This window comes from Tardiphaga sp. 813_E8_N1_3 (assembly GCF_051811025.1).
In the GTDB taxonomy this organism is placed as follows: Bacteria; Pseudomonadota; Alphaproteobacteria; order Rhizobiales; family Xanthobacteraceae; genus Tardiphaga.
On the sequence record NZ_JBPWQE010000001.1, the window covers coordinates 445,864 to 903,258 of the forward strand.

Here is a 457,395-nt window from a genome sequence, read left to right on the forward strand (position 1 = left end):
TTCGTCATGATGGCCGAAACCTATGTATCCTGCAGTGAAAGTCAACCGGCGATGGCGCCGTTGATAGCAGCGACGTCCAATGGGTGTGTCTGAAGCGCGGTTGACGATCAGCTGCGCCGCTTGGCGGTGACTTCGATTTCGACTTTCATCTCGGGCTTGTAGAGCCCGGAGACCACGAGAAGCGTGGCGGCGGGCCTGATCTCGCCGAGATGGGTGCCGGTCACCGCGAACACCTTGTCGGCGTCGCTGGCGTCGGTGATGTAGTAAATCGCACGCACGATATCGGCCATAGTAAAGCCGGCCTCCTTCAGCGCTGCTTCAATGGTCTTGAAGCAGTTCTGTGCCTGTGCCGTGACGTCGGCCGGCAAGATCATGGTGGTGTAATCGTAGCCGGTGGTTCCGGACACGAAGCAGAAATCGCCGTCGACCACCGCACGGCTGTAGCCAGCGGTCTTTTCGAATGGCGATCCGGTGGAAATCAGTTTGCGTGTCATTACCAGGCTCTCCTGCAGAGGTGAGCCCCGAAATGCCGTGTCTTGATGGTCAAATCAAGCTGCGTGGGCCAGATCGGCAGGCTCAGCAGCTTTGCGGACCCATTTATCGCTTCCGAAGATGATGCCGCGGGCGCCATCCAGCGCTCCGGGCTTCAGTTCGAGGCCGAGCAGGCGATCACGCTCGAACGGGCCGGGCAGCGCCAGATCGGTCATTTTCCGGGGCATGAAGCCGAAGCGGGCGTAATAAGGCGCATCGCCGAGCAGCACGACGGCGCCGTGGCCGCGCGCCGAGGCCTCGGCGATCGCGTGATTCATCAACGCGGCGCCAAGGCCAAGGTCGCGGGCACCCGGATCGACTGCCAGGGGGCCGAGCATCAAAGCGGCTCGGCCCCCGGCATCGACATGCCAAAGCCTGATCGTGCCGACCAGCCTGCCTTGCACCACCGCCGAGAAGGCCAGGCCTTCGGCGGGCAGTCGTCCGTCACGCAGTCGCTGGCAGGTGCGGGCATGGCGCGAAGCGCCGAAGCACACATCCAGCAGAGATTCACGGGCGGCGATGTCGGAGCCACGTTCCGCACGGATCTCGTACGAAGGGGCTGCGATGGGCAGGGCAACAGTGTTGTTAGTGGCGGTCTCGTGCAGATCGGTCATGGCATGTCGGTCCCCACTCCGTTTTTCACACGGAGTGTTGTCATCCAGAATTGGAAGGTGACGGGATGAGAGCCGGCGGGCCGGCTCTCCGATTAGTCATATCCGGGGTAGGGGCCGGATATAGTGAGCGAAGTCAGATATGCAACGCTCAGATATGGAAGGTGCGCAGCGGCGGGAAGCCGTTGAACGCCACTGCCGAGTAGGTCGAAGTATAGGCGCCGGTGCCTTCAATCAGCAGCTTGTCGCCGATCTCGAGCGTCACGGGCAGCGGATATGGCAGCTTCTCATACATCACGTCGGCCGAATCGCAGGTCGGGCCAGCGAGCACGCAGGGCGTCATCTCGGCGCCGTCATGCGGCGTCTTGATGGCGTAGCGGATCGATTCGTCCATGGTCTCGGCGAGACCGCCGAACTTGCCGATGTCCAGATACACCCAGCGCACATCGTCCTCGTCGCTCTTCTTCGAGATCAGAACGACTTCAGCTTCGATGATGCCGGCATTGCCGACCATGCCGCGACCCGGCTCGATGATGGTCTCCGGAATCGCATTGCCGAAATGCTTGCGCAGCGCACGGAAGATCGAACGGCCGTACTGCACGACCGCCGGGACTTCCTTGAGGTACTTGGTCGGGAAGCCGCCGCCCATATTGACCATGGACAGGTTGATCCCGCGCTCGGCGCAGTCACGGAACACCGACGAGGCCATCGCCAGCGCACGGTCCCATGCCTTCACCTTGCGCTGCTGCGAGCCGACATGGAACGAAATGCCATAGGGCTCCAGGCCAAGACGCTTGGCGAGATCCAGCACGTCGACAGCCATTTCCGGATCGCAGCCGAACTTGCGCGACAGCGGCCACTCGGCGCCGGCGCAATCGTAGAGGATGCGGCAGAACACGCGGGCGCCGGGAGCGGCGCGCGCGATCTTCTCGACCTCAGCGGCGCAGTCGACCGAGAACAGGCCGATGCCGAGCGCGTGGGCGCGCGCGATATCGCGTTCCTTCTTGATGGTGTTGCCGAAGGAGATGCGGTCCGGCGTGGCGCCAGCGTCGAGCGCCATCTGGATTTCCTGCACCGACGCGCAGTCGAAGCACGAGCCCATCGAGGCCAGCAGCGACAGCACTTCCGGCGCCGGGTTTGCCTTCACCGCATAGAACACGCGGCTGTCGGGCAAAGCCTTCGCAAAGCTCTGGAAGTTGTCGCGCACGACTTCGAGGTCGACGACGAGGCATGGCTCGACATCGGTGCCCTCGTTGCGGCGGGCGCGGAGGAATTCCTGGATACGTTCGGTCATAGCACTCTCCCAAACGGCCCCGCGAAAGGGTCACGTTCAAAAAATGATGACGGTTCAGCGCTTTCGGACCCAGGCACGCGATGGAGGCGTGACAAAGCCAAAAGTACAGACCGTAAGTGCTGCCGTGGATTGGTTGGGAGTGACCCTACCGCACACCTGGCAATGAAGGACAAGCCTCTTCGGTATTCGCGCTGGCTGTTGGAAAGCCAGCAGAGACCAAAAAAGCCCGCTCCGTCGTTGCTTTAAGTCGCGTCCCCCGTTGAGAACGAGGTGCGCCGGTTCGCCTCCGGCTGCCAGTCACGGTTGCAAAGAACAAAGTCACCTTCAACGGCATCTCTGGAGAGAGATGCTGGCCTTTCGCAAAACTCCGCGAACGACCCTCGGCTTCTTCATCCCTTGGCGGCTGTCCGGCCTCTTGTCCGGATACCTACCGACTGACACACGACCACAGGCACGTGCGAAATTGGGCAAGACCGGAAATAGGTTCTTTGACCCTGGCACGCAACATTTTTTTTGGGCTGTGGGGCATTTTATTCAACACCATCCCGCAGCGTTGCAAACCAGACGCACTCCGCGCGCTCAACATGAACGGATGTTAAGTTCGGTTAAGGAATTGGCGTAGTCTAAGGCTGGCGTGGAGTGCTGAACTACACCAGCGTCATGGTCCTGTAGTCGTCCTCTCGTCCTGCTGTCATCTCGCTCTCGGTTGCCGTCCTCCGCGAAAGCGGAGAATCCAGTAAACGCTGTAGCCGGCGACGAATCGCGAACCGTGCCGGTCGCTGGGGCGCCCAATTCAAGCACGCAATTGCGCGCCTGGATGGGCGATGACAGTTGAGTGTGAGGAAGCCGGAGAGTGGAGCTGCGCGGGCGCGCAGCTCTCAGCCGCGGCGGGTGAACGGCTCGATCCGTGCGGCGGTGCGCAGGAAGGCGACCATGATGGCGACGCCGCACAGGAACAGGCAGACCTGCAGGATGTGCTCGCCGGTGGTGGAGAGGCCGAACAGGATCGACAGCGCCCAGCCGCCCGCGAAGGCGGCACCGAACACTTCCGCGCCGATCAGGATCGCCGCCGAGATGACGGTGATGACGCTGGGCCAGTAGATGCGGCGGGGGGCTGTAGAGGTGGTCATAATCTCAAGGTCCTGTTTCGGGCCGCAATCTCTCCGAAAAAGCCTGCTGCGGCAAGCACTAAAGGGCCCAAAAAAGCCCCATCGCATGGTATAGATCGACGCATTCTATGGGCTTCAAAGCAGGATTTCTTATGTCAGAAACGTCGGTCTCGCCGGTTGCGTCGAAAGGTCTCGAAAATCCGCTTCTGAAAGCCTGGCAGACCCCGTTCGAGACCCCGCCGTTCGACGAGATCAAGCCCGAGCACTTCATGCCGGCCTTCGAACAGGCGTTTTTCGATCATTCGGCCGAGATTGCCGCGATCGTGAACGATCCGACGGTGCCGGACTTCGCCAATACGATCACGGCGCTGGAGCGCTCCGGCAAGCTGCTCAGCCGCGTGGCGTCGGTGTTCTACGATCTGGTGTCGGCGCATTCCAATCCGGCGATCCTGGAGATCGACAAGGACGTGTCGTCGCGGATGGCGCGGCACTGGAATCCGATCATGATGAATGCCGTATTGTTCGGCCGCATCGTGGCGCTGCACGACAAACGCGCCGAGCTCGGCCTCACCACCGAACAGATGCGTCTCCTGGAGCGGACCTATACGCGCTTCCACCGCTCCGGCGCCGGCCTCGACGAGACCGCCAAGGCGCGGATGGCTGAGATCAACGAGCGTCTCGCGCATCTCGGCACCAGTTTCAGCCATCATCTGCTCGGCGACGAGCAGGAGTGGTTCATGGAGCTGGGCGAAGGCGATCTCGACGGCCTCGCCGAGAGCTTTGTCGCTTCGGCCAAGGCCTCGGCCGACGAGCGCGGCATGACCGGCAAGGCGATCATCACCACGTCACGCTCCTCGATGGAGCCATTCCTCAAGAGCTCAGCGCGGCGCGACCTGCGCGAGAAGGCCTACAAGGCCTTCATCCAGCGCGGCAATAACGGCAATGCCAATGACAACAACGAGACCATCGTCGAAATCCTGAAGCTGCGCGAAGAGACCGCGAAAATCCTGGGCTTCCCGACCTTCGCCGCCTACCGCCTCGAAGATTCCATGGCGAAGACGCCGGAAGCCGTGCGCGGTCTGCTGGAGCGCGTCTGGAAGCCGGCACGCGCACGTGCGCTGGCCGACCGCGATGCGCTGCAGGAGCTGATTGCGGAGGAGGGGGGCAACTTCAAGCTCGCTGCTTGGGATTGGCGCTATTACGCCGAAAAGCTGCGCCAGCGCCGCGCCAATTTCGACGATGCGGCGATCAAGCCGTATCTGACGCTTGACCATATGATCGCGGCGCAATTCGACACCGCGACCCGGCTGTTCGGCATCACCTTCGCCGAGCGCAAGGATGTGCCGGTGTGGCATCCCGACGTCCGCGTCTGGGAGGTCAAGGATGCTGCGGGCGCGCTCAAGGCGATCTTCTATGGCGACTACTTCGCGCGATCGTCGAAGCGCTCCGGCGCCTGGATGACCTCGCTGCGCGATCAGCAGAAGCTCGACGGCGACGTCGCGCCGCTGGTGCTGAACATCTGCAACTTCGCCAAGGGCACCGACGGCCAGCCGTCGCTGCTGTCGCCGGACGACGCGCGCACGCTGTTCCATGAATTCGGCCATGGCCTGCACGGCATGCTGTCCAACGTCACCTATCCCTCGCTGTCGGGGACGTCAGTATTCACCGACTTCGTCGAACTGCCGTCGCAGCTCTATGAGCACTGGCAGGAGCAGCCGCAGGTGCTGCAGACTTTTGCCAAGCACTACCAGACCGGCGAACCGCTGCCGGACGATTTGCTCAAGCGCTTCATTGCCGCCCGCAAGTTCAACCAGGGCTTTGCCACGGTGGAGTTCGTTTCCTCGGCGCTGATCGACCTCGAATTCCACACCCAGCCGGCCTCGGCATCAGCCGATGTCGCCGCCTTCGAGAGGAAGGAGCTGGAAAAGATCGGCATGCCCGAGGAGATCGCGCTGCGGCACCGGCCGACCCAGTTCGGCCACATCTTCTCCGGCGATCACTACGCGTCTGGCTACTATAGCTACATGTGGTCCGAAGTGATGGATGCGGACGCCTTCGGTGCGTTCGAGGAAGCCGGCAACATCTTCGACCCGGCGGTGGCCAAGCGGCTGCATGACGATATCTATTCGTCGGGCGGTTCGGTCGATCCGGAAGCGGCCTATATCGCATTCCGTGGTCGTGCCCCGGCGCCGGATGCGCTGCTGCGGCGGCGCGGGTTACTGGAAGAGCCTGAGGCGGCGTGAGGTGATACTTCTGATGAACCGATTTCTTGGTCTGATCGCGATCATGGCTGCGCTGGCCGGCAGCATCAGCGCCGCCTCCGCCCACCCGCATGTCTTCGTCACGGCATCGAGCGAACTGATCTACGCACCGGACGGCACAATCACAGGTGTACGTCATGCCTGGGTGTTCGACGATATGTTCTCGACCTATGCGCTGCAGGGCATCGAGAGCAAGACAAAGGGTGTCTATACCCGCGAGGAGCTGGCGCCGTTGGCCCAGACCAATGTGGAGTCGCTGAAGGAATTCGCCTTCTTCACCTTCGCCAAGGTGGAGGGCAAGAAGCAGCGCTTCAACGATCCGGTCGATTACTATCTGGAAAAGCGCGACGCGGCGCTGGTGCTGCATTTCACGCTGCCGTTCAAGACGCCGTTCAAGGCCAAGAAGATGGAGCTCGAAATCTTCGATCCGAGCTTCTTCGTCGATTTCGGTCTGGAGAAGAAAGATCCCATCAAGCTCGCCGGCGCACCGGCCACCTGCACGATGGCGATCCAGCGCCCGTCGGACGGCGCCGCCAAGGCGCAGACCATGAATGAAGACACCTTCATGAATGGCGAGAACAGCAATTACGGCGCCATGTTCGCCAACAAGATCACGGTCGATTGCCCATGATGTTCGAGAAAATGACGATGCGCCGCCTGTTCTGGGCCTGCGCTGCATTGGTGGCCATGTCGGTAATTGCCGATGGCGCGCTGCATGATGTGTTCGCGCAGAATCCGTTCGCGGCGCCGAAGGGCGTGCCGGATTCGCAGGTCGGTGGCATCATCGGCTGGCTGCTGACCAAGCAGTCCGAATTCTACCGGGCGATGTCCGCGACCATCCGTGCCGCCAAATCCGACGGCAGCGCGGTGTGGACGCTGTTGGCGATTTCCTTTGCCTACGGCATCTTCCATGCCGCCGGCCCCGGACACGGCAAGGCGGTGATCTCGTCCTATCTCGTCGCCAATGAAGAGACCGCCAAGCGCGGCATCGCGTTGTCCTTCGTCTCGGCGCTGATGCAGGCGCTGGTGGCGGTGCTGATCGTCGGCATTGGCGCCTGGCTGCTGAATGTCACGGCCAAGACCATGTGCAGCACCGAGCGCTGGGTCGAGATCGCCAGCTACGGCCTGATCGCGGCGTTCGGCGCGCGGCTGGTCTGGAGCAAAGGGCGCGGGTTCTTCCGCGCCTTGCGGCCATCGCTGCCGGCTGCCGGGCCGCAGCTCGCGATGGCGCATGCCAACGCGTCCGCGCATACGCATGATGATGGCCATGACGACCATCACCACGACCACCATCATGGGCATGCGCACGCTCATTCTCATGCACATGCCCATTCGGCGCATGCCGAGGCAACGGCCTCAGCGCATGTGCATCACGATCGCAGCCATCACGATCACGTTCATGACGAGCATTGCGGCCATTCCCATGGCCCGACGCCGGATCAGCTCGCCGGCCCCGGTGGCTGGGCGCGCGGACTATCGGCCGTGTTCACCGTGGGTATCCGGCCATGCTCGGGCGCGATCCTGGTGCTGGTATTTGCGCTGGCGCAGGGCATGTTCTGGGCCGGCATCGCGGCCACCTTCGTGATGGGTCTGGGAACCGCGATTACCGTGGCGACCATTGCCGTCATTGCCGTCTCCGCCAAGGGTCTCGCCGGTCGTCTGGCCGGCGGCCGCGATGGCAGCGGCGCACTCGTGATGCGCGGGATCGAATTCGGCGCCGCGGCGCTGGTGATGCTGTTCGGCGTCGGCCTGCTGCTGGGTTATGTCGCGGCCGAACGCGTCACCTGTTTCTGATCGCTGTCCTGTCCGTTGAGGACAGTCCGTCGTCTTGACAAGCTCCAGCCAAAGCGCGAAGCCACCGGCATCATGACAAATGTCGTTTCCCTCGAGCAGCAACCGGCCTCCACTCTGGAGATACCGGAGCGCGTCGGCGTCTTGCTGGTCAATCTCGGAACTCCCGACACCGCGGATACCCGCGGCGTCCGCGTCTATCTCAGAGAGTTCCTGTCCGATCCGCGCGTGATCGAGAACCAGGGCCTGCTGTGGAAGCTGATCCTCAACGGCATCATTCTGACCACGCGCCCGCGCCGCAAGGCCAAGGACTATCTGAAGATTTGGAACACGGAAAAGAACGAATCTCCGCTGAAGACGATCACCCGCGCGCAGTCGGACAAGCTCGCGGCATCACTCGATAGCCATACCCATCTCGTGGTGGACTGGGCGATGCGCTACGGCAATCCGTCGATCCGTTCCCGCATCGCTGAACTCACGGCAAAGGGGTGCGACCGCATACTGGTGGTGCCGCTCTATCCGCAATATTCGGCCGCGACGTCTGCGACGGTCTGCGACGAAGTGTTCCGCGTACTCGGCACCATGCGTGCGCAGCCGACGCTGCGGGTCACGCCACCCTATTATGACGAGCCGGATTATATCGGCGCGCTGGCGACCTCGATCGAGAAGCATCTGGCGACGCTGTCATTCGTGCCGGAAATGATCGTGGCGTCGTTCCACGGCATGCCGCAGAAATACATCGACAAGGGCGACCCCTATCAGGCGCAATGCGTGGCCACAACCGAAGCGCTGCGCAAGCGGCTCGGGCCGGATGCGCCGAAGTTGTTGCTGACCTTCCAATCCCGTTTCGGATTCGATGCCTGGCTTCAGCCGTATACGGACAAGACCATCGAGCAGCTTGCCAAGGACGGCGTGCGGCGCATTGCTGTCGTGATGCCGGGCTTCTCGGCCGACTGCCTGGAGACGCTGGAAGAGATCGCGCAGGAGAATTGCGAGATCTTCATGCACAATGGCGGCGAGCAATTCTCGGCGATCCCCTGCCTCAACGACAGCGACGAGGGCATGGACACGATCCGCCAGCTGGTGCTCCGCGAGCTGCAAGGCTGGATCTAGAAGCCATCCGGCTCCGCGGCCAGCGCCGCCTCCTCGTGCAGATATGACGGCGCTCGCTTTTCCCGGTCTCGAACCTTAAAATCCTCCCTGACGACAAAACAACGAGGCGCCATGTGTTGCGCGTTCATTTTGCCGCAGGGAGACTTTGATGTCCGGTTACGACATTTTTGCCATCGCCGTTGTACTGCTGATCATCTTTACGCTGTTTGCCGGCGTGAAGACCGTGCCGCAGGGCTATGACTGGACCATCGAGCGTTTCGGCAAGTTCACCCGTACGCTGTCGCCGGGCCTCAATCTCATCATCCCGTATTTCGACCGCGTCGGTCGCAAGATGAACATGATGGAGCAGGTGATCAGCATCCCCGAGCAGGAAGTGATCACCAAGGACAACGCCACCGTCACCGTGGACGGCGTCGCGTTCTTCCAGGTGTTCGACGCGGCCAAGGCAAGCTACGAAGTGTCCGACCTCAATCAGGCGATCATCGTGCTGACCATGACCAATATCCGTTCGGTAATGGGCTCGATGGATCTCGACCAGGTGCTGTCGCATCGCGATGAGATCAACGAGCGGCTGCTGCGCGTCGTCGATGCCGCGGTGTCGCCATGGGGCCTCAAGGTCAACCGCATCGAGATCAAGGACATCGTGCCGCCGGCGGATCTGGTCGAGGCGATGGGCCGGCAGATGAAGGCCGAACGCGTCAAGCGCGCCGATATCCTGCAGGCCGAGGGCCAGCGCCAGTCGGAGATTCTCCGTGCCGAAGGCGCCAAGCAGGGCCAGATCCTTCAGGCGGAAGGGCGCCGCGAGGCTGCGTTCCGTGATGCCGAGGCACGCGAGCGGTCCGCAGAGGCCGAAGCCAATGCAACGCGGGTGGTGTCGGAGGCAATTTCGAAGGGTGACGTTGCGGCGCTGAACTACTTTATCGCCGATAAATACATCAAGGCGTTTGGCCAGCTTGCGGAATCGCCGAACCAGAAGGTCATCATGCTGCCGGTGGAAGCCATGAGCATGCTGGGCTCGCTGGCCGGCATCGGCGAGATCGCCAAGGCGACCTTCGGTGAGAACTCGACCTCGGCGCAGGCTGCTGCACGCCGCAGCGGTTCGGTGCCGCTGGCCGGATCGCCGCCGCCGTCACCGCAACGCTGAGGCCGCTGCAATGGCCGACATGTTTGTTACCTTGGGAACCTGGAATTGGTTGATCTTCGGCGTGCTGCTAATGGCGCTGGAGCTGCTGGCGCCCGGCGTCTTCATGTTCTGGCTCGGGTTGTCCGCATTTCTCGTGGGCGTGCTGTCCTTCATCGTCACGCCGTCCTGGCAGGTGCAGATCCTGCTGTTCGGATTGTTCGCCGTTGCCGCCGTTCCGCTGTGGCGGCGCATCGCGCGTCAGAAGCCCGGCACCAATCCCAATCCGTTTCTCAACAAGCGCTCCGATGCGCTGGTCGGCCGCGTCTGCACACTGGATCGGCCGATCATTGACGGCGAGGGCATCGTGCGCATCGACGACACGGTCTGGCGCGTCAGCGGCCCGGACACGCCCGCGGGGACGCGGGTGAAGATCGTGAAGGCAGACGGGGCCAGTCTGACGGTGGATGTGGCCTGATCAGTTGGCCGCTAGCGATTTGCTCCACCGCTCTGCGAAACGGTGCAGCGGCAGAAACGTGTCCTGTAACTCCCGACCTGTATCCGTTAGCCCATAGCCGTCCGGTCGCAACGCGATCAGTCCTGCCTGTCTGAGGTCGCTGAGACGCGCCTGCAGCACGGTCGGTGAGGCGTCGTCGCAGGCCTCGCGCAGCGCCCGCGAGGTCAGGGACATCTCACGCAACTCCCAGAGAATGCGCAATGTCCAGCGCCGGCCCAGCAGATCGAGCAGCGCCATGATCGGGCGGCCGGAGGTTGAGCCGCGCACTGCGCGTGTGGGCGGCTTGGAAACGGACTTTGCCATCACATTCTCTCTTGCAGGTCGCTACAGAATGTGTAGCGTTTCGCTACGCTTATTGTAGCGCAGGAGTTGGCCATGTCACGCATTGCGCCTCTGCAGCCGCCCTATGAGCCTGACATTCAGGCGCAATTCGATGCGATCATGCGCGGTGCGCCGCCACTGATGCTGTTTCGCGTGATTGCGGGTCATCCGAGGGCATGGAGCAAATTTCGCGCAGCTGGCCTGCTTGATCGCGGACCGCTGTCGGTGCGGGAGCGCGAGATCGTTATCGATCGCACTTGTGCGCTGACTGGCTGCGAATACGAATGGGGCGTCCATGTCGCGGCCTTTGCAGATGCGGCGAAGCTGACGGATGCGGAGGTGAGGGCGACCGTCGATGACGACGCACAAGCGGCATGCTGGTCGTCAGCCGAGCGGGCTCTGATCGCGGCAGTCGATGCGCTGCATCACCGCGCCACGCTCAGCGATGCCGAATTCAAAGTGCTGGCCGCTCACTACGATGATGCGAAAATCTTCGAGATCATCCTGCTGTGCGGATTCTATCGCACGGTGTCTTACATCGCGAACGGCTTGGCATTGCCACTCGAAGCAAACGCGGCAAGGTTCCCGCGAACTGCTAGCTAACGTGGCTTACGCCACGCCCGCCCGCAGCAGATCGTGCAGATGCACGATGCCGACGGGCTTCCGCGCATCCGTCACCAGCAGCGCGGTGATCTTCGACGAGTTGAGGATTTCCAGCGCTTCGCCGGCGAGCAGGTCACGGCTGATGGTCTTGGGGTTCTTGGTCATGACTTCATCGACCGACACCGTCATCAGGTCGGCGCGCATGTGACGGCGCAAATCGCCGTCGGTGACGATGCCGACCACATGGCCGTTGCTATCGGTGATGCCGACGCAGCCAAAGCCCTTCGAGGACATTTCCACCAGCGCATCGGACATCTTGGTGCCGAGCGGCTTGAGCGGCACGGAGTCGCCCGAATGCATGAGGTCGCGGGTGTATTTCAGCATCGCGCCGAGCTTGCCGCCGGGATGCAGCACGCTGAAATCCACCGACGTAAAGCCACGGCCTTCCAGCAGCGCGATCGCCAGCGCGTCGCCCATCGCCAGCATCATCAGCGACGAGGTCGTGGGCGCGAGATTATGCGGGCAGGCCTCGCGCGCCTTCGGCAGTGTTAGCGCGACATCGGCGGCCTCGGCCAGCGTCGAGGTGGCTTCGGAGGTGATCGCGACCACGGCGATCTTGAAGCGCTTGGCATAGGTGATGAGGTTCTTCATCTCCGGCTGCTCGCCGGACCACGACAGTGCCATGATGACGTCGTCGGGCGTGATCATGCCGAGATCGCCATGGCTGGCTTCGGCGGCGTGGACGAAGAAAGCAGGCGTACCGGTCGATGCGAAGGTCGCGGCGATCTTGCGGCCGATATGGCCGGACTTGCCGAGGCCGGTGATGATCAGGCGGCCTTTGGCCTTGAGGATCAGGTCGGCGGCCGCGACGAAGGCCGGGCCGAGGTCGGATTGCAGCGCGGTGGCCAGCGCGGTGACGCCGCTGGCTTCAGCCTCGAGCGTACGCAGAGCCGAGGCAATCGCTTCAATGGCCTGATCGCTCATCGCTGCCGTCGTTTTCGTCGGAAGACCGGGTGTCTTGGAAAGGGGCATCAATCGCATCCTGAGGCCGTAAATTGTCCGGCTGTGTCGCCGTCCTCTTAGCACGGCTGGGCCTGCCTGGCGAAACCCCGCCGATGCGATCTCAACGGGCCATTAACCATAAGCGTTTTAACTCCCTTAACCATGAGTTGTCGCGCGCGCCTCCGGCGTCGCTCTTGATGGATTTTGTAAGATTTTGATAGTGTTGGAGTTTCTCTGATCGTGAGGACAGGTCGAGTACGCGACCGCCGCAACCGCGCCTGGGCCAACGGCGCGGTTTCAGCATGTCTGTGCCTGAGCTTCCTCACACCATCGCCGGTTTTCGCACAGGCGCTGACCTCAGACCTGCTGGCGCCGGTCCCGGGCGGTTTCGTGTCACCGCAGAACCTGCCGACGCGCCGGACGACGGATGCGCCGCTCCAGCCAACTGGAACGCTGCAGACCAGCCAGCTATCGCCAGATCGCCTCCCGCAGTCGATCATCACGCCGCCGGTGCCCGCTGCATCGGGCGCCGCCGGCACCGGCTTCGACGCGCTCAACCGCAAGCGCAAGCAGACCAAATATTATCCGGGCGCGAAGAAGCCGAAGCCGCCAGTGGGCCCTGGCAGCCCGCCGCCGCCGCTGGTGCCCGAAACCCGGCCGTCACCGCCATCGGCCAAGGCGGCCAAGCCGCCGGTCGCGCCGTCGGTTGCTGGCACCGTGGTGGGTCAGCCGTCGCGCCGGCGATTGCCGGTCGATCCCGATCCTTATGCGCCGACCGGCGTGCGCGTCGGCAGCTTCCTCGTGAAGTCGGCTGTGGAAATCTATGGCGGTTACGACAACAACCCGGCGCGCTTCGTGCAGCCGAAGGGGTCGTCGTTCTACAAGATTGCGCCAGAACTGCTGGCCGCAACCGACTGGACGCGGCACTCGATCATCGTGGATCTGCGCGGTTCCTTCACCGGCTACGAGAAGGAGTTCCCGGCGGCGCCATTCCAGATTTCACCGGCGCCTGAGAATGTTGACCGCGCCGAGTTCAACGGCAAGATCGCCGGCCGTCTCGACGTCGCGCGCGACCTGCGCGTCAACAGCGAGGCCCGCATGCGCGTCGGTGCGGATAATCCGGGCAGTCCGAACATTCAGGCCGGATTGAAGGATTTCCCGCTGTTTACCACCACCGGCGGTTCGCTGGGGATCGAGAAGGATTTCAATCGCCTTCAGATCAAGGTCGATGGCCTCGTCGACCGCACCGTCTATCAGGATTCGAAACTGACCGACGGCACCTCGACCACCAATATCGATCGTAATTTCAACCAGTATGGCGGCATCGGTCGCGCCAGTTACGAAGTGCTTCCGGGCCTGCGTCCGTTCGCCGAAGTCCAGGGCGATGTACGTGTGCATGACGTGCCGGCGGATCGCTTCGGCTATCTCAGGGATTCCAGCGGCGGCTATATCAAGGCCGGCACCACCTTCGAATTCACGCGTCTGCTGACGGGCGAAGCCTCGATCGGCTATGCAGCGCGCAGCTATACGGATACGCGGCTTGAGGTTCTCAAGGGGCTGCTGACGTCAGCGTCGCTGATTTGGTCGGTCTCGCCGCTCACCACGGCGAAGTTCGTCTCGACCACATCGATCGATGAAACCACCGTGCCCGGCGTTCCCGGCATTCTGACCCGCACTTATACTGTGGAAGCCAGCCACGACTTCCGGCGCTGGCTCACCGCTGTGGGCAAGTTCACTTACGTCACGCAGGATTATCAGGAAAACTTCCGCTTCGATAAGATCTACTCGCTGCAGGGCGACCTCGTTTACAAGCTGAACCGCGAAATTCAGCTCAAGGCGCAGGTGCGCCGCGATATCCTGGATTCAAACATCCTTGGCGCGAGCACGGCCTCGACCGTGGTAATGCTGGGCGTAAGATTGCAGCGATAGCGGCCAGAAGCTATCTCGCTCGGCTCAATTCCACTTCCGCATGAACTTGGCCGTCTTTCGGCGAAATTTCACGCCGGAGCCATCGGGCAATCGCGTAGCGATGAAGCCGGCCGCGATACAGGCCTCGCGTTGCGGCATGTGCTCATCGGGCGCGCGTTCGGTTTCCCACCACGAGGCCCTTTGCGACGCGCGCGGCAGCGCATCGTCGATGATTTCCTCGATCTCATCCATGCTCAGCACGAATTCGTCCTTGGTCTGGCTGGCCAGATAGGCGCGGAGCAAGTCGTAGTCAGGCACGGAATTGTCCTCGATATGATCTCGTAATCGTCATACGCGCCTGCGCGACCGGGCGCTACAGCTCCGATTCGGTAAATCAGCACCGGAGGTGCGTCATCCGAGCATTTTCCGCAACCGTTCGTTAACGCCGTGTGGAACCCTGGCCCGGTATTTAAGCGCTCGGCAAGCATTGGCGTGCCATCCGTTGGGTACGGAGCACATGATGAAGTCGGGGAATGCGAGCACGGGAATTCGACGCTGGCCGTTATCGGCCAAGCTGTTGATTCTGTCGTCGCTGGTCACGATCATTGGCTTCTCGGCTGTTTGCGGCTCCGTGATGCTCGACATGCGCCGCGGCGAGGAAGCGCTGGCGCGGCAGACTGCCGAGAACCTTGCCACCTCTATCGATTCTGATATCGGCCGAACTGTTGAACAATATGATCTGTCGTTGCGCGCCGTCATTTCCGGCATCAATACGCCCGAGATCGACAAGCTCAGCAAGGAAATGCGTCAGCTGATCCTGTTCGACAACGCGGCATCAGCGCGCCAATTCGCGTCCATTCAGGTGTTCGATGCGCATGGCGATCTTATCATCGATGCGGCATCGCTCGATCCGGCCAAGCAAAGCAGTGCCGACGAAGAGTTCTTCCAGGTACACAAGTTCGATGGCGAGCGCGGGCTCTATGTCAGCAAACCGATGCTGCACCGGGGCGCGTATTCCGTCGTGCTCAGTCGCCGCATCACCGACGTCGATGGCAATTTTGCCGGCGTCGTCGCGGGTGCCATCCGGTTCGCCTATTTTCATGATTTGTTCGGCCGCTTGCGGCTGAACAAGGATGACAACATCACAGTGATCCGCCGTGACGGCGTCGTCATCATGCGTACGCCGTTCGATCTCGACGTGGTCGGCAGGGATCTGAGCAAGACCCCCGGCGTGATGCGGGCGCTGAGCCGGTCCAACGGGTCGTATTCGGGCGTCGGGGTCGTTGACCAGATCGAGCGCCTCTATGTGTGGCGCGACAGCGGTCGACCGTTGCTCGTGATCGTCGGCCGGCCGTGGGCCGGCATCTACAGCCTGTGGTATCAGCAGGCGATCAAGATCGGCGGCATCATGCTGGCGCTGATTATCTTCATCACCGCGGTGACACTGTTCCTGGCACGCGAAATAGGCCGCCGCGCACACGCAGAGCACAAGCTCGAAGAACTGGCGACGACGGATGGGCTGACTGGCCTACGCAATCGCCGCAAATTCGATGCGGCGATGGAGCTGGAATGGCGTCGTGCCATCAGGCATTCACGGCCGATGGCACTGCTGTTGATCGACGCCGACCATTTCAAGGTTTTCAACGACAGCTTCGGTCATCAATCCGGAGACACCGCCCTGATCGCGATCGCGAATTGCATCGCTGGAGCGGCGAAGCGCGCCGGCGACTGTGCCGCACGCTATGGCGGGGAAGAGTTCGCCGTGCTGTTGCCCGGTGCGACCGTGCAGGATGCCTATGAGGTTGCCGAAACCATTCGGCGCCGCGTTGAACAGGTGCCGGCGGATCCGGCGATGCTCACGGTCAGTGTCGGCGTCGCCAGCGTGAAGCCGCTGGTGACGATGGAGTGGACGGGACTGGTCGAAGCTGCCGACAAGGCGCTCTATGCGGCGAAGGCCGCAGGTCGCAACCGGTGCGTCATCGCAGGCGATGCGCACCAGGCTATGGCGGCCTAGCGCTTATTCTCCAAGATAACGCAGCATTTCGGCACGCAGACCTTCGCGCAGATCTGGGCGCTGCAGGCCGAACGCGATATTGGCGCGCAGGAAGCCCGACTTCGAACCGCAATCGTGCCGTTCGCCTTCGAATTCCACGCCGTAGAACGACTGGCTCCTGGCGAGGCCGATCATCGCGTCCGTGAGCTGGATTTCACCACCGGCGCCGCGCTCCTGGGTCTCCAGGATCTTGAAGATTTCCGGCTGCAGGATGTAACGCCCGGTAATCGACAGGTTGGACGGCGCGGTGCCCTTCGGGGGTTTCTCGACCATCCCGTCGATGGTGAAAGCGGCCTCGTGGGTTGGGTGGCGTTCGCCGACACCGCAGATGCCGTATTGATGCGTCATGTCCATCGGGACTTCCTCGACGGCAACGAGGTTGGATTTTTCGCCAAGCGCTCCCGCGATATCGACCATCTGCTTCAGGCAGCCCGGGGCATTCAGCACCAGCTCGTCCGGCAGCACCACGGCGAAGGGCTCATTGCCGACGATATCGCGAGCACACCAGACGGCATGGCCAAGTCCGAGCGGGGCCTGCTGGCGCGTGAAGCTCATGGCGCCGGCAGCAGGCTGGGACAGCGCCAGCTGTTCGATCTCGGCAGACTTGTTGCGGCTCTTGAGTGTCTCGTCGAGCTCGAACATGCGGTCGAAGTGATCTTCGATGATGCCCTTGTTGCGACCGGTAACGAAGATGAAATGTTCGATGCCGGCTTCGCGAGCTTCGTCGACCACATACTGGATCAACGGCCGATCGACGATGGTCAGCATTTCCTTCGGCATCGCCTTGGTGGCGGGAAGGACGCGGGTGCCGAGGCCGGCGACCGGGAAAACGGCTTTGCGAATTTTCATCAGGGGACTTTGCAATGACCTTGGAGGGGAGCGACGCAGGCAGGCCAACGAAGATTGCGCCTGCTGGTTCCGTTTGCAACCGGGAACAAAGGCGGATGTGTGGTGCCGGGCTACATGTCTGCAATTATCCTTTCTGCCGCGCGGTACGTTCGCCCAGCCGGGCAAAACTGGAATAGTGTTAAGCTGATGGAAACCCTCACCAGGCCTCCTGTCATGCCACAGTCATGACCAAATTCCGGTCAGATTCCCGAGATGGATAGTGATGAAATCTGCGACGAAGATGGCGCGTAGCCTGACATGCGGTATAGCTGCGCTCGGCGCAGTTTTGCTTACGGCAGCCCTGCCCGTGGCGGCGCAGGCGCAGAGCAAGAGCGGCCCTTTCAGCCTGTTCGACAATATCCTTAGCGGACCGTCGCAGACCCAGGACCCGCCGCCACAGGCAGCACTGCCCGGCGTGCCCGGAGCGCAGCCATGGAGTGGCGAGGACGGTGCATCTGGCCATCCGCTGATGACTGCACAGGCGATCCGCGAGGCGGCTGGTAATTTTGACAACTGCATTGCCGGACTGTGGCCTGATGCCGCACGCCGCGGCATTTCGCAGGACAGCTATCAGCGCTTCACCGCCGGCCTGACGCCGGATCTGCGAATCATGGACCTGATGGATTCGCAGCCGGAATTCACCAAGGCGATTTGGGAATATCTCGACATCCTGGTGAACGACACCCGCATGGCCAAGGGTCGTGAGGTACTGGCTAAATACAAGACGATCTTTGACGCGGCCGAGAAGGCCTACGGCGTCGATCGCTACATCATCGCGTCGATCTGGGGCATCGAGTCGAACTACTCGACAATGATCGGCGATCGCAGCGTTCTGCGCTCGACGGCGACGCTGGCCTGCGTCGGCCGCCGTCAGGCCTATTTCAAGGACGAGTTTCTGGTCGCTCTGGAAATCCTGCATCGCGGCGATCTGAGGCCTGAACAGATGCGCGGTTCGTGGGCCGGAGCATTCGGGCCGACCCAGTTCATGCCGACCGCGTTCAAGCGCTTTGCGGTGGACGGTGACGGTGACGGCCGCCGCGACGTGGTGGACAATCCGACCGATCTGATTTTCTCGACCGCCAACAATCTGAAAAAGGATGGCTGGCAGAGTGGCCAGACCTGGGGCTACGAGGTCGTGGTACCGCAGGGCTTCAACTACATGCTGGCCGACAAGGCCAAGGCGATGACGCTGCCGCAATGGGAGCAGCTTGGCCTCAAGCGGGCCAACAACCAGCCGTTCCCGCGCATGACAGAAAAGGCCTATCTGCTCGCGCCCGCCGGTTCGCAGGGGCCGGGCTTTCTGATGCTGACGAATTTCCGCGTCATCATGAAATACAACCCGGCTGAAGCCTATGCGATGGCTATCGGCCATTTTGCCGACCGGCTGCGCGGCGGGCCGCCCTTCGTGCAGCCATGGCCGCGGCAGGAGCGCGTACTGTCGCGGTCCGAACGGCTCGAACTGCAGCAGCTGTTGGCGCAGCGCGGCTTCTACAAGGGCACGCCGGATGGCCAGTTCGGCGGCCAGACACGCGAAGCTCTGCGCAACTTCCAGGCCTCCGTCGGCGCGCCTGCCGACGGGTTTGCATCGTCGGAGATGCTGGACCGGCTGAGGGCGAGATAAGCGCGCTGCGCAGAGGCCCATGGCGCATAACATTATACCGCAGCGCAGCATGCATGTTAGGCTCGTCTCCTTGATGCATTCTTGGGGACTATCGATGTTGAACAGGCGCACGCTGCTGGCCGGGTTGTCGGCAAGCCTTCTTCCATTTCAGGCCAAAGCTGCGTGGCCGGAACGGTCCATCACCCTGCTGCACGGTTTCGCGCCGGGCGGCGGCACCGACGCAACCTCGCGTGTGCTTGCCGAAGGTCTGTCGAAAATCCTCGGCCAGACGGTGGTGGTCGAAACCAAGCCTGGCGCCGGCACGACGCTCGCCGGGGCGCAACTCGCCCGCTCGGCGCCTGACGGCTACACGATCTCGCTGATCACGGCCACCTATGGCGCGTCGTCGGCCTTCTACAAGAGCCTGCCTTACAAGCCGGTCGATGATCTCAAAGGCATCTGTCAGGTTTCTGAAGCGCCTTACATGTTCTCCTGTAACGCCGATGCTTCGTTCAAAAATCTGGCCGAGCTCATCGCGTTCGCAAAGAAGCAGCCGGACAAGCCGCTCACTTACGGCACACCCGGCGTCGGCTCGGGCCCACATCTGATCGTCGAGCAGATCGGTCAGCTCGCCGGCGTGAAGTTTCAGCACATCCCGTTCCGCGGCGGCGCGCAGGCCGTAGTCGAGGTGCTGGCTGGCCGCATCGATTTCATGGTCGATCCGCCGATCTCGATGATCGAGCAGATCAAGGCCGGCAAGTTCCGCGCGCTGGCCGTGACCACAGCTGAACGCTTCCCGTCTTTCCCCGATATTCCAACCGTGGCCGAAGCGGGTTTCCCCGGCTATGCCGCACCGGGCTGGTACAGCCTCGTTGGCCCGATCGGCCTTCCCGACGACGTCGTGGCAAAGCTGAACACTGCGACGGTCACGCTGCTCAAGGACGACAGTGTGAAAGAGCGGCTGCTGTCGCTCGGCAGTCAGGCCAAGGCCTCGCAGCCGAAGGAGGTCATCGACCTCCTGGCCTCTGACGTGAAGCGCTGGGGCGATGTGCTGGAGAAGGCAAAGATCGAGCGCATCTAGCGGCTAGTGGCACGCCGCACGGCAGCGCGCCCGTTCTCGAATACATGCTATTCCGCGGCCTGCTGTGCCACGGTCGGTGCATTGCCGGCGACGGTGGCGCGGCGCATGTCGCGCGGCTGCGACTGGTCGTAGCGGCGGACGCGATGCATGGTCTGGCGATTGTCCCACATCACGAGATCATGCAGCGTCCATTTGTGGACATAGACGAACTCAGGCTGCGTGGCATGCTCGTTGAGATCGCGCAACAGCACGCGGGCTTCGGGCACCGACATGCCCTGGATCGCACCGGCATGGGATGACAGATACAGCGACTTGCGGCCATGCACCGGATGCGTGCGGACCAGTCGCTGCAGCACCGGCTTGAACATCTCCTTCTCCTCGTCGGTGTAGTCGAGAAAACCCAGCGCGCCGCGCGATGTCATTAGCGAATGTTCGCAGATCATGTCCTCGATCTCGGCTTTGGTGTCGTTGTCGAGCGCATCATAGGCCGCGCGCATGTCAGCGAATTCGGTGTTGCCGCCCTTCGGATTGACCACGCGCGCCGACAGCAGCGAGAATTTCGCCGGAATGGGTCGGAAGGAACTGTCCGAGTGCCACAGGCAGTTGCCGAGATTGAAGAGATGAGCGCGGCTGTCTTTCGGCAGCGGTTTGCCGTCCTTGCCGAGATTGGATACGTCGGCGAGCCCCGATGTCAGCCGATAATCTTCCTTCTTGGTGACGGAACCGCCTTTTCGATTTTCGCGCTCGCCGAAGTTCTGCGCGAAAGCGAGTTGTTGTTCGTCGGTGATATCCTGCTTGGGGAATATCAAGACGGCGTAGTCATCCATGCCGCGCTCGATGGTAGCAGCATCGTCTGGGCTGACCGGCTTGGTCAGATCGACACCGGTCACTTCGCCGACGAACAAGGGATGCAGTTTGCGGATCGTCACGGGCATTGCAATTTCCTCCGTGTGGAATGGTTGACCCATTCGATTGCGGCCTCCGTTCATGGCCGTGCCGCTTGAGAAAAATGCTACGCCCGCAAGGTGCGAAGTCAACCGGCGCGAATGCCGTCAGGCATTGCGTGCCATCAGGCCTCCGTCGACCGGGATCACCGCGCCAGTGATATAGGACGCCGCCGGCAGGCACAGGCTCAGCGTCATATGCGCGACTTCCTCCGGATCGCCGTAGCGACGCAGAACGGTGCGGCGCCTGGCGAAGATCACCTTGTGCTCGTCGCTGATACGCTCGGTGATGCCCGTCGTGATAGGCCCGGGACAGATGCAGTTCACCGTGATGCCGTCGCGGCCGAGCTCGACGGCAAGTGAGCGCGTCAGACCAGTCACGCCGGCTTTCGCTGCTGAATAGGGACTGTGCAGTGCGGTCGCGCCGAGCGCCTCGGTGGATGCGATATTCACGATCCGCGGCGAGGGCGATTTACGCAGATGCGGTAGCGCGGCGCGGATGATGCGCTGATGCGAAGTGAGCATCACCGCGATGGCGCGATCCCATGCGGCGTCATAGCCGTCCTGATCGATCGCGGTACTCACCGAGATGCCGGCATTGTTGACGATGATGTCGAGGCTGCCGAAATGCGCGGCGACGTCGCTAACCACCGTGCGAATGCGATCGGGATCGGCAACATCGAGCGTCCATGCGTGAGCGCTTCCGCCGCTTGATGTGATCGCGTCAACGACGGCGGCAATGCCGTCTGCCGAAATATCCGTGACGGCAACATTGGCGCCTTCCGCCGCGAACACCCGCGCCGTCGCGCGTCCCATGCCGCTTGCAGCACCGGTGACGAGTACGGTGAGGCCGCGCACCGAGCGGCTGAGTTGTTTGAAATCCGACAAGGCTATCCTCCGAATTATGTGCCTTCATGGTGAGGCTTGATTGAAGGCTTGCACCGATCGCTCGCGCGGTCAAACATGTGCGCATAAAAATCAAGAAGGACATCAAGGGATGAACGAACTCGATTTCACCGGGCAGCAGGTGCTCATCGTCGGCGGATCCAGCGGCATCGGCAACGGAATGGCGCAGGCCTTTCGTGCGCGCGGCGCGCATGTGCATGTCTGCGGGACGCGCGCCAAGACGAGCGATTATTCCATCGACGAAGGCTCCGATCTCGACGGCCTGGGCTACAGTCAGCTCGATGTGGGCAGCGCATCGGCGATCGAGGCGTTCGATCCGAAGCTTGACCGGGTGGATGTGTTGATCCTTGCGCAGGGGGCTGTGATCTATCGCCGCGGCGAATTCGAAATGGATGGCTTCCGCAAGGTGATGGAAGTCAACCTGATGAGCCTGATGGGCTGTGCGACGAAGTTTCATGCGCTGCTCAAGGCAAGCAACGGGCGATTGATCATTGTCAGCTCGACCGCGGCCTATCATGCGACCAAGGGCAATCCCTCTTACAACGCGTCGAAGACCGGCGCGGTTGGTCTCACGCGCACATTGGCACAGGCATGGTCGGAAGACGGCATCCGCGTCAACGGTATCGCGCCGGGGCTCGTCGATACCAAGATGACAAAGGTCACGACGGCCAATCCGAAGCGGCTGGAAGGCGCGATTGCAAAGATTCCGCTGCAGCGTCTCGGCACGCCTGCCGATATGGCCGGTGCTGCATTGTTCCTGGCGTCGCCGCTGTCATCCTATGTTTGCGGTCATACGCTGGTCGTCGATGGCGGTTTGATCCTTTAAATTCACGGCGCCCGCATCGCGGCGGAACCAGTACTGGCCTCAGGCATTACACCGGCGAGAATTTCCTCACGGAGTAATGGACATGGACAAGGACCGTATTGCGGGCGCCGCCAAGGATGCAGCCGGCAAGGTTGAAGGTGTGATCGGCCGAGCCACGGGTGACGAGCGGACTGAAGCCTCGGGCCGCGCGCGCGAAGCGACGGGCACCGTGCAGAACCTGTACGGCCAGGCCAAGGATGCTGTGCGCGATGCATCGGACGCCGCCACCAGCTATGCCAAGGATGCGCTCGACAGCGACGTCTATCGCGACGGCACGCAGGCGATCACCGACAAGGTCCGCGAGAATCCGCTGGGTTCGCTGCTCATCGCAGGCGGTATCGGCTTTGCGCTGGCGATGCTGATGACGCGTCCGCCGCGCCGCCGTCCGAACCGTTTCGGTTATTGATAGCAGATCGCGGCTGACATAACGGACGCCGCAGAAGCGTCAGCAGTCGTGTTCGAGAAAACGTCCAAGAAAATATCTAGAAGCAAAAATCCCTCAGCCCGCAAAGGTTGAGGGATTTTTTTGAATCGGAAGTTTCGCGTCGGAATTTTTCGCGCTCTAGCGTGTGAAGAAACCGGAGGGGGCGGAGGCGGCGGGGCCGACATTGGCGGGCGGGCGTGGTCCGGGCGCCTGGGCCGGGCGGGGGCGCTGGGGCGCCTGCTGGACGGGCGCGCGGCGCGGCTCGTCGAACCCGAAGAAACTACCGAAGGATGACGGCGCTTCGGTGGCGATGACGGGCTTCGGCTTTTTCTTCGGCGCGGCCGGCGGCGCCATCACCGGAACGATGCCATCTGGCCCTGTCGTCGCAGCGACGCCGCTCGTGCCCGAGGTAGCAGGTGTGACGGCGGCGACGGGAACGTCGCCCTTGGCCTGTTCGCGGCCGATCTCGCGGCGCGGCCAGGCGAAGTCGTCGGCGCGGCCGGCGGGCGCGGCGAGCGGTTCGCCCTTCACCAGCACGCGCGCCACCAGTGCATCGACACTCACCGGCTTCACGCCGGGGCCGCCGAGCAGTTGATCGGTGCCGACAGAGGAGGCGACCAGGGGCACGATGGGGCCGGCCAGCGGACGCGGCGCCGGTGCGCCAGGCACGGCATTGAGGTCCGGCGTCGCAGGCTCGCTCGGCAGCGCGATCGGCGCGGAGCGGCCGGAGAGCAGGCGGGTGATCTCGCGCTCGACGTAGTGCGCCATCTTGCGGGCGCCGGCCTTGGTGAAATAGACGCCGTCGGCCGAACGCAGCCGGCGGATCTGGCCTTCGAAATCCGGGCCCTGCTGCAGGAAGCGGCCGGCCTCGTCGACGAAGCCGTCCCAGATATCGACATAGGTGATGCCGGCCTTGGTCGCAGCGTCGCGATAGAGATTGTCGAGATAGAGCATGTCGGCGGTCGCCTTGGTGCCGCGCACCGCGGGCAGGCCGACCCACAGCACGGGCACGCCCTTCGCCTTCACGACATTGATCATCTCCTCGATCTTCTTCGAGTAGAGTTCGCCCCAGCGCTCGTCACGGAAATCGACCATGCCGCCGGTGCGCGCGCCGCGCTCGGTGACGATCGAACCGGGATCGGGAATGTCGGCATCGTCAGCTTCCGGCTCCGCCGGCTTGTCGCCGGGCTTCACTTCGGCGGCGCTGTCTTTCTTCTCGTCCTTCTTGGCGCCCTTCTTCTCGGCTGCCTTGTCCGGCTCGCGGATCGCGACACGGTCATTGAGGCCGAGCATGACGACGATGGCGTCGGGCTTCTCGGTGGCAAGAATGCCCTTGGCCGCCGCCGCCCAATCCGCGGGATCGCCTTTCGGCTGATAGCGCAGCAGGCCGGAGACGGTCTTGTGCTTGCGGATCACGCCCATGTCGGGCTGTTCGGCATAGGCGTCCTCGAGGCCGTAAGCGAGCCAGTCGGCCATGCTGTCGCCGAGCACCAGCACATTGCGCTCGGCCGGTGCATCGCGTTTTTCCGGCGATGGTGCGCGCGAATAGTCCTCGCGCGGAGCAGCCCGCTTCGGCGCCTGTTGCTGCTGGAACGGCGCGAAAAACGGGCTGTCGTTGCCGCCGCCGAACCAGCCGAAGCCGCCACCGCCGCCTTGCGGCACATTGCGCTGCGGACGCGGAGGAGGTTGCTGCGGACCGCCGAAACCGAAGAACTGCGCGGAGGCTGGCGCCACGATGCCGATCAGCAGGCCCAGCGCGACGGCGAGCACCATCAGCGTGCCCTTTTCGGCACGCCAGTGGTCAATCCGCCATCTCGGCAAGTTGGGCTTCTGTGACATGCGCCTCGACCGCAATCGCAGGGTCCGCAGACCCGGGTTCCCGCTCGACATACTACCGGATTCGGGCCGCAAGCGGGCAGCCGCGATCCCGCCATCAAGCGCCGCCCGGCGTTAACGTCAAGCAAATCCCGGAACTTTTAGCGGCAGGGTGAACGGCGAGGCCTGGATTACTTCCAGAGCCCCAAAGCCTGCCATTTGGCGGGCGGAATCACCGTTCCCGTCTTGTAGGTGAAATCCAGCACCGTCTTGTGGTCCGGCGTCGCCTTGCAGGTGAAGGCGACCTGCATCCATTTGCCGGCCGCGCGATAGGCGCCGCCCTTGGCGATCAGCGTATTGCCAAGATGCTGCGGCGGCACCAGCGCGTCGGATTTGGCGCGCTCGACGCGCGGGCCGCCCTTGCTGATCCGGCGCATGGCTTCGAAATCGCAGACCTGTTCCAGCCGGGTCTTTGGATCGAGCTTACCGAGGGCCGCCATGAAGCGGGCATCGCTGGCATGGGCCTGTGGGACAAGCGCCACCAGGCCGAGCGGAAGAAGCAGGAATTTCATGCGGGAAGGGACACGTTTGGAAGGTAAGAGATCGGCGGGACGACATCCGCTTAGCGTGTCCGGAGGTTGCTGGCTACCCACCCTGAGATGCGCCGTGCGCCCGGTCGCGTTGTGCGAGTCCAGGTCGTAAATGGGATCGACGCGCGCACGCGCCGTTGGCCCCGCGCCGCCGCGCAAGTTGGCCTTCCGGTGGTCCCCCTTTGATGTGAGGGGGATGAAGCGCCGAAAGGCGCAACTTTGTAGTCAGTGGCGCGTCCCGTCGGCTGCCTGCGACAGCGACCTTCGGTGCGCGCACGCCTTTCGGCGCTCCATCGCGGCTTTTCTGTTCCCGGGGCCGTGCTTCCGGGTACTGGGTACGGGCATCGTGCCCGTCATCCGGCCGGCTTTCGCCAGCCTTCACCCGCACCCGTCCAGCCGCAAGCGGCAGAGCCCCGTAGTGGGCCCGGACGGCTACCCAGGACCTCCCGAGTCCGTGCTTGCGAGGCACGTCCGCGGGCGCCACACCCTGTCCCACCTCCAAAGACGCCCTCGAGAAGCGCCCCTCGTTGGACAGGGTTGGCGGAATATAAGCCTAGATTGGCGGCGTGTCAATCAGGGAGTTGAGGTTTCAACACTGCAGCGTCGGTCGGAGGACCTGGCGCCCCATCCGACCGGCCTGACGGCCGGCCACCCATGGCGAACGAATTCGTTCGCCAGACCCCACGCAAGTGCGGGGGAGGGAAAAGAAAGAGCCTCGACACTTTCGTGCCGAGGCTCCTGAATTTCGCAATTAGTGCTTTGCGTGCCGCCTTACCTCGGCAGCGTCGTGGTCCCCATCAGCGCCTGATCGATGGCGCGGGCACACAAACGGCCTTCGCGGATCGCCCAGACCACCAGTGACTGGCCGCGGCGCATGTCGCCGGCGGAGAACACCTTCGGCAGCGAGGTCGCGAAGTCCGTCGTTGGGGCGCGGACATTGCCGCGCTGGTCGAGTTCGACGCCGAGGGTCTTCAGCATGCCTTCGTGGACGGGATGGACGAAGCCCATCGCCAGCAGCACGAGATCGGCCTGCAGCGAAAATTCCGAGCCGGGGATCGGGTTGAACTTGTCGTCGACCTGCACGCAGTTCAACTTGGTGACCTTGCCGTCCACACCTTCGAAACTCTGGGTCAGCACGGCGAATTCGCGCTTGGCGCCTTCGGCCTGGCTCGACGAGGTCCGCATCTTCAGCGGCCAGTTCGGCCAGGTCAGGCCCTTGTTCTCCTGCTCGGGCGGAGCCGGCATGATTTCGAGCTGGGTCACGGACAATGCACCCTGACGCAGCGAGGTGCCGATGCAGTCGGAGCCGGTGTCGCCGCCGCCGATGACGACGACATGCTTGCCGCCGGCCAGGATCTCCTTGACGTCGCCGAGTGGCTCGTTGCCGACGCGGCGGTTTTGCTGGGGCAGGAAGTCCATCGCAAAATGGATGCCGTCGAATTCGCGGCCGGGGATCGGCAGGTCGCGGCCGTGCTCGGCGCCGCCGGTCAGCGCGATGGCTTCATATTCCTTGAGCAGTTCGGCGGGATCGATCGCGCCGGGCGAGGTGCCGCCGACAGCCTTGCCGTAATGGAAGGTGACGCCTTCGCCTTCCATCTGCGCGACGCGGCGATCGATGATGTGCTTTTCCATCTTGAAGTCGGGAATGCCGTAACGCATCAGGCCGCCGGCCTTGGCGAGTTTCTCATAGACATGGACGTCGTGTCCGGCGCGCGCGAGCTGCTGTGCGCAGGCCATGCCGGCGGGGCCGGCGCCGATTACGGCGACCTTGCGGCCAGTCTTCACGGCGGAGACCTGCGGCTTCAGCCAGCCATTGTCCCATGCCTTGTCGACGATGGCGCATTCGATGGTCTTGATGGTGACCGGGTTGTCATCGATGTTCAGCGTGCACGAGGCTTCGCACGGCGCCGGGCAGATGCGGCCGGTGAATTCCGGGAAGTTGTTGGTCGAGTGCAGGTTGCGCGAGGCTTCTTCCCAGTTGCCGGTATAGACGAGGTCGTTCCAGTCCGGGATCTGGTTGTTGACCGGGCAGCCGGGCGTGCCGGGCTGAACCGAGCCGGTGCCGTGGCAATAGGGAATGCCGCAATTCATGCAGCGCGCGGCCTGGTCGCGGGTGTCTTTCTCGCTGAGCGGAATGACGAACTCGTTATAGCCCTTCAGGCGCTCGGTAACCGGCGCGTACTTGCGGTCGTGACGATCGATTTCCAGAAAACCCGTGATCTTGCCCATTACAACTGACGCCTCTGCAGTCTGTCCCACCGTCATCCCGGGCGTTACGCATTGGCGCGCCTCGAAGGATGATTTGCTTGTTTCGATCTCAGTCCCGCCGCCTGATGAGGGCGGCGGTTCAGTCCGTGTCTTACGCGCCGATCGCGATCTGCGGTTCGGCCTCGGCGCTTTTCGCTTTCAACTCGCGCAGCGCACGACGGTACTCGACCGGCATCACCTTGCGGAATTTCGGTAGCCAGGTTTTCCAGTCCGCGAGGATCATCGCAGCCTTGGCCGAGCCGGCATATTTCGCGTGACGCGTGATCAGCACATGCAGGCGCTCGATATCGGAGTCGAGCAGGTTGGCGAACACGTCAACCTTGCCATGGGCTTCGAGATCGCCGGAGTGGTGATAGGTGTTCTCGGCGATCATCTCTTCCGAGAGGACCGGTTCGAGTTCGACCATCGCCATGTTGCACAGCTTCGGGAAGTCGCCGGTTTCGTCCAGCACGTAAGCCACGCCGCCGGACATGCCGGCCGCGAAGTTACGGCCGGTCTTGCCGAGCACCACGACGATGCCGCCGGTCATGTATTCGCAGCAGTGATCGCCGGCGCCTTCGACGACGGCCACAGCACCCGAGTTACGCACGGCGAAACGCTCGCCGGCGACGCCGCGGAAGTAGCATTCGCCTTCAATGGCGCCGTACATCACGGTGTTGCCGACGATGATCGACTCTTCCGGAACGATGGCGGAGTGAGCCGGCGGGCGCACGATGATCTTGCCGCCCGAGAGGCCCTTGCCGACATAGTCGTTGCCTTCGCCTTCGAGATCGAAGGTGATGCCCTTGCACAGCCAGGCGCCGAAGGCCTGACCGGCGGTGCCCTTCAGCGACACCTTGATGGTGTCGTCGGGCAGGCCGGCATGGCCGTAGATCTTGGCTACCGAGCCCGCCAGCATGGCGCCGGCTGAACGGTTGGTGCTGTTGATCTTGGTGTCGATCTTCACCGGCGCGCCGCGGTCGAGCGCGGGCTGCGCCTGCTTGATCAATTCGCGATCGAGCACGGCTTCGAGGTGATGGTCCTGATCCTCGGTGTGATAGATCTTCTGGCCGGGCAGTTCGGGCTGGCGCACGAACAGCTTGGAGAAGTCGAGACCCTTGGCCTTCCAGTGCGACACGAGCGCCGACTGGTCGAGCATCTGCACCTGGCCGACCATCTCGTCGAAGTTGCGATAGCCGAGCTGGGCCATGATCTCGCGGACTTCCTCGGCGACGAAGAAGAAGTAGTTGATGACGTGCTCGGGCTGGCCGGTGAAGCGCTTGCGCAGCACCGGATCCTGGGTGGCGACGCCAACCGGGCAGGTGTTGAGATGGCACTTGCGCATCATGATGCAGCCGGCAGCAATCAAAGGCGCGGTGGCGAAGCCGAATTCATCGGCGCCGAGGAGCGCGCCGATGACGACGTCACGGCCGGTGCGGAAGCCGCCGTCGACCTGGACGATGATGCGGCTACGCAGCCGTTCACGCACCAGGGTCTGGTGGGTTTCGGCAAGGCCGATTTCCCATGGCGAACCCGCATGCTTGATCGAGGTCAGCGGCGACGCGCCGGTGCCGCCTTCGAAGCCGGCGATGGTCACGTGGTCCGCGCGCGCCTTGGCAACACCCGCGGCGACCGTGCCGACGCCGATTTCCGACACCAGCTTGACCGAGACCTGGCCCGTCGGATTGACGTTCTTGAGGTCGTAGATCAGCTGCGCGATGTCTTCGATCGAATAGATGTCGTGATGCGGCGGCGGCGAGATCAGGCCCACACCTGGCGTCGAGTGGCGGACTGCAGCAATCGTCGCGTCGACCTTGTGGCCGGGCAACTGACCGCCTTCGCCGGGCTTCGCACCCTGCGCCATCTTGATCTGCATCATGTCGGAATTGACGAGATATTCCGTGGTGACGCCGAAACGTCCCGACGCGACCTGCTTGATCGCCGAACGCATCGAGTCGCCATTCGGCATCGGCTTGTAGCGATCCGACTCCTCGCCGCCTTCGCCGGTGTTCGACTTGCCGCCGATCCGGTTCATGGCAATGGCGAGCGTCGTATGCGCCTCGCGCGAGATCGAGCCGTAGGACATGGCGCCGGTCGCAAAGCGCTTGACGATGTCCGCGGCGGATTCGACTTCGTCGAGCGGCACAGGCTTACGCTTCTCGTCCTCGGCCGTCTTGATCTTGAACAGGCCGCGCAGCGTCAGCAGACGCTCGGACTGTTCGTTGAGGATCTTGGCGAAGGCTCGATAACGCTCCTGCGAGTTGCCGCGCACGGCATGCTGCAGCAGCGATACCGACTCGGCGTTCCACGCATGATCTTCGCCGCGGCTGCGATAGGCGTATTCGCCGCCGACATCGAGGGCGGTCTTGTAGATCTCGATCTCGCCGAACGCCTCGTTGTGGCGACGCACGGTCTCCTCGGCGATTTCGGCGAGGCCGACGCCTTCGATCTTGGTGTGGGTGCCGGTGAAGTACTTCGTCACGAATTCCTGACGCAGGCCGACGGCATCGAATATCTGCGCGCCGCAATAGGACTGGTAGGTCGAGATGCCCATCTTCGACATGACCTTGAGCAGGCCCTTGCCGATCGACTTGATGAAGCGCTTGACGATTTCGTAGTCGTCGAGCTGCACCGGCAGCCGGTCCTTCATGGCGATGATGGATTCGAAGGCCAGATACGGGTTGATCGCTTCCGCGCCATAACCGGCGAGGCAGGCGAAGTGATGTACTTCGCGCGGTTCGCCGGATTCGACGACCAGGCCCACCGAGGTGCGCAGGCCGGTGCGGATCAGATGGTGATGCACCGAGGCGCAGGCCAGCAGCGACGGGATCGGAATGCGATCCGAGCCGGCCATGCGGTCGGACAGGATGATGATGTTGACGCCTTCACGCACGGCGGCTTCGGCGCGGGCGCAGAGCTCATCCAGCACCTGTTCCATACCTGCCGCGCCGAAACCGGCATGGAAGGTGGTGTCGAGGGTGCGCGACACGAAGTGCGACTCGGCGACATCCGTGATCGAGCGGATCTTTTCGAGATCCTGGTCGGTCAGGATCGGCTGACGCACTTCGAGTCGCTTGGTGGTGGCGACGCCCTGCAGGTCGAACAGGTTCGGCCGCGGTCCGATGATCGAGACGAGGCTCATGACGAGCTCTTCGCGGATCGGATCGATCGGCGGGTTGGTGACCTGCGCGAAGTTCTGCTTGAAGTAGGTGAACAGCGGCTTCGGCTTGCTCGACAGCGCCGAGATCGGCGTGTCGGTGCCCATGGAGCCCGACGCTTCCTCGCCCTGCGACGCCATCGGCGTCAGCAGGATGGTGACGTCTTCCTGGGTGTAGCCGAAGGCCTGCTGGCGATCGAGCAGCGGCAGGTTGGAGCGCTGGCCCTTGGCCGCCGCGTCCGGGAGTTCTTCCAGAACGATCTGGGTGTGTTCGAGCCACTCGCTATAGGGATGGCTTGCGGCCAGCGTCGCCTTGATCTCGTCGTCAGGGATCAGACGGCCCTGGACAAGGTCGACCAGCAGCATCTTGCCGGGCTGCAGGCGCCACTTGGTGATGATGTCTTCTTCCGGAATCGCCAGCACGCCCATTTCGGACGCCATCACGATGCGGTCGTCCTTGGTGACGAGATAACGTGCGGGGCGCAGACCGTTACGGTCCAGCGTCGCGCCGATCTGGCGACCGTCGGTGAAAGCGAGCGCAGCAGGACCGTCCCACGGCTCCATCATCGCGGCGTGATATTCGTAGAAGGCGCGGCGCTGCTCATCCATCAAGGGATTGCCGGCCCAGGCTTCCGGAATCATCATCATCACGGCGTGGGGCAGCGAGTAGCCACCCTGCACCAGGAATTCGAGCGCGTTGTCGAAGCAGGCGGTGTCCGACTGGCCTTCATAGGAGATCGGCCACAGACGGCTGATGTCCTTGCCATAAAGTTCGGACTCGATGGACGCCTGACGCGCTGCCATCCAGTTGACGTTGCCGCGCAGCGTGTTGATTTCGCCGTTATGCGCGACCATGCGGTAGGGATGCGCCAGCGACCACGTTGGAAACGTGTTGGTCGAGAAGCGCTGATGCACGAGGGCGAGGGCCGACTCGAAATCTTCTTCGTGCAGATCGGCATAGTAGCTGCCGAGCTGATCGGCGAGGAACATGCCCTTGTAGATGATGGTGCGGCACGACATCGAGCACGGATAGTAGCCCGCGAGGCCGCGCTCGCGGCGCTGATAGATCGCCTGCGAGATCGACTTGCGGAGAATGTAGAGACGGCGTTCGAACTCGTCCTCGTCGGCGATCTTGGCTTTGCCGATGCCGATGAAGACCTGCATGTTGGCAGGTTCGGTCGGCTTCACGCTTTCGCCGAGCGAGGCGTTGTCGGTCGGCACGTCGCGCCAGCCGAGCAGCTTCAGGCCTTCGGCCTTGATCTGGTCGCCGATGATGCCCTGAATGACTTTCCGCCACGCGGTATCGCGCGGCATGAACAGCGCGCCGATGGCGTATTTGCCAGGCTCCGGAAGGCTGAAGCCGAGTTCCGCCGTCTTGCGGACGAAGAACTTGTGCGGGATCTGCACCAGAATACCAGCGCCGTCGCCAAAGCGCGGATCTGCGCCGGTGGCGCCGCGGTGTTCGAGGTTGCAGAGGATGCTGATCGCATCAGACACGATCTGGTGCGACTTGCGGCCCTTGATGTTGGCGATGAAGCCGACGCCGCAGGCGTCCTTTTCCTGCGACGGGTCATAGAGGCCCAGCGCCGGCGGACGGTAGGTATGGAGTTCCGGTTTGATGGCGGCGTCTTTCACGTGAGCCGATTTGATAGCCGGGGCCGCCGAATGCGTGCCGGTTTCGATCAATTGGCGCTCGTGCTCTGATCCGCTCATCTTCGTCCTCTCAACCCCCGTCGGGGTTCTGCCACCCTTGTCGGCGCACCTTTGACGCTCGCGGAACCCGTTCGGGCTACCGCTCGCGCGCCTTGCGAGCCTCGTTTTCAGAATTCAGACTGGTGGTGCCCATCGTCCCCGGCGGCCACCCCATGTCTTGCCTTAAAGGCATTTCGTCTCAGCAGGCGTGTTTTTTAGTCGCGACGCCTGCTTATGTTGCAAACCCTGTGCCGGATTTGCCACCAAAAATTGCGACAGTGATGCTGTCCTAACCAGGACTTTGCCAAATTTTTATCTAGCACACAAGCGCGCTTGAGTCCGTCGTCGCATAGCAACAACGCATGCCAAATTGTCCATGTCTCGAAGACACATTCAGCCCGGAGGTGCCGCGTTCCGGCCCAAGGCTGGCCCAAGGGCTGCCGGATTCAGCGGTGAGGTTGTGCCGCGCTCGTTAACGCCTGTGGCAGCGGTGCTGGCAGGCGAGCGAAGCGCGAGGTTCAGGGAGCTGAACACTCTCCGGGCGCGGGGGCGTCGAAGGAGCATGCAATGAAGGTAGTTATGGGATGTCTGGCCTCGGCCGGTCTGTTGCTGGCGAGTGGCGCTGCACAGGCGCAGGCGCTGCCGCCGATGCGCGGCGACGTTGCCGTTGTGGCGCAGGTATCCGATGTCGGCGGTTCCTATGCGGCCATGCCGCCCGTGGAATATGCTGAGCCGCGCCCCTATGGCGTGTTGCGCCGCGGTTATGATCTGGCCGTGCTGCCGCTGCGGGAGGTCTATTCGATTCTGCGCGAGGCCGGCTTCTCCGCCCTCGGCATGCCGCAGCAGCGCGGCCTCATCTACACGGTCGCGGCGATCGATCTCGACGGCGAGGACGGTCGGTTGGTGATCGATGCGCGCAGCGGGCGTATCCTGCGCTTCATTCCGGCCTACCGCATGGGCGACCGGATGAGCGAGGAAATCGACACGCGCTATGGCCCGCAAGGCGCAGTGCCGACCCTGCCGCAATATCGCCGTCCGCCGTTTACAGCCGGGACGGCAACGCCCGCACCGAAAGTCGCAAGCCGTGCAACGACAGTGCCGCTGCCGAAGCGGCCGCCGGTGCGTGCGGTTGCGGCACCGGCCAAGCCTGTCACTCCGGCCGAGACCAAGCCGGTCGCAGTCAAACCACCTGAAACGCCGCCGGCCGCTGCGCCCGTGCAGCAATCGGCCGTGACTGAGCAGAAACCGGCCGAGACGAAGGCGCCGGAAACGACCGGGGCTGCTCCGACAACATCGGCAGCGCCCGAGAAGAAGGACGCTGTCGCGCCAACGGTCGCTCCGCCGGCAACAGAAGCAAAGCCTGCGACACCGCCTGCTGCGGAAACGCCGCCTGCGCAGGGGCTGGAATAGTTGCACGATAGTTGACCGAACCCTTCCCGAGCTACGTGATTTCGCACCTCGGGAACGGGGGCGCTGTTTTACATCTCGATAACGATCTTGCCGGTCGCGGCTTGTGCCCGCAGAGCGTCATGCGCTTCGTTGACGTCGGCGAATGTGAAGTGCCGGCTATCGAGTTTCGGTACGAGCTTGCTAGCCTCCGTCAGCTTCGTTGCCATACGCAGTATCTCGCCGTGATGAGCGCGACCTTCACCGGTCAACAACGGCAGCAGCGTGAAGACGCCGGAATATGACGCGGCACGAAACGACAGCGGCGCCAGCGTATGGGTGCCCCAGCCAAGTGCGCTGACCACATGCCCGAAACGCGCGACAGAGTTGAACGAGGCATCCAGCACAGGGCCGCCCACGGTGTCATAGATAACGTCGAAGCCACGGTCAGCCGTATGGGCTGCGACATAGTCGGCAACCGATGTGCTGCTGTAGTCGATGAAGCGTGCGCCAAGACTTTCGATATAGGCTTCGTCCTTGGCTGCCCCGGTCGCAAATGCATCTGCGCCCAACGCCCGTCCGATCTGGATGGCCATATGGCCGACACCACCGGCGCCGCCATGGACAAGCAGCTTTTGCCCGGTGCGAATAGTTGCGCGATCCACCAGGCCTTCCCATGCTGTGATGAAGACCAACGGCAATGCCGCGGCTTCGCGCATCGACAGATTGCCCGGCTTTCGTGCCAACAGGTCGGCATCGGCGGCAATGAATTCTGCCAGCGTGCCCTGATGTCCGCCGACGCCGCCGGTCATGCCATAGACTTCATCGCCAATGCTGAACTGCGTGACGCCGAGGCCAAGCTCTTCGACGATCCCGGCCGTGTCGATGCCGAGTACGGCCGGGAACGGATGGCGCGCATGCGCCGCTTCGCCCTTGGCGATCTTGAGGTCGAGCGGATTGACCGCGCTCGCCTTGATTCGCACGAGCACCTGTCCCGATGCCGGGCGAGGACGGGGAATGTCTGTGAGCTGCAGCGGCGCACCCGCTCTTTCCAGAATAGCAGCCTTCATTGTGTTTGGTGATGTCATCGGAGTGCCCTTTCGTTTCTGGTCATCAGATGGGCGTGTTAGAGCTTGCAGGAAATCGACAAGGCTGCACGGCCTCCAAACAGAATTGAACGAGCGATCGTGTGATGGAATGGAGCGACATCAGGGTCTTTCTGGCGATTGCGCGTGAGGGTACGCTCGCCGGCGCGGCACAGAAGCTGGGCCAAAGCCAGCCCACTATGGGCCGGCGCCTGCGCGCGCTTGAACAGGCGGTTGGTCAGACGCTGTTTCAACGGACCGGTGATGGCTTCGTGCTGACCGATGAAGGCGAGGCCGTGCTGGCCCATGCCGAGCGTATCGAGGAAGCGGCATTGGCCTTTCAACGCCGGCTCGATGGCAGCGATGGAGCCCTCGAGGGCTTGCTTCGCGTATCGTCATCCGACTGGTTCGGCGCGCATTTGCTGGCGCCGGTGTTTGCCGAATTCGCGCAGATGCATCCCGGTGTTGTTGTCGAGCTCCTGACCAGCCAGTTGCGCTTCAGCCTGCCGCGGCGCGAGGCAGATCTGGTCTTCCGCATCAGGCCATTCGATGAACCGGAAGTGGTTGCACGGCGGCTGATGACGATCCCTTATGGCGTCTATCTGAAATCGGATCTGCCGATGCCGAAATCGGGTGACGGGGTCGGCAGCGCGCTGATCACGATGGATACGAATTTCGCCGGGATGCCTGACGCGGTCTGGCTGCGCAAAGTGCTGCCGAATGCCCATGTCGTGTTCCGCAGCAACAATCGGGATGTCCAGGCGCGGATGTGCATTGCCGGTGCCGGGGTTGCCGTGCTGCCACGGCCGCTCGGTGATGCTCTGATCGGTGTGACCCGGATCGATCTCGGCGAGGCTCCGCCCAGTCGCGATACCTGGGTCGGCTATCACCGCGACCTCAAGAAGTTGGCTCGTCTTCGCGCGCTGCTCGATCTGGTGGTAGAGCGACTGGGGAACTAGGCGCCACAAAAAAGAAGCGCCCCGGTTTCCCGGAGCGCTTCGGACGCAGTCACATCTACTACTTCAGTTCAAAGTCGCGGTTACGCGGCGACTTTCTCGGCCGAGCCGTCGACCACCTGCGGCGCGCTCACGGCGTTGGTGGAAATCGGAATGCTGCGCGGTTTCTTGGCTTCGGGGATCTCGCGGACGAGGTCCACATGAAGCAGGCCGTTCTCGAGCGAGGCGTTCTTCACCTGCACGAAGTCGGCGAGCTGGAAGGCGCGTTCAAAGGCACGGGCGGCGATGCCGCGATAGAGCACTTCGGCCTTGCTGCCATTCTCGTTGGCAGCCTTCTCGCCCTTGATCGTCAGCGTGTTTTCCTTCGCGACGATGGAGAGCTCGTTCTGCGCAAAGCCGGAAACGGCAACGCTGATACGGTATTCGTTCTCGCCGGTGCGCTCGATATTGTAGGGCGGATAGCCCGGCGCTGCGTCACCTGTGCTCTGATCGAGCAGATTGAACAGGCGGTCAAAGCCGACGGTGGAACGATAAAACGGGGTGAGATCGTAGCTACGCATAGGATAGTCCTCCATTGAGCGACTGTTGCAATAACCCGCCCGCCACAGGGCCGGGCTTTCGTGTCATGCAGCCTAGAGAGGCCTGCATGAAACTGATATGGGAGGGGTCTGGCGGCTCGCAAGGGGGGCCTAAAGATTCGCGCCGACCTGTCTCCAGCCCTTGAAATCCCGCGTTTTTCGCCTAGCCGGTCCCCCGCCATGACGCTCGTCTCGATTCCCGCCAATCCCGTTCCCGAGGGCGCCGTGTCCGGCACCATCAAGACCCCGGACGGGGTCGAACTGCGTTTTGCGCGCTGGGCGCCGACGGGCGGGCGCAAGGGTACGGTCTGCGTCTTCGCCGGGCGCGGCGAATATATCGAAAAGTATTTCGAGACCGTGCGCGACCTGCGCGACCGCGGCTTTGCGGTGGCGATGATCGACTGGCGCGGGCAGGGGCATTCGTCGCGGCAGTTGCGCGATGGCCGCAAGGGCTATGTCCGCAGCTTCTCGGATTTCGAGATCGACGTCGAAGCCTTCGTGCAGCAGGTAGTGATGCCGGATTGTCCGCCGCCCTATTTCGCGCTGGCGCATTCGATGGGCGGCGCGGTGATGCTGCGTGTGGCGCATTCCGGCAAGCGCTGGTTCGATCGCATGGTGCTGTCGGCGCCGATGATCGATCTGCCGGGCCGTTCGACCTCGCTGCCGGCGCGGTTGTTGTTGCGTGTGATGCGCTGGACCGGGCAGGGCGGCAACTACATTCCCGGCGGCAATGGCGAACTGGTCGGGACCTCGTCATTCCCCAACAACAAACTGACCAGCGATCCCGTGCGCTATGCGCGCAACGCGGCGATCCTCGAAGAGGACGCAACGCTCGGCATCGGCTCCCCGACGGTGGCCTGGGCCGAAACCGCGATCCGCGGGATGCATGGCTTTCGCGAAGCCAGTTATCCCGTGAAGATCCGTCAGCCGATCCTGATGCTGGCCGCCAGCAACGACCAGGTGGTGTCGACGCCGGCCATCGAGGAATTCGCCTATCACCTGCGCGCCGGCTCGCATCTGGTAATCGCCGGCTCGCGCCACGAAATCCTGCAGGAGCAGGACCGCTATCGCCAACAGTTCTGGGCGGCGTTCGATGCATTCGTGCCGGGCACGCCGCTGTTCAAGTGAGTCACACTGTCATTGCCGGGCTTGACCCGGCAATCCATCTTGCGATCCGAAGATGGATGCCCGGATCACGTCCGGGCATGACGTTCCACTAACTGACGATGCTTTGCGGGAGAAGGTATGCTTGGTATTCACGGCCTCTGGCTCTTCATCCTGTCAGGAATCCTGCTCAACATCACACCGGGGCCGGACACGGCTTACATCGTCGGGCGCAGCGTGCAGATGGGCTGGCGCGGCGGTGTCGCGGCGGCGCTGGGGATCAGTGCGGGATGTCTGGTCCATGTGTTCGCCGCGGCGGTCGGATTGTCGGCGCTGCTGGCGGCGTCATCTTATGCTTTCACCGCGGTGAAATGGATCGGCGCGGCCTATCTGCTTTACACCGGGATCCAGATGTTGCGCGCGGGGGCATCGACGGCTGCGACGAACGACGCCGCGGAGAAGCCACTGCTGTCGCTTCGGCAGGTGTTTTGGCAGGGCGCCTTCACCAACGCGCTGAACCCGAAGGTGGCGCTGTTCTTCCTGGCCTTCCTGCCGCAATTCGTCGAGGTGGATGCGCCCAGCAAGGCGCTGGCCTTCATCGTACTCGGGCTGATCTTCATCAGCACCGGCACGATCTGGGGGCTCGGTACGGCCATTGTCGCCGCCAAGGCTGCGAGCCGCGTCCGGCAATCCGGTCAGGCGATGGTCTGGATCAACCGCGCGCTCGGCGGCGTCTTCATCTATCTCGGCATCCGCGTGGCGATGCTCGAAACACGTTAAAGCGTTTTCAAGCGAAGTGGATGCCGGTTCGCGTCAAGAAAACGCGTCAAAACAAAAAGGCTCTACGATTACTTTAGCACCGCTAGGGTCGCGGTGACGGAGAGATAGATGCCGAGCAGCAACATCGCGATCAGAAACCAGCGGCGGAACTGCTCGGGCTCCATGCGGTCACGCACCGCCTGACCAATGAACATGCCGGCGAAAGCAGTGATCATCGCGACAATGCCGGGCACCGCTGTCGCGGCATTGAGAAGACCGGCGCTGGTGAGGTTGAACGCTTGGGCCAGCGTGGCGACGGTGAAATAGAGACCGAGCGCCTGCACCAACTCGTTCTTCTCCATGCCGATCGACTGCATGAACGGCATGGAGGGAATGACCTGCACGCCGGTGGCGGCGGAGACCACACCGGTCAGCACGCCGGCGATGCCGCCGACCCATTTCTCGTTTTGTGGCGCCGTCTTGAACTGGAATTTCACCAGCGTCACCACGGCATAGATCACCAGCAGGACGCCGAGCACGATCGAACCGTATTTGGCGTAGGGGCCGGTCATCAGGCTGCCACAGAGCCAGATGGCCACCGCAGTGCCGATCAGCAGCGGCCACAGCCGGCGAATGATGTCGCGCAGATAGGGGCCGGCGAAGGTCTGCCAGATATTGGTGACGATGGCGGGCACGATGACAATGGTCAGCGCCTGCACCGGACTCATGGTCACCGCGAGCAGGCCTATCGAGACAGTGGGCAGGCCGAGGCCGATGACGCCTTTGACGAAGCCCGCGAGCGCAAACACCGCGGCAATGAGAATGAGCATGGAATCGATCATAGTGCGGCAGATTGACCCATCAGGCTGGTCGGCACAATGTGGAGGTTACGGAGATTACCTTCGGATATGACGAAGGCTGGAGGGCTGACGATGCATGCCGATCTGGTCGATCTCAGACTGTTCGTGGCAGTGGCCGAGGCGCGCAGCATCACCGGCGGCGCGAATGCCGCCAATCTGGCGCTGGCCTCGGCGAGTGCCCGGATCAAGGGCTTGGAAGCGACAGTCGGCGTGCCGCTGCTGAAACGCGGGCGGCGCGGCGTCACACTGACGTCAGCCGGCGAAAGTCTGCTCGGCCATGCGCGCATTGTGCTGCAGAATGTCGAGACCATGCGCGGTGACATGGCGGCCTATGCCAATGGCATGAAGGCCAGCGTATCGATGCTGGCCAATACAGTAGGGCTCTCCGAACATCTGCCGAAGGCGTTGGCGGCGTTTCTGCGCGAGCACCCCAATGTCAGCCTCGAGGTCGAGGAGCGCGAAAGCGCCGATATTGCACAGGCAATCGCTGCCGGCATTGCCGATTTCGGCTTCGCCGCCGAGCACACGCTGCCGGACAGTCTCGAACGCTTCACCTTCAACGAAGACCGGCTAATGCTGGTGACGGCGCCGCGCTGCGATCTCGCCGGCCGGCGTCACATCGATTTCCATGAGATCATTGATCGCGATTTCATCGGCCTCACCAATGCGACGGCACTGCAGAACCACATTGGCAAATATGCAGCGCAACTCGGGGCACGGCTTCGGTACCGGGCGCAGATGCGGGATTTCGATGCGATGTGTCAGATGGCGGCAGCCGGCGTCGGCATCGCGATTGTACCGGAGGTCGCAGCGCGGCGCTGTGCGCGGTCTACGGCGCTGGCCCTGATCCGGATTCGCGATCCCTGGGCGAACCGCAAGCTGGCGATCTGCTTTCGCAACCTGAAAACGTTGTCGCGGCCCGCGCAGCAGATGATCGAGCATCTACGGGCTGCGGCGCGGACGTAGCAGTGCCTGATCAGGCGTTGAGGATCTTCAGCGCCGCCTCATGCACGCGCGGATCGCCGGCGGCGACGATGCGGCCACCGTTCTGCGCGGGTTTGCCCTCCCATGTCGTCACGACGCCGCCAGCGCCGGTGATGATCGGGATCAGGGCTGCGATATCGTAGGGCTTCAGCTCGGTCTCGATGACAAGGTCGAGATGGCCAGCGGCGAGCATGCAATAGGAATAGCAATCACCGCCGTAGCGCGTCAGCCGCACGCCTTTTTCGACGTCCTGAAATTTCGCGCGATCGGCATCGTCCATTAGCCGCGGGCTGGTGGTGAACAGCGTGGCATCTTTCAACGATGCGCAGCGGCGCACGGCGAGCTTGCGGGTGGTGTTGTTGGCGCCCTGATAGCGCGCCGAGCCGCTGTCGCCGCTGAAGCGCTCGCCGATATAGGGCTGGTGCATCATGCCATAGACCGGTGTGCCCTTGTGCAGCAGCGCGATCAGCGTGCCCCAGATCGGGAAGCCGGAGATGAAGGATTTGGTACCGTCGATCGGGTCGAGCACCCAGACATATTCGGCGTCTTCGCGTTCGGTACCGAATTCCTCGCCGACAATGCCGTGCTGGGGGAAGTTGGCCTTGATCAGTCGGCGCATCACCGCTTCGGCGGCGCGGTCGGCTTCCGTGACCGGGTCGAAATCTGCGCTGTTCTTGTTCTCGACGCTCAGCGAGGTGCGAAAGAACGGCAGGATGGTCTCGCCCGACGAGGTCGCAAGACGACCAATGAAGGCGTTGAAGTCGATGACCGTCACAGGGAGGTCCTTTGTTACGGCTGCTGGATGAAGACGTGTCGCTTCCTATACAGCGCAGGGCAGCGACTCGCATCTGCGGTGATCGAAATCTCTCTGCGATTCCCTTAAACTACGGTGCTGAATCGGGTTGCGATTTCCCTAAGATTCCTGATGTCCGACATCAGAAATTGACCAATGAAATGAATTTTTGATCATTTCTTAAATAGGTCAAAGCTACTGTCGTTTCTATATCGCATTGATTTTGCTTATAGAAATTATGACGCCTATGCCTGAACGGTGCGGTCACCATGCGAAATTTGCATGGAAATTTGCCCGAAAAGTCTTGCACTTGGTGCGCCGCGGCTGCATATTGTTGCGGTGCGGTAGCGCCTTGCGCTATCGCTGCCCTCCTTGGGCGTTTCCTCCCTAGACTTGGGCCGCTTGCTATCGCAAGCGGCCCTTTTTTCTTGTCGGAGGAGTTTTGCATCACGCGTGCCGACGTGGCTGCCGGCGATTGTCTTTGTGTCGCCTGGCCTGTTCGTCGTCAGGCACCCCGACAGCCTCGGGCCCATTGCGACGTCAGTCATCAAGCAAGACCTATTCGGCTGAGAACCTCAAGCCGGTGTCCACGTCGCAGAGGCTACTTCAGTGACCCGTTGATGTCGCTGAACTTGCCATTGAGGTTGGTGCCGAGTCCGTTGACGACGGCAATGATGGCCAGCGAGATGCCGGCAGCAATCAGCCCGTATTCGATCGCAGTTGCTCCCGATTCGTCCGACCAGAATTTCTTGATCATGTTCTTCACGTTCTCTCCTGCCATGTTGCGCGGTTCCAATCCGCGGAACCACGCTGGTGGGAAGAACCTAAAGTTGTATGAATCGCGATGGTAGAATCCTGCCCCATCTCAAAATTCCGCGGGAAAGGCCAATTTGTCGCATGAAACGAGCATCCATGCCCTCGCGGACGCAGTTCCAAATACCACATACGGTTGAGTTGACGGTTGAACCCGGGGCGGTGCCTTTGGGTCCGGCCTACTCGGCGGCGGCCTGGAACGGGCCGAGGCTATCCAGCGGGATCTTCGCCAGCGCGTCTGCCAGAACGGTAAAATCGGCAGCGATCTGGTCGAAGCGGGCGGTCCGCTCGCGCCGGCGCTCGTCCATATAGATCGCCCGGTTCAGCTCGATCTGGATGGCGTGCAGCCCGCTGGCCGGGTTGCCGTAATGCTCGGTAATGAAGCCGCCGGCATAGGGCTTGTTGCGGCCCAAGGAATAGCCGAGGCCGCCGAATGTGCCTTCGACCACCTCGGCCAGGATAGTGGCGCAGCTGGTGCCATAGCGGTCACCGACGACCACGTCCGGGCGGCGCGGTTCCTCGCGGGAAATTCCGATCGAGGGCATCGAGTGGCAATCCACCAGGATCACCGTGCCGAATGTCTGGTGCGCCTTGTTGATCAGGCGGCGCAGGGCGCGGTGGTACGGCTTGTACAGTGCCTCGATGCGGGTGAGGGCGTCATCGACGTCCAGTCGCTCGCGGTAGATCTCCTGACCGTCGCCGACCACCCGGGGAATCGTGCCGAGGCCGCCGGCGACCCGCATCGAGCGCGTATTGGCAAAACTGGGCAGACGGCCATTGAACATCCGCGGATCGAGTTCATAGGGCTCGCGGTTGACGTCAACATAAGAGCGCGGGAAGTGCACCCGGACCACCGGGAAGCCGCGATCGCTTAATCCCGTGATCAATTCGTCCATGAACGAATCTTCCGAGCGGCGCAGCGCCGTCACGTCGATGCGGGACGCACTGAGGAATTCCGCTGGATAGACCGAACCGGAATGCGGGGAATTGAAAATGATCGGAGCGCGCCAGTTGGCCGGCTCGACGATCTCGAAGGGAGGCGACAGCTCACCGTCAAACTGGGTCATCGTCGCGCATCGTCCCTGCAGCCGCGTTCTTCGGTTTGCCCAGTCTGGCAGAAAACCGGCGCTTTGTGAGGCGGCATTGTCGATAACCGAAACAAGTCTGCCAAGTTAAAAACCTTTCGCAGGCACGGCGATCGCGAGAAACGCGCTCATTTGTTGTGTTTCACGGCGTTCTGGCGCACCATCCTGGGACGCTTATGCACAGCCTGCGCTGATCACCTTCACCCGAAATTTACCAGACCTCGGGCTTAGTGGGCGAACAGGTCCTCTCATTCGGGTTCGACGTCCAACCGCCATGCACAAAATCCTTCTCGCAGAAGACGACAACGACATGCGCCGCTTCCTGGTGAAGGCGTTGGAAAACGCCGGTTTTCAGGTGTCGCACCACGATAACGGGATGTCAGCCTATCAGAGACTCCGCGAGGAACCCTTTGAAATGCTTCTAACGGACATCGTGATGCCGGAGATGGACGGGATCGAACTGGCGCGCCGCGCCAGCGAACTCGACCCCGACATCAAGATCATGTTCATCACCGGTTTCGCCGCCGTGGCGCTGAATTCCGACTCGGAAGCGCCGAAAAACGCCAAGGTGCTGTCCAAGCCGGTCCACCTGCGCGAATTGGTCAGCGAAGTGAACAAGATGCTGGCGGCCTGAGGGCAGCCGGCTTTCCTGGATTTCTTTCTTGGATTTCCTGCAAATGAGGCAAGGATTGACCGTTCGGCATCCTTGCTTGTCCGGGTTTGACCCGTTATAGACCCCACACCCGTAACGACCGGTTCTTAGGGCGCGTAGCTCAGCGGGAGAGCACTTCCTTGACATGGAAGGGGTCACAGGTTCGATCCCTGTCGCGCCCACCATCAACTATCTGATTTTGTTGATGTTTTAAAGTTCGGTTAGTATTTACCCACACATTTACCCATACTTTCGCGGCGCTGCTGGAATGCCAGGGCACGTCGTAGGAAACCGCACAGGCGCTTAAGCCCTCCGTGGTCCCAAGCTTGCGCGGGCAACGCGGCCTTGGCGGCGGCGGCGGGCGCTCCGGCTTATCAGCCCAGACATTCGTCACCCCTTAAAAGCGAGGGCCGCGGCAGCCGTGCCACGCAAAAAATGCTCTGCGCTCTTGGGCTAGGGACGAGCCATCAGGCGATGCTTATAATCGTCGTTCCACCTTCTAAGGTCGCCGGGTCGATTCCAGTCGGTGACGCTTTCTCCGGTCGCTGCGATGATTGCGTCAATCTGACTTTGGACCAAGCTCTCAGAACGCAAGAGCGCAGATGCCACTCGCTTGATGGACTCTTTCAGATCCAGCATCACGGCGGACATTGTCTTGTCTCGCAGCATTTCAAGAACCAGACCCGTTTCGACGTCCTCAAGGTATGATTTCCATGGGTCGGACCCCGGCAAAGCGAGTAGCAGTTGGAGGCGGCGAATGTGCCGACGATCAACCCTGTCGCTTTTTTCATCGTGGAAAAAACCCAAAACCATCATCTCAGCCTCGCGGCCTGCCATGGAGCACATGATGTGGCTGCAGATCGCAAGCTGATCGCCACGATTTATCCTGCCGAGGTGTACGCCGACATAGCCGAGCGTCTTCGACTCTGGCTCGACTGTAGCAATAGTAATCAGCAGGCCGAGCGCTCGCGCCATTACGGCATGACCAGCCTCATGATAGGCGGTCCTTATTCGACTGACGTCTTGCGGTACTCCCAGCCGCGATTCTTCAATCAAGCGGCGTATCATTTCAGATCGACCGATATCGGTCCGCTCTGCCTGTGCATCGATCCAAGTTAACAACGCCGACGGCAGACGAATAGTCACAGACGGGTCGCGCCCTGTAGCAGGACGCCCGCGCTTGATTTTTGTCTTACCGATAATGGTCATTTTTCGGTCTTACCGAAATTCGATCACGTCGCACAGGGTGATCGACTTCGATAGTTAACAACTTCCGCCCTAGTCGACGTCGCTAAAGCCTCTGGCAAAAGTAAGTTGTGGCAGGCGGTTCCATATATCTGACGGTGTGACATAGTTGCCGAGTCGTGGCAGTGGGGAGCCAAACCGGATTTCAGATGGTTGATATTTTTGAGTACGAAGCCGACGAAGAGATACTTCTTCATTTCGATATTGGCGGCGATGGCTTGGACACCCAAACCTTTGGCAATGCCCTAATATCCTTTGACGCTCTTTACCGCGCAATCAATGACGTCGCTAATCCGGGTCGCGAGATCGAAGTTGAGTTCATTCGATCGGATCAAGGAAGCATCCGAGCGATTTTTCGCGTAGTCTCAAAAGACGTCCGCTCTCTAATTCGCGCGCCGATAAGCTTGATCCTCATGCCAATCTTGTTAGGCGTCCTTGTAAACAAGGTCACCTCCGATTCGATCAATATTATCATCAAAGATGACTCATACGTCGTCGAGCACGGGAGCGAAAAAGTAGTCCTTCCGCGATCAAGCGCAGAACTAGCAAAAAAGGCAGACGGCGACCCCGCTGTTAGACGACAGGTACGATCATTCTTCAGCGTCGTCGAATCTAACCCAACCATTAGCGCAATTGATTTTCGCTCACCGAGCAAGCCAGACTCGCCCGTGCTGCCCATCGAGCGCAAAGACTTCGCAACGCTGCGAGACCTACCAGACATCGTACCGCTTGAAGCACCGCGAACGAGAGAAGAAACCTACAAGCGCATTCCTGTAGTCGTCATAACTGCTGTGCTGGCACGGTCGACTCGCAAATGGCAATTTCTATGGCAGGGCCACAAGATATCCGCAGACATTCGCGACGACATCTTTTTCTTAAAACTTGCCAATCACGAATATGAATTCGGACAAGGTGACACCCTGGTAGTCGACTTAGTCGCACAGCAGGAATTAAATACAGTCGCGGGGGCTTACGAAAACAAATCCTACTACATCAGCAGAGTGCACCGACACTCCAAGGGATCAAAGCAAGAGTCAATGTTATGACAGCAGGGGTCTAATCATCCCAATCGCTATGTTTCAATCACGGATACACTAAAGCCAGGGAAATGCCACTTGACTGAGAATAACATCAAAGCACGCTTCCAGTTCTTTTCATTCTATTCTGCCACTATCGTTCTAATCGGACTCGTTCTGTTCTTTGTTTTTTCAAGCGCTCCGGTACGAGCACTTATCGCGGCGACATGCGTTCTATTGATATGGCTCGGCTTCAGATTAGCCACCTTCACGAGCATAAGTGATAACCGCGTTCGTGTTACCATTCTCTCCGCTTCGACCGTGCTTTTATTTGCTACTCTTCAATACCAGCACAGCCTTGATTGGCTATGGAAGCCTCTGCTGATAGCGGCGCTGACGCGAGCTGAATGGCCGATCCCTGATTTCATACTGCGTGATGACCGATCTTTTGACTATCTGTCAGCTATTATAATAGCCGCTTGGACATTCATAGCATTCTTAGCATTGAGGAGCCTTGCGCCAAGCAGCGCGATGGGGGTGCCGCAATCGTCACTCAATGATCTCTTACCCAATATTACCAACTTAGACAGGCTTCAGAATCTGAAGCGCACATTGCGAGATAAGTTGGACCATCTAGACTTTGCGACGAGATGGAATGAGTCTAACTACGTTTCTCTTGAAGCCGAAGTGCAGATTCTAGAGGGAAGAAATTCGCGACGAAAAGTAGTTGATTTATTGCGGGCTCTACGAATCAATCCGAAGACGCGCCTATTCATCGTTCTGGGTGAACCTGGAACAGGGAAAAGCGTTGCGTTGCGTAAGCTCACACGGGATTTACTAATAGAAAGCGCGGAGGCAGATAGAATTCCGCTTTATATAAATCTTAAAGAATGGAAGACCTCGGTCGAGTGGTCAGCGACCAACAAGCCAACCGTCCAGCAATTCCATGACTTCGTTTACAACAATTTAGTCCAAAATCTCGATTTCGTGTCACAAGCATTTCTGACCCCTGACAACTATCGAGCCCTTCTGGAGGGAGGATATTTCTTCTTCGTCTTAGATTCGTTTGACGAGATTCCGGCAGTCTTGGATCACGATGAAAATTCTTGGATTATTTCGGACTTATCGAACTGCATTGCCACTTATGTTCTGAGCGGCGAAAATTCACGTGGTATTATTTCGTCACGGCTTTTTCGACAACCTAAGTTAGCGCTCCGGGAGCGCTCTGTTTTTGAAATTCAGCCATTTTCTGACGACCGTATCATCAGGGCGATAACTCTCGCGAGCAACAACTCACAAGAATTAATCAGGACGGTGTTAACCGAACGGAATGACCTTGGATCGATTGCTCGTAATCCATTCCTTCTACAACTCATAATCAATCACTTCAATCAAATCGGTACTGTTCCCAATTCGCAAGCAGAGATGTTTGAGACGTTCATCGATACGAACATAAAGCTCGCTAAAGACGCTTACGGCATGAATGGTCTCTCTGAAGCCGACATCTATTCGGTGTGCGAAGATATTGCGGCCGCTATGTTCGAGCGCACACGAGCTGGCTTAGAGATAGGTAACCCGGAGCTGAGTAACGAAGTCCAGCATTCTCAACTTCCAACTGTCATACAATTCCTTTCCCAGGCACGGATGGCGCGAATAGCACCAGTTTCCGGCGCGTTCTCATTTTCTCATCGGCGCTTTAACGAGTACTTCTTAGTAAGACGCTTGCGCTCCAATAGAACCGAGATTCCATTTGACGCTATTCAAAATGACTCTCGCTGGCGTGACGCTCTCGTTCTCTACGCGGAGATTGCTGACGATGAAGACGCGGCTGCAATGGTCCAGCACGGATGGAAGCATGCTTCGCAGTTGAAAGACTTGTCACTCGGATTGAATCGGGCAGCTTTTGTTAAGGCAAGACATGCCTTACGTTTTCTTGTTGAAGGCTTTCGGAACCGCCCTTACTTCTTGAAAGATTATCAAGCTGAGCTGGGACATATTATCCGTGACAAACTGGCAGCGGACTCGGATTACATTGAAAAGAAAACGGTCCTGGAATCCCTAGCGCTTATGCCAACCGAGCCAGCCTCATTTCTGATTGTTCGAGGGCTTGATCGATACCCGGGATGGATTAGCGAGGAAGCGGCGGGCGCGGCTCGCTATTTGAACCGGGTGTCACCATCATTGGCGACCAAGCTTTATGCGCACTGCGTCAACCGAAAGGGTTTTGCACCGTTAATTGAGGCGCGGCGGCAATTAAGAATTCTTGCTATTAGCGACGCTTTTAGAGCCGTCACGCGCTTGCTGCGTTGGTACTTAATCGACGTCTACAAATCTTTTGCCGGGTTGGTGCTCTTAGTGGGGGTGGTTGCGATCACGCAGGATGCCTGGTGGCTTCGGACCCTACAAACGATTGCTATTCCTACTTTGATAATTCCGCTGATTTTACCATTCTCTGATGTGCTTCGAGCTTCTAACCTTCTAAGCAAGGCGAAATCGAAGGAGGTTATAGAGAGAAAGAAAAATTCGGGGTTTCTTCCGAGCAGATCGCTCGAAGATTATGCAGTGTTGCCGAAGATTTTTGCGGCTCAAGCAGTCGTTTTTTCGGCCATGTTTTCTCTGTTTTTGGCTGTGCGCGTCCTGCCAGAGACGGAGTCTACCAAGCAGTTATCCGCCACGCCATGGACGCTGCACTTCTCTATTGCGCTCATCAGTCTTTTTATTGTTATCCCCTTCCGGCCGACCTTCTGGCAGTCAGTGAGGCGTGCTTGGTCGCGCTCAATAGCTAGTGTTGCGCGTCGCTTGGCGACAGTGCTCTTTACGATGATCTTACTTTTGACGATTGTCGCGCGCATCCCCCACGCCTGGATCAGCACTGTTGTTTTTTGCCTCGCGGCCTTGGGTTGCCTAGCGATGTCGGCCATCATTGGTCGTGCTGGATTCCAGTGCCTCATGGACTTCCGCGATCTTAAAGAGATGAAATTGCGGTTCGCTCCAGACCGCACGTCGATAGCGCGCGATTTTCTAGCAATGCGAACGTCGTGGGGAAGGGTAAAGTATGTGGCATGGATCGGTGATAAAAGTGTGGATGCAGCAGAAGCATTTCGACGGGAAACAAACATTTGGCCGAATGGCAGAAGGCCCCAGTACGACGGCGATCAAGGATCGATGCTCCTGGCGCAGCTGGACGCTCGTTGGTTAGATTTAAATTGAGGGTACCTTCTTACTAAGAAGCAATTCAGCAAAACATAACTTCGTTTTAAGAGAGTGCGAATATCGACATCAACAAATCGGCGTAAGCGGCGGGGGACGCGTGTTCAGGCGAAGCAATGTTTTATGAACTAGAAATTCGCTTGCCACCACGCATACAGCCTATATGGAAAGTGCGGCAGAGCAACCCGTTCATGGCCTTCAGCGCTGGCCAATTCATTGACCAGCCGGGCGGCGGCCCCTTCAAAATTGAGGAAGTGAGGCACGTATTCGATATGGACGCGGATAGGTCCGGCGTCCATCGCATCGTCCTTGTCGTGTCGGAGTAGCGGACGCTAGGAGCTCCCGGAGCGGCGGCGCCCTCTCGCGTTGATCTCCGGCGTCGTCCCCATGCGACGAAGCCCCTAACCGAATTCAGAAACAAACTCGGACTCGGATTCGCTTTCTGAATCGAAATCACTCGACGACGGTTCGCTCTCGTTCTCCGACTCGCTCGACGGCTCGTCACCTTCCAGGATATCGTCAGCGTCATGGGGGTTTTCCGTCGGCGCGCCGTTGCCCGCGTACGCGCGAGCGCCGAGGTTGAAGAACAGACCCCAACCTGCGCGTTGCTTCTTGTACAGGTCGCCGGTTTCCAAATCGAACCAGATGTCACCGCTCTGGCCCTTCGCTGCGGGCGGCGCGCCGAAGCCCAAGTCGAATCGGTTGCCGTCACGCCCCGACGAGCCGCGAGGGCCGGTCGGACCACTCGGACCGCGAGGACCGCGCAGGGTGGTTGTAACCTTCCACTTACCCTTGGTCTTGAGCGAGACGTCTCTGGACGCGGTGTTGAACCATTGGTCGCCGTCGCTGCCGTCTTTGCTCGTCGGCGCCCGGTCCCCCTGAAGCCACGTTGATCCATCCTTGCCGTCTTTGCCATCGACGCCCTTAGGCCCGCGCTCACCCTGCTTGCCGGGGTCGCCCTTCGGACCTTTCTCGCCGTTAGCGCCAGCCTTGCCACGGGGGCCGCGCGGGCCGTCTACGCCCATGCGGCCGGCCGGACCCGGAACGGGGGCCATGGCAGCGAGGGCGGAGGCGCGGGCGGCCTTTTTCTTCGCTGTCCGAATCGAACGCGCGCGCTCCTCTGCCTTCGTCATAGGGCGGGCGAATGTCATTCCCGCTATACCAGTTCCGGGCATTATCTGATTTGTGGACTGCATGTGAAGATCTCCAGATTTACAGCGCTAGTCGTGAGATACCAAAGACCGCGCGATTCAAAATCGGTCAACCAACATTTAGATTTTGCCGTTGCAGCCAAAGTCCTCAAATCTAGTGTCGTACGACGTGCGAGTGCCGTCTAATGGTAGGCAATGAGTAATCGGCGGCTAATCCTATTACTCGTATTGACGGGCAGGACGCTTGCTAACTGCTGAGATCTGAAACAACAATAACGGGTGTTCGGCCAACGAGAGAACCAGTGATGCGCTTCGGGGTCAATCTGCGCAGCGATCTGGCAAAGCTCGATGATTTCGAGATTGCGGCGCACTACGAGAAACTGATCGCGGAGAAAGTCGGTATGATCCAGGAGCTTCCAGAGTTCGCGAAGTACAAGCTATTTCGCTGGCTCGCCGCAATGCTTACCGGACGCGGCTTGTTTCATGCGCCTCGCTTTTACAAAATGCAGGCTTTCGTCATTGGGGCACTCTTGTCAGTGGGTGGGTCGTCGCCGATTATCGATGCCAATTTTCTTGATCACTACTTGGTGGAGTGCGAGCTCAAGGATGTCCGAGACGAAATCAGGCGACGGGTCGGTTTGCTGCAAGTGTAGTTGAAGTCATGAGAAAGAAATTCTCGCCCGCCTCGTAGCCCGCCCAGCTTAGGAATCAGGTACCGCGATTTTTCGGAATCCATACAAAAAATCGCATCGGCCCCTGTTCTTGCCCTCATAGCTTCATCGCTATACAGGGACCCGTTGATTGGTGGCCCCGTGCCCTTGAAAGAATTTCTTTCTTCTAACGGACTCCGACAACGGTCAGGCACATGTAATACGGAGCATCCTTCGCATTATCTTTTATCACTGCTGACAGATTCAGTGAGACTGCAAGCCGTAGTGTGTTGCGGGTAGTGCGGGTATTGGCAGGTGATTTTCAGCCCACCTAGAATCAAAACCATTTTTCTTTGTAATTCCTGATTCAATAAAGAAGAGTGGTTTTGGAGTGTTATAGAAAAGATTCTGATTCTAGGTGGGCTGAAAATCACCTGCCAATACCCGCACTACCCGCAGGTCTGTAGCACTGTGGCCAATATCAATGGCTGGTGACGCATACCAGACCTAAAGCGTCTCGCGAGTGTAAGCCGGCTCAACTGAGCTTCACGACCCGATATTTCCAACTCTTAGTATGAGCGTCGCGCTTTCGCTCAAGTCGCATACCCAAAACGATGCGGCCCACGTTCGCCTTTAGATACATGCCGAATGACATCTTGTTGAATTTTGCCCCAACAGCCGCCGTGATCGCATCAAGCCGACGATCACTATCGTCAACTGAGCGCTCGGCCTCCTCAATAAGCTCTCCCGCGCCGAACCAATTATTCTCGCTGGTCGAGTAGATCGATAGCAAAAGCTGCTCTAGCGATTCCCTCACGGGATCGTCTTCGCGAATCCAATCGGTAGTGATGCATAGGTCGCTCTCTCCGAGCCAAACGAGGGCACCGCGAACGAGGTTGCTCCATGCTTCGAACGAGCCGTAAGGCTTCAAAGCACCAAGACCCGGACGACCAGCAGCAACGAAAGCCCGCAATACTGTGAGCCCGGCCACAACAAGCTCGACGCGTCGCGCAGGGACTGTCTCTTTAAGGTCAACGTTGAAACGCCGCTCCTCCGGCCGCTCGACGCCAGCATCTAATCTACAGAGAAGTGCTCGACGGGTCATATCTCCGGCGAATGAAAGTTGATTCCCCGATGCCATCAACAGAACGTTCGTGTTCAACTCGACGATCCGGGACTCGCCAAGGATACGGCTCGTCCAAGACTGTTGTGTGAGAATAGAGCACAATGCATCACCCGCGATTGGCCGGGTGACATTGTCCAAGACCAACATCTGGTCCCCACGTATGAGCGACGAGCCGAGTCTTTTCTCGTCCTCTTCGGCCGACGCTCCCTGAGACATCGCCGCCGCAGGTCTGCCCTGAACGATCATGCTAACAACATCGATTGCAAGGCTCTTGCCTGTGCCAGCCGTTGGCGCTGATACACCAAACATCGGCGCGGAGGGTAATGAGCGCCGGACAAGGCCAGTAAGTACGGCGCCCAGCATGACCGACAGTGACGCGCTGTCCCAGCCGTCATCCTCAGTGACGAAAGGGAAGTCGGCAAAGGGCTCTTTCAAGGCGCCAAGTGCTTTCAAAGCTTCGCTTCGAGTCGGCCGGTCCTTTACGCGAGGGAAGGCCACCCCGCCGAAATCCAAGAGCAAGCGCGACTCCGGGTCATAACCTTGGTCTTGGATGACGGTGCCGTCAGCCCTCAGGGTCGGCGACTCGGCGATGCCTTTTAACACGGGCAATCGCCACGTATCACCAGCCGCAAGGTAGTGCTGCGCTAACTGGGCCGTCGCAGGAAAAGGGATGTTTTTTGTGCCTTGCTTCGTGACCTTCGGCCTGTAGAACGAGGCATGCTCGATCATGAAATTCTGCAGCCGTGGCGGCGATAATTCGCGCACAGTTAATGAACCGGCTTTCCGTCGTACGGCATCTTCCTCGCAATCCGCGTCGGCTCTGACTGGATGCACCAGTCTTCCGAGCATCTGATACAGCGGCGCTCCACCGTCCAGCATTGAGCGTTCAGCGAAGGTCAGCATATCAGACAGTCGGTTCATGTCCCACTTGAAGGGCTTCGCGGCCTCGAACTCGCCGTCATCTTCGAAGTCGCCTTCTGTCGCGGCATCGGCCTCGAACTCGTCGTCACCTTCGATATGTTCGGCAAGCGATGCGTCGCCGTCTGCCCATTCATCGGATGGGATCGCCTTCACGCCTTTGTAGGGGATCGCATTGGTAGCGCCTGCATCGCGCATGTACATCTCAAGTGTACCGGCCTTGATGCCACCCAGCTTATCGCGATGGAGGCTGTCCCAACGACGGCCGATGATAGCAGCGTCGTTGCGGTACTGAGGATCGCTGATTGACCACTCAATGAACTCAGAGCGCGCATCGCCCTTAGAGGCGTGGTGGCACGCCATTAACATGTTGAGCCATTTCTTTTGATCGTTGAACTTGCGCGCGTCGAGATGGTCCAGCATTGCGGCAATCTGCTGCTGATCATACTCGCCGCCGCCGCCTCGCGTCTGGCTGTTGGCCATCGGCTTGCGGATGAGCTTGAGCAGGCGCGGCGGTATCTCCGGCGCATCTTCCAGCTTGGGGAATTTGTCATCCCAGACATAGGGTTTCATCGTATCCGGGTGTATCGAGCCCGGCGCAACGACCTGTCGACCTTTGCTCTTGAACTCGACGCCTTGGTAGTCCTCTCCCAGTGTGTCGAGCACTGGCACGCCCTTGGGGTTGAGGCAGTACAGATGCAAACCGCCGGAACCAGTGACCACGCGCGGGAATATAGACTCGTCGATACCCAGTTCTGCAAAGAGTAGTTCGTACGACACATCGCCGCCGTTGCGCGGATCAATGTCGATGACGATTTGCTCACTTGTGAGGCGGACGCCTGCATTACGCTTCTCGCGCACGCAGCGTTCAATGATGGCCTCGGAATCGTAAGAGGCTTTCGTCCAATTTTTGTCGATGGGCGCTTTGCCGACTGAGCGCTTCACGCCGTTTTTGGTTTTGGTGTCGAAGGGCTTGTGAAGTGGAATGAGGGTATACTGATCGAGCGGGAGCTTTCGCAGCGCGGCCTCGAACGGGGTCATAAGCGTTCGTTGTGCCGGAGCACGGTTTGATGTAGACATAATCCATACTCCACTAACGTAAGTCTCTGCTCACGCCCGGCGCTCCAACGTCGGGCGTGATCATTTCGCATCTATTGGCTAGATTCCATTCCACTTCGCATAGACGCCATTGACGAAGCCCGGATCGTGGAAGTCCGCCTTGGACGCCTTTGCCTTTGGCTTCTTGTAATCACCGCCTGACTCGCAGGCTGCGATCACGTCATCAATCTTGTCATCGGGAACCTCGGAAATCGCGTGGACCCCGGCAACCGCAAACAGCAGAGCCCGCATAGCCGGATGGCCATTTTCACGTTTGAAATCCATCAGAACCTGATTCATAGTCGCATCAGTCATGTGTAGTCCCCTCCGATATTTGCCGTTCAATAGGCGATCCAAAACGTGGCAAGCGATCTGGACCAGTTGAGAGAATGAGCCCCAAGGTGCCGGACAACACCTTGGGGCTCGACTCCGGTCCGCAAGGGAGCGAACGACCAGAGCCATCAGGTCCCGACAACCTAGGGAGATAAGCGGGACCCGAATTCGAGTCGGCTATTAGCCGAAGTCGGAGTCGCCGCCTTCAACTGCAAGGTCTGGGTCATCCGCTGTGGCGACCTGCAAAGAGCCACGGGATTCGCCCGCGTTCGGTACGGTGCGCTTCTTGGCTTCCGTATCTTCCTCGATTTCAAGCACGGCTAGGAGTTTGGCATTCAAGCGCCGGCTGACAGACAGGCCAGCCCGAAGGCACGCGAGATAGATGGCCTCTTCAACTCGTTCCATTTCAAGGAGCTGGGCATAAATCGTCGCAAGCCGCTTCTGTCGCGCTGGGATGGACAGAGCTTTTCCGCCGCGCGTCTGATACCGTAGTCGAGATTGATACTTGGTGACGATGGCATCTCCGAAGAGATCGAACATTATGGACAAGACTTCGGGAGCCGTAACCTGACCGTTACTGCTACGTGTCCAGATTGGCGACTGCTGCTCATAGCCGCGTGTCCCCCTCCTATATTCCAGCACGCGTTCTATCTGGGTCGAATGTTGCGCAGCGACTCGCTTGATGCTTGCCGATAATTTGGCCACACCTTCCTCATCTGTAAGGGGTTTGCCATGCACCGTGCGTCCCTCTGCCTTCTTTCGGTCGATTGCCTCGCGCTGTTCAGTTAGCGCTTCGATGGTGGCAGGACCTTCGTATATTGCGGCCTTGTGTTTCCAGATTGTAGTTGGATGGCCTTGCAGAAACTCCCAGATGGAGTCGTCCGATAGTACCGGGTCGGGTTGCTCGTTGAGCTTTTTGAGCTCTTCAAGCAGTTCGTTAGCATCAGCGACGTCCTTCTGATGCTCTTCAAGTTCGGCGCGCGTGGGTGCCCAACCACGCTCCCGGTCTAGGTTGAAACGAGCGATGGACGTTTGAATCTCGCGGCGGGCTTCAATAGTTGCCATCCGCTGGTCAGAACGGGAAAGCTGCTCGCTTCTGAACGTCACGCCATCGGCGTGGAGCATGCAAACTTTCGCCTGCACCTGTTCCGGCAGTTTGTCGTACGACTGCCTGATGGCGATGGGTAGGTCGCGAAGGACTTTGCCGCGTGCAGACTGTTTGATACTTCGCATGGTTTTTCCTTTCAGATGCTCTGTTTGTCTGAAAGGGATTTACGCTCCGACACCAAAAACGTAAGGGTCTAACAATCCCCTCGGAATTCTTAGACGTCTAATAATAGGGCGCGCAATTATTAGCCGTCTAAGAATTGAAGGGGATTATTAGACCCATTGACATTAGCGGGTCTTCGGCCGCTGAAGGGCAGCCACCTCACTTGAGAGATTAGTCTTCTCCGCCTCGGAGAGGTCCTCAAACATTGCGCGGGCGCGCTTGTTCACACGATCATCGTTTCTGTCGGCTATACTTGCTAATCTCGTCATCACTCTCTCGTCCGAGAGATCAAAGCCGAGATGCATTGCGACGATCTTCATCGTCACTTGCGGGTTTTCAAGCTTCAGGTAGCGGCGTCGATCAAAGTACAGCTTGAACTCACAGGCGTCGTCTAACAACACGGCCCCCAACGGCCTACCCGGCCGCTTGCGCTCCTGAGTTTGGCTATCTACAAATTGTAGTAGCGCCGTCCGCTCATCAGCAGGCATAGCTATCAGTTCAGCGGCGAGGCGCTGATTCAAACATGAGTCATCCATGATGCCGCCTCGCCGCGATTGAGGAAGGCACTAGCCGTCTAAGGATCATTGCCGCGCGAGCTGCGGTGTTCGCTTGATTCCAATCTGTAAGGTCGCCGCAAGCATACCGCGCAAGGACAGAGCGAAGGTCTTTGCGAGCCCTTAACTGATTCAACGGGTCGGAGACGAATGAGCCCGTGTACGGGAAGACCCCCAGATAAGCGCCGCACGTATAAGCCAGAAGCGCCGGCCTCTGTCCGGGCAGAAAAAGCGAAATGAGATCGGGGGCACCACCGCGCGCAAGCGGTTGGAGCGTGCTCAATAGCAATGCTGTTGCCACTGCGACCGCCTGACGATCAGCGAGGCCGACAATTTCAGAATCGGCCGGTGCAGCGTCGGCAGCAAGCAGGCGTTGCGTCCGGCTTCTGACTGCTTGTTCGGCTTCGCGATTTTCGCACTCGGTAGCCTGTAGTGAGTCTGAGAATGAAGCCATCGTCAGACCTCAGACCGAAAGGAGTCGATAGCAGCGCCGCTAACACGCCGCGCGCGGCCTACCTTGAAACTTCTGAGCCGCTGGCTTTTCAGTAGTTCGAAGACGGTCGACTCAGAGACACTGAGGATCGCGGCTGTCTGGGCTACAGAAAAGGAGCGCTTTGCGAACGGGATTGTGTAAACAGATTCCGAGTCGGAATCAGTATGGGGCTGTGACACGGCCTAGCCTTTAGCCGGGCATGAGCGCGGCATTAGAGGAGTAGGCCGCGCACACATAGTCCGTGCGCATTTTAGAAGGTCCGACTACCCAACCAGGACGCCCATAACGCCCTAATTATTTGACACTTTCACCTCGTTGAGAGGCGCGGTCGGATGTGTCTTAAGGGCCTAGGCCCAAGTCATAAGACACCTGTCAGCGCGTTCTAAACGACTTGCGATAATCCTGCATAAACCGAGGACTGAAGAAAGCCGTGCACAACGTACATGACGAGAGTCATACGCTCAATTTTCAATTCGTCAATATAAGCGTAATAGCCATGCTTAATGCGTCGTACGACAAGATTTGATAGTAGTCACTCATCGCTAAGGAAGTCGGCCCAAGCTTCCATGAGCGGGCGGCGTCGCTCGACCGCTTTTCCGCGCCGGTAGGCTTTTTCGGATTCGTCACCCAGCGTATGGGCGAGGGCATGCTCGACGACCTCGCGTGGTGTTTCTGTCTCATCTCCCGCCCAATCGCGGAACGAAGATCTTAGGCCGTGCGGTGTATAGCCGGTTGCAACGGCCTTCAAGGCGTGAGCCATCGCATTGTGACCTAGCGGTTTAATCTCGTCGTCGCCTTCGATCTGCAAGCCTTCGAATACAAAGGGGTGGTTCGGCTTCAACACCGCTTTGAGAATTTCGATTGCTCGCGGTGCTAGCGGGACCGTGTGTGGCTCGCTCGATTTCATTCTAGCCGCTGGGCAAACCCAGATTCTCTTGTCGAAATCGACTTCGGCCGGGGCCATGGACCGTATTTCGTTGGTTCGCCCGGCCGTCAGAATCAGGAATTCCAACGCGAGGTTGACCGTGGTGTCGGCGCTGACGTGGCGAGCCCTCAGAGCCCGCACCACGGCTGGAAGATCAGCGTAGGGCACGGCAGGGTGCTTTCTGATTCGCAGCTTCCGCTTGGCTTTACTGTCCCGGCCGAAGGTCGCTTCGAGGTTGCCACGCCACCGGGCGGGATTCTCGCCCTGCCGATGGTCCGGCGTCGCCGCCTGTAGAATCGTCTCGATCTTGGCTCGCAGCTCGCGGGCTGTCTTTGGCTTGGTTGACCAGATTGGGGTCAGGTCCGCCAGCACGTCCGTTTTCGTGATCGAATCGAGAGCCATGGGGAACAGGGTCTTGGCGTGAAGTTCCAGCACCCGTCTAACCTCGCGCTCGGACCTCGGATTTTTGAAGCCTTTCGCATATGCGGGAAGCCAGTCCGTGAGGGCGAACACGCCAAAGGTCTTCTTTGGGGCCGCTGCCTCCAAAACGGGCATAGCGCGCTTCGCTTCGAGGGGGTCGACGTCGGCCCGGAGATCCGCTTTCAACGCCGCTGCGCGGTCGCGGGCGTCCTGTAGGGGCACCCCCTGCGGCCCGGCGCTGCCTAAGCCCATCTCCCGAAGTTTGCCGGTCCCCCGTTGCCGATACCGGAAAACCCATGACCGCGAGCCCGACGCGCGGACGGCCAAATAGAGGCCATTGCCGCCGTCGCTGTGCATGCCGGGCGGGGTCTTGGCGGAGTTGACGAACAGAACAGTAAGGCGACTCGCCGCCTTCCGGGGCTTGGCGGTCCTCTCACCCTCGTCAACTAAGGCCATATTCCTGATCTCCTGTCGCGCCCACACTTTTACCCATACTTGCGCTCTGGATCGGGGCGGAGCAAGGCGGAGTTCGACGGAGTTCAGCAAAGGGGTTAACGGTATGTCGTACGACAGAAAGTCATTGTAAATCAGACGGATGACCGAAAATCTCTAAACGATTCCAAGCTGTTCGAGCGCGCGGTCCTGAATCGGTATTCACCTCAGAAAACGCTTCGATCCCTGTCGCGCCCACCATCCAAACGCACCTCACACTTTCGAAAACTACCGGATTGGCACCTTTTTAGGCGTCGGGGGGACGTTTCTTTCCCGAATGCTCCGTCTGGTGACAGTTTTATTTCGGAACCAGTCGTGTTCACGCCGTGACTCGGCTATAGCTCAACGGTCCAGCACTTTTCGACCGGAAGCTGATGCCAACGAAGACCCGGCCGGTAATCGGCGTGATCGGCAACGCGTATCGCATTGAGAACAGGTTCTCCGTCCAGGCGGTCGGAGAAAACAACCTTCGTGCGGTCGCGGAAGTGGCCAATGCCCTGCCGATGATGTTCGCCGGCACCCCCGACATCACCGATATCGGCCAGGTGCTCGATCTGGTCGATGGCATCCTGCTCACTGGCGCCCGTGCCAATGTCCATCCAACCCGGTTCGGCATGGAAGCCCACATCCGTCATGAGCCCTATGACAATGGCCGCGATGCGGTCGCTCTGGCCATGATCGAAGCCTGTGTCGCGCGCGGGGTGCCGATCTTCGGTATCTGCCGCGGATTGCAAGAGATGAACGTTGCATTCGGCGGTTCGCTGCATCCTGAGATCCGCGAGATTCCCGGCCGTATCAATCATCGCATGCCGCGGCTCGAGAGCGGCGAGATCCATCCCGACCCTGCCGTCGTGTTCGCCGATCGCCATGAGGTGCATCTGACCAGCAACGGTACCTTCGCCAGCCTGCTGGGCCGCGATACCATCACGGTCAATTCCCTGCATGGTCAGGGCATTGACATCCCTGGTGAGCGGGTGGTGATCGAGGGCATCGCCGAGGACGGCACCATCGAGGCCATCCGCATTGCAGATGCGCCGAGCTTCGCGCTTGGTGTGCAATGGCACGCCGAATATGACCCGCAGATCAATCCGATCAATCGGACGCTCTTTCAGGCCTTCGGCGAGGCGGTGGCCGCTCGCAGGCAACGTCGTTCCCTTACGGCCGTGGCCGCGCCGCTATCAGCAGGAACGCGCTGAGCGCGGCTGCAACACAAAGCACGGCACCTGCGACCGTCGCTGCTGCAAATGCGCTGACTAGCGCCGGTCCCTTTGCCGCCATCACCGATCCGATCAGCGCCGTGACGACAAGTCCACCGGTGCGTGCGACAGCGCTGTTGAAGCCGGAGGCAGACCCGGTATGACGCGCGTCGACTGACATCAGCACGGCCGTGGTCAGAGGCGCGACGGCGCCGGCCATGCCAATGGCGATGACGATCATGGCGGGAAGGACGCTGGTCCAGTAGCTGGTGTCGGGACCGATCCGCAGCGCAAGCAGAAAACCCAACGAGACGATGACGGGCCCAAGCGTCAACAAGACCCGTGGGCCGGTTCTGGCCGCGAGCGAACCAGCGAGCGGTGATGTCAAGGAGATGACAAGCGGCAAAGGCAGCAGCGCAGCACCGGCCTGTGTCGCCGTGTAGCCGGCGGCTTCGATCAGGAGAAAAGGCATCAGGACGAACAGTCCACCGAGTGCGCCGTACAACAGGAATGTCAGCAGTGTCAGGCCGACGAAGCTGGCGGACCCGAACAGTGCAAGCGGCATCATCGCGCGTTCGCCTTTGCGGCCTTCCACCCACACGAAAACGAGCAAGAGCAGGAGGCCTGCGATGAGCGCGCCAGGTGTGAAACCCGTCCAATCATGTGACGTAGCTTCGGTGAGACTCCAGGTCGTCAGGCCAAGTCCCGCAGTCGCGAGGATGGCGCCGAGGCTATCGAGCGGCTCGTCGCTGTCGTGTCGATCGCGGGGGATGCCTAGCCAGGCAAGCGCCATTGCCGCCAATGCGATCGGCACATTGATGAGAAAGATGAGATGCCAGCTGCCGATGTCGATCAGCCATCCGCCCAACAGCGGGCCGAGTGCGCCTGCAGCAGCGCCGCTGGCGGCCCAGATGCCGACGGCGCGCCCCTTGGCTTCGCCGGAAAACGTCTGGCCGAGGATCGCCAGACTGTTCGGCATCAGCATCGCCGCGCTGACACCCTGCAGAAACCGCGCGACCAACAGCAGAGGCAGGCTGGGCGCCACAGCGCAGGCCAGCGAGGCCAGCGCAAACAGACCAACGCCCCAGATCAGAAGTCTGCGGCGGCCGAAGCGGTCGCCTGCTGCACCGCCGAGCAAAAGAAGTGCACTGAGCGGCAGCAGATAGGCATTGATCACCCATTGCAGGTCGACGGCATCGGCCTGAAAACTCGCTGCAATGGCCGGAAGTCCGACATTCACCACCGACCCGTCGATAAAGGCCAGGCTGGAGGCCAGGATCGTGGTGGCGATCACCAGCCCGGGATGGCTGATATCATCGATCTTTTCCGTGGCGCGGGCGGCGCCTGTGTCACAAAGCGCATGCAGGGCGTTGCTCATGACCGGGTTGTAGGGGGAACGGGAGCTCAGAACAAACCGTTGTCCTCCGATCGGGCAATTCCGTTTTGGCCCCGATTGTGCAAGCATCCCGGGCGGTCGTGCCGGGCGCTCGGAAAGAGAGTCGTTTGGCGTGAGATCGGACTGTGTTGAGGAGAGGGACTATGAAACGATTTTTTCTGTTGGGGACCATGATCGCCACGGCGGTCTGCACGACGCAGGCGGGCGCTCAGGAGCTCACCGGCACGCTCAAGAAGATCAAGGACACCGGCGCCATCACCATCGGCTTCCGCGATTCCTCGGTGCCGTTTTCTTATCTCGATGACAACCAGAAGCCCGTCGGCTTCGCCATGGACATCTGCTACAAGATCGTCGATGCGGTGAAGAAAGAGCTGAAGAACGACAAGATCGAGGTCAAGCTCAATCCGGTCACCTCGGCCACCCGTATTCCGCTGATTGCCAATGGCACCGTCGATCTCGAATGCGGTTCGACCACCAACAATGCTGATCGCCAGAAGCAGGTATCGTTCACCAATACGCACTTCCTGACCGCCAGCCGTTTCGTGTCGAAGAAGGCTGCCAAGCTCGACAAGATCGACGATCTGAAGGGCAAGTCGGTGGTCTCCACCTCCGGCACCACCAACATCAAGCAGCTCACTGAAGCCAATGCCGCCCGCAATCTCGGCATCAACGTCATTCCCGCCAAGGATCACGCTGAAGCATTCCTGATGGTCGAGACCGATCGCGCTGTAGCCTTCGTGATGGATGACATTCTGCTCGCCAGCCTTGCTGCCGGTGCGCGCGATCCGAGCGCCTATGTGATCTCCAAGGACGCTTTCTCGAAGGCCGAGCCGTACGGCATCATGCTGCGCAAGGACGATGCTCCGTTCAAGAAGGTGGTCGATGCCGCCACCGCCGAGCTCTACAAGAGCCCGGAAGGCGCCAAGATCTATGACAAGTGGTTCATGCAGAAGATCCCGCCGAAGGGCCTCAATCTGAACGTTCCGATGGGAGCCGAACAGAAGAAGGCGTTCGCCAGTCCGTCGGATTCGCCGGATCCTGACGCCTACACAGCCAACTAAGACGATCTGCCCATGCAATGGCCCGGCCATTGCATGGGTTTTAGCCCGAGATAGCCAGTTTTTTGGGTTGCCAGGTTTTCGCGTGGGACGGCGCGTGGGGGTGAATGCGTGAACTATAACTGGAATTGGGGGATATTCTGGGACCAGACGCCTGATGCGACGGGGACCTATTTCGGCTCGCTGATGAGCGGCCTTCAGGTCACGATCCTGCTCGCACTCTGCGCCTGGCTCATCGCGTTCGTGATGGGCTCTCTGATCGGCATCATGCGGACTCTGCCTGCGCGCTGGGCGGTGTTTGTCGGCAATGCGTATATCGAGATGTTCCGCAATATTCCGCTGCTGGTACAGCTGTTCATCTGGTTCTTCGTCGTTCCTGAATTTTTGCCCGGCGATCTCGGCATCTGGATCAAGCAACTGCGCAACGGGCCGTTCATCGCCGCGATGCTCGGGCTTGGCTTCTATATGTCCTCGCGTGTCGCCGCGCAGATCACCGCCGGAATCAATGCACTGCCAAAGGGCCAGCGCATGGCCGGCACGGCCATTGGCCTCACCACCTGGCAGACCTATCGCTATATCCTGCTTCCGCTGGCCTATCGCATCATCTTTCCGCCGCTGACCTCCGAATTTCTCAATACCATCAAGAACACGGCGCCCGCACTCACCATCGGTGTGCTTGAATTGACGGCACGGGCGCGGTCCATGCAGGAGTTCTCGTTCCAGGTGTTCGAGGCCTTCTCGGCTGCCGCCGCCATCTACCTCGTCCTCAGTGCCGTCGTGACGATCGGAATGCGCATCATCGAAAAGCGCCTGGCGATCCCCGGCTTCAACGAGGGGAAATAAGCGATGTTCAGCAATTTCGATTACGACGTCATCTGGCGCAGCCTGCCCTATCTGTTTCAGCAGGGCATGGTGTTCACCCTCACGCTGACGGCGATTGCGACCGTCTTCGGCCTCATCCTTGGCACCTTGATTGCGATGATGCGACTGTCGTCCAGTGCCGTGCTGTCGGGCTTTGCGGTGAGCTACGTCAATCTGATGCGCTCGCTGCCGCTCGTGCTGGTGATCTTCCTGTTCTACTTCCTGATGCCCTATGTCGGGCAGTGGATCATCCGCTCCGATCAGCCCGTGCAGGTCGGCGCCTATGCGTCGACAATCGTCACCTTCACGCTGTTCGAGGCTGCCTATTTCTCGGAGATCATGCGTGCCGGCATCCAGTCGGTGCCGCGGGGACAGGTGATGGCCGGCTATGCCATCGGCCTCAATTATCGTGAGGTGATGCGCCATGTCGTGCTGCCGCAGGCGTTCCGCAACATGCTGCCGGTGATCTTCACCCAGACCATCGTGCTGTTCCAGGACACGTCACTGGTCTACGTGCTGTCGATCACGGATTTCCTTGGCGCCGCGTCCAAGGTCGCGCAGCGCGACGGTCGTCTCACCGAAATGTATCTGTTCGCGGCGCTGGTCTATTTCCTGATCTGCTTCACCGCCTCGTTCTTCGTGAAGCGCTTGCAGAAGCGCATCAGTATCATCCGCTAACTGCTTCACTCTCAGTCTTTGCTCCAACTGTCGGTCGCTCATCATGCCCATGATCACCATCGAAAAAGTCAGCAAGTGGTACAATCCGCAGTTCCAGGTGCTGAAGAACTGCACGACGGCCGTCGAGAAAGGCGAGGTAGTCGTCGTCTGCGGTCCGTCGGGATCGGGCAAGTCGACGCTGATCAAGACCGTGAATGCGCTGGAGCCCGTGCAGGCGGGCACCATCATGGTTGACGGACTGAATGTGACGACGATGAAGAAGGACCTGCCGAAGCTGCGCTCACGCGTCGGCATGGTGTTTCAGCACTTCGAGCTGTTTCCGCACCTGAAGATTGTCGAGAACCTCTGTCTTGGCCAGACCATCGTGCTCGGCCGTTCGGAAGATGCCGCGAAAGCCAAGGCGATGAAGATGCTGGAGCGCGTCGGCCTGACCACACATGCGCAGAAATATCCCGGCCAGCTCTCCGGCGGTCAGCAGCAGCGCGTCGCCATCGCGCGCGCGCTGGTGATGGATCCGATCTGCATGCTGTTCGACGAACCGACGTCGGCGCTCGATCCCGAAATGATTAACGAAGTGCTCGATGTCATGGTCGAGCTCGCCAAGGAAGGCATGACCATGATGGTGGTGACCCACGAAATGGGCTTTGCCAAGAAGGTCGCCAACCGCGTCATCTTCATGGATGCCGGCGAGATCGTCGAAGACGCGCAGAAGGATGACTTTTTCGGTCATCCGCGCAGCGACCGCGCGCAACACTTCCTGTCGAAGATCCTCGCGCACTGACGCATACAGCGTGGTGCGAGTGCCTCATGTTTACGCAGGTTCTTGAATGCTGCGTGACGGGGCAATTAACGAATGTGTCAGAAATGAAGTGGTATCCTTCAACCGTGAGGGCGAGGGCCTGTTGGTCCGCTGATTGAACTCCACCGGAGCGATCGGGTCTTTGTCCTCACGGACAACTCGTGTCGCCACGTTCTCAGCTCTGCCCCTATGCTTCTCTGACCGTCTCCCAACGACCCGAGCCGAGGCTGCGCGAGCCGTGCTTGCGCGCGTCCTGCCTTGGCCCTCCTCCGGAAAGTGCATCGCATGATCAAGATCAACAGTGTCGGCAACAAACTGGGTCTTGCCGGTCTCGTTGGCATCTTGCTCTCGGCCGGCGTTGTCGCAAACCAGATGAGGACCGAGAGCGCGATCTCGGAGGTCAATCGTCTGGCCGATGTGCAGCAGAAAATCGCCGATAGCGCGATGGAGGCCGACGGCCAGATGCGCGCCATGCAGCTGGCCAGTCAAGGCCTGCGCATGGCCATCACGACACCCGAGATCGACAAGAACGCGGCCGAGATCAAGGCGGCCAAGGCTGCGCAGGACCGCATCATCGATGCCGCGTCCGCCCTGGCCACCAGGCAGGAATACAAAGACAATTTCGCGAAGATCAAATCGCTGACGTCAACCTATGTCGCTGCTGCCGACGAGATCGTCGGTCTGCAGAAGAAGCTGCTCGAGTTCTATCGCAACCGCAACGTCGCCGTGATCGACTGGAACCGGCATCTCGACCAGATGCGCCTCACCACGGCCGTGACCGAAGCAACGAACTGGCCTGAAGTGGATGGGCAGCTCAAGATCGCGGATAATGCCATCAACGCTGTGCAGGCAGCCGCATGGCGCTATGCGTCGATGAATGAAGTTACGCAGAAGGGTCAGATTCTTACCCGGGCCAAGGTGCTGACCGACGCACTGGCCAAGGCCAGCGTATTCGAAGACGGCGAGCTCGTGCAGAGCGGCCTGATCCAGCTCGGTGCCGACATGAAGAAGTTCATGACGGCCACCGATGAAGCGATCGGCAACAACGACCAGAAGATCGACATCGTCCGCAGCAAGATCACACCCACCGCTGCGGCGGCATCTCAACTGGTTGCGCAGTCGGTATCGTCGGCCAAGGCTGCGGTTGCCGAGGCCCGGGCGCAGGCCGCCGAGGAAATGGCGCGCTCCGGCCAGGTCAATCTCGCGCTTGGACTAGCGGTTGTGATGGTCCTGATCTGCACCATGGTGTTCTCCTTCATGGGCGTTGCCCGGCCGATGACGCGTCTGAATGGCGCCATGGGCAAGATGGCGGCCGGCGATCTCGATGTCGTCATTCCCGGCGCCAAGCGCGGCGACGAAATCGGCGACATCGCCAAGACCGTCACGATCATCCGTGCGAATGCCGAGCAGAAGGCCCGCGATGAGGCTACGGCGCGCCTCGACCAAGACAATCTGGCCGCGGCGTCGCGCAAGCGCGAAATGGTCGAGCTCGCCGGGACGTTCGAACGCGCTGTCGGCAATATCGTCGACAATGTTTCCTCGGCGTCGAGCAGGCTCGAGGAATCCGCGGGCGCGCTGACGGCAACGGCTGAACAGGCCAAGGAATTGACCGCTGCAGTCGTTGCTGCGTCGGACGAAGCATCCACCAATGTGCAGGCGGTGGCGTCTTCCACTGAAGAGATGTCGTCCTCGGTCAACGAGATCAGCCGGCAGGTCCAGGAATCGGCAAATATCGCCAACTCGGCCGTGGCGCAGGCGCGCAAGACCAATGACCGTGTGGCGGAGCTTGCCAAGGCCGCGGCCCGGATCGGCGATGTCGTCGAGCTCATCAACACCATTGCCGGCCAAACCAACCTGCTGGCGCTCAACGCCACCATCGAAGCGGCGCGCGCCGGCGATGCGGGCCGCGGTTTTGCAGTGGTGGCGTCCGAGGTGAAGGCGCTAGCCGAACAGACCGCCAAGGCGACGGGCGACATCAGCCAGCAGATCAACGGCATCCAGGCGGCGACCCAAGAATCTGTCGGCGCCATCAAGGAAATTGGCGACACCATCGGCCGCATGTCGGAGATTGCGTCGACCATCGCCTCTGCCGTCGAGCAGCAGGGCGCAGCCACACAGGAAATCTCGCGCAACGTTCAGCAGGCCGCGCAGGGCACGATGCAGGTGACGTCGAACATCACCGACGTACAGCGCGGCGCCAGCGAGACCGGATCGGCTTCGACGCAGGTGCTGTCCGCGGCGCAGTCGCTGTCCGGCGAAAGCGCGCGGCTCAAGCTCGAGGTCGGCAAGTTCCTGGACTCTGTCCGGGCCGCATAAATTCATGCTTCTCCCACAAATGGGGGAAGCAGCAACGAAGACGGCGCCCGTCGCCGAAGCCAGATCAAGTCCTACGTAGGAAGCCAATGATGTCGCTGCTCAATCTCCGTATCCGCGGTCGCCTCTATGGTGGCTTCGGCGCGCTGGTCCTGTTCGGTCTCGCCAGTTCCGGATTTGCCGTGTGGCAGATGACGGAGGTTGGAACGCAGGTCGACTCCCTGAACATTCTTTCGGCCAACACGATCCGCGCCTCGGAGATCGCCTCCGAACTGCACGCGATCCGCGGTGCCGTGTTGCGCTATTCCTTCGATCAGGATGAAGCGGCGCTTGCAGATGCCGACAAGCGTCTCGCTGGCGTCACCGCCAGCCTGGATACGGTGACCAAGACCAGCCGTTCGGAAGAGCGCCGCGCCGCCTACCGCACCATCGAGAAGGACGTTGCCGACGTGAAGGCGCAGCGCCAGGCGCTTGGCGAGGCCATCAAGCAGATGGTCGCCGGCCGGGAAGTGCTGCAGGAAGCCGGCGACAAGCTGTCATCCAGCCTGCGCAAGCTGGTGATCAGCACGCGCAACACGATGTATGGCCAGGGTTCGACCAAGCTCGAATCCGATACGCTCATGGTGCAGATTGCGAATTGGCGCTTCTTCGTCAGCCGCGACGAGAAACATATCGAATCTTTCAAGGACCACGTCCGCATCGCGGAGCAGCAGATCGGCGAAATGGAGAAGATGCAGATGCCGCCGACGCTCAGCGCGTTGTTCGGCACCATCCGCAGCAACCTGAAGAGCTACGCCGCCCAGTTCGAGAAGGCTGCCGCCAGCCTGCAGACGGCAGACGGTATCTTCAACAAGTCGATCAGCCCGACCGTCGTGAAAGCGATCAGCAAGGTCGAGACCATCAAGTCCGACATCCAGCAGGTTCAGTCGCAGACCGTCGCCGCAACCAGCAACCGCATGTCGACGACGAGCATGCTGCAGCAGATCGTGGCCGGTGTCGCTACTGTGGTCGGTCTAGCGATCGCCTTCCTGATCGCACGCGGCATTATTGGCCCTCTGTCGGGCCTGACGGCTGGCATGAAGCGCCTCGCGGACGGCGATTTCAGCGTGGTTCTGCCGGGTCTCGCCCGCAAGGACGAGGTCGGCGACATGGCGCGTGCGGTCGAGACCTTCAAGGTGCGGGCTGAGGAAAAGGCGCGCGCTGAGGCTGAAGCCAAGCTGACGCAGGACCAGCAGGCAGCGATTCAGCGCCGCCGGGACATGATCCGTCTCGCGGACGACTTCGAGGGCGCCGTTGGCAGTATCGTGGAGAACGTGTCATCGGCTTCGAGCCAGCTCGAAGAATCGGCGGGCGGACTGACTGCGACCGCCGAGCAATCCCGGCAGCTCACCGCCATGGTGGCCGCAGCCTCTGACGAAGCGTCGACCAATGTGCAGGCGGTGGCGTCATCCACTGAGGAGATGTCGTCATCGGTCAACGAGATCAGCCGCCAGGTTCAGGAGTCGGCCAATATCGCCAACTCTGCGGTGGCACAGGCCCGCAAGACCAATGATCGCGTGGCTGAGCTAGCGAAGGCGGCTGCGCGGATCGGCGATGTTGTCGAGCTGATCAACACGATTGCGGGCCAAACCAATCTGCTGGCGCTCAATGCCACGATCGAAGCGGCGCGCGCCGGCGATGCCGGTCGCGGCTTCGCGGTCGTTGCATCGGAAGTAAAGGCGCTTGCCGAACAGACGGCCAGGGCAACCGGCGACATCAGTCACCAGATCTCCGGCATCCAGGCTGCGACCGAAGAGTCGGTCGGCGCCATCAAGGAAATCGGCGACACCATCGGCCGCATGTCGGAGATCGCATCGACCATCGCATCTGCCGTCGAGCAGCAGGGGGCGGCGACGCAGGAGATTTCGCGCAACGTTCAGCAGGCCGCGCAAGGCACGATGCAGGTGAGCTCGAACATCATGGACGTGCAGCGTGGCGCGAGCAACACCGGCTCGGCGTCGTCGCAAGTTCTGTCCGCTGCGCAATCGCTGTCCGGCGAAAGCGCGCGGTTGAAGCGCGAAGTCGGCAAGTTCCTGGACTCCGTTCGCGCGGCATAGGACAAAAGGTCACACGATCACGCGCGTTCGCCTGACGAATAAGATGCAACTAGCAAACAGCCCGGATGCGTCATCGCATCCGGGCTGTTTGTTTTGGTGAGTCAAACGATGACACGCGCGACAAAAAGTCATTCCACTTTAAAGCGTTTGCGTGGCTGAAATTAACCTGAAGTTCTCGCAACCTGACGATGATCGGATTCGAGATTGCCTCTTGCGTTGCAGCGCGATTCGCGACGTGCAAGATCGGCTCTCAGTGGTTTTCCCAAGAAGGGCACGTCGCATGTCGCTACTCACTCTCCGCATCCGTGGCAGGCTGTATGGGGGCTTCGGTGCGCTCGTATTGTTCGGATTGGGCATGGCAGGTTTCGCCGTGTGGAAACTTACGGAAATTCGCGACGACGTCTCGGCGATGAATGCCCAATCCGCCAATGCGATGCGCTCCGTAGAGATTTCGGCAGAACTGCAAGCGCTCCGCCGCGCGATGCTGCGATATACGTTCGATCAGGACGAGGCGTCCTTTGCTGAAGCCGAGAAGCTGCTGACGCAGGTCGGCGGAGTGTTGGAGGAAGCGGCCAAGGCAAGCTCCGAGGAGCGCCGCACGGTTTACAGGGAGGTCGAGAAGACGGTCGCCGATCTGAAGAGCAGGCGCGTCGATCTCGGGAACACCGTCAAGGAGATGCTCGCCAGCCGCAAGGTGCTGCTTACTGAAGGTGAAAAGCTTCAGGCCGACCTGAAGAAACTCGTGCTCGCGACACGTAGCTCGCCATTCGCACAAGGGGCGACCACCCTGCAATCCGAAACTCTGTTGGTTCAGATGGCGAACTGGCGGTTCTTTGCAGGTCGCGACCAGGACAATGTGACGTTGTTTGCCAACAGCGTGAAGAATGCCCAGCAACAGATCGCGGAGATGGAAAAATTTGATATGGCGCCGAGTCTTTCAGCGCTGTTCGAATCGATCAAGAAAGGCCTGGTCAGCTATTCCAGCGGATTCGATAAGGCGTCGGCCAATCTGCTGAAGATGGATCAGCTCTATTACAATACGATCACGCCGATGGTGGTCAGCGCCATCCGCAAGACCGACGGCATCAAGGCAGCGATCCAGCAGGAGGTCGTGAGCGCGACGACAGCCAATGAGCAGCGCATTTCCGGCACGATCACGCTGCAGCAGATCGTGGCCGGCGCGGCGACCATCACCGGTCTGCTGATTGCGTACCTGATCGCGCGCGGAATCATCGGGCCGCTGTCCGGCCTGACGGCGGGCATGAAGCAGCTCGCCGAGGGCAATTTCGGCGTGGTGCTGCCGGGGCTCGGCCGCAAGGACGAGGTCGGCGACATGGCGCAGGCCGTCGAGACCTTCAAGGTCAAGGCGGAAGAGAAAGCCCAGGTGGAAGCCGAGGCACGGATCACGCAGGATCACGCGGCGGCCTTGCAACGCAAGCAGGACATGATCCGGCTCGCCGACGATTTCGAGGGTACGGTCGGTGAAATCGTCGAGGCGGTGTCGTCCGCGTCGACCGAATTGGAAGCCTCGGCCAGCACGCTGACGTCGACAGCGGATCGGTCGCAGCAGCTCACCACGGTCGTCGCGACGGCGTCGGAAGAAGCCTCCACCAACGTGCAGTCGGTGGCGTCCGCCACTGAGGAAATGGCGTCGTCCATCACCGAGATCGGCCGTCAGGTTCAGGAGTCGGCACGTATTGCCAATGAGGCCGTGGACCAGGCGCAGAAGACCAATGATCGCGTCGGCGAGTTGTCGAAAGCTGCCGGCCGCATTGGCGCGGTGGTCGAACTGATCAACACCATTGCGGGGCAGACTAACCTGTTGGCACTCAATGCCACCATCGAGGCGGCGCGTGCCGGCGATGCCGGCCGTGGCTTCGCAGTGGTCGCGTCCGAAGTGAAGGCGCTCGCCGAGCAGACCGCCAAGGCCACCGGCGAGATCAGCCAGCAGATCTCGAGCATCCAGACTGCGACCGATGATTCCGTCTCGGCGATCCGCGAGATCGGCGCGACCATCGGCAAGATGTCGGAGATCGCGTCCACGATCGCTTCGGCTGTCGAAGAGCAGGGCGCGGCGACGCAGGAGATCTCCCGCAACGTGCAGCAGGCTGCGCAGGGTACGATGCAGGTCTCCTCCAACATCATCGACGTGCAGCGCGGCGCGAGCGAGACCGGCGGTGCGTCGTCTCAGGTGCTGTCCGCAGCGCAGTCGCTCTCGTCGGATAGCAACCGTCTGAAACATGAAGTCAGTCGCTTCCTGAACTCGGTCCGCGCGGCCTGAGTTCTCCAACATCGCATTTACCGGCTTGAGTAACGGTGCGTTCTCCGCACACCGTCACTCAAGTCGCTGTACGCGCCGGGAGAATTCAGGGCCTCGAAACCTCGCGTGCAGGGGATCGCACGACGAGAGTGCAATTTTAGATCGTTAATTCAGAACCTCGGATGCCTGAACTCAGACCCCATCACTGTCTGAAAAGTCCGAATTACTCGATGACCATTGCTATACCGGCTCAATTTGAGTGATCGCATCATCGGCGCGTTAACGTTTGTGTCAGAAGCGCGGTGGTAGGTTCCTGCCCATGAGCAGGTGATTTGATCGATCATCGAACGTATCGCCCGCTCATATGAGCCGATGACGTTTCTCGTTCAGGATCGGCTCACGCCAGCCTTCGCGTGCCCGTCGGATTGCCGCCGGGCTGCGCCAAGAAAGACAACCGCCTAGCATTCGATCATTTCACGCGACGCCGGACTCTGTCCGGCGAAGGACGACCCGACTCATTTTTCTGCCACTTCATTCCCAGGGACTGTCATGGCCTTCATTCAGAATTTGCGTATCGGCACCAAGCTCGCGGTTGCGTCAGCGCTCGGCATCATTCTCGTCGGCCTGATGATCTATATGCAGATCACGGGAAGTGCGGAGGTGCGTCAGTCCTATCAGACAGCCGGCGTCTATCAGGCCATTGCGCAGAATGCTGCCGAGGCCAAGGCTTCATTCCGTGGCATGCAGATCGGCGTGCGGGATTTCCTCGGCGCAACGAAGGTTGCGGATGTCCAGAAGGCGGCCGACTATTTCACAGCACGGACCGTGGCCGGGCTGCGCTTTTCGTCGCAGATGTTAAAACTGGCAACCGCGCCGGATGAGCGCGAGCGCATCAGCAAATTCCTCGACATGATGACGGCGCTCGGGAAGGGCGGCGACAAGATCGGCGTGATTCGGACGGATATCCTGAACCTGCAGGCGACACGCAACGAGGCCGGTGAATTGTCCGCCGATGCCTCGGTGCGCATCACCGCGCTGGGCGCAGAGATCGTCAAGCTCCGCACCGATGTACTGCTGCCGATGAGCTCCGAGCTCGACAAGCTGGCGGATACCATCGTCAACATGGCCAAGGAAAAGACCGAGCAGCAGACGACCGGCGCGGCGAACGAGGCCGCTGCAACCGAGCGAAATTCGCTGATCCTCGGTGGCGTGGTCGCGTTGATGCTGATCGGCACCTGCGCATTCTCGGTGTTCACGATCGGTCGCCCCATGAGCGCGCTGAGCAGATCGATGGAAGAACTCGCCGAGGGCAATTTCAGCGTGGTGTTGCCGGGCTTGGGCCGCAAGGATGAAATCGGCGACGTCGCTGGCGCCGTGGAGAAGTTCAAGGTCAAGGCACAGGAGCGCGCCCGCGCCGAAGCCGAGGCTCAAAAGCAGCAGGAACAGATCGCTGCCGAGCAACGCAAGCGCGAGATGATTAAGCTGGCGAACGATTTCGAGAGTGCGGTCGGCGAGATCGTCGAAACAGTGTCGTCGGCATCGACTGAGCTCGAAGCGTCGGCGGGCACGCTGACGTCGTCTGCCGAGCGTTCGCAGCATTTGACCACCATGGTGGCAGCCGCTTCGGAAGAGGCCTCGACGAACGTACAATCCGTGGCATCGGCGACCGAGGAAATGGCGTCATCGGTGAACGAGATCAGCCGCCAGGTTCAGGAATCGGCGCGCATCGCCAGCGAGGCCGTGCAGCAGGCCCAGAAGACCAACGACCGTGTCGGCGAATTGTCGAAGGCGGCCAGCCGTATCGGCGACGTGGTCGAGCTGATCAATAGCATCGCCGGGCAGACCAACCTTCTGGCGCTCAACGCGACCATCGAAGCCGCCCGCGCCGGTGAAGCCGGCCGCGGCTTCGCCGTGGTGGCGGCCGAGGTGAAGACGCTCGCGGAACAGACCGCCAAGGCGACCGGCGAGATCAGCACGCAGATCGGCAGCATCCAGTCCGCCACCGATGAATCGGTCAGCGCCATCCGCGAGATCGGCGTCACCATCGGTCGGATGTCAGAAATTTCGTCGACGATTGCTTCGGCCGTCGAAGAGCAGGGTGCCGCGACCCAGGAGATTTCCCGCAACGTGCAGCAAGCCGCGCATGGCACCCAGCAGGTCTCGTCCAACATTACGGATGTGCAGCGCGGCGCTAGCGAGACCGGGTCGGCCTCGTCGCAGGTTCTCTCGGCCGCGCAGTCGCTCTCGTCGGATGGCACGCGGCTAAAGGTGGAAGTCGCGCGGTTCCTCAACTCCGTTCGCGCGGCCTAGACCATGCGGGATCAGAACTGATCATTCTATCGAGCGATAACAGGACGTCCAGCCATGCTCTCGAACATCTCTATCAAAGCCAAGATCGCGATCGTTATCGCTTTTCTGTTAATCGCAATGACGGGGATGGGGGCGCTTGCCGTCAGCAAGATGCAGACGATCAACGCCAATGCGTCGGACATTCAGAAGAACTGGCTGCCAAGCGTCCGTGTTCTTGGTGGGCTACGGGCGACGACCATCGATTATCGCAATCTGGTGCGCGCACATATCCTCGCAGCCAATGCCGAGCAGATGCAGAAGACCGAGGCTGGCATCGACACCATCGTCAAGCGGGTTGCTGAAGAGCGGGCGGCCTATGACAAGTTGATTTCGAGCGCTGAAGAGCGCGCGATCTTCAATGACTGGAGCAAGGAATGGGACACCTATCTGTCGCGCAGCCAGGAAGTCTTCGCGCTCGACCGCAAGAATCTCGGCAAAGGCAATCAAGAAGCCCATGAGCTCAATCTCAATGTAATCAATCCGTTGGGATCCAAGGCCGACTTCGTCCTGCGCAAGGCCATCGAATTCAACGACAAGGGCGCGGCAGCATCGGGACAGAAGGCCGATGACAGCTATGGTTCGGCACTGATGACGGTCATTGTGATCATTGCAGTGACGGGGATCATCGGCATCGGTGTCGGCGTCTATCTGGTCAAGGACGTGTCCTCGGGCATCGCATCGATCGTGCAGCCGATGCAGGCGCTGAGCACCGGCGATCTCACGGCGCATGTGGCGCATCAGGGCGAGAAGACCGAGATCGGCGCGATGGCCGACACGCTTCAGGTATTCAAGCAGGCGCTGATCGACAAGCGCGCGGCAGATGAAGCTGCCTCTGCCGACGCCGAAGCCAAGATCGAGCGCGGTCGCCGCGTTGACAACATCACCCGCGAATTCGAATCGATGATCGGCGAGATCGTGGAGACCGTATCGTCGGCATCGACTGAACTCGAGGCCTCCGCAAGCACGCTAACCGCGACGGCCGAACGTTCCCAGGACCTGGCCACCACAGTGGCGGCAGCGTCCGAAGAAGCCTCCACCAATGTGCAGTCGGTGGCATCGGCCACTGAGGAAATGGCCTCATCGGTCAACGAGATCAGCCGACAGGTGCAGGAGTCGGCGAGCATCGCCAATCAGGCGGTGGATCAGGCGCGCCGCACCAACGATCGCGTCAGCGAACTCGCTAGTGCGGCATCGCGCATCGGGGACGTTGTCGAACTCATCAACAATATCGCCGGCCAGACCAATCTGCTGGCGCTCAATGCCACTATCGAGGCAGCACGGGCCGGCGAAGCCGGTCGCGGTTTCGCCGTCGTGGCCTCTGAAGTGAAGGCGCTCGCTGAGCAGACCGCCAAGGCGACCGGCGAGATCTCGACGCAGATTTCTGGTATCCAGGCGGCGACGCAGGAGTCGGTCGGCGCCATCAAGGAGATCGGCGACACTATCGGCCGCATGTCCGAGATTGCCTCGACCATCGCATCGGCGGTGGAAGAGCAGGGCGCCGCGACGCAGGAGATTTCGCGTAACGTCCAGCAGGCGGCACAGGGTACCATGCAGGTGTCGTCGAACATCACGGATGTGCAGCGCGGAGCGTCCGAGACCGGTTCTGCGTCGTCGCAGGTGCTTTCGGCCGCGCGGTCGCTATCATCGGACAGCACACGTCTCAAGAACGAAGTGGGCAAGTTCCTGAGCTCGGTACGCGCTGCCTAACGGGCTTTAACACAGGTGCACAACGCAAAAGTCGGCGCGAGAGCGTCGGCTTTCTTGCGCGGTAGTGCTGTTATGCGTGTGCGCCACACTCATTCAAGAAGCCATGCACAAGAAGTAGTCATGATGCACCGCTCCTTAACTTTATCCGGACAATCTCGATCGCGAGATCGTTGAAAGCTATCGACGCTCGGCCGGCAGCTCCAATGCATGCCGCGTCTTCAAACCCAGAAAATACCATTCGTGCAGTCGCGCGCCAACGGTCGAAAACCGAGGGACCATCACCTATGTTTGCCAGCCTGTCCATCCGTACCAAGATTACTCTTGTCGTCTCGTTTCTGCTGCTTGCCATGTCTGCAATGGGCGCACTGGCCGTCAAGCAGATGTACACCATCAACGGAGCGACATCCGATATCGTCACGAGCTGGCTGCCGAGCGTGCGTTCTTTGGGTGAAGTCCGCGCTGCAACGATCAGCTATCGTTCGGTGGTTCGTGGACATCTGCTTGCGACCGATGCCGCAGATACGAAGGTCCAGGACGACACGCTGGTGCGTTACGCCGAGATGCTCGACAAGGCGCGCAAGACGTATGAGCCGATGATTTCGTCGCCGGAGGAGCGCGCGATGTACAACGAATTCAGCAAGCTCTGGAACGAATATATCGCCGCCCTGCAGCCTGTTCTTGCGCTGTCACGCAAGAACGCTCGTGATGAAGCGCGAGATCTGAACGTGAAGGTCAACCAGATTGGCTTCAAGGCGGACGAAGCCCTGCAGAAGGATGTCGAGCTCAACAACAAGGGAGCTTTGGCGGCCGGAGAACTGGCGACGGACAGCTTTGGCGTTGCCATCAAGATGGTGATCGGTTCGCTCGTGTTTGCGGTTGTTGTCGGCGTCGGTGCGGCTATCCTGCTGGTGCGCGATGTTTCGGCCGGCATTACTTCGATCGTGCTGCCCATGCAGGCGCTCGGTACGGGTGATCTGACTGCAAACGTCCCACATCAGGGTGAGAAGACCGAAATCGGTACGATGGCGGACTCGCTTCAGGTGTTCAAACAGGCGCTGATCGACAAGCGAGCGGCGGATGAGGCCGCAGCGGCCGATGCCGAAGCCAAGATCGAACGTGGCCGGCGCGTTGACAGCATCACCCGCAACTTCGAATCGATGATCGGTGAGATCGTCGAGACGGTGTCGTCAGCATCGACCGAACTGGAAGCCTCGGCTGGTACGCTGACCGCCACGGCGGAGCGCTCGCAGGAATTGACCACGACGGTTGCCGCAGCCTCCGAGGAGGCATCGACCAATGTGCAGTCAGTGGCATCGGCAACCGAGGAAATGGCGTCGTCGGTCAACGAGATCAGCCGTCAGGTTCAGGAGTCGGCTGCAATCGCAGGACAGGCGGTGGATCAGGCACGCAAGACCAATGATCGCGTCGGCGAGCTCGCCAGCGCTGCAGCGCGCATCGGCGATGTGGTCGAGCTGATCAACAACATCGCAGGTCAGACAAACCTGCTGGCGCTCAACGCCACCATCGAAGCGGCCCGTGCCGGTGAAGCGGGCCGGGGCTTCGCTGTTGTCGCATCCGAGGTAAAGGCTTTGGCCGAGCAGACGGCCAAGGCGACTGGCGAGATTTCGACGCAGATCTCCGGTATCCAGGCGGCGACGCAGGAATCGGTTGGCGCCATCAAGGAGATCGGAGACACCATCGGCCGCATGTCCGAGATTGCCTCGACCATCGCTTCCGCGGTGGAAGAGCAGGGCGCCGCGACGCAGGAGATTTCCCGCAACGTTCAACAGGCGGCGCAGGGCACGATGCAGGTCTCGTCGAACATCGTTGATGTGCAGCGTGGTGCAACAGAGACTGGATCTGCCTCGACTCAGGTTCTCGCTGCGGCGCAATCACTGTCCTCGGACAGCACGCGACTGAAGGATGAAGTCAGCAAGTTCCTCAACGCCGTGCGCGCGGCCTGAGTTTCAATACAGCATGATCAAGAAAGCCAGCGCGAGAGCGTCGGCTGTTTTTTGGATTACATGATCGGTCGCAGGCAACGTTATCGCATCTGGATTATGCGATAACACAGTTCGTGCTGCACTGCTTTTTAACTTTATCTCGCCACTCTCTTTCACGCGGGCTCAGACCGTTCTTTCAATCTGTGCTCGACTGGTAATTGCCGCCAAATGTCGCGCGAGGCGCGATCATAAAAATCAAGCTCTGCCATTGCTGACCAGCGGTAGAATACCGAAGGAATACGATTTCATGCTCGCCAAGATTTCCATTCGCACCAAGATCACCATTGTCATTTCCTTCTTATTGATTGCCATGGGTGGCATGGGCGTTCTGGCTGTCACCAAGATGCGCGCCATCTACGGCGAAGCGTCGGAAATCCAGAAGAGCTGGCTGCCGAGCGTCCGTTCACTGGGGGAGCTTCGTGCAGGCGTAAATGTCTACCGCAATATCGTGCGCCTCCATATGCTCGCCGCGACACTGGAAGCGAAGGCATCGGCCGAGAAGCGCCTGATCAATACCGACGCGGATAACATGAAGATCCGTGCGACCTATGAGAAGCTGATCACCTCGCCTGAGGAGCGCGCGCTGTATACGCAATGGGCGCAGCAGTGGAATCTCTACATGAACGGTGTCCAGGAAGTTCTGGCGCTTTCGCGTGCCAGCGTCGGCAAGATTCCGAACGAACCGCAGGATCTGAACGAGAGCAAGGTGTTGCCGATCGGCAAGAAGGCGGACGACCTGCTCGACAAGGATATCGCGCTGAATAAAGCCGGCGCGGATGCAGCCGGCAAGAGCGCCGAAGACAACTACGAGACAGCCTTCATGTTGCTTGCGATCATGCTCGGTGCATCGGCAATCCTCGGGATCGGCATCGGCATCTATCTGGTGAAAGACGTGTCGAGTGGCATCGCTTCGATCGTCAAGCCGATGCAGGCACTCGGCGCCGGCGATCTGACGGCTGTCGTACCCCATCAGGGCATGAAGACCGAGATCGGCACCATGGGTGATACGCTGCAGGTGTTCAAGCAGGCGCTGATCGACAAGCGCGCGGCGGATGAAGCCGCAGCGGCCGATGCTGAAGCCAAGATCGAACGCGGCCGCCGCGTCGACAGCATCACCCGCAACTTCGAATCGATGATCGGTGAGATCGTCGAGACAGTGTCGTCGGCATCGACTGAACTTGAGGCTTCGGCCGGCACGCTGACTGCGACCGCCGAACGTTCGCAGGAATTGACCACGACGGTCGCTGCTGCCTCGGAAGAAGCATCGACCAATGTGCAGTCGGTGGCATCGGCCACTGAGGAAATGGCGTCGTCGGTTAACGAGATCAGCCGTCAGGTGCAAGAATCGGCCGCAATCGCAGGACAGGCGGTGGATCAGGCGCGCAAGACCAATGATCGCGTCGGCGAGCTCGCCAGCGCCGCAGCGCGCATCGGCGATGTGGTCGAGCTGATCAACAACATCGCAGGCCAGACAAACCTACTGGCGCTGAATGCGACCATCGAGGCGGCGCGTGCCGGCGAAGCCGGCCGCGGTTTCGCGGTCGTGGCCTCCGAAGTGAAGGCGCTCGCTGAGCAGACCGCCAAGGCGACTGGCGAGATTTCGACGCAGATCTCCGGTATCCAGTCAGCGACGCAGGAATCGGTCGGCGCCATCAAGGAGATCGGAGACACTATCGGCCGGATGTCCGAGATTGCCTCGACCATCGCATCCGCGGTGGAAGAGCAGGGCGCCGCGACGCAGGAGATTTCGCGTAACGTCCAGCAGGCGGCGCAGGGCACGATGCAGGTCTCGTCGAATATCGTTGATGTGCAGCGTGGTGCGACAGAGACTGGATCCGCCTCGACTCAGGTTCTCGCTGCGGCGCAATCACTGTCCTCGGACAGCACGCGATTGAAGGACGAAGTCAGCAAGTTCCTGAACGCGGTGCGGGCAGCGTAGTCTTTCCCTCCCCACTGCGCACCGCTTCGCGGCACTTGGGGGAGGGAGAAGAAAGAAAGCGTTCCTCTACTTCACATTCGACATGACCAGTCCCGCGATGTCCATATAGGTGCGCACCAGCGGGGCGACGAACCGATGCGCCGATGTCTTGGACACCAGCGTATCGTGCAGGACCAGATGATCGATGCCGGTATTGATGAAGCACGCCATGGCATCGCGCGGGGTCTCGACAATCGGCTCGCCCTTCACGTTGAACGAGGTATTTAGCAACACCGGCACGCCGGTGAGCGCATCGAATTCCTTCAGCAGCCGATAGAGCACTGGGTTGGTATCTTCCGTGACAGTCTGGACGCGCGCCGTTCCATCGATGTGCACGATGGCCGGGATCTTCTCGCGCCATTCGGGGCGCACCGGGGCCGCGATCAGCATAAACGGCGAATCCTGATCGCCTTCAAAAATCTCTCTGGCGCGTTCAGCGAGTACGATCGGCGCGAACGGACGGAACGGCTGACGGTGCTTCACGCGTGAATTGAGGATGTCCTTCATTTCCGGTCGGCGCGGATCGGCGATGATGCTGCGATTGCCGAGCGCGCGCGGGCCGTATTCCGAGCGACCCTGAAACCAGCCGATCACTTTCTGGTCGGCGAGCAGCCTGGCGGTATCGCGGCAGATATTGTCGCTGCGTACCGCACTGGTCTGCGCCTTGACCAGCGTGCGCTGTGTTGCTGCCTCGATGTCGCGATGGGTATAATTCCTGCCGGTATAGGAATGCGTCATCACATAAGAGCGCTGCTGCTTCTGCACTTCGAGCAGGCCGTAATAGGCGCAGCCGATGGCGATGCCGTTGTCGCCGGCAGCGGGCTGGATCCAGACATTTTCGAAGCCGGCTTCGCGGGCGATGCGACCATTGGCGACGCAGTTCAGCGCGACGCCGCCGGCGATGCAAAGGTTTTTCGCGCCGGTCGTCTCGCGTAGCCAGCGGGCGCGGGCGAGCAGCACCTTCTCGGTGTCGTCCTGAACGCGCCAGGCGATATCCTCCCAATGCCGCATTGACGGATGGGTGTCCCACTTGCCATCGCTATCGGCGATATAGGGCTGGTTGTATTCGGGGGTCCAGCGCGGCACGCTAAGCACGTTGTCGGTGATGTCCATCAGCGGCTTGACCTGGTCGCGGCGGCCATAGGGCGCCAGCCCCATCAGCTCGCCGCATTTGTTCCAGTCGCCGAACACATAGGTCGACGCGCGGCTGTAAAGCGCCCCAAGACCCGGCATATTGTAGAATTCGTCGCTGAGAAAGCCGCGATCCGGCTCCATCCAGACTTTCTTCAGGCAGTCGAGCTGCGTGCCCTTGAACGTGTAATAGCTCTCCGATTCCCGGGCGAGCTTCGAGCCCGGCTCGTCGCCGGGATAAGCCTCGATGACGTCGGAGCGATAGCTGCCGACGCCATCGACGATCATGATCGCCCCCTCTTCGAAGGGGCACACGGCGAATGCGCTATAGGCGTGCGCCAGATGATGCGAGATCGTTTTGACCTTGCCGGTGCGCGAGCGGAACAACGGATGGACGCTGGCGTCCTGCCGTTCATATTCGGGCAGGAAGCCCGGCATGTCCTGATAGATCAAGCGGTCTTCCATCTCCGGAACCGGCAGGATGTAGCAATTGCTCACCACCAGGTCGACGTCGTCCAGCGTGATGCCTTCGGCATCGAGGACGTAGTCGATCACTTCCTTGTAGAATCCGGTCGCGTGCTTGTCGCGGGTAATCCGCTCTTTTTCGATCGCATAGGCCAGCGCACCGTCACGCAGCAGGCAGGCGCTGACGTCGTGATCGTAGGTGTTGAGACCGAGGATGTAGCTTGGTTTGGGCATGAATCAGCTTCTGACAATTCGCGGGAAGGGACGAATGATGGGATCGAGCTGCTGACGCAGGCGCGGTGGGTGGGACGGATCGCATATTCGCAGGTGCGAGGTGCAGCCATCAGCATAGTGCGAGGCAATATGAAGAGAAGATGAACGGCGGGAGGTGAAAAGCGAGGTGACGGGTGAAGGTGCGTATTCGTTCGTAGTGACAGCGTTGTCGGCAACTTGACCGGCGCTCGAGCTTGACCCTATTCTGGCGCTGTTGATGCGTGCACGCCTTGTGATGGCCATATTACTATTCTGGTTTCAGCACCCGTGTGAATCAAGAATTGCTCACTGAACAATTCGAGGTCGGAAGCATTCTAAAGCCGTGCTTCCGCAGAATGGAGATCCCAAGAATGGCTCAAACCAAAACGACGCGCCACAATATCGTGACCCGCTGCCTGGCAGCTATGGCGCTTGTGTCTGTCTACTGTGTCGGCCTGATCGGCGCGTCCACGATGTTGCTCACCACGAGCAGCACCTCGGCCGAGGCCCGTGGTGGCGGTCGCGGCGGCGGTCGTGGCTGGGGCGGCGGCCGTGGACGTGGCGGCGGGTTCTACCGTGGCGGCGGTCGTGGTTATGGTCGCGGCTATGGCTTCTACGGTGGGCCGCGCTTCGTGGCGCCGGGCTGCTATTTCAGCCGTCGCTGGGGCCGGGTGGTTTGCCCGTACTAAATCATAGGCGCTACGGCGCTGAATGAACGAGATCTAGAGAGGCGCACCGGGTAACCGGGGCGCCTTTTGCTTTCCAGGATCGCCTTTCTCCAGGAATCGGGCCTCTCCTTCGAGAATGATTTGTCGAAAGCTACCCTCCTTGCACAATGCAGAGGTCGCTTTTGGCATGCCATCTTGTGTTTTCTCATCCAAATTCCAATGTCGGCATGACAAGCTTGCGCGCCCGCGCATGGCAATTCGCTCCTCCCACCCTGGAACCTTCATGAGCGCCCTGTTCTCTCCCTTCAAGCTGCGCGACCTCACGCTGCCGAACCGCATCGTCATTGCGCCGATGTGCCAGTATTCTGCCGAAGATGGCCGGGCCACCGACTGGCACATGATCCATCTCGGCAATATGGCCCTGTCGGGCGCCGCCATGCTGGTGATCGAAGCGACCGCCGTGGAAGCCATCGGCCGCATCACACCCGGCGATCTCGGCCTCTATAACGACGCGACCGAAGCCGCGTTGAAGCCCGTGCTGGCGGCGATACGCAAACATTCGAACATTGCCGTTGGCATGCAGATCGCCCATGCAGGCCGAAAGGCGTCCAGTCACGCCCCATGGGATGGCGGCCAGCAGGTCCCGCTCGACAAAGGCGGCTGGGTCGCCCACGCCCCGTCCGCCATTCCGCAGAAGTCCGGCGAGTTGCCGCCGCAGGAGATCGATGCCGCGGGCCTCAAGCGCATCCGCGATGCCTTCGTGGCCACAGCGAAGCGCGCCGAGCGGCTCGGCATCGATGCGCTCGAAATCCACGGTGCGCATGGCTATCTGCTGCACGAGTTTCTTTCACCGATCTCCAACCTGCGCACCGACAACTATGGCGGTTCGCTGGAGAACCGGATCAGGTTTCCACTCGAAGTGTTCGACGCGGTACGCGCGGCGTTTCCCGCCGGCAAGCCGGTTGGCTTCCGTGTTTCGGCATCCGATTGGGTCGAGGGCGGCTGGGATGTCGAGCAGACGATTGTTCTCGCCAACGAGCTAAAGAAGCGCGGCGTCGACTGGATGGATGTTTCATCAGGTGGTGTCTCGCCACAGCAGAAGATCGCGCTCGGGCCCGGCTATCAGGTGCCGTTCGCCGAAGCCGTGAAAGCGGCGACGGGACTGCCGACGATTGCGGTGGGTTTGATCACCGAAGCGCAGCAGGCCGAAGACATCGTTGCTTCCGGCAAGGCCGATCTGGTCGCCATCGCACGTGGCATTCTCTACGATCCGCGCTGGCCGTGGCACGCGGCTGCGCATCTCGGCGGTCAGGTGCAGGCGCCGCCGCAATACTGGCGCTCGCAGCCATCGACGCAAAAGGCGCTGTTCGGCGATACGACGTTCGGCGGCCGCTAAACCACTTCAAGACGCCTCGCTTTCAACACCCACACATTGTCCCGGAAGCCCGGTGCGATGTGTGGGTGTTTGTCGTTGCTGCGCGTCCACTCCGCGAATGGCAGCCCTGCGGCAGCATCGTGTTTACATGACAGAATGTCGCACCTACACAGCGCAAAATTCTGCGCCGTAAAATAATCGTGGCATCTGGTGCTGCCCGCCTATCGAGAGGAGCCCCGCCATGGCCCGCCATTTCCTATGGCTTCTGCTGATCCCCTTCGTCGGCCTGCTCTGGGTCCCGTTCTACAACTTTCATGATCCGGTGCTGTTCGGCTTTCCCTTCTTCTACTGGTACCAGCTCGCCTGGGTGCCGATGACCGCCTTTCTGACCTGGCTCGCTTACCGGACCTACCCCAATGAAGACTGAGCTCGATATTCCCGCCGTTGCGGTCTTTCTGTTCTTCTTCGCGCTCGTCACCGTGATGGGCTTCGTCGCCTCGAAGTGGCGCCGCACGAAAACGCTGGCCAGTCTCGACGAATGGGGCCTTGGTGGCCGCCAGTTCGGCACCTGGATCACCTGGTTTCTGGTCGGCGGCGATTTCTATACCGCCTATACGGTGATCGCCGTGCCGGCACTGGTTTATTCGGTCGGTGCTTACGGCTTCTTCGCGCTGCCTTACACGATCCTGGTCTATCCCATCGTGTTCATAGTGATGCCGAGGCTTTGGCAGGTCGCCAAGGACAACGGCTATGTCACTGCCGCCGACGTTGTGCATGGCCGCTATGGTTCGCGCCTACTGGAAGCAGCAGTCGCCATCACCGGTGTCGTCGCCACCATGCCCTATATCGCGCTGCAGCTGATCGGTATGGCCACGGCTGTGAAGGCGCTTGGTTTCGAGGGCGAACTGCCGCTGATCGCGGCCTTTGTCGTGCTCGCGCTCTACACCTACTCGTCGGGCCTGCGTGCTCCGGCGCTGATCGCCTTCGTCAAGGATATCATGATCTATATCGCCGTCATCGCGGCAGTGTCGGTGATCCCCGGCAAGGTCGGCGGCTATGCCGCAGTGTTCGACGCCGCCGATCAGGCATTCAAGGCCAAGGGCTCGGGGAGCATCTTGCTGCAACCCGGTCAATATGTAGCCTATGCCACCCTGGCACTCGGTTCGGCGCTCGCGGCCTTCATGTATCCGCACACGCTGACCGGTATCTTCGCCAGCAAAAGTGCCACGACCATCCGCAAGAATGCGGTGCTGTTGCCGGCCTATACGCTGATGCTCGGCCTGCTGGCGTTGCTCGGCTATATGGGCCACGCGGCCAAGCTGAAGCTCGCCAGCAATAATGACGTGGTGCCGGCGCTGTTCCAGACACTGTTTCCGAGTTGGTTCGCCGGCTTCGCTTTTGCTGCGATCGCCATCGGCGCGCTGGTCCCCGCGGCTGTGATGAGCATTGGCGCTGCCAATCTCTTCACCCGCAATTTCTGGAAGGCCTATGTCAATCCGCAGGTCGATACGGCGGGCGAAGCCGCGGTGGCGAAGATCGCCTCGCTGGTGGTGAAGGTCGGTGCGCTGCTGGTCATCATCTATCTGCCGACGCAGTTCGCGCTCGACCTTCAGCTTCTCGGAGGCCTGTGGATCCTGCAGACGCTGCCGGCCTTGATCTTCGGCCTGTTCACCCGCTGGTTCACCGCGCCGGCATTGCTGATCGGATGGGTGGTTGGCCTGTTCGGCGGCACATATCTGGCCTGGACGGACGGCCTCAAGCCGCTGCACATGCTGTCGGTCGGCAGCTTCCAGGCGACGGTCTATGTCGGGCTGATTGCCCTCGTCGCGAACATCGTGGTCGCGATCCTGGTCAATCTCGTGGTGCCGAGGCCGGTGGCAACGGCCGAGGCGGCGAGCACGTAAAGGCCTCCCCGTAAAGCCCGCGCGCGCATTGTTTCCGGCGCGCGCCGGCTTTATTGTCCGCGCGAATGCCCGCCATCCCTGTGCGGGACCGCTGGATGGAGCTTGCCTGAGTGACTGAATCGATGCGCATCGGCACGCGCAAAAGCACCATGGCGCTGGCCCAGACCGAAGAGATCGCGCGCCGGCTTGCGGTGGTCGCGCCGGAACTGGCCGTCGAGATCGTGAAATTCGAGCCGGTCGGCGACCGCGACCAGACCAGCAATCTCCTGAAGCATGGCGGCAAGGGCGGCGCCTTTGTCGGCGAGATTCGCGCGGCTGTGCTCAAGGGCACGCTGCATGCGGCGATGCATTCGCTGAAGGATATGCCGGGCAACGAGGACACGCCGGGCCTCGTGATCGGTGCAACGCTGGTGCGCGATCCTCCGACGGACTCGCTGGTGCTGCGCAAGGGTGTCAGCCTCGACGATCTCAAACGGACCCGTGGCAAAGGCTTCAAGATCGGCACCAATGCCGTACGCCGCGCGGCCTATATTCGGCGGCTGTTTCCCGAGATCGAGGTGATCCACTTCCGCGGCGCCGCAGACACGCGCGTGCGCAAACTCGACAATGGCGAAATGCAGCGGCTGCCTGATGGCGGCGAGGTCGGCCCCGCCGACGCGCTGATCATGGCGCGTTCAGGCCTCGAGCGTGTTGGATTGGCGAGCCGCATCGCACGCGATTTCACGCCGCAGGAAATGTTGCCGGCCGTGGGGCAGGGCATTGTTGCAGTCGAATGCGCGGCGCATGACTGGGTCTCGCGGCGTTATCTCTCGCTGATCGACGACCCTGCGGCACATCTGTCCTGCGATGCCGAGCGTGAGGTGCTTTGGGTGCTGAACGGCCACTGCAATTCGCCGATTGCCGGTTATTCGGTGATCTCAGGGCACGAGATGGCGCTGACCGCATCGGTGCTGGATGAAGCCGGCGGGCAGTTCATCGAGGTGACGCGCATCGGGCCGGCGGATCGTCCGCGTGAGCTGGGGCGGGCTGTCGGGCTGGAACTGCTCGACAAGGGCGCCGGCGCGTTGATCGAGGGCAATAGGCCGGAGCATTAGCTGTTCGATAGAACAGCTTGCCCTCTCCACGTCATGCCCGGGCTTGACCCGGGCATCCTCGTCGATTGAACGAGCGGTAAAGCTGGATGGCCGGGTCGAGCCCGGCCATGACAGAGTTTGTGGCTGCTACCCCTCCGCCATCCCCACCGACCACAGTGCAAACGCATAGACGATCGCGATCTCATCCAGCCGGTTGAAACGCCCGGACGCGCCACCGTGACCGGCGCCCATATTCGTCCGCAGCAGCACCGGGCCGCCACCGGTCATCGTCGCGCGCAGCCGTGCGATCCATTTCGCCGGTTCCCAATAAGTGACGCGGGGATCGGTGAGACCGCCCATCGCGAGTATCTTCGGATAGTCCCTCGCCGCGACCTGATCGTAAGGTGAGTAGGACAGGATCGTCTTGAAATCCTCGGCACTCTCGATCGGATTGCCCCATTCGGGCCACTCGGGCGGTGTCAGCGGCAGTGTGTCGTCGAGCATGGTGTTGAGCACATCCACGAACGGCACTTCGGCGACGATCCCGGAGAACAATTCACCGGAGCGGTTGGCGACCGCGCCCATCAGCATGCCGCCGGCGCTGCCGCCGTGGCCGACGATGTTTTTCTCCGAGGTATATTTCGCGGTGATGAGCGTCCGGGCACTCGCGGCGAAATCGTCGAATGAGTTGGTCTTCTTGTCGCGCTTGCCGTCGAGATACCAGCCCCAGCCCTTGTCGGCGCCGCCGCGGATATGCGCGATGGCATAGACGAAGCCGCGATCGACCAGTGACAGCCGGTTCGCAGAGAACGACGCAGGCATCGCCATCCCATAGGAGCCGTAGCCATAGAGCAGCAGCGGCGCCTTGCCGTCCTGTTTGAGATCTTTGCGATGCAGGATCGACACCGGAACCTCGGCGCCGTCATGTGCCTTGGCCATGATGCGCGTGGTGACATAGTCGGCGGGATTGTGCCCCGACGGAATCTCCTGGCGCTTGCGTAACGTCCGTTCGCGCGTTGCCATGTCGTAGTCATAGACTTCCGACGGCGTCGTCATTGAGGAATAGGCGAAACGCAAAGTGGTCGTATCGAATTCGTAGCCGCCCATCGTATCGAGTGAGTAGGCGGCTTCGTCGAAGGCGATGGCGTGTTCGTCCCTGGTGGTGAGATCGCGGATCACGATCGACGGCAGCGCATTGGCACGCTCCAGACGGACCAGATAATTGGCCGTGAGATCCATGTCGAGGACATAGATGCCCTCGCGATAGGGGATCAGGTCTTTCCAGTTCGCGCGCGCGGGCGTCGCCAACGGCGCGGTGACGATCTTGAAGTCGATGGCGCCGTCGGCATTGGTCAGGATGAACAGCTCATCGCCGCGATCGGCCAGCGAATACTGCACACCGTCTTCACGCTTTGCCACGAGGCGCGGCGGCACGTCTGGCGTGGCGAGATCGATCAATTGCTGTTCGGAGGTCTCATGATCGCCGCCGGCGATGACGCAGAAGCGGCCGCTGGCGCTTTCGTGGATATGGGTGAACCAGCCGGAATCCTGCTCCTCGAAGATCAGCCTGTCGTCGGCCTGCTTGCTGCCGAGCCTGTGCAGCCAGACCTGCATCGGGCGATGGTTGTCGTCGAGCTTCACATAAAAGAAAGCCTTGCAGTCATGCGTCCACACCACGCCGCCATCGGTCTCTTCGACCACGTCGTCGAGATCGTTGCCGGTGGCCCAGTCACGCACACGAATGGTGAAATATTCCGAACCCTTGACGTCGGCGCTCCAGGCTTCCAGCGCATGATCGGGTGAGTGGCGGGCGCCGCCGAATTTGAAATATTTGTGGTTCGCGGCGAGCTTGTCGCCGTCGAGAATGATGGTGACCTCGCCGCCATCCCGCGGCATCCGGCCGAACAATTCGTGCTGGCCGCCCTCGCGGAACTTCCGCAAGTAAGCATAGGGACCGTCCGGCGAGGGCACGCTGGAATCGTCTTCCTTGATGCGGCCGCGCATTTCCGCAACCAGCTTGGTCTGCAGCGCCGCCGTGCCGCCGAGCAGGCTGTCGGTATAGGCATTCTCGGCCTCGAGATAGGTGCGGATCTCCGGCTCCAGCACGCTGGGATCGCGCAAGACCTCCTGCCATTTGGCGTCTTTCAACCAGGCGTAATCATCGCTCACGGTGATGCCGTGGGTTGTGAAGGAATGCGGATGACGCGGCGCAACCGGCGCGGGCATGGAGGATGTCTGCTTTGTCATGAACGCTCTTTTCGCGGAAGCCTGATCGGATATGATTGCGTTACACGCGCGCATCGGCGCCTGCCCCGCATATTGGATATTCCATGGATATAGAGATTATCGACCGCCTTGCCATCCGCGATCTCATTGAAAACTGGGTAGTCTGGCGTGATGCGGGCGACTGGGACCGCTTCCGTACCGTCTGGTTCGACGATGGCCGCATGGTGGCGACCTGGACCCAAGGCACCGCGGACGAATTCATCGCCATGAGCAAGGCCGGCTGGGCCAAGGGCGTCTCGATCATGCATTTCCTCGGCGCGCAGTCGATCGATCTCGCAGGCACCCGCGCAATTTCGCAGACCAAGATGACCATCGCCCAGCGCGCGCTGGTGCACGGCGTCAATGTTGACGTAATGCTGACCGGGCGGTTCTATGATTTCCTCGAAAAGCGCGACGGAAAATGGGGCATGGTCCTGCGCCAGCCGATCTATGAGAAGGATCGTATGGATCCCGTGGTGCCCGGCGCGCCTCTGAAGCTCGATGCGGATCTGCTGGCGAGCTTCCCGGAGGGGTATCGCCATCTCGCTTATCTGCAGACCCAGATCGGCTATCAGATCAAGCCGGATATGCCGGGGCTGCGCGGTGACGCGGTGGAGGCACTTTATGCCAGCGGCAAGAAGTGGCTGAACGGCGAAAAGCTGGATCGGTAATGCTTCCTTCTCCCTCCCTCAAGCGCGGCTTAGCCCGCGCGCAGTGGGGAGGGTGGCGCGCTTGCGAGCGTAGCGAGAAAGCGTGACGGGTGGGTTGCCGCATACACGACTGAGCGTGGGGCGCCCCCACCCGGCCGGTCTTCGGCCGGCCACCCTCCCTACCCAGCGAAGCTTCGCTTCGTGCGGGGGGAGGGAAAGGCTGCCGGCTTCGGAATTCAACTAAACAAACAAGAAACGAGGAAACGCATGCCCGACTTCATCACCCTCGATGCACTGGTCCGTAACACAGCTGTGTCGAAGCCCGGCAAGATCGCTGTGATCGATGCTAACAGCCAGATCGATTACGCCGCCTTCGATGCGCTTATCGACCGTATCGCTGCATCACTGCAGGCCAGCGGCCTCAAGCCACGCGATGCGATTTCGATCTGCGCGCTCTCTTCCATCGAATATGCCGCGGTGTTTCTTGGAGCACTGCGCGCTGGCGTTGCGGTGGCGCCGCTGGCGCCGTCATCGACGCCAGCCGATTTCGCTGCGATGGTGAAGGATGCAGCGGCAAAAATCTTGTTCATGGATGATGCGACGGCGGCCTCCTTTGCGGATGCTGCGATTGATCCCTCGGTCCAGCGCATTGCGCTCGATGGCGGTAAGGCCGGCAAGCCGTTCGCGCAATGGCTGGCGCCCGAAGGCGTGAAGCCCACACCGGTGACGATCGATCCGGAATGGGTCTTCAATATCATCTATTCCTCGGGAACGACCGGTACGCCGAAGGGCATCATCCACACCTGCTGGATGCGCTGGCGGCAATATGGCCAGCTCGATCCGCTGGGTTACGGGCCGGATGCCGTCACCGTGCTGTCGACGCCGCTCTATTCCAACACCACGCTGGTCTGCTTCAATCCGACACTTGCCGGTGGCGGCACCCTGGTGCTGATGAAGAAGTTCGATGCGCGAGGATTTCTTGAACTGAGCGCAAAGCATCGCGCGACCCACGCGATGCTGGTGCCGGTGCAGTATCGCCGCATCATGGCCGTTGAAGATTTCGACAGTTTCGATCTCAGGTCTTTCGTGATGAAGTTCTCGACCTCGGCGCCATTCGGCGGCGCGCTGAAGGCCGATGTGTTGAAACGCTGGCCGGGCGGGCTGACCGAATATTACGGGATGACTGAGGGCGGCGGCACCTGCGTATTGCTTGCGCATGAACACCCGACCAAGCTGCACACGGTCGGCCAGCCGGCACCGGATCACGACATTCGCCTGATCGACGAAGATGGCAATTTCGTAGCTCAGGGCGAAATCGGCGAAGTGGTCGGGCATTCGCCTGTCATCATGCAGGGCTATCTCAACCAGCCCGGCAAGACCGCGGAGACGTTCTGGCACGATGCCTCCGGCAAACGCTATGTGCGGACCGGCGATGTCGGACGTTTCGACGAAGACGGCTTTCTGCAGTTGATGGACCGCAAGAAGGACATGATCATTTCCGGCGGTTTCAATATCTATCCGAGCGATCTGGAAGCGGTGCTGACGAAACACGATGACGTGCTCGAAGCCGCTGTCGTGGCCATGCCGTCGGAAGAGTGGGGTGAGACACCGGTCGCCTTCGTGGTGATGAAGGCGGGTGCCTCCGTCGATGCGCCGGGGTTGAAGGCCTGGACGAATGAGCGTGTCGGCAAGTTCCAGCGACTCAATGATGTCGTGCTGGTCGATGTTTTGCCGCGCAGCGCCATCGGCAAGGTGCTGAAGCGCGAGTTGCGAGACCGGAAATTGGCGGCGGATTTGTCCGCGTAGCGCTTTTTCTTTCCCTCTCCCCCAGCGCAGCAAAGCTGCCCGCAGCGGGAGAGGGAAAGTAAGAGGCCGCCTCTCAATAATGCGGCGGAGGTTCATTCCGCGGCGCGCCGCTGTTGCTTTCGGCTTCCTGCAGCCGCTCGCTGAGCGTGGCGACCTGCCGCGTCAGCATGTCGATCTGTTTCCACTGGGCGGTGATCGTCGCATTCAGCGTCTCGATCGTGTCGTCCTGATAGGCGACGCGAGTTTCGAGTGCGTCGATACGTTCGCGCAAGCCTGTCAGGTCTTTTGCGGTCTCACTCATCGGATGCGCTCTCCCGCAGCATCGCAAAATCTTCCGAATTGATCGGCAAGTCAGGCTTGATCGATTGGCTTTCGACGAGGCCATGGCCGAGCGCGACGCGCTGGTCGAACACGAAGCATTCGCCGCGCCAGCGGCTCTCGGCCTCGGGAATCTCCTCGAGATATTTCAGGATGCCACCCTTGAGGTGATAAACGTCGGCGAAGCCGCGCGACAACAGATACGAACTTGCCTTCTCGCAGCGGATGCCACCGGTGCAGAACATCGCGATCTTCTTGTGCTTCTCGGGATCGAGCGTGCGTGTGACGAAATCCTTGAATTGGCCGAAGCTTGCGATCTCCGGATCGACCGCGCCCTCGAACGTGCCCATTGCCACTTCGAAAGCATTGCGTGTGTCGAGCACCAGGGTGTTCTCGTCGACGATCAGCTCGTTCCAGTCGGCGGCATCCACATAGGTGCCGACGGTCTTGGTCGGATCGGTCCGGGGATCGCCGAGTGTGACGATCTCCTTCTTCAGCCGCACCTTCATGTGCAGGAACGGCATCATGCTGGCGCGAGAGAATTTCAACTCGAGGTGGTTCAGCCGGTCGCTGAACATCACGCCGGTTTCAAGTTCACGAACCAGCGTGCCGACGGCAGCGTCGGTGCCTGCCACGGTTCCGTTGATGCCTTCCTCGGCGAGCAGGATCGAGCCTTTGATGCCGAGATTGACGCAGAATGCGCGCAGCGGCTCGCGCAATTGCCGGAAATCCGGCAGCGCGGCGAATTGATAGAGGGCGGCGACCTTGAACATGGCGGGGGTTTACCAGCCGGACCAGCGAGGGGGAAGTCCGGGAACTCGCCGAAATATCGTGCCCTCAGGGCTGGCGGCCGGATGCTCGCCTGCGCAGGTATTGACCTATGTCATTCCCGGGCGGGTTGGCGTAACGAGCCGACGGACAAAAAAACCGGCCCCTCTTGGGACCGGCTTCTTTTGCAGCGTCACCTGCGACCGACGGAGGAGTCAAAACTCCGCCGGTTGGAATTGGTTAAAGTTTGCGGTGCGCGAAGTCCGACGCCTTGTCGGCGGCGTCCTTGGCGGCCTGCTTGGCATCGCCGACGGCCTTCTGCGCGTGACCCTTGCCTTCCTGGATCAGACCTTCGCCCTGCAGGCGGTCGGAACCCACGGCTTCACCGATGCCCTGCTTGGCCTTGCCGATGGCTTCGTTCGCGGTTCCCTTGATCTTGTCTGCGGTGGCACCCATGGGATACTCCTGTCATGTTGCAGACGCAGTTCCGAGACCATTCTCGATATGCGCTGCTTGAGCTTCGCAGGGACAATTGCCAGCTCAATTGAATGTTCCTCACTCCCGAGGGCGTGATGCCACATGCGGTGGCAGCATTTCTTCGGAACCCAAGAAGGCATTGAAATGTCCGGTCACGGCCACGATCACACTCATCCGCACGATCACGCGCATGATCATTCTCACGATCATGATCCAGATCGCTGGAAGCACGACGGCATTCGCGTCATTCCCGCCGACAACCTCGATACCAACGTGCCATCGACCAAAGGCATGGACCGCGCGGCGGCCATCAATTTCGCGCGCGTGGGTGCGCAGAAACTTTGGGCTGGCACCGTGTCGATCCAGCCGGATGCCAAGACCGGTGCGCATCATCACGGCCATCTCGAAAGCGTCATCTATGTGGTGAAGGGCAAGGCTCGGATGCGCTGGGGCGATCGCCTGCAGTTTACCGCGGAGGCCGGTCCTGGCGATTTCATCTTCGTGCCGCCTTACGTGCCGCATCAGGAGATCAATGCCAGCGCTGACGAGGTGCTGGAATGCGTGCTGGTGCGCAGCGACGGAGAAGCGGTCGCTATCAATATCGATATCGAGCCGGTGGAGAAGCCGGAGACGGTGCTGTGGGTCGATCCCACACATCCTGATGGCGCGGTGAAGAAGTAAGTATCGAGCTGAGGCCCTCGCCCGAGATTGGGCGAGGGCCTTTTGCTATTTGATCTCCGGCAATCCCGGCGAGAATGCCAGCGCGCTCTCGATCCACTTCGCAACACGCAGTGTGCGCAAGTCGTTCAGATAGGGCCCGACCACCTGTAGGCCGAGCGGCAGATGGTTCTTGCCGAACCCGGCGGGCAGCGATAGCGCGGGCACGCCGATCAGGGTCCATGGCGCGCAATATTCGGCGTCGCCAGTGTAGCTCAGCCCTTCCGGTGCTTCGCCATAGGCCGGCAGTGTCAGCACAGCGTCGTAGTTCGTCATCTGCGCGGTGAAGTCCGCGCGCAGCTTTGTCTGCAGCGTCTTGGCTTTGAGATAGGCTGCCGCGCTGATGGCGCTGCCGGTTTCCACCAGCTTCTTCAGGTGATCGCTGGTCTTGTCGGGATAGCGCGCGACGAGATCGCCGAAGATCACCGCCCCTTCGGCCGCGAGAATCGTATTGATCGCGTCCCAGTTGCTGCGATCCAGTTCGGGCAGTTCAAGTTCCTCGATCACAGCACCCGCGCTGCGAAGTCGCGCAACAGAGGCCTCGAACACCTGTTGCTGTTCGCTCTCGGCCTTGGCGAATTTGGCGAAGCGCACCACCGCGAGACGCGGCGACGGCAGCGGGGCTACGCCGCGCTCGACGGAGATTTCAAAGGCCGGCACCGGCGCGCCATGGGGATCGCTGTGGCAGGTGCCGGCAATGAGTGACAGCGCATAGGCGACGTCGTCGACTTTCCGCGCGAAGAAGCCGATGTGGTCGAGCGACTGGCTGAGATGATGCGCGCCGCTGCGGGGGATAGCGCCGAAGCTCGGCTTGAATCCGACGACGCCGTTGAAGGCAGCGGGGCGGATGATGGAGCCCAGCGTCTGCGTTCCCAGCGCCAGCGGCACGATGCCGGCAGCGACAGAGGCGGCCGAGCCCGAAGACGAGCCGCCCGGTGTGTGCTTGCTGTTCCATGGATTGGTAGTCGGGCCGGGGTGGCGCCAGGCGAATTCGGTGGAGACCGTCTTGCCGAAGATGGTGGCGCCGAGATTGCGCAACCGTTCGACCACCCAGGCATCGGCCGATGGCACGTGGTCGGCATAGACGGCCGAGCCATTGGTTGTCGGCATATCGGTGGTAGCGATGATGTCCTTGACGGCGACGGGGATGCCGGAGAGCGGCCCCGGCTTGCGCACGGTATCGGTGGGCAGGACTTCGAAAGCTTTCAGGACCGGCTCCGCAGCCTTGGCCTGTGCGAGGCGCTCGGATGCGTAATGGTCGGCTGCGGATGTGTTGCCCTTGAACAGCCGCAGCAGGTCGAGAACCCCCGCGCCAGATGCTGCGGTGCGCGCGGTTGTATTCGTCATGTGGTGTCGTCCTGAAGGTTTCTTCTGGGATCAAGAGAGGCACGCAGCCGCGAGACTGCGCGCCCTCGATATTACTTCATCGCCAGTGCAGGCTCGATGTATTTCTTCACCACAAACTTGTCATAGTCCGGCTGGGCCGCGAGATTGCCGAGCGCGATCTGGGTGTCCATGGAGATCTTCAGTGACGGCGCAGAAATATCGACGCTGTCCGGATAGACGCCGTCGGCGAGCATGCGCTTGACGGCGGATTCGATCACGGCCGGATCCAGCGTTGGAAATTCCTTCTGCGCAATGGCCACGGTCTTGGCAGGATCTTTCTTCATGAAGCGCATCGCCATTTCCATGCCGTTGGTGACGCGCTGCGCCAGATCCGGATTGACGTCATTGCGCGCCGTCACCGACGAGAATGCATAGGCGCCGTAGCTCTTCGGGAAGCCGTAGACCACCTTCATGCCCTTGGCGACAACCTGATCCAGGCCGGGTTCATACATCACGGCGACGTCAGCCTGCTTGGCGAGGAACGGGCCCGGTTCGCTGCCGATTGCGACGGGGATCATCTCCACATCGGTCTTGCCGTCCATGCCGTTCTCCTTCAGCAGCTTCAGGAACAGCGAGGTGCTGGTGGTCGGCATGGTGCCGACGACCACCTTCTGGCCCTTCAGGCTCTTGACGTCGGTGAACTTGAAGTCCGGCGAGGTCGCGATCCACACGGCGGCGCCGTTGACGACATTGGCGATGATGCCAACTGGCGCGCCTTTAGAGGCGGCGATGGCGGTCCACTCCGGACCATGGATCGAGAACTGCGCACTGCCGGAGATCACCGCCGAGAGTGCGACCGTGGGCGAGCCCGCGGTTTCCTTGGTGAGGTCGAGGCCCTGCGCGGTGAAGAAGCCTTCGTTGATGGCGACATAGAGCGGCAGATAGAGCATCGACTGGAAAGCCTGCGACAGCACCACCTTCTTGTTCTGCGCCATAGCCGGGGTGGCGAGCAGGATAGCGGCCAGCGCGGTGGCGCCGGTGATACGCTTCAGCAACGACATGGAACGTCTCCGTTATGGTGGAAAGAGAGGGATTAAACCTGGACCTGATGCGAGGTGGTCGCCTGCTTCCACGGCAGCGAGGTGCGCTCGATGATGTCGATGACGTAATAGAGCACGAAGCCGAGGATCATCAGCGTGAACAGCCCGACCCAGACTGAGTTGAGGTCGTACAGGCTGGAGGCGAGGAAGATCATGTGGCCGAGGCCGCGCTGCGACGAGATGAACTCGCCGACCACGGCGCCGACCAGGCCGAAACCGATATTGATGCGGAAGGTGGCGATGATCGACGGCAGTGTGGATGGCACCACAGCCTTCCAGAACACCTGATGCTTGTCGGCGCCCATGGAGATCATCAGCGACTGCAGATCGACGTCGGCATCCTTGGCCGCCTGATAAGCGGCGATCAGCGCTACCAGTGCAGTGAGTGAAACGGCGAGTGCGACCTTCGAGATTAGGCCGGTGCCGAACCACAGCACCACGATGGGCGCGAGCGCGATCTTTGGCACGGAATTGATGGCAACGATGAAGGGCTCGACCAGCTTCGCGACGAACACCGAGTACCACAGCGCCAGACCGAACAGCGATCCGAAGATGGTGCCGATGATGAAGCCTAGAATAGCCTCGAACAGCGTGTACCAGGAGTCCGACAGCAGTTCGCCGCTCAGGATCAGCTTGTAGAACGTGGCGAAGATGCCGGAGGGCGATCCCATCAGGAAGGCGGAGATATAACCGGCATGCACGCCGGCTTCCCAAAGCGCGAAGAAGATGGCGACGGCGAGCAGCTGCAGTACGGCGCGACCGAGCGTGGTATCGAAGGTCGAGCGCTTCTTGCGGGACTTGCGCGGTGCGGCCTTCTTGCGCGCGGATGTGCCGGACATCACGAGGCTCATGATGTTGTCTCCGTCTGGATATCCAGTTCAGCGCAAAGCGTCTTGAAATAGGTGGAGAATTTCACGTCGTTGCGCGCGGTGATGGGTGAGGTTGCCTCGATGTTGATCTCATGCACGACCTTCACCCGTGCCGGGCGGCCGGACAGCACGACGACCCGCTTCGACAGCGCGACCGCCTCGTCGATGTCATGGGTCACGAGGATGACCGTCTTGTTGAATTTCTGCACGGCATCCTTCAGCACGCCTTCGAGATACAGCCGCGTCTGGTAATCCAGCGCCGAGAACGGCTCGTCGAGCAGCAGGATATCGGGATCCATGATCAGCGTGCGGATCAGCGCCACGCGCTGGCGCATGCCGCCGGACAAGGTCTTGGGATAGGCGTTCTCGAAGCCGGCGAGACCGAACTGCTTGAGATATTCGCGCGCCTTCTCCTCGGCTTCCTTCTGGTTGACGCCGCGCGTCTCCAGCCCGAGGAGCACATTGCCCATCACCGTGCGCCACGGAAATAGCAAGTCTTTCTGCATCATATAGCCGACGCGGCCGCGCAGGCTTTCGATTTCCTTGCCGCGATAGGTGATAGTGCCGCCATCGGGCTCCAGCAGGCCGGCGATGATGTTGAAGATGGTCGTCTTGCCGCAGCCGCTGGGGCCAATAATGCTGACGAAATCGCGCTCGTTGATCGTGAAGGAGAGGTCGTCGAGCACATTGACGTCGCCGCCCTTGCCGGCAAACGACTTGCTGATGTTCTGGACGGTGAGCTGAACTTGTTTCGGCGGCATGATGCGGTTTCCTGGGTACCGCACATACGCAAGCTGCGTGCCATCTTGGGCGCGAAAAAGCCTCAAGCAATCGCGCAGGTTTTCTGCTGATAGCTTGAGGCTTGAAGTGTTTTGCCCCGGCTTTGGGCAGGCTGGATTTATTCTCGGCGATAAATTGAGCAGGTGTGGCGAAGTGTATTTTTGGCGAACACTTTGCGTTAGCCCGTCACCGCCATCACTGCTTCCCTGATCTTCGCCAGCGCGTAATTGCCGACCATGGCGGCGTCGACATGCGGCAGGTTCGGGATCTCGTCGGCAGCGACCACGCAATCGACGATGGCGGGTCCGTCACAGGCCAGCGCATCGGCGATGGCCTTTTCGAGGTCACCCGGCTGCTTGGCCGTGAAGCCCTGCGCGCCGCAGGCACGCGCCAGTGCGGCGAAATCGGGGTTGGGGAATTCGATGGCTTCGCGGAACGGCGCCAGGCCGATGCTTTCGGCTTCCAGCGTGATCAGGCCGAGGGCGGAGTTATTATAGACGATGACCTTGATGGGCAGCTTGTGCTGCACAGCCGTCATGAATTCGCCCATCAGCATGTTAAAGCCGCCGTCGCCGGTGAGCACGATCACCTGCTTGCTGCGATCGAGGATCTGCACGCCGTTGCCTTGGCCGACGGACGTGCCGACCGCGGCATTGTTGAACGAGCCGATGATGCGCTGAGTGCCGTTCTGGCGGATCCAGTTGGCCGACCACAGCGTGTTCAATCCGGTGTCGAACACGAAGATTGCATCGGGCCGTGCCAGATCGCTGGCGATGCGCGCGACGGCCTGCGGATGGATCTTGTTCTTGCTGCGCGCGGGATCGGCCTGCTTGTCGAGCATCTCGTCCCATTTGGCGCGGGCATGGCTGGTTGTCTCGAAGAACTTGCTGTCGGTCTTGGTCTGCACCCGGTCCAGCAGCATCTTCAACGCGGGGCGTGCCGAGCCGATGACGCCGAGGCTCGTCGGTGTGCGCCTGCCGAGCGTTTCGGCGCGCACATCGATCTGGATGACATTGCCTTTTCTGGGCAGGAAGTTCGAATAGGGATAGTCGGTGCCGACCATCACCAGAAGGTCGCAGTCATGCACGGCGTTGTAGACGGCCTTGGTGCCGATCATGCCGAGACCGCCCATCCAGCGTGGATCGTCAAATGCCATGATTTCCTTGCCGCGCACCGAATGCATGAGTGGTGCTTTCAGCTTGTCGCTCAGGGCTCGCAGCAATTCGGCCGTGCCGATTGCACCGTGGCCGCACATGATGACGACGCTGCCGGCCTCATCGATGCGGCGCGCGGCTTCCTGTATGGCGGTATCGTTGGGCAGGATCTCGCCGCGCGGCACCAGCGTGGCAAGGCTCGCTGTGGCTCCTTCGGCCTTCGACGACAATACGTCGACAGGCAGCGTCAGATGCGCCACGCCAGGACCGGCATAGGCGGTGGAAATCGCCTGGTGGATCACGCCGGGCGCTTGCGCGGCGGTGGTGATGGTCTGGGTGTAGAGCGCGACGTCGCGAAACAGCAGGTCCGGCTCGGTAGTCTGGAAGAAGTCGACGCCTTTGGCTGCCCGCGCCATTTCACCAGAGAGGGCCAGCACCGGGGCATGATCGCGCGCAGCCTCATAGAGGCCGGCGACGAGATGCGTGCTGCCGGGCCCTGTGGAGCCAGCGCAGACGCCGAGCTTGCCGGTGAGCTTGGCCTGGCCTGCGGCGGCCAGCGCCGCGCCTTCCTCGTGTCGTACCCCGACCCATTCGATCCTGCTGCGCCGGACTGAGTCCGCCAAAGGATTAAGCGAGTCGGCGATCAGGCCGAAAATCTGCTGTACGCCAATCGTCTCAAGCACATGGACAATCTCATCCGCGACAGTTTTCGACATGGGAGCTCCGATTTCTAGAATTGGCTCTTCGCCGGGAGGCGGGCTGATGCAGCGATGCGGTCGGCGATCCCGACATGGGAACCGAACGACCGCACAGCAGCAATAGCTGAACCGCGAAACGGTTTCATGATGGTCAATTATGTTTGCGCAATACTTGGAGAAATGCGCGATGTGTTGAACGTTTGTTACCTGTATCGGAAGATCGGATCGCCATAGTCGATGGCCGGAAATACGTCCTTGTCGCTCCAGTAGTCCTGGTTGTGCTGCCACTCCTGCTTGTCGCCGCGCTTCGGCAGCAGATGCATGCCGCGCATGATATAGCCCGGGTTGAAGTCCTCCGGATCGATCCAGGGCAGCAGTGGCATGTCGCTGTCCTCGGGCCGCAACTGCGGAGTGATCGTCGTGACGCCGGTCGCCTCCATATGCTTCAGCAGGCCGCAGACGAAGTCAGCGACGAGGTCGACGCGCAGAGTCCAGCTCGCGCGCAGATAGCCGAAGATCCACACCATGTTCGGCACGCCGGTGAACATCATGCCGCGATAGCTCACAGTGTCGGAGAAATTCAGCGGTGCGTCATCGATGGAGAACGCGATATCGCCGAGCATGTTGAGATTGAAGCCGGTGGCGGTGACGACGACGTCGGCGTCGATCGTCTTGCCTGATTTCAGCATGATGCCTTGCTCGGTGAAAGTCTCGATCTCATCGGTGACGACACTCGCCTTGCCGGCCTTGATGCTCTGGAACAGGTCGCCGTCGGGAATGAAGGCGATGCGCTGCCGCCATGGCCGGTAGCGCGGCGTGAAATGTGTAGCGATGTCGTAGTCCTTGCCGAGATAGGCCTGGACGCCTTTCAGCAGTTCCTCTTTTACCACCTCCGGCTCGCTATTGGTGCGTTTGGTGAAGGCCTGCTGATCGAACAGGATCTTGCGGCGAACGATCTCGTGGACCCATTCTTCGTCGACATCCAGCTCGCGCAGCGTCTCTGCCAGCGCGTTGGCATTGCGGCCGGTGATGAAGAAGGTCGGCGAGCGCTGCAGCATGGTGACTTCAGCACATTTGTCCGCAATGGCCGGCACCAGGGTCGCCGCGGTGGCGCCGGAGCCGATCACGACGACCTTCTTGCCGGTGACATTGAGATCCTCCGGCCAGGTCTGCGGATGCACCATGCGGCCCTTGAACCGGTCCATGCCCGGCCATTGCGGCGTGTAGCCCTGATTGTGGTTGTAGTAGCCTTGGCACATCCAGAGAAAACGCGTGGTGAAGTTCAGCGTCTCGCCGGTGTCGTGCCGAATGACGGTGAGCGTCCAGAGCTTGTCGGCGTTCGACCAGTTGGCGGACTGGATCTTGTGCTTGTAGCGGATACGCGTGTCGAGGCCGTTCTCGGCGATCACGTCACCCATATAGCGCAAGATTTCTGCGGCGGTGGCAATGGGCGCCGAGGTCCAGGGTTTGAAGCGATAGCCGAACGTATGCAGGTCGCTGTCGGAACGGATGCCGGGATAGCGATGGGTATGCCAGGTGCCGCCGAAACTGTCCTGGGTTTCCAGCACCAGAAAACGCGTATCGGGATTTTGCTTCGTCAGATGATAGGCGGCGCCGATGCCGGAGATGCCGGCGCCGACGACGATCACATCGACATGTTCGGCGGAGTTTTCAACGGACGGATCTGTGGCGATCTTTCCCTGGACGTTCATGGGCTCCCGATCTTTTTTTGGCTCTCGCGCTTGGTGCGCGGACGCTTTTATGCGGCGATCCCCGGCCTAAGGCCAGGGATCGCCGCGATCGGTATCATTGACGATCACAGGGAATGCGCAAGTGGGAATTGCGCCGGGGAGGCATCAGGTTTCCGTTGCAGCGGCCGCAGCGGGTGGCTGTGTGCGTCTCGAGAACAGGATCCGCTGATACAGCCAGCCGATGGCCACCAGTACGAGGCCGAGACACATGAAGGACAGTGCGCGATAGACGCCCGTCAGCGATGACATATCGACGAGGAACGCCTTGAGGATCGTCAATGCGATGACCACGGCGGAGGCGAGCCGCGCACGCTGCGAGTTGAACAGGATGCCGATGCCGAGCAGCACGACGCCAAAGCCCAGCCACGCGATCGACAGCGTATATTGCTCGGCATCGGTGATCGAAGCGTTGTAGAAAATCGGGCCGTGATAGATGCGGCGGATTTCCAGCGTCACATACATCAGGGCTAGGACCAGCGCACCACCGGCGATGGTGTTGCCATAAGCCGGCTTGCGACGGCCGGCGACGGCATAGGACAACAGTAGCGCGAGCACGGCGGGCAGGGCATAGCCGAGCAGCAGCAGGTTGAAGATCACGCCGCCGACATCGATATGCCAGATGCCGGGATTGGTGAGGAACAGCAACCCGCCGAGACTTGCGACGCCGGCGAACAGCGTCAGCAGCCCGGCACTGACGCTGTGCACGATGCTGCGGCTCCGTTCCCACAGGCGTTCCAACCCGATCGCCATGGCCAGTGCGACGCAGACCTGCAGCGCGACTTCGGTAAGGTTCGACGACGACCGGTAGACGTCGCCGCCATTAACGAAATGGCGAATCTCCATGAAGGCCAGCAGCACTGTGAACAGGATCGCTGCGGACTCCACCATGCGCAGTGGTGCATCATCGCCGCGTCGGCGCATCAGGATGCTGGCGGCCCAGAACGAAGCCGCTGGCACGCCATAGCCCCACAGCAGCCAGTTGAAGATCGGCGTGGTGCCGACGAGATCGCCGACCACGCGGGGCTCCCACCCCATGCGGGCGACAACGATGCCGGCAAGGATCGCTGCGAGCCAGCGCAGGAATGGGATCGGCCGCTGCATGGAGATCCAGGCTGTGCCCAGCGCCATCAGCGACAGGGCGATGGTGAGCCAGCCTTTCTCCAGTGCAAAGGTCAGCCCCAGTGCCAGCGCGCCGAGCGTGCCGGTGGCGAACAGGGCAGTGGAGATCGCAAGACCCGGGCGTGGCTCGCGCTTGCCGAGCAGTTCGGTGGCTGCGGCAAAGGCGGCGCCGATGATGACGGCGAGAATGGCGAAGGGGATCGAGCGATCGAGATGCGCGATGCGGGCATAGAGCGCGATCAACAGCGCCAGCGGCGTGAACACCGCGGCGCCCGACCAGATCACCGGAATGACGGCGCTGACGGAGCGGCCTTGGACGAGGAAGCCGAGCACGCCGAAGCCGATGGCGAAGAGCGCGGCGGATGCGAGATGCAACGACACCGAGCTCTCCACCGGGCTGGCGCCGATGCCGGCCAGCGGCCCGCCGGGCAGCACCAGCATGTCGAGATTGCCCTGGATGGCCCATTCCAGAAATACGACGGCGACGAAGCCTGCGGCCACGGCAACAGCCGCGGTGGCGGCTTGAGCGTACCAGGCGACGAACAGCGTGCCGACGACGATCAGCGCGAAGGTGACCATGGCGATGTCGGCATGGAAGCTCGAGAGCACGACCAGCGTCGCGCTGAGCAGGCTTGCGCTGAGCGCACCCGACGAGATGCCTTCGATACGGCCTTCGTCCGCCGGCGGGCCGTACAGGAAGCCACAGACGACCAGCAGCGAAGCGAGGACGAAGCCGGCGAGCACATGGAATGTATGCGGTGCAAGGGCGGGCGTTCCGGCGTCGAGGCCCGGCAGCGTCCATAGCGTCGCGAAGACGATGGTGGTCAGCGCCAGCCAGCGCCATAGCCGGATGCGGGCGAGGCCGAAGGCAGCCGCCATGACAATGGCGAGATAGATATACAGCGCCCAGTAATCCGGCTTGTCGGACGAGACCAGCACCGGCGTGACGAAGGCGGCGGCGATGCCGAGGCCGGCAAGGGCCGGGCCGTGCAGCAAGGCCGCAGCCATGGTGCACATGGCGACGATGCCAAGCAGGGCGAAGGCCGTGCCGGGGACGACGAAGTTATACAGCGCATAGGCCGCATAGACCGTCGCAAAGGCGACGGCAGTGCCGGCCGCTGTGAGGATCGCCGGAATATTGGCGATGGGCAGCGGTGCAATCGCAGACAGGCTTTCCTTGCGGCGGGCGAATTCGCCGACGGCGAGCAGCGCCAGCGCGAACAACCCGCCGAGCAGTACGCGCACTTCGGGGCCGAGCAGGCCGGCCTCAATGGAATAGCGGACCATGAAGAAGCCGCCGAGCGCCAGTGTGAGGCCGCCGACCCAGACCACCCAGCGCGTGCCGATGCGTTCCTCGAAGCCGGGGCCAGCCGCAGGGGCTTCCACAGGCGCGACGGGTTCGGGCGCAGTGTGAGCAGGGACATCTGGCTGGATCGAGGGGGCGGCCTCGCGGATTACCTCGGTCGATGTATCTGAGAGAGCAGGCGCGGATGCAATGTCCGGTGCGGTCGCTGTGAGGTCCGGTGTTGCTGCGGCAGTCGTGGTCGCCACACGCGGTGTCGCCTCATAGGCATCGAGCCGGGCGCGCAGCACCTTCACCTCATTGCGCGCCTTGCGCGCGAAGATGAAGGCAACGATAGCAATCACCAGCGTGACGAAACCGAAATCATCGAACATCGACTATCAAACCTTCAAGATACAGGGCGCGCGCCAATCATGCCCCGGAACGGCGTCCGGGGACATGGCAACTCTATGTGTTGTCGTGGAGAACTTTAGTTCACGCGATCCGTGTATTTGGCGCGCAATTGCTGGAATTAATCCAGATCGAGGCGAAACGGCTTGCCGATCACGGTTAGATTGCCAGGGCCCATCTCGTCGAGCGCGCGGACCATACGGCCGCCGCGGCCCAGCGCCTTGTCGGCGAGGGTCACGAGCAGGCGGTTGGGGGACGCGATCGGCGAGGCCGCGCGGATGCGCAGCGCGATGTCGCGCTCGTCGCGGTCCGGATTGAGCATGCAGGCGGCGGCAAAGGCGCTGGCGGTGGAACGCGAGATGCCGGCATAGCAATGGATCACCAGCGGCGAGGCGCGATCCCAGCCGCGGACGAAGTCCAGCACCTGCGTGATGTGGCCCTCGTTCGGCGCGACAAAGCCGTCCATCGCCTCGGTGATGTCGTCGACCTGCACCCTGAGATGGTTGGCCTCCGAAATAGACGGCGGTCGCTGCACCTGCGCGACATTGGCCATGATGGTGAGCACGTGGCTCGCGGCCGTGTCCTTCACGGTGGGATGCAGATCGGCGAGCGAGCAGACGTGGATCATGACGGTCCTTTTGTTGAGCGTGATTATAGACCCGCGTTTGTGGCGAGCAAAGGCGCGGCTCTTCTCCTCCGCACTCGCTGCGCTCGGGGAGGGAGAAGAAAGCGCATTACCCGAGCAGCGTCTCGAACCGCGTCAGGAAGCGCTTCTCAGCCTTACCTGCGGACCATGGCGTCAGGTAGTCCTCGACCATGGCCTCGGACAGACCGGGATCCTTGCCGAACAACCGTTTTGCCTCGGCTTCCTTGAAGCCTGCAAGGCGTGTGGCTTCCAGATAGGCGGCGCCCATATCGGCGGCCTTGATCTGTTTGGTGATTTCCGGGGCCAGTATCGGCGGCAGGCCGAAACGGATGTGAATCGCGCCGAGCAGGCGATTTTCGATCACCTTGTAGTCGCCGCCGATCACTGCCTTGAACGGCGAGATCATGTCGCCGATGACATATTCCGGCGCGTCATGCAGCAGGGCCGCGAGCCGCATGCGCTCGTCGGCGCGCGGCATCTGCTCGCGCAACACGGCTTCCACGAGAAGCGTGTGCTGCGCCACCGAGAAAATATGCGCGCCATGGGTCTGTCCGTTCCAGCGCGCGACGCGCGCGAGTCCGTGGGCAATATCGGCAATTTCGATATCGAGCGGCGAGGGGTCGAGCAGATCGAGTCGCCGGCCCGACAGCATGCGTTGCCAGGCGCGGGTGGCGACGTCAGTAGAGAATTTTGATTTGGCCATCGGTTCTTGAGTTTCTTGCTGCTACTTCGCCTTGAGGCGGGGCTTGCGCTTCAGGCCCATGCAGGCCTCGTGGCAAAAGCAGGTCACGAGATGATCGTTGACCATGCCTGTGGCCTCCATAAAGGCATAGACGATGGTCGGGCCGACGAATTTGAAGCCGCGCCCCTGCAGGTCCTTGGAAATCTTGGCCGACAACGGTGTCGAGGCCGGCACGCTGCCATGGGTCTTGAAATTGTTGACCAGTGGTTTGCCGTCGACGAAGTCCCACAGATATTTCGAGAAGCCGGCGCCTTCTTCCATGATTTTCAGATAGCCTTTGGCGCTGAGGATCGCGCCTTCTATCTTGGCGCGGTTGCGCACGATGCCAGCATCATTCATCAGGGCGTGAACTTTTTTCTCGCTGTAGCGCGCGATCTTTTCCGGCTGAAAGTCATCGAATGCTTTGCGGAAATTGTCGCGCTTGCGCAGGATGGTGATCCAGGAGAGGCCGGCCTGGAAGCCATCGAGGATCAGCTTCTCGTAGAGCGCGCGGTCGTCATATTCCGGGACGCCCCATTCGGTGTCGTGATAGGCGACATAGAATGGATCTTCACCCGGCCATGGGCAGCGCGTCTTGCCGTCGGCATGCGTAATCGCGGGTTTGCTCATGCCGAGATCTTTTTCATGCGGGGGTCTTCTTCGTGGCCAGTGCACGCACCGCAGCAGCGTCGGCCAGATGAATGGCGATGTCGCCGGCCAGGAAAGCGGCATTGGCATCGAGCGCATCGCTGGCGCGGTCGGTGCGGATCATGGCGAGGCCACGGCCATCGGCAGACGAGCCCATGGTGCCGATCGGCTTGTCCGCAGCGCGGATCTCGGTGCCGGCGGTCGGCGCCGCACCATCCAGCGTGACGCCGACAATGCGCGTGCGCGCGGTGCCGCGATGCTGCATGCGGGAGACGACTTCCTGGCCGATGTAACAGCCCTTGTCGAAATCGACGCCGGAGAGCTTGTCCATATTGGCTTCGTGCGGGAACGCATCGCCATAGGCAAAGTCGGCGCCCCCACGCGGCACGCCGAGCTTGATGCGATGCGCCTCATAGGCTGATGCATCGACCAGTTCGGCCCCGATCAGCGCCGCTGTCTTAGCGGCGAGATTCGCCGGCACGAGGATACGATAACCAAGCGCGGCATCGCGCGGATCGGCGAAGGTCAGGTCGGGCTTCATCCCGGGCTCGCCATCCCACACCGCAAGTACGCCGAGCGCGTCGGAGAGATTCCCCACCGTCACCTTGGCGCGCAATTTGTAAAAGCCGAGCTTGGTGGCCAGCGGCTGCGCCAGTTCGCGCGGGCAGTCGATCAAGAGGCCGCCACCATGGCCAGCCGGTGCTTCGGTGACGAGAAAGTCGGCGATGATCTTGCCTTGCGGCGTCAGCAGCGCGCCGAACCGGGCGGTGCCAGGTGCCACCCCCTCGATCTCGGAGGTTACGAGGTTGTTGAGGAAACCGCGGGCGTCGTCGCCGGCGATTTTCACCACACCCCGATCGGGGAGAAACGCTGCTTTCATTGGGAAAATCTCGAAAAAATCCAGGAAACGAGCCGGGAAACGAGGGTGAATCGCGGCTGGTGGATATGACAGCCAAAGTTAAGCCGCTAAGATGCCGACAACAAGGCCCGCGCTCATCCTGCGCGGCATTCACAGGCTGTGACGAGACCAGATGACCCAGACATTCGATACGATTTTGAAGAACGGCACCGTCGTCAATCAGGACGGCGAGGGCGCGCGCGACATCGGCATCCGCAATGGCCGAATCGCCGCCATCGGATCGCTCGGCGCGGCCTCGGCCGCGGAGGTGATCGACTGCAAGGGGCTGCACATCCTGCCCGGCGTGATCGACACCCAGGTGCATTTCCGCGAGCCGGGTCTGGAACAGAAGGAAGATCTGGAGACCGGATCGAAGAGTGCCGTGATGGGCGGCGTCACCGGCGTGTTCGAAATGCCGAATACCAATCCGCTGACCATCGACGAAGCCACTTTCACCGACAAGGTGAAGCGCGGCCATCATCGCATGCATTGCGATTACGCCTTCTTCATCGGCGGGACCCGCGAGAACGTGCAGGACCTGCCGGAGCTCGAACGCGCGCCCGGCTGCGCCGGCGTGAAAGTATTCATCGGCTCATCCACCGGCGCGCTGCTGGTCGAGGACGATGACAGCCTGCGCCGCATCTTCCAGGTCATCAAGCGCCGCGCCGCCTTCCATGCCGAGGACGAATATCGCCTCAACGAGCGCAAGAACCTGCGCATTGAAGGCGACACCCGTTCGCACCCGGTGTGGCGGGACGAGACTGCGGCGCTGATGGCGACGCAGCGGCTGGTCAACCTTGCGCGCGAGACCGGCAAGCGCATCCATGTGCTGCATATCTCGACGAAAGAAGAGATCGAATATTTGCGCGACCACAAGGACGTCGCGTCCTGCGAGGCGACGCCGCATCACCTGACCATGGCGGCGCCGGAATGCTATGAGCGCCTCGGCACGCTGGCGCAGATGAACCCGCCGGTGCGCGATGCCAGCCATCGCGACGGCATCTGGAACGGCATCCATCAGGGTATCATCGACGTGCTCGGCTCCGATCACGCCCCGCACACGCTTGAGGAAAAGAAGAAAATCTATCCGGCGTCGCCCTCGGGAATGACCGGCGTGCAGACGCTGGTGCCGATCATGCTGGATCACGTCAATGCCGGCCGCCTGTCGCTGGCGCGCTTCGTCGATCTATCGAGCGCCGGTCCAGCACGGCTCTACAACATCGCCATGAAAGGCCGCATCGCGGCGGGCTATGACGCCGACTTCACCATCGTGGATCTCAAGCGCACCGAGACCATCACCAATGACTGGGTAGCCTCGAAGGCCGGCTGGACGCCCTATGACGGTGTGAAAGTCACCGGCTGGCCCGTCGGCACCTTCGTGCGCGGCCGCCGCGTGATGTGGCAGGGCGAACTGGTCACGCCATCGCAGGGCGAGACGGTGAAGTTCCTGGAGACGTTGAAGGCGTAAGGTATCTCAGGCTGGATCGCCCGCGGAAGCGGGCGACGACAGTCAGAGCTATGTGACTACTGCCGTGCCAGTGTCAGCGAGAATTCGCCATTGCGCACGCGGCCCGGAAGACCCTCGACAAACTTCGCCACGGCGTCCTCGCCATAGGTGCCGACGAGTTCGGCAAAGGCTGCGAACAGGCTGGCCTGCGCGAGGCAATCGCCATCGACGCCGTCATGTCGTGCTTCCGCCCAGGCTTCGTTGAGATAGCTCAGCGCGGCCTGCTTCTGTTCCTGATCCGGTAGCGGATCGCGGGCGGGGCGGTACGACAATGATTCGCTCATGAAATTCCCAAAACGGTCTTCGGCGCTCATCAAAGCGAAGCGCGCCTCGCAAGTTCGAATCGAGATTTACCACGCGGAGCAGGTTCCGCGAGCGACATCTTTAAGAAAGGTTAACGACAGTGACTCACATTGTCCGACATTATGTTAACAGCGGGAACCGGCCATCTTGACCGGTTGAGGAAGCCTATGGACGCAAACAGTTTTTCGTCTTTCGCGAGTCCCGGCGACGCTGCGCGCGCAGCAGAGTTGCGACGCGTGAAGGCGATCGCGGCGCTGGTGCTGGCGAGCTGTCTGGTGGTGTTCATAACGGCAAAAATCCTGCTGCCGATTCATCCCGCGTTCGGATTCGTTGCGGCCTTCGCGGAAGCGGCCACCATTGGCGGATTGGCGGACTGGTACGCCGTTGTCGCGCTGTTCCGTCGGCCGCTGGGTCTGCCGATTCCACACACCGCGATCATCCAGGCGAATCAAAATCGCATTGCCGACAAGCTGGGTGAATTCATCGAGGTGCATTTCCTCGAAGCCGCGCCGGTCGAGGCCAAATTACGTGAGGTGGATTTTGCGAGTTTTGTCGCGGATTGGCTGAGCGATAAAAAGCGTAGCGCGGACCTCGCGCGCTTCTTGCTGCGGCTGTTGCCGGAGGCGATGTCGGCGACGGAAACGTCTGGTCTCAAAACCTTCATTATCCGCCGCGTGATGACGCAGCTGCAGTCGGTTGATCTCGCGCCCATCGCTGCCGGCACCATGCGCGGCTTCATCAAGGATGGTCGCCATCAGGGCCTGCTCGACAATCTGCTCGGCGCCATGCATGGCGCGCTGACCGAGCCGGACACGCTGGCCGTCATCAAGAACAAGATTCGCGACGAGCTGCCGACATTGCTCAAACTCTATCGCGCCGATGCGTTCCTGCTAAAGCGCATCGTCGCGTCTGCCACGACCTTCTTCGACGACGTGCGCAAGGATCCCGCGCATCCGTTCCGCGGCGAGTTCGATCGCATGCTGCTGTCCTTCGTTGATCGGCTGGAGACGGAGCCCGGCTTCACCGGCCGCATCGATGGCTTGAAGCGCGATCTGCTGGCGCGGCCCGAGCTTGCCGAGCTTGGGCGTAATCTCTGGAATAATGCGCGCAGTTTCATCGAGCGCAGTGCATCAGGTGAAAGCAATGTACTGGCACATCATCTCGCCAATGTATTCCTCGAGGCCGGCGCAGCGCTGCGCGCCGATGCCGAGATGCGCGGCGAGATCAACCAGGGCATCGTCGTGGTGCTGCGCACGTTCATCGCCGATCAGAAAAGCGGGGTGTCGAGTTTTATCGCCGATCAGGTGAAAGGCTGGGACATGCAGCAGCTGATCGGTGTCATCGAAGTCAATATAGGTCGCGATCTGCAATATATCCGCTTCAACGGTTCGTTGATCGGCGGGCTCGCCGGGCTTGCGCTCTACACGATCGAATATCTGTTGCGACTGCTGTGAGAGTAGTTCCGCATTGCGGAAGTGAGGCGCCGGTTGGTATCGGGATGCGCTTGAACTGCCGCAAACCCGACCTTAACTTCAGTGAACTGATACTTCGGTGCGTTGTGTGATTCCCTCCCTGTGAGGCTGCTTTCAAATCAATCGATATGACCGGCCAACGTGCCGGCGAGAGGAAATCAGATGTCGGCTACGGCCCAGGCGCAACGTCCCCCATCCAAAACCCTGATGTTTCTTGAAGGCCGTGCAGTCCACGAATTCGGCGCGTTTCTGGGGGCGCTGCCGCTGCTGAATCTCGCGCCGCGTGGCGATGGTCATCCGGTACTGGTACTGCCGGGCCTTGTGGCCTCGGATGTTTCGACAGGTCCGCTCCGGACGTTCCTCAAGGGCCGCGGCTATGCCGTCAGCGGTTGGAAGCAGGGCCGCAATCTTGGCCTGCGTGACGGTGTGCAGGGCAGCATGGTCGAACTGCTGAAAGAGATGAACGAGACCCACGGTCGCAAGGTGAGTCTGGTCGGCTGGAGTCTCGGCGGCCTTTACGCACGCCAGCTCGCCAAGATGATGCCGGACCGCGTCCGTTCGGTGATCACGCTGGGCAGCCCGTTTGCTGGCCATCCGAAATCCACCAATGCCTGGCGTGTTTATGAATTTGCCAGCGGCAAACGCGCCGATGATACCGACGACGATTTCGGTGGTTCGCTTGCCGATACGCCGCCGGTCCCGACCACCGCGATCTACAGTCGCACCGACGGCGTCTGTGCCTGGCAGGGCTGCATGGAGAAGTCATCGGCGATGTCGGAGAGCATCGAGGTCGAGAGCAGCCATTGCGGCATGGGCCATCACCCTGCGGTCGTCTATGCAGTGGCGGAGCGTCTCGCGCAAAAGGAAGGCGCGTGGGCGCCGTTCGATCGCTCAGGCTGGCGCAGCCTGGTCTATCCGGATCCTAACAGGTAAAGGCGCGTCAGCGACACGCTTACTCTGCTGCTGTCGTCACGATCCTGATCTCAGATGTCAGTGTCCGGTGTACCGGGCACTTGTCAGCGATCTCCATGAGCTTTGTGCGCTGCTCGGCGTCGAGCTTGCCGTCGATCGTGATGACGCGCTCAATCTGGTCGAGCATGCCGTCCTTGGTCTCGCATTCCTCGCAATCCCTCGCGTAGATCTTCTTGTGGTTCAGCGTCACCGTGACGTGGTCCATCGGCAATGCCTTGCGTTCGGCATAGAGCCGCATGGTCATCGCGGTGCAGGCGCCGAGCGCGCTGAGCAGCAGATCATACGGACCGGGTCCGGTGTCCTCGCCGCCGGCGGCGATCGGCTCGTCGGCGAGTATTTGATGCGGGCCGACATTGATGACCTGCTGGAATTTGCTGGCGCGCGTCTCGCTCACCACCACCTTGCGCGGCTCATCGGGCAGGCTCGCTACGGGCGTGACGGCGACCGCATTGAGATAGCGCCCGGCCCAGGCAGCGATGACATCGGCGACATAGATCGCGTCATGCTTTTGCGTGAGCAGATGATCGGCGCCGGCCAGCGAGACGAAGCTCTTGGGATGTTTGGCAGCGACGAAAATCTTCGTGGCGTTGTCGATGCCTACTGTGTCGTCGGTGGGCGCATGCATGATCAGCAGCGCCTTGTGCAGCCTGGCGACCTTGGCGATCAGATTGTGCTCGGCGATATCATCGAGGAATTCACGCTTGATGCTGAATGGCCGACCGGCGAGCTTGACCTCGACCTTACCCTTTTCGCGGATCGCGTCGACATGTTCGGCGAACATGTCGGTGACGTGAGCGGGATCGGATGGCGCCGCGATGGTGACAACGGCCTTGGCTTCCGGCACCTGTTCAGCGGCGGCGAGGATCGCGGCGCCGCCGAGGCTGTGGCCGATCAGGATTGCCGGCGCCTGGCGTATCTCCCGCAAATGGTCGGCGGCCTTTACGAGATCGGCGACGTTCGACGAGAACGTGCTATTGGCGAAATCGCCCTCGCTGGAGCCGAGGCCGGTGAAGTCGAAGCGCAGCACGGCGATGCCTTTGAGCGTCAGCGCCGCGGAGATACGTCGTGCCGCGAGCGCATCTTTGCCGCAAGTGAAGCAATGCGCGAACAGCGCATATGCACGGACATCGCCATCGGGCAGGTCGAGCGCCGCCGCCAGCATATGGCCGGCCGCGCCGGGGAATTGAAAGCGTTCAGTTGGCACGGTGGGCTCCTGTCGTGACAGATGTCTCTTTCTACACCGATTCCACCCAATCAATCAGCGGGTACCCAACACCCGCGCGAAAATGAGGCCGAGCTGCCGCTCTTTTCGCGCTGCACCTCGGGTTGAACTTTAGTTCTGCGCGGCCGCTCGAGCACGCGCTTGCCGGCCTCCGATGTCGGTGCTAGATGTCGGGTCATCGTACAACTTTTGGGGTGCGCTGCCGCTACAAGCTGATGGACGGCGGGTCGGCGCGCTCCTAGAATTGTGACAAGATCGACCCCGCAAAGGGGCGAACCAGAATAATGGCCAACGCGCCGCATCGGGAAATTCACAGGGAGGATTTCGTCCATGAAGAGAAGAGATGTCGTCAAAGGCGGACTGGCCGCGCTCGCGGTTGGCGCTACCGGTCTCGGGCGGTTCACGCCTGCGCAGGCGCAGGCCAAGATGGTCCTCAAGGCCTCTGACGTCCACCCGCTCGGCTATCCCACGGTCGAATCCGTGGTCCGCATGGGCAAGAAGCTGGATGCCGCCACAAGCGGCCGGCTCACCATCCAGATGTTTCCCTCCATGCAGCTTGGCGGCGAGAAGGAAGCCATCGAGCAGGCCCAGGTCGGCGCTCTGCAGATCGCACGCATTTCCGTCGGCGCCGTCGGCCCCGTGGTCGATGACGTCAACGTCTTCAACATGCCGTTCGTCTTTCGCGATTCCAAGCACATGGAGGCGGTTCTCGACGGTGAGATCGGCACCGAGCTGCTCAACAAGATCACGGCCAACGAAAAAACCGGTCTGGTCGCGCTTGGCTGGATGAATGCCGGCTCGCGCAACATCTATAACAGCAAACGCCCGATCAAGAGCCTAGCCGATCTCAAGGGTCTCAAGATCCGCATGATCGGCAATCCCCTGTTTATCGACACCATGAATGCGCTCGGTGGCAACGGCGTCGCCATGGGCTTCGATCAGGTGTTCAGCGCCATGCAGACCGGCGTCGTCGATGGGGCCGAAAACAACCTGCCATCCTTCGTGGCGCAGAATCACTTCCAGGTCGCCAAATATTTCTCGATGACCGAGCATCTGATCATTCCGGAATTGCTGGTGTTCTCGAAGGCGTCATGGGCGAAGCTCACGCCGGACGATCAGGCGCTGCTGAAGAAAGTCGGCCGCGAAGCGCAGCTCGAGCAGCGCGTGCTTTGGTATGAGGCAGAGAAGACCGCGCTGGACAAGATGAAGGAAGTCGGCACCGACATAGTCACGTCTATCGACAAGCAGCCGTTCCGCGATGCCGTGAAGCCGGTGTGGGACAAATACGGCGCGAAATACGCCGACATGACCAAGCGCATCGCTGCGGTGAGCTAGCAGCATGTTCTCAATGTGTCGTCCCCGCTTTCGCGGGGACGACGGGATAGGCCTGCGCTTCCGTCGCGTTACCTGAGGTCTTCATGTCTGACGTTATTTCCAAACTGCCGGCTGCATCCAATCATCACGCAGATACGGCCAGCCATGGTGCGGCTTACGCGTTCCGCCGCGCCATGAACGCACTGTACTGGTCCGGTGCCGTGTTTTCTTGCCTGGCGCTTGTGCTGATCTCCGCAATTATCCCTTGGGCTGTTTACACCCGCTACATTTTGAACAGCGCGGCGTCGTGGCCGGAACCTCTGGCGGTGTTGCTGACGATAGCGGTGACTTTCATCGGCGCTGCCAACTGCTATCGCCAGCGCATCCACATGAACATGACGGTAGGTACCAACCTGCTGCCGCCTCACGCGCGTGTTGCAGCCGCTTTCATCAGCGAGTTGCTGATGGCTGCGGTGGCACTGTTCATGGTGATCTGGGGCATGAAGCTGGTGATGACCACCTGGGGCAATTCGGTGGATGAATTTCCCTGGTTGTCTGTTGGGATCACCTACATGCCGATCCCTGTTTCCGGCGCGATGATGTTTCTCTTTGTCGTCGAACGCCTGACCATCGGTCCGCCGCCGCAGGATGGCAGCGACGCACACATACCCCTCGACTAGCTTCGCCGATCAGCTCCAGCCAGAACAAAGAAAATCCGACATGGACATCGCCGTTCTTCTGCTCAGCATGTGTCTGTTCTTCGCCGTCGGCATGCCGATCGCCTTCGCGCTGGCGCTTTCGGCGCTGGTCGGTGCGCTGTGGATCGATCTGCCCGTTGCAGCCGTGATGCAGCAACTCTCCAGCGGCGTCGGCAAGGTGTCGATGCTGACCGTGCCGTTCTTCGTGCTGGCGGGCGCCATTATGGCGGAAGGCGGCATGGCGCGAAGGCTGGTGGATTTTGCAGCCGTGGTGGTTGGCTTCACGCGCATTCGCGGCGGCCTGTCGCAAGTCAATATTCTGGCCACCACCATCATGTCCGGGATCTCCGGCTCGTCGGTCGCGGATACATCGGCGATTGGCTCGGTGATGATCCCGCAGATGGCGGCGAAGGGTTATCCGCGGGTGTTCGCCACCAATGTGACCATCTCCGCCTCGGTCCAGGCGATCCTGGTACCGCCGAGCCACAATGCGGTGATCTATTCGCTGGCGACCGGCGGCGTGGTCTCGATCACCAGCCTGTTCCTGGCAGGTATCGTGCCCGGGCTGCTGCTTGGCTTCGCGATCATGCTGTTGTGTCTCTACTTTGCCTATCGCGATGGTCATCCGAAGGGCGAGCCGGTGCCGGTGAAGCAGGCTCTGAAGATGCTGGGGGATGCCACCTGGGGCATCGTCACGCTCGTGATTGTGCTCGGCGGCATTCTCACCGGCGTGTTCACGCCGATCGAGGCAGGCGCTGTGGCGTGCGTCTGGGCCTTCTTCGTCACGATGTTCATCTATCGCGACTACAAATGGTCCGAGCTTCCGATGCTGACCTACCGGACGCTCCAGACGGTGGCGATGGTGCTGACGCTCGTCGCGACCGCGTCATGCTTCGGTTATGTCGCGGCGATGATGCAGATGCCGATGCACATGACCGAATTCTTCGTCGCCATCTCGTCGAACAAATATGTGCTGCTGATGTGGCTCAACATCATGCTGCTGATCCTCGGCACGGCGCTCGATCTCGCGCCGCTGCTGCTGATCTGCACGCCGATCCTGCTGCCGGTCGTGAAGAGTTTCGGGATCGACCCCGTGCATTTCGGCATCGTGATGCTGCTCAATCTCGGCATCGGCCTGCTGACGCCGCCGGTCGGTACCACGCTGTTCGTCGGCTGCGCCATCGGCAAGGTCTCGGTGGACGAGGTGATGCGCGGGATCTGGCCGTTTTACTGGGTGATGTTCGCCGTGTTGATGCTGGTGACTTACGTGCCGTGGTTCTCGATGGCGCTGCCGCACGCATTCGGCTTCAGGTGAGCTACTGCACCGGATCGACTGACAACTGCTTGTAGCGTTCCTTGCCGTTCAACAGATGCCGGCGCATCGCATCGCGAGCCTTGCGCGGCGAACGGGCGCTGATCGCATTGACGATGACTTGGTGCTCTTTCTCGACGCTTTCGAGATAGCGCTTTTGCAATTCGACTTTGCCATCGAAGGTGCGGATGCTCTGGCGCGGTATGATGAGGCCGCCGAGGAATTCCAGAAAGCCGACAAAACGCGCATTCTGCGTCGCCACGGCAATAGCGAAGTGGAAGTCAAAATCCTCCTTCACTGCGCGGTCGCCATTGGCGATGGCGCGGCTGAAGGTGGCCGCAGCCTTGGCAATGGCTCTGATCTGGGCAGCCGTGGCGCGCTCGCTGGCTATGGCCGCGGCCTCTATCTCGACGGCCGTGCGCAGTTCAAGAATTTCGATCACGCTGCCAATTGAGCCCAGACCGTCGGGGTCGATGGCATAAGGCTGCTGATCGGGCTCGCTGTTGACGAAGGCACCGGCGCCCTGCCTTGTGGTTACAAGGCCCCGGGCGCGGAGTGCGGCAATCGCCTCGCGAACGACCGTGCGGCTGACGCCCATGGCCGCCATCATGGCCTGTTCCGTCGGCAGGCGCGCGCCTGCTGGCAAGCGACCTTCAGTGATCTGCGCGGCTATGCGTTCGACCACCTCCTCGGTGCGGCGGCGCACGGGGTTGAGCGGTCGCAGCAAAGGCGTGCCCGCGGCTCCATTGGTTGTCTTGCGCTTGGTGCGTGGCTTAGCTTGTCCGGTCATCGTACAACCGGGCTATCATCGCCGATGTCGCTACGCAAGTTTGTTGCGCGCGGCATATCGTGGCGGTGCGTGCTTACATGGTTTCGAGTTCGGGCAGCTTGAGATCGCACTCGACCCAGGCGCCGTTAATAGCGAAGCGCTGGAACGGCGAGTCGGGCACCGGAGCCTGCAATGGGGCGAGGAATTGCGCGTCGGCGGGGCTGCGCAGGTGAAACTGGATATGGCTGGCGGAGAGGGCGTTGCGCGACAGCCAGACCATGCCGGAAAATAGCTCGATCAGCAGTTGTCCGTATTTATCGAGACCGGCACTCCCGAAGTCGTAGGTCGGTGACACGGTCATGAAGCGGCAACGCAGCACGGGACCTTCGAATTTGGGCATCAGAAGTTTGCTGACCTGACAGAAAGCCTGCGGAACGGTGCCGTCGTAGAGGCCGTACAACCCACCCTTGCCGCCCTGCAGGACTGGGTCCAAAGCGGCGAAAATGCCTTGGGTGTAGGTGGAGAAATCTTCTTCAGCGGCCTCGGCAGCCTTACGCCACTGTGACTTCAGCGAAGCCCAGCTTCTGTCGGCATCGGTGATCGGCACGAGCCGCATCTCGAGGTCCCCCCGCCGATTTACAAACGGCCGGATGCAACCCTAGCTATATACCCTCAAGATTTTGATAACGCGGGAACTGAGCGCCAGCGGCTAGCGCTCAAGCGGACGTCTACAAAGCGCTTTCAGGCGCCTGCGGACTGCAATCCGGCTGCAGCTGCGGCCACGATCGACGCCATGACCTGCTTCCAGGTCTTCGATGACTGCGGGCGATGAGACTGGGCTTTGAAGCGCATGGTCGTTGTCCGGTTGGGCCGCACATATTGCTGTGCAGCCGAGCGTCCTCAGGGACGACACCCGGAAAATCGTGCCTTGCGCGGGGGAAGTCGATCCCCCGACAAAAATAGCAATACCCGCACTGCTCTCGCGCCGGACGGCGGTTGGCTTGTTCTCTGCCGGCATTGAACGGCAGTGAATTATTCTCGCTGCCTCAACCTATCGCGGGAGCTTGCTCCTGCACTGCCGCCGGCTCCTGGCAAACATCGACCCAGCTGGCCCCAGTCAGTTCGGCCATCCGTGCCGGGGACATCCGTACCGAACTGTTGACCGAGCCCGCCGCCGGCCATACCTCGGCGAATTCCTTCAGCGACACGTCGCAGTAGACTTGCAATGGCGTTGCCAGGCCGAACGGGCAGACGCCGCCGACCGGATGGCCGGTGAGGGCAACGACCTCGTCGGCCCCCAGCATGCGGGGCTTGCCGCCAAGTGCATCGCGTGCCTTCTTATTGTCGAGCCGCGCTGTACCCTTGGTCACCACCAGCACCACCCGGTCGCCGACCCGCACCGACAGCGTCTTGGCGATTTGGCCGGGTTCGACGCCCAACGCCTCGGCGGCGAGAAGGACCGTGGCCGAGCTTTTGTCGGTAACGGTGACGGATAATTCGGGGGCGTTGGCGGTGAGAAAGGCGCGGACGGACTCAAGGCTCATGATGCGGTCTCGGTGACATACCGCCACGCCCTCTCACATGTCGCCGGCAAAGTGAAGTCACATCCGTGCATTGGGGAACTGGGGCGGCGCTGCCATTCCCTCACGCCGGTTTTGACCTTATACGGGCTCTTGTCTGGCTGACCGTGCCGGGCGATGTTCTGGAGCCTACCCCTCGATGCTGCCGGCCTATGTGATCCATGCCAAGTCGTTGCCCGAGCGCACGGAGCATATCCAGCGCGAGCTCGACCGTGCGGGCATCAAGTTCGAGTGGGTGCTGGATTTCGATGCCGACGAGATCACCTCCGATGTCGATCGGGCTTATTTCGCCGAAGGCGCTGACCTAACGTTGAGGCAGAAATCCTGTTCCTTGAAGCACATCGTCGCCATGCAGCGCATCCGCGAGCGCGGCCAGGATCTGGCGCTGATCTTCGAGGATGACGCATTGCTGGTGCCGGATTTCTGCGACCAGTTGAAGCGCGTGCTCGACGAAGCCGAAAAGTGGCCGCGGCCGCGCATTCTGCATCTTGGCGCCGCGACCAATTTTTACACCCCGGCGTCGGAGTTGCGCCCGGGCCAAATCGTCTATCCCGGCAATCGCGTGCGCAATATGGAAGCCTATGTGCTGGGTGCGCCCGAGGCCTCGGCGCGACTTGACTGGATCGCGCGGCATCCGATGCATGAGCCTATCGACATCGCCTTCAACACCGGCGATCCCGCCATGGGCATCCCGTTCCTGTGGCCAGAACCGCCGCTGGCGGAGCAAGGCTCGCTCAACGGCGTGTTCAAGAGCTCGCTCGATCGCAAAGGGCATGCGCAATTGCAGCTGCGCATACAGTTTGCCGTGCAGAAATTCAGGCGGCGTTATTTGAAGCGGTGGCTGAAGCTGAAGTAGTTATCGCTTTCCGGCCGGCCATTCCGAATGCGCATTGCGCACCAACGCGCCCAGCAATCCCACTGCCAGACAGTACAGCATCCCTTGCGTCACCGCCGAGATGTGGCTGTTGAATAGAGAGCCAATCACGTTCTGCAACACGACCGCCTGGCCGAGGATGCTCGCATAATCGCGCGCGAGAAAAAGCCGTGCATGCGCGATCCACATGGCCCATAGCAGCAGCCCGCCGATCAGGCCGACCTGCAGCACGGTATGAAGCGTTTGATTGTGCGGGTCGGGCGTGGCCTGGCCGTAAGGCGACGGCTTCGTCGCCTCCATGCTCTGATACAGCGGCTTGATGCTCCCGGTGCCGTGACCGACGATGGGCGAGGCCTTCACGAAGCCGACTGCCTTGCTCCAGAAATCCAGCCGCGATGCCGTCGAAACTGTTTCGCCGCCAGCGGTCTGGCCGCTATTGGCGTTGATGTCCGAATTGATCTCTGCAATCCGGCGCTGGGCTTGTGGCGAGGTCAGCAGTGCGATGCCGATCACGATCATGGCTGCGACCGCGACTATGGAAGAGCGCCGCCAGCCGCCGGCATGGATGACGAACAAACCGAGCAATGCGGTGGCCATGATTGCGCCGGTCTTCGACACATAGATCAGGAAAATGTCGGCAAAGAACAGAAGCGCGAGCACGACCATCGCAATGGCGCGGCGGGTGTCCTGCACCCAGATACGCATCGCGCCGATCGCCAGAGCGAAGGCACAAAGTGCGAAGCAGCCGGATTGAACCGCATTGTCCTTGAAGGGCACACCGGGCGCCTTGAACCAGCCCCACGGTCCCGTGGGCCACAGGAACGCAGCCCATGACAGGGCGAGAAGACATATACAGGCGGCAAGAAAGCCATAAGCGATTTGTAACGCCTGTTTGGGCGTAAATGCCGTTGCCATCACCAATGGGATCAGCAGCAGCTTGGCGTAGGGACCAACCCATCTGATCGCGCCGCTGAGCGGCTGCATCGACCAGAGTATGCCGACCAGGATCAGCGCGAACAGCGCGACCGGCAGATAGGCCGCCGGCCTCCGCAACGTGGCGATGAAACGATCGCGGTCGAGTGTCAGCAGCGCGAGCACTGCAAAGATCGACACCGCGATAGCCTGACCGCTGGTCGAGAACGGCAGCGAGAAGCCGGTGGCAATGGCAGCGATCTGCCGGGCATCCGCAAGTTTGCGCGGCAGATCGTTGTTCGTCATATGCCCAGGAGTTTCCGTGCGTTGTTCTTCAGGACCTTCGGACGCACCTCGTCGCGAATGTCGAGCTTGGCGAAATCGGCCATCCAGCGATCCGGCATGATCACCGGCCAGTCGGAGCCGAACAGCATCTTATCCTGCAGGATCGAATTGATGTAGCGCACCAGGATCGGCGGGAAGTATTTCGGCGACCAGCCGGACAGGTCGATATACACGTTGGGCTTGTGGGTCGCGACCGACAGCGCCTCTTCCTGCCAGGGGAAGGAGGGATGCGCCAGAATGATCTTCATGTCGGGGAAATCGACCGCAACATCGTCCATATACATCGGGTTGGAATATTTCAGCCGCATCCCCATGCCGCCGGGCATACCGGAGCCGACGCCTGTCTGGCCGGTGTGGAACAGCGCGATAGCGCCGCCTTCCTGGATCGCCTCATAGAGCGGATAGGCCATGCGGTCGTTGGCGTAGAAGCCCTGCATGGTCGGGTGGAACTTGAAACCCTTTACACCATATTCGGAGATCAGCTTGCGCGCCTCGCGCACGCCGAGCTTGCCCTTGTGCGGATCGATCGACGCGAAGGGGATCAGCACATCGGAATTCTCCTGCGCGATCTCCAGCATCTCGTAATTGTTGTAGCGGCGGAAACCGGTCTCGCGCTCGGCATCGACCGGGAAGATCACCGCGGCGATCTTCTTGTCGCGGTAATAGGCGGCTGTTTCCTGCACTGTCGGCGGATGCTTGTGCGGCGACTTGAAATACTCGGCCATGCGGGCCTGGAAATCATCATAGCCGTCGTCGGCGTGGCAGCCGCATGGCTCTTCCGCATGGGTGTGGATGTCGATGGCGACCAGGTCGTCCGGATTGAGCAATTTCATGTCCCGCGTCTCCCGCACTTTCATCATTATCGTTGGCGGTTGCTCTAGCAAACCGGCCTGCTGAATGAAAGGCGCGGAACGCTGCTGATCTAGCCGGTGGAGAAGGACTGTGTCCGGATATCCTGCGCGGTGCGGCGGAGTGGGATCAGGTATTTCTCCTTTGCCGTCGCCTCGTCCATCGTGCCCGAGATGGCATTCACGCTGATCGCCGCGACGACCCGGCCGCCGTGGTCGCGGACGGGGACGGCGATACCGCAGATCGCTGGATCGAGCTCGCCATCGACCCAGCCATAGCCTTCGGCCTCGACGCGTTCGAGCTCGCGTTCCAGCAGCACGGGATCGGTGATGGTGCGTGGGGTGATATGCTTGAATTCGGTGGTGGCGAGATAGTGCGCGCGCTGGTCCGGCGGCAGGGCCGCCAGCAGGACGCGGCCGAGCGACACCACGTGGGCGGGCAGGCGGCTGCCGACGGCGAGATTGGCCGAGAGAATGCGTTGCGCCGGCAATCGCAGCGCATAGACGATCTCGGTCTCGTCCAGCACAGCCAGCGAGCAAGATTCGCCGATTTCGTTGCGCAGGTCTTCCAAAGCGCGTTGCGCGTAGCCCCAGTAAGGCAGTGCATTGAGGTAGGAAAGGCCAAGCCCCAGCGCCCGCGGGCGTAGGCTGAAATAGCGGCCATCGGCTTCGCAGTATTTCAGCACGATCAGCGTCGCCAGCATCCGGCGCGCCGTCGCGCGGCTTAGGCCCGCGATCGCGGCGACTTCCGAGAGCGTGTGCCGGCCCGGTGGGCGACCCAGCGCTTCGACGGCCGCAAAACCACGGGCGATCGCCCGAACGAAACCGTCACTGTCTTTGGCCATGCACCATCCTACCGGTTCGGACTTGTCAGTCCCAGGAAACCGCGCCTATAGTTGTTCGTAAGGCGGCCATAAAGTTCGCCTGGTGAACGTTAGTGGAGAAGGCGCTATGGCGCAAGCGGAAGTTTTTGAAACCGATTTCTGGAAGGACGCGAACCTGCGCAAGGTCTGGGACGAGATCGTCCCGGGCGAGCCACGCAAGACGCTGCCTTATGTCCTGACGAGGGAGGCGATCCAGCTTTATTGCCGCTCGGTCGGCGAGAACCACCCATTGTATTTCGATGAGGCTTACGCGAAGGCGTCGCCCTATGGCGGGCTGATCGCGCCGCCATCGATCCACATCCTGCTGATGTTCTCCTGCACGCCGGCCGACGACTGGATGCGCACACCTGGCACCGTCAACGCTGGCCAGTCCTGGAGCTACAATGTCCCGGCACGGCCCGGAGACACCATCACCCTGCAGGCCCGCGCGCTCGACAAGTTCATCAAGCGCGAGCGGCTGTTCGTGGTCCACGACAACGTGTTCTTCAACCAGCGCGGCGACGTCATCTGTTCTGGCCGCGGCCAGACCATTCGCCCGATGTGAGCGTGGCAAGGAGATCAACCATGACAACCAGCTTTGACAAACTCTCCACCGGCGACACCATCGACGGTCCGAGCTTCGCAGTGTCGCGCGAGTCGATCCGGCTCTTCTGCGATGGATCGCTCGACTACAATCCGCTGCATCTCGACGACAACTACATGAAGAACTCGTTCGGCAAGACCAATTTCGGCGGCATCATCATGCATGGCATGAATAACTTCGGGCTGATCACCCGCATGCTGACCGACTGGGCCTATCCTGCGGGTGCAATCCATCGCCGTCTCGAAACGCGCTGGGTCAAGCCGGTGAAGCCCGGCGACACCATTCAGCCGGTTGGCATCATCAAGGCCAAGCAGACCACCGAGAAGTCGCGCTGGGTGCTGATCGACGTGCTGGTGAAGAACCAGAACGACGAGAAGGTCGCTGTTGGCGAGGCGATGGTTGAATTTCCGCTGACAGCCTAGTGGCTCAATGCAACGGCGTGCGGCATAGTCCGCACGCCGGACAAGAACAGGCAAGGGATCGAAATGAAGAAGCTCACGAGGCTCGCCCTGTCGTGTCTGGCGATGACTTTTGTCATGTTGTCAGGCGCGCTGGCGCAGAATTTTCCAGTTAATCAGATCAAGATCATCGTGCCGTTCCCGGCAGGTGGCACGACGGACATCCTCGCGCGGTTCGTCGCGCAATATCTGGGCGAGAAGCTCGGCGTCACCACGATCGTCGAGAACCGGCCCGGCGCATCGGGCACGATCGGTTCGGAAGTTGTCGCGAAGTCGCCCGCCGATGGCAGCGTGTTGTTGGTCACGGCCACGCATCACGTGATCAATCCGAGCCTGCGCAAGAGTCTGCCTTACGAGACGCAGAGGGACTTCTCGCCGATCGCCCTGATCGCGACGGCGCCAAATGCGCTTGTTGTGACCAGGGATTTTCCTGCGAAGTCGGTCGCCGAGTTGATCGAGTTGGCGAAGAAGCAGCCCGGCAAGCTGTCCTTCGGATCGGCCGGCGTCGGCGGCGCCAATCATCTGTCGGGCGAACTGTTCAAGCAGATGGCTGGAATCAATATCGAGCACATCCCTTACAAGGGCGCCGCGCCGGCGATGAACGATCTGATCGGCGGCCATATTCCGATCATGTTCGATACGTTGCCGACTGTTTTGCCTGCTGCCGAGGCGGGCAACATCCGTGTGCTCGCGGTCACCAGCCTCACCCGAGCGGCCTCGCTCCCCAACGCGCCGACCCTGGATGAGGCTGGCGTAAGGGGGTTCGAGGCAACCGCCTGGTTCGGCATGTATATGCCGCAGGCCAATGGCAACCCGGCCTATACGAAGCTGGCCGCGGCCATGAAGGAGATCCTGGCGGCACCCGCGACCCGCGAGAAATTCGCCACCCAGGGCGTCGAGCCGGGCAAGCTGACGGGAGCTGAATTCACGGCTTTCGTCGATTCGGAAATCAAGAAGTGGGGCGCAGTGGTGAAAACCGCGAATGTCCCGCAAGAGTGATCCGCACGGGTTTGAGAGTCCGGTGGCTGTTCCCGGACCCTTAAGCCACCAAAATACCTGCAAATATCGATCCGGTGGTCGCCAGATGCCCGGATCGGATTGACAGTCCGGCGCCCGATGGCTTAGAAACCGCGGGTCCCGGGCGACTTGGTCGCCAGCGGGCTCAAGCTCATTTTCGCTGATTTCGGCCTGCTGCGCACGGCCTTTGACGTCAGTATCGCAAGCTATCAGGATTGACCGATGAAAGTCCGTAACTCGTTGAAATCGCTGCGTGGTCGTCACCGCGACAACCGCCTGGTCCGCCGCAAGGGCCGAGTCTACGTGATCAACAAGACCCAGCGCCGTTTTAAGGCTCGCCAGGGTTGAGTTGCTGTTCGGCCGGGATTTTGCCGGCTGGGCCTCGCGACATCACAGGTGTTTGACGCGCTGCTGCTTTGCAGCGCGTTTTTTCGTGTCTAGACTTGTGGCATGGCATTGAGAATCCCGGCCGCAGGTTTTGGAATTCTGCTGAGCGCATTTCTGGGCGCAGCACCCGTTTGCGCGCAGGTCAAAGATCCGCAGATCGTGACCCCGGATGCGCCGAAGAAGATTCCCGAGCCGCCCACCAAACTGCCGAAGGTCAACGCCGATAAGACGCGCGGCCTCGATTTCCTGTTTGGTGCGCTGAAAGCGGCGCCGGACGAAGCCAGCGCGAAACACGTCGAAGGCCGGATCTGGGCCCTGTGGTCGCAGACCACGAGCGACACGACGGCGCTGCTGATGACCCGCGCCAAGACGGCGCTGGACGCCAAGCAGGTTGATCTGTCGCTGCAATTGTTGAGCGCGGTGGTGAAGCTGCGCCCCGATTACGTTGAGGGCTGGAATCGGCGCGCCACGCTGTATTATCTGCAGAACGATTACACCCGGTCGCTGCAGGATATCGAGCAGGTGCTGATACGCGAACCCCGGCATTTCGGTGCTCTGGCAGGGCTCGGCATGATCATGCAGGAGCTCGGCGACGACAAGCGTGCGCTTGATGCGTTCCGCAAGGCGCTTGCGGTCAATCCGCATCTCGAAAAGGTGCCGGAGCTGGTCAAGACCCTGACCGAGAAGGTCGAAGGCCGGGATATCTGAAATTCCTTGAAAGTCGGGGCGCTCGCGGGACATCGCGGGAACATCGCCCTGTTTTGACGCATCCCTGCTGCCCGCGACGGAAAAACAAGACATCGTCGCCGGGGAATCAAACTTCTGACACAGGAAACGGGCGAAAAGGGCGTTTTCCGAGCCACAGGAAGGGACACCTTTTGGCGCCGAAGTCATTTCCGCTATTCGCCTTGTTATGTCTGCTGATGGCCGCACCGATGGCTGCTGTGACCAGCCCTGCGCTGGCGCAGAAGGCCGATGCGCCGCCTGCGCCTGCAGCTTCGACTCTGTCCCCCGATCAGGCCAAGGCTGCGCTCGACACATTGCAGGACGACGCCAAGCGCAAGGAAATGATCGACACGCTGCGCGCAATCGCCACGGCGACACCCGCGGCGCCCGAGAAGAAGCCTACTATTCCACTCGATGCCGACAGTCTTGGCGCGCAATTACTCGTGACGATTTCCGATCAGCTCGGCGATATGACGCGTGAGGTCTCGACAGCCGTGCAATCGGTCACGCGCTTTCCCGCGCTATGGTACTGGCTGCAGCGCAGCGCCAACGATCCCGCCACCTATCATCTCCTGTTCGACATCGCCTGGAAGCTTGTTGTCGTGTTCGGCGGTGCGCTGGCGGCGGAATGGCTCATGGTCTGGCTGCTGCGGAGGCCGCAGGCGGCGCTCGAAGCGCGTATTCCCTTTGTCGCGCGTGCGCCAGCGGCGGTGATTGAACGCGTTGATCCGCCGTCTTCCACTGCCGATTTCACCGAGGCGCCAGATCTCAACAAGCGGCGGCGTAGCCTGACCCGGGCATGGCAATCGCTGCTGCGGCTTCCCTATGTCGTCGGGCGTCTTCTCCTCGAATTGTTTCCGATTTTCGTCTTCACCGGCACGGTATCGCTGTTGCTCGGCACCCAGATCGGCGATGCCGGGATCACCCGCCTCGCGATCCTTGCGATCGTAAACAGCTATGTTGTGGCGCGTGCCATCATCTGTGCGATGCGCGCACTGTTCGGGCCGCTCGCTCTGTTCAGGGTGAAGGAGGAAACCGCAGCCTATCTCGAAATCTGGACGCGTCGCATCGTCGGCGTCGGTGCCACCGGCATCGCAATCGCCAATGTCGCCCTGATGATGGGCCTCTATCGCTCGGCGCATTTTGCGCTGATCAAACTCGTGATGCTGGTCGTGCATCTGTTTGTCGTCGTCATCGTCCTGCAGTGCCGGAAGCCCGTTTCCGATGCACTGCGCGCGCCGGTTGGCGCGACCGGCTTTCTGAGCGCGATGCGCAATCGCCTCGCCAGTCTCTGGCATGTGCTGGCGATCGTCGTCGTGATGGCGGCTTGGACCATCTGGGCGCTCAATATCCAGAACGGTTATTCATTGCTGCTGCGATACATCGTCGGCACGGTCATTGTCGCGCTGGTGGCCCGGCTCGTCTCGATGATTGCGTTGAGTCTCATCGATCGCGGTTTTCGCATCAAACCGGAAATTCTGCAGCGCTTCCCGGGTCTTGAGACGCGGGCCAATCGTTATCTGCCACTGTTGCGCAAGGTCGTCGCAACGATCATCGCGGTGATCGGCCTGGTTGCCTTGCTAGAAGTGTGGGGCGTCAATGCAATTGTCTGGTTCTATGGCGGCCAGATCGGTAGTCGGGTCGTCTCGGCTGTCGTCACTGTCGGCATCGCGGCCATTGTCGCTGCGGTTGTGTGGGAAGGTAGCAATGCGCTGATGGAGCGTCAGCTTGCGGCGCTGACGCGCGACGCTCATTTCGCCCGCGCGGCACGTCTGCGCACGTTTCAGCCGATGCTGCGTACTACATTGCTCGGGGTAATCATTGCGGTGGTTGCGCTCACGGCGCTGAGCGAGATTGGTGTCAATGTCGCGCCGCTGCTCGCCGGTGCCGGCATCCTCGGCATTGCCATCGGCTTCGGTTCGCAGAAGCTGGTGCAGGACGTGATTACCGGCTTGTTCCTGCTGCTGGAAAGCACCGTGCAGGTCGGAGACAACGTCACGGTGTCGGGCCTGTCGGGTGTCGTGGAGAACGTCTCGATCCGTACCATCCGGCTGCGTGCTGGCGATGGTTCGGTTCACATCATTCCCTTCAGCGCGGTGACCACCATTACCAATGCCAGCCGCGGTGCAGGCAACGCAGCCGTCAGTGTCAGCGTCGCTTACAAGGAAGATACCGACCGCGCCGGCCAGTTGCTGAAGGACATCGTCGAGCAGATGCGCAATGAGGCAGCTTTCAAGCCGCTGATCCGCAGCGACCTGGAATTGTGGGGCGTCGACAAGGTCGATGGTTCGATGGCGACGATCGTCGGCCAGATCCGCTGTACCGATTCCGGCCGCTGGGCGGTGCAGCGCGAATTCAATCGCCGCATGAAAATCTGCTTCCAAGAAGAAGGTATCGAGATCGCGTCACCCGGACAGACCGTCCTGATGCAGTTGCCTCCGCCGACCGCTGAAGCTGCAGAGGGCAATGACGCAGATACCCGGCAGAGCAAGTCAGCGCAGCGCCGCGCCGGCTAGCACTTTAGCTGCTTTTCGACGATGCGGCCCGAAAGTGAACGACAAGGAAGAGCCGTAAGACAAGGACGATCCAGAACAGGTGCGTCCGTCGATCTAGTGCAGGACGTTATTGCCGGGCCGGATAGCACCGAACTGGGGTGAAGCGGCATAGAGTTGCTGCAACTCTGCTTCCAATTGCTCGTTGACCATCAGCAAAGCCTTGAGCGCGCCGCGCAAGTCGCCGTTGCAGGTAGAAATGATTTCGTCGATCAAAGTATCAGTGGGGCGGGACGTCATGGAACTATCTCCAGTTCAGATCATGGCGTCAGTCCGCCGCCTGATCATGGCGATAACCGGGCGGGAACAAATGCGTTCCTGTGGATAGCGTGGACAGTTCTGGAAGAACCATTCGTCGCGACCGCCGTAGCAAAGCTGCAAAACGCCCCCATATCCACAACATTGCATCCCCCCACGGGTCTTTCCTCGGTGAGAAAATTTGTGATTGTGCTGCTCGCGCTGCTCCTCGTTCCCATCGGTGTATCGGCCGCCAGATACTGGATGGGTGATCGCTCGGTAGATTGGCAGAGCGCGGATCGTTCCAGTGCTGGCCTGCTGCCACCGCCCGCCGTGCATCCCGAGGCGCTGGTGCGAGTCTTCGCGGCGCGGACCGTGCGCTGGCGCGGTATCTTTGCGGTCCATAGCTGGATCGTATTCAAGGAAAAGGGCGCGTTGCGCTATACCCGCTACGATTATACGGCGTGGGGCGAGCCGATCCGTCTGAATGGTTTTGCCGCTGACGGCCGCTGGTTCGGTGACGTGCCGGCCGCCATCGCATCTGCCGATGGTGACGCGGCCACGGCAATGATCCCGAAGATCCAGACGGCGATCGCCGGCTACTCTTGGCGCTCTTACGGCGACTATCGGGCCTGGCCGGGGCCGAACTCCAACACCTTTGTCGCAGCCGTTCTGGCCGCTGTGCCCGAATTGCAGGTGGCATTGCCGCCCACCGCCATCGGCAAGGATTTTCCCTATGCCGGCAATGCCTTTGGCTGGACACCCTCCGGCACCGGTGTGCGCGCCACACTGGGCGGCTATCTCGGTGTCACCGCAGGCTGGGTCGAAGGGGTCGAGCTCAATCTGCTCGGTGCCGTCTTCGGCCTCGACATCCGCCGGCCCGCGATCAAACTGCCGGGCATTGGTCGTCTTGGCGTCAGCGCGTAAGTGGCGCGCGGCGCGAAACCCTCAGGGTACCGTCGCGTAGCTGGATCGTGCACAAAATTCCCCGGATATTGGCGATGATCTCAGTCACTGTGGTGATCGCGTTATGCGTGCTGGCCGTGGCCACGCAGGTCGGCGTGCGCATATTCGAGCGGAAATACCCGCCAGCGGCTAAGCTTGTCGATGTTACGGGTGGCCGTATGCATGTGATGCAGATCGGACCACGCGATGCATCCGGCCCGCCGATTGTCCTCATCCATGGCGCCACGTCGAGCATGGAGACCATGCGGCTGCCGCTCGGCAATATGCTGGCAGAAAAACACCGTGTCATCCTGATTGACCGTCCCGGCTTTGGCTGGAGCTTGCGTGACGATGTATCGAACTCTTCTCCTGCGATGCAGGCGAGGATGATCGACGAAGCGCTCGAAAAACTCGGTGTTGATCAAGCGGTCGTCGTGGTGCATTCGCTTGCCGGCGCATTGGGCGCGCTGATGGCGCTGGACTATCCGCAGCGTGTCGCAGGATTGGTCATGCTGGCGGGTGTCACTCATCCCTGGCCTGGTGGCGTTGGCATCTATAACAAGGTCGTCACCACGCCGGTGATCGGGAAGCTGCTGGCCTATACGATCACGCTGCCGCTCGGCTATTTCCTGACGGACATGGGCGGACGCGCAGTGTTTGCGCCGCAGGTTATGCCCGAAGGCTATATCGCGCAGACCGCGACGCAATTGGTGCTGCGGCCGCGCAACTTCCTCGCCAATGCCTCGGATCTCGTAACGTTGAAATCCGCCGTCGTGGCGCAGGCATCGCGCTATGCTGAGATCGACGTGCCGACCGTCGTCATTGTGGGCTCGGCCGACACCATCGTATCGCCCGAGCTTCATTCGCGTCATTTTGCGAAAACTGTGCCGGGCGCCAAACTAATCGTGCTGCCGAATGTTGGTCATATGGTGCAAAATGCTGCACCTGATCTTATCATGGGGGAGATCGAGGGCATGATCTCGGCCGCTGACACAAAACCGAAGGCCGCCTTGCGCTAACCTCCCGTTCGATCGGCTTCAAACCAAATTGAGGAGAATTGCATGACCACGACTTTCGGTTCGGCCAAATGGCAAGGTGGCATCAAGGACGGCAAGGGATCGATTTCCACCAAGAGCGGCGCACTCAGCGACTATCCGTATGGTTTCGCTAGCCGCTTCGAAGGTAAGCCTGGCTCTAATCCTGAAGAGCTGATCGGCGCGGCCCATGCCGCCTGCTTCACCATGGCGCTGTCGCTGATCCTTGGCGAAGCAGGGTTCAAAGCCGACAATATGGAAACCAAGGCCGATGTGACGCTGGAGAAGCAGGGTGACGGCTTCGCCATTACCAAAGTGCACCTCACGCTCTCGGCCTCTATTCCCAGCGCCGACAAGGCGAAGTTCGACGAACTCACCGCGATGGCAAAGGCCGGCTGTCCGGTGTCGAAGGTGTTGAACGCGGAAATCACGCTCGACGCGACGCTGGTGGGTTAGGCCTCAGGCGGCGGACACAATCTCTCCCCGCCATCGTGGGGAGAGATTGTATCGGTGAACTACATATCTGCGTCGTTTGGCCCGACATAAGCGATGCGAACCATATTGGTCGCACCTGGTGTGCCGAGCGGCACGCCAGCGACAATGATGACCCGCTGGCCGGCTTTGGCGAAGCCGTCACGGAAGGCGATGCGTGCGGCGCGATCGACCATGTCGTCGAGGTCCTTCGCATCCTCCGCCACCACGCAGTGTACGCCCCACACGACCGACAGCTTGCGACCGGCGGCGAGGTTCGGCGTGATCGCTACCACCGGCGGCTTCGGACGTTCACGGGCGACGCGGACGGCGGTGGATCCTGAGCTGGTCCAGCAAATGATCGCAGACAGATCCAGCGTTTCGGCGATCTGTCGTGCGGCGTCCGCAATGGCGTCACCGGCGGTCGGCTCGGGCTCGGGGCGCTGGGCCATCAGCACAGAGCGATAAGTCGGATCGCGCTCTACTTCCTCGCCGATGCGGTTCATCGTCGCGACGGCTTCGACCGGGAATTTGCCGGCGGCGGATTCGGCCGACAACATGACGGCGTCCGCGCCTTCATAGATGGCCGTCGCGACGTCGGAGACTTCGGCACGAGTCGGTACCGGGCTCTGGATCATCGATTCCAGCATCTGCGTAGCGACGACGACGGGTTTGCCGGCGCGGCGCGCCATGCGCGTCATGCGCTTTTGTAGACTTGGTACCCGTTCCAGCGGCAATTCGACGCCGAGATCGCCGCGCGCCACCATCAGCGCGTCGGACGCTTCCAGAATGGAATCGAGACGGTCGATCGCCTGCGGCTTCTCGATCTTCGACATGATGGATGCGCGGCCGCGCACCAGCCGCTTGGCTTCATGAACGTCTTCGGCGCGCTGCACGAAGGACAGGGCTATCCAGTCGATGCCGGTCTCGAGTGCGGCTTCCAGATCCAGGCGGTCCTTCGGCGTCATTGCCGACACCGGCAGGTCTGTATCGGGCAGGCTTACGCCCTTGCGGTCGGAGATGCGGCCGCCGACCACCACGCGCGTCACCGCGCGGTCGTTCGATGTCTCCTCGGCAATCAGCCGCAGCTTGCCGTCGTCGATCAGCAGCGCATGGCCCGGGCGAAGCGCAGCGAGAATTTCCGGATGCGGCAGGTGCACGCGGGTGGCGTCGCCGGGGGCAGGATCGGAATCCAGCACGAAGCTCTCGCCGTTCTTGAGCTGCACACCGCCTTCGGCAAAGGCGCCGACGCGCAACTTCGGGCCCTGCAGATCGACCAGAATGCCGATCGGGCGGCCGTAGCTGCTCTCGACATTGCGGATGGTCTTCACCAGCTCGCGCATCTTGTCATGTGGCGTGTGGCTCATATTGATGCGGAACACGTCGGCGCCGGCCTCGAACAGCTTGCGGATCATCGCGCTGTCCGAGGAGGCGGGGCCGAGCGTGGCCAGAATCTTGATGCGGCGTTGGCGTCTCATTGTTTGCCTCCCGGCGGTACTGATGGCGGCAGGGTCGTTGACCCACCCGGGGGCGCGCCACCTGGCGTGTTGGGCAGGTTGGGGAAGCCCGCACCGGGCGCACCTGGTGGTGGTCCGGTCGGCCCCGGAATGCCCGGCAGCTTCGGCGGTTGTTCGTTGGTTTCGGTCAGTTGCACCGTCCAGGCCCGCTGCTCGCCGGTGTCGACCTCAAAAAAGCCGGTCCGGTCGAAGCCGCGCGCGAGGCAGTTTTCGGTGCCCTTGATAGTGAATTCCTTGTCGCGAGAGCACATGAAGGCCTGACCCGACCACTCACCACCCCGGTCGTAATCGAGTGCGTAGATATAATAATACCGCGCAACCAGGGTTCCGCGCAGCAAGGTCTCGCAGGCGCGCGACGAGACGTTCCACCAGCCCTCGGTGGTCCAGCCTTCGGCATCCTTGTAGCCCAGCGCGATCCCGACCCGGCTCGAGGTGTTGTTGCACAGCCGGAAATCAGCCGCCGCAGGGCTCGTCCACAGGCACGACAGAGCCAGCGCCAACACCGGCAACAGGCCGGCGAAGGGGACGCGTCGAAAAGGGCGGTGACGGGAATCTGGTGCGATCATGCGGCGAAGCTATCTCAATTCATTGACGATTTCGCGTGACCCGGCGGGCCTGTCAACGGTCACGGAACCAATTCTGCCCCGCCATGCGGTTTGCGTTGTGATATGGCAAAATCTGTGACAGCGCCCATGTTACATGAAGACGACAGGCCGGTATCGGGTGCAACAGCGAGACCATTCATGGCGATTGACGACAAGACCCAGACCGAACTCGAGGCTGCCGCCTTTCGCCGGCTGGTTGACCATTTGCGCGATCGCACCGATGTGCAGAATATCGACCTGATGAATCTGGCCGGCTTCTGCCGGAACTGCCTGTCAAACTGGCTGAAGGATGCTGCCGACGCCAAGGGCGTGGCGATGACCAAGGATGAGAGCCGCGAAGCGGTTTACGGGATGCCTTACGAGACCTGGAAATCGCTGCATCAGGCCGAGGCCAAACCCGAACAAATTGAGGCCATGAAGAAAGCGCACGGCGGGCACTGACGATTTCTCGTCTTTTTGAGGCATGAAATCAAAGCTGTGGGGGCGCTGTGGATGACCGCGAAGGCGCCTTGACGCAAGGCGCCTTGGTCTTGAGTGTCATTTCCTTAAGATTAATGCGCGCATAACGCTGCGCACTCAAACCCACCCCATATCCGCTTAAAGCAACATCAGTTCACCAGGAGTTTTCGATGGCCACCTCTGCTGCGTCCGTGCTGGACGATCAGGCGACACATTCTTTCGCCAAGGATCAGCTCAAGGCTATCGTCGAGCGTATCGAGCGCCTTGAAGAAGAAAAGAAGACGATCTCCGACGACATCAAGGACGTCTATGGCGAAGCCAAGGGCAACGGCTACGACGTGAAGGCGCTGCGCACCATCATCCGCATGCGCAAGCAAGACGCCAACGAGCGTGCCGAGCAGGAGACGATCCTGGAGACCTATCTGCAGGCTCTCGGAATGCTGTAAGGCGCTTAGCGCGCCAATACTCAGCCAAACACTCAGGTGTCATACGCGGGCTTGACCCGCGTATCCATCTAGCCACAGAAATAATGATGGATGGCCGGGTCAAGCCCGGCCATGACACCACTATAGCCTGAGAAATTCGGGCTCTTAGCGCAGCGACGCCGTGCGCATCACAAATGCAGTCGTCGCAAGCGAGGCCGTTGCCGAGCCGGTGAAGCGCTCACAGACCAGACCGAGCTGCGGATCATCCGAGAAAGTCATCGCCACCACCGCCTGCGGCTTGACGAAGTGCGCGCGCAGGATCGTCATGTCACCGTCGCCCATCACCGATGCTGACATCGACGTGGTCGCGCTCGGCGCCAGGATCATCGCGCGCATCCAGACATGGTTGTCGGGAATGGCAGCTGCGGTGAGGCGGGTCGCGACAGCAATGGTGCTGCTCTGGCCCTGAGCGCCCTTCGCGACAACGGTGGTGATGTTATTCACCGCCATCGGGTTCTTGGCTACGGAGGCCGGACGTATGCTGCGCGGGATCGGCGCACTGGCGGCGACGACATTGGCGCGGTCGACCGGGGAGTTCGCTGGCGGCGCATAGGCCATCGCCTTGGCGAAGCTGGACTCGCTCGCGGCCGGATCGACCACATTGGCCAAGGCCTGGCGCGCGGTGATTGCGGCGACCTGCTGCGGCGTGGCCTGTTTCGGCGCCGGCATATCGTCCCAGAAGCCGCGGGTATTGATGATATCGGCCGGCGTCTGCGGCCGGTTGTCGGCCTTGGCTGCGGGCGCCGGAATCGGTGCCTTCGGGCGCGGTACCGGAACGGTCTCGGTGTCAGCCGATGCAAGTTGGTAGGTCGCGGCTGCGGCCGGCTTGGAGCGGGGCATCGGGACGGGGTCCGAAGACTTCGTTTCAGCCTGCTTCGTTTCGGCCTGCTTCGTATCGACCGGTTTCGCGGGCATCGCAGCGGCCATCATGCCGACAGGCGACGGCTTGGCGGGCGCGATCGCGGCTGCTGCGCTCTCGTCGTCGTCGTCATTCGACTTGCCGCCACGGAACAGCGAGGCGAGCAGGCCCGGCTTGCTCTTGGCAAAAGCGGCGCTGTCACCGTCGCCGCGCTTCTCGATCTCAGCCATCGCCAGCTGATAGCCAGCCAATGGACGGCCGTCGGTGGGGAGATGCACGGTGCGGCCGTCGGGGAATACGCGCGCCAGCTGGTCATGCGTCATGCGCGGCCAGTGACGGATGCTGCCGGTGTCGAGATGCACGAAAGGCGAGCCGGAGGTCGGATAGAAGCCGACGCCGCCGCGCTGCAGGCGCAAACCGGCAAAGCGGATCTTTTCCAGCGCCACGCCGGGAATGAAGAAGTCCATCGCGTGGCCGAGCATATGCTGGCTGGCGCGAGCGACGCCGGACGAGCGGCGGCGGAGCATGGCGTTGGTGGCGGGAGAGCGATAGGCGGAGATGATCTGGATCGGCGCCTTGGCGTCGACGTCGCGATAGACCTCCCAGAGGATGTCGAACAGGCGACGATCCATATTGGTCTGGTCCTGGCTGCGCCAGTCGCGCAAGAAATAGTTGATCTTCTTCATCCCGTCGTCGTCATAGCGGCCATTACGCTTGAACGTGACGGTCAGATCTTCGCCGGAATGAGTGTGGTGGAAAGAGAGGGTGCGGGTTTCGTCGAGAGCGGTGGCGTTATGGACGGAGCTGGCGCCTGCCATCAGCAGAACTGACGCGAGGCCGGCATGAAAGCCAGCGCGCGATGTTCGCAATCTCGTTTTGCGTGCGAAACCGCTCAGCACGTATGAACCCACCCAAGTCGACAACTCTCTCGCTACCCCATGCGGCGACAGAGAGTGAACGTACTCTTAAAACGGGAGGGTTAACCGAGATTTACAACCCATCCCCCCAAGCGGGCTTTTCAGCCAGCCATTAAACTTAACCCATTGAGTATGGCGAAAAATAGCCCGCTGCCGGGTTCCAGATGGACGATGGTTAATCTGGATAAAGAGCGAAACGTAAAAAGGGCTCCACCGGAAGGTGAAGCCCTTGATAAGTCTTCAGAATCTTGGTGCCGAAGTCGCAGTTTAGCGGGTTACCGTACGGCGCGGCCTTTGGCCGGGTGCAACCGGTTGTGGTGTCGGCGCACCGCCGCCGAACAGGCGCTCGAAGAAGGACAGGCCGCCATTGCTGGCCATGCGCGAGCCGTTGTCGTTGAAGGCCACGCCCTGCGGGATATCCGCGCGCGGGCGCGAATAGCTCGGCTGGGCGCGGGCGACCATCTGCTCCAGATCCTTGTTCTTGCCGCCGCGGAGCAACTGCATCATCTGCGTGTCACGTCCGTAGATATCCTTGCGCAGCTGCAGCTTGCCGGCGTCATCGACGAAGGCTGTCTGGTAAGTGATGTTCACCGGGATCGGCGTGGGGAATTTCAGGTCGATCTCGCTGCGGCCATACATGCCGCGAACCTTCTCCGGCGTGTAGTGCTCGTTCGGCATCGTGATGTTCAGCAGCGTCGCGGCATACTGATCCGGATTCTGCACGCGCATGCAGCCGTGGCTGAAGGCGCGCTCGTCGCGACCGAACAAGTTCTTGTCCGGTGTGTCGTGCTGATAGACGAGGAACTTGTTCGGGAAGTTGAAGCGGATGCGGCCCAGCGCATTGGCTTCGCCGGGCGGCTGCGCAATGTGGATGCTGCCGTCGGAATTGCGCGTCAGCTTGAGGCCCATGCGGTCAAGCACCGTCGGGTCCTGCTGCAGGGCGGGCAGGTATTCGTTGTAGATGATCGACGGCGGCACGTTCCAGGTCGGGTTGACCGTGATGTACTTCATCGTCTCGGTCATCAGCGGTGTGGCGTGATTGCCCGGCTTGCCGACGACGACGCGTGTGGTCCAGACCTGCGCGCCGTTCTGCATCACCTTCAGCGTATAGTCAGGGATGTTCAGCATCACATAGGCGTTGCCGATCGCAGACGCGCCGAGCTGGCGCGGGAGCCAGCGCCAACGCTCCATGTTGACCAGCACCGTATCGATGTGGCGATCGCGCTTCGGCGAATTCATCGCGCGCACGGTGGCCTCGTCCAGCACGCCGGTGGCCTTCAGATCGTTGCTCGCCTGATACTTGCGAACTGCGTCAGCAACAGCAGCGTCGTATTTCGTGTCGGCAGGATTCTCGATATTGAGGCGCGCGCGCAGCAGCGGCACGCGCGAGTCGTCCATCACCGCGGGATTCGCGTTCTTCTTGGTTGCCTTGGTGAACTTCAGTGCCGGGCCTTCGCCAATCGGCTGCATCGGCGCTGCGGTTTCGCCGCGCAGTTCAGCAAGCTTCTTCTTCAGTTCCTGATAGCCCTTGTGCGGCGGGTTGTAGGCGTCGAGGGCTGCCGAAGCGTTCTTCGCCGTCGAGATATTGGCGAGCACTTCCGCCGGATCGGTCGGATGCTCCGGATACATGATGTCGCCAGTCACCTGCGACCAGTGCATGCGGCCGCTCTGTGCCTGGCGGGCATAGTCGAGCATGCTGGCGGTGAGCTTCAGCTCCGCCTCGGCGAGCGCATCGGGCGTATTCGCCGCGGTGAAATCCGGCACCGGATAATCGGCAGCGTCGAGGCCGTCAGAAGCGGCGTCCTTGAGGCGCGCAATGACGCCCTTGGCGGCAGGGGTCGTTGCGCCGCCTTGGGTCCAGATCGGTGCGAAGTCACGTGCGGTGTAGAACTTTTCGACCGCCGCGCGCTCGCCCTTGCGGTCGAAATAGCGAGTGGACTTGGCGCCGAACATATCGCGCAGTTTCTCGGCGACCGGCTGATCGCTGGACGCAACGGTGGTCGCGGGCTTGGCGATGTCCTTGGCGACGTCCTTCGGGGACTCGGCTGCGGGCGCAGGAGGTGCGACGGCAGTCGCGGCCGGCGGCGTCGCAGCGGCGGGCGCGGTTACAGCCTCGCTCGGCTTCACATCCGCAGGCGCTTGCGCAGCCTCGGTTGCCTTTGGCGTATCGGTCGAGGTCGATCCGATGGTCTTCTCGGACGCCCGGGTTGCGTCCGGCACGGACGCAGTGGTCTCGGCCTTCGGTACATCGGCCTTGAAGTCGGCGGCGGTCGGCGGGGCTACGTTGGCGGGTTCCGGGCGCGGCACCGCCGCATCGATGGCGAGTTCGGAGACACTGTCGCGGGGCGATGCGCTCTGGGCAGCAGCAGCGGCGCCAGCGGAGACCGTCAGGAATGTTGCGGCCACGGCCATCAGCACGTGGTCGAATCCGGAACGGCCCTTGGAATAGTCTCGCATTCTCGCACCTCATTAGGTGAGCTGCTCCGACATGGAACAGTTCTAGTCTGACGTCACCAGCTTCGGCTGAAGCAGTCGCGTTGTTTGCCTGCTTGCTCCCTAGCCGTCACGCGATGACGGCGATTCAGAGCTCTTTCTGTGCAGACGATACACGCGCCCGGCACAAGCGCTAGCGCTTGTCGGACAAGTCACAACAAACTGACCTCAACCTCCCCGGTTTGCAACGCATACCGAGGTTTCACCGATGCTTTTGACTTTATGTGTCACCAGACCGCAACGGTTCAAGTTCCATAGCGATCGCAACAACATGTTCAATCGCGTGGGAGGCGAGAAGTTCAGTTCGACGGTGCGGAATCCGCAATCGATGAATCTTTCTCCGCTGCCTCATCGAGCTTGCGGTAGAGCGTCGACCGGCCGATTTTGAGGCGCCGTGCGACTTCCGACATCTGGCCGCGATAGTGCGCGATGGCAAAGCGGATGATCTCGGATTCGAGCTCTTCCAGTGCCCTTACCTCGTTCTCGGCTGTCAGCATGGACAGGCTTCCAGCGGCGAGCGATATCGGGGCTGCGTCGATGCCCGGTACCATGGTCGGGGCCATCGTGTGGAAGACGGGGTCTACAATCAGCGGCGCGACCGCCGATGCCACGATCGATGGGGCGTGCGCGGTCGTTTGCGGGAAGTCGGCCAGCCCGAGTTGATCGCCTTCGCTCATCACCACGGCGCGGTAGACGGCGTTTTCCAGCTGCCGGATATTGCCCGGCCAGTCGAGTTGCGTGAGCATCGTCATAGCGTCGCCGGCGATGCTGGTAATCGGTTTGTTCTCCTCGGCGCAGAAGCGCGCCAGGAAATGTCGCAGCAGATACGGAATGTCCTCGCGGCGCGCCCGGAGCGGCGGCACCGTGAGCGGCAACACATGCAGGCGATAGAACAGGTCTTCGCGGAATTGCCCGGCTTTGACGAGATCGAGCAGCTTGCGGTTGGTGGCCGAGATAATGCGGACATCGACCTTGACCGGCTTGCGCCCGCCCACGGCCTCGACCGAACCTTCCTGAAGCGCGCGCAGCAGCTTCACTTGTGCCGATAGCGGCAGCTCGCCGACTTCGTCGAGAAACAGCGTGCCGCCGTGAGCCTCGACAAACTTGCCGAGATGCCGGTCGGTGGCGCCGGTAAAGGCGCCCTTCTCGTGGCCGAACAGGATCGACTCCACGAGGTTGTCGGGAATGGCGCCGCAGTTCACGGCGACGAATGGTTTGCTGCGGCGCTCACCTGAGCCGTGGATGGCGCGTGCGATCAATTCCTTGCCGACGCCGGACTCGCCTTCGATCAGCACGGGGATCGTGGAGGTTGCCGCCTTGCGTGCGGTGTGCAGCACGGCGTCCATGCCGGCGTTGCGGGTGACGATGTCGGCAAAAGTGAGCTTGCCTTCGCGGCTGTGCCTGATGCGCTGTAATTCGCCTTTCAACGCACTGGTATTGAGCGCATTGCGCAGGCTCACCTGCAGACGTTCGACGCCGACAGGTTTGACGACGAAATCATGCGCGCCGGCGCGCATGGCGGACACAACATTCTCGATACCGCCATGGGCGGTCTGGACGATGACGGGGATACTGAGGCCGCTATCGCGGATCTTGTCGAGCACGCCCATGCCGTCGAGGCCGGGCATCATCAGGTCGAGGATCAGCGCGTCGATGGCGGCCGCTTCGGGATCAATCAGCCGAGCCATGGCAGCGTCGCCGCTATCGACCGTGATGGCCTCATAGCCGCAGCGTTGCACCATGTTTTCGAGGAGGCGGCGCTGGACGGCGTCGTCATCGGCGATGAGGATTCGTTCGGCCATGGCAACTCCAGAGCGGGTATGTCCCGATTTGAGCCACCATGGCGATCAAAGCCTTAATGCTTTCATAACACCGGGGCGAGGTAAGCCGTCGCATAGGGCCAGACTTCGCGGGCACCGCGATAGATCATGTCACCCGCTACATAGAGAATGATGGCGAGGCCGACATAGGCGATCCAGCGGTGCTTCTGCAGCAGCTTGGCGATGAAGGAGGCGGCGAGACCCATCAGCGCGATCGACAGCACCAGGCCGAAGATCAGGATGCTCGGGTGTTCACGCGCAGCACCGGCGACCGCGAGGACGTTGTCCAGGGACATGGAGACGTCGGCGACAGTGATCTGCCAGATCGCCTGGCCGAGCGTCTTGCGCGGGCCGTTGGCGGTGCCGTCGGCGTTGAGCTTTTCGAGCTCGTCAAGATCGTGCTCATGCCCGGCGCGCAATTCGCGCCACATCTTCCAGCACACCCACAGCAAGAGGATGCCGCCGGCCAGAAGCAGGCCGATGATCTGCAATAGTTGAACGGTAATGCTGGCGAAACCGATACGCAGGATGGTGGCAGCGACGATGCCGATCAGGATGGCCTTGCCGCGCTGTTCCTTGGGAAGGCCGGCGGCCGCAAGGCCGATTACAATGGCGTTGTCGCCGGCGAGAACCAGATCGATCATCACGACCTGGAAAAGTGCAGTCATAGCTTCAGCGGTGAAGAAGTCTGTCATGTGGGCCACTCCGTATGAACGTCCAGTCCGACATCACAGTTCGGGTGAACTGCCAGAGGGGCCCGGGCCAGGACGTGCTTGTTAAAAGTCGTGCTTGCAAACATGCGGGTTTGATCCCGCGGTTGATCCGATCCGTTACTCGGGTTGATCCGTAAGGGTGACGAGCCGAACCATCTGGTCGGGCTCAATGAAGATGCTGATTCCGACCCCGATGAAGGTCAGGACGCCGGCGACATCGAACCAGGTCGCGCGCCGCGCGAAGTTCCGCGGAATCAGCGCGCCACCGGCCATCAATGCTGCAAGTGCGAATAGCAGGGTGGCGACCATCGGCGCCAGCGCGTCGAGCGAGACAAATGCGCGCAAGGCCAGTGCCGCGGTCAGCGCCAGCAGAAGGCTTGCGGCAAACAGCTCCTTGACCCGGTGAGGGGCAGGAGGCGCATACTTGCACCCGATGCTGTTGCGATCCGTAAAGGCCATTGTTGTTCTGCCGGGTATCGTTTCATCCCGTCCGCAACGTTCTTGCAGCTCGATAGTCGTGCTACAGGAAGTCGTCAGATCTTTAATTCATACTGGATAGTTTCGTAATCATGAAACGTGGCGAAAATCAAGAGGATTTCGCTGGAGTGCAGCGCGGCAAAGCCTTGCCGGAAGCGCGGCAGTTGCGAAAACAGGCTGGGGATTGGCTAAAAGCGCGACGTGCGGAAGCCGGGTTATCGCAGGTCGATCTCGCCGCAAAACTCGGTCTCAAATATTACACGTTCATCTCGCAGGTTGAGAACGGCTTCAGTCGGGTGCCCACCGAAACGATGGAAGCATGGGCCATTCAGCTCGGTCTGGAGCCGGCCGCCTTCGCAAAACATTTGCTGGTCTATTACGAGCCGGAATTGCACCGGCTGTTGTTTGGAGCACCCAAATGAACATCATCGCATTTCAGCGTAAACCGCTGGTGGGCGCGTGGAGCGAGACCGAGCTCGCCACGCTTGCCGACACGATCAATCTCGGGCATCGCGGCCGCGAATGGGAGACCGGCATCACCGAGAACGGTGATGCGCAGCTCTATCTGCTGGGACCGCAGCCGGAGCAGGGCTGCGAATTGTGCGTCTCGCGCGTGGGTGGCCGATACATTCTCGAAGACGGCACCGGGCGCCTGTTGTTCGAGCATCGCAGCCTGCCGCTGGTGGCGGCGCATGCCCGCACTGCGCTGCGCGGGACGCGATGGTGGCTTGTCGCACGGATTGTCATGGTGTGGTGTACGATTCGCCATATGCTTCATGACGAGATCGAACCCTTGATGATCGAGGGCGAAGAACTGCTTGTCCATTTCGCTCCGCAGCTCGCTGCTTTCGTGTGACGGCTGCATCCAACCGAAAGTATTCATGACGAAATCTGCGACTGCCCGGACCGCCAAGCCTTCTCGAAAGATCGCTTCCAGCCAGACTGTTTCGCGCAAATCCGCTCCGGTCAAAAAAGCGGTGAGCAAGGTGGCGTCGAAATCATCGGCCAAATCGCCGGGGGGAAAGCTGCCGGAATGGAATCTTGCGGATCTCTACACGGCGATCGACGCACCGGAGATTGCCGGGGATCTCGATAGGATCGACGCCGAATGCGCGGCCTTCGAAGCGGATTATAAGGGCAAGCTCGCGGAAGAGACAGCCCGGCCGGGCGGCGGTGTGTGGCTCGCGGAAGCTGTTCGCCGTTATGAGGCGATCGACGATCTCGCTGGCCGGCTTGGCTCCTATGCCGGCCTCGTCCATGCCGGCGATAGCGTCGATCCCGCGATTTCGAAATTCTACGGTGACGTCTCCGAGCGCATCACTGCAGCGTCGGTGCATCTGCTGTTCTTCAGTCTCGAGCTCAACCGTATCGATGACGCTGTGATCGAGCAGGCGATGCAGACGCCCGAACTTGGCCACTACCGGCCGTGGATCGAAGACAGCCGCAAGGACAAGCCTTATCAGCTCGAAGACCGCGTCGAGCAACTGTTTCACGAAAAGTCACAGACCGGTTATGGCGCCTTCAACCGCCTGTTCGACCAGACCATCGCGGGGCTTCGCTTCAGGCTCGGCGGCAAGGAACTGGCGATCGAGCCGACCTTGACCATGCTGCAGGACCGCGCGCCGGCCAAACGCAAGGCGGCCGGGCAAGCGCTGGCGAAAACCTTCAAGGCCAATGAGCGCACCTTCGCGCTGATTACCAACACGCTGGCCAAGGACAAGGAAATCTCTGATCGTTGGCGCGGTTTCCAGGACATTGCGGATTCCCGCCATCTCAACAATCGCGTCGAGCGCGAAGTGGTCGATGCACTGGTGTCGTCGGTGCGCGCAGCCTATCCGCGGCTGTCGCATCGCTATTATCAATTGAAGGCGCGCTGGTTCGGCAAGAAGAAGCTCGCCCATTGGGACCGCAACGCGCCGCTGCCATTCGCACCGACCGGCACGATTCCATGGTCGGACGCGCAGGACATGGTGCTGACCGCCTATGGCGCGTTTTCACCCGATATGGCCAATATCGCCAAGCGCTTCTTCACCGATCGATGGATCGATGCGCCGGTGCGGCCGGGCAAGGCGCCCGGCGCCTTCTCGCATCCGACCACGCCGTCGGCGCATCCCTATGTGCTGATGAATTATCAGGGCAAGCCGCGCGATGTGATGACGCTCGCCCATGAACTCGGCCATGGCGTGCATCAGGTGCTCGCTGCCCGCAATGGCGCGCTGATGGCGCCGACGCCGCTGACGCTGGCCGAAACCGCCAGCGTGTTCGGTGAAATGCTGACCTTCAAGCGGCTGCTGTCGCAGACCAGGAGCGCCAAGCAGCGCCAGGCATTGCTCGCGGGCAAGGTCGAGGACATGATCAACACGGTGGTGCGGCAGATCGCGTTCTATTCATTCGAACGCGCTGTTCACACCGAGCGTCGCCACGGCGAACTCACCGCGCAACGGCTCGGCGAACTTTGGCTCAGCGTGCAGACCGAAAGCCTCGGGCCCGCGATCGAGATCAAGCCGGGTTACGAGAACTTCTGGATGTACATCCCGCACTTCATCCACTCGCCGTTCTACGTCTATGCCTATGCCTTCGGCGATTGTCTCGTGAACTCGCTCTACGCTGTCTACGAGAACGCCCAGGAAGGTTTCGCGGAACGCTACCTCGCGATGCTCGCTGCCGGTGGCACCAAGCACTATTCCGAACTGCTGAAGCCCTTTGGTCTCGACGCCAAGGACCCGGCTTTCTGGGATGGCGGCCTCTCGGTCATCTCGGGGATGATCGATGAGCTGGAAGCGATGGGGTAGGGGACCCCCTTGCTTCATTCGATACGGCGGAAAATTAGGCAAGTGAAAATCATCCACCGGCTTGATGCACTGCGGTATGCAAAGATCGCCGTGGTATGCCACGAGCCGTTGCTCTCCCTAATCAATTACGCTAATTCCGTGGCAACATACGAAATACGAGGCGGGAGACCCTGATGTCCGATCACAGCGAAGTCGCTTACACCACGGCCGATGGCAATGACTATCCGGCGCATGAGCAGACCTATGAGGGCTTTCTCGTGTTGGTGAAGTGGGGCACCATCGGCGTCGTCGCCATCGTGGCCCTGATGGGTATCTTCCTCACCTGATCTATCGCCGATTGCGCCGCCCGACTCGGGTGGCGTCCTGTCCTATTTGTCCTATTTGCTCACGCGCGTGCCTTGCGCCGCCGGAGGCCCCATGAAGATTGCCGTTGCCAAGGAAATCGATCCGTCCGAACCGCGTGTGGCGATATCGCCCGACACGGTGAAGAAGTTCAAGGCGCTCGGCGTCGATGTGGCAATTGAGCCTGGCGCCGGCATCAAGTCTGGCCTGCCGGACTCGGAATACACTGCTGTCGGCGCCACGATCAGCGCCGATGCGGTGAAGGACGCCGACATCGTCATCAAGGTGAAGCGTCCCGAGGCGTCCGAACTCGCTGGCTACAAGCGCGGTGCGCTGGTGATCGCGATCATGGACCCCTATGGCAACGACGCCGCACTGAAGGCAATGGCCGATGCCGGCGTGTCGGCCTTCGCGATGGAGCTGATGCCGCGCATCACCCGCGCGCAGGTGATGGATGTGCTGTCGAGCCAAGCCAATCTCGCCGGCTACCGCGCCGTCATCGAGGCCGCCGAGAGCTTCGGCCGCGCCTTCCCGATGATGATGACCGCGGCCGGCACCATTCCGGCCGCCAAGGTGTTCGTCATGGGCGTCGGCGTTGCCGGCCTGCAGGCGATCGCCACCGCGCGCCGCCTCGGCGCCGTGGTCACCGCGACGGATGTGCGCCCGGCCACGAAAGAGCAGGTCGAGAGCCTCGGTGCGAAATTCCTCGCCGTGGAAGACGACGAGTTCAAGAACGCGCAGACCGCTGGCGGCTACGCCAAGGAAATGTCCAAGGAATATCAGGCCAAGCAGGCCGCGCTGACCGCCGAGCACATCAAGAAGCAGGACATCATCATCACCACGGCGCTGATCCCGGGTCGTCCGGCACCGCGTCTGGTCACCGCCGAGATGGTGGCGTCCATGAAGCCCGGTTCGGTGTTGGTCGATCTCGCGGTCGAACGCGGCGGCAATGTCGAAGGTGCCAAGCCCGGCGAAGTCGCTGACGTCAACGGCATCAAGATCGTTGGTTATACCAATGTCGCCGGCCGCGTCGCCGCCTCGGCGTCGAGCCTCTATGCGCGCAATCTGTTCTCGTTCATCGAAACGTTGGTCAACAAAGAGACCAAGGCGCTCGCGGTGAACTGGGAGGACGAACTGGTCAAGGCAACGGCTTTGACCAAGGACGGCGCCGTCATTCATCCGAACTTTCAGCCGAAGACCGCTTAAGGAGCGCTGCCATGGATCATGCCTCGCTGGTCAGCCCGTTCGTCTTTCAGCTCTCGATCTTCGTGCTCGCGGTGTTCGTCGGGTATTTCGTGGTGTGGTCGGTGACGCCCGCACTGCATACGCCGCTGATGTCGGTGACCAACGCGATCTCTTCGGTGATCGTGGTCGGCGCACTGCTCGCGGTCGGCGTCAATATGGTCGGCAGTGGCGGCGCTTTGGCGCGCGGCTTCGGCTTCGTCGCGCTGATTTTTGCATGCGTCAATATTTTCGGCGGCTTCCTGGTCACGCAGCGCATGCTTGCGATGTACCAGAAGAAAAAGAAGTAAGGGCAGCCCGATGAACGCCAATCTCGCCGCACTGCTCTATCTCGTCGCGGGCATCCTCTTCATCCTGTCGCTGCGCGGGCTGTCCAGCCCGGCGTCCAGCCGGCAGGGCAATTTCCTCGGCATGGCCGGCATGGTCATCGCCGTGGGCACCACGCTCGCCGCGCATCCGCCGGCCGACGGGCTCGGCTGGGTCCTGGTGATCCTCGGTATCGCCATCGGTGGCGGCATCGGTGCCGTCATTGCCAAACGCGTGCCGATGACCTCGATGCCCGAACTGGTCGCGGCGTTTCACTCGCTGGTCGGCATGGCCGCGGTGCTGGTTGCCGCCGGCGCGTTCTATGCGCCGGAAGCCTTCGGCATTCTCGATCCGGTGACCAAGAAGATCGTCGGCGCCAGCCTGGTCGAAATGTCGCTCGGCGTTGCCATCGGTGCGCTGACCTTTACAGGCTCGGTGATCGCGTTCGCCAAGCTCTCCGGCCGCATGAGCGGCTCGCCGATCATCCTGCCGGCGCGTCATATTATCAATATCGCGCTCGCCCTGGCGCTGGTGTTCTTCATCTTCGGTCTGGTCCGTTCGGGCAGTGCGGTCGACTTCTGGCTCATCACCGTCATCGCGCTGGTGCTCGGCGCGCTGCTGATCATCCCGATCGGCGGCGCCGACATGCCGGTCGTGATCTCGATGCTGAACTCCTATTCTGGCTGGGCCGCTGCCGGCATCGGCTTCACGCTGGGCAATTCGGCGCTGATCATCACCGGCGCGCTGGTCGGCTCGTCGGGCGCGATCCTGTCCTACATCATGTGCCACGCGATGAACCGCTCCTTCATCTCGGTGATCCTCGGCGGCTTCGGCGGCGAGACCGCTGCAGCCGGTGGCGGCTCGGGCGAACAGAAGCCCGCCAAGCTCGGCTCGGCTGACGATGCGGCCTTCATCATGAAGAACGCGCAGAAGGTCATCATCGTCCCCGGCTACGGCATGGCGGTGGCACAGGCCCAGCACGCGCTGCGCGAAATGGCCGACACGCTGAAGAAGGAAGGCGTCGAGGTGAAATACGCCATTCATCCGGTGGCAGGCCGTATGCCCGGACACATGAACGTGCTGCTGGCGGAAGCCAACGTGCCTTATGACGAGGTGTTCGAACTCGAGGACATCAATTCGGAATTCGCGCAGGCTGACATCGCCTTCGTGATCGGCGCCAACGACGTCACCAATCCGGCGGCGGAAGACGACAAGACCTCGCCGATCTACGGCATGCCGGTGCTGCAGGTGTGGAAGGCCGGCACCGTGATGTTCATCAAGCGCTCGCTGGCCTCCGGCTATGCCGGCATCGACAACCCGCTGTTCTATCGCGACAACACCATGATGCTGCTCGGTGACGCGAAGAAGGTGACCGAGAACATCGTCAAGGCGATGTAACTGGCCCGCATGGATTTCATTAAACGCCCGGCTGAAAAGCCGGGCGTTTTTGTTTGAAGGGTCAGCTCGCAGCATCCTCTTTCGGCAAGCGATACAGCGCGCACAGCTTGTTGCCGTCGGGGTCGCGCAGATAGGCCAGATAGAGCTTCACGCCACCTTCGCGGATGCCGGGCGGCTCTTCGCAGGTGGTGGCGCCATTGGCGATGCCAGCGGCGTGCCAAGCGTCGGCTTCGTCCTGCGATTTGGCGAGAAAGCCGATGGTGCCGCCATTGGCAGCGCAAGCAGGCTCGCCATTGATCGGCTTCGACACCGAGAAAGTACCGGTCTTGGTCCGCCAGAATACCCGGTGGCGATCGACCGCGCCGGGCGCGACGCCCAGCGTGCCGAGCAGTTTGTCATAAAACGACTTCGCGGCTTCGAGGTCGTTGGTGCCGATCATGACATGTGAAAACATCTCGCTTCCTCTCCTGGTTTCTTGCAAACTCACCTTCAGGTGATACGCAACTATACGCATCATATGCAGTTTGGCGAGACGGCATGACCCTGCCGCGCAATCGCTCTTGTGGGTCTGCAATGGCGGCGTGTCGCTTGCTGCCGAACCCGTTTTCAATCAGGACACTTGCTTGATGTCAGCACATCCCATGCCCAGATCGTCCTGGATTTTCCCCACGTTGGCCGTTCTGCTTTTTATCGCGACGTCGATTCCTTCGCTCGGGATCGGATTCACGGAGACGACTGCTGGCATTGTGTTCGCGGTTGTTCTGTTGGTCATCCTGTTCGGCACGGTGTTCGCCGCTGTGCATCATGCCGAAGTCATCGCACACAAGATAGGCGAACCGTTCGGCACGCTGTTGCTGACACTGGCCGTGACCATCATCGAGGTGGCGCTGATCGCCTCCATCATGCTGGGTGACAAGGCCGTTCCGACGCTGGCGCGCGATACTGTCTTCGCGGTGGTGATGATCGTTTGCAACGGGTTGGTTGGCATCTGCATCCTCGTCGGAGGGTTACGTTACCGAGAGCAGGATTTTCAGGTCACGGGGTCGAATATTTATCTCAGCGTACTGATTGTGATGGCGACGATCACGCTCATCCTGCCGAATTACACCCTGACCACTCCGGGACCTTTCTATTCGAACGCACAGCTCGCTTTTGTCAGCGTCGCCACCATCATGCTCTATGCAGTGTTTCTCTACACACAGACCATCCGACATCAGGATTACTTCGTCGCAGACGGAAGTGGCGAAGGTGCCGCAGGTGGGCATGTTTCCAACCGTCTTCTGGCCGTCAGCGCCATTTTGCTGCTGGTCTCGTTGCTGGCGGTGGTGCTGTTGGCGAAGAAATTCTCGCTGGTGGTGGATGCCGGCATTGAACGGATTGGCGCGCCGGAAGCCTTTGCCGGCATCCTTGTGGCGCTGCTGATTTTACTGCCGGAAAGCGTCGCCGCCATTTCTGCCGCGCGTGGCAACGATCTGCAGAAGAGCATCAACCTCGCACTCGGTTCATCGCTCGCCACCATCGGACTGACGATCCCCGCGGTTGCGGTGGCGGCCTATGCGTTAAACAAGGAACTGGTGCTCGGTCTCAGTGCGCAGAAGATGGTGCTGCTGGTGATGACCTTCGTGCTGAGCATGCTAACCTTTGGCACCGGGCGCACAAACATCCTGTTCGGGCTGGTCCATTTGGTGGTGTTTGCGGTATTCATCTTCATGGTGTTTGTGCCGTGACCACTTTGGAGAATGAGACGATGCTCGCTGCCCAGTCCGACGTTCAGCAGGACACGCCCGAAGTTCGCGTCACCGAATGGCGACTCGCGCCTGGCGCGGCGACTGGTCACCACACCCATGGGATGGACTATGTGATCGTGCCGATCACCACGAGCGTGATGACCATCGTTGCGCCGGACGGCACCCGTTCGCAGGCGCCGATCACGACCGGAAAATCCTATTTCCGCAAGGCTGGCGTCGAGCATGACGTTCTGAATGAAACCGACAAGGAGATCGTGTTTCTCGAGGTCGAGGTTAAGAAAGCTTAACCTTCGTTATCGGCCTCGAGCGGCTGCCGGTTCGTTGTGTCTAGCCGGCTGAGGACCGCCTGAAACAATTCAATGCGACGGATTGGAACTTTGCCTTCGATCCGTCGCGATTGATCCCTGAATCAGCCTCAAATTCCCAGCATGAAGCAGGTCGGGGAAGAGGCCGGTCCATGCTGCAGAAGTATCTCTCGAAATTCACCATCGATATCTTGCCATCAATTTTGGCGACGATCGTGGGTGCCTATATCGTCAATCACTACATCATTCCGAAGGCGAGCCCGGATCGGCCCGCTGCGGCTGTTGCATCGACGCCTGCCGGGCCGAAGCCTGCCACCAAGGCAGCGACAGCCAAGCCCGCCGAGAATTCTGCCGACCTCGCCAATCTGCCCGAATCGGCCCCGGCCAAGGCCGGCGACAAGCCGGCGGTCGAGAAGGCCAGCATCGAAAAACCCGAGGCAACTACGACGCCCGAGCCGCGCCGCCATCAGCCGGCATTGCGCGAGAAGGCAGCGGCCAAGCCCGCGCCGGCTCCGGCCGCGCCTACGGCCGTCCTTGCCACCGTGGGCACCGCGCCGGCGGGGAATGCCAGCGCTGATGAACGCCGCGATGCCAACGATCTCGCCCGTGCTGCCATCGAGCGCCTGAACCGCAGCGAGCCGCGACCCCAGGAAGCTGCACGTGCGCCTGAGACTCCGCGTGCGCCGGAGGCGCCGCGGGTGCAGGAAGCCGCACGGACTGTTTCCCCTCCGTCGATGCAGCAGCTGCCTCCGCCGATCGTGGTGGCGACGCCAAGCGTCGAGAAGTTCGATCCTATGCCTTCGCCGCAGTCTGAGCGTTCCGAAGCGCGGCGCATGCGTCCGCCCGGCGAGATCCCAGCACCGCAGCCGATGGACCTACAGGCGGATGCTGTCGGCGAACCGCGCTCGGTGCGCACCAACGTGGCCGAAGACGTGCTGTCTGCGGCGAAGTCGGTGTTCAATTCGGTGATCCCGCGCCCGTTCGAGCGGTAAAGGAAACGGCGGGTTCTCCGCGCGCCGCTCTCGCGCATGCAGGGCGACGCCGTATTGCTATCAGCCTGACTCCTGCCAGCTTTAGCTAGCCCGCGCGTCCACCCATGCGGGCGAGGCCGCTCCGCGCTGCATCGTCCTTCGGGCGCAGCGCGACCGCGCGGCTGTAGGAATCTGCAGCCTTGGCCCTGTCGCCAAGCTTCTCATAGGTCGCGCCGCGGGTCAGCCAGACCTGGGCATTGCCCGGTGCCACCTGCGAAGCCTCGTCGAGATCCGCTGCGGCTTCCTGGTGTTTGCCGAGCGCGAGATAGCATTGCGCGCGGCCAAGCAGGGGATCCGCCTGCTGCGGCGTCAGGCCGTTGGCTGACGTAAAATCCGCAATGGCGAATTCATATTTCTTCTCGGACTGATAGAGCAGCCCGCGTTGGTAGAAGATCTGCGCACTGTGTGGATCGAGGTCGATTGCCTGGTTCAAGGCCAGCAGCGCGTCATCGGGTTTTCCGGACTGTGCGAGCGCCTGCGCGCGTGCAGCGTGGATCTGCGCATCCTGCGGATTGGTCTTGCCGGAATTCGCGGGCGACGGGGGCGCCAGGGCCGTCGTCTTCGGTTCGTCCTTGTCAGAACCCGGTGTTAGTGACGACAGGTTGAATGAGCATCCGGTGCTGCACAGACCCGCAACGACAAGGGCAATCGCGGTAAGGCCGCGGGCGCCGAAGCGGGACGGGGACTCGCGGACGGGACATTCCATGCAGGGCCAATCTCACGCAGCGACCAATGACCTATTGGTAGCGCGACATCGGGCAAAATGCACCCGATCAAGACCAGCGCGCCAAGGAAGTAGTTCGCGCAAAAAGCAATTGCGCAAAAAAATAACGCGGGCTTTGGCCCGCGTTATCAAACTCGGTGGATGAAGTGCGCTTAGCGCGCCGGACGCGGAGCGCCCGCGCCGCCAGCGCCGGGACGGCCGCCACGATCGGCGCCAGGACCCGCGCCGAACACCGGCTTCGGCTTCATCGGCAGCAGGCCTTCGCGCTGCAGCTTCTTGCGAGCCAGCTTGCGTGCGCGACGCACAGCTTCAGCTTTCTCGCGAGCCTTCTTCTCAGAGGGCTTCTCGTAATGACCGCGGAGCTTCATCTCGCGGAAAATACCCTCGCGCTGCATCTTCTTCTTCAGCGCCTTGAGAGCCTGATCGACATTATTATCGCGAACGAGAACCTGCACGCGGCATCCTCTTTTCAATTGATCGGATTTGAATTTCGGTAAAGTGAAGGGCCGACAAAGGCCATGCCCTTAACCTCAAGGGCGCCGATGTACCAGATGAAATGGTGAATGTCCACCTTGCGGCGCCGTCATTTTAACCTCCTGGGCCGGGAAAATAACGTGTTTTTTCTGAATTTTCTCGGGTGGGGATAGGGCAGGTTCCCTGTCTCGACAGGTATTCTAGCACGGACGCATAATTCCCGCGGCGACTCAGCCGGGACGCCGATTACGACCGGAGAGCATCATGAATGGGAAAAAATACGCGGCCGAGCTGATCGGCACCTTTTGGCTCACATTTGCAGGCTGCGGCAGCGCCGTAATCGCGGCAGCGTTTCCGCAGGTCGGTATCGGTCTCGTCGGCGTCTCGCTGGCCTTCGGCCTCAGCGTCGTGACCATGGCCTATGCCATCGGCCACATTTCGGGCTGCCATCTCAATCCTGCGGTCACCGTGGGGCTTGCGGCGGGTGGACGTTTCCCCGCCGGCCAGATTCTTCCTTATGTGATCGCGCAGGTCGTCGGTGCGGTCGCGGGTGCGGCCGTGTTGTATGTCATCGCCAGCGGCGCTGCCGGTTTCGACCTTGCCAAGGGCTTTGCTTCGAACGGCTACGGCGATCATTCGCCCGGCAAATACAGCATGGTGGCGGGCTTCATTATGGAAGTGGTGATGACCATGATGTTCCTGTTCATCATCATGGGCTCCACACACGGCAAGGCGCCAGCGGGCTTCGCGCCGCTGGCGATCGGGCTTGCGTTGGTGATGATCCACCTCGTCAGCATTCCAGTCACCAACACGTCGGTGAATCCGGCGCGCAGCACCGGGCCCGCATTGTTTGTCGGCGGCTGGGCACTGCAGCAGTTATGGCTGTTCTGGGTAGCGCCGCTGGTTGGCGGTGTTCTCGGCGGCGCGATCTATCGCTGGCTGAGTGACGAGCCTGCTGGGGTGGTGGAAGGCAAGGCGGCCAGCTGACGAATGTGGCGGTGAAGCCGGCGTCGTTACGTCGCCGGCTTCACCTCAACCACATGGCCCATCTTGCGGCCCGGCTTTGGCGTGCCCTTGCCATAAAGATGCACGGTGGCGCCGGGGACGGTGAGCCACTTGCCGTAGTCGAGAATGTCGTCGCCGATCAGGTTGATCATCGTGACCTGGCCATGGCGGATGGGTTTGGCGAGCGGCCAGCCGGCGATGGCACGGATGTGCTGTTCGAATTGCGACACCGAGGCGCCATCGAGCGTCCAGTGGCCGGAATTGTGCACGCGCGGCGCAATTTCGTTCACAACAAGCGTCGCGCCGTCGATGGTGTCCTTTTGACCCGGCACGACAAACAATTCGACGGCAAAGACGCCGACATAGCCCAGCGCGGTGCCGATCTTCTCGGCAATCTCACGTGCCTTCACGGCCAGCGCGTCGGAGATGCGCGCGGGCGCATAGGAGAATTTCAGGATGTGATCGCGATGCTCGTTTTCGGTGACGTCGAAACATTCGACATGGCCGTCGGCGCCGCGTGCAGCAATAACCGAGACCTCGCGTTCGAACGGGACGAAGGCTTCAAGGATCGCGGAATTGGTGCCGAGATCCTTCCAGACCTGATCGAGATCGTCACCCTCGCGGATGATTGCCTGGCCCTTGCCGTCATACCCGAAGCGACGCGTCTTGATGACAGCTGGCAGACCGATCTTCTTGACCGCTGCATGAAGCTCGCCAGCATTCGCAACGCCTGCGTAACCGGCTGTGCCGATACCCAGTGATGTTACAAAATCCTTCTCGGCCAGACGATCCTGCGTGGTCTGCAGGATTGTCTGCGCGGGTAGAACCGGGCGCCGCGCGTCGAGGATCATCGCGGTGGCGGCCGGCACGTTCTCGAATTCGTAGGTGATGACGTCGCAATCACTGGCAAACAGTTCGAGCGCCTCGACATCAGCATATTCAGCACATGTTGCGTTCTGCACCACATCGAAAGCCGGCGAATCCGGATCCGGTGAAAAAACCTGACAGCGAAGGCCGAGGCGTGCTGCGGACATCGCCAACATGCGACCGAGCTGGCCGCCGCCGAGAATGCCGATCGTATCGCCGGGCTTGAGAACCTTCGTCACCACAGCGCTCACGCCGCACCTTCCGGCTTTTCAGCCACGGCATCGGTCTGCGCCTTGCGCCAGGCGGCGAGCTTTGTCGCCAGTGCCGTGTCGTGCAGCGCCAGCACGCTCGCCGCGAGCAGTGCCGCATTGATCGCGCCGGGCTTGCCGATGGCCAGCGTGCCGACGGGCACGCCGCCCGGCATCTGTACGATCGAATAAAGTGAGTCGACGCCGGACAGCGCCTTGGATTCCACGGGCACGCCAAATACCGGGAGTTCCGTCAGCGCCGCGGCCATGCCGGGCAAATGCGCAGCGCCGCCGGCACCGGCGATGATGATCTGGAAGCCCGCTGCCTTGGCGCCCTTGGCGAATGCGACCAGCCGGTCCGGCGTACGGTGGGCCGAGACAATGCGGGCCTCATGGGATACGCCGAGTGCTGTCAGCGTTTCGGCGGCATGGCGCATGGTTTCCCAGTCCGACTGGCTTCCCATAATAATGGCGACGGGCGCGGTCATTCCGTATTTTCTTTCGCGAATCCAGAAAGATAGGCTGGAAATACAATGTCGTCCCCTTGCGTGGCAAGGAGCGTGGCAAACATGATCTCGTCTTGGTGAAGACTGGCAAGCCTTGTAACAAATCCCATGCAAAAGAAAACCCGAACGCCTGCCGCAAAGTCGGTCAAACGTTCCATGAAGCCGGCATTGTGGGGTTCCAAGGCGTTGGTGTCGTTGCCGAAAAGCAGCGCGCCGGTGGCCGCCTGACGCCGCGATTGACCAACTCACTTTCGTCTTCCGCGACATCAATGTGTCGTCCGGCGCCTCCGCAGGCGTCGCACTGCTGGGTCCTAAGGCCGATGGCGAAGCCGCGTTGGTCCGCGCCGACAAGGCGATGTATGTGCGCAAGACCGCGCGACGTGCGGAAGTGTAGCTGGTCGATCGTCGCCGTTGGCGCCTTTACAACGCGCTGAGGTCGCTTGGCACTTCGCCAAAGGCTTGGATCACCTGGGCGTCGCCGAACTCGCCGATCATCGGATCGCCGGTACGACTGAAGGCCAGTGCGCCGATCGAGCCCGGCGCACGGGACAAGAGTTCGGCGCGGCGGATGGCGCCGGATGCGCTCTGACATTCTTCGGCGGCACCAGCTGCCAGCGAACCGGAGTCGTCCTGCAAGAAGGGCAGTGCGACGTAATAGGTGATGTCAGCCATGGGCGTGCTCGCGAGTCGATTGATCCCGACAAATTTGTTCTTATTTTGTTCTTTTGTCAAGTTCGACACTCTAATGAGCGATCTTCCCGTCGCGGGTCTTAATCCGCCGAAGCCGGCTCGCGCTGCTACAGTGTCAGGCCGCCCAGCGTAAGCGTCATCGCGATCGGTTCGCAGCCCATCCAGGTAAAGACGTTAGTGAATGATCAATCAACAGTGACGCAAAGAAAGTCGATCCATTGATCGTCACGCGTCGGGTTGCGGTCATGGCCGCTCGTAAGCTCACGGCCACAGCGTGACGTGTTGTCTCAGGCAATAATGTCCGGGGTGATCTGATCTTCGATGAAGGAGATGCGGTCTTTCAGCTGAAGCTTCCTCTTCTTCAACCGTTGCAGCCGCAAAAGATCGGGTGCCGGTGAATGCTGCAAGGCATCGATAGCGGCGTCGAGGTCGCGATGTTCCTGCTGCAATCGGGCGAGTTCTAACGGGAGTTCGCGATCTTCGTCGTCGTTCATGTTTCTAGCTGACTGGATTCGCAAATCATTTGCGAGGGATTTCTAGAATAACTATCGTCGGTGCAGGCGCACCACGCAAGCCGTCCGGTTCCAGGTTTTTGCGGCGCAATCAGGTCACGATTCGTTTCAGACGATACCTGAAACTCAAAATACACTTTTCAATACCCATCGACAGATGTCCACTGTCATGTAGAATTCATCGTCCAACCGAACGTATCCTGAGGTTTAATCCTACCGAGGAGTTTTCGAATGGCACTACAGGCGCATCTCGTCGAACTGGAACGTAAGCACAAAGTTCTCGAAAGCGAATTGCACGAAGCGCTCGTGCACCTGTCTACCGACGATCTCCGCATCGTCGAACTCAAGCGTCGAAAACTGATGGTCAGGGACGAAATCCAGCGTCTCAAAAACGGCGCTTGCGACACGGTGCACTAACCAACAGCTGCACTGATCAGCGAACGATAAATCACAGCATCGACATCGCCGTTTACGTCACTGCTTTCGCGTAGGTGCGATGGCGTTGCTCCGATCCCGCGACAGGTTTGCGACGAAGCTCCAGTTATTCGGTTGGCCTGGATCGCTTCGCCTGCAACCTTTCGCGTTCAATGTCCCGTCATATCAGCCACGTAGTCCGCAATGGCCAGGGATGATGTCAGCCCCGGTGACTCGATGCCGAACAGGTTGATGAGGCCCGGCACGCCATGGGTCTGGGCACCCTGGATCATGAAGTCCTGCACCGCGACTGCGGGCGGCACGATCTTTGGCCGCATTCCGGAATAGCTTGGCATCAATGCGCCGTCCGGCAGATCCGGCCAGTAGCGCCTGATGGCTGGATAGAACCTCTCTCCGCGTGCCGGATCGACTGTGTAGTCGATGTGATCCACCCACTCGACGTCAGGGCCGAAACGCGCCTGGCCGGCCAGATCGAGCGTCAGATGCACGCCGAGGCCGCCCGGTTCCGGCACGGGATAGATCAGCCGCGAGAACGGTGCTTTCGCATTGCAGCTGAAGTAGCAGCCTTTCGCCAGATAAGCGGGCGGTATCAGGTCGAGTGGCATGCCGTCGAGCATGCGTGCGATCGCGGTTGCGGACAGGCCTGCGGAATTGATCAGCATGTCGCAGGCCAGCGTCATCGGAGCCTCGCCGCCGACATCCAGTTCGAAACCGTTGGCGGTGACGCGGCCACGTTCCAGCGGCGCGAGGAATGCGAAGGCCGCGCCGGCGGCTTCGGCTTCACCGCGCAGCGACAACATGTAGCTGTGGCTGTCGACGATGCCGGTGGAGGGGGACAACAGCGCGGCTTCGCAAGCCAGTGCCGGCTCGAGCGCCCGGGCCTGTGTCCCGGATAATTGCTTGAGGTCAGCGACGCCATTGGCTTCGGCATGCGCTTTGATCGACGCCAGTTTGGCGATCTCCTCCGGACGTGTGGCGACGATCAGTTTCCCGGAGTTGCGATGTGGGATGCCGCGGTCCTGGCAATAATCATAGAGAGCCTGTTTTCCAGAGACGCAGAGCCGCGCCATCAGGCTTCCGGCCGGATAATAGATGCCGGCATGAATGACCTCGCTGTTGCGCGACGAGGTCACGGTACCAATCGCATCCGCGGCCTCCAGCACGATGACCTCGCGTCCCGCTTCCGCCAGTCGCCGGGCGATCGCAAGACCCACGACGCCGGCGCCCACCACCACGCATTCAACCTTGTCCATGTCGCGTCCGATAGTTTGCTGCGCCGGTCATCTGCGGTTCGATCTTGCGCATGTGGCGCATTAGTAAAACATTAAGCATCACAGCTAATTACCACCAAATTTCGCCGCATTCTGCAGGTGCGACGATACGCATTTACCTGATCCACATACCTGTAACCAAACACTCACGCTGCGAATACGCGGGTGTGTAATGACTGGCAAGATCGGGCGATCAGACAGCAAGGCGGCAGTGTCCGTCATCGCGGTCGCGTGCCTTCTCGGCAGCATTACCGGAGCCCACGCAGAATCCCCGGCGGTTCATTATATCAGTGAACTCGACCCGCAAATGATCTGGCAGATCCTCATCGGTGGATTTGTCGCACTGGCATTTCTCGCGGCCATCGTGCTGTGGGTCGCCTCGGCGCTGCGCAATGTGCGTCGCGAGCAGCAGCGTCGCAATGCGTTTGTCGGTTCTGCCCTCAATCATCTCGGCCAAGGCATCGTGATGCTCGACGACCAGAAGCGGGTCGTGTTTTGCAACGATCGCTATCTTGAAATCTACGATCTGACGCGCGCCGACATCACCAAGGATATTACCGGTCCGGGACTGCGTGAGTTACGCCGCCAGCGTGGCAAGCTCGATCTGGCCACCCAGAGCTTCTACGAACAGACTGTTTCCGCCGGCGAGTACATTGCCGAAATGCCCGGTGGGCAATCCGTTCACGTCAAGTTCAGCCGGCTTCCCAATGGCGGCGCCATCGGCATTCATGAGGACTGCACCGAGCAGCGTTTCCTGCAGCGCGAGCTTGCGACCACCAAGCAGTTCCTCGAATCTGTCCTTGATCACGTCCCGATCTGCGTCGCGGCCAAGACCATTGATGATGGCCGCTATATCTTCGCCAACCGGGCTTTCGAAACCTTCTCTCGGCTTTCGCGCGATCAGATCGTCGGCAAGCGACCGGATCAGATATTCTCCCCACAGTCTGCGAAAGCGATTGCCGAGGCCGATGCCCTGGCAGTGGAAACACGCAGTCAGTGTCGCAGCGAGTTCAATGTGGAGGTCGGTTCAGACGTCCGCACGCTGGATAGCAATCGCGTGATTGCCTTTAACGAGCACAATGAGCCGGCATTCCTGATTGCGCTGTTCGAGGACGTGACCGACCGCAAGTCGCTATCCAAGGAACTGGAGAACGCCAAGAAATTCCTTGAGACCGTACTCGACAACATTCCTGTGTCGCTGATGGTGCAGCAGATCAGCACCGGTCGTTATCTGTTCGCCAACCGCGGCGCAGAGGTCATTCTCGGTCGCAAACGCGAAGACGCTATCGGTCTGACCGTTCCCGAAATGCTTCGCCCGGAAGAAGCGAAGCTGATCGTCAGCCGGGATCAGGCTGCGATCAGGGGCCGAACACCGATTGCGGAAGAGCATCCGATCAGCACGCGCGACGGATTGCGGCTGTTCCTGACCCGCCGGGTCACCGTCCTCGACGAAGCAGGCGAACCGCAATATCTGATCAAGACCCATGAGGACGTCACCGATCGCCGCCAAACCGAGGCGCGGATGGCGCATATGGCCTATCACGACGGCCTCACCGATCTGCCGAACCGTCCGGCCTTCTTGCAGGCCCTGTCGCAGATGATTGATGCCTGCAGCGAGACCTCCGAGGAATTCGCGGTGCTGTCGATCGATCTCGACGGCCTGAAGGAGGTCAACGATGTCTTCGGCCATGCCATCGGTGACAAGCTGCTGATCGAAGTGTCGCGTCGTGTCGATGCAGCCGTGGGCGGTGGCGTTGTGGCGCGGCTTGGCGGTGACGAGTTCGGCGTGATCATCGACGGTGCGCAACCCGCAGCCGGGCTATTGATCGCAGAGCGGATCTCCGCGGCCCTCGCAGAGGAATTCCCGATTGAGGGCAAGTCGGTGCGTACAGGCGTCACCACGGGCATCTCGCTCTTCCCGCGTGATGGCAGCGACGCTGCTTCCCTGCTTGCGAATTCCGGTGCCGCACTGTTCCGTGCCAAGTCGCAGTCGCGCGGTTCGATCAGCATCTTCGAGCCGCAAATGGACCAGCAACTGCGCGATCGCCGCGTGCTGCATCAGGACCTTTCGGCCGCGATCCGCAATGGCGAATTGTCGCTGCACTACCAGCCCCAGGCACGCGCCGGCCAGACCGTCGTCGATGCCGACATTACGGGCTTCGAGGCGCTGGCGCGGTGGATTCATCCGACGCGCGGCTTCGTGCCGCCCGGCGACTTCATCCCGCTGGCGGAGGAGAGTGGCCTGATTGTCGAGATGGGCGAGTGGATCCTGCGGCAGGCCTGCCTCGAGGCTGCCTCCTGGCCGGTACCGCTGCAGATCGCGGTCAACCTCTCGCCCGCGCAGTTCATGCACGGCGATCTCGTCGGTCTCGTGCATTCGATCCTGCTCGAAACCGGCCTACAGCCCGGCCGGCTTGAGCTGGAAATCACAGAGGGCGTGCTGATCGAGGATTTCGACCGCGGCGTCGCGTTGCTGCGGCGGTTGAAGGCGCTCGGTGTACGCATCTCGATGGACGACTTCGGCTCCGGCTATTCCTCGCTGACCTATCTGCAGGCATTCCCGTTCGACAAGATCAAGATCGACCGCGCTTTCGTGATCAATCTGGGGCTCAATCCGCAGTCCGCCGCCATCGTGCGCGCAGTCATCGGGCTTGGTCATGGCCTCGATGTCGCGATCGTTGCGGAAGGCGTCGAGACCCACGAGCAACTCTGTTTCCTCGCCAGCGAAGGCTGCGACGGCGTACAAGGCTACTTCATCGGGCGTCCTGCCCCGATTGCGCAGTATGCTGCGCTGGTTGGACGGATTGCCGCGACATCCGTCGCTCGTAAGGCTGGTTGAGCGACAGACCGTTGTGATGCGCTGATGCTGTTGAGCCCGCGGCGTTCCGCGGCTAGCTTGCGGTTATGACGAATCTCACTGCGACAGTCGCGGATCCGGCGGCCAGCGATGCGCCGGTCATCGCCTATCCCACGCCCTTGCTGCGGATTGACGGCGTCACCAAAAGGTTCGACGCGCATAGCGCAGTGGACAATCTCTCTTTGGACATCAAGGCCGGTGAATTCTTCGCGCTGCTCGGCCCGAGCGGCTGTGGCAAGACCACGTTACTGCGCATGCTGGCCGGTTTTGAAGCGCCGGACACAGGCAAGATCGAGTTGAACGGTGAGGATATCGCCGCGGTATTGCCGCATCAGCGGCCCGTCAACATGATGTTCCAGAACTACGCACTGTTTCCGCATCTCAATGTGCGCGACAATATCGGCTTCGGTCTCAAGAGCGCTGGCTTGACGCGTCTCGGCATCGATACGCGGGTTGCCGAGATGGTGGCGCTGGTCAAGCTCCAGGGACTGGAGAAACGCCGGCCGGATCAATTGTCGGGCGGCCAGAAACAGCGCGTGGCGCTCGCCCGGGCGCTGGCGCGGCATCCGCAATTGTTGCTGCTCGATGAGCCGCTGGCAGCTCTCGACAAGAAACTGCGCGAGGAAACCCAGGTCGAATTGATGGCGCTGCAGCGCCAGCTCGGGACCACCTTCGTGATCGTCACTCACGATCAGGAGGAGGCGATGACCATGGCGGACCGGATTGGCGTCATGAATGGTGGCCGCCTGCAGCAGGTGGCGACACCGCGACAGCTTTATGAGGCGCCTGCATCGCGCTGGATCGCGGAGTTCGTCGGCGACATCAACATCATTGAGGGCGGTATCACGCACCGTGACGGTCATCGCCTGACCATTGCAGGCCGCGATGTAGGAACCCTGTTTGCGATCGAGCCGCGCCAGCCCGTCGGCGATGCCGTCATCTGCGTTGCGATCCGCCCGGAGAAGATCCGGCTGTCGCGTCGCGGGCCGGCGACGGGCCTCGTCAATAGCGGCACCATGAACAGCCTTGAGGGGGTTATTTCCGACGTCGGCTATCTCGGCGGTCGCTCGCTCTACAAGGTGAAGCTCGACCGTGGAGCCACATTGCGAGTGGCCCTCGCCAACACGGCGCGGCTCGACGTCGATGCCTATTCGATAGGGGAGCACGTCGCGGCATGGTTTGCTCCCGATGATTGTGTGGTGCTGGCTCAATGAGCGCCCGCCGCATCTTCACGGTGCCGGCGCGGCGCGCTGCCATCCCGCCTTATGTCTGGATGGTGCTGTTCTTTCTGGTGCCATTCGGCTTCGTGCTGAAGATCAGCCTGTCGCAGACAGCGATTGCGCAGCCGCCTTATCTGCCGGTGTTCGGTCTGTCCGAAGGAATGGCCGGGCTGAAGGCGTCGTTTACCGCCCTGTCACTGGATAATTTCCGGCTGCTCGTTTCGGATAATCTCTATCTCGCATCCTATCTGCGCAGCGTCCTCGTCGCCGTCGTATCGACCTTGATCCTGCTCGCGGTCGGTTACCCCATCGCCTATGGCATGGCGCGTCTGCCACGGCGCTGGCAGGGCATCGCGATGATGCTGGTGATCGTGCCGTTCTGGACCTCGTTCCTGATCCGCATCTATGCCTGGATCAACATCCTGCAGCATGACGGCTTGCTCAATAAGGTCCTTCTTGCGCTGCATGTCGTATCGACGCCAGTCGTGTGGCTGTCCACCGACAGTGCAATGTATCTCGGCATCGTCTATTCCTATTTGCCTTTCATGATCCTGCCGCTCTATGCCACGCTGGCGAAGCAGGACCCGTCGCTGATCGAGGCCGCGGCCGATCTCGGCGTCTCGCGCATCGACGCCTTCTGGCTGGTGACAGTTCCCTTGTCCCTGCGCGGCGTCGGTGCCGGTGCGTTGCTGTGCTTCATCCCGATCATGGGCGAATTCGTCATTCCCGATCTGCTCGCCGGATCGAATTTACTGATGATCGGCCAGACACTGTGGCTCGAGTTCTTCACCAACAAGGATTGGCCGGTCGCCTCTGCCACCGCCATTGTGTTGCTCGGGCTGCTGTTGATCCCGTTACTGGTCTATGACCGGCTGCAGCGCCGGCAGCTGGAGGCGCGCTGATGGCCGTACATCCCCTCCGCCTGTCGCGCTTTAACGTCACGTCGCTGGTGCTTGGCCTGGCGTTTCTCTATCTGCCGATCCTCATTCTGGTCATCTATTCGTTTAACGCCTCGCGGCTGGTGACGGTATGGGGCGGCTGGTCGACGCGCTGGTACACCGAATTCTTCAACGACCGTGCGATGCTCGATGCTGCCTGGATGAGCCTTCGCGTGGGTGTCGTGTCAGCGACGCTGGCAACGCTTCTCGGCACATTGGCAGCTATTGCGTTGACGCGTGGCGCGGGATTTCGCGGCCGCACGCTGATGTCCGGGATGCTCTACGCGCCGCTGGTGATGCCCGAGGTGATCACCGGCCTGTCATTGCTGCTGCTGTTCGTGGCGCTTGATGCCGGGCGCGGCTTTGTCACGGTGACCATCGCCCACACCACACTCACCATGTGCTTTGTCGCCGTCGTGGTGCAATCGCGCCTAGCGGGGATTGATCGCAGCCTCGAGGAAGCGGCGATGGATCTTGGCCGTGATCCGCTCCGCGCATTTACAGCCGTTACGTTGCCGCTGATCTGGCCGGCCATTGCCGCCGGCTGGATGCTGGCCTTCACGCTGTCGCTCGACGATCTCGTCATCGCGAGTTTTACGACCGGGCCGGGTTCGGCGACGCTACCGATCCGGATCTATTCGGAAGTGCGCCTCGGCGTGAAACCGGAGATCAACGCCATCTGCACGCTGATCGTCGGTTTCATAGCCGTCGTGATCGTGTTGGCATCGCTGGTGTCGAAACTGTCGAGCTCCCGGGGCGAAAGTGCCGCGCCGTTGTAAGGCAAAAAGCTAGTTCGCCTTTGGTGCTGCATCCGCAGGTGCTGCCGCCGCAGGCGCATCGGCGGGCTTTTCCGGCTCTGCTACCGGCGCCTGTTTGGGCAGACCCGTAAAGCGCTCGATCACCGAGCGTACGGCGTCGCGGGTCTTGCGATCCTTCACGGCATCCAGCAAAGGCGCCGCTCCCGGCGATCGGCGGATCAGGCTTTCCGGATCGGGAAAGATCAGCGGATCGTCCCACGGGCCCTGAATCACGAAGGGCAGTTCGAAGCCGCCGGTGCCGTTGGTTGCCGGATTGAGGCTGGCAATACCCTTGAAATCATATTCACGCGAAGGCACCGACGCGGTACCGGTCAGCGTCAGTTTCGCAGCGGGACCATCGATCCGGATATCCTGCGCGGTGGCGATGCCGTCGTTGAATTTCACGGACATGTTGAGCGTGTTGAACGGCGTCGAACCCGAGCGGAAATTGCCAGCGCCGGATAGCGGACGTCGCTCCAGCCGCTTCAGCAACTGTTCGACGTTGAAGCCACTGATGGCGCCGTCATGACCGGTCAGGGTCGCTGTGCCGTCGAGTGATTGCGCCAGACCGAAGGGCGATGAGCCCGAGGCCTCCAGCATCATGCTGAGATTGCCGCGGCCGGTGAGCTTGTTGACGCCGAACAGATCGCTGGCACAGGCCTGCAGATCGACATCGCTGAACTGGAATTGGGCCTTCACATCGGCCACGGCGTCGGAATGGGCGATGTTGAACGAACCGCGGACGATGCCTCCATACATCTGCGCTTCACCCACCGACAGCGCCAGTGTGCCGCCGCGCAGATTGGCGCCGAGCGCGGTGCGGCCGAGCACTGAAGAGCCGACAGTGACCTTGGCGGCCGACAGGCGCATGTCGAGATCGGTGGTGGACAGCGCGTTTAAGTCGAACAGCTGCCGATTCCAGTCACGCGCCCCGGAGGCCAGAAGTCGCACCGTCGAAACATAGGGCGTGAAGTCGAGCGCACCGGCAGCCAGCGTCGCCTGTAGCGTCTGGCGGCCGGTGTTGCTGTAGGTCATGACGCCCTCGGCACTGTTGCCGTCGAGTTCGACATTGACGTTGGTGAGTGCAATCGATGGGCCCACCAGGCTGGCACGCGCCTTCAGGGCAAAGCGGCCGAAACCGCCGGAGCCGGGCGGCGCCTGGCCGACCCAGCGCAGCGCATTGCGCAGCGAAATGCTGTCAGCGGTCAGCGTGCCCTCCATGACCAGGCTGGCCTTGTTGGCAACGGTGCCATCGAATGCCAGCTTGATCGGCGCACCGGCGATGCGGGCCTTCACGCCGGAGCGTTCGCCGGACAGCGCCGCAATGAAGTCGCTGACGCTGAGGCTGCCGTCGATGCGCTCGCCGCGCCAGTCGAACTGACCGGTTGCCGCGAATGAGCGTGAGATCGATGGCCAGGCCAGTGAGAGGTCGATGTCGCCGAGACGCTCGGTGTTGTGCGGATCCTGATAATGCAGCACGCCGTCCTGGATCCGGATTTCGGAGAACGACAGCGGTTGCTCGGCGCCCGGCTTCATGGTGCGGGCGATGGACTCGATGAATGGTGTCCAGTTGCTGTCGCCGGAAGCTTCCCGGACCACACGGATGCGCGGCCGCAGCATCATCATGTCGGCGATCTCGAAGCGCTGCAGCAGCAGTGGCAACAGCCGCAGATTGGCGGTGAGCACATCGACGGTCAGGGCCGGATCGATCGAGCCGCCGCCCTTCAGGCCGACATCGTGAAACGACACATAGCTGCCCGGAAAGACCGACACATCCACGGCGCCGTTGACGACGAAGTCCAGCCCGGTCACAGCGCGGATCTGTGCCTCCACGGCATGGCGCAGCGCGTCGCGGTTGAGCAACCACGACATGGCGAACAGCCCGATCAGCGCGACGCCCAGGAGCGCCGCAATCGGCATCCCCAGGCGTCTTATTCCTTGGGCACTCGTCAATGAACTATCCGGGTTGGTGGTGGTCACATACAGCGGGCGGCATCCGTGTGCGCCCACGTCCAAGGTCCTCAACTTGAAGGGTTTTCTTGACGCTTTCAAGGCCATAGCGGGGGTGATGGGGTCGCAGTCCCCCGCGATTGACCTGCCGCGGAGTTTCCGCCTAATAATCCACGACATAGCCGCCCGCGCCCGCTGGGTTCTCAGCGCATTCCTGCATCAGGTCGATTCCCATGAACAAGGTCTACCCCGACGCCAAATCGGCACTCGACGGCATTCTCAAGGACGGCATGATGATCATGTCCGGCGGCTTCGGCCTCTGCGGCATTGCCGAGGACCTGTCGGACGCATTGCGCGATTCCGGGGTCAAGGACCTCACCGTGGTGTCCAATAACGCCGGCGTCGACGGCATCGGCCTGTCTCGCCTGCTGGAAACCCGCCAGATCAAGAAGATGATCTCGTCCTATGTCGGCGAGAACAAGCTGTTCGCCCAGCAGTATCTGGCCGGTGAACTGGAACTCGAATTCTCCCCGCAGGGCACCTTGGCCGAGCGCATCCGCGCCGGCGGCGCCGGCATCCCCGGTTTTTACACCAAGACCGGCGTGGGCACGCTGATCTCGGAAGGCAAGCCGACCATGGAATTCAATGGTGAGACCTACATGCTCGAGCGTGGTCTGTTCGCTGACATTGCGATCGTGCACGCCTGGAAGGGCGATACCGCCGGCAACCTCGTCTATCGCAAGACCGCCCGGAACTTTAACCCGATGATGGCGACCGCCGCCAAGATCACCATTGCCGAAGTCGAGCATCTGGTGCCGGCCGGCGAGATCGACCCGGATCACATCCACACCCCCGGCATTTTTGTGAAGCGCATTGTCGAGGTCGGTACCGGCAAGAAGCGGATCGAAAAAGTCACTTCGCGTCAGCGTCCCGCGTAACCGCCAAAAGCAAAAACAGGAGAGAACGATGGCCTGGACCCGTGATCAAATGGCAGCGCGCGCGGCTAAAGAACTGCGCGACGGATATTACGTCAATCTCGGCATCGGTATTCCGACGCTGGTGTCAAACTACATTCCTGAGGGGGTGGACGTTCAGCTGCAGAGCGAGAACGGCATGCTCGGCATGGGCCCGTTCCCCTATGAGGGCGACGAAGATCCCGACCTCATCAATGCCGGCAAGCAGACCGTCACCGAACTGCCGGAGACCAGCTATTTCTCGTCGGCGGATTCGTTCGGCATGGTCCGTGGCGGCCATATCGACCTGTCGATCCTCGGCGCTATGCAGGTTGCCCAGAATGGCGATCTCGCCAACTGGATGATCCCCGGCAAGATGGTAAAGGGCATGGGCGGCGCGATGGATCTCGTCGCCGGCGTCAAGCGCGTCGTCGTCGTGATGGAGCATTCGGCCAAGGACGGCGCCAAGTTGCTGAAGAGCTGCAATCTGCCGCTCACCGGTGAGCGCGTCGTCGACATGGTCGTCACCGATCTCGCGGTCTTCACCATCGACAAGCACGGCAATGACGGCATGGCCCTGATCGAACTCGCCGATGGCGTGACGCTCGATGAGGTGAAGGCCAATACCGAAGCTGAATTCCGGGTCGCGCTGACCAATACCTGAACGATTGCGTGCTCCGAACGTTGACATGATGCCCGGCCCCGTGCCGGGCATTCGTGTTAGTATCTGCCTTCTCATCTCTTTAGGTGAGCATGATCTTTCGGAAAACCGGTTTCCAATTTTCCGGGTCATGCTCTAGGAAGCCGACATGCGCGCCAGTCTCGAAGACCGTTTCTTCCTGCTTCTGATCGTCGTGGTCACGTTGGCCTTCGGCTGGATCATGAGCTCGTTCTACAGCGCGATCCTGTGGGGCGTCGTCATCGCGATCATGTTCGCGCCGATGCATCGGCGGCTGGAGCGCCGGATTCCAAAGCATCCAAATTCGGCCGCCTTGCTCACCGTGGGGTTGATCGTGCTGATCGTGATCCTGCCGCTGACACTGGTTGGCGCATCGCTGGCGCAGGAAGCGGCCGTCGTTGTCGGAAAGATGAAATCTGGCCAATTCAATCTCGGCACGTTTCTGCAGCAGATACTCGATGCCGTCCCGCAATGGGCGAAGGGACTGCTGGATCGCTTCGGCGTCGCCAATCTCGGCGGCATGCAGGACAAGCTGACTGAGGGCCTCGTCAAAGGCAGTCAGTACTTTGCATCGCAGGCGCTGAACATCGGTCAGAGCACGTTCGACTTCATCATCAATCTCGGCATCATGCTCTATCTGCTGTTCTTCCTGTTCAAGGATGGCGAGGCGCTGTCGCAGCGTGTGAAGAATGCCATTCCGCTGCGGCCGGAGCTGCGTGACGATCTGATGGAGAAGTTCACGGTGGTGATCCGCGCCACGGTGAAGGGCGGCATTCTGGTGGCGCTGGCACAGGGCGCGCTCGGTGGGTTGATCTTCTGGATCCTTGGCATCAATGCCGCGTTGTTGTGGGCCGTGCTGATGGCGTTCCTGTCGCTGTTGCCGGCGGTGGGTGCTGGCCTCGTTTGGATGCCGGTCGCGCTCTATCTGCTGGCTACGGGCTCGGTCGTTCAGGGCGTGATCCTGATCGCCTATGGATTTCTCGTCATTGGTTTGGTCGACAACATCCTGCGCCCGATGCTGGTCGGCAAGGACACCAAGCTGCCGGATTATCTGGTGCTGATCGCGACGCTCGGCGGCATCGATGCGCTGGGCCTCAATGGCTTTGTCGTCGGTCCCGTCATTGCAGCGATGTTCGTGGCGGCCTGGGCGATCTTTGCGGAGTCACGTAAAAGCGGTCAGGTCCCGATCGCGTAAGCGCGTTACACCGGCCCCTGCGGCACATCTGCAAAGCGTGTCAGCCAGACCACCGGCCCGATGCTCGCAGCGACGATCAGCAGGGCGGCGAGAGCGCCTTCTTCAAAGCTGCCACGGCTCGCATATTGATAGATCGAAGTCGCGAGCGTTTCGACATTGAGCGGTCGCAGTAACAGCGTTGCAGGCAATTCCTTCAGGCAATCCACGAAGACGACGATGACGGCGCCGAACAATGCCGGACGCAATAGCGGCAGTTGAATCACGCGCAGTGTGGTGATTGCCGGTGCGCCGGCAGCGCGGGCGCTGTCGTCGTAATCGACGGGGATGTGCTCGAAGCCGGCCTTGATGAAGCCGGTCGGCACCGCCAGGAACCGGATCACATAGGCGATCACCACGGCGGCGCCAGAGCCAACCATGACAAGCCCGGGCGATGCGAGACTGAGCCATCCGGCGAGCTTGCTGAATCCATTGTCGATGAACAGCACCGGCGTCAGCAGACCCAGCGCCAGCACCGTTCCGGGCAGCGCATAGCCGGTCTGGGCGACAGCGACCGACAGGTTGGTCAGCCGCGAAGCACGCCAGCGCTGAGCGACGATCACCACGAGCCCGAGAAGTAGCGCGGCTCCCGTGGCAATTGCAGCAAGCGCAATGGTGTGGCCGGCATCGCGCCAAACCGTCGTTTCCATCGATAGCAGACCGCGGCGCAGGCTTTCGCGCAGCAGATAGAGCAAGGGCACGGCGAAGCCGAGCAGGGCAGGGAGGAGACAGGCGGTGAAAGCGAGCCATCCGCGTAGGCCTGTCAAAGGCGTGCGCGGTGCCAGTCGCGGATTCTCCGAAGAGAACTCTACGCTGCCTTCGCGGCGGCCGAAGCGCTCGATGGCGATCAGTACCCCGACGATGGCGAGCATGAACAATGACAGCTGCGCAGCACCTGCAAGGCTGCCGCGGTTGAGCCAGGTCGTGAAAACCGAGACGGTGAGTGTACGAATGCCCAGATATTCGCTGGCACCGATATCGTTCAGTGTTTCCAGCGATACCAGTGCGAGGCCCACAGCGAGGGCGGGGCGCGCCATCGGTAGAGACACACGGCGGAACGTCGTCCAGCGACCTGCACCGAGTATCTTCGCGGCTTCAGCAAAATCGGCGCTGCGATGCTGGAACATCGCGCGGGCAGAGAGATAGACGTAAGGATACAGCACGATGCCGATCACGAAGATGGCGCCCGGCAACGAACGCAGGCTTGGCAGCCACCGGATTGCGCCGGGTAATGACATTGCCGTTGCCAATGCGCGATGGACGAGGCCCAGTGGCTCGAACAGGTCCACATAGACGTAAGCGGCGAGATAGGTCGGAATCGCCAGCGGCAGCGGCAAGAGCCAGAGCATGAGCGTGCGGCCGGGGAAATCATGCGCCGAGACCAGCCATGCGGTGCCGGCGCCGACCGTGAGCGTGACGACACCGACGCCGATCAGGAGGGCTGCGGTGTCGCGCAGCGCCTGCGGCAACACATAGGCGATCAGATGCTGCCAAAGCTCAGGCTCCGGCTGCAGCGCCAGTAGCGCGATGCTGATGACAGGCGCAGCGACAAGGAGCGCGGTGGCAACTGCGACAAGAATCGCGAGCGCTTCGGTGCGGGAAGGCCTCACGGGCGTGCATGCCCGCGTGGGCACTCTCCACATGTCATCCCCGCGAAGGCGGGGATCCATACCCCCAGGAGAAGTAAGTCAGAAATTGCCGTAGCCACAGCGCCCTACCGAGAGTTCGGTGCGTATGGGTCCCCGCCCCGTGTGCGCTGCAGGCACACAGGGCAGGGATAACATACTGATAGGCTGTGCATCATCGCAGCCTACGGAGCAATAGCCGGGCTCAATTATCAAACCCGACCTTGTCCACCAGCGTCGACGCGGCTTTGCGGTTGGCGGCAATCTTGGCGATGGGCATCGGATCGGCATTGAGCTTACCGTAGCCCGCGATCGTCGGGTTCACAGCGATGCCGGCGCGCACGGGATATTCATAGTTGGCGTCGGCATAGACCTGCTGGGCATGCTCGCCGGCGAGCCATTCGATCAGCTTCATGGCATTGGCCTTGTTCGGCGCGTGTTTGGCCAGCAGCACGCCGGACAGGTTCACATGAGTGCCGCCGCCTTCGAAGGTCGGCAGGATCACCTTGGTGGCTTCGGCCCATGGCTTCTTGTCGGGATCGGCATTCATCATCAGCGCCCAGTAATAGGTGTTGCCGACGCCGAGATCGCATTTGCCGGCCGCGACGTCGCGCGCGGTCTCGCGGTCGCCGCCCGATGGCTTCTGCGCCAGATTAGCCTTCACGCCGCGCAGCCATTCTTCGGCCTTGGCCTCACCGTGCTTGGCGACATAGGCGGCGAACAGGCCGTTATTGTAGATGTGCTGGCCGGAGCGAATGCAGATCTTGCCCTTCCACTTCGGATCGGCAAGCTCTTCATAAGTGATGGCGTCCTGCTTGACGCGATCCTTCGACGCATAGATCACGCGGGCGCGCATAGAGATGCCGGCCCAGTGGCCGTCGGGATCGCGATATTGCGCCGGCACGATCTTCTCGATCACCTCGGATTTCATCGGCTGCGTCACGCCCGCCTGCACGGCTTCATCGATCCGGCCGATATCCACGGTGAGCAGGACGTCCGCCGGGCTGTTGGCGCCTTCGGCCTTCATGCGCTGCTCGAGGCCGGACGAGGCCGAGATCACATTGACCTTTACGCCCGTGTCCTTGGTGAAAGCTTCGAAGATCGGCTGCACCAGCTTGGTCTCGCGATAGGTATAGACATTGACTTCTTCGGCAGCCTGCAGCGCAGAAGCACCGAGGGCGGCGAAGACAACGGCGGTGGCAAGGGCGTGATTCTTGATCATGAAATGGCTCCGGCAGGGGGCAATGGCGGTGGCAGATGAGTAGCGCAGGACGTGTCCGAATGTCAGTGACGGAACGTCACGTGGATAAAGGTTAGAGTGATTCCAAATACAGAAGTGGGTCGCAGATAAGCATAGGCTTACCTGCGGCCCGCGATGAGAGATCTTAGAAGTTAGCCGTGACCGATGCTCGGAACGCGCGCGGCGAGCCAGGCGTGATGTTGTTGGCCGCATCGGCGGTGGCGTAGTAGCTGGTATCGAACAGGTTCTCGATGTTCAGCTGAGCACGCCACGTCTTGTCGAGCCGGAAGTAGACTGCGGCATCGACGCGGGTGAAGGCTTTCAGCTTCACAGTATCATCCGACGCGGCGAAGAAGTCGTCGTAATGGATGACGCCAAGGCCGGCACCCCACATCTCGTTGAACTGATATTTGTTCCACATGGTGAAGGTGTTGAGTGGCACCAGGCCGACGCGGTTGCCCGGGACGATCGTGGCGGAGCTGGCATCGACGATGCGCGCATCGGTGTAGGCGTAGCCGCCGGTGACCTGCCACTGGTCGGTGACATAACCTGTCATGCTGAGTTCGGCACCCTTGGTGTTGGTCTTGCCGAAGGCGACGACCTGGCCGCCCACGATGAACCTCTGGTTCTCTCGGTCGAGATCGTAGACGGCTGCGGACGCCTGCAGCCGTGGGGTGATGTCCCACTTCACGCCGACTTCGTTGTTGATGAACTTCTCCGGCACGGTGACGGCGAGCGATGGCGTCAGCGAGCTGAACTGGTCGCCGGCGCTTGGCAGATACGAAATGCTGTAGCTGCCATAGACCGAGACGTTGTCGACCGGCTTGATAATTACGCCGGCGCGCGGCGAGACAAGGTTGTCGACACGGCTATCGAGGGTGCCGCCAGGATTGAGGTTCTGCGAGGTGAGGTCGAAACGATCGTAACGAACGCCGCCGATGAACTGCAGGTAGCGGCTGACTTCGATCTGGTCCTGAACATAGACCGATGCAACGTCGAGTGTCGCGTAGGCGTTATTATCAGTGGCGTTGTTGTGGATGAATGACCACGGCGCAAAAGTCGTCGGGCTAGACGCGAGAACCGGCAAGGTCGCGCTGCCGCCGATCAGACCGGTATTGCGGAGGCTGTAGGTATTCTGCCGTCCGAACTCGGTGCCAAACACGATCGTGTGCAGAATGGGTCCGGTATTGGTCTTGTAGGTCCAGTCGGTCTGATTGAAGAGGTTTTCGCGCTGGGCCAGGTTGTTGTAGGCCGAAATCGATGCGAGTCCTCCGTTCACAAACCCTGTCGTGGTCGGGAAGACGTTCTGGTAGAACTTGTCGTAATTGGCGTAGCGCGACGAATTCTTGACCGAGAGTCCGTTGTTGAAATCATGGTCAATTACCGCGTTCGCGATATGGACTTCCTGCTTCGAATAACTCTGGTCCGGATTGCCGAAGAAGGTCGAGGCATTGGTCGCGAATGGCACTGTCGGACGTGCGTTCGTGGGCGGGGTAAGAATACCCGTACCCTGCGCCGGGATGCCGCGGTCTGCGGTGCGGTCGTCATGCAGATATTCGTAGCTGAGCTTGACCTTGGTATCCTCGCCGCGGATCGTTACGGTCGGGTTGATGCCGTAGCGCTCGAGATGGCCGTAGTCGCGATAGGTTCCGGAATTCTCGTACATTGCGTTGATACGCGCTGCGACATTCTCGTTCACGGCGCCGCCGGTATCGATCGTCACGCGCTTGTTGTCGAACGATCCGCCCTGAACAGTTACCTCGCGGATCGAAACACCATCGGCTTCCTTCTGCACGCGATTGATGACGCCGCCGCCGCCGCCGCGGCCGAAGATCATGGCATTCGGCCCCTTCAGGACCTCGATGCGCTGGGTGTTATAGAGATCGCGGAAATACTGCACGTCGTCGCGGATGCCGTCGATGAAGAAGTCGGCATTGGTGCGCTGGCCACGAATCACCACGTCGTCGCGGTTGCCTTCGCCCTGATGCGGAACGACGCCCGGCACATAGCGAACGGCTTCGCCAATGCTGCGGAAATCCTGATCCCGGATGAATTCCTTCGTCAGCACCGTGACGGATTGCGGCACGTTGAGGAGCGCGGTGTTGGTTTTGGTGCCGCTCGAAATGTTCTGGGTGATGTAGCCGACCTGGCCAGACTGTGCGTCCTGCGGGTTGACGCTGAGTGGCTCGCGAACCGGCTGCGGCGCAACGGGGCGCGTCCGGGCGACGCGGCCGGATGTGGCGCGCTGCGGCTGGGCGCGGCGGACGCGGGGGGCGCTGGGAGCGTCGACCTGCACCGGTGGCAATGTCGATGCGCCGGAATTTGCGTTCTGCGCGATTGCCGGCTCAGCGATGCAAAATCCTGTCGCGATCATTGCTGCCGCGCTCGTCGAAATCAGAAAAGCCTTGCGCGCCGCCGTGCCGCGCCCCCCGATAGAAGTCCTGGAAGTCATTACTGCCCCTGAAATATTCTCCGCTCATGCAAATGCCGGCGGTCCTTGTGCTTCCCCGGAAACACTTGGACACATCTGCAATTCGGAGTATTAGGCGCGAATTAGATGGCGTTTAGAATAAATCGAACTTCGGGGGATATGCCCAAGGTGTGTGATCCGTGCACCAATGGCCGTCGAGATAATTTGTAATCGTTCTAAACGAGGAGCGGCGGCTAGCCTGCGCCACACGATTGGTCACTGGACAAGCGCTGCAATGCGCGTAAGCGCCGCAGTCACCGACACCTGGGATAAGGGAATATCGGGATGCCTCTGATGTTGTCTGTCATGTCGAGGACTGGCTTTCCGAATTTCCCGCAGGCACGAGATTGAATGATGCGCGTTCTACTGATCGAAGACGATGCCATGTTCGGCAAGGCGCTGGTGCGCGGCCTGAGCGAGAATGGCATGAGTGTCGACTGGGCGCGCAATGGCCGCGATGGCTTCGCCGCAATGGACCGGTCGGAATATGCGGTCGCACTGATCGATATCGGTCTTCCCAAGATGTCAGGCCTCGACGTGCTCAAGGCGAAGCGGCAGGCAGGCATGACGACGCCGGCCCTTATCATCACCGCGCGGGATGGCGTATCCGACATGGTGGCGGGCCTCGATCTTGGCGCAGACGATTACATCGTCAAGCCGTTTGAATTGCCGGTACTGCTCGCGCGAATCCGCGCAGTCACGCGCCGCGCCAATGGTCGCGTGGTATCGCTCATGACGTCCGCGGAGATTACGCTGGATCCATCGACGCAGGTGGCGACGTTCCGCGATATCAAGCATCTGCTGTCGGTGCGCGAATTTGCGGTCCTACAGGCTTTGATGGAACGCCCCGGGCAAATCCTGTCGCGTAGCCAGATCGAGAGCCGGATCTACGGCTGGGGCGAAGAGGTCCAGAGCAACGCGGTTGATGTGCTGATTCACGGGCTGCGCAAGAAATTTGACAAGGACATCGTCCGCAATGTCCGCGGTGCGGGCTGGATGGTCACCAAGGAGGGCGCATGACGTCGTTGCGAAAGACCGTGATGACTTACGTCACGGGGCTGCTCATCTTCGTCGGCGTTGCTGCGGCCATCACGTCCTATTATTTCGTCAAGTACGAGGTGAACAGCTTCCAGGATAACGCTCTGCATGAGGTCGCACTCACGGCGGGTATGGTGTTCCGCCATGATATTGAGCCCCGCATCGATGCCGAACTGGAAGACCAGCTGGTGATCCAGATCTGGGATCAGTCGAAACAGCCCATTCATCGTTCAGGCCCTTCGGTCGATATCCCGTTTCAGTCGGAACTCGGCTATGCCGACGTGACCGCGGGTGGAGAGCGCTGGCGCGTGTTCAGGTCGCGTGACGCGACGCATGCGATCCAGGTCGCGCAGCGCTGGAGTGCGCGCGAGGAAGTTGCCGCCTATGCGGCTGCGGGTGCGGCGGTGCCGTTGATTGTTGCCATTCCGATTGCGTGGCTGATGATCTGGTGGGCCGTGAAGCGTGTGTTGTCCGGGCTTGGAATATTGTCGGCCGATATTGGCCAGCGCAGCGCCGATGCGAAGGGCGCCCTCAGCCTGACAGGTGTTCCGGTCGAAGTCGCTCCGCTCGTGACAGCCATGAATTCCCTGATCGAGCGACATCAGACCGCGCTGGAGACCCAGCGTCGTTTCGTGTCCGATGCGGCACACGAATTGCGGACTCCGCTCGCGGCCCTGCAGATCCAGATCGATAATCTGCGATCGCGTGAACTCAATGCGTCTGAACGTGAGATCGCGCAGGACCTGCTCGACGGGATTCGAAGGGCCTCCTATTCGGTCAACCAGTTGATGACCATGGTTCGCGCCGATGCCGGCATCGAAAGCGAAGCCGAAGTCGTCGATGCGGAGGCCTTCGTGCGGCTGGTGGTGTCCGGTTTCGTCTCCATCGCCGAGGCAAAGGGCGTCTCAGTCGCGATCGCACCGGGGACGCGTGATGAATTGAATGTCCGTGCTGCCGATCTCCGGCTGATCGTCTCGAACCTGCTCGACAATGCGGTGCGTTACACGCGCGCCGGCGGCGCGGTCAGCATCAAGGCTGCACGCCGGGGTAGGGATTTCGTCATCGAGGTGATCGACAGCGGATGCGGAATACCGGAATCCGCCGTGCCGTATCTCTACGACCGCTTCTTCCGTGCGGCGCCGATGGATATCGATGGCACCGGGCTCGGATTGGCGATTGCCCGGACGGCGGCGGATCGTAACGGCTTCGGTCTCGATATCGCAAACCGCGGCGATGCTCAGGGCGTGAGAGCGGTTGTTTCGATTCCGCTCGGCGGTGTGCCGGACGAGGTCAGGCAGTCCGAAGCCGCTTAGACGAGTTATGTATCTTCGTCGCCGGGCACGGCATCGGCGAGCGCGCGTAACATCTCTGGCTCGCGCAGCACGATGCGCTGCCGGCTGCTTTCGATCAGCCCGCGCTGTTCCCAGGTGCTGAGCGTGCGGCTCACGGTGAAGACCGTGGCGCCGGTCATTTCAGCGATATCCTGACGGCTTAACTGGAAATCGATCTCGATGCCTTGCGCGGTCTTGCGGCCTGATTGGTTGACCAGCCGCAGCAGAGCGTGGGCGACGCGCTGCTCGACCTGCTGGGTCGACATCTCCACCACACGCGTATGGGCTTCCTGCAGTCGGCTGCCGACGGTCTTGAGCGTATTGGCGGCGAGGGCGGGATAGTCGGCAACCAGCCGCGTCCAGATCGTGGTGGGCCACACCAGAACCACGCTGTCATCGACGGCCGTTGCGGTCGCCGGATAAGTAGTCAGCCCCATCGCCTGACCGATCCCGAAGATCTCGCCGGTCGCGACATAGCGCACGATCACCTGTTCGCCGGCGGGCGTCATCTTGGTCGCGCGGATATGGCCATGGAGCAGCAGATAGAACGAATGGACGTCCTCGCCCTGCTCGAAAATCACCTTGTTCTTCGGGACGCGGATCGCATGCGCCTCGCGCAGGATCGCGTCGCAGGCTGCGGTGTCGAGACTCTCGAACAGCGGCAGATGCGCGACCATGGAGCTGTCGACCGCCGACATGTGTTCTCCGTCAAATTCCCGTTCCGGACACTTCTAGACCGTGATTGCGGGCGTCGATCAAGCGGAAGTTTGCGCTGGCGCAATGTCGCTGCCCGGCCATGCGCCTAATTTGGCGCATCCGGCTGAAATGACCGGAGTTTACGGAGAAATACGATGCGCAAGGCTCTTATGCTTGCAACCGCCGTCCTTTTCGCTCTGACAGGCGCCGCTGGCGCTGCGGAGGTCGAGGTCAAAATGCTCAACAAGGGCGCCGACGGGACCGGAATGGTGTTCGAACCTGCGCTGGTCAATGTGCAGCCCGGCGATACCGTGAAATTCGTATCGACCGACAAGGGGCACAGCGTTGAATCGGTGAAAGGCATGTTGCCGACCGACTCGATGCCTTTCGTCGGCAAGATGGGCCAGGATCTCGTAGTGACTTTCGACAAGCCTGGCGTCTACGGCGTGAAATGCGCGCCGCATTACGGCATGGGCATGGTGGGACTGGTGGTGGTCGGCCCGCCAACCAATGAAGCCGAAGCCAAGGCGGTGACCCATCCCGGCAAGGCCAAGACAGTGTTCGCAGCGCTGTTCGAGAAAGTGGCCGCGAAGTAACACGCCCCAAACGGGAGAGTAACGATGACGCTTCTTCGTGTTCGCTCCATCGCCGATTGGCCCTTGCTCTCGGCCGGCTTTCGCCCCTTTTTCCTGCTTGGGGCGTGTTATGCTGGCTTGGGAATTCTGATCTGGATGCCGGCCTTTCATGGCCGGCTGGCGCTGGCCACCGGTTTTGCGCCGCGCGACTGGCACATTCACGAGATGCTGTTCGGCTTCATGTCGGCCGTCGTCACCGGCTTTCTGTTCACGGCCATTCCGAACTGGACCGGTCGACTGCCGATCCGCGGTCTACCATTGCTCGGGCTGGTCGTCCTCTGGATCGCCGGACGGATTTGCCTGATGTTTTCGGCCTATACCGGCTGGCTCACGGCGATGCTGGTCGATGTGAGTTTCCTGACGCTGGTCGCTGCCGCTGCAACCCGCGAGATCGCGGCGGGCCGCAACTGGCGCAATCTGCCAGTGGTCGGCATCGTCGCCTTCCTGCTGGTCGGCAACATCGCCTTTCATGTTGAAGCTCATCTTGCTGGCGTCGCAGACATCAGCATCCGGATCGGCGTCGCGGTCGTGGTGTTGCTGATCTCGCTGATCGGCGGCCGGATCATTCCGAGCTTCACCCGCAACTGGCTGGTGCGCGAGAATCCCGGTCGGCTGCCAGTGCCGTTCGCACGTTTCGATATGGTTGTCATTGCCGTCAGCGCCGCCGCGCTGGTGCTGTGGATTGCGCGGCCCTTTGGCGCACTAACGGGAGTGGTTCTCGCGCTGGTCGGCTTGCTGCACATCATGCGTCTCGCGCGTTGGGCCGGCGATCGCACGTCGCGCGAGGGCCTGCTGCTGATCCTGCATATTGGTTACGCTTTCGTGCCGCTGGGTTTCCTGCTGAATGCCGCAGCGGCAGCAGGATGGGTCGCGTCGAGCGCCGGCCTGCATGCATGGATGGCAGGCGGGGCAGGCGTCATGACGCTGGCTGTCATGAGCCGGGCAACACTGGGCCATACCGGCCAGGCACTGCATGCCTCACGCACGACGCTGATGATCTATGCTGCCATCATCGTGGCGGCACTGGCGCGGATCGGCGCCGTGATCGAGCCGGCTTACAGCCCGCCGCTGCTCCATGTTGCAGCACTGACGTGGGTCGTGGCCTTTATCGGCTTCGCCGTCTCATTCGGCCCACTGCTGATCGGCTATCGCAAGCCGCGCCGTTCCGACGCGGCGATGGCGCTCAGTCGCTAAATCGGAGAAGGCCACTCAGGCCTTCACCGCCGCATTCGAGAATGCCACCTCGATCAGCGTGCCCGAGCTTGGCGCGGTCTTGATCTGGAAGCGCGCGTTGTTGGCTTCGACCAGCGCCTTGGTCAGCGACAGGCTGACACCCGAGCTCTCCGAAGAATCCGCCGGCGTCGAACTCCGGAACGGCTCCATCGCGGCGGCGAGTTCGTTGTCGTTGAGGCCGTGACCGGTGTCGCGGACGCGCAGGACGATCTCACCGAAGTCCGACAATGCGGTGGAGACGATCACCTGACCGCCGGCATTGGCGAGATGGATCGAATTGCCGATCAGATTGAGCGTGATCTGCCGCAGCGCACGGGCATCGGCAACGACGGTCGGCAGCAGATGCGCCAGTGAGGTGCGGATGATGATGCGGCCGCGATTGGCCTGCGGCTGCATCACCGCTACGCATTGCTCCACCATCTCGTTGAGGTTCTGCGTGGTGAAAGCGAGGTCGATCTTGCCGGTCTCGATGCGTGACAGATCGAGCAGATCGTTGACGATCGCGATGACACGTTCACCCGAGGCGCGAATGTCTTTCATGTATTCGACATAGCGCTCGTTGCCGAGCGGGCCGAAGCGCTGGTCGACCATCACTTCCGCAAAGCCGATGATGGCATTCAGTGGTGTACGGACTTCATGGCTGATCCGCGCCAGCACATCGGCCTTGGCCGTTGCCGCACGATCGGCCTGGCGGCGTGCATTCAGCAGTTCAGTTTCGGTCTTCTTCGTCTGCGTCAGGTCGCGGAACACGGCAAAGAAGTTCGGTCCATCCGTGCGCGTGCGGCCGATGGTCATCGACAACGACACGAGGCCGCCGGCGCGCACCTGGCCCAGGGCCTCACGGCCATGATCCATCAGGCTGGACACGCCGGATTCCTTGACGCTTGCGAGATAGTCTTGCACCACACGGCGGCTTTCTGCAGCGAACAGGTCGGTCAGATTCCGCTGCGTCAGTAGTTCGCCGCTATAGCCGAACAGCGTCTCGGCGCTGTGGTTGCAGGAATTGATATTGCCTTCGGCGTCGAACATGATGACGCCTTCGGCCGTGGTATCGAGGATCGTGGCCAGATCTTCGGCATCGATATGGCCGGCGGGCAATGGCGCGTCCGCAACGGGCGCAGCGATCGTAACAGGGGCGGCGACAGGCTCTGCCTTGGGCGGAGAGAAAATCAGCGCATGCGCCGGCTCGTTGTCCCATGAAATCGTGTACAGGCGGGCTTCGGCGGGCACTGTGTTGCCGGACTGGTCACCGCCCGAAATCGTGACGGCGGTGCCGTCATCGGAGGTGCTGGCCGCAGAGGAGACATCAGCTCCGACATAGAGCGCATCGAGGCCACCCGCTTCTTCCAGTGCGTTCAGGCTCGGATAGTTCATCCGGGCGAGGAAGGCGGGATTGGCGAACAGCAGGCGATCGAGGCGATAGATCAGGACGCCGACCGGCATCAGGTCGAGCAGTACCTTGTCGCGCATCATCTCGCCGCGCGGTGCTGCCGGTGGCGTTGTCAGCCAGGCAGCCTGTGACGCCGTCTCAGTTGGCTGAGACAAGGTCTGGGCAGCCGTCGGTGCATCGTCCGTCTCGCCGTCCGCTTCGGGTGTGTTCGTGCTCGTGATCAGTCCCGTTTCCGACTCAAGCCGCGCCGACAATTGCCGCGCAAGCTCGTTGAAGGCGCTGTTCTCGACAGGCGTCAGTGCCGGCGATCTGGGATCGCCTGGTCGAAATGGCACGACGTTCTCGGGTGGTTGCACGGTGCTGTCCGGTGTGGTTGGCGGTGGTGTCTGTTCTGGTATCGGGTTGGTGGTGAGGGCAATCGGTTCATCGAGACTGTCGCCGACAGGGCCGGCCTGTGCGACATCGGCGGATAACGGTCGAGGCGGTGGATCGCCGATGTGGTCATGTCGACGTTGCTCGGCGAGCCGCGTCATTCCATCGAGGTCGCGGCAAACACCGAAACCGCGATAGCCGGTGAAATTGCGCTCGCGATCGAACAGCGGTAGGCCAGAGAGTTCGACAGGCAGGCGGCCACCGCCATCCACCGGCCAGAGCAGTGTGATGCCACTCCATGTCTGCTGCGTGGCCATCGCCTCGACGACGTGGCTGTCGGAATCGAGATTGAATTCGGCTGTGAGATCGTTCCACTTGCGGCCAAAGCCTGCCGCTGTGCGCGGGCCGATCAGGTGGATGAACTCGTCAGAGTTCAGTGTGAAACGCTTCTCCGCGTCGATCTGCCATACGAAACGGAGCGGTGTCGTGCGCGGTTCGATTTCTGGCAGCGCAACGGACGCAGGTTGGTCGGCAACGGCTTCGACGGCGGGCGACTGCGCATCAGTCTCAGCCGGTGCGCCGGCATGTGCGATGGTTTCAGCGATCACCTCTTCGAGATGTACGTCGCGATCGATCTCGGTTTTTTCCGGCTCGATCGGAGCGTCGATGTCGATGGCGTTTTCGCTCGAGTCTTTTGCCCCGGGGGCCTGATCGAATTCGACAAACAGATCGCTCGGCTCCGCAAGGGCGCTCTGCGGTTCAACGCTGGCCTCCGGTTCTGCTGGAGCCTCGAGTTCTTCTTCGCTCGGTGCCGGATGCACAGCGCCCGGCGCAATCAGCGCCACCAGTCCGACATCGGCGCCACTGCCCACGCGCTGCAGTACCATGCGGCCAAAACCGATAGGCGTTTCAATACGGCCGTCCTTCAGCGCGCCGTCGCGCGCATGATCGAGGCCGGCATCGGAGAGATTGCGAAAGCCGAGCAGCGCCCGAGCCATTTCGTTGGCGCCGACGAACAGGCCGTCGCGTGCAAAAGCGGCGATCGGAGTGTCGATTCCCTCGACGAGATTTTGCAGCCGTTCGACCAGCGGCATGCCGCGGCCACCGAGCGGCTCCGCTGCGACAACGAGAATGCCGTGGCCGCCATCGGGAAATTCAAGCTGCGAGCAGGCGCAGGTCATCAGGCTGCCCAGCGCCGCGCCGAAGCCGCGCAGGCGCTCCAGTCGCATCGTTCCACTGGCCGGCAGCCGTGAGCCGAGCTGGGCTATCTGACGGCGATAGGTATCGGCGGGCCCGAAAGTCCTGGCAAACAGGTCCGCTGCATTACGGGCGCCGAACAGTCGCGCGCCGACCGGATTGGCCCACAGCACACGGGTGCCGTCGCGTGACCACAGCCAGACCGGCTGGTTGCTGGTGGCGTGTACGGCCAGCCGTGCATCGCCAACGCCCCGCAACTGAAAATCCGCATTGTTCATCGGCACTTCATGACTGACTCGTTGGGCGTCCGTCCGGTATCCGCGTCACAGATTGCGGGCCAAACGATGACATCCTTAATAATTCGTTAGTATCGCCCGCGCAGGCGCGCAGGTCCACGTCCCTCGCCCGTTCCAGCAGGCCAAAGCAGCAATAACGTTAATCCGCTCCGAGGGTTCGCCATTCTGTCGAACGGAGGGGCAGGGCCATGCGTTGGCAGTTGCAAAACAAAAACAAAGGTCCACGATGGGATCAGACGAGGACGGGACGCCGCGTCACATCGGCGATGCCAAGCTCGGCTAGATTGCAGTGGGCGACACGGGAGACGGGGCCGTGGATGGCTTCGTCAATGCAAAATGGAGCGGGACATGACCGACCAATTCGAAATTCCGAAGGAAATGCGCGCAATGGCCGAAGCCAGCTTCGACCAAGCCAAGCAGGCATTCGAGAAGTTTCTGGCCAGCGCCCAGAGCACGGCGTCGTCGATCGAAAACCGCGGTGAGACCGTGCGCGCCGGCGCCAAGGATGTCAGCACCAAGGCCATCGCCTATGCCGAGAAGAACGTCGCCGCGTCGCTGGATTATGCCCAGCAGTTGCTGCACGCCAAGGATCTCGGCGACGTCATGCGGCTCCACAGCGAATATGTGCAGTCGCAGATGAAGTCGCTGGCAGAGCAGGCCAGCGAAATGGGCCAGATCATGAGCCGCGCTGCCATGGACGCCGCCAAGCCCAAGAGCTGACCGGCTCCCTGCGCTCTCCGCTCTACAACCAGTGATTGATTTTAGCGAGTTCCATGACGTGGGCGCGCATTCGAGCCGGGTCTCATGCGATTTTGCGGCGCAATATTCTGTTGCGTCGCACAATTCCGACATGATATTGCGGTAAACACAACGACGCATCGCTGATGGCGATGCCGCTCTGTTTCCCGCCAGCTGATGAAAGGCACCGGTGCCTTCCGCAGCCTCCGCGGGTTTATTGATTTCACCCCCCACCACGAAGGATGCACGCTATGGCCGAATCGACCGATCCGTTCTCATCTTCCGTTATCCCGTTCCAGGTGCCGGAGCAGGTCCGCGCGTTCGCCGAAAAGGGCGTCTCGCAGGCGCGCGAGGGTTATGCCAAGTTCAAGGACGCTGCCGAGACCCATAACAGCACGGTTGAAGCTGTGTTCGGCACGGCCACCAAGGGCGCTGCCGAATATTCGGCCAAGCTGCTCGACATTGCCAAGACCAACACCAATGCGGGCTTCGACTTCGCCCAGTCGCTGATCGGTGTGAAGTCGCCGTCCCAGGCGATGGAGCTGTGGACCGCTTTTGCGCGCAGCCAGGTTGAAACCTTTACCGGTCAGACCAAACAGCTGGCCGAACTCGGCCAGAAGATCGCCTCCGAGACCGCCGAACCGATCAAGACCGGCGCTTCGAAGCTGTTCCAGCCGGCCGCCTGAGCCGATCGCACCGCCAAATAATCGAAAGCCCGGGCCGCAAGCCCGGGCTTTTGTTTGCGCCAAAAATCATCATCGCGGCCTTGCCAAAGTGATGCGTTGCACCTAGTTTCCCGCCTGTTCGGGACCCCTGATTTTGGGGCCGGTCAGGATGCAGTTGTAGCTCAGTTGGTTAGAGCGCCTGTTTGTGGAGCAGGAGGTCGGTGGTTCGAGACCACCCAACTGTACCATATAAATCAATCATTTAGCCGATTCGAGTGTGGCCGTTGCTTTGGGCTGCGGCAATGTCTGACCGCTTGGGTCGGGCCGGTAATGCCGGCACGCCGGTCAGATCATTCAGCGTGCCCACGATCTGCTCGGGGCTGTAGGACTTGGGCACGAACAGGCCACCTTCCGGCAACTCGACGTCCCAAATGGCCGCGTGCTTCCGCCAGGCCGGTCATGGAACTCGATTGCCATCGTTCCGTTGGCTTCCGAACGACAGGGAGGCAATCATGATCGACGCTGATATCAGCAATGCCGGTATTGCGATGATGTGCGACATCGCGCGCGCCTCCGGGCTCGATCTCAATGCCGAAAAACGTGCCGTGCTTGACGGGCTGATTGCCCAAGGGCTTGTCGAGGTAATCGATCAAGCCAAGCCGGCAGCGGGGCCGAAATTTAGGATCACGTTGAAAGGGCAGCAGCTCCTTGACGAGCGCGGCGTTGGCGTCAACGAGGCCTGATGCGGTTTTCTGCGTTGATCGCTTTCGCTGTTACTTGCCTTTGCAGAGGACGTCGCTGACCCCGCCGAGAACCGCCTTGGTCCAGATTGCATAGCCGGCATCATTCAGGTGAACGCCATCGGTTGTGTATTTCGCCGGCATGGACGGGATGGTGACAAGGCTCGCGCCAGCATCGCCGGCGATGCTTGGCAGCAACGTGTTGTAGTTGTCGGTCGCCCGGTCGTTGATGCGAGCACCATCGGACTTGCCAGCTTCAACAGGTGTCACGGTCGCTATGGCCATTCGTGGAGCCGTGGATTTCAGCGTCGTGAGCAAAGCGAGATAGTTGGTCCTGAATGTATCTGCATTCACAGGAGCGGCGGCATCGTTGAGTCCGAGGGAGACGACGACCATGGCGGCCTGCTTCCCGCCGAGTGCTTTTGTCAGCATGGCATCGAGACCGCTCGATGTCGTCGATCCGTCGATTCCGGCATTAACGATGGGTCGACCGCAAACTGCGCGGGGGAAGGTTGCGCGTTTGACGATGCTGTCGCCGAGGATGATGACGGGATCATCGACCTGTTTCAATGCTGCCTTGATCAGAAGTGGGCGCGGCGGCGTCGCGTCATTTCCTTTGGGCCATGCCGCCCAGCCGCACAATCCCACGAAGCCGATAATGCCAACACGGGCCCAGTTCATGATCGTGAACAGCCCGCGCAGGTTCGGAGTATCGCTTTTGTCTCACTGTTCATCCTGGACCGTCTCTCGCACGAGGTCGCGACGGGGTAACGGCGCCGCGATGTTCGGGAGAAACTACAGTGCCGGCGTGAAGGCAAGTCCGATCCCCGTCACGTCCGCCTTGCCAAGCGGGCAATCGTCTCCGACACTCCCACGATAACGTGCAACCAGGGGGAGACTATGCCGGTACGTCCAGGGATTTTGAGCGGGTGGCTTGCCATGTCACTCATGATCGGCGCGTTGTTCTCGGCGACGCCGTCACAAGCCTATACCGAGGATCAGCAACAGCTCTGCACCGGCGATGCCTTTCGGCTCTGCAGCTCAGCCATTCCGGACGTCGATCGCGTGACGGCCTGCATGGTCCAGAAGCGGGCGCAATTGAGCCCGGGTTGCGCGCAATTCTTTCGGGCAACGCCGGCCAGCGCGCGCAAACCCGCGGTCAAATCGCGAAGGGCGAAAAAACCGACTCGGTCGAGCTGATCAGGCTTCGCTTTCACCTGAACGGAAGTTTAGTCAGCGTGCAGAACGGCGTGATCTCGCCGAGTCGCTGCACCGTGACGCGGTCAAACGTGGCGAAAAAGTGAACCCGTGACAAACTGACACGTTGGTATCACGCCACGAAGCAACATCTCCAGACCACGAGGAGCGTCATTTTGAGCAGCGAAACCAATATCGACTACAAGGCCGAACTCAATCGGCATTTGGCCTGGTTCGAAACCAAACTTCCGCCCCGACCGGCTCGATTTGTAGGTTGGTTGCGCAAGCCCTCATCAAGGCTCGTTCGATTCCCGCTTGGCATTCTGCTGATTATCGGTGGGATTTTCAGCATTCTTCCTGTGCTCGGCCTCTGGATGTTGCCGCTCGGACTCATCCTCATCGCGCAGGATATTCCGCCGCTGGAAAAACCGGTGGCGCAATTTCTCGGTTGGCTTGAGCGAAAGTGGATCGAACGTCAGCGCGCGAAGGGCATTGCTATCGAAGGCCCGGATTCAACTCGTTCCAACGGCGCTGATAGCAAGATTTGAGCGTCTGACTTGATACCAGAGTGCGACAAAGTGGCGACAGGCGTACTACACCTGACTCATTTCGGGCCTGTTGCGCCGCACTGTGTGACTCAAAAACCAACATTCCAAACAAATCAGGCACATATCCTTGAATTACGCGTAAATATGACTTTAACGAATCAGCAGACTGATTCATTTTCGCCTCCTGGGGTCAATCTGGAGGCCAACATATGAACGTCATAGTTTTCGCATCGCGTAAAGGCGGCTCGGGGAAGAGTACCCTGGCTGCACATCTTGCTGCTCAGGTTCATAAATCAACGAAGCCTTGCTTGCTCATCGACGCGGATCCGCAGGGTTCGTTGACGCTGTGGCACAAGCTGCGGGGAACAAATGAACCGCCGCTGAAGATCGCAAATCGTAGCGTGACCGAAATGGTTGCCGCCGCGAAGCGTGATGGTTTCGAATGGGTGTTCATCGACACGCCGCCGAATACATCGGCTGTGGTCGACGATGCCATCAAGAACGCAACCATGGTGATCATTCCTGCGCGTCCCGGTGTGTTCGACGTCGATGCGGTGCAGGCGACGATCCAGAGCTGCCGCTCGGCCCGCAAGCCTTATGCGGTTGTCATCAACGGTGCGCCGGCACGCCGTGACGATTCCGAAAGCCGCATCGTGTCGATCGCCCGCGAAGCGCTCGCCAAGTTCAAGGCTCCGGTGTGGTCGGGTCAGATCACTAATCGTGCGGATCTGCTGCTGGCGCTCGGCCAGGGCGAAGGCGCCCGCGAATATCAGGCAGAAGGTCGCGCAGCCAGCGAGATCGGGAAGCTGTGGGCGGCGATCGAGCGTTCGATCAAGGCTATTCGCGGCAACGGATCGGCGACAGGCGCGATGCACAAGCAGGCGGCCTGATAGCCGTTCTGCTCTTTTGACCCCAGAAAAAGCGCGCGAGACCTTCGCGCGTTTTTTGTCGTTGGCGGCTATGCCGTGGCAGCTAAGTCTTCAACGATCGCGGCTGTAGCTGTCGTCGTTGTCTTGCCCTGGGTGATGTCCAGGAAATGCTCGATATGGGCGGGCCGTCCGAGCAGATAGCCTTGGACCTCGTCGCAACTCTCATCGCGCAAGAACTGAAGCTCCGCTTCGGTCTCAACGCCTTCAGCCAGCACGGGAAGTCCCAATCCGCGACCGAGACCGACTACCGCCCGCACGATCGCCGCGGCTTGGCTGTTGGTGTTGACTGATTTGATGAACGAGCCGTCGATCTTGATCTTGTCGAATGGAAAAGCACGCAAGTTCGACAGTGACGAATAGCCGGTGCCGAAATCATCCATCGCGATGTGAACGCCAATCGCCTTGATCCTGCGCAGGGTGGAGAGCGCGCGATCGAAATCGCGGATCAGGGCGGTTTCCGTGATCTCCAGTTCGAGCCGGTGCGCGGGTAAGCCCGTTTCCAGCAATATCTCATGGACGATTGCGACGAAATTGTCGTGATAGATCTGCACTGCGGATACGTTGACGGCGATGGTGAGCGGCTGCCTCCAGCTCGCGGCTTCCTGGCAGGCGGTGCGCAGCACCCATTCGCCAATGTCGAGAATCGCGCCGGTCTCCTCTGCAACGGGAATGAAGATATCGGGCGGCACGTTGCCGCGTACCGGATGCGCCCAGCGCAGCAGCGACTCGAAGCCGATGACCGTTCCGTTCTGAATGTCTTCTTGCGGCTGATAAGCCAGCTTCATCTGATTGCCGGCGATGGCGTGACGCAAATCGTGCTCGAGCATTCGCCGATCGCGAACCGCTTCGCCCATTTCGGACTCGAAGAAACGATAGGTGGCGCGGCCCTCAGTCTTGGCCCGATAAAGCGCAGTGTCCGCATGGTTGAGAAGCGTCTCTGGATCCGTGGCATCGTCGGGACAAACTGCGATGCCGATGCTGCTCGAGATGCCGTCGCTATCCGCTGCGTCCTTGGCGCGCAGCGTTTGGAGGATTTCCTCGGCGAGGCGTCCTGCTGCGTCGGCACTTGCCAGACCCGGCAGCAGAATGGCGAATTCATCGCCGCCGAGGCGGGCCATCATCTGCCCTTTTCTGAGCATTGCCGTGATACGTGACGCTGCGGTCTGCAGCACCTTGTCGCCGGCGGCATGACCGAACAGGTCGTTGACCTCCTTGAAACGGTCGAGATCGAGGTAGAGCACGGCGAGCTTCTTGCCGTCTGTCAGTGCTGTGATTTCCTGATCGATCCGTTCGTTGAAATGGCCGCGGTTGGGCAGCGATGTCAGTGCGTCGTGTTGGGCGAGATAGCGGATGTGCTGTTCTGCTTTCTTGCGCGCCCGCAGGTCGCGAACGGCGATCACCTGATGTGGCCGTCCGGCGAAATCGATCGGTCGCAGGATCACCTCGACGGGAATCACCGAGCCATCGCGATGGCGCAAGCTGGCTTCGATCGGCTGGTTCGGGTGAGTGAGCAATTTCCTGCGCGAGATGTCTTCCGGAAAACAGCTTTCCAGCCTGGTGCCGACAAACTTCGCAGCGGATGAGCCTGCGAGAGTGGCGAAGCTGGTATTGACGGTGACGACTTCGCTGCCGTCACAGACCAGCAGGCCCTCGACCGCGGCATTGGCAAGACCGAGCATGCGGTCGGCCTCAAGCTCCGAGCGTCGGTGGTCGCGGATATCGAGTATGATGCCGGCCAGTGCCATTCCGATGATGGCAAAGCTTGCGAGCGCGACACCGGTTGCGAGCCATCCGGCGGGCACGGCCAGTTGGGAAACCTCTACGGTGGGGTCGGGGATGATCGAGACCGCGCCCATCGCGGTGAAATGGTGGCTGCAGATCGCCAGCGTCAACAGCACGGCGCCGCTGATTTTCCATTTCTCCTCCGTGCTATAGAGAGCCACGGGAAGAGCCGCCGCGCCAATCAGCGCACCAAGCACGATCGATACGATGACGAGCACCGGATCCCACAGGATAACCCCGGGGATTTCGAGTGCTGCCATGCCGGTGTAATGCATTGCGGCGATGCCGCCGGCGACGATGGCGCCACCAAGCCATGGTCCGTGCCGCCAGTTCGGCAGCAATGATACCGCGAGTCCGGCACCGGTCAGCAGGATCGCCGCGACCAGCGACAGGAGGGTCAGAATGATATTGTAGCCGCTTGGAATTCCCGGCGAGAAGGCCAGCATCGCAACGAAATGCGTTGCCCAGATTCCGAAGCCGATGGAGATCGCTGACACCATCAACCATATGCCGCGCATCTGGCCGCTCGATCCGCGAGCGTGGCGCAACAGATTGACCGCAGCGAAGGATGCAAGCGCGCAGATGAGGGCTGCGAGCACCACGAGTTTCAGATCGTGGGCCGTCGCAATGCAATTATAGACCTTCAACATGAACCGATACCGCAACGGCGGGAATGCCGCGATTGCGGGCGAAGCTAGGGGGAATTGCGTAAGGAGACGTAAATACCGCCTGGCGGCTGAGCATACCGCATCCCCGCTTTATCGCTCAGCATGCTTACGGAAGTGCAAACTGGTATCTTTTCGCGCATTCCTATCTACCCACGCGGCAGCTCTGCTGCGTGCTGCACTTTTGCCGTGCAAAAACGATAACCAACGATCAACCCTGTCGCGAGCGGCCTGACGTATCGTTGATGTGAGCCGTCACCGGTCGACGCGGCTGACCACGTCCATCAACTCGGCGATCTTGCGGCGCTGGTCGGCCTTGTCGCCAGACGAGATCGCGTGCTCCACGCAATGCGCGACATGATCTCGCAGGATCTCCTCTTCGACCCGCCGCAAGGCTGCGCGGGCCGCGGCGATCTGCGTTACCACATCGATGCAATAGCGGTCGGCCTCGACCATGCCGGCAAGGCCGCGAACCTGGCCCTCGATCCGTTTGAGGCGTTTTAAACAGGACGTCTTGATTTCACTGCGCATGGGGTTCATATACCCCCATAGGGTATATGTTTCAAGAGCTGAGGTCGCGATGGCAGAGACAACTCACACGCATGCGGGGCACGATGCCCATGCCGGTCACACGCATGGCGCATGCTGTTCGCATGGTCACCATCACGACGAGGCTGCGCAGGCCAAAGTGCTCGATCCGGTCTGCGGCATGACTGTCGATCCCGCGACCGCCAAGAACCGCTTGATCTATCAGGGCCATGAATACTTCTTCTGTGGTGCCCGTTGCCGCGAGCGCTTCAACGCGGATCCCGAGAGCTTTCTGAAGCCGAAGGAGCCTGCACCGCCAGCGCCGGCCGGCACTATCTATACCTGCCCGATGCACCCGGAGATCCGTCAGGAAGGACCCGGGAGCTGTCCGATCTGCGGCATGGCGCTGGAGCCGGAGCAGGTCTCGCTCGACGACAAGCCCGATCCTGAACTGATCGACATGACCCGGCGCTTCTGGATCGCGCTGGCGCTGACATTGCCGGTGTTCGTGCTGGAGATGGGTGCGCATCTCGGCATGATGCAACTGGTATCGCAGACCACATCGAACTGGATCTCACTCGTGCTGGCGACACCCGTAGTGTTGTGGGCCGGCGCGCCATTCTTCGAGCGCGGTTGGCGTTCGGTAGTAACGCGTAATCTGAACATGTTCACGCTCATCGCCATGGGCACCGGTGTGGCGTGGATCTACAGCGTTGTGGCCACCTTCGCGCCCGGTTTGTTTCCCGATGCGTTCCGTGACCATCACGGGGCCGTGGCGGTTTATTTCGAAGCCGCTGCAGTGATCACCGTGCTCGTTTTGCTGGGACAAGTGCTCGAGCTGCGCGCGCGCAATCAGACGTCAGGTGCGATCCGCGCGCTGCTCGGGCTTGCACCGAAGACCGCGCGACGCATTGGCAACGACGGCGATGAGGACGTCGCCCTCGATGCCATTGCCATCGGCGATTTGTTGCGCGTGAGGCCGGGCGAGAAAATTCCGGTCGACGGCGTCGTTACCGAAGGGCGTTCGTCGGTGGATGAATCCATGGTGACCGGCGAGTCCATGCCGGTGAGCAAGGCCGAAGGCGCGCGCGTCATCGGTGGCACGGTCAACCAGAGCGGTGGCCTCGTGCTGCGGGCCGACAAGATCGGCCGCGATACGATGTTGTCGCGGATCGTCGACATGGTTGCCAAGGCGCAGCGCTCGCGCGCGCCGATCCAGCGTCTCGCGGATCGCGTCGCCGGCTGGTTCGTGCCGGCCGTGCTGGCTGCTGCAGTGATCGCATTCATCGCCTGGGCGACATTCGGGCCGGAGCCGCGTCTGTCGTTTGCGCTTGTTGCTGCGGTCACCGTGCTGATCATCGCGTGCCCCTGCGCGCTCGGTCTCGCAACACCCATGTCGATCATGGTTGGCGTCGGCCGCGGCGCCCATGCCGGCATTCTCGTACGTGACGCGCAGGCGCTGGAGCGCCTGGAAAGCATCGACACCATTGTGATCGACAAGACCGGTACGCTGACGGAAGGCAAGCCGAAACTGGTGAGTATCTCGCCAGCGGAAGGTTTCAACGAAAGCGACATTCTACAACTTGCTGCGAGTATCGAACGTTCCAGCGAGCATCCGCTGGCGCAAGCCATCGTCAATGAAGCAAAGCAGCGCAATGTGGTGCTGAGCGATACCAGCGACTTCGCCTCGCCGTCCGGCAAAGGCGCGTCGGGCATTGTCAATGGCAAGCGCGTAGCGCTGGGCAATGCGATGCTGATGGACGAATTGAAAGTGGATACGACGCGCTCCGACGGCGTCGCCGAGCTGGCGCGGCAGAACGGTGCGACTGCCATCTTCGTTGCCATCGATGGCAACGTTGCCGGCGTGATGGCGATTGCCGATCCCGTAAAGCCATCGGCGCAGGACGCGTTGAAGAAACTGCGCGCCGACGGCCTGCGGATCGTCATGCTCACCGGCGACAATGCGACGACGGCTAAAGCCGTCGCAAAGACACTGGGTATCGATGAGGTCGAGGCGGGTGTGTTGCCGGATCGCAAGAGTGACGTGGTCACGCGTTTGCTCGGTGAAGGCCGCCGGGTCGCGATGGTTGGCGACGGCGTCAACGATGCACCTGCGCTTGCCGCTGCGGATGTCGGCATCGCCATGGGCACGGGGACCGATGTCGCGATCGAGAGTGCTGGCGTGACGCTGCTGACCGGCGACCTGATGGGCCTCGTGCGTGCGCGCAAACTATCAAAGGCTGTGATGAGCAATATCCGGCAGAACCTGACATTTGCGTTCGTCTACAACGCGGCGGGCGTGCCGGTCGCGGCCGGTGTCCTGTATCCGATTTTCGGCATTCTGCTGTCGCCGATGATCGGGGCTGCCGCGATGGCGCTGTCCTCGGTGAGCGTGATCGGCAATGCGCTACGGTTGGCGAAGGTCAAGCTGGACTGACACTTCGCGTGCGCAAAAAAAAAGCCGGACTCAAACGAGTCCGGCTCTGAGGTATTGGCCTCGAGAGGCCGACACAATCACCTTCCAAGAGGGATTACTGAGACTCCGCGCCACTGGAGGAGGGGGACAAATGCGCAGCGCAAAATCTCAGCGTCTGAGAAGTATGATCCCTGCAGGTGGCATGCAGCAACGCATCACTTGGCATGTCTGACATGCTGGAAGCGTGGGCATATCAGCCCTGAAATATTGCGGGTTAGGACGGCCAGCGCTGCGCCTTGCTGACGATAAAGTCGCGGAACACCTGCACGCGGGCAACCGTCTTCAACTCTTCGGGATAAACAAAATAAGTATCGAGTTGAATCGAGTCCGACTCGCTGAAGAGCTGAACCAGGCGATCGTTTTCTTCGACCAGATAGTCCGGCAATGCTGCAATGCCCAAGCCCTGCTGGCAGGCGCGCATCAGGCCCAGAATATTGTTGACCTTGAAGTAGGGCTCGCGCGGGCCGGAGCCGTTACGCCCGGCATCGATCAGCCAGCTGCGGTTCTGCAGGTGCGGGGACACCTGCGCGTCGCTCAGCATGATGATGCGGTGCCCGTCGAGTTCGTCGAGGGTGCGCGGGGTGCCGAAATGCTTGATATATTCCGGCGAGCAATAAGCGTGGAATCCCATGGCGAACAGCTTGCGCTGGATCAGATCCGGCTGGGTCGGCTTGCGGGTACGGATGGCCACATCCGCCTCGCGCATCGACAGATCGAGTTCCTCGTCGGTCACGATCAGCGAAATGCGGATTTCCGGATAGAGCGCGGTGAACTCGCCAAGGCGCGGGATCAGCCAGTTGATGCCGACGCCCGGGGTCGTGGTGACCTTGAGGTCGCCGCTCGGCCGCTCGCGGCTGTCGGTCAGCTTGGCGCGTGCCGCCTGGAGCTGCATGAACACGTCATGAGCGGTGCGGAACAGCAGATCGCCCTGTTCGGTGAGGATCAGGCCGCGGGCGTGGCGGTGGAACAGCGAGACCGCCAGTTCCTGCTCCAGCGCGCTCACCTGTCGTGAGACTGCCGATTGCGACAGGCCCAGTTGCTCGCCTGCATGCGTGAAGCTCCCCGCTTCCGCTGCCGCGTGAAACACCTTCAGCTTGTCCCAGTCCATATCTGTAAATCCGTCGCGGGTTCGTTTGATCATTATTCGGCCGCTGCGCGGTCATGAGCATGCGCGGCGAGATAGCGTTCAGCTTCGAGGGCGGCCATGCAGCCCATGCCCGCGGCGGTGACCGCCTGCCGATAGGTTTCGTCCGCCACGTCGCCGGCGGCGAAGACGCCGGGCATCGAGGTTGCGGTGGAATTCGCGGCCACTTCGACATAGCCCGAGGGCTTCAGCTTGATCTGGCCCTTGATGAGTTCGGTCGCGGGCGCGTGGCCGATGGCAATGAAGACGCCGTCGGCCGGCACTTGAGTGGTTGCGCCGGTTTTGACGTTCTTCAGGCGCACATGGGTGACCTTGGCCGGGCCTTCGGTCCCGCAGATCTCGTCGAGCGCCGAGTCCCAGACCACCTTGATCTTCGGGTGCTTGAACAATCGCTCCTGCAGGATGCGTTCGGCACGGAAATGGTCGCGGCGATGCACGATGGTGACCTGCGAGGCGAAATTGGTCAGAAACAAAGCTTCCTCGACGGCCGTGTTGCCGCCGCCAACGACGATCACTTCCTTGTTGCGATAGAAGAATCCGTCGCAGGTGGCGCAGGCGGATACGCCGCCGCCCTGGAATTTCTCTTCCGACGGGATGCCGAGCCAGCGCGCCTGCGCGCCGGTGGCCAGGATCACGGTTTCGGCCAGATAGACATCGCCGCTGTCGCAGGTCAGGCGGAACGGACGCTGGCTCAGATCCATGTCACTGACCAGATCGGTGACGATCTTGGTGCCGACATGATGAGCCTGCTTCTCCATCTGCTCCATCAGCCAAGGGCCCTGGATGACGTCGGCGAAGCCCGGATAGTTTTCGACATCCGTGGTGATGGTGAGCTGGCCGCCGGGCTGAATCCCCTGGATCAGGACGGGCTCGAGCATCGCGCGTGCGGCGTAGATAGCTGCAGTGTAGCCAGCCGGGCCTGAGCCGATGATGACGACTTTGGCATGGATGGGGGCGGCCATGGTCGAGTCCCTTTCTGAAGGGAAATTGGTCATTGCTGAGGCGAAATGTGCCGGCGAACACGTCGCTGCGGCGTCGAAAGTCTTGTCTGCTAGTGTAGAATATCTGGCGAGCCATGCAAGAATTGCAATTCGTCCCGGCAATTTTTCCCCCGGAGACGCTTAATTTCTGCGATGCACGCGCAATAAAATTGCGCAAGTTGCGGCTCCTGCGCTAAGAGAGTTCAAACGGTTTCTTTGAATACCAGCCAGGATCCGCGCCGCGTGCCGAAAAGCCTAGACGACATCGACCTCAAAATTCTCAGTGAAATCCAGGCCGATGGCCGAATCACCAATGTGGAACTCGCCAAACGCGTCGGCATCTCGCCGCCGCCCTGTCTGCGACGGGTCCGGACCCTGGAAGAGGCTGGCTATATCCAGGGTTACCGCGGGTTGCTGGATCCCCGATTGCTCGGTTTCGACGTTACGGTGTTCGCCTCGGTCCACCTGTCGAGCCAGGCCGATGCTGATCTCAAGGCGTTCGAGGATTTCGTCCGCAAGGAGCCGTTGGTGCGGGAGTGCTGGATGCTATCGGGCGAGATCGACTTCATCCTGAAATGCGTGGCGCCCGACATGGCGACCTTTCAGGATTTCGTCGGCCATCTCACGGCCGCACCGCATGTCCGCAACGTCCGCACGTCTCTGGTTCTGCAGAATTCGAAATACGCAGCCGCCGTGCCGCTCGAGTTGAGGGCTGCGGATTAGCAGCGCGCGCTAAAAGCAAAGGGCGCCCACCTTGCGGTGAGCGCCCTTTTTTATTGTCGTGATGTCGAGGTTAGCTCTTCTTGCGCAGTATCGCGTCGAGGCTGATCGGGCCTCCGCCTGACGTCGCAAGATAGAGGCAGGAGAAGCAGAACAGGATGGCAGCGGTGCCGCCGTTCAGCAGCGGCAGGAAAACCGGATCCGCGCCTTTAAACATGTGGCCGAGGAAGTAAGCGAAAGCCATTTCACCGGCGAGGATGAACGCAACTGGGCGCGTGAACAGGCCGAGCAGCAGCAGCGCACCGCCGACGAGTTCAAGCGTTGCCGCGACCTGGATCAACGGCGGAATATTCGCGAAATAGGGCAGAACCGGAAATTTGAAGATCTTGGCGATGCCATACTGCAGCAGCAACAGGCCGGTGATGAAGCGGAAAAGGCTTAGTGCGGAAGGCTGAAACTTAGCGAAGGCTTGGTCCATGTCATTAGTCCCCCTGTGATGACCATCGTTTCTAGCATTACTGCAATGCAAAATGCTGGTCACTCTCGTGTGAAAATACGTGAGCTGAGGAAGTATTCCAGAAGTTTCCGTGAGTAGCGATGGCTGGATGACGCAATCAGGGGGCAATAAAAAAGCCGCGCATCATGCGCGGCTTTTTTGTTTCGCGTTGAGCGCTGTCGATCAGCGCCACTCGACCTTGGTGATCTCATAGGCCTTGGCCCCGCCGGGAGCGACGACTTCGACCGATGCGCCCTTGCTCTTGCCGATCAGCGCACGCGCCAGTGGCGAGGTAATCGAGATACGACCTTTCTTGGCATCAGCCTCGGGCTCGCCGACGATCTGCCAGACCGCCTTCTTCTCGGTGTCCTCATCGATCAGCGTTACGGTCGCGCCGAACTTGATGGTGTCGCCAGACAGCTTCGAGATATCGATGATATCGGCGCGGGCGAGCTTGTCTTCGATATCGCTGATGCGGCCTTCATTATGCGACTGCTCTTCTTTGGCGGCGTGATACTCGGCATTTTCCGAGAGGTCGCCATGGGAGCGCGCTTCGGCGATCTGCTCGATGATCCGCGGACGGTGCACCGACTGACGTTCCTTCAGCTCGACCTCCAGCGCAGCGTAGCCACCTGCTGTCATCGGGACCTTCTCAACCATTCTCTTCGTCCTCTAACGTCATGCGGCACGCGGCGGCGCGCGCATGAAACCATTCGTTCTGCAAGATGTCGGCTTGGCTGCGCTTGCAGCCAGTTCAGACGCCGGCTTCGAGCGCCGAAACAAAACAAAGACGCGACCGGTGAGTTCCGGTCGTGCCTTGCCTACCTGATCTCGTCGGACCTGCAGTCCGCCCGAATTCAGGCTTCGGAAAAGTAACTCTGCAATGTGCGGACCTCAAGGTCCCCGCCCAAATAGGCCCGGACGCCCTGCGCGGCCGCCACGGCACCCGAAAGAGTGGTGTAATACGGTACTTTATGCAAGAGGGCAGCCCGCCGCAGCGAGCGGCTGTCCGCCAGGGCCTGCGGCCCGTCGGTGGTGTTCAGAACCAGCTGAATCTCGCCATTGGTGATGGCGTCGACGATGTGCGGCCGGCCTTCCAGCACCTTGTTGATCTTTTCGGCGGGGACGCCGTTGTCGACCAGGAAGCGCTGGGTCCCCGACGTGGCGAGCACCTTGAAGCCGTTCGACGAGAGCAGCTTCACGGCATCGAGAATGCGCGTCTTGTCGCTTTCGCGCACGGACACGAACACCGTGCCACTGCGCGGAACGCGGGTGCCGCCACCGAGCTGGCTCTTGGCGAAGGCGATTTCGAACGAGCGATCGATGCCCATCACTTCGCCGGTGGAGCGCATCTCCGGGCCGAGCACCGTATCGACGCCGGGGAAGCGCGCGAACGGGAAGACCGATTCCTTGACGCCGACATGGTCGAGCTTGCGCTTCTTCAGATTGAAGTCGGCGAGCTTCTCGCCGGCCATGATACGCGCGGCGATCTTGGCCACCGGCATGCCCATCACCTTGGCAACGAAAGGCACGGTGCGCGACGCGCGCGGATTGACTTCGAGCACATAGATGTCGCGATCCTTGACCGCGAACTGCACGTTCATCAGTCCGACCACGTCGAGGCCGAGCGCCATGTCGCGGGTCTGGCGTTCGAGCTCGGCGATCATGTCGTCGTCGAGCGAATGCGGCGGCAGCGAGCAGGCCGAGTCGCCGGAGTGAATGCCGGCTTCCTCGATATGCTCCATGATGCCGACGATGAAGGTGTCCTTGCCATCGCACAGGCAGTCGACGTCGACTTCGATGGCATCCGACAGATAGCGATCGAACAGCAGCGGATTGGTGCCGAGCACCGTATTGATCTGGCCGGTTTTGTCGTTCGGATAGCGCGCCTTGACGTCGCCGGGCACCAGCTCCGGCAGCGTGCCGAGCAGGTAATCGCCGAGCTGGCTTTCCTCGCGAATGATCTGCATCGCGCGGCCGCCGAGTACATAGGACGGACGCACCACCAGCGGCAGGCCGAGATCGGCTGCGACGAGGCGGGCCTGTTCGACCGAATAGGCGATGCCGTTCTTCGGCTGCTTGAGCTTGAGTTTGTCGAGGATGCGCTTGAAGCGATCGCGATCTTCCGCGAGATCGATCGCATCCGGCGAGGTACCGAGGATCGGCACGTCCGCGGCTTCCAGCGCGCGCGCAAGCTTCAGCGGGGTCTGACCACCGAACTGCACGATCACGCCATGCAGCGTGCCGTTCTGCTTCTCGGTATCGATGATCTCGAGCACGTCTTCGGCGGTCAGCGGTTCGAAATACAGGCGATCCGCGGTGTCGTAGTCGGTCGACACGGTTTCCGGGTTGCAGTTGACCATGATGGTCTCGTAGCCCGCGTCGGCAAGCGCGAAGCAGGCATGACAGCAGCAATAGTCGAACTCGATGCCCTGGCCGATACGGTTCGGGCCGCCGCCAAGAATGATGACCTTGTTCTTGTCCGACGGCTGACTCTCGTCAGCGAAGGCACCGGCGAAGGACGACTCATAGGTCGAATACATGTAGGCGGTCGGCGAGGCGAATTCGGCGGCGCAGGTGTCGATGCGCTTGAACACCGGACGGACGTTCAGCGAACGGCGCAGTGTCTTGACGTCGGCCTCGGTCTTGCCGGCGAGCACCGCAAGGCGCGCGTCGGAGAAGCCCATGGCCTTCAGCGTCCGCATGCCGAAGGCGTTGGCGGGCAGGCCATTGGCCTTCACCTTGGCTTCCATTTCGACAATGCCGCGCATCTCGGCGAGGAACCACGGATCGATCTTGCAGGAGTTGAAGATCTCTTCATCGGTCCAGCCCAGACGCATGGCCTGGCCGACCTGCAACAGGCGGTCCGGCGTCGGTGTGCCCAGGGCAGCGCGGATCGCGTTCTTGTCGTCGCCGCGGCCGAGATCCTCGATCTCGATTTCGTCGAGGCCGGTCAGGCCGGTCTCGAGGCCGCGCAGCGCCTTCTGCAGCGATTCCTGGAAGGTACGGCCGATGGCCATGACTTCGCCGACCGACTTCATCGAGGTGGTCAGCGTGCGCGATGCGCCCGGGAATTTCTCGAAGGCGAACCGCGGAATCTTGGTGACGACATAGTCGATGGTCGGCTCGAAGGAAGCCGGGGTGGCGCCGCCGGTGATGTCGTTGGCGATTTCATCGAGCGTGTAGCCAACAGCGAGCTTTGCCGCGACCTTGGCGATCGGGAAGCCGGTGGCTTTTGACGCCAGTGCCGACGAGCGCGACACGCGCGGATTCATTTCGATCACGACCATGCGGCCGTCGGCGGGATTGACGCCGAATTGCACGTTGGAGCCGCCGGTCTCTACGCCGATCTCGCGCAGCACCGCCAGCGAGGCGTCGCGCATGATCTGGTATTCTTTGTCGGTCAGCGTCAGCGCCGGCGCGACGGTGATCGAGTCGCCAGTATGCACGCCCATCGGATCGAGATTCTCGATCGAGCAGATGATGATGCAGTTGTCCTTCTTGTCGCGGACGACTTCCATCTCGTACTCTTTCCAGCCGAGCACTGACTCTTCGATCAGCACTTCGTTGGTCGGAGACGCGTCGAGGCCGCGCTCGATGATGTCGAGGAATTCTTCACGGTTGTAAGCGATGCCGCCGCCGGTGCCGCCCATGGTGAAGGACGGACGGATAATCGCGGGCAGACCGATTTCGGACAGCGCCATCAGCGCCTGGCCGAGGGCATGTTCCTGATAGCGCTTGCGGCGGTCGCCTTCATGCAGCACCCACTGCCGCTCGTGCTCGGCGAGCGCGTCTCCCGTCAGCTTGGCTTTTTCGGCCTGGTGCTGCTCGCGATACTGCTTCTTCAGCGCGGATGCGTTGGCGAGCCGCGACTTCGGCGTCTCCAACCCGATTTTCGTCATCGCCTCGCGGAACAGCTGGCGGTCTTCGGCCTTGTCGATCGCTTCGGCGGTGGCGCCGATCATCTCGACGTCGAACTTCTCCAGCGTGCCTTGCTGGCGCAGCGACAGCGCGCAGTTCAGCGCGGTCTGGCCGCCCATGGTCGGCAGCAGCGCAAAACCCTTGGAGCGGTCGCCGCGCTCCTTCTCAATGATTTTGGCGACGATCTCGGGTGTGATCGGCTCGATATAGGTCGCGTCCGCCAGTTCCGGGTCCGTCATGATGGTGGCCGGATTGGAATTGACCAGAACGATCCGGTAGCCCTCTTCCTTGAGCGTCTTGACGGCCTGGGTGCCCGAATAGTCGAACTCGCAGGCTTGGCCGATCACGATAGGACCGGCGCCGATGATCAGGATGGTGGATATGTCGGTGCGTTTTGGCATTTAAACTCGCGGTGGTGACAAATCGGCACAAAAAAAGGGCGCGCATACGCGCGTCCCTCGGGCCCGGGCGCCAAACCAGCCATGGACCCCTCAGGGAGCCATGGGCCGATCCTCGCGCGCGGCTGTCTTTAGACCACTATAACGGGGCGGGGAAGGCTTTTGAAGGTGCCATCAACCGGCAATTTGGGCCGGTTTCGGGCGCTTCAGAAGGTGTCCGGCGAGGACGAGCGCGAGGGCTGCCGCCTCGGCGCAGCCACCGATCCAGCCGAGGTGGTTGGAGCTCAATGTCGACAGCACCACGCCGCCCAACGCGCTGCCGGCGGCAAAGCCGATATACATGGCCGAGGCGTTCAGCGAGAGCGCGATGACCGAGGCTTCCGGCGTGACGCGCACGAGATGCGCGACCTGTCCGGGGTAGAACATCCAGCCGGCAATGCCCTGGGTAAAAATGAAGACCAGAAACAGCACGCCCGCAGTGGCGGGCGGCGCGAATATCAGGGCCACCGATTGCAGCGTCAGTGACAGCATCATGCCGATCAGGCCCAGCGTCGAGGTCCGGAGCGGCCCGATACGGTCGGACATCGTGCCGCCCAAGGTGTTTCCGATCGCCGCGGCGACACCGAAGACCAGCAGTGCCAAGCTGATTCCGTTGGCGTCAAAGCCAAGTCGGTGCAGTGGCACGGCCAGATAGGTGAATGAGGTAAAGCCTCCGAGGCCCCAAAGGCAGGTTACGGCAAGGGTTTTCAGCACTTCGGGATGGCGCGCGACGGCAAGCCTCTGTCCGAGTGTGGCAGCAGTGCGTGGCAAACCGCGGGGTAATCCCAGCAGCAGCCCGGCCAACGCGACGGCGCCGAGCGCTGCGACCATCACGAACGTCGACCGCCAGCCAAAATGGCTGCCGACCCAGGTTCCGAGCGGCACGCCCAGAACCGTCGCCACCGTCAGGCCGGAGATCACCAGCGAGGCGGCGCGGCCACGGCGTTCCGGTGCAGCGATCGCGATTGCGACGGCCATCGCTGTCGGCATGCAAAGTCCGGCGCCCACGGCCATCAGCATGCGCGATAGCAGGAGAGTGCCGAATGTGGCCGCAACGGCCGCCAGAAGATTTCCGACGATGAAGCAGACCAGTGCCAGAGAGACGACGGTGCGGCGGTCAAAATTGCTGAACAGCACAGCCAGGATCGGCGAGCCGATCGCATAAGTAATGGCGTAAACGGTGACCAATTGTCCCGTGGCCGCCAACGTGACATTCAGGTCCGCTGCCATGATTGGAAGAAGACCAGCAATTACAAACGCTTCGGTCCCAATCGCAAATGCCGCCAAGGCCAGCCAGAAGACGCTCATCGCCACATCCTTAGTTCAAGGTCTGTTGAACTATTGATGTGGCGCTGCAAAATGTCAAATGGTTCAAGAAATATTGAACATTGCGAGAGCCGGTCGGAATCAGTATTGAAGAGCCATGAGCCGCATTCTCCCGCATCCCACGCGCGAACAGATCGAATTGCCTGGCGTGATGGATTGCCTGAGCGATCCGATCCGGCTGGCGATCGTCTACAATCTGGCCAAACGCGAGAAAGAGGTCGGAGAATTGCGCTGTGGCGATTTTTACGGCCTCAGCGGCAAGTCCAATCTCGCCTATCATTTTGCGAAACTGCGCGAGGCCGGCCTGATGGAAACGCGCGCGGTGGGGACGGCGAGGTTGATGAAACTGCGCCGCGAAGATCTCGAGAGCAGGTTTCCGGGTTTGCTGGATGCGGTGCTCACATCGGCCGAGCGCGATGCCGAGCGCCTGCAGCTTCCGGTGCTGGAATTCACCGAAGCCTGACCGCGCCGACGCGCTGGTGGCCGACATACTGGTGAATGTCTGAAAGGTTGGAGGCCCAGCCTGGACTTGAACCAGGATAAAGAGCGATGCATCGCCCCCGCGTAGACATTTCCGCCACCGGGCCGAGCACAATGTTACCGATCATGGGGTGGCGATCCACCTCAAGTTTTGTAAACCGTCTGTTAACCTTAATCGTCCGTTTGCCCCAGCCGATGCCTCAGAATGCGTGATGGGCGACGAAGGTCATGCGCGACGAATTATGACCGATATTGACCGGCGCCCGCGACGCACGGAAACCGGCCGCGGTCAGCTTGGCCAGCATCTCCGCCTCGCTGTAGCGCTGCAGGCCGACCTTGGTGCGCAACTGGCGATAGTCGGAGAGGGCCGTGCGAACAAGCCCAATGAACGCATCCCACAGAAAGCCGTGCTCCCGGGCGAGCTTCAGCAGCGCCATGACATCGGTCGCCATGCCGACATCGGGCTGCAGGATGTCGCCGACCACCAGCTTGCCGCCAGGCGCCAGCAGCCGCTTGATGATTGCAAAGGCATCGTCGAGTTCGGGGCCTGTCATGTACTGAGCCACCGAATTCATGACAGCCAGGTCGATCGACTGCGCCGTCATGTTGCGCAACTCTTCCAGCGAACGGACCCGGATTTTGGTGTTGGGCGCAAAGCGGGCGACCAGTCGGCCGCGGACACCGGGCGCGGGCTCCGCCAGGATCAGCTTGCTGCAGGCATTGGCCACCTTGGCGGCCGAGAGTGCTTCGCCGCAGGCATAGTCGAGCACGACAGCATCCTGAGAAGCGATGTAGCCGATGATATCGCGGGCGATGACCTCGAAATGCACGTCACGATGCAGTTTGCTCGCATAAATCGTATGCGTGGAATCGTAATAATCGATCCAATCTTCCATCGTCTACCCGGCCCGATTGTTGTTCCCGTCTCGGGAACCCCTATATTTGTGATGCGTTGGAGACGGTCTAGAGCGTTTTCAGGCGCGTGGGAAACCGCCTTTCCTCAAGAACCGCAGTTTTCGGAAATTTGCAGTGCTTTCCGTCAAGACCACTCCGATTTTTCCTGAAATCTTCCGCCCTGACGACAATCCTCCAGCCATCAAATCATCCGACACGGGAAGGTAAGTCACGTGAGCACCAAGACATCGAAAATCGCCGCCGAAATGAATACCCCGACTGACCTTTCAGCCGACGCCGTGGAGAAGGTGGCCAAAGCGCTGAACGGGTTGCTCGCCGACGCTTTCGCGCTTTATCTCAAGACCAAGAATTTTCATTGGCATCTCAGCGGGCGCCATTTCCGCGACTATCATCTGATGCTCGACGAGCAGTCCGACCAGATTTTTGCGACGACAGACCCGTTGGCGGAACGCGTGCGCAAGATCGGCGGACGTACGCTGCGGTCGATCGGCGAAGTCGCCAAGCTGCAGACCATCAAAGACAATGACGAAGCCTATGTGCCGCCAGTGGAGATGCTGCGCGAGCTGATGAACGACAACAAGAAGATGGCAGCGGCGATGCGCAAGGCCCACGAGGTCTGCGACGACGCCAAGGACATCGCCAGCGCCAGCCTGCTGGAAAACTACATCGACGATACCGAGCGCCGCACCTGGTTCCTGTTCGAAGCCTCGCAGCAGGAAGGTGGCAACGAAGCGTAAGCGTCGTTCGCGATTGAATATGTCAAAACGCCCGCTTCACAGCGGGCGTTTTCATGTGAGGATGCCGTTGTTCGGTACCAAGCGCAGGGCCGCGGTTATTCAGGCTGAATGCCAAGTTCCTGAATCGTCTTGCCTGTGGCGACAAGCTCGGCGTCGAAAAAGCGCTTCGCGCCCGCAGGCGTCACCACGTCACCGGAAGCGACGTCGAAGCCGAGCACGGGCGCGCGCTCCTGCACATCCGGCGTTTTCAGTGCCTGCGCAATCTCGGCACTAAGTTTGTCAACGATCTCGGCAGGTGTCCCGGTCGGTGCCATCATCATGAACCAGCCTTGCAGGTCTGCGCCCTTCAATGTCTCCCCGATCGCAGGGACGTCCGGCAATGAAGCGACGCGCTTGTTACCGGCAATGGCGAGCGCGCGCAGCGTACCGGCCTTGATGAAGGATTCGGCGACCGATGCCGACTGGATCGTCACCTGGGTGCGTCCGGTCAGGCTGTCCTGGATCGCGTTGGTGATGGTGTTGTAGGGCACCAGCACGAAGCCGGTGCCCGCCTGCTTGTTGATGGTCTGTGCGATCAGGCCGGAAATGTTACGCGCCCCGTCGACCGCCATGCTCAGGGAGCCGGGAGCGGATTTTTCGAGCGCAATCAATTCCGCAAGCGTCTTTGCTTTCACGTCGGGATTGACGAGCAGGACATGATTGCTCCGCGCCACCATCGCCACCGGCACGAAATCCTTCACGGGATCGTAGGGCAGCTTCTTGAACGTGTAGGGATTGGTGACCAGCGCCGCCGACGTCGCGAACAGGAATGTGTAGCCATCGGGCGCGGCGCGGGCGACGGTCTGGGCGCCGACGAGATTCGCAGCGCCCGGCCGGTTCTCGACGACGAATTGTTGTCCGAGCGCGCGGGACAGTTTCTCGGCAACAATGCGGCACAGCACATCCGGGCTGTTGCCCGCTGCCTGCGGCACCACGATCGTCACCGGCTTTTGCGGCCATGATTGCGCATAAGCGGGCAGCGAGAGGCAAAGGATGCTGCCGGTCAACAGGATACGACGGGACAAGGTGAGCATGGACTTCCTCCTGAAATGGTTGGCCTGCGATTTCTGATCGGTTGTTGAGGCGCGCTTTTTTGAACGAGCGGGTTTTTGTCGTGAGAAGCAGCCCGCGGCGCTGGTGGCGCGGGCTGCCGCTTGCATCAGACCTCGTCGGCCACACCGTTGCGCAGCACGCCGAGCCGATCGATCTCGACTTCGACGATGTCGCCCGGCTTCAGCCAAAGTGGAGGCGTGCGCTTGGCGCCGACGCCGCCCGGCGTGCCGGTGGCGATCACGTCGCCTGGCTCAAGACGGGTGAAGGACGAGCAGTATTCGATCTGACGCGGGATATCGAAGATCATCTGATCGATGGTGGCGTCCTGCACGACCTGGCCATTGACGCGGGTCTGCAGCCGCAGCGGCGCGACATCGCCGAGTTCGTCCGGCGTCATCATCCAGGGGCCGAAGCCGCCGGTCTCCGGAAAATTCTTGCCGGGCGTGAACTGATGGGTGTGACGCTGGAAATCGCGCACGCTGCCTTCATTGTAACAGGCATAGCCGGCGATGTGGCTCCACGCATCGGCTTGCGTGATATGGCGTCCGGGCTTGCCGATGACGATGGCGAGCTCGCCTTCGAAATCGAGATGGGTCGAATTCTTCGGGCGGATGATATTGGTGAGATGGCCGGTCTGGCTGTTGGCAAAGCGGCCGAACACCGTGGGGTTCTCGACCTCGGCGCGTCCGGTTTCCTTGCGGTGCATTTCGTAATTCAGGCCGATGCAGAGGATCTTGTCCGGATTTGGAATGACCGGCAGCCAGGTGATGTCAGCGGTCGGGATACGCTTGGCTTTGCCGGAAGCATCGCGCACGGCGGACAGCGCGTCCGCGGCGATGACGGATTTGAGGTCGGGGTAGCGGTTGCCGAGAACGGCGCCGATGTCGAGCGCCTCGTCGCCCTCGATCACACCCCAGGTCTTGCTGGTACCGATCTGAAAACTTGCCAATTTCATTGTGATGCCCTCGCTCTGGAAGCTGCGTGTCCGTGGGGAATGTTGGTGTGGTGATACTGTGCAGCCGGCCTGATCATCAGAGCCGCTCCGCAAGATCGGTGAACAGCGCGTCGAGTGCGCTAACGTCGCGGGCGATGCCGAAGACGTAGTGGTCGGGCCGCACGATTGCGGCGCGGCAATCGTGACGGTCGAACCAGGCGGCGAGAACGCCGTCCTCTTCAGTAAGTACGTCATCGGCGGTGGGGCCGATGCGAATTGGCTTGATGTCCAGCTGAGTCATGATCGCTTGCAGGTCGGGACTGAACTCCAGTTCGTTGCGTGTATCGAGCACAAGTCGCCATCCGGTGCCGGCGACGCTATCGAGACGGCGCCGTCCTTCTGCAGTCCTGATCCAGGGCTGTGGAAATAGCGTGCCATGCGCAGCATGAAGCGGGAACGCCAATAGACCAGTCTGCAGCGGCGGCACGATTTCCTGACGGGTGATGGTGCGGGGGTGGCCACCACCCTCCGCAAGAATGCGCTCGTCGCGTGCTGCTGCGGCGTCGGGATCGCGTTCGCAGATCACATGGCCGATGGCCTTGATGCGGGAAGTGAGCTGGCGCACATGCTCGCCGCGCTCTTCGCCGTAGCTGTCGAGCAATTTTGCATTGGATTGTCCGCGGAGAACGCGGTCGAGCTTCCAGACGAGATTGCCGACATCGCGAATGCCCTGGCACATGCCCTGGCCGATGAATGGCGGCTGCTGATGCGCGGCATCTCCGGCGAGGAAAATGCGGCCGCGCCGCCATTCCTGTGCGACGAGCGCATGAAATCGATAGCTCGCCGCACGCCACAATGTAGCGTCGTCGGGCGTGATCCAGCGGGCCAGCAGCCGCCATACCTGCGCGGCCGTTTCCATCTCGCGCGGATCTTCGCCGGGCAGCAGCATGATTTCGAAGCGACGATGATTGCCGGGGCCGATGATAAAGGTCGTGGGCCGCGACGGATCGCAGAATTGCGCGGCAGTGTCCGGCAGCTTGCCGAGCGCTGCTTCATGCACCTGCAGATCCACCACCAGCCAGGGCTCATCGAAGACGAGATCCTCGAATGCGATGCCAAGCTGTTGCCGGGTGCTGCTCGATGCGCCGTCACAAGCGATGACGTAGTCGGCTGTGACAGCGTGCGTCGTACCGCGATCGTCGCGCAAATGCAGCGTCACACTATCCGTCGATTGCGTGAAGCCAAGGAGCTCGGTGCCCAGCTCGACCGCGACGCTGTCATAGGCCGCGGCATGTTCGCGCAAGGCAGCTTCGACCGGCGGCTGCGTGAACACCATGCTGGGCGTGTAGCCGAGCGGATAGGGCTCCGCGACCATGTCGATGCGGCGGATCAGCTGCCCTTTGGCGCCGAAATGCTGGGAGGCGGGGAACGGAGCAACGTAAGGCAGCACGCGCTCGGCAGCGCCGATATTGTCGAGCAGGCGCAGGATCTCATGATCGATCGCGATCGCACGCGGCTTGTCATAGACCTCGCGCTGACGGTCGATGGCCAGTGTACGGATGCTCCGGTTGCCGAGAAGACTGGCCGCGATGGCGCCTGACGGGCCGTGACCGACCACGACGACCTGAAAATCATTCTGTGGCTTCGATGAAAGCGTCACGCGGCACTCCCGTCGGCGTAGCCAATGGCAATCTGTGCTGCCTTGACGTGATCGGCTTTCGGCGGGGCGATGCCCCAATGATCGGTGCGACCGGGTGGCCAGACCCATTCCGACGGGCCGCGTACGACATAGCTGTCATCGACCTGCAGGACTTCGGCGGTGTATTCGATGACGGTTCCGACGGGGTCGATGAAGTAAGCGAACACGTTGTCGCCGGGGCCGTGACGGCCGACGCCCCAGGCAATGGGAAATCCGGCATCGATCATGCGACCCGAGCCCCGCATCACTGCTTCGAGATCCGGCATCAGGAAGGCGACGTGGTTGAGTCCGTTCACGGCAGCGTCGGCGATGACGATGGCATGGTGGTCGCTGTTGCAGCAGACGAAGGCCATGATCTTCGAGCGGTCGGTGAGACGAAAGCCGAGTGCCTGTTCGTAGAACGCGGCGAGATCATCGACACCGGTGCTGTTGATGTTGACATGCGCAAGACGCGTCGGCCGGTTGGCCGATGACGGAGCTTCGGCATGTTGCAGGTCGCCATGAATGAAGCGCAGTACGCCGCCGTCCGGGGCGCGGATGGTCATCAGTGTGCCCCCATCTGGCGCCGGATTTGGTGCCGGGCCGGAGAGCAGCGTGGCCCCGTGTTTCACCGATGTTGCGGCGATCGTTTCGAATTCCGCATCCGAATGCAGCCGGAACGTGATGGCCCTCAGCGCGGGGCGATCGCCCTTCCGCAAGGCGACGACATGGTGATCGGTACCGCTGGCCCGCAAGTAAGTGACGCCGTCGTGGCGCGTTACGAGGTCGAGGCCCCAGACAGATGTGTAGAACTGCTCGGATTGCTCGAGATCTGGCGTGTCGAGATCGACGCTGCGCAGGGCAGAGATCGGGAAATGGGTCATTGCGGAGCCTGCTCGTCAAGGCCGAGGAAACGTCTTGCATTGGCGTAAAGGACGAGATTGCGCGTGGTCTCGTCGCCGATCGCCGATGCGGCGCGCGTTGCTGGCGTGCGATCGTGAAATGCGAACGGATAGTCCGTGCCGAGCATGATCTGCGTCGCGCCGAACTTGGCGATCAAATGCAGCAGCGTCGGGTCGTCATAGACCAGCGCATCGTAATAGAGCCGGCGTGCCTGCAGGGTCGGCGATTCCTGAATGCTCTCCTGCAGCACGGGGAACACCTGATAGCCCTCCTGAAGCCGCGGCAGCAGCGACGCGAGCGTGCCGCCGCCGTGGCTGAACGCCATGCGCAGGCGCGGGTGGCGCAGTAGGAGGTTCGAGGTGATCACCGATGCTGCGGCAAGGCCGACATCGGTCGGATAGGCCAGCACCTGCTGCAATTGGGCCGGGCCGACGAGGCGGTCCATGCCGCAAGGCCGCAAGGCGTGGACGAACACCGCCATGTCGAGCTTCTCGACCTCGGCGAAGAATCCATCGAAGTCGGGAGACCCGATCGGCTTGCCGTTGATGTTGCTGCCGATCTCGATGCCCGCAAAGCTGAGTTCGTGCTTCAGCCGATGCAGCTCGGTGATGGCGCGGTCGATGTCCTGTAGCGGCAGCGCGCCGAGGGCGACGAGGCGGCCACCGGAATGCATGACCATCTCGGCCATCTGGTCGTTAATGTAGCGGAGGAGATCATTCGCCGCTGCGGGCTCCATCCAATAGGACAGTAGCTCCGGCATCGGCGAAATGGCCTGCATGTCGAGTCCCATTTCCGCCATATCCGCGACGCGCTTGGCGACATCCCAGCAGCGATCCGACACCGTGCGATAGACGCGGCCGGCCATCATCACATGCTTGTGGCAGGGTTTGGCATCCGCCATCGACGGCCAGTCGGCCGGCACCGCCGCGCCTAGGTAGGACGGAAAGGAGGCGGGCACGACATGCGCGTGGATATCGATCCCGCAAGTGCATCGGGAGATGGCGCTCATGGCTGTGACCGGGCCATGCGCGGCTGGACGGCTGCGAAAATTGCCGATGCCTCAGGCGCTTGCGGAGCCTTGCCAAACATTGTCGCGCCTCCCAGCCAGCATCTCTCAGGACTTTGGGCAACTAATATCTATATAAATTGGATTTTACAACAAAAATTTATATATTTTTATGAATTCGGAAAAAGTGTATAGAAATCGAAGCCGACAAGCAGATGATTCCGGGATTGAAGCACGTGGACACAACATCACTGGAACTGGCTTCGCCGCCGTCGTCCTCGACCCAAACCAGCACGGTGTATGACCGGCTGCGGGAGGACCTGCTGTCTGGGCGGCTCGAGCCGAGCCGGAAACTTCAGATGCGTTTCCTGACCGAGCTGTATCAGACCGGTCAGACGCCGCTCCGCGAGGCGCTCAACCGGCTGACCGCCGATGGTCTGGTCGAGTGCCGCGAGCAGCGCGGATTCTATGTCGCGGATATCAGCCGGAGCGAACTGGCCGAACTGACCAAGACCCGGTGCTGGGTCGAGAGTCTGGCGCTGCGGGAATCCATGGCGGCATCGACGCCGCAATGGGAGGAACAGCTTCTCCTCGCGCAGCATCGCCTCGGGCGAACCCCGCGCTCGCTCAATGCCGAACAGTTCGAAGACAATCCGGAATGGGAGCGACTGCACCGCGTCTATCACCGCACCTTGATCGGGAATTGCGGTTCGCAGTCCCTGATCGCGTTCTGCGGACAACTCGCCGACCAGCTCTACCGCTATCGGCGTCTGTCGATCCGCAAGGCCTTCCCGTCACGCCATGTGACCGACGAACATCAGGCGATCACAAGCGCGGTTTTGAGCGGGGATGCGGACCGTGCCGTGGATCTGCTCACGGCGCACTACAGGCAAACCGCCGAAGTCATTTTCCAGGACAAGCAGATCTTCTCGGAACTGGACGGGGGCGAAGACGCGGCATCGTAGAGGGCACGGAACAGGCCGAGCCAACACCTCTGCGGGCATGAAAAAGGCCTCGCGACGCATGCAAGGCCTTGGAAACATGTCTGCAAGATTTGGTAGCCAGAAAATTTGGTAGCGAGGAGTGGACTCGAACCACCGACCCCAGGATTATGATGCCGGTGTTCTAACCGCGCACGTCAACGCCGGTAACTATGTCGCTGTTTTGGCCGGGAAAAAGAGGCTAAACTCACCCTGGATGACTACCAGTCGGCAAGTCGACCGCATATCGTTTGTACGGATTTTGTACGAACGGCACCCGAGGCTTCCTTGCAAACTAGAATTCAGATTGGACCGGATGTCCTCAGGCTGGCCGCTTCGTCGGCAGCGGAGGCGGCCAGCAGCGTCGAGATCAACGACTGGAACGATACCTCGCAGCCCTACCTGACGCTGCGGCAGAGAGGCCGGAAGGTCTCGTGGATGGTCCGAGCGTTCGGCCGCTCGCAGCGCATCGGGTCGGCGATTGGCCAGTACAAGGACCCGGAATACCTTGGGCTTCGCGAGGCCCGCGAGAAAGCCCGAGGCGTCTATCACGAGATTGATCGGACACGTGGCTCTGACCCAGCTCAAGCGCCCGCGCCAGCCTGGACATGGGGCGACCTCGATCGGGAGTACCAGGAATCCCTCAAGCAGCCGCGGTGGTCGGCTGGTCGGGTCAAGCCTCCGAGCAAGGGGACGATGGACGACGTCAGGCTCTCCTTCGTTAAGCCGCCGGTCATGGCCCTGGGGCCCAAGACTCTCGTCGGCCTGACGTCGCTCGACGTGACCCGCGCCGTCGCGCAGGTACACACAGACAACGGCCACCGGGCCGCTTGCAAGACGCTCGCCTACATCAAGAGCGCCCTGACCTGGGCGCTGTCCAAGAGGGGCGAGAAGTCCGGGCTGCACGGAACGATGCCGTGGTGGGCCGCGATGCGGCCACCAGATCCTAGCGGCAACGAGATCATCGAGATGCAGGCCAGAAAGAAAACTCTGGCGTTGGCGAAGGTCGCGTTCGGCGTCGACCACCTAGGGGCCCTGCTCGTCGAGCATGAAGCGTTTTGCGCCGGCCGGAAGGCCGAGGAGAAGATCAGCCCCGGCGTGCGCTGGGGCCTGTGGTGGGTGGCTTTCACCGGCAACCGGCGCTTCTCCACCGTGGCGCTCGAGCGGTCCCGTCTGCATCAGACAGACGAGTTCGGCCGCGAAGGATGGGGTCGATCGACATGGCCGCCGGAAATGATGAAGGGACGACACGAATTCTGGTTGCCGTTGCCGCCGGCGGTGCTGTCGGTCGCCAACGGCTCGATAGCTGACTGGACGCAGCTCGTGCGCAATCAACACGGCGAGATCAGCAGCAAGTGGGTTTTCGCCTCGACGCGGCGATGTGGGCGGGATCCGGACAATGACGACGTGGCGGTCTACCCGAACTCGCTCAACGCGCATCTGCGCGCCATGAGGGGCCTCAAGGGAATCTCCGAGATCAATCGGCTAAAGGATCTGCCGTGGTTCTCGCTGCACCTCGTCCGCTCAGTCGCCGGCAATTTTTTGGACAACGCGCCCGGCGTGCCGAAATCGGGAATCTCAGGGATGCTGGCGCACGCCGACGAGGAAACAGACGACAGGCTGGCGCCAACGACGAAGGCGTTTTACGTGAACAATCAGAAGATGACGGAAAAATCCGACGCCATGGCGGCGTGGTCCGAGGCCCTGATCAGGGCCTTCGAGAAGGCGGGCGGCAAGCTGCCGGAGCCGCGCGAGACGTTCCGGCGGAGCAAGCTCAAGAACCCGGCGCTCGGGATGATTGTCCAGTAGCAGTGGACCGCACGAAACTCTTTCCGAGGAACACCGCGCTGCTAAGCAACCCACGACCGTGGCAGCTTGGCCCAAGCATCTCTGGGCTGAGATACCATCATCTGCGCTGCCTCCATCGCCTCTGTAAGGCTCTCGGACTCACCGGCGGCGAGCTGGTCGTGAAACGGACCTCCCTTTCGAAGGCGACCAAATACCTCGAATCCGCACATTCGGGGCCAGGCGCGGCTGGCCGGGCAATCGTAGGCGAGAAGCTCAACGCGCTCACCCGCGACATCGAGAAACATATGAACAGCTCTGCCAGGCCCTTTTGGCTCGCTCCTCCATCCGACTGGTTTCATGATATCAATCCTCCATGCTCTGCAGGATCCGCCCTGCGATCTCGTTGACTTTGTCGGCCGTCAACCGCATGCGGCCGGCCTCCGTGATCAGCGCCTTGGCGACCTTACGATCAACGTCGTCAGTGATGGCGCGCGTGCCATCGCCTATCTTCTGCAGGAGCGCCGGCGAAAGACCAGTAAGCCTCGCCAGCGGCGACTGCCACCGCGTGTCGCCGTAAAGCAATTTGCCGGCGGCGACGACGCGAGCGGCGCGGGGTGACGGCTTCGCCATCAGGCGATCCCGTTGATGCAATCTAGAGCGTGGTTCTTGACTTGCGACAGCGCCTCGCGCTTCACGTCATCGGCTGATGCGTTGGGCCTAATGTATCTCGTTCCGTACAATCCCTCGATCGTGGCGATATCGTCGCCGAACGACTGATGGCGCACGCGTTCGAGTTTCACTTCGAGATCTGCCAGCACTGCAGCCTTATCCGCCTTATTCATCTTCCGTCTCATCTGCCTCTCTCCTGATCCTGTTGGCCGCCGCGACCATCGCGTCGTTAATGTACTAGAATCTAATACATTCTTTCGGGATCGTCAACGGCGCGTATGAGATGTTAATACACGAAAGCGTGAGTCAAGCTCATCTTGGCGAGTTAGCTTCCCTCCCGCGTTAACCTTGATGTGTTGTTGAGGGAATGTCGGCTTGCCGCAGTGAGCTTTCCGTTCGATGCGGGACTGATAGTCGAATGATATCAATATTCACTCTGAGTTTCCCTCAGCGCGTGAGTGAAACATTGAGGGAAAGTCGACCGATCACGAGTGAATTCGTTGTCCACAATATCAACAGGCTTAGTCGTCGCTGCGATCGGCTTCCGATGGCGAGAGCATGCCGAACAGGACTTCTAGGCTGTCGCGGTAGACGCGCTCGCCCGCCTTCAACGACCCGCCCGCGTGCCGCGCCGAGGGCGGCATGACGAACGTCGCCGGCGTTAGGTCTGGCCTCCTGCCGTTGAAGTAAAGCTCCCATAGCGACAGGTGTAGCGCGTGCAGGAAACCGAACATGGTCTTCATCTCTTCGATGTTCGTCTTCGCCATCAGCAGGTCGGCATCTGAGCGACTCAGCCCTTTATGGGCGAACACGCCGTGCCGGATATCGCGGTACCTGGCTTCGTAGATGCCGCGCCAGTGGGCCACCGCCTTGCGCATGGCGCGGACATCGTCCGTCGTCAGGTCGTATTTGCCCTTGACGTACTCTGCGGCGACCGTGGCAGCCAGACCGTCGGCGATCTTGCGCTGCTCGAGGCCCGCCCGTGTGAAAAGCGCGATGTTGTCCGAGACGGACCGCACCAGCTTGTTGATGTTATGGATCGAGCGCGCGTCCTGATCGAAAATCCCGCTACCGTTCCGGTGAATCCGGCCGGTGAGACTAAGCTCACCCGCGAGCAGGCCTGGAAGGGCCTTGAACTGAAGGCACGCGATGCGCGCCTGTTTCTCCCGCCGGGACTGTGCACGCGCTGCGACGTCGTGGAGGAAAGCGCCACCCATTTCGTGCGCGAAGCCACCATCGCGGGCTCCGACCTGCGCGAGATCATCACCCTTGAGCGGCAGCATAAGGTGACTTTCTTCCAGGCGACTGGTCCGCGCGAAGGCGCCATCGTCAACGAGCTGTTCGAAGATGACGCAGGCGAATTGCAGCTTCGCTTCTATTGCTACACCGGCCTGCGCGGCAAGAAGCCGAACGGCCCCGAAGAGCAGGCCGAGCAGGCGCAGTTCGACAGCGAGGGCAAGGGCTACAAGAGCGCCTTGATGTCGACGCTGAAGCGCACCCGCGAGCTGCTCGCGGACGGCAATCTCTGATCTCGGTCACCAAACGGCGGGCCCGCTTTCCATGTAGGCCTGCCTCCGACCAAACCCTTCCGCAGACGGCCGCCCAGGACGCGGATGCCGCCCATCATCAAGGACGACCACAATGAAAATACTCCACATTGATTCCAGCATCAGCGGCGCGAACTCCGTCAGCCGGAAACTGTCGAAAGCGATCGTCGATCGCCTCAGCGGGGGCGCGGAAAACATCGCCCGGGCGCGCCGCGATCTTGCGATGGAACCGCTTCCCTACTTCGGGCCCGCGATCCTGACCCGGACGGCGCCGGACCACGAAACGGCCCTCGCCGCCGAGGTCCTCAAGGAATTCCTGGATGCCGACGCCGTCGTCATCGGCGTGCCCATGTACATGCAACGCTTCAGAGAGCCGAACGTCCTGATCTACGATCGCGAGATGGCGTATCGTCCCGATCTGCTCCAGAAGCATGTGGACTTCGGGAAATGTACCTCGCGGAGCGAAAGGAGGCGGCGGCAAGGAGCAGCGATACTGGCTAGGTCCCACCTTCGACTTCCTTGGTGACAATGTGCGCGAGAGTCTTGCTCTGTCGGCTGTATCGGGGCCCCACTGTCAGGTCGCTCCCCTCCAAGGAATCATCCGGCATCGAGGTCGTGAAGATCAACTGGAACGGGACTTTCACCTTCTGCGCCTCGGCGATGAGCAGACGCTGGAAGTTGTGTGTCCGTACAGCTTCCATCCCCTTGTCTTCGATGTTGTCCATCAGAAGAAAGCGCGGATGCCAGAACTCGGGATCGTAACAAGCGGAGAATAGCATCGACGAAATGGCTGCATTCTTGAGAACCACGTTGCTGCTTTCGGCGAAATTCATCTTGCCGTCGACGAGCATCGCGTCATCCCCGAAATTGATCGAAAACGTGGTCGGATCCTCGAACGCGTCCTCGCGCGGCAGGTCTTTCTTCAGGATGTTGCAGCCGATCGAGCCGATTAACGTCATGGCCTTGTTCGTTCGCGACGTCGCAGAAGCGAATAGGCGCTTCAACAGCTTTTCCACCCGCTCGATCTCGTCGTTCAGCGCCACGCGGGCCGCCGAAAGCGCGTCGATGCGTTGGACGATGGACCTTATCTCCTCGAGGTGTCCGATTTCATAGTCGATGCGACCGATCCGACGATTCCTTTCTGCGAGAAAACTTTCACGCGGGGAATTGCTGATGTCGTACCTGGCGGCGAAGTCTGTGAGCAACGCGGTGTAGTCGCGCCGCAGGACGCGCGCATCGGCTTGCGCGACCTGCAGCTGAGTATTCTTGGCATCGAGAAGTTGACGCGATTCCCGGATCTGCAGTTCCGTGTCGATTCTAATCTCGAAATATTTCGACTTCACCTCGTCGACATCGAGCACCTGATGGCAGACGATGCAGTGACCCGGCTCGCCGTCCTCCAACGGCTTGAGGCACGCTGGACAATACTGAAATTCGATATTGCCGATCCTCTCCGCCAGCTCGTCTGTAGCGCTCAACGTTTCGAGCTGATCTTCCAGATAGGCGGCGAATTGTTCTATCTCTCCGATTTCGTCAGACAGGGTGCTCCCCCGTTCTTCGAGCCGATTCAGATTTCCGGCGACCGCCCTGAGCTTGGTCTGCATGCTGCGTCGGTCCGCGGCGAACTCGCCTGTCTGATCGGCGCCGACCAGATCGTCGGCGTTCGCGATCTCGGACAACACTCTGGCCTTTTCCTCGACTAAGGCGCCGCTCCGCGCATCGAGCATCGCGACAGACGTCAGTCCCTCCGAGCTGGGAAGAGCCGCAACCGCCGCATGATAGTCACGGTTCTTCTCGGCGTACTCGGCCTTCAGCTCACGCTGACGAATCTGATTTTCGTACAGCTCGTAGCCGTTGACGCCGATCAACAGCTGCCCCACGACCTCTCTGATGTCCCTGGTGTCGAAACTCTCGAAACGAAACAGCTTCCCGGCCGGTGTCTGCTGATCGGCATAAAGCAGACGCATTACCTGGTGCATCGTGACGTTGGAGTTTCCTAGGCTGGGAGCCTCCGGAAGGCCGATGGCGCGGAACAGGACCTGGGTTATCGACAGGTCGTTGCCTCCAGGAGGGCGTCGGATCGGGAAGCGCTGCCACGCATCGATATCGGCCTCGAGCGAATCGGCAAGCGGCCCGTAATACACGGAGACCGGCTCCTGCCTGGTTCCGATCGCCCTATGCAACGTCAAGGTCGACGACGCCGTCTCCAGTTCAAGCCGGACTGCCGTGCACCTGCTGGCGGCATCCTTCCACCGGTCGAACTCGCCGCCGAGACCGTAGAAAATGAAGTCGGCTATCGTCGATTTGCCGGAACTGTTCTCGCCGCGAATCACGTTCACGCCGTGATGGAATTCCTGGTCGTATTCCACGGATGCTCCCGCCATCACGCGGACACGCCTGATCGCCATGAATGAGCGCGTCATCAGGCTCCGATCCTCCGCAGACCGGTGGCCGATCGCAGCCCGCCCTTGTCGGTGCCAACGGAGGCGAATTCGTCGGTGATGAACCGCAGAACGGCGTGCTCGCGCCCAAGAACGAGACGGTCGCCCAACGAGGCGGCCAGTTCCTTGCCCATTTCGGTCAACTGATATTGTCCCTTATCTGCCAGTATCAAATCGCAGAGGCCGCGACCGACGAGGTTCTGAATGGCAAGCGTCTGGGTGCCTGCCATCTTGTTGTACAGCAGCGGCGGCGAGGGATACTCGAGGAAGGCCTCGTCGGGCCGCGGAATCTTGAGTGAATTGAACGCGCGTCTGGCTTCCAGGGACATCTGCGTGAGATGCAAAAGGCTCGGATTCACCAGGTAGAAATCCGAAACGAACAGACGGTCGCGGCGCGGGGGCGCCATCTTCCAGTTCTTCAAAATCGCGAGACACCGTCTCATGGTGTCGAAGATGTCGAGCTGGGCGTGCCAATGTCGAATGATCATGGCGCATCCCATCGGACATGGCATCGCTCCGTCAGGAAATAGAGCGCGTTCATGATGGTCTTGGTACTCGCTTGATTGGCGCTGTACTTGAGGCTCAACGGCTCGACCACGTCACGGAGGATGGCGGCGGAGATCGCGGCGTTGTCCGCACCGGCACATATCAGCGGGTGGTATATGAGGTTCTGGAAGTAGGTCTCGACGTCGGCCAGCAGATTGCGATGGAGACGCGTTTTTCCTGTGATCAGCCCCTGCCTAGCGAACTCGCGCGCAAACCGATTCTGGGACTCGTTGGCGAACTGGTACTCGTCCTCGCGCTCGGCGGCCGCCATCTTCTCGAGCAGCGATCGACGGTCCCCTCCTGGCTCCTGAAAGTCGTCGGGCGCGAACTCGTCGGTGACCGCCAGATGTTGATGCGTGTGAGCGATCTTCCTCAGCCGTCGCAATATGCCCAGGTAGACAACGTCGTGTCGACTCGACGGCTTGCAGATCGTGAGATGGTCGGCTTCGACGGCTATCGCCGTGGCGCCGACCCCCGGGTCCGCACTGCGTTTGTCGACGACGAGCGCGACTTTTTTCGTCTTGTACTTCTCATAGTAGACGCAGACGTCGATGTTCCGCCCGTGGCAGAACATGCGAAAGCTGTCGTTCAGGTCGTCCAGTTCGGGACTCTCGGACGCCAGCTTATCGACGTGGACGGAGGACAGCCTGCCCACGAAAAGCTTCAGCAGATCGGCCAGGCTCGATCCGGTGTGCGGCGTCGCCAAAAAAAAGACGCCCGCGCAGCTGTCGGCAACGCACTTCCATCCCTCGTCGTGCGATTCGGAAGCCGTTCTCAGCATCTGCTTAACAAGGAGGCCGCCGAGGCTGTGACAGACGAATACGATCGGCTTGCTGCCGAGGGAATATCCGGCCAAGGTCTCCAAAACGCTCTTCGCGCGCTCATGAAGGTTCATCTCCTTCTTAGCCCATTGTGCAAAGACGCTGGCCGGGTAGCCGATCGTATAGAAGCTCAGTGAAGGCAGGTCGGCAGATAGCCACTTCGGCCAGTAGTCGCCCTCCGGCTCCGAGCCCGGCGCACATGTCCACGTATCGACGGCGTCTCCCGTCAGCCCGTGAACGAAAACCACGTCGGCGCAGCTCTCTCGCTTCGAGACAGCTGCAAAATGAAAATCCCCAGACAATTCCGCCCCACTCAATTTCCTTTTCGGAAGGTTGTAGACCCAATCGACGGACCTGCAAAGAAGAGACGGTAAAATGGCCCGCGCGTATCCGTCACAGGCTTTGCGCGACGGACGTCGGATGGTGAAACTGGCTATTCTCACCGAATAAACCGTCGATGTGTTCGGATGCGACAGACGGATCGCCGTCCGTCGTCCGCGCGGCTTCCTCCAGCTCCCAGATCTTCGCGTTCTTCGGGAAGGCGTCGATTTCAGGTGGAGCTCTCGCCGGCTCCGGAGCGTCGGGCATGGACACCAAAATCGCTTGGCTGCCGACGATGAAGACGGTGTCGGTGTTAAATTCGTAGGCCAGGGCCCGGACGACCCTGAGTAGGCCTTCCAGGGTGCGCAGCCGGCGGCCCTCGGCCATCATGGGCCTCTAGGAACGGAAAGTTCGGGTTGCGCATCCAAGCCGCGCTTGACCACCCTCCTCGCGGCCTTTCTCAGCCGGACGCGGGCATGGTAGTCGCCAAAGTTGACGCCCTCGGTGAGATAAAACGGCGAGGTGTTGCGCAGCCGAACCATCTCGCGATCTCGACTGATGAGCTTCGAAGCCAGTTCCTTCGGCGGTAGCGCAAGAAGTCCCTGCCATTCGCGTACGAAGGGCCAGTCGGCGAACTGGCTCTCTTGGCGCTCATGCGCCACCTTGGCCTTCTCCACCAACGAGGGAGCGCGACGAAGCATCCGCACGATCAGCCGATGCATCATCAGCTTCGCGGTGTCGCCTACTACGCCCTCGTTCAGTCCGTCGCCCATGGCGGGATCGCCTCACTGTCGGCAATACGAGCCTTTTTTTTTAGGCCCGCTTAGAAATATAAACAGCCGGACGGTAACACGAAAGAGCGCCGATCAGGCTCGGACGGCGATGGTTACTTCTTCAATTCATAGTCGCCGGAAAGCCATGGGCGCGTTTTTTACACCAGAGATGGGGCAGGATGCTGGTAGCGCATCCCGATCTTTAGCTCACTGCGCGTTCAAGTGAATTGTCCTGGCAGCCTCAAATCTTTCACGCGTAGAGGCCGCCAAACGTCCGAGAGCGAAGTGTGCCTGCATTCCCCGGACGATCTCTTCGTCTTCGAAGCCGGTTGCGCTCAACATCTGCGCAAGGCCGGCGAGTTCGCATAATGGAATCTCGCCGTGGACCCGCTCGCCGCCCGTACGATAGGCAACGATGTCTTTCACTCCATTCCCGGCGTTCCAGACGATATCGCGATCGTCGTCTCGCGATAGCGGATAACGATCCCGACCCAGAGCGGATTTGACGACTTTCTGCACGGTTTCGCCGGATCTCTGTATCCCGTGCGCGCGCGCCAACCGGTCGACCAATAGGTCGAAATACATGGGCCCTTCGACTGAAACCACGTGGTCGACCATTTTCCGCAAACTCGGACGGTAGTCCACGTCGTAGAACCGATCGCGTTCCGGCGTGCAGGCGGCGCTCGGATCCGCTTTGACGTATGGAGCGGCGACCAGTACGACCGCTGCTGGAGCGGCCCCCGGTCCCTTGGCATAGAGCCTCGCGGGAGCTTCGCCGGCGTCCAGCTCATCGTGCGCTGGTGTTGGCGAGGCACCCGAAGCGCCTCTGGCACTCCCGCTGTTCGCAGTCGCCGGCGTCGTGAACGGTATGACCCTTTGATCGTCGTCCGGTACCGGACCAGCGTCGATGTCGATCGACTCGGTCACGGGCTCCGGCTCGACAACGGGATCGACGCGTGACGCCCGATCCTCTGCCAGATCCGCTTCGAGACGGGTCTGAATCTTGTCCAGCGCCGACCGAGGATCCAGCCACCATTCGGTACTCCAGATGCGTCGGATCTTCCATCCCAGATCGGTCAGTACCATCTCGCGCAATCTGTCGCGATCCCGAGCGGTCGCGGAGCGGTGATAGGTGGCGCCGTCGCACTCCACGCCGGCCAGATATCGACCGGGAAAATCGGGATGCACGATGCCGAGATCAACCCGGAAGAACGAAACGCCGACCTGCGGATGCACCACCCAGCCTTTGTTTTCGAGCGCCTTCATCACCGCATCTTCGAACGGAGAATCGGTGCCACGACCGGTCGGAGAGAAGGCTTCGGCGATCGCGCGTGCGCCATGTTCGGCGAATTCGAGGAAGTGCTTGAAGTCGGTCACACCGCGGGAGCCGGTACGTCCGAGATCGATCTGCTCCGGTCGCAACGTGGCGAAAACGAGGAGCTCACGACGTGCGCGAGTTACGGCGACGTTCAAGCGACGATGGCCTCCTTCGCCGTTGAGGGAGGAGATCTGCGCCGTCACACGACCGTTCTTGTCCGGCCCCACGGCGACCGAGAAGATGATGACGTCGCGTTCGTCGCCCTGCACATTCTCGATGTTCTTGATCAGCAAAGGTTCGGGCGTCTGGGTCTTGTCGAAATGGCGCTCTAGATCCGGATCCGCCCGGCGCGCCTGATCGAGAAGGTTTTCGATGAGCTTCTGTTGCTCGCCATTGAACGTGACCACGCCGATCGAACTGCTCGACGTCTTCAATCGGCGGACGACCTCGGCCGCGACGGCTTCGGCCTCTTTGCGGTTCACCTTGGCTCCGCCTCGCTCGTAGATGCCACCCGGGACGTGAACATATCGAACCGCGGTGTCCCGCGTGACTGGGGAGGGAAATGTGACCAGTTCGCCGCGATAGTACTTCGCGTTCGAGAAAGCGATCAGGCTCTCGTGACGGCTCCGGTAATGCCAGGACAGGCGCATGCTCGGCAGGTTCGAGGCGAGGCATTCGTCCAGGATGCTCTGTTGGCTCTGAATCATCCCCGTGTCATCGTCGCCGTCGTCGCCACTACCGCGTTGTCCGACATTCGTCGGCGGAAGCTGCTCCGGATCACCGACGATGACCACCTGGGTTCCGCGTGCGATCGCGCCGACCGCATCCCAGACGGGGATCTGCGACGCCTCGTCGAAGATCACGATATCGAATGGCTTTGCATCGGCTGGCAGATATTGCGCGATCGAAAGTGGACTCATCATCACGCAAGGAGCGAGTTGCGTCAGAGCATTCGGAATGCGGCTGAACAACTGCCGCAACGGCATCTGCCGCGCCTTCTTCGTGATCTCGCGAGCCAACGTGCCCCATTCGGGATCCTTGCCGAAATTCGTCTGGGTCGGAACGCCGACCCCGATCCTCGTCTTGACGATCTCCCGCGCAAGTTCGCTGATTTTCCGATCTGCCGCGATGAAAGCTTCGATCGCGGCTTCGTGGCGCACGGCGAGGAAGCTGCTCAGGACTTCGTCCTCGTTGACGATCGTCTCGGCAACCCACCGGGCGTAGGCGTATTCGAAAGCGCCGAGAAGCTTGTCCCCCTCTGTTTCTCCGGTTTCCGCCGACACGACCAAGGGGCCGAGGCCTGCCGCCCTGGCGGTCCGGGCAGCAGTCTGCCAGGCTGCCCATTTCGGCGCCTCGATGAGATTTGCCTTCCAGCGCGACATCCATTCGAGGAGTGTTTCAATCCAGCCCGGCTCGAGCACGATGATGGATTCCGGCTTCTCCAGGCCCGCGCACTCGCCAAGCTCCTTGGCGCTCGCGTGCATCTTCGGAAATACAGCGTGCATACGCTCGAACGCTAGACGAACGTTGCCGCCGGCATGGAAACGGTATGGATCGCGGCCGAGCAGGACCCCGATGTTGCGAAGGATAGTGGTGGAGCTTTCATCGTTCGCGGCGAACCCGTCGCCGGTGGCACGCGCGTTGATCGCCCAGACGATGAGGGCGTCGAAGCGGGAAGTATCGGTCGCCGCTCCCCGCCAGAGATGCTCCATCCCGGCAAAGGATGGTCTGAGGCCTTCGATGTCGCGCACGAGATCCGCGAGATCCGCGAGGACCGCGAGATCGTTGGCGATATCCGCCGGCACATCGCCTTTGCAGAACGGCTGCAACACCGCGCGCACCTTGTTCTTTCGACCCGCACGGACCACGAAGTTGGAGGCACACGCTTCCGCCCAATCCTTTTGCAGCGCCGGGATGTCGAGACCCGCCGCCTTCAAGCTGTATTGGGTCGTCAAGCTTACCGCGCGATCGCGCATCCGAGCGATCAGCTCGATCATCATTGTCAATGCGCGGATGCGGTCTGCTCCGTTGTCCGCCAGAAGCACGATCCCATCGGCGGCATCCGGCTGGATGAAGGCGCCGGCCAGACGGATCAATTGAGGGAGTTTCGAATCGTCCCAGTCGTCCTCATGCAAGTTGATCGACGAAGCGAGCCCTTCGGCGGCCAATCGCAATTCGCCGAGCGAAGCTTGCAGGCGATCGATGGCTTGCTGCAGGGTCGTAACCCAGGCCGGACTCCACTTTGTCTGTTCGATACCTCGGAGGGGGTGGGCGGAGGGGTCTCCGACCGCCTGAAGAGCGGTCCGCATATCCGCGCAGCATTCCCGCATCGCGGCGAGTTCTGCGGGCGAGTGGACGGTACCGACCGGCCAAGTCAGCCCGGCGTCGGCAAGCAGATCCCGGTCCGCCACGACGCGTCCGAACGCTTCATAGGCCGTCATGCCGTTCGCTCGGCGTCGGTGGAGCGATGAAACCAGTTTGTTGAGGAGCTCGCGCTTCTTCCCGAGTTCGCCGGCCGCGGCTTTCCAGTCGTCTTCGGTCGCGACATTGCGGTCGCGCCAGGCGGTTGCGAGCTGCTCGAGTACGCTCGACTTCTGCGCCTTGGTCGAGTGGACTTCGAGGCAGTAGTTGCCGAGCCCTATTGCCTGCATGCGATGGCGGACGACCTCAAGCGCAGCGGTTTTCTGCGAGACGAAGAGTACCGTCTTCCCGTGCGCGAGACAGTTGGTGATTGTATTCGCGATCGTCTGGCTCTTGCCGGTGCCGGGCGGCCCGAACAGGACGAAATCGGCGCCGCGCTGCGCGGCGATCACAGCTGCCAGTTGCGACGAGTCCGCCGATAACGGCGTGAAGAGATCACCCGGATCCACCACCTGGTCGATTGTATTGGGTGAGACGAAACCGCCACTTCCGCCTTCGTAAGTATGCGTCGGGGTATCGATTAGATGTCTCACCACGCGGTTACGCTTGAGCAGGTCCTCCCGATCGACTAGATCCTTCCACATCAGGTATTTCGTGAACGACAGGGTCGATAGTGCTACCTGCTCGGTCACCTCCCAACCCTTGATGTGCTTCACGTGGTGCTGGACCGATTTCCAGATCCCCTTGAGATCGATTCCAGCTCCATCCTGCGGCAGATCGCCCGCGAATTCAGACATCGACAGGTCGAAGTCCTGCTTGAGCATCTGGAGTAGGGTCGGATTGAACCGCGCCTCGTCTCCCTGCAAGGCAAGCTTAAATCCCGAGCGTACGCTCTTCCGTTCGAGCTGGACCGGGATGAGGACGAGAGGCGCACGGTATGGACCGGCGCCTTCCTGGGGTGTCCAATTGAGGAAGCCGAGGCAAAGGTAGAGCACGTTCGCTCCACCTTCCTCGAAGGCGAGGCGGGCCGCCCTGTAAAGATCGGTCAAACGCCCTTCGATATCCGTATCGACGACGGTGGTGTGGAGTTCTCCGCGCGCCATCGCATCCAAGAGGAAATCCTTACGGACTTCCGCGTTGCGCTGTGCGGTCAGCAGGGCGGCATCACGGCCGTCGCTGCCGTCGAGGACGGTGGTCTTGCCGATCAACTTGAAACGTCGGCCGTCAGCGAGAGCATCCTCCAGGGCTGCCGGGTCGGCGCACTCGATGGCGATGACCGCTTTCGAATCCTTGAAGTTCAGAAGACGGTTGCGGAGGCTCAGATCCAGCAGATTCCGTTTCCACGTCTCGAGCCGGTCGGTTGGGCGCTCCGCCGCCGGCTCCCGTTGCCGGTCGAGTTCTTCTTCGAAATCCGGAACCTCGCCGACGTCCTGCGCGACCGCGACCGTATCCTGCGGCCTGACCGCTCCATCGCCCGCGGGGGCGACATCCAGGGGACGTATCTTGGTCGCGCGCGCGCGGCGGACATCGATCGCCAATTCGAATGCGGAATCCGCATCTTCCGCGATCAGCTTCTTGGCGGCGTCGACAGCCTGCTTGAAAAGGGCAGGGTTCGATCCCGTCATCAGCGTCGTCTCGATGAGGACGAGTTCCTCGAGTTGGACGCGTTTGCGCAGTGCCTGGGGATCGTCGACCACCACGCTGGAAAAATCGTCGTCCATCAGCCAGGCGCCCACGAAGGCATGCCCTTCAGTCAGGACCAGCAACGGATTGAGACCAGCCTGTTCGAGGCAGGAAGCGTAGAGCAACGTCAGGTCCAGACAGGTGCCGACTTGACGCGCCAACACGTCGCCTGGACCGCGAATCTGCTGCCCGCTCTGCTCGAAGCTCTTCGGCGGCAGGACGTAGGAGATTGAGCGCGACACGAGCGCCGCCCATATTGCGTCGGCGATCTCCCAGGCGCGCGCCTTCCGTTTGTCGACGTAACCATCCATTGAATCCTTGCGCCCTGCTGCGGCCAGCTTGCCGGATGCATCGCGCAGCACGACGTCGACGCTGGGATCCGTGGGCCGCACGAACGCCGCAAGCAGTTCCGGCGCGGAATTTACGCCACCCCAGAAGGACGGCGGCAGTACATTCACCGTCACCGAATGTTCGGCAACCATCTGATCGCCCGAACAGACCCGGATGCGGATCTCACCCTTTTGCGCCGCATTGACTCCCGAAAGGAACGCAGGGTCGAGCTTCAAGTCCACCAACCGGAGATGGTGCATCGATTGGGGTGCGATGCGATCGATTCGCCATACCCCGGGAGACATGAAGGGCGGTTCGGCCACTAGGTGCACCGAAACATCGCCGAGTTCCTCAAGCCTGTCGTTCTCGACCACCAGCTCCCGAACGATGGGGACGGCGTTCTGATAAAAGGCGCTGTTCACATTGTCCGACGTCGAACATGCGATCTTCACCAGACCGGTGGGCAGGTTTTCGTCTGGACCTTTATCGAGCACTTGAAGCCTCGCGAAATGGTTCGTCTACGCCCCCGATCCATCGGGTAGTCAGCAGCGGCACAGCTTTGGCCCGCTGTGGGCCATGATCGCGACGTTTCACGTATTTGCGGTGGTTTGCAACCCGGCGGACGAGCAGTCGAGAAAGTCACCATAATTCTGGCTTTCCCCAGCGCTATCTAGAATCTCGATTGTTCCGAGACTTCTCCGCCGGGGCTACTTTCGTAGTAGAACTTCGGAGGATTCGACATCAGTAGATGGCTGATGTCTACCGTAAGCCTTCCGCGACGGAGCATTTCGCCTCAGGTGCTTGGACATTAGGTCTACGCGAGCGACTGCGGAGCAGTCGACGTGCCCAATTCGCCAACTTCCGACGTCTCACGCCGAAGGTGGTGAATTTTCACGCGCGGCTCGACCGACCTCGCGATATCGCAAAGGTGCCGATGGTGCGTGAAATAGACGACCTGGCCCCTTGCGGCCATTCCCGTGAGCAACCTGAACGCCTCCTCGGCGCGGAAGTCGTCGAACGTCTCCATGATGTCGTCGGCAAGGAACGGGGCGGGAAAACGGGACTTCGCGAACTCATGATAGCCGGCCACCCGCAAAGCCAGATAAAGCTGAAAGCGCGTGCCCTTGGAGAGCTCCGAGGCGATCTTTGAACTTCCGTCTGAGCCGTTTGCGATGAGAAGCTCGCTGTCACCGGCAGGCTGCGTGACCAGTTGCGTATAGGCGCCACGGCTGATGAGCGAAAACGACTCCGAGGCGAGGGTCATCATCGAACTGCGATGACGATCTCGATAGGCATGCAGTGCCTTGTCCGCCGCCGCCGAACCCAGACACAGCCTCAGGTAGGCAAGTGCCCTGTCCTCGATCTCGAGCAGGGTCGTGCGGCGTTTCTCGTCCAAGGCTGCGACAGCGGCGTCGCCGCCGACGGCGCCGATCCGGTCTTCCGCCTTGCTCCGTATCGAGAACAAATCTTGGGTCCGGTAGTCCTCGTCTTCCAGCCGCGCCTTCTGCTCCACCAGTTCGGCCTCTAGCGACAGCCTATCCAGGGCATCGAGCTTCGTCTCGGCCTCCGCGACGCTTTGCAACCGCACGGCGTCGATTACTTCACGTTCCGCTTCGAACAATCGTTGCTGAAGTTCTGCTCTGCGTGCGGCCATGCGCAGACATCCTTCCACTTCGATAAGCGAGTCGACGCCGAAATATTGCGTCATCTTCGACGCCTGAGCGTCAGCTTCCGCAAGCTCGTCCAAAAGCGCGCGGAATTTGACTTTCGCGGACGCGAACCTTTCTTCCAATATCCGCCTTTCGTCGCGCGTCTTCACTGCTTCCTTGATCCTGTCGGTCACCTCCTGCCAGCGTCCGAGCGGGTCGGTGGATCTGGTCTCGAGTCCCATGGCGTTGGCGAGCCGGTCGACCTCGGTACGGAACAGAGACTGGTCGCGCTCCATCTTCGCCACGCGATCCGTCAGCTCCATCTTCTTATCGAGCGCCGACGTCAGTTCGGTCACGGCTTCCAACGTCTCCTTCACGGCAGCCACCGTTGGAATTTCAGGGTGATCACCGAGCCACGTCGTGGAAACGAGCTTCTTCCACGACAACGTCCAGTCGTTATCGACGTACCGTACCGCATCGAGCTCCTTCTCCCGAGACGCCAGATCACGGCATCGGTCGGCGACGACCTTGCGTCGTGCTCTAACGCCTGTCTCGTCATCGAGAACGGTCTGTCCGGCGGCAATGAGCGAGGCAAGATCGTCCTCTATGGCGAACGGCACGCCAGCGGCACGCAACGCCTTCTCCACACGCATTCTTGTGGCCACCGCCTCGTCGCGCACCTGATCCAGTTCGCGTTGTGATGCCGTGACCCGTGCGCGCACATCGAGCGCCCGCTCCCTCTTGTGCATCCAAAGCTTGAGATCGACAGCGCGAACATCACCACCGATGCCGGGGACCATTAACGACGTGGCTGCGGCTATTTCGGCATCCAGCGCCTCGCGGCGCCGGCCAATCTTCTCCATCGATGTCTTCGCTTGATCCAGGGCAACCCTTCGCTCCACCCGATCCAGCATGACGCGGTTCATGTCGGCAATGCCTGTCGTATGGCCGAATCTTTGTTCGGAGATCCGGTCGTACTCGCGCATGGCGCCCTCGAAGATGCCTGCCGTGGCATCGTCGAGTGTTCTCCGGTGGGTCGCCCAGGCGGTTTCTCGGGCCGAACGAGCCGCTGCGGCGTGCAGGTCACTGATGGGCCCCATGCCCGTGCCGAGCGCTTCGAGCCGTGCCTCAAGCAAGGTGATCTCGGCCTCGAGCCGATCGACTTCGCTCTGCCGGATGGACGCTTCACGCAGGATTTCGGACTCTTCGGCAATCCAGGCCTCGAGCCGCTCCGTGCCCGGGGTCGGTAGTGCGAGAAGAGCATCGCCATCGCCGGTCCACGGGCGCAATTCAAGCACCCGGTCTGCGAATTGCGCCGTATCTTCGGCAAGAGCGCGTTGCACCGTACGCTGCCTTGCGGTCGCATCGCTTTCGCGGGCAGTGCCGATAGCGACCGCAAGCGCTCGCAGAGCAGCCTCGTCCCGCTCTGCCGCGATCCCTTTAGTCTGATCTCCGGCATCCGCCAGCGCGGCGCGTGCCTTGGCGACCTCGTTCTTGGCACTGATGAGAGACGCGTCTATTCCGGAGCGACGTTCGACAAGGTCGCGCAATTGTCCGGTCGTCGACGCGGTCAGTACCAGGTTCCTGGGTTCCTCCTCGGTCGATCGGCTGACCCTCATTAGAATCGTCGCGACCGCCTGCTCCGCCAGCCCCATCCGGAGGCGGCGGTCGGGAAGGTCCTTCTCCGCCGTCACGTATCGTGCTCGCAGATCCGCCAGAACGTCCAATTGGCCGACGAGTCCCAGCGCTGCGGCGTCGACCGTGAGATCGTCCAGCAATCCTTGCAGTTCAGACATCTCAGTCGAGGCGGTCTGAACCTGTGTTGCCAATTTCACCTGCCGGTTTGCCAGCTCCGGCAGTTCATTCAACCAGGCCTCCGGGGCGGTCGGCAGCGGAACGAGCGATTCGAGTTCGCTGCGGAGAGCGCGCAGAGTCACCAGACGCGGTAGGACGCCGAGAAACCGCCGGATCTCGTCGATCCTGGCCTGCGTGCGGCCGCGACTGGCAATCGCCAGATCGTAATCCTTGGTCGTTTGGTCGCGTTCAGCCAGTAGCCGGGCGAATTCGCCCGCCAACGTATCGATCTTCTCGCGCGCATCCTTGAGCGTGACGAGATCCCTCTTGAGGTCGACTAGGGCCCCCGACCGTTTTCCTGCCTTGAAGAAGGCGTCCGCTTCGTTTCGCGTCGACTCTAATCGATGGCTGACGCCCGCCAGCCCCGCGGTCGCGGAAAACAACAGATGTCCGAGCTCCCCCTTGCTGGCAAGGATGCTTTCGCCGCCGGCCTCCAGCGTTTCATCATCTAGGCAGAACATGGTCTGATAGGCACCGCGGTCAAGACCGCCCAGATCGCCAAGCAAAACGGCCTCCGGGATAGGTTGACCGCCTTGATCCAGAAGGCTGTTCTGCGGGCGTTTGATCCTTGAGACGGCGCGCATGCCGCTCGCCTGTTCGATTTCCGCTTCTATCAGCATGGTCGGATAGGGGTGAAGGAAGTTGTAGCGGCTCTGTGGCTGGATCCCGAACAGCAGATCCACGCATGCCGACATCGCGGTAGATTTTCCCGCTTCGTTCGGCCCATAGACGATGTGGAGGTCGGGCTCACCCTCCGCTCCCACGCCGAAGTCGATCGTTGTGTCGGTGAATCGCCCGTAGCGTCGCAGGCCGAGTGTCCGGATTCTCATCGTCGTGCGCCGTCGTCGTCGGTCGCCGCGAGCCGGGCAAGAACCTCCTCGGAGCCTTCCTCGGATAGTTGCCTCACCCGAGCCGCAAGACCGTCATCGTCCGGGATCAACGTCCGCCGGCATTCGGGTGGCAATTGATCGAGCAGCTTTTCCACGATGTCGCGGGCCTCGGCCTGGAACCCCTCGGAATCGATGATGTCGTCCGCGATGACTTTCTTTAGTTCTTCGACGGGATCCGCACTTTCGCTCAGCATGACGGTCGTCGGTCGTCGACAGTCGATCTCAAGCTTATCGATCCAGACGTTGCCCAATGCCGCCGAACGACTTTCTGCTTCCGTCCGGAGAAGGTCGGCATCTCGTCGGATTGTCCATGCCAGCGGCGTTATGCCCGAAACGGATAGGCGCGCGACGAGATGTTCGGAAGCCGATTTTCCGAGAGCGTCGCCCAGCGCTGCCTCAATTCCGGATGCCAATTCCCTCCATGTAGATATGCCGGAGGCGTCGACATCGATACGTTCGAACTGCGCCACGCTGACGATGCGCTCGTCCAGCGTTATGGCGCCGTCATCCATCACGCTCACGAGCGTCACCGATTTCGGACCGCTTTCTCCCACATCGCGTCCCTGCGGAATGCCGGGCATGACGATGCTGCAGGCGCCCTGGCCGTGAATCGCCGAACGCTTGTGTATGTGGCCCAGAGCCCAATAACGGAAGCCGGAACTCGCCAGGTCGCTGGCGCTGCAGGGCGCGTATACGTCGTGGCCAGGCGACCCATCGAGACTGGTGTGCATAAGGCCAATGTTGATCGCGCCTTCGGTTGGCGGCCGATATTTCTTTAGCAGGCTTTCAGGGGCCTGTGGTTTGGCGAAGCTGAGGCCATGGACCACAACCTGTCTGTCCTTGGCGTCACGATCAACCGCGATGGCCTCGCCGCGCGCTTCAAACAAGTGCACGCTGTCGGGCAGAACCAGTTGCCGGGTTATCTTCGAGAGCGCGTCGTGGTTCCCACGAATCATGAACACCTTGATTCCGGCGGTGTGCAGTCGACGAAGCTGGTCGGCCAGGAATCGAGCCGTCTTCATCGATGTCTGTTCGCCGTCATATAGGTCGCCTGACAGCATGAGCGCCTGTACCTGCTCATCGAGGCACAGATCGATGATCCGCGCGAACACCTGACGACTGGCGTTCCCGACGAGGGCGCCCAACTCGGGGTTGCGCATCGCCAGTGATCGCAAAGGCGAGTCCAAGTGGACGTCGGCGGCATGGACAAAACGGTAGGCGGTCATTGGGGGGCTCGCTCGGCAAATCTCTATGGGGGAGTATACGCCGTTATCTTCACGGAGAAGGAGTCCGCGCAACGAATAATGCCGCTTGATCCACGATCCGACAGAAGTCGCGTGCAATCACAGGCGCCGGAAAACGTTGTTTCAAAGGACCTTGTCCTTCTTCGACGCGACCCCGCCGACGCCAGCTTACGGCAGCAACGCAGGACCTCCCACGGAATCTCACCCATGTGGTCGGCGACTTCGATGGCGTCTTTGAATGATCTGTCGTCCAGATGCTGCAGGACTCGCTCGGCTACCCACCACGCTGGAACCCTGCGGGACTTCGGAATGAATCCATGGCGCCGCCAGTCGCGCAGCCTTGCCGATGGAACGCCTGTCATGCTGGATGGATGCCGGCTGTCGACGCTCACAGCTTCAGCCCTCCGACATCCATGTCCTCGATGTCGTCGCGCGCTTCGGGATTGTTCATCACCGGCAGCGTCGCGAGGTGCTCTTTGATCGTCGACAAGCGCACCGGAGACCAGCCCATCACATCGACGCCGATGTCGCACGACTGCACGTTGCCAGGCAGCCTGCCATGCGAGTGGCCGTGTAGCATCAGCGCGCCCTTTCGAATCTTCGGCCACGTCCGAAGCGCGTAATGACATAGGACGACGTTCTGACTGTCGATGCTCGCGTAAGCGATGTCGCGGACGCTCTCCCACGGCAGCGCGAGCGTGTGCTTGTCGTCGTAGTTGCCGCGGATCAAATGCTTGTGACCGTTCAAGCTACCGAATAAGAGCGGCAGCTTCGCCGCCGGATACCTGTGCGCAAAATCACCTAACATGATGACCGTGTCGTCCTTTGCGACGACTGCGTTGTGTCCGGCGACCAGGGCCTCATTCATTTCGTGAACGTCGCCAAAGGGGCGATTGCACATCTGGATGATGGCAGAATGGCCGTAGTGTTGATCGGCGATAAGAAAAGTTGCCATCTCAAATCCTCATCGCCGGCGTCAGATCCACACCGACCTCGATGGCGAGATGCGGATCGAAATCCGGATTTTCGCGCGGTGCATTCGGAACGAAACGCGTCGGATATCCACGCGGGTTCGCGATCACACGCGTGTTGCCGACCACGTAGTCCTGATTTCGGTGAATGTGCCCATGGATCCAGAGCGATGGGGCGTTCGGTCCCTGCATCAGGGTCTCAAGGTTGGACGCGTAGCACCAATCGAGATCGGTGAACGAGAGACCCTTGTTCAAAAGGCTGCGATAACTTGGAGCATGGTGTGTGATCACCACCGTCTCCGCGCACTCGGTCGGCTCCTCAAGCGTGCGCTTGATGTATGCACGAGAGATCTTGTGCGCATTGACGGTGTCGCGGGGACGCAATGTATCCTTCGACCTGCCGCGACCGGTCTTGATCAGCTTGTAGTCGTTCATAGCCTTCGCGGCCGAGCGAACGGCATCGTCGAAGCTGACGTACGGCGGTCGCGCCGAGAAGTCGGTCCAAAGCGTGGCCCCGATGAAGCGGACGCCTTCGATTACGACGGCCTGGTCATCTAGCAGAGTGATGCCGTTTTCGGCCGCGACGCGTGGCGCATGTTCGCGCTGCCACTCCCACGTCGTCTTCGTGTCCGCGCTGCGGTGGTCCGAATAGAAATCGTGGTTGCCCAAAACGTAGATGATCGGAAGATCGGGCCCGAACGCCTTTCGCAGCCAAGGCAGCGCCAGCGTTGCAGGCGCCATGGCATCACCCGCGACGACGACCAGATCAGCGTCGACATCGAGCGGCGGCTCATAGCCGTTGTGCGTGATGTCGGTGTGAACATCGCTGATGACGGCTACGCGCACGATGATCCTCCAGGAAAAACGCCAGTCCATCGAATGCAATGATTGGACAATACGCTCCGTTAACACATGCTACGTACAAAGGCAACATGTGACACACAATGTGTCCGAAAAACCTCGAAGAGGAGATCAAGCATGGCAGGAGACAGCCACACCGGATTCGACCAGCAGGCTTTCACCGTCGGCGCCGTCGGCGGAGCCGCCACGATCGCCGGCGCGATTGGCGCGGGCATCCGCAGCCTCGCCGTTGCCCGCCGCGAGCGCGGCATGGTGGACGTCGTGCAGAGCCGCGACGTTACTATCCGTTCGCTGCAACGACGCATCGATAACCAGAGCATCGAACTCGGGCGTCGCGATGCGACGATCAGAGACCAGGCCCTGACCATCAGGGAGCTGGACCTGCGGCTGACCATGTCGCAGTACCTGCGTCAGCGAGGACGCTGAGAAATCCGCCGGAGCCCTGATCGGGTGCGAGACCAGGCTCCGGCGGCCATTCAAGACGATCGAGCGGCTGTACGCTCCGGACACCAGCCACCAGATCGTAGCAGCGTATATGGTCAGAAACGCTTATTCTATCGGCACAAGCGAGCGCGATACACTCGTCGCGAGTGAGGCCGTTCAGCCACGCCGCGATCGACCGCGGCATCTTCGGCGGCATCGATGCCTGTTCGCCTGCAACAAGGCTGTCGCAGCACCATTGCATCACATCCAGCGGCAGTTGCTCGTACAGACGCTTGTGGTCCGGTGCCACCCGCGGCACGTCGTCGGCCTCAGCCGATACTTCCGGTGCCGGAGGCACGTCCGGCCCGCCGCCTCCGAGCACCCCGTCGAGCATGCGAAATGGCGCGGTCGCGATGCGACCGAACATGCGTCCGAAGGACTTCAGCGCGGACGCGATGGCGGAAAAAACAGCCTTCAACATGACAGCCTCCTCTGTTGGCGCGGATATCCAACGCCGGAAAGCTGCAAGAGGCAAAACTGCGCTCACGGTGAAGACCCCAACTAGCGCCCCTTGACTTTGGCACGTTTTTGGTGTCGGTCTGACGTTACCGCATGCCAATGTTGCCTATAAACCGTGGAAGCAACCCTTGTCGAATTCTCCGAAAGACGTCCCCAGTTCGCAGGCGGGCCGCATCAAGTGGGTCGCCCAGAAGATCTATCCGCTCGGTCGCTGGCGAATTCACATCGCGCGTGGACTCTGCATCGGTCGGTCGACGCTCTACCGCTATCTTTGTGAAAAGAAGCCACCGGCGAGCAGCATCGATGACAGGCTCATGATGTTGATGGCTCGAGAGCGCATCGCCAGTCACCGTCGGGCCCGTGAGATCGCAAAAGCGGAAAGGGTATTCGCGCAGGAGATGGGCCGTGCCATCACCAAGAAGGATCCGAAATGAGCCTTACGCAGCCGACATCGAGCTACGCGCCAGCCTCCACCGATGACTGCGCGGTCAACCCCAGCAGGGTGAATGATCACAAGGGGGAGGGCTGGACCGAGCAGGATGATCTGCTGCTCGCCAGCATGTACTTTAGCGTTGCCAGGCCATCGGTCGCGGAGATGGGCGTGGCGCTCGGCCGCACGCCGAAGGCGATATGGACTCAGGTTTCGCGACTTGGCATGGCCAAGCCCGGCGCGAAGCGGCGCCCCTGCATGACGTGTACTAGGCCGTTCTTCTCGTCGCACGCCGGCAATCGCATTTGCGTGAAGTGCATCAAGCAGAACCAGCTGGAGTGCGCATAATGGATTCGAATGTCATCTCAATTCGAACGGGTAAGCCAAAGTCACCACCGTTGACCGTCAGCGAGCACACGCTGACCGTCGCTGGCGACACCTATACGGTCCGCCGAGCCGTCGACGCCGACACGCAGCGCGGTTTCGTGACGATCTGCACCGAGGGCGGCGCCATGATCCTGGTGTTCTCTGCGACGTATCCACGTGAGCACATTGCTACACTGATCATCGCCTGGCGCGCGGGTCACGCGCGAGGACTCGAGCGCGGCCGCCGCGATGGTATCGACTCCTGCATCATGAGGGAAGTCACATGAGACAGCGCTGGCCCAACACAGCTCACTGGCAGCGGCTGGCGTCCACCTTCCGCGCGACCGATGGATCGCGATGGCGCACTGCTGCCGCGGCGCTTCTCGGGTGCAAGAAGCGCGATCTGCGGGCTATGGTCGACCGCGATCTGCCTTCCTCGAAATCAAGGCGCTCGACGCAGATCTGATCGAGCGACTCCACTCACATGCCGCGAGACTGCAGGAGCGCGCAGATAACGTCTGCAACATCGCCCGCTCGGTCATGCGAGCGACTAACGAGATCAGCCAGACGGAGATCGAGAGGCCAGTGATCTTCGGCGCCGACAGCGAGCCGTTCGACGTCAAGACCGCGCATTTCGAGCCGTGGGAAGCGATTATCCGAGAGATTCTCACGGAGGACGCATCGGGGGATTCCCAATGATCAAGCGGTCGAATCCCGCGCCGGCCGTAGTGCCGACTGTTGAGGCGACGCCGAAGCCAACGGCACCGAGACCTGCGGAGCCGAGGCCTGCGCGCGCCGGAACCGGTGGCGGAAGCGCAGTACGACGAGGAAGGCCGCAGGATCATGAGCGCGCCACTGGCACCGCCTGCACGGCCGGTACCGACGATCCTTCATCTAGGACCTGCGCTTAAGTTCCCCGCCAGCTTGCCGCGGCCGCCTGCGCTTCAGCTTCTCGTCAGATTACTGCAGCCGCGGCGACCGGCAGCTCCGCAACCGCCACGCCATAGTCGCTGGCGACGGAAGGTCTGTCATAACCCTATACGCCAGCGCCCTCCGCTACGAGGTCCCCAGTGCCGTGATGGCGCTGCTGGCACCCCACATGGAGCCGTTCACTGACGTCGACGGCAAAGAAAGCTTGCGGATCGCAGAATCCGGCATCGCCGCGACGGCGAGCGGCGCCGGGCGTGAATCTAAGTTTTTCCGTTACAGAAGTGGGGAAGTAACGGGGGGCGTTCCAGGATTCGAGCGCACACGTGACGCCGTCACATGTGACGCATCTGGAATCGCAGGGTAAGTGAGCGCGCGATTGCGGAAGCTAACTGACGTTTGCTTCCCATTCGATGCATCGGAAACCAAGGCGAAAGATCACCGCAATCAGGCCGAGGCCTGCGATCGAAGTCCAGATATCTGGACTACGAACGCTTATAGGCGAGCCTCGCGAGGCAACGTCCAACTTTCTGGACCACGATGCCCGCACCAGATCCCATGATGGCAGATTGACCTACGCGCACCAGCGCGCATCTGTAATTCGGAGATCTCTATCTCGAGATTCCGACCATGTAGATCGCCGGCTACAGGTCGTCATCCGGAGCGGATGCTACCTGACACATGATTCCGGACTGTATGCGCAGCTTTTCCTTGATCTGAAGCAACGCAGCGACATCGCCCAGGCAACCGCCCTCTCTTTCGAGCGAGCACTGGAGATCTGGTGCTATGTCCCTTCTGCTCCCGAACCGGACCAAGCATCGTGATAGAGCACGCTGGGTCCACCCAATGATTGACGGCCCATCAGGTAGCGGATGCTCGCGGCGTCAGGCCCTGCATTGAAATCACCGGCAATAATGGTCGGAAGTGTCCGTCGGTGACGTGCATCGAGATCGCTGATCGCCGCGGCCTGGCGCTCACGCGCGGCCTCTGCATGCAATCGCCACGCCGCCGTAGCGGCAATGAACAACATTTCGCCCTCGTCGGGAAGATCGACAATGGCGGCAAGTGTCCCCCAGGGAACGTCTGCCGCATCGGGAAGCCGTAGGTCGAGGACCTCCACTACTTTATGCGGCCATCGGCTGGCCAAAGCCGTTCCGCCATAACGATCGGATCCGAGACCCGAGGCAAGCGTGGCCTCGGAGCTGGCAAGGTTGGTGGCAACCGGATAGCGGGAAAATGGGTACTTTGGCTGTTGCGCCGGCGGCAAAAGAAAAACATCAATAAAATCAATAACATAGGTTAGAGGTGGTGGCTTCCTTCATCGACGCTTTATCCAATTTAGGCCGGAGAATAATTCAAATTAGCATTCTCCATTTAGTTACTCATATATCGGCAACGCCGCTGATCTTCCGCTTTAGGACCCCGTATCCGAAAACTTCGGCCGCCTTATCATCCTCTTCGAACAGGCGCTTGATCGTCTCCAGTTCCTTGCCGAATTCCTCGGCGACTTTTTCGTAGACGCGGGTTTGGACACCATAAGAGGACGCGCCAGGAGTGCTCTGCCGATCTTCGAGGTCTTGGAGCAATAACTGTCGCACGCGCTGGATGATAGCGCGGGACGTCGCATGTGTTGCGTAGTCCTTGAACACGGATCCACCAGATGAATTCCGCGTCCCGAGCACGAGGTCAGCAGCAAGATCACGCGCGCCGATCGTGCCCTTTAACGCGTGACCAACCATCTTCGCGCCGATCTTTGCAAATTCATTCACAACATCGGTCGGAACGGTGACGCCAAACTTAGCGATCACGTCCAACACCGCCCAAAGCGCCAACATATTCCCTGTGCGGTTGAAGTATGAAATCTCGGCGTTGATGGCATGATCGGCCTCGAGATTGCCGGTGTTGGCGGGCGGCAAACGATCGTCGTTGGACGTGCTCATAGGTTTTATCCGTGCAAAGCGTATGATGGCCAGAACGAGCGTAGCCGCTCGCTTGGCCGATATGTATCGGGCTTGCTCCGGGGTCAAGCAGGCCGTCGGCGAATGCCCCACAACTATCGCCATTCCCCTTGTTTCCGCGCCTATTGCTGCACGGTCGCACCAGGTGCCGTGATCGCGATCATTCGCGCTCTCCATCTATGAAACAGCTTCATAGATAATGTGGAACACCACACGCTACGTTGTTCACTTGTCGAAGCCCGGAGGCGTCGAGATCCATTCCGAACCCGAGAGTCCGGCCTTAAAGCCGTATTCGAAGAGCGTGTTCATGTATTTCCGATCAAAAAGCGAGCCGTCGGGCTCGTCCTCTGAAAAAACATCACCGATCGAAGTGTACTTGACCTCCACTCGGTCCCGTCGCGCGAGTTCGAAGTCGCGATAGAGGTCGCCCAAGCCTTGCGATGAGGTGAGCGTGATCACCGCCCGTTCGGCGATGTCCAACGCATTCAATTTCACCGGCTTGGGCTTCGGATGTAGGCGTCCATTGCGGATCACGTAGGCCAGGATGCGGTTCGAGGCGCCTTGCGGTCTCGGCCCCTCGCGCAAATGAAGGGTCGGCGAATACAAGAACTGGCCGACGGTCGTCCCGCCGTCGACGTGTAGCTCGCGGACGACACCGTCCTCGGATTCCAGCTCGATGGTTACGGGCGGGAAGAGCGTCGGGATCGCGGCCGATGCGAGCAGTATCTTGCGGATGAGTGTCGGAGCCTGAGGGTTGCCGCTGTCGGCGATCGCCCCGATATTCCAGAACACCGGTCGCGCGGCGACGAGATTCGTCGTTGCTATCAGCAACAAGCGTCCGTTCCGATATTCGCGTGCGATGCGCGCGATCATCTCCTCGTCGACGGCGGCCTTGATCTTCGTAAACAACGGGGTGGTATCGTACAGGGAGTCGTCCGTGAGGGCGGCGCCGAACCAGCGCTTGTGAATCAGCGAATCCTCGTCGATCGACGTAAAGAGTTCGTGCAATCGGGCGTCGTAGGCCGGTCCCAGGAACGCGAACGGCGCGATCAGGGCGCCGGTGGAGACGCCTGTCACGTAGTCGAATTCCGGCCGGTCGCCTTTCGCTGTCCAGCCCGCCAGGACTCCGGCGCCAAACGCTCCGTTCTGCCCTCCGCCGGAAAGCGCGAGCACGGTCTCCGTCCATCCGACGCGCCCATGAGAGCGCAAGAAAGCGGTCCGGCGCGCCCAGGCAGCCCTCGCCTCGCGCTCCCATTCGGGTCGACCGGCGGCGTCCGTCAGGAAGCGGGCGTGCGGAATGCCCTGAAATTGTTCGACGTGGGCGCTATCCGGAAGCGAAGGCATGAAGGCCGCGGAAGCCACGCATCCGGACAAAGCCGCCGCGAGCGGAAGCAGCAATGCGAATTTGCGGACGACATCGGGAGCCGACAGCGTTCGCGAGACGCTCGCTGCGCATCTCGATAGGTTCGGATACCGGGATTTACGGACAAGCCGTTGGTCGCACACTTCCCGGATCCGATCGAACACCGCACGCCTGCCAAAAATACCCGGGAAAATCATTGCGAATGCGGACTTTCACTCTGCACGCCAAGTTCATAAAGTCGAGGCGAGGCCGCCACAATATCAGAGATGAGAATTAAGCCGGCCTACCCCACCGCGCCCATGGCGGCACGCACTAGTCGTCGTTGTTGTCTCTCCCAATCGTCCTGGGGGTCCAATCCGCGGCTCCAATCGCGATCAGGGGCTAAGCCTCCGCCCGGAGCAATCGACAGACTTCCGCCGGGACCGATTGATTGCCCATCACCGAGCCTATCGAGTCGCAGCCTCCAGAACCGATCGAGCCCTGAACACAGTTTCTCCAGGCTTGTGCGTTTGCCGGCGCTGCGTCCAAGCCACTGTCCCAATCAATGGTACGGCACTTCGAATGATCAGAAACCCTATCCTTAAGGACAGGTCGCAGCCTCGAACTTTGCGGGCGTGCGAACAAGCCCGCGAACCTTATACTCGCTGCTTGCCAGCACCGGGGCGACCGAGCTGCCGATCGTCATAGGTCGGATAGTCGATGTAGCCAACTGCGCTGCCGCCATAGTAGTGAGCGCGGTTCGCGGGGGTCAGCGGCCAGTCGTTCTTCAGGCGCTCGACCAAATCAGGATTGGCGATGAACGCCTCGCCGAAAGCAGCGATGTCGATCAGGTCATCGGCAATGAGCTGTTCGGCGCCCTCGCGGGTCATGCCGCCCGCCAAGATTAGCACACCCTTGTAGTGAGCGCGGAACTTGGCGAGGAATTCGGGCGGGAGCGCAAAGCTGCCGCGTGACCTCTGATTTATCAGATGGACATAGGCAAGGTTGCGCTTGGAAAGCTCGTCAGCGAGATAGAGGTAGGTTTCCTCGATCTCCGGATACTGGGCCATGTCGAACAAGCCGCTATAGGGCGACACCCGGATAGCGGTCCGCTCGGCACCGATGCGCGCGATGACGGCGTCGATCGTCGCCAGCACGAATTGGGTGCGCCCTTTCAGCGTGTCGCCGCGGAACTCGTCTGTGCGGTCATTGACCACGAGATTGAGAAACTGCTCAATCAGATAGCCGCTGGCGCCGTGCAACTCGATGCCGTCGAAGCCCGCCTCGATCGCATTGGCGGCAGCCTCTGCGAAGTCGGCGATCACGCCATAGACTTCGCCGGTGGTCAGCGCCCGCGGCGTCGATGCGTCGACCGCGCCTGGCGTTCCGTCCTCGGTCAGGCCCCAGGCCTGCGAATTCCTGGCGATCTGGCCCGTCGAGCTGACCGGCGCGATTCCACCGGGCTGATTCGACACATGGCTGACACGGCCGACATGCCAGATCTGGGAGAAGATCGCGGCGCCCTTCGCATGGACAGCAGTTGTCACCTTGCGCCAGCCAGCCACCTGCTGCGGTGTATAGAGGCCCGGGATGAACAGGTAACCTTCGGCGGTCGGGGAGATAGGCGTGCCTTCGGTGATGATCAGGCCCGCATCAGCGCGCTGACCGTAATAGACGGCGTTGAGATCATTGGGTACGCCGTCTGGATTACGCGAACGAGTCATCGGCGCCATGGCGATCCTGTTGGCGAGCTGGCGCCCGCCCATGGCGAAGGGTTCGAATAAATTGCTCATGGTCCTCTCCGTTTTCGTTGGCGTAGGCACACCAATCAACTAGCGAAGCAGATGGGTAATTGCCCAAGAGCGATTGACGTGATTGAAGAGCAATTGCTGCTAACGCGGTCGCCGACGCTACTCGGTCGGGTTCGCGCCGCTGAACCGCCTGAACGCCGCGGCGAAAGCGGTCGATGATGATGAGGAAGTCCGCGTTTCGGTTCGAGAGCTGCTCCTGTCAGTGGGAATCGATCGCAGCGATTGCCTGCACCACCAACCGGGCAACACTTATCTAGCCGGGCCAATCAAGCCGACACTTAGACTTGAGGTAGGCTCGTTGAGCCTCAAGAGTATGGTCGATCGGGCTCGTTGTTTAGGGCAACCACACGGTAGGTATTGATGTTCGGCGACCCCAAACATCTGACTCTATTGCCGACGCGTCCCGCGGATGCCCGCTTTGCTGTCAATCGGAGGCAGCCGGGACCGCCGACTTACCGATGCAGTTGTCGACTTTCTTGTTACAGCACTTGGTTTGTCCTGAAGAGGGCGCTCCTCCTCATGCCCCAGCGGGACCGAGGTGCGTCATCTGACGCCGATCGAGTAAGTTTCCGCAGCCACCGCTCTCCGCTCAAGGTTGTCGACCGATAAGTTCGAAGATCGGCTATTACGCATAGACGCGGGTGACCTCTGAGAATGGATTCGTTCATATTCATTTCGGTCATGGTTCACATCAAGGCTGCGATAGAACGGCTGAGAACTGGCGTTGTCCTTTAAGACAAACCGACAGAATTTTTCGTGACCGATCGACCTGGCGTTCAACACCATGCATTGAAATAGAAGCCTACCGGTGTCGTCTCCGCGGTGTTTCTGATCTACAATCAGCCATTTCATCATGAGATGGTTAAAGCGAAATGCATAAATGGGATTTCATAATTTATGGAGTATCTTAGACCACGCTTGTCACTTCACGAACGATCTTCAAGCAGAATGCGTGGCAGGATCAACCCGAAGCTCATCGCGAGTATGACTAGAAATGCTGTGGCACCATTTGCGGCAATGTTGGTTAGCAGAGCTATCGGCGCACGTGGCCCCAACGAAACTAGTTCGACGAGGGCACTTGCTGCTTCGAACAGGAAGAAGCCCGGTATCATCGAAACAACCGCTGAAAAGCCGAGCGCAGCGAAGGGTAGATGGAAACGGTCGACGACTGGTGTGACGATGATGCTGACCAGAATGCAGGCGACGAGCGCTCCAGTCGCTACATTCGCGCTCGCGAGCGAGATCAGGGCCCAGTGTGCCGCATGTCCGAGCATGCCAGCTGCAATGGGAAACGGCAGCATGCGCCAGGGCATCGAGAACAAGTTACCGAAGGAGGCGACTGCGCATCCTGCTGCAACTACGTCAGCTAGGAGTGGCACGGGCGCGATCGGCCCTGCGGCCTGGAGTGTTGAGCTGTCAGCGATGAAGCCCAACAGCAGGCCGACGCAAATCATAAGTACGATCATGCAGGCGTAGGTCAGGCGAGCGATGCCAAGCGCGATTCGCGTACGTACGAGATCGATTGCACCATTGAGAAGATGCGGACCAGGTACCAGCACCATGCAGGGACAGAATGCGACGAGAGCGTTAGCGATCGGTTGATGCAAGCCGATAGCGGAGATGGTCGTTGTGATGCTGGCGATGAGGGCAGCACAAAGCGGTTGAATGAATGGATTGTTGCTGAAGACTGACAGCCAGCGGCGCACTAGCGCGCCGAGGGCAGCACTTGTCCCGATTAGAATCAGGCTCGAGCTGTCGAGCACGCCGAAGATGACCCCGAGCGATACCGCTCCAAAGGCAGCAAATGAAGTGAACTGTAGCGTGGATATTGGTGGCAAGTTTCCGGCCAACAACAGAGCGGACCGTGCTTCCTCAGCGCGTAGCGTTCCGTCGCACAACCGGTCCACAACGGCTGTGACGGCCAGCACCTTATTCATATCGATGCCGAGTGGCTTTGTGGCAACGATCCGTGACAAGGACGTTCCTTCGAGCTCGACTGTAAGCTTGTCCCAATCCGGCAGAACTCTCGCTGGCACGCCCAGAGCGCGGCCGAGGCGTTCTGCAGCGACTACGGTCCGCTCCGTGGTTTGGCCATTGGCAAACAGCAGCGTCGCTGCCAGTGCAACCACACCCAGTGCTGCCTCGCGTGCGGTTTGATCGGACGCAAGGGGAGATGGTCGAAAGGCAGCAGTCATGGTTGCTCGCTTTCTGCTCTTGGTGTGCGATCCGTCACCATCGACAGATATCGCCGCGCCCGTGATTTGATCTGCCGCAAGCGTTCATAGGAAGGCAACGATACCGTCAAGCTACGAAGAAGGAGCGAAATCCTCAGACGGCAGTTTCTTCGCTAGAAGCTCTTTGGTCGCTTCCGTCTAACTTTTGCGGCCCGCCAGGACATACGGCGTGTCAGGTCACCCACTATCGGAAGTCTTGAGGCCGGACGATCGCGACTTTGCTCTTCAACATGACATTTCCTTTCGATGGTTGAGAAACAGGTCGCAAAGAGCCTCAATGGGGGCCAGCGCCGTCGAGGCGGTCGGGCTTCTTGAGGAGAAGGCTTGCGAGCAGTGCGATGATGAGGGCCGCACCCAGTATGTAGAAAGTGTCGCTGAAGCCTAGGATGAAGGCCTGCTTCTGGATGACCTTGCCGACCACGACATAGGCGCGGTGGGCGGCGTCGGCGCGATCGATTACACCGTGGCTCACGAAATACTGCGTGAGCTGCTCCAGCCGCGTGCGGGTCGTCTCCTCGAACACTGAGACCGACTGCATCAGCACGTTGGAGTGATATTGCTCACGCTTGGTCAGCACAGTCTGGAGCAGCGCGATGCCAACGGCACCGCCGAGATTGCGCATCATGTTGAACAGACTGGAGGCCGAGCCCGCATTCTCCGGCTCTATGCCGGCAGTCGCGACCGCGGACAGCGGCGCCATGACCAGTGCCTGGCCGATCGCGCGGACGATGTTGGGCCATAACAGCTGGTCGGCGGCATAGTCGCTGGTCATATAAATATTCATGAAGTTAGAACCAGCGAACAAGACGAAGCCGACGCCGATGATGATCCGCGCATCGAACCGCCGCATCAGGCCCGGCACCAGCGGGATCAGCACGAGCTGTGGCAGTCCTGTCCAGGCCAGCACCACGCCGATCTGCTCGGCATTGTAGCCCTGAATGCGTGACAGGTATTGCGGCAGGATAAACACAGAACCGTAAAGCGCGACGCCGAGCACGAAGTTCGCGAGCATGCCGAAGCCGAAATTGCGGCGAACCAACAGGCGCAGGTTCAACAGCGGCTTCTTCACTGTGAGTTCGATGACCAGAAAGGCTGTCAGTGCGACGGCCGCGATCACCGACAGTTTTACGATGAAGGGCGAGCCGAACCAATCGTCCTTGTTCCCTTCCTCGAGCACGGTCTGAAGCGCCGACAGGCCGATCGCCATGGCGATGATGCCGGCCCAATCGCCGTCGCGCAGCAGCGACAGCTTCATCGGCTTGGGCTCCAGCGCGTACCAGAGCATGCCGACCATGATCGCGCCCGGGACGAGGTTGACATAGAAGATATACTCCCAGCCGAAATTCTCGGTGAGATAGCCGCCGATGGTCGGGCCGATCGCGGGGGCGAACGTCGCCGACAGCGCGAACAGCGCAAGGCCGACCGGCTGCTTGGCGCGCGGCAGCAGGGTGATGATCAAGGTGAAGGCCATCGGGATTAGTACGCCGCCGGTGAAACCCTGGATCGCGCGCAGCACTATCATTTGCGGCAGGTCCTGCGCCAGCGCGCAGGCCGCTGACAGCAACAGGAACAGGACTGCGTTGGTGAGCAGATAAAGGCGGATAGAAAACACCTGCGCAAGCCAGCCGGAGAGTGGAATCACCACGATTTCGGCGATCAGATAGGAGGTTGAGATCCAGCCCCCGTCGTCGATGCCAGCGCCGATCGCACCTTGGATGTCGGCGAGCGAGGCGTTGACGATCTGGATGTTGAGCACCGCCATGAAGGCACCGAGCGTGGCGCCGGTGACCGCGAGCCAGGTTCTTACGGATGTGGTAGGCATCGCAGATGGCGCGTCGGAATCGCCTGCGGACACGGCGTCGATGGTTGTTGGCTGGGTAGTCATGGTCGGTCCTCGTCGCTAGCGATGCAGGTGCGGTTCGCTATCGTGAGCCGCGCGGCTTAGCGCCACGTGATGCGAGGCGTCTTTCCGCGTCTCGCTCGGCGCTAACGGCCGATATGGTATTCACAGTCGGCACGGCCGACATGCCAGGGCGCAGCAGGCCCTTGAGATTATGATCGTCGAGCACGATCTTCACCGGCACGCGCTGCACGATCTTGGTGAAATTGCCGGTGGCGTTGTCGGGCGGCAGCAGAGCGAATTCCAGGCCGCTTGCGGGCGACAGGCTGTCGACATGGCCCCTCAGCCTGGTCGATCGAAAGCTGTCAACGTAGAGTTCGACAGGTTGGCCGTTGCGCACATGGGTGAGTTGCGTCTCCTTGAAATTGGCGACCACAAAGACCTGGTCGAGCGGAACCACCGCCATGAGCTGCGTGCCGGCCTGCACATATTGTCCGATACGGAGCGAGCGTGCTCCGACTGTGCCGTCGACCGGCGCTGTGATCTGCGTGTAAGACAGGTTCAGTGCAGCCTGGAGCTCGACCGCGCGAGCGCGGTCGAGCTGGGCGACGGCCTGCGCACGCTGGGTGGAGAGCACCTCGATCTTCGTATTGGCGGCGGTTAGTCCGGCCTTTCCCTGCGCGAGCTGCGCGGTCTGCGCGCGCAATGCCGCGTCAGTCTGTTGGGCCCGCTGAACCGTGCCTGAGCCCGACTTCATCAATCCGTCGTACCGGGTTTGCTCCTCCCGGGCGAATTTCAGATTGGCTTCGGCAACGTCGACTTCAGCGGCTTGTTGCAGGATCAGCGGCTGCTGCAATTCAATCTGCGCATTGAGGTTCTGGATCGCTGCCTCCGAGGCTGTAACATCGGCCTTTGCTTGATCCAGTGCGGCCCTGAAATCGCGGTCGTCGATCCGCGCCAAGAGCTGCCCGGCCTTCACCGCCTCGTTGTCCACGACCAGCACCTCGTGGATGTAGCCGGAAACCTTTGGCGCGACGATCGTGGAATCGGCTTTGACGTAGGCATCGTCGGTCGTTTCCAGGTAGCGGCCGGCCGTCAGGTAGTAGTGGCTGTAAACGGCAGCGCAAGCGACACCAAACGTAGCGACGAGGGCGATCGCGGTGCGTTGGATGCTTCGACGCGATAGGCGAAGGGGCGTTTTGGTCTTCTGCTTAGAGGTATAGGAAAGGGTCGACACTGCAGTCTCCGAAAGCTGTTGGTTGCGCTCAAGTTCAATCACGGCGATGCACGTCATGGCTGACGATGCCGGGCTCGGGCGGCTGGCGGATCCAGCCGGTTTGGGTCGGCCAGCGTGCGGCGGACGTCGTTGAAGCCGCTCTGCCAGTGCGCGCGCACCGCATTCAGCCCGAACTCGTAGTCGCGCGAATGGCCCTCGTGAATCTTGGTCTGATAGATCTGATGGACGATGTTGTAGGAGCGACGGCGGGCCATCTCCGCGGTGGCACGAATTTCTGGATCCTGCTTTGCGCTATCGGGAAGCATTTCGAGCGTCCGCTGCAACGCTTGACGCATTTTCTGGACGATGACGCGATAGCCCATGCCGAGGAAGTAGAGCATCTGGGCACCCCAGTCGTCAGAGCTCAGCGGCCAGCCATCGTGAAACACGATTGACTGGACAGACTTGGTTCCCCAGTCCTTGTAGAAGATCCGCACGTCATCGCTTGTGGTAACCGAGGTCACGGGGCCAGTCCTCTCAGCGAACAGGAGCGCGAGCTTCGTTTCCTCGCCGCCAAGGTAGAGTGGATGATGATAGACGTCGCGTATATGAGGGTGCTTGCGACCACTTTTCGCCGCGAGGTATTGTCAATGCTGACGGACTTGATCCAGACCATTTGAGCATTTTCGCTTCATTGCTGAACACGAAGAAAACTACCGAGCCGAATGTGCCGCTGCCCCAGCGCGATTGACGTAATTGCATCGCGATTGCTGCTAACGCACGCGCGTACGCCAAATCGCTCGGCGCTTCGCCGGTCAGTTTCCTGAACACCGCCGCGAAAACGGTTTGCGAGGAATAGCCAAGGGCGGCTGCAATCGAGAGGTCCGTAGCGCCGTCTGAACGCATCGTTCGATCCCGCGAAGAAGCGACTTTGGCGGCTTCGTCGGCAATGCGCTTCAGCGTTGTCTGAGAAGGATAGAGCTGAACGACATCAATAGATTTCGAAATGTGCCATCGGGAACTCGATCCTTCCGAATGACTATCACGCCCCCGGGGGAAACGTTCCAATCGCAACCGATTACCCCGATCGCCATTGTCAGCCACGATGATGTGGCGGCTCATGGGTTCGACCACGTCGCGCAACGGTTCATGCTTCCAGCGGACTATCTCAGCGCCGGCGGGGTCCAATGCCACGCGAAATGGCGGGGTCCCGAGCACACGAGCCACCTCCACATCACCACGACGTCGGTCGTCGCCGGCAGGTAGGTCGTTTGTTTCCGATACGCTGGAAAGATGCTCCGAGGAATCGCGCAAGTTGGGCTTGCTCATGGAGGTATGCTCACGTTTGGGAAGACATTCATTCTGCGTATCTGCGGATGCAGCACTTCCCGTGTAGTGTGATCATTAGGCCGAGCGCTATATGAGCGTATTGCGCAATGGGTCAGGTCGCGCTGGTTCAGCGACTAGATCGACCTATACCTAGGGATAGTGCGGAAGTGAGGCCTCTACCGCGCGCGCAATTGATCGTTGCGGCTGGCGCCTATTCCGGAGGTTGGCCCACTTGGCGATCGAGTATGACGATTCTGGACGCGGACCTGCAATCTTCGGCGCAGGAAGTATGAAGCGAAGTTGTGCGCGCCATTCTGGCTATTCGCTCTCCAAATACTGCCGCCATGGGCTCCGATGATCAACGGGCAGATCGTAAGGTCGATGCCAATTCCAGCATTCTTGATACTGAAAAAGCTGTCGAAGATATGCGCGAGAACTGGCGCTGCGATGACGGGCCCATGGACGAAGACGAAAACGCAAACCGATCCATCTTCGTCCACCGAAGTGGATGTCGATCCGGTATTGGTTGGCCGAACTGCGCAATGGCCGCGACGCCGTTGGCAATCAGGTTGATGATCACTCGCTGCAACGGAGTCCGATCGCCGGTACCTGAGGTCGCCCGGATGCAAGATTCATCGAAGGCAATCGATTTTGAATCAATGTCGGGGCGCAGGATGTGCAGTCATCGTTTGTGGCGCCATTGATCGTCAATGGCACCGAGCCCAAAGGCTTCGTCTCGACTGAGGCGAGGTCCGCGCGTTCGGCGCCAACAGGCGAAGCCGCGAGAGGCGCTCGACTATCTGGCGAAATCTGTCAGACGAGATTAGTCATCTGACGGCGGATCTTTTCGATCGTTGCGTCGCGAGCGACCTGCGTAGCTCGTCGCGTTCTGCAGAAGATGAAAGAGGACTTCGTCATTAAGCGGTTTTGTCAGACATGCATGAGCACCGCCCCTCATTGCGCGCGCTTGAGTCGCCGGACTTGTGTCAGCTGTGATGAAGATGACCGGCATTGACGAACCAAGCTCCCGCAATCTCTCCTGTAGTTCAAGCCCGGTTCGGCCCGGCATGCTCACGTCGGTGATCAGGCAATCGAAGCATCCCGGCTCGAACTCGGCCATGAAAGCTTCTGCCCGATCAAAGGTGCGACAATCAACTTCCAGAACCATAAGAAGATCGGCAAGCGCCTCTCGCACAGCCAGGTCGTCGTCTACGACAGCCACTAATGGGGTTTTGGACAAGCAGGTGTCTTTCACTGGCATGGTCGGGCGAATATCTACCCATTGTCGGTCGGATTGTACCTATTCTCTAGTTTAGGCCGAGTGCTCCTTTCGACGTTCTGCTGGCAGTGATTCCAAAATCCGGATCAGATCTCCGGCGGACGATGCCTGGAGCTTCCACTTCGCACTGCGGCTTGACCGAGATTTCGTTGGTGCCCGGATCGAACGCAACCAGATGGCTGCCGCGCGAACTTTGCCGGCACGACCTGTCGGGGCGTGCACGCTTTTCCCGCAACGAATGCGAGGAGAAACGGGCTTCATCAAGTTCAAAATCGTTCCGGTCGGCGGCGACGTGACCTTGACCGAAGGAGGCTTCTCGATATCCGGATGCCCAGCGCGAGCGGCCTCGATCTCCAGCAGCATTTGCCCGCGAGTGGCAGTACTAGGCCGTTCGTCTTCCTTATCGGTCACAGCGACATTGCCATGACGGTGTAGGCGATGACGGCTGGAGCCGTCGATTTACTGGCCAAGCGGTACTGGATCAGACGCTCCTGGACGCCGTCGCGGCAGCCATCGAGAAGGACATCGCGCAAAGAGGGCCGCGCATTGTGTGAAACGAAACATCGAGCTCCCTTGCAACGCTGACGACGCGCGAGCGCGAGACGGTTAAAGGCCGGCTCAACAAGCAGATCGCCTTCGAGCCTACCATCAGCGAGATCACGGTCTAGCTGCATCGCAGTAATACGAATAAGAAGCTTGAGACAAACTCCATCGGTGAGTTGATCCGGCTCTGGGATCGGTGCCGGCCGAACGCCGAGGGGAGCCAGCCTACACCAAAGAATAGGTACAACCGGGGGACCGATGGGTAGATGGTCGTTGAGCATGTCAGCGAAAGATATCTGCTTGTTCAGAACCCTCGTTGCCATCGTGGACGACGACTTGGCTGGACGAGAGGCTCTTTCCGAACTCCTTCAGGTGATGGACGTCGCGTGTCGTACATTTGATCGAGCGGAGGCCTTCATGGCCGAATTCGAACCGGATTGTTTTGATTGCCCGATCACTGACGTGAGCATGCCGGCCTCAGCGGGATTGATCTGGTGCGGCAACAGCGGGGCATCGGTTCCACCATGCCGCTGATCGCCATCACGGTCGACACCAATCCGGCGCCCCGGTTGCGCGCCATGAGATACGGCCCCATGCCTATCTGACCGGCCCGATAGAAACTGAAGCACTGCTTCATCATTTGCAGTTCGCCCGGCGGCGGACTGGCTTTCGATCTAATACCTAATGAAAGAGAGGCTTCTGATGGCGAGCTCCGTGGATTGATATGCTCAGCACTATGCAGGTACCCGCGGAAGTCATGCAAAAATGGCAGGAGATCGTAGATCTTCTGGCCGAAATTCTATGCGTTCCCTCGGCATTGATCATGAGAGTAGAGTCGCCAAATATTAAAGTCTTCGTTTCCAGCGCGTCGAAAGGAAATCCTTACGAACCGGACGAGGTCGCGCGTCTCGATACAGGCCTCTATTGTGAGACTGTCATGAGCACCCGCCAACCGTTGAACGTTCCGAACGCCCTGCAAGATGAGGCATGGAAATCAAACCCTGACATCAAACTAGGCATGATCTCTTACCTCGGCGTGCCGATTACTTGGCCTGATGGCGAGATGTTTGGAACGATCTGTGTTCTTGATAAGAAAAGCAACGAATTCAGCGAGCTCTATCTCAGACTGCTATTGCTGTGGCGTGACGTGTTGCAGGCGGACTTGAGAAACATTGCCACTATGCAGCGAGAGATCGAACAACGGGAGGTGAAAATTCGTCGCCTCGTCGAGGCCAACATCATCGGCATCATCATCTGGAATGTGGAGGGTCAGATTCTCGATGCCAATAACGAATTTCTCCGCATGGTTGGCTATGATCGTCGCGATCTTCTGTCCGGTCGCGTGAACTGGATGGACATGACGCCCCTTGAATGGCGCGATCGCAACGCGCTGGCAATATCCGAGCTGAAGAACAAGGGAGCCGTGAAGCCCTTTGAAAAGGAATACATCCGGAAAGACGGCAACCGTATTCCTGTGTTGATCGGCATTGCGGACCTTGAAGGAATGGAGGGTCAGGGTGTCGCATTTGTGCTCGATTTAACCGAGCGTAAGCAGGCAGAAACAGAAGCGCGCGAGAGCGAGCGGCGATTTCGCAACATGCAGATGGAATTGGCCCACGCCAATCGCCTCGCAACTTTGGGTCAACTTACTGCGTCTATTACGCATGAGGTGAAGCAGCCGATCACGGCCACGCTCCTGAATACCCAAACAGCCCAGCGATTCCTCACTCGCCAGCCTGCAGATGTTCAGAGAGCGAAAAAGGCAATAGACCGCGCGGTGCTGAACGGCATGCGGGTCAGCGAAGTTGTCGACCGGACGCACGCGCTGGTTAGTAAGGCGCCCATGCGAAAGGACCGCTTGGAGATTAATGAAGCCATTTCAGGGGTTATCGGGTTGACGCGCGGGAAGGTCTTGAAGAACGGCGTTCAACTGCGAACTCAATTGGCAGAAGGCTTACCCGATGTCCGAGGCAGTCGGGTCCAGATTCAACAGGTGATGCTGAACTTAATCGTAAATGCCGTCGAGGCGATGAGCCAAATGAGCGACGATCCTCGCGAATTGCATATCAGCACCCAAGCTGAATCTGACTGTATTCTCGTTATAGTGCGAGACACTGGCCCGGGTCTATCGGAAGGCGCTATTGAGCGAGCCTTCGAGGCATTTTATACGACGAAGTCGAACGGCTTGGGAATGGGACTATCCATCTGCCGGTCGATCATTGAGGATCACGGAGGACGATTGTGGGTGACCACAGACGTACCAAGAGGTGCGGCGTTTCAGTTCACAGTTCCTATCGATTAGGGCTGCTAGGACTGACTGCGTATACTCGCGCAGTCTTCTCAAATTAGATGACTGCTTCGACGGCATTTGGCTCCGGCACCCCACGCGATAGGCGAGCGGGCCGTCGATGACGCACGACCCATGGGACTATCCCAAGGTACAGGTCAATCTATTCCCCGAAGCAGCCGGACCAGACCCGCCGCCCGATTTCGGGATGTGGCGCTTGCCGTCATTGTTACGAGCACTGAGGCAGCAGTGTCGCGCCTCATTGGTTTTGACTTGGCGCCAATGCGAGCGGAAGTTCATGAGCAAGTCCAATTTGCACGATTCTCCGGAGAATGTGCCCAGCGAGGCGCAAGCGCATAGGAGAGACGATCCGATCGGTGAGCGGCGCCCTGCCGATGAAGAGATGGCGCGCGTGCTCAGGACCAAGCCGTTTCGCGTGGCTTCGCAGCCGTCGAGCGGCACGATCGCCTACTGGAAGCACGAGCCCGTGCACGACGTCGTCAAGCCGATGGTCGATCATGTCATCATGACCTATCCGACCGGCGTGCAGCGGCTCGAACGACGTACCGGGAGATCAGTTGCGGTCGGAACGGCGCGTCCCGGTGTCGTAACGCTCATTCCGGCTGGCTCTACCTCCCGGTGGGATATTCATCGGCCGATGCACGTCCTTCAGCTCTTCCTTCCGCACGCGACACTCTCGCGCGTTGCCGACGAAGCCGACGTGGCGACGCCCGGTGATCTTCTGGAGCGGACGGTGCACCCGGATCCGGCCGTATCACGGTTGCTGATGAGTTCGGTCGATGTTCTGGAAGGTCACGAGGTATTGGACGCCTTGTTTAGGCAACAACTGACGGACGTCGTGGCCACGCGCATCTTGGCTGCTCACGCAGGCTCGTCGATCACGGTCCGGCCAACTATGGGCGGTCTGTCGCCAAACGTCTTGGGGCGCGCCATCAATCGCTTGCGCTCAGATAGCGATGCGGATGTCTCTCTCGCGGCGCTTGCTTCGGATGCCGGCCTTTCTCGCTTCCACTTCTGTCGCGCCTTTAAGGAGAGCACAGGCCTTTCGCCTCATGCTTGGCTGCGTCAGCATCGGCTCGAGCAGGCCATGAACATGCTGCGCGACACCGATGCATCTGTCGTCTCGGTGGCGGCGGCCCTCGGCTACGGCTCTCAGACCGCGTTCGCTTCTGCATTCAAACGCTTGACCGGTGAGACAGCGACTAGTTGGCGGCGCCGCATGCGTTAGCCGCAATCGCGCTGCAATCGACGCAATCGCTCTTGGGCAGTGGTCCCTGAGATCCCCTAAATCACTGTAAGTAATTCGGACGACACGAGACGAACAGATGATTTCCACCAACCTCTTCAGCCGGCTCGCGACTACGTCGCGTCGAAACCTGCTAGTGAACATGCTCGTTTGCGCGACCTCATTGACCGTTTGCTCGCCTTCGGCGATCGGAAAAGAGAGAGACAACTCGATGTTGCCCAAGAACGGCCTCGTGAAGATTTACGACCTTCTGCCGAACGGCTCGTGCACGACACGCGCTAACATTATCAACGCCAAGATATTCGCGTTTCTCTTCACGTAACTTGCACCCAGCCACTTCACACCACTCGAGCAAATCGCATGCGACTTGTGATCATTGGCGCCGGCTTTGCCGGCATGTACGCCGCACTTTCTGCTGCCCGCCTTCGCGACATCCAGGGCGTTCCACCCAAAGAGTTCGAGATTGCGCTGGTCGCGCCTGAGCCGACGCTCGTGATCCGCCCGCGGCTTTACGAACCGAAGCCGGAGACCCTGACGGCGCCACTTGAGAACGTTTTGAAAGCCATCGATGTGGTCTACGTGCAAGGTAACGCTGAGGCTGTCGATACAAAGTCCCGGGTGGTGAAGATCGTTCCCGCTAAGGGCGCGAACAAGAGCCTCTCCTACGATCGGCTGGTCGTGGCCACCGGCAGCCAGCTATTCCGTCCCAAGTTTCCCGGCCTTGCAGAGCATGTTTTCAGTATCGATCAGCTCGACGACGCAGTCGCGCTCGACCGGCATTTGCGTCAACTGGCGAGTTTGCCGATATCGGAGATGCGCGACACGGTCGTTGTTGCGGGTGGCGGTTTCACCGGAATTGAGGCGGCAACCGAGATGTCTTCACGTCTACGAGCGATCCTTGGCAAGGACGCTAAGCCGCGTGTCATCATTGTCGATCGGAATAAGGCAATCGCCCCCGACATGGGGGACGACGCCCGCCCTATCATCGAGGACGCCTTGCGTAAACTTGGTGTGGAAACACGGCTTGGCGTTGGCGTCACCTCGCTCGAAAAGTCCGGTGTTACGCTTTCCAACGGCGACTACATCGAGAGTGCCACGGTGATCTGGGCGGCCGGCATGCGTGCCGCGCCGTTGACCGCGCAGATCCCCGCCGGGCGCGACGGTTTTGGCCGTCTGCTCGTCGACCGTGACCTGCACGTGCTGTCGGTGCCTGGCGTCTTTGCGACTGGCGATGCCGCTAGGGCGGCATGTGATGACGTCGGCAACTACGCGCTGATGTCGTGCCAGCACGCAACGCGGATGGGCGCCTTTGCGGGCAACAATGCCGCCGCCGAATTGCTCGGTGTGGCGACGAAGCCATATCACCAGAAGGCTTATGTCACTTGCCTCGATCTCGGCGCGGCGGGCGCGCTGTTCACGCGCGGCTGGGATCGAAAGGTGGAGATGGTCGGCGACGTGGCCAAGAAGACCAAGCACGAAATCAACACCGTGTGGATTTATCCGCCGCGCGCTGAGCGCGCCGCGGCGCTCGCAGCGGCCGATCCAGAGCATGTCTCTGAGGTCTAGCGCTTCGCATAATCAGATCGCGCTCCACGGACGAGCGCGGTCGCTCATGATCGACAAACCTGGAGCTCACCGAATGAAAAATGAGACCGTGCGCGCATCGTCGTTCGCGATGCCCCTGATCAGTCCGGCCTTTCCTCCGGGCCCCTACCGCTTTGTCAACCGCGAATACTTCATCATTCAGTACCGAACCGATCCCGAGGCGCTGCGCCGTGTGGTGCCGGAGCCGCTGGAGCTGACCGACCCGGTGGTGAACTACGAGTTCATCCGCATGCCTGATTCAACGGGCTTCGGTGACTACACCGAGAGCGGCCAAGTTATTCCCGTATCTTACAAGGGCCAGCTTGGCGGCTTCACCCATCAGATGTTCCTCAACGATCATCCGCCGATCGCAGGCGGGCGCGAGCTGTGGGGCTTTCCCAAAAAGCTAGCCCAGCCGAAGCTCGAAGTCGAGATCGACACGCTGGTCGGCACCTTGAACTACGGCTCGGTCCGTGTTGCGACCGGCACCATGGGCTACAAGCACCGCGCCCTCGACACGGTAGCAGAAGCTAGAAAGCTCGCTGCTCCCAATTTCCTGCTCAAGATTATTCCGCATGTCGATGGAACGCCGCGTATTTGCGAGCTGGTGCGTTTCTACCTCGAAGACATCACCGTGAAGGGTGCGTGGACCGGGCCGGCCACTCTGGACCTGTTCTCGCATGCCCTTGCGCCTATCGCCGACCTGCCGGTGCTTCAGGTTCTCTCCGCCAAGCATCTCGTTGCGGACCTGACCCTGGGGCTCGGCAGCGTAGTCCATGACTACTTGGTGCCTGGCCAAGGAGTACTGCGCCCCGACCCAGGCTCTGACGTCTTGATCGAGGCAAATGCTGGCTGATCGAGACCAGTTCTCATACTCGGAGTTTCAGAAATGCTAAACGTCATACGTGAACAAACCGATCCTGTGCCGCAGCAGACAAAGTCGCTACCATACGAGGTTGTGGCCTTGGTGCTGCAGGGAGGTGGCGCGCTTGGTGCCTATCAAGCTGGCGTCTATGAGGGCCTGCACGAAGCTGGCATACGGCCCAATTTTTTGGCCGGCATCTCGATCGGCGCACTCAACGCCGCCATTATAGCCGGATCGCCCGAGGCCGAGCGGGTCGAACGGCTGCGCAAGTTCTGGGAGAGTATCTGCGCTGCACCGGTCGCGTGGCCGGCCGGCGAGGGGCTCGCCAATGCGATGCCCTTCACCTTCGATCTGCGTTCGGCGCACAATGCTCTTGCGGCGATGAGAGCCCTATTCCAGGGGCAACCCGGCTTTTTTAAACCACGCTTCCCGCCGCCGTTCCTTTCGCCCTTCCCGGGCAGCGCGGCGACGAGCTTCTACGATACGTCACCATTGCGGCAGACGCTGGAGCGGCTTGTCGACTTTGACCGGCTGAACGCAGGGGAGGTGCGCGTCAGTGTCGGTGCGGTTAACGTCCGCACGGGAAACTTGACCTACTTTGACACGGCTGAACGCCGACTTGGACCGAACCATTTCATGGCATCTGGGGCGCTGCCGCCGGGCTTCCCTGCGGTCGAGGTCGATGGCGAGCACTATTGGGACGGCGGCGTCGTCTCAAACACGCCTCTGTCTCGGGTCCTGTCGAGCGAGCCGCGCGACACGCTGACTTTCCAGGTAGATCTCTGGTCGGCGCGTGGCCGCGTGCCGAACGATATGATGGAGGTGTCGAGTCGCCAGAAAGACATTCAGTATTCCAGCCGCACGCGCGCCATCACAGATCAGGCGCTGTGGATGCAGAAAATGCGTCAAGCGTTGCATCGGACGCTTGAAATGCTTCCCGATAGCGCAAAGCAGGATCCAGAAATTCGCGTCATCGCGGAGATGGCTCGCCATCGCTCCTGCAATATTATCCATCTGATCTACCAATCCAAGATCTACGAGCGCCATTCAAAGGATTACGAATTCGGGTTGAGCGCAATGCGGGCGCATTGGCAGAGCGGTTTGGAGGATATCCGCCGCACACTGGCCGATCCGCGGCGGCTCGACCCGCCGGCTCCCGAACTCGGCATTGTCACCCACGACATCCACCGCCGCGACGGATCTCTCGTCAAGCCTGACTCTCAAAGCATCGAAAGGAATTCCCATGTTGAAGGGTAAAGTAGCCATCGTCACCGGATCGACTAGCGGTATTGGTCTTGGCGTCGCCAGGGAGCTGGCCAAGCTCCGAGCCGACATCATGTTGAACGGCTTCGGAGAAGCCAGCGAGATCGAGGCGATCCGCAGCGGGATCGAGCGTGAGCATGGCGTGCGCGTGCTTTACGATGGCGCAGATATGTCGAAGGAGGATGCCGTGCGCGGGCTGATCGCTACGGCAGTTGATAAATTCGGCCGGCTCGACATCCTCGTGAACAATGCTGGCATTCAGTTCACTGCGCCGGTAGAAGAATTCCCGACCGCCAAGTGGAATGCGATCCTGGCGATCAATCTGTCGGCCGCGTTCCACGGTATTGCCGCTGCGGTGCCCCAGATGAAGAAGCAGCGCTGGGGGCGGATCATCAACATCGCTTCCACACACGGCCTCGTTGCTTCAACTCACAAGGCTGCCTACGTCGCGGCCAAGCACGGGCTGATCGGTCTGACCAAAGTGGTCGGCCTGGAGACCGCAGGGAGTGGGGTCACGTGCAACGCGGTCTGTCCAGGCTGGGTACGAACGCCCCTGGTCGACAAGCAGATCGATGACATCGCTGCGCAAAGGGGTATTAACCAGGCGGAAGCCGCCAGGACACTCCTGGCCGAGAAGCAGCCATCTCTCGAATTCGTTTCTCCGGAACAGCTTGGGGGCACCGTTGCGTTCCTGTGTTCGTCTGCCGCCGATCAGATCACTGGAACGGCGATCTCAGTCGACGGTGGCTGGACCGCGCAGTAGCGACTTTTAGTCGGAGCGACCGCAAATATCCGTACTTGCAAGGTCTCTTGTTATCAAGATCGGCGGTTTCAGCGGACACGGCCAAGCAGTCCGTCCTGGAAGCGAAGCCGCCGTCCCTGCTCAGCACCATCAACGCTGTCTTATCGGCGACGGACCTTTTTTCGGCATGCCATCCTCTGTTTCCGCGCGGCTCAACGTCGCTGAATTGCTCGTTTGGTCGCCGGCACGGATTCGTAACAAGAGGTGTCGTTGCCGCAACCGTGGTCCCGTTAGCAGGGGATTAGGCGTGTTTCCTTCCAGCGCACTGATCATTGTTGCATTCGCACTACTCCCATCGCGCTCGTCTACCGTCGATCATGCCTGTGAGGAGGCTGAATATGCAGAGTGAAAAGGTGATCATCATGACGGGCGGGAGCTCCGGGATCGTCCGGCTTGTTGGCTCATCCTCGGAATGGATAGTAGGCCATGTAGTTGCGAAGGAAGTCTGGCCCTGAACCCGGTAGCGATGATGGATGCTGACTTGAGGCATAGGCTCGACGAGCTTGAACAGCAGCTGCAGCGGGGAGCAGTCGAGAACGACCGCCTCCAAAGCGAGCTGGCGATAGCTTTGGAGCGGCAGACCGTCACCGCAGGGATCCTCAATGTCATTGCCAGTTCACCGACGGATGTGCAGCCGGTGTTCGACGTCATCTCTGAAAGCTCGCGGCGGCTGCTCGCCGGCCAAACGGCGCTCGTGACTCGTGTCGTCGATGATATGCTTCATCTGGCGGCTTGTACGGCGGGAAGCGAGGCCGGTGACGAGGAGATCCGAACCTCATTTCCTGCACCGCTCACCTCGTCTAGTATTCATAGCCGGGTCGCGCTCACGTCGACAATCGCTTTCCGCTCCGATATCGAGACCGAACCTGGGGTCCATCCGTCGATCAAGAACATGGCCCGTGCCAGGGGTTATCGAAGTATCGTGGTCGTACCCATGCTCCGTAAAGGCATGGCGATAGGCACGATCGGAGTCTCGCGCGCCGAACCCGGAGCGTTCACGGATAGCCAGATCAACCTTCTTAGGACATTCGCCGACCAGGCCGTGATTGCGATCGAGAACGCGCGGCTGTTCGAGCAGCTGCAAGCCCGCACGAAGGAGCTCGCCAAGTCTCTCGACGAGTTGCGCGCCGCACAGGACCGCCTGGTGCAGACGGAAAAGCTTATATCGCTCGGTCAACTCACCGCCGGCATTGCGCACGAGATTAAAAACCCACTCAACTTCATCAATAACTTCGCGGCACTCTCGGCCGAACTGATGAGCGAGCTGAATGAAGTTCTCGCGCCGGTTAAGCTGCCGGATGGCATCCGCGACGAGCTCGCCGAGCTGAGCGGAATTCTAACGGACAACCTTCACAAGATCGTGCAGCACGGCAAGCGCGCCGATTCGACCGTCAAGAACATGCTCCTGCATTCGCGTGGCGGCGGCGGCGAGCACCGGTATGCCGACATAAATGCGTTGGTCGAGGAGAGCCTCAATCTTGCTTATCATGGAGCTCGGACCGAGAAGCCGCAGTTCAACGTGACCCTCGGACGCGAATTCGATTCGGAAACCGGCGTCGCCGATGTGTTTCCGCAGGAAATCACACGGGTGCTGCTGAACCTCTTCTCGAACGGCTTCTACGCTGTGGCCAAGCGGTGTAGCGACAGCGGCCCTGAGTTTGAACCGGCGCTCAGCGTCGCCACGCGCAATCGCGGGGAGTACGTCGAAATCCGCATCCGAGACAATGGCGTAGGTATTCCTCCCGAAGTGAAAGAGAAGATGTTCAATCCGTTCTTCACAACTAAGCCGCCGGGCGAAGGGACAGGCCTAGGGCTGTCCATGAGCCACGACATCATTGTGAAGCAACATGGCGGCACAATCGATGTCGAGAGCGAGCCGAGTGAATTCACTGAATTCACCATTATCCTGCCGCGTAACATCGGTCTTTCTCGCAGTAAAAGGAGACAACTATGACTGTATTGGTTCTTGTTGTAGACGACGAGCCCGATCTTGAGGCCTTGTTTCGCCAGAACTTTCGTCGCGATCTTCGCGCTCGGCGCTTTATAATGGACTTCGCTGGTTCGGCGGCGCAGGCCCTTAGCCGCATTTCTGATACCGGCGAGCAAACGCTTATTCTCATTCTCTCCGACATCAACATGCCCGGGATGAGCGGGCTCGAAATGCTGCCGGAGGTACGTGCACGTCGGCCCGACGTTCCGGTGATCATGATCACGGCCTATGGAGATCCCGAGACACGCAAGGAGGCACTGGAACGCGGTGCGCAAGCTCTATTGACCAAGCCGATCGACTTCGGTCAGGTCCGTCAGGTGATCGAGGCGAGACTGGAAGAGGCGGCATGACCGCTACGGTTCTCGTGGTCGATGACGAGCCGGATCTGGAGACGCTTGTCCTCCAAAGATTCCGGAGACAGATTCGCGAACGACTCATTAGCTTCGTGTTCGCGCGCGACGGTGTCGAGGCGCTTGAATCGATCGAGCAGCATCCACATGTCGATCTTGTGGTCCTAGACATCAACATGCCGCGCATGGATGGTCTTTCGTTGCTAGCTAAGCTGCAGGAACGAGAGGACAAGAAATTTGCTATCGTTGTCTCGGCTTACGGCGACATGTGCAACATACGGACGGCGATGAATCGTGGCGCGTTTGATTTCGTAACTAAGCCAATCGATTTCGCGGACCTGGAAACGACAATCCAAAAGACTCTCTGTCACATTGAGGTCTTACGCGAGGCACGCCGCCGCCAGGCGGAAGCGGAACGCGCCCGCGCGTCGTTGTCACGCTATTTTTCTCCCGAGCTCGCCAAGCGCCTCGTCGTCGGAGATGGTAGCGACGGCATGCAGGTGCGCTGGCGCGACGTCGCCGTGATATTCACCGATGTCACCAGCTTTACCTCGCTGGTCGAGACCACCGATACGGAAGTGCTGGCGGAGTTGCTCAACGAATATGTCGGCGGGCTGACCGGCGTTGTTTTCGACCACGAGGGCACCGTGGCCAAAGTAATCGGCGATGCGATTCAGGTCCTTTTCAATGCACCAGGCGACCAGGCCGACTATGCGACGCGCGCCGTGGCATGCGCGCGGGACCTCGATCGTTGGGCCGAGTCGTTCCGCGAGCGCTGGAAGCAAAAGGGCGTCGATTTCGGCACCACGCGCATAGGCGTTCACACGGGCCCCGCGCTGGTCGGTAATTTCGGCGGCGATCGCTTCTTCGACTACACGGCCTATGGAGACACCATCAATACCGCTGCGCGTCTCGAAGCCGCAAACAAGGCACTGGGCACACGGATCTGTGTCAGCGACGCCATCGCGAGCGAGGCACAGGAATTCAGGGGGCGAGTGATCGGCGATCTTGTCCTGCGCGGACGGAGCGAGCCGTTGCGCGCCCACGAGCCCTTATCGGCGGCAGAGTGCGACGCCTCGACCACGACACAATATGTGACCGCTTTTGCAAAGCTTGAGGGAGATGACGTCGACGCTGTGCCGGCCTTCGCCGCACTGGTAGGCATGCATGCCGATGATCCGCTCGCAAACTATCACTTGAGGAGGCTCCTCAACGGCGCCAAGGGCGTCCGCATACAAGTGGGATGATGAAGCGTTGGGCGGCGAGCCACGTTGCGCGATCATCGTTGCATCGTTGCCTCCGGCACCACGGCATCTAACGCTTGCCAGATGTCGAAGACGACAAACCAATGCGGAGCAAGTTCCACGCCTATCCGATTGCGTCGACCTCGCGGAGGTTCGGACCGAGCAGGGCAGGCTGTCCATGTTCGTGGCGATCGACCGGACCAGCAAGTTCGCCCTTGTCATGCTGCATGAGAAGGCGAAAACTGCAGCCTCCCGTGTAGCGTCTTGCTGTTCCGCGGGTAGGAGCCGCCTTATCAAAACAGCGGATCTCAAAAAGACTTCTGGCGGCGCCTATTGACCTACAGTACTTCGCAAGAATTATAGAGAAATTTCAATGATATATAAGTTCGCAGTTTTATTCTGAATGGCGCGCCATTTTCATTTCTCCTTCCTGAAATAGCCCTAAGAGCTTAATGGGTATGGAGGTTTTCGCGGTCGAAAACACCTCATTGCGCGAGTAGGTCAGACGGTCGGCAAACGTGAATCGTAGCACCACTTTCTGAAGGTGCAGGTTGCCGGAAAGCCAGAGTTCATAAGGCTTTGAGAGGAATGTAGCGGCGCGTTCGAACAACTCGTCGAATGAATCCGACGTCTTCCCTAGATATTACCGTGTTTTCGTCTAGCAGCAGCTTCTGCCGTTCAAGTTCGGAAACAGGGCTCTCGTAAGCTTTTTCGGTTTCGGGCGAGCTTGAACCGATGACAAGGTCGATGAGCCGCTGCGTCTCCCTCTCGATTTTTAACTTATCTCGCTGGTAGCCCTCTGCGATCTCTGAGGCCTGAGCGGGCGCTACGGCGACCGCTTGCCGACTGAAGCGACGGCTCCCGACTTCGGGGGCAGCAAGCGGAAGCCGCTCGCTAGCGCTCCGCTGTGGGAACGCATCCGCTACCTTTATGGACGCGCGAACCATCTTGTCGTCAACTAAGCTCCTGCGCGACGCTGAGCAGTCTGTCCCTCAGCCACTTGTGTCCCGGATCCGTAGTGTGGCGGGGATGCCAGTACATCGCCTCGTGGATGTCCGGGACCGCGATCGGCGACTCGAGCAGCTTGATGTTCACCGTTCCCAGCAGACGTTTGGCCGCCCGCTCCAGGATAAGGCTGACAAGCCGCGTCCCTTCTATGAGAAACGGGTTGAGCAGAAAACTCTCCACCGTGACTTCTATCCGGCGCTGGACGCCGGTGTCGGCAAGATGCTGGTCGGCGAGGTTGAGCTGCCGATCGTTGCCAATTCCGTAGACGAGATGCGGGAGTTCGAGAAATTGCCGCTCGCTTAACTCGTTGCCTGTGACGTCGGGATGGTTTGCGTCGACGGCGCAGAGCCAGCGGTCGCTGAGCAAGGCAGCGGTAGGATAGTCGTTGGGACCGAAGAGCTCGACCGGTTCGATGACGATATCGGCTTGGTTCGTCTGCAACACACGGGCCGCATCCCGCGCACGCGGCAGCAGATGAACCGTTACGTTCGGGGCTTCGTTGACAATCATTTTGACGAGGGGCGTCAGAAGGACGAGACCCGCGTAATCGGACGCGCTGATCGAGAAAGTCCTCGCATCGGTCGCGGGATTGAAGCCGGGTCGACGTGTGAGCGTCTGTTCGATCTTGCTGAGCGATTCCTTGAGCGAGACAATGAGATCCTCGGCGTTGCGCGTGAGCGCTAGATCACGCCCCACGCGAACGAGCAACGGATCGCTGAAGATGTCGCGTAGTCGAGCGAGAGCCGCGCTCATCGCCGACTGGCTGAGGCCGATACGTTCGCCGGCGCGGCTCACGTTCCGTTCCGTGAGAAGCGCATCGAGAATGACGAGAAGATTGAGGTCAATGTTTCGCAGATTCACCCGTGCTGCCTCCCAACGCATGCGCCTCCGAACGTGGTCAGTTTGCACCATCTCACCCTGCGGATTGAAGCCATTTTGTCGCATGGGCGGAGCCAAAGTCCTTCCATATCGCGCCTGCGAGATGATGATCTGCGCAGTCCTTCCGCAAGCTGCATTCGTAGTGAGCCGTGATTGGCGTTATAACGTGCATCACGCGGATAGATCGATGCGACAGATAGTTGGGATATCTATTATCGATTAGACTGGTGGTGCGCGCGCCTTCTAGCCTCTGTGACACGAACAAGTCGCAACGAGGCGCATCATGAAAAACAACTCGGGATTTGGAAGCGGGCTCGAAGTCTCGCCCTCGCAGTCGAATACTAACGTGGCGGCCTTCCGGGCAGCGATGCGAAACTTCGTCGGAAGTGTCAGCATCGTCACGACGTGGCACCGCGATAGGCCTTGGGGGATGACGATCAATTCGTTCACTTCGGTCTGCACCGATCCTCCGACCATCCTGATCTGCCTTAACAATAAGACCGTGACCGCTATGCACGTGAAGGACGGCGGTCGCTTCGCGGTCAATCTGCTAACGCAGGATCAGCTACATCTCTCGGAGCTCTGCTCGCGTCCGAGCGAAGATAAATACGTCGACGAGCATGTCCTTTCGTCTGGAGAAGTCGCCGGAGCGAGCTGCGTTCCGAGGTTGCGCGATGCGTCGGTCGTGTTCGAGTGCAGGGCGGTGGAGCAGCTCGTCGTCGGCAGCCATCGTATCGCGATCGCTGCTATCGAGCGCATCCATGTTCCTGTGGCTCGTCCGCCGCTGCTCTACGGGCAAGGGCGCTACATGCATGGCATTGAACTCGGAGCGCGCGCATGACCGATGCACCATCCGCTGCCGAAGTCGTCAAGAAACTCTACGCCGCATACGACAGGCACGATCACACGGCGATCCAGGAGCTCTATCGACACGACGCGACCCACGACGAGATCTCCCAGTCCAAGACGAAGCAGGGAGCCGCCGACATCGCGACCGGAATGCAGAAGCTATTCGCCTGGCTTCCGGACATCCATTGGAAGGTGAATGCGATGGTTGGCGGTGAGGACGGAGTCGTAGCCGTCGTCTACGTCATGCATGCGACCGTGCCGCTCAAGAACGGCGCCACCGAGACCAAGCCCATTTCGTTGCGCGGCGTCCAGCTCGTCGAGGTCGAGAATGGCCGGATACGCCACAGCGAAGACTACTGGGACGCGGCAACGTTCCAGCGACAACTTTCCTGAAAACGTGAGGAGGACTGAACTATGAGAACCGGTGCTGAATATCTGGAATCGCTTCGCGACGGCCGCCGCGTATACGTTGGCGGTGAGCTGATCGAGGACGTGACCACCCACCCGATGACGAAGGGGTACGCCAACGCAATCGCCGAATATTACGACCTTCATCTCGATCCGAAAAATCAGGACATTGCGACTTTCGTCGATGAAGGCGGCAACCGCCAGTCGATGCACTGGTTTCTTCCGCGCTCCAAAGCCGATGTCATCAAGCGCCGCGAGTATTGCGATTTCCTGTGTCGTCACTTCAAGGGTGGCATCTTCACCCGCCCCCCGGCCGGCATGAACGTGGTCATGTTCACGCAGGTGGACGATCAGAAGCCGTGGTCGGACAATTCGCGCTTTAGTGGCAAGCAACGCGATCTCTCCGGCAACATCCAGCGTCAGTGGGAAGAAGTCACGACCCACGACCTGGCGATCTCCCCCATGTTCCTCGACGTTCAATTCGACCGCGGCCGCGATGACGCGATGGCGGAGACGCCAATGCTGAAGATCGTCGAGGAACGCGACGACGGCATCCTCGTCCGCGGTTGGAAAGCCATCGGTACGTCGGTGCCTTTCGTCAACCATCTGCTGATCGGGAATCTGTGGCGCCCCGGACAGACCTCGGAGCAGACCGTCTACGCGTTGGTGCCGATCGCCACCAAGGGTATCTCGGTTGTTGCCCGCAAGTCGAACGCGCAGCCCGACGCCGATCCGTATGATCGTCCGCTCGCCACCATCGGCGACGAACTGGACGCAATGGTCTATTTTGACGACGTGCTCATTCCGTGGGATCGCGTCCAGCACATAGGCAACCCGGATCATGCGAAGTGGTACCCGCAGCGCCAATTCGACTGGGTGCATCTCGAAACGCAGATTCGTCATTGCGTCCACGCTGAATTGATGGTCGGCCTAGCGCTGCTCTTGACCCAATCTCTGGGCACCAGCACCAACCCGCTCGTGGCCGCACAACTCGCAGAACTCATCCGCTTCCGCGAAACATGCCGTGCTTTCATGATCGCCGCGGAGGAGACGGGGTTCGCGACACCGGGCGGGCTCTTCAAGCCGAACAACATCTACATCGATTTCGGCCGCGCCTATTATCTTGAGAACCAGGCCAAGATGGTCAATACGCTGATCGACTTCTGCGGTCGCGGCGTCGTCATTCAGCCGTCGAAACGCGAGATGGACGACCCGTACATCGGTCCGAAACTCGCCGAGGCGCTCCGTGGTGCGGAGATCAGCGCTTACGACCGCATCAAGATCTTCCGTCAGATTAGCGAGCGTTTCCTGAGCGAATGGGGCAATCGCCACGAGATGTTCGAGAAGTTCAACGGCACGCCTCTCTATCTCATCAACCTGCTAACGATGCAACGCACCGAATATCAGGTCGATGGTCCGTTGACCGAGCTCGCGCGAAAAGTGTTGGGATTTGGCGACACAGCGGAGCTCGGCAAGCGCGCGCAGGAAGCCGAACAAAAATCGCACTATGCAAGCGTCCGCTTCCAGCCCGAATATGCGAAGGCGCAAGATGTACAGAAGGGCTACATGAACGACGCCGCCGGATAGGTATGCGTTCGAGTGGCTGCGGGAGCCAGGAGGCTCCCGCAGATTCTCTAGTTTCTCCGAGACTCACAGATGCATCCCTTCACATTCTCCGGCCTGCCGACACGCGTCATATTCGGATCGGGAACAATCGAGGCGATAGGCAGCGAGGTCGAGCGGCTCGACAAGAAGCGCGCCTTCATCGTTTGCAGCGAGCCCCAGAAGCGGGAGGGGGAGCGGTTAGGGCAGTTACTCGGCAATGCCTGCGTTGACGTCTATTCCGGGGCAGTGCTGCACACGCCGGTCAGGGTTACGAAAGACGCCATCCGCGCTACCACCGGCGCCGCATCGGACTGTGTGGTGTCGATCGGGGGCGGGTCTGCGATCGGCTTGGGCAAAGCGATCGCACTGCGCTTGGGAATTCCGCAGATCTGCGTACCAACCACCTATGCCGGTTCGGAAATGACGCCGATACTCGGTCAGATGGAGGACGGCGAGAAGAAGACGTTGACCGATCCGACGATCCTTCCAAAAACGGTGATCTACGATATTGAACTAACGAAGTCGTTGCCGGCACGGCTTTCCGCTGCTTCAGGACTCAATGCTATCGCACATGCTGCCGAGGCGCTCTACGCCCAGAACTGCAATCCCATCGTCTCAATGCTGGCTCAGGAAGGCATCGCAGCCCTTGTCAGGTCGCTTCCCCGGATCATGGCCGATCTCAAAGACGATCTAGGGCGCTCCGATGCCTTGTACGGTGCTTGGCTGTGCGGCGTTTGCCTGGGATCGGTCGGAATGGCGCTTCATCACAAGCTTTGCCATGTCGTTGGCGGCTCCTTCGATCTGCCGCATGCCGAGACGCACGCAATCCTGTTGCCGCACGCGCTCGCCTACAATTTGGAGGCGGCGCCGGCCGCCTTGGAGGCGCTGCGGGTGGCGACCGGCGCGAACGATCCGACCAAACGGATCTACGACCTTTCACGTTCCTTTGGACTGCCGGCATCTCTTTCCGAGATCGGCTTCGGAGAAGAGAACATCGAACGAGCCGCCACACTGGCATTGAAGAACTCCTACTGGAATCCGCGTCGGTTCGACGAATCTTCGATTCGGGACATCCTGCGCGCGGCATGTGACGGTCGCGCACCGAACGCGTTTCATGGTGCCGATTGCCGACTTTAGAACGAACGATCAACTGAAGAAAAGAGCAGGGAGCCATGAGAAACTTCGACGAGATAACGATTACCAACGCGGTTATTGAACGCCTGTCCGGCGCCAGCGACGCGCGGATCGCGGACATTAGCGCGTCCCTGATCCGTCATCTGCATGCGTTTGTCCGGGAGGTCAGGCCGACCATTGAAGAGTGGGAAAAGGGGATCGCGTTTCTGACGGACACCGGCAGAATGTGCAGCGATACCCGGCAGGAGTTCGTGCTTCTGTCCGACACGCTCGGCGTCTCGATGCTTGTCGACGCCATTAATCACGGGGCCGGAGAAGGCGTGACGGAATCGACTGTTCTCGGCCCCTTCTATGTTGAGAGTCCCCCGGAGAAAGCCCCGGGCGAAGATATTTCAGCCGGAATCGAAGGCGAGCCTCTGATCGTGACTGGTTCGGTGCATGCGCCGGACGGTACGCCGATCAAAGGTGCCACGGTCGATGTCTGGCACTCAGACGGCGACGGATATTACGACGTGCAGCATTTGGAAGAGACTGGCGGCCTAGCGATGAGAGCGAGGTTCTCGACGGACGGCGAGGGTAAATTCCGATTTTGGACCATCAAGCCGGCGGCTTACCCGATACCCCATGATGGACCGGTCGGTGCGATGCTGGAGAAGCAGGGCCGACACCCCTGGCGTCCTGCCCACGTCCATTTCATGATCTCCGCGGACGGATATCAGAAGCTCGTGACACATGTGTTTGCGGAAGGCGATCAGTATCTGGATTCTGACGTGGTATTCGGCGTCAAGGACAGCTTGGTCCGGGAATTCGTCGCGAAGCCGCCGGGGCCTGCGCCAGACGGGCTGTTGCGAAATTCCCCTTTCTTCCATCTTCACTACGACTTCGGCTTGCACGCATCCTAGCGGCAAGGTCGTAGATTCAATCTGTCGGCGATCGCGATGCAGATTGCGGCCGCTGGCACTCGCTCAAGCGATGTGTTCGCCGCGCGTGGCTTTACGATTTTGAGAAGATCAGATTAAAGATCTCGACGTCGATCGTGACGCCGTCTTGTGGGATCTCGCCATTTGCATCCAGAAACCGGGCTCGCTTGAGCGCGTGGACGGGAATAGCCACCAATTCTAGGTGTTGCATGCACGGAAGGCGCAATCGAGAATCTGGCGTGAAGGAGCAAGCTGCGTAAGCAGGGACTACCGCAGAGAGGCAAACACGCGGCGGAATAGACGCCATAGGTTCACTCCGGCCTCCGGGAAGGTCTCTCTCCTATATACCTCCGTGGAGCGGCGAAGAACTTTAGCGGCGAGGTGGGGGAGGGGAGGGGTCCACCTCGCCGCTACACGGCATGCCGGGCAGCAGCATGCCGCGAAACACGGTTCGTGCGGTTCCAAAGTCGCTAAGACGTGCGCGTCGACCAGGTTACTGCCGGGACATCTGCAGATGAACGCCGCGTATCTCGCTCTGCGAAGTGAGCGAGAACGATTGTCGGTCTCCTCGGGTCGAAACGGTGAGATTGGCTGAAAACCCAGGTGCGTCCGCGACGGCGGAGATCGTGCCTCCTGATGCCCGTCCGACCAGACTTCCACTCATGCCGCGGTTCGATTCGCTCCATGAGCCCGCAAGCGCGCCGCCCTGGCTGGTGAGATTGCTGCTCAGTTCGAAGCGGTAGCTATCGCTGGCGCAGCGAAGCGTCTGCTGCAGGCGCACGCCACCCTCGCGGGTCAAATAGTTGGCCTTACAGCGGAGACGCTCTTTGGACCCGTCCGACAATGAGATGCTGCCTGAGCCTGACCATGCTCCTTCCAACCCGGCAAATGCCGAGGAAGCTGCACGCGCGGGCAGCGCAAATGCGGTTAATGAAATGGCCAGCAGGATAGTGGGAGCCGATGATTTCTTCACGAGGAGTTCCATCCGGTAACCTTCAAAAATAGAAGTCGTCAGATGCTAAGGTTCGGCGGTCCTCAGCGATACCTATCCAACCGTATAGAATGACATACGCAGGCTACTCTGCGATTTCGTCGTCCGTACCTCAAGGCGATTGGCAGTGCGCGCACCGTGATAGGCGAGGCGAACCGCATGCGCGGTATTTCGGGATCAAACACCGAGATATTTCTCTCGCCTCTGACAGGACTGCCCGCATCGGCCGTGTTGAATTCGATCAATGGTTCGCCATCGTCCTAGAGAATTACACGCCTGCGCCTGCTGCATTGATCGTCCGACGTCGAGCTCGTGAAAGGAAAATCGATATGATCAAGTCACCTGTTGCGGTCTCATCAAGGTGGTTCTGGGTCGCAATGAGCTTGACCGCCGTGGCGCTTGGCGCGGGGCTAATGAGCTCGGAAACCACGCGTGTTCAGCCTGAGGCGCCACCTGGCCTGCCCGGGGCTCCCTATGCGGAAATGCCTGCCATCGCCCCGATCGGCGTACGTGTTGATCGATATCTTCCACCGCCGTCGGATGCTGCAGCAACGCCAATCGATCCTGCCAAAGGCTACCGTCTCCAGCAGCTGGGTCGTGACCTCTACGTAGTTACGGACAATGGCTACCAGTCGATGTTCCTCGTCTACGAGGAGGGTGTGGTCGTAGTGGATGCGCCACCGAGCTATTCGGCCCGTCTGAGGCAGGCTATCGCGGAGGTGACGGATCGATCGGTCACTCACGTAGTCTACAGCCACGCTCACATCGACCATATCGGCGGCGTGACAGACATCGGCGGACACCCGACCATCATCGCCCAGGACGAGACGATGCGTCTACTCCTTCGCGCGAAGGATCAGAAGCGTCCACTCCCAACGATCACGTTCCGTGATCGCTACGAACTGAAGTTCGGCAGCCAGGTTCTGGAATTAAGCTATCACGGCGTCGCCCATGCGCCGGGTAATATTTTTATCTGGGCGCCGGAGCAGAAGGTGCTGATGGCGATCGATATCATATTCCCGGGTTGGATGCCGTGGGGGCGCTTCGCCGACGCGCAAGATGTACCGGGCTATTTCGAGCAGATGGCCGAGATAGACAGAATTCCATTTGAAACCCTTGTGGGAGGACATGTGGACCGCCTCGGAACCCATGCCGACGTTCGCACCCAAATGGAGTTCATGAACGACATCAAGGTTGCAACAGCCGGGGCGCTGCAGTCGACCTCAGTCGGTGCCGAGATGGGCAAAGCGGACACGGCTAATCCCTGGGCGGTGTCTGACAACTACATCGACCGTGTGATCGTGAAGTGTATCAACGCTGTTACGCCAAAGTGGCGTTCAAGGCTTGCTAGCTACGATATATTCATCTGGGACCAATGTCATGCTATGCAGCAGAGTCTTCGCGTAGACTGAGATCCTTCATCGATAAGTTCGCGTCGGTGAAGACCAGCCCGCTTTTCGGCGCAGTTGCGGTGTCCGAGGTCACCGATCGTTTTCGCATGTCGTTTAGAATCTGACTTCAGCGATAGTGACTAGGCTGTTCGGAGCCGTTCGCGTCCATGCGTCGCGCCAAAGTCACGCAGAGGGCCTGCGGGGACGATACCCGTTGGGTTGATGGCGCGATGGCTTTGGTAGTAGTGACGCTTGATGTGTTCGAAATTCACGGTCGAAGCGATCCCTGGCCACTGGTAAACATCACGGGTGTACCCGGAGAGGTTGGGATAGTCGGCAAGAGCTCGAATATTGCACTTGAACTGGCCAAAATAGGCGACGTCAAACCTGATCAGCGTAGTGAATAATCGGATATCCCCTTCGGTCAAACGATCGCCGAATAGGAAGCGGCTATCCGCAAGATGGGCTTCGAGCCAATCCAATGTCTTAAAAATCGGAGTAATGGCCTTTTCGTAGGCGGTTTGGGAGGTCGCGAATCCCGCCTCGTAAACACCATTGTTGAGAGTGTCATAGATCCTGGCGTTTACGGCATCGATCTCCTTTTGGAGCTCACGTGGATAAAAATCGTTCGGCTTCGCGCCTTGGTGATCGAATGCTGAATTCATCATGCGAACGATTTCGGATGACTCGTTGCTTACGATCGTGCCCTGTTCTATGTCCCACAGCACCGGAACGGTCGCCCGACCAGTGTATTGACTATTAGCGATTGTGTAGACCTGATGTAGGAATTCCGCTCCGTTGATATGGTCGGCTATCACTCCCTGGCCTTTTTCGAAACCCCACCCCCGTTCCGTCATCAGCCAATGCACAACGGATATGGAGATCTTGTCCTCAAGACCCTTGAGTACCCTTGTGATCAGTGTTCGGTGGGCCCAAGGACAGGCAAGACTGACGTATAGGTGATATCGACCCGGCTCGGCCTTAAACCCACCGGCACCGCTCGGACCAGGACTTCCATCTGCGGTAATCCAGTTGCGGAAAGAAGCGTCCTGCCGCACGAAGGAGCCGCCGGTTGCGCTAGTGTCATACCCATTATCACGCCATTCACCTTCAATCAAAAGTCCCATATCATCCTCCGCGCGTGATCATCTCTCGCCGCCGTATATCCAGAAGGACCATTGACGACATCAACCGCAGGGTCAAAGTGATAGCGTAAGTAGTCATCAGTCCAATCTAATCGACCGCTGAGCCACAGCGTCGAAATGGCATTGTCGGTCTGAACAATCGATGGTGCTCCTAGTTCAAGTAGCGTGTTCCGATTAGACCGAGCGCTCGCAGTAGCCGCTCTGAGCGGAGCGCTCATGCAGACACTACGCTGAGTTGACGTTGACGCTGTTCCTCGAGCACCGTCTTCAACTGCACGATGCTTGGTGTGATGATCGGGATAAATGCCGCCTCGCGAGCTCTGCGCTGGAAATCCTTTCCCGATCGGGCTATGTAGGCGCTCCCGCCGGAGGCGTACAACTCGAGCTGGATCGCTTCTGCCACGACTTCCGCCAATCTGATGCGGATCAGGAAAAGTGCCGCCGGATCGGTGACGAACCGTCCGTCCCGCAAGTCGGTCAACATCGCCGATTCGAGGCGCCGAAGTTCTGACGTGAGCCTCTCTATATCACCAAGCAAAATGTGCCGTCCCATCTGGGCACGAGCCATTGCTTCCAACAGCGATCGGCGCGCAAGTCCGACGGACATCGCACATTGGAGTGCTAGGAAAGCTGGCCGTACCTTCGGAAGCCACTCCTGAGTATCGGGAAAGAGAATATCTTGCGGGCCGATGCGGACCTCGACTAGGTCGACAGCCGCTGTATTGCTGGCCTGCATGCCCATGAGATCGAGATCGTTCGATCGCTCGAGGCCCGGGAGTTCCGATGCAAGGCTTGCTACGAAGGAGGGCCGACCGTCACTGCCCTGTATCGCGGCGGCGACATCGAAACCATCCGGGCGTAAGTTGGTGACCCATGGTAGCTTTCCGTTGATCTTGATGAGCTCACCATCCGCTTCGGCGACGATCTGCAGTCTCTCGATGCCCGAAAGAAATTTCATGGCATTCGAAAGCCCGCTGGCTCCGGCCCGGCGTCCGGTGAGTAAATCTCCGATCAGTCGCTCGCGCAGAGCCGCATTCGGGGTACGCAGCACGAATTCTATGAACGTCCGTTGGCCCCACGCAACAAAGCCCGCCGCCAGCGAATGTTCGGAGAGAGCAGCGTTGGCGACGACCGCGTCGGCGATATCGCCGCCGTCTCCGCCAAACTCTGCGGGAATCCCCTGGCGGAAGACGCCAGCTCCTCCGATGCGAGGAAGAATCTCGGACGCGAGATGTGGGCTGAAGTCGATATCCTCCGCCTTCTCCTCAAGCCAATGTGACAGGCATGCCGGAATGATGCTCACAGTTGCCTCGCTACTATTCAGCCGCTTGCGCAGCGGATGGGTGCCAGGCGTAAGACTGCAGCTCCGGGTTCAAAGCTGGCTGGCCAAGGTTGTTGGCGAAGTTGCAGAGGGTCGCTAGGCTGATGCCGAGCACCACCTCCAGTGCGTTGGCTTCGTTGAATCCGGCTGCGATGAAGCTCTTCAATTGAATGTTCTGAACGGCACCACGCGAGCGGATGACGGCGCGCGTGAATTCCGCGATTACCTTCAACCGCGGATCCGGAACGGCTTTCCCCGAACGGAGGGGTACGACGATGTCTTCGGACAGTCCCGCTTTCTTATAGGCAACCGCAGTGTGACCTGCCACGCAGAAGCTGCACCCGTGCATCGCGGCCGCGGTAATCTGCGCGGCCTCTCGCTCTGCAAGGCTCAGTCCGCTCTTGGCGTTGATCCTTGATACCGTCTGATAGGTCTCAAGAGCGGCCGGAGGATTGGCGAGAAGGCGCACAAGATTAGGCAGGAAGCCGTTGTTCTTTTGCGCGGTTTCGAGCCCTGTCTTGGCCGCTTCCGGAGCATCTTCGATCGTGCAGAGCTGAATTCGAGGCATGTCGTAGCTTCCTGAGGGCGATGATTTGCCCACGATTTAAGCGGGTTGGATGTGGGCCACAAACCGCTTGGGAACATAAAAAGTTCGCGTCGTTGCGGTGCGGAATACATGCTCTATTTCGGCAATCGGGAGCAGAAACGTCTCCGATCCGATTGCTTCGAAAAGCACGTTATATATTCCACATGAAGATCGGTGCCATGCGGCGCAGTTTCAACGTAAGGCTTGCAACAGGAGCGGACAACCTGTGCCGAGGTATGGGTTTTCTGCGTTGAATGCACGAAGTATACTAATCTTAGTAGCAACATCCTCATGAAGGCGATGAACGATCAGGACAAGAAGCAGATGAGTCTTCGTGACCTGCCTTCCATCACGGCGGTTCTAAAAGCCGAACCCGCCGTCCTTGCAGTTTCGCGCTACGGGCGCGTAGCGACCACGGAAGCCATACGTGATGTGATAAATCAGATACGACGCTGCATCGGAGAGGGCGCCGTTGCCCCGGACGCCGAGCAGTTGGCGTGGAAGGCGCTGGCGAGGCTGGATGCTCGAGACCGATCAGGGCTGCGTCCGCTTTTCAATCTGACGGGCATCGTACTTCACACCAATTTCGGCCGTGCTCAGCTTGCCGATGCCGCGGTCGAGGCTGCGACCGCTGCCATGCGTCATGCCGTGGCGGTTGAGTTTAGTCTTGAGACCGGCAAGCGGGGGGAACGCGACGATCACGTTAGGCAGCTCTTAATCGATCTAACTGGTGCGGAAGATGCGACGGTAGTGAACAACAATGCCGCCGCGGTACTTCTCTGCCTTAACACGCTGGCCGGTGGGAGGGAGGTTGTTGTATCTCGTGGCGAATTGATCGAGATCGGCGGCGCCTTCCGGATGCCTGAGATCATGAAGCGTGCCGGTGCGCGCATGATCGAGGTTGGAACGACCAACAGAACTCACGAGAGGGACTATCTAGGGGCGCTATCGACCGAAACAGGTCTACTCATGAAGGTGCATACGTCGAATTATCGCATTCAAGGATTTACGGCGGAGGTGAATGCAGCTCGCCTAGCGTCCATCGCGGACGCTGCCAAGGTTCCCCTGCTCAACGACTTGGGTTCCGGTTCGCTGGTTGATCTCGCGAAATTTGGTCTCAAGCGCGAGTCGACGGTTCGGGATGCAGTTACCGAGGGCGCGGGCCTCGTGACGTTCTCAGGCGACAAGCTGCTCGGAGGTCCGCAAGCCGGTTTCATCGTAGGTCGAAGGGACCTCGTGTCCGCGATCAATCGCAATCCGATGAAGCGCGCCTTGCGCGTCGACAAAATAAGGCTTTCGGCCATTGAAGCGACGCTCAAACTGTACCGCGACCCCGATACTCTGCTTGAACGATTGCCGACGCTGCGCTTTCTCGCGCGAAGCCAGGAAGAGATCGTCGAACAGGCGAATCGGATCAGGCCAAAGGTCGCGCAGATTCTCAATGACCCCTACGATGTCTTAGTCTGCACTTGCGAGAGCCAGATCGGTTCCGGTGCGCTTCCGCTCGATACGCTGCCGAGCGCTGCGGTCGTGGTTAGGCCGAAGACCGGCTCGGCATCCATCGAGAAGCTCGCTGATTCACTGCGTCGGTTGTCGAAGCCGATCGTCGGTCGGATCGCGGCCGGCGAACTTCTGCTGGATCTTCGCTGCCTGACGGATGAACTGGAGTTTTTGTCAGTTCTTGCCGAATGGAACGCCGATGCAATCGCGAATTGAACTGGTCGGTAGTGCGAAATGATCTTCGGCACCGCGGGCCATATCGATCACGGCAAGACGGCGCTTGTGAAGGCGTTGACCGGCGTGGACGGCGACCGGCTGAAGGAGGAAAAGGCTCGCGGGATCACCATCGATCTTGGATTTGCGTATCTCTCCTCGGGAGACGCGGAGCCTCTGGGGTTCGTGGATGTCCCCGGCCACGAACGCTTCGTTCACACGATGTTGGCGGGAGCCAGCGGTATCGATCATGTGCTGCTCGTCGTGGCGGCCGATGACGGCGTGATGCCCCAGACCCTCGAACATCTTGCGATCGTCGATCTGCTGGGCATTGGGCAAGGTTCGATCGTCGTCACCAAGGCAGATCTCGTGTCGAGCGAACGAGTCGCGGAAGTCGCCGCGAGTATCCGGACGCGAACGGTTGGCACGCCGTTCGAGCAATCCGAGTTATTCGTCGTCTCGGCCGTAACAGGTGAGGGCATCGATGTTCTGCGGCAACACCTGCTTCGGGCAGCAAAGTCGGCTCTGTTGCCATTTGGAGCGTCCCGCTTCCGACTGGCGATAGATCGTGTGTTTACGTTGCAGGGTATCGGGGTGGTCGTCACCGGCACGATTCTGTCGGGAAGCGTGCGCGTCGGGGACGATGTGGTTGTCAGTCCCGCCGGCCTGACGGCAAGGGTGCGGTCGCTTCACGCGCAAAATCGTCCAGCGGAATCCGCACGAGCGGGGGACCGGTGCGCCCTCAATCTAGCGGGCGAAAGGATCGCGAAGCAGGCGATCCATCGCGGAGACGTCGCACTGGATCCCTACCTCCATGCTCCCACGGATCGCATAGAGGCGCGCCTCCGGCTGCTCGCAAGCGAAGCAAAGCCGGTTAGGCAATGGTTCCCCGCGAGGTTGCATCACGCTTCTGTCGGCGTCGGCGCGCACATCGTGCTTCTTAGCAACGAGCCAGTACGTCCCGGAGAAACGGCGGACGTTCAGATCGTGCTGGAACGCCCCATAGCCGCGACGGCATTCGATTGTTTCGTGGTTCGTGATGTTTCGGGGCAGCGCACGATTGGCGGCGGCACGTTCATCGATCTGCGACCGCCCGTACGCCGACGGCGCACGCCGGAACGCATCCTGCAGAGAGCGGCGCTCGCCGTCTCGGACCCCGCGTTGTCCTTTCGCGCGTTGCTGAACACGGCTCCGTTCGCTTGGGATCTGGAAACCTTCGCGAGAGATCGAGCGCTCGCTGTGGAGGAAGCGACCCGCATCATCGACAGTTTGGACGTCGTTCTGCTCGAGCGCGCCCCTGGGCGAATGATGATGGCGATCGATCGATGGCGTGCCTACGTGAACGCGATTTCGGATGTCCTCGCGTCCTATCATTCCGAATTTCCCGATCGCCAAGGGATCGGGCGGGAGAAGCTGCGCTCGCTCGTCCGCCCCAAGCTGGATGCGGGTAATTTTTCGGGGGCTCTACATCGGATATCGAAGGATGGAGATATCGTCCTCGATGGATCGTTCGTTCGCCTCGCGACGCATAGTGTCAAGCTCACCGATGAGGATGAAGCTCACTGGGCGAGCATCGCACCTCTGCTCGGGCGCGAAGCGCGATTTCGCCCGCCGCGCGTGAGGGACATAGCCGGTGAAATTGGGTGTTCTGAAGCCGATGTAAGACGACTCATGCGAATGGTCGAGAAGACGGGGCGGATTGATCAGATCGCGCATGATCATTATTTTCTGAGATCGACTGTGCATGAGATGGTCGGCATCGTCGGCGCTGTCTCCGCCGCGACAGAGAATGGCTTCTTCAGCGCCGCACAATTTCGCGATCGTGTCGACAACGGCCGTAAGGTGGCGATACAAATCCTCGATTTCTTTGACCGCTATGGTATCACCTCGAAGCGGGGCGATTTGCGGCGCGCGAACAGGCATCGTCTCGATCTCTTTGCGATAAATGAAAACAATGGAAGAGAATCGTCTCTGGTGGGGCGTTCGGACTTCAAATCCGGGTGAGGCAGCCAGACTGTCTCAGGTGGGTTCGACTCCCGCTCTCTTCCGCCATTTCTCCGAGAACAGAGTATCTGTGCCGCATGACACCGAAATATGAGACGGACTTCGACGACTGGCTCGTCGAGACTTTCGCGAAGGTCGGCTCGTTCACGATGCTGATCGTGCTCGTAGACGTTGGCGAGACGACCGTCACTCCGCTTGCCTCCTCCTATCTTCATATCGTCGGCGACGAGACGAGGTGGCCGGAGATGGTGGAAATGCTCAGCGGGGCCGGAGCGAAGTGGAACGCCGCCGCGTTCTACCAGGCCGATCGTGTGGGTCTCATTGAGGACTCGACCGCCAAGCAGCGCCTCGCCTCGTTGACGCATCATCTGAACGGCGATCGCTCGCTCCTCGCACACAGCGACTTCTTCAACGCCGGTGGGTTAAGACTCAAGATCGAAGAGGTGCGAAAGCACTGATCTAGACGATTTCGACCGACGGCGCTCCGGCGGCCACGTGCCCGATGATGCGCGCAAGCGGATAACCTGCGGCTTCGATGGCATCCCGGATTTCGTCAGCCCGGTTGCCCTTGCACGCAACCAGCAAGCCCCCCGAGGTCTGGGGATCCGTCAGGAGCGCGCGCCGCCAGTCGGGGAGGTTCGGTGGAAGGACTACATGTTCACCGTAGCTGTTCCAGTTTCGGCCCGACGCGCCGGTCACGTAACCTTCTTCGGCAAGCGGCTCTGCCTTCGAAAGATAGGGTACGCGCGACTGTCCTACGATCAACTGGACGCCGCCACCGCGGGCCATCTCAAGCGCGTGTCCCAGTAGACCGAAGCCGGTCACATCCGTCATCGCATGTACGTCGGGGTCCTTCGCGAGCTCAGCGCCGACACGGTTCAGGAGCGTCGTGGAGGCGATCATCTCGCGGTAGGCTTCGTTCGGAAGCGCCTGCTTCTTGAACGCTGCTGAATAGATGCCGACACCGATGCCCTTGGTGAGAATCAAGACGTCTCCCGGTCGTGCGCCGGTGTTACGGCGGACGTTCTCAGGGGGGCAGAGCCCGATCACTGCGAGGCCGTAGATAGGCTCGGCGGAATCGATCGAATGCCCACCTGCCACGGGAATTCCAGCCTCGGCGCAGATCGACGAACCTCCCTCAAGGATCTGCCTCACGGTGTCGGTAGGCAGCTTCCCGAGGGGCATTCCAAGTATCGCGAGCGCCATGATGGGCTTACCGCCCATTGCATAGACATCGGAAACAGCGTTTGCGGCCGCGATCCGGCCGAAATCGCGAGGATCGTCGACGACAGGCATGAAGAAATCGGTCGTCGCGATTACGCACGTCTTCTTGTCGATCTGCCAGACTGCGGCATCGTCGCTAGTCTCGTTACCGACGAGAAGGCTGGCGAAGGGACCGGCTGCCGGCTCGTTGGCGAGAAGTTGCTGGAGCACCGTCGGCGCTAGCTTGCAGCCGCAACCGCCGCCATGGGCCAGATCGGTCAGTCTGAAAGCTTCCGCGGACATCGCCATCTCCAGTTTGGGGCGCGCGCGCAACGAGCGGCGCCGGCTAGTAGGGATTACCAGACGGAGGCAAAGGCCGACACTATACCACGGGGTGGGTCCTGATCACGACGGCGAGAGCTTCATCCCGCGCTGGCCGACAACAGCAGCGGGTTAGGCGCATGCCGCGACCAGCCCACTTCGGCGACGAGGAAATCCAGGCCGAGGGATGCCAAATCGTCGGCAAAGGGGTCGGCTTTCGTATCCTTGGCGAGATAAATCATCTTCGCGTAGGTGCTGCAGTCCTTGCACGTCTCGGCTCTTACCACCCCGGCATCACCCTCGATGCCTTCCAGCGAGACCGAGCGGGACTCGCCGCACGTGATGCAGACCGTACGCACATGATTCCATGCCGTCGAACAGAGTGAGCAGTGCAGATACCGCGTCCCCGGATTGTCGCCTGATGCGGTGATCGTACCGGCGACCGGCGTTGAGCCGCAGCAGGGGCAGAGACCGCGCTGCGTCAGAAGCCGGAGGTCCGGCGACTTAAGGTTCGCTGCCATACGGGTGAAGTAGACCTGAAGAGCAGCGGCGAGAAAGAGAACCGCAGCGGCGTCCTCAGAAGCCACTTCGCCGTGCAGGAAACGGTTTGCGAGCAATTCGACGCCGTCTGCATCGAGCGACTTCAATCTGGCTGCTGCGTCGCTGAGCGCGGCCGTCGCGCCCGTGAGCCCGTCCTCGTCGAGGATATGGACAAGGATGTCGCGCCATTCCGGCGGTCGACGGTGGCCGTCGGCCGCCAATGGAGGCATCCGCGCGTCAATCGCGAGCTTGACGTCGATAGGATCGGTCGCGGGCGGGAGGGGCAGATCCCGAGCTGCCGCATGCTGCGCCTCGGAGAGCCTGGACATAAAGCGCAACCACTCTTCCATGGGGTGGCCCGATGCGAGAGTCTCCAACCGTGCCGCGGTATCTGCGAAGCGTCTGGACGGGTCAGGCAGCAGGATCGGCTCCGGCGCCTTGACGCCTCCGGTCGGGTTGCCCGTCCACTTGCCTTTGGAGGCGATCTCGCCCTGCCTCACGACTTGTGTTCCGTTCGCGATGTGGGGTTTGGCACCGGCCCGCGCGATCCGGTCGCAACGAGGCTGCGGAACCACTTGCGATGGTGCCGAAAGGCCCACCCCGGCGTCACGTGCCCGTGCATCATGGCGCTCACCGAACCGCGGATCCAGATACCGGAATAGACATGCGTGATCCACACGAGAATAGCGGCGATCGCGCAGAGGCTATGGATCAGCATCGCATAGCGCTGCTGCTCGATGGTCGTATAGCTTGAGAAATAGACCTCCCAGATCAGGAGACCACTAAAGAAGAGAGCCGGGACGAGAAAAGCCATCGCCCAGAATACCAATTTCTGGCCCGCGTTGAAGCGAGGCGCCTCGGGTACGCCTTCCTCTTCGTTCACGATCACCTTCGCGATCGACTTGCTCCACTGAAGATCGTCCCATGTGAAGAGCTCGTCGCGCCAGAACTGGACGATCATGCCGCCATAGCTGAGCAGAAGGATCGTGCCGATCCATGGATGCGCGGCGCGCGCCCATTGTCCGCCCCCAAAAAATTCAGTGAGGAAGAACAGCATGGGATGAAACATAGCGAGCCCGGATAGAACCAGAAGCACGAAGCATCCTGCGGTGATCCAGTGGTTCACTCGCGTCACCGTCGGGTAACGGACGATGTTCGCTTTGGGATACTTCATTACGATCCCTCCGCCTTCTTCAGCAGACGGTCGGCTTCGTCCTCATCGTTCTGCTCGACGTCGTTCGGACCCACGGTGATCCAATGGACGAAGGCCGTCACGGCGGCGAAGGCGATGCCCGCAATCGCGATGGGTTTGATCAAGCCCTTCCAAAATTGGACGAGCTTGCTGATAGTGGGATTTTCGGGAAGTCCCGAATAGATTCCAGGCTTGTCTGCATGGTGGAGGACGTACATGACATGGGTTCCCCCGACCCCAGGCGGATCGTAGAGGCCGGCATTCTCGAAGCCGCGGGACTTGAGGTCCTCGATGCGTTCGCCGGCCCAGTCCTTCATGTCGCTCTTCGATCCGAACATGATCGCGCCGGTTGGGCAGGCCTTTACGCAAGCGGGTTCAAGACCGACGCCGACGCGATCCGAGCATAATGTGCATTTATAGGATTTGTGATCGACGGGGTTGATACGTGGAATGTCGAACGGGCATCCCTTGAGGCAGTAACCGCAGCCAATGCAAGCGTCGCTCATGAAGTCGACGATCCCGTTGGCGTACTGGACGATTGCTCCGGGAGCCGGGCAAGCCTTGAGGCAGCCCGGGTCCTCGCAGTGCATGCAGCCGTCCTTACGGATGAGCCATTCGAGGTTGCCGACGTCGTTTTCGTATTCCTCAAACCTCATGAGCGTCCAGACGGACGGTGCGAGGTCGCCCGGGTTCTCGTAGGCCCCCTCGAAGTGACCGACTTCGGGACGGAGGTTGTTCCATTCCATACAGGCCGATTGGCACGCCTTGCAGCCAATGCACCTCGTGACGTCGATGAGCTTGGCGACTTCCTGCTCATGGTTGCGCACTGACGGCGGCGTCAAGGTCGTCGCCGAGCGTCGGATGTAGTTCTGAGTCTGGAGATCTGCCATCGTGGTTCCTTCAGACTGCCGGGCCGGTGGCGCGTTCGATGTTGACGAGGAATGCCTTGAATTCGGGAGTCTGCGTGTTCGCGTCACCGACAGACGGCGTCAGCGTATTTGCGCCGAAGCCCTTGCGGGCTTGGCCCGTGAACCCCCAATGTAGGGGTACGCCGATGACATGCGTCGGCTTGCCGTCGACGATCAGGGGCTTTATGCGCTTGGTGACGTAGGCCTTGCAGGTGACCCAGCCCCGCTTCGATGAGACCTTCACCCATCCGCCTTGAACGATACCTTTCTGCTTGGCCAGCACTTCGCCGATCTCGATGAATTCTTCAGGTTGAAGGATCGCGTTGATGAGCGCGTGCTTCGTCCAGAAGTGGAAGTGCTCGGTTAGACGATAGGTCGTCGCGACGTAGGGGAAGTCGGCGACCTTGCCCATCGCGGCACGATCGTCTGCGAAGACGCGCGCAGCGGGATTCGATTTCACCTTCGGATGCAGGATGTTCTCCGAGGGAGATTCGAAAGGCTCGTAATGCTCGGGGAAGGGACCCTCCGCCATCTGATCGCGAGCAAACAGTCGTCCGAGGCCTTCCGCATTCATGATGAAGGGTCCGACGGAATCGGATGGTTTCGTGGTCGGCGTGTAGTCCGGCACGTCGATGCCCGTCCATTGAGTGCCGTTCCACTCGATAACTGGCTTCCCTGGATTCCAGGCTTTTCCTGCTGGGTCCGCACTCGCACGATTGTAGAGAATGCGGCGATTCGCCGGCCAGGCCCAGGCCCAGTTCGGCGCTATGCCTTGCTCCCGAGGATCGCTCGCATCGCGGCGGGCCATCTGGTTGCCTTTCTCGGTGAAGCTACCGGTGAAGATCCAGCAGCCCGATGCCGTGGTGCCGTCGTCTCGTAGCTGCGCAAAGCCGTCGAGCAGCTTGCCGGCATGGACGGTCACAGCGCCGCTCGCATCCTTCAGATCGACCAGTGCCCGGCCATTCATGTCCTTAGACAGTTCCTCCGGATCGGGATCGTGCGGGTCGGTATAATTCCAGCTCAGATGAAGGAGCGGATCGGGGAAGGCGCCGCCTTCCTTGCGGTACATCTCCCGCATGCGGTGGAAGATGCCGCTCATGATCCAGATGTCCGACTTCGCCATGCCTGGAGCTTCGGCCGCCTTCCAGTGCCATTGGAGCCAGCGCGCGGAATTCACCAGCGAGCCGTTCTCCTCGGCGAAGCACGTCGTCGGCAACTGGAAGACCTCTGTCTGAATGTCCTCGGGCTTCGATGGATTCTGCGGACCGAAATCCTCCCAGAATCGCGACGTCTCCGTATCGAGCGGATCCATCGTGATCAGGTACTTGAGCTTGCCGAGCGAGCGGCGGATCTTACCGCGATCGGGGAATGCCTGCAGTGGGTTGAAGCCCTGGCAGATGTAACCCGTCATCTCGCCCTTATCCATCATCTCGAACGCACGGATGATGTCGTAGAGCGGAACGTCCAGCTTCGGCAGCCAGTCGTAGGCCCAGTTATTCTCGGCGGTCGCGGCGTCGCCGTAGATCGCCTTCTGGAAGGAGACCATGAACTTTCGGTAGTTCTGCCAGTAGCTGATCTGACCCGGACGAAGCGGTTTGAACTGCTTCGTGCTCATATACGTCTCGAAGGTGTCCTCTCTGTCATACGGCAGCGTCAGATAGCCGGGCATCGCATTGGACAGGAGGCCGACGTCCGTCAGCCCCTGGATGTTCGAATGGCCTCGCAAGGCATTCATGCCGCCGCCGGCAACGCCGATGTTGCCCAGCAGAAGCTGGATCATCGCCATTGAGCGGATGTTCTGGGCGCCGACCGAATGCTGTGTCCAGCCCAGCGCGAAAAGACTCGTCATCGCCTTGTCCGGCGCGGACGTCGACGCGAACAGTTCGCAGATCTCCATATATTTTTCGATCGGCGTGCCGCAGATGCGCGTTACCATCTCCGGCGTATAGCGATCAACGTGCTTGCGCAGCAGATTGATGACGCAACGCGGATGCTGCCAGGTTTCGTCGACCTTCGCGAAACCCTGCTCGTCGAATTCGTACTCCCAGCTCGATTTGTCGTAACTGTGCGTGTCCTCGTTGTAGCCGCTGAAAAGTCCGTCGACGAAGCCGAATTCCTCCTTCACGATCATGCCCGCGTTCGTGTACGCCCGCACGTATTCGTGCTGAATCCTGTCGTTCGCCAACAGGTACCGAATAACGCCGCTGAGGAAGGCAATGTCGGTGCCCGGCCTGATAGGCGCGTACTTGTCAGCGACGGAAGCCGTGCGCGTGAAGCGCGGATCGATGACCACGAGCTTCGCGGAATTCTCGATCTTGGCCTCGATCACCCACTTGAACCCGCACGGATGCGCTTCGGCGGCATTGCCGCCCATCACTACGACGAGATTGGCATTCTTGATGTCTTGCCAGGTGTTCGTCATCGCACCACGACCGAATGTCGGAGCCAAACTGGCCACCGTCGGTCCGTGTCAGACGCGCGCCTGATTGTCGAAGACCACCATGCCGAGTGACCTGGCAACCTTCCAGGTTAGATAGGCCGTCTCGCTGGACGAGGCCGACGCAGCCAGCATCCCGGTGGTGGTCCAGCGGTTCACCGTCGTCCCGGCCTTGTTCTTGTCGATGAAGTTTTTGTCGCGGTCGTCCTTCATCAGCCGCGCGATGCGGCCGAGTGCGAACTCCCAAGACACTTCCTTGAACTCACTGGCGCCCGGTGCACGATATCGCGGTGTCTTGAGGCGAGTAGGGGCGTGGACCACATCAAGCAGGCCCGCCCCTTTGGGGCACAGCGTGCCGCGATTGACCGGGTGATCCGGATCGCCCTCAATGTGAATGATGTTGGAGCGAGCATTCTTGGCGCGGTCGCCCATGCTGTAGATCAAAATGCCGCAAGCGACAGAGCAGTAGGTGCAGGTGTTTCGGGTTTCTGTCGCCGCTACGAGTTTGAACGGCCTAACGGCGGCAGCCATCGCCTCACCCGCGGGCCCAAATCCGAGCGCCCCCAAGCTGGAAGCGGCGAGACCCGCTCCGGTCAGTTTGATGAAGCCCCTTCGACTAAGCTGCATGTATCTGCTCCATGGATCACGGGCCGACGACCGTCGGTACCTCTAGAATCCGCGCGATCCGACAGGCAGATCGTGTGACCAGCCTAGCCGGACTTAGAAGCGGTCGAAACCTATCCACGGGTATGATTGCAGGCTGCTGTAATCAAGAATTCGTGCGCGCTTGTTGACCCACGCCTTCTTCGCTGTAGGCATATGGCGGCGATTTTCCTCGTTCCCGAACGTGGGCAGCCGATGACGATCCAGCAGTCGTCGAGCGTCGCATGCGCGGCTGCTTCATCTCGGGCGATCCGCGAATCTCCCTTAAGGGAACAGGCGGCACCCAACGCGATCTCGAAAGCTCTTGGCGCGTCGCCATAGCCGCGCCCTTCTCGCGAGAGTTTTATGGACCAAGCCGCTTCGAAGGAAGTTTGTCACCGATCTTACGCGCATCGTCCGCGTAGATCCACGAGTAGCCATGGCGAGCTCGCCGTCGGTGAAGTGGCGCTTGTTGAGCGCTCCGTCAGGATTTTACGTTGATTGCTGTCCTCCGGCTCACGACGTTTAAAGAAAAACTTCGACATGAACTAGAAGCGGGTCGCACGTTAGTGGCGGACCCGCTCGTCGTGGGCGAGACCGTGCCGTCCTTGACGGTAGCGACGGCTAGGTTCGGGCATACAGGATCAGCCTTGCACGTCGATACCTGTCAGGCGAACACTTTCGGTCCAGAGTGCTTCAGCTAAGTCTGGGTTCACAGCATACGGGCGAACACCGAAGCCGCCCTCGGCTTCGACGTAGGCTATGTCGCAGTCTTCGCAATACACCCCACCTAATCCGTCCAGTTCCGGTGCGGTCGCACACCAAACCGTTGTTGCTGCGCCTTGCGCGAAGTTCTTTTTGTCCTGGGCCGGATCTATCTGCGGAGTGCCGTCAGGATTGAGTATCCCATAAGCCTCTAGTTCCTCGCGGCTGGCATGCTTTGTCAGATTGCCGAAAACCGAGCCGGGGTGCACCGAAAAGGCGCGAATACCGTAGTTTTGCCCCCGTATATCCAGAGCCAAGGCAAAAAGCGCGTTGGCGGCCTTCGATTGCGCGTAGGCAGCCACCTTGTCGTAAGGCCGGCGCGCGAAATCTAGATCGGTCAGGTCGAATCCCGGCAATTGGTGAGCGCGCGAGGACAGAACGACCACTCGCGCTCCACCTGCCAATTTCAGCGCTGGCCACAGCGTGGCGGTCAGTCGGAAATGGCCAAGGTGATTAGTGGCGAACTGGCCTTCGCGCCCCTTGGAGTCGCGGAAGAGAGGCGGCGTCATGATGCCTGCGCTGAGGATCAGCAAATGCAGTGGTGCGCCGGTGGCTACGAACCTTTCGGCAAAGATGCGAACCGAGGCCGGGTCGATCAGATCCATCTCCGCCACCTCCACGTTGGTGATGCTCGCCAATGACGCGCGAGCGGTGGAAGTGTTGCGGGCTGGCACGATGATGTGTGCGCCGAGATCAGCCAGCACACGCACGGTCTCAAGCCCCAAGCCTGAGGCCCCGCCGGTGACGATGACGGTCTTGCCCGAAAGGTGGGCACCATGCGCAACCTCTTCGGCGGTGGTGAATGGGGTGAAGGGGGTGTTCAGGGGGTTCTGCATTGGGTTCATGGCATTCTCCTAGTGGTTGCTCGCTTGGATAGTGCGAACACCCCAGATGATCTATGTTGGATTATCCTGCTTTTTGTTGAGATCATCCGATGTCTGTACCAGGTGACCCGCTTTCCCAGATTTTGACCTTTGCCGGCGTTCAGACCGCGGCCTCCACCGGGCTGGAGGCTAGCGGTGGATGGGCTGTCCGCGTGGGTTCGCTGCCTACCTTGAAATGCAATGCGATCAGGTACGGCGAATGCTGGCTGGAAGCCTCGGGGCAGCGTTGGCATCTGCGTGCAGGTGATTGCTTTCTGGTCGCGCCGGGACTCCCCTTCGTAATGGCTACTGACCTGTTATGCCCACCGCGCCCGGCCGAAGATGTCTTTGTCGGCTGTGAGACGCTGCCCTTCGCACGGCTGGACGCAGACGTCGGACTGGAGTTCCGCTGCCTCGGCGGAAGGATGGAGCTGCCGCCCGCTGCTACTCTGCTGATCGAGGCCTTACCACCGGTGACGGTTATCCCTGCGGATAGCGCGGCGGCGGGGCGAATCGGTTGGCTTCTCGACCGATTGGAGGAGGAGAGTCGCGCCGGTGCCCCCGGTGGTGCGGCGATGACTGCTCAGATCATGCAGATGGTCTTCATCGAGCTTCTGCGGGCACTGCCCGAAAGAGAAAGCGGGGGTTGGCTTGCCGCGCTGTCCGATCCACGTATCGGCCCGGCGATCGTGGCGATCCACCGCACACCGGGGCATGATTGGCGGCTGGAGAATCTTGCCGCGATCAGCCATCTGTCGCGCTCCCAATTCGCGGCCCGGTTCCGCGCTGCCGTGGGCCGCGCGCCCATTGATTATCTGCTGCACTGGCGGATGGTGTTAGCCCAGCGGGCGCTCGCACGGCCCGGAGCCTCGGTAGCGGTGATTGCGGCGGAACTCGGCTACGCTTCAGAGAGCGCCTTTGGCGTCGCCTTCCGTCGCGTGACCGGTACCAGCCCCCGTCGCGCGACACGGGCTACCGCGTGAATTTTTTTCGCACTCTGTAGGTCGCATCCGCGTGACTGCTATGCCATGCAGGGGCGGATCAAACGAGTGACTAAAATAATCCCCGTAGGGGCGGATCTGACCTTTCTCGAAATCGTGGAAGGCAAATCGCGGACCTTCGTTTGCACCAATATCCGCGCCAACGATCCGCGTCGCCCGAAGGGTTATTGCAATAGTGGCCCTTGCGCTGTGGCTCGCATCACGTGGAGGCTGACGAACAGAAACTGCGTAGCGTCACGCTAGCGAATATTGGGAAGACACTGTCGCGGGAAACGCTTCCGGCCATGTGGAAGAAGCATACTTTCGAGTGAATACTAAAGCGTGCCGGATGAGCTCGCTCCAGCACTCGGAGCGAAAGACTCACGGCTGGTTGTCACCGGCACGTGTACGAGGCTTTCGGCGGGGATGGCCAGCGAAAGACCTCTTATTCCGCATTGGCCGTGGATAAGGTCAATGATCTCGTTTTTGGCGGACATCCCCATAGCGAGACTGGCGACACGGAACTGCAGCTCCACTTCGATTGCAATCGCGTCGATGGTTTTTAGGGCAATGGCCGGCGGCGGATCCTTGACGATCCGGGTACTGGCCTGCAACACGGACCGCATGACGTCTTCGACAAAGCGCGGCCTTTGCCCGGCGGCGAAGCGCACGCTCAAAGTGATCTGATGCGTTTCGTCAGGGCGGCTGAGACTGGTCAATCCCTGCCTCGCCAGCATGCTGTTTGGCAGCATGACGATGTTGTTAGCGCCGGTCAGCAGATTGGTGGAGCGCCAGTTGGTCTCGGTAACACGACCCGCAGTGCCGTCGCTCAATTGGACCCAGTCGCCGATGGTATAGGCTTTGCCGAGCGTCAGCGCGATGCCGGAAAAGACATCGCCGAGCGTATTCTGCAAAGCCAGACCCAGGATCACGGCAACGACGCCCGAGGTTGTCACCAACGTGGCGATCGGCATCCCGAAGACGAAACCCATCACCGACAGCGCCACGCCGAGATAGATAACGGCGACGGCCATGTCCAAGATGAGGTGCGCTTCTCGCGGCTTGCGATTGAGTCTGACGTAGATGTGGATGCAGCCGATGATCGTCCAGGCGAGATGAGTCCACCATAAAACTCTAGCCGATTTGGAGAGCAACGCGGCAAAACCCTGCCTGTAGATGTCATCGGGCTGCTGCGGAGCGATGCCCCCCATGTAGAGCACGAGGCTCATCCCGATGAAGAACAGGATCTGCACGACCAGGCGGCCTGTCGGACGCTTGCTGCCCTGAACGTGCCATATGACGATACCCGCAACTCCTAGGACGTTGATCAGAGCGAGTGGCAAGAAGTGGTCATCGCCAAACATGGCAGGAATTCACCGATAACGGTTGATCACGTCGAAGAACGGCCGGGCATCGGATAGCGTGCCGGCCTGTCACTTATCTCTTGATCGGAAACGTCAATTCCTGCTGGGCCGAGTCGAGGACAAAAACCGCGAGCAGTTTCGCAGGCTCCGTCTTGCTGGCATTCTCACTAACGCCGTGGCGATCGCCCGGCATCTCGGAGAAGCTTTCACCGGCCTTATAGACCTTTATTGGCCCATCGTTGACTTGGCTGCGAATTGCCCCCTCCAAGACCGTCGCGTAGATAAACGACGAACTTGGATGAGTGTGAGCCGCCGAGAAACCACCGGGACCATACTCCACGAGAACACTCTTGATGCTCTTACCTGGAACGTTCGGCAGCGCATGCTCATAGACAAGCGTGACCTTGGCGTCCTTGTCGCCGACGTCATGGGCGGAGGCCGCCGTAAGCAAAAGAGCGGTCATAGCAATGGCGAGAATCGGTTTGATCATGTCGAAGCTCCTTTATCGACGATTGGACGGTGCGGCGCGCTTGGCGGCGCCTCGATATTCATTCATTTGCGGGTAGAGGTCGCGAACCACTCCTCGAAAGTGATTCGGCCGAGGCGTGGATTGTTGTCGGAAACAAGCGAGCCATCTTCTAGCTTTGCGCCAAAATATCGCGCCTCCGGGTCTGCCTCGACCTTGCGAGTATCGCCCATTGCCTTCAGGTAACGGACAACGAGTTCGTTCAGCCGGACACGCTCGGGGCCTGAAATCTCCACAACGCCATTGATCGGCGCTGCCGTCGCAACCGCCGCTATATTGTCAACAACATCGTCGGAGGCAATGGGCTGCACATAGGCGGGCGACAGATGTACTGTGTCTCCAGCCGTGCCGGACTGGACGATGCCGCCGAGGAATTCCATGAATTGCGTCGAGTGGACGATCGTATAGGGAATGCCGGATTCCCGGATGATCCTTTCCTGGACAGCCTTGGCGCGCATATAGCCGCTATCGGGCAGGCGATCGACGCCAATGATGGACAACGCGATGTGATGCTTTACGCCGGCGGCCTTTTCCGCCGCCATCAGATTGCGGCCCGATGTCTCAAAGAATTCGAGCGCGGCCTTGTCCTCGAAGGACGACGAGTTTGCGAGGTCGACAACGACCGAGGCACCGGCGAGCGCCTCGGCAAGACCCTCGCCGGTGATCGTATTGACGCCGGTGCTCGGTGCGGCAGCGATGACTTCATGGCCTTGCTGGCGAAGGTGGGCGGCTGTTTTTGAACCGATCAGGCCGGTGCCGCCGACAATGACGATCTTCATAAGGTTTCCATTCGCTGTCGCTCGGCGTGCCGCGTCGCCTATCTTTCTCTGGATGGTGGTTGTGGTTCAGGCAGGCCCCGTCGACGCCGTAGATATTATCGGCAGAACGGGGCGCTGCCCTAACCCAGCAAGCGTTAGTAATCCCAGTACACCGGCACCCATCGGAAAACATCGCCATCGATCGCCACGCGTCCGACGGACGGAAATGGCATGTGCGTGGCCACCAGTAATTCCTCGGTAGCTGCCAGCTCTTTCAACAAGCGCGTGCGAACGCGGGCTGCCTCTTCGGGATCGTGTTCGAAGCCATTGAACCAGTCGGGATGATCGAATCCGACTGTAAACACGGCGTCGCCGGCGAAGGTAAGAGCGTCTTTGCCTGAAGCCACGCGGACGATACTGTGTCCGGGCGTATGGCCACCGGTGCGACGGACGATCACACCCGGAGCGACCTCGTATTCCTCGTCAAATTGCCGCAGCTGGTTGTGATACTCCTTGGCGAACCGCTTGGCAGTTGCCCGCAGTGCATCCGGGAAGCCCGGCGGCATGGCCGTGCGGGAGAAATCCGGAGCGTCCCAGAAACTGACCTCGGTCGCCGCCACGTGGATCTGGACATCGGAGCGAAGCTGATCCTTGATACCGGGGACGAGCAGGCCACCAATGTGATCCATGTGCATGTGCGTCAGCACAATGTCGGTGACCGACGCGAGATCGATGCCGGCACTCTCCACTCGTTTGATCAACTGTCCGGCTCGCGGCAGGTTCAAATCGGGGTCGGATCCCAAGCCTGCATCGACGAGGATGGTCTTGCCGCCGCTACGCACCACGACGGCATTGAGCGCCCAATCGAAAGCGTCTGGCGGCAAGAACATGTGGTGCATCCAGGCAGCACGGGCTTTGGGGTCGGCATTATGACCTAACATGGTGGTTGGAAGCGGAAGCACTCCATCGCTGATCACCAGCACGTCGATCTCGCCGATCTTCACTGCGTAGCGCGACGGGACCAGCTCTTCCGGCTCCGATCGAACCGGGCGCGAAGCAACATCTGGGCTCATGTCTATCTCCTGTTGATCGCCGCGCAGGTCGCGGCGCCGACGACGCTATGTCGGGCCGTATCCATGATCGACTGGGCTGGCGAATAGGGTCGGCAATACCTCGGCATAGGTTGCTCGCTTCAGATGGCGAGGAGTTTAGGGCGCGGCATTGCGCTGCCGAACCTATCCTGAAGAACAGGTCGAACTATTCGTAACGCCATGCGCGCTGATCCGCAGAACGATACCGCTGCGCTGCTGACCGCATCATGTTGGAGGCGTTCACGCACTGCGTGGCCTCACTCAAACGGAGACGAACGAATGACCTGGAAGAGCTCGATCAGCCGTCTTGCAAGATTTTCGCGGCGGAAGCTGCTCGCCACCACACTGATATATGCGGCATCGATGACCGTCCGCTCCTCCGCGGCGGCAGGAAAGGAAACAGACATGCTTTCTCACACGACGGACACGGCAAATCTGACGTCGTCGATCATGACGAATGATGGCGCACAGATTTTTTATCGGGACTGGGGTGCAAAAACCGCGCAGCCAATCGTTTTTCATCATGGTTGGCCGCTATCGTCCGACGACTGGGAGAACCAGATGCTCTTTTTTCTGAGCAAAGGTTATCGTGTGATCGCCCACGATCGTCGTGGCCATGGCCGTTCCAGCCAGGCAATCGACGGTCAGGACATGGACCACTATGCGGCCGATGTCGCGGCGCTCGCCTCACATCTCGACCTTCGCAACGCTATCCATGTCGGCCATTCCACCGGGGGCGGTGAGGCGACGCGTTATGTTGCGCGATTCGGCAACGGTCGTGTTGCCAAGTTGGTACTGATCGGTGCGGTGCCGCCATTGATGGTGAAGACAAAAGCCAATCCGGGCGGTCTGCCGATAGAAGTGTTTGATGGACTGCGGCAACAGCTCGCGGCAAGTCGATCCCAATTCTATCTGGAATTCGCGAGCGGACCTTTCTACGGCTACAACCGACCGGGCGCCAAGCCGTTGCAGGCGGTGATCTGGAACTGGTGGCGGCAGGGCATGATGGGCAGCGCCAAGGCCCACTACGAATGCATCAAGGCGTTCTCCGAGACAGATTTCAGCGATGACCTGAAGAACATAACGGTCCCGACGCTGGTTCTCCATGGCAGCGAGGACCAGATCGTGCCCGTTGCGGATTCCGCGCGGCTCTCGGCGAAGCTCCTTAAGCACAGTGTGCTGAAGATCTATGACGGTCTGCCGCACGGGCTCTGCACGACGCACGCAGACATCGTCAATGCCGACATTCTGAAGTTCATCTCGGCCTAACCGCTGCGCCTGTAGTCCAAATCAAGGAATTTTCATCATGCGAATCGTCATTGTCGGCGCCGGCTTTGCCGGTATGTATGCCGCGCTCTCAGCCGCGCGCCTGCGCGACATCCAGGGCGTCGCGCCTGAGATGCTAGAAATCGTGCTCGTCTCTCCGGAGCCGACGCTTGTCGTACGTCCCCGTCTCTACGAAGCGAATCCCGAAACGCTGACGGCGCCGCTGCAGGACGTACTGAAGGCGATCGACGTCGTCTATCTGCAGGGCAGCGTGGAGACGGTCGATACCAAGGTCCGCGCTGTCAAGATCACGGCGGCCGGACGCGCGGAGCAGGTCATTGCCTATGATCGGCTCGTCATTGCGACGGGCAGCCAGCTCTTTCGTCCCGATATACCTGGACTGGCGCAATATGGCTTCAGCGTCGATCAGCTGAGCGATGCGATTGCACTGGATCAGCATTTGCACGATCTGGCGAAGCAGCCGCGGTCGAAGGCGCGTGATACGGTGGTGGTCGCCGGTGGCGGTTTTACCGGGATCGAAGTGGCGACCGAAATGCCGGCACGCCTGCGAGCAATCCTCGGCAGAGATACAAATCCGCACGTCGTCATTGTCGAGCGAAACGCTGCAATCGCACCCGATATGGGAGCGGGTCCGCGTCCGCATATCGAGGATGCCCTCCATGTGCTCGGTGTGGAAAGGCGGCTCGGTATCGGCGTGACTTCGCTCGAAAGGTCCGGTGTTACGCTTTCCAACGGCGACTACATCGAGAGTGCCACGGTGATCTGGGCCGCCGGCATGCGTGCCGCGCCGTTGACCGCGCAGATCCCCGCCGGGCGCGACAGTTTTGGCCGTCTGTTCGTCGACCGTGACCTGCACGTGCTGTCGGTACCTGGCGTCTTTGCGACTGGCGATGCCGCGAGGGCGGCATGTGATGACGTCGGCAACTACGCGCTGATGTCGTGCCAGCACGCAACGCGGATGGGCGCCTTTGCGGGCAACAATGCCGCCGCCGAATTGCTCGGTGTGGCGACGAAGCCATATCACCAGAAGGCTTATGTCACTTGCCTCGATCTCGGCGCGGCGGGCGCGCTGTTCACGCGCGGCTGGGATCGAAAGGTGGAGATGGTCGGCGACGTGGCCAAGAAGACCAAGCACGAAATCAACACCGTGTGGATTTATCCGCCGCGCGCTGAGCGCGCCGCGGCGCTCGCAGCGGCCGATCCGGAGCATGTGACCAATCTCTGACCGATAAACGATTAGACGCTTCCCGCTTGGGAGGCGCGATCCTTGGACAACACAGCCAAATCCAACGTCGCTGAGAGGCAGGAGATATCAAAGATGAAGCAGATGAATCAGACGACCCCGCAGGGATCCAATAAAAACTCGAGCAACACCTCTCAACAGGGCCGAACGGTGCCCGACGAGTTGGTGCCGTCACGCTATGCGCTACGAGTCGGCGAGATTGAAGTGCTGGTGATTAGCGATGGCGTGCTAACGCCGCCAGCCGAGTCGATGGCGACCAACGCCGACCCGGCCGCCCGGGCGGCCTGGCTGGACGACAGGTTCCTGTCGCGGGATGCCTTCGATTGGGCGCTGAACGAGGTCGTGGTGCGTACCGGAGACCAAACCATCCTCATCGACAGCGGGCTGGGAATGGAATACCCGGACTTTCCGCGGGCCGGGCAGTTGGGCCTGCGCCTGAAGAATGCCGGCATCGATCTCGGGTCGGTGACCGACGTTGTGCTGACGCACATGCACTTTGACCACGTTGGCGGACTGCTCGTCGACGGGGTGAAGGAGCAGCTGCGTCCGGACCTGCGAATCCACGTAGCCGCCGCCGAGGTCAAGTTCTGGGCGTCGCCTGATTTCTCCCGCACCGGCATGCCGCCGGTGCTCGCTGAGCTGGCCCGGAGTGCGGCCAAACGGTTCCTGGACGAATACCGCGACCGATTGCTGCCGTTCGAGGAAGATGGCGAGGTGGCGCCAGGTGTGATGGTCACGCGCACGGGCGGTCACACCCCCGGGCATAGCGTGGTCCGCGTCGAGTCCAATGGCGATCGGCTGATGTTCGCTGGCGATGCGATATTCCCCGTCTCGTTCGATCACCCCGAATGGCACAACGGCTTCGAACACGATCCCGAAGAGGCGACCCGTGTCCGTCTCCGGCTCATGCGGGAACTGGCGGAGACCGGCTCATGGCTGGTGGCCACCCACATGCCGTTCCCGTCGATTGGCCGGGTAGCGGTCGCCGGCGACTTCTATCGCTGGGTCCCGACTTGGTGGGATTACTGACGGCACGTCGAAGCAGGGCCGCAGGCGCGGCCCTGCTCATATCGGAACCCTAAAGGGCTACGTCGATGGATCGCAAACCATGCGCGCGAAACCCGAAGACGTGGCGGAATGGCTTATCCGGCTCGCCGGCCTGCCGCGACAGGGATGACAGGCCAGGCGGTCGATGGTGGCCTCTGCCTGGCCTGGCAGCAATCGATTGACGCATAATGAGACGCTCCTGCTGCGTCGGCCTCAATAAGCGTTGTGCCAAATGACGAAGGACCAATGGATGGACGGGGAGGTGCCGTCCGCGTGCATCGAGAACGCACGTTTGCGGCGCGAACTCGCGATGGCGCTCGAACGGCAGGCCGCCACCACCGAAATTCTCAACGTCATCGCCAGGTCGCCGACCGATGTGCAGCCGGTTTTCGATGTCATTTCCGGCAGTGCGCAGAGGCTACTCGGCGGCCAATCGGCACTCGTCACGCGGATGGTGGGCGATATGCTTTATCTCGCCGCATGTACGGCCGGAAGCCCGGACGGTGACGAGGAGATCCGTGTCTCCTTTCCGGCCGCGTCGACGGGGAGCGGGATCGAGCGGCCGCGCGCGCGCCGGCCTGATGTTCCCGTCATCATGATTTCCGCCTATGGAGACAGTCAGACACGCAGTACCGCACTGGAGCGCGGCGTAGACGATCTGTTGACCAAGCCGATCGACTTTGGCTGGCTTCGCCGCGAGATCGAGGCGAGGCTGGAAGTCGCGGCATGACGGCTACGGTCCTCATGGTCGATGACGAGCCAGATCTGGAAACCCTCGTTCTGCGTAAATTCCGTCGCCAGCGCCGTGACGGGCTCATCGATTTTCTATTCGCGCATGATGGCATCGAGGCGCTCCGTGCCATCGACCGGCATCCTCATATCGATCTCGTCGTCCTCGACATCAATATGCCGCGCATGGACGGACTGTCGCTGCTGCAGAAATTGCAGGAGCGAGACGACCGCAAATCCGCGATCGTCGTCTCGGCCTATGGCGATATGGGCAATATACGGACCGCAATGAATCGTGGTGCGTTCGATTTCCTGACCAAACCGATCGATTTCTCCGATCTGGAGGCCACGATCCTGAAGACGCTTCGTCATGTAGAGGTCTTGCGCGAAGCGCATCGCCGCCAAACCGACGCGGAGCGTGCGCATGCCTCACTGTCCCGCTATTTTTCTCCCGAACTGGCCAGGCGACTTGCGGCAGGCGGCGAGAACGGCATGGCTGTGCATTGGCGTCAGGTCGGAATCATCTTTACCGATATCACGGGCTTTACATCGCTGGTCGAGATGGTGGTGCCAGAGCAGCTTGCGGAACTGCTCAAAGAATATGTCGGCGGGCTGACCGAAGTGGTCTTCAATCACGAGGGAACGGTCGCCAAGGTGATCGGCGATGCCATACAGGTCCTATTCAACGCTCCGGGGGAGCAGGCGGACTACGCCGCACGCGCCATAGCCTGCGCGCTGGCACTGGATCGCTGGGCCGAGACGTTTCGTGGACGATGGAAGCGAAAAGGTATCGCTTTTGGCGCGACACGCATTGGTGTCCATGCGGGGCCGGCACTGGTTGGCAATTTCGGCGGTGAGCGCTTCTTCGACTACACGGCCTATGGCGATACGATCAATACAGCTGCCCGACTCGAAGGCGCAAACAAGGCGCTGGGAACGCGAATCTGTGTCAGCGACGTTGCTGCGAGCGCCGCAGGCGCCTTTCGGGGGCGGCCGATCGGCGATCTCGTTTTGCGCGGCCGGAGCGAGGCTTTGCGGACGCACGAGCCACTATCGCCCGATCAATTCGGTGATTCGGCCACGGCAAAATATGCTGCCGCGTTCCGCCAGCTCGAGGCCGGCGACGCTGCCGCGCTGCCAGCTTTCGCGGCGTTGGTTGGGGCTTATCCCGAAGATTCGTTGGCGAACTTCCATCTGCGGCGGCTGCTCAATGGTGCCAGCGGAACGATCATCCGGCTGGGGTGATGGCGAGCGACTTGATGCCCTCGATATCGCGGTGACGACAGGCCACGAGGTCGCAAATCCGGCTCAGCGGCCCGCAACTGGCCTGGCAATACATGGATTTCCATGGGGTGCGGCCGGCCAGTGGTGCGGCTAAAGTCGCTACCGAGTGTACCGGGCAGACGTTTTCGAAAGACTGCCAGACAAGGCGCCGGTAAGTGTCAGGTTCTCTCAGGAGGAGCATCCGAACATGACGGCAGAGCGTTCCCGGCAGTATTGGCTGCCCGCGATCATGGCTTCGACAGTCGGCATCTTGTTGTGCTGGTTCATGAATGAGCCATTCGGGCTGCTGGCGCCGGTCGCCGCGATCTACCTCTATTTGCCTGGCCGGGCCGTATGGTGGCTCCGGGCAGCCTGGATCATCGCTCTTCTGGGATCGGTCGTGGTTGCAACATCTGTTGCCAGTGGCGAGCAGGATCGCATCCTCCAATGGACCGCGTTTTCTGCCTTGGCCCTATGCATCGGGGAGATCATCGAAATAAAGGTATCGACGATTTTCGGCGCGGATGCGGTGGAAGCAATGCGCATCGTGGGAAGCATGCCGGCTTATACCTGGTCGGCCAGTCCCGACGGTCATGCGACCTATGTCAGCGCGGGTACCTTCGCGTATACCGGGCTTCAGCCTGCCACTAGCGGGCTGTTCCATCTGCTCGACAACGCAGCATGGCGCCAGATCATACATCCCGACGACTACAGCGGCCTGATGGACAAGCGGCGAGAGTCGCTGGCTTTGAGCATTCCTTTCGATACGGAATTGCGCATCCGTCGTCACGACGGTGTTTATCGATGGTTCAGGCTGTACGGCTCGCTGTCGCGTGACCACAAGGGCCGGCAAGCCGGCTGGTATGGCACGATGATCGATATCGAGGAGAGGAAAGTCGCAGAGCAGACGCTCCAGCACAACAAGCGGCAATTGCAGCAACTCACCGACGCCGTTCCGGCGGCAATCTGGAGCACGGCTTCGGACGGCACGCCGACTTACGTCAACAAGCGCTTCATGCAGATGACCGGAGCGACGATCGCGGACGTCACGGCGCATGATGGATCGTTGCGCTTGGACATCATCCTTCACCCGGACGATGCCGAGGGCGCGATGGCGGCTTTCAAGCGCTCTCGTGATACCGGTGAACCCTATGTCCGGCGCTATCGCCAGATCCGTGCCAATGGCGCTTACCACTGGACGGAGACCCGCGCTGAACCGCTGCGAGACCAGAGCGGTACGATCATCAACTGGTACGGACAGAGCATCGATATTCATGATCAGGTGATCGCGCAGCACGCGCTGGAACAAAGCGAGCGGCAGCTACAATTGCTGGTCGATGCCGTCCCAGCCATGATCTGGAGCACCACGCCTGAAGGTCAGCCCGTCTTCGTCAATAAGCGCTTCATGGATGTGACTGGTACCACGCTCGAAGACGCGACCGGGCCGGACGGTATGCCGACATTCTGCACAATCCATCCGGATTACAGAGCGGATGCCCGGAGTGCGTTCATGGACGCATTCGCGACAGGCGTTCCGTGTATGATGCGCTATCCGCAGCTTCGAAGCGACGGTTCTCATCGCTGGAGTGAGGTCCGCGTAGAACCTTCGCGCGGCGAGAACGATGAAGTTCTGCAGTGGTATGCCGTATGCGTCGATATCGACGATCAGGTCCAGGCACACGAAGCGCTGCTGCAGAGTGAACGTTCGTTGCGCCAACTGGTAGAGACCTTGCCGGCGATGATCGACTGTGCGACGCCCGATGGTGAGCCGATCTATCGCAGCAAGCAGCTTCGGGAATTTCTCGGATACGATCTCGACTTACTGGATGGAGAGCCGTCTCGGCTGGATGCCACTTTGGATGCCGGCGTTCACCCGAACGATTTGCAGGGCGTAAAGGAAAGGTATGCGCATTCGCTCGCTACGGGCGAGCCATATGCAAGGCGTCATCGCCTGCGACGCTTCGACGGCGAATATCGTTGGGTCGAGACCCGAGCCGGACCGATGCGCGATGCTGCCGGCGCCATCGTGCAGTGGAACGTTATTTGTCTCGATATCGACGGCGAGATGCGCGCGCAAGAAGAGTTGCGTCAGGCACAGGAGAAGCTTGCGCGCGCGAGCCAGGCCGCAAGTCTGGCCGAGTTGTCAGCGTCCATCGCACATGAGGTCAATCAGCCGCTTGCGGCGATCGTTGCCAATTCTCATGCATGCCAGCGTTGGCTTACGGCATCACCGCCGAATATCGAGCGCGCCCATCGGACCGTCGAGCGGGTCATCCGGGACGCCAACGGTGCCGCCGATGTCGTCAGTCGGATCCGTGCCTTGTTCAGACAGTCGGGCGAGAAACGAAATATGTCAGAGCTGAGGCATGTGATTGCGGAAGTTTGCGACCTGATCGCAGAAGAGGCTGCGCGTCGGCATACGCGAATTGCCGTTGATGTCGAAGCTGAAGTGCCGCCCGTCGCGATTGATCGCGTTCAGATTCAGCAGGTTCTGACCAATCTCATTCGCAACGGCATCGATGCGATGGATACTGCCGCTGGCGACAAAGTCATTCACGTGCGCGTCAGTTGTCAGGGCGTCGATACGGTCGAGATCTCGGTGAATGATCTTGGCTCCGGCGTGGAGTTTCCGGAAAAGGTGTTCCAGCCGTTTTTCTCCACGAAGGAGCAGGGCATGGGCATGGGACTTTCCATTTGCCGGTCAATCATCGATGCGCATGGTGGAAATTTGTGGGTGGAAAACAAGTCACAAGGAGCGACATTTGCATTTTCGTTGCCGGTCAGGTCGAGGACGTTCGCGTGATGGATGAAGATTGCATCGTCTTCGTCGTAGATGACGACGCACGGATACGCGAGGCTCTCGTGGAGCTGCTCGCTTCGTACGGCATTATTGCGATGGCATTCAGCTCAGGCGGCGATTACATGCATGCGGACAAGCCTGACATGCCTGCATGTCTCCTTCTTGACGTGGAATTACCGGATATCAGCGGCCTCGATCTGCAAGGGCAGATAGCAGAGCACGGGCATCCGCCGATCGTCTTCATCACCGGGTACGGGGATATCCCGTCATCGGTGCGGGCCATCAAAAACGGCGCCCTGGATTTTCTGACCAAGCCGTTCAGCGATGCTGACGTTATGAACGCAATTCGGTCTGCGATTTTGCAGGATCGGGCCGATCGCACCGTCCGCAGCGAAATGTCGCTGCTTAAACAGCGTTATCTCGATCTCACGCCGCGCGAACGAGACGTCCTGCCGCTGGTCGTGAGCGGCCTTTTGAATAAGCAGGCGGCCGCCCAACTGGGAATCAGCGAGGTCACTCTGCAGATCCACCGAAGAAACGTCATGCAGAAAATGGGGGCCACATCGCTCGCCGATCTCGTGCGGATAGCTCAAAGGTTGGAGATCCCGCTCACCAATTTAAGGCGAGCGGAGGAAAGCGATCGTGCATAGACGAAGACCCGCCATTGCCGTTGTCGACGACGATCCAAGAGTGACCGAATCGTTGGAAGATCTTCTGGAATCGGCCGGATACGCCGTGTGTTGTTTCTCATCGGCGGAGGCACTCCTCGCATGCGACCTGTCCGACGTGGATGTGTTGATTACCGACATCGGGCTTCCAAACGTCGATGGCCTGCAGTTGCGGAACATCGTCATGCGCCGCCGCCCCGGTCTTCCGGTCTTTCTCATCACCGGACGTCACGAGATCGCTGATCAAACGCGGGCGAAAGGCATCACGGGCTTCTTCCGCAAGCCGTTCGACGGCGCCGCATTGCTTTCAGCCATCGACGAGGCGGTCGGAGCACAAACAAATAGAGGAACGGACCATGAGTAATCGTTCGCTTTTGCAACGGGAACAACTGAAGGAGCATGGTTCGGACGAGCCGCTGGTCATCATCGTCGATGATGATGCTTCCGTTCGCGAAGCGTTGACCGAACTCGTCATTTCCGCAGGTATCGAAGCGATTTGCTATGCATCGACACGGGCATTCCTTGATGCGGGTGCGCCCGACAGGCCAAGTTGTTTGATTGTCGATGTGCGAATGCCCGGTGCGAGCGGGCTTGATCTTCAAGAACACCTGGGGCGCAGCGGCGATCCCAGACCGATCATCTTTCTCACCGGATATGGAGATATTCCGATGACGGTCCAGGCGATGAAGGCCGGCGCCATCGATTTTCTAACTAAGCCGGTGCGTGATCAGACTTTGCTTGACGTTGTACATACAGCTATCGCAAGGGACCGCGTCCAGCGGGAACAATCGGCCGAAATTAAGCGCAACGTCGACAAATTGGCGACGCTGACACCACGTGAGCGGGAAGTGCTTCAGCAAGTGATGAGCGGCCGTCTGAACAAGCAGATCGCATTCGATCTCGGCATCAGCGAGGTTACGGTGAAGTTGCACCGAAGCAACGCCATGCGCAAAATGGCGACGACCTCGACGGGGCATATGATACGTGTATGGGAGACGCTACCAGCCGCCGCGCGTGCATGGCCGATGCCTCAAGCCTGATGGATAGTGCTGAGAATCTTCGCAAGGCGCACAATAAGAAGAGACTTGTCGCCACTTCCGAGGGACGAGCTGGTGATCGTTTGCGATACGCAGCGTTGAGGGCGGACCCTACGATCCGCTTTCCACCGTCGCGGAGGCGAGCACGGTGTCAATGATTTCAGAAATAAAATCGAGGAAAAGCCCGTGATAGGGAAGCTAACCGCACTTAGCTTCCCTATCGCATTTGAGCGTGCCGCTTTTAGCCGATATCGTTCTCTCCAAGGATTGAGGCTAAAGCTGCGATACGTGAGCTGAGCCGGATCGAAACCAGGTGCGACGATAATGACCAAGACGCTAGTACTCCAAGACGTCAAGGATTTTCTAAAGCGGTTGTCGATTGCGATCGAACTCGACCAGCGTCGCGTCGACGGGTTGCCGCCGGAAAGATTTTCGCCGGAATACAGCCGGATGATGTGGCGCGACTGGCGATGCCATCATCGCGATTTCATTAACAAGAAATTGCTCCCGACAGCGGATGCTATCTCGCCAGCTGTGCTGAATAAATTGACGGAGATCGCACTCGCTTACGAACCCGCACGTATCGGAGACGTCATGCTGGAGCTCTTTGCGGAGGTCGCAAGTAGCAGCCGCTCAGACGGCGAACTTGAAACTGCGGAGCAATTCTTTGCTTGGCTGATCGAGCAATTGCGGGATGCGCCAGTGAGCAACTTTCGGCACGTGGGCTCTCAAGCAGCGCTTATGCAATGGCTACCTATCGTCGACCCGCTGCGGATTGCTCGGGATCCCGAATGTGGCCCATGCGATGGCGTAACTTGCGGAGAACGGCCTTCGTCTCATCGATGCTGAATCCCCGGGCCTGCAGGTCCTTCAGCATCGCTCCGACGAGTCCGCGGTCGGCTTCGGTGATATCGCCGATCCTCGACGTCACCAGGGCCGCAATGACGGACATGCCGATCTGATACGTGGTCGGCGCACCACGACGGTCCTGCTGATTTCGCCAGTGCGCGGTGCGGAGGCGTGTCTGTGCCTTGATGACCTCGGGATCCTGACCACCGCGGCGCGGGCGCACGAACATCGCGTCCGGACGATCTGGATTGCGAAAGTGCTCGCTACGCCGGGTCTCATTGATCTGTTTTACTATACGGGTTGCGTCATCTGATTTCACGGTCTTCACCCAATCACCTCTTTCATAGTCCGAGTCTGATTCACCGACCTGAAAGTCGCAAGCGCAGGCCTCACGTGACCAACGGATTGACACGGCGCCTGTCAGCGTCGGGAGGCGTGACGGTCAGCGACGGAGGTAGGATGAATGAGGTTTGGTCCGGATTTTTGGATCACGCGGCGCTGGGATCGGCCTTCCGGGGCAGCGTAGCGTCGCACGGGCCCGCCGGTCAGGAAGTCGACCAGGTTGGCTCCGGTCGTGCGTCGGCGAGGTTTTGACGAGTCGATACGGCCGGACCGGACGCCGTGGGCATATTCTCTGAGCTTGCGGTCCCGGAATCCGTCCCAGTCGATCGGTCGCCAGGAAATCGGGAGGTCGTCCGGGTGCTGCACGCTCTGGATGACGATCTCCGGCTGGGATGACAGCTTGATTTCAATGCTGCCTGACAGGCTTACCCCCCACACACCGGACTGAACCGCCACCCCGGACGAGGGTGCGGTGGTTTCGTTGACCGAGCGGACGACGGCGAGCATCTCGTTGGCCGTGGCCTCGACGACGGCAGCCGTGAGGTTGTTGCGTACCGTGTCGCGGGCGAGGCCGGTGCGGCGGGCCAGCTCGGAGATCGTCAGCTCGCCGCCCTCGGCCTCGATTGCGGCCTTGGCGTCGGCGATGAGCCGGCGGGAGTGACGACGCTTGCTCTCGGCGCTCACGGTCTGGCCTTTGCGTTGACGGGTCGCCTCGTCGTCCGTCGGCAAGATCAGGTGCGCGGCGGCGCCGGGATTATACGGCGCGCGGTTGACGCGGGAAGGGTCGAAATCGACGAGTGCCCAGGCGATCGCGCCGTGCAACAGCCCTTCGAGCGTCTCGATAGCTTCGTATGGTAGATCCTTGCCGCAGGTTGCGATGTGTGCCTGGATCTTCAACCAGGCCAGATCGAACGCTCGCTCGCCGTGCGCCTGCTTGCCGTAGATTTTGCGGTCTGCCTTGTAGGCGGCGCGGACCGCGTACAGGCCCTCTTCAGAGGTCACGGTGAAGAAACTGTTCGATGCTTCCGGATCCAGTCCGAGGCCCTGCAGGCGTTGGCGTCCCTGGCGATGGGCCATCTCATAGCGGCCAGGACCGCCACCGCAGTCGAGGGCCTCGAACATCTCGCCGAGCGTCATGAGATGCGAAACGTTGATCGGCACGTAGCGGTTCTGGGGGCAGCACGGATGCTTGCCCTGGTACATGTTCGACAGGCCGCCCGGATCGGCGCCGAGCTGCTCGTTGAGCTTGGCCTGCACCTGTTCGAGCATGGCGTGCTGGAGCTTCTGGCCTTCCCAAACGCCGGAGGAGCCGTGGCCGGCTTCCTTGATGCCATCGTCCGGCAGCATGCAGTAGACGTGCGCGCTGACGACGCGGCCCGGATAACGGTCGTCAGGCGTGTGGACCGCGAATGTCGGCAGCACGCCCAGTCGGCCCTCGGCATACTCGTTGAAATAGTGAGCGACCATCGCCTCTTCGGAGTCGAACAGCCACTTCTTGCCTGGCGGGGTGTCTTTGTCGTGCCGCCAGAAATCGACGCAGTTGACGCTGAACTGCACGTTGACTTCGTCGTGCGCGACCAGCGGCTGCATCTGGCGCCACATCTTGTCCTTCGATGGGCCGGCGCGCAGCGCGGTCTTCGGCACCTCGCCGGTGGTCTTGTTGCGGCGCTTCGGCTTGCCGCAGGATGCGATGAACCTTTTCCGGATCGGGTCGCCCTCGGAGAGCAGGCCGAACGTCCGCTTCGGTCCCTGGATCGCCTTGCCGCCCACGGGTCCGGCGATGTGGGATCCGGGGTAGAAGTGGCCGACGGTGTAGATGCGCTCCTCGGCGGTCTGCTCGCCGCGCATGCGTAGCAGGTGGCGATTGGTGTCGTCGGTCTTGCAGACGAGGTCGCGCTGCTCCTGCGTGGGGTCGCCCGCGCTGACGGCGTGGTAGGCCTGCTGGATGTCGACCGAGCGCGCGATCTTGGCGTCCCGCTCAGCCTTCCGGAGGGCGTCGCGGTCGTCGTCGCTGAGCCGGCTGAGGGCGTCGATCTGTGCCTTCTTCGTACGCTCGCGCACAGCGATCCGGCCGTCACGGACGACGTCGTATGACTGGCTGAATGTGACGAGTGAGGAGTGCATATGCGATCCCTGAACCAGCATAGGATCGGGGGAACCCTGGCAAACGTCAAGCGGCCTAATCGGAAAAAGTTTGAATAATCAGTATGATGGCAACTTGAAACGGTGGCGGCCGAAGAATATCGAGGAGAACTACACTTGACCGATAAGCCGACTTATCGGTCAAACTTGCACCTCCGCAGACCACCCGAGATGCGTGGACGATTCTAGATTCGTAATGTCGACAATTCGAGATTCCATTGTTTCGAGTCTTTAATGTTCAAAGAGTCGAATTGTTGGTCGCTGCAAGCGCAGTGACGCTCGAAAACCTAAGTCACTGATAAAGAGTCAAAATTCCGAATTGATATTACGATACTCGAATTGTTTTCGACGCCTCGAAACATCCGATCAGATGCCGTGATCGTCATCCGGGTTGCCGGTAATGTCCGAAGGATTCGGCTCCCAGCCTGGTGGCTTGACGTTGGTCTTCGGCGCCACGTACGAACCGCCGACGGCCCTCTTCCAAATCTGATTGAACGACTGCGGAGTTCCGAGCGGAGCGCCGCCGGTCTCGGTCCCCTTCATTTGGCGCCCCATATAGTCGAGCCGCGCCTCCGTCGCAGGGTTGCTCATGTTGACGAACGAGATCATGGCTCGTTCGACGAGCATACTCCTCGTGATGCCGTTGGCTTTGGCTAGATCGGTCATCGCGGTCATCAAATCCGGATGAATCCTTAAAACCAATCTTTCGGTTCGGAGCGTGTCTGGGTCGCGACGGGGCCGGCCGCCGACGTTTTTCTCGGCTTTCTCGGCCTTCTTTTTCGGTGTCGCTTTCTTAACCATGGATCGCATTTCGCCTTGCTTTTCCGTGCTTTTTGTTGCAACAAGAACGCCATATGATGGCACCTTGGTACACCTGATGAGTAACATGGATTCGAAGGATTCTGAAGCGGCCGCGCATCGATATTGGCTGCAAACCGTGCTCGAGGACCGGGCTGAGAGCGCCCCGCCGCCGGCGCCTGTCGAGCCGGAGCAGGAGGCGGAGCGATGAGACCGCCAGGTCCTGAAGAGCACCCCGCGTTTGAAGCGCTGCTGGCCCCTAGTTTGGCCGACGCTTTCGGCTGTCTGCTGGCGCGGACTGAACCGACGGTTGGGCAGGCGCGCGCACAGGCGGTGCTGGACGCGCTCGGCACCTCGTTTCGGTCGCCGAGCGCGATCCGGCCGCTGATCGATCATCTTTACAGCGTCGCCACTCCGAGCGCTGGCGCCCTTGCTCTCGCTTGGTCGATGCTGACCGTCGATCCGCGGCGGCCGGAAAGTTTCCGTCACGTGCTGCCGCAGTTGCAGTACGCGCTCGATCACGCCGGTCTCGACGAACGCGCCGACGCCGAACTGCGCGCGCGGATACGCATTTGGTGGCGGGCGGCGGAAGGTGAATGGACCAGCAGCGTGATCACGATGTTCCGCCTCGCTGAGCGTGAAACTTCGCCGGAAGCCGACATCGAACCGATTCCTGATTCGAAACCCGTGCGCGACGAAACCACAAAGAAGCCGTTTAAGCCGCCCGGGCCGACTTTGGTGGTCATGCCGGCAGCGCGGGCAACCAAGCTGAACAACTACAATGCGCCGTTCAAGGAGATCGTCGACGCGGCTTTGCCTCTCGTAGTCGCGCGCGACGTTGCAAGCATTCGGGCGGCGCTGCACGCCGAGTTCCCGCACGCCACCGTGGCCGTTGACCTTTTGATCCGAGACCTGCGCGAAGGCCAGCCGGTGACGCTGAAGCCGATGCTGTTGGTCGGCTCGCCAGGATCCGGAAAATCGCGTCTGGTGCGGAGGCTCGCGGAGATCCTGCGGTTGTTCATCCACCGATACGACGCCGCCGCCAGCAGCGACAACCACTTCGGCGGCACGTCCAAATCGTGGGGGAACACCGAGGCTTCGGTGCCTGCCCGCGCGGTCGGGCAGTCGCGAACCGCCAATCCGATCGTGCTCGTCGACGAGATCGAGAAAGCCAGCGCCAGCAAAACGAACGGCCGACTTGCCGATGCGCTGCTGCCCTTTCTGGACCGCGAGACGGCGGGAAGGTATCGCGACCAGTCGCTTGATGCTGAGCTCGACCTATCGCGCGTGACGTTCATTGCAACCGCGAACGACGATACGCGTCTGCCTACGCCCTTAAGGGATCGATTCCGCATCATCCGCGTGGCCGCGCCGACGTTGCAGCACTTGCCGCAGTTGGCCGCGCAGGTCGTGCGCGACTTGTCGGCCAATGACGAGACCAGGGCGCACGACGCGCCGCTGGCCGATGACGAATTGGCCGTCATCAGCAAGGCCTGGTCGCGCAGCGGATTCTCGATGCGCAATTTGCAAAAGATCGTGTCAGCGACCCTCGAGGCCCGCGACCAGTATGCGATGAGGCATTGATGATGAAGAGCGAGGCTGCGCGCCGAAAGCTGGCCGCTGACATCGAGTCCTACATCTGCGGTGAGGTGCCGACCCCGCTTGCGCTGCTGCAGGCTGCGACACTCGAAAACTGGGAGGCCGCGGTCCGCCGGCGCGGCGATGATTTCGTGTTGATCATGCGCGGCGAGGTCCACAAGCATTCAGGGTTCCGGCCCGGAGAGACCATCCAGACTTCGCCGGTCCAATGGTTCGACCGCAGGCATAGATTCGTGCGGACGACCAACACCCTTTACACACTAGGTGAGTCCGCCGGTCGCGAGATCCCGATCGATGGCATCGACATATGACGGTCGCACTCATGATCACCGCCACCTCCGACATCACGCTGCTCGGCAAAATTCACATCGCGACAGTTGGGGTCAGGCCGGACGGGAGCGCATGGTCGCACACGGATAAGACTTTCAGCAGATTCGTGCTGGACCCGCCTCCGTCATCCGACGAGTCCCCATGGGTTTTGATCGCGCGCGCCGCTGCGGCAGCGGCGCGCGCTGAGGAGAGCGAATGACAGATGCGATCCAACAGCTGCTGTATTCGATCCTGGTCACGACCAGCGGCCGCCCGGCGATCGGAAGCGAGCACTTGCTGCGACACGCGGAACGGTTCTGGGTCGGCACCGTCGCGTCCGCTACGCCGGGGCCGCCGTCATCGATGCCGGCCTGGGCGGTGACGTGGCATGTCGATGCCACCGTCGGCGCGGCGCACGCGGATACGATGGCGATGAAAATATTCGCGCTCGACGCCCGCGAGACGCCCGAGGAGGCAAGGCGCTGGCATGCGATCGATGAAGCGCACTGGCGCGAGCACGGCTACGCGCCGAACCACTGGACTTGAACGTTGCCGATTATTTTGCCGATCTCCTTTGCCGATTTCGAAGATTTTTCGCGAAGGATTCATTTTTCGTTTTGAGGTTGCTGGCCGCCGACGGATGATTCCCGCGGCGCTCACGCCGCTTTGGCAATGCGTGGTGTCCGCAGAGGCAAACCTCTGACGCCCAAGACCGCAGCGGAAGCAGGGATACTGCGGCGTTATGCGAGAAAGTGTTGTGCCGCGAGTAGGTCCTTTTTGGTTCTCAAACGTTTCAGAAGAGGAGGCTACGATGGACATCATGGGAGAAGTCGTCGGGGGCATCGAGGATCTCGATCACAAGGTTTTCATTGTGAAGGCCGGGGAGGATCTCGCCGATGAGATTTGGGATCTGATGGAGGCCGACGGCTACCAATTCGCGTGCGCGCCGATGGCGGACAAAACCACTCGCCAGCGGAAAATCTATTTCGTGCGCAGGTCCGCACCAGCGCTGAGGATGTGAGAGGTTTTTGCGCGACCTCCGCTGACGATAAGAAACCAAACTTGATGATTTTAGATCATGAGCATCAACCGCCGCCATATCATCGAGCAATCGATCGCCGAGCACGGCGCGCCGGTCGTCGTTCCCGAAGATCAGATCCCGCTCGGCAAGACGCTGCAGTCATGGGAGCCGGGGCTGCCGTTCATCCCCGGCGCCGTCATGCGGCTGGGCGACTGGTGGTACGTGTGCGGCGCGGCCAGCGCCACACAGGCCCCCAACGCGATCGAGAAGCCGCGGAAACGAGGAGATTAGGTGGTGCCCGTCCCAGACGTCATCACGGCATCAAACGGACACCAATGGCACATTCGCTTCGATCGCGTCGTGTGCCGCGACTGCGACGCCGTGCGCGGTGAAGACGATGGGAAGAGGTGCAAGGTCGCCACGAAGATCCGCCCGATGGCGGGGATCAGGCAGCAGGGACAGGAAGGGAGAGCGTGATGGCCGAAATGACGTCGAGGGCGCGGCGACCGTGGCACTCGGATTGGGTTAAAAAGAAGCCCCGCAGAGACGCTGAGGCCAGCCGTCATCGGTCCCTGACCAGCTTCCGACTATTCCGCCATTTCGGATCCTTCCGCGACATGTCGTAGACCGGGACGCGCGGGTGCAGCGCCTGCATCATACCGAGCCGGGCGAACTCGACGGGCCCGCCGTGGTCGGCGGCCTGGATGAGGACATGGACGGCGTTCTGCCATCGGGGCTCCTGCTGATGGTCCCGCGGAAGTCCGGTGATGTAGGTGGCGGCGTCGCGGAGCGTCGCGAGCGGGCGCCGGCCAGGCACGGCGATCGGCTCCGGAAACTTCAGATTCCAACTCATACGCAACTCCGCAACTGACGGCGGATTCAAGCTGGGTGGGGCAGATCGGTTCCAATTGTGCAACGGCTTGTTGCACAATTGGTCTGTCAGTAGAAGACAACTACTGTCACCGCCCCTGCGGATGCCGCCGCCGATACGCCTCGGCCTGCTACCGTTCGAATTCCATTTGACGCCGGGATTCTGGATCCTGCTGCTGCCTCTGTAGGCGCTGCTGTTCGATCTGCATCCGTCCCATTTCTATCTGCTGCCGCTGCAGCTCGATGCGCTGCGCCTGGCCGATTTGATCCAGGAACGACGGCTGCGGACCGGGGCGCGGGTAGGACGACGTGTCAACCTGCGCCGACGCTGCGCCCATCATCGCGATCAAGATGCCTATCGAAACCACCGCCCGCATGTCCGTACCCCTGTTTCCAGACGCTATACGTGCCGGGCCCTCGGCGCCAGCTGCAGGACCGTCGCCACCGGCCGCTTGCCTGCCTTCTTGCACTTCTCGCAGCGCAGCCGGCCGGCGAGGTCGTGCACGCACGTCGCCGGCGGGTGGGCCAGCGCGGCCAGGTCAACGTCCCGCGGCGTCCTGCAGCGGGAGCACTCTATCTGCAGCCACGGGAAGCCACCGTTGAGGGCCTGGTCGATCGTGGGGGACGGGTCGATCGGCTCGCCGTCCGCCCACATGCGCTCGTTCCAGCTCTCGCAGCTGAGCCGGTCGGCCTGCTTCATCAGGGCCTCGGCCTTTGACCGCATCTCGTCGGCCTGGGCGGCCAGCATGCCAGTCATCGCGCGAGACTTGCGCAGCTCTTTCGTCAGCGCCTTGCGGTCGCTGCCGGACATGTGCGTGGGGTGATATTTCCGGGCCATCTCACGGCGTGTCGTAGGACGGCCAACAGCCGTCGTCCTCGCGGACGCCGGTCCGCTCCTGGCATCCGTTGTCGAGCAACTTCATGCCGACGTCCTTCCAGATCGCATGCTCGCCGTAGAGCTTCAAGGCGTCGGCGGTCTGGATCTCGACGATGCGATCGCAACGGCGGCACGACACCCGCAGCACATGGCGCGGGATCTCGCTGAGGCGCCGGTTGCCGATATGGACGCCCGGCCTAGCGGAGGCGCGTGGGTCCGCCAGCACGGCATCCCAGTAGGCGTCTGGCATCTGGTCGGCTGGGCCAGGCGTCGGCGTTTGTGAGGTTTTTGGGTCAGGAACGTCGTTGTGACCCAAGAAACTTACATCGGCGGCAGTGTGCATGCGCCTGGCCGTCTCCTCGGCGCGCTGTTGCTTCTCAGTTGGGAATCGCCAGTCCGCGGGTCGCCTGCTTGCCATGACGGCATGAGAACAAAAAGAGAACTTAGAGTCGAGTCGAAACCGGGGCTACGAGTGTAAAATTCTCCAACTCGGTGCAGATTTTTCCAATTGGAGGGGGGTCGCAATTTGGCAACAGGCGGCGATCGTGGACCGATGGTTTGTACGGATCTTGTACGGGTCATCAGAAAGCAAAAGGCCCGCTCGGAGGCGGGCCTTTTAAGATGCTGAGATTGCTCTCGAATTGTTGGTAGCGAGGAGTGGACTCGAACCACCGACCCCAGGATTATGATTCCCGTGCTCTAACCAACTGAGCTACCCCGCCACGGCATCCGGAGGGGACAAATCGTCCCCCGGCGAATGCGCGGCATATAAGAAGTCGGGGGACTCGATGTCAAGCAAGGCGACGTCTGAAATCACTGTCTGAATCGATGTTCCCGCTACCTCGCTGGTGATTTCGGCGCCGGGCCGCTATCGCCGCCCGATCAGGCACTTAGGACCGGCTTCAGCCGCCGTCGAACGCCTTTTTCAGGGCCGCCAGGTCGAGTTTCACCATGCCCATCATGGCCGTCATGGCCCGCTTGGAGCCTTCGAGGTTGTCGCTTGCGACCATCTCCGTGAAGCCCTTGGGCACGATCTGCCACGGCACGCCCCAGCGGTCGTTGAGCCAGCCGCATTGCTGCGGCTTGCCGCCATTGGCGAGCAGGGCGTCCCACAGGCGATCGGTCTCGGCCTGGTCGTCGCAATGGATGGTGAAGGACACCGCATGGCTGAACGTGGCCGGGCTACCGCCATTCAGGCCGATGAAGCTCTGGCCGGCCAGCTTGAAGCTGACCACGAGGACATCGCCGGCCTTGCCCGAGGGCGTGTCGATCGGACTGCGCTGTACCAGGTCGATGGATGAGTTGGGCAACAGCGAGCAGTAGAACTTCGCTGCTTGCTCGGCTTCGTTCACATACCAGATGCAGGGTGAGATCTTTGACATTGCTGCTGTCCCTCTCTCGATCAGGCCTGAGCCATTGCAGTCTGCGCCGCTGCCATATCCATCCACATCACTTCCCAGATGTGACCGTCAGGGTCCTCGTAGCTGCGGCCATACATGAAGCCGAAATCCTGCGTGGGTGTCGGATCGGGGTTGCCGCCCGCACCCACGGCCTTCTTCACAAGATCGTCGACCTCATCGCGGCTGTTGGCCGACATCGCGATCAGCACTTCGCTCGATGTCTTTGCATCGATGATCTTCTTGGAGGTGAATTGGCGATATTTGTCGTGGGTCAGAAGCATCGTGTGAATGGTCTCGGAGAACACCATGCAAGCGGCGGTGTCGTCGGAGAATTGCGGGTTTTTGGTCGCGCCGACCGCCTCGTAGAAGGCGACCGCACGGGGCAGGTCGCTGACCGGCAGGTTGACGAAGATCATTTTGCTCATCGGATGGCTCCTGTTGGTATACTCTGGCTATCTCTTCGGTGATGGTCCCGCAAAGGACGCATGAGCCCGCCGCGATCCGACATGTCGGATGAAAATTTTTCAGTTATTTTTGCAGGCGGAATTTCTTGTCCGCTGCGATCAATATGTCAGCCGGGCGATCTCCGCGTGCAGACGGAATGTCGCATGGCTCATCCTGATTGCGAATTGCGGCGGCGGTGAAATCATCGTTGATTGCCAAAGACGCAAGACGCGTTCGTAGCCCGGTTCGAAACATGTCCTTTTCCTGGGTTTGTTCCGGGCTAGACTGAACGACAATAAAAATACAGCCGGTCCGGGCATCACCCCCGGAATCGCAGAGGGAGAAACACATGTTGCAACGCAATCGCCTTGCCTTGTCCGCTGCTGTCGCGCTCGTCGCGGCCGCCACCATGTTCAGCGGTGCAGCCCAGGCGCAGGACTATCCGACCAAGCCGATCACACTGATCGTGCCATGGCCCGCCGGTGGCTCCACCGACATCTCGATGCGCGCGATTGCGGACGCGGCGTCGAAACATCTCGGTCAGCCGATCGCCGTCGACAACAAGGGTGGCGGTGGCGGCACGGTCGGTCCCGCGACCATGGCAGCGGCGGCGAAACCGGATGGCTACACCATCTCGCAGATTCCGATCACCGTGTTCCGCCTGCCGCTGATGCAGGACGTGTCGTGGAATCCGGACAAGGATTTCTCCTACATCATCCATCTCACCGGCTACACCTTCGGCATCACCACCAATGCGGAGTCGCAGTTCAAGACCTGGAAGGACGTGGTCGATTTCGCCAAGGCCAATCCCGGCAAGGTGACTTACGCGACGCCGGGCACCGGCACCTCGCTGCATGTGGGCATGGAGCAGATTGCGGCCCTGGCCGGCATCAAGATGACTCAGGTGCCGTTCAAGGGCGGCGCCGAAACCAATGCCGCGGTGCTCGGCAATCACACAATGCTGCAGGCAGATTCCACTGGCTGGCGGCCGCTGGTCGATGCCGGCAAGCTGCGTCTGTTGATGGTGTGGACCGACAAGCGCTCGCCGAATTTCCCGGATGCGCCGACGCTGAAGGAAAGCGGCTATCCGATGGTCTATGACTCCCCATTCGGCATCGCCGGGCCAAAGGGCATGGATCCGAAGATCGTCGCCAAGCTCCATGACGCCTTCAAAAAAGCCATCGAGGATCCGGCCGTCATCGCGACGCTGGCGAAATACGACATGGTGCCGAACTATAAGAACACCGAGGACTACAAGAAGTTCGTAGTCGAGGTCACCAATTCCGAGCGCAAGGTGATCGAGACGATCGGGCTGGGCAAGAAGTAGCCTCACACACAGGTGTCGTCCCCGCGAAGGCGGGGACCCATAACCTCCGACGTTGTAGTTAAGCAAGGCCTCGTCTGTCTGCCCGCAGCATATCAACAGCGTGTATGGGTCCCCGCCTTCGCGGGGACGACATCGGAGCTAATCGGGCGCTGCAGATACGAGGCACCTACCAAAGGCACTCCATGTCCTCCACCCGCCCGCCATTCCGGCTCAACAATTCAGAACTCTGGACCGGCGTGATCGGCATTGCGCTTGGCGTGTTCGTCATTCGCTCCGGCCTCAAGCTGAAGCTCGGCACCATCAACGATCCCGGCTCCGGCTTCATGCTGTTCTATATTGGCCTGCTGATGTGCGCTTTCGCCGTTACCATCATCCTTGCTTCGGTAACCGAAGGCGGACCGACCTTTGGCTCGCGATGGGAAGGCGCAAGCTGGGGCAAGCCGGGCGCGATCATCGTGATCCTCTCGGCCTATGCTTTCGCGCTCGAACCGCTGGGTTTCCTGATTTCGACCATTCCGTTGATGCTGCTGCTGTTGCGCGTGATCGATCCCGTGCGTTGGACGCTGGCGATCCCACTCGCGGTGCTGGCGCCTGTTGGTGTGTGGTGGGTGCTGAAGCGCGGCCTGCTGATCCAGTTGCCTTCGGGCATGTTCGAAATCGGCTGACGGGAAACACGGATCATGGATGTTCTCGTCAATGTCATGCACGGCTTCGGCGTTGCGCTGCAGCCCGTCAATATTCTCTACTGCTTCATCGGCGTCTTCATCGGCACCCTGGTCGGCGTGCTGCCTGGTATCGGGCCGATCTCGGCGATGTCGCTGCTGCTGCCGGTGACGCTGTCCGGCACGCCAGAGTCCGGCATCATCATGATGGCTGGCATCTATTACGGCTCGATGTATGGCGGTTCGACCACGTCGATCCTCGTCAACATTCCCGGTGAGGCCGCCTCCGTCGTCACCTGTATCGACGGCCACCAGATGGCCAAGCAGGGCCGCGCCGGCCCGGCGCTCGGCATTTCCGCGCTCGGCTCCTTCATCGCCGGTACTTTCGCGCTGGTGATGCTGATGCTGGTGGCGCCGTCGCTGGCCTCGGTCGCCATTGCGTTCGGTCCCGCCGAATATGCCAGCCTGATGGTGCTCGGCCTCGTGGTGCTGACCTTCCTGACACAAGGCTCGATGGCCAAGGCGCTGCTGATGGCCTGTATCGGCATCGTGCTTGGCCTCATCGGCCTCGACAGCATCACCGCGCAGCCGCGGCTGACTTTCGGCCGGATCGAGCTGATCGACGGCATCGGCCTTGTGCCCGTGGTGATGGGTCTATTCGGGCTCGGCGAGGTGCTGCTCAACACCGAGCAGGTCATCAAGCGCGACATCATCAATGCCAAGATCACGCAGCTATTGCCCAACAAGGAAGACTGGAAGGCCAGTGCCGGGCCGATCGGGCGTGGCACCATCCTCGGCTTCTTCCTCGGAATCCTGCCGGGTGGCGGTGCGGTGGTGGCGTCGTTCGCGTCCTATGCGCTGGAGAAGCGGCTGTCGAAACACCCCGAGCGTTTCGGTCATGGCGCCATCGAAGGGGTCGCGGGTCCGGAAGCCGCCAACAACGCGGCCGCCGGTGGCGCCTTCATTCCGCTCATGACCCTCGGCATTCCCCCGAACGTTGTCATGGCGCTGCTGCTCGGCGCTTTCGTCATTCACGGGCTGCAGCCCGGCCCGCTGCTGATCACACAGAATCCCGGGCTGTTCTGGGGCATCGTTGCCAGCATGTATATCGGCAACCTCATGCTGCTGGTGTTGAACCTGCCGCTGATCGGCATGTGGGTGAAGTTGCTGAAGCTGCCTTACAATGTGCTGTTCCCGTTGATTATCCTGTTCACGATCATCGGCGTCTATTGCAGCAGCAACAATGTGTTCGACGTCTACGTCATGATCGGCTTCGGCGTCATCGGCTACTTCATGCGCAAGTTCGGCTACGAGCCCGCGCCTTTGGTGCTGGCCTTCGTGCTGGGGCCGCTGCTGGAGAACAATCTGCGCAAGTCATTGATCCTGTCGCAGGGCAATCTCATGACCTTCATCGAGCGGCCGATCTCGGCAGCCTGTTTGCTGCTGGCAGTGGTGCTTCTGATCGCCCCGCTGTTGCCTGCACTGCGTAAGAAGCGCGAGATGGTCGCGCTCGACGAGGGCGCGTAGCCGGGGAGCGTTCGTATGGACACCGAACTGGCCAGGACATTCCTTGCGGTTGTGAGCGCCGGGAATTTCGTGACTGCAGCGGAGAAGCTGCATGTCACACAGTCCACGGTCAGCGCGCGCATCCAGACGCTTGAGCAGTTGCTGCGCGTGACGCTGTTCGTTCGCAACAAGGCGGGGGCCGCACTGACGCCAGCCGGCCGCCAGTTCCAGAAACACGCGTCCACGCTGGTACGTACGGTCGAACATGCGCGGCAGGATGTCGGCATTGCGAAAGGCTTCAGCGGCACGCTGACCGTCGGCGGTCGCATCGGGCTGTGGGAGGAGCATCTGCTGCACTGGCTGCCGCTGATGCGCGCGAAACATCCGGATATCGCGATCCGCGCCGAGAGTGCCCTCGAAGCCGAATTGATGCAGGGCCTCGTCGAAGGCCGGATCGATATCGGCGTCATGTATACGCCGCAGAGCCGGCCCGGCCTCAAGGTCGAGCAGTTGTTCGATGAGCAGCTCATTCTGGTCTCGACCAGCAAGCACAGTGCGCCGGAGCCGCAGCCGGGTTACGTCTATATCGACTGGGGCCCGGAATTCTATGCGCGCCACATGGCGCTGTTTCCGGATTTCGCAGGGCCATCGCTCACGGCCAATATCGGCTGGCTCGGGTTGCAGCATGTGCTGGAGAATGGCGGCTCCGGATATTTCCCGCGCCGCATCGTTGCACCCCAACTGAAGGCCGGGCGGCTGCATGCCGTCGCCGATGCGCCGGAATTTTCGATGCCAGCCTATGTCGTCTATCCCGGCGATCGCGACGATGCGGTCATCGCCGAAGCAGTCGCACTCATGCATCGCCTCGCGCATGACGCGGCCAACAAAAAGCCCGCGCCTGCAGGGCAGGCGAGGGCGCTGAAACGTCCGGCAAGGCGGACGTGATGCGGGGCTCAGGCGCGGCTAGGTGCCGGACGGATATCCCGATGTCGCAACGATCGCCGCGATCTGATCGGCGCTATGCCGGGAACGCTTGGTGGCTGTCAGGCGTGCGATGATCGCCGCAGCAAAGGCGAACAGCGCGAGAGCGACCGATATGTCGGGGCGGATGATCGTTTTCATGGTCGGCTCCTGCATGATTGAGGGGCGGTATCGCTCCTCGGAGTTCCTTTGAGCCTAGGACTGCCATGAATTTTGACAAACGAATGTTATTGGCGCTTGCAATCGGATTTTCCGATTTGAAATGATGGCGCTCACGCGGCTGTTGGCGCCCGCGCCGTCGTGCCAGGCATCAGTTGGAACGGTTGCTCGATCACGATGCTCGGGCAGCCCAGCGACGCCGCGACCTGACTGGTCGAGGCGACCACGGCATAGTCGATCTGCGAGCCGGGAATCTGGGCCACGATCAGCTGCGCGATACAGAGTTGTTTGGTGCCGCGCAGGTCGAGGTCGACCCGGTAAGCAAACAGCGCATGGACGATATCGCGCCGGTCGCGGATCACGATCAGCCCGTTATCGCTGCCGTCGGCATCGGTCCGCCGGCGCACGAAATCCAGCCATGCATCCAGCGTAACGCTGGCATCGTGCAGATAGACGAGCGGATAGGCCGCCCGGGCATCTGCCCAAGTCATTGGTTGCGCCTGATATTCCTCATTCATGGCCGGATTCTCGCATGGCCTGCGAAATTGGCGGGGATGGGCTGGTCCGGCATTGATATGGGTCAAAGCGTCCAGGATTGATCCATGTCAAATGGTGTAGAGTGATTTTCAAGACCTGCCACATATGACCAAACCGAAGATGGACAGTGCCATGACCTTCGCGGAACCAGCGGCCGAGACCTGTGCCGGAGAGCGCGACTGCAAGCACGGCCGCAGCACCAACGGCTGCGACGATTGCAAGGTGCGCCTGTTCAGCGTCTGCGGCGCATTGGAACCGGCGGAACTCGACGAGCTTGATCGCCTTAGCCAGGTCAAGAATTTCCCGGCCAAGACCATGCTGTTCGATCAGGGCGCGCTGGCCGGCAGCGTGTTCAACGTGACCGAAGGCATCGTCCGGCTCTACAAGTCGCTGCCCGATGGCCGCCGTCAGATCGTCGGCTTCGCGCTGCCCGGTGATTTCCTGGGCCTTGCGCTGATGGACCGCTACGGCGTCGCCGCCGAGGCCGTGACGTCGGTGCGCGTCTGCCGTTTCTCCCGCGCCCAGTTTCTCGCCTATGTCGATGGCAAGCCGCATCTGCTGCGCCGCCTGCATGAATTTGCCGGCCATGAACTCTCGCTCGCGCAGGACCAGATGCTGCTGCTCGGTCGCCGTACTGCCGACGAGAAGGTCGCCGCCTTCCTGCTGAACCTGCAGGCGCGCTATGGCCGCATCGGCTCGAAGTCGGTCAACGTCCCGCTGCCCATGAGCCGGCAGGACATTGCCGACTATCTCGGCCTGACCATCGAAACCGTCAGCCGCACTTTGACCAAGCTCGCCAAGGAAAAGACCGTTGTCGTGGTGCCCGATGGCGTGCGGCTGCTGTCCACCGACCGGCTGGATCAGCTCGCCGCGGCATAAGGCGCGCTGCATTTTGATGCAGCTCAAGGTGAGCGTGTCCTGCCGCGCTCACACTCTTCTCCGTCACTCAAGGAGAAGAGATATGCCTTTCGACAGTATGCTGGTTGCCGTCGCCGTGGTTACGATGTTCGTCTGCTTCGCCCTGCCGCTGGCCTGGGTCTCGCGCCGGACCTTCGGGCAGTCCTGAGCCTTTCGCGGGCCCTACGGCGCCTCGCAAACAGCTGATTTGTCCTCCAAAACATGCCAAGACTCATGCATGAGTTCTGACCCCCGGTCGCGGTTGCGCGGTATCGGGGTTCTTGGCGTGCGAAGGAGAACAAATGGCTGCTCACGTGAGTCCGCTGGCCGGCAAAACCATCGATCCATCCCTGCTGGTCAACGTGCCTCGGCTGGTGACGGCCTATTTCACCGGCAAGCCGGATCCGTCCATCCCCGCCCAGCGCGTCGCTTTCGGCACCTCCGGCCATCGCGGCTCGGCGCTCCACAATTCCTTTAACGAAAACCACATCCTCGCCGTCAGCCAGGCGATCTGCGATTACCGCAAGGGTGCCGGCATCGACGGCCCGCTCTTCGTCGGCATCGACACCCATGCGCTGGCTGAACCGGCGCTGGTCAGTGCGCTGGAAGTCTTCGCCGCCAATGGCGTGCATGTGCGGATTGACCAGGACGACGGTTATACGCCGACGCCGGTGATCTCCCACGCCATCCTCACCTACAACAAGGGCCGCTCGTCCGGTCTGGCCGATGGCGTCGTGGTCACGCCGTCGCACAATCCGCCGGAAGACGGCGGCTTCAAATATAATCCGCCGAACGGTGGCCCGGCCGATACCGACATCACCGGCATCATGGAGAAAGCTGCCAACGGCTTCCTCGAGAACGACATGGCCGGCGTCAAGCGCATCCCGATCGCGCGTGCCCGCAAATCCGAATTCGTGAAGCGCTACGATTTCATCACGCCCTATGTGACCGACCTCGCCGATGTCGTCGACATGGAGGCGATCCGCGCATCAGGCGTCAAGATCGGCATCGATCCGCTCGGCGGTGCCGGCGTGCATTACTGGCAGCCGATCATCGAGCGCTACAAGCTCGATGCGACCATCGTGAACACCGCGATCGATCCGACCTTTCGCTTCATGACGCTGGATTGGGACGGCAAGATCCGCATGGACTGTTCATCGCCCTATGCGATGGCCAAGCTCATCGGCATGCGCGAGAAATTCGACGTCGCTTTCGCCAACGACACCGATGCTGATCGCCACGGCATCGTCACCCGCACAGGCGGCTTGATGAATCCGAACCATTATCTGGCGGCGTCCATCGACTATCTGTTCGCGCACCGTCCGAACTGGCGCAAGGATGCGGCGGTGGGCAAGACCATCGTCTCCAGCGCCATCATCGACCGCGTGGTGAACAAGCTCGGCCGCCAACTGGTCGAGACGCCGGTCGGCTTCAAATGGTTCGTGAACGGTCTCGTCGATGGTTCGTTCGGCTTCGGCGGCGAAGAAAGCGCCGGCGCCTCGTTCCTGCGCAAGGACGGCACGGTGTGGACCACCGACAAGGACGGACTTATCTTGGGCCTGCTCGCCGCCGAGATCACCGCGGTGACCAAGGAAAATCCGAGCCAGCGCTTCGAGAAGCTCACGCAGGAATTCGGCGTGCCCTATTACGAGCGCATCGACGCCGCGGCGACGCCCGAGCAGAAGAATGTGCTGAAGAAAGTCACGCCGGAGCAGATCGGCATGAGCGAGCTCGCCGGCGATGCGGTGACCAAGACCGAGAGCAAGGCGGCCGGCAACGATCAGTCCTTCGGCGGCATCAAGGTCTCGACCGCCAACGGCTGGTTCGCCGCGCGTCCGTCCGGCACGGAGGACGTTTACAAGATCTACGCCGAGAGTTTCCGCAGCGAGGATCATCTCAAGCAGATTCAAAGCGACGCGCAGGCGGCGATCTCGAAAGTGTTTGCGAAATAGCCTAATACTCGTCGTTCCGGGGCGCGCGGCACGCGCGAACCCGGAACCTCGACAAGTTGATCACCTCTCTCCGCCCGGGATGTACGAGATGATCCACACTCCGAGATTCCGGGTTCCGTCCCGCCGCCTGCGGCGTCGGTCCGTCCCCGGAATGACGAGAGTGTGTAGTCAATGCCCGCTCGTCCGCCACCGCAGCAGTCGCTGCTCGACCATCGACATCGCCAGCGAGGTGACATAGCCGATCACGCCGAGCAGGATCACGCCGGCGAATAGATCCGGCGAACGAAACGCGCGCGCCGAAAGCAGCACCCAGTGGCCGAGGCCGTCGAGCCCCGCGAGAATCTCGCAGACCACCGCCAGGATCAGCGACACGGTCAGGCTGAGCCGCATGCCGGAGATGATATCGGGACTGGCAGATGGCAGGGCTATCTTGAAGATCACCGCGAGGCGCGACATGTGCAGCGAGCGCGCGACTTCATAGAGGCGCGGCTCTACTGCGCCGAAGCCGTGTACGGTCGCAAGCAGCATCGGCCAGATCGCGCCGAAAGCGATGACGAACAGTGCCATGCCCTGGGTCAACCCGAACAGAGCGATGGCGACGGGAATGATCGCCGACACCGGCAATGGCCGCAGGAATTCCAGCGACGGGGCGACATAGCTGCGCATCGCCTTCGATGAGCCGATCATCGCGCCGAGTGCGATCCCGACGACGGATGCGACCAGCCAGCCATAGAACATGTGTTCGAGGGTGCCGATTGTCTTGTCCAGCAACGTGCCATTGCTGAAGCCGCGCATCAGCGCGGCCCAGGCACGGTCGGGGCCGGGCAGGAACACGGGCGAGACAAGTTTCAGATTGGCGATCAACTGCCACAGCCCGATCAGGCCTGCAGCCACGGCGAAACTGGCAAGGCGCCAGAGAGTGAGTGCCCGGTTCATCGGACCTCTCCCGCCAGCGCTGCGGGGCCAAACAGATGCTGCTGCGCGGCCAGCAATCCGGCATTGAGCGCGTAGCCGATGAGGCCGATCCACAGCAGATAAGCGAGCATCAGGTCCGGCCGCAATGCTTGCTGCGCGATCATGATTCCGGCGCCGAGCCCGATGGGATTGATCGCGATTTCCACGGTAACGGCGACGATCAGCGCGATGCCGGCGGCCAGGCGGAAGGCGAGAAAGATGCGCGGCAATGCGGCGGGAATGATGATCTTGCTGATACGGTCGCCCGGCGACAGCCGCAGCGCGCGGGAGACTTCGATCAGCCGCGGCTCGATGCTGCGCACCGCAGCGCGGCTAAGGATGAGGATCGGCCACACACAGGCAAAGGCGACGATCACGATTTCCATGCGATAGCCGAAGCCGAGCGCGATCAGCGCGATCGGTAGCAGCGCGATGGAGGGGATCGGCCGCAGGGATTCGATGGTCACTTCCATCAGCCGGTCGAGCGGCTGGAAGATGCCGAGTGCAATTCCGAGGAACAATCCGATTGCGCCGCCGACGGCGAGGCCGGCAAAGGCCGAGGCCAGCGTGTCGCGCGTCGCCGACAGGATTGAACCATCGCCGAACGCATTGAACAGCGCCAGCACCACGGCGCTCGGCGGCGCCAGCGCGTCGCTATGGATATCGACGGAGCGAGCCCAGATTTCCAGCACGATGAGCAGACTCACCGGAAGGATCGCCGCTTTCAGGCGCTCGGATCTCATGCTTCCGATGCCTTGATGAAGTCGAATAATTCGCGGCGCAGGCGCAGGAATTCCGGGTTTTCGCGCGTGGTCAATTGATCGCGCGAGCGCGGCAGGTTGATCGGAAGATCGATGCCGATGCGGCCGGGATGCGGCAGCAGGCCGACCACGCGGTCCCCCAGATAAATCGCTTCTTCGAGATCGTGGGTGACGAAGATCACCGTGGCCTTGCTGGCATCGAGCAGTGACAGGACCTCGTCCTGCAGACCCTGCCGCGTCATGGCATCGAGCGCGCCGAACGGCTCGTCCATCAGCAGCGCTTTCGGTTCCTGCGCCAGACATCGTGCGATCTGCAGCCGCTGCTGCATGCCGCCGGACATCTCGGCGGGATATTTCGCGGCGTGATGGGGCAGGCCGACTTTCTTCAGCAACTCGTCGATGCGGGCCGGGCGCTGTGCCTTGGGCATGCCAATAGTTTCGAGCGCCAGCGCGATATTTCCGGCGGCGGTGCGCCATGGCAGCAGTGCCTTGCCATAATCCTGGAACACGATGGCGACATCGCGCCGGGGCGCGCGCATCGGCTCGCCGTCGAAGCTGACATGTCCGGATGTCGGTTGGTACAGGCCAGCGGCGAGGCGCAGCGCCGTCGTCTTGCCGCAGCCGGAGGCGCCGATGATGCAGAGGAACTCGCCGGGCTTCACGTCGAGACTGACGTCTTCGATAATCGTCTTGCCGCCGAGATCCAGCGTGACATGGGAAAACGCGATCTGCGTCCTGTCCGACTGAACCGATGGGATGTCCTTGCGGAGAGCAGCGGATGTCATCGCACTCAATCTCCCTGTCCGGGTGGATAAACGAAAGCGAGGGTCGAGTGCAGATGCGATGTCAGCATGGCCTGCGCAGGACCAATTTCGCGCGCAAGCACGCGATCGGCCAGAAGCTGATGGGCTGCGACAAAGCGGCTGCCGCTGTCGAAGCCGCGCATCATCACCCTGCGGTAGCGATAGGCCTGATCGTAAAGTTCCGAATGCGCCGAGAGCAGGCGCTTCGATCCGCAGGCTGCGAGCAGGGCGGTGTGAAATCCCTTGTGGAGCTTGTCGAAATCCGGCGCGCCTTCACGGAATTCATCGCCGGTGCGTTCGATATGCCGGCGCATCTGGTGCAGCGAACTAATGATGCCGGCCTCCCAGGCGTCGTCGCCATGTTCGATGGCCAGCCGCAGCGCCTCCATCTCCACCACGCTGCGCATCCGTGTGATGTCGGCCAGATCCTCCCGGCTGATGTCGGCGACGCGAAAACCGCGCTGGCCGATGCCGATAATCAGGCCACGTGAGATCAGGCGTGACAGTCCTTCGCGCATGGGCGTGGCGCCGATCTCGTAACGCTGCACGAGATCGACGATGCCAAGCCGCGTCCCCGGGGCGAGATTGCCGGCAATGATGTCATGCTGAAGCAGTGTCGCTGCACGTTCACTCAGCGTATCCGAGCCGGACACATCGATTGTACTGCTAAGGGGCTGGCCCGCCATTCAGTTCGACCTATTTCAGAATCAGTTTGTTAAGATCGAGCTTGGTCTCGAGCATCTTCTGCGACGACATGACGTCGATCCACCATGCCAGTTGCTCGGGCTTCAGCACCGGCTCCGACTTGTTCGGCGGCGATGCCTTCACCAGTTCGATGGTCTGTTTGGTGAATTTGGCGATTGCGGCTGAGGTCTTTTCCTTATCGCTGTTCACGATCGCCGAACCTTCGGCGATGGCAGCGCGGAATTTCCTGACGGTGTCGGGATTCTTCTCGGCCCATTCGCGCGAGGCCGCATAGAAGATGATCGGCTCTGTGCGCTCGAGTTCCGACGCGTAACGTGCGCCGATGCTGCCGCTGCCGGCCGCCAGCATGCGCGATACGGTAGGCTCAGCGGTCAGCACGGCATCGACACCGCCGGACTTGATGATGTCCGGCATGGTCGGGAAGGTCACTTCGACGAAATTGACCTTCCTGGGATCGACACCCTTGTCGACCAGCCATTTGACGAACAGCACGTGAAGAAACGCACCGAGGCCCGGTGCGCCGACCTTCTTGCCGATGAAATCCTTCGGCTCCTTGATCGTGATGCCGTTACGCACGAAGGCGGTGATATTGGCGTTCGATGTCGGGCTCATCACCGTTGCGCCGGCGACTGCGACGAGATCGAGGCCGCCGTCGGCAGCCTGCAGGAAGACGGTGGAGGTCGGGCCGCCGATCTGGATCGAGCCGGACAGAATGGCTGCCGGGATATTGGAGTTGATGCCGATGGGAATCATCTCGGCATCGAGCCCGTGCTTCTTGAAGATGCCTTCATCGACCGCGACCATCGCCGAGGCGCAGTCCGTTGTTGCAGTGCAACCGATCTGGAGTTTGCTCTGAGCCTGCGCGGCGCTCGCCGCCGTCAACGCAGCCAGCATGGCTACGGCCATTAACCGGGTCATCGTCGCCTCCGTTGCAGACAATCTTTGCGATCGCCTCTTGTTTATCGATATTTTTTTTGATCATATATATTCCCTAAGAACAAGCAAGAGGGAGAAGCCTGTGAAGCTCGCGACATTTCGCGCCAATGGCCAGGACAAGGTTGGTGTGGTGCACACCGACGATACGAAACTGTTCGATCTCGCCGCCGCAGCCGGCCGTAATGGCGGAAATCCCGCCTTCGGGTCGATGCTGGCGCTGATCGATGCAGGTGAAGGCGCGCTCGATGCCGCGCGAAAGGTTTTCGACAAACACGGCAGCGACGCGTCGTTGTCAGTGAGCGTCGCCGGTGCCGATGTTCTGGCGCCAGTGCCGGAGCCGCGCCAGTGCCGCGACGGCATGTCGTTTCCGCTTCATATCCTGCAGGCGCCGCGTGGCCAGCTCAAGCTCGCTGCGCGGGCCAAGAACGACATGGCCGAACTGGCGCGGCTGGATGCCGAGCCGCTCGGCGAATTGCCCGAAGTCTATCGTCGCCAGCCGATCTACTACATCACCAACCGCTTCAGCGTGCGCGGCACCAACACCACGGTGAACTGGCCGCGCTACAGCAAGGTGATGGATTACGAACTCGAATTCGGCATCATCACCAAGAACAAGGGCGCGAATATTTCCGCGGCCAAGGCGAAGGATCACATCTTCGGCTACACCATCTTCAACGATTTCTCGGCGCGTGACGCGCAGCGGCTGGAGATGGAAGGCCGGCTTGGTCCCGCCAAGGGCAAGAGCTTCGATGGCGGCAACGTGCTGGGCCCGTGGATCGTGACGCCCGACGAGATCGGCGATCCCTACAAGCTGAAGATGGAATGCCGCGTCAACGGCAAGGTGCGCTCGTCCTCGACCAGCGAGGGCATGCTGTTCTCCTTCGAGGAGATCATCGCGCATGTGACCAAGGACGAGACGCTGATGCCCGGCGAATTCATCGGCTCCGGCACCGTCGGCAACGGCTGCGGCCTCGAACTCGGCTGGTATCTCGAACACAATGACGAGATCGAGCTCGAGGTCGAGAAGATCGGCGTGTTGAAGAACAAGGTGGTGCGGCAGGACGTGTGAGCTTGTTGAAGCACTGACCTCTCACCACGTCATGCCCGGGCTTGTCCCGGGCATCCACGCCTTCGGTGCTTACGACTCAAGACGTGGATGGCCGGGATAAACCCGGCCATGACGAAAAACTGAGAACCCCGAGGAAATCCCATGTCCCGTCGCCTCATCGATATCTCCGTACCCCTGCAGAACGACGTCCCTGCCGATCCGCCGGGCAATCATCCCACCATCAGTTATGTCGATCACCAGCAGGGCCTGCCGCGGATGCTGCAGTTCTTCGACGGGTTGAAGAAGGAAGACCTGCCGGACGGCGAGGGCTGGGCGGTGGAGCTGGTGCAGCTCTCGACCCATAACGGCACGCATCTCGACGCGCCCTATCATTTTCATCCCACGATGAATCGCGGCGAGCGCTCATGGACCATCGACGAAGTGCCGCTGGAATGGTGTTTCCAGCCGGGCGTGAAGCTCGACTTCCGGCATTTGCCGGACGGCTATGTCGCAACCGCCAAGGATGTCGAGGACGAGCTCAGGCGTATCGGCCATACGTTGAGCCCGCTGGAGATCGTCGTCGTCAACACCTCCGCCGGCGTCAAATACGGCCAGCAGGACTACGTCACCTCCGGCTGCGGCATGGGCTATGAGGCCACCATGTATCTGCTGGAGCGGGGCGTGCGCCTCACCGGCATCGACGGCTGGAGCTGGGACGCGCCGTTCGTCTATACCGCGAAGAAATATGCCGAGACCAAGGATGCCAGCCTGATCTGGGAAGGCCACAAGGCCGGTCGCCATATCGGCTACTGCCATCTCGAGAAGCTGCACAATCTCGAACAACTGCCGTCCACCGGTTTTATGGTGTCGTGCTTCCCGGTGAAGATCGAGAAGGCATCGGCGGGTTGGACGCGGGCGGTGGCGATTATCGATAGTTGAACATCGCGAGCGCAAGCTGCCTCACACTGTCATTCCGGGGCGCTCGCTCTTCGCGAGCGAACCCGGAATCCCGAAATGTTCAGCGCTGAACACATCGAGATTCCGGGTCTGCACTCCAGCCTGCTCCGCAGTCTTGCGTGCATCCCGGAATGACGAGTGTGTGGGGTAGCGCAGCAAGCAGCGCCGCGCTCCACTACACTGCCACCGCTTCCTCATGCCCGAAATAGGCCCGCTCCAATCGCTGCGGCAGGTTCGCTTCCGTTGTCGCGGCTTCCAGCACGATCCGCCCCTGCGACAGCGCGTAGACGCGGTTGGCCGCAGCCAGCGCTTTCTCCACCAACTGCTCCACCAGCAGCACGGCGGTGCCTTGCCTCTGCAGCTGCGCGATCACCGTCAGCACGCGGTCGACCAGCACTGGCGACAGACCGGCAGATGGTTCGTCCAGCATCAAGAGGCGCGGGCGCCGCACGAGGCCCTGTGCCACCACCAGCATCTGCTGCTGCCCGCCCGAGAGCGACGCTCCGCGCTCATGGCGCTTCTCGGCGATCTCCGGAAAGAACGACAATGCCTCATCGACACGCGCGTTGCGTTCGCCGCGCGGCAGGTCGTAGGCCGCGAGCAGCAGGTTTTCGGTCACCGTCTGCTGCGTGAACACGCGGTGTCCCTCGATCACATGCACGAGGCCGGCGCGCGCAGCCTCGCGCGGCGTGCCATTGCTGATGTCGCGGCCGTCGAAACGGACGCTGGCGGCATTGACCGGCAACAGGCCGGAGATCGCGCGCAGCAAGGTTGATTTCCCGGCGCCGTTGGGGCCAAGCAATGTCACCACCTCGCCGGCGGCGATATGCAGGTCGATGCCATGAAGCACGCGGATCTTGCCGTAGCCGGATTCCAGCGCGGTGACCCTGAGCAGCGGTTCAGCCTCCGAGGTAAGCACTGACGACCTCCTTGTGAACGCGGATTTCGGCCGGCGTGCCGGCGGCGAGGATCTTGCCGAGATTGAGCACCGTGACCTGATCGCAGATGTCGAAGATCAGGTCGGCATGATGCTCGACCAGCAGCACGCCGGTGCCGCGGCGGCTGATGGCCTTGATCAGTGCGCCGAGTCTTGTGATTTCGTCGCTGGAGAGGCCTGCGGCGGGCTCGTCTAGCAGCAGAAAGTCCGGCTGCAGCATCAGGGCACGCGCAATCTCGATAAAACGCAATTCGCTGTGCTGCAGGCGATCCGCGCGCACATCCGCCAGCGCCTCCAGCCCGACGACGCCGAGCATCGCGCGTGCCTGTGCGGTGAGCTTGCGTTCGTCGCGATGATGCCGCGGCAGCGACAGCAGCGCCTCGGCAAATGTCGCTTCGCCCTCGATGGTGCCGCCGACCATCACATTCTCGAGCACCGAGGCTTCGCCGATCACGCGCGGCGTCTGGAAGGTGCGGGCGATGCCCTTGCCCGCGCGCAGCTCGGGCACCCCCGGCGGCAGCGCGTCATCGCCGAGTGTGATGCTGCCGCCCTTGGCGGCGTAGTAGCCGGAGATCACGTTCAGCGTCGTGGTCTTGCCGGAGCCGTTAGGCCCGATCAACCCGTGGATCTGGCCGGGCTTCACGTCGAGGTCGAGGCCATCGATGGCCCGCACATTGCCGAAGGTGAGCACCACATCGCGCAGTGTCAGCGTCTGCGCACCGGCCGTCTTGCGCAGCACTTCGGAGAGCCCCGCGATGCGCGGCACGATGGCGCGATTGCTGGCGAGCGGACGTCTGCTCTTGAAGTCCAGCAGCGCTGCAATGCCGCCGGGCATCACCAGCACGATCAGGAGCAGCAGCACCGCATAGAGGAAGGTCGACCACGCCGCCAGTGGTGCGGCGATCTCCGGCAGGATGGTGAGGATGATGGTGCCGAGCATCGGCCCCAGGATGGACCCGCGGCCGCCGATCAGGATGGCGATGAAGAACAACACAGAGAGATCGAAGGTGAAGGCGTCCGGCGTGATATAGGTCTGCAGGCTGGCGAAAAGCCCGCCGGCAAAGGCCGCCATGGCGCCGGCGAGCAGGAAGATCGACACCAGCAATTTCGGCTTCGAGATGCCGGTGGCTTCCGCCGCCACATCGGCGTCGCGGATCGCGATCAGCGCGCGGCCGAACCGGCTATAGGCGATATTGGCGCTGAGCCAGGTCGCCACCGCCGCGAAGCCGATGCACAGATAATAGAATCCCCACGGCGTGTTGAACGGCGCGGAGAATTCCGGCCCGACGATGCCGATGCCGCCGCCGGTGACGCTCTGCCAAGCCAGCGCGATCTGCGTCACGATGGTGGCGAAGCCGAGCGTGGTCATGGCGAAGTAGAAGGTGCGCAGCCGCATCGCTGGCAGGCCGACGATCACGCCGAACACCGCGCCGACGCAGCTTGCGATGATCAGCGCGCCATAGATCGGCATCGGCGGCAACACATTGCCGGCGGCGAGTACGCTGGTGGTGTAGGCGCCGAGCGTCAGCAGCGCTACATAGCCAATGGCGAGGTGCCCGGCGAAACCGACCACGAGATTGAGGCCGGCGACCAGCACCCAGTAGATCGCGGCACGCGTGCCGATCAGCGCCCAGTAGTCGTTGCTGACGAAAGGCAAGACCATCGCCAGCGCGAACACGCCGAGGAACGGCAGCAGTGCCGGCAGCACGGAATGTCTGGTCGTGCTTTCGTGCGATGTCGGGATATCGGTGATCGCCGTCATCACACCCTCCGCGCGGTTGCGGAGCCGAACAGGCCCGAGGGCGCTGCCAGCAACACGATGATGAAGATCGCGAACACCGCGACCGACGAGAAGATGCCGCCGACCAGGAAATTCGCCGCCTGCTGGAACAGGCCGAGCGCGAGGCCGCCGATCAGCGCGCCGCGATTGTTGCCGAGGCCGCCGAGCGCCACCGGCACGAAGCCGTAGAAATTCAGCAGCGCGCCATTGGCGAAGAAGGCCAGCATCAGCTCGCCGCCGGCAAAGCCGGCCACGCCGCCGATCACGCCGGCCAAGGCGTAGCTCGCCACGCGCAGGTTGCGTTCGGGCAGGCCTAGCGCACGCGCGGCGAAATTGTCCTCGGCGATCGCCATGAAGGCGTGGCCGACGAGCGTCTTGCGATAGAGATATTCGAGGCCGAGAATGGTGAGGCCGCAGGCCACCACCGGCAGCCAGAATTTCTCGTCCCACACGCCGGTGCCGAGGCCGACGATGCGCGGGAACGGCTGCGGCTCGGTGCCCCATTTGATCGCGGTGACCTGCTGGATCATCAGTGCCAGCGCCAGCGTCGACAGCACGTAGAGATGCTGTTCGAGGCTCTTGAGCACCGGCCGCACCGCGACGAATTCGGTGATGACGCCGATGATCGCGCAGGCGATCAGTGTGAGGGCGAAGCCGACCAAAGTCGGCATCCCCATTTTCAGCATGAACAACGAGCCGAACACCCCGCCGAGCATGGCGAGCTGCCCGGCGGTGAAGCTCATCACCCGCGAGGTCGAGAACATCGTGTTGTAGGTGATGCCGACGAGCGCATAGATCGCGCCCGCCGCGAGACCTGAAGCTATGATCGAGCCGAGCATGTGTGTCGTCCTCGCGCCGGTCTATGAGTAGCCGGGGGCGAGGGCGAAGGTGCCGTTCTTGGCGGAACGCGCTTCCGACATGACGATCTCGTCGGTCGGATAGCCGTTATGCTGGGTGGGTGAGAACGAGTAGTTGCCGAAATAGCCGGGATATTTGGTCAGCGAGTTCCAGTATTTGACGATGCCCTCGCTGTCGGTCGATCCGCTGGCCTCGACAGCCCTGGCGATCAGTTCGACCGCGTCGATACCGCCCGCGATCCACCACAGCAGCGTGTCGTTGAGCGGCACCTTGGCCTTGTTCAGGCGATCAACAAGATCCTGGCTCTTGGCAGGCAGTTTGCCGGCTGAATCGTAGCTGCAGCTCTTGTAGCCGATGGCATAGACCTTCTCCCAGTTCGCGGGTTTCTCGATCAGGCTGGCGAGTTCGCCGGATGCCAGCGACGGATGGCCGACAAAGGCAACGTCCCAGTTCATCGACGCGCGGGTGTTGAACATGCGCGCTTCCATGCCGGTGGAGACGCTCCACACCACGATGACCTGCGCAGCGGCATTCTTGGCGCGCAGCATGTCCGGCGTCATGTCGGGCTGTGTCGCGTCGATATTGGCGCTGTAGACGACATCCGCGCCGTCTTTCTTGAAGGCCTCGACCGAGGCCTTCACAGCGGTGACGCCGTAGCCCGTGGTGTCGCCGATGACAGCGATCTTGCTGACTTTCAGCACCTTGAGACAGTAATTGCGCACCGCGTCGTCCCACTGGCCGTTGGACGGCGCGATGCGAAACGCAGCGGGGAATTTCGCGGGGTCGATCAGCGTATCGACGACGCAGGGGTGTAGGTCGGGCATCTTGGCGCGTGCCATCAGCGGCGTCGTGGCCAGCGCTTCGCCTGAATTCACCGGCCCCCAGATCGCATGGACCTTGGCCTGGCTGATCAGTTCCTGCGTGGCGTTGACGGCCTTGGTCGGATCGCCCTGCGTATCCCGCGTGATGATCTCGATCTTGCGGCCCTTGACGCCGCCGGCGGCATTGATGGCTTCCGTGGCAAAGGTGACGCCGCGGTTGAAGCCGACGGTTGGCGCCGAACTCGGTCCGGTCATGGCTGCGAGCCAGCCGATCTTGATCGGTTCGGACGACTGCGCAATGGCGGGACGTGCGAGTGGAATGGTTGCTGCGCCGAGTGCGCCGGCGCCGCCCAATAGAATACCACGACGAGAAATGCTCATCTTGACTTCCTCCCTGTGTTTTCCCCTTTGCGGTGCCTGTCATTGATGCAGGCATCCGTTTCGTCCGCCCGGTCGTTGCCGGATTATGTGTGTGATGTCGTTGGTCGGTCAGATACTCCGGATCGTCACGACATGCGCCGACGTCGCGCGGTGGCAGCATGCGACGCGCAGATCCATCTCCATCGCCTCAGGCTGACCTGTCGCGGTGGCTTTGGCAATCGGCTTGTGATCTTTGACGATGGCAAGGACGTTGCCAAGGGCCTGGCCGTTGCAAGTCACACGGTGCTGATCTGCAGTCCTGCTCGTCTGTTGCAACGCAATGATGCGCGAATGTCGTCAGGTCGCGCTGAAGCCGCCATCCGCCGATAACACATGGCCGACGATGTAGCCGGCATCGTCGGACGCGAGCCATACCACGGCTTCCGCGACTTCATGCGGCTGGCCCATACGCCGGATCGGCAGGCCGGCTGCGACGGCCGACATGTCGGCGATCCCCGAGGCCAGCATCATGTCGGTGACGACGCGGCCCGGCGCCACCGCATTGATGCGGATGCCGCGGGGCCCGCATTCCATCGCCGCCGAACGCATCAACGAGATCACCGCGGCTTTCGAGGCGGAATATAGCGCGAGGCCGGGATTGGGATTGCGGATGCCGCTCACCGAGGCATTGATGACGATGCGGCCGCCGCCATTCAGTTCCATGGCCTGGATCTGATGCTTCAGGCCAAGAAACACCGAGCGGACATTGGCGTCGAACACGGTGTCGTAGACCGCGCTGGCCTGCTGCTCGATCGGCGCGCGCCGTTCCTGATAGCCGGCATTGTTGAAGGCCACATCGAGCCGCCCGAAACGGGACATCACGGCCTGCACCAGACTGGCGACCTCGGCCTCCTCGGTCACATCGGTGCGGACGAACAGCGTCTTGGCGCCGAACCGGCCGCAGTCTTCGGCGGCGGCCTGCCCCTCGGCCTCGCGACGGCCTGCGATCACCACTGCAGCTGCGCCTTCCTGCGCCATCTGCAGCGCAGCCGCTCGGCCGATGCCGGTGCCGCCGCCGGTCACGAGGCAGATGCGTCCGGTCATGCGGTCGCGGGGGCGGAACTGGGCAGCGCTGGTTGTCATGGTCATTCCTTGCACGGACCGTGCTAACACGGTCATTATTCGTCGCCAGCAATATAGTTGTATCATGCAACTATCGTCAAGGAGCCTGCGATTGTCTGATATTGACGCCGATTTGATTGATCACATCCGCGCCGCGTCGCGTCTGATGGTGCGCGAACTCGGTTTCATGCAGGCAACGGTTGCAGCGACCGACTATCCGCCATCGGCGGTGCATACGCTGCTGGAGATCGGCGCGCGCGAAGCGATGACCGCGGTCGAATTATCGGCGTTTCTCGGGCTGGAGAAATCCAGCGTCAGCCGGATGATCCGCAAGCTGATCGACGCCGGTGAGCTGAAGGAAGCCGCCAGTGCCGGCGACGGCCGCGTCAAGCGGCTGTTACTCACGGCCAAGGGGCGGCGCACCCGCGAGGCGATCGAGGCCTATGGGCAGCGGCAGGTCACCAACGCCTTGCAGCAACTGGCCCCGGCCGAGCGCCAGAAAGTCGCCGACGGTCTCGCGCTCTATGCCGAGGCGCTGGAAGCGCATCGGTTGGCAGACGGGGAGACGCCGGACCGGACATTGGCCAGGCGGTCTTGAACCGCTACAGTCGAATCCGGCACACTCGACCGGCTTGACTGGTTCGCATCGTGCAAAAGTAAGTCGTGCCAAAGCAAAAAGAAACAGGGATGGAATTATGCCGGGCCACAAGAAGACCCCCGATCAACTCCGCAGCGCACGCTGGTTCGCGCCGGACGACTTGCGTGCCTTCGGCCACCGCTCGCGCGCGATGCAGCAGGGCTATGCACCGGTCGAGTGGAAGGGGCGCCCTGTCATCGCGATCCTCAACACTTGGTCGGAAGCGCAGCCGTGCCACATGCATTTCAAGACCCGCGTCGATGACGTCAAACGCGGCATCCTGATGGCTGGCGGTTTCCCGATGGAGCTGCCGGCGCTGTCGTTGTCGGAGAGCTTCCTGAAGCCGACCACGATGCTCTATCGCAACATGCTGGCGATGGATGCCGAGGAATTGCTGCGCGGCCATCCCGTCGATGGCGTGGTGCTGATGGGCGGCTGCGACAAGACCACGCCGGGCCTGCTGCTCGGCGCTACCAGCGCGGGCTATCCCGCGATTTATCTGCCGGCCGGCCCGATGTTGCGCGGCAACTGGAAGGGCAAGACGCTAGGCTCCGGCTCCGACGCCTGGAAATACTGGGACGAACGCCGCGCCGGCAAGATCTCCGACAAGGAATGGGTTGAGGTCGAGGGCGGTATCGCCCGCAGCTACGGCACCTGCATGACCATGGGCACGGCGTCCACGATGACCGCGATTGCGGAATCCATCGGCATGACGCTGCCCGGTGCCTCGTCGATCCCTGCGGCTGATGCCGGCCACATCCGCATGGCCAGTGAATGCGGTCGCCGCATTGTCGAGATGGTGTGGGAAGATCTGACGCCGCAGAAGATCCAGACGCGCAAGGCCTTCGAGAACGCCATCACCGTGGCGATGGCGATGGGCTGTTCGACCAATGCGATCATCCATCTGATCGCGCAGGCGCGCCGCGCCGGTCAGGACATCGGCCTCGACGATTTCGAGATCGCCAGCCGCAAGGTGCCTGTCATCGCCAATGTGCGGCCGTCCGGCGACACCTATCTGATGGAGGATTTCTTCTATGCCGGCGGTCTGCCGGGACTGATGAGCCGCATCAAGGAGCATCTGCATCTCGATGTGATGACCGTCACTGGCAAGACGCTCGGCGAGAACATTGCCGATGCCGAAGTCTATAACGACGATGTCATCCGCACGGTGAAGGACCCGATCTATGCGGAAGGTGCGCTGGCGGTGCTCAAGGGCAACCTCGCGCCCGATGGCTGCGTCATCAAGCCGTCAGCCTGCGAGCCGCGCTTCCTCAAACATACCGGCCCGGCCATGGTGTTCGACGACTATCCCAGCATGAAGAAGGCGATCGATGACGAGAGCCTCGACGTGACAGCCGATCATGTGTTGATCCTGCGCAATGCGGGTCCGCAGGGCGGGCCGGGCATGCCGGAATGGGGCATGCTGCCGATCCCGAAGAAGCTGGTGAAGCAGGGCGTGCGCGACATGGTGCGCCTCTCTGATGCGCGCATGAGCGGCACCAGCTACGGCGCCTGCATCCTGCATGTCGCACCGGAATCCTTTATCGGCGGTCCGCTGGCGCTGGTCGAGAATGGCGACATGATCACCCTCGACGTCGATGCGCGGACGATCAATCTCGATATTTCCGATGCCGAAATGGAAAAGCGTCGTGCAGCGTGGAAAGCCCCGGAACGCAATTACGAACGCGGTTATGGCTGGATGTTCACCAAACATATCCAGCAGGCCAATGAAGGCTGCGACTTCGACTTCCTGCGCACCGACTTCGGCGCGCCGGTCAAAGAACCCGTGATTTATTGAGTGAGTGATCCCATGACCAGGCTCAGCGACGCGACCCGCGCCAAACTCAAGACCATCTCCACCGCCACCGTGGCCACCGCGCTCTACAAGCGCGGTTTCCGCAACCAGTGCATCCAGGATGTTCATCCGCTCGGACCCAACCAGCCGACGCTGGTGGGCGAGGCCTTCACGCTGCGCTACATGCCGGCGCGCGAGGATCTCAACAAGCTCGACGTGTTCAGGGATCGCTCGCATCCGCAGCGCAAGGCTGTCGAGGATTGCCCGCCCGGTGCCGTACTGGTGATGGACAGCCGCAAGGATGCGCGTGCGGCGTCCGCAGGCGCGATCCTGATCAACCGTCTGGCGCAGCGCGGCGTTGCCGGTGTCATCACCGATGGCGGCTTTCGCGATTCCGCTGAAATCGCCAAGCTCGGCTTCCCCGCCTATCACCATCGTCCGAGCGCACCGACCAATCTGACGCTGCATCAGGCCATCGAGATCAACGGCCCGATTGGCTGCGGCGACGCGCCGGTGTTTCCCGGCGATGTGATCCTCGGCGACAGCGACGGCGTTATCGTCATCCCCGCGCATCTCGCCGACGAGATCGCCAATGAAGCTTTCGAGATGACGGCCTTCGAGGATTTCGTCACCGAACAGGTGCAGAAGGGCAAGGGCATCTTCGGGCTCTATCCGGCGACCGATGAGCAGACGCTGGTGGATTTCGCCGCATGGCGGACAGAGAAGGGGCGGTAAGGCGCGTGAAGGCGGCGAAGGCTCTGGAGGGCGAACCTTAGCCACTCCACTTGGAGCGGCGGGGAATCCCGACCCAAGCTCGTCATTCCGGGGCGCGCGTCGCCGGCGAAGCCGGCAGAGCGCGAACCTCAGCCATTCCGATTGGAATGGCGGGGAATCCCGAAGTGTTTTGCGCTGAACACGTCAAGATTCCGGGTTCACGTGCGCGAAGGCGCGCCCGCGCCCCGGAATGACAGCTTGGGCGAGGAAGCGCCATCAAACATTTTTTCCTATCTTCTCTTGACAACATCCCTATCAGGTTTATATTCCCTTTGTCCTGCCTCACCGAGAGGGGCGATCGCGATCGTCACGTTCGCGGGGTGGGATGCGGTGGACGCCGGAGATGCGGCGTTACGCGGTTCATGGGTGACGTCTGTCTTCGGGCAGGACGGATCTGCGCCAGCACTGCCACTGGCAAGGAGACGGCCGGCCTTGGGATGGAAAGACCCCTGGACAGTGTGACGGACGACCAAGTCAAAACGCGTTCGGCTTACTCGCTTGAGGCACCCTGTCCCATTCGCCTTGGGACTGTAATTTTGGTGATCGGATCGTTCGCCATGGCAACGCGCAAGCAACCGAAAAAACACCGCAGGCGGAACGCTGGGCACTTGCTCGGCGCGTCCGAAAGTCCTGATGCATAACACCATGCGGAAGACCGCATTCGCATCAGGCCCAAGGGTGCAACGGGCACCCGGCGTTCCGCACGCCCTCTTTCAGGGGGGGAATGCGAAACACGACGGCGCCCCCGCGCCGCAAACAATGGGGGTGATGACGCATGTCTGAAGGGGAGTGGATGTGTGAACTTCACATCCGAGGATCTGTGCGGGGTGTTATCCGCGATAATCCCGCACCCGCTTCACCATCTGCTCCACATGGGCGATCGGCGTTTCCGGCTGGATGCCGTGGCCGAGATTGAAGATGAAGCGTCCGCTCGCATAATTCGCCAGCACGTCATCGACGGCGCGATCGAGCGCCGCGCCGCCGGCGATCAGCACCAGCGGATCAAGATTGCCCTGCACGGCGACGTGGCTTTGCACCCGCTCGCGCACGAAGGACGGCTCGGCGGCCCAGTCGATGCTCACGGCATCGACACCGGTTGCGCCGACATAGCTCGGCAGCAGCGCGCCCGCGCCGCGCGGGAAGCCAATGATCTTCGAATCCGGCACCTTGGCGCGCACGCCGGCGATGATGCGCTTGGTCGGCTCCACCGACCAGCGCTGGAATTCCGCCGCTGGCAGTATGCCGGCCCAGGTATCGAAGATCTGCAGCACATCGGCGCCGGCGTCGAGCTGGCTGAGCAAGTAAGTGATCGAGTTCTCGACGATGGTGTCGATGATTATTGCGAAGGCCTCCGGGTGCCGATAGGCCATCATCCGCGCCGGCGCCTGATCCGGCGTGCCCTTGCCGGCGACCATGTAAGTTGCAACGGTCCATGGCGCGCCGCAGAAGCCGATGAGCGTAATCTTTGGATCGAGTTCGGCGCGCACGCGGCGCAGTGCCTCATAGACCGGTTCGAGCTTGGTGAAGTCGGCCTCGGGCGAGAGCGTCGCGACCTTTTCCGGCGTGTCCAATGGATCGAGCCGCGGACCCTCGCCGACCTCGAAACGCACGGAACGGCCGAGCGCATAGGGGATCACCAGAATGTCCGAGAAGATGATTGCAGCATCGAAGCCGAAACGCCGGATCGGCTGCAGCGTCACTTCGGTGGCGAAATCCGGATTGAAACACAGATCGAGGAAACCGCCGGCCTGCGCGCGGACCTCGCGATATTCGGGCAGATAGCGTCCGGCCTGTCGCATCATCCAGAGCGGCGGCACCGCCTGGCGCTGGCCGGCGAGGACATCGAGGAAGGGCTTGCGGGGCGTGGACTGGGTCAAATGCTTGGGTTCCGGAAGGTGGCGCCGAAAGGCATGATTTTGCCGCCTCTGATACACCGCTGCTGCGCTCTTGGCGAGGCGCGGCAATTTCGCAAAAGCGGGCGATTCGTCTCCCGCTTTTGACGCATCTCAAGGTGCCATCGCGCCGCAAGCGGCATATAGACTGTACGAACATCATGAGCGAAAAGACCATGAACATCATGACCCCGATCGTCAGTCCAGAAATCGAACAGAACCGCACCCGTGCCAAGGTCTGGTTCGAATCCCTCCGTGACCGCATCTGCGCCGAGATCGAGGCGCTGGAGCGCGAGGCGCCGCAGGCGCTGTTCCCGGGCACGCCGGCGACCTTCACCTACAAGCCGTGGACCCGTGCGACGGGGATCGGCGGCGGCGTCGGCGGCTTCCTGTCGGGCGGCCGGCTGTTCGAGAAGATCGGCATCCATACATCATCAGCCAATGGCAAGCTGTCGCCGGAGATGGCACGGCAAATGCCCGGCGGTGGATCGCAGCTCGATTACGTGTCCAGCAGCATCAGCCTGATCATGCATCCGCGCAGCCCGCGCGTGCCGACCGTGCACATGAACACGCGGTTTCTGTCGACGGCGGTGGGCTGGTTCGGTGGCGGCGCGGATCTGACGCCGATGCTGCCCGAGCAGCGCAAGGCCGATGCGCCGGATACGATCACGTTTCACGACGCAATGCGCGGCGCCTGCGATGCGCATGACCCCGCTTACTACAAGAAGTTCAAGGCCTGGGCCGACGACTACTTCTTCCTGCCGCATCGCGGCGTGGCGCGCGGCGTCGGCGGCATCTTCTACGATCAGCTCAACACGGGTGATTTCGAGAAGGACTTCGCGTTCACACGCGATGTCGGCTCGGCCTTCCTCGATGTCTATCCGCGCATCGTGCGCGCACGGATGCAGGAAGCCTGGACCGAGGAAGAGCGCGCGCAGCAGCTCGAAACGCGCGGCCTCTATGTCGAGTTCAATCTGCTCTACGACAAGGGCACGATGTTCGGCCTGCAGACCGGCGGCAACGTCGAGAACATTCTGAGCTCGATGCCGCCGCTGGTCAGCTGGAAGTAAGTTCGATCAGGCTGCGCTCGGCGCCTGTTCGAGCGCGGCCTGCACGGCCCAGGACAGATCGGTGTTGAGCTGGAATGCCACCGAACCTTCGTCGATGATCGCCTGCGGATTCTTGGCAAGCTTGCCGGCCTCGTCGAGCGCGTTGCGATAGTCCGACTTCAGCACCGCCAGATCGGCATAGGCCGGGAAATCGTAGAACGACAATTCCTCCGGCGCGAGGCCGGGCTTCTTGGCGAGCAGGCGCTTGAGAATCTGGCCGCCGGAGAGATCACCGAGATAGCGCGTATAGGCATGGGCAATCAGCAATTCGCCGTCGCCCTTGGCGGCATCCGCGATGCGCTTCGCATAGGCTTCGCCGGCGGGCAGTATCGGCACAGCCGAGAAATCGCCATCGCACAGCACATTGAGATCGGCTTGCATGGCCGATGCACGATCGAGCCGATATTGGGTGAGTGCGGCGAGCACCGGCGTGTCGCGATGGCTTTCAAGCCCGGCTTCCAGCGCCTGATAGGCCGCCAGCAGATTTCGCTGCAGCAGGACATAGCCCTTGCGGCTGACGTCGCCGCGCAACATGTCCTTGATGATGCCGGAGCGCTCGGCTTCGGTGTGAAGCACCTTGGTGCCGAGATAAAGGGCGGTCACGACGCTGACGGGCGCAGTGCTATCTGCCGAGACAGCAGGCATTGAATTCTCCGATAATTGATAATGGGGTGTTTTGGCGCTCGGGCTGCTGACACCATATCACTCTCGCCGGATGCCACAAGGTGAGGCCAGGTCTGTCGCTATAACCAAGTCTGTCACTACAGCATCGCGCGGCCGCGGGTCTTGCTGCGTACCGGCGCCGATTTGCCGGCTTCCGTCGCAGGCAGGAACTGCGCGCCCTGTGCGGCGAGGAATGAGCGCATCGCCTGCGCCGGCGGCAGCAGCACCTTGTCCTTGCGGTTAAGCACGAACCATTGCCGGATGATCGGCAGGCCGATCACATCCAGCATCACCAATCGCCGCTGCTCGAGTTCGGTGGCCACCGTATGCGCGGAGATAAAGGCGATGCCAAGCCCGGCCATCACGGCCTGTTTGATGGTCTCATTGCTGTCCATCTCCATGCCGATCGTGGCGCGCAGATCTGCGCTCTCGAACAATTGCTCCATCAACCCGCGCGTGCCCGAGCCCGGCTCACGCGTCAGGAACGTCTCGCTTGCGAGATCGCTCATGGTGAGGCGCGCCTTGCCCGCGAGGCGATGGTCGCTCGGCGCGATGATCACATGCGGATGATCGCCGATCAGGTTCACATCCATGTCGATCCCGGCCGGCGGTCGACCCATGATTGCGATATCGAGATCATAGCTGCGCAGACCTGCGATGGTCTCCTCGCGATTGCCGACCGTCAGCAAGATCTCGATCTTGGGATGGAGTTTCGCGAAGGCCGAGATGGCGAAGGGCACGAAGTATTTCGCGGTACTGACGGCGCCGATGGAGATGCGCCCGCCGGTCTTGCCGGCCATCATGTCCAGCGATGTCGCGCAGGCCGCCATCGCTGCCTCGATCCGTTCCGACAGCGCCAGCACCTCGCGGCCGGCATCGGTCAGGACCATCCCATCGCCAGTGCGCTGGGTCAGTTGCAGGCCGGCGAGGCCTTGCAGGTTGCGCAGTTGCAAGGTGACAGCCGGTTGCGTCAGGCGAAGCTTCGCCGCAGCTGCTGTAATGCTGCCGCTGGCGGCAACAGCGGCCAGCGCACGCAGCTGGCGGATCGAGATGTCGCGGAAGCGCTTCGTCATATAAGAAAAACTTTCCCCGCCTGACCTTTACAAAAATTCCTTTATTTGGCCCTGGAGGTCAATATCTGTGGGCAAAATGCGCCGTTTCTGCCATTCCCGGACACTCCGGACGCGGCCATGTGCCAGAAGGAGCCCAGTATTTTGCGGAGATTGCGATGACCGACCACATGCCCCTGTTCCGACACACGGCTGACTATGCCGGACAGGACCCGCTGCGGCTGGCCGTGGCTGCTGCGGTCGATGCCTTCGCCAAGGCCTCCATCGAAATTTCCGACCTGATCGGCTGCGGCGCGCTAGCCGGAATTACCGGCGAAGCGCAGGGCGCGCAGAATGCCGATGGCGACGTGCAGAAGGATCTCGATGTCCGCGCCGACGAGATTGTTCGTGTCGCTCTGAAGCCGGTGTCCTGGGCGGCACTGGCCTCCGAGGAAGCCGAGACCGCGGATATCCGCGACGGCAATGGCCTGCTCGACATCGCCTATGACCCACTCGACGGTTCGTCGAATATCGAAACCAATATGACGGTCGGTACGATCTTCTCGATCATGCCGACGTCGAAGGGTGCGGTGCCGTTCACGCAGAAAGGCAGTGCACAGATTGCTGCTGGCTTCGTGGTCTACGGTCCGCAGACATCGCTGGTGCTCACGCTCGGCGATGGCGTCGATATCTTCACGCTCGACCGCGCCACGCGGAGCTACAAGCGCATTCGGGCGCGTGTGCAGATCACGGCCGACTGTGCGGAATATGCGATCAACGCGTCCAACCATCGTCACTGGGAAGCACCGGTGCGTGATTTTGTCGAAGAGTGCCTCGCAGGTGTCGATGGCCCGCGCGGCAAGAATTTCAACATGCGCTGGATCGCAGCCCTGGTCGCCGAGGCCTATCGCATCCTGATCCGGGGCGGCGTGTTTCTTTATCCGTCCGACGCGCGCAAGGGCTATGCCGATGGCCGGCTGCGTCTCGTCTACGAAGCGCATCCGATGGCTTTCATCGTCGAACAGGCCGGCGGCGGCGCGACCACGGGCCGTGCCCGCATTCTCGATCTTGCGCCGACGGCGATCCATCAGCGCGTGCCGCTGATCATGGGCTCGATCAACAAGGTGAAACGTATCGAGGCCATGCATCTCGATGCCCGCGCGGGACAAGCGCAAGCCGCAGCCGAATAAGGAATGTGCGTACTACACATCCTGTTTTGACTGATTCAAAACATGACAGGCTTGAGGGCTTCTAAGGCCCGTGGTCTCGAAACGGGTTGAGCATGACGCGACCGCGGCCTAGACAATCGCAGGGGTCGCAAAGGATACGCGCATGCTTCCGCAGCAGGTCAAGGTCTCTGATATCACCGACGAGAATTCGGCACAGACCTATCTCAACCAGGCGATCATGACGACGTTCTGCCGCGTGCTCGACAGTTCGCGTCTGGCGCCCGATGTGGTGATGCGTCTTCTGGCAACCGCGATCGGCTCGACCTATCGCGAAGTCGCCGCGGCCCATCAGGATGGCCAGTGCCCTTGCGGATGGCGCCCGGTCCCGGATGCCGATATCGAGGCCCTGCGATCGTCGCTTGAAGACGCCGCTGCGCCGAAGATGGCCGACGATCTGCACAGTATGGTGATTGCAGGACGGGCGTAATCGCCGGCCGATCTGCCCTGAAATAAGGCTCTATTTGTGCAAAATTGGCCACTGCGGATCGCCGCAGATGGCATTTCTGCGTCTGTTCCGCTTTCCCGATCACGTGATCGGGCCAGCGCGATCGACATATGGCAATTCCTTTAGACCTAAACTACTTTGGCCCGATCCTTGAATGTCGAGGACATCGCGATCGGTGCAAAGTGACCTCATGACATCTTCATCCGCTGCAGTTCTCGACCACACCCCGGCCAACTCGACCGTCTGGCGCGAAGTCGCGCGCGCGCTCGCCGATATCGGCGCCAAGCGCTGCTTCGGTCTCGTCGGTGGCGCAAATTTCAAGGTGACGCTCGGCCTGACCGAATTCGGTGTCGAATTCGTTGCTGCACGTCACGAGGGCGGCGCGGTGAGCATGGCCGATGTGGCGGCTCGTCTGACGCGCGACCTGACGATTGTCAGTGTGACGGCGGGCCCAGGTCTGACCAATGCGATCACCGGCATCGGCGAAGCTGCCAAGAGCGACACACCATTGCTCGTTCTCGCGGGTGACGTGGTGCTCGGTGACAAGCAGTCGGCATTTGCCTTCAATCAGTCGGAACTCGTTCACGCGGTCGGCGGCGAGTGGCGGCAGATCACCGATGCGCAGAGCGCTTACGCCGACACCTGGAAAGCAGCCTCGGTCGCTCTGCGCGAGCGCAAGCCGGTCGTGCTCAGCCTGCCGATCAATGTGCAGGAGATGCCGGTCACGGCAACGATGGGCAAGAAGCATTTGCCGATTACGCCGCGTATCGCGGTCAGTCCTGCGAAGCTGGAAGAACTTGTTGCGACGATCCGGACATCGAAACGGCCGCTGATCCTGGCGGGGCATGGCGCTGTCGTGGCCGATGCGCAGCCGTTACTGGTTCAACTGGCCGACAGACTCGGCGCGTTGCTAGCGACGTCGTTGCAGGCGCATGGGATGTTTTCCGGTCATCCGTGGAATCTGGGTGTGGCCGGTGGCTTCTCGTCGAAGGCGACGGCTGAGCTGATCGCGCAGAGCGACATGATCCTCGCCTTCGGCATGTCGCTGAACATGTGGACCACGAAGAAGGGCAAGCTGATTTCGGACTATGCCCAGCTCGTGCAGATCGACGTCGAGAAGGGCCGTATCGGTATGCATCGTCCGGTCGATCTCGAGCTCGAAGGCGATGCGTCGGCTGTGGCGACCGCCGTGCTGCAGGCGTTTGACAAGACGCCGCCCGGCGAGGCCGGCTGGCGCACGCCAGAGGTCGCCGCGGTGATGACTGCCAGGGGCAACCATAATCTGGCCTATGACGACACCAGCACTGCCGACCACATCGATCCGCGCACGCTGAGCAAGGCGATGGATGATATCCTGCCGAAGGATCGCACCGTCGTTGTCGACGGCGGACATTTCGTCGGTTGGGTGACGCGCTATATTTCAGCACCCGACCATAAAGGCTGGTGCATTCCGATCGCGTTCCAGTCCATCGGCCTCGGCCTCGCCGGCGCGATCGGTGCGGCAGTGACGCAGCCGGAGCGGCTGACAGTGCTGGCGGTCGGTGACGGCGGCTTCCTGATGTCGATCGCAGAACTTGAGACCGCCGTGCGGCTGAGGAAGCGCATATGCATCTTCATCTATAACGACAGCGCCTACAGCGCCGAGGTGCATCACTTCGGCCCTGAAGGCTACAATGCCGGCATGGCGCAGTTCCCGGTGACCGATTTTGCCGCCATCGCGCGCGGTTATGGCGCCGATGGCGTTGTTGTGCGGACGCTTGCCGATCTCGATGCGGTAAAGCGTTGGGTTGCCGATGGCGCGCAGGGCGTGTTCATCGTCGATGGGCGCATCAATCCGAAGCTGATCGCGGATTGGTATAGCGAGATGTTCAGCGGCGCGAATTTGTAGTTCCTTGCTGTCCCCTCGCCCGCAAGAGGGGAGGGGATAGCAAGCGTAGATCGCATTAGACCGAGACACTCTCAGATCGTGCCCTGGCCTCAACATTCCCCAACCATTCTTTCGCAATCGTCAGATCTGCCTGCGAGAGCTGATGGCCAACCGGCAGCGTGCGATGCTGCACATCGGCACCCGCTTTCGTCAGCATCACGGCAAGCCGCTGCGAATTGCTTGGCGGGATGATCGGATCGGACTGGCCCGACACGATCAGTACCGGCTTGCCAGCGAGATTTGCCACCGGTGGTTCACGTAAAGGGACCATCGCCCGCAACAATATGCCGCCGGCCAGCGCCTCGGGGCGCAACAGCATCATCGCTGCGGCGATATTGGCGCCGTTGGAATAGCCGAGCGCGATCGGTGCTTTGAGCCCGTAGCGCTTGCGGGCTTCGACTATGAAGTCCGCAAGGTCATTGGCGCGGCGTCGCACGTCGTCCTCGTCGAACACGCCCTCGGCGAGCCGTCGGAAGAAGCGCGGCATGCCGTGTTCCAGCACCTGACCGCGGGGCGACAGCAGTGCTGCACCCGGCGCAATCGCCTCGCCGAGCGGCAACAGGTCGCTTTCGTCACCGCCGGTGCCATGCAGCAGCAGGAGCGGAGTTGCCTCGCGCCGGTTGCCCGGCGCGAAGCGATGGATGTGGGACAGGTCGTTACTCATGACGCCACCTTCTCCGTGTCGAGCGACGGCAACACGCGCTCGATCTCGCCGCGATGCTTCTCGAGGAACGCGGGCAGTTTCAGATGCTCGCCGAGGGATTCAACGGGCTCGTCCACGGCAAAGCCGGGGATGTCGGTCGCGATCTCGAACAGCACGCCGCCGGGTTCGCGGAAATAGACCGAACGGAAGTAGTTGCGGTCCTTCTGGTCCGTCGGCTGCTGGCCGTGATTCTTCACCAGCTTGTTGGCCATCACCTGCTGGTCGGCATCATCGACGGCGCGGAATGCGACGTGATGCACCGATCCGCGGCCCTGACGGCCCGGCAGGAAGCCACCGGCTTCGTAGATGTCGACGATGCCGCCTTCCACGCTGTCGGCACTCAGGCGGATGATCGAGCCTTCACGCGCGGTTTCCTTGAAGCCGAACACGTCGGTCAGGATCGCGCTGGTCTTCTCGGCCTTCTCAAGCAGCAGCGTCACGCCGTGGAAGCCGCGGATCGCGTGTTCGGCCGGGACGTCGCCATTGCTCCAGCCGGGCTCGTTCTCGATACCGGGGATGCCGACCAGCGCGAGGCTCATGCCGTCCGGATCGGTGAACGGGAGTACCGCTTCACCGAAGCGCTTTTCGAGTGCCTCATGGGCGATGCCCTTCTCGATGAAGCGATGCGTCCAGTAGCCGAGCGAACGGGCAGGGACCCGGAACGAGGTCTGCTGGGTCTGGCCCACGCCGCCACGGCCGGGGGCCGCATGCTCCCACGGGAAGAAGGTCAGGATGGTGCCCGGCTTGCCGGTCTCGTCGCCGTAATAGAAGTGATAGGTGCCCGGATCGTCGAAATTGACGGTCTTCTTGACAAAGCGCATGCCCAGCGCGCGGGTGTAAAAGTCAAAGTTCCGCAAGGCGTTACCGGCGATTGCGGTGACATGGTGGATGCCTGACATGATCTGTCTCCTGGTTGGGAAGGCGTCTCGTCTTCCGTTGCCGGGATAATTGGGTCATCCCCGTTCAAAGACAATCTGGCCATTTGTGACATGACTGTCTATGTTTTGGGGACGGTCAGGAATGCCCATGGACAAGCTCAACAGCCTGCGTGCCTTCGTCAAAGTCGTCGAGCTCGGTTCTTTCTCGGAAGCCGGGCGCCAGTTGCGGCTGTCGCGTTCGGCGATCTCGAAATATGTCGGCGAGCTCGAACAGGACCTCGGCGTGCAATTGCTCAACCGCACCACGCGCCATGCCAGCGCGACAGAGAACGGTCAGGCCTATTTCGAGCGCGCACTGACCATCCTCGCCGATCTCGATGCCGCCGATCAGGCGGTGGCGCAGGCGCAATCGACGCCGCGCGGATTGCTGCGCGTCAATGCGCCGATGTCATTCGGCACGCTGCAACTCGGGCCGGCTATCGCCGACTTCATGGCGCAGTGTCCGGAGCTGCAGATTCAACTCGTGCTGTCGGACGATCAGGTCGACCCAATGCAGGGTGGTTTCGACGTGACGCTTCGCATCGCCGATCTGGAGTCTTCAAGTCTCATCGCGCGAAAAATCGTCGCCATCGATCGCGCGGTTTGCGCGTCGCCGGACTATCTCAAGCAACATGGCACACCGAAGCTGCCGGAGGATCTGCGCAGCCACGCGCTGCTCACCTATGGCTTCCTGCTCACGGGCAATCAGTGGAAGCTGACCGGCAAGGATGGCAACGATCACTGGATCCAGCCGAGCTGGACGCTCTGCGTCAACAATGCGGAAGTGCTGCGCGATGCCGCGATCAAAAGCAGGGGCGTCGCGCTGCTGCCGACCTTCATCGCCGGCGATGCGTTGCGCGCGGGATCTCTGCGCAGTGTGCTCTCCGCCTACAAGGCGCCGCCGCTGACGCTCTATGCGATCTATCCGCCGACGCGGCACCTCGCCGTGAAGGTGCGGCTGTTTATCGATTTTCTGGTGGCGCGGTTTGCCAGCGTGCCGGAGTGGGACAGGAAGCTCTAGCGCCAGATCGCGCGCATGCGCGAATTGATGTCCATGCGGACACCTTGTGCGGCCGCACGTGCCGGATCGACGGTGGCCATCTGCGGCCAGGTTGTGCGTTCGAACAGGCCGAGAAGCGCTTCCGGAATGAACCGCGTGCGCGACGCATAGACGTGGCGGTCTCCTTGTGCGTGCTGGCCGTGGGTGAAGAAACGCTGCGGCACCATCAGATGCAGATCGTCCTTGGCGCGCGTCATCGCCACATAAAGCAGCCGGCGCTCTTCCTCGATCTCCGCTGATGTCCCGGTGCCCAAATCCGACGGCATGCAGCCATCGACCACATTCAGCACATAGACAGACTTCCATTCCTGCCCTTTGGCGGAATGGATGGTCGAGAGGATCAGATAGTCCTCGTCGAGCAGCGGCACGCCGGACTGATCGCTGGTCGCGTCCGGCGGATCGAGCGTGAGTTCGGTGAGAAAACGTTCGCGCGACGGATAGCCTGACGCGATCGCTTCGAGTTGGATCAGATCGGCGCGGCGCGTCAGCGAATCCTCGTGAATGCGATCGAGATGCGGCTCATACCAGCGTCGCGCCAGCTCCAGCTCGGCAGGCCAGCCGGCGCGGCCCGATTTGATCTCGGTGATGACCTCGACAAAGCAGCGCCAATCTGTGGCTGCGCGCGGCGGCGCCGGCGCATGTGCGAGGGCATCTATCGGATCGGCTGCTGCGATCATGTGATCGAGCGCGCGCTGCGCCGATGCGGGCCCGACGCCGGGCAGCAATTGCATCAGACGGAAACCGGCGACGCGGTCACGCGGGTTCTCCACGAAACGCAGCAGCGCCAGCATATCCTTGACATGCGCAGCATCGAGAAACTTCAACCCGCCGAATTTCACAAACGGAATGTTCCGTCGCGTCAGCTCCACTTCGAGCGATCCGCTGTGTGACGACGTCCGGAACAGCACGGCCTGTTCCTTCAGTTTCATGCCGCCTTCGCGATTATCGAGCACACGCGCAACGATGGCGCGGGCCTGATCGGTCTCGTCCCTGATGGTGACGAGTTGCGGTTTTGCGGAAGACTCGCGGTCGGTCCAGAGATTTTTGGTGAAGCGCTCGCGCGCAAGATCGATCACGCCATTGGCCGCCGCCAGGATCGGCTGCGTTGAACGATAGTTGCGGTCGAGCGTGATGATCTCTGCCGGCGGGCTGAACTGCCTGGGAAAATCAAGGATGTTGCGCACGGTGGCGGCACGAAAGGAATAGATCGACTGCGCGTCGTCACCGACGACGGTGAGCCCGTGGCCCTGCGGCTTCAGTGCCAGCAGGATCGCCGACTGCAGGCGGTTGGTGTCCTGATATTCGTCGACCAGCACATGATCGAAACGGCCGCCGATGTCGTCCGCGAGCAGTGGTTCGCTCGCCATCTGCGCCCAGTACAGAAGCAGGTCGTCGTAATCGAGCACGTTCTGCTTCTGCTTGGCCTCGACATAGCCGGCAAACAATTCGCGCAGCTCGGCCGACCAGGCCGCGCACCACGGATAGGATGCGCCGAGCACCTGATCGAGTTCAGTCTCGGAATTCACGCAGCGGGAATAGATCGCAAGGCAGGTGCCCTTGGTTGGGAAGCGCGTTTCAGTCTTGGAGAAGCCGAGTTCGTGCCGCACCAGATTCATCAGGTCGGCGGAATCCTCGCGGTCGTGAATGGTGAAAGCGGGATCGAGTCCGATCTGTTCGGCATAGTCGCGCAGCAGCCGCGCGCCGATGCCGTGAAAGGTGCCGGCCCATGCCAGCGCATCGGTCATGACGCCGGCATTGTCGCCCATCACCTTGCGTGCGATGCGCTCGACACGGCGGCTCATCTCGCTGGCGGCCCGGCGCGAGAAGGTCATCAGCAGAATGCGGCGCGGATCGGCGCCATTGACCATCAGATGCGCGACGCGGTGTGCGAGAGTGTTGGTTTTGCCGGAACCGGCGCCAGCGATGACCAGCAATGGCGCGACGGAGGACGCATTGCCGTTCCCGCGCGGGAACACACCGTGCTCGACGGCGCGGCGCTGTTCCGGGTTGAGGGCGTCGAGATAGGAGGCTTGGGCGAGCACGGGATGTATCCGAGGTGACGAATCACGCTCGCTGATTCCCGCTTTGTTCGCAATGGAAGAGCGGCGCGCCGAAGCGCGCCGCCGGGAGAATTAAGCGGCCCGGACTTCGCGAAGGAACACATCGACCTGCGTCCGCAGGTCCTCGCCATTGCGCGACAGGTCGCCAGCCGATTCCACCACGCGCGACGCGGCAAGGCCAGTCTCGCGGGCGGCGTCATTGACGCCGGCAATGTTCTGCGAAACCTCACCGGTGCCGCGGGCGGCTTCGGCAACGTTGCGCGCGATCTCGAGTGTGGCTGCGCCCTGTTCCTCGACAGCAGCGGCAATCGTGCTAGCGATCTCGCTGACGCGGCCGATGGTCGATGTGATGCTCTGGATCGAATCCACCGAGAGTTTCGTGGCGCTCTGGATCGCGCCGACCTGCGCCGAGATTTCTTCCGTCGCCTTCGACGTCTGTGTCGCCAGTGCCTTCACTTCGGAAGCGACGACCGCGAAGCCGCGGCCGGCTTCACCCGCGCGGGCCGCTTCGATGGTGGCGTTAAGTGCGAGCAGGTTGGTCTGCGCAGCGATCTCGCTGATCAGCTTGACGACGTCGCCGATCTTCTGTGCCGCCTCCGCGAGGCTCTGCACTTCGCTATTGGTGACGTTCGCCTGCGACACCGCATCGCCGGCGACGCGCGCGGATTCGTTGACCTGCTGCGCGATCTCGCTGATCGAGGCATTGAGCTCCTCGATGGCGGCGGCGACCGCCTGTGCGCTCTGCGTAGCTTCTTCGGAGGCTGCCGCGACGGCGGCGGTTTGCCGCGTCGATTCCTCGGCGGTGGCCGCCATCGATTGCGCGGTGTTGCGTAATTCACCGGCGGCGGAGCCAACCGCGTTGACGACGGTGCCAACGCCGCTCTCGAAACGCGCGGCGAGGGCGTTCATGGTGTCGCGGCGATCAAGCTGGGCGCGCTCGCGCTGCTCTTCCTGCGCGGCGCGCAGCTGTTCGGTTTCAATGAGACCGGTCTTGAAGATCTCGACGGCGCCGGCCATCGAGCCGATCTCGTCCTTGCGGCCTGCACCCGGCACCGCGATCGTGTGATTGCCGCCAGCAATGGTGCGCATCGCAGTTTCGAGTGCGCGGATCGGCTTCGCCATCGAGCGGCCCATGAAGGTTGCGATGGCGCCGGCGAGCAGCAGCACGCAGGCAGAAATGATGGCCAGCCAATTCAGCGAGGAGCGCATCAGGCTGTGATATCCGCTGGTGTCGCGGGTAATCTCGAAGACGGCGATGTTGTCGCCCGAAAAGCTCTTGATGGCGCCGAAGGTGGTGGCGACAGGTTTGTTGTCGAGCTCGCCATATTGGGTCACGACTTCACCGGCGAGCGCGCGACGCAGCATCTCGACACCCGGAGCGGCCGACTTCAGGGTGGACGCCAGCGTCTTGCCGGCCTGGCCGTCGATCTGGTGAATGCCGACATCGACACCAAAGCGCGACTTCATGGTGTCGACGAAAGTCTTGCCGAACGGAGCGCCGACATCGATGGTGCCGAGAATGGTGTCACCATCCATCGCCGGTGCCACGCCAAAGACGTTAAGCGCATCGCGGCCGGGCTCGATGCCGCCGACCGATTTCTTGCTGGTCATCGCCTGCACCACCATCTTGCGGCGCTCGGAAACGTTGTCGCCGAAGGTGCCGGGATTATGGATGCGGGCGAAGCTGATGGCCGGCGGTGTTTGGATCGTGATCAGTTCGAGGCCGCGCGGCTTGATGCGCTGATGGGCCTCCTTCAGATTCGCGAGCGCACTGGCACGATCGTTCGCCTTGATGGCGTCCTTGATCGGCTGGGACGACGCGATCGACTCGGCAACCGCGAGCAGCGTGCGCGTTTCGGCATTCAGCGCAGCGGTCAGATTAGCGTAGTCGTCATGCGCCTCGCGACTAAGGGCAGTGTCGATGATCGCTTGTTGTTGCCACATGCTGAAGGCAGCAAGCGCGCCGCAAGATCCGGCAGCGACGAGCGTGATGGCAACAATCATACGTGCTGAAATCGAATTGAGTGCTTGCATCGAATAAGCCCCTTGGGCCGCGGCAGGCAATCTTGCTGCGGCACTAAAATTTCACGTAAAAATAGGGAGACCGAGTGAAGGAGCCCTTAATTACCTCTGTAGCGCAGGTATCCTGGTGTTATAATCCTATTATGCCGCAGCAGATTTTGGCTCTGGGTGATGCCTGCATCGGTCGTGATCGAATGTGCAACGATACTAGTGGAGTCGGGACGACCCATTCCCCGGCGCAAGGCACCGGTCCACGTGCGAGAGAAGAATCGCCGGTTTGAGAGGCTTTTGGAGGCGGCAGACGGCGCCGAGCTCGGTGGACATCGTGAGAAAATCGGGCGCAGACGCGTCTGCCGGTGACGCCGCGTGACCTGACATGACGATGATCGGGATCTCCGGACGGCACCGATGCGCCAGCTTCATCGTCTCCAGCCCGTTCATCCCGGGCATGAAGATATCGATGATGAGCAGATCGAAATCCGCGTTGCGGAGAATGTGGCGCGCGCGCGGGCCGTCACTTGCGCAGGTGACGCGGTGGCCTTCGCGCTCAAGCATTAATTTGGTGAAGATCTGAACGACCTTGTCATCGTCGACGATCAGGATGCTTGCCATCTGCCGGTCTCCCCCCCGGATGCCGCCACGCGAGCGCGGGGCATGGTTGTCTGGTTACGCACGCATCGTTACACGCCTCGTTGCAAACGCGGCTTCTCGTTCAACACCGCATCGAGCAGCGAACTGTGGACCTGAATATGTCCGTCATAGCTGACGAAGCCGAGCTTGCGAAACTTGTTCATGAAGAAGCTGACGCGCGACCGCGTGGTACCGATCATCTCCGCCAGCGTCTCCTGACTGATGTCGATATCGATGGGATGGCTGGGGCCTTCCTCGCCATAGTGAGCGAGGATGAGCAACAGACGCGCGAGGCGCTTCTCGCTTGAATTGAACAACTGGTCGATCAGATCTTCTTCGATCCGGTTGTTACGCGACAGAAGATAGGCAACGAAGAACTCGGCAAAGGCCGGTTCATCACGCAGATGGGCGGTCATCGCCGACCTGCTGATGGTGACAATCGTGCTGTCTTCCATCGCCGTCGTTGTGACAGTGCGCAGTGGATGACCATTCAGGCAACCCTCACCGAGGAACTGGCCGGGTTCGAGCAGGCCAACGACGGCTTCCTTACCTTGTTCGGACAGGACCGTCAGCTTGATACGTCCGTTCAGGATGTAGCCAACAGAATCCGCGACCTCACCCTGACAGAAGATGTTCTGGTTTTTCTTGTAGTCGGTCGTAACCTTTCCGATGCCGGGACAGGTCAGAAAATACGGTGCATCGAACTCGGCTACAGCAGGAGCCTTCAAGGCAGCTAGCCGTGTCATCACGAGTCTCCGGACATCGATCTTTCGCAGGTTAGTGTAAATCTATTCAGGGTTGTATTGTTCCCGTCCGGTCTAGTTAAATTGCCGGCATAAGAGATCACAAACGCACATGCGTGGGTGGGGGATTGATGGGGTTATCAATCCCGATGCGCACATAGATGCCACCGGGCGCGTGAGGCGGCGTAGTCACGTCATCGGATTCACTGCCCTGAAATAACTTCCATCCATGTTGCTATGCAACTTAACGCGCAGATCATCTGTCATGACCGCAACACACGCTGCCCTAGAATTGCGAGGGTTAACGAAACGTTTCGATCGGCCTGCCGTCGATGGACTCGATCTCACGGTGCGTGCTGGCGAGTTCTATGCGCTGCTGGGTCCCAATGGCGCCGGCAAGACGACGACATTGCGCATGGTCGCGGGATTGCTACGTCCCGACGCAGGATCGGTCTCGGTGCTTGGCATCGATGCGCTGGCCGATCCCGTGGCAGCGAAACAGATCATGGCCTGGGTATCCGACGAGCCGATGATCTATGACAAGCTGACGCCGCTCGAATATCTCGAATTCGTTGCCGGTCTATGGGGCTGCGATGCTGAAACGGCAGAGCGCACGTCGCATGGATTGTTGGCATCGCTAGGTCTCGGTCCGCATCTTCATGAGCGATGCGAAGGCTTCTCTAAGGGTATGCGTCAGAAGGTGGCACTGGCTGGTGCGCTGGTGCATGAGCCGCGGCTGATCATTCTCGACGAACCTCTGACCGGGCTCGATGCCGTGTCGGCGCGTCACGTCAAGGGTCTATTGCAGGATCGCGTGCGCTCCGGCTGCACCGTGATTATGACCACGCATATTCTTGAAGTCGCCGAACGCATGGCGGACCGGATCGGCGTGATCGCCGCAGGCAGGCTGATCGCCGAAGGGACGCTTGCCGAGTTGCGTCAGCAGAACGGGCAGGGTGACACCAGCCTCGAAGACATGTTCGTGGCGCTGGTGGACAGCGCGCCGGTTGCCGCATGACGCCATCCGCCAGCGTGATGTGGTTTGCCGGCCATGAAGTCCGGCTGGCATGGCGCGAAATGCTGGGCATGCTCACGGCGGGCCGTCGCTGGCGTCCACGCAGCGTTTCGCTTCTGCTGATTGTCTTCGTGATCTTCCTGCATCTGCCGGCCTATGCGGTGGTCGGCCGTTTCGCAGATGTGCAGACGCCGCTCGATCAATCGACGGCCATTGTCGTCACTGCCAGTATCTTTCTCGCCTGGGCTCTCGTTCTGTCGCAGGCGATTGAGTCCGTCACCCGTGTATTCTATGCGCGCGCCGATCTCGATCTCATCATGTCGTCACCCGCGCCGCTCACCAACCTCTTCTCCGTCCGCATCGCGGCCATCGCATTGACGGTAACCGTGATGGCGATGTTGCTGGCGACGCCTTTCGTCAATGTACTGGTGATCGGAGGCGGTGCGCGCTGGTTCTCCGCCTATGCCGTCGTCATTGCCATGGGCCTGTCGGCATCCGCATGCGCCATCGCCATCACCGTCGGACTGTTTCAGCTCTGCGGCCCCGCCAAGACGCGGCTGGTTGCGCAAATCATTTCGGCCGTGACGGGCGCAGGTTTCGTTATCGCATTGCAGGTCGCGGCGATTCTCTCTTACGGCACACTGTCGCGCTTCGCCGTGCTCACCTCCGATGCCGCAGCCGCCTTTGCGCCTGAAGCGAACAGCGTCGCGTGGTGGCCCGCGCGCGCGATGCTCGGCGATATCGCAGCACTGGTTCCGCTGCTGGCAGCCGGGTTGATCTTGCTCGGGCTGACGATGGCGATTTTCTCGCCGCGATTCAGCGATTACGTGGCCAGTGCCGCACCATTGGCGCAAGTTCGTCGCAAGAAAGTCGCAAGACCGTTCCGGACGGGATCCCGGCGCAAGGCCTTGCGGCGCAAGGAGTTTATCCTGTTGTGGCGGGACCCGTGGCTGGTCTCGCAAACCCTGATGCAATTGCTGTATCTGCTGCCGCCGGCCCTGATGCTGTGGCGCAGCTTCGGCGAGGGGGCAGGCGCCTTCATCGTGCTGGCACCGGTGATCGTGATGGCCGCGGGTCAACTCGCCGGCGGCTTGGCTTGGTTGACAATCTCTGGTGAGGACGCCGCGGATCTGGTGACGACCGCGCCGCTTCCGGCAAACACGATCATTACGGCCAAGGTCGAAGTCGTGCTGGTGATCATCGCCGCGGTGTTCTCGCCAATGGTTGCTGGTCTGGCGCTCGTCTCGCTGCGGCTGGCTGCGGTGACGGCATTGGCAACTGTCGTGGCGGCAGCCTCTGCGACAGCCATCCAACTCTGGTTCAGGGTGCAGGCACGGCGCAGCCAATTCAGGCGACGTCAGACGTCATCGCGTATCGCGACCTTCGCCGAAGCCTTCTCGTCGATTGGCTGGGCTGCGACGGCGGCGCTGGCACTGGTGCTGCCGATTGCCGCTGTGATCTCGGGTGCCATGACGGCGGGTCTCATGGCGCTGACGTGGAAGATCAGTCCGGTCAGGACCTGAAACAACAAAGCCACCCGCGGATACGAGTGGCTTTGCAATTACTAACGGCCTCTTAAACGACTAAGCCACCATCGACATCGGGGCGAGGGCGGGGGTGGCTTCGCTAAAAACCTCGTCGGTGATCACCGTAAAACGCACCAGCGGCGTCGGGCCGAAATTGGTGGAGATCGCCACGTCAGCGGCATCGCGACCGCGGGCCATCACGATGCGCCCGATGCGCGGATGATTGTGACGCGCATCGAAGGTGTACCACTTGTTTCCGAGGTAGACTTCGAACCAGGCGCTGAAGTCCATCGGCGCAGGATCGATGGGCACGCCGATGTCGCCGAGATAGCCGGTGCAATAGCGTGCCGGAATGTTCATGCAGCGGCAAAGCGTGACGGCCAGATGGGCGAAGTCGCGGCACACACCGATACGCTCTTCATGACCTTCAAAAGCCGTACGATCGTTGCGGGCATGGTGATAGCCGAACTCGATGCGCTGATGCACGTAATCGGCAATGGCCTGGACGCGCGCTGCGCCATCCTCGATATGGCCGAACAGCGACCATGCCAAATCGGACAGCTTCTGTGTGTCGCAATAGCGGCTGCCGAGCAGGAAGACCATGACATCGTCAGGTAGCTCGCCGACCGGCTGCAGCGGCCCTGATAGCGGAGCCGCATCCGGCAGCCCGCTATCTGAAATCAGAAAGTCATTCTTGATCTCGATCAGCCCAGGCGGCGCGACGATGCGCGTGCAGGTATTGCCGAACATGTCGCGATAATCATGCGCCTGCACGTCGTGGGAAAACTGGATGCGGTGCGGGCTCTGCAGATCCTTCGCGCGCGAAGGATGGATGCTGAGCATCAGGATCATGGGTGTTTCCTGCAAACACTGGAAAGCGATGTCGTAGCCCGCGCGAATCTTCACTTTTACGTCTCCACTAGCTCGGCAAATCAGGAATTCATCGTTGCCAGACAAGTGTAGTCACCAAACATCGTTCCGAGGTTCAGTGACAGGAATGTGCGGAAAATGTGGGCAGCGAGGTCGCGCCGACCCCGCTGCGCCATAAGCTATTTCTTCAATGATAATAAAAGAAGTGACCGGCCTGTGACCTGGTAAATGTGGCCGAACGGGAAATCTTCTTCATTGGCATCGGGAAGGTCGGCGTCGGGAATATTGGTATCCACCAGCAGTTCCCATCCGGTTCCGCCCGTGGCTTCCGGCATGGTGAAGTCTACCAATCCGTCGAAGCTGTTGAGGATGATCAGCATGGTCTCATCGTCGGCCGGCTTATGGATGCCGGTCTTCTGCGCGCGGCCGTCCAGCAACATGCCGAAGCATTTCATATTGCCCTCTTTCCAATGCGCGTCTTCCATCGGGCCGCCATTGGCGTTGATCCAGGTCACGTCGCGGACGTCGAGATCGGGATCGTGTTCGCCGGTCAGGAAGCGGCTGCGGCGCAGGACCGAGCAGCCGCCAAGCAGCTTGATCAACCGCTTGGTGTAAGCGAGAAGATCCTTGCCCTCAGTCGTGAGGCTCCAGTTGAACCAGGAAATCTCGCTGTCCTGGCAATAGGCATTGTTGTTGCCGTTTTGCGTGCGGCCGAATTCGTCGCCGCCGAGCAGCATTGGGGTGCCTTGAGAGAACAGCAGCGTCGCCAGCATATTGCGCTTCTGTCGCTCGCGCAGGGCGATGATAGTCTTGTCGTCGGTCGGACCCTCGACGCCGCAATTCCATGAGGCGTTGTTGGACGAGCCGTCTTTGCCGTCCTCGCCATTGGCCTCGTTATGCTTCTCGTTGTAGCTCGCCCAGTCGTTCAGCGTGAAGCCATCGTGCGCGGTGACGAAATTGATGCTGGCCCAGGCGCGGCGACCCTGATGGTTGAACATGTCGCCGGACGCGACGAGACGCGGTGCCAGTGCCGAGACCGGCGCTTTGCCGCGCCAGAAGTTACGCGTGGTATCGCGAAACTTGTCGTTCCATTCCGCCCAGCCGGGCGGAAACCCGCCGACCTGATAACCGCCGGGGCCGATATCCCATGGTTCGGCGATCAGCTTCACTGTTGTCAGCAACGGATCCTGATCGACGGCTTTCAGAAAGCCGCTTTGTTCGGTGAAGCCGTAGACTTCGCGCGCGAGAATGGTGCCGAGATCGAAGCGGAAGCCGTCGATATGCATCTCCCGCACCCAGTAGCGCAGGCTGTCCGCCACCATCTGGATGACGCGGGCATTGGACAGGTTGACTGTGTTGCCGGTGCCGGTGTCGTTGATGTAGTAGCGCGGCTTGTCGGGCATCAGCCGGTAATAGCTGGCATTGTCGATGCCCTTGAAGGACAGGGTCGGGCCAAGCTCGTTGCCTTCGGCGGTGTGGTTATAGACCACGTCGAGGATGACCTCGAGCCCGCCGGCATGCAGCGCTGACACCATCTCCTTGAACTCGCGCAGCGAGTTCGGCACGTCTGAGGCGTAGCGCGGGTCGGGCGCGAAGAAGCCGATGGAATTATAGCCCCAGTAATTCACCAGCTTCTTGTTCAGTAGATAATCGTCATTGATGAAGGTATGGACCGGCAACAGCTCGACCGAGGTGATGCCGAGGCCGCAGAGATAATCCACCACAGGCTTGCTGCCGAAGCCGGCATAGGTGCCGCGCAGTTTTTCCGGCACGTCGGGATGCAGCTTGGTGAAGCCCTTGACGTGGGTCTCGTAGATGATGGTCTGGTCCCATGGCACGGGCTGCCGGCCGGCTTCACCGGCCCAGTCGAAGTCGCGATCGACGATCACGCATTTCGGCATGAACGGCGCGGAGTCGCGCTCGTCGAAGGTGGTGTCGTCGCCAGTTTCCATCTTGTAGCCGAATACGGCCGGATTCCATTCGAGCTGCCCGGCATGGGCGCGGGCATAGGGATCAAGCAGCAGCTTGTTCGGATTGAAGCGATGGCCCTTTTCCGGCTCATAGGGACCGTGGACGCGATAGCCATAGAACGTGCCGGGGCCGACGTCGGGGATGTAGCCGTGAAAGACCTCGTCGGTATATTCCGGCAGCTCGATTCGCGTTTCCTTGTCGCCGTCGAACAGGCAGACCTCGACCTTGGTGGCATTGGCCGAGAAGAGCGCGAAGTTGGTGCCCTTTCCGTCCCAATGCGCGCCAAAGGGATAGGGAAGACCTTCTTCGACCACTCTGTTTGTCACGATTGCCCCACTGTCTGGTATGAATGCGCTGGATAACTGCGCCGCCGCATTTCCGTTGCAATGCAATCAGGTTGCTTCGGAATATATCTTGGCCTGCGAAGGTCGCTAGCCCGGAGTTTTGCTTATGACCGACGTCTCCCATCACAAACGCATCGCATTGCTGGGCGCGCCGGTCGAAGTCGGGGCCTCGCAGCGCGGGACTTTGATGGGGCCGGCGGCGATGCGTACCGCAGGGCTCGGTGCTCTCCTGGAAGAGCTCGGCTTTGCGGTGGAGGATCACGGTGATTTGGTGCCGCTGGACGGTCATGCGGCGCAGGACACACCGCCTGAGAATGCCAAGCACTATCGCGATATCCAGAAATGGGTCCAGGCGCTGAGCGCGCGCGCCTACACGCTTGCTAAATCGGGCGCGCTGCCGATCTTCGTGGGCGGTGATCACAGCCTGTCCATGGGATCGGTCAATGGCGTGGCGCGGCACTGGCACGAGCAGGGGCGCGAACTATTCGTGCTGTGGCTCGATGCCCATGCAGATTACAATACGCCGTACACCACCATCACCGGCAACATGCACGGCATGTCCGCGGCCTTTCTGTGCGGCGAGTCCGGCCTCGACGGTCTGCTCGGTGCGGAGCCTCGGGCCTCGATCAAGCCTGACAATCTCGATCTGTTCGGCATCCGCTCCATCGACAAGCTCGAGAAAGAGCTGGTGCACGCACGCAAGGTGGCCATTGCCGACATGCGGCAGATCGACGAGTTCGGTGTCGGCGTTCTGATCCGCCGTGTCATCGAGCGGGTCAAGGCGCGCAACGGCGTGTTGCATGTGTCCTTCGATGTGGACTTCCTCGATCCGGCGACAGCGCCCGGCGTTGGCACCATGGTGCCCGGCGGCGCGACCTATCGTGAAGCGCATCTCATCATGGAATTGCTGCACGACTCAGGCCTGATGTGCTCGCTGGATGTCGTCGAGCTCAATCCGTTTTTGGACGAGCGCGGGCGAACGGCGCGGGTGATGGTTGAGCTGGTTGGCAGCCTGTTCGGGCAGCAGATCACCGACCGGCCAATGCCCAGCAACGCAATTATACCGCCCGGCTAGTTCACGGTCGGCAAAACCTCGACTGGTTCCGGGCCTTTGCGCGCGTTACGCATGATCGTTTTGTCATGTTCTCGGAACTAACCCTGCAGCGCGGGATTGCTACCTCATGGTTCACACACGAGGAGCACGTCATGATTAAGCATCTTGCCATCATCGCCGTTGCTGCGGCGGGCATCAGCAGCGCAATTCCAGCCAAGGCCCAGGACATCGGCGTTGGCGTCGGTCCCGGAGGCGTGACGGTCGGCGCTGTCGGCCGCGACCGCTATCGCGACGACTATGACCGCGGGTACTACCGCGACCGCCGTGACCGCAACGAGACCGTGATCATCAAGCGCAGCCGCGACCGCGATCGTGGCTATTACGATGGCGGCGTTGAACGTCGTACTGTCATCGAACGCTACTAATATTGCGCCGAACGAGAGGCGGCCCTTCCTCGGAAGGGCCGTTTTTTCGTGCGTGATGGAAGCCTCAGAACATTGAGTGACATGACCATGGCAACTGCAGCGACAGTCTGGTGGCAGGCCGGTACCATCTATCAGATCTATCCGCGGTCGTTTCAGGACTCCAACGGAGACGGTATCGGCGATCTCGCGGGCATCGTCGGCCGGCTTCCCTATCTGCGGCAGCTTGGGATCGATGCGATCTGGCTGTCGCCGATCTTCCCGTCCCCGATGGCAGACTTCGGCTATGACATATCAGACTATATCGGCATCGATCCGATCTTCGGCACATCGGCCGACTTCGACGCGCTGGTGGCGGCGGCTCACGATCATGGTTTGAAGATCATCCTCGATCTGGTGCCGAACCACACCTCGGATCAGCATCCGTGGTTTATCGAGAGCCGATCGTCGCAAGATAATCCCAAACGCGATTGGTATATCTGGCACGATCCTAAGCCGGACGGCAGCGCGCCGACCAACTGGATGTCCGAATTTGGCGGCAGTTCCTGGCAATATGACGAGGCCACCCAGCAATATTACTACCACGCCTTTCTCGACAAACAGCCGGACCTGAACTGGCGCAATCCTGCTGTTCGCAACGCGATCTATGAAGTGATGCGGTTCTGGATGCGTCGTGGTGTCGACGGCTTCCGCGTCGATGTGATCTGGCATCTGATCAAGGATGAAGAATTTCGCGATAATCCGACAAATCCGAATTTCACGGCTGGGCGCCCGCCCCACGAGGCTTTTCTGCCGCTTTACTCGACCGATCGTCCGGAGACGCTGGATGTGGTCGCCGAAATGCGCCGCGTCGTCGATGAATTCGACGATCGCGTGCTGATCGGTGAGATCTATCTCCCGGTCGATCGGCTGGTCGCCTATTACGGCAGTGACCTGTCGGGCGCGCATCTGCCGTTCAATTTCGCGCTGCTCTCCGCGCCGTGGAATGCTTTCGCCATCGGCGAATTGATCGCGCGCTACGAAGCTGCACTGCCGCTCGGCGCCTGGCCGAACTGGGTGCTCGGCAATCACGACCGGCCGCGTGTCGCCAGCCGGGTTGGCATGGCTCAGGCGCGCGTCGCTGCGATGTTGTTGCTGACACTGCGCGGGACGCCGACGCTGTATTATGGCGACGAGATCGGCATGAAGCAGGTGCCCATTGCACCAGATCAGGTTCAGGATCCGTTCGAAAAGAACGTGCCAGGGATCGGTCTTGGCCGCGACGGGTGCCGCACGCCGATGCAATGGGGTGCCACGGAGCACGCGGGCTTCACGACGGGCGTACCCTGGCTGCCGCTGGACACGGACTATCTGCATCAGAATGCGGCTGCTCTCGCGGCCGATCCCCATTCGATTCTCAGCCTCTATGTGAAGCTGATCGACTTGCGCAAGCACATGCCTGAACTGGTGTTCGGCGGCTATGAGCCTGTGGACGCTGCGGGCGATGTGCTGGCCTATCGGCGCGTCTATGACGGGCAGATGGTGTTGATCGCCCTCAACCTCAGCGGAGAGCCCGCGTCATTGCACGTGGGAGGCGGAGAAATATTGCTGGCGACGGGACTGGATCGCCATGGCGAGAATGTTTCGGGCGCGCTGGAATTAGCAGGCAACGAAGGCGCGATCGTCAGGCTACGGTAGATATCCGCGTTCCGCGACGGCATGCATGGCGAGAAAAAAGCGCCGCCGGTTGCCCGGCGGCGCCTTGATGGTGCAATCGGCGGCTGCGCCGAAGCCTAGTCGAGACCGATCGTGGTCAGGTCCTGGAACCAGTGCTGGGCCTGCACAAACTTCTTCACCTTCGGCGACAGCGCATGCGGGTTGGTGTCGTGGACGACCCAGACCAGCACGGCATCGTCGACGATCTGCGCATGGGCTTCGGCGAGCAATTCGTCCTGCTTCTTCGGATCGAAGGTGTTCTTGGCTTCGTCGATCAGCGCGTCGACCTTCGGGTTCTTGTAGCCGCCCCAGTTCACGCCGACCGGTGCGATCTGGCCGGAGTGGAAGAAGCGCACGATGGCGTAGAGAGGATCCGAGGTCACGTAAGCGATGTTGTTGGACGTGATGCCCTTCATGCTGTCGTCGGCCGCACCCTTGCGCCACGCGGTGTAGAGGACTTCCAGTTCGACGACCTTGAACTCAACCTCGACGCCGATTTCCTTGAAGCTCTGCTGCAGGAATTCGTTGATCGGCAGCGACAACATCTGACCGGTGCCGCCATTGGCGATGATGAAGGTTGCCTTCAGCGGCTTGTCCGGACCATAGCCGGCTTCCTTCACCAGTCTCTTGGCTTCGGCGAGATCGTACTTGATCTTGAAGCTGGGCTTGCCGAACCACGGGCTCGAGGGATCGACCTGACCGATCGCGGGCTTGGCGAGACCGTTCATCAGCGCCACTACAGCATCGCGATCGATGGCAAGGTTCAGCGCCTTGCGCAGACGGACGTCGGTCCAGGGCGAACCCGGCAGCACGCTGAGATGATAATTCCAGACATGCGGTGTGACGTTGTCGACGATCTTCATGCCGGCGCCCTTGAGCTGCGGTACGGCATCGGGAGCAGGGGTCTCGATCAGGTCGACCTGACCGGCGAGCAGCGCATTGGTGCGGGTGAGGGCTTCCGGCATCGGGACGAGCACGAGCTTGTCGGCTTTCGGAATACGCTTCTTGTCCCAGTAGTCGGGATTCTTGCTGAGTTCGGCGAGCTCGCGCGGAACGAGCTTGGTGAGCTTGAACGGGCCGGTGCCCGAGGGCTGCGACGCAAACTTGTCCCAGTCCTTGCCGACCTTCTCATACTGCGCCGGGCTGGAGACCAGGAACCACAGCATCTGATAGGGGAAGAAGGAGTCGACGTTCTTGGTGGTGATCTCGACGGTGCCATCATCGATCTTGGCGTAGCTCGCGACCGAGGGCAGGCGGGTCTTTACCTGTGCGCTCTGGCGCTTGTCGAATTGCGGCGCCTTCTCGTTCAGCACCTTGTCGAGATTCCAGATCACCGCATCGGCGTTGAAGTCGCTGCCGTCGTGAAACTTGACGCCCTTGCGCAAAGTGAAGCGCCACTTGGTCTTGTCGGTGTCATCGACCTTCCATTCGGTGGCGAGGCCGGGAATGAGTTTGCCCGGGCGATCGGCGACATCCATCTCCCAGGCCACCAGCGGATCGTAGATCGTATAGCCGGTGAACTGATAGCCGCCGGCGCCGCGGTCAGGCTGACCGGTGGTCAACGGCACGTCCGCCATGGAGATGCCATAGCGCACGACCGTTTCGGCTTGCGCCGGTGCGGCTGCCCCTATGACGGCGGCGATGGCCGCAACAAACAACGAGCTTCGAACGCGCATAAACCAGACTCCGTATGGTGGGATATTGTCTGCCAGATACCTGCAATCCTGATGCCAGATTGGGCATTTTGAACGGTTTGTGTGTGCTGGTGTGCTGCAGTGCCGCAGTTTGAGTCATTGCGGTGCAAGGTTGCAGGCCTTGGCACAAGCGTTGCATAAGAATTAGCCAGTTTAGAACAAACCAACACTGGCGGAAGCCAACGTGTCATCCAAAGCCAAGAGGGACTGATTACGATGCGTATCGAAAAGCCGACAAAGAGCCGTCTCGCGGCAGCAATTACGATGCTGACGCTCGCCACGGCCCTGACCTTGCCACAGGTGGCGCGCGCCGAGACGGTGCTGCGCATCGGCATGACCGCTGCCGATATTCCGCGCACGCTTGGCCAGCCCGATCAGGGCTTCGAAGGCAATCGTTTCACCGGCAACACGATGTATGACGGCCTGACCGGCTGGGATCTGTCGTCCGCGACCAAGGCGAGTGTTGTCATCCCGGCGCTCTCCACTGAATGGAAGGTGGACGACGCCGACAAGAAGAAGTGGACCTTCAAGCTGCGTCCCGGCGTCACTTTCCACGATGGTTCGGCCTTCAATGCGGATGCCGTCGTCTGGAATGTGGACAAGGTGCTCAAACAAGATGCAGTCCAGTTCGACGCCAGCCAGGTTGGTGTGACCGCCTCGCGTATGCCAACCTTGGTGTCGGCGAAGAAGATCGACGACATGACCGTCGAACTGACCACGAAAGAGCCGGACTCCTTCCTGCCGATTAATCTCACCAACCTCTTTATGGCGAGCCCCACCAAGTGGCAGGCGCTGTTCGACAAGGCCGAAGGCGCCGATGCCAAGGCCAAGTCGCAGGCCGCATGGGCGGCCTTCGCGCGCGAAGCCTCCGGCACCGGCCCGTGGAAGATGTCGAAGTTCACGCCGCGCGAGCGTCTCGAACTGGTGAAGAACGACGCCTACTGGAACAAGGACCGCGTTCCAAAGACCGACAAGATGGTGCTGTTGCCGATGCCGGAAGCCAACGCCCGTACCGCGGCGCTGCTGTCCGGCCAGGTCGACTGGGTCGAGGCGCCGGCGCCCGACGCGGTCAAGGAAATTACCGCGCGTGGCTTCAAGATCGAGAAGAACGAGCAGCCCCATGTCTGGCCGTGGCAGTTCTCTCGTGCCGAAGGCTCGCCGTGGAACGACATCCGCGTCCGCAAGGCGGCCAATCTCTGCATCGATCGCGAAGGCCTGAAGGACGGTTTGCTCGCCGGCCTGATGGTGCCGGCGACCGGCACCTTCGAGCCCGGCCACCCCTGGCGCGGCAAGCCGAGTTTCGAGATCAAGTATGATCTGAAGGCAGCACAAGCGTTGATGAAGGAAGCCGGTTACGGCCCGGGCAAGAAGCTTGAAGTGAAGACGCAGACCTCGGCGTCCGGCTCCGGCCAGATGCTGCCGCTGCCGATGAACGAATATCTGCAGCAGGCGCTGGCGGAGTGCTACTTCGACGTCAAGCTCGATGTCATCGAGTGGAATACGCTGTTCACCAACTGGCGCCGCGGCGTCAAGGATCCCTCGGCGAACGGCTCCAACGCCACCAACGTTACCTATGCGGCGATGGATCCGTTCTTCGCACTGGTTCGCTTCCTGCAGTCGTCGATGGCGCCGCCGGTCTCGAACAATTGGGGCTTCATCAACAATCCGAAGTTCGATGAACTGGTGACCAAGGCACGCACCACCTTCGATGCGACGGCACGTGACGCGGCGCTGGCCGAGCTTCACGCTGCTTCGGTCGACGACGCAGCCTTCCTCTACGTGGCCCATGACGTCGGTCCGCGTGCGCTGAGCCCGAAGATCAAGGGCTTCGTGCAGCCGAAGAGCTGGTTCGTCGACTTCTCGCCGGTGTCGATCACGCCGTAAGAACTCGGTCATTACGTCAAGCCGATGCTTCGCCTCTCTCCTGCATAGGAGAGGGGCGAAGTCGCCAGAGGCGGCTCTCTGAACTAGAACTGAAGGTGACCAGTGTTCGTCTACATCGCGCGACGTGTTGTCTACGTCATTCCCATCGTCGCCAGCGTCGCGCTGGTGTGTTTCCTGCTGGTGCACATCACGCCCGGCGACCCTCTCGTCGCCATTCTTCCCGCTGACGCGTCGCAGGAGCTGGCGCAGCAACTGCGTGTCGCTTATGGCTTCGATCGTCCGCTGCCGGTGCAATTCGGCCTGTGGTTGTGGCGCGCGCTGCATGGTGATCTCGGCAGCTCCATCGCCACCGGGCGTCCCGTTCTGGCGGAAGTGCTGAAGGCCGTCGGCAACACCGTGACGCTGGCCATCGCAGCCGCCGCCATCGGTTTCACGCTCGGTCTGTTCTTTGGTCTGATCGCCGGCTATTTCCGCGATACCTGGGTCGACAAGGTGGCGACCTCAATCGCCATTGCCGGCGTGTCCGTGCCGCATTACTGGCTCGGCATGGTGCTGGTCATCATCTTCTCGGTGCAGCTCAACTGGCTGCCTGCGGTTGGCGCAGGGCCGGGCGGCTCAGGCTCATGGGCCTGGGACTGGGAGCACATCAAATATCTTGTGCTGCCGGCGATCACGACATCGGTCATTCCGATGGGCATCGTGACGCGCACCGTGCGTGCGCTCACCGGCGATATCCTGTCGCAGGATTTCGTCGAAGCATTACGTGCCAAGGGCCTGCAGGAAACCAAGGTGTTTCGTCACGTCATCAAGAACGCTGCGCCGACAGCGTTGGCTGTGATGGGTCTGCAGCTCGGCTATATGCTCGGCGGCTCGATCCTGATCGAGACCGTGTTCTCGTGGCCCGGTTCGGGTTTGCTCCTGAATTCCGCGATCTTCCAACGCGACCTGCCGCTGCTGCAGGGCACGATCCTGGTGCTGGCGCTGTTCTTCGTGTTCCTCAATCTTCTGGTCGACATCGCGCAGGCGTCGATCGATCCGCGCATCAAGCGGAGCTGACCATGCTGGATATCCTCTCATGACCGCAATGACAGACACCGCATTGCAGGCGGCGCCTGCAACTAAGGCTCGCGGCTACTGGGCCACGGTCGGCCGCCGTATCGTGCGCGACAAGGTCAGCATGGCCTGCGCGTTCATTCTGCTGCTGATCTTCCTGGCGGCGATCTTTGCGCCCTATCTGCATCTCGCAGACCCCTATCAGGGCTCGATGATCCGTCGCCTGCGCGCGATCGGTACGCCCAATTATCCGCTCGGCACCGACGAACTCGGCCGCGACATGCTGGCGCGCCTGATCTATGGCGGCCGTCTGTCGCTGTTGATCGGCATCCTGCCGGTGATCCTGGCCTTCATCATCGGGACAGGTCTTGGCGTTGTGGCCGGCTATGTCGGCGGCAAGCTCAACACTGCGATCATGCGCACCGTCGACGTGTTCTACGCGTTCCCGTCGGTGCTGCTGGCCATCGCGATTTCCGGCGCGCTTGGCGCCGGCATCGTCAATTCGATCGTCTCGCTGACCATCGTGTTCGTGCCGCAGATCACGCGCGTGGCCGAGAGCGTCACCACGGGCGTACGCAACATGGACTATGTGGAAGCCGCGCGTGCCTCCGGCGCGAACGCTTTCACCATCATGCGGGTCCACATGCTCGGCAACGTGCTGGGGTCCATCTTCGTCTACGCGACTGGTTTGATCTCGGTGTCGATGATCCTCGCCGCCGGCCTGTCGTTCCTCGGCCTCGGCACCAAGCCGCCGGAGCCGGAATGGGGTCTGATGCTGAACACGCTGCGCACCGCGATCTATGTCAATCCATGGGTGGCAGCACTCCCAGGCGCGATGATCTTCGCCGTGTCGATCTGTTTCAATCTGCTGAGCGACGGCATGCGCAGTGCCATGGATATCCGGAACTGATGGCATGAGTGATATTGTAGAACCGATCGACAAGCTGGAACCGCTGGAAGACATTGGCGGTGTTGCACAGCCGTTGTTGCAGGTGGTGAGCCTGACCAAACACTTCCCGGTGCGGGGCGGCTTGTTTGCGCCTAGCAAGACCGTGCGCGCCGTAGACGATGTGTCCTTCGCCATCTCGAAGGGCGAAACCGTCGGCATCGTCGGCGAGTCCGGCTGCGGCAAGTCGACGACGGCACGGCTGCTGATGCATCTGATGCCGCGCAATTCCGGCGATATCATCTATGACGGCCGCACCGTCGGGCGCGAACTGTCGTTGCGCGAACTGCGCCGCGGCATGCAGATGGTGTTTCAGGATAGCTATGCCTCCCTCAATCCGCGCCTGACCATCGAGGAATCGATCGCCTTCGGACCGAAGGTGCATGGCATGGCCGACAAGGCTGCGCGGTTGCTGGCGCGTGAGCTGCTCGGCAAGGTCGGTCTGCGACCTGAAACCTTCGCCAATCGTTATCCGCATGAAGTCTCTGGCGGCCAGCGTCAGCGTGTCAACATCGCGCGTGCATTGGCGCTGTCGCCGCGTCTCGTCATTCTTGATGAGGCCGTTTCGGCACTCGACAAGTCGGTCGAGGCGCAGGTGCTCAATCTGCTGGTCGATCTCAAACGCGAATTCGGCCTGACCTATCTGTTCATCAGCCACGATCTCAACGTGGTGCGCTATATCTCCGACCGCGTGCTGGTGATGTATCTTGGCGAAGTGGTTGAACTCGGTCCGGTGGACGAGGTCTGGGACGGGCCGGCGCATCCCTATACGCGGGCGCTGCTCGCCGCGATGCCGTCATCCGATCCCGACAACCGTACCGAGACGCCGCCGATCACCGGAGATCCGCCGAACCCGATCGATCCACCGTCCGGTTGTCGTTTTCACACGCGCTGCCCCTTTGCCGAAGCGATGTGCGGGGAGGCGACGCCGAAACTGACTGAAATCACCGTGACCGGCCATCAGGCTGCCTGTTACATGGCGATCCCGGGTTCGGGACACAGCAAGGCACCTGCTGCAGGAGCGCACTGACATGACCAAACCGACTGCCAAGCAGATCAAGGCGCTGACCGAAGTCAGCGGCCTTCCCGCCTCCGACGAGGTTGCCGAGCGCATCGCCAATTCGATCGGCCCGGCATTCGAAGGCTTCGCGGTCGTGGCGGGGACTCTGCCGTTCGATCTCGAGCCCGCGACCTTCCTCGCCGTTCAGAATACGAAGGCTGCCAAATGAGTGTCACCGAACCCGCATTGCTGTCGCTGACGGAAGTCGCCGACGCCATCGCCACGAAGAAGATTTCGTCGCGCGAAGCCACGCAGTCGTGCCTCGATCGCGCCATAAAATCGCAGCCGAGCCTCAACGCCTATATGTCGATCGAGGCCGATGCAGCACTGGCGGCAGCCGATGCGGCAGATGCCGCGCTCGCCAAGGGGCAAAGCCGCGGCGTGCTGCACGGCGTGCCGCTGGCGCATAAGGACATGTATTACGACGAGGGTCACGTCGTGACCTGCGGCTCGCATATTCGCCGCGACTGGGTGGCGACCACGACGGCGACCTCGCTGCAGCGCCTGAAGGATGCCGGCACGGTGCGGCTCGGTTCGTTGCAGATGGTCGAATTCGCCTACGGCCCGCTCGGCCACAATGTACATTACGGCGCCGTGCATAACCCGTGGCATGTCGATCACGTCACCGGCGGTTCATCGTCCGGCTCGGGCTCGGCTGTTGCCGCGCGCCTGACCTATGCGGCGCTCGGCTCCGACACCGGTGGATCGATCCGCCTGCCGGCGCACTTTTGCGGCGTGTCCGGTCTGAAGACGACCGTCGGGCTGGTCAGCCGCGCCGGTGCGATGCCGCTGTCGCAATCGCTGGACACGGTCGGTCCGCTGGCCCGCACCGTCGAGGATTGCGCGCTGCTGACAGGCCTGATGGCCGGCGCCGATCCGCTCGATCCCACGACCAGCACGCGGCCCGTGCCGGACTACATGGCGGCGACGCGCGCCTCCGCCAAAGGCATGACCGTCGGCATTCCCAAGGCGTTCTATGTCGACGATCTCGACGCCGACACGGCTGCCATTCTGCAGAACACCATTGCGACGCTAAAGGATGAAGGCATCAAGATCGTTGAAGTCGATCTGCCCAATCAGGGTCAGCTCACGGCAGCCTGCCAGTTCGTGCTCGCGACGGAAGCCGCGGCAATGCACAAGCGCTGGATGATCGAGCGTCCGCAGGACTACGGCGCGCAGGTGCTGATGCGGTTGCAGAACGGTCTCGCGATCACCGGCGTATCCTATATCGAGGCGCTGCGCTGGCGCGGTCCTGCGCTTGCGGCCTATCTCGCTGCGGTGACCGGAACTGACGCGGTGCTCGCTCCGGTCTCGCCCGGCGCGGCTCCGACCATTGCCGAGACCGATGTCGGCAACAGCTCGGGTGCTGAAGCGATGATCCAGCGCCTGACGCGCTTCACGCGCCCGATCAACTATCTCGGTCTGCCCGGTCTCTCGATCCCGGCGGGTTTCACCAAGTCGAAACTTCCGGTCGGCATGCAGCTGATTGGTCGGCCGTTCGATGAAGCGACGCTGCTGACCATCGGTGCCGCCTTCCAGCGCGCCACGGATTTCCACAAACAGTGCCCGGAGTTGGCATGAGCAATCTTGTCGAGGTTCGCAATCTCAACGTCCGGTTCGGCGGCGAACGCACCGTCTATGCGGTAAACGATCTCAATCTCACGCTCGGCGAAGGCGAGGTGCTTGGCCTGCTCGGCGAGTCCGGGTCAGGCAAGAGCGTCACTTTGCGCGCGCTGATGCGACTGCTACCCAAAAAGCGTACTCAGATCACCGGCACGGTCAACGTGCTCGGCAAGGACGTGCTGGCGCTCGACGATGACGAACTCTCGGCATTTCGTGGCCAGACCGTGTCGATGATCTTCCAGGAGCCTGCGCTGGCGCTGGACCCCGTTTATACGATTGGCCAGCAGATAGCCGAAAGCGTGATGCGTCACGAGGGCAAGAGCCAGGCCGAGGGTGTGAAGCGCGCGCTCGAAATGCTTGAGGTCGTGCGCATTCCATCGGCCAAGCGTCGGCTCGATGCCTACCCGCATGAAATGTCCGGCGGCATGCGGCAGCGTGCGATGATCGCGCTGGCGCTGGCCTGCAAGCCCAAGATCCTGCTCGCGGACGAGCCCACCACGGCGCTCGATGCCACCGTGCAGATTCAAATCCTCTTGCTGCTGCGCGAGCTGCAGCGCGAATTCGGCATGTCGATCATCTTCGTCACGCACGATATCGGCGTGGCCATCGAGATCTGCGACCGCGTCGCGGTGATGTATGCGGGCCAGATCGTCGAACAGGGTACACTGAGCCAGATCGTACGCTCGGCCGTCCATCCCTATCCGCAGGGACTGCTGGCCTCCACCGTGCATGGAGCCAAACGTGGCGCACGATTGGAGACTATTCCCGGCACGCCGCCATCGCTGGACAAGCCGCCGGTGAATTGCTCCTTCGCGCCGCGCTGCAAATTCGCCCAGCCGCGTTGCGTCGAGGCGCCGCCGCCGAATGTCGAACTCGCCGATAATCGTGTGGTGCGGTGTATTCTGGCGGAGCAGGCGGCAGCGGCAGTGCCGGCCTGACGCCTTCCTATCCCGCTAAATTCTTCAGCAGGAACGTCAGCGCCGTCTGCGCGAAACTGTGCATGTTGCCAGACCGGTCGCTGCTGCCCGTCTCCAGCGTCATGACCTCGTTTCGCGGGCCGGCGACGGCCATGCAGCTATGGCCGGCGGCGTCGCCATAACGATTGCCGGAGGGGCCGGTGGCGCCGGTCTCGGACAGACCCCAGTCGCATCCGAGGCGCTCGCGGATCTGCGTCGCCAGCAGTTGTGCATAGGGCTCGGAAGACGAGCGCATGCCGGGTACCCGAAACGCATCATCGGAAATATCCATCAACACGCGCCTGGCATCGCGCGTATAGATCACGCCGCCGCCGATGAAATAGGCGGAGGCGCCGGGCACCGCGAGCAGTGCAGCAGAAATCAGACCGCCGGTCGAGGATTCGGCAACGCCGATGGTCTGCTTGCGTGCGATCAGCTCAATGGCGATCTTCTCGGCGAGGGGGATGAGATCTCTCATGACTTCTTCCCCCAAGGTTTTGACCAAGGCCTGATCCACGGCTTCTTCGCCAGTGATCCATAGACAGCGCGAATGAAATTCTTGCTGGCGGTCTCATTCGGCGCCCATTTGGCGTCGAGATCGGCGAATGGCTTGGCCGCCAGAACCTCGTCCTCGGTCTTGCCTTCCTTGATCAGCTTCGCCATGCGATCGCGCGCCGTCACCAGCATGGTGCGATAGTCGACCAGCGCAGCCTTGTTCGCGAGCGGACCGTGGCCGGGAACGATCTTGGTGTTGTCGTTTGCCAGTTTCAGATAGGCGTCGGTCGCTGCGATCATGCCCTTGATATTGCCGCCGTTGAGAAGGTCGATATTGGGATAGCGGCCATTGGTGAATGTATCACCGGTCGCAATGACATTGGCACTCTTGAAGTAGACATAGGTGTCGCCGTCGGTATGCGCGTTGTCGGGATGGCGCAGTTCGGCGATGCGGCCGGGCAGACTGAGTTTAAGCTGATGTGTGTAAGTGTTGGTCGGCAGCGCCGCCTTCGGGGAGGGCGGATTCTGCGCGCCGGTCAGGAAATTCGTGGTGCCCTTTTTCAGGCGGGTTCTGACCTTGACGTTGGCCACGATGGTCGCGCCTTCGTTGGCAAAGGCCTCATTGCCGCCGGTGTGGTCGCCGTGGAAATGCGTGTTGACGAGATACTTGACCGGCTGCGGTGTCACCGCGGCGATGGCCGCCTTGATCTTGTCATGCAGCGGGGCAAACTGGCTGTCGACGAGGATCGCGCCTGATTTGGCCGTGGCCAGCGTCATGTTGCCGCCCTGGCCTTCGAGCATGTAGACGCCGTCACCGAGGTCCGTGGTTTTGATCTCGACTTTTGAGAAGTCGGGCGGCGGCGGTGCTGCCGGCGGTGTGGGCGCCTGCTGTGCGAGCGCAGGCGCCAGCGCCAGAAGGGTGAAAACCGCGGCCAGTGTCGTCCGATTCATCGCAAGCTCCATTCCGAAACAGGCCAGACTTCTAGCATGTTTCGGATGGCGATCTGCTCGCGAACACGTGATGTCGACAATGCCGATCAGCGGCCAGGACGGTCGCGCTCCGGCGGGACCTGCGAGAGCAGCCAGTCGCGAAAGGCCTTCAGCTTTCGCGAGTCGGAAGAGGCTTCGGGCGACACCAGATAGAAGCCGGCATCGGCGGGCAGGCTGATGTCGAACGGCATCACCAGCCGGCCCTTGGCGAGGTCGCCCTCTACATAGGTGGTGCGGCCGATCGCGACGCCGAGGCCATCGATAGCGGCCTGCAGCGTCATGAAAATCATGTCGAAGGTCAGGTCCGGTTGCTTCGAAATATTGGCCGGCAGTCCGGCGGCGGTGAGCCAGAGCCGCCAGTCATCGTCATAGCCGCCGCTCGAATGCAGCAGCGTATAGCCGGCAAGGTCCTGCGGCAGTCGCAGCGCCTTTTTGCCGGTCAGGAGCGCGGGGCTGCACACGGGAAACAGATGATCGGCGGTGAGCCAGTCCGCACGCAAGCCCGGCCACTGGCCGCGGCCGTAGCGGATCGCAGCATCGACATCGCCGCTTTTGAAATCGACCATGCTGGTCGACGTCGTGATACGCACATCGATATCGGGATGGGCTTTCTGGAACATCGAAATGCGCGGCAGGAGCCATTTCGATGCCATCGATGCGAGCGTGCTCACCGTCAGCACGTGGTCATTGTCGCGGCGCTTGAGCCGGTCGGTGGCAAGACGCAGGTCGTTGAAGGCGGCGCGAACGCCCGGCAGGTAATCGTGTCCTTGCGGGGTGAGTGCGAGCGCACGGTTCTGCCGAATGAACAGTTTGAGACCAAGCTCCTCTTCCAGCCGCTTGATCTGGTGGCTGATCGCCGTCTGCGTGACGTTCAGCTCGCTTGCCGCATTGGTGAAGCTCAGATGGCGTGCGGCGGCTTCGAAGGCGCGCAGCCCATTGAGTGACGGCAACCGGGTGCTCATCCGCGCTCTCTCCCTGGCGATTCATCGCTCTCGCGACCCATGAATTTGTGTCATGTGACGCGGTGCACAATGTCGTTTGTGCAATGTGAGGATGAAGCCGATATTCAGGCCCTAAATTTAGCTTTAGGAGAGCAAAATGTCTACTTGCACCCATGAATCGATGACAAATCATCATGCTCCGTTCAGCCTGGCGACGATCGCCGAGACGTTCCACGTTTGGCGCGAGCGCGCGAAGCAACGGCGTGAACTGGCGCAGTGGAGCGAGCGCGACATCCACGATGCCGGTTTCTCTGTGAATGACGTGATGGCCGAGGCTGGCAAGCCATTCTGGCAGGCGTGACACCCAAGGGACACCAGGGAGCGACTGCGATGAAACATCTCAACCTCGATAATCTCGGCCAGTATTCCGACGTGTTGTTGCTGCGTAGCGGAACAGCCGTCACGGTGCGCTTTGTCGAGGTTGCGGATGCCGAAGCGTTACAGGGCTATTTTCGCGGCCTGTCGACGCGTTCGCGCTATAATCGCTTCATGGGTGCCGCCAGTGAATTGCCGGCCGGGCAGCTCCAGAAGTTCATTCATGTCGGCGAAGCTGACAGCTTTTCGGTCGTTGCAACGATCTTGCGCGATGGCGCGGAGATGATTGTCGGTGAAGCCCGTTATGCGTTCGATGAACTGACATCCCGTTTCGAGATGGGACTGTCTGTTGCCGACTCCATGCAAGGGCAGGGCGTCGGCGCGGCGCTCCTGTCCAATCTGGAGTGTCGCGCTGCGGCGTTGGACGCCGATTTTCTGTTTGGCGACACATTGCGCTCCAATGAGGCGATGCTCGCGCTGGCGCGCAAGGCCGGCTTCACATTCGCGCCGACACCGGGCGACTGGAAGCAGATGCGGTTCGAGAAGCAGATAGATACGACGCCGGCCCGAACATCTTGCGCAACATGGCGCCTTGCAGCGCAGTCGCTGCAGCCGACACTTGCCTGAGCGCGGCAAGATTAGCCACGCCAAGGCAAGAGCGACGCGACGAAGCAATCCAATTCCCTCTCTCTAGCTCCGGATTGCTTCGTCGCAAGTGCTCGTCCCGAAGACGGAATCAAGCTGTCTGTTTGGTAAAGTCGGTTGACGTAGCTACCTTGCGCCACGCTGCCAGTTCCTTCTCGACAAAAGCATGCTTGCTCTCGATCCGCGCAACCGTGTCGCTGCCGAGCGGCAAGCGGACCGGAGGGGTCTTGGCAGCCGCGAGCTGCATGAAGGCCTTTGCCAGCTTGCTGGGATCGCCGGGCTGCGCATGATTGGCGTCGGCGGCATGGCCGCGAGTCTTGCCGACGGTGGTGTGATAGTCGCCGATCTCCAGTGCGGTTCGTACCAGCGAATTGTCGTCCAGAAAGTCGGTACGGAAGAAGCCGGGCTCAACCACGGTGACATGGATGCCGAGCGGCGCGACTTCGGCGGCCAGCGCCTCACTGATGCCTTCGACCGCGAACTTGGTCGAGCCATAGACGCCCCAGCCCGGAAAGCCCGCATATCCGCCGACGGATGAAATGTTCATGATGTGACCCGAGCCCTGCCGGCGCATATGCGGCAGCACGGCACGGGTGACGCCGAGCAGGCCGAACACGTTGGTGGCATAGAGACGTTCGACTTCCTTGGCACTGGCTTCCTCGATCGCGCCGAGTAGGCCATAGCCAGCATTGTTGACCAGCACATCGATGCGGCCGAATTTCTTTACGGCCTGACCTGCGGCCTCATGGGCCTCGGTCTCGTTGGTGACATCGAGCCGCGTCGCCAGCAGGCGCTCATGGGTGCCGAGACGTGCGGTGACGGCGTTGGGATCGCGGGCCGTTGCAACGACGGCATCGCCCTGGGCCAAAGCTTCCGCCGCGATGAGGGCGCCGAAACCGCGGGACGCTCCTGTGATGAACCAGACACGCATGATGGTCTCCCTTTCGTAATGGCCCCGCGTCAATGCCGGGCTGATGGGAGGAAACTAGCGGCTCGCCAGAGTTGAAATAATCCGCTAAAAATTCCATATGTTCATGAGCTGGATTCAACAATGAGCCTGATCGGCCCGGCCGACCTCGTGACCTTTCTGGCGATTGCCCGGCATCGCAGTTTTCGTAATGCCGCCGTTGAGCTGGGCGTTTCTGCCTCGGCGCTGAGCCATGCCTTGCGTGGCATTGAGGAGCGGCTTGATGTCCGGCTGGTCAATCGCACCACCCGCAGTGTCGCGCTGACGGAGGCGGGCGAGCGGCTGTTCGCGCGGGTCAGTCCGGCGTTTCAGGACATCGATGATGCGCTGGAGGACCTCAATCATTTTCGCGGCAAGCCGGCGGGGACGTTGCGGTTTAACGCTGCCCGGCAATCGGCGCAGCTCGTACTGCTGCCGATTGTCACGCGATTCCTGAAAGCCTATCCGGAAATCCATGTCGAGGTTTCCGTCAATGATGGTCTCGTCGACATGGTCTCCGCCGGATTCGACGCGGGCATTCGCTTCGGCGAAACTGTTGCGGCGGACATGATCGCGGTGCCGATCGGTCCACGGCAGCGATCGGCCGTCGTTGCGTCACCCGGCTTCTTCAAGCAATACAAGCCGCCGCAGACGCCGCACGGTCTGAAAGACCTGCCATGTATCCGCTATCGCTTCTGGGGTGGCGCACTGTATCGCTGGGAGTTCGAACGCGGCGGCATCGAGGTCGAGATAGATGTCGCGGGCGCGCTCACACTGAACGATCAGGATCTGATGGTCGACGCAGCGCTGGACGGAGCCGGGCTGGCTTACGTGTTCGAAGGTCAGGTCGAGGAGTTGATCGCCAGGCGAAAGCTTGTGCGAGTCCTCGCCGACTGGTGCCCGGCCTATCCCGGCTTCTTCATGTATTATCCCAGCCGCCGACAATTGCCGGCGGCATTGCGGGCCTTTGTCGATTTCGCCAAGGTTCCCGCTCCTGCAAAGTCGAGGGCCTAGATGCGTCTCAGTTGCCTGTGAAATTTGGTTTGCGCTTCTCGATGAAGGCCTGCACCGCTTCGCGATGATCTGCCGTCATGGTGGTGCGGATCAGGCGTTCTGCCTCGTGATCTCGCGCCGTCGCGAAATCGAAGGCCAGTGCCTCGTCGAGATTGTCCTTCATGTAGCGCAGTGCCAGTGTCGGCCCTTGCGCCATGTTGCGTGCTAGTGCGAAAGCCTCGTCCTGCAGCCTGTCGTCCGGCACCACGCGGTTGAACAACCCGATAGTCTCGGCACGGCTTGCATCGACTTTTTCAGCGGTGAACATCAGCTCGCGCGCGCGGGCTGTGCCGACGAGGCGGGTCAGCAACCAGGCGATGCCATAGTCGCCGCTGAGACCGACGCGCAGATAGCCTGTCGAGACGAAAGCCGATTGCGCGGCGATGCGGATATCGCAGGCCATGGCGATGGCAAGACCTGCACCCGCGGCCGGGCCGGGCAGCGCGGCAATGGTCGGCTTGCGGACGGCAACGAGGGCGCCGGTCAGCAGGCGCTGGCGCTCCTGCAGATCGGCGATGCGCTCGTCGAATGACATCTCCAGCACGGCCTGCTTACGATGCGCGCCCATGCCCTTCACGTCTCCACCGGAGCAGAAGGCGGTGCCGGCGCCGGTAATCAGTAGCGCGCCGACATCGGGGTTTTCGCCGCAGGTGCGGATCATTGTGCGCAATGCGGGCGTGAGATGATCCGACAGCGAGTTGCGCGCCTCCGGCCGGTTCAGCGTGATGACGGCCACGCGTTCGCGGATCTCACACAGCAGCTCGCTGGTGCCGGTGTCGATGACCTTTACGGCTTCACTCATGTGTCTCGCCCCGTTCTCGCGTCAGAATTTTTCGACCCATGGACGGATTTCCAGTTCCGAACTCCATGCGCTGCGGGGCTGCTGTAGCACGTTCCAGTAATTCGCGGCGATAGCATCGGGGTCGAGCATCGAATCCGGTCGATCCGCAGGCTCGACGCGCACGGAGCTGCGAATACCGCCATCGATGACAAAGTGGGCGATGTGAATGCCCTGCGGTGCGAATTCGCGGGCCAGCGATTGTGCCATGCCGCGCAGCGCGAACTTCCCCATTGCGAAGGGTGCAGACTGCGCGAAGCCCTTGATGCTGGCCGAGGCGCCGGTGAACAGGATGGCGCCGTGCTTGTTGGGCAACATGCGCTGCAATGCCTGTTGCGCGACCAGAAATCCGCCGAAGGCGCTAACAGCGATGGCCTGCGCAACATCGGGAGGGGCGAGCTCGATGAAAGGCCCGCGGGCGCGTTGGCTGGCGTTGTAGACGACGATATCGGGCGCGCCGATCTGGCGCTCGACGTCTGCAAACAGTTTGGCGACATCTCCGGCCTGGGTCGCGTCGCAGGCAAAGGCCTTGGCGCCGGTCTCCTGGCACAGCGCATCCAGCTTGCCGGGATTGCGCGCGGCAAGTGCGACGCGGATGCCCTGTTTGGACAGCAGCCTCGCCAGCGATGCGCTGATGCCCTCACCGACACCGACGATCAAAGCGGTTTCGTAATGCGGAATTTCCATGGATCAAATCTCCGGCTGGGGCACTTTATTCGTTGGCGCGGCAGGCGCATGATGAAGATGGAAACGCCACTGCCAAACACAAGAGGCCGTCATGAACGCCCATGCGCAATTCGCCGCCAATCTGATCGCGCCCGATACGTCCGGCATGAATTTCTACCGCGCCGATCCGGCACTGACCGATCTGTTGCGTATTCATCTGCCGGAGGACCTGTTCAATCATATCGAGCCGCATCTCGATCGGCTGGGCGATCTTGTCGGTGGGCCGCTCGACGAAGCCGGGCGCATGGCCGACAAGCATGGCCCCGTGCTGCATCAGCGCGACAAGTTCGGTCAGGACGTGCAGTGGGTGGAATATCACCCGGCCTATCGCGAACTTGAGAACGCAGCCTTCGGCGAATTCGGGATCCATGCGCTGTCGCACCGCAAGGGGATCATGGGCTGGCCCTCGACCTATCCGGTGACAGCTAAACACGCCTTCACGTTCCTGTTCAATCAGGCCGAGTTCGGCATGGGCTGCCCGATCAACGTCACCGATGGGGCGGCCAAGTTGCTGTCGAATTACGGCGACGATGCGTTGAAGGCGAAATATCTCGACGGACTGACGCAGACGGATATGAGCAAGCTGACCCAGGGCGGTCAGTTCATGACCGAGAAGGAAGGCGGCTCCGACGTCGGCAAACTGACGACGCGAGCCGTGCAGGAGGGCGATCACTGGCGTCTCACCGGCGAGAAGTGGTTCTGCTCCAATGCCGACGCAAAGATGGTGATGCTACTGGCGCGACCGGAAGGCGCGGTCGGCGGCACCAAGGGCGTCGGCCTGTTCCTGATGCCGCGCACGCTAGATGACGGCACGCCCAATCACTACCGGATCGTGCGTCTGAAGGACAAGCTCGGCACGCGGTCGATGGCGTCAGGTGAGATCAAGCTGGAAGGCGCAATCGCCTATGCGGTTGGCAAGCTCGATCGCGGCTTCGTGCAGATGGCCGAGATGGTGAATTCGTCGCGTCTCTCGAATGGCGTGAAGTCCACGGCGTTGATGCGCCGCGCCTGGCATGATGCGATGGCGGTGGCGCGTGGCCGCGTTGTGTTCGGCCAGCGCATTATCGACATGCCGCTGGCGCGGCGGCAACTGATGAAGATCATGCTGGCGACCGAGCAGGCGCTGTCGATGAGCTTCCTCACCGCGGATGCGCTGGACCGGGCCGAAGCCGGCAGCCAGGATGCTGCGGCATTGCTACGCATCCTGACACCGACGCTGAAATTCCGTGCGACGCGTGATGCGCGCAAGGTCTGCGGCGACGCGATGGAGATGCGTGGTGGTGTCGGTTACATCGAGGAATTCGCCACCGCGCGCCTGCTGCGCGATGCGCATCTCGGCTCGATCTGGGAGGGCACCGGCAATATCGTCGCGCTGGATGCGCTGACACGCGCGGTTGGGCGGCATGGCGCGGAAGCCGCGCTTGCGGCCGATCTGCATGCGCGGCTGGACGATTCCCCGAGCGTACCACAGGCATGGCGCGATCGCTTACGCGGTCTGGCAGACAAGGCCATCGGCTTTGCGCGGGAGGTTGCCGCACGTTCCGACAATGAGGGCGATGCGCGCCGCGCGACCAGTTCGCTGTATCACTTGGCCAGTGCCGTGGCACTCACCTGGGAAGCGCACCGCATCCACGCACGACGCGGCGATGCGCGGCGCCTGCTGCTGTCACGCCTCGTCATAGATCATCGCTTGATGGCACCCGATCCGTTTGCGCTGGTGGAAACTGAGACGCAGAAGGCGATCGTCACGCATTTGCTGGGCGAGCGCGATGTCAGCATGGAGGAGGCCAGCCGGCTGATGCTGGCTTGACCTGATCGCAGAGACTATGAGCGTGGACCGTTGTTTTTCAGGAACTCGAGCAGCAATCGGCTGACCTCATCCGGCTGTTCCTGCTGTACCCAATGGCCTGCGCCGTCGATCAGATGAACCGCGCGCATATCCGTGCAGGCGCTGTTTTGCATGGCCTCGATGGCGCCCGGACGCTGATAGATGCCCCAGTCCTGCTTGCCTGAGATGAAAGCTGAGGGCACGTCGATGGTGCGCCCGGCGAAGGTCTCGTAGTTCGCATTGAACGCGCCTGTCGTGTTGCAGCGGTACCATTGCAATCCGCCCTGGAAGCCGGTGCGGGCATATTCGCCGGCATAGAAGGCCAGTTCATTGTCCGGCAGCCATTTGCACGATCCGATCTGTTCAGGCGTCGGCATCTCTGCGGCGACGGTCTCGGCCATGGTCTGGTCGCGGTCCATCACATAATAGGTCGGCAGCTTCGCCAGTTCGCTCGCGGTCCAGCCTTGCAATGGAGTAGGCGTATTGCCCGGCCAGTCCGCACTCTTGTGATGATAATAGGCGCGCAGGAAATCATGCACGCCTTGCGGCGCGTGCTGCATATGCGCGTTGGCATCGCGCGTCGCGTAGTACCACTGATAGTGGATACGCGGCCGCGGCAGTGCCGCGAGATCGCGATGCACGGGGTCTTCGGCCTTTGGCGGGGCCGGCTGATCGGCGGTGCCGAACGGCAGCGGCGGAGGCCCGGCAAAGGGCGCGCTCATCAGCACTACGGACCTGAAGATGTCCGGCCGCACCAGCGCACACCAGGCTGCGACCGAGCTGCCATAGTCGTGTCCGACCACCGCATCGACATGGCGATAGCCGAAGGCTGCGACGAGGCCGACTGCATCGCGCACGAGGTTGAGTAGATTGAAGGGACGCAGATCGCCATCATAGTCCGCGCTCCAGCCGATGGTCCGGCCATAGCCACGCTGGTCCGGCGTAATCACGTGATAGCCAGCCGCGGCGAGCTGCGGCATCACCTTGCGCCAGCTGAATGCCAGTTCGGGAAAGCCGTGCACCAGCAGGATGCAGGGCCGGCCCTTGGTTTCGAAGCCGGCCTCCAGCACATGGACGCGCAGACCGTTGATGTCCTCGACAAAGCGCGAGCGAATTCCGGCCGGAAGAATGTAGGACTCGATGGGTGTCACGTCGCCTCCATGCTGCACTTGTGCGGCAGCGTGGGCGCACTCCAGCGCAAGCAACGCGAAAAGACAACTAGCGTTTGAAGCGGGCCACCAATTCGATATGCGGCGTATGTCGGAACTGGTCGACAGGCGTAACGCTGTCGATCTTGTAGCCGCCATCAATCAGGATCTTTGCATCGCGTGCGAAGGTCTGGACGTTGCACGACACGGCGACGACGACGGGGATCTTGCTCGTCGCAAGCCGTTCGACTTGTGCCTGTGCGCCCTGACGCGGCGGATCGAACACGACAGCGTCGAAGTCGCGCAATTCCTGCGGCACCAGCGGACGGCGAAACAGGTCGCGGGTCTCGGCCTTGATCGGCTTCAGGCCCTTGGTGTCCTTGATGGCCTGTTGCAGCGATGTAATCGCGCCACTGTCGCTGTCGAGGGCGGTGACCTTCGATTTGGATGCAAGCCGAAGCGCGAAGGGGCCGATACCGCAGAAGAGATCCGCGATATTTTTCGCGCCTTTGCAGAGCTGCAGCACAAGCGCCGCCAATGTCTCTTCACCGGCCGCCGTGGCCTGCAGGAATGAGCCTGGCGGTAATGTGACCTGTGCGCTGCCCATCGTCACGACAGGCGGTACGCGCATCAGCACGAGTTCGCCATGACGTGTGAGCCGTGCCAGTTTGTGCGCTTCGGCAATGCGCGACAGCGATGTGATGATTGCGGTCGGCAATGGCCCGGTGCCGCGGACGTCGATATCGAGCCCGTTACTCGCCGCTGTCACCTGAATGTCCAGTGGCTTGCTGACCGGCTTCAACACCTCGGCCAGCGCGCGCGCGGCGTCGAGCGCGCCATCCAGTGCAGGATCCAGGATCGGACACGCGTCGATGGCGATGATGGCGTGGCTGGCCGATGCCGCAAAACCGACACGCAGCTCGCCATCACTGCCACGCCGGGCATGTAGCGTGACGCGGCGACGGCCTGCGCCATGGGCATCGACGATCGGATCGACCGGGCAGGTGATCTTCGCTTGCGCCAGCGTGTCGATCACGATCTGGCGCTTCCAGGCCTGATAGGGATCGGGCTGCCAGTGCTGGATGGCGCAGCCGCCACAGCGCGTGAAATAGGTGCAGAACGGGTCGATCCGTTCCGGGCTGGCGGTGTCGATCTGCAGCAATCGTCGACGCTCTGGATGCTCGTCGTCGCGTTCCGTCTCGACGATCTCATGCGCCAGCGTGTAGGGCACGAACAGCGGCGCGCCGCCTGCGAGGCTGACGCCGTCGCCGCGCTGGCCGACATGATCGATGGTGAGGCGTTCAACCACGCCGGGCACCCATGAAGAATTCGATATTGCCGTCACCGCCGGTGATCGACGACGGGAAGACCTCGATATCGGTGCAGCCAAGCGTCCTGGCAAAATCCGTGATGTCGTCGCAGATGGCCTGATGCACGGCGGCGTTCTTGATGATGCCGCGCTTGGATTGCTTCCGGTCGGCCTCGAATTGCGGCTTGATCAGCGCCAGCAGGCTCATCGGTGCCGCCGCGAGCGAGAGTGCGACAGGCAGCACGGCCTTCAGCGAAATGAAGCTGACATCGATCACGACCACATCCGGGCGGGCCGGCAGACGCTTGTTCTCATAGCTGCGGATATCCGTTTCTTCCATCGAAATGATTTTCGGATGGCCATGCAGCGATGGATGGAGCTGGCTATGCCCGACATCGATCGAGAACACCATGCTGGCGCCGTTGGCGAGCAGCACTTCGGTAAAGCCGCCGGTGGAGGCGCCGACGTCGAGACAGACGTGATCCTCGATCTCGATCGGGTATTGCTCGAGTGCACCTGCGAGCTTGACCCCGCCGCGTGAGACCCAGGGGTGCGCCGGTTCAGCCTCGATCGCGGCGTCGAGCAGCAGCGGTTCTGACGCTTTAGCGACCGCTTTGCCGTTGGCCTTCACAAGACCTGCTTCAATCGCGGCTTGTGCGCGTGCACGGCTTTCGAAAATTCCGCGTTCGACGAGAAGCGTATCGGCGCGTTTGCGCGGTGCAGTCGCAGTGTTCTGAGATTTCGTCATGGTCAGTATGATGCAGCAAGTTTCAAACAGGCTTCGAAGCTCGTCAGATCTTGCCAAAGATCATTGGGTGCTTCGCGGGGGACGATCATGGGAGCGCCGTAGAGATCGAGCGCGTGGATCATCATCAGATTGTCGGCGAGGCCGAAATTCTCGACGGTGAGCCCATCCGCATCCACCAGATGTCCGTCCCGATCGGTGACCTCTGTCATGCGGCGCACGCGGTCGAGATAGAGGGTCGGGTCGTTGCAGTAGCCGAAGCAGAGCTTGCCGTGGCCAGCCATGTAACCGAGCTCGAACACGGTGCCCGCATCGGCGCTGGGGCCGCGAAACGGCGTGAGATTAGCGATGATGATGTCGCAGTGGTTCATCATTGCTTCGTTGCCATGAAAGATCTGGCGTGAGGCGTCGCTAGCGTTGATGTCGATGGCGTTATCGAGCGGGAAGAAACCGCGGGCGCCGTGGCGCTTGCAGAGCGCGACCTTCTGCCGGCCGATCTCGGCGGCATTGGGCAGGAACACGTCGGGGCCTGCGAGATAGATATTCATGAAGTCCCCGTCTCATGGTGAGCCGCGCCGACATTGACGAGCCAATTCAGACGAGAACGAGGCAATCCGGCGGTTCCTGCCGAATTGCCTCGTCGTATTCTCTTCGCAATTGCAAACGCGATGTCGCGTTCAACGACGGATCAAGCGAGCTTGACGGTCTCGGCCTTGAAATCCTTGCCGAGGGTCTCGAACACTTTCTTGACGATGCCCTTGGAGTCCAGACCCGCCTGGGCATACATCGCTGCCGGCGTGTCGTGATCCTGGAAGACGTCGGGCAGCACCAGCGAACGCATGCGCAGACCGCCGTCGAGCATGCCGTTGTCGGCGAGCAGCTGCATCACATGCGAGCCGAATCCGCCAATCGAACCTTCTTCGACGGTCAGAAGGATCTCGTGATCGCGGGCGAGCTTGAGGATCATATCAGTGTCGAGCGGCTTCATGAAGCGTGCGTCGGCAATGGTGGTCGACAGGCCGTGGGCCGCGAGTTCGTCGGCGGCCTTCTCACATTCGGCAAGGCGCGTGCCGAACGACAGAAGAGCAACCTTGCTGCCTTCGCGGACGATGCGGCCCTTGCCGATTTCCAGGGGAATGCCGACTTCCGGCATCTCGACGCCGCGGCCTTCGCCGCGCGGATAGCGCAGGGCGCTCGGCCCGTCGTTGATGGCGACCTGCGTGGCAACCATGTGCACCAGTTCGGCTTCGTCGGACGCAGCCATGATGACCATGTTCGGCAGACAGCCGAGATAGGCATTGTCGAACGAACCCGCATGGGTCGCACCATCCGCACCGACCAGTCCGGCACGGTCAATGGCGAAACGCACCGGCAGATTCTGGATCGCGACGTCATGGACAATCTGGTCATAGCCGCGCTGCAGGAAGGTCGAGTAGATGGCGCAGAACGGCTTGTAGCCTTCGGTGGCGAGGCCAGCCGCAAAGGTCACCGCGTGCTGTTCCGCGATGCCGACGTCGAAGGTGCGGTTCGGGAACGCCTTGTTGAAGATGTCGACGCCTGTACCCGATGGCATGGCCGCGGTGATGGCGACGATCTTGTCGTCTTTTTCGGCTTCCTTGACGAGGCTCTGGCCGAACACGTTCTGATAGGCAGGCGCGTTCGGTTTGGATTTCGACTGGGTGCCGGTCGCGACGTCGAATTTGACGACCGCATGATATTTGTCAGCAGCGGCTTCGGCCGGACCGTAGCCCTTGCCCTTCTGGGTTACGACGTGGAGCAGGATCGGGCCGGTCTCCATATCGCGGACGTTCTGCAGCACGGGCAGCAGGTGATCGAGGTTGTGGCCGTCGATCGGGCCGACATAATAGAAGCCGAGTTCTTCGAACAGCGTGCCGCCATTGACCATGAAGCCGCGCGAATATTCTTCGACGCGCTCGGCACGGTCGGCAATCAGCTTCGGCAAATGTTTACCGAGCTGTTTGGCGGCATCGCGCAGCCCGCGATAGGTCTTGCCCGAATACATGCGCGACAAATAGGCCGACATGGCGCCGACCGGCGGCGCGATCGACATGTCGTTGTCATTGAGGATGACAATGAGGCGGGAATTCATCGCGCCGGCGTTGTTCATGGCTTCGTAAGCCATGCCTGCCGACATCGAACCGTCACCGATCACGGCGATAACGTTGTTCTTTCCACCCGAGAGGTCGCGCGCGACGGCCATGCCGAGACCGGCGGAGATGGAGGTCGAGGAATGCGCGGCGCCGAACGGATCGTATTCGCTCTCGCTGCGCTTGGTGAAGCCCGACAGGCCACCGGCGGTGCGCAGGGTGCGGATACGGTCACGGCGACCGGTGAGGATCTTGTGCGGATAGGCCTGATGCCCGACGTCCCAGATGATGCGGTCGCGGGGCGTATCGAAGACGTAGTGGAGGGCGGTGGTCAGTTCGACGACGCCGAGGCCGGCGCCGAAGTGACCGCCGGTCGTGGACACCGCATCGATGGTTTCCTGACGAAGCTCGTCGGCAACCTGACGAACCCGCTCGATCTTCAGCTTCCGGAGATCTTCCGGAGTCTTGATGGTATCGAGCAACGGTGTCTTACTAAAATCGGTCACGGCACTATTCCAATTTTACATGTCCGGGGCTGCGTCTGGCTTCGGGGCCGTCGCGTTTCCGCGCGCCCACCGGACAACCGCAGCCTCCAGAACCGGGAAGCCTGTTTCGAGGCCTTATAATGGGCTTCGATTTTTCAGTGTGATATCTAGCATGCTTGACAACGACTTCATCTGCTCATTTTTGCCAGATGAATGAAGCGCTTATCTACGTTAACGGCCGGCGTTTCAGCCTGCTCGTCAGCGCATAGTCCTAGTCCCTTTACACCAAAGCGATGGCCAAAGCCAACCGCCGTGCCTGCGGGGGTGGCAGCACAAAGGCGCTATGGACATTCGCGCGGTGTAACTAGCCGATCCGCCGGGCGACCGGTTCCGTCTCATGGGAACTCGTTTGAGCGAGGCTTTTCGCGCCCAAATCGAGCTTTCTCCATGCGTTTTCGCGGGTGGCCGGGTCTCCATCGACAAACGCCAAAGTTGTGACCGGCTGGTTGACACGCTCCCGAAGTGGCACGGGGCCGCAGACGATCATGAAGAAATCGTAGGCATGCGGCCGCTCATTGGCCATGACGAACTGGAAGTGCACCCGGAAGAACTTCCAGCGGAACCGGTTGTAATGTTCCGGGCGGATGATTTCGCGGAACCGGACGGGGACAATGGTAGGATTCCGCCGGGCCGCGCCGGCGTCGATCCCGTGACCGGCGATGGGATCGAACGGGAAGAAGTTCATCACGTCCTTGCGGGACTGGCAGTCGATCCAGTCGATGGACGGCTCCACGGCCAGCAGCCGCAAATTGTCGCGAAAGCCTTGTGCGACCTTATGGAAGCCGACGATCGGCATATTGCCGCCGAGCGTCAGCAGCACGACGCGAGGGCCGCGGCTGCCCAGTTTGGGATCGAGCTTCAGCGCGCGGGCGAGGATTTCGGAGCCAAGGAACGAGCCGGAGCTGTGACCGACCAGCACGATTTCCTGCGCTTTGGTAGACTTGGCAACCTGGACCAGATGCTGCGCGAAGCGGTCGATCCGGGCGTCCCAGTCCGGCCGGTTGCCGTGGGAAAACTGCCAGGTGAAGATCGTATCGGCCATCAGATAGAGCAGATACGTGTGCTTTTCGGTGTATTTCAGCAATGTGCCGAGTACGGCCACGAACACCGCCGCAACGCCGCAGCCCACCAGAAATCCGTGTATTCCAAGCGCCTGCAGCCCTAACGCGAAAAGCCAGGCGATGCCCGCGGACCAGATCGCTCCGTTGAGCAGCAGGAAGTGGGGCCAGCTGATGAAGGTGGCGAAGCGCCAATGCGCCTTCCAGAACCGGCCCATGGTGCCGGAGAAGACGAGGCCCCAATAGATGGCGATGGCGTGGATCAGCGTACGCCAGATCGGCACGGCCAGATCGCGCTGGATCATGTCTTCCCAGCGCAGGAAGTCATAATCGGTCGTGGTCTGCCAGCCATCGCCGGAGGTTTCGATGCGCCAGGAGGCGGATTCATGAGCGAATTCGCCGTCCGTATGACCTTTTGGCCGGCTGACCGAGGTGGTCAGGCCATAAAGGCGGCCGAACTTGCGCAGTTCGGTCCGAAACATGCGGTAATACTGCGAGAGGCCCCGCGGATCGTATCCCTGCACATAGATGACATGACGGTGCTGGACGCGCACGCTGGTTCCCCGGACTGACGGCGGACTATAAACAGGCCGCGCCATGCGCCAAGCGCTAATTCGGCCGCGGGGTGGTGCGAGGTCTCAGCCCGGCGCGATTTCTTACTGGACGTCCAGCGGCTCGGTGCCGACCGCTTTGCCGTTCGAATCCGTGGTGATCTTGTCCACGCGCGCTTCGGCCTGACGCAACAACTCGTCGCAACGCCGTTTCAGCGCCTCGCCGCGCTCATAGATGGCAACCGACTCTTCCAGCGGCACCTTGCCGTCTTCGAGGCGCTTCACGATCGATTCCAGTTCTTCGATCGCGGTTTCAAACGTCAGTTTCTTGACGTCAGCGTGGGTGTTCTCGGCCATTCGGTTTCCCGTGTGCGCGTTTTGGAAGCGCAAAGTCAAAGATATGTTTGAGGGCGTATTGTGGCGGGTACGTTTTGCGACCTGCGCTCCCCGTCAGCGCGATGCCCCCATCAGCGCAGAGACATGGGCCGCGGCCGATTCTTTCAAGCCCTGCAGATCATAACCACCCTCGAGTACCGAGACAATGCGGCCACCGGCGGTGCTGTCGGCGAGATCCATCAGCTTGCGTGTCACCCAGCCGAAATCTTCGGCGTCCAGATTGAGCGACGCGAGCGGATCGCGGCGATGCGCATCGAAGCCGGCGGAGATGATCAGCAGTTCCGGTGCGAATTTCTGCAATTGCGGGAGGATGAGATTGTCGAAAGCGGAGCGGAATTTTGCGCTGCCGTCGCCATCATGCAGCGGGGCATTGACGACCGTGTCGTGCTCGCCGCGCTCCTGTGATGCACCGGTGCCGGGAAACAGCGGCATCTGATGCGTCGAGCAATACATCACCGTGGGGTCGGCCCAGAAAATGTCCTGCGTGCCATTGCCATGGTGGACGTCGAAATCCACGACGGCCGCGCGGGCAATGCCGTAGGTGCGCTGCGCATACCGCGCTGCAATCGCGGCCTGATCGAAGAAGCAGAAGCCCATCGGTTTATTGTGCTCGGCATGATGGCCGGGCGGGCGCGTCGCGACGAATGCATTGCTGTGCTCACCTTTCATCACCGCGTCGGTCGCGGCGATTGCGCCGCCGACGCCGCGCATCACCGCTTCCCAGGTGCCGGGGGACATCGACGTGTCGCCGTCGAGATAGACGAGGCCACTGCTCGGCGCGACATGGCGCAATTCGTCGATGTAGTGATTGTCATGGCACAGGCTGACCACTTCGAGATCGCCCTCCGGCGCTTCGCCCCGCACCAGCGCGTTGAAGCGATCCTCACCTAGTACCTGTTCCACAGCGCGTATGCGGTCGGGGCGTTCGGGATGACCGGGCGGCGTGAGATGATCGAGCGAGGCCGGATGGCTCAGAAGAAGTGTCGTCATGCAAATGGTCCGCAAGCGTGGGGTGCGCTGGTATGATGGGATGATAACCTAGCTGGTCGGGTCAGGTTCCGATAGGGGGGCATCGCTGGTGCGGTCGTCCCCTAACAGAGCTATCGATCAGAATTATGGATCGCTTTCTTCACATTCGATTCATGTCGTTTCATCGACACCGCCTGACGCCGCGGAATTGAAACGCGCGTTAAGTCGCGGCTGCTATCGGTGGAGGCCGCGGCATTCTGCGGAGAAGGTGCGCATATTCTATCGTCGGACTCCGCAGTTGCGCTCGCGTCTGGGGTGGGTTCGTACGCGATGAGTGAATCGAAATATCCAAGGCGCGTACCCCATCTCCTGCGTTCGGTATGGCCGTTCGTCGCCATCGTCTTGCTGCAGGCATTTCTCGCCGGCACCAGCATCCACATCCTGTCGTCGGTCCGCGCCTATGTCACCGGCGAAAGCCGATGGTCGAAGGGGCAGATGGAGGCGGTGCATTCGCTCAGCCTCTATGCCGAGACCGGCGACGACAGATATTATCGTCGTTATCAGGCGAGCATCGCCGTGCCGCTCGGGGATCTCATCGCGCGCCGCGCGCTCGAACAGCCGGTGCCGGATCTGCGGGCTGCCTATGACGGATTCCTGCAAGGCGGCAACGATGCCGCAGACATCCCCGGCATGATCTCGCTGTTTCGCAATTTCAGCAAGGTCGTTTATCTCGCCCGTGCCATCGAGACTTGGCACGCCACCGATCCCGTGATCCAGAATTTGGTGGATACGGCCGACGCCATTCACGCCAGCGTCACCGATGGCAAGGTGGGATCGATGCGCCTCGCAGCCCTGAAGGCGCAAATCGACCAGATCAATGAACAGACCTCGCCGCTGGCAGTGGAGTTCTCCCGGCGCCTCGGCATCGGCTCCCGCGCCATTCAAGGCATTCTGCTGGTCGCAAATGTGCTCACCGCGGCGCTGTTGATCCTGCTCGGCATCTGGCGGATACGTAATCTGCTGATCCAGCGTCAGCGCTTCGAGACGGCGCTGAAGATCGAGAAGGAGCGTGAGCAGAAATACATCTCACGTCTCGCGTTCCAGGCCTCGCATGATGCACTGACGGGGCTGGCGAACCGCCGCGAATTCGAGCGTCGGGTCCAATACGCATTGCCGCGGATCGACGCCGATGCGCGGCCGCATGCGCTGATGTTCCTCGATCTCGATCAATTCAAGATCGTCAACGACACCTGCGGCCATGCTGCCGGCGATCATCTGCTGCGGCAGGTCTCGGCCATACTGAAAAAACATCTGCGCCCGGACAATCTGTTGGCCCGCCTTGGCGGCGATGAATTCGCCGTGCTGCTGGAGCGCTGCGAGCCGGATCGTGCGGCGGCGACCGCCGAGCGATTGCGGCGGACGGTGGAAGAGCTGAACTTCGTCTGGAACGCGCGCAGCTTCAATATCACCGTCAGTATCGGCCTTGTCTGTATCGCGCAGCCCGAGGTGACGCTGGAAGAAGCCCTGCGCGCGGCCGATGTGGCTTGCTACATGGCCAAGGAGAAAGGCCGCAATCGCGTTCAACTGCATCAGGCCAGCGATTCCGAATTGCTGCAGCGGTTCGGCGAGATGACGTGGGTCCAGCGCATTCATGAGGCTCTGGAACAGGATCGCTTCTGTCTCTATGCCCAGAAGATCATTCCGCTCAGCGAGCGCGAGGATGGCACTCTGCATGTCGAACTTTTGTTGCGGCTGCGCGACGAGGCGGGGCAACTGGTTGCGCCCGGCCATTTCATTCCCGCGGCGGAACGTTATGGGTTGATGACGCTGATCGATCGCTGGGTGGTCAGGAATGCGTTCACCATTCTCGCCGCGCGATTGGTCGAACATGCCACTCCGGTCTCGACCTGCGCCATCAACCTGTCTGGCGCGACATTCAAGGATGAAAGCTTTCTGGACTATGTCCGCGAGCAGTTCCGTATCTATCGGATACCGCCGACCATCATCTGCTTCGAGATCACGGAGACGAGCGCCATCGCCAATCTCGCCGACGCCAACACCTTCATTCAGGCGCTGCAGGAGATCGGTTGCCGGTTCTCGCTGGACGACTTCGGCAGCGGCATGTCGTCCTTTGCCTATCTCAAGCACCTGCCCGTGGACTATCTCAAGATCGACGGCTCCTTCGTCAAAGACATGCTCACCGATCCGATCGACCGCGCCATGGTCGAGATGATCAGCCATATCGGCAAGATCATGGGCAAGCGCACGGTGGCGGAATTTGTCGAGAGCGACGAGATCATTGCAGCGCTAAGGGAGATCGGCGTCGATTTCGCGCAGGGCTATGCGGTGGGCAGGCCCGAGCCGTTCGATATCTATAGCGAGACCGACCAGCGGCATGTGGCGTAGGTTGAATATGGCGGGGCTCTTTCTTCTCCCTCCCCACTGCGCGGCTTCGCCGCTTGAGGGAGGGATATCGCGCCGCCTGCGCGTCTCAGCTTCTTCGAATTTCAAACAGCCAGTGCTCTTCAGACATGATTCATCGCCCCTATTATTTGCGGCGCGGGAGCGCCGTCGTCTCTTGCATTCCCACCCTCCTGTGAGAGGGCGTGCGGAACGCCGGGTGCCCGTTGCACCCTTGGGCCTGATGCGAATGCGGTCTTCCGCAATTTAGAGTGCATCAGGACTTTCGGAGGCGCCGAGCAAGTGCCCGACGTTCCGCCTGCGGTGTTTTTTCGGTTGCTTGCGCGTTGCCATGGCGAACGATCCCATCACCAAGATTACAGTCCCAAGGCGAATGGGACAGGGTGCCTCAAGCGAGTAAGCCGAACGCGTTTTGACTTGGTCGTCCGTCACACTGTCCAGGGAGTCTTTCCATCCGAAGGTCGGCCGTCTCCATGCCAGTGGCAGTGCTGGCGCAGATCCGTCCTGCCCGAAGACAGACGTCACCCCCAAACCGCGTGACGCCGCATCTCCGGCGTCCACCGCATCCCACCCCGCGAACGTGACGATCGCGATCGCCCCTCTCGGTGGGGCAGGACGGAGGGGAATATAATCCAAATCGGGATATTGTCAACGCAAATAGGAAAAAATGTTTAGCCGCGGCTATGCTGCCCCACACTGTCATTCCGGGGCGTGGCCGGCTCTTACCGGCCGCGAACCCGGAATCTCGACATGGGAGTCTCCGACAGCGCAAAACACTTCGAGATTCCGGGCTCAGTCCGGCCCGCTTCGCGGTCCGTCCTGCCCCGGAATGACGAGCCAAGAGAGGGTCGCCTCGGAATGTCGGCGTAGGCCACGCCGCATGTCCCTAATCCACCCGCGCAATTCGCACCAGCGGCATCGGCGACACCGGGCTGTTGGCCTTCATGTAAGCGTTCAGCGCATCGACATCATAGACGCCGACCAGCGGCTCCTTGCCCTCTTTCAATACCGTGAAGCCATCGCCGCCGACGGCCAGAAAGCCGTTCACCGTGATGCGATAGTTGGCCGTGGGATCGATCACCTTGCCATCCAGCATCATGCGCTCGGGCGGGACGCGCTGGCCCGCTGCCGCCGTATTATCCCAGGCGTAGTTGAAGCCTTTCGACACCTGCAGGATGCGCGGCCGGCTCGGCGTGATCCATTGCTGTTCGAGCATCGCCTTGATCTGCGCGCCTGTGAGCGTCAGCGTCACCAGTTGATTGCGGAACGGCTGCGCTGCGAAGACGTCGCCATAGGTCACGCTGCCGTCTGCCGATTTGGTGATGTCGGCGCGGATGCCGCCGGGATTGGTAAAGGCGATCACGGCGGCGCCGAGATTGTTGGCCGATGTCGCCGCGAGATGTGCATCGGCGATGATATCGCCCAGCGGGCTTTCGCCGGTTGTCATGTCGGGCATGCGCGACAGCGTTGCGGTGACCGATCCGGCAGGGCGACTGGCGATCGGCGCGGCAACCTTGTCATAGGCGGCAAGCAAGGCCGTCTGGGCGGGATCGGCGGGATAGGTTGCCGTGCGCACGATGACATTGTCGGCCTTGGCGCTGATGACATCGCGCGTGGTGCGGTCGAGCTTGAGATCGATCGTTGTGACCAGCGTGCCGTATTTGTCGCCTGACGTGACGAGGCGTCCGTCGATCTGGCAGGTATAGGCGCGGTGGGTGTGACCACTGACCACAACGTCGACAGCTCTGTCGAACTTCTTCACAATATCGACGATTGGTCCGGAAATACCCGGGCATTCATTGTAGTCGCCGGTGGGAAAGCCGCCTTCATGGATCAGCACCACGATGGCTTCGACACCCTTTGCCTTCAGTTCGGGCACCAGCGTATTGACGGTGTCTGCCTCGTCCCTGAATTCGAGACCGGCAATGCCGGGCGGCGCCACGAGGCCGGGCGTACCTTTCAGCGTCAGGCCGATGAAGGCGACGGGAATGCCGTCGAATGTCTTGATCTGATAGGGCGGCAGCAGCGGCTGGCCGGTCTTGGTATCAATGGTTGAGGCGGCGAGATAGTTGAACGTTGCGCCGGCAAAGGGATGCGGACCCTGGCAGCCATCGATGGGGTGGCAGCCGCCGTTCTGCATGCGCAGCAGCTCCTCGCGGCCTTCGTCGAATTCATGATTGCCGACCGAGGCGATCTCAAGGCCCATCATCGACAGTGCCTCGATGGTCGGTTCGTCATGAAACAGCGCGGAGAGAAACGGGCTGGCGCCGATCAGGTCACCGGCGGCCACGAACACGCTGTTCGTCTTGCCGGCACGGAGTTGTTTCACCAGCGTCGCCATATGTTCGGCACCGCCGGCGGGCACGGTGATCTTCTTCGTCCTGTCCGCGGGATCGTCGATGATGATGCCGCCGGGGGCAGGGCGCAGATTGCCGTGGAAGTCATTGATGGCAAGGACGGTGACGTCGACGGAGGAGGGTGGGGTCTGGGCGTAAGCACCCGTAACGCTGAGCGACCATGCCGCGAGCACCGCAAGTACGATGGTCTTAACCTCTCCCCGTTCCCGTGCGAAGCGCAGCTTCGCTAGGCGGGGAGAGGTCGACGGGCGAAGCGCAGCGAAGCCGGTCGGGTGAGGGGCAGGGCACGATGTCAGCAAAGCGGAAGGTCTCTCAGGTCGGATATTCGCAGCTTTGGTTGCGGTGGATAGCTATCAGTGACGCCGTCGTTTGACGCGAAAGCGACACGAGGCGTCACGATTGCGTTGACGACGGTGCCCTGCCCCTCACCCGCCGCTCGCGTAGCGAGCGGCGACCTCTCCCCGCCTAGCGAAGCTGCGCTTCGCATGGGCACGGGGAGAGATTAGATCACCCCTTCTTGCGCGCGAAGAACGCCTTGAAAGCCGCAATCGCCTCCTGCGACTTCATGCGTTCGCCGAACAGATGGCTTTCCTGATCGATGCGGCGCGTGAGATCCTCGGGCGGGAGTTTCAGGAGCCGGCGCGAGATCGCCACGGCTTCGGCAGGCAGGGCGCAGATTTCGCGGGCGACCTTGCGTGCCTCGACTTCGGTGTGACCGGGCGGCACGATTTCGTTGATGAAACCGGCGGCCTGGCCATCTTCCGCCGTCATCGTGCGGCCCATCACCAGCGCGGCGAAGGCCCGCTGATGACCCATGGTGCGCGGGAACAGCAGGCTGGAGGCGGCTTCCGGCACCAGGCCGAGATGGATGAACGGCGTTGAGAAGGTTGCGGTGGTCGAGGCCAGCACATAGTCGCAGTGGAACAGCATGGTCGTGCCGATGCCGATGGCAATGCCATCCACCGCGGCGATGATCGGCTTGGTGTTCTGCGCCAGCGAATACAGAAACTTCACGGCGTTCGACGCGCGTGGGGACTCGGCCTTTTCGGCGCTGTCCTTCAGAAAGTCCTGCAGGTCGTTGCCGGCGGTAAAGGCGCCGGAGCCGCCGGTGATGATGATGCAGCGGATATTGGGATTGTTCTGCGCGGTGTCGATCGCGTCCGACATGGCGCGATACATATCCTGCGTCAGCGCGTTCTTCTTTTCCGGCCGGCGCAGCGTGATCACGCGCGTGGCCTCTTCGTCAGTCACGATCAGATGTTCGGTCATGTCAATTCCCTGGCATAGCCCATAGCGCCCCGCAAAAATGCGCGGCTGGCGCGTTTCCTCTGCCGGATATTACATCAATCCGCTGCGGCCGATATGGTGGGCGATGGTTTATGCCAGCAAAACGGCATCGGCCGACATCACGGATTCACTGGAGTCCATCACGGTGCGTTCAAGCGAACCAGCCTGCACCGCAACATTCTCGGCGAAGAACCGCGCCAGCGTGACATAACGCGTCGCATCGCTGCCGCCGTCGATGTCGCGCGCTGCAAGCGCCTCGTTGGCCAACATGCAGCCACCGAGCGCGGAGCCGAACAGCCGCAGATAGGGCGTGGCGCCGGACAGTGCGTCGTTCGGCGCCGAGGCCAGCTTCTCGAGCAGCCACTTGCTCGAACGCTCCAGCGAGCCGAGCGCATCACGGAGTTTTGCGCCGGTGGTGCCGAAACCGGGATCGTTGGAGGCCTCGACGCGCGACACGATGCCGCCGAGTTCGTCAAGCATTGCCCACACGGCATCGCCGCCTGATGCCGCGAGCTTTCGCGTGACGAGATCGATCGACTGGATACCGTTGGTGCCTTCATAGATCGCCGTGATGCGCGCATCGCGGTAGTGCTGTGCCGCGCCGGTCTCTTCGATGAAGCCCATGCCGCCGTGGATCTGTACGCCCAATGACGTCACTTCATTGCCGATATCCGTCGAGAAGGCCTTGGCGATCGGCGTCAGCAGGGCGCCGCGTGCCGCCGCTTCGGTGCGCACCTTGGCATCGGGCGAACGTGCGGCGACGTCGAGCGCCACGGCGGTGGCGTAGCAGATGGTGCGCGCAGCGGCGGTGAGCGAGCGCATCTGCATCAACATGCGCTTGACGTCGGGATGCACGATGATCGGGTCCATACCGGCCGTCTTGCTGCCGATGCCGCGGCCCTGTTTACGCTCCTGCGCGAAGGCCAGCGCCTGCTGATAGGCGCGGTCGGCAATGCCGACGCCTTCAAGACCGACGCCGAGCCGGGCCTGGTTCATCATCGTGAACATGCAGAGCATGCCGCGATTTTCCTCGCCGATCAGATAGCCAACGGCGCCGCCCTTGTCGCCCATGGTCATGGTGCAGGTGGGGGAGGCGTGCATGCCGAGCTTGTGCTCGACGCCGGACGCATGGATATCGTTGCGTTCGCCGAGCGAGCCGTCGGCATTAACGAGGAATTTCGGAATCAGGAACAGCGAGATGCCCTTGGTGCCGGCGGGTGCATCGGGCAATCGCGCAAGCACGAAATGCACGATGTTATCGGTCATGTCGTGATCGCCATAGGTGATGAAGATCTTGGTGCCCGAGATGCGATAGCTGCCATCGGCCTGGCGCTCGGCGCGCGAGCGCAGCGCGCCCACATCGGAGCCGGCCTGCGGCTCGGTGAGCTGCATGGTGCCGGTCCATTCGCCGGTGACGAGCTTTTCCAGATAGATCTTTTTCAGCTCATCGCTGCCATGGGCGTCGAGCGCTTCGATGGCGGAGAGTGTCAGCAGCGGGCAGAGGCCGAAGGCGATGTTCGACGCGCTCCAGATTTCGGTGCAGGCGGCATTGATCGCCAGCGGCAGGCCCTGGCCGCCGAAGGCTTCGGGGCCGGAGACACCGTTCCAGCCGGCGGCAGTCCAGCGCGCATAGGCATCCGGCCAGCCGGGGGCGGTGGTGACCTTCTGGTCGGCAAGCTTGATGCCGTTCTTATCGCCCACGGTATTGAGCGGCGCCAGAACGTCACTGGCAAAGCGGCCGGCCTCTTCGAGCACGGCAGCGGTCATATCGGCGTCGAAATCGCCATAATGCCCGGCTTTCAGGGCCGCCTGCAGGCCGGCGCCGTGATTGAGGGCCAGCAGCATGTCGTTGATCGGTGCTCGGTAGGTCATGGCATCTCGCTCCCAGAAATTTTTTGGGTACACTTTTCAGCTTTCCGCCGTCTTCCCACGAAACGGGCGGCCCCTCAACACGCCAAAGGGCGCATCCGGGGCTGGCTGTGGCTGGGGCGGGAAGCTTCGAGCCTCCGTACGGGGAAGCTAAATCCAGCAACTTCTCCAGCATTATCAAGGACTATTCTAAAGGTGACTTGTGCGATAGGACGCATTCATGTTGACGCGGATCAAAAGCTGGGCACAACACATCAAGACGGACACCCATGCCGTCTATCTCGCCGCGCGCGATCCGCGGGTGCCGTGGTTTGCGAAAGTTCTCGCGATCGCTGTCGCCGCCTATGCGCTGTCGCCGATCGATCTCATTCCGGATTTCGTGCCGGTTCTTGGCTATCTCGACGACCTGATCATCGTGCCGCTGGGTATCTGGCTCGTGGTGGCGCTGGTCCCAAGCGAGGTGATGGCGGAGTACCGGATCAAGGCGCGGGAGGCTGCAGAACGCCCGACCAGCAGATCGGGCATGATCGCCATCATCGTATTGTGGCTCGCGAGCGCACTCCTGCTCGGGTGGCTCGGCTATCGCTACTGGACGCGGGCCTGATCGCCCACGCCCGTCAGAACCTGACTTTCACACCCGCATAGAAAGCACGCGGCCGCGCCGGGCTGACCGAACGTGCGTCTGTGAACTGAGCACCGCCATTGGCAAAATTCGGCACCGAGTCGGTCTCGAAGAAAGTCCCGTAGGTCGAATAGCGCCGGTCGAGGACGTTATCGACGCGGGCAAAGACCTGCACGGATTTGTCGATCTGATACGACGCGTGGGCATTGAACACGGTATAGGCTTCAAGCTTCGGCGCCTGGTTGGAATCGTCACCGACGAAATACTGGCTGCTGACGAACAGCGCATCAGCCCCGACCTTGAAAGCGTCGGTCACCGCATAGTCGAACCCGGCCTTGACGCGGTGACGCGGGATCGCCGGGATCTGGTTGCCGGGCAGGATCTGGACGTTGCCGTCGTCGTCCTTGAACGGGCTGTTCGAGCCGATCGCGAGCGGATCAAGGAAACGCGCATCGACGAAGGCATAGCTGGCATAGAGCTGCAGGGTCGGCGCACGCAGTGTGACTTCCGCCTCGATACCCTGCCGGCGTGTCGAGCCGACATTCTGGAAATAGCCGTAGCCCTGCAGCACCGGGCTCGGGATCGCGAGAATGTCATCGGTGTTGGTGGCGCGGAAGGCACCGAGCTTCCAGCCCAGCGTGCCCGCATTCAGTTCCTTCGTGCCACGCAGACCGGCTTCTATGGTGTGCGAAACCACCTGCTTGAGCGGCGGATCGGAGATCAGGAAGGCACCGACGATGCAGGGATTGGCAGGGTCGGCGCAGCCGAGTTCCAGCGGGGTCGGCGCGCGGTTGGCTTCCGAATAGCCGGCATAGGCGGTCAGCTCAGGCGTGATCTTGTAGGTGCCGCCGATGATCGGATTGAAACGATTGAAAGTGTGGTCACCGTTGAGCGCGGTGCCGATCTGATCCTCGAGCACGATCTGCGCCGTGTTGAAGCGACCGCCGCCGGTGATCGAAAAGGCATTGGTCACATCGAATGTGTCGAGCGCGTAAATGCCGCCATATCGATTGGTGGTCCGCAGCGACACCGGGCCGATCGCGATCGGATCGCCGGACTGACCGAGAGCAATCCCGCTGCCGGTGACGACGTAATCCGGGCCGATCGTGCCGAGTTCGGCGCTGGCCGTGAAGTGACTGGCGCTGGACGAATAGCTGGCGCCGACGACAAAGCGGTTGTTATGGCCGAACAGCTGATCGGTATTGGTCGCCTGCAGGGAGCCGCCCACCGTGGTCGAGCGCGTCGCGGTGCGATCATTCTCGCCAAGAACGGCACCGGGCGCGAAGGGATTGGCAATTTGCGCGCCGTTCAGGCCGTTGGCCGGCGTGTCGTCATCGCCGAAGCACAAGAGGGTGGGATCTTCGCAGGGCTGGGTGCCGGTCGGATTGCCATCCTGGGTCTTGTTCCGGAAGAAGCGAAGATGCGCCGCCGCCTCCACTGTCCAGGTCGGCGTCGCCTCGACCTTTCCAGTGAAATTGAGATAGCCGACGCGGTTATTCGAGGTTTGCGGCGTCGTATAGGTTGCGCCATAATTCTGCTGCAGCAGCTCGACCGGAACGGTCGCCGAGGCGCCAAACTTGTTGTTGGCGACGCCCATATTGAGGTGAAGCTCGCTGCTGTCGCTGCGATAGCCAACATCGCCATAAAAGCGTCGGACGTCCGATGTCGCGAAGTTGCGGAAGCCCTTGTCATGCAGGCCTTCGAGGGCGCCATAGACGGCGAAGCCCTCGACCTGCTTGCCCCATTGCGCCGAGCCCTGGATGCGGCCGAACGAGCCGCCCATCGTGCTGAGCTCGGCTCCCTGATAGTTGAAACCGTCCTTCATCTGGATGTTGACCGCGCCGCCCAGCGCGTTGAGGCCGAAGGCGGGGTTGTTGGTGACCACACTGACCGAGCGGATCGCCGCTGTCGGGATCAGGTCCCAATTGACGGTGTCGCCGAAGGCCTCGTTGATACGCACGCCATTCTGATAGACCGCGAGCCCCTGCGGCGTACCGGCCACCGGCGACGCCACGAAACCGCGAAATTGCAGATCGGGCTGGAAGGGATTGCCGGCGACTTCGTTGATCAGAATGCCGGGCACTTGCTGCTGCAGGGCATCCGTGACGTTCAGGGAATTGGCACGTTCGATCGCGCGGGCATCGACATAATTGATACTCGCCGTGACCTTGTCGACGTCGATGCCGGAACGCGACGTCGGCGTGGTCGGATAGACGTAGACCGTCCGCGGCCGCTCGGTGGTGACCCGTTGGGTCGTCTGACGCCGGGGGCCGCGTTTGCTGGCGGTGGCGGGGGCGGACACCACCACCGGAGGCAGCACCTGCGGTTCTCCAGGCGGACTTTGCGCAAAAGCCGTTTCGGAAACCGGTAGAAGACCCGTCGACAGCGAAGCCACGACCAGCACTCTTACGCGCATCTATTTCACCCCATTCCGCGTCGGCGCTCTGATGGCACCGTTCGGTAGCGTGATACTAGCGAGTGTGAGAGGCTGCGCTATCTGCAAATGTCGAAATCCGTCTCAGTTATTTTCCCGATAAAGTCGGGACAAATTCCCGATCGCGCGTTAGGGGCGCATTTGGCAGCGGCTCCGTCACGGGAATGATAGCCTCGACAGTCACACCGTCCACATCAGATCTGACCGTGAGCGTCCCGCCCAGGGCCCAGACCCGCTCTCTCATACCGACCAGACCAAAGCCGCCATTGCGATCAGGATCAAGGCCGCGGCCATTGTCACGCACGCGGACCAGTACATTGTCATATTCAGGTTTCGCCGCCGCACCCATCGCCGGTTCGATCACCACGCTCACGGCAGAGGCTTGCGCGTGGCGGAACACATTGGTGAGGGCTTCCTGAACGACACGATAGGCGGTCAGCTCGGCGACCTCACCAAGGGGAGCAAGCGTCGGCGATACCAGGCTCTCGATCATGACCTCCGGATGGGATTCGCGCCAGAGACGCAGCAAGACCGCAACAGCACCGGACAAACCGAGATCCGTCAGCCCGACCGGTCGCAATCGCTCGAGAATGCGGCGATTGAACTGCTGCAAGACATCGACCTGCGCCAGAATGGCGGTGCCGTGCCGCGACAAGGCACCTGTGCCCGACGGATCGTGATCGGCGAGGCGCATCACCGCGCCTGCATGGGCGCGCAGGGCGAACAGATACGGCCCGAACTCATCATGCAGTTCGCGTGCGATATCCCTGCGCTCGATATCCTGCAGCGAGACGGCCCGTTGGGCCAGACGTCGCCGGTCCTCGAGCACATCGCCCAATGTGGCGGCGAGATGATTGAGCCGGATGCAGAGTGCGGCAAGTTCCGGCGCTCCCGCGGGGGCGACGCGCGCCTGATAGTTCCCGGCTTCGATATCGACCATGGCCTGCGACAATGCATCGAGCGGCGCCAGCGCCCGCCTGACGACCAAGCTGGTGACGACGAACAGCACCATTGCAACGATCAGACTGAGTGTCAGTTGGGTGACGATGCCATCCCATATTTCCCGCATCTCGTCATCGGGATGTGAGGTGATCAGCAGCGTCTGCCGCTTCTCGCCAACCATCACCGACACCGACTCCGATATCCGCTCCGGGTGAATCAATGATACGAACCACGATGGCGGAGAGCCTGCACGGTCGCTCCGATCCTGACCGTCACTTTTCGGGGACGGCATGTTCCCATCGCCTTGCCTGACAATACTGACATGTCGCAATCGATTGAGATCGGCGACAATTTTATCGAGCCGCGCATTCGGATCCTGCGCTTCGCTCAGGCCAGTTCCGATACTTTCGATGACTTCACGCGTCAGCCGGATCACGCTCTGATCCTCGGCCTGGACGCGCGGGCCAGCTTCCAGTGCGAGCCGCGCGACATTGGCGACCAGGCCAAGAGCGAGTACGAGCGCTACCAGGAGATTGATCCGCGCGCGCAGCGAAAGATTCTGCCACATGACCATGCTTTCACTCGCATCTCGCCTGCATGCCGCGACTATGAACTTGACAGCGAAATTCGACGGCGATCATATCGGATCGAGGCGACCTTCGATTGTCAATCATGTCACTCCAAAGGCGCGCGGCTGATGCAGCGCAGCAATCGAGGAGCAGGTCGAGACTTGCTGACAGAGTTTCTGGCCGACAGAGTTTACGGGGTTAACCCATGCGCGTTCTGATCGTCGATGATCACCCCATCGTCACATCGGGCTGCCGCGCGGTGTTCGCGGACGATCCGGAGATCGAACTGCTGGAAGCGTCCGATGCCGCCAGTGGGGAGCAGGTCTTTCTGACCGGAGACCCCGATATCTGCATCATCGATATCAACCTGCCGACAGTGTCCGGATATGAACTGGCGCGGCGCATCCTGCTGCGCGACGACACGATGCGCATCATCATGTTCAGCATGAATGACGACCCGATCTTCGCAGCCCGTGCGATCGAGAGTGGCGCCAAGGGCTATGTCTCCAAGACCGGCGACCCGCACGATCTGCTGGAGGCCGTCTATGAGGTTGCGCGCGGCGGCGTGTATCTCCCACCGGCGATGGCACGAAGCCTTGCTTTTGCCGGTCCTGCGCTGACGCAAAGCCCGCTGTCGAAGCTGAATTCGCGCGAGATGGAGATCCTGCGACTGCTCGGTGCCGGCAAGAGCCTCGCCGAGATTGCATGGATGGTTCACGCCTCCTACAAGACGGTCGCCAATACATCGTCACTCATGCGGCAAAAGCTCGGCGTCCGCAGCTCAGTCGAACTGGTGCGCTTCGCCATCGAGCGTGGCATCGCCTGACCGGGCGTCCCTGACCAGACATCACTTGTTTCGGCGATGTCGCATCGCTGCCGCATCCAACCGGTAAAGTCATGACCATGCAGACAGTTTCGCTCAATCGATCATATGGCGGCACACAGGGCGTCTACAAACACGCCAGTCGCGCGACCGGAACTGACATGACATTCTCGGTCTATGTGCCGCCGCATCAGGACGGCGTCAGGCTGCCCGTGGTTTGGTATCTCTCGGGCCTCACCTGCACCCACGCCAATGTCACCGAAAAAGGCGACTTTCGTGCCGCATGCGCCGAATTGGGGTTGATCTTCATTGCACCGGACACGAGCCCGCGCGGTGCCGATGTTCCCGGTGATGCCAACAATGCCTATGACTTCGGCCTTGGCGCCGGCTTTTATGTCGATGCCACCCAGGAGCCCTATGCGCGCAACTATCGCATGTGGAGTTATGTGACCGAGGAGCTGCCGCAGCTCGTAGCCGACCAATTCCCCATCGATAGCAGTCGTCAGTCGATTCTCGGCCATTCCATGGGCGGGCATGGCGCGCTGACCATTGCGCTACGTCATCCCGATCGTTACCGCGCGGCCAGCGCGTTCGCTCCGATCGTAGCGCCATCGCTGGTGCCGTGGGGGATCAAGGCGCTGGGAGGCTATCTCGGCGACGACAAAGCGGCGTGGCGAAAGCACGATGCGGTTGCCCTGATCGAGGACGGCGCGCGATTCCCCGAATTACTGGTCGATCAGGGTGACGCCGACAATTTTCTGGCCGAACAATTGCGGCCTGAACTGCTGCAGAGCGCTTGCACAAAGGCGGGCATTCCGCTGACGCTGCGCCACCAGCCCGGCTACGATCACAGCTACTATTTCATCTCGACCTTCATGGCCGATCATCTGCGCTGGCACGCGGCGCGGCTCAAAGGGTGAGTTGCGGCTCGCATTACTGCGGCTGCGGGACACCGTAATTCGGAGCGAGCAGGCGGTTGCGAACCAGATAGCTCGTCGCGCGCGACCAGCTTTCATCGGTATTGCCGCGCAGGTCAGCGCTCATTGTGGCGACCAGCCGCCCGGTGTGAACATTTCGCAGGGTGATGTTCATATTGAGGATCAGGTTCGAGACCTTCTGTACGAGCCCCGTAATGACAAGGTCGGCGCCGATCTGCTGCGCGAGTTGTACGTCACAGCCGCCGCATGCCTGCAAATTCCGGCCTTGCGCCGCAACATTGAGGGATGACATATCCAGCAGCTCGAAACGGCCGGACTGCTTCATCTCCTCGCGAAGCTGGTCGGCAGCATGGAGCAGTCTTGCCTGCTCGTCGCTGCGGCGTCCCTTCACCTCGCCTTCGAGGCTCGTATCCAGCCATTCGAAATTGAACACCGCCACTTTAGGCGCTGCGGCCTGAGCCGTCGCCGTCATCATCAGTAACAGCACGGTGATCGATAGGGCTCTCATCGCGGACCTCGCATCATTAAAATGCAACGCGTCGGCAGAATCCGAGGTTGCAAGCTACGATAATTGGTTCATGTTTCAAGCCACGAGACCCTTCACCGGCGCCAAGCCGGGAAGGAGTAGCCGGAGGGAACATGATACGGTGGTTGATCGGCGCGATCAGTCTCTGCGCCGTGACGTCGTCTGCGCTGGCGGCCGAGCCGCTGACGATCAGCATCGGTTATCTCGGTCAGGCCGGCATCAAGGCAACTCTTTCGCTGGTCGAATTACCGTCCGAGAACGATGGCATCGCCGGGGCGCGGCTCGCCATCGAGGACAACAACACCACGGGCAGGTTCCTGAAGCAGCAGTTCGGGCTGGAGGAGGTCCGTGTGAAGGAGGGCGACGATGTCGCCGGAGCCGCGCGCAATCTCGCTGGCCGCAATACCTTCATCATTGCCGACCTGCCACCCGATGCATTGCTGCAGGCGGCCGACGCGGTGCGTGATCGGGGCGGCATCCTGTTCAATGTGGGTGCTGCCGACGATCGGCTACGTGAGGCGGACTGCCGTGCCAATGTGATCCATATTGCGCCGACGCGATCGATGCTGGCGGATGCGCTGGCGCAGTATCTGGTGTGGAAGCAGTGGAAACGCTGGCTGCTGGTGGTCGGCTCGCATGATGACGATCGGCTTGAAGCCGACGCCTATCGCCGGGCCGCCGCCCGGTTCGGCGCAAAGATCGTGCAGGAACGTATCTTCGAGGACACTGGCGGCGCGCGGCGCACCGATAGCGGCGTCACATTGATCCAGCGCCAGATCCCGGTCTTCACACAACAGGCACCGGCCTATGACGTCATGATCGCCGCGGACGAGAGCGAGGTCTTCGCCTCCTATTTGCCGTATCGCACCTGGGATCCACGGCCAGTCGCGGGATCGGCGGGTCTGGTGCCGACCAGTTGGCATGCTGCACAGGATCAATGGGGGGCCGTGCAGATCCAGAACCGCTTCACCAAACTCAACGCGCGCCGCATGACAGCGCGCGACATGCAGGCCTGGCTCGCGACCCGCATGATCGGCGAAGCCGCGTCCCGCACGCGTTCGGGCGACGGCAAAGCCATTCTGGCGTTTCTGAAGTCGCCCGATTTCTCCATCGCCGGCTTCAAGGGTCAGCGGCTCACGATCCGTGACTGGAACCTGCAGCTACGCCAGCCCATCCTGCTGGTCGACGGGCGCATGGTGATCTCGGTATCGCCGCAGGAAGGCTTCCTGCATCAGGTCTCAGAGCTCGACACGCTCGGTATAGATCGTCCGGAAAGCAAATGCAGGCTGCAATGATGATGAACAGATCGAAGATGCTGCGCCGTGTCTGGCTGTGTGGGGCGGCGATATGGCTTGCAACAGCAGCGCCTGCATCGGCCTTTCTCGCTTATGTGTCGAACGAGAAGAGCAACACGGTTTCGGTGATCGACACCGACAGCTGGACCGTCACCGCGACCATCAAGGTCGGTCAGCGTCCGCGCGGCATCGAACTGACGCGCGATGGCAAGTCTGTACTTGTCGCGGTCGGCGACGACGACACCATTCAAATCATCGACGTCGCCAGCCAGAAGGTGGTCGACTCGCTCCCATCCGGTCCGGACCCCGAGCTTTTCACCCAGGATGCCGCCGGCAAGATTCTCTACGTCGCCAATGAGAACGACAACACGGTGACCGTACTCGATCTCGAAAAACGCGTGCGCATCGGCGATGTGCAGGTCGGTGTCGAGCCCGAAGGCATGGCGATCAGCCCTGACGGCAAGATCCTGATCAACACGTCCGAAACCACCAATATGGCGCATTTCATCGACACCGCGACGCGCGAGATCGTGGCCAATGTCTTGGTCGACGCCCGCCCGCGCTTCGCGGAATTCAAGCGCGACGGCTCGGAACTGTGGGTGTCGTCCGAGATCGGCGGCACCGTGTCCGTGATCGATCCCGCCAAGCGGGTCGTGACCGACAAGATCGAGTTCAACATTCCGGGTCTGCGGCGCGAAGCCATTCAGCCGGTCGGCATCGGCATGACCCGGGATGCCAAGATCGCTTTCATCGCGCTCGGCCCCGCCAACCGGATCGCGGTCGTCGATGCGGCGACCCACAAAGTGATCAAGTATCTGCTGGTGGGCCAGCGGGTCTGGCACATGGCGTTTACCCCCGATGAGAAATATCTGCTGGTCACCAACGGCGTCTCCAACGATGTCTCGGTCATCGACGTCGCGGCGCAGAAAGTCATCAAGACCATTCAAGTTGGCGAATTGCCCTGGGGCGTCGCCATGGCACGGCCATGACCACAATCGACACATCGCGCCCCGAACAGATCGCGCGCGACGCGCCGGAGCCAATTGGCGCGCCGGCGATCACACCGGCTCTGTCGGTCACAGGCATCAGCCATTGCTATGGTCGTCGCCAGGCGCTGTCGGACGTCTCCTTCAACGTCGCACCGGCGAGTTTCACGGCTCTGCTCGGCCTCAATGGTGCAGGCAAGAGTACGCTGATCGCGCTGATCACCCGGCTGTTCGGTATTCAAACTGGACGGATCAGCGTATTCGGTCACGACATCAGCGACGCGCCGAGCGACGCCTTGCGGCTGCTTGGCGTGGTGTTTCAGCCGCGCACGCTCGATCTCGATCTGTCTGTCATGCAGAATCTGCTCTATCACGCCGCGCTGCAGGGCATCGCGCGGCGCGAGGCCCGCCTGCGCGGCGACGAGGTAATTGCGCGCATCGGCCTTGCCGACCGGGTGAACAGCCGGGTGCGCGATCTCTCCGGCGGACAGATGCGACGTCTCGAGATTGCCCGCGCATTGCTGCACCGGCCGCGGCTGTTGTTGCTGGATGAAGCAACCGTTGGCCTCGACGTGCAAGCGCGCGCCGATATTCTTGCGCATGTTCGGACGCTGGTCGCGGAACAAGGCATCGGCGTGCTGTGGGCAACACATCTGTTTGACGAAATCGCCGCCAGCGACGATCTCGTCGTGCTGCATCACGGTCATGTGCTCGCACGCGGTCCCGTGACGCAGATACTGGGCGAAACCGGCGCTGCCAATTTCGACATGGCCTTCCGGAGCATGACCGACGCGGCCGACCGGGCCGGGAGGTCATCGTGAGTACGACATTCGTCACGCATGAGCGTCGCAGGCTGGGCTTCGGCAATTATGTCACCTGCCTCAACGGCATCCTGTGGCGGGAGGCGTTGCGCTTCCTGCATCAGCGTGAACGTTTCGTCTCCGCGCTGGTGCGTCCGCTGGTCTGGCTGTTTATTTTCGCCGCCGGCTTTCGGCAGGTGCTGGGTATCTCGATCATCCCGCCTTACGAGACCTATATTCTCTATGAGGTCTATATCGCGCCCGGCCTGATCGCGATGATCCAGTTGTTCAATGGTATGCAGTCCTCGCTGTCGATGGTCTATGACCGCGAGATGGGGAATATGCGGACGCTTCTGGTCAGCCCGCTGCCGCGCTGGTTCCTGCTGGTCTGCAAATTGCTGGCCGGGACAGTCGTCTCCCTGCTGCAGGTCTATGCATTTCTCCTGATCGCGTGGTTCTGGGACATCGCTCCGCCGCTCATTGGCTATCTCACTGTTCTGCCGGCACTGATCCTGTCCGGATTGATGCTGGGATCGCTGGGCATGCTGATCTCGTCGCGCATCAAGCAACTGGAGAATTTTGCGGGGGTCATGAACTTCGTCATCTTCCCGATGTTCTTTGCGTCATCCGCGCTCTATCCTTTGTGGCGCGTGCAGGAGGGCAGTCCGATGCTCTATTATCTCTGCCTGTTCAATCCCTTCACCCACGCGGTCGAACTGATCCGCTTCGCGCTCTATGACAAGGTCAACTGGGTCTCCCTGGCCGTTGTCGCGGGCTGTACCGCCGTCTTCATGATCGGTGCAATCATTGCTTACGATCCCGGCCGTGGCCTTGCCCGCCGGGCACCAGCCGGGGGCGAGACATGAACGGACCGATCGGCATCATCACAGCACTCTTGTTGATCTGGTCGGGCGCTGCGCAGGCTGCCGATCCGCGTTATCCCGACTGGCCGTGCGTTCAGGCCAAGGTGCCGGAAATCTCGCTGGCTGCCGTCTGGGCCGGACCGCCGATCGACGATGTCGCCAGCGCCTGGAAGGACGACGCCCAGGTCAGCACACTTGTCGAACGTCTGGCGACGCGGCGGGTGCCCCTTGAGGAAGCGCAGAAAGCGGTCACGGACTTTCTCGCGCGATCGCCGGACAAGGCGAGGGCAGGCAAGCTGATCTTCGCCGGGCTGTTCGACAGCTTGAACGCACAGCGAGCGACGGTGCTGGCCGGGCTCGAACGCGTCACGCGCAAACAGCGCGAAGCGGCCGATCGCGTCCGCGCCGACACGGTCACGCTGCAGACACTGCAGAACGCGTCGCCACCCGATCAGGTGAAGATCGACGAACTCAACAACAAGCTGCTATGGGAAGCCCGCATCTTCGACGACCGGCGCCGCGTCGTCACCTTCGTCTGCGAGGTGCCGACATTGATCGACCAGCGGCTGTTCGCGCTCAGCCGCACCATCCAGCAGGAGATGGAATGATATCGCGTGCCGGGGCGTGGACTCATAAACTCGGTTGGTGTGACGCGAGGAAGGTTACGTCCGCTTTGCCTGGTTAGTGATCGAACTCACGCGATGGCGGAATATATCGCGAAGGGCGAACAACAGACGTAGCATCGTAGAATTGGGCGGATAGGTTTGCCCGATCATAGCGCGGAGAATGGACTCCGATGTACCAGATCTTATGCGTACTGATAGCGACGATCATGTATGGAGCAGCGGCTGGACGTTGTCAGACGCCGCAGGCAGGTATGACGACTACAATCACGTTCCAGTCGTCCACTTACAGCGATTTTCGTCAGCTGCTTGCGCGAGAAGCAACCGGGGAGGTTACTGTTAGAGCCCAACTCGGTTTTCCCGAAGAGGCTCGGGATCGCTATCCAGCTGTCATCGTCGTTCACACTCTCGGCGGCTATCGCGACGTCAACGAAGGCTATGTCGCCGCTGAATTGCGCAAGGCAGGCTTCGCCACATTGACCTATGATAGTTTTGCTGCGCGCGGAACCGCGGGCGCAGCTCTGTCGGCATTGCCAGGTTATCTGCCGATTGGCGTTGCGGATGCTTACGCCGCTTTACGGTTTCTTTCGCACGAGCCCCGGATCGACGGCGACCGCATTGCCATCATCGGTTTCTCATACGGTGGTGACGTGGCACATCTCGCCGCATTCGAGATATTGCGAGCGGCGCTCAATTCCGAACCGAGCCGGTTCGCCGCGCAAGTCGCGTTCTATCCAGGTGGGAATTTCGGCGCGATTGCCGAACCCAACGCCTATACCGGTTCCCCCGTGCTGATGCTGCTTGGCGAGAAAGACGACAATCTGCCGACGACAAAGGTCGAGAGCTATCTGGCCTACGCGCGCGCCGCCGGGGCGCCGGCCCCGATCCAAACTGTAATCTTCCCGGGCGCCTACCATGCATGGACGGTCCCCGATCTCACCGTCGCCCGCTTCTACCCGGACTATGTCAGTACGAAAAAATGCCCGCTCTTGCTGCTCGGGCCGAAGCGGCCGGCCTTGCTCATCGACGGCGAGGCGAAGCCATTCGACCCGACCGCCTTTGCTGCCTGCATCGCCGCAGCGCCAGGCTATTCGAGGGGATTTGACGCGGCGGTTCGCGCCCGATCGATCGCTGATACAGTTTCCTTCCTTCAACGAAGCATGCGGCTGTAGAGCAGGACAGCTTCTTTACTGCCCATTCGACTGGGCGTAACTCGTGTTTGCAACAGGATCAAATAATGTCGGCGGATTGCGTCGTGTGATGACAAGCTTGCAGCCAACTACCTCGCTTTCGTTCAACTCGCATCGATCCGGCCGTGGGCTGGCTACACGTTTAATAAGTCCGCGCCACTACTTCGCCGGCGACCGCGGTTCAGGCTGCGTATCCACCAGCGGTAGATCCTCCCACTCCCAACCATCGGTGCCTTCCGGATACCAGACGACATTACTGTAGCCATAGGACAGCGCACGCTTCGCCGCATTCCAGGACATCCAGCAATTCGCCTGACAGTAGATCACCAGAAGCGCAGTGGGGTTGCCGGCCGATGCGCGCGCGAGACCATCCTGCAGATAGGTCTCGGTCGCGGCGGCCAGCCTGCCATAGCCGGTGTCGGGCAGCCACAGGCTGCCCGGAATGTTGCGCCGGGGCGTGTCGCGCCAGACCGTCTCCGGTGGCAAATTGGCCGGTTTCGGCGGACGCGGCATGACATCAATGAAAGTGCCACGTTTGTCGCGCCAGATCGCCTCGGCCTCTTTCGTCGTAACGACCTGCGCGCCTTTCAGTGTTGCTGGCACCGGCGCGCGATAATTGTCGGTGCGATAGTCATCAGGTTCGGGCACGGCGTCCTGAGCCTGGGCCGACGTGACCACCATCAGTGCCATCGCGAGAAGGACGGCGTAACGCACGATCACGGCGACTTCGCCGCCGCCTCCGGACCGATCGGACGATTGTTCTCATCGAGAATGGGAACGCCGAAATCGAGCAGGACCTTATTGATGGCCGGCTGGTTTTCCTGAATCAGCCGGTTGAGCTGCCGCTTCCAGTTCTGATCTGCGGAGCGCACGCCCATGCCGATGCGATAGACGAGGCGCGGCCCGGTGGTTTCCTTGACCAGCGGCGTGACATGAAGCGGAGGATTGGCATTCTTGGCGTAGAAGCCCGCCATAGGCCCCCACAGGATCGCAGCGTCGATATCGCCGGATGTGAGGTCCTTGATCATGGCCTGTGCCGATGAATCGATGCGGGTATCGATCACCAACGGATAGGGCTTCGCATTCACCATCAGGCCATTGACCGCCATATTGGTGGCCGGCGGCGTCCCCGCCACAATGCCGATATGCTTGCTCTTCAATCTGGCGTCGTCCAGCGTCGTGACGTCATCGAGACCGGTGCCGGTCTTCGACACCAGCGCATAGGCCGTCCGGTAATAGGGATTGGTCCCCTGGACGAGGTCGTCGCCCTGCGGGAAGCCCATAATGACATCGCAACGATGTGCGCCGAGAGTCATGCGAACGAAACCCGTTGCCTGCGGGAAATAGACGTAATCGAGCTTCTTGTGCAGTTTGTCTGCGAACAGCTCGGCGAGCTTGTTCTCCAGACCCTCGCCCTTCTCATTCGAGAACGGCATGTTGCGCGGATCGGCGCAAACACGCAGCAACTGCGGATCGACCAATTCGATCGAGAGATCGTCGGTCGCAGCAGTTTGGGCAAGCGCGGTGCATATGCCATCCAGCAATAGCGCACTCGCGAACAGCGACGTGAGTAGCGTGCGACATGTTCCGGATCGTTCCGCTCGGTGCTGCATGCGCTACCTGCCGTTCACATTTGATGGGTGACACGACAAAAACCTAGGCCTCTCGTTTTAAGCGTGCAAGATGCAAAGGGGCGCTTCCGATGTTGCGCCGCACTTTGCGGGTGATGGCAGGGGCGCTGCTTTCCCGGGGGACATGGAGATGCAAATGACATCTCGCCTTGCGATACATGCAGCGCTCATCATGCTGGCCATGCTCGCATCTGCTCGCGCGCAACAACAGACTTTAGCGATCAGTGAAATCGCGCCGAGCGTCTTCATGCATCAGGGGCGCATCGCCCTGATGTCGTCGGATAATGACGGCGCCATCGCCAATATCGGCGTCGTGATCGGCGATCAGGCGGTCGCCGTGATCGACACCGGCGGCAGCGTGCGGGAAGGGCGGCAACTGCTGGCCGCCATTCGCGCACATACAGACAAGCCCATTCGCTACGTCATCAACACCCATGGCCATCCCGACCATATGTTCGGCAACGCCGCTTTCGTCGCCGACGGAACCGAGTTCGTCGGTCATGTCAGGCTGCCGCAGGCATTGGCGGCACGCGGACAGTATTATCTCGACGCATTCAGGCGCAGCATGGGCGACGCACTGATCGATGACGTCCGTATCGTACCGCCAACCCGGCTCGTCGATGGAGAACTCATACTCGATCTCGGTGGACGCACACTTGTCGTGAAAGCCTGGCCCACCGCCCATAGCGACAGTGATGTCACGGTATTCGACACGGCGACGAAGACGTTGTTCGCTGGAGATCTGGTCTTTCTCCGCCATATTCCGGTGCTCGATGGTAGCATCCAGGCGTGGCTCAAGCTGCTGGACGATCTCGCGGCGCTGCCGGCCGAACGCGTCGTTCCCGGCCATGGTCCAGTGAGCGATTGGCCGCAAGCCCTCGCCGGCGAACGCCGGTATCTCGAAACACTCGCGTCCGGTATCCGCAAGGACGTCATCGACGGCAAACCGATCGCGGCAGCTACGAAACACGCGGCAGAAGCCGAACGCGGCAAATGGGAGCTTTTTGACGACTATAACGTCCGCAACGCAACTGCAGCATACTCACAATTTGAATGGGAATGACCGCCGGTTGGGTTAGTATCAAGCGCGTCGCTTCTTCCCTTGCGAGGGCCGTTCCATGCCGGAATTTGCAATCCGCAGCGTCTGTGCCGCCATCCTGCTGAGCGCCGTACTCAGTCCGCATTCTGTGTCCGCGGCTAGTCCGGAGCCTTACGATCCATGGCCGGGGCTGGTTCAGGATATTTTCGACAGCCGACCGATGGAAGACGGCAGCAACCTGATTGCACTCGAAATGCCGACGCGCGCAGAGGATGCCGCCATCGTGCCGGTGACGTTGCGCCTTAAGCCCGCGTCGAACGCACGCTCGCGGGTGGTGACGATCACGCTGGTGATCGACCAGAACCCGGCGCCTATGGCCGCGAAATTCAAGCTCGGGGCTGACGCAAATATCTCGGAGATTTCAACGCGTGTCCGGATCAACAATTACACCAACGTCCACGCAGTCGCGGAGACCAACGACGGCAAGCTCCATGTGGTGCAAACCTATGTGAAGGCATCCGGTGGCTGCTCTGCGCCTGCGGCGAAGAATGCTGAAGAGGCCAAGGGCCGGCTGGGCCAGATGCGCTACAGGGAGTTTGCCGGAGCGCAAAACGAGGAAAAAAGCGGTACGCGTGAAGCGCAGGTCATGATCGGCCACCCCAACAATTCCGGCCTGCAGATGGATCAAGTCACGCAACTCTATATTCCGGCCCTCTATGTCGATCGGCTCCAGCTATGGCAGGACGACAGCCCGGTCCTGTCGGTGGAGGGCGGGATCTCGATCTCCGAAGACCCGAATATTCGATTCACTTACATCTCAAATGGCGCAAAGACGTTCCGCGCCGAGGCCAAGGACACCGACGGACATCAGTTCAAGCATGAGTGGAAGATCAATGGCTCCGGCATGTAACGCAGCGCATCATGCAGACCATAGCGCTAGAAGCAGCGCACTTCAGCCTCGGCCTGGGCGCGCCTGACGTCATTGATGGCGCTGTTGGCCTGCTCCGAGGTTCGGAACTGGGCGCTCAGGTTGCCGCGCACCTGCGACATGCTCAGCGCCGTTTCCGCAGTGATATAGCGGGCATAGGGCACCAGCGACGCCACGACATCGATCGAGCATGAGCATTGTTCGATCGATTGCCGGGTCTCGCCATTCGCCTTCATGCAGCCAAAGACATATTCGGCGCGCGCGGAGGTCGGATAATCATTGATCTCCGCCGCCCTTGCTGACCCCGACAAAACGGCAACGGCCGCAAACGCGACGAGATATCCTGTCATTCGATCGAATCCCACGAGAGCCCCAGCGAAGCTGGCGAAGACGACCGGCAAACTATACTAATAAAATGAAACGGCTCAACAAGCCGAACAGATATGGAGGGGACATGTCACGCACATCTATATCGATGGCGCTCATACTGCTGCTCATCGCAAGCCACGCTCATGCTCAAGGCAAAGCCGGCAAGGGCATCAGGCTCTGGAACCTGACGACGTCGACCATTACCGGGTTCCAGCTATCCCCGGCCGGAAAGCAGCAATGGAGCGCCAACCTGACACTGGCGGACAAGGATAAGGAAGTCGATCATGATGAGCGGCTGCGCATCACGGGGATAGAGCCCGGCAGTTACGATGCCAAGGTCAGCTACCCCGAGGCGCGCCAATGCCTGGTCAGGAATATCGAGATCAAGGCCGATGCGGTATTCTCGATTGCGGACAAGGACCTGCAGGATTGCAACAAGTAGCGCCCGGTCGTTAGCCGACCTTTGTTCCCTGCGCAGTATCAGCCTTGTCATGGCTATGCGGATATTCGCAGCGCCACTTCACCGCGGTCCATTTCGGGTGTTCGCCAATCCACTGGGCGATGTAGGGCGGCGCCGCCATGGCACATTGATGCAGTGAGAAGTCCGCGGTGAACGACAGATTTCGTTCTTCGCAGGTGTTTGGTGACGTCACCGCGCAGACTGTCAGGATCAGATTGATCATATTCATGTCGGCATCCCTGATCGTTCACTGGACGATAACATCTGAAATACGCGCCCGTCAGCGCGAAGTTTCGGCGATTTCCAGGCTAAAAATTGATCCCGTAAACCAGACGGGCCTGGTGGCGCTCAAAATTGACCAGATCCAGCGTCGATCCTGGCACCTCCGAGCGGCCCCATAATTGGGTGCTCCAGCTTGCAGTCAGCCGTGATCGGTCCGAAAGCTGGAAATAGGCGGTTGGCCCGACGAACAGCGCCTGACCAGCCAGCTCGCCAAGGCCGATCCCTTCATATCGGCGCATATAGCGCGCCTCGCCTCCGAGAAGGATGCCGGGACGCACCTGCATCATGACGCCGAGCGCCGCTCCGATGCTCGCCTCGCGTTCCCGCGTTCCGGTATCGACATAGCGCGTCCATTCCGGCTGATAGATCAGATTGAGCGCCGCAACAGCGACATCAGGGACGATCTCGCGATCGAAGGCCAGCGTCAGCCCTGTGCCGTAGCTCCTGACCCGCGCTGCGCTCGTTTCGTCGATCCCGTTGAACTGTGTGTCGATCGCGAGCGTCATGCCGACGGGGGCCGTCTCGCGATCAAGAAATCTGTAGCGAAAGTCCAGTGATGCCCCTTGCCAGGCAAGCGTGCGCTGATCGGCGAACCCGGGAACACCAGTGATCCGATGGGCTGAGAAACTGCTGCCGATCTCGATGCGAATGTCCTTGGCGGGAACGAACTCCAGTTCGAATTCCTGCTCGCCCGCGCGATAGCGCCCGCCGGATTTGCCGAATCGCCCGGTCGTCTCGCTCTGGAATTCCCGCTCGCCCACCCGGCCGACGTCACTACCGATCATGAAGCCGAAAATATGCTCGGTATCGATATCACCGGCCTGCACGCGTGGCACGGCCAGCGTGCTGAATGCAAGAATCGCCGCGTAGACTGTCCTGACGCCGCGCTGCACCTGCATCCAATCCTGTCAACGAAGAGAGACGTATATATAAAGATAACGCACCGCGCGAGCCTAGTCGAAATTGGCTCAGCCGCGAAGACGTCTCTGCGATTGACTTGAACATCGCAACAGGATCGGTTGCTATACGCATGCGGCGCGCCGTTAGTGCCAATAGTCAGGGAAGGATATGTCCATGGCGAGACTCCTGGTCCTCTACAAAACACCGAAGAAGCCCGCAGCCTTCGACAAATACTATCAATCTGTACATATCCCGCTGGCAAAGAAGATTCCGGGGCTGAGACACTATGGTGTCAGTACAGGGGCCGTCACAACGCCGACGGGTGACAGCGATATTCATCTGGTCGCTGCGCTGGATTTCGAATCGGTTGCAGCGCTCAAGCTGGGCCTCGCCTCGCCGGAAGGGCAGGCCGCGGCAGGCGACCTCGCGAACTTCGCGGATGGAGGTGTCGATCTCCTGATCTTCGATACGAAGGACGTCTGACAGCCGCAACGCGCGTTCAACGGCCTCTGCCCGGCTCACAAACCGCAGTCTGCGAGCCGGGAGAGATCGATCAAGACGATCAATCTGTCACTTACGGGCCGCGCAGGCGTACATGTTGATTTCCATGCCGACCTGCACTTCCACGATCTTCGGAGTCTTCCAGCTCATCTTGGTCTCCTCAGAGGTTGCGCGATGATTGCGCCGCCCGACGATAAGCAGTGAGGCGACGTCTTTCAACTTAACTCGTCAGGTTGCGGCGCAAAATGTGCACGACCAACCGAAGTGCAACTACACTTCCGCGGTGAGGGCGGGCCGCTGATGGCCGTGATGCGCTCTGTGAATCGCGGACGGAGCCACGCCAAAATACTTCCGGAACACGCGACTGAAGTGCGAAGAACTTGAGAAGCCCCAGGAAAACGCGACGTCCGTGATCGTCTTTCCGTTCTGCGCTTCCAGTTCCTGCCGGCAATTCTGCAGCCGCGCCTGCCAGATATAGTCGCTGACGGTTATCCCTCGGTCGCTGAACAGCATATGCAGATAACGTTTGGTGCAATGCAGTGCAGACGAAATCTGATCGATGCTGAGCTCGGGGTCGCGCAAATGTTCCCGAATGAAACCCTGCGCGCGGACATACATGGCTTCCGGACCGACGCGATCAAGCGTCATGTCGACTTCCCGCAGCGGCAACAGCAGCAGATCAATCAGTGAATCCGCAACACCGATGGCGCTGTTCGGTGATAGTCTGGTCGCTTCGTGGAAGGCGGCCTGTACAAATTCATGCGCGATGCGCCCGGTGCCGGCGCGCGCCGACAGCTTGCAGGCCGCCAGATTTCCCGCACCGAGGCCGCGCTCATGCAGCAGTTCCTTCGGCACGATCACGACATCATGGCGCGTAAAGGCCGGGCTGACGATGGTATGCGGACACGACACGTCATAGACGAGGCAATCGCCGGGCCCGATATCGATCCGGCGACTGTCCTGTTCGAAATGCGAGACGCCATAAGTCTGGAACACGATCTTCACATACGGATGATCGCTTTGCCGAATTCGCGAGGCGGCGTGGCCGATTCGATGCTGGCTCGCCTCGATGTGGCACAATTTCAGCCGCGAAACCGATGTGCAGCTGATCAGCCCATCGAATGTGGATGCTTCCAGCGGATCGATGTCAAATCGCCCGCACAGATCGGTCAGGGTATCTGACCAGACCTGGATCTGCCTTGTCGGCGTCAATCCGGATGTGCTGAGAGAACTAAGCGTATCGGACATGAACAATTCACCGATCAAAGACCATCACGTAACAATAGGTCGCGCGAAGGAACTATACTTACAGAACGAAGCACATATCGAACGAAGCGCCTAAGGAATAACGTGCGTTACAATATGTAAAGGCACAGCCCGCAGCTCGTGAATCGTGGTCAGAGTAACTCATTTCTCTTTGTCGATCCTCTGACTCGCTACCAGCCCCGTCAAGTGAAACATCACTGTTAGCTCGCAGTGCGGCGATCCGTGTGCAGTGCGAAAGGCGCTGGCTTTCCAGATCCCCGGTCAGGTTTCTCGTTCATGCACGAGAAAATTATCTTGCACAGGTTCTCTGTCGAGCAAGCCTGCTTCTCTCTTGGGCAAGTATGCAGCAGCGGATCTTGCTACTTAGAGATACCAAAATGAAGCTGGGCCGCTTGACGAGACCCGGCATTATGTCTGGGAGGACATCACGATGCGAAAGGTGCTGCTTGCGACCTGTCTTGGCACAATGGCGGCCTCTGCCGCGAGTGTTGCCATCGCCAATGATGAACTGACAAAGATGGCGCAGAACCCGAAAGACTGGGTAATGCCAGCGGGCGACTACGCCAATACGCGCTATTCGAAGCTGAACCAGATCACGGCGGCTAATGTTGGCAAGCTGCAGGTGGCATGGACCTTCTCTACCGGTGTTCTGCGCGGCCATGAAGGCGGTCCGCTGATCATCGGCAACATGATGTATGTGCACACGCCGTTCCCGAACAAGGTCTACGCAATGGACCTGTCGCAGGAGAACAAGATCGTCTGGAAGTATGAACCGAAGCAGGATCCGAACGTCATTCCGGTGATGTGCTGTGACACCGTCAATCGTGGCGTTGCCTATGCGGATGGCAAGATCTTCCTGCACCAGGCCGATACCACGCTGGTCGCGCTCGACGCCAAGACCGGCAAGGAAGTTTGGACCGTCAAGAACGGCGACCCTGGCAAGGGTGCAACGGGCACGTCGTCCCCGCTCGTGGTCAAGGATAAGGTCCTGATCGGTATCTCGGGCGGCGAATTCGGCGTTCAGTGCCACATGACCGCCTATGACCTGAAGACAGGCAAGCTGGCATGGCGAGCCTTCTCGGAAGGACCGGACGACCAGATCATGTTCGATCCGGACAAGACCATGGCGCTGGGCAAGCCCGTCGGCAAGGATTCCAGCCTGAAGACTTGGCAGGGCGATCAGTGGAAGATCGGCGGCGGCTGCACCTGGGGCTGGACCTCCTACGATCCGGAACTGAATCTCGTCTATTACGGCTCGGGCAATCCCTCTACCTGGAATCCGAAGCAGCGGCCCGGCGATAACAAGTGGTCGATGACCGTCTTCGCGCGCGATGCCGACACGGGCATGGCCAAGTGGGTCTATCAGATGACGCCGCATGACGAATGGGACTATGACGGCGTCAACGAAATGATCCTTAGCGATCAGCAGATGAATGGCCAAAACCGCAAGCTGCTGACGCATTTTGATCGTAACGGCCTCGCTTACACCATGGACCGTGTCACCGGCGAATTGCTGGTTGCCGAAAAATACGATCCGAAGGTGAACTGGACCAGCGGTGTCGACATGAACAAGTCGTCGCCGACCTATGGCCGCCCGAAAGTGGTGGATCAGTACTCCACCGAGAAGCAAGGTGAAGATGTCAACACCAAGGGCGTCTGCCCGGCGGCACTTGGCACCAAGGATCAGCAACCCGGGGCCTATTCACCGGATACCCAGCTGTTCTATGTGCCGACCAACCATGTCTGCATGGACTATGAGCCGTTCAAGGTGAACTACACTGCCGGCCAGCCTTATGTAGGTGCGACGCTGTCGATGTACCCACCTCCGGGCGAAACCCATATGGGCAACTTCATTGCCTGGGATAACAAGACCGGCAAGATCGTCTGGTCGAACAAGGAGCAGTTCTCGGTCTGGTCAGGCGCTCTCGCCACTGCCGGTGGCGTGGTGTTCTACGGGACGCTGGAAGGCTACCTGAAGGCAGTCGATGCCAAGACGGGTAAGGAACTCTACAAGTTCAAGACTCCGTCCGGCATCATCGGCAACGTCACCACCTACGAAAACAATGGCCGGCAGTATATCGCCGTCCTGTCAGGCGTCGGCGGCTGGGCCGGCATCGGTCTCGCAGCGGGTCTGACGGATCCGACTGCCGGTCTCGGTGCCGTCGGTGGTTACGCAGCCCTGACCAACTATACCGCACTCGGCGGCGCGCTGACGGTCTTTGCACTCCCACAGTGAACTGACGCATCAGTCACCGGCGCATGGCTTCGTCCATGCGCCGGTCTTTTCTGAAATCGCATGCCGAGGACAAGCTCTTGCGTCACATCTGGTCTGTTATTGCCGCGATCGTTGTCGTGGCCTCTGGGAATACGAGCTTCGCCGAGAATGCCGGCGATCCGAAAGCCGTCAAATCCGAAGACGGCAAGTATCTGGACAAGGAGGGCAATCCGACCTTCAACGTTGCCGCCGATGGCACCATCGACTGGTACACATATTCGGGTTACCGGCGCTATCACTCGGAATGCCACGTTTGTCATGGCCCCGATGGGATGGGATCGACCTACGCACCGGCACTGAAGGACTCGCTGAAAACGATGAGCTATGGCGACTTCCTCGGCGTTGTCGCCAGCGGCCGCAAGAATGTCAGCACCTCGCAGGAAAGCGTCATGCCGGCCTTTGGCGATAACACCAATGTCGCCTGTTACATGGACGATCTCTACGTCTATCTGCGTGCGCGCGCCAATGATGCAGTCGGCCGCGTCCGCCCGGGCAAGCGCGAGGAAAAGCCCGCAGCCTATACCGAGGCCGAGAGCGCCTGCATGGGGAAGCCGAACTGATGCGGATCACGAGCGAGGCGCTGATCTGCAATCCCGGATGACGCGAGCTCGGACGGCACAGGACCGGATGACGCAAGATCAAATGACCGAGGGAGTTGAGAATGAAAACCCGCGCCGCAGTCGCCTTCGAAGCAAAGAAGCCGCTTGAAATCGTCGAAGTCGATCTCGAAGGGCCGAAGGCTGGCGAAGTCCTGGTCGAGATCAAGGCGACCGGCATTTGCCACACCGATGCCTATACGCTCGATGGTTTCGACAGCGAAGGCATCTTTCCTTCCATCCTCGGCCATGAGGGCGCAGGTATCGTGCGTGAGGTCGGTCCCGGCGTCACTTCGGTCAAGCCCGGCGATCACGTCATCCCGCTCTACACGCCGGAATGCCGGCAATGCAAAAGCTGCCTGAGCCAGAAGACCAATCTCTGCACCGCGATCCGCGCCACCCAGGGCAAGGGCGTGATGCCCGACGGCACCTCGCGCTTCAGCTATCAGGGAAAGCCGATCTATCACTACATGGGCTGCTCGACCTTTTCGAACTTCACGGTGCTGCCGGAGATCGCGGTGGCGAAGATCCGCGACGACGCGCCGTTCGACAAGAGCTGCTATATCGGCTGCGGTGTCACCACCGGTGTCGGCGCCGTGGTCAATACGGCGAAGGTCACGCCGGGCTCCAATGTCGTCGTGTTCGGTCTCGGCGGCATCGGCCTCAACGTCATCCAGGGCGCGCGGATGGTCGGAGCCGACAAGATCGTCGGCGTCGACATCAATGACGACAAGGAAGAATGGGGGCGTCGCTTCGGCATGACCCATTTCGTCAATCCGAAGAAGGTCGATGGCGACATTGTTCAGCATCTCGTGGGGCTGACCGATGGCGGCGCCGATTACACCTTCGACTGCACCGGCAACACCACGGTCATGCGACAGGCGCTTGAAGCCTGCCATCGCGGCTGGGGCGTCTCCGTTGTCATTGGCGTCGCGGAATCAGGAAAAGAAATCGCGACCCGGCCATTTCAGCTCGTCACGGGTCGCGTCTGGAAAGGCACAGCCTTCGGCGGCGCGCGCGGCCGTACGGACGTGCCCAAGATCGTCGATTGGTACATGAACGGAAAGATCGAGATCGATCCGATGATCACGCATGTGCTCAAGCTGGACGAGATCAACAAGGGATTCGATCTGATGCACGAAGGAAAATCGATCCGATCGGTGGTCGTGTTCTGAATACAAGCCGCAACACCAGAGTGCCAATACAACTATGCTTCACACATGTGACGCATCACACCAGGAGGATAGACTGATGACTGTTCATATCCACCCGTCCGTTGACGGCGGTATCAAACAAGGTTCGGGCCATTTTGCCGGTGGAACGCTGGTCTGCAAATGCAGCGACAAACCGGTCAAGGTCGGCGTCAAGGGTGACGTCGCTCATAATCACGCTTGCGGCTGCACCAAATGCTGGAAGCCCGATGGCGCAACCTTCGCTGTGATCGCGGTGGTCCCGCGCGAAAACGTCACCGTGCTGCAAAACGGCGACAAGTTGCGCATTGTCGATCAGGCCGCGACCATCCAGCGCCATGCCTGCACCGGATGCGGGACCCACATGTTCGGCCGTATCGAGAACAAGGGACATGCGTTTTACGGCCTCGACTTCATTCATCCCGAATTGTTCGAAGAAACCGGCTCGGCCGCACCGGGCTTCGCCGCCTTCGTCTCATCAGTGATTGAATCCGGCGTGAAGCCGAGCGACATGCCCGCAATACGGTCACGCCTCAAGGAACTTGGCCTCGAGCCTTATGATTGCCTTTCGCCTGCGCTGATGGACGTCCTCGCCAATCACGTGGCAACGGCCAAAGCGGCCTGATTCAACACAGCATATGAGCATCTGCCGGTGGCGACATGTCGCCACCGGCGTTGCCATCGGTGTTGCGCATACGCGGCGACTGGCAAGCTGTCGATGGTTCACGAGGTATGCCGGCGGCGGACGCGTGCTCAGACAGTTTCGGTGAGCGATACGTGCAGGAATTACCGGCGGTGAGGATAATGAGCCGCCAAAAGCAACTCAAGCTCCGCGATGAACATCCTGACCTTGGGAAGCACAAGTCGGGCCGTGGGATAGACAGCCCAGATCGTATGATCATCTGTTTCGGCGTCGTGTAGTTCGACGCGTAAAAGCCGGCCGTCCAGAAGATCCTCACGAACGTTCCAGTGAGAAAGAAGCGTGATACCTGCGCCGTGGACGCAGGCGTCGTGAAGAGCATCGGCACTACTTGCCGAGAAGCGCGCGTTGATAGGCACCTGCCGCTCGCGTCCGCCGATGCGGAACGGCCAACGGCTTGCTCCCGAAAGCGACAGGCAGGCGTGTTCCTTGAGATCGGCAGCGGTAGAAGGTCGACCATGCGCTTCGATGTAACTTGGCGCTGCGACCAGGACGCGCGGGCTGATGCCAAGTGATCGCGCAACCAGACTGTTTTCGCGAGGCTCCGCGAAGCGGATTGCCAAGTCCGTTCCCGTGCCCGTTATGTCGACCACGCTATCGTTGAGTTCAAGGTCGATCCGCAATGCCGGGTGGCTTGTCAGCAAGCGCGGGATGATCGGCGCAATCAGCTTGCGTCCGAAGGCTGCCGAGGTATTAACCCGAAGCGTGCCCGAAACGCCCTCTTTGGCGGCGCGAAGATTTGCCCTTGCTGCAAGCTCTCCCTCAACCAGCGCCTGGGCGTAGGGCAAAAACGCTTCGCCCTCCGGTGTCAGCGACATCGATCGCGTCGTCCGATGAAACAGGCGCACGCCGAGGTCCTGCTCCAGGGCCGCCAAACGACGCGTTGCGACCATCGGTGAGATGCCAAGTCTGCGTGCGGCTCCTGCGAGGCTTCCGACCAAAGCAGCATCAACCAGGACGGCAACGGTAGCAGTATCCATTATATCTAGTTCCGATATGACTGACTATCTATCGGCGACACTACAGCTGTATTCGATATAAATCTAGATATCGACCTCATACCATTCGCGAGGTTTTCGATGTCTGAGCTTGCAACCCCATCCGTACAAACGGTTTCAAAACCCTTCGGCCGTCCTCTGACATTCGTAATGGCAGCTGCGACCGGCGTCGCTGTTGCCAACATCTACTACAACCAGCCGATGCTCGGGGTGATCCAGGCTGAATTCCCAGGACAGTCTGCCACGGGATTGATTCCGACGGCGACCCAGATCGGCTACGCGGCGGGGCTCTTTCTCCTCGTGCCCCTGGGCGACTTGATGGATCGGCGGCGGCTGATCGTTGGGCAGTTCGCTTTGTTGGCGGTCACTCTGGTTCTCGCCGCACTGGCGCCGACCGCATGGGCGCTGGTCGCTGCATCCTTGCTTGTGGGTGCTACATCGACTGTCGCCCAGCAGATCATCCCGTTTGCAGCGTTGTTGGCGTCACCGGAACGGCGTGGCCAAACCGTTGGAACGATCATGTCCGGACTGCTGTGCGGTCTGCTGTTCAGTCGGACATTGGCCGGGTTTGTCGCGACCCATGCCGGATGGCGCGAGATGTTCTGGGTGGGCGCGCCCCTGGCAATCGTCGCCGGCTCAACAATGGCAATCGCGCTGCCACGCAACCATCCCTACATCGCCATGCCATATAGCAGCGCGCTGAAATCCATGATTCATCTGTGGCGCAACGAGCCGTCACTGCGCTCGGCCACCGTCGTGCAGGCCGCGCTGTTTGCATCTTTTACTGTGTTCTGGACGATCCTCGCCCTTCATCTGCAGGAGCCGCGTTTCGCGCTCGGAGCAGACGTCGCAGGACTCTTCGGGGTCGTCGGCGCTGTCGGCATTTTCGCGGCTCCGCTTGCCGGCAGGCTCGCGGATCAACGCGGGCCGGCACGCGTGGCTTTGATCGGCGCAGCGATAACCTGCGCATCGTGGATCATATTCGGGCTCTGGGGAAGCGTGATCGGGCTGATTGTCGGTGTCGTCATTCTTGATGTCGGCGTGACGAGCGCGCTGATTTCCAATCAACACGTTGTATTTGGACTGCATCCGGAAGCCCGCGGACGACTGAACACGATCTTCATGACTGGCATGTTCCTGGGTGGCTCAGTAGGGTCGGCAGGTGCGACGTTCTTTTGGGGGCAGGGTGGCTGGGGTGCGGTGAGCATCTTCGGAGCGGGGCTTGCGATTGTCGCCGCTGTTCTTCAGGGATTTTTCCACCGTCGAACCATCAGCTCCGACCTAGGTGGTTGATCGTCTGCACGACTGTATGCCTTCGGCAGAGCTGCGACGCAGAGATTCCTCGTTGGCTATCATGGTTGCTGCTGTGAGTCGGTTGCAAATTTGAGGTTGCCAATTTTGAACCTCGTTCGACGTCATGCCGGCCAGAGCTGGCCGCCGCCGTCGACGCGAATGACCTGCCCCGATACGAAGGCTCCCATAGGCCCCGCAAATAACTCAATGACGCGCGCAACCTCATCTATGGTGGCAATCCGGTCGAGCGACCCTTCCTGAATCATCCGCGCTGGATCGACGGTGCGTGTTGCCATAAATCGCTCCGTGCGTGTGTCGCCAGGGGCGATCGTGTTGACGGTGACGTCATAGGTCCGCATCTGGTCGGCGAGACACCGAGTAAAATGCATCGCGCCGGCCTTTGCCGTCGCGTAGATCGATGCATTTGTGCGTCCTTTGAATGCTGCAACTGAGCCGATGTTGATGATACGGCCCCGGCGTCGTTCCATCATGCCTCGCGCCACCTGCTGGCAGACGAAGATTGTGCTCAGAAGATTGCGGTCGATAACGGCCCGCACATCCTCGGCCTTGATATTCACGACATCATTCGGGTTTGGCTTTCCGCCCGCAGCCGCGATGTCGCCGCCGGCATTGTGCACGAGGATATCGATGGGCCCGAGACTGGTCTCGGTGACCTGAATGACCCGCTCGATGTCTTCCGATACCGTAAGATCGCCAAGCACCTTGAAAGTGCGGACGCCATGCTTGTCCGCTATCGATCGAGCGACATCCGTAAGCGTTTCAGTACCACCGAACTCGGAAGGGCCGTGCTCGCGCATGCCATGAATCGCGATATGGCAACCAAGGGCCGCGAGACGTTCGGCAAAGGCGCGGCCAAGCCCGCGACCTGCGCCTGTGATGAGTGCGACCTGGCCTTCCAGCATACGAGCGGACATGACTTCATCCTGTCAGTTAATGAGAGCTATCTTCAGTCGAGTGTAAGCGTGAGACCGACGGCCAGTGTCTGGGCGAGACACATGGGAGCAACCATCGTGCGGAGTGCGGCTTCCGGCATATCCGGAATTTCGAAGACGACGCTGGCCCCTTCGACAATAGGGCTCAGCAAGCTGTCCGTGATCGAAATGGCCGGCAAGCGGCGGGCTACGAGCTCCGGAAACAGTCGTGCTGTGTCGGGATTGTAGACCCTGAAGCTGATGGCAACGAGCGCATCGGCAGGTGTCGCCGAGGCGGCCTGGTCGCCAAGCGCGCTGCCAAGCCCATCGAGGATGACAACGCGGCGCCCGAGTTTGCGCAGAACATACGTCAGATGAGCTGCGACCGGGAAAGAGCCGCCGAGGCCCAGGACGTAGATCGTCTCTGCGGCGCCGAGCAGTTCGATCGCGCGCGCAAGATCTGCCTGCCTTACGCGGTCCTGCAGGCTCTCGAGCGAGACCATGCCTTCTGACGCGAAGCGGGTCAGAACCGCCTGCGGATTGTTCGCATCCTGAAAGCGGCCATCGCGTCGCAGCCCGGTGATGCGCTCCTTGTAGCTCGGCGGCACGCTGGCGACGAGCCTTGAACGGAACACCTGTTGCAATTCCGTGAAGCCGCCATAGCCCAGTGCACGCGCAAATCTCACAATGGCGGACGGCTGAACCTTCGCACGCTGTGAAACTTCCGCGACGGTCCCGAGCGCCATCTCGGTGGGATGCTCGAGTGCAAACTCAGCGATCACACGGAGGCGATCTGAAAAATCCGGATGTTGGCGCGCGATCTCATGACGAAGGTTTTCATAAGTGCCGTGCTGGAGGGCTTTGGCTTTAGTGGGCATGCGGTTGGCTCGTATTTGCGGTCATCGATTTCTTTGACTTGTATATTCCACTTTACATAGTTCGTGGAATGTTTATTCTAAGTCCATACAATGCGCGGACATCAATAAAAGAACCGCCGAGTTCAGGAGGAAACAATGAAGCGACGTAGCGATACGTCCGGGCTGTCCCGGCGTGCCCTCGTGAAGGGCGGCTTGCTGTCTGCCACAGCGACATTTTTCGGTCCATGGCAACACACACGTGTTCTGGCGCAGGGAGAAAAGAAGCCAATCAAGTTGGGGCTCACCTGTGATGCCAGCGGCCAATACGGCAATAGCGGGCAGGACGATATGCGTGGCATTCGCCTCGCAATTGATGAATTCAACGTAAAAGGCGGCGTGCTCGGTCGCAAGGTCGAATGGACGACGGCCGACACCGAAACCAACGCAGCGACAGGCACGCGCATCGCGGAGCGTTTCATCACGCAGGAGCAGTGTGGCTTCCTGATCGGCGCCGTGCATTCGGGCGTCGCCAATGCCATCACGCAAGTCGCGAATAAATACGGCACCGTCTATTTCAACACCAACTCATCGGCTCCGAGTGAAGCAGGCGAGAACTGCTCGCGCGTCAAATTTGTCTGGGATGGGAACGGTACCAATTTTTCCAAAGCCGCCGTCCAGAACGCGGTTCAGAAGATTGGCAAGAAGTGGCTGCTGCTGACCAACGACTATGTGTGGGGGCACACGACATCGGCTGCGACCAAAGCCGAGGTCGAGAAGGCCGGCGGACAGATCATCGATAATCTGCTGATCCCGCAGAATACCCGCGATTTCACGTCGTATCTCCTCAAGGTGCAGCAGGCCAAGCCTGATGTGGTCGCGATGGCGGTTGGCGGTGACGATATGAAGGCGCTACGTCAGCAGATCAGCGCGCTGAAGCTGGAAGAGAAAACAGCCTGGGTTAACAATCAGCAGGATTGGCCTGATATCTGGGGCGCGGAAGATACGCTGTTCGGCGTCTTCGGCACCAACTGGTATCATCTTTTGCCGCTGCCCGGCGTTGCTGAATTCGTCAAGCGCTGGCAAACGACCTATCCGCAGTCGCCCATTCCGGTGCCGGGGAATGTCTCTTACAACGGTTACATCGCGACACGCGAACTGCTGCGCGCCATCGAGCGCGCCGGTACGACCAGCAATCATGCTGTGATCAAGCAGTTGGAAGGGCACAAGATGCTCGCTGCCGACCGCATGCAGCATTTCGATGCGTATATCGACCCTGTGACGCATCAAGTGCAGCAGACGATTTATCTTGCCCGCCGCAATGCAAAACCCGTCGACAAGACGGATCTATATGAGGTCATCAGCTGGACCAAGCCCGAAACGGCGGTGGACGATGCCTCATTGGAAAAATGCAAGATGAAGGCGCTCGCCGACGTTCCAGTCTTCGACACATAAAGCCTACGCGTGAGCGCCCGGAACATTCTCCGGGCGCTCGTGCTCGCTCATTGGAATAGATGAACGCTTATGTCGCTGCTCAATCTCCTTCCGCATTTGCTGAACGGTATAGCGCTCGGCTTGCTTTTTTCTCTGATTGCACTTGGCTTCATGCTGATCCTCGGATTGATGGAGCAGATCAACCTTGCCCATGGCTCATTGTTCGCTCTCGGGGCGTACTTTGCCTACGCCATTTGTGGGGCGAAACTGCCGTTGCCGCCGGATGTCCTGATCGCGTGGGCGGGTGTGCCGCTTGGCTTGCGGTTTGCCACAGCAGTTGTCGTAGCCCCGATCCTGGTTGCGCCCTTTGGTCTTGTGCTCGAGCGACTGATGCGCCGAACCTATGGGCGCGATCCGCTCTATGGGCTTCTGCTCACCTTTGGTGTTGCCATGGTGCTGGAGGAGTTGATCCGCGTGGTGTGGGGCACGCGCGACTACATGATGCCGGTACCGCGTGACATGTCCGGCGGCTTTATCATGCTCGATCTGATCTGGTCGACCTATCGCTTCTGGGCTGCCGGCATGGCGATCGTGGCCATGGGAGCCGTCTGGTTCATCGTCGAACGCACGCGCTTCGGCGCGATGGTCAAGGCAGGCGCCCATGACAGCGAGATCGTCCAGGCGCTCGGTATCGATCTGACGCGGCTGCGGGTTTGGGTGTTCGTCCTTGGCACGATGCTGGCGGCGTTCGCCGGTGTGATCATGGCGCCGCTTTGGGGAATCCGGCCGCATATGGGAGTTGATGCCGTTGTGCCGGCATTTCTCATCATCGTGCTCGGTGGCGTCGGAAGTTTCTGGGGGGCCGCGTTGGGCGGGCTCCTGGTCGGCATGGTGGTCGGGTTGTCCGGTGCCTATGCCTCCGAATGGTCGATGCTGTCCATGTATCTGTTGCTGATTGTTGTCGTGACGTTCCGCGCACGGGGCCTGTTCGGCAAGAAAAGTGTGTTGGAGGCTTGATATGGCAGCAGCCCGTACGGTTCCGAGCTTCACACCCGCGATGCTCGTTACATGGATCCTGTTTGCAACCGTTCCGTTCTGGATCGAGCGGGTCGGTCTCTATCAATATCTCGGGGTCGAGATCCTGATCTTTGCGCTCTATGCTCTGGCCTACAATCTGGTCCTGGGCCATGCGGGATTGCCGTCGTTCGGGCATGGCGCATTTTTCGGGATTGGTGCCTACGCATTCGGCCTGGCGCAATCAAACGTCGCGCCGAACCTGTGGGTCTGTCTTGCAGTTGCTGCATTTGCGGCCGCAATAGCGGGCGCTTTTGTGGCGCTCTTCATCTCGCACAGACGAGGCATCTATTACGCATTGATGACCATCGCTTTCGGGCAAATCTTCTGGTTCATCGCGATCAAGGCGCACCGGATAACCGGCGGCGAAGATGGCTTGCTCAAGATCGAGAGGCTACCCGCCTCGCTTGGCATCACCACGTTCAACCTCGGCAGCAATATCGCGCTGTATTACTTCGTGCTCGCAGTCTTCGCTGTCGTCTCGTTCCTGCTGTGGCGGCTCGTGCATTCCCCGTTTGGGCGGGTGGTGAAGGCCATAAAGCAGAACGAAACACGTGCTCGTTTCGTCGGCTACGACGTCTGGCGCTACAAGGCGGCAGTCCTGGTTGTATCCACGACCTTATCAGGACTCGCGGGCGGACTGTTCGCGATGGCACAGACTTCCGCCTTCCCGGACGTGATGAGCCTGCACTATTCCGGCTATGTCGTCATGATGACACTGGTGGGCGGCGGGCTTGTCTCGTTCTGGGGGCCCGTCATCGGTGCGGTGGCCTTCTTTCTTGCACGCGACGTCATCGGATCATTCACCACGGGATGGATGCTGTGGTTCGGCCTGTCGTTTGTTGTCCTGGTGCTTTTCAAGCCGGAGGGAATCGCCGGCATATTTGCCGGCCTCATGAACGGACGAGACAAGATCGTTCCGCGTCCTGCCGCCACTCCGCAATCGCAGGCGAGGTGAGCCATGCCACTGTTTGAAGCCAAAGATCTGCATCTGCGATTTGGTGATCGCGTCGTGCTCGAGAGCGTCTCGCTTGCATTTGAAGCCGGCCAGTTGTCCGGCATCATGGGGCCGAACGGCGCCGGCAAGACGACCTGTTTCAATGTGCTGACCGGCCGCTACAAGCCCAATCGCGGGCAGGTATTGTGGCAGGGAGACGACATCACCGGGAAAAGTCCCCAGGATATCGCACGCCTCGGTATCGCGCGGTCGTTCCAGCTGATGAACCTGTTCGACGAGTTCACGGTATTCGAAAACATAGCCATTGCGCTTCCGGGCACACGCCGGCGTGGGCATGATATGATTGCCCAGGCATATGCTGACACCGCTCTGGTCGACGAAGCTCACAGCATTCTCGAAAAGGTGGGTCTTGCAGGCCGCGCCGACGATGAGGCCAAGTCGCTCTCTTATGGCGCGCGCCGCGCGCTCGAAATCGGCGTCGCGCTGGCCTGTCGTCCCAAGCTGCTTTTTCTCGATGAGCCGACTGCCGGTCTCGGGAGCGATGGGCGCGCCCGACTGGCCGATCTTATCCTTCAGCTCAAAGGCGACCTGACCATCGTCATCATCGAGCATGACATGGAATTCCTGTTCTCGTTGGCCGATGAGATATCCGTCATTCATTGGGGGCAGGTGATCGCGCGCGGCGCGCCGGCCGCACTCAAGACGAATCCATGGGTCGAGGCTTCCAACCTGGGGCGGCTCAACTGATGCTCGATGTATCTAGTATCGATTCGTTCTACGGCGAGACGCAGGCGTTGTTTTCGGTCTCTTTGTCCGTGCGCGCAGGCGAGGTGCTTGCCTTGCTCGGCGCCAACGGCGCGGGCAAAACCACAGTGCTTCGCTCCATCCTCGGTCTCACGCGCGCGCGCCGGGGCGACATCCGTTTTCAGGGAAAGTCGATCGCAGCCAGCGCGACGCATCATATCGCATGCGCCGGAATTGGCTGGGTACCGGACGACCGTCGCCTCTGTCCGACACTCACCGTGGCGAAAAATCTGTCATTAGGCGAGAAGCGCACGGCCTTTCGAGGATGGTCTCTCGGAGAAGTCACCGAGATTTTCACACCGCTCAAATACCTGATGGCGCGCGAGGCCGAGACTTTGTCCGGCGGCGAGATGCAGATGGTGGCCATTGCCCGCGCGTTGCTCGGTTCACCCGGTCTCGTGCTGTTCGATGAGCCAAGCCAAGGGCTTGCACCGAAAATCGTCGACGACGTGATGGCTGTCATCCGGCGCCTCAGGCAGGCCGGCATTGCCAGTATCGTGGTCGAACAGAATGCCGATGTCGCATTGGGCGTTGCCGATCGGGTTGTTGTGCTTTCGCAGGGACATGTTGCCTGGGCGGGGGACGCAGCAGTACTGACTGCAGATCCCGGCCTCAAGCGCAAGCTTCTGGGAGGGCTGTCATGAGCGATACGCCGCTACTTGCGCTGGAAGGCGTGAACAAGATCTATCGCCGCGGCTTCCTTGACCGCGAGCCCGCATTTCAACTGCATGTGGATCGCGCTTTCATGCAACCCGAGATCGTCGGCGTCATGGGGCCAAACGGCGCCGGCAAGACGACGCTATTCGAGATGATCGCGGGATCTAACGTGCCGTCGAGAGGGCGCGTGATGGTTGCCGGTCAGGACATGCAAAGCGTTCGCTATCTTCAGCGCGATCGTCTGGCGATTCATTACCATCAATCCTATCAGGTCCGTCAGTTCAGAAAGACGAGACCGTCCTTCACGATGGAGCAGGCTGCAAGCGCCTATCCGCTCGTTCATCTGTTCGATGAACCGCAGTTCAATACCCAGGATGGCTATATCGGATTCATGCTGGATTTCTTCCGCAAGCTGCGCAGTGAGAAGCGGCTCGTTTTCATCTGCCTGCATCCGACAGCGACGTTTCAACTGACGATCCTCAAGGAGATCTGCGAGCGTTTCCTGTTCGTCAGCGGCGGAGCGGTCACCAACTATGCTCATTTTGACGACCTCACGAGCCAGCCTGATGTCCGCCAGTACCTCGGCGTGCTGGCTCCCTGAATAGGCTCGCATCTCAATTCACGACAAACGGAAATCTGGAACAGGATTCAGTCCATGCAACCACAATATCTCGACACGCTCCCGCACTATATTAACGGCGCATGGGTCCAGCCAACGTCGGGCGATTACCAGGACGTGATGAATCCATCCACCAATACGCCAATCGGCAAACTCGGGCATGCGTCAAAGGCCGATCTCGACAAGGCGATCGCGGCCGCTCAATCCGGCTTCAACACCTGGCGACGCGTCTCTGCCTTCGAGCGCAGCAAGATCCTGCGCAAGGCGGCCGATCTGGTGCGCGCGCGGGTCGAGCAGATCGCCACCATTCTCACCTTTGAGCAAGGCAAGCTCCTGGCCGAGGCGAAGCTCGAAGTCATGGGTTCGGCCGATGTCATCGAATGGTTCGCCGAAGAAGGCCGCCGCGCCTATGGGCGCATCATTCCGGCGCGGGCCGACGGCGTCCGTAACATGGTGATGATGGAGCCGGTCGGTCCGGTGGCGGGCTTCTCACCCTGGAATTTCCCGGTGTTACAGGCTGCTCGGAAAATCTCCGGTGCGCTTGCCGCCGGTTGCTCCATCATCATCAAATGCCCCGAGGAAACGCCGGGTTCGCCGATCGAGTTCGTGAAGTGCTTCGAAGAGGCCGGTGTGCCCGCCGGCGTGATCAATCTGGTTTACGGCGTTCCGGCCGTGATCTCGGAATATCTCATCAGCTCGCCGGCGATCCGCAAGATATCGTTCACGGGATCTGTCCCGGTCGGCAAGCATCTGGCCTCGCTTGCCGGACAGCATATGAAGCGCACGACCATGGAGCTTGGCGGCCACGCGCCTGTGCTGGTGTTTGACGATGTCGAGACCGATGGCATTGCTACACTTCTGGCCGGCATGAAGTATCGCAACGCGGGCCAGGTCTGTGTTTCGCCGACGCGGTTCTTTGTTCAGGAGAAGTCCTACGACAAGTTTGTTGCCAAATTCACGGACCTTGCGCGCGGTATCGCAGTCGGAGACGGGTTTGATCCCAACAGCAAAATGGGACCGCTTGCCAATCCGCGGCGGGTCAATGCGATGGAAGCCACTCTGCTCGATGCCCAGGAGAAGGGTGCTAAAGTCGAAACGGGTGGCAAGCGCATCGGCAATGCCGGAAACTTCTTCGAGCCGACTGTACTGACGAATGTCCCCGCCGACGCGCGAATTATGCACGAGGAGCCATTTGGCCCGATCGCGGTAATGTTACGCTTCAAGGATGCCGATGAAGTGCTGGAACGCGCCAATAGCCTGCCATTCGGTCTTGCGAGCTATGCCTTCACCAAGGATGCGAAGACTGCGACCAAGGTGTCCGATGGACTCGACCACGGAATGGTATCGATCAATCATTTTGGTATCGCGCTTCCGGAAACGCCATTCGGCGGCGTAAAAGATTCAGGTTACGGGCACGAGGGAGGCATCGAGGGGCTTAATGCCTACTTGAGTACAAAATTCGTGAGCCATCTCGGTTGAATTTTGCTTTGATAGTGTTCAGTCGCGGCAGAGTTTCTCGATCTCGGCGCATTTCGGCTTTCCTGTCGCAGCGAGATCTACTGCCGTGTAAGCAGAGCGGCCCGATCAGGTCGAAAGCGACCTGATTTCCATAGCAGCAGAGATTTTACTTGCGGACTTTCAGCAAAATCATCTGGCCGCCGATCAACCTGCCGAAGATCGACGAAGTCCAATCCTGGTCGTCGTCGACAGCTCTCAACCTGGGCACAAGCAAGCCAGATATCCGTAATTCCAGTCTGCCCGCGGCCAGTCTGGCGGCCTATTTCCCGCTGCCAGTCAGACCTTCATTCGGAACGTCGATCGGGGGCGCTACGAACGCCTTCGAAAGTTAAACACGTATTTATTCGTGAAATACATAGAATTTCCTATCTCCTCGGTATGAGACCTGTGCGAAGTGAATCTTGAATTTCCAGCGCACGATGATCTCGGAAACGTAGCCCTCGGCTGCCCGTCTCGCAGGCTTTGCAACCGCGATTTCCCGATCGACGCAACTGCGGGACCGCGAGCGGCACGCTTTGAGGTTCACAGCAGATGGAGATGAATGATGATTTTCAATCGACAATCTAGGTATCTCACCGCGGCCTTTGCCGTTGCCGTCGCGCTTTCGTTTGCAGCGCTGAGATCGCAACCCGCCGAAGCTACGCCACTGCACCGTGACGCATCGCCGTTCTGTCTGTTGCCAGGCTCATCCAATGGTCCAGGGGGCGCACCGCAGATCTGCGGCTACTATGATTATCAGGAATGTCTGCAGGCCGCGGCCGACATGCACGCCAACTGCGTGGAGAACATCGATTTCCGCGGTAGTTATGAGCGAACGCCTGACGGGTGGCGTGCCCGGTACTAAGCGCCTTCGCGAGCGGCACGGCCCGGTCAATAAAATCTCTTGTGCGGAAAACGAGATCATCTTGAAAAGGGGCGCCGAGAAGCGCGTCTATCGCTTCTCGGGATGGCGGCGGCAGCGCCGCTCGCCCGGGCTGAACTACCGTTCGCGCCTGCCCCATGCGAATGGCACCAGCAGCACGGCAAGCAGCGCCGTTGCTGCCAGCATTGCCCAGGCATCGTTCACACTCCAGACAAAGGCCGTCTTTTCGATCATAGGCCGGACCAGGGCTTCCATGGCGGGAGTGGGTGGGCCGGAGAGACCGCTTGTCAGCAATGCGGGATCGAGGCCAATGGCCGTTGCCGCCGTGGGATCTCCCGATAGCAACCGCATCTGCAACGCAGCGGCGTAGATGTGAGCGTGGCTGTATAGGATAGTGTCAATCAGCGCGATGCCGATCGCGCCGCCCAGATTGCGCATCAGGTTGAACAGGCCGCTCGCTGCCGGTACTTGTGCTTCCGGCAGCGAGCCCAACGCCAGGCGGGTCGGCGGCAACAGGCAGAACATGATAGCGATGCCGCGAACGATCTGTGGCCAGAACATCTGGTTGAAATCGGTGTCGCGTGTCTGAAACATGCTGAGGGCGAGTCCGATACCGAACACCGCAAAACCTGCGGCGGTCAGCCAGCGCGCATCGAGTCGTCGTTCCAGCGCGACTGCGATGGGAGACATCGCCAGTTGTGCGGCACCGGTCACCAGCATCGTCGAACCAATCTGCAGGGCGTCGTGACCTCTGACGTAAGCCAGAAAAACCGGGATGAGGTAAACCGAGCCGTACAGGCCCACGCCCAGGCAAAAGCTCAACGCGCATCCGATTGCGAACGAGCGATTTCGGAACGGGCCAAGCTGCACGACAGGATGAGCAGCGCGCAACGTGCGTCGGACGAATAGGCCGCCGCACAGCGCGCTGATTGTGAACAGGCCCGTGCAGGTGACCGACACCCAGCCATCATGGGGTGACTGCTTCAGTCCGATCTCCAGAGTGGCCAGCGACACCGCCATTAGAACCAGCGACCGCCAATCGATTTCCGCGACGTCGCCAAAGTTCAGTTGCCGCCGGGGCAGCAGAGGAGGCGCCACAACGCAGGCGATCAGCCCGGGAACGACATTGATCAGGAACAGCCAGTGCCAGGACCAGGTCTGCGTGATCCAGCCGCCGACCACAGGTCCGACCGTCGGCGCCAGCACCGCCACGATGCCGGCGATCGTCGTGGCGATACCTTGGCTGCGCGGCGGGAACAGCAGGAAGACTGCGGCGAACACCGCCGGGATGAGCGTGCCGCCCGCGAATCCCTGCAGCACACGAAACGACACGAGGGCCGCGAAGGTGCCGCTCGCGGCGCAGCCGATCGACGCCAGCGTGAACAGCGCGAGGGCGGCGGCAAACAGCCAGCGCATCGAGAGCACATGCGTCAGCCAGCCCGTCAGGGGAATGGCTATGATCTCTGCAATCAAATAGGAGGTCTGGACCCAGCTCATCGTCTCCGGCGAGATGGCGAGGGCATTCTGAATGGTTGGCAGCGATGTTGCGACCACCTGAATGTCGAGGATCGCCATGAACATCCCAAGACACATCAGGACAAAGCCAAACCATGTGCGGGTGTCAGCGAGTGGCATTTCGGTGCGCAGGGTCGTCATGGGCTCACGAGCGGTGGAGCAGGCAGCATGGCGGGGTCAAGGCCATCCATCGCGCGGGTCAATCGGGTGCGGCGGACGATCGAGCTGATCAGACCCGGGCCGCGCGTGGCCGCGGCGAACATCAGGTTTCGGCTGATGCGATGCCCGGCAAGGCAGGAGACGATGCTCGCCAGCCGGATCGGTCCGGCCGTGAGTTTTCGCGCGGCCGCCAGATAGACATCAGGTGAAAGCCCCTCCCGGATATGTGCGACCGCCAGCGCGGCCGATCCAAGGGCAATGGCAAGGCCGTCGCCGGTGAAGGGCGGGATATGGGCGAGACGGTCGCCGACCCGATAGGCCGCAGCGTTTCGCTCGCGATGAAGATGCCCGCCGCTGGGACAGACCACGGCCTTCGGCTTGTCCCACAGCGGCTCGGCGTCTGCCAGCCGCTCTGCGAGTGCGGGAAGCGTCGCCGCCACATGGTTGCGCAGCGCGGGCCAGCCGGATCCGAACTGGCTCATGGTTTCACCCGGCAGCACCATGCAGAGGTTGGCGATACCGTCTTCGACCAGTTCGAGGCCGATATAACTGGCCTCCAGAAAGTAAAGCTCGACCCGGCCCTCGAGCGCTCGGCGAATGTCCGGACTAGGCCGCAGGTGCATTTTCACCCCGACCTGCGAGCCGTCGCGCGTGTCGTCGATGCCGCGCAGACCCAGCTTACCGGTGGCCAGTACGAGGTTCCGGCAACTCACCGTATGGCCGTTGTCGCACACGACCAGCCAGCCGGGTCCATCGCGTCTCGCCGTTTTCACCGTCACGTCGCGATGCAGGCGTGCGCCGCTGAAATGCGCGTGTCGCAGCAGCGCGGCGTCGAGACGATAGCGCGAAAGCGACAGCCCGTGAAACGGTAGTGCCGAGGTCACGCTGCGTCGCGAGGAATACAGCGCCACCTCATCGACCGGCACCGCGCCGAGCGCCAGCGGATCGACGCCCAGCCGTTGCAACAGCAACTGTGTCTCGACGCTGAGGAATTCGCCACACACTTTGTGCTGGGAGGTCGCCGTGCGCTCGATCAGCATGACGTCGTGGCCATGACCGGCCAGACCGCAGGCCACCGCGCTGCCGGCCGGCCCGCCGCCGATGACGATTGTCTCGACCTGGATCATCGCACACGTCCGATCACGAAGCGGAACAGGAACCATCGCAGGCGCACCGCGCGCGGCGCGATCCCGGCATCGCGTAACCGTGCCGTCCATTCCGCGCGGGTGAGGGCTCTCGCAACCGAGATCCGGCCGTCGTGAATGACAATGGGATGCAGTCGCGTCAGCCAGCCCATCAGGCCGATGAAATGGAACGGCACCCGGTGGCGCTGCAGGTCGTAGATCATCCAGCCGCGCCGCGCGTTCCTCTCCATCCAGCGCAGGAACGTCACGATCATCTCGTCAGACATATGATGCGTGAGCAAGCTGCTGACGACAAAGTCGATCGGGGAGGGTGGGATGAAATTGAAGATGTCCATCACCTGATATTCGATATTGAGATCGTTTCCTGTCGCCGACTGCGCGATGCGGACCGTCTCGCGATTGAGATCGAGCCCGATCAGCTTGATCTGCCGGCCGCGTCCGGCGGCCCAGCTGCGGATCGCTCGCAGCAGATCGCCATAGCCGCAACCGACATCGACGAGCGTGAGCTCGGTGCCTTCAGGTATCCGCTGGATGGCGGCGTCCAGCCAGGCAATCACTGCTCGGTGCCCGAGCATTGCGCCGTTGAAGCGGGCAAGGTCGCGCAGCACAAGTTCGAGCTCTTCTGGACTTGCATCGGCACTGTCCAGCCATTCGGCTTCGGTACTTCGCTGCGACAAGTCCGTCGCTGCAGCGTGGGTGGTGCTGAATGTGCTCATGAGGTTAGGCCGCGGTTCGAAAAAGCATGGTTTCCGCGATCAGTCCGGGCCCGAACGACATCGCGCACCCGCTGCGGCCGCGTGCGCCCGAACGCATCAGGCGCTCGATCACGAACATGACCGTCGCCGACGACATGTTTCCATAACGGCGCAGCACGTCGCGCGACGCGGCCAGCGCGGTCGGCGCCAGTGCGAAGGCTCGCTCCACCGCGTCGAGAACGGTCCGGCCGCCGGGATGCACCGCCCACAGGTCGATCGACGCCGCGGGCGCCCCGGCCAGGATCTCATCGGCGCTCCGCCGTAGGCCGTCCTGGATGACGGCAGGAACGCGTCCCGACAACACCATGTCGAAGCCGGCGTCGCGGATGTTCCATGTGATCAGATCGCGGGTATCGGGGACCAGCATTGCGCGGAAACTGTCGAGCGCGATGCCAGACGGTTCGGCGCTCACAAGGCTTGCCGCGCAACCGTCGGCGAACAGCAGGAACGAGAGCATCTGCTCGAGATCGGCGGTTTCCTTGAGATGCAGCGTACAGAGTTCGAGGTTGACGATCAGTACGCGCGCTGACGCCTCGGAGCGGACGATGTGATAGGCCAGCTTCAGCGCGTTGATGGCGGCGTAGCAGCCCATGAAGCCGATCACGGTGCGTTCGACCGTCGTCGGAAGCTCGCAACGCGCGATGAGATCTAGGTCGACGCCGGGCGCGGAGAAGCCTGTGCAACTGGTGACGATCAGGTGTGTGATGCGGTCACGATCTGCTCCGAGATGCAGGCGATCGACAGCGGCTTGCGCCAGTTCGGGCGCGTGTCGCTCATATTGCTCCATCCGCGTTGCCGTATCGGGAAAATCACTACGGGCATAGAAGCCGCCGGCATCGAAATGGTCGCCTTCCGGCCGGTTGCTCGGCGTAAGGCACGAGAAGCGGTGCTCGATACCGGACTTGTCGGCCATGCGTTCGAACAGCCGCGCCTGACGCGGGTTGGCCAGATGGAGCGTCGACCGTGCGAAGCGGCGAAAGGCATCATGGACGTCGTAAGGCGGCACAGCCGTTGCGACACGATTGATATAAACTGCTGGCAAGGGAATCCCTCCGTATGCCTCCGCCGAAATGAGCGCGGCCGATGAAGGTCGAGATAGCGAAGAAAGTCCGCGGAGCGATTAAATTGCGATTTAAGAACGGACCGACGCTCTGCTTCGGTCGCTGCCGGCGGGGTCGATGGCAGGTGTCTGGCCGGCAATCGTTGCGCATGGGACGTCACTGTGTCGCAAGTTAAATTCGTATTTAATTGAAGAACACAAGCCTTCCGAAGATGTTGTGGCCATGGGTCCGCCGTCTGGCTGGGCGCGTTCCGATGGCTGCTGCATCAGTAAGCGCCGTTCGCAGGTGGGTCGATGCTTGGAATTCTGACGTCGTTCGTTCGACAAGGTGCGATCTCGTTAGGGGTGTCGCTGTTGCTTGCCGCAACCGCATTTGCGGTGGCGCGCCCGCCGCACAAGTCGCCGCCGTTTCAATCGGCAGCGATTGAGCGTCGCCCGGCCACTGCGGCCGCTTTCATTGGAGCGAGTCCGTTCGCTCTCAACAGCTGTTCTGCGACCGACAAGATGGTTGCTGATATCAATCTTCGGCCGATGGCGGACAGGGATCAGGATGTGTTTGCAGAACTGGTATCGCGAGGACCGGACGTAATCGACATGGCGCAGGCCGTGCTTTGCTACGGACACGAGGAAAAGCTCCGCCGCCTGGCCCGGCAGATCATGGCGACACGGCATGCCGATGCCGGAGCAACGCCGTACCCGATCCCGGGGTCCTCGGTATCTGTCGCAGCGGCGAGGTTTGCACCGATCGGATGGACGAAATGACCGAGTTTCGACAAAATGACGACGTTTTACGTTACGCTACGGCGCGGCCGCACCTTATCGTGTCTTCAGATCAAACGGTGCCCGAGATACTCCAGATGACCAAGATTTTGCTGATCGAGGACGACAGTGAGACCGCCGAGGAACTCGCGGCCGAACTGACGCAGCGCGGCTTCGAGGTCGAACATGCCGCGAGCGGCATCGAAGGACTCGATAAGGCTCGCTCCATCAAGCCGGACTTGATGGTCGTCGATCGCATGTTACCGGGAATGGACGGACTCACCATCGTCGAGGCGCTGCGGCATGACCAGATTCGCACGCCCGTATTGATCTTGAGCGCGCTCGGAGCGGTCGATGATCGCGTCCGCGGATTACGTATGGGCGGCGATGACTATCTGACCAAGCCTTTTGCGATCGTCGAACTGGTGGCGAGGATCGAGGCCCTGTTGCGCCGTCCGATCGAAACGCGGGAAACCATGTTGCGGGTGGGGCCGCTCGAACTCGACCTGATCGAGCGCACCGCGCGACGTGGCGAGCGGGAGATCGAATTGCTGCCGCGGGAATTCCGCCTTCTCGAATACATGATGCAGCGGAACGAGCAGCTGCTGACGCGGGCGATGCTGCTGGAGGAGGTCTGGAACTATAAATTCGTCCCGGACACTAATCTTGTCGATGTCCATATGGGGCGGCTGCGGCATAAGGTAGACACGCCGGGCGATCCGCCAATGATCCACAATGTCCGCGGCGCAGGATTTATTCTTCGTGCGCCTTCCTGATTTCGTCCGCACGACGACGTTCCGGTGGACGTCCATTGCGATCGCGCTCTGCATTCTCTTGTTCTCAGCCTTCGTGTACTGGGAGGCTGGCAGTTCGATGCGGGCCGATATGGACGCTTCGATCGCAGAGGCGAGCGAGGCGATCGCTTCGGACGTGCCGGAGCGCAGGGTCATCGCCATCGAGGACCGCCTGGCGTCCGATCCGCGTCGGACCCGGCTGGCCGGTCTGTTCACCGCCGACGGAAAACGGATCGCCGGCAATCTGCGCGATATCCCGCCGCAATTGGCGATCGACGCCCGGATTCATGCGACGCAGGTGGTCAGGATGGATCCGCGCAAACCGGAGTCGATGTCCGTGCGCGCCATCGGTCGCCGCTTGCCCGACGGCCAAGTGTTGGTCATCGCGCGCCATAGCGGCGAACTCAAGGAATTGGCGGCGGCGATCGGCCGCGCCCTGCTGCTCGGTCTGCCGGTGGCGGGCGCCCTCAGCCTCGCGATCGGTGGTGTGCTCAGCCTGCGGGTGCAGCGTCGTGTCGATGAACTCCATGCACAGGTCAGGCGCATTATCGATGCCGACCTGCGCGAGCGACTTCCCACGGCCAACCTCGACCACCCCTTCGACAAGCTGGCGATCATCGCCAACGGTATGCTCGACGAGATCGAGGTGCTGGTCACCGAAATGGCGGGGACCGGCAACGAGATAGCGCATGATCTGCGCACGCCGCTGACCCGTGTCCGCGTCGGCCTCGAGCGCGGCCGCGCCAATGCGACGACGGTCGCGGACCTGCAGGCGGTCGCCGACCGCGCGATCGCTGGCGTGGACGAAGTGCTCACCATTATCACCAGCCTGCTGCGTATCCGGGAGATCGAACATTATGGCGACCGCAGGGGGTTCGGCGATGTGGTGCTGGCGGGTTTGCTGCGTGAAGCCTGCGACCTCTACGAACCAATCGCCGAAGACAAGCAGGTCAGCCTACGCGTCGATGTCGACGACGATGCCATTGTTCGATGCGACCGCGATCTGCTGCAGGAGGCCGTCATCAACCTGGTCGATAACGCGGTCAAGTTCACGCCGCCCCATGGATGCGTCCGGCTGGCTCTCGTGCGAGGGCCCAGCGATGTCATTATCAGAATATCGGACACCGGACCCGGCATCGGAGAAGACGAGCGCGAAGCCGTGCTGCGGCGGTTCTATCGCTCCGACAAGAGCCGCAGGACCGTCGGCACTGGGCTTGGCCTCAGTCTGGTTTCCGCGATCGTCAAGCTGCATGGATTCCGGCTGACGCTGTCGACCGGTCCCGGCTGTGTCGCGGAGATCGCCTGTCCATTGCCGGAAAGGTGATCTGCCTAAATGGCATTTTAATCGTCTCGCCGTGTCCGCTCACCATGTTTCGTAGATCGCGCTGTTGCCTCGACGCCGTATGGGCGCTCATGGCTACAGCGGCATCGATGGAAAGGATGAGATCATGAAAGGACGTACATTCAAGGTATTCGCAACGGCTGCGCTGGCATTGAGCCTGGTGGCCACCGCCGCTGATGCACGCGGCGGCGGTGGAGGTGGCGGCCACGGTGGTGGTTTCGGCGGCGGTGGCGGCCACATGGGCGGCTTTGGCGGCGGCTTCGGTGGTGGTCACATGGGCGGCTTCGGATCCGGCGTCGGCGGCGGGCATATGGCAGGCATCGCCGCCGGTCATGTGGGTGGAATCGGCGGCGAACATCTCGGCGGAATAGGCGGCCAGCGTTTCGCAGGAGACAGCTTCGGATCGCACGCCTTTACCGGGCATCATCTCGTCAGACATACCGGCCGTGGCTTCGGCTTCCCAGGCTACTACGATGATTATGGCTACGGCTGTCCGTATGTTTACGGCCCGCTGCATCCCCACCATTATCCTTGGGTCGCCGGCTGCAGCTGACGAACCGTCCTGCAAGGCATCGCCGGCGTGACGTTGCGGAAGCCACGTCACGCCGGCCTCGTTCGTGCCGTAAGCCGAACCTGAATTCGAATTTACATCCTTAACCTGTAATTTAATGGTTCCCGCGACCGCCACCGCTATCTTTTCAGGATCGTCCGCAAAGGCCGTGACATCGGCCCCGGACATCGATCAGCAACAGATCAATCGTAGCGGAGCGGCCGACATGAATACCGATGGAACGTCGACAGAGTATTCCACACCGGCGCCTGGTCTGGCGGCTCCGATCGGGCTGCGGTCGCCCGCGGCAGCCGGCGCCGCCCTGAATTACCTAACCGATATCCGGCGTTTTGCGATGCTCGAACGTGAGCAGGAATACGTGCTGGCGATACGTTGGCGCGATCACGGCGACCGTACCGCAGCAGAGCAACTTGTCACCAGCCACTTACGCCTCGCCGCCAAGATGGCCATGAACTATCGTGGTTACGGCCTGCCGCTGTCGGAGATCACGTCGGAGGCTAATCTCGGTCTGATGCAGGCCCTTGACGGGTTCGACCCGGACAAGGGATTCCGCTTCTCCACCTATGCAGTGTGGTGGATCCGTGCGGCGATCCAGGACTACATCCTGCGCTCATGGTCGCTGGTGAAGATCGGCACCACCGCGAGTCAAAAGAAATTGTTCTTCAAGTTACGTTCGGCCAAGAGCAGGATTTCGGCGCTGGGAGGCGGCGACTTGCGGCCCGACCAGGTGACCCTGATAGCCACCGATCTGGGCGTGACCGAGAAGGACGTCGTCGACATGAACCGTCGACTCGGCGGTGATGCTTCGCTCAACGCACTGGTGCACGATGACGAGGGTGCCGCCGAGTGGCAGGACTATCTGATCGACCAGGCGCCCACGCCAGAACTGATCACGGTCGAGCAGGACGAAATCGATCATCGCCGTCAGGTTCTGGTGCGCGCGATCGATGTGCTCAATGCGCGCGAGCGGCACATCTTCGAGGCGCGTTATCTCGCCGACGAGCCGGACACGCTCGAAGACCTCGCGCAGCACTATGGGCTGTCGCGCGAGCGGATCCGCCAGATCGAACAGCGGGCGTTCGAGAAGGTGCAGTCGGCGGCGCGCAAGCTTTCGCACGACCGACGTCACACCCGCGCCTCGGCGCTGGCAACGCACTGAATTGCGGCATTCCGGCGGACGATGACGAATCGCGCAAGCGCGGGAAATCCGTTATGTTGGCGGCCCAAATGTCCCTCACGGGCCGCTCACGCGATGAATCTGGCCGAGTTTGCGAGTAGTTCAACCTTCCGCGCCGCTACGGTCGCGGCTGTCGCGCTTTCTTTGTTCGTGCTGGTCCTGTTCGGCTTCATCTACTGGAAGACCGACCGCCTACTGGTGACCCGCTCCGACCATGTCATCGCCTTGCAGTTGCAAACGGTGGCGGCATTGCCGAATGAACGCAGGCTCGAGGCGCTTCATCTTCAACTCAGCCAGGATTCGCGCGACGTGCATTTCATCGGCCTGTTCCGGGCGGATGGAAGCCGGGTCGTCGGCAATCTCGAGCGCCCGCCGGCGACGCTGCGGCTGGACGCCACGGTGCAGGCCGTCGAGATTATAAGGCAGCGCCCCGCCGGCCCGGAGCAACTGACCGTTCAGGCTATCGGCCAGCAGTTGCCGGACGGCGAGGTATTGGTGATCGGCCGCTATGTCGATGAGGCGATTCAGCTGTCGATGGTTGTCAGCCAGGCTCTGGCTCTCGGTCTGATCCCGGCTCTGCTGCTATGCCTTGCGCTCGGCGTACTGCTCAGTCTGCGCGCCGAACGTCGGATCGCCGGCGTTAATGAGCGCATTCAGCGCATCGTGGCGGGCAGTCTGCACGAACGGCTCCCTGTCAATCGCGGCCGCGGCCGCGATCCGTTCACTCAACTCGCCGGCATGGTCAACAGTATGCTGGACGAGATCGAAACGCTGATCCACACGATTGCCGGAGTTGGCAATGACATCGCGCACGACCTGCGGACCCCATTGACCCGGGCACGCCTGGTCCTGGAGCGTGGCAGGGACAACGCCAGGACGCTGCCCGAACTGCGATCTGTGGTCGACAAGGCCATCGCGAGCATGGACCAGTCGCTGGCGATTGCCGCGGCGCTGCTGAGGTTGGCCGAGATCGAGAACAGCCGTCGCTCCACTGGATTCGGCAAGGTCGCACTGGAGGAACTGCTGCACGAGGTCCGCGATCTCTATGCGCCGATCGCAGAAGACAAGGGTATCACGCTGCGCACCGATATCGTTCATGCCCCGGTCGTCGAGGGCGATCGTGACCTGCTGATGGAAGCGATCGCCAATCTGGTCGATAACGCCGTCAAGTTCACGCCGCGGGGTGGGCAGGTCCAGATCACGACGGTGTCCGGCGACGGCGAGAGTATCCTGCGCATCACGGACACCGGCGCGGGGATAGGCGAACACGAGCGTAGCGCGGTGCTGCGGCGGTTCTACCGCTCCGATGCGTTTCGCAAGACACCAGGCCTTGGCCTCGGCCTCAATCTCGTTGCCACGATTGCCAAATTGCATGGCTTTCGCCTGACGATCTTTTCGGGTGCGGGGTGCGTGATCGAAATCGGATTCCCTAACGCTTCCGAGATAGAAGTCTAGACCGCGATCACATCACTGCGAGATTGCTGTCCGTTGCCCGGTGCGCCGTTTCCTAAATCGTTATTTAGTTGGCCCGCCGCATCGCATCATTATTTCTTCCAAAGACCCAACAGTCGCACGCCGCTGGATTGCCAATCCGGTCGGGCGTCAAGGAAGGAATAATCCAATGCGCTCAAATCTCATGCCTGTGGTGTTAGCAGTCTTCCTCGCCTCGATCGCCGTTGCGGCAGCTCCGAATGCTGCAATGGCTCGTGATGCGATCATTGCATCGAAACCTCTGCCGGCTCCGGTGGGACACGCCCAGCCGACCCCGAATGGCTTTCTGTCAGACGAAGATGCGAACGCGGACGAACAGCAGCGACTTTCGAAGTACGATGCGCAGCAGCATCTGCTGGACGAGCAGCTCGACAAGTCGCTGAACATCTGCCGCTGCTGATGTTCAGCCTTCACGCGGCGCTTAGGAGCAGTCGCAGAACTCTTCCACGTACGGACAATCTTGGAGCGAGCAATGGGCATCGTGCGGTTTGCACTGAGATTTCCGTATACCTATTACGTGGTGGCGGTGCTGATTCTGTTTCTCGGCGGCGTTGCCATCCGCTCAATGCCGACTGACATTTTTCCAGAGATCCGAATTCCCGTCGTAACGGTGATCTGGAGCTATACGGGTCTCTCGACACCTGAGATGGAAGATCGGGTCTCGACCTACAGCCAGTACTCCATCAGCGCCAACGTCAACGGCATCAAGAATATCGAAGCACAGACTCTGAACGGGCTCTCGATCCAGAAGATTTACTTCCAACCCGACGTCAATCTCGACCTCGCAATTTCGCAGATCGTTTCGGCTACAAATGCGATCCGCGCGCTGATGCCGCCTGGCATCCAGCCGCCAATCGTGGTGCAGTTCAATGCCTCTAGCGTCCCGGTGCTGCAGCTCAGCCTCAACTCCGATACGCTGAACGAACAGCAGCTGTATGATTTCGGCATCTACAGAATCCGACAACAGCTGGCGCCGGTGCATGGCGTGACGCTACCTACCCCGGCTGGCGGCAAGTATCGCCAGATCATGGTTGATCTCGATCCTGACAAGCTGCTGTCGCGTGGACTGACGCCGCTCGATGTCGTCAACGCGGTCAACACTCAGAATCTGACACTGCCGACCGGAACCGCCAAGATTGGTGACAAGCAGTATACGATGCGTACAAACGCGACGCCCGCCAGCATCGCTGACCTCAACATGATCCCGGTCAAGTTTGTCAACGGCGCGACGATCTTTCTGAAGGACGTTGCCCAGGTTCGCGACGGGTCGGCAGTGCAGCAGAATATCGTGCGTCAGGACGGCCGGCGTTCGGTGCTGTTGAGTATCATCAAGAACGGTAATGCCTCGACGCTGACCGTAGTCAACGCAGTCAAGGACGTGCTTAAACAGGCGCGGGCAGCAGCGCCCGCAGGGTTAAAGATCAACGAGTTGTTCGATCAGTCCGTATTCGTCAAGTCATCGGTGACGGGCGTGCTGCATGAAGGCGCGATCGCTGCCGGCCTGACGGCACTGATGATCCTGCTCTTTCTGGGATCATGGCGCTCAACGCTTGTGGTGATGATCTCGATCCCGCTGGCGATCCTGTCGTCGCTCGTGGTGTTGTATTTCCTCGGCGAGACGCTCAACACGATGACGCTCGGCGGCCTCGCGCTCGCGGTTGGCATTCTGGTCGATGATTCCACGGTAACGATCGAGAACACGCATCGGCTTCTGACCGAGGAGCACATGGCGCTGCCGGACGCGACCCTGCATGGCGCAGCCGGCATCGCGATCCCGACGCTGGTCTCGACGCTGGCTATCAGTTGCGTCTTCACCTCGGTGGTGTTCCTCGACGGCCCGGCAAAATATTTGTTCACGCCGCTTGGCTTGGCGGTCGTATTCGCCATGCTGGCATCCTACGGCCTGTCGCGGACGCTCACCCCGATCACCATCGGGCTGCTGCTGCGGTATGAGAAGCATGGCCCAGACGATGGCCGTCCGAAGGGGCTGTTCGCGCGGCTGTCGGGTGCGTTCGAGCGCGGCTTCGAGCGGATGCGTACTGGTTACGTCGCGCTGCTGACCCAGCTGCTCAAGAATCGCGTCGTCGTGCCGGTGGCTGCAGTGCTGATCATCGGTCTCGGCGGCGTTATGCTGGTCTCGGTCGGCCGCGATTTTTTCCCGCTCATCGACGGCGGCGAGATCCAGCTCCACGTCCGTGCCCCCGCCGGCACGAGGATCGACGCCACCGAAAAAATCTTTCAACAGGTGGAGGACAAGATCCGCCAGATCGTTCCGGAGAGCGAGCGCAGTCTGATCGTCGACAATATAGGCCTGCCTGCTCGCCCCTATAATCTTGCCTTTACCGATGGCTCGACCATCGGTGTCAATGACGGCATTATCCAGGTGCAGCTCAAAGAAGGTCACAAGCCGACCGCCGACTACGTTCGCAAGCTGCGCGAGGTGCTGCCTGCGGCATTTCCCAATGACGTGTTCTACTTCCAGGCCGCCGATATCGTAACGCAGATTTTGAATTTCGGGCTGCCGGCGCAGATCGACGTCCGGACCGTCGGCTACGACCCCGGTGACCTTGCCATCGCGCAGAAGCTGCGGGAGCGCATCGCAGCGATCCCCGGCATTGTCGACGCGCATCTTCAGCAGGAAACTGACGCGCCGTCATTCTATACCGAGATCGACCGTACCCGCGCGGCGCAGCTGGGACTCAATGCCAGTACGATCGCGACGAATATCAATGTCAGCCTGAGTTCCTCGTCGCAGGTGTCGCCGAACTTCTGGACCGATCCGGCATCTGGAATTCCCTATTATCTCGCCGTGCAGACACCCGAGTACCGACTCAATTCGCTCAACGCCTATGGCAATACGCCGGTGTCGAGCACGCTGACCGTCGGAGGCCAGCCGGTGCCGGGAATGCTCAGCAACGTCGCGACCTTCAAGCGCGAACCGCTGCCCACCAACCTGAACCAGGCCAATGTGCAGCCGGTTTACGACGTCTATGCCAGCGCGCAAGGCCGCGACCTCGGCGCGATCTCCGCCGACATCAACAAGGTAACGGCCGATTTGCAGAAGGAGATGAAGCCCGGAAACAGCATTGTCGTACTGGGCCAGATCCAGAGCATGAACGATGCCTTCGTCAACCTCGGCATCGGTTTGCTGTTCGCTGCTGTGTTCGTTTATCTCCTGATGGTGGTAAACTACCAGAACTTCAGCGATCCCTTCGTCGTGATGCTGGCGCTGCCGGCGACCCTGGCCGGCATCGTCACCATGCTGTTCATCACGGGTACCACCCTGAACGTGCCGTCGATGATGGGCGCGATCATGGCGGTCGGCGTGGCGTCGGCGAATTCGATCCTGTTGGTTACCTTCGCGCGCGAGCAGCAACTCGCAGGCCATTCTGCGTTCGAGGCCGCAATCAGCGCCGGCCACACCCGGATCCGGCCGGTGCTGATGACCGCGGCGGCGATGATCGTCGGCATGATTCCGATGGCGATCGGCAGCGCCGGGGAGGAACAGAACGCAGCGCTCGCCCGCGCGGTGATCGGTGGATTGCTGTTTGCGACGCCGACCACGCTTTTGATCGTGCCGTACTTGTTTTCGCTATTGCGCAAACGCGTCGACGGCCAGCCGCAACACGGCGTCTTTGAGGAGGCTAGTTCATGACCGGGATTCAGAGGTTGCATGAGGCGCGAACCCAGGAGGAGCCGTCCGTGGTAAATCGGCAGGCGGATCCGCCGCCGGTGCGGCCTCGCTCCAAGGCCCGGCTGATGCTGGTTCTGGCGGTCCTGCTGTTACTCGGCGGCGGTCTCGGCTTCGGCTTCTGGCGGCACCAGCAGGCGCAGCAGGCTGTTGCGGACACGGCGAAGGAGCTCCGCGATCTCGTCCCGGACGTGAAGGTCGCGGTTATCAGCGACAGCACCGGCAGCAACGACATTTCGCTGCCGGCCACCACCACGGCGTTCGAAGCGGCGAATATCTTTGCCCGCACCAGCGGCTATGTTGAAAAACGCTATGTAGACATCGGCGATCGGGTCAAGGCTGGCGACCTTTTGGCCGAGATCACCGCGCCGGAACTCGATCATCAGATCACTCAGGCCCAGGCCACGCTGAAACAGAACCAGGCTGCGTTGCAGCAGACTCAGGCCAGTCGCGATCTCGCGGATGCCACCAACGGCCGCGACAGCAGGCTCGTGAAACAGGGCTGGCTGACGCTGCAGCAGGGCGACAACGACCGGCTGACGCTGGCAGCCCAGCAGGCGGCGGTCGGAGTCGCGCAGTCCAACATCGCCGCGCAAGAGGCGCAAATTCGGATACTCACGCAGGAGAAGGCTTATCAGCGGGTGATCGCGCCGTTTGACGGCGTCATCACCCAACGCAATATCGATAATGGCAGCCTGGTTCAGTCCGGATCCACGTTCATGTATACGCTGATGCACAGCAATGTCGTCCGCGTTCAGCTATTCGTGCCGCAGGACGCGGCATTCGGAGTGACGCCCGGCGTGAAGGCGAGCGTCCACGTTCCAGAAATTCCCAATCGGGTGTTTGACGGCACGGTCACGCGGATCGCCTCTGCGTTGCAGCCCGGTAGCCGGACGTTGTTGACCGAAGTTGACATCCCCAACCCGGATGGGGCGCTCAGCCCGGGCATCTATTGCACCGTGGACCTGCATGTTCCGCGCAAGACGCCTGCCTTTATCGTGCCGGCAGATGCCGTGATCTTCAACGCCGATGGCACGCAAGTGGCCGTTGCGGAGAATGGCATCGTCCATATGCACAAGATCACCATCGCGCGCGATTTTGGCACCTCCGTCGAAGTACGCAATGGCATCAAGGCCGGCGACCAGGTGGTGCTGAATCCGATGGTGAATCTGGCGGAAGGTCAGAAGGTGAAGGCCCACAAGCAGGCGGTGTGAGCAGGAAAGGAAACGTAGCGATGATGCGACTGTTGGGCGTTTTGATGCTATCGCTGTTAGGCTGCGACGCGGTTCTGGCGCAGGTCTCGACCATGGGCACGACGTCGATGGGGCTTCCAACCACTCCTGGTACGATGGTTTCCTCGCCGCTCAACGGCCCGAGTCCGTTCTCCGCGGCAACGCTTCCGGGAGCGGCAGATACCAGCCTGGCTCCGGTGCCGCTGGCGTCGGATCCGACAACGCCGGGTACCGTTATCAATTGCGCGCCAACCACAGCGCCAAGTGCGGCGACACCCGCGGCCGCCCTGGGAACGATCTCGACGACGAATCTCGGTAGCGCGACCGGTACGGCCACCCCGACCACGCCGGTTGGTAGCCCGCTGGACTCCAGCAGCTGTGTCCTGAACGGGAATACCAGCCCAAGCGACCCTTCATCGTTGCCGCTCACCACTCCGTTGATTTCCAGCGTCCTGCCCGGCACGCTTGAGGCGCCGACTGCCATCCTCGGCGACACCAGTATCGCTCCGTCGGCGACGATGCCTACACCGAACGCGACGGCCTGCAACGAGACCGTCTCGATGAACCTTGCCGCCCCCGGCATGATGGCGGCTGCCAATGCCACGGGTGCCACGGCGACGCCAGGCGTAACCGCGCTTTCGGGCTGCTGACTTAAAGTGCAGAGCTGTGCCTATGACTTCTTCTGGCACAAAGCGGACATCGCCTTCGTTATCTTAGAATAAGACGATCAATCAGTTTTTCTTCGCGATCATGAAATCGAAGTCGCAGCCTTCATCGGCTTGGGTCACCGTCTGTTGAAATAGGCGAGCGTATCCGCGGTCAGGCAGATTTGCATGAACCGTTGCCTGCGTTGCGCGGCGCCTGTCGAGTTCGGCTTCATCGACCAGGAGGCTGATGGACCGCCCATCGACGTCAAGCTTGATCTGATCACCATTGCGAACTAGCCCGAGCGGACCGCCCACCGCGGATTCGGGCGTAATATGCAACACGATGGTGCCAAATGCAGTGCCACTCATGCGGGCATCTGAAATGCGTACCATGTCCTTCACACCTTGTCGGCCGAGCTTTTTGGGGATCGGCAGATAGCCCGCTTCCGGCATGCCCGGTGCGCCTTTGGGGCCGGTGTTCAGTAGCACCAGAACGTCGTCGGCCGTTACGTCCAGATCGGGATCGTCGATCCGTAGTGCCATGTCCTCGACAGAGGTAAACACTACGGCGCGGCCGGTGTGCTGCAGCAGCCGGGGCGTCGCAGCCGAGCGCTTGATGATCGCGCCGCCGGGCGCGAGGTTGCCGTAGAGCACGGCCATGGAGCCTTCGGCCTTGATCGGATTGCTACGCGGCCGGATGACGTCCTGACCGGGGACGATCTCAGCTTCGGCCGCAATCTCGCCCAGTGTCTTGCCTGCGATGGTGGGCGCGCTGCCATCGATAAGGTCGCCAAGTTCTGCAAGCAACTTGGGCACGCCGCCAGCGTGATGGAAATGCTCCATGTAGTGCGCACCTGACGGTTTCAGATCGATCAGCACGGGCGCAATGCGGCCGATCTCGTCGAGCATGTCGAGATCGTAGCCATGCGGTGTTCGGTTGGCGATCGCGGTGAGATGAATGATGCCGTTGGTAGAGCCGCCGATCGCCTGCATGACAACGGTGGCGTTACGGAAAGCCGCAGGCGTCAGCAATTCCGAGGGACGTGGTCCGCCGCTTACCGCCATTTCGGCGGCGCGCTTGCCGCTTGCTTCGGCGAGACGGAAACGTTCGGCGTGCGGGGCAGGGATGGTCGCGCTCATCGGCAGCGACAGGCCCAGCACTTCCGTGACGCAGGCCATTGTGCTGGCGGTGCCCATCACCATGCAGGTGCCAACGGAGGGCGCGAGGCGTTCGTTGACTATCTCGATTTCCTCGGCGTCGATCTCGCCGGCGCGGTGCGCACTCCAGAGGCGGCGACAATCCGTACAGGCGCCGAGCACCTCACCCTTGTGATGACCAACGACCATGGGGCCGACAGGGATCACCACCGTCGGCAGATTGACGGATGCCGCGGCCATGATCTGTGCCGGCAGCGTCTTGTCACAGCCGCCGATGACCACGATGGCGTCCATCGGCTGCGCGCGGATCATCTCCTCGGTGTCCATGGCCATCAGGTTGCGCAGGAACATTGAGGTGGGGTGCGCGAAACTTTCGTGGATCGAGATGGTCGGGAACACCATGGGCATCGCGCCGGCCAGCATCACGCCGCGCTTCACCGCCTCGATGATGGCAGGGACGTTACCGTGGCACGGATTGTAGTCGCTGTAAGTGTTGGTGATTCCGACGATCGGGCGCTCCAGCGCATCGTCGGAATAGCCCATCGCCTTGATGAACGCCTTGCGCAGAAATAGCGCAAATCCCGCGTCGCCATAGTTGGTCAGCCCTTTGCGAAGCCCTTTGGACATGTCGTTTCCCCTGCGGCCACCAAAGCCGATTTTCTTCGTTACATCGCTGGCGCCATGGATATTGTCAATAATCTGATTGGATGCGGCGGATATAATCCCTCATATCGCCATGTTAGATATTTATTATTGACAATATGACTGAACCTGTTCCAGGGTCCGGCCCAATAAAAAACAGACATCCGGAGGAGATCACCATGACGGCACGGAGAATTGGACTGGCTGCGGTCGTCGCGGCCGCCACCATCGCGAGCGCTGCTCCCGCTTTTGCGCAGGCCACGCAGATCACGATGTGGAGCAACTGGCCCGACGAGCCCGCCAAGAAGGATTGGGTGACGACGCGGGTGAAGGACTTCGAGGCTGCGAACAAGCAGTGCTCGGTCAAGCTCAGCTTCATCCCGAAGGCGGATCTGTACACCCAGGCCAAATCGGCGGTGCGGACCGGGCAGGCGCCCGACATTTTCTACATGGAACCGGATCAGCCGGAATTTCTCGCCGGAGGCTTCCTCGAACCGCTGGATAGCTATGTCGATCTGGCGCAGTACGAGGACTGGTCGAAACCGGCCTGGACATCGAAGGGCAAGGTCTACGGCCTGCCGGTCGAGGCCTATACGGTCGAGCTTTACTACAACAAGGACGCGGTCAAGAAGGTCGGCGTGGATGTACCGGCGTCGTTCCAGCTAACGCAGGAGCAGTTCACCGATCTGGTGAAGAAGGGCGTTGCCGCCGGCATCACCCCGGTGTCGCAAGGCGTCGGCGATCGTCCGTTCCCGGGTGGCTTGCTTCTGTTCGAGTCGCTGCTGCGCAAGCTCGGTACCGAGGACTATGGCAAGCTGCTCAATGGTGGGCTGTCGTTCAAGGATCCGCGCGTCGTTGAAGTCATGACCTGGATGAAGGGGCTGGTCGATGCCGGCGCCTATCCGAAGAGTTTTTCCACGCTGAAGCTCGGTGAGTCCCACTTCTACTTCTACAATACGCCGGGCGCGCTGACCTTCCCGGATCCGAGCTGGTTCACCGGTCGCGCCTTTGCGCCACCGGAAGGTGGCGGCATGCCGGCCAATTTCCCGCTCGGCATCATGCAGTTTCCGGCAATGGACAAGGGCGCTTGTCCGGACTGCAAGACGCTCGCCGTCGCCGGCAGCTTCGTGATGTATTCGAAGAGCAAGAACAAGGATTGCGCCGGTGCGCTCATGAAATCCATGGCCACCGTCGAGAACGGAACCAAGTGGATGGAGCAGGTCTCGCTGCAGACCGGCCTGAAATCCGACCCAGCCAAGATCAACAGCCCGCGCAAGGACTACTTTGCGGAGCTCAATGCACGCAACAAGAACGTCAAATACTTCTTCGGCACGCCGCTGCTGTATTACCGCGCCAAGTGCGCGGAGACCTACACCCAGGTGATGAACAACGCTTTTCCGGCCGGCCTCCTGAGCGTTCAGGAAGCTGCGGAGAAGATGGACAGCGCCTGCTTCAAGAGCTGAGTGGACACGATGACATCGATCAGCATTCCATCCGCTGCCGAGGAGGGGGCTCAGCACGCAGCCCCCTCGCTGGCCGATCCGCGCCGGGCAAGCTGGTGGGTGCTGACCGTCTTTCTGGCGCCGGCCTTGGCGGTGTATATCGGACTGACCGCCTATCCGGCGTTTCGAACTTTCTATGACAGCTTCTTCACCATCGAAGGTCTCAATGCGACCTTCGTCGGCCTGGATAACTATCGCGCGCTGATGTCCGACGAGACGTTCTGGGTGTCGGTGCGGAACACATTCATCTGGTCGTTCATCGCGCCCGTGCTCGATGTCGTGACAGGCCTGCTGCTCGCGCTGGCGCTGTATGCGGGCGTTCCTGCCGCGCGCTTCCTGCGGGTCGCGTGGTTCACGCCGGTCCTTCTGTCTTACGTCGTCGTCGCCATTCTGTGGATGTGGATCTTCAACTACGATTGGGGAATCCTTAATGCGATGTTGCGCGCCGTCGGACTTGGGGCACTGGCGTCGTCCTGGCTCGGCGATCCAAATTTAGCGCTCGGCGCCCTGATCGTGACCCATGCCTGGAAATGGGCGGGCTTCAACATGGTGGTTTGTCTCGCCGCGATCCATTCGTTGCCGCGCGAGGTGCTGGAAGCCTCCGAACTCGACAATTGCGGCTGGGGTGCCAAGCTGCGCTACGTCATCGTGCCGATGCTGCGGCCGACATTGCTGAACCTTTATATTCTTGCCTTCATCGGCAAGATGAAGATCTTCGACTTGGTCTGGATCATGACCCAGGGCGGTCCGCTATGGGCGACCGAAACCGTATCCACCTACGTCTACAAGCGCGCTTTTAACTGGAACACCTTTGATCTCGGCTATCCCTCCGCCATCGCGTCGGTGTGGTTCGTGGTGGTCTGCGCCGCTGTCATCATCCTCAATCGCCTTCTGGCGACCCGCGAACGTCTGGAGTACTGATCGTGGCTGCCATGCTTGCGGAGCGCGCGCCATTGCCGCGTTTCTTCAGCCGCGGAGCGCTCGCTCTCGTGCTGGGTCTCTATACCATCTACACGCTGGGTCCGTTCCTGTGGCTGGCCACGATGTCGGTACGGACCACCGCCGAGATCAGCGCAGACCATTATGCGTGGCCGAAAGTATTCCATTGGGAGCAATTCCGGATCGCCTGGGTCGATTCCGATTTTGCGACCTATTTCTGGAACTCCACGATCGTCGTGGTGAGTGCAGTCGCTGTTGTGACCTTGCTTGGCGCCGCAGCAGCGCATGCGCTGGCGCGCTATCGTTTCCGCGGCAACCGGTTGGTCTACGGCATCCTGTTCTCGTCGATCATTTTCCCGCCGCAGATTACCTTGATCTCGCTGTATCAGATTTTGGTCGACTACAATCTCTACAACAGCCTGCTCGGGCTGACGCTAGTCTATGTGTCGCTGCAGTTGCCGCTGACGGTCTATCTGCTGGAAGGATTCTTTGCGCGCATTCCGCAGGATCTGTTCGACGCTGCCAAGATCGATGGCTACGGCGATCTCGAAATCTTCCGGCGCATCGTGCTGCCCATCGGCATGCCGGCGATTGCCACCACGCTGATCCTGAACTTCATCCAGCTCTGGAACGAGTTTTTGTTTGCCGTCGTGCTGATCACCGACCCCGACAAGCGCACGCTGCCGGTCGGCATTCGTGCCTTCATGGGCGATCACTTCCAGGACATTGGCATGATCGCCACCGGCGTCATGATCTCCGTCATTCCGGTGATTATCGTCTACGTCTTCTTCTCCGAGAAACTCATTCGCGGCATGACTGCCGGCGCAATCAAGTAAGAGGCAGCCATGGCCGTTGTCACCCTCGACAAGCTCTCCAAACAATATGGGCCGACCGGTCCGGTGGTGGTCGACAAGGTCGATCTTCATATCGGCGACGGCGAATTCATGGTTCTGCTCGGGCCCTCAGGCTGCGGCAAGTCGACGACACTGCGCATGATCGCGGGCCTGGAGGAGATCAGCTCCGGCAAGCTCTCGATTGGCGATCGTGTCGTCAATCAGGTACCTGCCAAGGACCGCGACATCGCAATGGTGTTTCAGTCCTATGCGCTTTATCCGCATATGAGCGTCGCGGACAATCTCGCCTTCGGCCTGCGCCGGCGCAATTTCGCCGCTGCCGAGATCGAACGCCGGGTGCAGGATGCGGCGAATATTCTTGGCCTGACGCCCTTGCTGGCGCGCAAGCCCAGCGCGTTGTCAGGCGGCCAGCGCCAGCGCGTCGCGCTCGGCCGCGCAATGGTGCGCGAGCCGATGGTGTTCCTCTTCGACGAACCGCTGTCCAATCTCGACGCGGCCTTGCGCGTCAATACCCGCAGCGAGATCATCAAGCAGCACAAGCGGCTGGGATCGACGATGATCTATGTCACCCATGATCAGGTTGAGGCGATGACCATGGGCACGCGGATCTGCGTCATGAATGCGGGACGGGTTGCGCAAATCGGTGCGCCGCTGGATGTCTATTGGGAGCCGGCCGATACATTCGTCGCGCGGTTTCTCGGATCGCCGCCGATGAATCTGGCGACGGCGGTTGTCACTTCGGCCAATGAAGGCCATGTGGCACGCAGTTCAAGCGTCGAGACGGCGTTGACGCGCTGGTCAGCCGAGGTGCTCGGCAAGCTGGCAGACCAGAAAGTGACAATCGGCGTGCGCGCCGAGGATTTACATATCAACAAGGCAGCGCTGGGCAATGAGCCTGCGGGCCATGTGCGGGGGCGCACGATCGCGGTGGAGCCGCTGGGCGCGGAAACCTTGCTGTTGGTCGAAATCGAACCCGGCGTGGAGTGGACGGCGCGGTTGCCGCGTCATGTACCTGTCGCCATCGACGAGACCGTCGATCTGTATTTCCCGGCCAATGCGGTCTTTGTGTTCGACGCGACGACGGGCCGGGCCGTCATCGGCGAGAAGCGTCGGGATATCAGGCAATGAGCAAGCCGTTGCGGATCGGATTGATTGGTGCGGGCTGGGTCACGCAATATCATCTGCAGGCCTGGCAGAAGCTTGCGGGGCGTGCTGCGGTCGTCGCGATCGCCGATCCCTCTTCGAAGAACGCTACCGCGCGCGCCCGGCAATTCGATATCAGGCGATGCTTTTCGCACGCGGAAGACATGCTGGCGGAATGTGAACTCGATGCGGTCGATATTGCCGCGCCGCGAGCCTTCCATGCGCCTTTGGTGCGCCTCGTGGCCGATCGCGGTCTGCCGGTCCTTTGCCAGAAGCCGCTCGCCCCGACACTCGCAGAAGCCGAGGCGCTGGCTCGTGACGTCGACGGCCGCATCCGGCTGATGGTGCATGAGAACTGGCGCTTTCGTGCATATTATCGCGATGCTGCATCGTGGATCAGGGACGGTCGTATCGGCGCGGTGACTGCTGCCCGGCTGACGCTGCTGACATCGGGCACGATTCCCGATGCGAACGGCCAATATCCCGCGATCGAGCGCCAGCCCTTCATGCGCGGCGAGTCCCGAATGTTGGTAGCTGAAGTGCTAATTCATCATCTCGATACTTTGCGCATGCTGCTAGGCCCGCTGGATGTGACCGCGGCGGCACTGACCCAGACATGTCCGGATATTGCGGGTGAAGACGGTGCCGTGATCCAGATGCGATCCCACAGCGGCGCGGGCGTATCCTTGTTCGCAAGCTTCGCGGCCCATGGCGCGCCGATATCGCAGGCCGATCAACTCGAAATCCTTGGCACGATCGGTTCAATTCGGCTCGAAGGTACGCAGCTAAAGCTGACGGGTGCGCAAAGCGAGATACGCGCCTACGATCTCGCTGCGACCTATCAGGGTTCCTATGATGCGACCATCGCGCATTTCGTCAATGCGCTGCAAAGCAACGCGCCTTTCGAGACCTCTCCAGCGGACAACCTGCAAACTTTGCGCTTGGTCGAGGATTGCTACAAGCTGTCGGGACGCGAAGCATCTGGAGGCAATGCCAGATGACTGTCGCCAAAATTACGTCACGCGCCGATGAACAGGCCGAGATCATCCGGCGGGTCGAAGAGGATATCATCTTCGGCCGATTGCCGCCGGGCGGGCGGCTGATCGAAGACAATCTGATGGAGCGCTACGGCGCCTCGCGGCACTTCGTGCGCCAGGCGCTGGTGCATCTTGAACATACCGGCATCGTCCAGCGGGAGAAGAATGTGGGCGCGACGGTGCGTTCCTATTCAACGGCCGAGGTAAAGCAGATCTATGAAGTGCGCGAGATGCTCACGCGCCAGGCCGCACTGATGATCCCGTTGCCGGCCAAGACGTCGTTGATCATGGAACTCGAAGCCATTCAGGCAGAATATGTGCGGCATGCAGAGCGCGGCAATCTGCGCGGCATTCACGACACCAATGACGCGTTTCACATCGCTCTGTTTGCGGCGTGCGGAAACCCGTATCTGGTGCGATCGCTGCAGGATTACATGGGCCTGACACTGCCCATGCGTGCCAAGAACCTTGCCGATCACGACGGGCTGCAGGTGTCGATCCAGCAGCACGATATGATGATTTCACTGCTGCGTGGCAACGACAACTGGGCGCTGTCGCAGCTCTGCGTCGAGCACATGCATTCCAGCAAGGCCGACTACCTGCAACGCGTGGCCGTGCCCGACCCAAATCTAGGGCCGGACTGACAGGCCAGCACGCATATCGCTTCCGCATCTCGACAAAGGACAGGACATGGATCTCGGACTTCAAGGCAAGGTCGCGCTGGTGCTTGGCGCCGGCGGCGGCCTTGGAAGCGCTATCGCGAAGACGCTGGCGAGTGAGGGCGCGGGTGTCGCGCTCGCCGACATCGACGCGCCCGCGCTTGATCGTGTCGTCGCGGAGATCAAGCAAGGTGGAGGCGACGCGATGGCCGCCGCTTTCGATTTGGCCGATCGTGCCGCGATGGATGCGCGCGTCAGTGCCATCGAGGCGGTGTTCGGCCCGATCGACATTCTCATCAACAATACCGGTGGTCCGCCGCCGACGCCTGCTGCCGGGCAGGACCCGGCACTGTGGAGCAAGAGTTTCGAACAGATGGTGCTGTCGGTTATCACGCTGACCGACCGCGTATTGCCCGGCATGCGCGCCCGCAAATGGGGGCGTATCGTGACATCGACATCGTCTGGCGTGGTGTCGCCGATTCCTAATCTCGGCATTTCGAATGCACTGCGACTGTCGCTCGTGGGCTGGTCCAAGACGCTGGCCCGCGAAGTCGGACGTGACGGCGTCACAGCCAATATCGTGTTACCGGGCCGTGTTGCGACAAGTCGCATCCGTTTCCTGGACGAGCAGAAGGCGAAACGCGAAAGCCGCTCGGTCGAAGACGTGTCTGCGGAGAGCACCGCCAGTATTCCGGCCGGCCGTTATGGCGAGCCACAAGAATATGCCGATGTGGTCGCCTTTCTCGCCAGCACCCGCGCATCCTACGTCAATGGCTCGGTCATCCGCGTCGATGGCGGTCTCATCGCAAGCATCTGAAGGATCAAATCATGGCTCTCGACGCAACCGCCTCTGGCGTATTCCCCATCGCGCCCACGCCGTTTCATCCGGATGGTCGTCTTGATGAGACCTCGCTCGGCACGTTGATCGACGGATACCTCAAGGCAGGCTCAACCGGCGTTACGGTGCTCGGCATCATGGGTGAGGCGCCAAAGCTCGAGCCCGAGGAATCGATCGCGATCGCCAAGCATTTCGTGAAGGGCTTCGGCAAACTGCCGGTGATCGTCGGCGTTTCGGCGCCTGGCTTCGCAGCGATGCGCGCGCTGTCTCGGACCGTGATGGAGAATGGCGCGGCGGGTGTCATGATTGCTCCCGTGCCGAGCCTGCGTACCGACGATCAAATCACCGGCTACTACCGTCAGGCGATCGAAGCGATCGGATCCGACATTCCGTTCGTGATCCAGGACTATCCTTTGACACTGTCGGTGCAGATGACGCCGAAAGTCATCCGCCAGATCGTGCAGGAGAATCCTTCCTGCGTCATGCTCAAGCATGAAGACTGGCCCGGTCTTGAAAAGATATCGACGCTGCGTGCGTTCCAGGCCGAAGGGTCGTTGCGGCCGATCTCGATTCTGACCGGCAATGGCGGACTATTCCTCGACTTTGAAATGGAGCGCGGTGCAGACGGCGCGATGACCGGCTACGCCTTTCCGGACATGTTGGTCGAGCTGGTCAAGCTGCAGAAGGCCGGCAAACGCGACGAGGCGCATGATCTGTTCGATGCGCACTTGCCGCTCTTGCGATACGAACAGCAGCAGGGCGTGGGCCTCGCCGTACGTAAATACGTAATGATGAAGCGCGGCTTCCTGGCGTCGGACGCACAGCGCAAACCCGGCTCCGCCCTCTCGGCGAAGGCGCGCGAGGAAGTCGACTACATGCTGCATCGGCTGGAGCATGCGGTAATGTAAGCGTTCACGAACGCATGTTGGATTCTGGTGTTAGAGCGCGTCACAGAGTGACGCGCCTTTTTTGGCGAAAAACGGACATGAAGCAATCGGAGACCGAGTGCCCCTCTGGTCGAACATGAACTAGGCCTCTCGCAAAAGCTTCTGGGCGAGTTGTTTGGAGCCATGGATAAGCGCTTCGATAGCTCGAACAGATCTGCTGCGATTGGGCTTCACAAGCTCCTGCAGAATGAGACCGTCGATGCCCGCGAGAATGAAGCGAGCCAGAACGGTATAGCTCTGTAAGGAGAGTTCGGGTTTACCCGATTTGCTGGCTAGCTGGTCCCGGTACAGTCGCAGATACGCTTCGTACTGCTGGTCGGCCAACCACTGCGCTCCTTCCCTGAGCGCGTAGAGCGTTAATTCATATTGAACGATTTGCCGCGTCTGCGACTGCATGATCGATCGCCAAGTGCCGCGGATGAGTATCTCGATGCGTTCGTCCAGGTTGGGCTCGGTTTCTCCTCGGTCCTCGCGCAGTCGTTCGGCGATCTCGTCGATCAGTGCTTCGAGAACGGCGACAAGAAGGGCGCTCTTGCTCTCGAAATGATAGTGCAGCGTCGCGAGCTGGACATTCGCCTCCGCCGCGATCTTTCTGGTCGTCGTGCCGATAACGCCAGTCTTCTCCAGAGCTAGCAACGCTCCCTGGATGATCTGCGCTCGGGTGACTTCGCTCTTCGTCTTCACGGTCTTCATAGGCAGGGTGTTTCGGCGATGCGCCGGGTTATGTCAAATCGCCGCAGCGCCGGCCGTCCCCCAGAAGCCCAAAATGTCAGCAAGGCTGCCTAAAATTGGTCGCTTGACTAGATTTGGTCATTTGACCAGATTGTGAAGCAACGAACAGGAGGATAGATGTCGCTCGCTGACCAGGACAGCAGGAAGATCGCTGATGTCGTCGATCGGGATTTCGAAGACCAGGTCGAACGGACCAAGCGTTTCGTTTCGATCCCGAGCACCCGCGGTGCCGAATGGCCCGCCCAGGATTTCATGGCGGGCGAACTTCGTGCGCGGGGCTACGTCGTTGATGACTGGCAGATCGATCTGACGGAACTCGCGGGCCTCCCGGATCTCGGCGTCATCAGCCACGATTTCTCGCATGCGCGAACGGTGGTCGGCACGCTCAAGCCGGACGTGGAGACGGGCCGCTCCATCATTCTACAAGGACATTGCGACGTCGTGCCGGCCGGCCCGGCGAGGATGTGGCAATCGCCGGCCTATCAGCCTGTGATCAAGGATGGCTGGCTACACGGCCGCGGCGCCGCCGACATGAAGGGCGGGACACTGGCCGCGCTCTATGCCGTCGAGGCGATCCGGAAAGCCGGCTTCCGGCTGCAGGGGCGCGTCCACTTCCAGTCGGTGATCGAAGAGGAAAGCACGGGCGTCGGCGCCCTTTCGGCACTACAGCGCGGTTATCGCGCGGACTGCGCACTGCTTCCGGAGCCTACGGGACAACGTTTCGGTGATGTCTGCCTTGGCGTCATCTGGTTTCGTCTGCGTGTCGCCGGCGAGCCGACGCATGTCTCGCATGCCGGCGAAGGCTTCAATGCCATCAAGGCTGCCATGGAAATGGTGCGCGCGCTCGAAAGGCTTGAGGATAGCTGGAACGAGCGGGCGGCTGGCCATCCCATCTATGGCGAGGTCGAGCATCCCCTGAACTTTAATCCCGGCATTATTCACGGCGGCGACTGGGCATCGAGCGTGCCGTCCTGGTGCGAGGTGGACTGTCGCATCGGACTACTCCCGGACTGGAGCGTCGAGGCTTGTCAGGAAGACATCGTCGCCTGCGTCATGGCGGCTGCGGCCAAGATGCCCTTCCTCGCCAACAATCCGCCCGAGATCGAGTGGTCGGGCTACCTTTCGCACGGTTATGTGATGCGAGACGATCCCGCTATTCGGCATGTTCTCGAAGATGCGCACCGGGCGGTGACGGACAAGCCGTTGACGCGCCGGCTGGCGACTTCCCTGAATGACGCTCGCTTCTACGATCGTCACTTCGGCATTCCCGCATTCTGCTACGGCCCCGTCGGCGAGCGCATCCACGGCTTTAACGAGCGCCTGAATCTGGAGTCGCTGCGGGAGACGACCAAGACGATCGCGAATTTTGTCGCGCAATGGTGCGGCATCGAACCCGCGTGCTGACTTTGAAAATCGAGGTAACGGAAAACTTCCGATGACGGTCAAGGTAGACGGCGATCGCTTATGGTCGGACATCATGACGATGGCAGCCATCGGGGCCACTGCCAATGGTGGTTCGTATCGTACGTCGCTGTCCGATGCCGATCGCGACGGTCGCAACCTGTTCGTCCATTGGGCGAAGGAGGCGGGTCTAGCTGTTACTGTCGATAAGATTGGCAACATCTTTGCCCGCCGCGAAGGGCAGGACAGCACGTTCTCGCGAATATGGTGCTCGAACGCGCACGCCGACCCGGTGATTGATGTTGGCCGACCATTCTTGAGCGAACCGATACGTCTGGAATTGAGAACTAAACCAATTTGAGGAGGCAGGGAAATGAGTGACTTTACATCGTGGTGGAGCGAGGAAACGAAGTCTCAGGAACTGAATGGCGATATTCCATCGCCAGCATCTGGGCCTTCGCGCCGCGCGCTGCTGAAGGCGGGCGTTGCGGCTGCTGCCGTTGCTCCGTTTCTGATGCGCGTCGATGATGCGATCGCGCAGGGCATCGCGCCGAAGCGCGGCGGCACGCTGACCAGCCTGCTGACGCCAGAGCCACCGGTGCTGATGGTCGGCGTTAATGCCCAG

At 61.1% G+C, this 457,395-nt stretch carries 419 protein-coding genes, 4 tRNA genes and 5 pseudogenes (1 of these 428 only partly in view); 226 read left to right on the forward strand and 202 right to left on the reverse strand.

What is annotated here, in order from left to right; translation table 11 throughout:
* Positions 1-107: 107 nt before the first annotated feature.
* The 4 genes from AB8A33_RS02125 to AB8A33_RS02140 form a co-directional block, all read right to left on the reverse strand.
* Positions 108-494 (reverse strand): RidA family protein, encoded by a 387-nt coding sequence (locus tag AB8A33_RS02125; protein ID WP_439091237.1) that lies wholly within the window; start codon positions 492-494, stop codon positions 108-110.
* Positions 495-548: 54 nt separating this feature from the next.
* Positions 549-1,145, reverse strand: coding sequence for a GNAT family N-acetyltransferase (locus tag AB8A33_RS02130; RefSeq protein WP_439091238.1), 597 nt, complete (start codon positions 1,143-1,145; stop codon positions 549-551).
* Between the two features lie 148 nt (positions 1,146-1,293).
* On the reverse strand, positions 1,294-2,436 hold the full coding sequence (locus tag AB8A33_RS02135; protein ID WP_068728986.1) for a type III PLP-dependent enzyme: 1,143 nt from the start codon (positions 2,434-2,436) through the stop codon (positions 1,294-1,296).
* 878 nt (positions 2,437-3,314) lie between these two features.
* On the reverse strand, positions 3,315-3,566 hold the full coding sequence (locus AB8A33_RS02140; RefSeq protein ID WP_068728984.1) for a hypothetical protein: 252 nt from the start codon (positions 3,564-3,566) through the stop codon (positions 3,315-3,317).
* 131 nt (positions 3,567-3,697) lie between these two features.
* On the opposite strand from AB8A33_RS02140, the gene AB8A33_RS02145 reads away from it, so the two are divergent.
* From AB8A33_RS02145 to AB8A33_RS02170, 6 genes are all read left to right on the forward strand, one after another.
* Entirely contained in the window at positions 3,698-5,788 is a 2,091-nt protein-coding gene (locus AB8A33_RS02145) for a M3 family metallopeptidase (RefSeq protein WP_439091239.1), read from the forward strand.
* Between the two features lie 13 nt (positions 5,789-5,801).
* Entirely contained in the window at positions 5,802-6,437 is a 636-nt protein-coding gene (locus tag AB8A33_RS02150) for a DUF1007 family protein (RefSeq protein WP_439091240.1), read from the forward strand.
* Positions 6,437-7,600, forward strand: a complete 1,164-nt coding sequence (locus AB8A33_RS02155) for a nickel/cobalt transporter (protein WP_439095833.1) — start codon at positions 6,437-6,439, stop codon at positions 7,598-7,600. The genes AB8A33_RS02150 and AB8A33_RS02155 overlap by 1 nt, the downstream gene beginning before the upstream one ends.
* Before the next feature lie 72 nt (positions 7,601-7,672).
* Entirely contained in the window at positions 7,673-8,710 is a 1,038-nt protein-coding gene (gene hemH / locus AB8A33_RS02160; protein WP_439091241.1) for a ferrochelatase, read from the forward strand.
* Positions 8,711-8,858: 148 nt separating this feature from the next.
* On the forward strand, positions 8,859-9,854 hold the full coding sequence (locus tag AB8A33_RS02165) for an SPFH domain-containing protein (protein WP_439091242.1): 996 nt from the start codon (positions 8,859-8,861) through the stop codon (positions 9,852-9,854).
* Positions 9,855-9,864: 10 nt separating this feature from the next.
* Positions 9,865-10,308 carry an NfeD family protein gene (locus AB8A33_RS02170; protein WP_439091243.1) on the forward strand — a complete coding sequence of 148 codons (444 nt, stop codon included), beginning with the start codon at positions 9,865-9,867 and terminating at the stop codon, positions 10,306-10,308.
* On the opposite strand, the gene AB8A33_RS02175 is transcribed toward AB8A33_RS02170, so the two are convergent.
* Positions 10,309-10,650 carry a winged helix-turn-helix transcriptional regulator gene (locus AB8A33_RS02175; RefSeq protein WP_439091244.1) on the reverse strand — a complete coding sequence of 114 codons (342 nt, stop codon included), beginning with the start codon at positions 10,648-10,650 and terminating at the stop codon, positions 10,309-10,311.
* Between the two features lie 72 nt (positions 10,651-10,722).
* Between AB8A33_RS02175 and AB8A33_RS02180 the strand changes: the two genes are divergently transcribed.
* Positions 10,723-11,271: a carboxymuconolactone decarboxylase family protein gene (locus AB8A33_RS02180; protein WP_439091245.1), complete on the forward strand. Its 549-nt coding sequence runs from the start codon at positions 10,723-10,725 to the stop codon at positions 11,269-11,271.
* A 6-nt stretch (positions 11,272-11,277) separates the two neighbouring features.
* Here the strand turns inward: AB8A33_RS02180 and AB8A33_RS02185 are convergent, their stop codons facing one another.
* Positions 11,278-12,255, reverse strand: a complete 978-nt coding sequence (locus AB8A33_RS02185) for a KpsF/GutQ family sugar-phosphate isomerase (RefSeq protein ID WP_439095834.1) — start codon at positions 12,253-12,255, stop codon at positions 11,278-11,280.
* A gap of 258 nt (positions 12,256-12,513) precedes the next feature.
* Between AB8A33_RS02185 and AB8A33_RS02190 the strand changes: the two genes are divergently transcribed.
* Entirely contained in the window at positions 12,514-14,202 is a 1,689-nt protein-coding gene (locus tag AB8A33_RS02190; protein ID WP_439091246.1) for an outer membrane beta-barrel protein, read from the forward strand.
* Positions 14,203-14,226: 24 nt separating this feature from the next.
* Here AB8A33_RS02190 and AB8A33_RS02195 read toward each other — a convergent pair whose 3' ends face one another.
* On the reverse strand, positions 14,227-14,499 hold the full coding sequence (locus AB8A33_RS02195; protein ID WP_439091247.1) for a DUF7662 domain-containing protein: 273 nt from the start codon (positions 14,497-14,499) through the stop codon (positions 14,227-14,229).
* 199 nt (positions 14,500-14,698) lie between these two features.
* Here AB8A33_RS02195 and AB8A33_RS02200 point away from each other — a divergent pair, with 199 nt between their 5' ends.
* Entirely contained in the window at positions 14,699-16,195 is a 1,497-nt protein-coding gene (locus AB8A33_RS02200) for a sensor domain-containing diguanylate cyclase (protein WP_439091248.1), read from the forward strand.
* Between the two features lie 3 nt (positions 16,196-16,198).
* On the opposite strand, the gene AB8A33_RS02205 is transcribed toward AB8A33_RS02200, so the two are convergent.
* On the reverse strand, positions 16,199-17,083 hold the full coding sequence (locus AB8A33_RS02205; RefSeq protein WP_439091249.1) for a UTP--glucose-1-phosphate uridylyltransferase: 885 nt from the start codon (positions 17,081-17,083) through the stop codon (positions 16,199-16,201).
* 262 nt (positions 17,084-17,345) lie between these two features.
* Between AB8A33_RS02205 and AB8A33_RS02210 the strand changes: the two genes are divergently transcribed.
* Both AB8A33_RS02210 and AB8A33_RS02215 read left to right on the forward strand, forming a co-directional pair.
* Entirely contained in the window at positions 17,346-18,743 is a 1,398-nt protein-coding gene (locus tag AB8A33_RS02210) for a lytic murein transglycosylase (protein ID WP_439091250.1), read from the forward strand.
* A gap of 94 nt (positions 18,744-18,837) precedes the next feature.
* Positions 18,838-19,803 (forward strand): Bug family tripartite tricarboxylate transporter substrate binding protein, encoded by a 966-nt coding sequence (locus AB8A33_RS02215; RefSeq protein WP_439091251.1) that lies wholly within the window; start codon positions 18,838-18,840, stop codon positions 19,801-19,803.
* Positions 19,804-19,850: 47 nt separating this feature from the next.
* Here AB8A33_RS02215 and AB8A33_RS02220 read toward each other — a convergent pair whose 3' ends face one another.
* Together AB8A33_RS02220 and AB8A33_RS02225 are read right to left on the reverse strand one after the other, a co-directional pair.
* Entirely contained in the window at positions 19,851-20,738 is an 888-nt protein-coding gene (locus AB8A33_RS02220) for a TauD/TfdA dioxygenase family protein (RefSeq protein ID WP_439091252.1), read from the reverse strand.
* Between the two features lie 117 nt (positions 20,739-20,855).
* Positions 20,856-21,635: an SDR family NAD(P)-dependent oxidoreductase gene (locus AB8A33_RS02225; RefSeq protein ID WP_439091253.1), complete on the reverse strand. Its 780-nt coding sequence runs from the start codon at positions 21,633-21,635 to the stop codon at positions 20,856-20,858.
* A 109-nt stretch (positions 21,636-21,744) separates the two neighbouring features.
* Here AB8A33_RS02225 and AB8A33_RS02230 point away from each other — a divergent pair, with 109 nt between their 5' ends.
* Both AB8A33_RS02230 and AB8A33_RS02235 read left to right on the forward strand, forming a co-directional pair.
* A complete protein-coding gene (locus AB8A33_RS02230) occupies positions 21,745-22,479 on the forward strand; it encodes an SDR family NAD(P)-dependent oxidoreductase (RefSeq protein ID WP_439091254.1) in 735 nt (244 codons plus the stop codon).
* Positions 22,480-22,561: 82 nt separating this feature from the next.
* Positions 22,562-22,924 (forward strand): CsbD family protein, encoded by a 363-nt coding sequence (locus tag AB8A33_RS02235; RefSeq protein ID WP_439091255.1) that lies wholly within the window; start codon positions 22,562-22,564, stop codon positions 22,922-22,924.
* Between the two features lie 156 nt (positions 22,925-23,080).
* Here the strand turns inward: AB8A33_RS02235 and AB8A33_RS02240 are convergent, their stop codons facing one another.
* From AB8A33_RS02240 to gltB, 4 genes are all read right to left on the reverse strand, one after another.
* Positions 23,081-24,781 (reverse strand): DUF459 domain-containing protein, encoded by a 1,701-nt coding sequence (locus AB8A33_RS02240; protein WP_439091256.1) that lies wholly within the window; start codon positions 24,779-24,781, stop codon positions 23,081-23,083.
* Between the two features lie 167 nt (positions 24,782-24,948).
* The gene (locus AB8A33_RS02245; protein ID WP_439091257.1) at positions 24,949-25,329 is read right to left on the reverse strand and encodes a DUF930 domain-containing protein; all 381 of its coding nucleotides are present in this window, start codon (positions 25,327-25,329) and stop codon (positions 24,949-24,951) included.
* A gap of 789 nt (positions 25,330-26,118) precedes the next feature.
* Complete coding sequence (locus tag AB8A33_RS02250; protein ID WP_439095835.1) at positions 26,119-27,576, reverse strand: glutamate synthase subunit beta; 1,458 nt, start codon at positions 27,574-27,576, stop codon at positions 26,119-26,121.
* A gap of 130 nt (positions 27,577-27,706) precedes the next feature.
* Positions 27,707-32,464: a glutamate synthase large subunit gene (gene gltB / locus AB8A33_RS02255; protein ID WP_439091258.1), complete on the reverse strand. Its 4,758-nt coding sequence runs from the start codon at positions 32,462-32,464 to the stop codon at positions 27,707-27,709.
* Between the two features lie 546 nt (positions 32,465-33,010).
* Between gltB and AB8A33_RS02260 the strand changes: the two genes are divergently transcribed.
* Positions 33,011-33,853 carry a hypothetical protein gene (locus AB8A33_RS02260; RefSeq protein ID WP_439091259.1) on the forward strand — a complete coding sequence of 281 codons (843 nt, stop codon included), beginning with the start codon at positions 33,011-33,013 and terminating at the stop codon, positions 33,851-33,853.
* Positions 33,854-33,921: 68 nt separating this feature from the next.
* On the opposite strand, the gene AB8A33_RS02265 is transcribed toward AB8A33_RS02260, so the two are convergent.
* Positions 33,922-34,917: a zinc-dependent alcohol dehydrogenase family protein gene (locus tag AB8A33_RS02265; protein WP_439091260.1), complete on the reverse strand. Its 996-nt coding sequence runs from the start codon at positions 34,915-34,917 to the stop codon at positions 33,922-33,924.
* A 104-nt stretch (positions 34,918-35,021) separates the two neighbouring features.
* On the opposite strand from AB8A33_RS02265, the gene AB8A33_RS02270 reads away from it, so the two are divergent.
* The gene (locus AB8A33_RS02270) at positions 35,022-35,873 is read left to right on the forward strand and encodes a LysR family transcriptional regulator (RefSeq protein WP_439091261.1); all 852 of its coding nucleotides are present in this window, start codon (positions 35,022-35,024) and stop codon (positions 35,871-35,873) included.
* An 80-nt stretch (positions 35,874-35,953) separates the two neighbouring features.
* On the opposite strand, the gene AB8A33_RS02275 is transcribed toward AB8A33_RS02270, so the two are convergent.
* Positions 35,954-36,430: an Hsp20 family protein gene (locus tag AB8A33_RS02275; RefSeq protein WP_439091262.1), complete on the reverse strand. Its 477-nt coding sequence runs from the start codon at positions 36,428-36,430 to the stop codon at positions 35,954-35,956.
* Positions 36,431-36,628: 198 nt separating this feature from the next.
* Here AB8A33_RS02275 and AB8A33_RS02280 point away from each other — a divergent pair, with 198 nt between their 5' ends.
* Positions 36,629-37,576 carry an alpha/beta fold hydrolase gene (locus AB8A33_RS02280; RefSeq protein ID WP_439091263.1) on the forward strand — a complete coding sequence of 316 codons (948 nt, stop codon included), beginning with the start codon at positions 36,629-36,631 and terminating at the stop codon, positions 37,574-37,576.
* 117 nt (positions 37,577-37,693) lie between these two features.
* Entirely contained in the window at positions 37,694-38,332 is a 639-nt protein-coding gene (locus AB8A33_RS02285; protein WP_439091264.1) for a LysE family translocator, read from the forward strand.
* Between the two features lie 68 nt (positions 38,333-38,400).
* Here the strand turns inward: AB8A33_RS02285 and AB8A33_RS02290 are convergent, their stop codons facing one another.
* A complete protein-coding gene (locus AB8A33_RS02290; protein ID WP_439091265.1) occupies positions 38,401-39,153 on the reverse strand; it encodes a sulfite exporter TauE/SafE family protein in 753 nt (250 codons plus the stop codon).
* A gap of 90 nt (positions 39,154-39,243) precedes the next feature.
* Between AB8A33_RS02290 and AB8A33_RS02295 the strand changes: the two genes are divergently transcribed.
* Positions 39,244-40,137, forward strand: a complete 894-nt coding sequence (locus tag AB8A33_RS02295; RefSeq protein ID WP_439095836.1) for a LysR substrate-binding domain-containing protein — start codon at positions 39,244-39,246, stop codon at positions 40,135-40,137.
* 10 nt (positions 40,138-40,147) lie between these two features.
* On the opposite strand, the gene hisN is transcribed toward AB8A33_RS02295, so the two are convergent.
* The 3 genes from hisN to AB8A33_RS02310 all read right to left on the reverse strand — a co-directional run bounded on the left by hisN (position 40,148) and on the right by AB8A33_RS02310 (position 42,828).
* Entirely contained in the window at positions 40,148-40,930 is a 783-nt protein-coding gene (gene hisN, locus AB8A33_RS02300; RefSeq protein ID WP_439091266.1) for a histidinol-phosphatase, read from the reverse strand.
* A 619-nt stretch (positions 40,931-41,549) separates the two neighbouring features.
* On the reverse strand, positions 41,550-41,705 hold the full coding sequence (locus AB8A33_RS02305; RefSeq protein ID WP_439095837.1) for a Flp family type IVb pilin: 156 nt from the start codon (positions 41,703-41,705) through the stop codon (positions 41,550-41,552).
* Positions 41,706-41,940: 235 nt separating this feature from the next.
* Positions 41,941-42,828, reverse strand: a complete 888-nt coding sequence (locus AB8A33_RS02310) for an N-formylglutamate amidohydrolase (protein ID WP_439091267.1) — start codon at positions 42,826-42,828, stop codon at positions 41,941-41,943.
* A 292-nt stretch (positions 42,829-43,120) separates the two neighbouring features.
* Between AB8A33_RS02310 and cpdR the strand changes: the two genes are divergently transcribed.
* Both cpdR and AB8A33_RS02320 read left to right on the forward strand, forming a co-directional pair.
* Complete coding sequence (gene cpdR / locus AB8A33_RS02315; RefSeq protein ID WP_015669438.1) at positions 43,121-43,480, forward strand: cell cycle two-component system response regulator CpdR; 360 nt, start codon at positions 43,121-43,123, stop codon at positions 43,478-43,480.
* Positions 43,481-43,608: 128 nt separating this feature from the next.
* A tRNA-Val gene (locus AB8A33_RS02320) sits at positions 43,609-43,683 on the forward strand.
* A 268-nt stretch (positions 43,684-43,951) separates the two neighbouring features.
* Here the strand turns inward: AB8A33_RS02320 and AB8A33_RS02325 are convergent.
* Complete coding sequence (locus tag AB8A33_RS02325; protein WP_439091268.1) at positions 43,952-44,707, reverse strand: ribbon-helix-helix protein, CopG family; 756 nt, start codon at positions 44,705-44,707, stop codon at positions 43,952-43,954.
* 185 nt (positions 44,708-44,892) lie between these two features.
* Here AB8A33_RS02325 and AB8A33_RS02330 point away from each other — a divergent pair, with 185 nt between their 5' ends.
* Together AB8A33_RS02330 and AB8A33_RS02335 are read left to right on the forward strand one after the other, a co-directional pair.
* A complete protein-coding gene (locus AB8A33_RS02330) occupies positions 44,893-45,789 on the forward strand; it encodes a hypothetical protein (protein WP_439091269.1) in 897 nt (298 codons plus the stop codon).
* Positions 45,790-45,858: 69 nt separating this feature from the next.
* The gene (locus tag AB8A33_RS02335) at positions 45,859-48,969 is read left to right on the forward strand and encodes an NACHT domain-containing protein (protein ID WP_439091270.1); all 3,111 of its coding nucleotides are present in this window, start codon (positions 45,859-45,861) and stop codon (positions 48,967-48,969) included.
* A 128-nt stretch (positions 48,970-49,097) separates the two neighbouring features.
* On the opposite strand, the gene AB8A33_RS02340 is transcribed toward AB8A33_RS02335, so the two are convergent.
* Positions 49,098-49,268 carry a hypothetical protein gene (locus AB8A33_RS02340; RefSeq protein WP_439091271.1) on the reverse strand — a complete coding sequence of 57 codons (171 nt, stop codon included), beginning with the start codon at positions 49,266-49,268 and terminating at the stop codon, positions 49,098-49,100.
* A 102-nt stretch (positions 49,269-49,370) separates the two neighbouring features.
* The gene (locus tag AB8A33_RS02345; RefSeq protein WP_439091272.1) at positions 49,371-50,165 is read right to left on the reverse strand and encodes a hypothetical protein; all 795 of its coding nucleotides are present in this window, start codon (positions 50,163-50,165) and stop codon (positions 49,371-49,373) included.
* 260 nt (positions 50,166-50,425) lie between these two features.
* Here AB8A33_RS02345 and AB8A33_RS02350 point away from each other — a divergent pair, with 260 nt between their 5' ends.
* On the forward strand, positions 50,426-50,773 hold the full coding sequence (locus AB8A33_RS02350; protein WP_439091273.1) for a hypothetical protein: 348 nt from the start codon (positions 50,426-50,428) through the stop codon (positions 50,771-50,773).
* Between the two features lie 532 nt (positions 50,774-51,305).
* Here AB8A33_RS02350 and AB8A33_RS02355 read toward each other — a convergent pair.
* From AB8A33_RS02355 to AB8A33_RS02380, 6 genes are all read right to left on the reverse strand, one after another.
* Positions 51,306-53,855: a bifunctional DNA primase/polymerase gene (locus tag AB8A33_RS02355; RefSeq protein ID WP_439091274.1), complete on the reverse strand. Its 2,550-nt coding sequence runs from the start codon at positions 53,853-53,855 to the stop codon at positions 51,306-51,308.
* Between the two features lie 117 nt (positions 53,856-53,972).
* Entirely contained in the window at positions 53,973-54,227 is a 255-nt protein-coding gene (locus AB8A33_RS02360; RefSeq protein ID WP_439091275.1) for a hypothetical protein, read from the reverse strand.
* 198 nt (positions 54,228-54,425) lie between these two features.
* Positions 54,426-55,478: a hypothetical protein gene (locus AB8A33_RS02365; protein ID WP_439091276.1), complete on the reverse strand. Its 1,053-nt coding sequence runs from the start codon at positions 55,476-55,478 to the stop codon at positions 54,426-54,428.
* 162 nt (positions 55,479-55,640) lie between these two features.
* Positions 55,641-56,051, reverse strand: a complete 411-nt coding sequence (locus tag AB8A33_RS02370; RefSeq protein WP_439091277.1) for a hypothetical protein — start codon at positions 56,049-56,051, stop codon at positions 55,641-55,643.
* A gap of 474 nt (positions 56,052-56,525) precedes the next feature.
* The gene (locus AB8A33_RS02375; protein ID WP_439091278.1) at positions 56,526-56,741 is read right to left on the reverse strand and encodes a helix-turn-helix domain-containing protein; all 216 of its coding nucleotides are present in this window, start codon (positions 56,739-56,741) and stop codon (positions 56,526-56,528) included.
* A 353-nt stretch (positions 56,742-57,094) separates the two neighbouring features.
* Positions 57,095-58,363, reverse strand: coding sequence for a tyrosine-type recombinase/integrase (locus tag AB8A33_RS02380; protein ID WP_439091279.1), 1,269 nt, complete (start codon positions 58,361-58,363; stop codon positions 57,095-57,097).
* Positions 58,364-58,773: 410 nt separating this feature from the next.
* On the opposite strand from AB8A33_RS02380, the gene AB8A33_RS02385 reads away from it, so the two are divergent.
* Positions 58,774-59,595, forward strand: a complete 822-nt coding sequence (locus tag AB8A33_RS02385) for a gamma-glutamyl-gamma-aminobutyrate hydrolase family protein (RefSeq protein WP_439091280.1) — start codon at positions 58,774-58,776, stop codon at positions 59,593-59,595.
* Here AB8A33_RS02385 and AB8A33_RS02390 read toward each other — a convergent pair.
* The gene (locus AB8A33_RS02390) at positions 59,555-60,973 is read right to left on the reverse strand and encodes an MFS transporter (RefSeq protein WP_439091281.1); all 1,419 of its coding nucleotides are present in this window, start codon (positions 60,971-60,973) and stop codon (positions 59,555-59,557) included. The genes AB8A33_RS02385 and AB8A33_RS02390 overlap by 41 nt on opposite strands.
* Before the next feature lie 188 nt (positions 60,974-61,161).
* Between AB8A33_RS02390 and AB8A33_RS02395 the strand changes: the two genes are divergently transcribed.
* The 11 genes from AB8A33_RS02395 to AB8A33_RS02445 all read left to right on the forward strand — a co-directional run bounded on the left by AB8A33_RS02395 (position 61,162) and on the right by AB8A33_RS02445 (position 79,054).
* Positions 61,162-62,052, forward strand: coding sequence for an amino acid ABC transporter substrate-binding protein (locus AB8A33_RS02395; RefSeq protein WP_439095838.1), 891 nt, complete (start codon positions 61,162-61,164; stop codon positions 62,050-62,052).
* A 108-nt stretch (positions 62,053-62,160) separates the two neighbouring features.
* Entirely contained in the window at positions 62,161-62,892 is a 732-nt protein-coding gene (locus tag AB8A33_RS02400) for an amino acid ABC transporter permease (protein ID WP_439091282.1), read from the forward strand.
* A gap of 3 nt (positions 62,893-62,895) precedes the next feature.
* Positions 62,896-63,588: an amino acid ABC transporter permease gene (locus AB8A33_RS02405; protein WP_439091283.1), complete on the forward strand. Its 693-nt coding sequence runs from the start codon at positions 62,896-62,898 to the stop codon at positions 63,586-63,588.
* 49 nt (positions 63,589-63,637) lie between these two features.
* Entirely contained in the window at positions 63,638-64,369 is a 732-nt protein-coding gene (locus tag AB8A33_RS02410; protein WP_439095839.1) for an amino acid ABC transporter ATP-binding protein, read from the forward strand.
* 303 nt (positions 64,370-64,672) lie between these two features.
* A complete protein-coding gene (locus AB8A33_RS02415) occupies positions 64,673-66,703 on the forward strand; it encodes a methyl-accepting chemotaxis protein (RefSeq protein ID WP_439091284.1) in 2,031 nt (676 codons plus the stop codon).
* Positions 66,704-66,792: 89 nt separating this feature from the next.
* A complete protein-coding gene (locus AB8A33_RS02420; protein WP_439091285.1) occupies positions 66,793-68,796 on the forward strand; it encodes a methyl-accepting chemotaxis protein in 2,004 nt (667 codons plus the stop codon).
* A 280-nt stretch (positions 68,797-69,076) separates the two neighbouring features.
* On the forward strand, positions 69,077-71,077 hold the full coding sequence (locus AB8A33_RS02425; RefSeq protein ID WP_439091286.1) for a methyl-accepting chemotaxis protein: 2,001 nt from the start codon (positions 69,077-69,079) through the stop codon (positions 71,075-71,077).
* Positions 71,078-71,605: 528 nt separating this feature from the next.
* Complete coding sequence (locus AB8A33_RS02430; protein WP_439091287.1) at positions 71,606-73,366, forward strand: methyl-accepting chemotaxis protein; 1,761 nt, start codon at positions 71,606-71,608, stop codon at positions 73,364-73,366.
* 54 nt (positions 73,367-73,420) lie between these two features.
* The gene (locus AB8A33_RS02435) at positions 73,421-75,112 is read left to right on the forward strand and encodes a methyl-accepting chemotaxis protein (protein WP_439091288.1); all 1,692 of its coding nucleotides are present in this window, start codon (positions 73,421-73,423) and stop codon (positions 75,110-75,112) included.
* A gap of 284 nt (positions 75,113-75,396) precedes the next feature.
* Complete coding sequence (locus AB8A33_RS02440) at positions 75,397-77,076, forward strand: methyl-accepting chemotaxis protein (protein ID WP_439091289.1); 1,680 nt, start codon at positions 75,397-75,399, stop codon at positions 77,074-77,076.
* A 286-nt stretch (positions 77,077-77,362) separates the two neighbouring features.
* Complete coding sequence (locus AB8A33_RS02445) at positions 77,363-79,054, forward strand: methyl-accepting chemotaxis protein (RefSeq protein WP_439091290.1); 1,692 nt, start codon at positions 77,363-77,365, stop codon at positions 79,052-79,054.
* Between the two features lie 66 nt (positions 79,055-79,120).
* On the opposite strand, the gene AB8A33_RS02450 is transcribed toward AB8A33_RS02445, so the two are convergent.
* Positions 79,121-80,923 (reverse strand): carbamoyltransferase family protein, encoded by a 1,803-nt coding sequence (locus AB8A33_RS02450; RefSeq protein WP_439091291.1) that lies wholly within the window; start codon positions 80,921-80,923, stop codon positions 79,121-79,123.
* 389 nt (positions 80,924-81,312) lie between these two features.
* Here AB8A33_RS02450 and AB8A33_RS02455 point away from each other — a divergent pair, with 389 nt between their 5' ends.
* From AB8A33_RS02455 to hemC, 5 genes are all read left to right on the forward strand, one after another.
* Positions 81,313-81,630 (forward strand): hypothetical protein, encoded by a 318-nt coding sequence (locus tag AB8A33_RS02455; RefSeq protein ID WP_439091292.1) that lies wholly within the window; start codon positions 81,313-81,315, stop codon positions 81,628-81,630.
* Positions 81,631-81,892: 262 nt separating this feature from the next.
* On the forward strand, positions 81,893-83,005 hold the full coding sequence (locus AB8A33_RS02460) for an NADH:flavin oxidoreductase/NADH oxidase (RefSeq protein ID WP_439091293.1): 1,113 nt from the start codon (positions 81,893-81,895) through the stop codon (positions 83,003-83,005).
* 220 nt (positions 83,006-83,225) lie between these two features.
* Positions 83,226-83,411 (forward strand): DUF3311 domain-containing protein, encoded by a 186-nt coding sequence (locus AB8A33_RS02465; RefSeq protein ID WP_092145849.1) that lies wholly within the window; start codon positions 83,226-83,228, stop codon positions 83,409-83,411.
* Positions 83,401-84,888, forward strand: coding sequence for a monocarboxylate uptake permease MctP (mctP, locus tag AB8A33_RS02470; RefSeq protein ID WP_439091294.1), 1,488 nt, complete (start codon positions 83,401-83,403; stop codon positions 84,886-84,888). Before AB8A33_RS02465 ends, mctP begins: the two co-directional genes overlap by 11 nt.
* 110 nt (positions 84,889-84,998) lie before the next feature.
* Positions 84,999-85,982, forward strand: coding sequence for a hydroxymethylbilane synthase (gene hemC, locus AB8A33_RS02475; protein WP_439091295.1), 984 nt, complete (start codon positions 84,999-85,001; stop codon positions 85,980-85,982).
* A 126-nt stretch (positions 85,983-86,108) separates the two neighbouring features.
* On the opposite strand, the gene AB8A33_RS02480 is transcribed toward hemC, so the two are convergent.
* On the reverse strand, positions 86,109-88,208 hold the full coding sequence (locus AB8A33_RS02480; RefSeq protein ID WP_439091296.1) for a S9 family peptidase: 2,100 nt from the start codon (positions 88,206-88,208) through the stop codon (positions 86,109-86,111).
* A gap of 83 nt (positions 88,209-88,291) precedes the next feature.
* On the opposite strand from AB8A33_RS02480, the gene AB8A33_RS02485 reads away from it, so the two are divergent.
* Together AB8A33_RS02485 and AB8A33_RS02490 are read left to right on the forward strand one after the other, a co-directional pair.
* Positions 88,292-88,897, forward strand: a complete 606-nt coding sequence (locus AB8A33_RS02485; RefSeq protein ID WP_439091297.1) for a nuclear transport factor 2 family protein — start codon at positions 88,292-88,294, stop codon at positions 88,895-88,897.
* A gap of 246 nt (positions 88,898-89,143) precedes the next feature.
* Positions 89,144-90,682, forward strand: a complete 1,539-nt coding sequence (locus AB8A33_RS02490; protein WP_439091298.1) for a class I adenylate-forming enzyme family protein — start codon at positions 89,144-89,146, stop codon at positions 90,680-90,682.
* Between the two features lie 73 nt (positions 90,683-90,755).
* On the opposite strand, the gene AB8A33_RS02495 is transcribed toward AB8A33_RS02490, so the two are convergent.
* From AB8A33_RS02495 to AB8A33_RS02505, 3 genes are all read right to left on the reverse strand, one after another.
* The gene (locus tag AB8A33_RS02495) at positions 90,756-90,983 is read right to left on the reverse strand and encodes a SlyX family protein (protein ID WP_439091299.1); all 228 of its coding nucleotides are present in this window, start codon (positions 90,981-90,983) and stop codon (positions 90,756-90,758) included.
* Complete coding sequence (gene trhO / locus AB8A33_RS02500; RefSeq protein ID WP_439091300.1) at positions 90,976-91,773, reverse strand: oxygen-dependent tRNA uridine(34) hydroxylase TrhO; 798 nt, start codon at positions 91,771-91,773, stop codon at positions 90,976-90,978. The genes AB8A33_RS02495 and trhO overlap by 8 nt, the downstream gene beginning before the upstream one ends.
* Positions 91,774-92,008: 235 nt before the next feature.
* On the reverse strand, positions 92,009-92,224 hold the full coding sequence (locus tag AB8A33_RS02505) for a CsbD family protein (protein ID WP_439091301.1): 216 nt from the start codon (positions 92,222-92,224) through the stop codon (positions 92,009-92,011).
* Positions 92,225-92,389: 165 nt separating this feature from the next.
* On the opposite strand from AB8A33_RS02505, the gene AB8A33_RS02510 reads away from it, so the two are divergent.
* A complete protein-coding gene (locus AB8A33_RS02510) occupies positions 92,390-92,926 on the forward strand; it encodes a cupin domain-containing protein (RefSeq protein ID WP_089266238.1) in 537 nt (178 codons plus the stop codon).
* 45 nt (positions 92,927-92,971) lie between these two features.
* Here the strand turns inward: AB8A33_RS02510 and AB8A33_RS02515 are convergent, their stop codons facing one another.
* From AB8A33_RS02515 to ygfZ, 11 genes are all read right to left on the reverse strand, one after another.
* Positions 92,972-94,309, reverse strand: a complete 1,338-nt coding sequence (locus tag AB8A33_RS02515; protein ID WP_439091302.1) for an amidase — start codon at positions 94,307-94,309, stop codon at positions 92,972-92,974.
* A 71-nt stretch (positions 94,310-94,380) separates the two neighbouring features.
* Positions 94,381-95,349 carry an ABC transporter substrate-binding protein gene (locus AB8A33_RS02520; RefSeq protein WP_439091303.1) on the reverse strand — a complete coding sequence of 323 codons (969 nt, stop codon included), beginning with the start codon at positions 95,347-95,349 and terminating at the stop codon, positions 94,381-94,383.
* A 32-nt stretch (positions 95,350-95,381) separates the two neighbouring features.
* Positions 95,382-96,239 carry an ABC transporter permease gene (locus AB8A33_RS02525; protein ID WP_439091304.1) on the reverse strand — a complete coding sequence of 286 codons (858 nt, stop codon included), beginning with the start codon at positions 96,237-96,239 and terminating at the stop codon, positions 95,382-95,384.
* A complete protein-coding gene (locus AB8A33_RS02530; protein ID WP_439091305.1) occupies positions 96,236-97,018 on the reverse strand; it encodes an ABC transporter ATP-binding protein in 783 nt (260 codons plus the stop codon). The genes AB8A33_RS02525 and AB8A33_RS02530 overlap by 4 nt, the downstream gene beginning before the upstream one ends.
* 197 nt (positions 97,019-97,215) lie before the next feature.
* The gene (locus tag AB8A33_RS02535) at positions 97,216-98,907 is read right to left on the reverse strand and encodes a thiamine pyrophosphate-dependent enzyme (protein ID WP_439091306.1); all 1,692 of its coding nucleotides are present in this window, start codon (positions 98,905-98,907) and stop codon (positions 97,216-97,218) included.
* Positions 98,908-99,092: 185 nt separating this feature from the next.
* Complete coding sequence (locus tag AB8A33_RS02540) at positions 99,093-100,601, reverse strand: flavin-containing monooxygenase (RefSeq protein WP_439091307.1); 1,509 nt, start codon at positions 100,599-100,601, stop codon at positions 99,093-99,095.
* Positions 100,602-100,745: 144 nt separating this feature from the next.
* Entirely contained in the window at positions 100,746-103,436 is a 2,691-nt protein-coding gene (locus AB8A33_RS02545; RefSeq protein ID WP_439091308.1) for a DUF2339 domain-containing protein, read from the reverse strand.
* Positions 103,437-103,573: 137 nt separating this feature from the next.
* Positions 103,574-104,080 (reverse strand): tyrosine phosphatase family protein, encoded by a 507-nt coding sequence (locus tag AB8A33_RS02550; RefSeq protein ID WP_089265850.1) that lies wholly within the window; start codon positions 104,078-104,080, stop codon positions 103,574-103,576.
* A gap of 106 nt (positions 104,081-104,186) precedes the next feature.
* A complete protein-coding gene (locus AB8A33_RS02555) occupies positions 104,187-104,801 on the reverse strand; it encodes an HD domain-containing protein (RefSeq protein ID WP_120287160.1) in 615 nt (204 codons plus the stop codon).
* Between the two features lie 21 nt (positions 104,802-104,822).
* Complete coding sequence (locus AB8A33_RS02560; protein WP_120287159.1) at positions 104,823-105,449, reverse strand: DNA-3-methyladenine glycosylase I; 627 nt, start codon at positions 105,447-105,449, stop codon at positions 104,823-104,825.
* A gap of 13 nt (positions 105,450-105,462) precedes the next feature.
* The gene (gene ygfZ, locus AB8A33_RS02565) at positions 105,463-106,347 is read right to left on the reverse strand and encodes a CAF17-like 4Fe-4S cluster assembly/insertion protein YgfZ (protein WP_120287158.1); all 885 of its coding nucleotides are present in this window, start codon (positions 106,345-106,347) and stop codon (positions 105,463-105,465) included.
* A 151-nt stretch (positions 106,348-106,498) separates the two neighbouring features.
* Between ygfZ and AB8A33_RS02570 the strand changes: the two genes are divergently transcribed.
* Positions 106,499-107,833: a dihydroorotase gene (locus AB8A33_RS02570; protein WP_439091309.1), complete on the forward strand. Its 1,335-nt coding sequence runs from the start codon at positions 106,499-106,501 to the stop codon at positions 107,831-107,833.
* A gap of 56 nt (positions 107,834-107,889) precedes the next feature.
* On the opposite strand, the gene AB8A33_RS02575 is transcribed toward AB8A33_RS02570, so the two are convergent.
* Complete coding sequence (locus AB8A33_RS02575) at positions 107,890-108,156, reverse strand: hypothetical protein (RefSeq protein ID WP_068730348.1); 267 nt, start codon at positions 108,154-108,156, stop codon at positions 107,890-107,892.
* 186 nt (positions 108,157-108,342) lie between these two features.
* Between AB8A33_RS02575 and AB8A33_RS02580 the strand changes: the two genes are divergently transcribed.
* Both AB8A33_RS02580 and AB8A33_RS02585 read left to right on the forward strand, forming a co-directional pair.
* Positions 108,343-109,629 (forward strand): DUF445 family protein, encoded by a 1,287-nt coding sequence (locus tag AB8A33_RS02580; RefSeq protein WP_120287156.1) that lies wholly within the window; start codon positions 108,343-108,345, stop codon positions 109,627-109,629.
* A 180-nt stretch (positions 109,630-109,809) separates the two neighbouring features.
* Complete coding sequence (locus AB8A33_RS02585; RefSeq protein ID WP_120287155.1) at positions 109,810-110,580, forward strand: esterase/lipase family protein; 771 nt, start codon at positions 109,810-109,812, stop codon at positions 110,578-110,580.
* 19 nt (positions 110,581-110,599) lie between these two features.
* Here the strand turns inward: AB8A33_RS02585 and AB8A33_RS02590 are convergent, their stop codons facing one another.
* Positions 110,600-111,823, reverse strand: a complete 1,224-nt coding sequence (locus tag AB8A33_RS02590) for a bifunctional alpha/beta hydrolase/OsmC family protein (protein WP_120287154.1) — start codon at positions 111,821-111,823, stop codon at positions 110,600-110,602.
* Positions 111,824-112,171: 348 nt separating this feature from the next.
* Between AB8A33_RS02590 and AB8A33_RS02595 the strand changes: the two genes are divergently transcribed.
* The 3 genes from AB8A33_RS02595 to AB8A33_RS02605 all read left to right on the forward strand — a co-directional run bounded on the left by AB8A33_RS02595 (position 112,172) and on the right by AB8A33_RS02605 (position 115,168).
* The gene (locus tag AB8A33_RS02595; RefSeq protein ID WP_120287153.1) at positions 112,172-113,176 is read left to right on the forward strand and encodes a TRAP transporter substrate-binding protein; all 1,005 of its coding nucleotides are present in this window, start codon (positions 112,172-112,174) and stop codon (positions 113,174-113,176) included.
* An 83-nt stretch (positions 113,177-113,259) separates the two neighbouring features.
* Positions 113,260-113,835: a TRAP transporter small permease gene (locus tag AB8A33_RS02600; protein WP_120287152.1), complete on the forward strand. Its 576-nt coding sequence runs from the start codon at positions 113,260-113,262 to the stop codon at positions 113,833-113,835.
* Between the two features lie 40 nt (positions 113,836-113,875).
* Positions 113,876-115,168, forward strand: coding sequence for a TRAP transporter large permease (locus AB8A33_RS02605; protein ID WP_068728859.1), 1,293 nt, complete (start codon positions 113,876-113,878; stop codon positions 115,166-115,168).
* A 1-nt stretch (position 115,169) separates the two neighbouring features.
* On the opposite strand, the gene AB8A33_RS02610 is transcribed toward AB8A33_RS02605, so the two are convergent.
* The 3 genes from AB8A33_RS02610 to AB8A33_RS02620 form a co-directional block, all read right to left on the reverse strand.
* Complete coding sequence (locus AB8A33_RS02610; RefSeq protein ID WP_120287151.1) at positions 115,170-115,955, reverse strand: FadR/GntR family transcriptional regulator; 786 nt, start codon at positions 115,953-115,955, stop codon at positions 115,170-115,172.
* A 73-nt stretch (positions 115,956-116,028) separates the two neighbouring features.
* Positions 116,029-116,541, reverse strand: a complete 513-nt coding sequence (locus AB8A33_RS02615) for a hypothetical protein (RefSeq protein WP_439091310.1) — start codon at positions 116,539-116,541, stop codon at positions 116,029-116,031.
* Positions 116,542-116,980: 439 nt separating this feature from the next.
* Positions 116,981-117,478 carry a YbaK/EbsC family protein gene (locus AB8A33_RS02620; RefSeq protein WP_120287149.1) on the reverse strand — a complete coding sequence of 166 codons (498 nt, stop codon included), beginning with the start codon at positions 117,476-117,478 and terminating at the stop codon, positions 116,981-116,983.
* Between the two features lie 175 nt (positions 117,479-117,653).
* On the opposite strand from AB8A33_RS02620, the gene AB8A33_RS02625 reads away from it, so the two are divergent.
* Positions 117,654-118,370 carry a glycosyltransferase family 25 protein gene (locus AB8A33_RS02625; protein ID WP_120287148.1) on the forward strand — a complete coding sequence of 239 codons (717 nt, stop codon included), beginning with the start codon at positions 117,654-117,656 and terminating at the stop codon, positions 118,368-118,370.
* Here AB8A33_RS02625 and AB8A33_RS02630 read toward each other — a convergent pair whose 3' ends face one another.
* The 3 genes from AB8A33_RS02630 to AB8A33_RS02640 all read right to left on the reverse strand — a co-directional run bounded on the left by AB8A33_RS02630 (position 118,371) and on the right by AB8A33_RS02640 (position 121,338).
* Complete coding sequence (locus AB8A33_RS02630; RefSeq protein ID WP_120287147.1) at positions 118,371-119,606, reverse strand: O-antigen ligase family protein; 1,236 nt, start codon at positions 119,604-119,606, stop codon at positions 118,371-118,373. It lies immediately after the preceding gene.
* Entirely contained in the window at positions 119,603-120,478 is an 876-nt protein-coding gene (locus AB8A33_RS02635; RefSeq protein WP_120288007.1) for an amidohydrolase family protein, read from the reverse strand. Before AB8A33_RS02635 ends, AB8A33_RS02630 begins: the two co-directional genes overlap by 4 nt.
* Before the next feature lie 89 nt (positions 120,479-120,567).
* Positions 120,568-121,338, reverse strand: coding sequence for an IclR family transcriptional regulator domain-containing protein (locus AB8A33_RS02640; RefSeq protein ID WP_120287146.1), 771 nt, complete (start codon positions 121,336-121,338; stop codon positions 120,568-120,570).
* A gap of 106 nt (positions 121,339-121,444) precedes the next feature.
* Between AB8A33_RS02640 and AB8A33_RS02645 the strand changes: the two genes are divergently transcribed.
* The 6 genes from AB8A33_RS02645 (at position 121,445) to AB8A33_RS02670 (ending at position 127,064) form a co-directional block, all read left to right on the forward strand.
* Positions 121,445-121,921: a MaoC family dehydratase gene (locus tag AB8A33_RS02645; RefSeq protein WP_089265867.1), complete on the forward strand. Its 477-nt coding sequence runs from the start codon at positions 121,445-121,447 to the stop codon at positions 121,919-121,921.
* Between the two features lie 20 nt (positions 121,922-121,941).
* Entirely contained in the window at positions 121,942-122,382 is a 441-nt protein-coding gene (locus tag AB8A33_RS02650) for a MaoC family dehydratase (RefSeq protein ID WP_068728848.1), read from the forward strand.
* A gap of 63 nt (positions 122,383-122,445) precedes the next feature.
* The gene (locus AB8A33_RS02655) at positions 122,446-123,417 is read left to right on the forward strand and encodes a Bug family tripartite tricarboxylate transporter substrate binding protein (protein ID WP_439091311.1); all 972 of its coding nucleotides are present in this window, start codon (positions 122,446-122,448) and stop codon (positions 123,415-123,417) included.
* A 240-nt stretch (positions 123,418-123,657) separates the two neighbouring features.
* Positions 123,658-123,783, forward strand: a complete 126-nt coding sequence (ykgO, locus tag AB8A33_RS02660; RefSeq protein ID WP_055038661.1) for a type B 50S ribosomal protein L36 — start codon at positions 123,658-123,660, stop codon at positions 123,781-123,783.
* Between the two features lie 102 nt (positions 123,784-123,885).
* Complete coding sequence (locus AB8A33_RS02665; protein ID WP_439091312.1) at positions 123,886-124,530, forward strand: tetratricopeptide repeat protein; 645 nt, start codon at positions 123,886-123,888, stop codon at positions 124,528-124,530.
* Between the two features lie 227 nt (positions 124,531-124,757).
* Positions 124,758-127,064 carry a mechanosensitive ion channel domain-containing protein gene (locus AB8A33_RS02670; protein ID WP_439091313.1) on the forward strand — a complete coding sequence of 769 codons (2,307 nt, stop codon included), beginning with the start codon at positions 124,758-124,760 and terminating at the stop codon, positions 127,062-127,064.
* 93 nt (positions 127,065-127,157) lie between these two features.
* Here AB8A33_RS02670 and AB8A33_RS02675 read toward each other — a convergent pair whose 3' ends face one another.
* Positions 127,158-127,340: a hypothetical protein gene (locus AB8A33_RS02675; RefSeq protein ID WP_439091314.1), complete on the reverse strand. Its 183-nt coding sequence runs from the start codon at positions 127,338-127,340 to the stop codon at positions 127,158-127,160.
* A gap of 201 nt (positions 127,341-127,541) precedes the next feature.
* On the opposite strand from AB8A33_RS02675, the gene AB8A33_RS02680 reads away from it, so the two are divergent.
* The 3 genes from AB8A33_RS02680 (at position 127,542) to AB8A33_RS02690 (ending at position 129,772) form a co-directional block, all read left to right on the forward strand.
* Positions 127,542-128,264 (forward strand): DUF3750 domain-containing protein, encoded by a 723-nt coding sequence (locus AB8A33_RS02680; RefSeq protein WP_439091315.1) that lies wholly within the window; start codon positions 127,542-127,544, stop codon positions 128,262-128,264.
* Positions 128,265-128,338: 74 nt separating this feature from the next.
* A complete protein-coding gene (locus tag AB8A33_RS02685; RefSeq protein ID WP_439091316.1) occupies positions 128,339-129,301 on the forward strand; it encodes an alpha/beta fold hydrolase in 963 nt (320 codons plus the stop codon).
* A gap of 42 nt (positions 129,302-129,343) precedes the next feature.
* Positions 129,344-129,772, forward strand: a complete 429-nt coding sequence (locus AB8A33_RS02690; RefSeq protein ID WP_439091317.1) for an OsmC family protein — start codon at positions 129,344-129,346, stop codon at positions 129,770-129,772.
* A gap of 59 nt (positions 129,773-129,831) precedes the next feature.
* Here the strand turns inward: AB8A33_RS02690 and pyk are convergent, their stop codons facing one another.
* Together pyk and AB8A33_RS02700 are read right to left on the reverse strand one after the other, a co-directional pair.
* On the reverse strand, positions 129,832-131,265 hold the full coding sequence (gene pyk / locus AB8A33_RS02695; RefSeq protein ID WP_439091318.1) for a pyruvate kinase: 1,434 nt from the start codon (positions 131,263-131,265) through the stop codon (positions 129,832-129,834).
* Positions 131,262-131,870 carry a DUF1036 domain-containing protein gene (locus AB8A33_RS02700; RefSeq protein WP_439091319.1) on the reverse strand — a complete coding sequence of 203 codons (609 nt, stop codon included), beginning with the start codon at positions 131,868-131,870 and terminating at the stop codon, positions 131,262-131,264. Before AB8A33_RS02700 ends, pyk begins: the two co-directional genes overlap by 4 nt.
* Before the next feature lie 177 nt (positions 131,871-132,047).
* Between AB8A33_RS02700 and AB8A33_RS02705 the strand changes: the two genes are divergently transcribed.
* A complete protein-coding gene (locus AB8A33_RS02705; RefSeq protein ID WP_439091320.1) occupies positions 132,048-132,350 on the forward strand; it encodes a DUF1244 domain-containing protein in 303 nt (100 codons plus the stop codon).
* A 188-nt stretch (positions 132,351-132,538) separates the two neighbouring features.
* Positions 132,539-132,814 carry a DUF2312 domain-containing protein gene (locus AB8A33_RS02710; protein ID WP_068728829.1) on the forward strand — a complete coding sequence of 92 codons (276 nt, stop codon included), beginning with the start codon at positions 132,539-132,541 and terminating at the stop codon, positions 132,812-132,814.
* A gap of 144 nt (positions 132,815-132,958) precedes the next feature.
* Here the strand turns inward: AB8A33_RS02710 and AB8A33_RS02715 are convergent, their stop codons facing one another.
* The 5 genes from AB8A33_RS02715 to AB8A33_RS02735 all read right to left on the reverse strand — a co-directional run bounded on the left by AB8A33_RS02715 (position 132,959) and on the right by AB8A33_RS02735 (position 140,114).
* Positions 132,959-134,611 (reverse strand): DUF882 domain-containing protein, encoded by a 1,653-nt coding sequence (locus AB8A33_RS02715; protein ID WP_439091321.1) that lies wholly within the window; start codon positions 134,609-134,611, stop codon positions 132,959-132,961.
* Positions 134,612-134,896: 285 nt separating this feature from the next.
* Positions 134,897-137,086, reverse strand: a complete 2,190-nt coding sequence (locus tag AB8A33_RS02720; protein ID WP_439091322.1) for a L,D-transpeptidase family protein — start codon at positions 137,084-137,086, stop codon at positions 134,897-134,899.
* 335 nt (positions 137,087-137,421) lie between these two features.
* Positions 137,422-138,924 carry a sigma-54-dependent transcriptional regulator gene (locus AB8A33_RS02725; RefSeq protein WP_439091323.1) on the reverse strand — a complete coding sequence of 501 codons (1,503 nt, stop codon included), beginning with the start codon at positions 138,922-138,924 and terminating at the stop codon, positions 137,422-137,424.
* Between the two features lie 62 nt (positions 138,925-138,986).
* Positions 138,987-139,637 carry a TerC family protein gene (locus AB8A33_RS02730; protein ID WP_439091324.1) on the reverse strand — a complete coding sequence of 217 codons (651 nt, stop codon included), beginning with the start codon at positions 139,635-139,637 and terminating at the stop codon, positions 138,987-138,989.
* Positions 139,638-139,772: 135 nt separating this feature from the next.
* A complete protein-coding gene (locus AB8A33_RS02735) occupies positions 139,773-140,114 on the reverse strand; it encodes a hypothetical protein (RefSeq protein WP_439091325.1) in 342 nt (113 codons plus the stop codon).
* Positions 140,115-140,224: 110 nt separating this feature from the next.
* Between AB8A33_RS02735 and AB8A33_RS02740 the strand changes: the two genes are divergently transcribed.
* From AB8A33_RS02740 to AB8A33_RS02770, 7 genes are all read left to right on the forward strand, one after another.
* Positions 140,225-140,554 (forward strand): helix-turn-helix domain-containing protein, encoded by a 330-nt coding sequence (locus AB8A33_RS02740; protein WP_089265882.1) that lies wholly within the window; start codon positions 140,225-140,227, stop codon positions 140,552-140,554.
* On the forward strand, positions 140,551-140,988 hold the full coding sequence (locus AB8A33_RS02745; protein WP_439091326.1) for a hypothetical protein: 438 nt from the start codon (positions 140,551-140,553) through the stop codon (positions 140,986-140,988). Before AB8A33_RS02740 ends, AB8A33_RS02745 begins: the two co-directional genes overlap by 4 nt.
* A gap of 25 nt (positions 140,989-141,013) precedes the next feature.
* Complete coding sequence (locus AB8A33_RS02750) at positions 141,014-142,924, forward strand: M3 family oligoendopeptidase (protein ID WP_439091327.1); 1,911 nt, start codon at positions 141,014-141,016, stop codon at positions 142,922-142,924.
* 173 nt (positions 142,925-143,097) lie between these two features.
* Positions 143,098-143,250 (forward strand): aa3-type cytochrome c oxidase subunit IV, encoded by a 153-nt coding sequence (locus AB8A33_RS02755; protein WP_068728814.1) that lies wholly within the window; start codon positions 143,098-143,100, stop codon positions 143,248-143,250.
* 91 nt (positions 143,251-143,341) lie between these two features.
* Positions 143,342-144,472 carry a Re/Si-specific NAD(P)(+) transhydrogenase subunit alpha gene (locus AB8A33_RS02760; RefSeq protein WP_439091328.1) on the forward strand — a complete coding sequence of 377 codons (1,131 nt, stop codon included), beginning with the start codon at positions 143,342-143,344 and terminating at the stop codon, positions 144,470-144,472.
* An 11-nt stretch (positions 144,473-144,483) separates the two neighbouring features.
* Positions 144,484-144,798 carry a proton-translocating transhydrogenase family protein gene (locus tag AB8A33_RS02765; protein ID WP_089265888.1) on the forward strand — a complete coding sequence of 105 codons (315 nt, stop codon included), beginning with the start codon at positions 144,484-144,486 and terminating at the stop codon, positions 144,796-144,798.
* A gap of 10 nt (positions 144,799-144,808) precedes the next feature.
* On the forward strand, positions 144,809-146,212 hold the full coding sequence (locus AB8A33_RS02770; RefSeq protein WP_089265889.1) for an NAD(P)(+) transhydrogenase (Re/Si-specific) subunit beta: 1,404 nt from the start codon (positions 144,809-144,811) through the stop codon (positions 146,210-146,212).
* A gap of 61 nt (positions 146,213-146,273) precedes the next feature.
* Here the strand turns inward: AB8A33_RS02770 and AB8A33_RS02775 are convergent, their stop codons facing one another.
* Positions 146,274-146,666, reverse strand: a complete 393-nt coding sequence (locus AB8A33_RS02775; RefSeq protein WP_439091329.1) for a VOC family protein — start codon at positions 146,664-146,666, stop codon at positions 146,274-146,276.
* Positions 146,667-146,838: 172 nt separating this feature from the next.
* Between AB8A33_RS02775 and AB8A33_RS02780 the strand changes: the two genes are divergently transcribed.
* From AB8A33_RS02780 to AB8A33_RS02790, 3 genes are all read left to right on the forward strand, one after another.
* A complete protein-coding gene (locus AB8A33_RS02780; protein WP_439091330.1) occupies positions 146,839-147,939 on the forward strand; it encodes a calcium:proton antiporter in 1,101 nt (366 codons plus the stop codon).
* A gap of 20 nt (positions 147,940-147,959) precedes the next feature.
* A complete protein-coding gene (locus tag AB8A33_RS02785) occupies positions 147,960-148,247 on the forward strand; it encodes a cupin domain-containing protein (protein ID WP_068730343.1) in 288 nt (95 codons plus the stop codon).
* 170 nt (positions 148,248-148,417) lie between these two features.
* The gene (locus AB8A33_RS02790; protein WP_439091331.1) at positions 148,418-149,257 is read left to right on the forward strand and encodes a hypothetical protein; all 840 of its coding nucleotides are present in this window, start codon (positions 148,418-148,420) and stop codon (positions 149,255-149,257) included.
* An 85-nt stretch (positions 149,258-149,342) separates the two neighbouring features.
* Here AB8A33_RS02790 and AB8A33_RS02795 read toward each other — a convergent pair whose 3' ends face one another.
* Positions 149,343-150,002 (reverse strand): tetratricopeptide repeat protein, encoded by a 660-nt coding sequence (locus AB8A33_RS02795; protein WP_439091332.1) that lies wholly within the window; start codon positions 150,000-150,002, stop codon positions 149,343-149,345.
* Between the two features lie 170 nt (positions 150,003-150,172).
* Positions 150,173-150,475 (reverse strand): 30S ribosomal protein S21, encoded by a 303-nt coding sequence (gene rpsU, locus AB8A33_RS02800; RefSeq protein ID WP_089265892.1) that lies wholly within the window; start codon positions 150,473-150,475, stop codon positions 150,173-150,175.
* A gap of 283 nt (positions 150,476-150,758) precedes the next feature.
* Between rpsU and aqpZ the strand changes: the two genes are divergently transcribed.
* Positions 150,759-151,481 carry an aquaporin Z gene (aqpZ, locus tag AB8A33_RS02805; protein ID WP_439091333.1) on the forward strand — a complete coding sequence of 241 codons (723 nt, stop codon included), beginning with the start codon at positions 150,759-150,761 and terminating at the stop codon, positions 151,479-151,481.
* A gap of 26 nt (positions 151,482-151,507) precedes the next feature.
* Here the strand turns inward: aqpZ and AB8A33_RS02810 are convergent, their stop codons facing one another.
* The 3 genes from AB8A33_RS02810 to AB8A33_RS02820 are packed head-to-tail and all read right to left on the reverse strand — an operon-like array spanning position 151,508 to position 153,278.
* On the reverse strand, positions 151,508-152,605 hold the full coding sequence (locus AB8A33_RS02810; RefSeq protein WP_439091334.1) for a 5-(carboxyamino)imidazole ribonucleotide synthase: 1,098 nt from the start codon (positions 152,603-152,605) through the stop codon (positions 151,508-151,510).
* An 8-nt stretch (positions 152,606-152,613) separates the two neighbouring features.
* Positions 152,614-153,102 (reverse strand): 5-(carboxyamino)imidazole ribonucleotide mutase, encoded by a 489-nt coding sequence (gene purE / locus AB8A33_RS02815; RefSeq protein ID WP_068728790.1) that lies wholly within the window; start codon positions 153,100-153,102, stop codon positions 152,614-152,616.
* A complete protein-coding gene (locus AB8A33_RS02820) occupies positions 153,099-153,278 on the reverse strand; it encodes a hypothetical protein (protein ID WP_170849526.1) in 180 nt (59 codons plus the stop codon). Before AB8A33_RS02820 ends, purE begins: the two co-directional genes overlap by 4 nt.
* 113 nt (positions 153,279-153,391) lie before the next feature.
* On the opposite strand from AB8A33_RS02820, the gene AB8A33_RS02825 reads away from it, so the two are divergent.
* Positions 153,392-153,514, forward strand: a complete 123-nt coding sequence (locus AB8A33_RS02825; RefSeq protein ID WP_439091335.1) for a hypothetical protein — start codon at positions 153,392-153,394, stop codon at positions 153,512-153,514.
* Between the two features lie 26 nt (positions 153,515-153,540).
* Here AB8A33_RS02825 and AB8A33_RS02830 read toward each other — a convergent pair whose 3' ends face one another.
* Positions 153,541-153,792 (reverse strand): hypothetical protein, encoded by a 252-nt coding sequence (locus AB8A33_RS02830; protein WP_439091336.1) that lies wholly within the window; start codon positions 153,790-153,792, stop codon positions 153,541-153,543.
* A gap of 305 nt (positions 153,793-154,097) precedes the next feature.
* On the reverse strand, positions 154,098-154,304 hold the full coding sequence (locus AB8A33_RS02835) for a YdcH family protein (protein ID WP_068728782.1): 207 nt from the start codon (positions 154,302-154,304) through the stop codon (positions 154,098-154,100).
* Positions 154,305-154,553: 249 nt separating this feature from the next.
* Between AB8A33_RS02835 and AB8A33_RS02840 the strand changes: the two genes are divergently transcribed.
* Entirely contained in the window at positions 154,554-154,739 is a 186-nt protein-coding gene (locus AB8A33_RS02840; RefSeq protein ID WP_439091337.1) for a YdcH family protein, read from the forward strand.
* A gap of 167 nt (positions 154,740-154,906) precedes the next feature.
* Here AB8A33_RS02840 and AB8A33_RS02845 read toward each other — a convergent pair whose 3' ends face one another.
* Complete coding sequence (locus AB8A33_RS02845; RefSeq protein WP_439091338.1) at positions 154,907-156,010, reverse strand: NAD(P)/FAD-dependent oxidoreductase; 1,104 nt, start codon at positions 156,008-156,010, stop codon at positions 154,907-154,909.
* Positions 156,011-156,200: 190 nt separating this feature from the next.
* On the opposite strand from AB8A33_RS02845, the gene AB8A33_RS02850 reads away from it, so the two are divergent.
* From AB8A33_RS02850 to AB8A33_RS02865, 4 genes are all read left to right on the forward strand, one after another.
* Positions 156,201-158,867, forward strand: coding sequence for a sensor domain-containing protein (locus AB8A33_RS02850; protein WP_439091339.1), 2,667 nt, complete (start codon positions 156,201-156,203; stop codon positions 158,865-158,867).
* Positions 158,868-158,932: 65 nt separating this feature from the next.
* The gene (locus AB8A33_RS02855) at positions 158,933-160,099 is read left to right on the forward strand and encodes an ABC transporter ATP-binding protein (protein ID WP_439091340.1); all 1,167 of its coding nucleotides are present in this window, start codon (positions 158,933-158,935) and stop codon (positions 160,097-160,099) included.
* Entirely contained in the window at positions 160,096-161,007 is a 912-nt protein-coding gene (locus tag AB8A33_RS02860) for an ABC transporter permease (RefSeq protein WP_439091341.1), read from the forward strand. The genes AB8A33_RS02855 and AB8A33_RS02860 overlap by 4 nt, the downstream gene beginning before the upstream one ends.
* Entirely contained in the window at positions 161,007-161,822 is an 816-nt protein-coding gene (locus AB8A33_RS02865; RefSeq protein WP_439091342.1) for an ABC transporter permease, read from the forward strand. The genes AB8A33_RS02860 and AB8A33_RS02865 overlap by 1 nt, the downstream gene beginning before the upstream one ends.
* A gap of 9 nt (positions 161,823-161,831) precedes the next feature.
* Here the strand turns inward: AB8A33_RS02865 and AB8A33_RS02870 are convergent, their stop codons facing one another.
* Positions 161,832-163,760 carry an AsmA family protein gene (locus AB8A33_RS02870; RefSeq protein ID WP_439091343.1) on the reverse strand — a complete coding sequence of 643 codons (1,929 nt, stop codon included), beginning with the start codon at positions 163,758-163,760 and terminating at the stop codon, positions 161,832-161,834.
* A 263-nt stretch (positions 163,761-164,023) separates the two neighbouring features.
* Between AB8A33_RS02870 and AB8A33_RS02875 the strand changes: the two genes are divergently transcribed.
* From AB8A33_RS02875 to AB8A33_RS02885, 3 genes are all read left to right on the forward strand, one after another.
* On the forward strand, positions 164,024-164,728 hold the full coding sequence (locus AB8A33_RS02875; RefSeq protein ID WP_068728766.1) for a CoA transferase subunit A: 705 nt from the start codon (positions 164,024-164,026) through the stop codon (positions 164,726-164,728).
* A 28-nt stretch (positions 164,729-164,756) separates the two neighbouring features.
* Positions 164,757-165,407 carry a 3-oxoacid CoA-transferase subunit B gene (locus AB8A33_RS02880; protein WP_068728764.1) on the forward strand — a complete coding sequence of 217 codons (651 nt, stop codon included), beginning with the start codon at positions 164,757-164,759 and terminating at the stop codon, positions 165,405-165,407.
* 145 nt (positions 165,408-165,552) lie between these two features.
* Positions 165,553-166,617, forward strand: a complete 1,065-nt coding sequence (locus AB8A33_RS02885) for an AI-2E family transporter (RefSeq protein WP_439091344.1) — start codon at positions 165,553-165,555, stop codon at positions 166,615-166,617.
* A gap of 5 nt (positions 166,618-166,622) precedes the next feature.
* Here AB8A33_RS02885 and AB8A33_RS02890 read toward each other — a convergent pair whose 3' ends face one another.
* The 3 genes from AB8A33_RS02890 to AB8A33_RS02900 all read right to left on the reverse strand — a co-directional run bounded on the left by AB8A33_RS02890 (position 166,623) and on the right by AB8A33_RS02900 (position 171,892).
* Positions 166,623-168,296, reverse strand: a complete 1,674-nt coding sequence (locus AB8A33_RS02890; RefSeq protein ID WP_439091345.1) for an ABC transporter permease — start codon at positions 168,294-168,296, stop codon at positions 166,623-166,625.
* A 187-nt stretch (positions 168,297-168,483) separates the two neighbouring features.
* On the reverse strand, positions 168,484-169,500 hold the full coding sequence (locus AB8A33_RS02895) for a Fe(3+) ABC transporter substrate-binding protein (protein WP_439091346.1): 1,017 nt from the start codon (positions 169,498-169,500) through the stop codon (positions 168,484-168,486).
* A 163-nt stretch (positions 169,501-169,663) separates the two neighbouring features.
* Positions 169,664-171,892 (reverse strand): TonB-dependent receptor, encoded by a 2,229-nt coding sequence (locus tag AB8A33_RS02900; protein ID WP_439091347.1) that lies wholly within the window; start codon positions 171,890-171,892, stop codon positions 169,664-169,666.
* A gap of 450 nt (positions 171,893-172,342) precedes the next feature.
* Between AB8A33_RS02900 and AB8A33_RS02905 the strand changes: the two genes are divergently transcribed.
* Complete coding sequence (locus AB8A33_RS02905; protein WP_439088593.1) at positions 172,343-173,008, forward strand: response regulator transcription factor; 666 nt, start codon at positions 172,343-172,345, stop codon at positions 173,006-173,008.
* On the forward strand, positions 173,005-174,339 hold the full coding sequence (locus AB8A33_RS02910; RefSeq protein WP_439091348.1) for an ATP-binding protein: 1,335 nt from the start codon (positions 173,005-173,007) through the stop codon (positions 174,337-174,339). The genes AB8A33_RS02905 and AB8A33_RS02910 overlap by 4 nt, the downstream gene beginning before the upstream one ends.
* 5 nt (positions 174,340-174,344) lie before the next feature.
* Here AB8A33_RS02910 and AB8A33_RS02915 read toward each other — a convergent pair whose 3' ends face one another.
* Positions 174,345-175,055: a Crp/Fnr family transcriptional regulator gene (locus AB8A33_RS02915; RefSeq protein ID WP_439091349.1), complete on the reverse strand. Its 711-nt coding sequence runs from the start codon at positions 175,053-175,055 to the stop codon at positions 174,345-174,347.
* Between the two features lie 153 nt (positions 175,056-175,208).
* Between AB8A33_RS02915 and AB8A33_RS02920 the strand changes: the two genes are divergently transcribed.
* Together AB8A33_RS02920 and AB8A33_RS02925 are read left to right on the forward strand one after the other, a co-directional pair.
* Positions 175,209-175,649, forward strand: a complete 441-nt coding sequence (locus AB8A33_RS02920) for a pseudoazurin (RefSeq protein ID WP_439091350.1) — start codon at positions 175,209-175,211, stop codon at positions 175,647-175,649.
* A gap of 24 nt (positions 175,650-175,673) precedes the next feature.
* Positions 175,674-176,882, forward strand: a complete 1,209-nt coding sequence (locus AB8A33_RS02925; protein WP_439091351.1) for an NnrS family protein — start codon at positions 175,674-175,676, stop codon at positions 176,880-176,882.
* 15 nt (positions 176,883-176,897) lie between these two features.
* On the opposite strand, the gene AB8A33_RS02930 is transcribed toward AB8A33_RS02925, so the two are convergent.
* Positions 176,898-180,158 (reverse strand): PAS domain-containing protein, encoded by a 3,261-nt coding sequence (locus AB8A33_RS02930; RefSeq protein ID WP_439091352.1) that lies wholly within the window; start codon positions 180,156-180,158, stop codon positions 176,898-176,900.
* A gap of 366 nt (positions 180,159-180,524) precedes the next feature.
* Between AB8A33_RS02930 and AB8A33_RS02935 the strand changes: the two genes are divergently transcribed.
* From AB8A33_RS02935 to AB8A33_RS02950, 4 genes are all read left to right on the forward strand, one after another.
* Positions 180,525-180,896: a phasin gene (locus AB8A33_RS02935; protein WP_115033036.1), complete on the forward strand. Its 372-nt coding sequence runs from the start codon at positions 180,525-180,527 to the stop codon at positions 180,894-180,896.
* A 269-nt stretch (positions 180,897-181,165) separates the two neighbouring features.
* The gene (locus tag AB8A33_RS02940; protein WP_116663246.1) at positions 181,166-181,600 is read left to right on the forward strand and encodes a phasin; all 435 of its coding nucleotides are present in this window, start codon (positions 181,166-181,168) and stop codon (positions 181,598-181,600) included.
* Positions 181,601-181,750: 150 nt separating this feature from the next.
* Positions 181,751-181,827 (forward strand) — tRNA-His (locus AB8A33_RS02945).
* A 264-nt stretch (positions 181,828-182,091) separates the two neighbouring features.
* The gene (locus AB8A33_RS02950) at positions 182,092-182,322 is read left to right on the forward strand and encodes a hypothetical protein (protein ID WP_439091353.1); all 231 of its coding nucleotides are present in this window, start codon (positions 182,092-182,094) and stop codon (positions 182,320-182,322) included.
* 30 nt (positions 182,323-182,352) lie between these two features.
* On the opposite strand, the gene AB8A33_RS02955 is transcribed toward AB8A33_RS02950, so the two are convergent.
* Positions 182,353-183,000: an SGNH/GDSL hydrolase family protein gene (locus tag AB8A33_RS02955; protein WP_439091354.1), complete on the reverse strand. Its 648-nt coding sequence runs from the start codon at positions 182,998-183,000 to the stop codon at positions 182,353-182,355.
* A gap of 428 nt (positions 183,001-183,428) precedes the next feature.
* On the opposite strand from AB8A33_RS02955, the gene AB8A33_RS02960 reads away from it, so the two are divergent.
* From AB8A33_RS02960 to AB8A33_RS02970, 3 genes are all read left to right on the forward strand, one after another.
* Positions 183,429-183,623 carry a hypothetical protein gene (locus tag AB8A33_RS02960; RefSeq protein ID WP_439091355.1) on the forward strand — a complete coding sequence of 65 codons (195 nt, stop codon included), beginning with the start codon at positions 183,429-183,431 and terminating at the stop codon, positions 183,621-183,623.
* 69 nt (positions 183,624-183,692) lie between these two features.
* A complete protein-coding gene (locus tag AB8A33_RS02965) occupies positions 183,693-184,064 on the forward strand; it encodes a hypothetical protein (protein WP_439091356.1) in 372 nt (123 codons plus the stop codon).
* Between the two features lie 209 nt (positions 184,065-184,273).
* Positions 184,274-184,954, forward strand: coding sequence for an AAA family ATPase (locus tag AB8A33_RS02970; RefSeq protein ID WP_439091357.1), 681 nt, complete (start codon positions 184,274-184,276; stop codon positions 184,952-184,954).
* A gap of 68 nt (positions 184,955-185,022) precedes the next feature.
* Here the strand turns inward: AB8A33_RS02970 and AB8A33_RS02975 are convergent, their stop codons facing one another.
* Both AB8A33_RS02975 and AB8A33_RS02980 read right to left on the reverse strand, forming a co-directional pair.
* A complete protein-coding gene (locus tag AB8A33_RS02975; protein WP_439091358.1) occupies positions 185,023-187,425 on the reverse strand; it encodes an EAL domain-containing protein in 2,403 nt (800 codons plus the stop codon).
* Between the two features lie 270 nt (positions 187,426-187,695).
* Complete coding sequence (locus AB8A33_RS02980; RefSeq protein ID WP_089266249.1) at positions 187,696-187,971, reverse strand: metal-sensitive transcriptional regulator; 276 nt, start codon at positions 187,969-187,971, stop codon at positions 187,696-187,698.
* Positions 187,972-188,020: 49 nt separating this feature from the next.
* On the opposite strand from AB8A33_RS02980, the gene AB8A33_RS02985 reads away from it, so the two are divergent.
* Positions 188,021-190,405, forward strand: a complete 2,385-nt coding sequence (locus tag AB8A33_RS02985) for a heavy metal translocating P-type ATPase (protein WP_439091359.1) — start codon at positions 188,021-188,023, stop codon at positions 190,403-190,405.
* Between the two features lie 253 nt (positions 190,406-190,658).
* On the opposite strand, the gene AB8A33_RS02990 is transcribed toward AB8A33_RS02985, so the two are convergent.
* The gene (locus tag AB8A33_RS02990; RefSeq protein WP_089266250.1) at positions 190,659-191,552 is read right to left on the reverse strand and encodes a LysR family transcriptional regulator; all 894 of its coding nucleotides are present in this window, start codon (positions 191,550-191,552) and stop codon (positions 190,659-190,661) included.
* Between the two features lie 32 nt (positions 191,553-191,584).
* Positions 191,585-192,550 carry a thioredoxin-disulfide reductase gene (gene trxB, locus AB8A33_RS02995; RefSeq protein WP_439087682.1) on the reverse strand — a complete coding sequence of 322 codons (966 nt, stop codon included), beginning with the start codon at positions 192,548-192,550 and terminating at the stop codon, positions 191,585-191,587.
* A 261-nt stretch (positions 192,551-192,811) separates the two neighbouring features.
* On the opposite strand from trxB, the gene AB8A33_RS03000 reads away from it, so the two are divergent.
* On the forward strand, positions 192,812-193,291 hold the full coding sequence (locus tag AB8A33_RS03000) for an Lrp/AsnC family transcriptional regulator (RefSeq protein ID WP_068730339.1): 480 nt from the start codon (positions 192,812-192,814) through the stop codon (positions 193,289-193,291).
* A 70-nt stretch (positions 193,292-193,361) separates the two neighbouring features.
* On the opposite strand, the gene AB8A33_RS03005 is transcribed toward AB8A33_RS03000, so the two are convergent.
* The 4 genes from AB8A33_RS03005 to AB8A33_RS03020 form a co-directional block, all read right to left on the reverse strand.
* A complete protein-coding gene (locus AB8A33_RS03005; protein WP_439091360.1) occupies positions 193,362-193,766 on the reverse strand; it encodes a DoxX family protein in 405 nt (134 codons plus the stop codon).
* A gap of 201 nt (positions 193,767-193,967) precedes the next feature.
* Entirely contained in the window at positions 193,968-194,444 is a 477-nt protein-coding gene (gene greA, locus AB8A33_RS03010; RefSeq protein ID WP_068728727.1) for a transcription elongation factor GreA, read from the reverse strand.
* 197 nt (positions 194,445-194,641) lie between these two features.
* Positions 194,642-198,106 (reverse strand): carbamoyl-phosphate synthase large subunit, encoded by a 3,465-nt coding sequence (carB, locus tag AB8A33_RS03015; RefSeq protein WP_439091361.1) that lies wholly within the window; start codon positions 198,104-198,106, stop codon positions 194,642-194,644.
* Positions 198,107-198,277: 171 nt separating this feature from the next.
* Positions 198,278-199,450 (reverse strand): MFS transporter, encoded by a 1,173-nt coding sequence (locus tag AB8A33_RS03020; protein ID WP_439091362.1) that lies wholly within the window; start codon positions 199,448-199,450, stop codon positions 198,278-198,280.
* Positions 199,451-199,565: 115 nt separating this feature from the next.
* Between AB8A33_RS03020 and AB8A33_RS03025 the strand changes: the two genes are divergently transcribed.
* The gene (locus tag AB8A33_RS03025) at positions 199,566-199,931 is read left to right on the forward strand and encodes an ArsR/SmtB family transcription factor (RefSeq protein WP_439091363.1); all 366 of its coding nucleotides are present in this window, start codon (positions 199,566-199,568) and stop codon (positions 199,929-199,931) included.
* A 217-nt stretch (positions 199,932-200,148) separates the two neighbouring features.
* On the opposite strand, the gene AB8A33_RS03030 is transcribed toward AB8A33_RS03025, so the two are convergent.
* Entirely contained in the window at positions 200,149-200,844 is a 696-nt protein-coding gene (locus tag AB8A33_RS03030; protein ID WP_093757101.1) for a class I SAM-dependent methyltransferase, read from the reverse strand.
* A gap of 264 nt (positions 200,845-201,108) precedes the next feature.
* Between AB8A33_RS03030 and AB8A33_RS03035 the strand changes: the two genes are divergently transcribed.
* A complete protein-coding gene (locus AB8A33_RS03035) occupies positions 201,109-201,600 on the forward strand; it encodes a Dps family protein (RefSeq protein ID WP_089266251.1) in 492 nt (163 codons plus the stop codon).
* A 95-nt stretch (positions 201,601-201,695) separates the two neighbouring features.
* Here the strand turns inward: AB8A33_RS03035 and AB8A33_RS03040 are convergent, their stop codons facing one another.
* From AB8A33_RS03040 to AB8A33_RS03060, 5 genes are all read right to left on the reverse strand, one after another.
* Positions 201,696-202,673: a Bug family tripartite tricarboxylate transporter substrate binding protein gene (locus tag AB8A33_RS03040; protein WP_439091364.1), complete on the reverse strand. Its 978-nt coding sequence runs from the start codon at positions 202,671-202,673 to the stop codon at positions 201,696-201,698.
* Positions 202,674-202,798: 125 nt separating this feature from the next.
* Positions 202,799-203,647, reverse strand: a complete 849-nt coding sequence (locus AB8A33_RS03045; RefSeq protein ID WP_439091365.1) for a fumarylacetoacetate hydrolase family protein — start codon at positions 203,645-203,647, stop codon at positions 202,799-202,801.
* A gap of 76 nt (positions 203,648-203,723) precedes the next feature.
* Positions 203,724-205,286, reverse strand: coding sequence for a bifunctional 3-(3-hydroxy-phenyl)propionate/3-hydroxycinnamic acid hydroxylase MhpA (mhpA, locus tag AB8A33_RS03050; protein ID WP_439091366.1), 1,563 nt, complete (start codon positions 205,284-205,286; stop codon positions 203,724-203,726).
* Complete coding sequence (locus AB8A33_RS03055) at positions 205,283-206,188, reverse strand: VOC family protein (protein WP_439091367.1); 906 nt, start codon at positions 206,186-206,188, stop codon at positions 205,283-205,285. The genes mhpA and AB8A33_RS03055 overlap by 4 nt, the downstream gene beginning before the upstream one ends.
* A complete protein-coding gene (locus AB8A33_RS03060; RefSeq protein WP_439091368.1) occupies positions 206,185-207,165 on the reverse strand; it encodes an amidohydrolase family protein in 981 nt (326 codons plus the stop codon). The genes AB8A33_RS03055 and AB8A33_RS03060 overlap by 4 nt, the downstream gene beginning before the upstream one ends.
* 3 nt (positions 207,166-207,168) lie before the next feature.
* On the opposite strand from AB8A33_RS03060, the gene AB8A33_RS03065 reads away from it, so the two are divergent.
* From AB8A33_RS03065 to AB8A33_RS03075, 3 genes are all read left to right on the forward strand, one after another.
* Positions 207,169-207,408 (forward strand): hypothetical protein, encoded by a 240-nt coding sequence (locus tag AB8A33_RS03065; RefSeq protein ID WP_439091369.1) that lies wholly within the window; start codon positions 207,169-207,171, stop codon positions 207,406-207,408.
* Positions 207,409-207,428: 20 nt separating this feature from the next.
* Positions 207,429-208,178, forward strand: coding sequence for a GntR family transcriptional regulator (locus AB8A33_RS03070; protein ID WP_439091370.1), 750 nt, complete (start codon positions 207,429-207,431; stop codon positions 208,176-208,178).
* 303 nt (positions 208,179-208,481) lie between these two features.
* Entirely contained in the window at positions 208,482-210,002 is a 1,521-nt protein-coding gene (locus AB8A33_RS03075; RefSeq protein WP_439091371.1) for a hypothetical protein, read from the forward strand.
* Positions 210,003-210,344: 342 nt separating this feature from the next.
* Here AB8A33_RS03075 and AB8A33_RS03080 read toward each other — a convergent pair whose 3' ends face one another.
* From AB8A33_RS03080 to AB8A33_RS03090, 3 genes are all read right to left on the reverse strand, one after another.
* Positions 210,345-210,611, reverse strand: a complete 267-nt coding sequence (locus tag AB8A33_RS03080; protein ID WP_439091372.1) for a hypothetical protein — start codon at positions 210,609-210,611, stop codon at positions 210,345-210,347.
* Positions 210,611-210,823, reverse strand: a complete 213-nt coding sequence (locus tag AB8A33_RS03085) for a hypothetical protein (RefSeq protein WP_439091373.1) — start codon at positions 210,821-210,823, stop codon at positions 210,611-210,613. The genes AB8A33_RS03080 and AB8A33_RS03085 overlap by 1 nt, the downstream gene beginning before the upstream one ends.
* Before the next feature lie 348 nt (positions 210,824-211,171).
* A complete protein-coding gene (locus AB8A33_RS03090; RefSeq protein ID WP_439091374.1) occupies positions 211,172-211,669 on the reverse strand; it encodes a hypothetical protein in 498 nt (165 codons plus the stop codon).
* 33 nt (positions 211,670-211,702) lie between these two features.
* On the opposite strand from AB8A33_RS03090, the gene AB8A33_RS03095 reads away from it, so the two are divergent.
* Both AB8A33_RS03095 and AB8A33_RS03100 read left to right on the forward strand, forming a co-directional pair.
* Complete coding sequence (locus AB8A33_RS03095; RefSeq protein WP_439095840.1) at positions 211,703-212,179, forward strand: AtaL-like protein; 477 nt, start codon at positions 211,703-211,705, stop codon at positions 212,177-212,179.
* Positions 212,180-212,291: 112 nt separating this feature from the next.
* Positions 212,292-212,723, forward strand: a complete 432-nt coding sequence (locus AB8A33_RS03100) for an NAD(P)H-dependent oxidoreductase (protein ID WP_439091375.1) — start codon at positions 212,292-212,294, stop codon at positions 212,721-212,723.
* Here the strand turns inward: AB8A33_RS03100 and AB8A33_RS03105 are convergent.
* The 10 genes from AB8A33_RS03105 to AB8A33_RS03150 form a co-directional block, all read right to left on the reverse strand.
* Positions 212,695-214,620, reverse strand: a complete 1,926-nt coding sequence (locus tag AB8A33_RS03105) for an AAA family ATPase (RefSeq protein ID WP_439091376.1) — start codon at positions 214,618-214,620, stop codon at positions 212,695-212,697. The genes AB8A33_RS03100 and AB8A33_RS03105 overlap by 29 nt on opposite strands.
* Complete coding sequence (locus AB8A33_RS03110; protein WP_439091377.1) at positions 214,620-215,126, reverse strand: ABC-three component system middle component 5; 507 nt, start codon at positions 215,124-215,126, stop codon at positions 214,620-214,622. The genes AB8A33_RS03105 and AB8A33_RS03110 overlap by 1 nt, the downstream gene beginning before the upstream one ends.
* On the reverse strand, positions 215,123-216,253 hold the full coding sequence (locus AB8A33_RS03115; protein ID WP_439091378.1) for an ABC-three component system protein: 1,131 nt from the start codon (positions 216,251-216,253) through the stop codon (positions 215,123-215,125). Before AB8A33_RS03115 ends, AB8A33_RS03110 begins: the two co-directional genes overlap by 4 nt.
* Positions 216,254-216,398: 145 nt before the next feature.
* Positions 216,399-216,713, reverse strand: coding sequence for a hypothetical protein (locus AB8A33_RS03120; RefSeq protein WP_439091379.1), 315 nt, complete (start codon positions 216,711-216,713; stop codon positions 216,399-216,401).
* Positions 216,713-217,099 (reverse strand): hypothetical protein, encoded by a 387-nt coding sequence (locus tag AB8A33_RS03125; RefSeq protein WP_439091380.1) that lies wholly within the window; start codon positions 217,097-217,099, stop codon positions 216,713-216,715. Before AB8A33_RS03125 ends, AB8A33_RS03120 begins: the two co-directional genes overlap by 1 nt.
* A gap of 207 nt (positions 217,100-217,306) precedes the next feature.
* Positions 217,307-223,285 carry a DUF3320 domain-containing protein gene (locus AB8A33_RS03130; RefSeq protein ID WP_439091381.1) on the reverse strand — a complete coding sequence of 1,993 codons (5,979 nt, stop codon included), beginning with the start codon at positions 223,283-223,285 and terminating at the stop codon, positions 217,307-217,309.
* Between the two features lie 320 nt (positions 223,286-223,605).
* Positions 223,606-227,124: an AAA family ATPase gene (locus tag AB8A33_RS03135; protein WP_439091382.1), complete on the reverse strand. Its 3,519-nt coding sequence runs from the start codon at positions 227,122-227,124 to the stop codon at positions 223,606-223,608.
* On the reverse strand, positions 227,121-228,410 hold the full coding sequence (locus AB8A33_RS03140; RefSeq protein WP_439091383.1) for a metallophosphoesterase family protein: 1,290 nt from the start codon (positions 228,408-228,410) through the stop codon (positions 227,121-227,123). Before AB8A33_RS03140 ends, AB8A33_RS03135 begins: the two co-directional genes overlap by 4 nt.
* A gap of 406 nt (positions 228,411-228,816) precedes the next feature.
* Entirely contained in the window at positions 228,817-229,383 is a 567-nt protein-coding gene (locus AB8A33_RS03145; RefSeq protein ID WP_439091384.1) for a metallophosphoesterase, read from the reverse strand.
* 1 nt (position 229,384) lies between these two features.
* On the reverse strand, positions 229,385-230,245 hold the full coding sequence (locus AB8A33_RS03150) for a metallophosphoesterase family protein (protein ID WP_439091385.1): 861 nt from the start codon (positions 230,243-230,245) through the stop codon (positions 229,385-229,387).
* 132 nt (positions 230,246-230,377) lie between these two features.
* On the opposite strand from AB8A33_RS03150, the gene AB8A33_RS03155 reads away from it, so the two are divergent.
* The gene (locus AB8A33_RS03155; protein ID WP_439091386.1) at positions 230,378-230,686 is read left to right on the forward strand and encodes a hypothetical protein; all 309 of its coding nucleotides are present in this window, start codon (positions 230,378-230,380) and stop codon (positions 230,684-230,686) included.
* Here AB8A33_RS03155 and AB8A33_RS03160 read toward each other — a convergent pair.
* Positions 230,628-231,164: a hypothetical protein gene (locus AB8A33_RS03160; protein ID WP_439091387.1), complete on the reverse strand. Its 537-nt coding sequence runs from the start codon at positions 231,162-231,164 to the stop codon at positions 230,628-230,630. The genes AB8A33_RS03155 and AB8A33_RS03160 overlap by 59 nt on opposite strands.
* A gap of 166 nt (positions 231,165-231,330) precedes the next feature.
* On the opposite strand from AB8A33_RS03160, the gene AB8A33_RS03165 reads away from it, so the two are divergent.
* The 4 genes from AB8A33_RS03165 (at position 231,331) to AB8A33_RS03180 (ending at position 232,697) form a co-directional block, all read left to right on the forward strand.
* Positions 231,331-231,636 (forward strand): hypothetical protein, encoded by a 306-nt coding sequence (locus AB8A33_RS03165; RefSeq protein ID WP_439091388.1) that lies wholly within the window; start codon positions 231,331-231,333, stop codon positions 231,634-231,636.
* On the forward strand, positions 231,633-231,980 hold the full coding sequence (locus AB8A33_RS03170) for a hypothetical protein (RefSeq protein WP_439091389.1): 348 nt from the start codon (positions 231,633-231,635) through the stop codon (positions 231,978-231,980). Before AB8A33_RS03165 ends, AB8A33_RS03170 begins: the two co-directional genes overlap by 4 nt.
* Positions 231,980-232,285 (forward strand): hypothetical protein, encoded by a 306-nt coding sequence (locus AB8A33_RS03175; protein ID WP_439091390.1) that lies wholly within the window; start codon positions 231,980-231,982, stop codon positions 232,283-232,285. The genes AB8A33_RS03170 and AB8A33_RS03175 overlap by 1 nt, the downstream gene beginning before the upstream one ends.
* Before the next feature lie 70 nt (positions 232,286-232,355).
* A complete protein-coding gene (locus tag AB8A33_RS03180) occupies positions 232,356-232,697 on the forward strand; it encodes a hypothetical protein (RefSeq protein ID WP_439091391.1) in 342 nt (113 codons plus the stop codon).
* 1,012 nt (positions 232,698-233,709) lie between these two features.
* On the opposite strand, the gene AB8A33_RS03185 is transcribed toward AB8A33_RS03180, so the two are convergent.
* The 10 genes and pseudogenes from AB8A33_RS03185 to AB8A33_RS03230 form a co-directional block, all read right to left on the reverse strand.
* Entirely contained in the window at positions 233,710-234,192 is a 483-nt protein-coding gene (locus tag AB8A33_RS03185; protein ID WP_439091392.1) for an endonuclease/exonuclease/phosphatase family protein, read from the reverse strand.
* Positions 234,193-234,307: 115 nt separating this feature from the next.
* Entirely contained in the window at positions 234,308-234,865 is a 558-nt protein-coding gene (locus tag AB8A33_RS03190) for a hypothetical protein (protein WP_439091393.1), read from the reverse strand.
* 243 nt (positions 234,866-235,108) lie between these two features.
* Positions 235,109-236,281, reverse strand: a complete 1,173-nt coding sequence (locus AB8A33_RS03195; RefSeq protein ID WP_439091394.1) for a patatin-like phospholipase family protein — start codon at positions 236,279-236,281, stop codon at positions 235,109-235,111.
* 600 nt (positions 236,282-236,881) lie between these two features.
* A complete protein-coding gene (locus tag AB8A33_RS03200; protein ID WP_439091395.1) occupies positions 236,882-238,018 on the reverse strand; it encodes an alkene reductase in 1,137 nt (378 codons plus the stop codon).
* A gap of 944 nt (positions 238,019-238,962) precedes the next feature.
* Entirely contained in the window at positions 238,963-240,231 is a 1,269-nt protein-coding gene (locus tag AB8A33_RS03205; RefSeq protein ID WP_439091396.1) for a threonine/serine ThrE exporter family protein, read from the reverse strand.
* Positions 240,232-240,544: 313 nt separating this feature from the next.
* Positions 240,545-242,155 carry an MDR family MFS transporter gene (locus tag AB8A33_RS03210; protein WP_175367140.1) on the reverse strand — a complete coding sequence of 537 codons (1,611 nt, stop codon included), beginning with the start codon at positions 242,153-242,155 and terminating at the stop codon, positions 240,545-240,547.
* Between the two features lie 37 nt (positions 242,156-242,192).
* On the reverse strand, positions 242,193-243,404 hold the full coding sequence (locus AB8A33_RS03215; protein ID WP_439091397.1) for an HlyD family secretion protein: 1,212 nt from the start codon (positions 243,402-243,404) through the stop codon (positions 242,193-242,195).
* Positions 243,401-243,709, reverse strand: a complete 309-nt coding sequence (locus tag AB8A33_RS03220) for a DUF3734 domain-containing protein (RefSeq protein ID WP_439095841.1) — start codon at positions 243,707-243,709, stop codon at positions 243,401-243,403. Before AB8A33_RS03220 ends, AB8A33_RS03215 begins: the two co-directional genes overlap by 4 nt.
* Positions 243,691-243,850, reverse strand: a pseudogene (locus AB8A33_RS03225) (alpha/beta fold hydrolase); the annotation flags it as partial. The pseudogene AB8A33_RS03225 and the gene AB8A33_RS03220, both read right to left, overlap by 19 nt.
* Positions 243,851-243,863: 13 nt before the next feature.
* A complete protein-coding gene (locus AB8A33_RS03230; protein WP_439091398.1) occupies positions 243,864-244,655 on the reverse strand; it encodes a hypothetical protein in 792 nt (263 codons plus the stop codon).
* A gap of 302 nt (positions 244,656-244,957) precedes the next feature.
* On the opposite strand from AB8A33_RS03230, the gene AB8A33_RS03235 reads away from it, so the two are divergent.
* On the forward strand, positions 244,958-245,359 hold the full coding sequence (locus AB8A33_RS03235; RefSeq protein WP_439091399.1) for a hypothetical protein: 402 nt from the start codon (positions 244,958-244,960) through the stop codon (positions 245,357-245,359).
* 119 nt (positions 245,360-245,478) lie between these two features.
* On the opposite strand, the gene AB8A33_RS03240 is transcribed toward AB8A33_RS03235, so the two are convergent.
* A complete protein-coding gene (locus tag AB8A33_RS03240) occupies positions 245,479-245,916 on the reverse strand; it encodes a response regulator transcription factor (RefSeq protein WP_175367138.1) in 438 nt (145 codons plus the stop codon).
* Positions 245,917-246,246: 330 nt separating this feature from the next.
* On the opposite strand from AB8A33_RS03240, the pseudogene AB8A33_RS03245 reads away from it, so the two are divergent.
* From AB8A33_RS03245 to AB8A33_RS03300, 12 genes and pseudogenes are all read left to right on the forward strand, one after another.
* Positions 246,247-246,743: pseudogene (locus tag AB8A33_RS03245) on the forward strand (response regulator transcription factor); the annotation flags it as partial.
* Positions 246,744-246,756: 13 nt separating this feature from the next.
* A complete protein-coding gene (locus AB8A33_RS03250; protein WP_439091400.1) occupies positions 246,757-247,011 on the forward strand; it encodes a response regulator in 255 nt (84 codons plus the stop codon).
* Between the two features lie 190 nt (positions 247,012-247,201).
* A complete protein-coding gene (locus tag AB8A33_RS03255; RefSeq protein ID WP_439091401.1) occupies positions 247,202-248,779 on the forward strand; it encodes a GAF domain-containing sensor histidine kinase in 1,578 nt (525 codons plus the stop codon).
* A gap of 283 nt (positions 248,780-249,062) precedes the next feature.
* Positions 249,063-250,013, forward strand: a complete 951-nt coding sequence (locus AB8A33_RS03260; RefSeq protein ID WP_439091402.1) for a helix-turn-helix transcriptional regulator — start codon at positions 249,063-249,065, stop codon at positions 250,011-250,013.
* Between the two features lie 378 nt (positions 250,014-250,391).
* A complete protein-coding gene (locus AB8A33_RS03265) occupies positions 250,392-251,597 on the forward strand; it encodes an NAD(P)/FAD-dependent oxidoreductase (RefSeq protein WP_439091403.1) in 1,206 nt (401 codons plus the stop codon).
* Positions 251,598-251,670: 73 nt separating this feature from the next.
* Positions 251,671-252,471, forward strand: coding sequence for an acetoacetate decarboxylase (locus tag AB8A33_RS03270; protein ID WP_439091404.1), 801 nt, complete (start codon positions 251,671-251,673; stop codon positions 252,469-252,471).
* Positions 252,472-252,504: 33 nt separating this feature from the next.
* Positions 252,505-253,737, forward strand: coding sequence for a DUF3734 domain-containing protein (locus tag AB8A33_RS03275; RefSeq protein WP_439091405.1), 1,233 nt, complete (start codon positions 252,505-252,507; stop codon positions 253,735-253,737).
* The gene (locus AB8A33_RS03280) at positions 253,724-254,506 is read left to right on the forward strand and encodes a 3-hydroxybutyrate dehydrogenase (protein ID WP_439091406.1); all 783 of its coding nucleotides are present in this window, start codon (positions 253,724-253,726) and stop codon (positions 254,504-254,506) included. The genes AB8A33_RS03275 and AB8A33_RS03280 overlap by 14 nt, the downstream gene beginning before the upstream one ends.
* A gap of 505 nt (positions 254,507-255,011) precedes the next feature.
* Positions 255,012-256,499, forward strand: a complete 1,488-nt coding sequence (locus AB8A33_RS03285; protein WP_439091407.1) for a GAF domain-containing sensor histidine kinase — start codon at positions 255,012-255,014, stop codon at positions 256,497-256,499.
* Entirely contained in the window at positions 256,496-256,885 is a 390-nt protein-coding gene (locus AB8A33_RS03290; RefSeq protein ID WP_439091408.1) for a response regulator, read from the forward strand. The genes AB8A33_RS03285 and AB8A33_RS03290 overlap by 4 nt, the downstream gene beginning before the upstream one ends.
* Positions 256,882-258,132, forward strand: a complete 1,251-nt coding sequence (locus AB8A33_RS03295) for an adenylate/guanylate cyclase domain-containing protein (protein WP_439091409.1) — start codon at positions 256,882-256,884, stop codon at positions 258,130-258,132. Before AB8A33_RS03290 ends, AB8A33_RS03295 begins: the two co-directional genes overlap by 4 nt.
* Positions 258,133-258,152: 20 nt before the next feature.
* A pseudogene (locus AB8A33_RS03300) lies at positions 258,153-258,367 on the forward strand (IS481 family transposase); the annotation flags it as partial.
* Between the two features lie 716 nt (positions 258,368-259,083).
* Here the strand turns inward: AB8A33_RS03300 and AB8A33_RS03305 are convergent.
* Positions 259,084-260,019 carry a LysR family transcriptional regulator gene (locus AB8A33_RS03305; RefSeq protein ID WP_439091410.1) on the reverse strand — a complete coding sequence of 312 codons (936 nt, stop codon included), beginning with the start codon at positions 260,017-260,019 and terminating at the stop codon, positions 259,084-259,086.
* 280 nt (positions 260,020-260,299) lie between these two features.
* On the opposite strand from AB8A33_RS03305, the gene AB8A33_RS03310 reads away from it, so the two are divergent.
* The 5 genes from AB8A33_RS03310 to AB8A33_RS03330 all read left to right on the forward strand — a co-directional run bounded on the left by AB8A33_RS03310 (position 260,300) and on the right by AB8A33_RS03330 (position 264,914).
* The gene (locus AB8A33_RS03310) at positions 260,300-260,857 is read left to right on the forward strand and encodes a flavin reductase family protein (protein ID WP_439091411.1); all 558 of its coding nucleotides are present in this window, start codon (positions 260,300-260,302) and stop codon (positions 260,855-260,857) included.
* Entirely contained in the window at positions 260,854-261,258 is a 405-nt protein-coding gene (locus tag AB8A33_RS03315; RefSeq protein WP_439091412.1) for a nuclear transport factor 2 family protein, read from the forward strand. The genes AB8A33_RS03310 and AB8A33_RS03315 overlap by 4 nt, the downstream gene beginning before the upstream one ends.
* Positions 261,259-261,279: 21 nt before the next feature.
* Positions 261,280-262,860, forward strand: coding sequence for a 4-hydroxyphenylacetate 3-hydroxylase family protein (locus AB8A33_RS03320; protein WP_439091413.1), 1,581 nt, complete (start codon positions 261,280-261,282; stop codon positions 262,858-262,860).
* 69 nt (positions 262,861-262,929) lie between these two features.
* Positions 262,930-264,015, forward strand: coding sequence for a maleylacetate reductase (locus tag AB8A33_RS03325; protein WP_439091414.1), 1,086 nt, complete (start codon positions 262,930-262,932; stop codon positions 264,013-264,015).
* 35 nt (positions 264,016-264,050) lie between these two features.
* Positions 264,051-264,914 (forward strand): intradiol ring-cleavage dioxygenase, encoded by an 864-nt coding sequence (locus AB8A33_RS03330; protein ID WP_175365566.1) that lies wholly within the window; start codon positions 264,051-264,053, stop codon positions 264,912-264,914.
* 511 nt (positions 264,915-265,425) lie between these two features.
* Here AB8A33_RS03330 and AB8A33_RS03335 read toward each other — a convergent pair.
* Positions 265,426-265,917, reverse strand: a complete 492-nt coding sequence (locus AB8A33_RS03335) for a hypothetical protein (RefSeq protein WP_439091415.1) — start codon at positions 265,915-265,917, stop codon at positions 265,426-265,428.
* Positions 265,918-266,252: 335 nt separating this feature from the next.
* Between AB8A33_RS03335 and AB8A33_RS03340 the strand changes: the two genes are divergently transcribed.
* Positions 266,253-267,335, forward strand: a complete 1,083-nt coding sequence (locus tag AB8A33_RS03340; protein WP_439091416.1) for an MBL fold metallo-hydrolase — start codon at positions 266,253-266,255, stop codon at positions 267,333-267,335.
* 119 nt (positions 267,336-267,454) lie between these two features.
* Here the strand turns inward: AB8A33_RS03340 and AB8A33_RS03345 are convergent, their stop codons facing one another.
* The 3 genes from AB8A33_RS03345 to AB8A33_RS03355 form a co-directional block, all read right to left on the reverse strand.
* Complete coding sequence (locus tag AB8A33_RS03345) at positions 267,455-268,441, reverse strand: glutathione S-transferase family protein (RefSeq protein ID WP_439091417.1); 987 nt, start codon at positions 268,439-268,441, stop codon at positions 267,455-267,457.
* A gap of 232 nt (positions 268,442-268,673) precedes the next feature.
* A complete protein-coding gene (locus AB8A33_RS03350) occupies positions 268,674-269,762 on the reverse strand; it encodes an acyl-CoA dehydrogenase family protein (protein ID WP_439091418.1) in 1,089 nt (362 codons plus the stop codon).
* A 13-nt stretch (positions 269,763-269,775) separates the two neighbouring features.
* Positions 269,776-270,381: a carboxymuconolactone decarboxylase family protein gene (locus AB8A33_RS03355; RefSeq protein WP_439091419.1), complete on the reverse strand. Its 606-nt coding sequence runs from the start codon at positions 270,379-270,381 to the stop codon at positions 269,776-269,778.
* A gap of 276 nt (positions 270,382-270,657) precedes the next feature.
* Here AB8A33_RS03355 and selA point away from each other — a divergent pair, with 276 nt between their 5' ends.
* From selA to AB8A33_RS03375, 4 genes are all read left to right on the forward strand, one after another.
* Positions 270,658-272,082, forward strand: a complete 1,425-nt coding sequence (gene selA, locus AB8A33_RS03360) for an L-seryl-tRNA(Sec) selenium transferase (RefSeq protein WP_439091420.1) — start codon at positions 270,658-270,660, stop codon at positions 272,080-272,082.
* Between the two features lie 18 nt (positions 272,083-272,100).
* The gene (selB, locus tag AB8A33_RS03365) at positions 272,101-274,083 is read left to right on the forward strand and encodes a selenocysteine-specific translation elongation factor (RefSeq protein WP_439095842.1); all 1,983 of its coding nucleotides are present in this window, start codon (positions 272,101-272,103) and stop codon (positions 274,081-274,083) included.
* A tRNA-Sec gene (locus tag AB8A33_RS03370) sits at positions 274,036-274,131 on the forward strand. Before selB ends, AB8A33_RS03370 begins: the two co-directional genes overlap by 48 nt.
* Before the next feature lie 29 nt (positions 274,132-274,160).
* Positions 274,161-274,541, forward strand: a complete 381-nt coding sequence (locus AB8A33_RS03375) for a hypothetical protein (protein ID WP_175365558.1) — start codon at positions 274,161-274,163, stop codon at positions 274,539-274,541.
* Position 274,542: 1 nt separating this feature from the next.
* On the opposite strand, the gene selD is transcribed toward AB8A33_RS03375, so the two are convergent.
* From selD to AB8A33_RS03405, 6 genes are all read right to left on the reverse strand, one after another.
* Positions 274,543-275,589: a selenide, water dikinase SelD gene (selD, locus tag AB8A33_RS03380; protein ID WP_439091421.1), complete on the reverse strand. Its 1,047-nt coding sequence runs from the start codon at positions 275,587-275,589 to the stop codon at positions 274,543-274,545.
* A 119-nt stretch (positions 275,590-275,708) separates the two neighbouring features.
* On the reverse strand, positions 275,709-276,647 hold the full coding sequence (fdhE, locus tag AB8A33_RS03385; protein WP_175365556.1) for a formate dehydrogenase accessory protein FdhE: 939 nt from the start codon (positions 276,645-276,647) through the stop codon (positions 275,709-275,711).
* Entirely contained in the window at positions 276,644-277,321 is a 678-nt protein-coding gene (locus AB8A33_RS03390) for a formate dehydrogenase subunit gamma (protein ID WP_439091422.1), read from the reverse strand. Before AB8A33_RS03390 ends, fdhE begins: the two co-directional genes overlap by 4 nt.
* Entirely contained in the window at positions 277,321-278,229 is a 909-nt protein-coding gene (fdxH, locus tag AB8A33_RS03395; RefSeq protein WP_175365554.1) for a formate dehydrogenase subunit beta, read from the reverse strand. The genes AB8A33_RS03390 and fdxH overlap by 1 nt, the downstream gene beginning before the upstream one ends.
* A 10-nt stretch (positions 278,230-278,239) precedes the next feature.
* Positions 278,240-281,311, reverse strand: coding sequence for a formate dehydrogenase-N subunit alpha (gene fdnG / locus AB8A33_RS03400; protein ID WP_175365553.1), 3,072 nt, complete (start codon positions 281,309-281,311; stop codon positions 278,240-278,242).
* A 659-nt stretch (positions 281,312-281,970) separates the two neighbouring features.
* A complete protein-coding gene (locus AB8A33_RS03405) occupies positions 281,971-282,936 on the reverse strand; it encodes an SDR family NAD(P)-dependent oxidoreductase (RefSeq protein ID WP_439091423.1) in 966 nt (321 codons plus the stop codon).
* Between the two features lie 89 nt (positions 282,937-283,025).
* On the opposite strand from AB8A33_RS03405, the gene AB8A33_RS03410 reads away from it, so the two are divergent.
* Positions 283,026-283,937 (forward strand): AraC family transcriptional regulator, encoded by a 912-nt coding sequence (locus AB8A33_RS03410; protein ID WP_439091424.1) that lies wholly within the window; start codon positions 283,026-283,028, stop codon positions 283,935-283,937.
* A 332-nt stretch (positions 283,938-284,269) separates the two neighbouring features.
* On the opposite strand, the gene AB8A33_RS03415 is transcribed toward AB8A33_RS03410, so the two are convergent.
* The 4 genes from AB8A33_RS03415 to AB8A33_RS03430 form a co-directional block, all read right to left on the reverse strand.
* Positions 284,270-285,298, reverse strand: a complete 1,029-nt coding sequence (locus tag AB8A33_RS03415; protein ID WP_175365550.1) for a mechanosensitive ion channel family protein — start codon at positions 285,296-285,298, stop codon at positions 284,270-284,272.
* 73 nt (positions 285,299-285,371) lie between these two features.
* Positions 285,372-285,788, reverse strand: a complete 417-nt coding sequence (locus tag AB8A33_RS03420) for a cupin domain-containing protein (RefSeq protein WP_175365549.1) — start codon at positions 285,786-285,788, stop codon at positions 285,372-285,374.
* Between the two features lie 62 nt (positions 285,789-285,850).
* Positions 285,851-286,603: an SDR family oxidoreductase gene (locus AB8A33_RS03425; RefSeq protein WP_439091425.1), complete on the reverse strand. Its 753-nt coding sequence runs from the start codon at positions 286,601-286,603 to the stop codon at positions 285,851-285,853.
* A gap of 134 nt (positions 286,604-286,737) precedes the next feature.
* Positions 286,738-287,655: an MBL fold metallo-hydrolase gene (locus AB8A33_RS03430; protein ID WP_439091426.1), complete on the reverse strand. Its 918-nt coding sequence runs from the start codon at positions 287,653-287,655 to the stop codon at positions 286,738-286,740.
* Positions 287,656-288,078: 423 nt separating this feature from the next.
* On the opposite strand from AB8A33_RS03430, the gene AB8A33_RS03435 reads away from it, so the two are divergent.
* From AB8A33_RS03435 to AB8A33_RS03480, 10 genes and pseudogenes are all read left to right on the forward strand, one after another.
* Positions 288,079-288,942 (forward strand): alpha/beta fold hydrolase, encoded by an 864-nt coding sequence (locus AB8A33_RS03435; RefSeq protein ID WP_439095843.1) that lies wholly within the window; start codon positions 288,079-288,081, stop codon positions 288,940-288,942.
* A 37-nt stretch (positions 288,943-288,979) separates the two neighbouring features.
* Complete coding sequence (locus AB8A33_RS03440) at positions 288,980-290,185, forward strand: NAD(P)/FAD-dependent oxidoreductase (protein WP_439091427.1); 1,206 nt, start codon at positions 288,980-288,982, stop codon at positions 290,183-290,185.
* Between the two features lie 93 nt (positions 290,186-290,278).
* Entirely contained in the window at positions 290,279-291,232 is a 954-nt protein-coding gene (locus AB8A33_RS03445; RefSeq protein ID WP_439091428.1) for an MBL fold metallo-hydrolase, read from the forward strand.
* 268 nt (positions 291,233-291,500) lie between these two features.
* Positions 291,501-291,980: a response regulator gene (locus tag AB8A33_RS03450; protein ID WP_439091429.1), complete on the forward strand. Its 480-nt coding sequence runs from the start codon at positions 291,501-291,503 to the stop codon at positions 291,978-291,980.
* Entirely contained in the window at positions 291,977-293,224 is a 1,248-nt protein-coding gene (locus AB8A33_RS03455; RefSeq protein WP_439091430.1) for an adenylate/guanylate cyclase domain-containing protein, read from the forward strand. Before AB8A33_RS03450 ends, AB8A33_RS03455 begins: the two co-directional genes overlap by 4 nt.
* A 574-nt stretch (positions 293,225-293,798) precedes the next feature.
* Positions 293,799-294,143, forward strand: a pseudogene (locus AB8A33_RS03460) (PAS domain-containing protein); the annotation flags it as partial.
* A gap of 30 nt (positions 294,144-294,173) precedes the next feature.
* Entirely contained in the window at positions 294,174-296,045 is a 1,872-nt protein-coding gene (locus AB8A33_RS03465) for a PAS domain-containing protein (RefSeq protein ID WP_439095844.1), read from the forward strand.
* Positions 296,045-296,692 carry a response regulator transcription factor gene (locus AB8A33_RS03470; RefSeq protein ID WP_439095845.1) on the forward strand — a complete coding sequence of 216 codons (648 nt, stop codon included), beginning with the start codon at positions 296,045-296,047 and terminating at the stop codon, positions 296,690-296,692. The genes AB8A33_RS03465 and AB8A33_RS03470 overlap by 1 nt, the downstream gene beginning before the upstream one ends.
* Complete coding sequence (locus AB8A33_RS03475; RefSeq protein ID WP_439091431.1) at positions 296,685-297,074, forward strand: response regulator transcription factor; 390 nt, start codon at positions 296,685-296,687, stop codon at positions 297,072-297,074. Before AB8A33_RS03470 ends, AB8A33_RS03475 begins: the two co-directional genes overlap by 8 nt.
* Positions 297,067-297,750, forward strand: coding sequence for a response regulator transcription factor (locus AB8A33_RS03480; protein ID WP_175369119.1), 684 nt, complete (start codon positions 297,067-297,069; stop codon positions 297,748-297,750). Before AB8A33_RS03475 ends, AB8A33_RS03480 begins: the two co-directional genes overlap by 8 nt.
* Before the next feature lie 751 nt (positions 297,751-298,501).
* On the opposite strand, the gene AB8A33_RS03485 is transcribed toward AB8A33_RS03480, so the two are convergent.
* From AB8A33_RS03485 to AB8A33_RS03495, 3 genes are all read right to left on the reverse strand, one after another.
* Positions 298,502-298,915: a hypothetical protein gene (locus tag AB8A33_RS03485; protein WP_439091432.1), complete on the reverse strand. Its 414-nt coding sequence runs from the start codon at positions 298,913-298,915 to the stop codon at positions 298,502-298,504.
* Between the two features lie 101 nt (positions 298,916-299,016).
* A complete protein-coding gene (locus AB8A33_RS03490) occupies positions 299,017-301,062 on the reverse strand; it encodes a hypothetical protein (RefSeq protein ID WP_439091433.1) in 2,046 nt (681 codons plus the stop codon).
* Between the two features lie 384 nt (positions 301,063-301,446).
* Positions 301,447-301,881 (reverse strand): hypothetical protein, encoded by a 435-nt coding sequence (locus tag AB8A33_RS03495; protein WP_439091434.1) that lies wholly within the window; start codon positions 301,879-301,881, stop codon positions 301,447-301,449.
* Positions 301,882-302,085: 204 nt separating this feature from the next.
* On the opposite strand from AB8A33_RS03495, the gene AB8A33_RS03500 reads away from it, so the two are divergent.
* The 6 genes from AB8A33_RS03500 (at position 302,086) to AB8A33_RS03525 (ending at position 305,098) form a co-directional block, all read left to right on the forward strand.
* Entirely contained in the window at positions 302,086-303,462 is a 1,377-nt protein-coding gene (locus tag AB8A33_RS03500) for an AAA family ATPase (RefSeq protein WP_439091435.1), read from the forward strand.
* Positions 303,462-303,788 carry a hypothetical protein gene (locus AB8A33_RS03505; RefSeq protein ID WP_439091436.1) on the forward strand — a complete coding sequence of 109 codons (327 nt, stop codon included), beginning with the start codon at positions 303,462-303,464 and terminating at the stop codon, positions 303,786-303,788. Before AB8A33_RS03500 ends, AB8A33_RS03505 begins: the two co-directional genes overlap by 1 nt.
* 11 nt (positions 303,789-303,799) lie before the next feature.
* A complete protein-coding gene (locus tag AB8A33_RS03510; RefSeq protein ID WP_439091437.1) occupies positions 303,800-304,006 on the forward strand; it encodes a hypothetical protein in 207 nt (68 codons plus the stop codon).
* On the forward strand, positions 304,003-304,332 hold the full coding sequence (locus AB8A33_RS03515; protein WP_439091438.1) for a hypothetical protein: 330 nt from the start codon (positions 304,003-304,005) through the stop codon (positions 304,330-304,332). Before AB8A33_RS03510 ends, AB8A33_RS03515 begins: the two co-directional genes overlap by 4 nt.
* Positions 304,333-304,597: 265 nt before the next feature.
* Positions 304,598-304,807 (forward strand): hypothetical protein, encoded by a 210-nt coding sequence (locus AB8A33_RS03520; RefSeq protein ID WP_439091439.1) that lies wholly within the window; start codon positions 304,598-304,600, stop codon positions 304,805-304,807.
* A gap of 57 nt (positions 304,808-304,864) precedes the next feature.
* Complete coding sequence (locus AB8A33_RS03525; protein ID WP_439091440.1) at positions 304,865-305,098, forward strand: hypothetical protein; 234 nt, start codon at positions 304,865-304,867, stop codon at positions 305,096-305,098.
* Between the two features lie 271 nt (positions 305,099-305,369).
* Here AB8A33_RS03525 and AB8A33_RS03530 read toward each other — a convergent pair whose 3' ends face one another.
* The 7 genes from AB8A33_RS03530 to AB8A33_RS03560 form a co-directional block, all read right to left on the reverse strand.
* Entirely contained in the window at positions 305,370-305,660 is a 291-nt protein-coding gene (locus tag AB8A33_RS03530) for a hypothetical protein (protein ID WP_439091441.1), read from the reverse strand.
* A gap of 148 nt (positions 305,661-305,808) precedes the next feature.
* Positions 305,809-306,054, reverse strand: coding sequence for a hypothetical protein (locus AB8A33_RS03535; protein WP_439091442.1), 246 nt, complete (start codon positions 306,052-306,054; stop codon positions 305,809-305,811).
* Between the two features lie 23 nt (positions 306,055-306,077).
* Positions 306,078-306,515, reverse strand: a complete 438-nt coding sequence (locus AB8A33_RS03540; RefSeq protein WP_439091443.1) for a hypothetical protein — start codon at positions 306,513-306,515, stop codon at positions 306,078-306,080.
* A 1-nt stretch (position 306,516) separates the two neighbouring features.
* Positions 306,517-306,804 (reverse strand): hypothetical protein, encoded by a 288-nt coding sequence (locus AB8A33_RS03545; RefSeq protein ID WP_439091444.1) that lies wholly within the window; start codon positions 306,802-306,804, stop codon positions 306,517-306,519.
* Positions 306,805-307,199: 395 nt separating this feature from the next.
* Positions 307,200-307,276, reverse strand: a tRNA-Met gene (locus tag AB8A33_RS03550).
* Between the two features lie 180 nt (positions 307,277-307,456).
* A complete protein-coding gene (locus AB8A33_RS03555; protein WP_439091445.1) occupies positions 307,457-307,936 on the reverse strand; it encodes a VOC family protein in 480 nt (159 codons plus the stop codon).
* Positions 307,937-307,956: 20 nt separating this feature from the next.
* Positions 307,957-308,379, reverse strand: coding sequence for a VOC family protein (locus AB8A33_RS03560; RefSeq protein WP_439091446.1), 423 nt, complete (start codon positions 308,377-308,379; stop codon positions 307,957-307,959).
* Between the two features lie 428 nt (positions 308,380-308,807).
* Here AB8A33_RS03560 and AB8A33_RS03565 point away from each other — a divergent pair, with 428 nt between their 5' ends.
* The 4 genes from AB8A33_RS03565 to AB8A33_RS03580 all read left to right on the forward strand — a co-directional run bounded on the left by AB8A33_RS03565 (position 308,808) and on the right by AB8A33_RS03580 (position 312,838).
* Positions 308,808-309,725 carry a tripartite tricarboxylate transporter substrate binding protein gene (locus AB8A33_RS03565; protein WP_439095846.1) on the forward strand — a complete coding sequence of 306 codons (918 nt, stop codon included), beginning with the start codon at positions 308,808-308,810 and terminating at the stop codon, positions 309,723-309,725.
* 182 nt (positions 309,726-309,907) lie between these two features.
* Complete coding sequence (locus AB8A33_RS03570; RefSeq protein WP_439091447.1) at positions 309,908-310,390, forward strand: tripartite tricarboxylate transporter TctB family protein; 483 nt, start codon at positions 309,908-309,910, stop codon at positions 310,388-310,390.
* A 15-nt stretch (positions 310,391-310,405) separates the two neighbouring features.
* Positions 310,406-311,914, forward strand: coding sequence for a tripartite tricarboxylate transporter permease (locus AB8A33_RS03575; protein WP_309943462.1), 1,509 nt, complete (start codon positions 310,406-310,408; stop codon positions 311,912-311,914).
* Positions 311,915-311,929: 15 nt separating this feature from the next.
* A complete protein-coding gene (locus tag AB8A33_RS03580; protein ID WP_439091448.1) occupies positions 311,930-312,838 on the forward strand; it encodes a LysR family transcriptional regulator in 909 nt (302 codons plus the stop codon).
* 18 nt (positions 312,839-312,856) lie between these two features.
* Here the strand turns inward: AB8A33_RS03580 and AB8A33_RS03585 are convergent, their stop codons facing one another.
* Complete coding sequence (locus tag AB8A33_RS03585; protein ID WP_439091449.1) at positions 312,857-313,015, reverse strand: hypothetical protein; 159 nt, start codon at positions 313,013-313,015, stop codon at positions 312,857-312,859.
* A gap of 131 nt (positions 313,016-313,146) precedes the next feature.
* Entirely contained in the window at positions 313,147-313,524 is a 378-nt protein-coding gene (locus AB8A33_RS03590; protein ID WP_439091450.1) for a hypothetical protein, read from the reverse strand.
* A 178-nt stretch (positions 313,525-313,702) separates the two neighbouring features.
* Between AB8A33_RS03590 and AB8A33_RS03595 the strand changes: the two genes are divergently transcribed.
* Entirely contained in the window at positions 313,703-314,449 is a 747-nt protein-coding gene (locus AB8A33_RS03595; protein ID WP_439091451.1) for a Crp/Fnr family transcriptional regulator, read from the forward strand.
* Positions 314,450-314,769: 320 nt separating this feature from the next.
* Positions 314,770-316,419: a phosphoglucomutase (alpha-D-glucose-1,6-bisphosphate-dependent) gene (gene pgm / locus AB8A33_RS03600; protein WP_439091452.1), complete on the forward strand. Its 1,650-nt coding sequence runs from the start codon at positions 314,770-314,772 to the stop codon at positions 316,417-316,419.
* A 168-nt stretch (positions 316,420-316,587) separates the two neighbouring features.
* On the opposite strand, the gene AB8A33_RS03605 is transcribed toward pgm, so the two are convergent.
* From AB8A33_RS03605 to AB8A33_RS03625, 5 genes are read right to left on the reverse strand one after another with little or no spacing between them, the layout of a single operon-like run.
* Positions 316,588-317,355 (reverse strand): ABC transporter permease, encoded by a 768-nt coding sequence (locus tag AB8A33_RS03605; protein ID WP_439091453.1) that lies wholly within the window; start codon positions 317,353-317,355, stop codon positions 316,588-316,590.
* Positions 317,352-318,116, reverse strand: a complete 765-nt coding sequence (locus AB8A33_RS03610; protein WP_439091454.1) for an ABC transporter permease — start codon at positions 318,114-318,116, stop codon at positions 317,352-317,354. Before AB8A33_RS03610 ends, AB8A33_RS03605 begins: the two co-directional genes overlap by 4 nt.
* The gene (locus AB8A33_RS03615) at positions 318,113-318,919 is read right to left on the reverse strand and encodes an ABC transporter ATP-binding protein (RefSeq protein ID WP_439091455.1); all 807 of its coding nucleotides are present in this window, start codon (positions 318,917-318,919) and stop codon (positions 318,113-318,115) included. The genes AB8A33_RS03610 and AB8A33_RS03615 overlap by 4 nt, the downstream gene beginning before the upstream one ends.
* Before the next feature lie 5 nt (positions 318,920-318,924).
* Positions 318,925-319,623, reverse strand: a complete 699-nt coding sequence (locus AB8A33_RS03620) for a GntR family transcriptional regulator (protein WP_439091456.1) — start codon at positions 319,621-319,623, stop codon at positions 318,925-318,927.
* Positions 319,624-319,633: 10 nt separating this feature from the next.
* Positions 319,634-320,560, reverse strand: a complete 927-nt coding sequence (locus AB8A33_RS03625) for an ABC transporter substrate-binding protein (RefSeq protein ID WP_439091457.1) — start codon at positions 320,558-320,560, stop codon at positions 319,634-319,636.
* Positions 320,561-320,660: 100 nt separating this feature from the next.
* On the opposite strand from AB8A33_RS03625, the gene AB8A33_RS03630 reads away from it, so the two are divergent.
* Positions 320,661-321,647, forward strand: coding sequence for a fumarylacetoacetate hydrolase family protein (locus tag AB8A33_RS03630; RefSeq protein WP_439091458.1), 987 nt, complete (start codon positions 320,661-320,663; stop codon positions 321,645-321,647).
* 141 nt (positions 321,648-321,788) lie between these two features.
* Positions 321,789-322,565: a cyclase family protein gene (locus tag AB8A33_RS03635; RefSeq protein WP_439091459.1), complete on the forward strand. Its 777-nt coding sequence runs from the start codon at positions 321,789-321,791 to the stop codon at positions 322,563-322,565.
* Positions 322,566-322,758: 193 nt separating this feature from the next.
* Here AB8A33_RS03635 and AB8A33_RS03640 read toward each other — a convergent pair whose 3' ends face one another.
* The 5 genes from AB8A33_RS03640 to AB8A33_RS03660 all read right to left on the reverse strand — a co-directional run bounded on the left by AB8A33_RS03640 (position 322,759) and on the right by AB8A33_RS03660 (position 328,482).
* On the reverse strand, positions 322,759-323,502 hold the full coding sequence (locus AB8A33_RS03640; RefSeq protein WP_439091460.1) for an ABC transporter ATP-binding protein: 744 nt from the start codon (positions 323,500-323,502) through the stop codon (positions 322,759-322,761).
* Complete coding sequence (locus tag AB8A33_RS03645) at positions 323,483-325,282, reverse strand: branched-chain amino acid ABC transporter ATP-binding protein/permease (RefSeq protein WP_439091461.1); 1,800 nt, start codon at positions 325,280-325,282, stop codon at positions 323,483-323,485. Before AB8A33_RS03645 ends, AB8A33_RS03640 begins: the two co-directional genes overlap by 20 nt.
* Positions 325,282-326,139: a branched-chain amino acid ABC transporter permease gene (locus AB8A33_RS03650; protein ID WP_439091462.1), complete on the reverse strand. Its 858-nt coding sequence runs from the start codon at positions 326,137-326,139 to the stop codon at positions 325,282-325,284. The genes AB8A33_RS03645 and AB8A33_RS03650 overlap by 1 nt, the downstream gene beginning before the upstream one ends.
* 21 nt (positions 326,140-326,160) lie before the next feature.
* Positions 326,161-327,360, reverse strand: coding sequence for an ABC transporter substrate-binding protein (locus AB8A33_RS03655; protein ID WP_439091463.1), 1,200 nt, complete (start codon positions 327,358-327,360; stop codon positions 326,161-326,163).
* Positions 327,361-327,696: 336 nt separating this feature from the next.
* Positions 327,697-328,482 (reverse strand): SDR family NAD(P)-dependent oxidoreductase, encoded by a 786-nt coding sequence (locus AB8A33_RS03660; protein ID WP_439091464.1) that lies wholly within the window; start codon positions 328,480-328,482, stop codon positions 327,697-327,699.
* A gap of 91 nt (positions 328,483-328,573) precedes the next feature.
* Here AB8A33_RS03660 and AB8A33_RS03665 point away from each other — a divergent pair, with 91 nt between their 5' ends.
* The 3 genes from AB8A33_RS03665 (at position 328,574) to AB8A33_RS03675 (ending at position 331,628) form a co-directional block, all read left to right on the forward strand.
* Positions 328,574-329,059, forward strand: a complete 486-nt coding sequence (locus AB8A33_RS03665) for a MarR family winged helix-turn-helix transcriptional regulator (protein WP_439091465.1) — start codon at positions 328,574-328,576, stop codon at positions 329,057-329,059.
* 97 nt (positions 329,060-329,156) lie between these two features.
* Positions 329,157-330,896: an L-arabinonate dehydratase gene (gene araD, locus AB8A33_RS03670; protein WP_439091466.1), complete on the forward strand. Its 1,740-nt coding sequence runs from the start codon at positions 329,157-329,159 to the stop codon at positions 330,894-330,896.
* Positions 330,897-330,908: 12 nt separating this feature from the next.
* Positions 330,909-331,628 (forward strand): ribonuclease activity regulator RraA, encoded by a 720-nt coding sequence (locus AB8A33_RS03675; RefSeq protein ID WP_439091467.1) that lies wholly within the window; start codon positions 330,909-330,911, stop codon positions 331,626-331,628.
* Between the two features lie 869 nt (positions 331,629-332,497).
* Here AB8A33_RS03675 and hemE read toward each other — a convergent pair.
* A complete protein-coding gene (hemE, locus tag AB8A33_RS03680) occupies positions 332,498-333,544 on the reverse strand; it encodes a uroporphyrinogen decarboxylase (RefSeq protein WP_439091468.1) in 1,047 nt (348 codons plus the stop codon).
* A gap of 191 nt (positions 333,545-333,735) precedes the next feature.
* Here hemE and hemF point away from each other — a divergent pair, with 191 nt between their 5' ends.
* Positions 333,736-334,629, forward strand: a complete 894-nt coding sequence (hemF, locus tag AB8A33_RS03685) for an oxygen-dependent coproporphyrinogen oxidase (protein WP_439091469.1) — start codon at positions 333,736-333,738, stop codon at positions 334,627-334,629.
* Between the two features lie 6 nt (positions 334,630-334,635).
* Here the strand turns inward: hemF and AB8A33_RS03690 are convergent, their stop codons facing one another.
* Positions 334,636-335,313 (reverse strand): heme oxygenase (biliverdin-producing), encoded by a 678-nt coding sequence (locus AB8A33_RS03690; RefSeq protein ID WP_439091470.1) that lies wholly within the window; start codon positions 335,311-335,313, stop codon positions 334,636-334,638.
* Positions 335,314-335,429: 116 nt separating this feature from the next.
* The gene (locus AB8A33_RS03695) at positions 335,430-336,404 is read right to left on the reverse strand and encodes a LysR family transcriptional regulator (protein ID WP_439091471.1); all 975 of its coding nucleotides are present in this window, start codon (positions 336,402-336,404) and stop codon (positions 335,430-335,432) included.
* A gap of 155 nt (positions 336,405-336,559) precedes the next feature.
* On the opposite strand from AB8A33_RS03695, the gene AB8A33_RS03700 reads away from it, so the two are divergent.
* From AB8A33_RS03700 to AB8A33_RS03710, 3 genes are all read left to right on the forward strand, one after another.
* Positions 336,560-337,570 (forward strand): class 1 fructose-bisphosphatase, encoded by a 1,011-nt coding sequence (locus AB8A33_RS03700; protein WP_439091472.1) that lies wholly within the window; start codon positions 336,560-336,562, stop codon positions 337,568-337,570.
* A gap of 142 nt (positions 337,571-337,712) precedes the next feature.
* Positions 337,713-338,036: a hypothetical protein gene (locus tag AB8A33_RS03705; RefSeq protein WP_315843781.1), complete on the forward strand. Its 324-nt coding sequence runs from the start codon at positions 337,713-337,715 to the stop codon at positions 338,034-338,036.
* A 208-nt stretch (positions 338,037-338,244) separates the two neighbouring features.
* Entirely contained in the window at positions 338,245-339,942 is a 1,698-nt protein-coding gene (locus AB8A33_RS03710) for a thiamine pyrophosphate-binding protein (protein WP_439091473.1), read from the forward strand.
* Positions 339,943-339,997: 55 nt separating this feature from the next.
* Here the strand turns inward: AB8A33_RS03710 and AB8A33_RS03715 are convergent, their stop codons facing one another.
* Both AB8A33_RS03715 and AB8A33_RS03720 read right to left on the reverse strand, forming a co-directional pair.
* Positions 339,998-340,645 carry an alpha/beta hydrolase gene (locus tag AB8A33_RS03715; RefSeq protein ID WP_439091474.1) on the reverse strand — a complete coding sequence of 216 codons (648 nt, stop codon included), beginning with the start codon at positions 340,643-340,645 and terminating at the stop codon, positions 339,998-340,000.
* Complete coding sequence (locus tag AB8A33_RS03720) at positions 340,642-341,583, reverse strand: ring-cleaving dioxygenase (protein ID WP_439091475.1); 942 nt, start codon at positions 341,581-341,583, stop codon at positions 340,642-340,644. Before AB8A33_RS03720 ends, AB8A33_RS03715 begins: the two co-directional genes overlap by 4 nt.
* Positions 341,584-341,710: 127 nt before the next feature.
* On the opposite strand from AB8A33_RS03720, the gene AB8A33_RS03725 reads away from it, so the two are divergent.
* Complete coding sequence (locus AB8A33_RS03725) at positions 341,711-342,622, forward strand: LysR substrate-binding domain-containing protein (RefSeq protein WP_439091476.1); 912 nt, start codon at positions 341,711-341,713, stop codon at positions 342,620-342,622.
* Here the strand turns inward: AB8A33_RS03725 and AB8A33_RS03730 are convergent.
* From AB8A33_RS03730 to AB8A33_RS03745, 4 genes are all read right to left on the reverse strand, one after another.
* Entirely contained in the window at positions 342,619-344,703 is a 2,085-nt protein-coding gene (locus tag AB8A33_RS03730) for an ATP-dependent helicase (RefSeq protein ID WP_439091477.1), read from the reverse strand. The two genes, AB8A33_RS03725 and AB8A33_RS03730, sit on opposite strands and share 4 nt — an antisense overlap.
* A 90-nt stretch (positions 344,704-344,793) precedes the next feature.
* Complete coding sequence (locus tag AB8A33_RS03735; protein WP_439091478.1) at positions 344,794-346,755, reverse strand: methyl-accepting chemotaxis protein; 1,962 nt, start codon at positions 346,753-346,755, stop codon at positions 344,794-344,796.
* 195 nt (positions 346,756-346,950) lie between these two features.
* Positions 346,951-347,355 (reverse strand): response regulator, encoded by a 405-nt coding sequence (locus tag AB8A33_RS03740; protein WP_439091479.1) that lies wholly within the window; start codon positions 347,353-347,355, stop codon positions 346,951-346,953.
* Positions 347,356-347,423: 68 nt separating this feature from the next.
* On the reverse strand, positions 347,424-348,119 hold the full coding sequence (locus AB8A33_RS03745; RefSeq protein ID WP_439091480.1) for a Crp/Fnr family transcriptional regulator: 696 nt from the start codon (positions 348,117-348,119) through the stop codon (positions 347,424-347,426).
* 262 nt (positions 348,120-348,381) lie between these two features.
* On the opposite strand from AB8A33_RS03745, the gene AB8A33_RS03750 reads away from it, so the two are divergent.
* Positions 348,382-349,134, forward strand: a complete 753-nt coding sequence (locus AB8A33_RS03750) for an ABC transporter ATP-binding protein (RefSeq protein WP_439091481.1) — start codon at positions 348,382-348,384, stop codon at positions 349,132-349,134.
* Positions 349,131-350,654 carry a permease gene (locus AB8A33_RS03755; RefSeq protein ID WP_439091482.1) on the forward strand — a complete coding sequence of 508 codons (1,524 nt, stop codon included), beginning with the start codon at positions 349,131-349,133 and terminating at the stop codon, positions 350,652-350,654. Before AB8A33_RS03750 ends, AB8A33_RS03755 begins: the two co-directional genes overlap by 4 nt.
* Positions 350,655-350,714: 60 nt before the next feature.
* Here AB8A33_RS03755 and AB8A33_RS03760 read toward each other — a convergent pair whose 3' ends face one another.
* On the reverse strand, positions 350,715-351,563 hold the full coding sequence (locus AB8A33_RS03760) for a transglutaminase-like domain-containing protein (RefSeq protein ID WP_439091483.1): 849 nt from the start codon (positions 351,561-351,563) through the stop codon (positions 350,715-350,717).
* A 143-nt stretch (positions 351,564-351,706) separates the two neighbouring features.
* On the reverse strand, positions 351,707-353,824 hold the full coding sequence (gene glgX / locus AB8A33_RS03765; protein WP_439091484.1) for a glycogen debranching protein GlgX: 2,118 nt from the start codon (positions 353,822-353,824) through the stop codon (positions 351,707-351,709).
* A gap of 124 nt (positions 353,825-353,948) precedes the next feature.
* On the opposite strand from glgX, the gene rocF reads away from it, so the two are divergent.
* The 3 genes from rocF to AB8A33_RS03780 all read left to right on the forward strand — a co-directional run bounded on the left by rocF (position 353,949) and on the right by AB8A33_RS03780 (position 356,995).
* Positions 353,949-354,917: an arginase gene (gene rocF, locus AB8A33_RS03770; RefSeq protein WP_439091485.1), complete on the forward strand. Its 969-nt coding sequence runs from the start codon at positions 353,949-353,951 to the stop codon at positions 354,915-354,917.
* Positions 354,918-355,048: 131 nt separating this feature from the next.
* Positions 355,049-355,321 carry a hypothetical protein gene (locus AB8A33_RS03775; protein ID WP_089265966.1) on the forward strand — a complete coding sequence of 91 codons (273 nt, stop codon included), beginning with the start codon at positions 355,049-355,051 and terminating at the stop codon, positions 355,319-355,321.
* An 87-nt stretch (positions 355,322-355,408) separates the two neighbouring features.
* Positions 355,409-356,995, forward strand: coding sequence for an alpha-amylase family glycosyl hydrolase (locus AB8A33_RS03780; RefSeq protein WP_439095847.1), 1,587 nt, complete (start codon positions 355,409-355,411; stop codon positions 356,993-356,995).
* A 95-nt stretch (positions 356,996-357,090) separates the two neighbouring features.
* On the opposite strand, the gene AB8A33_RS03785 is transcribed toward AB8A33_RS03780, so the two are convergent.
* On the reverse strand, positions 357,091-358,689 hold the full coding sequence (locus AB8A33_RS03785; protein ID WP_439091486.1) for an ABC transporter substrate-binding protein: 1,599 nt from the start codon (positions 358,687-358,689) through the stop codon (positions 357,091-357,093).
* A gap of 282 nt (positions 358,690-358,971) precedes the next feature.
* Between AB8A33_RS03785 and AB8A33_RS03790 the strand changes: the two genes are divergently transcribed.
* The 7 genes from AB8A33_RS03790 to AB8A33_RS03820 all read left to right on the forward strand — a co-directional run bounded on the left by AB8A33_RS03790 (position 358,972) and on the right by AB8A33_RS03820 (position 366,211).
* Positions 358,972-360,591: an ABC transporter substrate-binding protein gene (locus AB8A33_RS03790; RefSeq protein ID WP_439095848.1), complete on the forward strand. Its 1,620-nt coding sequence runs from the start codon at positions 358,972-358,974 to the stop codon at positions 360,589-360,591.
* A 102-nt stretch (positions 360,592-360,693) separates the two neighbouring features.
* Positions 360,694-361,647: an ABC transporter permease gene (locus tag AB8A33_RS03795; RefSeq protein WP_439091487.1), complete on the forward strand. Its 954-nt coding sequence runs from the start codon at positions 360,694-360,696 to the stop codon at positions 361,645-361,647.
* A 28-nt stretch (positions 361,648-361,675) separates the two neighbouring features.
* Positions 361,676-362,554 carry an ABC transporter permease gene (locus tag AB8A33_RS03800; RefSeq protein ID WP_410001885.1) on the forward strand — a complete coding sequence of 293 codons (879 nt, stop codon included), beginning with the start codon at positions 361,676-361,678 and terminating at the stop codon, positions 362,552-362,554.
* A gap of 4 nt (positions 362,555-362,558) precedes the next feature.
* Positions 362,559-363,620, forward strand: coding sequence for an ABC transporter ATP-binding protein (locus tag AB8A33_RS03805; protein WP_439091488.1), 1,062 nt, complete (start codon positions 362,559-362,561; stop codon positions 363,618-363,620).
* A gap of 1 nt (position 363,621) precedes the next feature.
* A complete protein-coding gene (locus AB8A33_RS03810; RefSeq protein WP_439091489.1) occupies positions 363,622-363,819 on the forward strand; it encodes a hypothetical protein in 198 nt (65 codons plus the stop codon).
* Positions 363,816-365,231, forward strand: coding sequence for an amidase (locus AB8A33_RS03815; protein ID WP_439091490.1), 1,416 nt, complete (start codon positions 363,816-363,818; stop codon positions 365,229-365,231). The genes AB8A33_RS03810 and AB8A33_RS03815 overlap by 4 nt, the downstream gene beginning before the upstream one ends.
* Positions 365,228-366,211: an ABC transporter ATP-binding protein gene (locus AB8A33_RS03820; RefSeq protein ID WP_093757055.1), complete on the forward strand. Its 984-nt coding sequence runs from the start codon at positions 365,228-365,230 to the stop codon at positions 366,209-366,211. Before AB8A33_RS03815 ends, AB8A33_RS03820 begins: the two co-directional genes overlap by 4 nt.
* Before the next feature lie 7 nt (positions 366,212-366,218).
* Here the strand turns inward: AB8A33_RS03820 and AB8A33_RS03825 are convergent, their stop codons facing one another.
* The 3 genes from AB8A33_RS03825 to AB8A33_RS03835 all read right to left on the reverse strand — a co-directional run bounded on the left by AB8A33_RS03825 (position 366,219) and on the right by AB8A33_RS03835 (position 368,676).
* Positions 366,219-366,707 (reverse strand): CinA family protein, encoded by a 489-nt coding sequence (locus AB8A33_RS03825; protein WP_439091491.1) that lies wholly within the window; start codon positions 366,705-366,707, stop codon positions 366,219-366,221.
* Positions 366,704-367,675, reverse strand: a complete 972-nt coding sequence (locus AB8A33_RS03830; protein ID WP_439091492.1) for an MBL fold metallo-hydrolase — start codon at positions 367,673-367,675, stop codon at positions 366,704-366,706. Before AB8A33_RS03830 ends, AB8A33_RS03825 begins: the two co-directional genes overlap by 4 nt.
* Before the next feature lie 86 nt (positions 367,676-367,761).
* Positions 367,762-368,676, reverse strand: a complete 915-nt coding sequence (locus AB8A33_RS03835) for a transcriptional regulator GcvA (RefSeq protein WP_439091493.1) — start codon at positions 368,674-368,676, stop codon at positions 367,762-367,764.
* Between the two features lie 136 nt (positions 368,677-368,812).
* Between AB8A33_RS03835 and AB8A33_RS03840 the strand changes: the two genes are divergently transcribed.
* On the forward strand, positions 368,813-369,016 hold the full coding sequence (locus AB8A33_RS03840; protein ID WP_439091494.1) for a DUF1127 domain-containing protein: 204 nt from the start codon (positions 368,813-368,815) through the stop codon (positions 369,014-369,016).
* Positions 369,017-369,045: 29 nt separating this feature from the next.
* Positions 369,046-369,657 carry a GNAT family N-acetyltransferase gene (locus AB8A33_RS03845; RefSeq protein WP_439091495.1) on the forward strand — a complete coding sequence of 204 codons (612 nt, stop codon included), beginning with the start codon at positions 369,046-369,048 and terminating at the stop codon, positions 369,655-369,657.
* Positions 369,658-369,766: 109 nt separating this feature from the next.
* On the opposite strand, the gene AB8A33_RS03850 is transcribed toward AB8A33_RS03845, so the two are convergent.
* Entirely contained in the window at positions 369,767-370,606 is an 840-nt protein-coding gene (locus AB8A33_RS03850) for an oxidoreductase (RefSeq protein ID WP_439091496.1), read from the reverse strand.
* Positions 370,607-370,726: 120 nt separating this feature from the next.
* Here AB8A33_RS03850 and AB8A33_RS03855 point away from each other — a divergent pair, with 120 nt between their 5' ends.
* Entirely contained in the window at positions 370,727-371,635 is a 909-nt protein-coding gene (locus AB8A33_RS03855) for a LysR family transcriptional regulator (protein WP_439091497.1), read from the forward strand.
* Positions 371,636-371,642: 7 nt separating this feature from the next.
* On the opposite strand, the gene AB8A33_RS03860 is transcribed toward AB8A33_RS03855, so the two are convergent.
* Together AB8A33_RS03860 and AB8A33_RS03865 are read right to left on the reverse strand one after the other, a co-directional pair.
* Complete coding sequence (locus tag AB8A33_RS03860; RefSeq protein WP_439091498.1) at positions 371,643-372,476, reverse strand: enoyl-CoA hydratase; 834 nt, start codon at positions 372,474-372,476, stop codon at positions 371,643-371,645.
* A gap of 21 nt (positions 372,477-372,497) precedes the next feature.
* Positions 372,498-373,199: an SDR family NAD(P)-dependent oxidoreductase gene (locus AB8A33_RS03865; RefSeq protein ID WP_439091499.1), complete on the reverse strand. Its 702-nt coding sequence runs from the start codon at positions 373,197-373,199 to the stop codon at positions 372,498-372,500.
* 91 nt (positions 373,200-373,290) lie between these two features.
* Between AB8A33_RS03865 and AB8A33_RS03870 the strand changes: the two genes are divergently transcribed.
* Positions 373,291-375,048 (forward strand): acyl-CoA dehydrogenase family protein, encoded by a 1,758-nt coding sequence (locus AB8A33_RS03870; protein ID WP_439091500.1) that lies wholly within the window; start codon positions 373,291-373,293, stop codon positions 375,046-375,048.
* Positions 375,049-375,062: 14 nt separating this feature from the next.
* Here the strand turns inward: AB8A33_RS03870 and AB8A33_RS03875 are convergent, their stop codons facing one another.
* The 8 genes from AB8A33_RS03875 to AB8A33_RS03910 all read right to left on the reverse strand — a co-directional run bounded on the left by AB8A33_RS03875 (position 375,063) and on the right by AB8A33_RS03910 (position 383,916).
* Positions 375,063-376,217, reverse strand: coding sequence for an alpha/beta fold hydrolase (locus AB8A33_RS03875; RefSeq protein WP_439091501.1), 1,155 nt, complete (start codon positions 376,215-376,217; stop codon positions 375,063-375,065).
* 67 nt (positions 376,218-376,284) lie between these two features.
* Entirely contained in the window at positions 376,285-377,523 is a 1,239-nt protein-coding gene (locus tag AB8A33_RS03880) for a class I SAM-dependent RNA methyltransferase (protein WP_439091502.1), read from the reverse strand.
* Positions 377,516-378,271 carry a TlyA family RNA methyltransferase gene (locus AB8A33_RS03885; protein ID WP_439091503.1) on the reverse strand — a complete coding sequence of 252 codons (756 nt, stop codon included), beginning with the start codon at positions 378,269-378,271 and terminating at the stop codon, positions 377,516-377,518. The genes AB8A33_RS03880 and AB8A33_RS03885 overlap by 8 nt, the downstream gene beginning before the upstream one ends.
* 2 nt (positions 378,272-378,273) lie before the next feature.
* Positions 378,274-378,816 carry a nucleoside 2-deoxyribosyltransferase gene (locus tag AB8A33_RS03890; RefSeq protein ID WP_439091504.1) on the reverse strand — a complete coding sequence of 181 codons (543 nt, stop codon included), beginning with the start codon at positions 378,814-378,816 and terminating at the stop codon, positions 378,274-378,276.
* 140 nt (positions 378,817-378,956) lie between these two features.
* The gene (dxs, locus tag AB8A33_RS03895; RefSeq protein WP_439091505.1) at positions 378,957-380,882 is read right to left on the reverse strand and encodes a 1-deoxy-D-xylulose-5-phosphate synthase; all 1,926 of its coding nucleotides are present in this window, start codon (positions 380,880-380,882) and stop codon (positions 378,957-378,959) included.
* A gap of 343 nt (positions 380,883-381,225) precedes the next feature.
* Positions 381,226-382,533 carry a hypothetical protein gene (locus AB8A33_RS03900; RefSeq protein WP_439091506.1) on the reverse strand — a complete coding sequence of 436 codons (1,308 nt, stop codon included), beginning with the start codon at positions 382,531-382,533 and terminating at the stop codon, positions 381,226-381,228.
* Between the two features lie 102 nt (positions 382,534-382,635).
* Positions 382,636-382,887: an exodeoxyribonuclease VII small subunit gene (locus tag AB8A33_RS03905; RefSeq protein WP_089265989.1), complete on the reverse strand. Its 252-nt coding sequence runs from the start codon at positions 382,885-382,887 to the stop codon at positions 382,636-382,638.
* Positions 382,888-382,980: 93 nt separating this feature from the next.
* Positions 382,981-383,916: a histone deacetylase family protein gene (locus AB8A33_RS03910; protein ID WP_439091507.1), complete on the reverse strand. Its 936-nt coding sequence runs from the start codon at positions 383,914-383,916 to the stop codon at positions 382,981-382,983.
* Positions 383,917-384,225: 309 nt separating this feature from the next.
* Between AB8A33_RS03910 and AB8A33_RS03915 the strand changes: the two genes are divergently transcribed.
* Positions 384,226-386,301, forward strand: a complete 2,076-nt coding sequence (locus AB8A33_RS03915) for a putative bifunctional diguanylate cyclase/phosphodiesterase (RefSeq protein WP_439091508.1) — start codon at positions 384,226-384,228, stop codon at positions 386,299-386,301.
* A gap of 901 nt (positions 386,302-387,202) precedes the next feature.
* On the opposite strand, the gene AB8A33_RS03920 is transcribed toward AB8A33_RS03915, so the two are convergent.
* From AB8A33_RS03920 to AB8A33_RS03930, 3 genes are all read right to left on the reverse strand, one after another.
* Positions 387,203-388,846 carry a bifunctional metallophosphatase/5'-nucleotidase gene (locus tag AB8A33_RS03920; RefSeq protein ID WP_439095849.1) on the reverse strand — a complete coding sequence of 548 codons (1,644 nt, stop codon included), beginning with the start codon at positions 388,844-388,846 and terminating at the stop codon, positions 387,203-387,205.
* Positions 388,847-389,180: 334 nt separating this feature from the next.
* Positions 389,181-389,942, reverse strand: a complete 762-nt coding sequence (locus AB8A33_RS03925) for a crotonase/enoyl-CoA hydratase family protein (protein ID WP_439091509.1) — start codon at positions 389,940-389,942, stop codon at positions 389,181-389,183.
* Between the two features lie 108 nt (positions 389,943-390,050).
* On the reverse strand, positions 390,051-391,832 hold the full coding sequence (locus tag AB8A33_RS03930) for an acyl-CoA dehydrogenase (RefSeq protein WP_439091510.1): 1,782 nt from the start codon (positions 391,830-391,832) through the stop codon (positions 390,051-390,053).
* 217 nt (positions 391,833-392,049) lie between these two features.
* Between AB8A33_RS03930 and AB8A33_RS03935 the strand changes: the two genes are divergently transcribed.
* Entirely contained in the window at positions 392,050-392,433 is a 384-nt protein-coding gene (locus tag AB8A33_RS03935) for a YkvA family protein (RefSeq protein WP_439091511.1), read from the forward strand.
* 13 nt (positions 392,434-392,446) lie between these two features.
* On the opposite strand, the gene AB8A33_RS03940 is transcribed toward AB8A33_RS03935, so the two are convergent.
* Together AB8A33_RS03940 and AB8A33_RS03945 are read right to left on the reverse strand one after the other, a co-directional pair.
* Positions 392,447-394,867 (reverse strand): TonB-dependent receptor, encoded by a 2,421-nt coding sequence (locus AB8A33_RS03940; RefSeq protein ID WP_439091512.1) that lies wholly within the window; start codon positions 394,865-394,867, stop codon positions 392,447-392,449.
* A 106-nt stretch (positions 394,868-394,973) separates the two neighbouring features.
* The gene (locus AB8A33_RS03945) at positions 394,974-396,395 is read right to left on the reverse strand and encodes an ATP-binding protein (RefSeq protein ID WP_439091513.1); all 1,422 of its coding nucleotides are present in this window, start codon (positions 396,393-396,395) and stop codon (positions 394,974-394,976) included.
* A 206-nt stretch (positions 396,396-396,601) separates the two neighbouring features.
* On the opposite strand from AB8A33_RS03945, the gene AB8A33_RS03950 reads away from it, so the two are divergent.
* Positions 396,602-397,222 (forward strand): response regulator transcription factor, encoded by a 621-nt coding sequence (locus AB8A33_RS03950; RefSeq protein ID WP_068734560.1) that lies wholly within the window; start codon positions 396,602-396,604, stop codon positions 397,220-397,222.
* 71 nt (positions 397,223-397,293) lie between these two features.
* A complete protein-coding gene (gene fghA / locus AB8A33_RS03955) occupies positions 397,294-398,139 on the forward strand; it encodes an S-formylglutathione hydrolase (RefSeq protein ID WP_439087749.1) in 846 nt (281 codons plus the stop codon).
* 13 nt (positions 398,140-398,152) lie between these two features.
* On the opposite strand, the gene AB8A33_RS03960 is transcribed toward fghA, so the two are convergent.
* Positions 398,153-398,665, reverse strand: a complete 513-nt coding sequence (locus tag AB8A33_RS03960) for a DUF3280 domain-containing protein (protein ID WP_439091514.1) — start codon at positions 398,663-398,665, stop codon at positions 398,153-398,155.
* Positions 398,666-398,796: 131 nt separating this feature from the next.
* Here AB8A33_RS03960 and AB8A33_RS03965 point away from each other — a divergent pair, with 131 nt between their 5' ends.
* The 7 genes and pseudogenes from AB8A33_RS03965 to AB8A33_RS03995 form a co-directional block, all read left to right on the forward strand.
* A complete protein-coding gene (locus AB8A33_RS03965) occupies positions 398,797-399,978 on the forward strand; it encodes an ABC transporter substrate-binding protein (protein WP_439091515.1) in 1,182 nt (393 codons plus the stop codon).
* Positions 399,975-400,967 (forward strand): YVTN family beta-propeller repeat protein, encoded by a 993-nt coding sequence (locus AB8A33_RS03970; protein ID WP_439091516.1) that lies wholly within the window; start codon positions 399,975-399,977, stop codon positions 400,965-400,967. Before AB8A33_RS03965 ends, AB8A33_RS03970 begins: the two co-directional genes overlap by 4 nt.
* Positions 400,964-401,785, forward strand: coding sequence for an ABC transporter ATP-binding protein (locus AB8A33_RS03975; protein WP_439091517.1), 822 nt, complete (start codon positions 400,964-400,966; stop codon positions 401,783-401,785). The genes AB8A33_RS03970 and AB8A33_RS03975 overlap by 4 nt, the downstream gene beginning before the upstream one ends.
* On the forward strand, positions 401,782-402,630 hold the full coding sequence (locus AB8A33_RS03980; protein ID WP_439091518.1) for an ABC transporter permease: 849 nt from the start codon (positions 401,782-401,784) through the stop codon (positions 402,628-402,630). Before AB8A33_RS03975 ends, AB8A33_RS03980 begins: the two co-directional genes overlap by 4 nt.
* Positions 402,627-403,235, forward strand: a complete 609-nt coding sequence (locus tag AB8A33_RS03985) for a hypothetical protein (RefSeq protein ID WP_439091519.1) — start codon at positions 402,627-402,629, stop codon at positions 403,233-403,235. Before AB8A33_RS03980 ends, AB8A33_RS03985 begins: the two co-directional genes overlap by 4 nt.
* A gap of 188 nt (positions 403,236-403,423) precedes the next feature.
* Entirely contained in the window at positions 403,424-404,422 is a 999-nt protein-coding gene (locus AB8A33_RS03990) for a dienelactone hydrolase family protein (RefSeq protein WP_439091520.1), read from the forward strand.
* Between the two features lie 36 nt (positions 404,423-404,458).
* Positions 404,459-404,647: pseudogene (locus AB8A33_RS03995) on the forward strand (hypothetical protein); the annotation flags it as partial.
* On the opposite strand, the gene AB8A33_RS04000 reads toward AB8A33_RS03995, so the two are convergent.
* Complete coding sequence (locus AB8A33_RS04000; RefSeq protein ID WP_439095850.1) at positions 404,600-405,130, reverse strand: PQQ-dependent catabolism-associated CXXCW motif protein; 531 nt, start codon at positions 405,128-405,130, stop codon at positions 404,600-404,602. The pseudogene AB8A33_RS03995 and the gene AB8A33_RS04000 sit on opposite strands and share 48 nt — an antisense overlap.
* A gap of 26 nt (positions 405,131-405,156) precedes the next feature.
* Entirely contained in the window at positions 405,157-406,053 is an 897-nt protein-coding gene (locus AB8A33_RS04005; RefSeq protein ID WP_439091521.1) for a substrate-binding domain-containing protein, read from the reverse strand.
* A 154-nt stretch (positions 406,054-406,207) separates the two neighbouring features.
* Between AB8A33_RS04005 and AB8A33_RS04010 the strand changes: the two genes are divergently transcribed.
* Positions 406,208-407,134 carry a quinoprotein relay system zinc metallohydrolase 2 gene (locus AB8A33_RS04010; protein ID WP_439091522.1) on the forward strand — a complete coding sequence of 309 codons (927 nt, stop codon included), beginning with the start codon at positions 406,208-406,210 and terminating at the stop codon, positions 407,132-407,134.
* Between the two features lie 55 nt (positions 407,135-407,189).
* Positions 407,190-408,020 (forward strand): quinoprotein dehydrogenase-associated SoxYZ-like carrier, encoded by an 831-nt coding sequence (locus tag AB8A33_RS04015; protein WP_439091523.1) that lies wholly within the window; start codon positions 407,190-407,192, stop codon positions 408,018-408,020.
* A gap of 26 nt (positions 408,021-408,046) precedes the next feature.
* Here the strand turns inward: AB8A33_RS04015 and AB8A33_RS04020 are convergent, their stop codons facing one another.
* Positions 408,047-408,388: a hypothetical protein gene (locus AB8A33_RS04020; protein ID WP_439091524.1), complete on the reverse strand. Its 342-nt coding sequence runs from the start codon at positions 408,386-408,388 to the stop codon at positions 408,047-408,049.
* Between the two features lie 104 nt (positions 408,389-408,492).
* Between AB8A33_RS04020 and AB8A33_RS04025 the strand changes: the two genes are divergently transcribed.
* Positions 408,493-408,849, forward strand: coding sequence for a hypothetical protein (locus tag AB8A33_RS04025; RefSeq protein WP_439091525.1), 357 nt, complete (start codon positions 408,493-408,495; stop codon positions 408,847-408,849).
* Positions 408,850-408,859: 10 nt separating this feature from the next.
* On the opposite strand, the gene AB8A33_RS04030 is transcribed toward AB8A33_RS04025, so the two are convergent.
* Both AB8A33_RS04030 and AB8A33_RS04035 read right to left on the reverse strand, forming a co-directional pair.
* Positions 408,860-409,096 carry a hypothetical protein gene (locus AB8A33_RS04030; protein WP_439091526.1) on the reverse strand — a complete coding sequence of 79 codons (237 nt, stop codon included), beginning with the start codon at positions 409,094-409,096 and terminating at the stop codon, positions 408,860-408,862.
* 79 nt (positions 409,097-409,175) lie between these two features.
* On the reverse strand, positions 409,176-410,048 hold the full coding sequence (locus AB8A33_RS04035; RefSeq protein WP_439091527.1) for a hypothetical protein: 873 nt from the start codon (positions 410,046-410,048) through the stop codon (positions 409,176-409,178).
* A gap of 175 nt (positions 410,049-410,223) precedes the next feature.
* Here AB8A33_RS04035 and AB8A33_RS04040 point away from each other — a divergent pair, with 175 nt between their 5' ends.
* Entirely contained in the window at positions 410,224-410,532 is a 309-nt protein-coding gene (locus AB8A33_RS04040; protein WP_439091528.1) for an EthD family reductase, read from the forward strand.
* A gap of 87 nt (positions 410,533-410,619) precedes the next feature.
* Here the strand turns inward: AB8A33_RS04040 and pqqA are convergent, their stop codons facing one another.
* Positions 410,620-410,700: a pyrroloquinoline quinone precursor peptide PqqA gene (gene pqqA, locus AB8A33_RS04045; RefSeq protein ID WP_081421972.1), complete on the reverse strand. Its 81-nt coding sequence runs from the start codon at positions 410,698-410,700 to the stop codon at positions 410,620-410,622.
* A 120-nt stretch (positions 410,701-410,820) separates the two neighbouring features.
* Positions 410,821-411,798 (reverse strand): helix-turn-helix domain-containing protein, encoded by a 978-nt coding sequence (locus AB8A33_RS04050; RefSeq protein ID WP_439091529.1) that lies wholly within the window; start codon positions 411,796-411,798, stop codon positions 410,821-410,823.
* 448 nt (positions 411,799-412,246) lie between these two features.
* On the opposite strand from AB8A33_RS04050, the gene xoxF5 reads away from it, so the two are divergent.
* The 4 genes from xoxF5 (at position 412,247) to gfa (ending at position 416,502) form a co-directional block, all read left to right on the forward strand.
* The gene (gene xoxF5 / locus AB8A33_RS04055) at positions 412,247-414,052 is read left to right on the forward strand and encodes a lanthanide-dependent methanol dehydrogenase XoxF5 (protein ID WP_439091530.1); all 1,806 of its coding nucleotides are present in this window, start codon (positions 412,247-412,249) and stop codon (positions 414,050-414,052) included.
* Between the two features lie 107 nt (positions 414,053-414,159).
* Positions 414,160-414,651 carry a c-type cytochrome, methanol metabolism-related gene (locus tag AB8A33_RS04060; protein ID WP_439095851.1) on the forward strand — a complete coding sequence of 164 codons (492 nt, stop codon included), beginning with the start codon at positions 414,160-414,162 and terminating at the stop codon, positions 414,649-414,651.
* 101 nt (positions 414,652-414,752) lie between these two features.
* Positions 414,753-415,862, forward strand: a complete 1,110-nt coding sequence (locus AB8A33_RS04065) for an S-(hydroxymethyl)glutathione dehydrogenase/class III alcohol dehydrogenase (protein ID WP_439091531.1) — start codon at positions 414,753-414,755, stop codon at positions 415,860-415,862.
* 76 nt (positions 415,863-415,938) lie between these two features.
* Positions 415,939-416,502 (forward strand): S-(hydroxymethyl)glutathione synthase, encoded by a 564-nt coding sequence (gene gfa / locus AB8A33_RS04070; protein WP_439091532.1) that lies wholly within the window; start codon positions 415,939-415,941, stop codon positions 416,500-416,502.
* Positions 416,503-416,663: 161 nt separating this feature from the next.
* Here gfa and AB8A33_RS04075 read toward each other — a convergent pair whose 3' ends face one another.
* On the reverse strand, positions 416,664-417,557 hold the full coding sequence (locus AB8A33_RS04075; protein ID WP_439091533.1) for a LysR family transcriptional regulator: 894 nt from the start codon (positions 417,555-417,557) through the stop codon (positions 416,664-416,666).
* A gap of 99 nt (positions 417,558-417,656) precedes the next feature.
* Between AB8A33_RS04075 and AB8A33_RS04080 the strand changes: the two genes are divergently transcribed.
* Positions 417,657-418,868, forward strand: a complete 1,212-nt coding sequence (locus AB8A33_RS04080) for an MFS transporter (RefSeq protein WP_439091534.1) — start codon at positions 417,657-417,659, stop codon at positions 418,866-418,868.
* A gap of 122 nt (positions 418,869-418,990) precedes the next feature.
* On the opposite strand, the gene AB8A33_RS04085 is transcribed toward AB8A33_RS04080, so the two are convergent.
* The gene (locus AB8A33_RS04085; protein WP_439091535.1) at positions 418,991-419,803 is read right to left on the reverse strand and encodes an SDR family NAD(P)-dependent oxidoreductase; all 813 of its coding nucleotides are present in this window, start codon (positions 419,801-419,803) and stop codon (positions 418,991-418,993) included.
* Between the two features lie 32 nt (positions 419,804-419,835).
* On the reverse strand, positions 419,836-420,678 hold the full coding sequence (locus AB8A33_RS04090) for a MurR/RpiR family transcriptional regulator (protein WP_439091536.1): 843 nt from the start codon (positions 420,676-420,678) through the stop codon (positions 419,836-419,838).
* 135 nt (positions 420,679-420,813) lie between these two features.
* Here AB8A33_RS04090 and AB8A33_RS04095 point away from each other — a divergent pair, with 135 nt between their 5' ends.
* The 8 genes from AB8A33_RS04095 (at position 420,814) to AB8A33_RS04130 (ending at position 428,562) form a co-directional block, all read left to right on the forward strand.
* A complete protein-coding gene (locus tag AB8A33_RS04095) occupies positions 420,814-422,109 on the forward strand; it encodes an ABC transporter substrate-binding protein (RefSeq protein ID WP_439091537.1) in 1,296 nt (431 codons plus the stop codon).
* 69 nt (positions 422,110-422,178) lie between these two features.
* Positions 422,179-423,105, forward strand: a complete 927-nt coding sequence (locus AB8A33_RS04100) for a branched-chain amino acid ABC transporter permease (RefSeq protein WP_175368212.1) — start codon at positions 422,179-422,181, stop codon at positions 423,103-423,105.
* 1 nt (position 423,106) lies between these two features.
* The gene (locus tag AB8A33_RS04105; RefSeq protein WP_439091538.1) at positions 423,107-424,120 is read left to right on the forward strand and encodes a branched-chain amino acid ABC transporter permease; all 1,014 of its coding nucleotides are present in this window, start codon (positions 423,107-423,109) and stop codon (positions 424,118-424,120) included.
* 3 nt (positions 424,121-424,123) lie between these two features.
* Positions 424,124-424,867 (forward strand): ABC transporter ATP-binding protein, encoded by a 744-nt coding sequence (locus AB8A33_RS04110; protein WP_439091539.1) that lies wholly within the window; start codon positions 424,124-424,126, stop codon positions 424,865-424,867.
* Positions 424,867-425,568, forward strand: coding sequence for an ABC transporter ATP-binding protein (locus AB8A33_RS04115; RefSeq protein ID WP_439091540.1), 702 nt, complete (start codon positions 424,867-424,869; stop codon positions 425,566-425,568). Before AB8A33_RS04110 ends, AB8A33_RS04115 begins: the two co-directional genes overlap by 1 nt.
* Positions 425,565-426,182: an ATP-binding cassette domain-containing protein gene (locus AB8A33_RS04120; protein ID WP_439091541.1), complete on the forward strand. Its 618-nt coding sequence runs from the start codon at positions 425,565-425,567 to the stop codon at positions 426,180-426,182. Before AB8A33_RS04115 ends, AB8A33_RS04120 begins: the two co-directional genes overlap by 4 nt.
* A gap of 54 nt (positions 426,183-426,236) precedes the next feature.
* Positions 426,237-427,679, forward strand: a complete 1,443-nt coding sequence (locus AB8A33_RS04125) for an NAD-dependent succinate-semialdehyde dehydrogenase (protein ID WP_439091542.1) — start codon at positions 426,237-426,239, stop codon at positions 427,677-427,679.
* 580 nt (positions 427,680-428,259) lie between these two features.
* On the forward strand, positions 428,260-428,562 hold the full coding sequence (locus AB8A33_RS04130; RefSeq protein WP_439091543.1) for a DUF3551 domain-containing protein: 303 nt from the start codon (positions 428,260-428,262) through the stop codon (positions 428,560-428,562).
* Positions 428,563-428,697: 135 nt separating this feature from the next.
* Here the strand turns inward: AB8A33_RS04130 and AB8A33_RS04135 are convergent, their stop codons facing one another.
* Genes AB8A33_RS04135 through AB8A33_RS04150 form a run of 4 tightly spaced genes read right to left on the reverse strand, consistent with a single transcriptional unit; the run spans position 428,698 to position 433,196 of the window.
* Entirely contained in the window at positions 428,698-430,236 is a 1,539-nt protein-coding gene (locus AB8A33_RS04135; protein ID WP_439091544.1) for a DHA2 family efflux MFS transporter permease subunit, read from the reverse strand.
* A complete protein-coding gene (locus AB8A33_RS04140) occupies positions 430,233-431,381 on the reverse strand; it encodes an NAD(P)/FAD-dependent oxidoreductase (RefSeq protein ID WP_439091545.1) in 1,149 nt (382 codons plus the stop codon). The genes AB8A33_RS04135 and AB8A33_RS04140 overlap by 4 nt, the downstream gene beginning before the upstream one ends.
* Positions 431,378-432,115, reverse strand: a complete 738-nt coding sequence (locus AB8A33_RS04145) for a methyltransferase domain-containing protein (protein ID WP_439084823.1) — start codon at positions 432,113-432,115, stop codon at positions 431,378-431,380. Before AB8A33_RS04145 ends, AB8A33_RS04140 begins: the two co-directional genes overlap by 4 nt.
* A gap of 4 nt (positions 432,116-432,119) precedes the next feature.
* Positions 432,120-433,196: a type III polyketide synthase gene (locus AB8A33_RS04150; RefSeq protein WP_439091546.1), complete on the reverse strand. Its 1,077-nt coding sequence runs from the start codon at positions 433,194-433,196 to the stop codon at positions 432,120-432,122.
* An 875-nt stretch (positions 433,197-434,071) separates the two neighbouring features.
* On the opposite strand from AB8A33_RS04150, the gene AB8A33_RS04155 reads away from it, so the two are divergent.
* The 9 genes from AB8A33_RS04155 (at position 434,072) to AB8A33_RS04195 (ending at position 444,921) form a co-directional block, all read left to right on the forward strand.
* Positions 434,072-434,749 (forward strand): response regulator transcription factor, encoded by a 678-nt coding sequence (locus AB8A33_RS04155; RefSeq protein ID WP_439095852.1) that lies wholly within the window; start codon positions 434,072-434,074, stop codon positions 434,747-434,749.
* Complete coding sequence (locus AB8A33_RS04160) at positions 434,709-436,091, forward strand: ATP-binding protein (protein ID WP_439091547.1); 1,383 nt, start codon at positions 434,709-434,711, stop codon at positions 436,089-436,091. The genes AB8A33_RS04155 and AB8A33_RS04160 overlap by 41 nt, the downstream gene beginning before the upstream one ends.
* 124 nt (positions 436,092-436,215) lie before the next feature.
* Positions 436,216-436,662: a hypothetical protein gene (locus AB8A33_RS04165; RefSeq protein ID WP_439091548.1), complete on the forward strand. Its 447-nt coding sequence runs from the start codon at positions 436,216-436,218 to the stop codon at positions 436,660-436,662.
* 223 nt (positions 436,663-436,885) lie between these two features.
* Entirely contained in the window at positions 436,886-437,839 is a 954-nt protein-coding gene (gene rpoH, locus AB8A33_RS04170) for an RNA polymerase sigma factor RpoH (RefSeq protein ID WP_439091549.1), read from the forward strand.
* Between the two features lie 93 nt (positions 437,840-437,932).
* Positions 437,933-439,312 (forward strand): ATP-binding protein, encoded by a 1,380-nt coding sequence (locus tag AB8A33_RS04175; RefSeq protein ID WP_439091550.1) that lies wholly within the window; start codon positions 437,933-437,935, stop codon positions 439,310-439,312.
* A gap of 40 nt (positions 439,313-439,352) precedes the next feature.
* Positions 439,353-439,748, forward strand: coding sequence for a hypothetical protein (locus AB8A33_RS04180; RefSeq protein WP_439091551.1), 396 nt, complete (start codon positions 439,353-439,355; stop codon positions 439,746-439,748).
* 72 nt (positions 439,749-439,820) lie between these two features.
* A complete protein-coding gene (locus tag AB8A33_RS04185; protein ID WP_439091552.1) occupies positions 439,821-443,003 on the forward strand; it encodes an efflux RND transporter permease subunit in 3,183 nt (1,060 codons plus the stop codon).
* Positions 443,000-444,253, forward strand: coding sequence for an efflux RND transporter periplasmic adaptor subunit (locus AB8A33_RS04190; RefSeq protein ID WP_439091553.1), 1,254 nt, complete (start codon positions 443,000-443,002; stop codon positions 444,251-444,253). The genes AB8A33_RS04185 and AB8A33_RS04190 overlap by 4 nt, the downstream gene beginning before the upstream one ends.
* Before the next feature lie 20 nt (positions 444,254-444,273).
* The gene (locus AB8A33_RS04195; RefSeq protein WP_439091554.1) at positions 444,274-444,921 is read left to right on the forward strand and encodes a hypothetical protein; all 648 of its coding nucleotides are present in this window, start codon (positions 444,274-444,276) and stop codon (positions 444,919-444,921) included.
* A gap of 81 nt (positions 444,922-445,002) precedes the next feature.
* Here the strand turns inward: AB8A33_RS04195 and AB8A33_RS04200 are convergent, their stop codons facing one another.
* Positions 445,003-446,703, reverse strand: coding sequence for an IlvD/Edd family dehydratase (locus AB8A33_RS04200; RefSeq protein WP_439091555.1), 1,701 nt, complete (start codon positions 446,701-446,703; stop codon positions 445,003-445,005).
* Between the two features lie 194 nt (positions 446,704-446,897).
* Between AB8A33_RS04200 and AB8A33_RS04205 the strand changes: the two genes are divergently transcribed.
* Genes AB8A33_RS04205 through AB8A33_RS04240 form a run of 8 tightly spaced genes read left to right on the forward strand, consistent with a single transcriptional unit; the run spans position 446,898 to position 454,598 of the window.
* Entirely contained in the window at positions 446,898-448,181 is a 1,284-nt protein-coding gene (locus AB8A33_RS04205; protein ID WP_439091556.1) for an ABC transporter substrate-binding protein, read from the forward strand.
* A 9-nt stretch (positions 448,182-448,190) separates the two neighbouring features.
* The gene (locus AB8A33_RS04210) at positions 448,191-449,141 is read left to right on the forward strand and encodes a carbohydrate ABC transporter permease (RefSeq protein WP_439091557.1); all 951 of its coding nucleotides are present in this window, start codon (positions 448,191-448,193) and stop codon (positions 449,139-449,141) included.
* An 11-nt stretch (positions 449,142-449,152) separates the two neighbouring features.
* On the forward strand, positions 449,153-449,995 hold the full coding sequence (locus AB8A33_RS04215; protein WP_439095853.1) for a carbohydrate ABC transporter permease: 843 nt from the start codon (positions 449,153-449,155) through the stop codon (positions 449,993-449,995).
* 9 nt (positions 449,996-450,004) lie between these two features.
* Positions 450,005-451,141, forward strand: coding sequence for an ABC transporter ATP-binding protein (locus tag AB8A33_RS04220; protein ID WP_439091558.1), 1,137 nt, complete (start codon positions 450,005-450,007; stop codon positions 451,139-451,141).
* Positions 451,138-452,157: a Gfo/Idh/MocA family protein gene (locus AB8A33_RS04225; RefSeq protein WP_439091559.1), complete on the forward strand. Its 1,020-nt coding sequence runs from the start codon at positions 451,138-451,140 to the stop codon at positions 452,155-452,157. Before AB8A33_RS04220 ends, AB8A33_RS04225 begins: the two co-directional genes overlap by 4 nt.
* Positions 452,154-452,837 (forward strand): GntR family transcriptional regulator, encoded by a 684-nt coding sequence (locus AB8A33_RS04230; RefSeq protein WP_439091560.1) that lies wholly within the window; start codon positions 452,154-452,156, stop codon positions 452,835-452,837. Before AB8A33_RS04225 ends, AB8A33_RS04230 begins: the two co-directional genes overlap by 4 nt.
* A 46-nt stretch (positions 452,838-452,883) precedes the next feature.
* A complete protein-coding gene (locus AB8A33_RS04235) occupies positions 452,884-453,669 on the forward strand; it encodes an SDR family oxidoreductase (RefSeq protein ID WP_439091561.1) in 786 nt (261 codons plus the stop codon).
* Between the two features lie 11 nt (positions 453,670-453,680).
* Positions 453,681-454,598 carry a dihydrodipicolinate synthase family protein gene (locus AB8A33_RS04240; protein WP_439091562.1) on the forward strand — a complete coding sequence of 306 codons (918 nt, stop codon included), beginning with the start codon at positions 453,681-453,683 and terminating at the stop codon, positions 454,596-454,598.
* A gap of 120 nt (positions 454,599-454,718) precedes the next feature.
* On the opposite strand, the gene AB8A33_RS04245 is transcribed toward AB8A33_RS04240, so the two are convergent.
* Positions 454,719-455,330: a TetR/AcrR family transcriptional regulator gene (locus AB8A33_RS04245; protein ID WP_439091563.1), complete on the reverse strand. Its 612-nt coding sequence runs from the start codon at positions 455,328-455,330 to the stop codon at positions 454,719-454,721.
* 156 nt (positions 455,331-455,486) lie between these two features.
* Between AB8A33_RS04245 and AB8A33_RS04250 the strand changes: the two genes are divergently transcribed.
* The 3 genes in view from AB8A33_RS04250 to AB8A33_RS04260 are tightly spaced (at most 31 nt apart) and all read left to right on the forward strand, a layout consistent with a single transcriptional unit that may run on beyond the window.
* Complete coding sequence (locus tag AB8A33_RS04250) at positions 455,487-456,773, forward strand: ArgE/DapE family deacylase (protein WP_439091564.1); 1,287 nt, start codon at positions 455,487-455,489, stop codon at positions 456,771-456,773.
* Positions 456,774-456,804: 31 nt separating this feature from the next.
* A complete protein-coding gene (locus tag AB8A33_RS04255) occupies positions 456,805-457,131 on the forward strand; it encodes a hypothetical protein (RefSeq protein WP_439091565.1) in 327 nt (108 codons plus the stop codon).
* Positions 457,132-457,143: 12 nt separating this feature from the next.
* A protein-coding gene (locus AB8A33_RS04260) for an ABC transporter substrate-binding protein (RefSeq protein WP_439091566.1) crosses the window boundary here: on the forward strand, positions 457,144-457,395 show its beginning. The gene runs 1,422 nt beyond the window's last position; only the first 252 of its 1,674 coding nucleotides appear in the window; it begins with the start codon at positions 457,144-457,146; the stop codon falls past the right edge of the window.

Excerpts from the sequence above, each read along its gene's own strand:
- AB8A33_RS02125 (WP_439091237.1), bottom strand. The coding sequence starts at position 494 with ATGACACGCAAACTGATTTCCACCGGATCGCCATTCGAAAAGACCGCT.
- AB8A33_RS02130 (WP_439091238.1), bottom strand. The coding sequence starts at position 1,145 with ATGACCGATCTGCACGAGACCGCCACTAACAACACTGTTGCCCTGCCC.
- AB8A33_RS02135 (WP_068728986.1), bottom strand. The coding sequence starts at position 2,436 with ATGACCGAACGTATCCAGGAATTCCTCCGCGCCCGCCGCAACGAGGGC.
- AB8A33_RS02140 (WP_068728984.1), bottom strand. The coding sequence starts at position 3,566 with ATGACCACCTCTACAGCCCCCCGCCGCATCTACTGGCCCAGCGTCATC.
- AB8A33_RS02145 (WP_439091239.1), top strand. The coding sequence starts at position 3,698 with ATGTCAGAAACGTCGGTCTCGCCGGTTGCGTCGAAAGGTCTCGAAAAT.
- AB8A33_RS02150 (WP_439091240.1), top strand. The coding sequence starts at position 5,802 with ATGAACCGATTTCTTGGTCTGATCGCGATCATGGCTGCGCTGGCCGGC.
- AB8A33_RS02155 (WP_439095833.1), top strand. The coding sequence starts at position 6,437 with ATGTTCGAGAAAATGACGATGCGCCGCCTGTTCTGGGCCTGCGCTGCA.
- hemH (WP_439091241.1), top strand. The coding sequence starts at position 7,673 with ATGACAAATGTCGTTTCCCTCGAGCAGCAACCGGCCTCCACTCTGGAG.
- AB8A33_RS02165 (WP_439091242.1), top strand. The coding sequence starts at position 8,859 with ATGTCCGGTTACGACATTTTTGCCATCGCCGTTGTACTGCTGATCATC.
- AB8A33_RS02170 (WP_439091243.1), top strand. The coding sequence starts at position 9,865 with ATGGCCGACATGTTTGTTACCTTGGGAACCTGGAATTGGTTGATCTTC.
- AB8A33_RS02175 (WP_439091244.1), bottom strand. The coding sequence starts at position 10,650 with ATGGCAAAGTCCGTTTCCAAGCCGCCCACACGCGCAGTGCGCGGCTCA.
- AB8A33_RS02180 (WP_439091245.1), top strand. The coding sequence starts at position 10,723 with ATGTCACGCATTGCGCCTCTGCAGCCGCCCTATGAGCCTGACATTCAG.
- AB8A33_RS02185 (WP_439095834.1), bottom strand. The coding sequence starts at position 12,255 with ATGAGCGATCAGGCCATTGAAGCGATTGCCTCGGCTCTGCGTACGCTC.
- AB8A33_RS02200 (WP_439091248.1), top strand. The coding sequence starts at position 14,699 with ATGATGAAGTCGGGGAATGCGAGCACGGGAATTCGACGCTGGCCGTTA.
- AB8A33_RS02205 (WP_439091249.1), bottom strand. The coding sequence starts at position 17,083 with ATGAAAATTCGCAAAGCCGTTTTCCCGGTCGCCGGCCTCGGCACCCGC.
- AB8A33_RS02210 (WP_439091250.1), top strand. The coding sequence starts at position 17,346 with ATGAAATCTGCGACGAAGATGGCGCGTAGCCTGACATGCGGTATAGCT.
- AB8A33_RS02215 (WP_439091251.1), top strand. The coding sequence starts at position 18,838 with ATGTTGAACAGGCGCACGCTGCTGGCCGGGTTGTCGGCAAGCCTTCTT.
- AB8A33_RS02220 (WP_439091252.1), bottom strand. The coding sequence starts at position 20,738 with ATGCCCGTGACGATCCGCAAACTGCATCCCTTGTTCGTCGGCGAAGTG.
- AB8A33_RS02230 (WP_439091254.1), top strand. The coding sequence starts at position 21,745 with ATGAACGAACTCGATTTCACCGGGCAGCAGGTGCTCATCGTCGGCGGA.
- AB8A33_RS02235 (WP_439091255.1), top strand. The coding sequence starts at position 22,562 with ATGGACAAGGACCGTATTGCGGGCGCCGCCAAGGATGCAGCCGGCAAG.
- AB8A33_RS02240 (WP_439091256.1), bottom strand. The coding sequence starts at position 24,781 with ATGTCACAGAAGCCCAACTTGCCGAGATGGCGGATTGACCACTGGCGT.
- AB8A33_RS02245 (WP_439091257.1), bottom strand. The coding sequence starts at position 25,329 with ATGAAATTCCTGCTTCTTCCGCTCGGCCTGGTGGCGCTTGTCCCACAG.
- AB8A33_RS02250 (WP_439095835.1), bottom strand. The coding sequence starts at position 27,576 with ATGGGCAAGATCACGGGTTTTCTGGAAATCGATCGTCACGACCGCAAG.
- gltB (WP_439091258.1), bottom strand. The coding sequence starts at position 32,464 with ATGAGCGGATCAGAGCACGAGCGCCAATTGATCGAAACCGGCACGCAT.
- AB8A33_RS02260 (WP_439091259.1), top strand. The coding sequence starts at position 33,011 with ATGAAGGTAGTTATGGGATGTCTGGCCTCGGCCGGTCTGTTGCTGGCG.
- AB8A33_RS02265 (WP_439091260.1), bottom strand. The coding sequence starts at position 34,917 with ATGACATCACCAAACACAATGAAGGCTGCTATTCTGGAAAGAGCGGGT.
- AB8A33_RS02270 (WP_439091261.1), top strand. The coding sequence starts at position 35,022 with ATGGAATGGAGCGACATCAGGGTCTTTCTGGCGATTGCGCGTGAGGGT.
- AB8A33_RS02275 (WP_439091262.1), bottom strand. The coding sequence starts at position 36,430 with ATGCGTAGCTACGATCTCACCCCGTTTTATCGTTCCACCGTCGGCTTT.
- AB8A33_RS02280 (WP_439091263.1), top strand. The coding sequence starts at position 36,629 with ATGACGCTCGTCTCGATTCCCGCCAATCCCGTTCCCGAGGGCGCCGTG.
- AB8A33_RS02285 (WP_439091264.1), top strand. The coding sequence starts at position 37,694 with ATGCTTGGTATTCACGGCCTCTGGCTCTTCATCCTGTCAGGAATCCTG.
- AB8A33_RS02290 (WP_439091265.1), bottom strand. The coding sequence starts at position 39,153 with ATGATCGATTCCATGCTCATTCTCATTGCCGCGGTGTTTGCGCTCGCG.
- AB8A33_RS02295 (WP_439095836.1), top strand. The coding sequence starts at position 39,244 with ATGCATGCCGATCTGGTCGATCTCAGACTGTTCGTGGCAGTGGCCGAG.
- AB8A33_RS02305 (WP_439095837.1), bottom strand. The coding sequence starts at position 41,705 with ATGATCAAGAAATTCTGGTCGGACGAATCGGGAGCAACTGCGATCGAA.
- AB8A33_RS02310 (WP_439091267.1), bottom strand. The coding sequence starts at position 42,828 with ATGACCCAGTTTGACGGTGAGCTGTCGCCTCCCTTCGAGATCGTCGAG.
- cpdR (WP_015669438.1), top strand. The coding sequence starts at position 43,121 with ATGCACAAAATCCTTCTCGCAGAAGACGACAACGACATGCGCCGCTTC.
- AB8A33_RS02325 (WP_439091268.1), bottom strand. The coding sequence starts at position 44,707 with ATGACCATTATCGGTAAGACAAAAATCAAGCGCGGGCGTCCTGCTACA.
- AB8A33_RS02330 (WP_439091269.1), top strand. The coding sequence starts at position 44,893 with ATGGTTGATATTTTTGAGTACGAAGCCGACGAAGAGATACTTCTTCAT.
- AB8A33_RS02340 (WP_439091271.1), bottom strand. The coding sequence starts at position 49,268 with ATGGACGCCGGACCTATCCGCGTCCATATCGAATACGTGCCTCACTTC.
- AB8A33_RS02345 (WP_439091272.1), bottom strand. The coding sequence starts at position 50,165 with ATGCAGTCCACAAATCAGATAATGCCCGGAACTGGTATAGCGGGAATG.
- AB8A33_RS02350 (WP_439091273.1), top strand. The coding sequence starts at position 50,426 with ATGCGCTTCGGGGTCAATCTGCGCAGCGATCTGGCAAAGCTCGATGAT.
- AB8A33_RS02355 (WP_439091274.1), bottom strand. The coding sequence starts at position 53,855 with ATGACCCCGTTCGAGGCCGCGCTGCGAAAGCTCCCGCTCGATCAGTAT.
- AB8A33_RS02360 (WP_439091275.1), bottom strand. The coding sequence starts at position 54,227 with ATGACTGATGCGACTATGAATCAGGTTCTGATGGATTTCAAACGTGAA.
- AB8A33_RS02365 (WP_439091276.1), bottom strand. The coding sequence starts at position 55,478 with ATGCGAAGTATCAAACAGTCTGCACGCGGCAAAGTCCTTCGCGACCTA.
- AB8A33_RS02370 (WP_439091277.1), bottom strand. The coding sequence starts at position 56,051 with ATGGATGACTCATGTTTGAATCAGCGCCTCGCCGCTGAACTGATAGCT.
- AB8A33_RS02380 (WP_439091279.1), bottom strand. The coding sequence starts at position 58,363 with ATGGCCTTAGTTGACGAGGGTGAGAGGACCGCCAAGCCCCGGAAGGCG.
- AB8A33_RS02385 (WP_439091280.1), top strand. The coding sequence starts at position 58,774 with ATGCCAACGAAGACCCGGCCGGTAATCGGCGTGATCGGCAACGCGTAT.
- AB8A33_RS02390 (WP_439091281.1), bottom strand. The coding sequence starts at position 60,973 with ATGAGCAACGCCCTGCATGCGCTTTGTGACACAGGCGCCGCCCGCGCC.
- AB8A33_RS02395 (WP_439095838.1), top strand. The coding sequence starts at position 61,162 with ATGATCGCCACGGCGGTCTGCACGACGCAGGCGGGCGCTCAGGAGCTC.
- AB8A33_RS02405 (WP_439091283.1), top strand. The coding sequence starts at position 62,896 with ATGTTCAGCAATTTCGATTACGACGTCATCTGGCGCAGCCTGCCCTAT.
- AB8A33_RS02410 (WP_439095839.1), top strand. The coding sequence starts at position 63,638 with ATGATCACCATCGAAAAAGTCAGCAAGTGGTACAATCCGCAGTTCCAG.
- AB8A33_RS02415 (WP_439091284.1), top strand. The coding sequence starts at position 64,673 with ATGATCAAGATCAACAGTGTCGGCAACAAACTGGGTCTTGCCGGTCTC.
- AB8A33_RS02420 (WP_439091285.1), top strand. The coding sequence starts at position 66,793 with ATGTCGCTGCTCAATCTCCGTATCCGCGGTCGCCTCTATGGTGGCTTC.
- AB8A33_RS02425 (WP_439091286.1), top strand. The coding sequence starts at position 69,077 with ATGTCGCTACTCACTCTCCGCATCCGTGGCAGGCTGTATGGGGGCTTC.
- AB8A33_RS02430 (WP_439091287.1), top strand. The coding sequence starts at position 71,606 with ATGGCCTTCATTCAGAATTTGCGTATCGGCACCAAGCTCGCGGTTGCG.
- AB8A33_RS02435 (WP_439091288.1), top strand. The coding sequence starts at position 73,421 with ATGCTCTCGAACATCTCTATCAAAGCCAAGATCGCGATCGTTATCGCT.
- AB8A33_RS02440 (WP_439091289.1), top strand. The coding sequence starts at position 75,397 with ATGTTTGCCAGCCTGTCCATCCGTACCAAGATTACTCTTGTCGTCTCG.
- AB8A33_RS02445 (WP_439091290.1), top strand. The coding sequence starts at position 77,363 with ATGCTCGCCAAGATTTCCATTCGCACCAAGATCACCATTGTCATTTCC.
- AB8A33_RS02450 (WP_439091291.1), bottom strand. The coding sequence starts at position 80,923 with ATGCCCAAACCAAGCTACATCCTCGGTCTCAACACCTACGATCACGAC.
- AB8A33_RS02455 (WP_439091292.1), top strand. The coding sequence starts at position 81,313 with ATGGCTCAAACCAAAACGACGCGCCACAATATCGTGACCCGCTGCCTG.
- AB8A33_RS02460 (WP_439091293.1), top strand. The coding sequence starts at position 81,893 with ATGAGCGCCCTGTTCTCTCCCTTCAAGCTGCGCGACCTCACGCTGCCG.
- AB8A33_RS02465 (WP_092145849.1), top strand. The coding sequence starts at position 83,226 with ATGGCCCGCCATTTCCTATGGCTTCTGCTGATCCCCTTCGTCGGCCTG.
- mctP (WP_439091294.1), top strand. The coding sequence starts at position 83,401 with ATGAAGACTGAGCTCGATATTCCCGCCGTTGCGGTCTTTCTGTTCTTC.
- AB8A33_RS02480 (WP_439091296.1), bottom strand. The coding sequence starts at position 88,208 with ATGACAAAGCAGACATCCTCCATGCCCGCGCCGGTTGCGCCGCGTCAT.
- AB8A33_RS02485 (WP_439091297.1), top strand. The coding sequence starts at position 88,292 with ATGGATATAGAGATTATCGACCGCCTTGCCATCCGCGATCTCATTGAA.
- AB8A33_RS02490 (WP_439091298.1), top strand. The coding sequence starts at position 89,144 with ATGCCCGACTTCATCACCCTCGATGCACTGGTCCGTAACACAGCTGTG.
- AB8A33_RS02495 (WP_439091299.1), bottom strand. The coding sequence starts at position 90,983 with ATGAGTGAGACCGCAAAAGACCTGACAGGCTTGCGCGAACGTATCGAC.
- trhO (WP_439091300.1), bottom strand. The coding sequence starts at position 91,773 with ATGTTCAAGGTCGCCGCCCTCTATCAATTCGCCGCGCTGCCGGATTTC.
- AB8A33_RS02505 (WP_439091301.1), bottom strand. The coding sequence starts at position 92,224 with ATGGGTGCCACCGCAGACAAGATCAAGGGAACCGCGAACGAAGCCATC.
- AB8A33_RS02510 (WP_089266238.1), top strand. The coding sequence starts at position 92,390 with ATGTCCGGTCACGGCCACGATCACACTCATCCGCACGATCACGCGCAT.
- AB8A33_RS02515 (WP_439091302.1), bottom strand. The coding sequence starts at position 94,309 with ATGACGAATACAACCGCGCGCACCGCAGCATCTGGCGCGGGGGTTCTC.
- AB8A33_RS02520 (WP_439091303.1), bottom strand. The coding sequence starts at position 95,349 with ATGTCGTTGCTGAAGCGTATCACCGGCGCCACCGCGCTGGCCGCTATC.
- AB8A33_RS02525 (WP_439091304.1), bottom strand. The coding sequence starts at position 96,239 with ATGAGCCTCGTGATGTCCGGCACATCCGCGCGCAAGAAGGCCGCACCG.
- AB8A33_RS02530 (WP_439091305.1), bottom strand. The coding sequence starts at position 97,018 with ATGCCGCCGAAACAAGTTCAGCTCACCGTCCAGAACATCAGCAAGTCG.
- AB8A33_RS02535 (WP_439091306.1), bottom strand. The coding sequence starts at position 98,907 with ATGTCGAAAACTGTCGCGGATGAGATTGTCCATGTGCTTGAGACGATT.
- AB8A33_RS02540 (WP_439091307.1), bottom strand. The coding sequence starts at position 100,601 with ATGAACGTCCAGGGAAAGATCGCCACAGATCCGTCCGTTGAAAACTCC.
- AB8A33_RS02545 (WP_439091308.1), bottom strand. The coding sequence starts at position 103,436 with ATGTTCGATGATTTCGGTTTCGTCACGCTGGTGATTGCTATCGTTGCC.
- AB8A33_RS02550 (WP_089265850.1), bottom strand. The coding sequence starts at position 104,080 with ATGATCCACGTCTGCTCGCTCGCCGATCTGCATCCCACCGTGAAGGAC.
- AB8A33_RS02555 (WP_120287160.1), bottom strand. The coding sequence starts at position 104,801 with ATGGCCAAATCAAAATTCTCTACTGACGTCGCCACCCGCGCCTGGCAA.
- AB8A33_RS02560 (WP_120287159.1), bottom strand. The coding sequence starts at position 105,449 with ATGAGCAAACCCGCGATTACGCATGCCGACGGCAAGACGCGCTGCCCA.
- ygfZ (WP_120287158.1), bottom strand. The coding sequence starts at position 106,347 with ATGAAAGCAGCGTTTCTCCCCGATCGGGGTGTGGTGAAAATCGCCGGC.
- AB8A33_RS02570 (WP_439091309.1), top strand. The coding sequence starts at position 106,499 with ATGACCCAGACATTCGATACGATTTTGAAGAACGGCACCGTCGTCAAT.
- AB8A33_RS02575 (WP_068730348.1), bottom strand. The coding sequence starts at position 108,156 with ATGAGCGAATCATTGTCGTACCGCCCCGCCCGCGATCCGCTACCGGAT.
- AB8A33_RS02580 (WP_120287156.1), top strand. The coding sequence starts at position 108,343 with ATGGACGCAAACAGTTTTTCGTCTTTCGCGAGTCCCGGCGACGCTGCG.
- AB8A33_RS02585 (WP_120287155.1), top strand. The coding sequence starts at position 109,810 with ATGTCGGCTACGGCCCAGGCGCAACGTCCCCCATCCAAAACCCTGATG.
- AB8A33_RS02595 (WP_120287153.1), top strand. The coding sequence starts at position 112,172 with ATGAAGAGAAGAGATGTCGTCAAAGGCGGACTGGCCGCGCTCGCGGTT.
- AB8A33_RS02600 (WP_120287152.1), top strand. The coding sequence starts at position 113,260 with ATGTCTGACGTTATTTCCAAACTGCCGGCTGCATCCAATCATCACGCA.
- AB8A33_RS02605 (WP_068728859.1), top strand. The coding sequence starts at position 113,876 with ATGGACATCGCCGTTCTTCTGCTCAGCATGTGTCTGTTCTTCGCCGTC.
- AB8A33_RS02610 (WP_120287151.1), bottom strand. The coding sequence starts at position 115,955 with ATGACCGGACAAGCTAAGCCACGCACCAAGCGCAAGACAACCAATGGA.
- AB8A33_RS02620 (WP_120287149.1), bottom strand. The coding sequence starts at position 117,478 with ATGAGCCTTGAGTCCGTCCGCGCCTTTCTCACCGCCAACGCCCCCGAA.
- AB8A33_RS02625 (WP_120287148.1), top strand. The coding sequence starts at position 117,654 with ATGCTGCCGGCCTATGTGATCCATGCCAAGTCGTTGCCCGAGCGCACG.
- AB8A33_RS02630 (WP_120287147.1), bottom strand. The coding sequence starts at position 119,606 with ATGACGAACAACGATCTGCCGCGCAAACTTGCGGATGCCCGGCAGATC.
- AB8A33_RS02635 (WP_120288007.1), bottom strand. The coding sequence starts at position 120,478 with ATGAAATTGCTCAATCCGGACGACCTGGTCGCCATCGACATCCACACC.
- AB8A33_RS02640 (WP_120287146.1), bottom strand. The coding sequence starts at position 121,338 with ATGGCCAAAGACAGTGACGGTTTCGTTCGGGCGATCGCCCGTGGTTTT.
- AB8A33_RS02645 (WP_089265867.1), top strand. The coding sequence starts at position 121,445 with ATGGCGCAAGCGGAAGTTTTTGAAACCGATTTCTGGAAGGACGCGAAC.
- AB8A33_RS02650 (WP_068728848.1), top strand. The coding sequence starts at position 121,942 with ATGACAACCAGCTTTGACAAACTCTCCACCGGCGACACCATCGACGGT.
- AB8A33_RS02655 (WP_439091311.1), top strand. The coding sequence starts at position 122,446 with ATGAAGAAGCTCACGAGGCTCGCCCTGTCGTGTCTGGCGATGACTTTT.
- ykgO (WP_055038661.1), top strand. The coding sequence starts at position 123,658 with ATGAAAGTCCGTAACTCGTTGAAATCGCTGCGTGGTCGTCACCGCGAC.
- AB8A33_RS02665 (WP_439091312.1), top strand. The coding sequence starts at position 123,886 with ATGGCATTGAGAATCCCGGCCGCAGGTTTTGGAATTCTGCTGAGCGCA.
- AB8A33_RS02670 (WP_439091313.1), top strand. The coding sequence starts at position 124,758 with ATGGCTGCTGTGACCAGCCCTGCGCTGGCGCAGAAGGCCGATGCGCCG.
- AB8A33_RS02675 (WP_439091314.1), bottom strand. The coding sequence starts at position 127,340 with ATGACGTCCCGCCCCACTGATACTTTGATCGACGAAATCATTTCTACC.
- AB8A33_RS02685 (WP_439091316.1), top strand. The coding sequence starts at position 128,339 with ATGATCTCAGTCACTGTGGTGATCGCGTTATGCGTGCTGGCCGTGGCC.
- AB8A33_RS02690 (WP_439091317.1), top strand. The coding sequence starts at position 129,344 with ATGACCACGACTTTCGGTTCGGCCAAATGGCAAGGTGGCATCAAGGAC.
- pyk (WP_439091318.1), bottom strand. The coding sequence starts at position 131,265 with ATGAGACGCCAACGCCGCATCAAGATTCTGGCCACGCTCGGCCCCGCC.
- AB8A33_RS02700 (WP_439091319.1), bottom strand. The coding sequence starts at position 131,870 with ATGATCGCACCAGATTCCCGTCACCGCCCTTTTCGACGCGTCCCCTTC.
- AB8A33_RS02705 (WP_439091320.1), top strand. The coding sequence starts at position 132,048 with ATGGCGATTGACGACAAGACCCAGACCGAACTCGAGGCTGCCGCCTTT.
- AB8A33_RS02710 (WP_068728829.1), top strand. The coding sequence starts at position 132,539 with ATGGCCACCTCTGCTGCGTCCGTGCTGGACGATCAGGCGACACATTCT.
- AB8A33_RS02720 (WP_439091322.1), bottom strand. The coding sequence starts at position 137,086 with ATGCGAGACTATTCCAAGGGCCGTTCCGGATTCGACCACGTGCTGATG.
- AB8A33_RS02725 (WP_439091323.1), bottom strand. The coding sequence starts at position 138,924 with ATGGCCGAACGAATCCTCATCGCCGATGACGACGCCGTCCAGCGCCGC.
- AB8A33_RS02730 (WP_439091324.1), bottom strand. The coding sequence starts at position 139,637 with ATGACAGACTTCTTCACCGCTGAAGCTATGACTGCACTTTTCCAGGTC.
- AB8A33_RS02735 (WP_439091325.1), bottom strand. The coding sequence starts at position 140,114 with ATGGCCTTTACGGATCGCAACAGCATCGGGTGCAAGTATGCGCCTCCT.
- AB8A33_RS02740 (WP_089265882.1), top strand. The coding sequence starts at position 140,225 with ATGAAACGTGGCGAAAATCAAGAGGATTTCGCTGGAGTGCAGCGCGGC.
- AB8A33_RS02745 (WP_439091326.1), top strand. The coding sequence starts at position 140,551 with ATGAACATCATCGCATTTCAGCGTAAACCGCTGGTGGGCGCGTGGAGC.
- AB8A33_RS02750 (WP_439091327.1), top strand. The coding sequence starts at position 141,014 with ATGACGAAATCTGCGACTGCCCGGACCGCCAAGCCTTCTCGAAAGATC.
- AB8A33_RS02755 (WP_068728814.1), top strand. The coding sequence starts at position 143,098 with ATGTCCGATCACAGCGAAGTCGCTTACACCACGGCCGATGGCAATGAC.
- AB8A33_RS02760 (WP_439091328.1), top strand. The coding sequence starts at position 143,342 with ATGAAGATTGCCGTTGCCAAGGAAATCGATCCGTCCGAACCGCGTGTG.
- AB8A33_RS02765 (WP_089265888.1), top strand. The coding sequence starts at position 144,484 with ATGGATCATGCCTCGCTGGTCAGCCCGTTCGTCTTTCAGCTCTCGATC.
- AB8A33_RS02770 (WP_089265889.1), top strand. The coding sequence starts at position 144,809 with ATGAACGCCAATCTCGCCGCACTGCTCTATCTCGTCGCGGGCATCCTC.
- AB8A33_RS02775 (WP_439091329.1), bottom strand. The coding sequence starts at position 146,666 with ATGTTTTCACATGTCATGATCGGCACCAACGACCTCGAAGCCGCGAAG.
- AB8A33_RS02780 (WP_439091330.1), top strand. The coding sequence starts at position 146,839 with ATGTCAGCACATCCCATGCCCAGATCGTCCTGGATTTTCCCCACGTTG.
- AB8A33_RS02785 (WP_068730343.1), top strand. The coding sequence starts at position 147,960 with ATGCTCGCTGCCCAGTCCGACGTTCAGCAGGACACGCCCGAAGTTCGC.
- AB8A33_RS02790 (WP_439091331.1), top strand. The coding sequence starts at position 148,418 with ATGCTGCAGAAGTATCTCTCGAAATTCACCATCGATATCTTGCCATCA.
- AB8A33_RS02795 (WP_439091332.1), bottom strand. The coding sequence starts at position 150,002 with ATGGAATGTCCCGTCCGCGAGTCCCCGTCCCGCTTCGGCGCCCGCGGC.
- aqpZ (WP_439091333.1), top strand. The coding sequence starts at position 150,759 with ATGAATGGGAAAAAATACGCGGCCGAGCTGATCGGCACCTTTTGGCTC.
- purE (WP_068728790.1), bottom strand. The coding sequence starts at position 153,102 with ATGACCGCGCCCGTCGCCATTATTATGGGAAGCCAGTCGGACTGGGAA.
- AB8A33_RS02820 (WP_170849526.1), bottom strand. The coding sequence starts at position 153,278 with ATGGAACGTTTGACCGACTTTGCGGCAGGCGTTCGGGTTTTCTTTTGC.
- AB8A33_RS02830 (WP_439091336.1), bottom strand. The coding sequence starts at position 153,792 with ATGGCTGACATCACCTATTACGTCGCACTGCCCTTCTTGCAGGACGAC.
- AB8A33_RS02835 (WP_068728782.1), bottom strand. The coding sequence starts at position 154,304 with ATGAACGACGACGAAGATCGCGAACTCCCGTTAGAACTCGCCCGATTG.
- AB8A33_RS02840 (WP_439091337.1), top strand. The coding sequence starts at position 154,554 with ATGGCACTACAGGCGCATCTCGTCGAACTGGAACGTAAGCACAAAGTT.
- AB8A33_RS02845 (WP_439091338.1), bottom strand. The coding sequence starts at position 156,010 with ATGGACAAGGTTGAATGCGTGGTGGTGGGCGCCGGCGTCGTGGGTCTT.
- AB8A33_RS02850 (WP_439091339.1), top strand. The coding sequence starts at position 156,201 with ATGACTGGCAAGATCGGGCGATCAGACAGCAAGGCGGCAGTGTCCGTC.
- AB8A33_RS02855 (WP_439091340.1), top strand. The coding sequence starts at position 158,933 with ATGACGAATCTCACTGCGACAGTCGCGGATCCGGCGGCCAGCGATGCG.
- AB8A33_RS02860 (WP_439091341.1), top strand. The coding sequence starts at position 160,096 with ATGAGCGCCCGCCGCATCTTCACGGTGCCGGCGCGGCGCGCTGCCATC.
- AB8A33_RS02865 (WP_439091342.1), top strand. The coding sequence starts at position 161,007 with ATGGCCGTACATCCCCTCCGCCTGTCGCGCTTTAACGTCACGTCGCTG.
- AB8A33_RS02870 (WP_439091343.1), bottom strand. The coding sequence starts at position 163,760 with ATGCCGATTGCGGCGCTCCTGGGCGTCGCGCTGATCGGGCTGTTCGCC.
- AB8A33_RS02875 (WP_068728766.1), top strand. The coding sequence starts at position 164,024 with ATGAACAAGGTCTACCCCGACGCCAAATCGGCACTCGACGGCATTCTC.
- AB8A33_RS02880 (WP_068728764.1), top strand. The coding sequence starts at position 164,757 with ATGGCCTGGACCCGTGATCAAATGGCAGCGCGCGCGGCTAAAGAACTG.
- AB8A33_RS02885 (WP_439091344.1), top strand. The coding sequence starts at position 165,553 with ATGCGCGCCAGTCTCGAAGACCGTTTCTTCCTGCTTCTGATCGTCGTG.
- AB8A33_RS02890 (WP_439091345.1), bottom strand. The coding sequence starts at position 168,296 with ATGTGGAGAGTGCCCACGCGGGCATGCACGCCCGTGAGGCCTTCCCGC.
- AB8A33_RS02895 (WP_439091346.1), bottom strand. The coding sequence starts at position 169,500 with ATGATCAAGAATCACGCCCTTGCCACCGCCGTTGTCTTCGCCGCCCTC.
- AB8A33_RS02900 (WP_439091347.1), bottom strand. The coding sequence starts at position 171,892 with ATGATCGCGACAGGATTTTGCATCGCTGAGCCGGCAATCGCGCAGAAC.
- AB8A33_RS02905 (WP_439088593.1), top strand. The coding sequence starts at position 172,343 with ATGCGCGTTCTACTGATCGAAGACGATGCCATGTTCGGCAAGGCGCTG.
- AB8A33_RS02910 (WP_439091348.1), top strand. The coding sequence starts at position 173,005 with ATGACGTCGTTGCGAAAGACCGTGATGACTTACGTCACGGGGCTGCTC.
- AB8A33_RS02915 (WP_439091349.1), bottom strand. The coding sequence starts at position 175,055 with ATGTCGGCGGTCGACAGCTCCATGGTCGCGCATCTGCCGCTGTTCGAG.
- AB8A33_RS02920 (WP_439091350.1), top strand. The coding sequence starts at position 175,209 with ATGCGCAAGGCTCTTATGCTTGCAACCGCCGTCCTTTTCGCTCTGACA.
- AB8A33_RS02925 (WP_439091351.1), top strand. The coding sequence starts at position 175,674 with ATGACGCTTCTTCGTGTTCGCTCCATCGCCGATTGGCCCTTGCTCTCG.
- AB8A33_RS02930 (WP_439091352.1), bottom strand. The coding sequence starts at position 180,158 with ATGAACAATGCGGATTTTCAGTTGCGGGGCGTTGGCGATGCACGGCTG.
- AB8A33_RS02935 (WP_115033036.1), top strand. The coding sequence starts at position 180,525 with ATGACCGACCAATTCGAAATTCCGAAGGAAATGCGCGCAATGGCCGAA.
- AB8A33_RS02940 (WP_116663246.1), top strand. The coding sequence starts at position 181,166 with ATGGCCGAATCGACCGATCCGTTCTCATCTTCCGTTATCCCGTTCCAG.
- AB8A33_RS02950 (WP_439091353.1), top strand. The coding sequence starts at position 182,092 with ATGATCGACGCTGATATCAGCAATGCCGGTATTGCGATGATGTGCGAC.
- AB8A33_RS02955 (WP_439091354.1), bottom strand. The coding sequence starts at position 183,000 with ATGAACTGGGCCCGTGTTGGCATTATCGGCTTCGTGGGATTGTGCGGC.
- AB8A33_RS02970 (WP_439091357.1), top strand. The coding sequence starts at position 184,274 with ATGAACGTCATAGTTTTCGCATCGCGTAAAGGCGGCTCGGGGAAGAGT.
- AB8A33_RS02975 (WP_439091358.1), bottom strand. The coding sequence starts at position 187,425 with ATGTTGAAGGTCTATAATTGCATTGCGACGGCCCACGATCTGAAACTC.
- AB8A33_RS02980 (WP_089266249.1), bottom strand. The coding sequence starts at position 187,971 with ATGCGCAGTGAAATCAAGACGTCCTGTTTAAAACGCCTCAAACGGATC.
- AB8A33_RS02985 (WP_439091359.1), top strand. The coding sequence starts at position 188,021 with ATGGCAGAGACAACTCACACGCATGCGGGGCACGATGCCCATGCCGGT.
- AB8A33_RS02990 (WP_089266250.1), bottom strand. The coding sequence starts at position 191,552 with ATGGACTGGGACAAGCTGAAGGTGTTTCACGCGGCAGCGGAAGCGGGG.
- trxB (WP_439087682.1), bottom strand. The coding sequence starts at position 192,550 with ATGGCCGCCCCCATCCATGCCAAAGTCGTCATCATCGGCTCAGGCCCG.
- AB8A33_RS03005 (WP_439091360.1), bottom strand. The coding sequence starts at position 193,766 with ATGGACCAAGCCTTCGCTAAGTTTCAGCCTTCCGCACTAAGCCTTTTC.
- greA (WP_068728727.1), bottom strand. The coding sequence starts at position 194,444 with ATGGTTGAGAAGGTCCCGATGACAGCAGGTGGCTACGCTGCGCTGGAG.
- carB (WP_439091361.1), bottom strand. The coding sequence starts at position 198,106 with ATGCCAAAACGCACCGACATATCCACCATCCTGATCATCGGCGCCGGT.
- AB8A33_RS03020 (WP_439091362.1), bottom strand. The coding sequence starts at position 199,450 with ATGAGCGTCTTCTGGCTGGCCTTGGCGGCATTTGCGATTGGGACCGAA.
- AB8A33_RS03025 (WP_439091363.1), top strand. The coding sequence starts at position 199,566 with ATGAGCCGCATTCTCCCGCATCCCACGCGCGAACAGATCGAATTGCCT.
- AB8A33_RS03030 (WP_093757101.1), bottom strand. The coding sequence starts at position 200,844 with ATGGAAGATTGGATCGATTATTACGATTCCACGCATACGATTTATGCG.
- AB8A33_RS03035 (WP_089266251.1), top strand. The coding sequence starts at position 201,109 with ATGAATACCCCGACTGACCTTTCAGCCGACGCCGTGGAGAAGGTGGCC.
- AB8A33_RS03040 (WP_439091364.1), bottom strand. The coding sequence starts at position 202,673 with ATGCTCACCTTGTCCCGTCGTATCCTGTTGACCGGCAGCATCCTTTGC.
- AB8A33_RS03045 (WP_439091365.1), bottom strand. The coding sequence starts at position 203,647 with ATGAAATTGGCAAGTTTTCAGATCGGTACCAGCAAGACCTGGGGTGTG.
- AB8A33_RS03055 (WP_439091367.1), bottom strand. The coding sequence starts at position 206,188 with ATGACCCATTTCCCGATCTCTGCCCTGCGCAGCGTCGATCTCGACACG.
- AB8A33_RS03065 (WP_439091369.1), top strand. The coding sequence starts at position 207,169 with ATGCGCGTGGATATCGATCCCGCAAGTGCATCGGGAGATGGCGCTCAT.
- AB8A33_RS03070 (WP_439091370.1), top strand. The coding sequence starts at position 207,429 with ATGATTCCGGGATTGAAGCACGTGGACACAACATCACTGGAACTGGCT.
- AB8A33_RS03080 (WP_439091372.1), bottom strand. The coding sequence starts at position 210,611 with ATGGCGAAGCCGTCACCCCGCGCCGCTCGCGTCGTCGCCGCCGGCAAA.
- AB8A33_RS03085 (WP_439091373.1), bottom strand. The coding sequence starts at position 210,823 with ATGAATAAGGCGGATAAGGCTGCAGTGCTGGCAGATCTCGAAGTGAAA.
- AB8A33_RS03100 (WP_439091375.1), top strand. The coding sequence starts at position 212,292 with ATGAAAATACTCCACATTGATTCCAGCATCAGCGGCGCGAACTCCGTC.
- AB8A33_RS03105 (WP_439091376.1), bottom strand. The coding sequence starts at position 214,620 with ATGACGCGCTCATTCATGGCGATCAGGCGTGTCCGCGTGATGGCGGGA.
- AB8A33_RS03110 (WP_439091377.1), bottom strand. The coding sequence starts at position 215,126 with ATGATCATTCGACATTGGCACGCCCAGCTCGACATCTTCGACACCATG.
- AB8A33_RS03120 (WP_439091379.1), bottom strand. The coding sequence starts at position 216,713 with ATGGCCGAGGGCCGCCGGCTGCGCACCCTGGAAGGCCTACTCAGGGTC.
- AB8A33_RS03125 (WP_439091380.1), bottom strand. The coding sequence starts at position 217,099 with ATGGGCGACGGACTGAACGAGGGCGTAGTAGGCGACACCGCGAAGCTG.
- AB8A33_RS03135 (WP_439091382.1), bottom strand. The coding sequence starts at position 227,124 with ATGAGAATCCGGACACTCGGCCTGCGACGCTACGGGCGATTCACCGAC.
- AB8A33_RS03140 (WP_439091383.1), bottom strand. The coding sequence starts at position 228,410 with ATGACCGCCTACCGTTTTGTCCATGCCGCCGACGTCCACTTGGACTCG.
- AB8A33_RS03145 (WP_439091384.1), bottom strand. The coding sequence starts at position 229,383 with ATGGCAACTTTTCTTATCGCCGATCAACACTACGGCCATTCTGCCATC.
- AB8A33_RS03155 (WP_439091386.1), top strand. The coding sequence starts at position 230,378 with ATGGCAGGAGACAGCCACACCGGATTCGACCAGCAGGCTTTCACCGTC.
- AB8A33_RS03160 (WP_439091387.1), bottom strand. The coding sequence starts at position 231,164 with ATGTTGAAGGCTGTTTTTTCCGCCATCGCGTCCGCGCTGAAGTCCTTC.
- AB8A33_RS03170 (WP_439091389.1), top strand. The coding sequence starts at position 231,633 with ATGAGCCTTACGCAGCCGACATCGAGCTACGCGCCAGCCTCCACCGAT.
- AB8A33_RS03175 (WP_439091390.1), top strand. The coding sequence starts at position 231,980 with ATGGATTCGAATGTCATCTCAATTCGAACGGGTAAGCCAAAGTCACCA.
- AB8A33_RS03180 (WP_439091391.1), top strand. The coding sequence starts at position 232,356 with ATGGCGCACTGCTGCCGCGGCGCTTCTCGGGTGCAAGAAGCGCGATCT.
- AB8A33_RS03190 (WP_439091393.1), bottom strand. The coding sequence starts at position 234,865 with ATGAGCACGTCCAACGACGATCGTTTGCCGCCCGCCAACACCGGCAAT.
- AB8A33_RS03200 (WP_439091395.1), bottom strand. The coding sequence starts at position 238,018 with ATGAGCAATTTATTCGAACCCTTCGCCATGGGCGGGCGCCAGCTCGCC.
- AB8A33_RS03205 (WP_439091396.1), bottom strand. The coding sequence starts at position 240,231 with ATGACTGCTGCCTTTCGACCATCTCCCCTTGCGTCCGATCAAACCGCA.
- AB8A33_RS03210 (WP_175367140.1), bottom strand. The coding sequence starts at position 242,155 with ATGACTACCCAGCCAACAACCATCGACGCCGTGTCCGCAGGCGATTCC.
- AB8A33_RS03215 (WP_439091397.1), bottom strand. The coding sequence starts at position 243,404 with ATGACGTGCATCGCCGTGATTGAACTTGAGCGCAACCAACAGCTTTCG.
- AB8A33_RS03220 (WP_439095841.1), bottom strand. The coding sequence starts at position 243,709 with ATGGGCTATCGCGTCATCGTCCAGAAAATGCGTCAAGCGTTGCAGCGG.
- AB8A33_RS03230 (WP_439091398.1), bottom strand. The coding sequence starts at position 244,655 with ATGAGCAAGCCCAACTTGCGCGATTCCTCGGAGCATCTTTCCAGCGTA.
- AB8A33_RS03240 (WP_175367138.1), bottom strand. The coding sequence starts at position 245,916 with ATGCCAGTGAAAGACACCTGCTTGTCCAAAACCCCATTAGTGGCTGTC.
- AB8A33_RS03250 (WP_439091400.1), top strand. The coding sequence starts at position 246,757 with ATGTCAGCGAAAGATATCTGCTTGTTCAGAACCCTCGTTGCCATCGTG.
- AB8A33_RS03255 (WP_439091401.1), top strand. The coding sequence starts at position 247,202 with ATGCTCAGCACTATGCAGGTACCCGCGGAAGTCATGCAAAAATGGCAG.
- AB8A33_RS03260 (WP_439091402.1), top strand. The coding sequence starts at position 249,063 with ATGAGCAAGTCCAATTTGCACGATTCTCCGGAGAATGTGCCCAGCGAG.
- AB8A33_RS03265 (WP_439091403.1), top strand. The coding sequence starts at position 250,392 with ATGCGACTTGTGATCATTGGCGCCGGCTTTGCCGGCATGTACGCCGCA.
- AB8A33_RS03270 (WP_439091404.1), top strand. The coding sequence starts at position 251,671 with ATGAAAAATGAGACCGTGCGCGCATCGTCGTTCGCGATGCCCCTGATC.
- AB8A33_RS03275 (WP_439091405.1), top strand. The coding sequence starts at position 252,505 with ATGCTAAACGTCATACGTGAACAAACCGATCCTGTGCCGCAGCAGACA.
- AB8A33_RS03280 (WP_439091406.1), top strand. The coding sequence starts at position 253,724 with ATGTTGAAGGGTAAAGTAGCCATCGTCACCGGATCGACTAGCGGTATT.
- AB8A33_RS03285 (WP_439091407.1), top strand. The coding sequence starts at position 255,012 with ATGATGGATGCTGACTTGAGGCATAGGCTCGACGAGCTTGAACAGCAG.
- AB8A33_RS03290 (WP_439091408.1), top strand. The coding sequence starts at position 256,496 with ATGACTGTATTGGTTCTTGTTGTAGACGACGAGCCCGATCTTGAGGCC.
- AB8A33_RS03295 (WP_439091409.1), top strand. The coding sequence starts at position 256,882 with ATGACCGCTACGGTTCTCGTGGTCGATGACGAGCCGGATCTGGAGACG.
- AB8A33_RS03305 (WP_439091410.1), bottom strand. The coding sequence starts at position 260,019 with ATGCGTTGGGAGGCAGCACGGGTGAATCTGCGAAACATTGACCTCAAT.
- AB8A33_RS03310 (WP_439091411.1), top strand. The coding sequence starts at position 260,300 with ATGAAAAACAACTCGGGATTTGGAAGCGGGCTCGAAGTCTCGCCCTCG.
- AB8A33_RS03315 (WP_439091412.1), top strand. The coding sequence starts at position 260,854 with ATGACCGATGCACCATCCGCTGCCGAAGTCGTCAAGAAACTCTACGCC.
- AB8A33_RS03320 (WP_439091413.1), top strand. The coding sequence starts at position 261,280 with ATGAGAACCGGTGCTGAATATCTGGAATCGCTTCGCGACGGCCGCCGC.
- AB8A33_RS03325 (WP_439091414.1), top strand. The coding sequence starts at position 262,930 with ATGCATCCCTTCACATTCTCCGGCCTGCCGACACGCGTCATATTCGGA.
- AB8A33_RS03330 (WP_175365566.1), top strand. The coding sequence starts at position 264,051 with ATGAGAAACTTCGACGAGATAACGATTACCAACGCGGTTATTGAACGC.
- AB8A33_RS03335 (WP_439091415.1), bottom strand. The coding sequence starts at position 265,917 with ATGGAACTCCTCGTGAAGAAATCATCGGCTCCCACTATCCTGCTGGCC.
- AB8A33_RS03340 (WP_439091416.1), top strand. The coding sequence starts at position 266,253 with ATGATCAAGTCACCTGTTGCGGTCTCATCAAGGTGGTTCTGGGTCGCA.
- AB8A33_RS03345 (WP_439091417.1), bottom strand. The coding sequence starts at position 268,441 with ATGGGACTTTTGATTGAAGGTGAATGGCGTGATAATGGGTATGACACT.
- selA (WP_439091420.1), top strand. The coding sequence starts at position 270,658 with ATGAAGGCGATGAACGATCAGGACAAGAAGCAGATGAGTCTTCGTGAC.
- selB (WP_439095842.1), top strand. The coding sequence starts at position 272,101 with ATGATCTTCGGCACCGCGGGCCATATCGATCACGGCAAGACGGCGCTT.
- AB8A33_RS03375 (WP_175365558.1), top strand. The coding sequence starts at position 274,161 with ATGACACCGAAATATGAGACGGACTTCGACGACTGGCTCGTCGAGACT.
- selD (WP_439091421.1), bottom strand. The coding sequence starts at position 275,589 with ATGTCCGCGGAAGCTTTCAGACTGACCGATCTGGCCCATGGCGGCGGT.
- AB8A33_RS03390 (WP_439091422.1), bottom strand. The coding sequence starts at position 277,321 with ATGAAGTATCCCAAAGCGAACATCGTCCGTTACCCGACGGTGACGCGA.
- fdxH (WP_175365554.1), bottom strand. The coding sequence starts at position 278,229 with ATGGCAGATCTCCAGACTCAGAACTACATCCGACGCTCGGCGACGACC.
- AB8A33_RS03405 (WP_439091423.1), bottom strand. The coding sequence starts at position 282,936 with ATGAACCCAATGCAGAACCCCCTGAACACCCCCTTCACCCCATTCACC.
- AB8A33_RS03410 (WP_439091424.1), top strand. The coding sequence starts at position 283,026 with ATGTCTGTACCAGGTGACCCGCTTTCCCAGATTTTGACCTTTGCCGGC.
- AB8A33_RS03415 (WP_175365550.1), bottom strand. The coding sequence starts at position 285,298 with ATGTTTGGCGATGACCACTTCTTGCCACTCGCTCTGATCAACGTCCTA.
- AB8A33_RS03420 (WP_175365549.1), bottom strand. The coding sequence starts at position 285,788 with ATGATCAAACCGATTCTCGCCATTGCTATGACCGCTCTTTTGCTTACG.
- AB8A33_RS03425 (WP_439091425.1), bottom strand. The coding sequence starts at position 286,603 with ATGAAGATCGTCATTGTCGGCGGCACCGGCCTGATCGGTTCAAAAACA.
- AB8A33_RS03430 (WP_439091426.1), bottom strand. The coding sequence starts at position 287,655 with ATGAGCCCAGATGTTGCTTCGCGCCCGGTTCGATCGGAGCCGGAAGAG.
- AB8A33_RS03435 (WP_439095843.1), top strand. The coding sequence starts at position 288,079 with ATGCTTTCTCACACGACGGACACGGCAAATCTGACGTCGTCGATCATG.
- AB8A33_RS03440 (WP_439091427.1), top strand. The coding sequence starts at position 288,980 with ATGCGAATCGTCATTGTCGGCGCCGGCTTTGCCGGTATGTATGCCGCG.
- AB8A33_RS03445 (WP_439091428.1), top strand. The coding sequence starts at position 290,279 with ATGAAGCAGATGAATCAGACGACCCCGCAGGGATCCAATAAAAACTCG.
- AB8A33_RS03450 (WP_439091429.1), top strand. The coding sequence starts at position 291,501 with ATGGACGGGGAGGTGCCGTCCGCGTGCATCGAGAACGCACGTTTGCGG.
- AB8A33_RS03455 (WP_439091430.1), top strand. The coding sequence starts at position 291,977 with ATGACGGCTACGGTCCTCATGGTCGATGACGAGCCAGATCTGGAAACC.
- AB8A33_RS03470 (WP_439095845.1), top strand. The coding sequence starts at position 296,045 with ATGGATGAAGATTGCATCGTCTTCGTCGTAGATGACGACGCACGGATA.
- AB8A33_RS03480 (WP_175369119.1), top strand. The coding sequence starts at position 297,067 with ATGAGTAATCGTTCGCTTTTGCAACGGGAACAACTGAAGGAGCATGGT.
- AB8A33_RS03490 (WP_439091433.1), bottom strand. The coding sequence starts at position 301,062 with ATGCACTCCTCACTCGTCACATTCAGCCAGTCATACGACGTCGTCCGT.
- AB8A33_RS03495 (WP_439091434.1), bottom strand. The coding sequence starts at position 301,881 with ATGGTTAAGAAAGCGACACCGAAAAAGAAGGCCGAGAAAGCCGAGAAA.
- AB8A33_RS03500 (WP_439091435.1), top strand. The coding sequence starts at position 302,086 with ATGAGACCGCCAGGTCCTGAAGAGCACCCCGCGTTTGAAGCGCTGCTG.
- AB8A33_RS03505 (WP_439091436.1), top strand. The coding sequence starts at position 303,462 with ATGATGAAGAGCGAGGCTGCGCGCCGAAAGCTGGCCGCTGACATCGAG.
- AB8A33_RS03510 (WP_439091437.1), top strand. The coding sequence starts at position 303,800 with ATGATCACCGCCACCTCCGACATCACGCTGCTCGGCAAAATTCACATC.
- AB8A33_RS03515 (WP_439091438.1), top strand. The coding sequence starts at position 304,003 with ATGACAGATGCGATCCAACAGCTGCTGTATTCGATCCTGGTCACGACC.
- AB8A33_RS03520 (WP_439091439.1), top strand. The coding sequence starts at position 304,598 with ATGGACATCATGGGAGAAGTCGTCGGGGGCATCGAGGATCTCGATCAC.
- AB8A33_RS03525 (WP_439091440.1), top strand. The coding sequence starts at position 304,865 with ATGAGCATCAACCGCCGCCATATCATCGAGCAATCGATCGCCGAGCAC.
- AB8A33_RS03530 (WP_439091441.1), bottom strand. The coding sequence starts at position 305,660 with ATGAGTTGGAATCTGAAGTTTCCGGAGCCGATCGCCGTGCCTGGCCGG.
- AB8A33_RS03535 (WP_439091442.1), bottom strand. The coding sequence starts at position 306,054 with ATGCGGGCGGTGGTTTCGATAGGCATCTTGATCGCGATGATGGGCGCA.
- AB8A33_RS03540 (WP_439091443.1), bottom strand. The coding sequence starts at position 306,515 with ATGGCCCGGAAATATCACCCCACGCACATGTCCGGCAGCGACCGCAAG.
- AB8A33_RS03545 (WP_439091444.1), bottom strand. The coding sequence starts at position 306,804 with ATGCCAGACGCCTACTGGGATGCCGTGCTGGCGGACCCACGCGCCTCC.
- AB8A33_RS03555 (WP_439091445.1), bottom strand. The coding sequence starts at position 307,936 with ATGTCAAAGATCTCACCCTGCATCTGGTATGTGAACGAAGCCGAGCAA.
- AB8A33_RS03560 (WP_439091446.1), bottom strand. The coding sequence starts at position 308,379 with ATGAGCAAAATGATCTTCGTCAACCTGCCGGTCAGCGACCTGCCCCGT.
- AB8A33_RS03565 (WP_439095846.1), top strand. The coding sequence starts at position 308,808 with ATGTTCAGCGGTGCAGCCCAGGCGCAGGACTATCCGACCAAGCCGATC.
- AB8A33_RS03570 (WP_439091447.1), top strand. The coding sequence starts at position 309,908 with ATGTCCTCCACCCGCCCGCCATTCCGGCTCAACAATTCAGAACTCTGG.
- AB8A33_RS03575 (WP_309943462.1), top strand. The coding sequence starts at position 310,406 with ATGGATGTTCTCGTCAATGTCATGCACGGCTTCGGCGTTGCGCTGCAG.
- AB8A33_RS03580 (WP_439091448.1), top strand. The coding sequence starts at position 311,930 with ATGGACACCGAACTGGCCAGGACATTCCTTGCGGTTGTGAGCGCCGGG.
- AB8A33_RS03585 (WP_439091449.1), bottom strand. The coding sequence starts at position 313,015 with ATGAAAACGATCATCCGCCCCGACATATCGGTCGCTCTCGCGCTGTTC.
- AB8A33_RS03590 (WP_439091450.1), bottom strand. The coding sequence starts at position 313,524 with ATGACTTGGGCAGATGCCCGGGCGGCCTATCCGCTCGTCTATCTGCAC.
- AB8A33_RS03595 (WP_439091451.1), top strand. The coding sequence starts at position 313,703 with ATGACCTTCGCGGAACCAGCGGCCGAGACCTGTGCCGGAGAGCGCGAC.
- pgm (WP_439091452.1), top strand. The coding sequence starts at position 314,770 with ATGGCTGCTCACGTGAGTCCGCTGGCCGGCAAAACCATCGATCCATCC.
- AB8A33_RS03605 (WP_439091453.1), bottom strand. The coding sequence starts at position 317,355 with ATGAACCGGGCACTCACTCTCTGGCGCCTTGCCAGTTTCGCCGTGGCT.
- AB8A33_RS03610 (WP_439091454.1), bottom strand. The coding sequence starts at position 318,116 with ATGAGATCCGAGCGCCTGAAAGCGGCGATCCTTCCGGTGAGTCTGCTC.
- AB8A33_RS03615 (WP_439091455.1), bottom strand. The coding sequence starts at position 318,919 with ATGACATCCGCTGCTCTCCGCAAGGACATCCCATCGGTTCAGTCGGAC.
- AB8A33_RS03620 (WP_439091456.1), bottom strand. The coding sequence starts at position 319,623 with ATGGCGGGCCAGCCCCTTAGCAGTACAATCGATGTGTCCGGCTCGGAT.
- AB8A33_RS03625 (WP_439091457.1), bottom strand. The coding sequence starts at position 320,560 with ATGACCCGGTTAATGGCCGTAGCCATGCTGGCTGCGTTGACGGCGGCG.
- AB8A33_RS03635 (WP_439091459.1), top strand. The coding sequence starts at position 321,789 with ATGTCCCGTCGCCTCATCGATATCTCCGTACCCCTGCAGAACGACGTC.
- AB8A33_RS03645 (WP_439091461.1), bottom strand. The coding sequence starts at position 325,282 with ATGACGGCGATCACCGATATCCCGACATCGCACGAAAGCACGACCAGA.
- AB8A33_RS03650 (WP_439091462.1), bottom strand. The coding sequence starts at position 326,139 with ATGCTCGGCTCGATCATAGCTTCAGGTCTCGCGGCGGGCGCGATCTAT.
- AB8A33_RS03655 (WP_439091463.1), bottom strand. The coding sequence starts at position 327,360 with ATGAGCATTTCTCGTCGTGGTATTCTATTGGGCGGCGCCGGCGCACTC.
- AB8A33_RS03660 (WP_439091464.1), bottom strand. The coding sequence starts at position 328,482 with ATGACAACCAGCGCTGCCCAGTTCCGCCCCCGCGACCGCATGACCGGA.
- araD (WP_439091466.1), top strand. The coding sequence starts at position 329,157 with ATGCCGGGCCACAAGAAGACCCCCGATCAACTCCGCAGCGCACGCTGG.
- AB8A33_RS03675 (WP_439091467.1), top strand. The coding sequence starts at position 330,909 with ATGACCAGGCTCAGCGACGCGACCCGCGCCAAACTCAAGACCATCTCC.
- hemF (WP_439091469.1), top strand. The coding sequence starts at position 333,736 with ATGAACATCATGACCCCGATCGTCAGTCCAGAAATCGAACAGAACCGC.
- AB8A33_RS03690 (WP_439091470.1), bottom strand. The coding sequence starts at position 335,313 with ATGCCTGCTGTCTCGGCAGATAGCACTGCGCCCGTCAGCGTCGTGACC.
- AB8A33_RS03695 (WP_439091471.1), bottom strand. The coding sequence starts at position 336,404 with ATGACGAAGCGCTTCCGCGACATCTCGATCCGCCAGCTGCGTGCGCTG.
- AB8A33_RS03700 (WP_439091472.1), top strand. The coding sequence starts at position 336,560 with ATGACCGACCACATGCCCCTGTTCCGACACACGGCTGACTATGCCGGA.
- AB8A33_RS03705 (WP_315843781.1), top strand. The coding sequence starts at position 337,713 with ATGCTTCCGCAGCAGGTCAAGGTCTCTGATATCACCGACGAGAATTCG.
- AB8A33_RS03710 (WP_439091473.1), top strand. The coding sequence starts at position 338,245 with ATGACATCTTCATCCGCTGCAGTTCTCGACCACACCCCGGCCAACTCG.
- AB8A33_RS03715 (WP_439091474.1), bottom strand. The coding sequence starts at position 340,645 with ATGAGTAACGACCTGTCCCACATCCATCGCTTCGCGCCGGGCAACCGG.
- AB8A33_RS03720 (WP_439091475.1), bottom strand. The coding sequence starts at position 341,583 with ATGTCAGGCATCCACCATGTCACCGCAATCGCCGGTAACGCCTTGCGG.
- AB8A33_RS03725 (WP_439091476.1), top strand. The coding sequence starts at position 341,711 with ATGGACAAGCTCAACAGCCTGCGTGCCTTCGTCAAAGTCGTCGAGCTC.
- AB8A33_RS03735 (WP_439091478.1), bottom strand. The coding sequence starts at position 346,755 with ATGCAAGCACTCAATTCGATTTCAGCACGTATGATTGTTGCCATCACG.
- AB8A33_RS03740 (WP_439091479.1), bottom strand. The coding sequence starts at position 347,355 with ATGGCAAGCATCCTGATCGTCGACGATGACAAGGTCGTTCAGATCTTC.
- AB8A33_RS03745 (WP_439091480.1), bottom strand. The coding sequence starts at position 348,119 with ATGACACGGCTAGCTGCCTTGAAGGCTCCTGCTGTAGCCGAGTTCGAT.
- AB8A33_RS03750 (WP_439091481.1), top strand. The coding sequence starts at position 348,382 with ATGACCGCAACACACGCTGCCCTAGAATTGCGAGGGTTAACGAAACGT.
- AB8A33_RS03755 (WP_439091482.1), top strand. The coding sequence starts at position 349,131 with ATGACGCCATCCGCCAGCGTGATGTGGTTTGCCGGCCATGAAGTCCGG.
- rocF (WP_439091485.1), top strand. The coding sequence starts at position 353,949 with ATGACCGACGTCTCCCATCACAAACGCATCGCATTGCTGGGCGCGCCG.
- AB8A33_RS03775 (WP_089265966.1), top strand. The coding sequence starts at position 355,049 with ATGATTAAGCATCTTGCCATCATCGCCGTTGCTGCGGCGGGCATCAGC.
- AB8A33_RS03780 (WP_439095847.1), top strand. The coding sequence starts at position 355,409 with ATGGCAACTGCAGCGACAGTCTGGTGGCAGGCCGGTACCATCTATCAG.
- AB8A33_RS03785 (WP_439091486.1), bottom strand. The coding sequence starts at position 358,689 with ATGCGCGTTCGAAGCTCGTTGTTTGTTGCGGCCATCGCCGCCGTCATA.
- AB8A33_RS03790 (WP_439095848.1), top strand. The coding sequence starts at position 358,972 with ATGCTGACGCTCGCCACGGCCCTGACCTTGCCACAGGTGGCGCGCGCC.
- AB8A33_RS03800 (WP_410001885.1), top strand. The coding sequence starts at position 361,676 with ATGACAGACACCGCATTGCAGGCGGCGCCTGCAACTAAGGCTCGCGGC.
- AB8A33_RS03805 (WP_439091488.1), top strand. The coding sequence starts at position 362,559 with ATGAGTGATATTGTAGAACCGATCGACAAGCTGGAACCGCTGGAAGAC.
- AB8A33_RS03810 (WP_439091489.1), top strand. The coding sequence starts at position 363,622 with ATGACCAAACCGACTGCCAAGCAGATCAAGGCGCTGACCGAAGTCAGC.
- AB8A33_RS03815 (WP_439091490.1), top strand. The coding sequence starts at position 363,816 with ATGAGTGTCACCGAACCCGCATTGCTGTCGCTGACGGAAGTCGCCGAC.
- AB8A33_RS03820 (WP_093757055.1), top strand. The coding sequence starts at position 365,228 with ATGAGCAATCTTGTCGAGGTTCGCAATCTCAACGTCCGGTTCGGCGGC.
- AB8A33_RS03825 (WP_439091491.1), bottom strand. The coding sequence starts at position 366,707 with ATGAGAGATCTCATCCCCCTCGCCGAGAAGATCGCCATTGAGCTGATC.
- AB8A33_RS03830 (WP_439091492.1), bottom strand. The coding sequence starts at position 367,675 with ATGAATCGGACGACACTGGCCGCGGTTTTCACCCTTCTGGCGCTGGCG.
- AB8A33_RS03835 (WP_439091493.1), bottom strand. The coding sequence starts at position 368,676 with ATGAGCACCCGGTTGCCGTCACTCAATGGGCTGCGCGCCTTCGAAGCC.
- AB8A33_RS03840 (WP_439091494.1), top strand. The coding sequence starts at position 368,813 with ATGTCTACTTGCACCCATGAATCGATGACAAATCATCATGCTCCGTTC.
- AB8A33_RS03845 (WP_439091495.1), top strand. The coding sequence starts at position 369,046 with ATGAAACATCTCAACCTCGATAATCTCGGCCAGTATTCCGACGTGTTG.
- AB8A33_RS03850 (WP_439091496.1), bottom strand. The coding sequence starts at position 370,606 with ATGCGTGTCTGGTTCATCACAGGAGCGTCCCGCGGTTTCGGCGCCCTC.
- AB8A33_RS03855 (WP_439091497.1), top strand. The coding sequence starts at position 370,727 with ATGAGCCTGATCGGCCCGGCCGACCTCGTGACCTTTCTGGCGATTGCC.
- AB8A33_RS03860 (WP_439091498.1), bottom strand. The coding sequence starts at position 372,476 with ATGAGTGAAGCCGTAAAGGTCATCGACACCGGCACCAGCGAGCTGCTG.
- AB8A33_RS03865 (WP_439091499.1), bottom strand. The coding sequence starts at position 373,199 with ATGGAAATTCCGCATTACGAAACCGCTTTGATCGTCGGTGTCGGTGAG.
- AB8A33_RS03870 (WP_439091500.1), top strand. The coding sequence starts at position 373,291 with ATGAACGCCCATGCGCAATTCGCCGCCAATCTGATCGCGCCCGATACG.
- AB8A33_RS03885 (WP_439091503.1), bottom strand. The coding sequence starts at position 378,271 with ATGACGAAATCTCAGAACACTGCGACTGCACCGCGCAAACGCGCCGAT.
- AB8A33_RS03890 (WP_439091504.1), bottom strand. The coding sequence starts at position 378,816 with ATGAATATCTATCTCGCAGGCCCCGACGTGTTCCTGCCCAATGCCGCC.
- AB8A33_RS03905 (WP_089265989.1), bottom strand. The coding sequence starts at position 382,887 with ATGGCCGAGAACACCCACGCTGACGTCAAGAAACTGACGTTTGAAACC.
- AB8A33_RS03910 (WP_439091507.1), bottom strand. The coding sequence starts at position 383,916 with ATGACGACACTTCTTCTGAGCCATCCGGCCTCGCTCGATCATCTCACG.
- AB8A33_RS03915 (WP_439091508.1), top strand. The coding sequence starts at position 384,226 with ATGAGTGAATCGAAATATCCAAGGCGCGTACCCCATCTCCTGCGTTCG.
- AB8A33_RS03925 (WP_439091509.1), bottom strand. The coding sequence starts at position 389,942 with ATGACCGAACATCTGATCGTGACTGACGAAGAGGCCACGCGCGTGATC.
- AB8A33_RS03930 (WP_439091510.1), bottom strand. The coding sequence starts at position 391,832 with ATGACCTACCGAGCACCGATCAACGACATGCTGCTGGCCCTCAATCAC.
- AB8A33_RS03935 (WP_439091511.1), top strand. The coding sequence starts at position 392,050 with ATGTTGACGCGGATCAAAAGCTGGGCACAACACATCAAGACGGACACC.
- AB8A33_RS03940 (WP_439091512.1), bottom strand. The coding sequence starts at position 394,867 with ATGCGCGTAAGAGTGCTGGTCGTGGCTTCGCTGTCGACGGGTCTTCTA.
- AB8A33_RS03945 (WP_439091513.1), bottom strand. The coding sequence starts at position 396,395 with ATGTGGCAGAATCTTTCGCTGCGCGCGCGGATCAATCTCCTGGTAGCG.
- AB8A33_RS03950 (WP_068734560.1), top strand. The coding sequence starts at position 396,602 with ATGCGCGTTCTGATCGTCGATGATCACCCCATCGTCACATCGGGCTGC.
- fghA (WP_439087749.1), top strand. The coding sequence starts at position 397,294 with ATGACCATGCAGACAGTTTCGCTCAATCGATCATATGGCGGCACACAG.
- AB8A33_RS03960 (WP_439091514.1), bottom strand. The coding sequence starts at position 398,665 with ATGAGAGCCCTATCGATCACCGTGCTGTTACTGATGATGACGGCGACG.
- AB8A33_RS03965 (WP_439091515.1), top strand. The coding sequence starts at position 398,797 with ATGATACGGTGGTTGATCGGCGCGATCAGTCTCTGCGCCGTGACGTCG.
- AB8A33_RS03970 (WP_439091516.1), top strand. The coding sequence starts at position 399,975 with ATGATGATGAACAGATCGAAGATGCTGCGCCGTGTCTGGCTGTGTGGG.
- AB8A33_RS03975 (WP_439091517.1), top strand. The coding sequence starts at position 400,964 with ATGACCACAATCGACACATCGCGCCCCGAACAGATCGCGCGCGACGCG.
- AB8A33_RS03985 (WP_439091519.1), top strand. The coding sequence starts at position 402,627 with ATGAACGGACCGATCGGCATCATCACAGCACTCTTGTTGATCTGGTCG.
- AB8A33_RS03990 (WP_439091520.1), top strand. The coding sequence starts at position 403,424 with ATGTACCAGATCTTATGCGTACTGATAGCGACGATCATGTATGGAGCA.
- AB8A33_RS04000 (WP_439095850.1), bottom strand. The coding sequence starts at position 405,130 with ATGGCACTGATGGTGGTCACGTCGGCCCAGGCTCAGGACGCCGTGCCC.
- AB8A33_RS04005 (WP_439091521.1), bottom strand. The coding sequence starts at position 406,053 with ATGCAGCACCGAGCGGAACGATCCGGAACATGTCGCACGCTACTCACG.
- AB8A33_RS04010 (WP_439091522.1), top strand. The coding sequence starts at position 406,208 with ATGACATCTCGCCTTGCGATACATGCAGCGCTCATCATGCTGGCCATG.
- AB8A33_RS04015 (WP_439091523.1), top strand. The coding sequence starts at position 407,190 with ATGCCGGAATTTGCAATCCGCAGCGTCTGTGCCGCCATCCTGCTGAGC.
- AB8A33_RS04020 (WP_439091524.1), bottom strand. The coding sequence starts at position 408,388 with ATGACAGGATATCTCGTCGCGTTTGCGGCCGTTGCCGTTTTGTCGGGG.
- AB8A33_RS04025 (WP_439091525.1), top strand. The coding sequence starts at position 408,493 with ATGTCACGCACATCTATATCGATGGCGCTCATACTGCTGCTCATCGCA.
- AB8A33_RS04030 (WP_439091526.1), bottom strand. The coding sequence starts at position 409,096 with ATGAATATGATCAATCTGATCCTGACAGTCTGCGCGGTGACGTCACCA.
- AB8A33_RS04035 (WP_439091527.1), bottom strand. The coding sequence starts at position 410,048 with ATGCAGGTGCAGCGCGGCGTCAGGACAGTCTACGCGGCGATTCTTGCA.
- AB8A33_RS04040 (WP_439091528.1), top strand. The coding sequence starts at position 410,224 with ATGGCGAGACTCCTGGTCCTCTACAAAACACCGAAGAAGCCCGCAGCC.
- pqqA (WP_081421972.1), bottom strand. The coding sequence starts at position 410,700 with ATGAGCTGGAAGACTCCGAAGATCGTGGAAGTGCAGGTCGGCATGGAA.
- AB8A33_RS04050 (WP_439091529.1), bottom strand. The coding sequence starts at position 411,798 with ATGTCCGATACGCTTAGTTCTCTCAGCACATCCGGATTGACGCCGACA.
- xoxF5 (WP_439091530.1), top strand. The coding sequence starts at position 412,247 with ATGCGAAAGGTGCTGCTTGCGACCTGTCTTGGCACAATGGCGGCCTCT.
- AB8A33_RS04065 (WP_439091531.1), top strand. The coding sequence starts at position 414,753 with ATGAAAACCCGCGCCGCAGTCGCCTTCGAAGCAAAGAAGCCGCTTGAA.
- gfa (WP_439091532.1), top strand. The coding sequence starts at position 415,939 with ATGACTGTTCATATCCACCCGTCCGTTGACGGCGGTATCAAACAAGGT.
- AB8A33_RS04075 (WP_439091533.1), bottom strand. The coding sequence starts at position 417,557 with ATGGATACTGCTACCGTTGCCGTCCTGGTTGATGCTGCTTTGGTCGGA.
- AB8A33_RS04080 (WP_439091534.1), top strand. The coding sequence starts at position 417,657 with ATGTCTGAGCTTGCAACCCCATCCGTACAAACGGTTTCAAAACCCTTC.
- AB8A33_RS04085 (WP_439091535.1), bottom strand. The coding sequence starts at position 419,803 with ATGTCCGCTCGTATGCTGGAAGGCCAGGTCGCACTCATCACAGGCGCA.
- AB8A33_RS04090 (WP_439091536.1), bottom strand. The coding sequence starts at position 420,678 with ATGCCCACTAAAGCCAAAGCCCTCCAGCACGGCACTTATGAAAACCTT.
- AB8A33_RS04095 (WP_439091537.1), top strand. The coding sequence starts at position 420,814 with ATGAAGCGACGTAGCGATACGTCCGGGCTGTCCCGGCGTGCCCTCGTG.
- AB8A33_RS04100 (WP_175368212.1), top strand. The coding sequence starts at position 422,179 with ATGTCGCTGCTCAATCTCCTTCCGCATTTGCTGAACGGTATAGCGCTC.
- AB8A33_RS04105 (WP_439091538.1), top strand. The coding sequence starts at position 423,107 with ATGGCAGCAGCCCGTACGGTTCCGAGCTTCACACCCGCGATGCTCGTT.
- AB8A33_RS04110 (WP_439091539.1), top strand. The coding sequence starts at position 424,124 with ATGCCACTGTTTGAAGCCAAAGATCTGCATCTGCGATTTGGTGATCGC.
- AB8A33_RS04115 (WP_439091540.1), top strand. The coding sequence starts at position 424,867 with ATGCTCGATGTATCTAGTATCGATTCGTTCTACGGCGAGACGCAGGCG.
- AB8A33_RS04120 (WP_439091541.1), top strand. The coding sequence starts at position 425,565 with ATGAGCGATACGCCGCTACTTGCGCTGGAAGGCGTGAACAAGATCTAT.
- AB8A33_RS04125 (WP_439091542.1), top strand. The coding sequence starts at position 426,237 with ATGCAACCACAATATCTCGACACGCTCCCGCACTATATTAACGGCGCA.
- AB8A33_RS04130 (WP_439091543.1), top strand. The coding sequence starts at position 428,260 with ATGATGATTTTCAATCGACAATCTAGGTATCTCACCGCGGCCTTTGCC.
- AB8A33_RS04135 (WP_439091544.1), bottom strand. The coding sequence starts at position 430,236 with ATGACGACCCTGCGCACCGAAATGCCACTCGCTGACACCCGCACATGG.
- AB8A33_RS04140 (WP_439091545.1), bottom strand. The coding sequence starts at position 431,381 with ATGATCCAGGTCGAGACAATCGTCATCGGCGGCGGGCCGGCCGGCAGC.
- AB8A33_RS04145 (WP_439084823.1), bottom strand. The coding sequence starts at position 432,115 with ATGAGCACATTCAGCACCACCCACGCTGCAGCGACGGACTTGTCGCAG.
- AB8A33_RS04155 (WP_439095852.1), top strand. The coding sequence starts at position 434,072 with ATGACCAAGATTTTGCTGATCGAGGACGACAGTGAGACCGCCGAGGAA.
- AB8A33_RS04160 (WP_439091547.1), top strand. The coding sequence starts at position 434,709 with ATGTCCGCGGCGCAGGATTTATTCTTCGTGCGCCTTCCTGATTTCGTC.
- AB8A33_RS04165 (WP_439091548.1), top strand. The coding sequence starts at position 436,216 with ATGAAAGGACGTACATTCAAGGTATTCGCAACGGCTGCGCTGGCATTG.
- rpoH (WP_439091549.1), top strand. The coding sequence starts at position 436,886 with ATGAATACCGATGGAACGTCGACAGAGTATTCCACACCGGCGCCTGGT.
- AB8A33_RS04175 (WP_439091550.1), top strand. The coding sequence starts at position 437,933 with ATGAATCTGGCCGAGTTTGCGAGTAGTTCAACCTTCCGCGCCGCTACG.
- AB8A33_RS04185 (WP_439091552.1), top strand. The coding sequence starts at position 439,821 with ATGGGCATCGTGCGGTTTGCACTGAGATTTCCGTATACCTATTACGTG.
- AB8A33_RS04190 (WP_439091553.1), top strand. The coding sequence starts at position 443,000 with ATGACCGGGATTCAGAGGTTGCATGAGGCGCGAACCCAGGAGGAGCCG.
- AB8A33_RS04195 (WP_439091554.1), top strand. The coding sequence starts at position 444,274 with ATGATGCGACTGTTGGGCGTTTTGATGCTATCGCTGTTAGGCTGCGAC.
- AB8A33_RS04200 (WP_439091555.1), bottom strand. The coding sequence starts at position 446,703 with ATGTCCAAAGGGCTTCGCAAAGGGCTGACCAACTATGGCGACGCGGGA.
- AB8A33_RS04205 (WP_439091556.1), top strand. The coding sequence starts at position 446,898 with ATGACGGCACGGAGAATTGGACTGGCTGCGGTCGTCGCGGCCGCCACC.
- AB8A33_RS04210 (WP_439091557.1), top strand. The coding sequence starts at position 448,191 with ATGACATCGATCAGCATTCCATCCGCTGCCGAGGAGGGGGCTCAGCAC.
- AB8A33_RS04215 (WP_439095853.1), top strand. The coding sequence starts at position 449,153 with ATGCTTGCGGAGCGCGCGCCATTGCCGCGTTTCTTCAGCCGCGGAGCG.
- AB8A33_RS04220 (WP_439091558.1), top strand. The coding sequence starts at position 450,005 with ATGGCCGTTGTCACCCTCGACAAGCTCTCCAAACAATATGGGCCGACC.
- AB8A33_RS04225 (WP_439091559.1), top strand. The coding sequence starts at position 451,138 with ATGAGCAAGCCGTTGCGGATCGGATTGATTGGTGCGGGCTGGGTCACG.
- AB8A33_RS04230 (WP_439091560.1), top strand. The coding sequence starts at position 452,154 with ATGACTGTCGCCAAAATTACGTCACGCGCCGATGAACAGGCCGAGATC.
- AB8A33_RS04235 (WP_439091561.1), top strand. The coding sequence starts at position 452,884 with ATGGATCTCGGACTTCAAGGCAAGGTCGCGCTGGTGCTTGGCGCCGGC.
- AB8A33_RS04240 (WP_439091562.1), top strand. The coding sequence starts at position 453,681 with ATGGCTCTCGACGCAACCGCCTCTGGCGTATTCCCCATCGCGCCCACG.
- AB8A33_RS04245 (WP_439091563.1), bottom strand. The coding sequence starts at position 455,330 with ATGAAGACCGTGAAGACGAAGAGCGAAGTCACCCGAGCGCAGATCATC.
- AB8A33_RS04250 (WP_439091564.1), top strand. The coding sequence starts at position 455,487 with ATGTCGCTCGCTGACCAGGACAGCAGGAAGATCGCTGATGTCGTCGAT.
- AB8A33_RS04255 (WP_439091565.1), top strand. The coding sequence starts at position 456,805 with ATGACGGTCAAGGTAGACGGCGATCGCTTATGGTCGGACATCATGACG.